This is a genomic window from Feifania hominis, from assembly GCF_014384765.1.
Taxonomy (GTDB): domain Bacteria; phylum Bacillota; class Clostridia; order Oscillospirales; family Feifaniaceae; genus Feifania; species Feifania hominis.
The window spans coordinates 115344-576716 of the sequence record NZ_JACRSP010000002.1 but is presented as its reverse complement, the minus strand read 5'-3'; the positions used below and the strand labels follow the sequence as shown (position 1 = coordinate 576716).

Here is a 461373-nt window from a genome sequence, read left to right as displayed (position 1 = left end):
ACCGAATTGAATCTCTCGCCGAGTCCATGCCGGAAAATTTCCACAAAATGCTCCACTCCAAGGGATACCAGGCGTGGACGCAGGGCGGCGATCCCTATGAGGACGACGTCTTCTACAGAAATTGGGTAATTTTCTGGCAGGACTATGAGGAACAGATCGTTTATGCGGTGGACAAGCTGCTCATGGACTGTGAGAATGTCCTGGTCAGGGGAATTTACAACGTGGAGAATGGAGTGACTGGAAATGCAAACGAGCTTTGAGCCGATCTGCCCGCTGTGCGGCGGACCGTTTGACAAGACGAGACTGATTGTTCTCTGCCCGAGTTGTCATGTGATGTATCACCACGACTGCTGGGAGAAAAACGACGGCTGTGCCATCTCGGGCTGCCCGCTGGGGCCCGGCGATCGCGCGGACAGGGAACAGCCGTCACAAACCGGCGACGACGTGATTGTGCCCCATGCTCTGCCGCCGAAAGGAGAGCAGGTCATCGAGCCGCCTGCCGCCCCCGCAGACGAAGCTGCCGGTGAGCTGTCGCCGGGTGTGGTTGCCCACTGCACAAGCTGCGGCGCAGAGCTTTTGCCGGACGCACGCTTTTGCCGGCGCTGCGGCTGCGCGCTTGAACAGAGGCCGCCGGAACCCGCGGCCGCACCGCCGCACGCCACGCCAGTGCCGGACGGCAAGCTGCCGGAACCCGTGGCCGTGCCGCTTGCCGCGAGCGAGCCAATGCAGAGACCGGCGGAACCCGCCCCCATTTCATCATCTGAACCGGCAGTGCCGGTGCACGAGCCGCCTGCGCCCACCGACATGCCGCCGGGCGCGATGCTCTCCAGGGCGGTAGAGACCTGTCCCAAGTGCGGCAAAAAGCTCAAAGAGGGGTATGCGTTTTGCCCGCGCTGCGGCACACCGCTTGAATCGTAGCCGCCCGTGCGCAGGCGATGCGCTCCCATACCAGTGATCTTGGAATATGAAAATCCCCGGTGCAATTTCGCACCGGGGATTTTTGCGTTTTGTTTCAGTTCCGCTCGAGCTCACGCAGCGCGGAGAGCTCTTTTTTGTCGACCTTGACCACACCGTCTTTGACCAGAGAGATGTCTTTTACCGAGTAGTACTGGGCCGGTGCGTCGCTGCCCTGCAGCTTGATCTTGAGCTTGCCGCGAAGCAGATTCGTGTCGAGCACCACCCCGCGCCCATTCGGCGTCTTGACGATGGCACCGGGCTTCGGCGTGATGCGCAGAAGATCGTCATAGGCCTCCTGCTCATACTTCAGACAGCACATCAGCCGCCCGCAGGTGCCCGAGATCTTGGCCGGATTCAGAGAGAGTCCCTGCTCCTTGGCCATCTTGATGGACACCGGCTGGAATTCACCCAGGTGGGTCGAGCAGCAGAAGGGCCGCCCACAGATGCCGAGTCCGCCGACCATCTTCGCCTCGTCGCGCACGCCGATCTGGCGCAGCTCGATGCGGGTGCGGAAGACCGAGGCGAGATCCTTGACCAGATCCCGAAAGTCCACCCGGCCCTCGGCGGTGAAATAGAAGAGAATTTTATTGGAGTCAAAGGCGTACTCCACGTCGATGAGCTTCATGTCGAGCTTGTGCTGCGCGATCTTTTTCTGGCACATAGAGAAAGCGGACTCCTCGCGCTGCTTGTTGTCGCGCAGGCGCTTGTAGTCGGCCTCGTTTGCGCGGCGTACAATGGGCTTCAAGGGCTGGACGACCTCGTCGTCGCCCACTTCGCGAACGCCCATGACGACCTCGCCGAACTCCACCCCGCGGGATGTCTCGACAATGGCAAAATCGCCCGCGGCGAGGTCGATGTCGCCGGGATCGAAGTAGTAGACCTTGCCCACCTTTTTAAAGCGGATACCGCAGACCTTGATCAATGGATTTCCTCCCAACATTGTAAAAACAGGTTGAGCGCCGTGAGGGGAACCGACGCGTTTTGCATGACGGCGGCGCGGGCGCTCGCCATCTTGTCCATTATATTGGAGGCGCTTTGATTTGTCAATTTCATGGCAAGCGACGAGATGTCGCGCGCGCGGGCGCTCAGCGTCAGCGACGCAGCTTTTGCGCCGGCGCGCAGCAGCATGACATCGCGCAGCACCAGCCCCATCGCGTCGAGCAGAGCGAGCAGGCACTTACGGTTCGCCGCCTTTGCGGCCAGCAGCTTGCAGGCGTCGTAGAGGCTTGTCCCTGAGAGGGCGTCGAGCGCCTCAAAGGCGAGATCAAGGTCGCCGAGCGCGCCGTCGTCCGACAGCAGGGCGAGCGCTCCGCCGAGATAGCCGCCCGACAGGCGCAGCGCCGCGTCGATGTCGACCGGGCTCTTGTCGGGGCAGCGCTCGGTGAGAAAGGCGACGGCGTCGCCGTGGGCCGGCGCCGTGGTGCGCAGGGAGATCACGCGCGAGCGCACCGTGGGCAGCAGCTTTGTCGGATTCTCACAGAGCAGCAGAAACTTGGCGCTCGCAGGCGGCTCCTCGAGAATTTTGAGCAGCGCGTTCTGCGCGGCCTCGGTCATCTGCTCGGCGCCGTCGACGACGCAGAGCTTCCAGTCGGCCTCGTTCGGCAGAGTGTAGGCCGCAAGGCGCGCCTCGCGGATGGCGTCTACCTTGATGGTGCCGGTCTCACCCGTGCCGCGCACCCAGCTCAGATCCGGGTGCTGGCCCGCGAAGACCTTGCGGCACTGGGGACATTCCCCGCAGGGCAGCGCGCCGCCGCCGCGGCAAAAAAGGGCAGCGGCAAACGCGACCGCCAGGGTCTTTCTGCCGCTGCCCGCGCTGCCCGCGATCAGATAGGAGTGGGCGGACCGGCCGCCGGAGACGGCGCTGCGAAGCGCCGACACCGCGGCCTCGTTGCCGACCACAGTCGCGAAATCACGAGGCATCTTACAGCTTCTCAAAGCGCTCGACGTCGAGCACAAAGACCGTAGCGCCGCCCACGGTGACCTCCACCGGGAACGAGGTGTAGAGCCCCATGCCGTAAGAGGCCGAGGAGGGGACAACCTGTTTGCGCTTTTTGCCCATCTTGCCGATGATCTCAATGACCTGCTCGACTTTATCGTCGTCCACACCGATTAAGAACGTGGTGTTGCCGGCCATGAGAAAGCCGCCGGTGGTGGCGAGCTTGGTCACCTGAATGCCCTCTTTGGTCAGGGCACTCGAGACGGCCGAGCTGTCGTCGTTGTTGACAATTGCCATGACAAGTTTCATATGTAGTTACCTCCTTTATGGTTGGGAAATCACTTCTATGGTCCCCACCGTGTCCCCGTATGCCCGGATGAGGTCGCCGGTGATGCGCTCGCCGGGACAGATGACCGGTACGCCGGGTGGGTAGGGGGTGAGCATCTGGGCGGCGATAAGCCCCTCGCTCTGGCTCAATTGTACCACTTTCTTCGCGCAAAAAACAGCCTTTCGCGGCGAGTAAATTGTCTCAAATTGCAGCATGGAGGAAGAGACGGAGTCCGCCGTGGCGGGGAGCTTTGCCGCAACCTCCATGACCGCACGCCCCGCTGTGAGAAGCGCGTCCTCTTCGAGCAGCGCCGACGGGATGCCGACGAGGTGGTCGCGGTCGGCCATCTCAAAGCGGATGCCGCGCCGCGAAAGCTCCGAGAAGAGTTCTTTTGCCCGGCCCGGCAGACGGAGAACCATGCGCAGTGGGTCGAGAAGCCGCGCGCCCTCGCTCTCATAGCCGCCGCAGTCAAAGCACAGCCCCGCCGCGCACTCGAGCAGCTCGCGCAGATCGAGAATCAGGCCGCGCAGCCGCTCAAAGGCCTGCGGTCGGTCGGCGAGAAAGGCGCGGGCCAGATCGAGAGACGCCAGAATGGGAAAGGAGGGGCTCGTCGAGCCAAACAGCGCCATTGCCGCCTTGCAGCTCTGCGGCGTGCAGGGGGCGTTCGCGTGCAGATAGGCGGCCCCTGTCAGTGCGGGCAGCGTCTTGTGGGCTGAGTCGATGACATAGTCGGCACCCTGCCGGATGGGGTGGAGTTCGCCCCCGCCAAGGGCGATCAGATGCGAGCCGTGGGCGTTGTCCACAACGAGAGCCATGCCGTGGCGGTGGGCGACGTCGGCGAGAGCGGCGATGTCGCTGCGCACGCCGTAGTAGGTCGGCGAGGTGACAACGACCGCGCTCGCCTCGGGATGGGCCGCGGCGAGCGACTCGAGCGCCTGCGCGCTCAGCACCTGGGCGCAGGGATCGTCCCCCTCGGGATAGAGCCAGTGCGGGTGCTGATCGAGAAGTGCCATGGCGTGAAAGACCGACTGGTGGCAGCGCCGGTCGACGAGAAGCGCCGCGCCCTCGCCGCCGGCGAGCAGCAGCGCCGTCTGCAGGGCCAGCGTGGCCCCGCCCGCACAGAAGACGCTCACGCGCGAGCCGAAGAGCTCTCGCGCGAGCTCTTCGGCCTCGGCGATCGGGCCGCCGGGGGCGTAGAGATTGTCGGTTGCGGGCAGTTCGGTCACATCGAAAGGCGTGATGGTGGAGAGCACTTTCATCGCCTCGTGGAGCTGGCCGCCATGGCCCGGCATGTGCAGACGCACCGAGGTCTTTTTTGTGTAGTCGACAAGCAGATCGTACAGCGGCGTCTTACTCATAGACCCGCTCCACGCGCTGCGAGATGAGAAGAGGGTTGCACTCGAAGCGGGCGACGTCGCCCGGCTTGCACTCAACGCCGGTCACATCGACCACCGTGTTGGTAAGCCCCAGCCGCCCGGCCGTGTAGCAGCGCTTGCCGCCGACAGTGCACCAGAGCTCGTTGTGCCGCCGGAGGAAGCGCTTGACGCTCTTCCAGGTATAGCGGACCTTGTCGATAAAGCGAAAGGCGTCTTTCGACTTCTCAACGCCGAGCCCGTCTCCGTAGCCGAGCGTGACGACGGCAGTTTTGGTCACCGCTTTTGTCTTGTAGATGTTGGTGTAGCCGATGTTGTGGCCCGCGGGCAGGTGGCGTACCTCGTCGAGCTCACACTCGAGCCAGGCGATGCGCCGCAACTTCCATCTGTTTTTCACCGGCAGGCGGCCGAGAAAAGCCGATCCGACCCGCACGGCCGACAGGCGCGTCTCGGGAAAGCGCAGCGCCGCGCAGGAGTTCGCAATGTGCTGCACACCGGGGTCGATACCGGCGTCCTTGAGTTTTTTGACCATGTCGAGAAAGAGGGTGAGCTGGGCGCTGACCGTCTTCTTTTTGCGCTCAAACGACGAGGAGAAGTGCGAGAAGACGCCCGTGACATCCACATGGGTAAACGACTGCACAAGGTCGATGAGCTTGTCCGTTTCCTCGGGCAGAAAGCCGTAGCGTCCAAAGCCCGTGTCGAGCTTGAGATGCGCCTTGACGCGGACATTTTTTGCCGCGGCGAGGTTGTTGAGGAGAATTCCGCCTGCGAGCGACCCGACCGCCGCGGTCAGGCGATAGTCAATGATCTTCTGCGCCTCGCCCTCGAGCGAGGTCGGCGACATGACGAGAATCTCCGACTCGATATCGTTTTCGCGCAGCTCGACGGCCTCCTCCACGCGGCTGACCGCAAGCGTTGTCACACCGTTTTGCAGTAGCTCCCTAGCGAAAGGGACAGCCGACAGGCCGTAGCCGTCGCCCTTGACCACGCCGATGATGGGCGTCTGCCCCACGGCCTCACGCACAATGCCGATGTTGGCGGCGAGATCCTCCCGCTTGACCACCAGGCGATTCATCCAATCACTCCCCATGTCTGTCTATTTTCGGACCGCCTTGTCCCGGTTTTTGATTTTGTAGACGGTCTTGATCATCTTCTTGTACACTTTCTGCCCTTTCTCAACGGCAAAGTAGGCGAAGTTGTTGAGAATCAGATCAAACTCCCCGACGAACTCCACAAAGTCGCCGTTGAAGCCCTTTTTGAAGCGGTAGAGGCCATAGAGGGGGTTGCTCTCGTCGAGGTCCCCCGACACGCCGCGAAAATCGTAGATGCGGCAGCCCTTTTCGATGGCCCAGCGGATCATGGCCCACTGGAGCAGGTAGTTCGGCATGACGTTGCGGTGGGCGTTGCTCGAGGCGCCGTAGAGATACCAGACCTTGTCGCCGTACCAGATGGCGAGCGTGCCCGCGATGATCTCCCCCTCGTAGCGCGCCACATAGAGCCGGCAGTTCTCGCCGAGCGCGTCGTACATGGTCTCGAAATAGGTCAGCGACCGGGTGACAAAGTTGTCGCGCATGCCGGTCTCGAGCATGATCTCGTAGAATTTTTTGAGATCCTCGCGGCCGCCGATCTCCACGGTGACGTTGTTTTTGATCGCCACGCGGATGTTGTAGCGGGTCTTGGAGTGAAACAGGGCCATGACCTCATCCTCGGTCTTGCCCTCGACATTCAGCCGAAAGACAAATTTTGGCTGAATGCCCTCAAAGTTCTTGCCGGTCTGCTTCTGCGTAAAGCCGAGCGAGCGCAGCGCCTCGACAAAAGCGGCGTCGGTCACGGCGACGTCGGGGTCTATTTTGAGCTCATAGCTGTGGTGTACTTTCGCGAGCTCCCGCGCGTCGGCGACGAGCCCCGCGAGCATCTCGCGGTCGTGAATGTCGCAGACCGGGCCGCGCGGGCAGTACATCATGGTCCAGGGCATGCCCGGAACCTTTCGGATGAGCAGCGCAAGCGACCCCGCGATGCGCCCCTCGGCGTCGCGGCGCACAAGGATCTCCTGCCGCCAGGCGGTTTTGACCTTGCCCCACTTGACGCTCTGCATGAAGTGGCCCTTGGGATGGGCGGCGAGAAAAGCCTCGTATTCTTCAATATGGTCGGCGGTGATACGTTCCACTTGTCCAATCTCCTTAAAAGTTGTTGTACAGTCTGTCACCATTATAGCATTTCTCAGTATAGGGTGTCCACAAGACAAGGTAGAATTCACCAGAACGATTCTCGGGATCGGAAGAGACCGCATACCGACCAGCAACGGTATTTTCCTGTTGAAAGGCAAACCTCCGTACGCCGACAGGGGAGCTCTCACAGAACCTGTGCGGACGCGTCAAAATGCCGAGCGATACGCCTGCGCCCGCTGAAAGTAAATGGGTGCAAAGACGGTACCGCTCGGGAAGAGAGGCAGAGTGAGAGGAGATGCGGCGAACAGAAACCATGAACTTGCTATAACCGAGATGGCCAGAAAGTGCCATATTTGCCCGCTCATCGGCCGGTCAATTCCCGAATGGCCGCCAGTTCCTGGCCATTGCTCGAAATCAGCACCAGCATATCACCCGATAAGACCACCGTGTCACCGCGAGGTATCATGGCCCTGTCTCCCCTTAGAATACAGCCGATGACGACATCACGCGGCAGATTGATTTCCCAGAGTTTTTTTCCGACAGCTGGTGCCCCGCCGGATATGGGAACCTCGGCAATTTGGATTTGTTCCGCGCCAATGGGGAGAGTATTCGCAATTTTTCCGACAAATGCCTGCTGTTCCATGATTGCCGTGACGGCTGAAACGGCACAGACAACATGGTCGACGCCCATTTGATAAAAAAAGTCAGTCTTTTTGGGATCGCAGAGCAGAGAGATGGTCTTACTGACACCGAACAGTCTCTTGCACAGCTCGCAGATGAGCAGGTTGGCCTCATCCTGTGATGTAAGTGCAACGGCAAGATCGGCCTGTGCTGCACCGGCGTCCTCAAGGACATGAGGTTTTGTGCCATCCCCGTGGATGACGTTGAGCCGCTCTACCTGGGCGAGCATGTGGCAGTCATCGACAGACTCATTGATGACGGTCACCCGGCAACCACGCCGCAGGAGGGACTGGGCAAGAGCTTTTGCTTTGCCTCGGCCGCCGATCAGCAGAATGTGCCGCTTCACGCAATTCCCTCCCCATGCGGCTCTAAAGCAGATTCAGACAGCTCGAAGAGGATATCGACAATCTGCCCGGTAGAGAGCGCGGCGGGACAGACTGCCGCGATGCCGAATTCCCGGCAGATGCGCGCGCAGTCGGGGTCATACAGCCGCGCGATGACTTTTTTTACACCGAACCGCTCCCGCGCGAGCTGAGAGATCATGATGTTGACATTGTCGCTGCCGGTCACGGCCAGCACAGCGACCGCATCGCTTATACGGGCCTCGTGCAGGATGTCGAGATCGGTCGCATCACCGGTGAGAACCAACCCGCCAAAGGAGGAGGAGAGCCGGCGAAAGGCGTTCTGGTTCGAGTCGATGACCAGGACGTTTTCCCCTCGTCCACTGAGCGTATCGGCGAGATGCGCGCCCAGTCTGCCACAACCCGCGATGACCGTGTAGTTGCGGTGAGTTCCCCTGTGAAACAGCATCATCTTAGGCCCTTTCTCACGACATGTCCAATTCCGCGTGCATCGCGTACGACAACGTAGTCGCAAGACAGGTCCTGCGGGCAGTCGCTCTCGTCAAAGGCGAGCCGCCCATGCGAAAAGAAGGTGCCAAAACTCTCAAGGTTCTGCCGCGCCGGGCGGTAGGAGGGATCGAGTGCATCCGCTGCACGAAAGTGTTTCATAGCGGAACAATGGTCGCCCTTTTTCTCCAGGAGAACGCCGTAGAGATTGTGTGGCTGCGGCGCATCGGGATGTTTTCCCATGGCCTCGGTAGCGAGTTGCTCCCCTTTTTCAAGGTCTCCTCTTTGGGCATATTCTCTGATTGCCGCGCAGAGCGCGTCAAGTTCCTGAATCTCTGTGGTATGAACAATTTGCATGGTGATAAGCCTCCCTGAAGCTTTTTTCTTATGGACTTATCATAGAGCATCTCCCGTGAAGACGGTGTGAGAGACAGGGACAATGGTGTGAGAAAGCTGTGAGAATGTGTGAGTGAGACATAAGCTGCTCGAGACCTGTCAAGAAGACAGCAGCCGCTTCGCTTTTGCGAAGCGGCTGCTGTCCGATATCATTCGTCCACAAGCCGATACCCGACGCCGATTTCGGTGAGGATGTAGCGGGGACTGGCCGGATTCTTTTCAATTTTTCTTCGCAGCCCGGCCATCAGGGCGCGCAGAGCCTGTGTATCGGTCCCATAGCCAACCCCGTAGATCTCCCGGAGGATGTACTGAGTAGTCAGCACCTTTCCCATATTTTTGAAAAAAAGAGCCAGAAGACTGTACTCCAGCGGCGTGACGTGGAGCGGCGCTGCGTCGAGCGTGACAAGGTGACGACTGAAGTCCATACACAGCCCTCCCACACAGAGCATGGCCTGCGAAGTGCCGGCAGATGCACGGTGGAGGTGGCGCAGTGCGACACGAATTCGCGCGAGCAGTTCCGTTGCAGAGAAAGGCTTTGTCAAATAGTCGTCGGCGCCGGCGTCGAGTGCGGCAGCTTTCTCGCGGTCCTGGTCGCGCGCGGATACCACAAGAATGGGAACCTCTGACCACTCGCGAACCTTTCGGATCACTTCCATGCCGTCAAAATCGGGCAGTCCCAGATCGAGCAGTACCAGATCGACCGGCTGTGAGACAAGCTGGGAAAGGGCGCTCTGTGCAGTGCCGGCTGTCATACAGGAGAATCCCTCCTGCTTCAGTGCATAGCAGATGAAGCTGCGAATCTGCGTGTCGTCCTCTACGACGAGGATGGTTTCTTTACTGCTTTGCATTGTCTTTGTCCTCCAGTGGCAGAGTAAAGGTAAATTCCGCACCGGAGCCGTCGGTACGGTTCCCGGCGGTGATCGTCCCGCCGTGAGCTGTCACGATCGACTCACAGATGGCAAGACCCAATCCGACTCCTCTCTGCGCATCGGGTCCGCGGGATTTGGATGTGTAAAACATTTGAAAAATATGTGGCAGATCAGCAGCGCTGATTCCACTGCCGCGATCGGCAACCGTGAAGACAGCAAGATGATTGACACAGTCCTCGCGCACTGTGATTTTGATTTCACCCTGCGGCGTGTGTTTAAGAGCGTTGTCAAGCAGATTGACGAGCACTTGGGAAATCAGGTGGATGTCCATGGGCACATAGAGGACGTCGCTGGGGATTTCCGCTGTGATCTCCCGATCGGGTGCCCGTTTCCCAATGGTGGAAAGCGCGGCTCCAATGACCTCCTCAACGGCCTCGGGCTGCTTGTTCAGAACCAGTCGCCCGTCCTGCAAACGCGTCAGATTGAGTATGTTTTCAACCAGTGCATGCAGCCATTCAACCTCCCGGTAGATCCCCTGGGCCATGTCATAGCGGGGGTCATCCCGATCGGTCATATGCATGAGCATTTCACTCGTGCCCATAATGCCGGAGAGGGGAGTGCGCAGATCGTGGGAGATGGCGCGAAGAAGATTGCCGCGATAGCGCTCCTGGGCCATTTCCTCGCGGGAGCGGATGCGCTCTCGGGCAATGCGAAGACGATCCATGGCAAGAGAGATGCTCTCGATCATAGAGCGCAGCAGACGTTCCTGTTCGCCGGTGATATGCTCAGCCGTCTCACGGGGAATGCGGATGACTCCGAGGAGAGTCTCTCTCGCTCGAATGGGCCAGTCAAAAAATTCCTCGCCCTCGCAGGGACCGCTTGTTGTCGCAAGCCGTTCAAGCAGGGCCTGCGCGTCTGTGCCGCGGCGCACGGTATCGCCTGGCGCGCGCTGCTGAAGAAAACTCGCCTCGGGTCTGCCGTCTTCCCCACAGCACAGACATCCCGCCCGGCACCCCATGGCCTCGCTGACAGCAGCTACTGCAATTTGCGCAATAGCGCCGACATCCTCCGCATCGGTCAGATTGCTGGTCAGGCGGTAGAGAACGGCTGTGTCAAACTCCCTGCGCTGCGCCTCCAGAGCGGCCTGTTTGACCTTGGTGGTGAGAGCGCTTGTGATGAGGGAGGTGAGCGTCATGACAGCGAATGTGATCAGGTAGCTCAGGTCATAGACAGAGAGGGTGAAAAAGGGCGCTGTGAAAAAATAGTTAAAAGAGAGGGTTGCAAAGACAGCGGCGGCAACACCGAATGTGTAACCGGAAGTAAACCGGGCGGTGAGAATGACGGAGAGGATGTAGAGGACCACGACATTCACCTCGGGAAAGGAGAGAAGCCGGAAGAGCCAGCCGATTCCAGTGGCCATTCCCGCGATGACAAGTGTCAGCGCAATGTCATGCAGCAGAAATTTTTTCTGTGGCCGTCTCAACCGTATCCCCTCCTCAGCGTCAGAGTGTGCCGTTGCCACTATTATATACATCCCGGGTGCCTTTCTCAATAGAAACAGGCGCCAGATCTTTTGATCTGGCGCCTGTGGATATTAAGATATCAGTAGGCGACGCCCTGGGCGATCATGGTGTCGGCCACTTTCAAGAAGCCCGCGATGTTCGCGCCGGCGACGAGATTGCCCTCGCAGCCGTAGTCCTTGGCGGCTTTTGAGGCGTTCTCATAGATGTTGACCATGATACCGTGCAGCTTCTCGTCGACCTCCTCAAAAGTCCACGACAGGCGCAGACTGTTCTGGCTCATCTCAAGGCCGCTGGTCGCAACGCCGCCGGCGTTTGCCGCCTTGGCCGGGCCGAAGTATACGCCGCTGGAGAGGAATGTCTCCACCGCCTCGGGCGTGGAGGGCATGTTGGCGCCCTCGGCGACAAACTTGCAGCCGTTTTTGACAAGGGTCTTTGCGGCGTCGCCGTCGAGCTCATTCTGCGTGGCGCAGGGCAGGGCGATGTCACAGGGCACACTCCAGATGCCCGCGCAGCCCTCGACATACTTTGCGCCCTTGACGCGCTCGGCATACTCTTTGATGCGGCCGCGCTCGACTTCTTTGATCTGTTTGACGACAGCGAGGTCAATGCCGTTTTCGTCCACGATGTAGCCGTTGGAATCGCTCATTGCCACGACTTTTGCGCCGAACTGGCTGGCTTTTTCGTTGGCATAGATCGCCACGTTGCCCGAACCTGACACGACGACGCGCTTGCCCTCGAACGAGGTGCCCTTGGATTTGAGCATCTCATTGACGAAGTAGCACAGGCCGTAGCCAGTCGCCTCCTTGCGGGCGAGAGAACCGCCGTAGGTGAGGCCCTTGCCGGTCAAGACGCCGACAAAGTCGTTGCGCAGCCGCTTGTACTGGCCGAAGAGGTAGCCGATTTCCCGCGCGCCGACGCCGATGTCGCCGGCCGGTACGTCGGTGTTCTCGCCGATGTGGCGGTAGAGCTCAGTCATAAAGCTCTGGCAGAAGCGCATGACCTCCATGTCGCTCTTGCCCTTGGGGTCGAAATCGCTGCCACCCTTGGCGCCGCCCATGGGAAGACCGGTCAGGGAGTTTTTAAACGTCTGCTCGAAGCCGAGGAATTTGATGATCGAGGCGTTGACCGAGGGGTGCAGCCGCAGGCCGCCCTTATACGGGCCGACGGCGGAGTTGTACTGCACACGCCAGCCGCGGTTGACCTGAACCTTGCCCGCGTCGTCCACCCAGGACACACGGAACGTGATCATGCGCTCGGGCTCGACCATGCGCTCGACAATGCCGTAGCGCTCAAGATCGGGGCGCTTCGCGACGACCGGCTCGAGCGACTCGAGCACTTCGCGCACCGCCTGCAAAAATTCCGGCTCGTTGCCGTCGCGGCGAACAACCTCCGCATAGACTCGTTTGAGATACTCGCTTTTCAATGCCATCCTACATCTCTCCCTACAAAAAAATAAAATAAACATCTTTATGATGAGAAATATTATAGTAGCATTTGTGCGACTGTGCAACAGTGAAATTAAAAATTTCATTTTATCACGAAAAATACCCGTAAAAAGAGAAAGTTACTGTGAAAATTGAAAGAAAACTTTATTGAAAATGCAGGATGAAATGCAAAAAGAGCGAAGAATGAAGCCATTTGCCCCCGTTGTGTGACGAAACTGTGAATAATGGCGCGTCTCGGTTGACGGAATTTGACGGAGTGGGTAAAATAAAAGAACACGGAATAACGCCGCGTGGCTTTGCCGCGTGCGAATATGAGGATAAGTGATGTTCAAACGCAAAAATTCCAAGGTTCCGAAAAACGTAGAATATGTGCCAAAGCCGGCCCTCACAGAGAAGCAGAAGCGGGAAAAGCGCGTCAAGATTGCGCTGATCGTCACGGCTGTCTGTGTGGTACTGGCGGTCGGCATCTTCTTTTTCAGCGGGCGCATCTTCGAGCTGCTCTCACTTGATAAGGACTCGGTGCTCACCGGAGGCAAGGCCTTTGCCGGCAGCGGTCTCGACAGCGATGTGGAGGTCCTGCCGAATCAGGACAAGGTGACAGTCCCGAGTGAGCTCACAGGAGAGATTGTCTTCAAGGGTGTCTACACCACCGGCCTCGACGGCCAGCGCACGGCGCTTGTCGAGATCTCCGAGGGGATTCTCGAGGTGCGTGCCGGCCGGTCAATCGGGCAGTATACCGTCAAGTCGATCGGTGAACGCTCCATTGTGCTCACCGGCCCCGGGGCGGACGGCACCGAGCAGGATACCGAGCTGACGCTCGACAACACAACGCTCAAGATTGAGCCGATACAGGCGGCAGCCGCCGGAGAGGAGGGCACGCCGTGAGACGCTTTGCAAAAGCCGCAGCGGCTCTTCTGCTCGCGCTTCTGGTGGCGGGCAGCGCCGCTCTGCCGGGCATGATTCCGGCTGTACAGGCTGCAGGGAGCCTGTCGGTCGACGTGGTGTCGCTCGAATTTGTCGACACGGACATCCGCGAGATCCTCTCGCTTCTCGCCGAGAGCATGGACAAAAAGATTCTCTATCTCGGCAAGACCTATCGGGTGACGGTTGCGCTCAACGTGGTCTCGCCGGTCAACGCCCTCGAGCAGGTGCTGGAGACCGCGGGCAATCTGAGTTATATGATAGACGGCGACATTGTCATTGTCGGCCCGAAGAGCAAACTGAAAACGACATTTCTCTACAGCAGCCTCACCCGGGAGATGAAGTTGAATTTCCTCGATTACAACAGCCTGCTTGAGGTGCTTGAGACGCTGCAGATTCCCTTTGACAGCCTGTCGCCCGACGAGTCGAACCCCAATGCCGTGACCATCCAGGCGACACCCCGCAACCTTGCATATCTCGTCGAGGCAATATCGGCGGTGGACCGCAGGGAGTGCTTTACCGTCAACCCCGAGAACGGGAACTTTGAACTCTCGGGCGAATATGTGCGCCTGGAATTTGCGCGGCGCAGTGCCGTCAAGGGCGTTTTGAACAACTACCAGCTCGACTTGCGCATTGTCGACAACCATGACAATGAAGATGGCTTCTACCTGTTCGGCGAACCGGAAGCTGTCGAGGACGCGAAGAAGCTGATCGGCCCGATTGACGTCATCGACAACGTCGCGCGCGACACGCTGGATCTTGCTGTGGGCTTTCAGGCCTTTTCGCCCGGTGAAATCGGCGCCGAGGCCATGGCTCAGATTCTGAGTGAGAGCGGTCTGCCGCTCGATGCGGTGGTGCTGTCACGAAACCCCTCCGAGGTGGTTGTGCTCGCCAACGAGGCGGCCCGCGCGGCTGCGGCCGATATCGTCAAGCTCTGCAACACAAAGGAGAAGACACTCACCGCAAGTGTTGTGCGCTCGGGTGCCGATCAGGACGCGCTCAAGACTCTTGCCGAACAGCTCACAACGGGTCTTGGGCTTGAGAGTTCCTGCCTCGCGGTGAGCGGCAACGTTGCCTCTGTCGGAGAAGAGCCGCTGTATGCGCTCTACGCAGTGGGAACTGCCGAGACTGTTCAAAAAGTGAGAGCTGCTGCGAGCTGATGTGATTTGAGAGCCCGGCCGAAAGGCCGGGTTCTTTTTGGGGAATTGACACTTTCCGGCCGTGGCAATATAATGTATCTACCGGGGAGAGGAGGGGTGCGCAATGAAAAAGGGCTTGGCAGCACTGTGCTGCGCGCTGTTTTTGAGTGTGGTTTCGGCCTGTGCACCCGCGCCCGATGGGGTCAGCTCGACGAATGCGGGCTATCTGCCCCCGCAGGACGTTGTCACGGGTTATTTTGATGCCGTCATCGGCGGCGAGTGGGAGGACACACTCGCCTATGTGGGCACGGACGATACGCCGTTTTACGAGAATTTACCCGAGCCGACGCTGGAAAACGACGAACTCATGGCGGCGCTCAAGGAGGTGTTCTCCGGCATTACCTACACCCTCTCAGAGCCTGTGCAGGAGAATGACACCGTGACCATTGAGGCAAAGGTGAAAACGGTTGATCTGACAAAGATCATGGACACAGTGCTCGACCAGACCATCGACTACACACTTGCCACCTTTGGCGACGGCGAGGTTGACGACGCGGCGCTTGAGGAGTATATGGTCTCGCTTTTGCTCGAACAGCTTCGAAACACATCGGACAGCCGAGTGGAAATCACTGTGAGCGTCACGCTTAAGACACAGAACAGCCGCTGGGTGATCGATCACAACAAGGCGGTTGCAAACCAGCTCACCGGAAATTTCCTGACCTACTTTGACCACATCGAAGAGGATATCTGAAAGAGGACAGCGCGGTGAAAAAGCCGCGCTGATTTTTTGCCCCGAACGCCTTGACAGCGCGGGGAAAAAGAGGCATAATGTTAGCATGCTAACAGAAAGAGGATGTGTCGGTATGCACAGACAACACACAGTCGGCTTCGCCATCCGCTCCATGTCGAACCTCATGCGGCGCAAGATGTTTGAACTTGCGCCGCCGCCCGACGGCGCCACCGAAATGGGCGGTCAGATCATGGGGTTTCTGTGTGACCACCCCGAGCGGGAGCTCTATCAGCGCGACGTCGAGGAGATTTTCTGCATCCGTCGCTCGACGGCCTCCCGCTTTTTGCGGGACCTTGAGGGCGGGGGCCTGCTCCGGCGTGAGAGCGTGGAGAGTGACGCCCGGCTCAAAAGGCTGGTGCCGACCCAAAAAGCCAGGGATGTCCACGAGAATTACAAGTGCAAGACGCAGGAGATGGAGGCCATACTCACCGATGGGCTGACACGCGAGGAGATCGACCAGTTCCTTGCAGTCTCTGGCAAAATACGAAAAAATCTCAGCCGCTGAGAGCGGCGCGCAATCAAATCAAGGAGTGTTGGTATGATCAAACGACTGGCCCGCTGTGTGCGGGAGTACAAGAAAGATTCCATTCTCACACCGGTCTTTGTGGCCGTGGAGGTGCTGCTCGAGGTGCTCATTCCCTTTACAATGGCAAGTCTCATCGACAAGGGCATTGACCGGGGAGATATGAACTACATTTTAAAGCTGGGTGTGCTGCTCGCCGTCATGGCGATGCTCTCTCTGCTGTTCGGGGCGCTTTCAGGCCGCGCGGCGGCACGCGCTTCGGCAGGCTTTGCGAAAAATCTGCGCCACGATATGTACCACCATGTGCAGGACTTCTCTTTTTCCAACATCGACAAGTATTCCACGGCCGGCATTGTGACCCGTCTGACCACCGATGTGAGCAACCTGCAGCAGGCCTATCAGATGATCATTCGCATCGCGGTGCGCTGCCCGCTGATGCTGGCCTTTTCGCTGCTGATGACGGTGCGCATCAGCCCGCGTCTCTCGCTGATTTTCCTGTGTGTCATCCCGGTGCTGGGCGTCGGGCTCTATGTCATCATCCGCCACGCGCACCCCATTTTTGAGCGGGTTTTCAAGACTTACGACAAGCTCAACGCCGTTGTGCAGGAAAATCTGCTCGGCATTCGGGTCGTCAAGAGCTTTGTGCGCGAGGAACACGAGAAAGAGAAATTCGGCGCGGTCTCACAGAGCATCTACAGCGACTTCAGCCGGGCGGAGAAGACGCTTGCGTTCAACATGCCGCTCATGCAGTTCTGCGTCTACGCGTGTATGCTTCTCATCTCGTGGTTTGGCGCGCGCATGGTCGTCGGCGCGGAAATCACGACCGGCGAGCTGACGAGCCTGTTCAACTACACCATGCAGATACTCATGAGCCTGATGATGCTCTCGATGGTGCTGGTCATGATCACCATGGCGCGCGCCTCCGCAGAGCGAATCGGCGAACTGCTCGATGAGCGCAGTGACCTGCAAAACTGTGACAGCCCTGTCATGAGCGTGCCGGACGGCTCGGTCCGCTTCGACCATGTCAGCTTCAGCTACAAGGGGGACGGCGGCAAGCTCTGCCTGCGCGACGTCGACCTTGACATCAAATCGGGGGAGACCGTCGGCATCCTCGGCGGCACGGGCACATCCAAGACCACGCTCGTACAGCTCATTCCCCGGCTCTACGACGCCACGCAGGGCAGCGTGATGGTGGGCGGCGTGAATGTGCGCGACTACGATCTCGAGACGCTGCGAAACGAGGTCGCGATGGTGCTCCAGAAAAACACTCTCTTCTCCGGCACAATCAAGGAGAATCTGCGCTGGGGCAACGAGAGTGCAAGCGACGAGGAACTAGTGCGCGTATGCCGTCTCGCGCAGGCTGACGGCTTTGTGCGCGAGCTGCCCAACGGCTACGACACCTATATTGAACAGGGCGGAACCAACGTCTCCGGCGGCCAGAAGCAGCGCCTGTGCATTGCCCGCGCACTGTTGAAAAAGCCGAAGATTCTGATTTTGGACGACTCGACTTCGGCCGTCGACACCCGCACTGACGCCCTCATCCGAAAGGCCTTTCGCGAGGAGATCCCCGACACCACGAAGTTCATCATTGCCCAGCGTGTCAGCTCCGTGCAGGACGCCGACCACATCATTGTCATGGAGGGCGGTCGGGTCGCCGCATTTGGCAGCCACGAGGAACTTCTGAAAAACAATGCGATCTACCGTGAGGTCTACGAATCCCAGACGAGAGGAGGCGACGAAGATGGCAAGACGGCCTGATCCACCCAGAGGCAAGCTCCATCTGCCGCGCGACGGTACCATCGGGCGGCTGCTCGGCTACATCTTTCGGGGCTATCCGCTGCGCTTTGCGGTGGTTCTTTTGTGCATCCTTGCAAGCTCCATTGCCACAGTGGCAAGTTCGCTGTTTTTGAAGACTCTTGTCGACGACTACATCGCCCCGCTGCTGCTCACGGCGTCGCCGGTCTTCACGGGACTCGCACGCGCCCTCGCTGTAATGGCCTGCGTCTATCTGGTGGGCATTTTGAGCGCCTACTGCTACAACCGGCTGATGGTCGGCATTTCACAGGGCGTGCTCAAGACCATCCGAGACGATCTGTTTGGCCATATGCAGAGCCTGCCCATCCGCTACTTTGACACCCACAACCACGGCGACGTGATGAGCGTCTACACAAACGACGTCGACACGCTGCGCCAGATGCTCTCCCAGAGTCTGCCGCAGATGTTCTCCTCGGTGGTGTCGGTGATCGCGGTGTTCTTTGCCATGCTCTTCACCGACGCGCTGATGACCATCTTCGTCGTGGTCTGCGTGATCTGCATGGTCTTTGTCAGCCGCAAAATCGCCTCGCGCAGCGGCCGGTACTTCGTACAGCAGCAGAAGGACCTCGGCTCGCTCAACGGCTACATTGAGGAGATGATCGGCGGCCAGAAAGTCATCAAGGTCTTCTGCCATGAGCAGCAGGCGAAAGACGGTTTCGATGAGCTCAACAACAAACTCTTTGACAGTGCCGACAAGGCAAATAAATACGCGAATATTCTCATGCCGATCATGGCGAACCTCGGCAATTTGCAGTATGTGCTCGTGGCGGTATTCGGCGGCTTTCTGGCTGTCAGCGGCCAGGGTGTAACTCTCGGCACCATCGCGGCGTTTTTGCAGCTCTCGAAGAGCTTTTCGCGCCCGATCAGCCAGATTTCCCAGCAGCTCAACGCCGTCATCATGGCGCTCGCGGGCGCGCGGCGCATCTTTGCGCTGCTCGACGAGCGGCCCGAGCAGGATGAGGGGTATGTGACGCTCGTCAACGCGGCCTATGGAAGAGACGGCACGCTCGCCGAGTGCGCCGAGCGCACCGGCACCTGGGCCTGGCGCCACCCGCATGGGGACGGGAGCGTCACCTACACGCCGCTGACGGGCGATGTGCGGCTCTCGGAGGTGGACTTCGCCTATGAGCAGGGCAAGACCGTGCTCCACGATGTGTCGCTCTATGCCGAGCCGGGCCAGAAAGTGGCTTTTGTCGGCGCGACGGGCGCGGGCAAGACGACCATCACAAACCTGCTCAACCGCTTCTATGACATCGCCGATGGAAAAATCCGCTACGACGGCATCAACATCAACAAGATCAAAAAGAGCGATTTGCGCCGCTCACTCGGCATTGTGCTGCAGGATACGAATCTCTTCACCGGTACGGTGCGTGAGAACATTCGCTACGGCCGGCTCGACGCCACCGACGAGGAGGTCGAGGCCGCGGCGGCGCTCGCCAACGCCGACGACTTCATCCGCCGGCTGCCCGACGGGTATGACACCATGCTCACTGGCAACGGTGCGAATCTCTCGCAGGGACAGCGCCAGCTGATCGCGATCGCCCGCGCGGCGGTGGCTGACCCGCCGGTCATGATTCTCGACGAGGCGACAAGCTCCATTGACACGCGCACCGAGGCGCTTGTGCAGCAGGGGATGGACGGCCTGATGACCGGGCGCACTGTCTTTGTCATCGCCCACCGCCTCTCGACCGTGCGAAACTCCGACGCCATCATGGTGCTCGACCACGGGCGCATCATCGAGCGCGGCAGCCACGACCAGCTCATTGCCCAGCGCGGCACCTATTACCAGCTCTACACCGGCGCGTTTGAGCTGGAGTAGACGATAAAAAGAACAGAAAAGAGGAGCGGCCCTCAGGGCCGCTCCTCTATTTTCTCAATGAAGTGGTTTTCGTACTGTTCCCAATATTTTCGCCAGACCCGGTCGACGCCGTCAAAATTCCGTTGATACAGCCGGAAGACGACGGGGATGTTTTTTGGCTGCCACTGCTCTTCGTAGGAGTAGCAGTAGTGCATGCCGAGCTTACGCATCACAGCGCCGCTGCGGGGATTGTTCACGTCGTGGGTCGCCGTGATGTAGGCAAGGCCGTCCTTTCGCAACTGGTCAACCACCGCGAGGCTCGCCTCGGTGACGATGCCCCGGTGCCAGAACTCGTGGCGCAGGCCGTAGCCGAAGTCATGGTTGTCGCTGCCGCTGACGTGAACGTAGCCGATGGGAACAAGATCGTCTTTCAGACAGATGGCGTACCGCAACCCACCGTCTCCGGGTGCGCGTTCGTGCATCATGGTGCGCGCCTCGTCGAGTGATTTTGTCGGATACCAGGGGAGAAAGCGGTTCGTCTCGAGATCCGACATGATGCGGTGATAGGCCTCCACATCCCCCTCATCAAAAGGGCGAAGAACCAGGCGCTCGGTTTCAAGATTCACGATCAAATAACCTCCGTGATGAAAGGGACATCCGGCCGCTCGATGGTGTGAGCTCTAATCTGCGACCGTCTTGAGCACGCCGATGGCGTCTGCGATGGTCTTCTCACGGGCCTCGGCGCCGTATTTGTCGACGTCGGCTTTGCTCTTCGGCCCGTGGGTAAGGCAGGCGGGGCCGCCGATGCAGCCGCCAACGCAGGCCATGCCCTCGATGAAGTTTGCGTCGAGCTTGCCGGCCTTGGCCTTGAGCAGCGCGAGCTTGCACTCCTCGATGCCGTCGCAGCTGACGCCCGAGAGCTTGAACTGCTCCTCGCCGATGCCGTGCTCCTTGAGCGCCTGGGCGACCGCGTCTGCAAGACCGCCGCAGCGCGCGAAGATGCGCCCGTAGTACGAGGCGTTGTCCAGCACACCCTCCGGCAGGTCCTCGGCGTGGATGCCGCGACTGTCGAGAAGAGCCTGAAGCTCCTCAAAGGTGATGACACAGTCGATGATATCGCGCACGGTCTCGCGCTTGATTTCCATCTTTTTGGAGGTACAGGGCCCGATGAAGACGATTTTCGCCGTGGGGTCGATCTTCTTGATGTACTGACCAACCATGGCCATCGGCGAGAGATTGTGGGAGATATGGCCCTGAAGCGCGGGGAACGCCTTTTCGATGTAGCTGACAAACGACGGGCAGCACGAGCTCATCAAAAAGCCCTTTTCGGCGAGCTCGAGAGATTCGCGGTCGGCCGTCATATCCGCGCCGAGAGCCGCCTCGACCACCGTGTGGAAGCCGAGCGCCTTGATGCCCGAGACCACCTGGCCGATTTTCGCGTAGGAGAACTGGCTCGAAATCGACGGGGCGATGACGGCGTAGGTCTTGTATTTCTTGTTGTTCTCCGACTTTCTCAGCAGATCAATGCACTCGAGGATATACGCCTTGTCGACGATCGCGCCGAAGGGGCACTGGTAGACGCACGCCCCGCAGGAGATGCACTTGTCATTGTCGATTGACGCTTTGCCCTCGTCGTTCATGGCGATGGCGTTGATTTTGCACGCGCGCTCGCAGGGGCGCACGGGCTTGTAGATCGCGCTGTAGGGGCAGGCGCTGATGCACTTGCCGCAGCCGATGCACTTGTCCTTGTCGATGCGGGCGTGGCGGTCGACGATGGTGATGGCCCCTTTCGGGCAGGCGTTCTGGCAGCGGTGCGCGATGCAGCCGCGGCAGGCGGGCCCTACGACAATGCGGTCGACCGGGCACTCGTCGCAGGCGATGGGCAGCACTTCGATGACATTTTCGTTCGACTTGTCGCCGCCCATGGCGAGCTTGACACGCTCCTCCACAATGGCGCGCTCCTTGTAGATGCAGCAGCGCATGGAGGACTCGGGGCCCGGAATGATGGTCTTGGGGATCTCGTAGTAGCACTCCTCAAGGCGGTCCTCCCACGCGAGACGGGCGACCTCTTTGAGCACTTTGTATTTGAGTTCCTGTACGTCGGTATCGAATAATCTCATAGATACCCTCTCTCTAGTAGTATTTTGCCGTGACCTGCTTGCCCATGCGGCGCAGCACGTCGACAAGGTCGTCGACCAGCCGCATTTTGATGCCGAGGTTGATGGGCAGGTCGGGGTTCTGGTGCGCCGGGTTCATGCTGCGCCCGACGTAGAAGTTGATGTGGGTCGCGTCCTCAAAGAGGAGTTTCGCGATCAGCGAGGCGCCGTCGCGCTTGTCGCGCCACTGGGTGTAAAAATCGTTTTGGCCGTAGTACTTGTTGGCGGTCTCGAGCACATGGCCGAGGGTGAGAACACCCTCGGTGACAAGGTCGATGCCCTTGATGTAGCCAATCGGCGGGATCTTGGGGTCGACGTAGTCGATGCTGGTTGTGACCTGTTCGCCGAGGTGGCGCGCGACAAGAGTCGAGGTGGTGCCGCCGCAGACGATGTGCTTGCCGCCGAGGGCGAGAAACTCGCCGATGATGCGCTCGTCGTCGGCCTTGTCGACCGGCGGGCCAATCATCAGATTGACCGTCTGGCGCTCGCGCACCCGCAGCACCGCGACGGTGGTGTCGTCGCCGGGCTGCTGCACATAGAGATCGTTGCAGGCGCCGCACAGGGCGGCCGCCATGGTCTGGGCCGACATGTCGGCAGAGTAGTTCTCCTCTACGAACTGCACGACGTTTTCGTGCTGCCAGCCGAAGTTCAAAAGCATGCCGACACCGGCGTGGATGACGCCGTCGCTCATGAGAATGAACATGTCGCCGAGCTCGGCCTTGATGCGGCTCTCGTAAATTTTCTTGCCGCAAATGAGCTTTTCCTGCTTGGGGTAGTCGACGTGTTTGCCGCCGCGCAGCAAAATGGCGTCGGGGTTGTCAAACTGCACAAGGTAGGTGTCGCCGTTGCGGCGCACCTGCAGAATGGTGAACGTGGAGTAGGCGACCTGCCTCACGCTGCACACCGGCAGCGTCTCGACGATGGTCGCGACACAGTCCTCGATGGGCTGGCCGTCGGCCATCATGGTGCCGATGATCTTCGAGGTCAGCGTCGAGAGCACATTCGCCTTGACGCCGCTGCCGAGCCCGTCGGCCAGAACCAGGGTGTAGGCGTCGTCGTGGTAGATCTTTTCGACCATGTCGCCGCAGAGCTCCTCGCCCTTTTTAAAGAGGCTGACATTGCCGCTCTCCATGTAGAAGTCATGCGTCCCCATGGCGCTCCTCCTCGGCGGCGACCACGTTCTTGAGCTTGTTGAGCGCGATTTTGGTCTCGGCCGTCGTCTCGCCGAGAAGCGAGGCGATCTCCTGCACGATGCGCATCTGCTTGCCGATGACCTTGTCGGTGATGTCCACCGTCTGGCGGCGCAGCTCGCGCAGATGTTCGTTTTCCTCCTCCTGCGCGGTGACGTCGCGCATGATGGCCACGAGCAGACCGTGGGCCTCGTCGTGCACGATGGAGAGCTCGACGTACTTCGACACTCCGCTAAGCCAGGTCTTCTTCTCATGCACGCTTCCGGCCTCCATGGCGACGTTGAAGTCCCAGGGGTCCATCAGCTCGCTGACCGGGCGGCCTATGTACCGCTTGACGCTGTCGAGCTGGAAGAGGCCCTCGGCGGCGCGGTTGATCTGCTGGATGTTGAGCTCCGTGTCGAGCGCCAGAATGGCGTTCGGGGTGGAGTTGATGATCTGGTTCGAGAAAGACTCGGCGCGCTCTTTCATGTAGGGCAGGCACATCTCAATGTCGGCCTTGCCCTGGTAGACGGCGATGGCCTTTTCCCGGCAGGTGGGGTAGCCGCAGCAGCCGCAGTTGAGTTCATGCTCGGGCAGCGTCTTGCCGGTTCTCGCGAGGATCTCGCGAATCTGTGCCTCGCCCGGGTAGTCGCGCCGGAGTTCGTCGGGCGCGTAATCGCGGCCGATGGGGAATGTGACCGCCGCATCAAAATCGCGTCCGGGCGCCGCGGCGCAGGCGGCGTAATTGTCCACGCGGCCCTCGGCGCGCAGGCGGCCCATGCGGTTTTTCTGAATCGAGGGGCCGTTGATGCAGCTGCCGACGCAGGCGCTCATCTCGATGAAGCAGCGGTGCACCTTGCCGGTGGTGATCTCCTGCAGCGCCTCGATGCACTGCTCCACGCCGTCGACGGCGATATACTTGTAGTCGGGGGCCTGGTCCATGCTCGCGAGGATGCCGCCCGCACGCGGGAAAAAGCGCGAGCGGAACGTGGAGCCGTCGAGCTTGTCGTCTTTCGGTAGCTCGATGTGCTCCTCGCGCAGCCAGTCGGCCACTTCGTCAAAGGTCAGCACACAGTCGATCATGCCCGGGTACCGCTCCGCCTCGTCGATTTTGGAGATGCACGGCCCGATAAAGACGGTGTAGCAATCGGGGTCCTGCTGCTTGAGGTAGCGCCCGTGTGCGAGCATGGGCGAGAGGGTGTGAGCGAGATATTTGAGCGCGTCGGGGTAGTATTTTTCAATCAGGCGGGTCACCGAGTGGCAGCAGGACGAGATGATGACGTCGTGCTCGCCGCTTGCGACCATGCGCTCGTATTCGGTCTTGGCGATGTAGGCGCCGAGTGCGGTCTCGTGGGCCTCAGCGAAGCCGAGCTTCTGAAGAAGCTCCTCAAACTGCGCAATGCCCGAGCACTCAAAACCGGCGATGAACGAGGGCGCGACCGAAGCCACGACCCGCCGGCCGGCGGCGATGGCGTCGCGCACCTTTTGTACATCGTTTCGCGGTTCCTTGGCGTTCTGCGGGCAGACTACCACACAGCGCCCGCAGAGCAGGCACTCGTCCGCGATGATCTGGGCCTGGTGGTCCTTGATGCGGATGGATTTGACCGGACATTCGCGGATGCATTTGTAACAGTCTTTGCAATTTGCCTTTTGAAAACGCAGCACTTCCATGTCACTTCACCCGGCTGAGAATATGCTGGTTGAATTTCTCCTCGCAGTTCTCCTTGTTGAGTCCGGTGACAAACTCCTCGCCGACCTTGACGGTGACGCCGTCGGTGCAGTGGCCAAGGCAGAAAGAGGCGCTCAGGTTCACCTTGTCCTGCAGACCGTGCTGCTCGATGAGCGATTTGAACCCGCCGATGATGTCATAGGAACCTCTCAGGTGGCAGGAGCTGCCGATGCAAACGAATACGTCCAACATAATAAGTCCTCTCCCTTAACAAGCGTATTTTGTCGATTGTTAATTATTTAACACTACAATTATTATACATGGGCAAAAGGGGTACTGTCAAGCGGCGAAACACGCAAAAAACAGGGAGAAATCTTGTGCTTTTCGCCAGGGGAGGCAACCGTTTCCAGCCGGTGAGAAAAAGACAGAAAACAGTGGAAAAATCACCCGGTTTTCGGTATGATAGAATAGAGAGGGAAAAAGATTGTTAAATTTTTATCAATTATTTTTCTTCAACCTCTTGACGCGGCCCTTGGGATAGAGTATATTATTGTTATAAAATTAACAATCAGCCAAAATGGGAATCAATTGAGGAGGAACAGAAATGGCAAAAGAGAAAGTTGTCAAAGACCCGAAGACGGTGGATGTCAAAGCGATGGTCGACGAGCTGGTCGAAAAGGCCGACGTTGCGCTTCGCGAGTACATGTCCCTGACGCAGGAGCAGGTGGACGAGATCGTTCATGCGATGAGCCTTGCGGGACTCGACGCCCACTTTGACCTTGCGAAGATGGCGTATGAGGAGACCGGCCGCGGCGTCGTCGAGGACAAGGTCATCAAGAACATGTTCGCCACCGAGTACATCTACCACTCGATCAAGTATCAGAAGACCGTCGGCATTGTCGACGAAAACGAGATGGAGGGCTACGTCGAGGTCGCGGAGCCGGTCGGCATCGTCGCCGGCGCCACCCCGGTTACAAACCCCACCTCGACCACCATGTTCAAGTCGCTCATCTGCGCCAAGACGAGAAACCCGATCATCTTCGGCTTCCACCCGTCGGCTCAGAAGTGCTCGGCCGAGGCTGCTCGCATCGTGCGCGACGCGGCGGTAAAAGCGGGCGCGCCCGCCAACTGCATCCAGTGGATCGAGCACCCCTCCATCGAGGCGACCACCTATCTGATGAATCACCCGAAAGTCTCGCTGATTCTCGCGACCGGCGGCGCCGGCATGGTCCGCTCGGCCTACAGCTGCGGCAAGCCCGCGCTCGGTGTCGGCCCGGGCAACGTCCCCTGCTACATTGAGAAATCCGCCAACGTCAAGCGCGCCTGCACAGACCTGATGCTCTCGAAGACCTTTGACAACGGCATGATCTGTGCCTCCGAGCAGGCAGTCATTGTCGACAAGGAAATTGCAGCCCCGTTTGAGCAGTTCATGAAAGAGAACAACTGCTATTTCACCGATGAGAAAGAGACTGAGCTTCTCTCGAAATACGTCATCAAGGAGGACGGTCACTCGGTCAACGCCGCCGTCGTCGGCAAGCCTGCCACATGGATTGCCGAGCAGGCGGGCATCAAAGTCCCGAAAGACACCAAGATTCTCATCGCCAAGCTCCCCGAGCCGAAAGACGAGTACCCGCTGGCGCATGAGAAGCTCTCGCCGGTGCTCGCGTACTTTGTCTGTGAGGACGCAAAGCAGGGCTTCGACTATGCAAATAGGATGCTTGAGCTCGGCGGTCTCGGCCACTCGGCCGTCATCCACTCCTCCAACGAGGAACTGTGCCAGAAGTACAGCGAGGCCATGCGTGTCGGCCGCGTGATCGCAAACTCCCCGTCGTCGCAGGGCGCCATCGGCGACATCTACAACACCAACACTCCCTCCCTCACACTGGGCTGCGGTTCCTACGGGCACAACTCGACCACGTCGAACGTCTCGTCGGTCAACCTCATCAACAAAAAACGCCTGGCCAAGAGGAGAAAAAATATGCAGTGGTTCAAAGTTCCGCCGAAGATCTTCTTTGAGTATGACTCCATTCAGTACCTCGAGAAGATGCCGAACATCTCGCGTGCGTTCATCGTCACAGACCCGGTCATGGTCTCGAGCGGCTATGTTGACAAGATTCTCTACTATCTGAGAAAGCGCAGCGAGTACTGCCACAGCGAGATCTACGCCGACGTTGAGAGCGATCCGTCGGTTGAGACCATCATGCGCGGTGTCGAGGCCATGAAGCGCTTCCAGCCCGATGTCATCATCGCGCTCGGCGGCGGCTCCGCCATGGATGCGGCCAAGGGCATGTGGCTCTTCTATGAGCACCCTGACACCAGCTTCGACGGCCTGCGCCTGCGTTTTCTGGACATCCGCAAGAGAACATTCTCTTTCCCGAAACTCGGCACAAAGACACAGATGGTCTGCATTCCGACCACTTCCGGCACCGGGTCGGAGGTCACGTCGTTCTCGGTCATCACCGACAAGAAAAACGGCAACATCAAGTACCCGCTTGCCGACTATGAGCTGACGCCGGACGTCGCCATCATCGACCCGCAGTTCTGCATGACCATGCCCAAGTCCATCACGGCCGACACCGGTCTCGACGTTCTGACCCACGCGATGGAGGCCTATGTCTCGGTCATGGCGTCCGACTACACCGACGGCCTCGCGCTGCAGGCGATTGAGCTCGTCTTTGAGAATCTCAAAAAGGCCTACGACAACGGCTCCGACGCTGTCGCACGCGAGAAGATGCACAATGCCTCGGCCATCGCCGGCATGGCGTTCACCTCGGCGTTCCTCGGGCTCAACCACTCGATGGCCCACAAGCTCGGCGGCGAGTTCCACATTCCGCACGGGCGCGCAAACGCCATCCTGCTGCCCTACGTCACGGCCTACAACGCGTCGAAGCCCACCAAATTTGCGGCGTTCCCGAAATATGAGAAGTTCATCGCCGACAGAAAGTACGCCAAGATCGCGAAGTTTTTGGGGCTTCCTGCCTCGACCACCGAAGAGGGCGTGCAGAGCCTGATCAAGGCCATCCGCGAGCTGATGAAGTCGCTCAATGTGCCGATGTCCATCAAGGAGGCGGGCGTTGACGAGAAAGAGTTCTTCAAGACCATCGACGGACTCTCGGAGCGCGCCTTTGAGGATCAGTGCACCACTGCGAATCCGCGTTACCCGCTCATCAGCGAAATCAAGCAGATCTACACCGACGCCTACTACGGCAAATAAGACCAGATGAAAAAGACGGGGCTTTGCCCCGTCTTTTTTGTGTGCTATAATAGCCGGTAGCGGCTGTTATCATTTGTTTCAGACCATGCTCTCGTCCCTGCGGGACGGCTGAAAACATGACCGCATCATACCATGACCGCTGCGCTCCCATGGTATAGCCGGTAGCGGCCGCGCTGGAAATCTCTTATATCACAGTGTGCCTGAGGAAAACATCAGCCCGACTCTGGAGGAACAACAATGGAATTTGATTTTTACACCATGCTCTTTGCGGTCACATTCGGGGCCTTTCTCATCTGCCTTGCCATCACCCTGATTCAGCGCGCGCAGGACAACAATGTCCTCAAGCAGTGCCGCGCAGACGGCAGTGAGAAGACCGACACTTTCACGCACAAGGGCGTGCGCTATGACAGAGAGAAGTACATCTCCCTGCGGGTGGACAAGCTGCTCGCACGTGCGACCATGCACAAAAAGGAGCTCCAGCGCCGGCTTGACCGGGCCCGCGAGAAGCTCTACGGAGAAAATGCCTGCGAGCTCGACAAAATCGAAGTTGAAGTCTACAAGCGGGCACTCGCCTGCAAGGAGAAGTGAGAAAAATGGCAAAACGCGTTCTGCTTTTGACAACCGGCGGCACAATCGCCTCCCGCCCCGGCGCGCAGGGTCTCGCTCCTGAGCTGGGGCCGGCGGCGCTGCTCAGCTATGTGCCGGAACTCGGCGAGCGCTTTGAGATTGACTGCCGCGCCGTGCTGAATCTCGACTCCTCAAACATCCAGCCCGAGGAGTGGCGAATCATCGCAAACGCGGTCTACGAGGGCCTGCCGGGGTACGATGGAATTGTTGTCACCCACGGTACCGACACCATGGCCTACACCTCATCCATGCTGAGTTTCATGCTTTTGAATCTGACAAAGCCCGTGGTCCTCACGGGCTCTCAGCTGCCGATCGATGAGCCTCTGACCGACGCGCGCATCAACCTGCACACTGCTTTCTCCGCGGTCGAAGCCGGAATTCCGGGAGTGAGCGTGGCCTTTGACCGCAAGATCATCCGCGGCTGTCGGGCGGTCAAGGTGAGCACCATGGGCTTCGATGCCTTTGCAAGCGTCAACGCGCCGTGCCTTGCCGAGGTGTTCGCCGACGGCCTGCGGCTGATGTCTCCCTCTGCGGCAGGCAGCGGCGAGACGGTTCTGCGCGATGAGCTCTGCACGGACGTCTTTTTGCTCAAGCTGATTCCCAGCACCCGACCGGAGCTCTTTGACCAGTTTCTCTCCATGAACTACCGGGGTGTTGTCATTGAGGCCTTCGGCGCGGGCGGACTGCACTTCATCCGGCGGGATCTGCTGTCCAAGCTCCAGCAGCTCGAGGATGCGGGCATCGCGGTCGTGACCTGCAGCCAGTGTCTCTTTGAGCGAAGCGACTTCTCCCTGTATGAAGTCGGCAAGCTCGCGCTCGAACGCGGCGTCATCGAAGCGCGCGACATGACGACTGAAGCCGCCGTCACCAAGCTCATGTGGGCGCTCGGCCAGTGCGACACCGTGGAGGGTGTGCGCAGGATCTTTGCCACAAACTATGCGGGTGAGATCACACTTTAATTTACAAATAGTATTATTTAGATAAAAATAAACAAGAACGGGCCAAAATGGCCCGTTCTTTTGTGTTTTATGGCGTCAGCGCCGCTCTCTGTCGGCGGGTTTTGCGCGGCGCTTTTTGACTGAGTAGCCCATCCGGCCGATCTTTCGGCCGAGGGCAAAGTACTCCCCGTGGGCAAAAGCACAGAGCCCCGCCTTGTCAAGGCGCAGCTTTCCGCGCTCATCGAGGAGCTTTTCCTCGACATCGACCGAGAGAATCTCGGCGAGAAACATGGTGTGCGAGCCGAGATTGAACGTTTCCTTCACACGGCACTCGAGCGCGAGCGGACTCTCCTGAAGACGGGGGGCAGCCACATGCTGCGACGGCTCGGCGGTCAGGTGGGCGAGCTTGAACTTGTCAGTATCCCGGCCGGAGCGCACGCCGCACAGGTCGATGGCCCGCACGAGAGCGGCCGTCGGAAGATTGATGACAAATTCACCGCTGCGTTCGATGAGCCCATACGAGAAGCGCTCCGGCCGGATGGAGACATAGGTCATGGGCGGGCTTGAGTTGACGATGCCGGTCCAGGCGACGGTCAGAACATTGGGGCTGTCCACCGTGCCGCAGGTGACGAGCGCCGGCGGGAGCGGACCGAGCTGGGTCGAGGGCTTCCAGACTTGCTTTGCCATAGAGAACTCCTTTCGTCAGGCGATGTCCGCCGGGTTGCCGGTGCGGGTCACATCCCGAATCCACTTGCCGCTTCGTATGCGCACAGAGGAGACGATCATCTTGACCGGCTCATCAATTTTGAGACACAAGAAGACCAGCGGCGCGGGAAAGTGCAGCACCAGTCCGGCAATGGCGCCGAAAGGCACGGAGATCGCCCACATGAATATCAAATCCACCATCAGAACGAAACGGGTGTCGCCGCCGCCGCGCAGAATGCCGACAAGCGAGGGCGATGTGTAGCTGATGGAGAACATGATGACGCTCATCACAATCATGAACTGCGAGGCGAGCGCCTTGGTCGAATCGGGTACGTTGTAGAGATTGATGATGGGGTTTTTCAGCAGCAGCATCAGACCGCAGGCGCATGCGCCGATGATGAGAAAGAAGACCTGAAACGTGCGCACATACTCCTTGAGCTTGTCGTGCCGGCCCTCGCCGATGGTCTTGCCGACGATGACGGCTGAGGCATTCGAGATGCCGAAGATGAAGACGTTGACAAACTGCTGCACGACCGAGACGATGGAGTTTGCCGCCACCGCGTCGTCGCCGAGCCGCCCGAGAATCATCGACTGCACCGCCACGGCGAGACTCCAGAGCGTCTCGTTGACGACAACCGGCAGCCCGTGGCGGCGAAAGTCAGCCGAGAGCTCGCGGTCGCGCACAAAGAGGTCGCGAAACCGCAGATGGAGCTTCTTGTCAAAGAAAGCGATGTAGCCGACGATGATGACAAATTCACTGATGCGCGCGCAGAGCGTCGCAATGGCGGCGCCCGTGATGCCGAGGGCCGGAAAACCAAATTTGCCGAAGATCAGGCAGTAGTTTAAAATCACGTTGAGCACAAAGGAGGTGCTGGTGACCGCCACCGAAATTCTGACGACCTCGATGCTGCGCAGCGTCATCATCAGGGTGTTTGCCACGCCGAAGAAGAGATAGGTAAAGCCGATTACCCGCAGATAGCGAACCCCCTCGGCGATGACCGCCTCGCTCGGAGTGAAAATGCGCATGATCTGGCCGGGAAAACCGAGCACAAGTGCTGAGAGTATCACCGAGCAGCAGAATGCGATGCGCAGCGCAATGGCAAAGATGTGACGGATGCGCTCCATGTCCTTTTTGCCCCAGTACTGCGCGATGAGCACCGCCGCGCCCGAACCGATGCCAAAGGTCATGACATTGAAGACAAAGCCGGGCTGGTTGGCAAGCGCCGACGCGGACAACTGGGTCTGGCCGAGCTGTCCGACCATGACGGTATCCATCATGCTGACGCCGAACGATATCAGATTCTGCAGCGCAATGGGTACCGCGATGGCAATCATATTGCGGTAAAAAGAGCGGTCGCGTGAGAGGGAAAGCATAGAAAACTCCTCCTAACAGTGTCAAAGTCCGCCGCAGGCAGACAAGTTCCACTATTATAACATGAGCGAGCGCCCTTGTAAATGACCGCCGGTCTGGCCCGGCGGAAATATGCGGCCGCAGTTGGGATTACAGGTGCAGCACCCCATCGAAGATGCAGTGTGCCGAGCGCAGAATGTCGGCACAGGCAATTTGACCGTCTTCGAGGGTGAGTGTCACGGGAAAGAGGCCGGCGGGATGGCCGAGCACCACCCGGTGCTCCCCGGGCTTCGCACCGTTTGAGCAGCAGACAGTACCCGGCAGCAGGGTGGCCGCGGCTGCCGCAATGGCAGCGGCAGCCGGGAAAGTCGGGTGCTGATGGCGGATGAAAGCGCGGGAGAGAAAGTCGAAGCGGCTGCGTGAAATCGGCTGTCCGTCCGCCGTGGTATAGTCGGCCGCAGGGGCGAGCAGTGCCACATGGGGCACATAGGTCGACTGGGTCGCAGCCTGTTGCGGCCGCTCGACAAGCCCGAAGAGGACGGCCGCCTGGGCGCGCAGCGCGCCGATGTCGCGCAGCAGCGCGGCGCGCGCGTCCAAATCCGGCTCGTCGCCGCGCACGCCGAGGTCGGCTGCGCGCACCACCACCGTGGGATTGGCGCAGTCGATGAGCGTCGCCTCGACCCTGCCGCCGGGCAGCGAGAAGACATCCGTGTGCCGGCCGGTCGGGAAGAGACGGCCGGTCAGCGAGCCGCCGGGAGCGAGAAAGCGCAGTTGGACGGGCGCACCGTCGGGTGCGCCCGCAACAGCCGTGTCGCCAGTGTCGGTGACGCGGCCGCCTGAGACCGGTATGCGGGCGAGGACGATGCGGCCCGTGTTGGTGTTGTGGATGCGCACAGTGGTCTCCGGTGCGCACGGGGCAACAAGTCCCGCCGCGACGGCATAGGGGCCGATGGCTGAGGTGAGATTGCCGCAGCTGCCACGGTGCTCGACATGACCGGTGCGCCAGTCGACCTGGTAGTGGGTAAAGTCGACGTCCGCGTCGGGGCGGGTGGGCGCCGCGACAACCTCAATCTTGCCAGAGGGGAAATCGGGCCCGAGCGAGCCGCCCCGCCCACGGACAATGCGCAGACAGAGCTCTTTCAGCGCGGCCGAATCGCCGGGCAGATGTTCGCCGCGCAAAATGACCGCACGGCTCGTGCCGCCACGCCAGTAGGAGAATGGAATGTCCATGAGAACCGACCTTTCGTGTTCTATTGTCTGTGTTTTGGCGATAAACTGATAGTCAGGGGGTGTCAAAATGAAGAGACTGATTGCTGCGCTGCTCGCAGTAACGTTGCTGCTGAGCGGGTGCGCGATGCGGCCCAACGTCCTCGACGGACAGATGCGGGGCGTGTGGATCTCCTATCTCGAGTACGGCAGGATTCTCACCGGCAAAACCGAGCAGGAATTTACCGAGAGCATCTCGCAGATGTTCGCCCGCCTGAGCGAGGAGGGCTACAACACCGCAGTGGTACAGGTGCGCTCACACGGCGATGCCTACTATCCCTCTGAGCTCTACCCCTGGTCAAAGTATGTCACGGGGACCGTCGGGGTCGATCCCGGCTTCGATCCGTTGGCCATCATGGTTCAGCAGGCACATTTGGCCGGCCTCTCCCTGCAGGCGTGGATCAATCCCTACCGTCTGATGCGCGATGAGGAACTCGCACTGGTGTCGCAGGACTATGCCGTCGCCCGCTGGTTCGGCGAGAGCGAGTACATGGTAAAAGAGGGGGAGTACTGGTACCTCAACCCCGGAAGCCCCGCCGTACAGGAGCTGATCTTCACCGGTGTGCAGGAGCTTGTGACAAACTATGCCGTTGACGGCGTTCAGATCGACGACTACTTCTATGTGCCGACGGCAGCCGCCTTTGGCCACACCGAGACCCAGGCCCGTTCCTACACGAGCCAGATGGTGAGGGGGATCTATGACACCATCAAAAACGTGGATGAGAGTCTGCTCTTCGGCGTGAGCCCGGCGGGCAACTACACCGATGTGCCGGTGTCGGATCTGACACAGCTGACAGACCTTGTCACCTGGTGCACCACGCCCGGCTATATGGACTATGTGGCCCCGCAGATCTACTGGGGCTTTGAGGACGAAAACGCCCCCTTTGAGCAGGTTCTACGGCGGTGGGAAGAGCTCTGCGCCGGCGGGCCTGTGGCGCTGGTCGTGGGGCTTGCCGCCTACAAATTCCCGACGGGCGGCGAGATCGAGCGCCAGATTGAACGGGTGGAGAGCTCCCCCGTCGCCAGGGGTTATCTCATCTTTCGCTACGACGACTGGTTTCCTCCCTCAGAGTAGCACGACCGGGCTCTGTCTGCAAGAGAAAGAGCGCGCAGCTTGTTGCTGCGCGCTCTTTTGTGTGCTTTTCAGGCGCTGCGCCGCCCGATCAGAGCGTCGAGATCGAGCCGGAACTCGTTTCGCCCCTCGGCGTAGAAGTCGCGCCCGTATACCGCCGAGGCCCAGCGGATGACGGCCTCGGTCACCGGCATCTCAATGCCGAACCGCCGCCCCATGGCAAGCATGGGAACGCAGCCGGTGGGCACGTCCTCAAAGACATAGCGGGTGCAGAGGTCGGTCGGCGTGTAGACCTCGCGGTAGGCGTCGGTGTTCTGCAGACACTCGTAGACGGTCGCCCCGCGGCTGCCGTACTTGTCAAAGAGCCAGTCGAGCACGGGAAGCGTCTGAACTCCCATGGCCCTTGCCACGGCGACACGCTCAGCGTCCATGCGTTCGATCATACTGCCGACAAGCGGAGAAATGGCGTTCTGATAGTAGAGAAACCGCTCCTTTGCCTCGACCCTTGTGAGGTTCATCAGAATGGGCAGAGGGTGAAAAATCATCCCCATATTGCCAAATCCGGTCTCCAGTACATCCTTTGCCCCCTCGACGGTGGGGAAGACCCGCCGCAGCGTCTCGACGACAAGCGGCGTGCGCGCGGCGTCGTGGGCCGCGACTTTCATGTGGTCTTTGATCTTGTATACCACGGGCTGTCCCACCGCGGCGCAGCGGCAGGTGAAGATGAAAGTCTCCGCCTCCGCCACGACGACGCGGCTCTCGCAGCCGCTCTCGCGCAGGGCCTGCTCAAAGGTGAATGTGCCGAATGTGCGCCCGGGATTGAGCACGATGATCTGCCCGTCCTCGAGATGAGGCGCCATCTCCCGTGCGACGACATGGTGGTATTGCGAGGGAGTGGTGACCATGATCAGATGAGCGCCGCGTACCACCGCCCCCATATCACAGGAGATCAGAGAGATGGGAACCTCGGCCTCGGTGACGCCCGAGAGGGTGAAGACATTCGAGGGAAACATATCGACGCGCTGCTGCTCGCGCGCGTAGAGGGCGGCCTCATAGCCGCGGTAGGTGTAGTAGGCGGCGAGTGCCTGACCGCCGTTGCCCGAACTGATGATGGCGACTCTGTTTTGATTGAGCATGCATAGACTCCTTTCCATTCGGCGCTCAGACGGCGTCAAGGCGGCGGGTGAGCCCTGCGAGATTGCCGTGGGCCTCGAGCGCCGCAAACCGCTCGGTCTCGCTGAGCGGTCTGCCGGCGGCCTCGTCATAGGCCACGCAGGCCCCGTTTTGCATCCGGGTGCGCAGGATTCCCCTGTATTTGTCGTTTTTGAGAATGTGAGGCGCGTCGAGAATGCCCCGCCGGATACAGTCGGCGAGCACGGCCGGATCGGTCAGCGGATCCTCGCTGGCAGGGTAGCTGCGCTCGATAAACTGCAGCAGCGTGCGCGCCTCACGTACAAGCTCGACCCGCCGGCGCTGCACATCGGTGTCGCTTGCAGCGCGGGCGTTTCCGTAGAGAGTCGAGCGGATCACCCCGCGCACAATGCGGCAGCTCTCGATGACCACGTCGGGGGTGGCGGCGTGCTCCGCCTCGCTGTAGCCAACCACATGGATGATGTGGGGGTGGATCGCCATCTGCAGCATGGTGGAGGCGGCGAGCTGGCCCTTGGCCACGTCGAGGTCCGCACTCAGGAAGGGAAGCCCCGCACGGGTCTCGCGCCAGATGACGAAGTCGGGTGACGCGAGGCTCTCGGTGAGTTCCACCTGGGCGAGCACTTTTGCAAGATCCATGGAAAAGCTCATGGAGCCGGGAATGTTGAACATGTACTGCGCCACATAGTGACGCACGCCGAAGCGCTTGGCGTTGCGGGCGCTGATGTAGGCCATCGCGACCGAGATCACATCGTGCGCGTCGCGCAGCCCCCAGTGGTGGGGTTCGTTGACCTCAACAGGAATGCCGCGTTCCCCGTGCCAGGCCATCAGGCGCTGGGCCTCGGCGATGGAAGTCTCAAGGGGCCTTGTCCCGCGGCCGTCAAGCTCGTTGTACCAGCACAGCGGCACGGCACACCAGGCATTATCAATCGTATCATGCAGAACCTGCGCAAAGCGCATCACGTCGGCCGTGCCGCTGTAGCAGCGCATCAGCGGACGGTTTCCAGTCTGCGAGGCCGCCTTGAGCCGGCGAAACTCATCCGCCGTGCGGACCGGCACGCCCCCCGCGCCCTCGAGAGCGGGATCGCGGCGCCCGGGCTCAAAGAAGTACTGCTGAGTGTTCTGGTCCGGGCCGAGAGAGATCACATCGAGCACCGAGGCGGACGAGATCGCGCGGATGCCCGCCTCGGTCTCGGCAAAGGAGGGAAGACCAAAGTGGTGGCGCAGCAGCGGGTAGGGCCGCTTCTGATTGATGCGCGCCGCGAGAGTCTGAGCTCCCTCGTTGAGCTCTGCCGGGCGGTCTATGCCGCGCAAAAAGGCGATGCAGTCGTCAAGGTCCTCCGTGCCGTCAAAGATCTTGTCAAAAAAGTGTTCGCCCCGCGCGAGCTCCGCCACGGGCCGCGTGCCGGCGAAGACCCAGCGCGGCTTGCAGGTGAGCCGCTCGGCGCCCTGCCGGAGCTGCCGAACGAGCGGCACGACATTCTCCGGCGTCAGGCGATAGCCCACCGACACCAGATAGGGCCGATGCTGCTCCACCTGCCGTAAAAGCTGTGGAATTTCAACCGCGGGGCCGAGAAAGAGGGTGTCGTACCCCTCGTCCGCCGCCAGGTTTAAAAAGTGCATCGCGCCCGCCACGTGAACGCAGTTGCCGATGGCCGCGGCCAGTATCAGCTTTTTACTCATTCGGTCGCCTCCTCACAGGTTGTTGTCAAGTGACAACTTGTTTATTTAATAAAGTTGTTACTAACAGTTTACCGCATAATTGTGAACAAGTCAAAAACAATTTGTGAAAATGTTTCTATTTTACATTTTGACTGTTTCACTGCTTATATGGTAGGATTTGCTTAGAGGAGGAGGGTTTGTCATGCTGAAAAAAATCCACTACAATTCGCCGGTTGTGCTCACGTATTTTTTTGTGTCCCTTGCGGTGCTTATGCTCGGCTGGCTCACGGGGGAGTGGACGACGATGAAGCTCTTTTCGGTCTATCGGTCGTCTCTTGCCGATCCGCTGGGCTATGTGCGGCTGTTCGGCCATGTTCTCGGTCATAGCGGCTACGCCCACTTCGCGGGCAATATGGTGCTGCTGCTTGTGGTGGGAGCGCCGCTGGAAGAGAAGTATGGCAGCCGTACGCTGCTCGCCGGAATGGCGCTTACAGCCCTCGCAACGGGAGTGCTGCAGTGCCTCTTTTTCCCGGGTTCGGCTCTGCTCGGCGCGAGCGGTGTGGTCTTCATGCTCATCATGCTCTCGTCGTTGTCGGGCATGCGTGAGGGATCCATTCCGCTGACGTTGATCCTCGTTGCGGTGCTCTACCTCGGCCAGGAGGTCTACGCCGCCGTTGCCGTGAGGGACAATGTCGCACATTTCATGCATCTGGTGGGCGGCGCCTGCGGCACAGCTTTTGGCTACCTTGTCGCCCGCCGGCGCGCTTGGAAGCAGTGAACAGAGCCCTGGCCGACGGGGGCTGCTAAGGTCCAAAAAAAGGGGCTGTATTCTCTGGGAATACAGCCCCTTTTTATAGGTCGGCCCTGAGGGCCGGAGTGACGGCGGACGGTCCAATGTGGAGGGGTTCCGACTGCCCGCCGATTTCTCCTCAATCGATGGGCAGTTCGTAGAGATCGCGGTCAAACTTCGTGAGCGACTCGCAACCGTCGTCGGTGATGAGAACCATGTCCTCCACACGCATGAAGACCTCGCCGGGCATCCAGAGCTTCGGCTCGATGCACATGATCATACCGGGAATGAATACCTCGGTGCTCTCGTCGTGGAGCCAGGGCCCCTCGTGCACATCAATACCGATCTGATGCCCCATGAGTCCCTTGCCATAGTTGCGCAGATAGTCCTGATAGCCATAGCGGGAAAGCGTATCATAGATGGATTTGAAGGTGAACGAAATGGTCATACCGGGCTTGATTTTCGAGAGAACCTCGAGCTGTGCTTCCTGAAGTGCCTTATAGGCGCCGGAGATTTTCTCGGGCGCTTTTCCGCAATAGAACGAGCGGCCAAAATCGGAGCAGTAGCCATTCATGACAAAACCGTTGTCAAATGCAATTGCGGTTCCCGGGGTCAGAGGTTCGTCGCGCGGGATTCCGTAGAACTCCATGCAGCGAGGATCGCCGGTCTTGGTAAACGCACAGGTCGGCGGGAAAGGAACGTCCTCACAGCCATTTTCAACGGCAAGCTCATTGAGACGGCACTCGACCTGCCACTGACTCACGCCGGGACGGAGCATTTTCTCAATCTCCGTCATGCAGTCATCCGTAAACTTGGCGACTTTGCGCATAGCGGCAATTTCGCGGTCATCCTTGACCATGCGCATGTCCTCGACAAGGCACTCGGCGGGAACCGTCTCAATTTTGCTGTCAATTTCCGAGAGCATATTCTTCAGCGCGCTCTCGCAGCCGAGGCCGATGCCGACCCTTTTTGCACCATTGACATAGCCTTTGAGATAGTCGGTCAGCATGACAAAGTGACACTGCTCGTCGATGGGGGTGTTCTTGATGGTTTTTGCGCGCTCGTAGGTCGCAATGACAACGGCCTTTCCGCTCTTGGGCACCCAGAGCAGAATATCCGGTTTGCAGTGGAAATAGCTCATCTGGGTGGAGTACATGGGCGTATCTTTGAATGCGTAAAAGCCGGTTTCCATGGTGCGCTGCCAGTAGAACGTGGTATCGTCGAGCAGATATTGCAGACTGGCGCTTGTCGCATAGACGGCGGCGTCGAGCTTCTGCTCCTCAAGCTTCGCCTGAAGCGCCTGAATTCTCTGATTGGTAATCATCGATTTCCCTCTTTTCACTTGTTGTCGTTTCGGACTTCTTTGAGATAGTTATAAATGGTGAACACCGAAGTGCCGAGAATGCCGGCAACCATCTCCGGTGTGCCCTTTACATCAAAGACCCCCTTTTTGTCAAGCGAGCGGATGATTTCAACCTTATCCGCTTTTGACATGGAAGAGGGCGGCAAATTGGCTCTGGCGATCTCATAGCGTATGATGTCGCCGACCACTTCGCTGACGCACTGCGCGAAGATTTCGGTGTGCTCGTCGGAGCCCTGCTCGGCCGGCTGCCGCAGCCGGGTCGTTGCCGTAAGTTCCTCCAGAATGGCGGAGAGGGCGTTGAACTCCGTTAAGTCGACGTTGCAGCAGAAACAGCCGATGATCTTACCGCTGTCGTTGCGGATAAAAACGGTGGAGGACTTCAACACCTTGCCATCCTTGGTCATGGAGGGATAGCCAATGATATCCTTGGCGTCATCCCCCTCGCTGCTGAGCGCATTCATGAGCACGTTGGTCGCGGGCGCGCCGATCTGGCGCTTGGTCAGATCTCCCACCACCAGCACAACCGAGGCCTCGGGAGTGCTCAGATCGTGGAGAATAAATTCAACTCTCCCGCTGAAAGTCCTGTGAAGACCCTCGCAAATGGGTCTGTACAGATCTATGTACTTGGTAAATTCCGTCTTGGGCATTCGTTCATCTCCCCGTGTAAAAAATCTCAGTCGACCGGCAGAAATTTCCCATTTTGAAAGATGGGAAGCTCACGGCCATCCTGTGTTGTGACGACGGCGTTCATATCGGGTGAGCCGAACATGAAGTCGACATGCTGGCACGAGGAGTTGAGCTGCCACTGCTCCCACTCGTTTTTATCCGTCCATGAGATGCCGGGCAGACAGAGCGCGTAGCCGTTGCCCAGCGCGAGGTGGCAGGCGGCGTTTTCGTCGAGCAGGGTGTTGTAGAAGACCATGCCGGTCTTTGCAATCGGCAGATCGCACTCGACAAAGGCGACTTCGCCGATGCGGCGGCTGCCCTCGTCGGTGTTGAGAAGCTCTGTGAGAAGCTCTTCGCCGACTTCGGCCTCGTGGTGAACCACCTTGCCCTTTTCAAAGGTCAGGCGGAACCGGTCGATGACCTTTCCGCCGTACACGAGCGGACGCGTCGAATGCACCGTGCCGTCGACGCGATACTTGTCGGGGCTCGAGGCGACCTCGTTGCTCGGCAGATTGCCCATGTGATCGGTTGGTTTGCGCTCGGCTTTCGGCTGTCCGCCAACCCAGTAGGCTTTCGGGTGGAAGCCGATGGTCAGATCGGTGCCCTTGCCGTCAAAAAAGTGAATGCTGTCAGGCTTGACGCGGTTGAACCAGGCCGAGTACTTGCAGTAGCGATCCTGAAAGTCAATCCAGTCCTCGACGGGGTCGTTGTCCTCGCGCACCATGCACAGCTCCATGAGCGTCGCCCACAGCTTGTCGAGCGCCTCATCCGGCGGGCAGTCCGGGTAGAGCTTCACCGCCCAATCCTGATTCGGCGCGCAGGCGATGCACCAGCGGGTGCCGTTGGTGCCCCAGCTGCTGCGTATGACGTTGCGCAGGTCGTTTGTGAACTTCTGAACCGTCACCGCCACCGAGGCGTCGACGTCGTCGAACAGCTCCGGTCGGGGAGAGGCGAGTTTGAGCGAACAGGCGCCCTTGTCGAGATAGACCGACAGAGACTCTTTCATCCAGGGCAGAACGGTCTCAACCGTCTCGCGGTCGCCGTACTGCGCGCGGAATTTGTCCACATAGGGGTCGCGGTAGAAGACCACGACATCCTTGGCGCCGCGCAGCAGCGCGGCGCGGGTGATGGCGCGCGAGAGCTCGTAGTGCTCTGCGTCGAGCTCCAGAATCAGCGTCTCGTCCTTTTGTATGGCGACACCGAGGCGGACCAGAAGATCGGCGTACTTCTCAACCATCTGCTGTCTTGTCATGTGTTCCTCCTATTCGCTCAGGCGCTCGAGCAGCGCGCAGATGAAGTCGTAACACTTTTTGAAAGAGGCCATATCCATCCGCTCGAGGGGGCTGTGCACATCCTCGATAAAGGGACCGACGGCAATCATTTCGATGCCGGGCAACTTCTGGGCGAAGTAGCCGCCCTCACCGCCGGCGTGTACGGCGAGCAGTTTGGGCTCCACGCCCCAGACCTCTTTCATGACCGCGGCGTATTTGTCGCGGAAAGGGGAGTCGCTCTGGTATTCCATACCCGGATAGCGGCTGTCAAACTGGCACTGTGCGCCGCACAGGGAGCTGATAAGACCGATGCGCTGCGCGAGCTCGTCGAGCTCGGAGTCACCGGCGCTTCTCATGGAGACCTCGACGACTGCGGTGTCGCCGTCCATGGACAGAACGCCCACGTTGTCGCTGGTCTGAACGAGGCCCTCGACAGCGTGGCTCATGACGGCAACGCCGTCCGGCAGAAGCCGAAGAAGTGTGACAAGCTCGCGGCTTGATGCCTCGTCGAACGGCGTGGACGGGGCCTCAGCAGATCCCGTCGACACGCTGAACTGCGCGTCGGTGTAGCGCAGCTCATGGGCGATCAGCTCACCCATTCGGGCGAGCGCCTGCTCGGCTGCCGCGGCGTCGGAGCAGACGATGACGGCGTCGGCATCGCGGGGAATGGCGTTGTCTTTTGAGCCGCCGGAGATGCTCACAAGGCGCATGTCGGTGCCGCTGAGCTCCACCTCGTGGAGCAGCCGCGCGAGCAGCTTGATGGCATTGCCGCGGCCCGCCGAAATGTATACGCCCGAATGGCCGCCGAGCAGGCCGCGCACCGCGACCGAGAGAGCGGTGCCCTCAAACGGGGCGCGGGTGAGGGCCTTTGTTATCTTGGCGCGCAGGCCGCCTGCCGAGGTGGTCACGGTCACATTCTCACCACAGGCGTCAAGGCCAATCATCCGCCGCGCCTCGAGATCCGAAGCGTCGAGCGCTTTCGCGCCGAACATGCCGGTCTCCTCCGCGACGGTGAACACACACTCGAGCTTCGGGTGGCACAGGCTGTTGTCGTCGAGGATGGCGAGCATGGTCGCCACCCCGCAGCCGTCGTCGGCGCCGAGCGTCGTGCCGCGCGCCTTGAGCCAGCCGTCCTCCAGGTAGAGATCGAGCGGATCTTTCGTGAAATCGTGAACGGTCTCGGGTGTCTTTTCGCAGACCATGTCCATATGGCCCTGGAGCATGACGGGTGCGGCGGACTCATAGCCCGGCGACGCGTCCTTTTTGATGATGACGTTTCCGCACTCCTCCTGCCTGACCCAGAGGCCGCGCTCCCGGGCAAAAGCCACGAGCCAGTCGCTGAGCGCTTTCTCATTGTGAGAGCCGTGGGGAATGGCGCAGAGCTCTTCAAAATAGCGGAAACAGGGGATGCTTTGATCCAATACCGGCATGGAAAAATCCTCCTTATGCGAGCTTGTCGGCGATGGCTTTGAGGCCTCTCTCAATGCGGTCCATCGCCTCGTTGATGATGGCGTGGCTCGTCGCATAGCAGAAGCGCACATGCCCCGCTCCACGCGGCCCGAACCACTCCACGGTCCCCGGTACGATGGCGACGCGGCAGACGTTGAGAGAGTAGTCCGCGAACTCCTTGCTCGTCATTCCGGTGGCGCTGATGTCCGGGAAAGTCACAAAGGTTGCCTGCTGCTTGGTTGCCTTGATCAGCGGCATCTTGGAGAAGCGCTCGTACACCGTGTCGCGGATTCCCTGCAGATGCTCCCTGAAAGCATCAACCCAGTAGAAAGCGTTGTCATAGGCAGCTTTCATGGCGACCTGCGTGATGACGTCGACGCCATAGCTGCTGCCGTTGGCAACACGGGTGACCGTGTCATAGGCCTCTTTGCCCATGGTGTAGATATAGCCTGCGCGCAGACCAGGCAGAGCAAAGCCCTTGCTGAAGCCGTAGCAGGTGATGGTGCGCTGGTTGAGCTCGGCGCCGAGTGTGTTGATGCTGGTGAACTTGCTCTCGGAGTAGATGATATCCGACCAGATTTCATCGTTCATGATCCAGAGGTTGTGGCGGTTGGCGACCTCGGCGATGTGGCGCAGCTCCTGCTCGGTGTAGACATAGCCCATGGGATTGTGCGGATTGCACAGGCAGATCATGCGGGTTTTTGGCGTGATATAGTCCTCGAGATCGTCGAGCTTCCATCCGCCGTTCTCGCGGATGGAGGGATAGCAGATCTCCTTGGCGCCGGCGTAGCGCACCGAGATGCCAAAGAGCAGATCGACCGGATCAAAGATGATGGCCTCGTCGCCTGGCTTGAGAATGGAGGTGGCAATGGCGTGCAGCGCCGCGGCGGCGCTGTCAACCGGCAGCACGAAGTCGGGGTTGACACGAACGCCGTTTCGCTCCCACTGCCCGCGCGCGATGCTCTCGCGCAGACCGGGCATTCCGGTCTGCGTTGGATAGGGGAAATAGCCGCCCTTGATGTACTCGATCATGGCGTCGCGAATTTCCTGCGCAGGGCGAAAATCGGGGTCGGCAGCCGTCAGGGGAATGACATCCTCCGGCAGGGCGCCCCAGCGCATTCCGGTCGCGCGCTCGCGCAGAACTTTAAAATCAACCTTGTCGTCGGTAAACAGATTCTGATGCATGGGTCGCTGCGCTCCTTTCCTGTTTCGGACAGGGCCTGGGCCCGGTCAATGTTTGATGGCAATGGCCTCAATTTCGATGAGCACGTCTTTCGGCAGTCTCGCAACCTCCACGCAGGAGCGCGCAGGCAGAGCGGGACCGTTGAAATAAGTGGCGTAGATCTCGTTGACCTCTGCGAAGCTCGCCATGTCCTTGATGAACACGGTGGTCTTCACAACGTCGTTCAGCGTCGCTCCCGCTGCTTCAACCACGGCCTTGACGTTCTCGAGCGACTGTCTGGCCTGCTCGGCAATGGTGGCGCCGACGGATCCGTCGGCAGGGTTGACCGGGATCTGGCCCGAGGTGTAGATCAGGTTGCCGCAGATCATTCCCTGCGAGTAGGGGCCGATGGCTGCGGGGGCTGAATTTGTCTTAATCGGTGTATTCATTCTCATTGACCTGCCTTTTCATGATTGATTTCATCGACTCTCACACAGGCGACATAGTGGCCGGGCGAGACCTCGCGCAGAGGGGGATTTTCTCCCGTGCACTCCGGTTTGCAGTAGGGGCAGCGCAGCGCAAACCGGCAGCCCGGCTTGGGATTGACGGGATTTGTGACCTCGCCTTTGATGATGTCAATTTTCTTGTTGCGCATGGAGATGTCCGGAATCGGAATCGCCGAGAGCAGCGCTTTGGTATAGGGGTGCATCGGGTTGCGGAACAGCTCATCGGATGATGCGCGTTCCACGCACATGCCAAGGTACATGACCATGATGTCGTTCGAGATGTGCTTGACGACCGACAGGTCATGGGTAATGAACATGTAAGTCAGTCCGAACTCGTCCTGCAGATCCATCAGCAGATTGAGAATCTGGGCCTGAATGGACACATCGAGCGCCGAGACCGGTTCGTCGCAGACGATAAACTTGGGGTTCAGGCTCAGCGCGCGGGCCACGCCGATGCGCTGGCGGCGCCCGCCGTCGAGCTCATGCGGGTAGGCGGCGGTGAGACGCTCGGAGAGGCCGACGATCTCCATCAGTTCCGCCACACGTTTGTAAACTTCATTTCTGGAACGGTAGACCTTGTTGATGATCAGCGGCTCGGCGATCAGATCCTGTACCGTCATACGGGGGTTCAGGCTGGAATAGGGATCCTGGAAGATGATCTGCATGTTGTGGCGCAGCTTATCCAGCTTGGACTTGCTGTATTTGAGGATGTCCTCATCCTCAAAGTAGACTTCGCCGCCTGTGGGCTCCTGAAGACGGAGAATGGCGCGGCCGAGCGTGCTCTTGCCGCAGCCGGATTCACCGACAACCCCCAGGGTCTTTCCACGCTCAATTTCCAGGTTGACGCCGTCCACTGCGTGCAGCAGACCGTTTGAAACTTTAAAGTATTTTTTGAGATCCTTGGTGCGAATCAGAACGTCACTCATTCTTTGTCGCCCCCTTCCTGTGTGTAGAGATGGCAGGCAATCCGGTGTGTGCCATCTACATGGCAGGGCGGATGCTGTGTCTTGCAGATGTCCATGCAGTGCGGGCAGCGCGGAGCGAAGTGGCAGCCCTCAGGCAGATTGGTCGGGTCGGGCATCAGACCGTTGATCGGATTGAGGCGCCTGGATTCCACCTTGAGGTTCGGAATGGAGCCAAAGAGCCCGTCTGTATAGGGGTGGTGCTTTTTCGCTGTAAAAATATCCTCCGCCGTGCCGTACTCAATGACCTCGCCCGCATACATGACGCAGACGTCGTCACAGGTCTGTGCAACGATACCGAGATCGTGAGTGATGAGGATCATAGAAGTGCCCAGGCGCTGCTGGAGCTCGTTCATCATGGCGAGCACCTGTGCCTGAATGGTCACGTCGAGCGCGGTTGTCGGCTCGTCGGCAATGAGCAGTTCCGGTTCGCAGGCAAGCGCAATGGCGATGACGACGCGCTGCTTCATACCGCCGGAAAACTGGTGGGGATAGTCGTTTTTGCGCTCGGGACGAATGCCGACCATCTCGAGCTTCTCCTCCACCTTTTTGCTGATTTCGGCTTTTGTGAGCTTGTCGTGATTGTGCAGCTCCATTGCCTCGGCAATCTGGTCGCCGATCGTCATGGTCGGGTTCAGCGCGGTCATCGGATCCTGAAAGATCATGGAGATCTTATCGCCGCAGATGGAGCGCATGTCGGTCTTGTTGAGCTTGAGCAGATCCTGCCCGTCAAAGAGGATCTCACCCGCTGTCACCTTGCCGGTGCGCTCGGGCAAAAGTCCCATAATGGCAAGCGAAGTAGTGGTCTTTCCGGCGCCGGTTTCACCGACAATGCCGAGAGTTTTACCGCGCTCAACGGAGAAATTGACGCCGTTGACAGCGCGCACGACCTCAAGATCGGTTTTGTAAACGACCGTGAGATCCTTAATGTCCAGAAGCTTTTGCTGTTTTTCCATTGTCACTGTGAACACCCCCTTAGTCCTTGAGCTTCGGGTCGAGCGCATCGCGCAGACCGTCACCGATCAGGTTGAGTGAGAGAGCCGTGAGGATGATCGCAATACCCGGGAAGTAGAGCAGATGCGGGTCCGTGCCCATGTATGTACGCGCTTCCGAGAGCATGGCGCCCCACTCGGGCCGCGGCGGCTGAATGCCCAGGCCGATAAAGGACAGGCCGGCGGCGGACAGAATCATACCGGCGACGCTCATGGTGGTGTTGACAATGATAGGACCGATGGCATTCGGCAGGATGTATTTGATGATCATGCGCATATTGCTGGCGCCGTAGGAACGGCCTGCCTCGATAAAATCCTGCTCCACAACGGTGAGAATGGTCGAGCGGACAAGCCGCACCGTGCCGGGAATGGAAGAAATGGTAATGGCAATGAGCAGATTTGTCAGGCTCGGCCCCAGAGCGGCGATGATTGCCAGCGCGAGGAGCATGCCGGGAATGCACATGACGATGTCGCAGATTCGCATGATGATGTTGTCGATCTTTCCGCCGTAGTAACCGGCTGCGGCGCCGAAAAAGCCGCCGAAGACCAGTGAGATGACACTGGTGGCAAGACCGATCATCAGTGAGACGCGCGAGCCGTGTACCACACGGGCAAAGACGTCGCGGCCGTAGCCGTCTGTACCGAAGAGATGCTTGAGACTCGGCCCCTGAAGACGGTCTGCGGCGACGTTGGTGATACCGTAGTCATAGGGGACAATCAAGTCGGCGAAGATGGCTGTCAGCGCGACAATGACGAAGATGACAAGGCCGATCATGGCGGCTTTGTTTTTTCTCATACGGCGCCAGATTTCTTTCCACTGGCTCTTTTTCTTGTATTTTTTTACGGCTGCAGTTGCAGTTGCTTCTTTTGTTGCCACCATCACGCTCACCCCTTCTTCGTTGAAATGCGCGCTTTGATTCGCGGATCAACAAACGCATAGATGATATCGATTGCCAGCATAATCAGACAGAAGAGAGTGGCCAGCAGCAGGGTGCTTGTAAGCACGACAGGGTCATTTTTCTGGCGAATTCCCTCAACCACATACTGTCCGACACCGGGCATGGCAAAGACCGTCTCCGCAATGACTGCGCCGCCGAGCATACCGCTGAAGTTCATGCCCAGAACGGTGATGACGGGCAACAGAGCGTTTTTCAGAGCATGGCGCAAGATGACAATCTTCTCGCTGGCGCCCTTGGCGCGCGCCGTGCGGATGTAGTCCTGCCGGATGGTCTCGAGCATAGCCGAGCGGGTGATGCGAAGAAGGCTCGCAATGCCACCGGCCGAGAGAGTGATCAGCGGCAGAATCATGCTGCGCCAGCTGTCCATACCACTGGTCGGCAGGATACCCAGCGTGACGGCAAAGAACATGATGAGCATCAGCCCCAACCAGAAGCCGGGCACCGCCGCAAAGAAGAGGGCGAGGACGGTCAGCGTGGTGTCCAGCGGCGAGTACTGTTTCACCGCAGAGACCACCCCGAGCGTTATGCCGATTGCAGCGCTGATAAGCATGGAGAACAGCGCCAGTTTGAGCGTGGTCGGAAACCGGGTGGCAATCTCATCGACAACCGGCTGCTTGGACCGGTACGAGGTGCCAAAATCGCCCTTGAGAATGTTGCCGACATAATTGAAAAAACGGGTAAAAAACGGCTGGTCGTAGCCAAGCTCATGGTTGAGCTGATCCTTTTGCTCCTGTGTCGCAGTCGCCCCCAGGATGGAGCTGGCCGGATCGCCCGGCGTGAACTGCATGATGGTAAAGACGATGAAGACGACGCACAGCAGGATCGGGATCGTTATGAGCAATCGTTTGAGGATGTATTTGAACACTGCTCCGACTCCTTTCAAAATAGAGAGCCGCCTCGCCTCAAGCGAGACGAGGCGGCTGACAATTACACGACGTGATTGCGCTGTGCCAATTATTTTTCCCAGTGCAGATTGGTACCCCAGATTTCTGTGGAGACCTTTTCGTCGTCAATAAGACCAACTTTGGAGATCTGAGCGACTTCCGAAGCCATGACCGGGCAGATGGGCAGATCCTCATAGGCAATGGTGAAGATCTGCGTATAGAGCGCTTTTCTCTCGGCGAGATCGGTCGTCTCCTTGGCCTGCTGAGACAGAGCTTTAACCTCATCGCTCTTATAGCCGGTCATATCGGGCATCTGGCTCAGACCGTCATAGTACTGTGCGACATAGGCCATGTCGTGGATTTCGGTGGACAGGCTGAAAGGCATCATGTTGAAATTGAGCACAAACAGGTAGTTGTTGAACAGGGTGTTGGCCTCGACGACCTCGACCTCAAAGTTGATGCCAATCTGGCTGAGCTGCTGCTGCAGAGTGACGGCCATTTTTTCTTCGGTCTGAATGACACGCACCGGCTCTTCCAGGGTGAAACCATCGGGATAGCCGGCCTGCGCCATGAGTTCTTTGGCCTTTTCCAGATCATAGGTGTAATGGGGGAGAGCGTCGTAATCCGGCGCGCCGGCCATTTTCTCAGAGTAGAAAGCATCCCACGCCTTGCCTTTGCCCTCACCGACGATCAGGGTGATCGCTTCGCGGTCGATGGCATAGCTGATAGCCTGGCGGACTTCTTTCTTATCAAAGGGAGCCTGGGTGGTGTTGAAGAGAATGAGCTTCACACCGTCGGCAGCTTTCCAGGTGACGTTATACTTCGAGTTGCCCTCGAAACGGATGGCATTGGCCGGCTGTACAAACGAGAGCATATCGACCTCGTCGGCCTCCAGCGCCATGGTCATGGTCTGCTCGTCGCCGAAGATGCGGTAGTTGAGGTGCTTGATTTCCGGCACGCCGCCAAAATAATCCTCGTTGGCTTCAAGCATGACATTGTTAAAGCCGTCATAGCTGACAAACTTGTAGGGGCCTGTGCCGACAGGGCTGAATCTGTGATCGGCACCGAGCTCGGTGATGGCCTTTTCGTTGACAATGTCAACGGTGGCAAGCGTCATCATAAACAGCGGGTTCGGAGCCGTCGCATAGATCTTGCAGTTGTACTCGTCAATGATCTCGGTGTGATCGTAGTAGGTGGCGTCATTGGCGTAGAAAGAGTAATCTTTCATGTGGTCGTAGGTATAGGCGATATCCTTTGTGGTGAGCTTCTCACCATTGTGGAACGTGACGTCCTCGCGGAGCTTCACGGTGACCACGGTGCCGTCTTCGTTGGGCTCAAAGGTTTCGGCCAACTCGCCGACATACTCGCCGTCCTTGAGCTCAAGCAGCGTGTCAAACACGTTGGCGAGAATGTACTGCTCTTCGCGCTGAATAGCCGTCATGGGCTCGAATGAGTCAACCGAGAGAACAATTCCAATTCGCACGGTATCCTCGGCAGAATTGCCCGAGACACCGCCCTGCGGTTCTCCACTTTGCTTGGGGCCGCAGCCTGCGAACAGGCCGATGACCAGAACGAGAGCCAGCAGAATACTGAGTGTTTTTTTCATGTGTCTACCCCTCCTAGAATCTTTACGCTTTAGTGGGACGAAGCGTAATTTTCATCATTATATCAATCCAGGTAGGAAAGGTCAATATTTTTTAAAGCTTATTAAAAAATTTTAGACAAATTTCTTAAAGCCAAAATTCCAATTGTGCAATAAAAAATGAATTTGATTCACCTAAATGAGATAAATTATTCAATTTTAATGATCAAGCTTGAGGAGTCTGACCTGAATTTCTGCCTGATTTTGGCTCTATATATAAAATGAAGAAAGAAGCTGTCAGATATCATCTGACAGCTTCTTTCTGTCTCAGTGCAGTAAAGAGGCTTTTTCAAAAAACCGTTCCCTGCCAGATCGAAACCCAGCGAATGCGGATTCGATTTGGAAAGGAGGAGCAAGGGAACAGGCGGATGGCGTCTCTTTTGCCGCAGGCATAAAAAAAGACGTCGGAGCAAAGCGGACTTTGCTCCGACGTGGCGGAGAGGGTGGGATTCGAACCCACGTGTGCTTTCGCACAAACTGATTTCGAGTCAGCCCCGTTATGACCACTTCGATACCTCTCCCTATTGACACGGCAAAGCGAGCTCCACCGTGCAGCTTTACAATTATACCAGACTTTTTTTCGCAGGTCAACGACATTCCCGCGCTTTTTGTGTAGAATATCACCGGGAAAAGTGTGCGAACGTGAAGCAAAGAGGTCCGCGCCGGTGTATAGAGAAGTGAGAGGAGGGGGAGCGATTGGATGATGACAGACTGCTTGAGCGCATGCAGTGCCGAGACGAGGCGGCGCTTGCCCAGTTGATTGACCGGTACGCCGGCTATGTCGCAGCCATTGTCCGGCGGGTTCTCGGCCCCGGTGCGGGCAGAGAGGAGATTGAAGAGGCGGTCAGCGACATCTTCTTTGCTCTCTGGGAGGCAGCCGGCCGCATTGACCGGGACGGCACGCTTCGGTATTATCTCGCTGCAATTGCGCGAAACACGGCGAAAAACCGTCTTCGCAAGCTGGGCAGAACACCGGAAATCCCCCTTGATGAGGACACGCTCGAGGGACTTTCCGGCGCGCAGGATCCCCTTGCCGACCGCCTGCAGGCGCAGGCGCTGCGCGAGGCCATCGGCGAGATGGGGCCGCCCGACAGCGAGATCTTCATTCGCCGGTACTTCTACTTTGAAAAAGTTGCCGAAATCGCGCAGCGTCTCGGCATGAACCCCAAGACCGTTCAAACCCGTCTCTGCCGCGGGAGAGAGAAGCTGCGAATCATTTTAAACCGGAGAGGAGAGCCGCTATGAAACTGACGGATATGATGGATCATCTCGATGCCCGGCTGCTCGCCGACATCGAGATTGATGTGCGCGAGTCCATCGACACGGCCGCCGTGCAGCGGCTGGTCACCCGGAGGATCACAGCCCGGCCGGCCCGCCGCAGAGGCTTTCGGGCTCTGCTCATCGCAGCCGCAATCGTCCTTGTCATGGGAGTGACGGTCGCGGCCACCGACGGGGCCATACTGCGGCACTTTTTCGGCGGCCGTCTCGGCGGGCTCAGCGGCGAGGTACAGCCGGTCGGGGAGAGTGTGAGTGCCGCCGGTGTCACCATGACGCTCGAGGCGGCAGTCAACGACGGTTCGGGCACGCTGCTTCTGTTCACGCTGCGAAACGACGATGGAACCCCCTTTGATGAGAACACCACAGTCGGCAGAGCCCGCATCACAGGCGCCGCAGACAGCTATGTCTCGACGACTCACACCGAGCTGTCGCAGGACCGGCGAACACTCTACTGCTACCTGTCCTGCTCTGCGGCGGGGGATCAAACTCTGCCCGACCGGGAAATTCTGTTCACCGTGGATGGGCTTGTAAAGGAGACCAGGGGGACGCAGCGCGCCGAAGTTGACCTCGGTGAACTCTACCGCAGAACGCAGGGCCGCGGGCTTGTCGGCAGTGTCTTCAGTCTGCCTTATGGGGAGGAGCCCTACCGCGTATTCGGCGCCCCACCCGCCGATCTTGCCGTGGTCGATCCGGTGCCGGAGTACCGCCTTGATGCGGTTGGCTTCATCGGCAATGAGCTTGTGATTGTCTCATCTCTGCGCACCCGGGAATACGGGGGGAGCACGGTCGACTCCGTCCGTCTGACCGATCGCGTGAGCGGCGGGGAAATTGCTTCCACCGGCGCCACCAGAACGAGCCGAACCGATATGGAGCTGCTGCTCTCGGTGGAGAACTTTGCGCTGTCCCGCGGGGAACTTGACCGGCTCAGTGAACTGGAGATGGAGCTCTCCTACACGCAGCGGGAGGTTGTAAAGAGCCAGAGTTGGTCGGTCTCGTTTCGTCCGGTGGCCGGTGAGAACAATGTGGAGCTGAAGCCGGATCGTGCTTTCGCTGACAGTCAGACCTCGGGAGTGATTGAACGGGTGACGCTCTCGCCGCTCGGCGTCTACGTCGACGGGACCTTTGAGGGGGAGCTCGACTGCTGGATGCAGGACGAAGCGTTCGGCTACTTCGACGATATGGGCGACTTTGTGCCGTTTACACAGTTTGCCTACTCCGGCCCGCAGGAGGGGACGTTCTCCCTGCGCTGCACGCTTGCGGGCGAGTACGGCATGGAGCCGATTGACGTTTCGTCCGTGCGGGCGCTGCGCCTGTTTGGACAGGTGCTGGAAATGCCGTCGTGACAGGAAAGGGCAGGCCGCGTGGCCTGCCTTTTCCTGTGGACTTGCCGGGAGAAATCCGTTAAGATGGAGAAAACGGGACAGGGAGGTGCAGCCGGTGAAACTGCCACAGCAGATTATGGGAAAATGCGACATCAGTCTGCTGCCGCATCCGCTGCTGCGCGGGGACATCTCCCACTACCGCGTTGCACTTCCCGCGGCTTCCCGCCGGTTTTCAGAGCAGATTACCATTGTGCCGGACGCGAGCGGCTGCCTTGTTTTATCGGCTTTTCCGAACCGGCTTGTGTGTGCCTTTTGGGGGCCGATGACGCGCGCGGTACCGGTGTGCAACGACTTTGCAAACACACCGCGCCTGTTTGTCGAATTTCTGCCGGGTGGGCTGCACCGTCTGACCGGTGTTGACGCCTCGGCGCTCACCGACGTGCGCGCCCCGCTCGGGCTTCTCGATGCGGCAATGGAGAGGGAGATCGGCGAGCTCTTTGAGACCTGCGGTGAGCCGCTTCTCTTTTTCGGAGGTCTCGACAGGTTGTTTCTCAGGCGCCTTTCCGCTGTCCGAGCGGATGAGCCGGGTCTTGCCCTCGCGCGTTTGCTGCGCGACGGGCCCATTCGCTCGCGGCGTGAGCTTGCTGAGCAGACCCACTACAGCGAGCGCCATCTCGACCGGCTTTTGAGGCCGTCTCTCGGCCTCACGGCCAAGGGCTTTTCACGTATTCGCCGCATCAACCGCGCAGTACTCGCCATTCAGAGAGGAGCGCTGCCGCTCACGGAGCTGGCACAGCAGATGGGCTACTACGATCAGGCGCACTTCGGGCACGACTTCAAGGCGGTCTGCGGCGTCAGCCCCGGCGAGTACCGGCGAATCATGTCCGGTTTTTACAATGAACGGCTCAAGTTTTCCTCTATACTGGATACCATCGGTGAGTGAGGGAAAGGCAGCGCGGCCCGGTCAGGGCCTGGCTGGATTTCTCCGTCACCGGGCTGACGCGGGCCGGCAACGCAACCATCGAGAGCGCCGGCCCCAGCCCCCGGTGATGCGCTGAACCCCACTCACGAAAAGGAGGAATGAAAATGAGACAACAGCTCGAACAGAAAGCCGCGGCACTGCTCGAAAGCTGCGGTGAAATCATCGTGGCATCCAGAAGCGAAGAGGGATATCCCCGTCCCTGTGTTCTCTCCAAGCTCGAGGCGCAGGGGCTGAAAGCCATCTACTTTTCGACTGGCAATGACTCAAAAAAGACCGCCCACTTCAGAGAGAATCCGCGAGCCGGTCTCTGCTTTTACCGCGACCACGACAGTGTAACCATGGTCGGTGAGATTGAAATCGTCACCGATCCCGCGAAAAAGAGAGACCTCTGGCAGGACTGGATGATCGAGCACTTCGCCGGCGGCCCACAGGATGAGAACTACTGTGTGCTGTGCTTCCGACCGAGGGAGGCCACCATCTGGATTGAGGGCAAATTCGCAACCTATCGCTATGACCAATAACGGGCGCCCGCAGCTTCTGCTGCGGGCGCTTCTGCGCTGCCGTTTCAGACAATTGCATTTTGGCCCTGTGTCCGGTATACTAAAAAAAAGCCCAGAGGGCAAAGGCAGGGGGAGTACTTGTGAAATATGTTGATCTTCGCAGCGACACCGTGACCCAGCCAACACCGGATATGCGCCGTGCCATGGCCGAGGCCGAGGTCGGCGACGACGTCTACCTCGACGACCCCACGATATTGGAGCTGGAACGGCTCGCCGCCGCCACCCTCGGCAAGGAAGCGGCGCTCTTTGTCCCCACGGGGACGATGGGAAACCAGCTCGCCATTATGACCCACACCCGCCGGGGCGACGAGATCATCGCCGGGGCGAACAGCCACATTGTGGTGCATGAGGTCGGCGCCGCCGCCATTCTCTCCGGGGTGAGCACGCGCACGGTCTCAAACCCGAACGACTACATCTATCCCCACGACGTGCGCGGCGCCCTGCGCAGCGATGACATCCACGAGCCGCCGACGAGGCTTTTGTGTCTTGAGAATGCCCTGTCGAACGGCCGGGTCATGCCGATTGATCTGATGATGCGCCTGTATGCCACGGCAAAGGACGCGGGCCTCATGGTGCACCTCGACGGCGCGCGCATCTTCAATGCTGCGGCTTCACTCGGCGTGGCGGCGCGCGATCTTGCGGCCTGCGCCGACTCGGTGATGTTCTGCGTGTCTAAGGGGCTCTGCGCGCCGGTCGGCTCACTGCTTTGCGGATCGCGCGAATTTGTCGCCCGCGCGCGCAAAAACCGCAAGATTCTCGGCGGCGGCATGCGGCAGGCAGGCGTGCTTGCCGCGGCGGGCATCATCGCCGTGGAGCGCATGACAAAACGCCTGCACGAGGACCACGAGAACGCCCGGTATCTCGCAAAGCTCATGGCCGAACTGCCCTACATGGAGCTCGACCCGGAGTCGGTCGAAATCAACATGGTCTTTTTCACCGTCACAAAGCCGGGCTTCGACAGCGATCTCTTTGTGGATTTCATGTTCCAAAACGGGGTCAAAATCACGGGTGCCCAGTCTGAGAGCGAGGCGGGGCCGGTCTTTCGCTTTGTGACAAACAACGACGTCACGCCCTACGACATCGACTATGTGGCGAGGTTGCTGCACGAGTATCTGGAATAGAAAAAGCGGCGTCGAACGCGACGCCGCTTCTCTTATTTGAAGTATTCCTCAGGGTTGAGATATTTGCCGTCTTTGAGCATCTCAAAGTGGATGTGCGGGGCCTCTGCCGACTCGGCAAGGGCGCTCTTGCCGATGCCGCCGATGACGGTGCCGGCCTTGATCTTCTCACCTTTGACCACGTCTGCCGTCAACTCTTCGCCGAGGTTGCGGTAGACGCTCAGGATGCCGCCCTCGTGCTTGATGACGACGGTGTTGCCCATCAGCTCGTCAAAGTAGATGTCGTCCACCGTGCCGTCTGCCGAGGCGCGGACCTTGTCGCCGACCGAGCCGCCGAGATCCACGCCGGTGTGTACGCGGTACTCCTTGAGTGTGTCGGAGTAGACGAGCTCCCCATTGGAATAGGCCTTGGTTACACTGCCGTCAACCGGCTTTAAAAAGTGGCTCGGCTCTTTCTCGACCGGCTTTTCGGTCTCAGCGGGCTTGTCGGTCTGGGTTACGGCGGGCTTTGCCGGTTCGGGTTCGGGCTCCGGCTCCGGTTCAGGCTCCGGGTCGGGGGTCTGCTGTTCGCCGCGGGTATCGGGCACGTCCGGCACGGTGACGACCACCTCGTTTGACGGCTCGTCGTCCGGCGGAGCCGGATCAGGGTCAAAGTCGATCTCCGGCGCCGTGTTGAAATTGTGGCGGACAATGGCGAATGTGCCTGCCGCCACGGCGATCACGCAGAGAATGAGCACCACATAGAATCCCTTGCCCAGGAAGAAATTGACCAGATTTGACTTGCGATCTGTGCTTTTTCTGTTCATCGATTGCACCTCCGCCATTATTTTTGACAGATTAGGCAAAGTTATACAATTGATGAAAAAAAGAGTAAGCCCCGCACAAAGGCGGGGCTTTTTTGTGGAGGACACAGCGAAAATTCCCTGACAGACCTTTCGCGATGGACTCTGCGCGGCGAATCGCGCTAACGGCTGTGCGCCTCGAGATAGCGGGCGGCGCAGTTGGCATAGAGGGCGGCGCCCTCTGCAAGGGCGCTCTCGTTGACCAGCATGCCGGGGTTGTGCATGGAGCAGGTGTGTCCCTCATCGATGCTGCCCACCCCGAGCATGAATACGGCCGACGGGACCCGCTCGGCGACGGCGGTGAAGTCCTCGCTGCCGTTTGAGGTGGGCATCTCATGGACCATGTCCCCGCCCGCAACCTCAGCGCAGTAGGAGGCGAGTTCTTCGCTGAGGGCGACGTCGGTGACAAGCGGCGGCATGCCGTAGACAAACTCGACCTCGGCCCGGCCGCGGTAGGTTGCGGCTACTGTCTGGCTGATCTCCTGTATGCGGCGCTTGATAAAGTCGCGGCTCTCGCGAGTGATGGCGCGCACGGAGGCCTCAAGCACCGCCGTGCCCGCGAGGGTGTTGCAGGTTGTGCCCCCCTCGATTTTGCCCACGATGAGCACGGCGTGGTCGGTGCAGGGAATTTCGCGCGCGAGAATCTCCTGCAGGGCGATGACGATGTGCGCGGCGATGTTGATGGCGTCCACACCGGCCTCGGGCGTGCTGCCATGGGCGTCCTTGCCGGAGACGGTGATGCGTACCGCGTCGCCCGAATAGAGGGCGGGTCCCTTGCAATAGGTGACGGCGCCGGTGTGCGAGTGGGGCATGCCGCTCATGATGTGGAGTGCCATGGCGGCGTCGACTTGTGGATTTTCGAGAATACCGGCCTCGATCATATCGAGCGCGCCGGCGAGCTGCTCCTCGGCGGGCTGAAACATCAGCTTGACCGTACCCCTGAGATTCGCCTCGTTCCGTTTGAGGAGTTTTGCCGCCGCAAGCAGCATGGCCGTGTGGCAGTCGTGGCCGCAGGAGTGGCAGTTGCCGTTTTGCGCTGCGAAGTCGAGCCCGGTCTGCTCGGCCATCGGCAGCGCATCCATATCGGCGCGCAGCAGAATGGTCTGTCCGCCTGAGCCGATGGTGCAGCTGACGCCGGCGCGGCCGACGCGCACAGGGATAAGGCCGCAGCTTTTCAGTTCGCGCTCGACAAACGCGAGGGTCTTCGGCAGCTCAAAGCCGGTCTCGGCATAGGCGTGCAGGGTGCGGCGGTTTTCGATCAGCTCGTGCTCAAGGGCGCGGGCCTGTTCCAGATAGCGATTCATGAAAAACCCTCCTTTAGAAGATCATGGGGGCGATGATGCCCGCAAGGATGACGGATACGACGCTGACGGAAGTGACGCCCGCAATGAGCATCTTCGGCAGCAGATAGTCGGTCAGGCGGCTCTCCTCCTCGGGGGTGAAGTCCTTGCCGAATGTGGTGCCGGTGACAACCTCCGTGGCGACTGCATAGGTCACGGGATAGCCAAACATGCAGCTGATGCCGGTCGCAATGGAGAGAAAGGGATCCCATTTGAAGAGAAGGCCGACAAGCGAGGAGAAGATCACCACACCCACTGCGCCGACAATCAAAAGCCCGAGTACGGGCGCCAGAATCTCGGCAAACTGGGAGAAAGTCATGGTGACAAAGCTCATCGAGCAGTAGGCGTAGGTCGCCAGCAGCATGATGCCGTCGCCCCCGGCTGCCTTGAGACTGTTTTTCTCGATGATCCCCACGGCGCCGCACAGAGCGCCGAAGAGCAGGTAGCAGATGGTGGCGTTGACGCCGGTCAGCGACGCCACAACCTGGGCGACTGCGCCGACAATGGCCAGGCGCGCGAAGTGGGCGGTCGGCACGTCGAGCGACTTCGGCGTCCGGGGCAGCAGCCGCAGGTCGATGCGTCTGCCCGTGCCGGTGCCGGCGGTTTTGTGAAGTCCCTTTTTGACAAAGTTGTTCGCCGCCTTTTTCAGGCAGAAAGAGGCAATCGGCAGACCGATCATAATCTGAATGGCCATGATCGCCGACACAAAGGCGGCAATGTCAGTGCGTCCGGCGGCGTTGGCCGCATCCGATGAGATCATGGTCGCGACGATGCCGCCCGAGATCGGAGCGATGGAGGCGAGCGCCTGCTCGCGGCCGAAGAGAAGCTGGCCGACTGTGAAGCAGAGCACCACGATGCCGATCACTCCGCCGAGCGAGACGAGGATTGTCCTCCACTCGCGTCTGAGTTCGTTGAGGTCGAGCGTGGAACCGAGATTGGTCAGAATCAACACCATGCCGAAAGTCGGAATGAGGGCTGTGAGCCCCGAGAGCTCCATGATATTGGACGGAATGAGCTTGAATACGCTGCCGAAGAGAATGAATACCACGATGGCTGTGATAAAGGTCGAGACGACGCCTCTGGTTTTGAGCGCAATGTAGTCGCCCACCATAAAGGTCAGCGCGATAAAGGCAAACGCCATGATTGGTGTGAAAGTCATAATATTACCCCCTGTACAAATTGTGTTATTTTATACCATTAAGGGAGCTTCGCCATCGCAGCGCGGCGCTGTATTGGTACGTGTTCATCCTCTGCCTCCAGACATAATAAAAAGAGCCTTTGTCACAGTTTTCACTGGGACAAAAGCTCTGTCAATCGCTTCTGCGGTACCACCCAATTTGACGCTTGCGCGCCCTCTCATCGCATACAATCATATGCGTTCCACTGGTAACGGGCGGATTCCCCGTCGGGCACTACTCGGCCATGGCCTTTCGTCCCGCACCTTGCGAGTCCATTCGTGCCGGGCGCCCGCTGCCGCAATTTCACCGCCTGCGGCTCTCTGAAAACAGCTCTCCCGACCTACTCTTCTCGGTCATCGGTTTTTTGATTGTGGTAATAATAGCACGCTTTTTTTTGTTTGTCAATGTCGAATTTTACCTTTTTCCGAATTCCACGCCCGTATAGTAATGGGTCAGGATATCCCGGTAGCTCATGCCGTTTTTGGCGTAGTAGTTTGCGCCGGTCTGGCTCATGCCGACGTCGTGGCCATAGCCCTTGACCGTGAAAGTAAAGAGCTTGTCATCCGAGTTGTAGCTCAGGGAGAAGCTCGTCGAACGCAGCGAGAAGAGCGAGCGGAACTTTTTGCCCGGCACGAGGACGCCGCCGATCTTGACCGTGTCGACATTTCCCGCGTCGGTGAGATTGACCATGGTGACCCACTCGCTCGGGTGCCCCGAGAAGTCGATGCCGAGATCGGCCTCCATGAGCTTTGCTTTGAGCTCCTTGTCGGGTACGGTCACGGTGGTGATAAAATTGTCCGCCTCGAGATCGCCGGGGCTCTCCACGCTGCGCAGGTAGGGAAGCTCCCCTCCCCAGACATTCTCCGAGTCCTCGGTCATGCCGGACGACATGGCGTGAAACACCGCGCAGATGGGCTGGCTGTCATAGAGCATGACTTCGCCGCTTGTCGCCGCCACGGCCGAGGCAATCTTTGTGTAGTACTTGACAAAGGAGTCGCCCCACTTTTCGCGGCACTCCTCATCGGAGCACCACGCCTTGCAGTGGGCGTAATTGGTGCAGACAACTGCCCCCATGTGGCCGTTGTCACGGTCGGGGTTTTTCTCAAGCTCAGTCTGCTTGTTTAAGATATAGCTGCGCGCGGCTACAGCCTGAGCTTTGAGCGCCTCCTCGTGGTAGGCGGCGGGCATCTCGGCTGCGACGACGCCGACCAGATACTCCTCGAGCGCTACCTCGCGGATCTCGTCCTCCTCGTGGAAGTAGACGGCAATGGTCACACCGTCCGTCGTGCCGGCGACCGGCTGCGCCGTCTGGCTGATGACCGGGGCTGTGTCGCCGCTTGAGTCGTCAGCCGGCTTCTCGGCCGCCTGGGCGCGTGTGGGGCCCATCTGGAACAGAACAAAGAGCGGAAAGATCAGCCCAGCGGCGAGCGTGATCAGCGGCATGAACAAAATAGCCCTGCGGCTTCGTCCTCTCAAAACATCACATCCTCTCCCTGCAGTATATGCAGGGATTGTCCCGCCCATGACGGGACTGTGAATATTCACTATAAAATGGTCCTAAACCAAATAAAAATTATGCAAAATTTTATTTATCTCTTGCAAATATGTTCTTATAACTGGGAAATAGGCGCCAGATTTGAAACAAATATGAAATATTTAATTTTTCTATTGCAAAACGCAATTTACCACACTATAATGATACTATTCTGAATCAAACGCGGAAAGGCGTGAGGAACATGGCTTTGAAAGACAGCAAGGTACCGCCGGAATATCTTGACATGCTCTGCCAGGAGTACCGGGAGAACAACATCATTCTGCCCGAGCACTACCAAAATGTAAACGTCAAGCGCGGGCTGCGCAACAAGGACGGCACCGGTGTGGTCGCCGGAGTGACGCTCATCACAAACGTGCACGGCTATCTGCTCAATGAGGGCGACGTCATGCCCGTGCCGGGCGAGCTGACCTACCGCGGCATCAACATCCAGGACATTGTCGACCACTGCCTGGCGGACAACCGTTTCGGCTATGAGGAGGTGGCGTATCTGCTGCTCGTCGGCAAGCTGCCGACGGCAAAGCAGCTCGATGAGTTCATCGACATCCTCGCCGAGTGCCGCGAACTGCCCAAACACTTCACAGAGGATGTGCTCATCAACTCCCCGAGCCCAAACATCATGAACAAGCTCCAGAGCTCCATCCTCTCACTCTACGCCTTTGACAAGCGCGCCGAGGAGCTGACGCTCGCCAATGTCCTGCGCCAGTCCATCGAGCTTGTGGCGCGGCTGCCGATCATCGTCACGCGGGCCTACCAGGTCAAAAAGTACTACTATGACAAGGTGAGCATGAGTATCAACTACGCCCAGCGCGAGCTGTCGACAGCGGAGAACTTTCTCTATGCGCTGCGCCGCGACAACCAGTTCACCGAGCTTGAGTCGCGTACGCTGGATCTTGCGCTCATGCTGCACGCGGACCACGGCGGCGGCAACAACTCGACCTTTGCCGCGCGGGTTCTCACTTCGACCGGCACCGATACCTACTCCGCCATGGCGGCGGCGGTCGGCTCGCTCAAGGGCCCGCTGCACGGCGGGGCCAACCTCAAAGTCATGGAGATGTTCCACGACATGAAAGAGCATGTAAAGGACGTGCATGACGACGAGGAGATCGCCCGCTACCTGACGAAAATCCTCAACCGGGAGGCAGGCGACGGAAGCGGCCTGATCTACGGCATGGGCCACGCGGTCTACACGCTCAGCGACCCCCGCGCCGAAATACTGCGCGGCGGCGCGCACGATCTCGCCGTGCAGAAGGGGTTTGAGGACGACTTCACGCTTCTCAATGCCGTCGAGCGGCTGACCCCCGAGGTCTTCCGAACCGTCAAGGGTTCCACAAAGCCGGTCTGCGCCAATGTGGACCTCTACTCGGGTCTCGTCTATCAGATGCTCGACATTCCCATGGAGCTGTTCACGCCGATCTTCGCCATTGCGCGCATCACCGGCTGGGCGGCAAACCGCCTTGAGGAGCTTCAGACCGGCGGTCGTATCATCCGCCCGGCCTATAAGACCGTGATGAGCAACCAGCCCTATACCAGCCTCGGCGACCGCGTCTGAGAGGAATCAAATAGTCATGACACTGTTGAGAGCGCCCCGGGCATTTGCCCGGGGCGCTCTGTTTCGCTCTATCCCATTTTGCGGATGCGTTCCATGGCCTCAACGGTGGCGCCGCGCTCTCCGAAAGCGGTCAGGCGGAAGTAGCCCTCGCCGTTGCGGCCGAAGCCCGCACCTGGAGTGCCGACTACGTTTGCCTGCTCGAGGAGCTGATCGAAGTACTCCCAGGAGGAGAGTCCGCGCGGGCAGCGCAGCCACAGATAGGGAGAATATGCCCCGCCGGTAAACCAGACACCCATCTCACGCAGAACGTCTGCCATGATGCGGGCATTGTCCCGGTAGTAGCGCAGATTCTCTTCAATCTCGCGGCGGCCCTCGGGCGAGAAGACCGCGGCGGCGCCGCGCTGCACGATGTAGGGCACGCCGTTGAATTTGGTGGTCTGGCGGCGCAGCCAGAGACTGCCCAGAGAAACGCCGGCGCAGCGCAGCTCATGCGGCACAACCGTGTAGCCGCAGCGCGTGCCGGTGAAGCCGGCGGTCTTGGACAGTGAACAGAACTCAATCGCGCAGCCGCGCGCTCCCTCGATTTCAAAGATGCTGTGGGGCAGTCCATCCCCGACAAAGCACTCATAAGCCGCGTCAAAGAGGATGACGGCGCCGGTTTGAAGCGCATAGTCAACCCAGGCCTTGAGCTGGGCGTGGTTGTAGACAGCGCCGGTGGGATTGTTCGGCGAACACAGGTAGATCAGATCAGCCTGCACGGCATCGTCCGGCATGGGGAGAAAGCCGTTTGAGGCGTTTGCGTCAAGAAAGACGATCTCCCGCCCCGCCATGATGTTGGTGTCGACATAGACCGGGTAGACCGGATCGGGTATGAGCACGCGATTGTCGGCGTCAAAGAGGTCGAGGATGTTGCCAAGATCGCTCTTTGCCCCGTCTGAGATGTAGATCTCATCCGCTGAGAGCGTCACGCCGTGGGAGCTGTAGTAGAGCGCGACGGCCTCCCGCAGGAAGTCGTAGCCCTGTTCGGGGCCGTAGCCGTGAAAGCCTTCGGGCGTGCCCATCTCCCGGGAGGCCTCCTCGAGCGCCCGTACAACGGCAGGGCAGAGCGGACGGGTCACGTCGCCGATGCCGAGGCGGATGACGGTGCGCTCCGGGTGGGCGGCGGTGTAAGAGGCCACTTTCCGGGCGATGGTTGAAAAGAGATAGCTGTCCTGCAGTTTCAAATAGTTTTCGTTGATTTTCATAGAAGCCTCCTATCGGTTTGCGAGACTGGCCGCAACAAATTCTCGGAACAGGGGGTGGGCCCTGTTTGGGCGGCTCTTGAATTCCGGGTGGTACTGTACGCCGACATAGAAGTCGTGTCCCGGCAGTTCAACGGCCTCCACCAGCCGTCCGTCGGGGGAGGTGCCAGTGAGGGCAAGGCCCGCCTGCTGCATACGCTCGCGGTAGGCGTTGTTGAACTCATAGCGGTGGCGGTGGCGCTCGCCGATCTCACGCATGCCATAGGCGCGTTCCATGACGCTGCCCGGCACAATGACGCAGGGGTACCGCCCGAGACGCATGGTGCCGCCCTTGGGCAGGTTTCCCTGCTGATCGGGCATGAGATCGATGACACTGTCCGGCCCGCTCGGGGAAAACTCGCTGGAGTTCGCGGCAGTGAGGCCCATCACATACCGCGCAAACGAGATGACGGCGATCTGCATGCCGAGACAGATGCCGAAGTAGGGAATGTGGTTCACTCTTGCATAGTTGGCGGCGATCACCATGCCGTCGATGCCGCGCTCACCAAAGCCGCCCGGCACCAGAATGCCGTCACAATCCCGAAGCTGCTGCGCTGCGGTTTCCTCTGTGATGCTCTCCGAGTCGATCCAGCGGATGTCGACGATGGCGCCGTTTTCGTACCCGGCGTGGCGCAGCGCCTCGGCGACCGACAGATAGGCGTCGTGGAGTTTGACATACTTTCCGACCAGGCCGATGGTCACACGGCTGTCGCGCGCGTGGATGCGCCGGAGCATCTCATTCCATTCGCTCAGGTCGCAGGGAGGACAGTCGAGCCCAAGCTCACGGCAGACAATGTCGGAGAAGTGGTGTTCCTCAAGCATAATCGGGGCCTCATAGAGCGTGGGAAGTGTGAGATTTTCAATTACGCAGTCGGGCCGCACGTTGCAGAACAGCGCGATTTTCTGGCGGATGGTCGCGTCGATGGGCTCGTCGCACCGCGCGACAATGATGTTTGGCATGATGCCGATGGAACGAAGCTCCTTGACCGAGTGCTGGGTGGGCTTCGACTTGTGCTCTCCGGAGGACTTGAGATAGGGAACGAGGGTCACGTGGATAAACAGGCAGTCGTTTCGCCCCACTTCGAGGGAGATCTGACGGATTGCCTCGAGAAAGGGCTGGCTTTCGATGTCGCCCGTGGTGCCGCCGATCTCGGTGATGACAACGTCGGCGTCGGTCTTTCGCCCGACGGCGTAGATGAACGATTTGATCTCGTTTGTGATGTGGGGGATGACCTGGACGGTCTCGCCGAGGTACTCGCCGCTTCGCTCCTTGTTGAGCACATTCCAGTAGACCTTGCCGGTGGTGAGGTTGCTGTATTTGTTGAGGTCCTCGTCGATGAAGCGCTCATAGTGGCCGAGGTCGAGGTCCGTTTCGGCCCCGTCCTCGGTGACAAAGACCTCCCCGTGCTGAAACGGGCTCATGGTGCCCGGGTCGACGTTGATATAGGGGTCGAGCTTCTGCGCGGCTACCTTGAGCCCACGCGATTTGAGCAGCCGCCCGAGGGAGGCCGCCGTAATCCCCTTGCCAAGACCGGACACGACGCCGCCGGTCACAAAGATGTACTTTGTCATAGTTCAACTTCCCCCTTAAAAACGGTTGTGGCGCCGCCGGTCATGTAGACGGCCTCGTCGGTGCAGTGAATGGTGAGCTCACCGCCGCGCAGACGGATTTTGATGTCATGTCCCCACTCGGCGCGGCCGGTCAGACAGGCGGCGACCGCCGATGCGCACGCACCCGTACCGCAGGCGAGAGTCTCGCCGCTGCCGCGCTCCCAGACGCGCATTTTAAATTCGCCCCCCGGGAGAGGGTTGCAGAATTCCGTATTGATCCGGTCGGGAAAGAGCGGATGAAACTCAAAGAGCGGGCCGAGGCGCGCAAGGTCGAGCGCGTCGACATCCTCTTCGAGGAATACCACACAGTGGGGATTGCCCATGCTCACACAGGTGACGGCAAACTCCCGGCCGCCCACCTGCAGCGGCCGGCCGATCACCGGCTCACAGGGCTCCACGCCAAAGCCCGCCGCGTCAACCGGAATGTGTGCGGCCGCAAGTTCGGCACGCCCCATGTCGACGCGCACCGAGCTCACCTCGCCGCCCGCCGTGGCGAGGTGCAGGCGCCGGATGCCCGACAGGGTCTCAATGGACATCTCCTCGCGGGGGACGGCTCCGCTCTCATAAAGGTATTTGCCCACACAGCGGATGGCGTTGCCGCACATTTTGCCCTCACTGCCGTCTAGGTTGAACATGCGCATACGCGCGTCAGCAGTATGGGACGGACAGATGAGGACTATGCCGTCGCCGCCGATGCCGAAGTGCCGTTCAGAGAGCCGAACGCTCAGCGCCTCGGGGTTTGGCAGCGGCTCGCGCAGACAGTCAAAGTAGATGTAGTCGTTGCCGCAGCCGTGCATTTTTACAAAGGGCCTGACCATGGTTTCACATCCTTTTGCCTTATTCATGAAGAAGCGGCGTCAGAGCCGCCCCTGGTGCTGGGGGTGCCGACGCCGCTTGCGAGAGGAGATACGACGGCGCCGACCGCGCCGAAACTGTCGCTGGAACGAAACATACCGTCGTCTCCTTTCCGTCAGGATTCATAGGTGCGAAGCACCGCCTCGGCGATTTCCCTGCGGGTACAGCGCATATCCATCGCCTGTTTTTCCAGATACCGGTGGGCCTGGGGTTCGGTCATATCGAGATACTGAATCAGCGCGCACTTGGCGCGATCGACAAGGCGGATCTCCTCGATCTTCTCCTGAAGCTGAAGATTTCGATTCTGTAGACCGAGGATACGGCTGCGGGATGCGGCGGCGAGCCTTACCGCCTGAAAGAAGAGCTGGCGGGATACAGGCTTTGGCACAACAAAGACCCCGCAGGACTCCACTTTTTCAGACAGAGGGTCGGCGAGCTCACTTTTGACGAGCAGCAAAACGCCCGACGCCGTACTTTCGGCGGCCGTCATGGCGAGTTCCTGGCCGAACTCATCCGGGAGAGGGGTGTTGATCACAATCAGCTCAAAGTCAGAGCAGGGAAGCAGCCGCCTTGCCTCGCCCCCGGAGCAGACAGATGTGAGACGGCCGTAGGAGCACGAGCGCAGAAATTCGCCGAGCGCCGAGCCTGTCTTTCCGGCACTCGATACCAAAAGGACGCTGTGCATGTGGCCACCTCCCCGCTGTGAATGTGTCGAAGAACTCAGATGATTTCAAAATAGGTGTTGCGCTCAAACAGTTCCCGGTCCTCGGCGATGCTGTACTCGCGCCACTGTGCGAGCTTGCTGTCGAGGTATTTGTCAATGGTTGTCTCGGGCAGAACACTGCGCAAAAAGGCGCTCTGACGGGCGAGCTCGACCGCCGCCCCCAGAGTCTCAGGCAACTTTTCAAGCTCTTTTCGCCGGCCGCTGAGATCGACCTGAAGCAGATCAAAGTTGGAGGGCTCGCCGAGCGGCAGACCGTCCCGTATGCCCTCAAGACCGGCGAAAATCAGCAGGGCAAACGCGAAGTAGGGGTTGCAGGCCGGGTCGGCCGAGCGCAGCTCCATGCGCGAATACTCGCCCTTTGCCGCAGGAATGCGTATCAGCGGCGAGCGGTTCTGGTGCGACCAGGTGACATACTTTGGGGCTTCAAAGCTGCCGAAGCGGTGGTAGGAGTTGGTCAGGGGATTCAAGAAGACCGTGATCTCGCAAACCCGGCGCAGAATTCCCGCGATAAAGCTCTCGGCATCCCGGCAGTGGGTGACGCCGTCGGTGCGAAAGATATTCGCCCCGTCGCGGAAGAGGGACATGTTGATGTGGAGCCCGCTACCGCTGACGTTTTTCAGCGGCTTTGGCAGAAACGACGCAAAGAGGCCGTTTTGCAGCGCCACGGCCTTGACAACCGATTTGAAAGAGGCGAGGTTGTCCGCTGCCGCGAGCGCGTCACCGTAGTGAAAGTCAATTTCGTTCTGGCCGGGGCCCTGCTCGTGGTGGGAACTCTCGGGCGCAATTCCCATCTCCTCGAGGGACAGGCAGATTTCCCGCCGGACGTTCTCGCCGCGGTCCATGGGAGAGACGTCGAGATACCCCGCGTGGTCCTGCGGGCACAGAGTCGGGTTCCCGTCAGCGTCGAGCTCGAAGAGGTAGAATTCACACTCCGAGCCGATTTTGCAGGTGTAGCCGAGCTGTGCCGCACGCTCGATGGCGTGACCGAGCACGGTGCGCCCATCCCCCTCGAAAGGGCGCCCGTCCGGGTGGCGGATATCACAGAAAAAGCGCGCCACACGGCCCTGCTGCGGCCGCCAGGGCAAAACCGTGATGGTGGAGGGGTCGGGGAAGAGCAGAAGGTCCGACTCCTCAATGTTCATAAAGCCCTGCACGGCTGACGCATCAAACGAGATACCGTGTTCAAACGCGCGCGGAAGCTCGCTTGACATAATGGCGATGTTTTTCAGCGTGCCGAAGATGTCACAGAAAGCCAGGCGAATGAACTTGACGTCATTTTCCTGCACAAACTGAAGCACTTCGCTCCTTGTGGTATTCATGGCGTTCCCTCCCAATGGTCAGTTGTGGGTGTAGAGCTGCTTGTAGGGATTTTTTGTGTCCGGTTCCAACACGAAAAAGGGGTGGTCGAGAATCGAAGCCTTGTCCCGGCCAAACTCGGCGCAGAACTCCTCGAGACAGGGTTCCATCTCCCGCAGGTCAGCATCCGTCATTTCGCGCGCCGTCACCTGGGGCGGCAGCCCCTCGGGCGCCGTCTCGCGGCGCAGAATGATTTTTCCGCCGTGCATGCCCGTCGCACAGAAATTCGGCGAGAAACTGCCCGGCTCCCGGTCAAGATCGAGCACGACGATCAGACCGCCCGCCTGGTACTCACCGAGAAAACTGCCGGCCCGCCCGCCGATCATGAGCACCGGAACCCGGTCTTGATAGGCTTTCATGTGAATGCCTGCGCGGTAGCCGACGCTGTGTTCCACATAGATACGTCCGCCGCGCATGGCGTAACCGGTCGCGTCGCCCGACGAGCCGTGGATGAAGATGCGCCCGTCGTTCATGGTGTCGCCGGTCGCATCCTGAGCGTTGCCCAGCACGCGAATCGTTCCGCCGTCGAGATAGGCGCCGAGCGCGTTTCCCGGCGTGCCGGAAACGGTGATTGTCCGGCCGCACAGGCCGCTTGCAATGTAGCGTTGGCCGAGGCAGTTTGCAATTTGAATCTCCGGGTCTTCGCTGCTGCGGACCAGGGAGTTGAGAGCTTGAAAATGCATGCGATTTGCGTCGATAATCAAAGGGTATCCCTCCTGCGCGTGGAATCAGAACATTTTGAGATAGGCCTCGCGCTGCGGGCCGACCGACACATACTGAATCGGGCAGCCGACGAGCTTTTCGAGCAGTTTGATATAGTCGTAGGCGGCGCGGGGCAGATCGCTTACCCGCCGGCAGCCGGAGATATCGCAGTTCCAGCCCTCGACGGTTTCAAAGACGGGACGGGCCGTATTCAGAATATCACCGAACGGGAACTCACGCGTGAGCACACCGTCCACCTCATAGCCGGTGCAGATCGGAATTTCTTTCAGATAGCTCAGCACATCGAGCTTGGTCAGGGCCAGACAGTCGGCGCCCTGAACCCGCACACCGTAGCGGGAAGCCACCGCATCAAAGGGCCCGACGCGGCGGGGCCGACCGGTTGCCGCGCCGTATTCGCCGCCCGCCTCGCGCAGCCGCTCGGCCGGCTCGCCGAAGAGCTCCGCCGTAAAAGGCCCCTCTCCGACGCAGGTGGAATAGGCTTTCATGATGCCGATGGAGCGGTCGAGCTTGCGCCCCGGAATTCCCGCTCCGATGGGTGCGTAGGCGGACAGCACATAGGACGACGAGGTGTAGGGGTAGATGCCGAAGTCGATATCGCGCAGCGCGCCGAGCTGGGCCTCAAAGAGAATGTTCTTTCCCTCGCGTGCGGCGCCGTCGAGATAGAGGCCGGTATCGCAGATGAAAGGCTTGAGCCGGCCGCCGAAGCTGCAAAGCCAGCTCATCAGATCGTTGACCTTGACCGTGTCTGCGCCATAGGCGCCGCGGATGGTGAGGTTTTTCCACTCGACAATGCCGGCAAGGCGCTTCTCGAGTGTTTCGGGATAGAGCAGATCGCCCATTCGCAGACATTTTTTCAGATATTTGTCCCCGTAGACCGGGCCGATGCCCCGGCGGGTTGAGCCGTATTTGGCATCGCCCAGACGATCCTCCTCAAGCACATCCTGCTGCACATGATAGGGCATGCAGATGATGGCGCGCTCGCTGATTTTGAGGTTTTCCGGCGTGATGCGCACACCTGCCTCAATCAGCCGGTCCATTTCGCCGCAGAGGTGTTTGAGGTCAATGACCATGCCGTTGCCCATGACGTTGACAACCTCCGGGCGGAGAATGCCGGAGGGCAGAAGATTTAAAATAAATTTCCCCTGGTCGTTGACCACGGTGTGGCCGGCGTTGTTGCCGCCCTGGTAGCGGGCGACCACGTCGTATTCACGCGAGAGCAGATCGACCATACGGCCCTTTCCCTCGTCGCCCCAGTTGATGCCGACAATAGCTGTTAACATAGATTCTCTCTCCCATCTGCAGAATTGACGTTAAAATGTAAAAGACAGAGTGTTTGGCTCACTCTCCGGCGTGCTTGACGCCAAGTATTTCGAGTTCTTTTTCGCTGAGGCCAATCCCGCGCAGCATGAGACGGTTGCCTCTGAGAGCTTCGATGGAATTGATTCCCATGCCGCCCATCATCTCTTTGATTTCATTATTCCACGCGGTGACCAAATTGACAAGTCTTTTGTAGCCCTCGTCGGGGTTGAGCCGGGCGGTGAGCTCGGGACGCTGCGTGGCGATGCCCCAGTTGCACAGACCTGCGTGGCAGCTGCGGCACAGATGGCAGCCGAGAGCGAGCAGGGCAGCGGTGGCGATGTAGCAGGCGTCTGCGCCCAGAGCAATGGCCTTGACAACGTCGGCGCTGCTTCGGATGCTGCCGCCTGCGATGATACAGACCTCATCGCGGATTCCCTCCTCCCGCAGCCGGGTGTCCACGCTCGCAAGGGCGAGTTCAATGGGAATGCCCACATGGTCGCGGATGCGGGAGGGTGCGGCGCCGGTGCCGCCGCGGAACCCGTCGATGGCAATGATGTCGGCTCCCGAGCGGGCGACGCCGCTTGCAATGGCAGCGACGTTGTGTACGGCCGCAATCTTGACGATGATGGGCTTGCAGTAGGCCGTCGCCTCCTTGAGGGAGTAGACGAGCTGGCGCAGATCTTCAATGGAGTAGATGTCGTGGTGCGGGGCGGGAGAGATGGCGTCTGAGCCCTCGGGAATCATGCGGGTGCGTGAGATGTCCCCGACGATCTTTGAACCGGGCAGATGGCCGCCGATACCGGGTTTTGCACCCTGGCCGATTTTGATCTCAATGGCCGCGCCCGCCTCGAGGTAACCGCGGTGGACACCGAAGCGCCCTGACGCCACCTGTACGATGGTGTGCGGCCCATAGCGGTAGAAATCCTCGTGCAGGCCGCCCTCGCCGGTGTTGTAGTAGATGCCGAGCTCCTCAGCGGCGCGCGCGAGACTCTCGTGGGCGTTGTAGCTGATGGAACCGTAGGACATGGCCGAAAAGAGGATGGGGGAATTGAGGGTCAGATGGGGCGGCAGATTGTCACGCAGACTGCCGTCGGGATTGCGTTCGATTCTGCCCGGCCGTTTGCCGAGAGTGATCTTGGTCTCCATCGGTTCGCGCAGCGGGTCGATGGAGGGGTTGGTCACCTGGGAGGCGTTGATCAGAAGCCGGTCCCAGTACACCGGAAGCTCCCGGGGATTCCCCATGGAGGAGAGCAGCACGCCGCCGGTTCCGGCCTGGCGGTAGACGTCCGAAATGGCATCTGCCGTCCAGTTGGCATTCTGCTTATAAGTATTGTCGGTTCTGACAATTTTAAGCGCCCTTGTGGGACAGAGGCTCACACAGCGCTGGCAGTTGACACACCGGGTCTCATCGCTCTGCATCCTGCCGAGTGATTCGCTGAAAGAGTGAACCCCGTTTGCGCACTGGCGTTCACACAGGCGGCAGACGGTGCAGCGGCTCTCGCTGCGCACTACCTCATAGTCGGGATAGATGAAATCAACAGGCATTATTGCACCCCCTCATGCAGCCGGACGATGACGGGCTCGCCGCCGCGCGGCGACCACAGCCGGTCGAGTTCGGGCGCGAGCACCCGGATGGCGCACTCTTCGCTTGCGACATAGAACAGATTGCCCCGCTCAGCCGCCACCATGGAGCGCAGTTTGAGGCGGTCATTGAGTGCCATGAGTCCGCCGGTGAAACCGAGCAGTATGGAAAAGGGCCCTGTGATGAGCAGACTGGGAAAGGCATTTCTCAGATAGGTCAGCTGCTTACGCTGCGGCTCGGCAAGGCGCTCGATGGTGCTCCAGAAAGGGGCGGCAATGACGCCGGCCGTCTCCTCGAGAGTGAGTCCGCAGCGGCGCACGAGATAGTCGATGATATAGGTGATGACCTCGGTGTCGGTCTGCAGGGTGCATCGGTAGCCGAACATTTCGATGTAGCGGCGGTTGGCGTCGTAGGAGGAGATCTCGCCATTGTGCACAACCGAGTAGTCGAGCATGGCAAAGGGATGGGCGCCGCCCCACCAGCCGGGCGTGTTGGTCGGGTAGCGGCCGTGCGCCGTCCAGCAGTAGCCCTCGTACTCGTCAAGACGGTAGAATTCGCCCACATCCTCGGGGTAGCCGACGGCCTTGAAGACCCCCATGTTCTTGCCGCTGGAAAAGACATAGGCGCCGCTGATTTCGGCATTGATGCGGATGACGCTGCGCGCGACAAATTCGGCCTCGTCGAGCTGACTGCTCTCGAGCTTTGTGTGCAGCGGCATGACGAAATACCGCCAGATCAGCGGTTCGCCGGTGATGGCGGGTGTCTTGCGCGTGGGAATCTTGGAGAGATTCACAATGTCAAAGTGGCGCTCGAGGAAAGCCTCGCAGCTGTCCTTTGCGGCATGGGAGTCGTAGAAGATGTGCAGTGCGTAGAACTCGCGGTACTGCGGATAGATTCCGTAGCCCGCAAAGCCGCCGCCCAGACCGTTTGAGCGATCGTGCATGGTCGCAATGGAGCGGATGATCTGGTCGCCGCAGATGGCGCTTGCATCCTTTGCGAATATGCCGGAGATGGCGCAGCCCGATGGGATGCGCACCTGTCCCTCTTTTTGCATGGTATCACCCTGTTTCCGCCGGTTTTCTGTGACAGCGCGGAAGACTTTTTCGCGCGGCACAGGACGAAAAAGGCGTTCATCCGGCAGCGGGGATACGCCCGCCAACGGATGAACGCCTTTGTTCACGCCTGATATTATATAGGAGGATTCGGTCGCTGTCAACAAAATATGAAAGAAAAAAGCGGGTTGTTGCAGTTCGACGAAGCTGGGAAGTGATTTTTACCCGATTTCTGTACAAATTGCAGGAAATGTTGATAAACATTGCAAATAGCGAGAAAAATTTCACAAAAAGCTCTTGACAGGCCGACCGCAGCGCGGTATACTGTCGCCGTAATCAGCAAGGGCGCTGTGGAGAAAATCCACAGCGCTCTTTCTTATTTGCAGGCCGATCCATTCGAAAGGAGTTTTGAAGATGAGCAGTGTTTCTGAAGTCTTTGGCAGTATGGTATTCAACGACGCAGTCATGCGTGAAAAGCTGCCAAAGGACACCTACCGTGCGCTCAAAAAGACCATGAAAGAGGGCAGAAGCCTCGACCCGAATGTTGCCAATGTCGTGGCGAATGCCATGAAAGACTGGGCGCTTTCCAAGGGTGCAACCCACTTCACCCACTGGTTCCAGCCCATGACTGGTATCACGGCGGAAAAGCACGACAGCTTCATCTCTCCGACCGGGGATGGCGGCGTGATCATGGAATTTTCGGGCAAGGAGCTGGTGCGCGGAGAGCCGGACGCTTCGAGTTTTCCGTCGGGCGGCCTGCGCGCCACGTTTGAGGCGAGAGGCTACACCGCCTGGGACCCGACCTCGTACGCCTTTGTCAAAGAGGGAACGCTCTGCATTCCGACGGCATTCTGCTCCTACGGCGGCGAGGCGCTTGATAAGAAGACGCCGCTTCTGCGCTCCATGGAGGCGCTCTCGCGGCAGGCGGTGCGTGTGCTGCGGCTCTTCGGCCACGACGAAGTGAAAAAGGTGTTCACGACCGTCGGCCCCGAACAGGAGTATTTTCTGGTCGACAAGCAGATGTTCGACCGCAGAAAGGACCTTATTTTTACCGGACGCACTCTGTTCGGAGCCAGGGCCCCCAAGGGACAGGAGCTGGAGGACCACTACTTCGGCAGCATCAAACCGCGCGTCAAGGCCTATATGGAGGAGCTCAACCAGGAGCTCTGGAAGCTCGGCATTCTCGCCAAGACCGAACACAACGAGGTGGCGCCGGCCCAGCATGAACTTGCGCCAATCTTCACCACCACCAACATTGCCACCGATCACAACCAGCTGACGATGGAGCTCATGAAAAAGGTGGCGCTGCGCCACGGCCTTGTGTGTCTGCTGCATGAGAAACCCTTTGCGGGCGTCAACGGCTCGGGCAAACACAACAACTGGTCCATGTCAACCGATACGGGGATCAACCTGCTTGAGCCGGGCAGCTCGCCCTATGAGAACGCGCAGTTTCTGCTCTTTTTGAGCGCCGTCATCAAGGCCGTCGACGAATATCAGGATCTGCTGCGCGTGTCGGTGGCCTCGGCGGGAAACGACCATCGCCTCGGGGCGAACGAGGCCCCGCCGGCCATTGTCTCCATGTTTGTCGGCGATGAGCTCGAGGGCGTGCTTGAGGCGCTCGAGAGCGGCGCCGCCTATGACCACCACGAAAACCAGGTCATGTCCATCGGCGTACATACGCTGCCGAAGATTCCCAAGGACAGCACCGACCGCAACAGGACATCGCCCTTTGCCTTTACCGGCAACAAATTTGAGTTCCGCATGCTCGGCTCGACGTTCTCCATCTCGGGACCGAACGTGGTTCTCAATACCATTGTCGCCGAGGAACTGCGCCAGTTTGCCGACGAGCTCGAGGGCGCACAGGACTTTACAGCCGCCCTGCAGGAGCTCATTGTGCGCACCGTGCGTGAGCACCGCCGTATCATTTTCAACGGCAACAACTACTCGCAGGAGTGGGTTGACGAGGCGCAGAGGCGCGGTCTTGCAAACCTGAAATCCACTGTTGACGCGCTGCCCTGCTTCGTGGCAAAAAAGAACATCGACCTGTTTACCACCCATAAGATATTCACACAGGCCGAGATGTACTCCCGCTACGAGATTTTGCTTGAAAGCTATAACAAGGTCATCAACATCGAGGCTCTGACCATGCTCGACATGGCGAAAAAGGAGATTGGCCCGGCAGTTACAACTTATGTCAGAGAGCTGTGCGACACCGTGATTGCCAAAAAGACAATTGGCATCGACGAATTGGCCGAGCAGACCATTGCCGAAAAGATTGCAAAGCTGGAGAGCTGCTTCTATAAGAAGATTGCGTCGCTTGAAGATGCACTGTGCCGGGCGTGCGGCAAATCCGATGCGCTTGCGCTTGCTCAGTACAGCCGCGATACCATCATTCCGGCCATGCAGGAGCTGCGCGCCGTGGCGGACGAACTGGAGACCAATGTGGCTGAAGACTACTGGCCCATGCCGACCTACGGCGATCTTCTCTTCGGCGTGTAACAGGATAACCGCTATCCAATTGATGGATTCTCTTCATACCCAAAGCAGAGGACGCGCACCGCGATTTGGCCGTGGTGCGCGTCCTCTGCTTCAGAGAAAAAACCCCGCCGACGGCGGGGCTTTTTAAACGATGTGATAAAAATTTATTTCGCGGCCGCAGTGAGAACCTCGGTGAGACCTTCGGCAAAATCGGAAACCGTATCGGTCAGAGAAGTCATCTCTTCGGTCAGTTCAAGGGCCTTTGCCTGCTTGTCGGCGTCAGAGACATCGGGATCGAGAGCGATCTCGTAGAGCTCAACAGACAGGTCGAGAACCTTGAGGTTGGCGTCGCAGCCAGCTTTGATCTTGGACTGGGCATCGGCAAATTTGTCGGGAGCCTGCAGACCGCCGAGCTCCTCATAGAGCGGGCGCATTTTGTCGAGCATGTCTTTCGAGGCATCGAGCATAGCCTGAGGATCGCTCTGGTCCACATCGCCCATACCGCTGTTGGTGATGTCGGAAATGCTGGTGGAAATTTCGGTCACTTTCGCAAGATAGTCTTTTTCGCTGAGTTTTCCGTCGCCGGAACCGCCGCAAGCGCACAGAGCCACAAGCAGAACGGCTGCCATCAGCACACAGCTGAGGCGTTTGATGGTTGTTTTCATGTTTGCACCCCACATTTTATTTTTTGAACCTCGTGTATTCTATCAGAATGATATCAAAAATAATAGGGAAAAAACTCATGAAATTCTGGGCTTTGCATTGGTAAGTTTGTACGATTAAACCAAATCAGCATGTCCGTTGCGAGGCAAGGGTCTTCAGGATCTCCATAAAGTCACGCATGGCATCGCTGACGTATTTGCTCCGGTGGTGTGCGACAAAGTAGGTGCGTACAAAGCGCACACTCTGCGCGCTAAGCTCCACAAGAGTGCCTGCGGCGAGCTCGTCGCAAACCAGTTGACGCGCGAGGATGGTGATGCCGAGAGAGCGCCGCGCGGCGGCAACCAGCGCCTGGGTGCTCACACTCTCGAGAACCGGTGAGAGTGTGAGCCCGGCCGCTGCAAAGGCGCGGTCAATGGAATCGCGCGTGGCGCTGCCGCGCTCGCGCAGCAGCAGCTGTTCCCCGGCGAGTTCTTCCAGCGACAGCTCGCGCAGCGCGCCGCGCCGGTAGTCCGGCGAGCAGACGACCGCCATCTCCTCCGTCTGAAAGGGATGACAGGTCAGATAGGCGGAGCTCGTCATGTTGTCGAGCAGCGCGAGGTCCAGCTCGTTTTTCAGCAGACGCTGCTCAATCTGGCTGGTGTTGTCGACGGCGGCACTCACACGGATGCGCGGCCGGGCGAGTGAAAACCGGTGTATGGCCTCGGGCAGAAGCGCGGCACCTATGGTGACGTTTGCCCCGATTCGCAGCGCACCGAGAGCGTCGGCATCGCGGATGGTCGCCTCGGCCTCGTCAAACTGGGCGAGGATGACAGCGGCGTAGTCCAGCAGCCGCCGCCCGGATTGCGTGATGTAGAGCCGGCGATTCATGCGCTCGAACAGCCGCGTGCCGTAGTGGTGTTCTAGTTCGCGGATGACAACGCTCACGGCTGGCTGAGCCATGCCGAGCGTTTCAGCGGCACGGGTGATGCTGCCCTCGCGGCAGACTTCGGCAAAGACGGCAAGGTGGCGGCGGGTCATGGGATGCCTCCTGATAACATAATAAATTAATTATATATTCTATAATAACATAATAATTGCTCTATGTGTAGAGGGTGCGTATACTGACACTGATAAGAAAAGTGTGAGGTGAACATCCCATGAAAGATCGTGAAAAACCGGCGCGCTGCCGTAGACTCTTTACCACTTTTTTCAAAATCGGTGCGTTCACATTCGGCGGCGGCTACGCCATGATTCCGCTGATTCAGAAAGAGGCAGTCGAGCGCAACCACTGGGTGAGCGACCATGACATTCTGGATATTGTTGCGGTTGCGGAATCCACGCCCGGCCCCATTTCCATCAATTCGGCGACCTTCATCGGCTACCGCACAGCGGGTGTGGCAGGCGCACTCTGCGCAACGTTTGGGGTTGTGCTGCCCTCGTTTGCCGTCATTCTCGGGCTGTCGTTCGTGCTGCAGCAGTTTGAGAGTTTGCAGGCGGTGAAATTTGCTTTTGCGGGGATCCGTGCCGGCGTTCTTGCGCTTATCTGCAAGGCTCTGTGGAGCATGGCCGTGCAGTGCCCGAAGAGCGTGCTGTCTTATGCGATAGCGGCCGGCGCGTTTGTCGCGGTCTCCTTTTTCGGGGCAAATGTTCTCGCTGTGATTGCTGCGAGCGCGCTGCTCGGTCTTGCAAGCGTTCTCTGGGTTCGGGATGCGAAGAAAGAGGAGGCGGCGAAATGATTTTTCTCAGACTGTTTGCCACATTCTTTAAAATCGGTGCCTTTACCATTGGCGGCGGCTATGCCATGATTCCCCTCATTCAGGCAGAGGTACTCAAAAACGGCTGGATGGATATGCAGAGTCTCGTCAACTTCATTGCCGTCAGCGAGAGCACCCCAGGTCCCTTTGCGGTCAACATCTCGACCTATGTCGGCGCGCAGACCGGCGGCCTGTTCGGCGCAGTCTGTGCGACACTCGGTGTGGTGCTGCCATCCTTTCTGATCATTCTGCTCGTTGCGAGATGCTATGAGAGATTTCAGGCCAGCCGCATCGTCAAAGGCTGCATGGCAGGGCTGCGGCCGACGGTGGTTGGCCTGATCGGCGCGACTGTGCTGTCGGTTGCGAAGACTGTCTTCTTTACAAACGGGGTGAGTCTGCCGTCGCTTCTGAGCTATGGAGCAATCTGCGGCGCTGCCATTTTTGCTCTGATGATGCTGCTGCAGCGCAGGCGGGTGCACCCGATTGCAATCATTGCGCTCTCGGCGGGGCTCGGCATCGCATCGGGCTACGCGGGACTTGCGTTCGGCCTCTAGCGGCGTACACCCCCTTGCGTGTGTGACTCTGCGGTGGTAAAATCGAGGGACAAGGGGGAATTTGTCATGGGTGCTGTTATCGTCTATCTGCTCTTTCACTTCGCCGTGGGTTCGGTTGTCTGCTTCTTCGGCCGCCGGCTCTACTTTCCGGTGATCATGACCGAGCTCTTTCTCATCAGTCTTCTGGTTGCACTCGATCAGCTCGGCGCCGGCGCAAGAGGATTTCTGACCGGTGCGGCGGTGGGAATTCTGCTTGCGCTGCTCGCGCGGTTTCTCTACAAGGCAGGGGTCTTTCTGTGCGGTGCGCTGGCGGGACTTCTGCTCGGAGGACTGCTTTCGGCGCTGCTGCCGCAGGGTGCGCGGCAGTTCACCTGGCTGGTGATTCTCGTCTGTGCCGTGGGCATCGGTGTGTGCGCCGTGCTCTGGTGCGAGACGTTCATCGCTCTGTCCACCGCCTCGCAGGGGGCGGCGATGATCGCGCCGAGCCTGTGCTTTCTGTTCGTAAATTTCACGGGTCTCTCCCGCTACGCGGGCGGTGACACCGCCGGGACATTCGGGCGGCTAAACGACTATTTGAGCGGTGAGTTCAGCGCGCAGAACGGCGTTGCCATTGCGGCGGTCTTCTTCATTTTTCTGATTGTGGGCTTTGTCACTCAGCAGCGTGCCGCCCGACACGCAAAGGCATAACAGGAAAAGCTCCCACGGATTGTGGGAGCTTTTTTTACAGCCGAAGCTCAAAAGAGGACGCCGATCGGCGTCCTCTTTCAGCTATTTCGGTCCACTTGATGAAACTCTTTGAGATTGCCCTGCTTTCGCCGGCGCTGCTCGAGAATCTCTTCGACCGCGTCAAGCGGAATATCCTGCTCGACCATGAGTACAAGCAGATGGTAGATCAGATCGCAGAGCTCCTGCGCCGTCTGCGCGCCGTCGCCGTTTTTTGCCGCGATGATGCACTCGGAGGCCTCTTCGCCGACTTTCTTGAGAATCTTGTCGAGGCCCTGCTCGAAGAGGTAACAGGTGTAGGAGCCCTGTGTGCGCTCGCCGCGGCGGGCGCGGATGATCTCGTAGAGTCCCTGTACCGCGCCGTTCATCTGACCGCCTCCAGAGGAGTGAAAAAGCAGGAGATGCTGCCGGTGTGGCAGGCGGCGCCAACCTGGTTGACGCGCACGAGCAGCGTATCGTTGTCGCAGTCGGACGTCACGCTGACCACATGCTGGATGTGGCCTGAGGTCGCCCCCTTGTGCCAGAGCTCTCCGCGGCTGCGGCTGTAAAACCAGGTCTGCCCGGTTTCGAGTGTGCGCCGCAGCGCATCCTCGTTCATGTAGGCGAGCATGAGAACCTGCTTGGTGTAGTCATCCTGCACAATGGCGGGGATGAGCGACGACTTTTTAAAGAATTGCTTGAATTCCATCAAAATCCCTCCCGCCGGACGGCAACGCCCCGGCTGAATAAGTATTGTTTGAGCTGTGGAATGGTCAGTTCCCGGTCGTGAAACAGTGTGGCGGCAAGCGCCGCGTCCGCACCCGTCTGGGAGAAGACATCGTAGAAGTCGCCGGGCGACCCCGCACCGCCTGAGGCGATCACGGGGATACAAACGGCGTCGCAGACCTGCGAGGTAATGGAAAGATCGTATCCGGTTTTTACCCCATCGGTTCGCATGGAGGTGAGGAGAATCTCCCCCGCGCCAAGAGACTCGGCCCGGCGCGCCCACTCAACCACGTCAAGGCCGGTATCAATGCGCCCGCCGCCTATGTAGACGGCCGGTCTGCCGCCCTTGCCCGGCCCCGCGTCAATGGCGCAGACCACACACTGGCTGCCGAAGATCTGCGCCGCCTCGCGGATAAGCGCGGGATTTCGCACCGCGGCGGAGTTGATTGACACCTTGTCGGCCCCTGCGCGCAGAAGTTCGCGAACATCCCCGACCGTGCGGACGCCGCCGCCCACGGTCATGGGCATGAACACCCGCTCGGCTGAGCGGCGCACGACATCGAGCATGGCCCCGCGCCCCTCGTGAGTGGCTGTGATGTCGAGAAAGACAATCTCATCTGCGCCCTGGCTCTCGTAGGCGGCGGCAATGTCGACCGGATCGCCCACGTCGCGGATGTTGACGAAGTTGACGCCCTTGACCACCCGCCCGTCGCGCACATCGAGGCAGGGAATGATTCGTTTGGCGAGCATACTCAGTCCCCCTTTGCGAGTGCCAGCGCGCGGCGAAGATCGAGCGCGCCGCAGTAGACGGCGCGGCCTGCGATGGCGGCGTGCAGCCCGAGATCGCGCAGCGCCGCGACATCCTCCTCGCTGCGCACGCCGCCGCTCGCGGTGATGCGGCAGTCCACCGTCTCACTGAGGGCGCGCAGCTCTTCGAGATTCGGCCCCGAGAGCGTACCGTCACGGCCGATGTCGGTGTAGATGATGTTCTGTATGCCGCAGCGCTCCATCTCCCGCGCGAGAGTGAGGTATCCGGTATCGCTGCCGGTGAGCCACCCATCGGCGGCACAGAGGCCGCCCCGCGCGTCGATGCCGACGGCGATGCGATTGCCATAGAGCCGCACCGTCTCGCGCACAAAGCGGCTGTCGCGCAGCGCCGCGCTGCCGAGGATGACGCGCTGCACTCCGAGGGAGAGAAGCTGCTCCACCGTCGAAAGTGTCCGCACGCCGCCGCCGAATTCAACGCGCGCGCCTGTGCGCAGGATTTCCCGCAGCACAGCGATATTTTCCGGTCTGCCGCAAAGCGCCCCGTCGAGATCCACGACATGGAGTTCTTCAGCGCCGCAGTCGAGAAAGTGGCGGGCGGTCTCAGCGGCGTCGTCGGCGACGCGCTCGGCGGTGTCAAAGTCGCCGCGCACGAGGCGCACACACTCGCCGCCGCGCAGGTCGATGGCGGGCAGTAGAATCATGGGATCTCCTCCTCAGGTAAACTTGGAAAATGTGCGGAGAATCGCAAGCCCGGCCGCGCTGCTCTTCTCCGGGTGGAACTGGACGCCGTAGACGTTTCCGCGGGCGACGGCGGCTGTGACAGGCCCGCCGTAGTCGGTCACGGCGACAAGGTCGCGCGGATCCTCCACGCAGGCCTCAAAGCTGTGTACAAAATAGCAGTATGTACCGTCGGGCAGATTGTCAAGAAGAGCGCAGGGCGCACGGCGCGTCAGGCTATTCCAGCCGACATGGGGGATTTTGAGATCGGTTTTGATCCGGCGCACCACGCCGGGAATCAGATTGAGCCCCTGCGTGTCGCCGAGTTCCTCGCTGCGGGTGAAGAGCATCTGCATCCCGAGACAGATGCCGAGCAGAGGCTTGCCGAGAGCTGCCTGCTCCACGAGGAAGCGGTCGAGCCCTCTCTCCCGCAGACTGCGCATGGCGCTCGGGAACGCGCCCACACCGGGCAGCACCAGAGAGTTTGCGGCGCGCAGAACCTCGGGCCGGTCGCTTATGACGCTGTCGCTGCCGACGGCAGTCAGCGCCTTTTGCACGCTCATGAGATTCCCCGCGCCGTAGTCGACGATGCCGATCACAGCAGTGTCCCCTTGGACGACGGGATGCCGCCCTGTGAGCGAGCCGCCGCCATGCGAAGCGCGCGGCCAAACGACTTGTAGATTCCTTCGGTCATGTGGTGGGCGTTTTTGCCGTACGGCACGCGGATGTGGAGTGTAAGCCCCGCGCGGACGGCGAGCGCGCGGAAGAACTCCTCGGTCATCTGGGTGTCGTAGGAGCCGATCATGGGGACTGTGAACGGGCAGTCAAAGACCAGATAGGGCCGGCCGCTGATGTCGAGAACCGTCTCGGCGAGAGCCTCGTCCATGGGTACACGGCTGTCGCCGTAGCGGGCGATGCCGCTGCCGTCGCCGAGCGCTTCGCGCAGGGCGTCACCCAGCACGAGGCCGACATCTTCAATCGTGTGGTGGCAGTCGACCGCGAGATCGCCGCTTACGAGCAGCGTAAGATCGAAGCCGCCGTGAAAGGCCATGGCGGTGAGCATGTGGTCGAAAAAGCCGACGCCGGTATCCACCTCGGCGCGGCCGCTGCCGTAGAGCTCCAGAGTGAGAGTGACATCGGTCTCGCGGGTGGCGCGTTTTTTTGTAATCATGACATCTGCTCCAATCCGGTTTTGATGATCTGTACGACGGCGCGCATCTCATCGGGCCGTCCGATGGTGATACGAAGCCCGCGGGCGCCGAAGCGGCGTACAATGATTCCCGCGCGCTGCAGCTGTGCGTCGAGCGCCGGCGCGCCGTCGGTCTCGAGATAGATGAAGTTTGCCGCCGACGGGTAGACGGTGAGTCCATCGGCTTCGAGAGCGCAGAGCTCGCGGTAGAACCAGTCGCGCGTCCTGGAAATCTCCTGGAGATTCTCCCGGCGCTTCTGCTCGGCGCGGATACAGGGCACCGCGGCGAGCTGGGTGAGCACATTGAGATTGTAGGGAGATTTGACTTTCATCAGCACCGCCGCCAGTTCAGGCGCCGCCACGGCAAAGCCGAGGCGCAGCCCCGCGAGGGAGAACGCTTTCGAGCAGGTGCGCAGGACGATGAGATTGTCGTACTGCCCGACAAGGGGCAATGCCGATTCCCCGGCAAAGTCCATGTAGGCCTCGTCGGCCACAACAAGGCAGTCGAGTTCGCCGAGCGCGCGCGCAAGCTCGCGCTGCGGCAACAGTCCGCCCGTTGGATTGCAGGGGTTTGAAAAGATGACCATCTTTGCGCCGCAGTCCCGGGCGCTGCGGATGAGAAGATCGGCGTCGAGCCGGTAGCCGGGTTTTGCCTTTTCGACCACCCGGCAGCCGCGCACACCGGCGTAAAAGGCGTACATGGAGAAGTCGGGAGAAAAGGTGAGCAGACACTCCTGCGGCTCGAGAAAGGCGCTCATCAGCAGAGAGATCAGCTCGTCCAGGCCGTTGCCTGGGACGACGCACGCCATATCGAGGCCCATCACATCGGCATATGCGCGGCGCACTTCATGGGCAAGGGGATCGGGGTAGCGGTTGAGCGGCGCGTCGGCAAGGGCAGCCGCAATGAGCGCGCGCAGATCGCTGTCCGGCGGATAGGGGTTCTCGTTGGCGTCGAGCTTACAGTCAAATATGGCGGGATTGGGTTCGTAGGCGGGCAGAGCATTGATCCTCCCGCAGGCAAAGCGGCTCATCTCGCCCCCTCCAGACGAACCGAGACGGCGTTTGCGTGAGCGGTCAGCCCCTCGCTGCGCGCAAGGGTCAACACATCGTCCGCCGCGGCGCGCAGGGCCGACTCGGGGTAGTAGAGGTAGCTGCTGCGCCGCAGAAAGCTCTCGACGCCGAGCGGCGAGAAAAACCGCGCGGTGGAGTTGGTGGGCAGCACGTGATTTGGACCCGCGTAGTAGTCGCCGAGCGGCTCGGGACAGTGGTAGCCGAGAAAGACCGACCCTGCGTTTCGCACACGGCCGAGCCACTCGAACGGGCTTGCGAGCATGAGCTCAAGGTGCTCGGGAGCAAAGTCGTTTGCCAGTTCCACCGCGCTCTCAATCGAGTCGCAGAGCACCATGGCGCCAAAGCGGGAGAGAGACTGCCCGATGATTTCACGCCGCGACAGTGTGGGAAGCTGGCGCTCGAGCTGCGCGCGCACCTGGTCGATGAGCTGCGCGTCGTCCGTCAGAAGAACGGCCGATGCAAACGGGTCGTGCTCGGCCTGTCCCATCAGATCGGCGGCGACAAAGGCGGGGTTTGCCCCGGCGTCCGCCACAATCAGAATTTCGCTTGGCCCCGCAATGGCGTCGATGTCAACCGCGCCGTAGACCAGACGCTTGGCAGTTGTGACATAGAGGTTCCCGGGGCCCACGATCTTGTCGACGCGGGGAATGCTCTGTGTGCCGTAGGCGAGCGCGGCGATTGCCTGCGCGCCGCCCGAGCAGAAGATGCGATCCACGCCCGCGATCTGCGCGGCGGCAAGTATGTTGTCGGCAATTTTTCCGTCCGCTCCGGGCGGAGAGACCATGATGAGCTCACGCACCCCTGCGACCCGCGCGGGGATGCTGTTCATCAGAACCGTTGAGGGGTAGGGCGCCGTGCCGCCCGGCACATAGACGCCGACTCGCTCAAGGGGAAGGACACGCTGCCCCATGACAGCGCCATTGTCCGGCGTCACCACATAGGCCCGCGGCAGCTGCTCAGCGTGGTAGGCGCGTATGTTTGCGGCAGCCCGCTGAAGAGCTCTGATGAGAGCGGGGTCGGCCCGGTGGTAGGCGGCCTCGATCTCGCTTTGGGGGACTTCGATGGCGGTGAGCTCGGCGTGATCGAAGCGGCGCGCACAGTCGATCAGCGCCTCGTCGCCGCGGCGGCGCACATCGGCGATGATCTCCTCAACGCGGGCGGTGACATCGGCCTGCGCATCGACCGCCCGCGAGAGCAGAAGCTCGCGAAGACGCCCGGTTTCACTCTGACGGTAGACGGGAATCATATGTCCTCCTCCACGGCGCGCGCGACCGAGTCGATCAGCGCGCCGATTTCGTGTTTTTTGAGTTTCATTGCGGTGGTATTGACAATCATGCGCGCCGAGACGGGCATGAGCTCCTCCAGAACGGCAAGGCCGTTTTCACGCAGCGTGCGGCCGCTCTCGACAATGTCCACAATGGCGTGTGCGAGGTGGAGCAGCGGCGCGAGTTCCACCGAGCCCTCGATTTTGATGATTTCGGCGTCGATGCCGCGCTGCCGGAAATGGGCGGCCGCGACGTTTGGGTATTTTGAGGCGATCACCTTTTTTTCGTGGCCCGCCGAGAGATCGGTGCCCGGCAGCCCCGCCACGGCAAAACGGCAGGTACCGAGTCGGAGGTCGAGCACCTCGTAAAAGGAGCCTCCGTGCTCGAGAATGGTGTCTCGCCCCACCACGCCAACGTCACAGACGCCGCGTTCGACATAGGTCAGAACATCGGCGGCCTTGGCGAGAACAAGTTCAAAGCATCCGCCCGGCAGGGGAATGATCAGCCGCCGGCCCTTTTCGCGCAGAGCAGCAAGATCCATCCCCGCCCGTTCGAGCAGCCGGGCCGTCTGCTCTTCGAGGCGTCCCTTGGTCAGTGCAATACGAATGAGCTGCATGCAATCACTCCTCTCCCGCGACGAAGCGCGAGCCGTCCGCCGTGACATGGTAGAATCCTGGTAGCCCGAGCTGGTGGGCCTCCCTGAGAGCGCCGCGCCGGTCGGCGGCGAGACTCATGCGGCAGGGTCCCTCGGTGCCAAGAGCCTCGACGAGCGCGTATGCGGCTGCGGCGCAGCCCTGCTCGTAGAAGACGAGAGTCGCAGTGGGCGAGGGCTCATCCCCGCCGCCGAGAGCGTCGAGAACGCTGTCGGGTGACACGGCAAAACCGCAGGCGGGAAGCGGCGCGCCGAAGTCGCCGCAGAGGCTGTCATAGCGCCCGCCTGTCAGACAGCTCTCACCACAGTCGGGCAGGTATCCCCGAAAAGTCAGCCCGGTGTAGTAGCCGATATGCTGCACCATGCCGAGATCGAGCCGGATGTGACGGGCGTAGCCGAGCGCGGCGAGCTCGCCTGTGAGCCGTTCGAGCTCGTCGAGTACGGCGGCGGCTCTGTCGTCCGGCGCGATTTCCCGCGCACGGGCGATGGTCTTGACCGAGCCGAAGAGGCGCGGCAGGGCGCGAAGCGCGCACACGGCCGGCAGAGTGGGATCAAAGGGGGCGAGCAGCCGGTCGAGCTGGGTGTAATTTTTCATTTCGATGCACCGGCGAAGCGATTCGGTGGCCGCATAATCCGCTCCGAGAGCGCCGGCGACGGCCTGAAAGAACCCGACGTGGCCGAGCTCCAGCGAAAAGGAGGGCGCGCCGAGCGACTGCAGGGCCTCAATCGCGGTGACCAGCACTTCGAGATCGGCCCGCGGCCCTTCGGCACCGAGCAGCTCGATGCCGCACTGCGCGATTTCGTCGCGCCGGGCGGTGTGGTCGCCGGAACGCCGGTAGACAGGACCGTTGTAGCAGAGCCGGATGGGGAGTTCGCCCCCGGCGAGTTTCTGAGCGGCGACCCGTGCAATGGGGGTCGTCATATCGTGGCGCAGGGTGAGAATGCGGCCGCGGCTGTCGAAGAGACGGTAGAGCTCTTCGTCGGGCACAGCGCTGTGCTCGCCGGAAAAGATGTCATAGAACTCGACTGCGGGCGTGATGATCTCACGGTAGCCGCGCCGGGCAAAGACCCGGCCGAGGCCCTGTTCCAATGTGCGCCGGCGGGAGGCTTCGGCGTAGAGATAGTCGCGCATGCCGTCGGGAAGATGGAGGTTTCTGCGTCTCATGAGCAATCCCCTTTACTTTAATACTTTACTATAGTAGCATGCGAAAGCAAAAAGAACAAGCGGCAGGTGTGACAAAAAAGGCCGGTCATTCGGCCCTGTTTTGCCGCTCTTTGACGAAAAAAAGGCCGCCTGCGAGGCAGGCGGCCTTTTGTGATGGGGGTCTATGCGCCGAGGTAGGCTTTTTTGACCTTTTCATCGCTCAGCAGATCTGCAGCGTTGCCCTCCATGACAATGCGCCCGGTTTCGAGCACATAGGCGCGGTCGGCGATGGAGAGAGCCATTTTGGCATTCTGTTCGACGAGCAGAATGGTGATGCCGGACTGGTTGAGCTCCTGTATGATTTTGAAGATGTCTTTGACCAGAAGCGGCGAGAGCCCCATGGAGGGCTCATCCATGAGCAGAATGCGGGGCTTTGACATCAGCGCCCGGCCGATGGCGAGCATCTGCTGCTCGCCGCCCGAGAGTGTGCCGGCGTTTTGCCTCTGGCGCTCGCGCAGCCGCGGGAACCGGGTGTAAACCGCCTCGAGATCCTTTGCGACCTGCTCCTTGTCCCGGCGGGCATATGCGCCCATGTCGAGATTCTCAGCCACGGTCATCTGGGCGAAGATCTGGCGCCCCTCGGGAACATGGGCCATGCCGAGGCGCACAATTTTAAAGGCGTCCATGGTCTGAAGACTCTGACCGTCGAACAGAATGTGGCCGCCGCGCGGGCGCTTGAGCCCGGTGATGGTGTGCAGAATGGTGGTCTTTCCCGCGCCGTTTGCGCCGATGAGCGAGACGATCTCGCCGTCGCGCACCTCGAGGCTGACGTCGTGTACGGCGTGTATCGCGCCGTAGGTGACATTCAGATTTTTTACTTGAAGCATGTAAGGCCCCCCTATTCGCCGAGATAGGCGCCGATGACCTTGGGGTCGTTGGCGATCTCCTGCGGTGTTCCGGCGGCGATGATCTCGCCGTAGTCGAGCACCACGATGCGCTCACAGATGTTCATGACAAGATTCATATCGTGCTCAATGAGCAGAATGGTCACGCCGAACTTCTCTCGAATCAGTGAGATGGTCTCCATGAGTTCAGCCGTCTCGGTCGGATTCATACCCGCGGCGGGCTCGTCGAGAAGCAGCAGCGTCGCGCCGGTTGCAAGAGCGCGGGCGATCTCGAGCTTGCGCTGCTGGCCGTAGGGCAGATTGGCCGCCACAAAGTCGGCCTTGTCCTCCATGTGGAAGACGGCGAGAAGCTCGCGGGCCTGCTTGTCAATCTGCGCCTCCTCGCGCCAGTAGGACGGCAGACGGAGGATGCCCGAGAAGACCGAGTAGTTCATATGCAGATTGCAGGCCGCCTTGACGTTGTCGAGCACCGACAGGTTCTTGAACAGACGGATGTTCTGAAAGGTGCGCGCAATGCCCGCGCACGCCATCTGGTGCGGCTTTTTGTGGAGCATGACCTGACCGTCAAAGAGAATGGCGCCCTCAGTCGGCTGGTAGACGCCGGTGAGCAGATTGAAGACCGTCGTTTTGCCGGCGCCGTTCGGGCCGATCAGGCCGACGAGCTCGTGTTCGTGGATTTCCACATTGAAGTCGGTGACGGCGTGCAGCCCGCCGAACGCAATGCCGAGATGCTCGGTTTTGAGTACGGTTTTCCCACTCATGACTCGGCCTCCTTTTTGGGGGATTTTCTCTGGCGGCCCGGCCGAGGCTCGTGGCCAGTGAGACGGTGCAGCGCCCGCGTCAGCGAGAACTCATAGCGGCCGAACAGTCCCGAGGGTTTGAAAATCATCAGCACAATGAGAACAATCGCGTAGATGAGAAGCCGGTAGTCCGAAAATTCGCGCAGAAACTCGGTGAGAACCGTCAGCCCGATGGCTGCGAAGACGGAGCCGGTGAGAGATCCCATGCCGCCGAGCACGACGATGACGAGAATTTCGATCGAGTAGTTAAAGGAGAACGTCTTGGCGCTGAGCACCGTGAGATTGTGGGCGTAGATGCCGCCCGCGATGCCCGCGAAGAACGCCCCTACAACAAAGGCCATCACCTTGTAGTAGGTGTTGTTGATGCCCGCCGCAGAGGAGGCGATGTCGTCCTCGCGGATGGCAGTGATGGCACGGCCGTGCCGCGAGTGAATGAAAGTGAAGATCACCGCGACCGTTATGACCGTGACCCAGAATACCAGGTCGAACGATGCGAGATTCGGAATGCCGCGAAGCCCCTGTGCGCCGCCGGTGACCGACATGTTTTCGATGATGACGCGGATGATCTCGCCGAAGCCAAGCGTGATGATGGCCAGATAGTCCCCCTTGAGGCGCAGCGCCGGTATGCCGACGAGAAGCCCGAAGACGGCCGCCATGACGCCGCCGACGAGGAGCGCCGCGAGAAAGCGCGGCACAGCCGGCAGATTGGGCAGCCCGAGAGAGAAGAGTGCCGCGCTGTAGGCACCGATGGACATGAAGCCCGCGTGGCCGAGGGCGATCTGACCGAGAAAGCCGGTGACGACATTCAGCGATACGGCGAGCACGATGTTGGTGCAGATGATCAGCAGCACGCCGCTGTAGTAGCGGTCGATGACGCCGAACACAATGAGCAGTTTGAGCGCGGCATAGAGCACGGCAATTGCCGCGAAATTGATGAGATAGGAGGTTGTTGTCTTTTTGTTTTTCATCCGGCTCACCTACACTTTCTCGCCGACATTTTTGCCGAAAATGCCGGTGGGCTTGACCAGCAGCACGAGGATGAGAACGCCGAAGACCACGGCGTCGGCGAGCTGCGAGGAGATATAGGCCTTGGTCAGGCTCTCAATGACGCCGATGATGATGCCGCCGAACATGGCGCCGGGAATGATGCCGATTCCGCCGAGGACCGCCGCGATGAACGCCTTGAGTCCGAGCATGGAGCCAAGATAGGGGTCAACCAGCGGATAGGCGGAGCAGTACATGACTGCGGCGATGGCGGCAAGGCCTGAGCCGATGGCAAAGGTCAGAGAGATGGTCGTATTGACGTTGATGCCCATCAGCTGCGCGGCGTTGTTGTTCTCCGACACGGCGCGCATGGCTTTGCCCATGCGCGTGTTTTTGACAAAGAGCTGCAGGGCGATCATGATGACGACTGAAATTGCAATGGTGACGACTGTGAGACCGCCGAGCTTGACGCCGCCGATCGTGATGTCGGGTACGGTGATGATCTCGGGGAACGGCCGCCCGGACGAGGAGAAGAGCAGCAGGAAGAGGTTTTGCAGCAGAAGGCTCACCGCGATGGCCGTGATGAGCGCCGAGATGCGCGGCGAGTTGCGAAGCGGTTTGTAGGCGACGCGCTCAGTCGTCACGCCGAGCAGCGCGCAGCCGATGACGGCCGCGATCACACACAGCCACCCCGGCGCCCCGGTGGCGGCGATCAGGGGAATGGTTGCGATCGAGATGTAGCCGCCGACCATGATGAAGTCGCCGTGGGCGAAGTTGATCAGCTTGACGATGCCGTAGACCATGGTATAACCGAGCGCGACCAGCGCGTAGATGCTGCCCGCCTGAATCCCGTTTACGAGCTGTTTGAAGAAGAGGAGCAATTGATCCATAGAGGCACACTGCCTTTCCCGATACGAATTTGGAAATGGGGCAGAGCGGTGTGCTCTGCCCCATGAAAAAACGTCCGTTTAATCTCAGTCGAGGCTGACTCTGCTGTGGAACGAAGCCTCGCCGTTCTTCATTTGAATGATGCAGGCGGGCTTGATCGGATCGCCGTTCTCATCAAAGGTGACGGAACCGGTGACGCCGGTGTACTCAAGGGAAGCGAGTGCGTCGATGATGGCCTGTTTGTCAGTGGAGCCGGCCTTTTCGATGGCGGCTTTCATCATGTAGGCCGCGTCGTAGCCGAGCGCCGCAAAGGAGTTCGGAACTTCATTGTACTCGGCCTTGAAAGCGGCGAGGAAGTTGACCACGGCGGGGTCGGTGTCATCGGGAGCATAGTGGCTCGAGAAGTAGCAGCCGTCGACCAGACCGTATTTGCTCGTATCAAGCGCGCTGTAGACACCGTCCCAGCCGTCCGCGCCGAGCATGGTATTGGTAAAACCGACCTCGCGGGCCTGCGCGGCGATCAGCGCGACGGTCTCATAGTAGTCGGGCACGAACAGAACATCGGGGTTGAGAGCTTGAATCTTGGTCAGCTGGGTTTTGAAGTCCTTGTCATCCGCGCCGTAGGCCTCCTGCGCGACGATTTCAAAGCCCTTTTCCTTGGCGGTGGCGACAAAGTTCTCAGTCAGACCCTTGGAGTAGTCGTCGGAGTTGTTGTAGATGACGGCGGCCGTCTTGACCTTGAGCGTGTCCGCGGCGAAAGTCGCCATGATCTTGCCCTGGAAAGGATCGGTAAAGCAGGTGCGGAAGACGTTGTCGCCATAGCCCGTGATGGGGGCGGAGGTGCCGGTCGGGGTGATCATGGGCATATTGTCCTTGGCGGCCTTTTCTGCAACCGCCATGCAGGGCTTGGAGGTGACGTCGCCGATGAGGGCGACAATCTTGGCGCTGACAAGCTTGTCATAGGCGGTCGACGCCTCGGCGATGTCGCCTTTCTCGTCGAGAATTTCAAGCACAATATCCTGGTCAAGTACGCCGCCGGCAGCATTGATCTCTTTGACGGCGAGCTTGACGCCCTTTTCAACAGCCGTGCCGTACACCGACACTTCGCCGGTGAGCGGCGCGAGAACGCCGATCTTGACACCCTTGCCGCTCGAGGAGCAGCCGGCGAGAAGAGCGACGACCAGCAGCATAGCGAGCACACTCACCATTGCTTTTTTCAGTTTCATGATGGTTTCCTCCCTTTTATCTAACGCCCTCAATTCGGATGCAAGTGTGCATCGTACAGAGACGTCTGTATCACAATTTCTTTTATAATAAGGAAATTATAGTGTTATACCTTATAAAATACAATTGCTGATTTGTCCAACGATGGTGCAAAAACAGCCAATTATTTTGGGTATAATTTATCTAAAATAGACAAAAAACAGGCAAAACCTTAAAAATTTAAGGTACTTTCTTGCAAAAAAGAGGTCAAAAATCCGAACAAATACGACCACCTTAATTTTTAAGGTAAAATTAGATTGTGAAAAGAATTAGGTATTGGCCTGTCAATTCCTAAAAAGATGAAAATATTTCTGTCAGAGTGTTCGAATATGGACTTCGCGCAGCTGTTTTGGTGAAACTTCGCAGGGGGCACCCATCATGGCATCCTGCGCGTTTGCATTCAGGGGAAAGGCGATGACCTCGCGAATGTTCTGCTCGCCGGTGAGCAGCATCACCATGCGATCGACACCCGGCGCCATACCTGCGTGGGGCGGTGCGCCATATTGAAAGGCGGTATAGAGCGAGCGGAATTTTTCCTCGACGGTACGCGCGTCGTATCCTGCGATCTCAAAGGCGCGCACCATGGTGTCAAGATCATGGTTTCTGACTGCGCCCGAGGAGAGTTCGATGCCGTTGCAGACAATGTCGTACTGGTGGGCGAGGATGGTAAACGGATCCTGCGACTCAAGCGCCTGCAGCCCGCCCTTGGGCATGGAGAAAGGGTTGTGAGTAAATGCCGGGCGGCCGGTGAGCTCATCGGGCTCGTACATGGGAAAATCGGTGACAAAACAGAAGACAAAGCGGTCCTCGTCGATAAGCCCCAGCCGGGCGCCCAGCTCACGGCGGATCTGTCCTGCGAGCCGGGGCGCCGCCTGTTCGCTGTCGGCGATGAAGAAGAGCACATCGCCGGGCTTCAATGCGGCGCGTTTTGTGATCTCGACGCGGTCGTCCTCCGAGAGAAATTTGTCTATGGGGCCGTCGAAGCCGCCGTCTTTTCGCACTTTGAGGTAGCCGAGACCTTTCATGCCGATGGAGACGGCAAACTCGAGCATCCCCTCAAAGAAGCTGCGGGCCTGCGCGGCAGCGCCGGGCGCCACGATGGCTCTGACACACTGGCCGCGAAACGGCGCAAAGCCGCTTTCGACAAACCGGTCGGACAGATCAAGTATGGTAAGCGGGCAGCGCAGATCCGGCTTGTCGGTGCCATAGCGCAGCATGCAGTCTCTGTAGCTGATTCGCTCAAAGGGAGGCCTCGACACCGGCCGGTCTGTGAAAGCGCGAAAAGTCTCATAGAGCACCTGCTCGGCGACGGCGAAGACATCCTCTTCGGTGGCAAAGGCCATCTCGAAGTCGAGCTGGTAGAATTCGCCCGGCGAGCGGTCCGCACGCGCATCCTCGTCACGAAAGCAGGGCGCGATCTGATAGTAGCGCTCAATGCCGGACACCATGAGAAGCTGTTTGAAAATCTGCGGGGCCTGCGGCAGAGCGTAGAACTTGCCCGGGTGCTTACGGCTCGGAATCAGATAGTCCCGCGCGCCTTCCGGAGAGGAGGCGGTGAGAATGGGCGTTTGTACTTCGAGAAAGCCGAGCTTCTCCATCTGGGCACGCAGGTGGGAGATGATTTTGGAGCGCAGCACCAGATTCTCGTGGTTGCGGCGGTTTCTCAGATCGAGATAGCGGTAGCGCAGCCGGGTCTCCTCCCGGGTCTCACGCGCTGCGCTGATCTCAAAGGGCAGCGCGGCGCGGCACCGGCCGAGCACCTCGAGCTGGCTGGCGCGAATCTCCAGTCGGCCGGTGGACAGGCGGTCGTTGACCGTGTCGGGGTCGCGTGCGACAACCGTGCCGCGGACGGTGACGGTGCACTCGCGGTTGACGTTTTGCAGCATTTCCTCATCTTTCGCAACGATCTGCACGATGCCCGACTGGTCACGCAGATCGAGAAACTGAATTCCGCCGTGGTCTCGGATATTCTCGACCCACCCCGCTACCCGGACTTCACTGCCGATGAGCTGTTTGCCGATTTCGCCGCAGGCGTGCGTGCGGTACTGGTTTGTCGCAATCATAACCCTCTTCCTTTCTCTCAGTTTTTATTCAATAGTGGCATAAAAAAGGGCAAGGGCACCTCTCTTCAGGCGCCCTTGCCTCAATCTATCTGTTATCTTACGCCAGGGAAAAGCCTCCTGTCAATCCAAATGGCCAAATTCTCCGTTTTTACAAGATTGCGCTGATTTTGAGAGCTTACTCTTGGCAATTTTTTACCGCGGAGTGTAAAAATTCTCCGTATAGGTCAGAGAGTAACCCGAGCCGCCGGCAATGCCGACGCCGAGCAGAGTATACTCGGGTGCGAGAATGTTGGTGCGGTGGCCGAGCGAATTCATCCAGCCGCTGTGAACGTCAAAGACAGTCTGGTAGCCCTGGGCAATGTTCTCCGCAGCATAGCTGTAAGTGATGCCGCCCGCTTTCATGCGGTCAAAGGGAGACTGGCCGTCGGGATTTGTGTGCGAGAAGTAACCGCGGGCAATCATGTCGGCGCTGTGGGCGCGTGCGACACTTGCCGCGCGCTCGTCGTAGGTGACCGGCGACAGGCCGGCGCGCACGCGCTCGGCGCTGACTAGATCGACGTTTTCAAGCTCCATGGCGCGCAGGATGCTCTCGGAGGTCGAGCGGCTCGCACCCGACGGGAGAACGAGAATGCCGTTGACCACGCCACCGGCGTGCTGGTCATAGAAGAGCTCCATGGAGTAGCCGGCGGGCGCCGAAGTTGTGACGGCCTGCGAGCCGATGCGGTTGCCGAGATACGAGGCGTTTCTCGCGTTGGAGTAGAAAGCAACAACCCGGTCGTTTTGCAGACCGACCATGATAAAATTCTCGTAGTCGCGATTGTATATCAGCCAGGAGAAGCCATACTGCGAGGGGTCGGTCCGACTGGGGCTGCCGAGCAGCGAGGTGAGCTGGGACCGGGTGGCGCCAAGGGGCACCGATACGCCGCCGATCTGAAAGCCGTCGCCGGAGGGCAGGGGCTCCTCTGTGGGAGATTCGGGCTCGGGTTCGGAGTCGCCTGCGGGCGGGGTGGGAGTCTGATCGACGGCAGGAGGGGTCGGTGTTGTGACCGGCGAATCCTCGTTCTCGCCCGGTTCGCTCTGGGCGGGGGGAAGCGCTTCGTCCCCACCGTTGTGGCCGCCATCTTCACTGGGAGGCGTCACATTGGGGGGCGCGGGTGTCGCGGTATCGTCGTCCGAGCTCCCGCCAGAGTTCCCGCCTGAGCTCCCACCAGAGTTCCCGCCTGAGCTCCCGGAGGACTCGCCGCTTCCGGAGCTGCCGGCGGAGGGAACGGAGAAGCCGCAGCCGCGCGCCGTGTCGGCGTCGACGACCCCCTGCGCGACAAGAGACTGTATCAGGGTTCTCTGCGTGCCTTTCTGCGGGCAGCTGAGAGCGCGGTAGCTTACCGCAACCATTTCGGCCCGGGTGAAGCCGGCCGTTTCACCGTCGATAAGTCCCACCTCTGCAGCTTTGTCGATGGCGTCGTCATAGAGAAAGTCGAGGGTGGAGTCATAGCCGAGCACCCGCAGCACCATGGTGACAAACTGCTGATTCGTCGCGGGAAGTGAGGGGCCGAATTCGCTCTCGGAGATGCCGAAAGCGATTCCCGCCTCGTAGGCATAGCCAAGATAGGGCTCGGCCCACTCGACCGAGTCGGTGTAGGGTGTCTCATAGTCTCCGCTCAGCGCCTGCTCCTCCTTGCCGAGCAGACGGATCAGCATACAAAGCGCCTCGGCGCGCGTCGGGGTGCGGCTGAGCTCATCGCCCAGCTCCGTCCCGGTGAAGAGCTCGAGCGTGCGCAGGGCATCGGCCTGCTGCTGCGGCTCATCGACGGCCGCGCCTGCGCCCAGGGCGGTCGTGACAATCAGCGAGAGCGCCAAAAGCCACGCGGTCAGAATTCGTTTCATGGGGATTCCTCCTTTCATGCCGCCCTTGCGGCACGTGTGATTCTTCAGGCGGTAGCAAATGCCTTACCAACAGGGTAGCAAAGGGCCGGGGGCGGTTTCAAAGGAAATCCCCGGTGGGGGCGGTAATTTCAGGGAGCCATTCCACCATCACCCTTTGCCGGGGCAGCTCATAGGATACAAGAGCCACGAAAAGAGGATGTGATTGGATTTGAATCTCCTACTGGTCGCAGTGATGAGCTTCGACTTTTTCTTTGCCTGCGCCGCCTACCGAGTGGAGCGTATCGCCATACCGCTCGGTTCGAGGGCTGTTATCGCCCTGTCGGGCAGCCTGTTTCTCGCCGTCTCGCTGTGCTTTTCGGGGGCGCTTTCACGGCTGCTTCCGGCTGCCGCAGTGCGGCTGCTCGGGGCTTTTGCACTGCTCGCAATGGGGGTGATGAATCTCGCGGAAAATGCCCTCAAGTCGGCCGCGGCGCGAGTGGAAAAACGAGACCGGCCCCTCACGGTGCGCCTTTGTAACTTTGCGTTTGTACTGACGGTCTACGCGGACAACACGCGGGCCGACGCCGACCGCTCCAAGCGCCTCTCGGCGAGAGAGGCGCTGTATCTGGCGATTCCGCTCTCGATTGATTCGCTGGTGACCGGCCTTGGCATCCAGACGACGCCCGCGGGCGCCGCGGCGCTTTTGGGCTTCTCCTTTGCCTGCGGTATGGCAGCTGCCACGCTCGGTACAATGCTGGGAGCCGGCATTGCGGCGCGCGGCGCAAAGAATAAGGCCTGGCTCGGCGGCATCATCCTGGTAGCACTTGCCATTTTCAAAATGTTCCCATAGCCCGGCGCCAATTTCGGGAAGAGCAGGGAATGTCCGGCGGATGTGGATACGACCGCCAGATTTTTTGGCGGATTCTGGACATGCCAAGGCGGATAATTTTCGAGAAAATGCAGTAAATTGGTCAATTTTTTTCGCCAAAACTCTTTACAGAAGTTTTGGAATATGGTATGATCGAATCAACAAGAATAAGAATCATTATTGTTTTGGTGGTGCCTATGGAACGCGTTGAAAAGTACAGCCGAAAACGAGAGGCGATTTTAAATGCCATTCGCTCCACCGCCACTCATCCGACCGCCGACTGGGTCTACCAGAAGCTCAAAAAAGAGTATCCCGATTTGAGCCTCGGCACGGTCTACCGCAACATCTCCCGCTTCAAGGAGGACGGCAGGGTCGTCAGCGTCGGCGTAGTCGGCGGCCAGGAGCGGCTCGACGGGGTGACTGAGCCCCACGCCCACTTTATCTGCCGCGGCTGCGGCGCGGTACTCGATGTGCCGACGCTGCCCCACGATCTGGCGATCGACTGCGAAGTCGAACGGGGCTGTGCGGTCAAGGTCGACTACCATCATCTGACCTTTTACGGGGTCTGTGAACACTGCTTGAAAAAACAACATATATAAAATCACAATGGGAGGTACATCACTATGAAAAAATTTGTCTGCACAGTCTGTGGCTATGTCCATGAGGGAACAGAGCCCCCGGAGTTCTGCCCCGTCTGCAAGGCGCCCGCTTCCAAGTTTCAGGAGCAGGCCGGCGAGAAGACCTGGGCTGCCGAGCATGTGGTCGGCGTGGCCAAGGGTGTCCCGGAGGACATCATCAAGGATCTTCGCATGAATTTTGAGGGCGAGTGCTCTGAGGTTGGCATGTATCTGGCTATGGCCCGCGTCGCTCACCGCGAGGGCTATCCCGAGATCGGTCTCTACTGGGAGAAAGCGGCCTACGAAGAGGCGGAGCACGCCGCCAAGTTTGCCGAGCTCCTGGGCGAGGTTGTCACCGACTCCACCAAGAAAAACCTTGAGATGCGCGTTGACGCTGAGAACGGCGCCACCGCCGGCAAGTTTGATCTTGCCAAGCGCGCGAAAGAGCTTAATCTCGATGCCATCCATGATACCGTTCATGAGATGGCCCGCGACGAAGCGAGACACGGTAAGGCTTTCGAGGGCCTGCTGGCGCGCTACTTCGGCTGATTGTTCTTTTAAAAAAGGGACCCGCCTGGCGGGTCCCTTTTTGTTGCGACTGTGGCCGGGCAGTGCTATAATAAACCCGGAAAATGCGAGGTGAATGTTTTGAATATCGTTGTGACGCTTGATGCGGGCTACATTCCCCAGCTCAAAGTGATGCTCCACTCTCTGATGCGGCACCACCCCCAGGAGCAGGTGGATGTCTACATACTGCACTCGCGCCTGACGCCACAGGATTTTGACGAGATTGCCCGGCCTCTGCCGGCCGAATGTGTGCTGCACAGCGTCGCGGTGCGTGACGAGATGCTCCGGTCTGCACCTGTGAGCGGCCGCTATCCGCGCGAGATGTACTACCGCCTCTTTGCGGCGCAGCTTCTGCCGCCGACAGTGAACAGAGCGCTCTATCTCGATCCCGACACGGTGATCAACGGTTCGCTGCACGAACTCTATGATATGGATCTTGGCGGCTGCTGTTATGCCGCCGCAACCCATGTGCGTGAGGCGCTGCGCCGCATCAACGCTCTGCGCCTCTGCGCGCGGGGACTTGAGAGCTATGTCAATTCGGGCGTTCTGCTGATGGATCTTGCAGCCCTGCGTGCGGATGATCGAACCGGGGACATCGCCCGTTTTATTGAGGAGAATCAAAACAGGCTGCTTTTACCCGATCAAGATATCATCAGTGTACTATACGGCGGGCGTATTGCGCAGCTCGACGCATTTCGTTACAACATGACGGAGAGACTGTTTGTGCTGCGTCCCGACAGTGAGGCCTTTCTGAATTTGGATTGGGTGCGGAAAAATGCAGCCGTCATCCATTACTGTGGGCGAAATAAGCCCTGGAAGACGCGCTATCGGGGAAAGCTCGGCGTCTTTTACCATGAGGCGGCGGCTCTCTGTGAGAGAGCGCAAAGGGGGAAGTAGAATCATGGCGGAACCGAAGACAAACGCAATGAGGATTCTCGACCGGTTTCACATAGCTTATGCGGTACACACCTATGAGCCGGGTGACGGCATTGACGGCGTGTCAGTGGCAGGCAAGCTCGGCCGTGACCCGGCCGATGTCTACAAGACACTCGTCACTCTGGCAAAGAGCGGCGAGCACTATGTCTTTGTGATTCCGGTTGAGCGGGAACTCGATCTCAAGGCGGCTGCCGCCGCGGTGGGAGAGAAAGCGGTGTCCATGCTGCCGCTGAAAGATCTGACCAAAGTCACCGGTTACATCCGGGGCGGCTGCAGCCCGATCGGTATGAAGAAGCTCTTTCGCACCGTGATTGACGCCTCAGCGCGCGACCGGGAGAACATTGTTGTCAGCGCCGGTAAGATCGGTCTGCAGATCGAGACCGCACCTGCAAACCTACAGAGGGCGGTCGATGCGATTTTTGCCCCCGTTGCGCAGCATTGACGGGAGAGAGAGAAAAAGAGGAGGCGTCCGACCGGGCGCCTCCTCTTTTCAGTTTATCAGCTGTGTGCCGTCGTCTGACGGATAGAATTGCAGCGCGTCCTGCGCGGTGTGAAAGGCGCCATCGTCCCAGGTGCTTGCCATGCGCTGCTGCTTGGCAGTCAGGGCGGGATACTGCAGCAGGGTCTGCTGGTGCGTGTAATTGATCCAGGCGTCGACGATGTAGCCGTCATTGAGTTCGGCGATGGAGTAGCTGACATAGCCGCGGTGCCGCTCGCCTGAATTCGGCATGGAGAAAGTCGCGAACACGTCAGTGGACGTCTGGTTGCCGAAGAGAGCGCCAAATGGGCCGACTGCGGCGTAGGTCTCGGTCCCCAGTGAGTGGTAGGGCGCCGCGTAGGTCTGCCCGTCCTGCGTGTAGAGAACCCGGCCGGTGACGGCGCCGGCCTCGCACCATCCCTCGGCAAGACGGTAGGCCGGCCAGAGCTGAATGGCCTCGGTGCCGCAAAAGCCGGGGTTGACATTCCAGATAAAGTGGTGGAAAATCTTCCACTGCTCCCGCTCGCCCGGCAGCTTGACAGCAACCCCCGTGAGGCGCAGTTCCAGCACATCGTAGACCCTTGTGTGGTAGACGCCGTCCCCGCGGCGCTCGGTAACGCTGCGCCCGTCGTTGAAAGCGTGGTCGCGCGAGTATGTGACAACCTCGAGCGCCCCCTCGCAGTCGGAAATGTCCTGTACTGTCAAATCCTGCAAAATCGCCTCGGGGAAACCGAGCGACACAAGGTGAGACTGAATCCGCTCCACCTGGGCGTGCTCGGTGGACGAAACGGGCGCCCACTGCATCGGGTAGCGGCTGCCGAACAGATAGCCGCAGCCGATTCCAACGGCGAGACACACCAGAATCGCCGCCGTCAGAACCCGGTCCGGCACACGGACCGCGGCAGGCTCGACCGCATAGCCCGCCTCGTCGAGCTCGCGGGAGAGGCGAAAGAGATTGCGAATGATAAAACAGTAAGCCACGATCAGAAGAATGCCGATCAGAAATCCCGAGTATTGCAGCAGGGCAAGCACACAGATGAACAGATACCAGATCATGAGCGCAGCGGCAGCGCCCGCATGAGCGGGGAGGCCCGCTTTCCGCCGGACGGCTCTGAGTCCCTGCCACAGGCAGTAAAACTGCGCGAAGAGAAGCGCTATGTTTGTCGTTGTCAGAATGCCCGACAGAGGCCCGTTGGCGAAAATGCCGTGAAAGATGGTCGCATTCAGGGCCAGCATGGGCCCATTGAGCGCCATGCGCAGAATGGTGAGAACAAAGCAGCTTTTAAACCAGACATTTTCCCGGCGCAGACGGCGAAAGCCGAGCAGCATCAAAATCAGCCCCGCGGTGGGGAGAATGTAGTTGAGCCACCAAAAGTTCAGCGTGACGGCATTGAGAGCCAGACCGATGAGAACATCGTCCATGGCCTGGCGCCAGGGTGTCACGCCCCTGACAATGTCGTCGGGGGGCGGCTCTGACAGGCCATTGTGCACAGCGAGATCAAAGTCGCGATCGTCCATCTCGTACCCGTTTTCACGCATGGCCGTCACCTCCCATCGCATGCCGCAGCCGCTTTTTCAGCCGATAGAGCCGGCCCTCAACGGCCCGCGGCGTCATGCCGAGCTCGCGGGCAATCTGCTCGGTCGACTGCATGTAGTAGTATTTTCGGTAGAACAGAACTCGCTCGGCGGCGCTGAGCTGGCCGAGCGCACGATGCAGCGCGTCGCGCTGTTCCCGCCTCAGAATTTCCTGCTCGGGAGTCGGCTCCGGCGAGGGGAGTTGCACGCTGAGTTCCTGCGTAGCGTCCGTGCGCCGCAGCTGCCGGGCACGATCGAGCGCCGCATTGCGCGCGAGAGCCGTCAGCCAGGCATTCCAGCTTCCGAGCTCCTCCTGGTAGGAGGCAATTTTGTCCCAGACCCGCAGAAGCGCCTCGGACAGACACTCCTCGCGGTCCTGCGGGTCGCGGAGAATGGGGGCAATGACATATCGCATCAGCGGGCCGTAGTGGATCAGCAGAGCCTGCGCCCCACGCTCGTCACGCCTGCGAATCAGTGAGATGATCTCCTCCTGTGACATGCTGCCCCTCCTCTCCTGTACGGATTCACAATAATAGTACGCAAAAAAGAGAAAAAACCCACGCAAAAAGAGAAACGGCATGACTGAAATCATGCCGTATTTTTCATGGTCCTATGTGTCAGAGCTCACGGATGCGCCGGATGATTTTGTCGTAGACCGGCAGCATCTCGGGCTCTGAGCAGTACTGCGGGAGCTGCGCAAGAGGGAGCCAGCGCACGCCGAGCGTCTCCTCCACATTCTGTCTGAGGGGGGCTGCCTCGTCTGCCAGCAGCGCGTAGGCCGCGTTGTAGTGCAGGTGGGCGGCAACCGGCTGACCGCGCTTCTCATGGGCGGGCACCGGGAGAATGTCGAGGGACACGGGCTCCTCTGAAAGCGCCGTGACAAGGGCAAGGCCGGTCTCCTCGCGCGCCTCGCGCAGCGCCGTTTGCAGCAGGTCGGTCTCCCCGTCGGCGTGTCCGCCGGTCCAGGACCAGGAGCGGTAGATGCGGTGGTAGATCATCAGGGTGTGAGTGCGCGTGGCGTTTACCAGAAATCCGGCCGAAGTGAAGTGGGCAGCCGTGTTTTCGCGGGTGAAAGCGCGCTCGCCATCCTCCTGCCAGAGGCGCAGCATCCTGTGAAGCGTGTCGTCTTCCTCCCGGTCGTGGGGCCGGTAGCGAAGCAGGCTGTCGGAAAAGTGCATGATGGTCTCTCCTCTCAGAGCGGGGCTTCCACGGCGGCGCCGGACGTAAGAGAGCGCGGCACGTCAAGAATCCGCTGATTTTTAGAACCCCGGAAAGGCAGCGAGAGCGTCCGTTCGGCAAGCACGAAGCGTCCGTCGACGAGCAAGTCGAGCTGGCCGAGAAGCGCGAGAGTCTCCTCGCCGCGCGCGAGAAGCTCCTCAAAGGTATAGCCGCTGTAGGCCATCACATGCAATCCGTGCCCACGGGCCAGCCGGGCGAGCGCCGTGAGGGGAGCAGGCTGCGAAAAAGGTTCGCCGCCCGAGAGCGTGATTCCGTCGAGAAGCGGGTTTTTGACAATCCGCTGCCAGATTTCACCGACGCTCATCAGACTGCCCGCATCCGGGTCGTGGGTCTGGGGATTGTGGCAGCCGGGGCAGTGGTGCGGGCAGCCCTGGGTGAAGAGGGTAAAACGCATGCCGGGGCCGTCGACGATGGAGTCGTTGACGGTCCCGGCAACCCGGATGAGCTGCTCGAGATCAGACATTGTGCTTGACCCGGTCGCGCTCCTCGGCACGCTTGGCGTTGTTGAAGCGGCTGAGCGTACCGACCAGATAGCCCGTGATGCGGCGGATGCGCTCAAAGGGGATGTCGCCCTCGCTGCGCCCGCACTGCGGGCAGGTGTCGCCGATGATGCCGTTGTAGCCGCAGACCGGGTCGCGGTCGACCGGATGATTGATCGAGCCGTAGCCGATGCCGCAGTCGTGCATGTAGCGAACCACCTTTTCAAAGGCCGCGAGATTCTGCGACGGGTCGCCGTCGAGTTCGATGTAGGAGATGTGGCCGCCGTTTGTCAGCGCATGGTAGGGCGCCTCCAGGCGAATCTTGTCAAAGGCGGAGATCGGGTAGTAGACCGGGATGTGGAAGCTGTTGGTGTAGTACTCGCGGTCAGTCACACCCTCGATGACGCCGTATTTGGCGCGGTCGAGGCGCACGAAGCGCCCCGAGAGACCCTCGGCGGGCGTCGCGATGAGCGAGTAGTTCATCCCCGTGCGGGCCGAGAGATCGTCGAGCCATTCGCGCATGTGGCCGATGATCTCAAGACCGAGGTTCTGCGAGGTCTCGCTCTCGCCGTGGTGTGCGCCGACCAGGGCCTTGAGACACTCGGCGAGGCCGATGAAGCCGACGGTCAGTGTGCCGTGCTTGAGAATCTCGCGAATCTCATCCTCCCAGTCGAGCTTGTCGCTGTCGATCCAGACGCCCTGCCCCATGAGAAACGGGAAGTTTTTGACTTTTTTCTTCGCCTGAATCTCAAAGCGCTCATTGAGCTGGTCGACGACAAGGGCCATCTTGCGGTCGAGTTCCTCAAAGAAAAACGAGATGTCACCGCGCGAGCGGATGGCGATACGCGGCAGATTGATCGAGGTGAACGACAGGTTGCCGCGCCCGTTTGAAATCTCGCGGTCCGGGTCGTAGACATTGCCCATGACGCGTGTGCGGCAGCCCATGTAGGCGATCTCGGTCTCGGGGTGGCCGGGCTTGTAATACTGAAGATTGAACGGCGCGTCGACAAAGGAGAAGTTCGGGAACAGCCGCTTCGCGCTCACCCGGCAGGCGAGCTGGAACAGGTCGTAGTTCGGGTCGCCGGGGTTGTAGTTGACTCCCTCTTTGACGCGGAAGATCTGTATGGGGAAGATCGGCGTCTCGCCGTGGCCGAGGCCGGCCTCGGTTGCGAGAAGAAGATTTCTCATCACCATGCGCGCCTCGGGCGAGGTGTCCATGCCGTAGTTGATCGAGGAAAACGGCGTCTGCGCGCCGGCACGCGAGTGCATGGTATTGAGATTGTGAACAAAGGCCTCCATGGCCTGGTAGGTCGTCTTGTCGGTCTCGGCGCGGGCCTTTTCCCGAACGAACCGGCACAGCCGCTCGGCCTCCTTCTTCTCGAGGCCGAAGTGCTCGCAGAGGGAGGGAGCCAGCTTTTTCTCGAATTTCTCATAGCCCTCGAGTGTCGGACCGAGCCCGTCCTTCTCGCGGATGGCATCGAGAATTTCAACCACTTTCTCCCGCAGACCACTCTCGTCAAGGTCAAATTCCAGAGCGTCCGCCAGATGATTGCGGTAGAGCTTGCGGTAGGTCTTGGCAACGCCCGGCGCCATGCCGTAGTCGAAATTGACGATGGACTGGCCACCGTGCTGATCATTCTGGTTCGACTGGATGGCGATGCAGCACAGCGCCGAATAGCTGGTGATGTCGTTTGGCTCGCGCAGCACGCCGTGGCCGGTCGAAAAGCCGTCTTTGAACAGACTCAGCAGATCAATCTGGCAGCAGGTGGTGGTCAGCGTGTAGAAGTCCATATCGTGGATGTGGATGTCGCCGTCGCGGTGGGCCTGCGCATGCTCGGGCTTGAGTACAAACATCTCGTAGAAGAGCTTGGAGCCCTCGGAGCCGTATTTGAGCATGGTTCCCATTGCGGTGTCGCCGTCGATGTTGGCGTTTTCACGCTTGATATCGGACTCGGCCGCGTCGCGAAACGTGATGTCCTGGTAGGTCTTCATCAGGCGGTTGTCCATCTCGCGCACACGGCTGCGCTCCGCGCGGTAGAGGATGTAGGCCTTGGCGGTGCGCACAAAGCCGTTTTGGATGAGAACCTTTTCCACCGTGTCCTGAATCTGCTCGATGGAGGGGGTGATAAGGCCGTCCTCGAGCAGACTCGCGACAACTTCGCCCGCAAGCGCGGCACACTCGGCCTCGCTCTTGGGGGACTTTGTAGCGGCAAAGGCCTTGGATATGGCCCCCGCAATTTTGGAGGGGTCAAACGGGACGACTCGGCCATCCCGCTTGGTGATGGTGTTGATGGTAACTGTGGTAGAGGTTGCCGTAGTGCTCATGGTTTTCTTCCTTCCTTTCTGCGCTGCGTCAAAAAAAGCGCGCCAAACGGCACGCGTCACAGGGTAATTGACTGTTGTCCGTTCTCGCCATACACCGTGGCGACGGGAGTCTGTCAGCAGGTCTTCTGACTTTGGTCCGTCATCATTCCCCGGCGCCTTCCCGCGAAAGCAGTGGCGTCTACCGGGAAACTCGGGGTCCACACAGCGGCGGGACCGTGCAGGATTCTCACCTGACTTCCCTTTTGAGCCGCCCGGAGGCGGCACTGACATACACAATATGTAGTTTTGTCTTGACAGATAAGACACATATATTGTATATAGTGAGAGAGTGAATGTCAATGCACCGGAGTGAAAAAGTTGACAGAAAAAAGAGGACTTTTTTTGAGCATATTTCCGATTTCGTGATATAATAGCCGCAGAGCGGCTATTATATGGAATTTAGGCCGTTTTTCTTGCCCCTTACGGGGCAAGTCCCTGCGGGACGGCTGAACAATGGCCGTATCATACCATAACTGCTTCGCGGTCATGCTATGATAGCCGCAGAGCAGCTATTATATGGAATTCAGGCCGTGCTCTTACCCCTTACGGGGCAAGTCCCTGCGGGATGGCTGAACGCATGGCCAGATCGCTCTGTTTGACTACCTATTAAATTATGTGAACTGCCGGGGGAGGAACTGACATGCTTAAAATTTCCGCTTTTCCCAAGTGCTGGAGCCACGACATTACCGACGGCCGAATGGAACTGTTCGACTGGTTTGAGAAAGCCCGCGTCCTCGACTGCGAGGGGCTTGAAATGTACAGCGGCTTTATCAAATCCTTTGACGAGGGGACTCTCGCGCAGATTCGCTCCAGGGCTCAGAGCTATGGCATGGAGCTGCCGATGATGTGCTTTTCCCCGGATTTTACCAATCCCGATCCGGCCGCGCGCCGTGAGCAGATTGACCGCCAGAAGCGCATGATTTACGCCACGGCCGCCCTCGGCGGACGCTACTGCCGCACGCTCTCGGGCCAGAGACGCCCGAATGTGAGTGTATATGACGGCACACAGATGGTGGTCGAGTGCATCAGTGAGTGCTTCGATACGGCACGCGCCTGCGGGGTTACTCTGGTCATGGAAAATCACTACAAGGACGGCTACTGGGAGTACTCGGAGTTTGCCCAGCGTATGGAGGTCTATCTGCCGATCGTCAGGCAGCTTGCCTGCGACTGTTTCGGGGTTCAGTACGACCCGTCAAACACCGTGGTTGCAGGGGAGGACCCCCTTGCGCTGCTCGACGAGGTGCTGCCCTATGTGCGCACCATGCATGCGAGCGACCGCTATCTTGCGCCCGGCTTCACGGCGGAGGATCTCAAGGGGGCAGACGGGGTGAAAGGTTACGCCAAAATTCTCATGCACGGTGTCACAGGGCGGGGAATGAACGACTACAATGAAATTTTCAAACGGCTCAAATCGGTTGATTTTAACGGCTGGATCTCCATAGAGGACGGGATGAACGGCCTTGAGGAGATGCGCCAGTCGGTGGACTTTTTAAAGGCCATGCGTCGGGAGTACTTCGGAGCATAGAAAAAAGAGGGCGGCACAGATGCCGCCCTCTTTTTTTTTCGAACACTATTTCTGTGAGAGATACTTTTCTTTTGTCGCCTGCCCGCCGCGGATGTGGCGCTCGGCTTTATTTTGTTCCAAAACGGCTTTGACCTCGGTGTAAAGCTCGTGGTTGAGCTGCGAGAGCCGCTCGGTGACGTCCTTATGTACGGTGCTCTTGGAGACCCCGAAGTGTTTTGCAGACTGCCGAACCGTCGCATTGTTCTCGATAATATAGTGAGCAAGCGTGACGGCCCGCTCTTCCGGTAACCCTTTCAAACTATAACACCCTCTTACATATATGGTCTTGTGTCATATATATGCGGCTCATGAGGCCAATATGTGAAGAGAAATATTTAAAGTACAAGACAACAGAGCACTGAAAAACAAATGTAAAAATTTAATTAATATTCACAAAATGCGAATAAATTTTAACAAAATATTGACTTGACAAAAACAAAGAGTTATACTTGCAAACAATGATGAATTAAAAGTTTATGTTTAAGAAGCATAAGGGGTAGAAACATTGTCGAAGTCAAAGATTCACTACGCCTGGGTCATTCTGATTGCCGGAATTTTGATTGCCGGCGCCGGCCAGGGCGTCATTCTCAATACATTCAACGCATTTGTAAAACCCGTCACCCTTGATCTGGGCTTCTCGCGGGCAGAATTTACGCTCTGCTCAAGCATCAGTCTGATCGTGGGGGTGCTGACTCTGCCCTATCTCGGCAAACTCTTTCAGACCAGCCGGCTGAAACTCGTGGTGTGTGCCTGCGCGATTGTCGCGTCGCTTGTACCGCTCGGCTATGCCCTGTGCGGCAGTCTGTGGCAGTTCTATGCGCTCTCGGCGGTGCTGGGTCTCGCAGTCAATGGTGTGGGCCTGACTATGATTGGAAGCGTCATCACCAACTGGTTCAACCGCAAGCGCGGGCTTGTCACCGGCATTGCCTTTGCGGGGTCGGGTCTCTTTGGCGCCGTGATGCTGCCCATTGTAACCTCTCTCATTGAAGCAAGCGGCTGGCGCTTTGGCTTTACGGTCATTGCCGCGACTGCCGCTGTACTCTTTGTACCCTCGGCCTTTTTCATGCTGCGCGCGACGCCGCAGGAAATGGGCCTTGCCCCCTACGGAGACAGCGCCGGGCAGACCGGCGAGCCCGCCGCCCAGAATGGGATGACAAGGGCGCAGGCGCTTCGCACCCCCGCTCTGTGGACCTGTATGGTGGGGCTGTTTCTGCACACCGGCGTCTGCATCGCCATCAACGCCAACTGTGTGGCCTACCTCTCGGACCTCGGCCACAGCGCGCAGGTCACAGGGCTTGTCGCCTCGGTGGTGCTCATTTTTTTGACCATTGGGAAAATCGGGTTCGGCGAGGTGTTCGACCGACTGGGAGATCTCAAGGGAGCTCTGCTGATGACTGTGATGGTCACGGCGGCCCCGCTGCTGTTCCTGCTGGCCAGAAATACGTTTTTTGCCTTTTTCAGTGTGGCACTGCTCGGGCTCGCCGGCGGGGGAGGGAGCGTTGTCGCAAGCCATATAATCGCAAGCTATTTTGGCAGGAAGAACTTTGCGAGCATTTTTGCCATTGCAATGATTCCCGGTCAGCTCGGCTCGGCCATCGGTCCGGTGTTTGCGGCGTGGATTTTCGACCTGTTTGACTCCTACACCGTGGCATGGGTACTCTGCGGCGTGTTCGGTGCAGTGTCGATCGCTCTTTTTATCCTGTCGGCACTCTCGGCGCGAAAGATGCCAAAGTACGATTGAATCGCCGCATGCGGGTCAGGAAGGCCGCATGCGTGTGATTTGATAGATATCCACATATTAAAGGGGGAACCAATAGCATGATTTGGGACAATCTCGTATTCTCATTCTTCTTCCTGGCATTGCTGTATGCGATCGGCACCTTTATCTCCAAAAAGACAAAGGGCGTCATCATTGCGCTGATTTTTGTCAGCTTCGTGTACATCGCAGGCTATCTCACCGGATGGATTCCGACCACAACGCCGGCAAACCTCGGCATCGCGCCGATCTCCTCCGGCTTTATGACGCTCATTGTGGTTGTTCATCTCGGAACAACCATCAGCGTCCGCCAGCTGCTCTCTGAGTGGCGTACCGTTGTGGTATGCCTTGTGTCGCTCGTTGTCATGGTCGGCGTCATGTTTACGCTCGGCTCCGGCATCTTTGGCTTCCAGACTGCGGCGGCTGCGGCGGGACCGATCTCGGGTGGCCTGATTTCGACCATGCTCACCTCAAACGCCGTCAATGAGGCTGGTCTTGCGCATCTCGGCGCGCTTGTGTGGATGGTCGGCATTCTGCAGCAGCTCGTCGGTGTGCCGGTCACCTCGATTCTCATGCGCATCCATGTCAAGAGCATGATCAACAAGGGCGAGCACCTGACCAAGTCCAAGATCGCCCAGATTGAGGAAGATCCGAACTACAAGAGCAAATTCAAAATTATCCCGGATGTTCCTGAGCAGTACAATTCGCCCTACCTGATTCTTGCCAAAATTGCGTTTATCGCATTTCTCGCGAAATTCCTTGATCAGATCACCAATGGTGCGCTGCCCTCTGCGGCGGTGGCGCTGGTGCTCGGCGTGCTCTTCTATGAGCTCGGCTTCCTCGACAAAAATGCGCTCAGCAAGGCCAATATGCTGACCTTTGTCATGTTCATTCTGCTTGCCGCCATTCCGGGCAACTTCGCTTCGCTGACGGTTGAGACCATTCTGCCGGTGCTCGGCGCGACGCTTGGCCTGCTTGCCATCGGCATCGTCGGCATCGTTCTCGGCGCGCTGGTCATGGGCAAAATCCTCAAGATGCCCACCATTCTCGCAGCCTGCTGCGGTCTGTCGGCGCTCTACGGCTTCCCGTCCACCATGTTCATCACACAGGAGGTCATCAAGGCCACCGGTCTTCCCGAGGACCAGGCGCAGAACCTCACCGATAAAACCATGCCCCATATGCTGATCGCCGGCTTCACCACGGTCACCGTGGCGTCGGTTCTCATCACGGGTCTGATCGTCGGTTACGCATTCTAATTGTAAGAAAGGAAGAGGCTCTCATGAAAAAGGCCATCAAGTGCGGAAAACTACTTGATACACTCAACAAAAAGGTGCTCACCGATCAGGTGATCCTCATCGAGGATGACCGCATCACCGCTGTCGAATCTCTGCGCGGCTTTGAGGCGCCTGAGGGCTGTGAGATCATCGACCTGTCGGACAAGTTTGTCATGCCGGGCCTGATTGACTCCCACGTCCACCTCGCCTACGACAAGAGCACAGCGTTTTTCATGCGCGACGCAGCCGGCACCGTCATGGTGGATACGCTGATGCGCGCAAAGAAGAACATGCTCGCAGGCTTTACAATGGTGCGTGACTGCGGCTGTGTGCACTATGTCGGCGTCTCCGCACGCGATGCGATCAAAAAGGGCCTTGCCTGGGGTCCGAGAATCGCAGCCTGCGGCTGGCCTATGATGGCCACAGCGGACATCGGCTTTGCTCCGCACATCACCGGACAACTCTCGCCGAACCATATTGTCGACGGTGTGGAGAATATTCGCCAGTTTACCCGCGAAGTGGTGCGCAACCACGTCGACTTTGTCAAGATGATGGTGACGGCCGGCGTCATGAGTCCGGGCGACGAGCCCGGCGGCCAGCGGTACACCGAGCAGGAAGTGCGCGCGGCGGCTGAAATTGCCGATCTGCATGGGCTACCGTTCTCGTGCCATGCCCACGGCGCGCGCGGCATCAAGACAGCGGTGCGCGCGGGCGCGACCTCGATTGAGCACTGCACAATGGCCGACGAAGAGGGCATCCACATGATGGCCGAGCGCGGCACCTATCTGGTGCCGACCATTGTCGCCACTGTCGGTATCGCGGAGCAGCCAAAGGGTTCGCTGCCTGCCAACATCTTTAAAAAGCTCGACATCTGTATGGCCCACCACAAAGGGGCAGTGCAGCTGGCGGTCAAGGAAGGCGTCAAATTCGCCTTTGGCACCGACGCTGCGACGCCGGGCAACACGCATGGCACGCAGACCCGTGAGTTCGGACTCATGGTCGATTATGGCCTGAGCACGATGGATGCGCTTCTCAGCGCGACGGTCAACGGCGCGGACCTCAATCGTGTCTCAAAGGATCTCGGCTCGATCACTCCCGGCAAGTACGCGGATGTTGTGGCCTACAGCGAGGATCCGTTTGACGACATCTCGACCATGAACCGCGTCAACTTCGTCATGAAGGGCGGCGAAGTCTACAAGAGGGATGGGGAGGCGCTCTACCCCATTACGCTGTAACAGGACAAACAAAAAAGGAGCTGTTCTATGGGAACAGCTCCTTTTGTATTGTGGGAGGCGAGAGGAACACAGGGACGTCAGGAAACTTTCAACCGCGGCAGGCCCGTTCCAGCCGGTCGAGCGCCTGCGCAAGTGTGGCGCGTGGACAGGCGATGTTGACGCGCTCAAAACCGCTGCCCTCGGGTCCGAACAGGGTACCCTCGTCGAGCCAGAGCTTTGCACGGTTTACGATGAAATCAGTGAGCCCACGTTCATCAAAGCCGAGCGCTCGGCAGTCGAGCCACAGTAGATAGGTGCCCTCAGGCTCCACCAGGCGAATCTCGGGAATCCGCCGCGCAAGCTCTGAGCGGACATAGTCCCGGTTGCCCTCGAGATAGCCAAGAAGTGCGTCAAACCACTCACCGCCGCCCGCATAGGCGGCGGCACTTGCAATGAGCCCCATACGGCTCGGTTCGTCGTAACCGGTCTTGGCGATCTCGCGGCAAAAGTGCTGGCGGAGCTGCTCGTTTGGAATGAAGATGTTGGAAATCTGAAGTCCCGCCAGATTGAAAGTCTTGCTCGGGGCAGTGCATGTGATGGTGAAGTCTTCAAATTCCGGTCGGAGCCCGGCGAAGATATGGTGGCGGTTTGGCGCAAAGACAAAGTCGGCGTGTATTTCGTCCGCCAGCACCAGAACGCCGTGACGCCTGCAGATTTCGCCCACTGCCAGAAGTTCCTCCTCCCGCCAGACGCGGCCGACGGGATTGTGGGGGCTGCACAGGATGAAGAGTTTGACCTGCTCGTCCACAATTTTGCGTTCAAAATCCTCAAGGTCCATCTCGTACCTGCCGCCGGTATAGGTGAGAGGACTGTTGATGAGACAGCGGTCATTGTCCTCAATCGACGACGAAAACGGATAGTAGACCGGCCGCTGAATGAGAACCGCGTCGCCCGGTTCTGTGAACGCACGGATCGCCATACAGACTGCAAAGACCACGCCGGGTGTATTGACAAGCCACTCCGGGCGCGGCTCCCAGCCAAAGCGGGAGCGATACCACGCAAGCAGAGGCGTGAAGTACCCCTGCCCGCCCTGGGAATAGCCGAAAATACCGTGGGTTACGGCCTGTTCAAGAGCCTGAATCACCGAGGGAGCGCTCGGGAAATCCATATCGGCCACCCACAGGGGAAGCACATCGTCGGGTATGCCTCGCTGTGCGGAAAAATCATATTTTAGAGAATTTGTATTGCGGCGGTCTGTAACTTTATCAAAATCAAACATGGCGAGCCTCCCGTATACTGATGAGAATCATCATATCAAAAGAGAGCGGATAAGTAAATAAGCCAGAGCAGAGCGCGAGGGGAGTTTTGCATGCTCAAGATATCCGCAGCGTTTACACAAGTGAAAAAGAGCCGCTTCAAGCGGCTCTTTTTTTATCGGTTTTTGCAGATTTCAATGACTTCTCCGCTCGGCCCCTGCACAAAGGCGAGGCGCACATTCATAGGCTCGGGCCTTGCCGGCACATCCAGATCTTTCGGCGGATTTGCCGGAGTGCCGCCGTGTGCACAGGCGCGCTCGAACGCAAGGTCGACATCGTCGAAGTTGATGGCGAGGTGCACCCACTCGCCAACCTGGCTCAGCGGCGGTTTTTCGCCGGTCGTACCGCCCTCGAACAGCTCGATGCGCCCGTCGGTGCCGAGCTCAAGCATGGCCGCGCGCTCCGGCGCTTCGCCCCACTCGTTTTGCTGTCTCATGCCGAGGCCGTTGACGTAGAAATCGAGTGATTTTTCCCAGTCGAGCGTGCGGATTGCAATGTGATCCAGTCTGCAGATTTGAAAGATGCTGTTTGCCATGGCGCTGCCTCCGTTTCAATGATTCTGCCACCAGTATAGCACCGCGCGAACCAAAAGAAAAGCCTCAGCCCACAATCAAAATAAAGGCGCCCATTGCGGCCATAAAGCCGTAGACAAGCTGGCGCAGTGACTTCTGTGAGAGATGCTTGAATATGACAAGACCGACCCCGACCCCCACGAGCATGCCGGCCGTGCCAAATCCCGTGAAGACCAGAACCTGCCGTGTGACGGCGCCGGTGATGATGCGAAGAAACATGGTGTAGACCGCCGTGACGGTGAAATAGACCTGCATATTGGCCTGGTATTCGAGATTGTCCTTTGAGGCCGAGAGAAAATAGATGACCATGGGAGGACCGGCAATGTTGAACAGAGCCCCGCCGACGCCGCCGACCGCGCTCGCCACGGCGCCCGACACGGGCGTCGCGCGAATGTGAATCCGGTCGCTGAAGAAGATAAAGTAGACCGAGAGAACCACGAGCAAGCCGCCGAGCAGACGCTTCAAAAAGGTGTCGGACACAGCCGACATCATCTGCACTGCGATGGTGTTGAACACAAAGTAGGAAACGAGGGGAATTGCCAGCATGCGAAAGCTCGCAAATTTTCGGTATTTGACCGCAAGCGTAACCGTGCCGAGAAAGGAGATGATGCAGGTGACCGTGACGGCCGTAAGATAGTTCGGCAGAAAGAGCGGCAGCAGCGCCATGGCAAAAATGGAAAAGCCAAACCCGGTTGTGGTTTGAATCACACCGCCCGCCAGACATACAAGTATGAGAAGAAAGATCTCCATGGGAGCCCCCCTTTTTAAATTGTATTATTTTTGTATTAAATCAATCATAACACTCTCCCGACCGATTGTAAAGAGGATAATTGTCGAGTTTGTCTCAGAGGAATAACAAGGCGCGCTTTACAAATACTACCCTCGATCAATATATGGGAGGGAACCAGCAAGCAATGAATATGACGCCCAAGGAATACGACAAATTTGTCAAATCCAAGGCCGAGAAATCCCCGCTGTTGAAAAACTGCGTCAACGCCTTTCTCTTCGGCGGCGCAATCTGCTGCATCGGCCAGCTCTTTTTAAATCTGTACAACCGTCTGGAGATCTCACAGATCGCGGCCGCCACTCTCACCTCCATGACGCTGGTGTTTCTCGGCGCTCTGCTGACGGGACTAGGCCTCTACGACAACATCGCCAAATACGCGGGAGCCGGGACCATCGTACCCATCACCGGCTTTGCAAACTCAATTGTATCGCCCGCGATGGAGTTCAAATGTGAGGGCTTTGTGATGGGAATAGGCGCAAAGATGTTTGTGGTGGCGGGACCGGTTCTGGTCTACGGCATCACGGCGTCGGTGCTCTACGGCATCGTCTACTATTTTGTGACACTCTGGGGGGGCAAGTGATGGCAAAGCGTGTGGGTAGATATACCATGGCCTACGAGAGCCTGCCCTCGGTAGTCGGCACCTACTCGGTCGCCGGCAGCAAGGAGGGGCAGGGGCCGCTCGGAAAGAAGTTTGACCTCATCGTCGAGGACAGCTACTACGGCGAGAAGACCTGGGAGAAAGCCGAGAGCAAGTTTCAGCGCACCGCGGTCAAAAAGGGACTTGAGAAGATCGGCAGCGACAAGTCGCAGTATGATCTGGTCTTCGCGGGCGATCTGCTGAATCAGTGCACCGGCAGCTGTTACGGTCTGCTGGAGCATGATATTCCCTACTGCGGGCTCTTCACGGCCTGCGCCACAGTCGCGCAGGGATTGGTGCTGTCGGGAATGGCAATTGACGGCGGCTTTGTCAACCGGGCAATCACCATTGCGTCCTCCCACTTCTGCACGGCGGAACGGCAGTTTCGCATGCCGCTGGAATACGGCGGCCAGCGCGCGCCGACTGCCCAGTGGACCGTGACCGGCAGCGGCGCCTACTTTGTCTCGGGGCAGGAGAAGAGCACCGTGCGCCTTGCGCACGGCACCTTTGGCAAAATGGTGGACTATGAAGTCACCGACACCACCAACATGGGAGCCGTGATGGCGCCGGCATTCTGTGACACGCTGGAAAACTATTTTCACGACACCAACACCGGCGTCGAGGATGTGGATCTGATTGTGTCGGGCGACCTCGGCAAGTGCGGCTATGACCTCGTCTGTGAGCTGTGTGCCGGCGACGGCTTTGACATCCGGCCAAAGTATCAGGACTGCGGGCTGCTCGTCTTTGACCGCGAGCGTCAGGATGTGCACGCGGGCGGCTCAGGCTGCGGCTGCTCGGGCATCGTCGTCGCGTCGGAGATCTATCCGCGCATCGCGTCGGGGGAACTCAAAAACGTTCTCTTTGTCGGCACGGGCGCGCTCTTCTCCCCGATGAGCGGCATGCAGGGAGAGAACATCATCGGCATTGCGCATCTTGTGCATCTGCAGCATGTCGCAAACTGAAAAAAGACAGAAAAACACCCCGGAAGTTCCGGGGTGTTTTTGTTCAATAGGGGAGATAGCGGGCGGCGCCGTAGTAATACTTGTCGTAATAGCCCGACGCCATGCTGTCAATTTTGACCACGTCGTCCGGTGAGGACGCATGGATGAACTTGTTGTCTCCGATGTAGATACCGGTGTGCTGAATCTTCTTGGAGCTTCGCGAGCGCCAGTAGACCAGATCGCCCGGCATCAGCTCGCTGCGCTTGATGTGGGTCAAAACCGAGGTCGTGTTGTACTGGGAGGTCGCTCCCATCGGCAGTTTGTAACCGAACTCGGCGAGCACATACTTGACAAAGCCGCCGCAGTCAAAGCCCTTGGGGCTCGAGCCGCCGTATTTGTATTTGACGCCGAGAAACTCCTTGCCGTAGGCGATGATTTGCTCCGCCTGCGCCGCCGCGTCAGAGTTCGGGCGTGAGCCCGAAAGCGAACGGGATGTGGCCGCGTCATCCATCACCTTGATGTAGTCGGAGGAGACATAGCCGATGCGGCCCTGGTAGATCACCTTCATCCACGAGGAGGAGGGATCCATGATGAGAACCTGTGTGTTCTCGGGAACCTCGAATAAGATTTCACTCTCGGTGGAAGCGCCGGCGCGGATGCGCACGAGGCTGCCCGTGATCAGACCGCTCACGGTCTTGGGCTTGGAGGAGGCGGCCGCGACCGAGGTCACGCTGATGTAGTCGTTGCTGACATAGCCGTCCCGTGTGCCGATTGAAATCTTGGTCCAGGTGGCGCCCTGTTCGATGACGTCGACGACGTCGCCCTTGACGAGCTTGCCGATGACGGAGTAGGATGTGCCGGCGCCCTTGCGCACATTGACTGTGGAGCCTGTGATGGTGCCCGTCATGGTCGCCGCAGCCTGTGTGGCCTCGGTGGTGACGGCGCCGTCAATGAGAATGTAATCGCTGTGAACGTAGCCGGTTTTCCCGTCTGCCTCCACTTTGACCCATTCGTTTTCAGAGCCGACGACCTTTACTTTTGCACCCTCTTTGAGTGTTGTGATTACAGCGGTGGATGTACTGGTACCCTCGCGGAGATTGACCGTGGAACCGGTGATGGTGCCCGCGGCCGTCTGTATGTCAGCGGCAAAAGCCATCAGTGTTGTCAGGGTGAGTAAAAAAAGAAAAGTGAACAGAAACCTCGCTTTTTTCATAATACCTCCTTCGTTTTTCAAGTCCTTGAAAAGCCCGCTGCGCGAATCGGCCGGTTTGCCGGCACGACGGCGTCTGACAGCCGCCTGAAATAAAAAAACGGCACTTGCGCGGCCTTTTCTCTGATTGCGGCGCCGGTTTGGCGGAGAGCTTGTCCCCAGGGGGAAAACCGGCGCAATGGGCCGAAAAATAGGGCCCATCTTAAGAAATCTGTAAGAAAAGTATAGCACAAATGCCGAATCGGGTCAACAAAGGGGCTGGCACTCTGTGGAATTTCAGCAATTTACACAAATCAACGCTTTTCGAGCGCACGTTCCAGCCAGATTGAGGCAATGTCCATCGCCGCATAGAGCCCGGGCTTTTCACTGGTTTTGACAATGCGGTCGCGCGAACGCAGATCGGTATCGGTGTACTGCAGCTGAACGAGAACCTTGGTGGCGACGTCGAGATCGTTTACCTTTTTGGTCTCGAGAATCTGCATCATGATCACATATTTATCAGCCATGCTGCCATAGTACAGAATGTTGCCGTTGCGTACGAGCGGTCGGCCTTTGTACATCAGGTAGCCGTTTTTCTTCTTTGGCATGACGCGTTCCTCCTTCGTCGAATGTTTTGGAATAGAGTTAGTATATCATAGCTTCCAAATGATGTAAAGGAGCGCTCCTGTCGAAAAAGGGCAGCCTATGAAGATAGGCTGCCCAAAAAGAGATCATTTAATTGTCGAGATAGGATTTGACCAGTTCCTGCAGCAGTTCGTCGCGATCAATTTTGCGAACAAGGCTTCGTGCATTGTTGTGGTTGGTGATGTATGTCGGATCCTCCGAGAGGATATAACCCACAATCTGGTTGATCGGGTCGTATCCCTTTTCCTTGAGGGAGTCGTAGACCGCCGTCAAGATGCGCTTGATCTCGGTTTCGCGATCCTCTTTGATGGAAAACGTAATGGTTCGATTATCAGACATTTATATCACCCCTATACCTGTTCAGTGTAGTACAGCCGCCGGAAAAAATCAAGAAAAGTGACCAGCTTGTAACAGAACTGAAATATTGATCGCATCCCTGTAGCATAGTATACGAACTACAGTTCACTTTTATCCGCGCAGACGGCAGTCGAGCTGATCGCCGAGCGCCCTGAGGATGCGCTCGACAGCGGCGTCGGCCTCGGCGTCGGTGAGGGTGCGGTCCTCGTGGCGCAGGGTGATCGACCAGGCGACGCTCTTGAGTCCCTGCGGCACCTGTTTGCCGCGGTAGACGTCGAAGAGCTTGACCTCCTCACAGATGTCGCCGGCCGCCTGTTCGATGACGCGCTGCATCTCGGCCACCGGCAGATCGTCGCGGCAGATAAGCGCCAGATCGCGTGTCGCCGCCGGGAACTTCGGCAGCGGCCGGTAGGCTCTGTGGCCGCCGCTTTGCGCGTGCAGGAGAGCGAGATCGACCGCCGCCGCATAGCAGGGCAGATCCATGCCGAAATTTTTGCAGACCGTCGGGTGAACTTCCCCGACAAGGCCGATCTGACGGCCGCCGAGGAGAATGGCTGCGGTGCGTCCGGGGTGCATGGACGGATTGTCCGCAAGGGCCCGGTATTCGCACCGTCCGGCATCCACGGCGGCAAACAGTCCCTCGAGCGCGCCCTTGATGCGCAAAAAGTCACCCGCACCGTACATGCCGAGCGTGATGATGCGCCGTTCCTCGGGCAGCTCGTCGGGGTTGTCGCCGGGCAGGAAGATCTTGGCGATCTCATAGAGACTTGCCGACTGGTTTCGCCGGCTGTAGTTGAGCGAGAGCGTCTGCATCATCGAGGGCAGGGAGCTTGTGCGCATGATGCTAGTGTCCTCGCCGAGCGGGTTTTTGATTACAACCGAGCGCCGCTCGGCCTCGGGGAGCAGAAACTTCTCATAGAGTTTGGGGCTGATGAACGTATAGGTGCAGATTTCGCTGAATCCCTGCGCGAGCAGTGCCGCGTCGACGGCGCGCTCAAACTTCTGCGCGGGCGTGCGTCCGCCCTGCTGCACTTCGCCTTTCATCAGGGTATTGGGAATGTTGTTGTAGCCGTAGATGCGCGCGACCTCCTCGGCGACATCGGCGGCGCGCTCGACGTCGGCGCGGAAGCTCGGAACCACCACGCAGCCGTTCTCAAAGCCGAACTGCAGACTCTCGAGAATGTCGAGCATCTGAGACTCTTCAATCTGTGTGCCGAGAAAACGGTTGATCCACCCGGCATCAAACGGAATCCGGCGCAGCTCCTTGTCGGAGTGATCCACATCGATCACGCCCGCGACGACTTCGCCCGCGCCGAGCAGCTCCGTCAGCTCGCAGCAGCGGTTGGCAGCGTCGAGTGTCATCTGGGGGTCGAGGCCCTTTTCAAAGCGGCCAGAGGCCTCGGTGCGAAGCCCCACGGCGCGCGCCGCGCGTCTCACGCCCGGGCCGAAGAAGTTGGCCGACTCGTAGATGACATCGACAGTGTCCGGTACGATCTCACTGTTCTCACCGCCCATGACGCCGGCGAGTGCGACGGCCTTTTTCTGATCGGCAATCACGAGCATGCCGGTGTCGAGCTTGCGGGTGACACCGTCGAGCGTGACGATGCTCTCGCCCTCGTGGGCGCGGCGCACAATGATTTCGCCGCCCTCGAGGTGACGGCGGTCAAAGGCGTGAAGCGGCTGGCCGTACTCGAGCATGACATAGTTTGTGATGTCGACGATGTTGTTGATCGGGCGCACGCCTGCGGCGCGAAGCCGCTCGCGCATCCAGCGCGGCGAGGGGCCGATCTTGACGTTTTTGACCATGCGCGCGGTGTAGCGCGGGCAGAGGTCGGGCGCCTCAACCGTGACTTTGAGGTAGTTTTCAATGTTGTCGCTCTCCTGCCGCACGACGGGTCTGTGCTCCTCAAAGGGCACATGGAACGTCGCCGCGGTCTCACGGGCGAGACCGATCACCGACAGGCAGTCGGGACGGTTGGAGGTGATTTCAAATTCGGTGACCGTGTCGTCGAGGCCGATGGCCGACTGAATATCCTGCCCGAGCGAGCAGTCCTCCTCGAGAACGAAGATGCCGTCCTCGATCGCATAGGGGAAGTCGTTCACCGTCAGGCCGAGCTCGGACAGCGAGCAGAGCATGCCGTCGCTCTCGACGCCGCGCAGTTTGCCGCGATTGATGACCTTTCCGCCGGGGAGCTTTGCCCCGTGCAGACAGACCGGCACGATGTCGCCCGCTTTTAAGTTGGTCGCGCCGGTGACGATCTGGTGAGTGCCCTTATCGCCGGTGTCAACCTGACAGACCACGAGTTTGTCGGCGTCGGGATGCCTGTCGATCGAGAGGATTTTCCCCACGACGACGTTTTCGATGTCGCTGCCCACGATCTCATAGGTCTCGACCTTGGAGCCGGACATGGTCATGGCGCTGGCATATTCTCTGGGGTCGACGTCAAGTTTGACATAGTCGGCGAGCCATTTTTTCGATAGATTCATCGTGATTCCCCCTTAAAACTGACTGAGAAAGCGCACATCATTCTCGTAGAACAGGCGCAGATCATCGATGTTGTAGCGGCGCATGGCGATTCGCTCAAGGCCCATGCCGAACGCAAAGCCGCTGTACTCGTTCGGGTCGATGTCGCACCCCTCGAGAACTTTCGGGTGTACCATGCCGCAGCCTAAAATCTCAATCCAGCCCTCGCCCTTGCACAGGCGGCACCCCTCGCCGTGGCAGTTGAAGCACATGACGTCGACCTCGGCCGACGGCTCGGTGAAGGGGAAGTGGTGGGGGCGAAAGCGCGTGCGCGCATCCGGCCCGTAGAGGCGCTTGGCGAACACGTCGAGGATGCCCTTGAGGTCGCTCATGGTGATGCCGCGATCGACGACGAGGCCCTCGATCTGATGGAAGACCGGGGAGTGGGTCGCGTCGATGTCATCGGAGCGGTAGACCCTGCCGGGCGCGATGACGCGGATCGGCGGGCGCTGCTGCTCCATGACGCGCACCTGGACCGGGGAGGTCTGCGTGCGCAGCAGTACCTTGTCGGTGATGTAAAACGTATCCTGCGTGTCGCGCGCGGGGTGATGGGGCGGCAGATTGAGAGCCTCGAAGTTGTAGTAGTCGAATTCGACCTCGGGTCCCTCGGCGATCTGAAAGCCCATGCCGAGGAAGATCTCCTCCACTTCGCGCAGCACGATGGACAGCGGGTGCGCCCGACCGACCGCATTGCCGGTGCCGGGCAGAGTCACGTCGATTTTCTCGCCCTCGAGCTTGCGCGCGAGAGCGGCAGTCTCGAGCCGGGCCTTGACATCGTCGATCTCCTGCTCGAGCGCGGCGCGAATCTCGTTTGCGAGCTGGCCGATGAGCGGACGCTCCTCGGCGGACAGCGAGCCCATCTGGCGGAGAATCGCGGTGAGCTCTCCCTTTTTGCCGAGATATTTGATGCGGATGTTCTCAAGCTCCGCAATCTCCGTCACCCCGGCGAGCACAGATTCGACTTCGGCCTTGATTTTGGCTAGTGCCTGTCTCATATTGTTCACCTCATGATGTATTTTTGACAAAAAAAGCCCCGTCCCAAAAGGGACGAGGACTTGAGTCTCGCGGTACCACCCTTGTTCCCGCGCGGCGCGCGGGCACTCTGGAGCCCTTAACGCAGGCAGTCGGCCGCCCCTACCGCGTAAATCGTTTCAGAGCGGCAGCTCAAAAGTGAACTTCGGCAGGTTGGCTCATAAGGGCGCTCTCAGCGCAGTCACGCCCTCTCTCTGGCTTTCGCGGTCGCTGCCTACTCTCTTTTTCATTGCTGTTAGTGCACAGTATACCACCGCAAATACGCTTTTACAAGTCCCTCTGGCATTTTTTGAAGATGGGGCAAAAGAATTGTGCGGTTTTTTGATCTATGGTAATATAATAGGGTCAATAAGAAAAAAGAGGCGCGAGTATGGAACATTTCACAAGGAGAACCTGGCTTGAGATTGACCTTGACGCCGTGCGGCACAACGTGGCGCAAATCCGTTCGCGCATCGGCGGGAGAAAGCTCATGGCCATTGTCAAGGCCGATGCCTACGGCCACGGTGCGGCCGTGCTCGGCCCCTTTCTGCGCAGGTGCGGGGCCGACTGCTTCGGCGTGTCGAACATCGACGAGGCGCAGGAGCTCCGTGCAGGCGGGGTCGAGGAGCCCATCCTCATTCTCGGCTACACGCCCGAGGAGGATTACGGGCGGCTGGTGGAGTGCGGCGCCGCTCAGACGCTCTACGATGAGCGTGCAGCGCGCTCACTGAGCGCTGCCGCAACGGCGGCGGGGGCAAAAATTCCCGTTCACATCAAGCTCGACACCGGTATGAACCGCCTCGGCTTTGCCACGCAGACGGAGGATGGACGCCGGGCCGCAGTGGATGTCATCGAGCGGATTGTGGGGCTGCCCGGCCTTGTACCCGAGGGAATCTTCACACACTTCTCGGTGTCGGATGAGAGGGGAAACCCGTTTACGGGCCGTCAGTATGACAATTTTACTGCGACGCTTGCGGCCCTTGAGCAGAGAGGAATCACGTTTCCCCTGCGGCACTGCGACAACTCCGCGGCGATCTACAATCTCGGCGAGAATATCACCAATCTCGTGCGCCCGGGTATCATTCTCTACGGTCTGGCGCCCGAGCCTGGAGACGACGTCTTTGCCGCTGAGGCACAGCTGATGCCTGCGGCCCGGTTCAAAAGCGTTGTATCCCATGTCAAAACCGTGCCGGCGGGCGACTTTGTCAGCTATGGAAACTCTGTGACGCTGACGCGGCCGACGCGGGTCGCCACCATTCCGGTCGGCTATGCCGACGGGTACGACCGGCTTCTGTCAAACCGCGGCGAGGTACTTGTCAACGGGTGCCGCTGCCGTATTCTCGGCCGGGTCTGCATGGATCAGATGATGGTGGATGCAACCGATGCCGGAGAGGTCGCAGTGGGACAGAGCGTCACGCTCTTCGGTACAGAGCAGGGGACCTCTCTGTCGGTCGATGAGCTGGCGCAGATGGTCGGCACCATCAGCTACGAGCTTCTGTGTACGGTGGGGCGGCGTGTGCCGCGAGTATATTTTCAGGGGGGGAAAGCCGTCAAAGTCGTAAAATACATCTGATGTTTTTGCCCGCGCGCCGCCTTTTAAAAAGAGTGGCTGTGCGCGGTGCAACCCACTGACGAACGCATCGCGAAAATTCACAATAAAATACCAATGGGACGCTCTGCGGCGTCATGCTGCTCACATAACAGCATCCTGTCAACCGTTTTTTTCGTTGGCAGGACTAAAGAGAACCCGTCATGGCAAAAATAGGGGCGAGGAAGAAAATCTGGCCCCTCGGCCGGGCAACGGAGTGTGAATTTTTGTGAATATTAAACGAGGCGACATCTACTATGCCGATCTGAGCCCTGTGGTTGGTTCCGAGCAGGGCGGTGTGAGGCCGGTGTTGATTGTTCAGAATGATGTGGGCAACAAGTTCAGTCCAACCGTGATCGCTGCGGCGATCACCAGTCAAGTGAACAAGGCAAAACTGCCGACTCACATTGAGATCGGCGGGCAGAGCTACGGGTTGCAGCGCGACTCGGTCGTTCTGCTTGAACAGGTCAGAACCATAGACAAAAAGAGACTCAAAGAAAAAATGGGACATCTGGATGAGGATTCGATGCAGCGCATTGACGGCGCAATTTCGATCAGCTTCGGCCTCAACTGAAAAAGAGGAGGAACAGCAAGTGAAAAAGACAGTGACGGTGATTTTGGTTTCGGCAATCATTCTGACGCTCTCCTACATAGCGGTCTCGGCCGAGTACGGGAGCGCTGACGATCCGCTGATTTCCAAGAGCTACCTCGATTCGGTGCTGGTACCCCAGCTCACCGAGGTCATCTCCGCCAAGGTCGCCGAGGGCAAGGAGACCATGAAAGCCGAGATTCTCAAGGAGCTCGGCGGCGCGACCACAGGCGGCGGTTCGGCCGAATATGTGGCGGTCCAGCTCTTCGAGGGCCAGACAATCCGCGCGGCGACGGGGAGCATCGAGGTGCTTCTGCGGCGCGGTGATTTCACCTGTGTCGACCCGACGGGCGAGAAGATCACCAACGTGACCAAGGGCGGTGAAGCAGGCGACGGCGGTGTGCTGACGCTGCAGAACCTCTACCTGATTCCCCGGGCGGACGGCCGCGGCGTGCGCGTTGCCTCGTCGGAGGGCTGGGTCATGGTCCGCGGCGGCTATATCGTGGAATAAACGAAGACAATAAACAACAAAAAAGGGCCCGTACCAGTCGGTACGGGCCCTTTTTGACGCTTACAGACGCTTGGAGTAGTTGCCCTCGACGGAGATGTTCTCCTTACTGACGACGAAAGCGTGCTCGTCGATGGTCTGAACTTTCTTTTTCAGAGAGATCAGCTCGTATTTTGAGACCACGGCGTAGATGACAGTTGTCTGCTCGCCGGTGTAGCCGCCGTAGCCCGTCCAGCAGGTGCTGCCGCGGCCAAGGCCGGTCAAGATGGCGTTTCGGATCTCCTCCGCCTTATCTTTGCTGAAGATCATCACCTCGGTGTTGATGTTCTGCAAATGAGTTTTATCGGTTGCAAAGGAGACGATCGCCGCATAGATGATCGAGTAGATGACAACGCGAATGTCAAACAGGAAAGCGCAGCCAACATAGACAACCATATTCACCATCAGTGTGATTTTTCCCACGCTGAAATTTTTGTTCTTACGGGTGAAGTAGACGCCGAGAATGTCGTTGCCGCCGCCGGAAGCGCCCGCGCGCAGAGTGATGCCGGTACCGACACCGACGATGATGCCACCGATGAAACAGGCGGCGAGCGGCTCGTCGAGGACAGGGGTAGCAGGTGCCTTGATGATGGTCAGAAACAGTGTCTGAAGTCCCACGCAGATGACGGTGCGCACGAAAAAGCGACGGCCGATGGAATAGGCGAGGAAGAACAGCGGGATGTTGAAGATGAAGTGAATGATACCCGCCACGTCGGTGTTTCCGAAATGAAAGCCCAGAAAATCGGTCAGAATGGTGCGGATGAGCTGGCTGATTCCCACAAAACCGCCATTGTAGAACCCGGCCGGAACAATGAACACATTGACGCCAAAGGCAAATAGAAAGATGCCGAAGATGGCAATGGCCATTTGAATGACATTGTCGCGAACGGTTGGTTTGGCTCCAAGTTGCGTTGGCATTTGAATCCCCCTGTCAAATGAAATAAATGGTTGCGCTGCGCACCGTGCCGCAACAGTGCGTTTCCCGCGGCGAGTAGGGATTGTGCTACCGCAAGAGATGAGAGAGCGGACAGTATAAAATGTAATTGCCGAACATTCGGCGGGGATACCACAGGCGCAAAGCGCAAGTGGTATCATGCCCATGTTTTTCGGTTGCCCCGCAAGGGGCGAGAAAAACGGGCTGAAATAAAATATAATTGCCGAACATTCGGCGAGGATACCACAGGCGCAAAGCGCAAGTGGTATCATGCCCATGTTTTTCGGTTGCCCCGTAAGGGGCGAGAAAAACGGGCTGAAATAAAATATAATTGCCGTACATTCGGCAATTATACCATAGGGTCAGTGGGCGTCAAGGGGCTGGCGGTTTTTTCTGCGGACTTTGCCAAAACCGACTGCAAAAGCGAGTGGATTTTTGACCATTATTTTGTCGACAGGCCTGTCGAATGCCTCCTGGAGCTGGTATGGCAGCACATATGTCCGGCGGCGCGCCGAGCAGTTCCTGCCGGACACAGACGGGAAAAACGTCGTGTGGAGCGCAGCGCCCGTCGCTTTTTGCGAAGCATTGCTTGTATTTCCCCGGTTCAATCGACAGAAAAGGGGCTCGGGCCTGCCCTATAATGATTTCAAAACCGGTCTTACCGGAGATGTGGGAAAGCGGCGGTACAGTGGAGCGGACAATCTATGTGGACGTACTCTTTTTGGTCAACCTCATCATCAACTATCTCAATCTCTGGCTGACCGCATCGGTTGCCAAGCTCGAATACCGCCGGCCGCGCCTCTTTCTCGGAGCGCTTCTCGGCTCGCTCTACGCGGTGCTGATTTTTCTGCCGTCGATGAAGCTGTTCTACACCCTTGTCTTCAAGGTGCTCTTCTCGGCCAAGATGGTCAAGGTGAGCTTTCAAACCGGCGGGCGGCGTCAGTTTTTCAAGGTGCTGCTCTGCTTTTACGCAATCAATGTCGGTATGGGCGGAGGAATCTACTGGCTCTACTACTTTGTCGGCACCGGCGACAGCTTTCTCATGAAAAATGGCGTCGCCTATCTCGAGCTTTCGCCGTCGGTGTTTGCAGCGGCGTTCTGTGTGACATTTTTTCTGCTCAAGCTCAGCTACCGGATTTTCACCAGGGGCAGGGGAGCGGAGAAACAGGTGAGAAAGGCGACCATCACCGTGGGAGAGAGGAGCGTCACTCTCACAGCGCTCATTGACACGGGCAACAGCCTGCGCGACCCGGTCACCCGCCGCCCCATTGTGCTCGCACCGCTCGACAGGGTGCGCACACTCATTCCCATTGAGTGCCGCAGCTGCTTCGAGGGGGGCTTTGTGCGCGGAACGGTGACAACGCTGCCCAACGAGGAGTGGACGCTTCGCTTCAAGCTCATCCCCTACTCGACAATTGAGAGCGAGGGCGGGCTTTTGCCGGCGTTTCGCTGCGACAGACTGGAGATCCTCGAGAAGAGCAGCACGCGCATCTATGAGAACATTGTGGTCGCCGTGACCGACCGGCCGATCGGGGACGGGGACTTTGACAGTCTGCTCAGCGCAGAGTTCGCGTTGACCATTTGAAACTTGACCGCGGCGGTGGCCCGGCCTCTGGAGGAATACGATGAGACAACAGACGAAGACGGTTACACTCAAACTGAAAATGCTGCTGCTGCTCAAAAAGCTCGAGTGCTTCTTCTATGGGAGCATCTTTGACCTCGCGAACATCGGCAATCCCAACTATTACATAAACGGCTCGGACACGCTCCCGCTGCCCCTCTCGCCCGAGGAGGAGCGTGAGCTGATTGCGCAGCTTGACACCGAACAGGCCGACAAGGTCAAAAAGACTCTCATTGAGCGAAATCTGCGGCTGGTGGTGTACATCGCGCGCAAGTTTGAGGGCACGGGCATCTACATCGAAGACCTGATCTCCATCGGAAGCATCGGTCTGATCAAGGCCATCAACACTTTTAAGCCCGACAAGAACATCAAGCTCGCAACCTACGCCTCGCGCTGCATTGAGAATGAAATTTTGATGTTTCTGCGCAAGAACACCTATGGCAAGCATGAGATTTCCATTGACGAGCCGCTCAACGTCGACTGGGACGGCAACGAGCTGCTGCTGTCGGACATTCTCGGCTGTGATGAGGACACCGTTCACAAGAGCCTCGAGGAGGACGTCGACCGGCAGCTTCTGCGAACGGCGATCGGGAAACTCTCCGAGCGCGAGCGCAAAATCATGGAATATCGCTTCGGCATGCGCGGCGGCGAGGAGATGACCCAAAAGGATGTGGCAAATCTGCTCGGCATCTCCCAGAGCTATATCTCAAGGCTCGAGAAAAAGATCATTGAGCGGTTAAAAAAGGAAATCAACAAAATCTCCTAGCCCGGCATAAAGATTTTTTGGCGCGGCAATACTCCTAGTGGAATGGAAATTAATTTCCAATACCACAAGGGAGGACTGTTCATTGCCAAACCACAAGGTAGAAATCTGCGGCGTCAACACATCGAAGCTGAGAGTCCTGACCAATGACGAAAAGACGGAATTGCTCAAAAAGATCAAGGCGGGCGACAAGGCCGCCAAGGATGAGTTTATCAAGTGTAATCTGCGGCTGGTGCTCAGCGTCATCCAGCGCTTTCACAACCGCGGCGAGAATCTCGACGATCTGTTTCAGGTCGGCTGCATCGGGCTGATCAAGTCGATCAACAACTTTGACCTCTCGCAGAACGTGCGCTTTTCCACCTACGCGGTGCCTATGATCATCGGCGAAATCCGCCGTTACATGCGCGACAACAACTCCATCCGCGTCAGCCGCTCCCTGCGGGACACGGCCTACAAGGCGCTGACTGAGCGGGAGAAGCTGCAGAGCAAAAACTCGCGCGAACCCACCGTCGAGGAGATCGCAAAGGCCATGGGAGTGGAGCGGGAACATGTCGTGACGGCGCTCGACGCCATCATGGATCCGGTCTCTCTCTATGAGCCGGTCTACACCGAAAACGGAGACTCAGTCTACGTGATGGACCAGGTGCGCGACCAGCAGAACTCAGATGAGAACTGGGTGGATGAGATCGTTCTGCGCGAGGCCATACAGGGACTCGGCGAGCGGGAGAAGAACATTTTGACCCTGCGGTTTCTCAAGGGCAAGACCCAGATGGAGGTCGCCGAGGAGATCGGCATCTCTCAGGCTCAGGTGTCCCGACTTGAAAAGGGCGCGCTCACAAGAATCAAAAGGCAGATGTAAGGGGCTCATACGAGCCCTTTTTCATTTATACGCGCAGACCGCCGCACTCATGCGCCGGTTAAATATCCCATTTGGCGAACGGATATGAATTTGATAAAATGTATCATGAAAGAAATCATGGGGGAGGAAGACCCTTGAAATTAACCGGAGAGTTTTACCAGCAGCAGCGTGACTGGAACGACGCATCTTTCCCCATCTGCTGCCTGGTCATCGGTGCGATTGAGTGGGGGATGCTGCTGCTCTATATCCTGTCATGTCTTCCGCAGTATCCCACATTTAAAGTGGAGTACTTCTGGTTTTTTCTCAGTGCCGGCCTGATCGCTGCGGCAGCCTATCTGCTCGATCGGCGTCTGAGGCGCAACCGCGATCTTATCAGCTGGATTCGGATTGTGACATTGAGCGCGCTGCTGCTCTGGGCCTGTCTGCTCACAGCAAGAGAGCTGCATGCGGGAAACTCCCCCTATGTCTTTGCCCAAATGCTGGTGATACTGTCGGCAGGGGTCCGCCTGCAAACGAGCTTTCACTGTGCCTTGAATACTGTGGCATACATTTTTTTTGTGCTGGCTGTGGTGCATCTGGCACCAAATCAGGAAGTATTATTTAGCGAGATCATCAACAACGCCATTTTACTGTTTATCAGCTGGACCATCATCATCATCTGCAACCGGATGCTGTACCACGGATTCTACGCCACACAGGAGCGGGTGAGAACACAGAGAAGTCAGCTTGTACTCATGGCGAGTCAGCTCGAACAGGCCCAACAGGCGCAGGAGCACATCATGATGATTCGCCATGATCTGCGCCACTTTGCCTGGCAGGTTCGCCAGGGTGTGGAACGCAGAGATCTCGAGGAGATCGATGCGGTGGTAAAAAAGCTGTTCGATCAGCTCGAACAGACATCCTCGTATACGAATCTTCAGAGCTATACCGGCGTAACCAGTCTGGATTCCATTCTCACCCGCTACGTCAGACGTGCGCAGAACAACAATATTCCCGTGGAGGTACACATGAACGCGCCCGAGGGAATGGACCCGCAGGACCTGTCGCTGATTCTGCTCAATGCGCTTGAGAACGCGGCGGCTGCAGTGGAGGCACAGGGGCCGGATGAACGCCGGTTTCTGCGTATCTGGAGCGGCGATATCCACGGGCAGTATTTTCTTGAGATACTCAACACCTACCCGGAGGGAAGCGTCGAATTTGACAGCAGCGGCGACCTGCCCGTTTCCAGGAGCCCGGGTCACGGCTATGGAATCCGCAGCATTGTCTCCGTTCTGGAGCAATACGACGCGATCTACCGCTTTCAGGCCGATGTGGGGGTATTTCAATTTCACTTTTTCCTCCCGGAGAAATGACAATGGCTGCAGACGAAACGGGCCGGCTACAGAGAGTGTCTTCTCCGTAGAAAGCAGTATTTTATCAAACTCACGGCCCACATTATAAAAAAAGGGGCCTCATTCCATGGAATGAGGCCCCTTTTGTGTTTTAGAGCACGCGTACGCGTATGACGCCGTCGACATCGCCGATGGCCTTGACGACGGAATCGGCGACCGGCCCGTCGATTTCGACAATGGTGTAGGCGTAGTCGCCGCGCGACTTGTTGTAGAGATTCTCAATGTTGAGATTCACGCCTGCAACCGCGGCGGTGATGCTCTGGAGCATATTCGGAATGTTGCGGTTGATGATGCAGATGCGGGTGTGGGCGCTGCGGGGCACCTCGAGATTCGGCAGATTGACGGAGTTTACAATGTTTCCGTTTTCGAGGTATTCGCGCAGCTCGCGCGCGGCAAAGACCGCGCAGTTGTCCTCCGACTCCGGGGTGGAGGCGCCGAGATGGGGAATCGCGACCACGTTTTTCATGCCGAGGACCTCCTCCGACGGGAAGTCGGTGACATAACAGGCCACCTCGCCGCTTTCAAGAGCCTCGGCGAGATCGGCGTTGTTGACCAGTTCTCCGCGGGCGAGATTGATGATGCGGACGTTTTTCTTCATCTTGGCAAACGCCTCGCGGTCGAGCATGCCGCGCGTCTCCTTGGTCAGGGGCACATGGATGGAGATGTAGTCGCACTCGGTGAAAATGGTGTTGAGGTCGGCGGCCTTGTCGACGAAGCGCGAGAGCTTCCAGGCCGAATCGACCGAGATGTAGGGATCGTAGCCGAGGACTTCCATGTCGAGGTGGTGCGCGGTGTTGCACACCATGACGCCGATGGCCCCGAGGCCGATGACGCCAAGCTTCTTGCCGGCAATCTCAGGCCCGACAAACTGGCCTTTCCCCTTTTCCACGAGCTTTTCAACCTCGGCCTGCCCGGCGAGGGACTTTGCCCAGACGATGCCGTCGGATATTTTCCGCGAGGCGAGAAACAGAGCGCAGAGCGCCAGCTCCTTGACGGCGTTGGCGTTTGCGCCGGGGGTGTTGAAGACCGCGATGCCCGCCTCGCTGCACCGCTCGAGGGGAATGTTGTTGACGCCGATGCCGGCGCGCGCAATGGCGAGCAGAGAGGAGTCGAATTCTATCTCGTGCAGCGACGTCGAGCGCACGAGCAGGGCGTCGGGGTGCTCGACCTCCTCGGCGCAGACATATTTGGTTCGGTCGAGCTTGTCAAGACCGCAGGGTGCGATCTTGTTGATCAGTTTGACTTGATACATGCTATCGCCTCACAGACTCAGGATTTGTGGTATTCTTTCTCGAACTTGTACATAAATTGAATCAGGGCCTCGACGCCCTCCACCGGCATGGCGTTGTAGATCGACGCGCGCATGCCGCCGACCGTCCGGTGGCCGGCGAGATTGACAAGCCCCGCGGCTTTCGCGCCGCTGACAAAGGTGCGGTCGAGCTCTTCGTCCCCGGTCACAAAGGGGATGTTCATGATCGAGCGGTCCTGCTCGGCCACTGTGCCGCGGAAGAGCTTAGACGAGTCGAGATAGTCATAGAGAAGAGCGGCCTTTTTGCGGTTTGTCTGTTCGATGGCCTCGATGCCGCCGATGGACTTGAGCCACTCAAGTACGAGCCGGCAGATGTAGATCGAATAGGTCGGGGGCGTGTTGTAGAGTGAGCGGTTGTCGGCCTGAAGTTTGTAGTCGAGCATGGTCGGGCAGATGTCCATCTTGTGCCCGAGCAGATCGTCGCGCACGATGACGACGGTGAGTCCCGCCGGCCCCATGTTCTTCTGGGCGCCGGCAAAGAGAAGACCAAACCGGCTGACATCCATGCGCTCGGACAGGATGGAGGACGACACGTCGGCGAACAGCGGCACATCGCCCGTCTCGGGCAGCGTGTGCCAGGTGGTGCCGTAGATGGTGTTGTTGTGGCAGATGTAGAAGTAATCGCTGTCGGGTTTCACCATGTCGGGGCCGACTGCCGGGATGTAGGAAAAGGTCTTGTCAGCCGACGAGGCGACGACCTCGCAGTCGCCGTACTTCGCGCTCTCGGCGTGAGCCTTTTTCGCCCACAGGCCGGTCAGCACAAACTGCGCCTTTTTGGAGCCTGTGAGAAAGTTCAGCGGAATGGCGGCAAACTGGGTGGAAGCGCCGCCCTGCAAAAAGAGGACGCGGTAGTTGTCGGGAATCCCCATCAACTCGCGCAGCAGCTGCTCGGCGGCACAGATAATCTCATCGAAACCGGGAGATCGATGACTCATCTCCATCACGGACATGCCCGAATTCCCATAGTCGAGAAATTCCGCCTGTGCTCTCTCAAGAACTTTGAGCGGCAGAACGGAGGGGCCGGAAGAAAAGTTGTAGACTCTGTTCATACGATGACCTCCCAGTGTTATTTGACCCCCGTACACGGACATCCGCTCACGAACGACGGACAATACGGGGATTTGCTTTACAGTTTAGCACACGAAAGCGTCGAATACAAAGGAAAAATGGCTCTGCCGGGGAAGTTCCACCACTTTACATAAGGAACGCTTAAATATATAATGAAAAATAGGTAATTTGACGAAAAACAGTCCGGCAACGCCCCGCACCATAAGAATGGAGGAAACATATGACAGTTCGTGAGATTGCAAAAATTTTAAATGCCGAGGTGCTCTGCTGTGAAGACCGTCTCGACATGGACGTCCACTCGGCCTGCGGCAGCGACATGATGAGCGATGTGCTCGCCTATGTCAAGGATCAGGCGGTGCTGCTGACGGGGCTGATGAACCCGCAGGTGGTACGCACCGCTGAGATGATGGACATGACCTGCATCGTTTTCGTCAGAGGCAAGAAGCCGGACGAGGCGATTGTGGAGCTTGCGCGCGAATACGGCATTATCGTCCTGACGACGGAATACCGGATGTACGGCGCATGCGGCCTGCTCTACTCCAAGGGACTTGGAGAGGTGGGATACTGTTGAGCGAAAGTGTAATCCGATTGCACTATGTCGTCGACGGGGACAACTTCACCTCTGCTGGCGAGGCGACAAGCGACGTCAAGAAAAACCTCAAGATGGCCGGCTTCCCCAGCGATGTGGTGCGCCGACTCTCCATCGCGATGTACGAGGGGGAGATCAACATGGTCATCCACGCCCAGGGAGGCACTGCTGACGTGGAGGTCACCGACAGCCGTGTCACGGTGGTGCTCGCAGATCGTGGCCCGGGGATTCCCGATGTGGATCTCGCCATGCAGGAGGGCTACTCCACCGCGCCGGACAACATCCGCGCGCTCGGTTTCGGCGCCGGTATGGGGCTGCCGAACATGAAGAAATACACCGACGGCATCAAAATCGACACCGTTCTCGGCGAGGGCACGACCGTCACGTTTTGGGTTGATTTGGATCCTGCCGTTTAAGGTGAAACGCGTAATGGGAAAGAGAGGCACAGCGATGGCCGACAATGGGAGAAGAAAGATTATTTTGGACTGTGATCCGGGTCACGATGACGCGGTCGCCCTGATGATGGCGGCGCGCCACCCGAAGTTGGAGCTGCTCGGCGTCACGACAGTGCGCGGCAACCAGACGCTGGAGAAGACCACCCGAAACGCTCTGAATCTCTGTCAGTATCTCGGCGTCGATGTGCCGGTCTGCGAGGGCATGGGTACGCCGCTTGTGCGCCCGCCCGCGGTCGTCGCCGGTGACATCCATGGCGCGACCGGTCTCGACGGCCCCGTCTTTGAACCTTTGACACGGAGCAAAGACAGCCGCCACGCGGTGGATTTCATCATCGAGACGCTGCTCGCCCACGGGGACGATGAGATCACGCTGGTTCCGACGGGGCCGCTGACCAACATCGCCATGGCCATGCGCCGTGAGCCGCGCATTCTGCCGAAGATCCGTGAGATCGTGCTCATGGGCGGCGCTGTGGGTCTTGGGAACATCACCCCTGCGGCGGAGTTCAACATCCACTGCGACGCGGAGGCGGCCTATGTGGTGTTCACCTGCGGGCGGCCGGTTGTGATGATCGGGCTCGATCTGACTCACCAGGCGCAGTGCACGCCAGAGATCATCGAGCGCATGGCGCGCATCGACAACAGGGCCTCGCGGCTGTTCTGCGACCTGATGCGCTTTTTTTCGCAGACGAACCGGGAGCAGTTCGGCCTTGCGGGCGGCCCGCTGCACGACCCGAACTGCATCGCCTATCTGATCGACCCGGGCTGTATGGAGCTCAAGAGCATGTACGCCGAGATTGAAATTCGCAGCGAGAGCTGCTACGGCCGAACCAGCTGCGATTTCTACAACCGCTCGGACCGTGCGCACAACGCGCGCGTCGGCGTCACACTCGACGCCGCGCGCTTCTGGGATATCGTGGAGGAGTGCATTCGACTCTACGGCTGAGGACGGAAAAATGCCCGGCAGACCGGCAGCCGGTCCGCCGGCCGGGATGGGGATGAATATGAACGAGAATTTGATCTACCACTCGGTCACCCTTGACAAGGATAAGTGCAAGGGCTGTACCAACTGTCTCAAACGCTGCCCGACCGAGGCGATTCGCGTGCGCGCGGGCAAGGCGCGCATTCTGCGTGAGCTGTGCATCGACTGCGGCGAGTGCATCCGGGTCTGTCCGCACCACGCGAAGAAAGCGGTCTACGACGACTTCGACGAGATGATGGGCCGCTTTCGCTACCGTGTGGCGCTGCCGGCACCCTCGCTCTACGGACAGTTCAACAATCTGGATGACATCGACTATGTCTTAAACGGACTGATCCGCATTGGCTTTGACAATGTGCTCGAGGTCTCCCATGCGGCCGAGATCGTGTCGGACTACACGCGCAAGCTCATGGCCGATCGCTCTCTCAAGCGGCCGGTGGTCAGCTCCGCCTGTCCGACCATTGTCAAGCTCATCAGCGTGCGCTTTCCGGAGCTGTGCAGCCATGTGCTGCCCATTCTGACGCCGGCGGAGCTCGCCGCGCGCATTGCCCGGCGAAACGCCGTGGAGGAGACGGGCCTTGACCCGGGCGAGATCGGGGTGTTCTTCCTGTCGCCCTGCCCGTCAAAGGTAGCGGCGGCCCATGCGCCGCTTGTACTGCCCGAGAGCGGCATCGACGGGGTGTTCGCCATCAGCGACATCTACATGAGGCTGCTGCCCGAGATGAAGAAGATCACGCGTCCGCAGCCCCTCTCCCACTCGGGAATCATGGGCATCGGCTGGGCGAGCTCAGGCGGCGAGGCCTCGGCGCTGCTCGGTGAGCGATACCTCGCCGCCGACGGCATTGAGAACTGCATCAAGGTCCTCGAGGAGCTCGAGGACGGCAAGCTCGCCGACATCGAGTTCATTGAGCTCAACGCCTGCACCGGCGGCTGCGTCGGCGGCGTATTGGCAATTGAAAACCCCTTTGTGGCAAAGACGCGCATCTCCTTTCTGCGTAAATATCTGCCGGTGGCGCGCAACAAATACGACCCCGAGAAGATGGGGGACAGCGCCATCGACTGGGCCGACGAGCTGCACTACAAGCCCGTGATGAAGCTTAGCGACGACCGCGCGCAGGCGCTGTCCATGCTCGCGCAGATCGACCGGATTGAGAAGCTGCTGCCGGGGCTCGACTGCGGCTCCTGCGGGTCTCCTACCTGCCGCGCGCAGGCGGAGGACATCGTGCGCGGCTACGGCACAATGGACGACTGTGTTTTCAAATTCCGCGAGAGGGTGGCGGGACTGTTTCTGGACGGGCCGCTCCAACAGCCGGAGAAAGAGGAGGAGTCAGAGAGATGACGGTATGGCAAGCGGCGCAGGAGCTTAAGCTCAGGCGCCTGACCGGCGAACAGCCCGACCGTGAGCTCACAGGAGGTTACGCGGGGGACCTGCTCTCCTGGGTTATGGGCCGTGCAAAGGGCGGAGATATGTGGATCACCATCATGACCAATGAGAACATCGTGGCGGTGGCGTCGCTGGCCGATGTGGCCTGCGTGGTGCTCGCCGAGGGAGTCGAGCCCGATGAGAAGACCGTGAAGAAGGCAGACGAACAGGGCGTCGCTCTCTACTCGACGCAGCTTGGCACCTATGAGACGGCGGCGGCTCTGTCGAGGCTGCTATGAGCCGGCTTGCCTACGATCTGCATCTGCACAGCTGCCTGTCGCCCTGCGGCGAACAGGAGATGACCCCGCATGATCTGGTGTTCATGGCGAAGCTGCTGGGGCTCGACGTCATCGCCCTGACCGATCACAACACGTCAAAAAACTGCCCAGCGGCCATGGCCGCTGGGCGTGAGGCCGGTGTGCTGGTGCTGCCGGGCATGGAGCTCAACTGTGCCGAGGAGGTGCACATCGTATGCCTCTTTGCCGAGCTCGAGGCGGCGCAGGAATTTGAGCGCTTCGTGGACACGAGACGCCTGCCCGTTGCAAACCGGCCGGAGATCTTCGGCCGCCAGCTCATCTGCGACGAGCGCGACGAGATCATCGGGGAGATGGAACCGCTGCTGACCGCCGCGACGCAGATCGGAGTCTACGAGATTGCAGCGCTGCTTGAGAGCTACGGCGGCGTCGCCGTAGCGGCCCACATTGACCGGCCGTCTTACAGCGTGCTGGCGGCACTCGGTTTTCTCACGCCGGATATGGGTTTTCGCAATGTGGAGCTGTCGCCCTATGCCGACGAGGCGGCTTTCTTTTCTCTTCACCCCGAGCTGCCGGGAGACTACCGGGTGCTTCACAGCTCCGACGCGCATGCGCTCGGCGATATGCGTGAGGCCGGCCATTTTCTGGAGCTTTCGGAAGTTTCTGCAAGAGCTGTCATAAACCTGCTCAAAAGCTGACAGATCCCGCCGAAAATGCTCGAAAAACAGCTTTTCAATGCTGTTTTTTTATGCTATAATGTTAACGCTTGTCACAAATATAACGAGAGAGTCATTGTGAACCATTTTTAAGGGAGGATATGCTTCATGAGTATGAAAAAATCCGCAGTACAATTCGTTGACTCGCCCGAGCAGAGGGAAGCTCTGGACGCCGTCATCGAAAAGTACAGGGAAACAGAGGGCGCCCTGATGCCTGTGATGCAGCAGGCGCAGGGGATCTACGGATATCTGCCGTACGAAGTGATGAAAGTTATTTCGGAGAAGATGGATGTCTCGCTCTCTGAGATCTACGGCGTTGCGACTTTCTATTCCCAGTTCAATCTCAATCCGAAAGGCAAGTATAAAATCAGCGTCTGCCTCGGCACGGCCTGTTACGTCAAGAATGCCGGCGGCGTGTTTGACCGGCTTGAGCGCGTGCTCGGCGTCAGCAACGGCGAGTGCACCTCCGACGGCGTCTTCTCGCTCGATGCGACGCGCTGCCTCGGCTGCTGCGGTCTCGCCCCGGTCATGATGATCAACGACGATGTCTACGGCCGCCTCACCCCCGAAGAGGTCGACGGCATCATCGAGAAGTACCGCAAGCTGGCGTAAGAGCTCATGAAAGAGCTCTCACTGAACATCCTGGACATTGCCCAGAACTCGGTCAAAGCCGGCGCGACGCTTGTCACCATCACGGTGGATGCGCAGCCGGCGGAAAACTGCCTCACCATCACCGTTGCCGACAATGGCTGCGGCATGAGCGAGGAGTTTGTCCGGCGTGTCACAGATCCCTTTACCACGACCCGCACGACCCGCAAGGTCGGCCTCGGCATCCCGCTGTTCAAGCTGTCTGCCGAGCAGGCGGGAGGCGACTTTTCCATTCGCTCCAAAGTGGGGGAGGGGACCGTGGTCACCGCGCGGTATGAGCTGGACCACATCGACCGCATGCCGCTCGGCGACATTGCGGGCACGATCTCAGCTCTTGTGGGGGCCGACCCCGCGATCGACTTTGTGTATGAGCAGAGAGTCGGCGCCGAGAGCTTTGTGCTCGACACGCGCGAGGTGCGCGGGATTCTGGGAGATGTGCCGCTTGACAGCCCTGAGGTGCTGCTCTGGATTCGGGAGTATTTGAGTGAACAGATAACGAATATGAAAGGTGCTGAACAGATATGAAGACATTGCAAGAACTCGCAGCCATCCGCGAGAGCATGAAAAATAAAATGGATCTTCGCTCCGAGAGCGACGCGGAATTCCGCGTTGTGGTCGGCATGGCCACCTGCGGCATCGCCGCGGGCGCCCGCCCCGTACTCGCGGCCCTTGTGGAAGAGGTCGCAAAGCGCAATCTACATAATGTCATGGTCACCCAGACTGGATGCATCGGCGTCTGCCGGCTCGAGCCCATTGTCGAGGTGTTCCAGAAAGGCCACGAGAAAGTGACCTATGTGAAGATGACTCCGGAGAAAGCGCTGAAGATTCTCCATGAACATGTGGTCAACGGCAAAGTCGTGGAAGAGTACACGATCGGCGCAGCCGAATAAGAGAGGGAGGGTAATAAGGTATGGTTAGATCCCAGGTTCTGGTCTGCGGCGGTACGGGATGCACATCGTCCGGCTCCCGCGACATCATCAAGGAATTTGAAAACGAGATTCAGGCCGTCGGCCTGCAGGACGAGGTCAAGGTCGTCATGACCGGCTGCTTCGGCCTGTGCGCGCTCGGCCCGATTGTCATTGTCTACCCCGAGGGCTCGTTCTACAGCCGTGTCAAGGCGGAGGACGTCAAGGAGATCGTCGATGAGCATCTGCTCAAGGGCAGAATTGTCAAGCGGCTTCTCTACCAGGAGACCGTCGTCGACGACAACACGATCAAGTCGCTCAATGACACCAATTTCTACAGCAAACAGGTTCGCATCGCGCTTCGCAACTGCGGCGTCATCAACCCTGAGAACATCGACGAGTACCTCGCGACCGACGGTTACAAGGCGCTCGAAAAAGTGCTCACTGAGATGACCCCGGAGCAGGTCATCGACATCGTCAAGAAATCCGGCCTGCGCGGCCGCGGCGGCGCGGGCTTCCCCACCGGCATGAAGTGGGAGTTCACCGCCAAGGCGGTCGGCGACAAGAAATATGTCTGCTGCAACGCCGACGAGGGTGATCCCGGCGCGTTCATGGACCGCTCGGTTCTCGAGGGCGACCCGCACGCGCTCATTGAGGCCATGACCATCGCCGCCTACGCGGTCGGCTCGGATCAGGGCTATGTCTATGTGCGCGCGGAGTATCCGATTGCGGTTCACCGCCTTGAGATCGCCCTCGGCCAGGCCCGCGAGTACGGGCTGCTCGGCAAGAACATCCTCGGCACCGGCTTCTCGTTTGACATCGGCATCCGCCTCGGCGCGGGCGCGTTTGTCTGCGGCGAGGAGACGGCGCTGATGACCTCCATCGAGGGCAAGCGCGGCGAGCCGCGTCCGCGTCCGCCGTTCCCGGCGAACAAGGGTCTGTTCGGCAAACCCACGCTGCTCAACAACGTCGAGACCTACGCGAACATCACCCAGATCATTCTCAACGGCCCCGAGTGGTTCGCCTCCATGGGCACCGAGAAGTCCAAGGGCACCAAGGTCTTCGCGCTCGGCGGCAAGATCACCAACACCGGTCTCGTCGAGATCCCGATGGGCACAACCCTTCGCACCATCGTCGAAGAGATCGGCGGCGGCTGCCCGAACGGCAAGAAGTTCAAGGCGGCCCAGACCGGCGGCCCCTCCGGCGGCTGCATTCCCGCCTCACTCATCGACACCAAGATCGACTATGATTCCCTCATGGCGATCGGCTCGATGATGGGCTCCGGCGGACTCATTGTTATGGATGAGGACACCTGTATGGTCGACATCGCGAAATTCTTCCTGGAGTTCACCGTTGACGAGAGCTGCGGCAAGTGCGCTCCCTGCCGGATCGGCACCAAGAGGATTTATGAGCTTCTGTGCAAGATCACCGATGGAAAGGCGACCATGGAGGACCTCGACACCCTCGAGGAGCTCTGCCACCATGTCAAGGAAAACTCGCTCTGCGGCCTTGGCCAGACCGCGCCGAACCCCGTGCTCTCGACGCTGCACTACTTCCGCGACGAGTACGAGGCGCATGTCAAAGAGAAGCGCTGCCCGGCCGGCGTCTGCAAGCATCTGCTCTCCTTCTCCATCGATCCGACCAAGTGCATTGGGTGCACCCTTTGCGCCAAGAACTGCCCGGTCGGCGCCATCACCGGCGAGCTGAAGAAGCCGCACAGCATCGACCAGACCAAGTGCGTCAAGTGCGGCGTCTGCGAGTCGAAGTGCAAGTTCAAAGCCATCAGCAAGAAATAAGGGAGGAGAGAAGAAATGGAAACCGTCAAAATTAAAATCAACGGCCGTGAGTATGATGTCCCCCAAGGCTCCACCATTCTGGAAGCCGCTCACTCGGTCGGCATCGATATTCCGACTCTCTGCTATATGAAGAAGATCAACGCAATCGGCTCCTGCCGCATCTGCGTGGTCGAGGTCAAGGGCGCAAAAAGCCTTGTCACGGCCTGCGTCTACCCGGTCAATGAGGGTATGGAAGTTTACACCAACAGTCTGAAAGTACAGAAGGCCCGCCGGATGACCCTCGAGCTGATTCTGTCGAACCACAAGCGCGAGTGCCTGACCTGCGTGCGCAACCAGAACTGCGAGCTGCAGACTCTCTCCAGAGAGTACGGGCTTGAGGAAGTGCGCTTCTCGGGCGACAACGACCGCTACGAGATTGAGGATTCCACCGGCGTCATCGTGCGCGACAACAACAAGTGTATCCTCTGCCGCCGCTGTGTCGCGGCCTGCAAATTCAATCAGGCCGTCGCGGTCATCGGCCCGAATCAGAGAGGCTTCAACACCCACATCGCCTGCGCGTTTGAGGGCGACCTCGCCGAGGTGCCCTGCGTGTCCTGCGGCCAGTGCATCGCCTCCTGCCCGACCGGCGCGCTGACCGAAAAGGATGACACCGACAAGGTCTGGGCGGCTCTGGCCGACCCGACCAAGCATGTGGTCGTCGGCGTCGCGCCGTCTATCCGCGTGCACATGGGCGAGTTCTACGGCATGCCGATCGGCACCAATGTCGAGGGCAAGATTGCGGCCGCCCTCAAGAGAATGGGCTTTGACGGCGTGTTTGATGTCGACACCGCCGCTGACCTGACCATCATGGAGGAGGGCACGGAGTTCCTCGAGCGCCTGAACAATGGCGGTAAGCTGCCGCTGATCACCTCGTGCTCGCCCGGCTGGATCAAATTTGCCGAGTACTACTATCCGGAGTTCCTTGAGAACATCTCCTCCTGCAAATCGCCTCAGGGCATGTTCGGCGCTGTCATGAAGAGCTACTACGCCGAGAAGATGGGCCTCGACCCGAAAGACATCTATGTCGTCTCCATCATGCCCTGCACAGCCAAGAAGTTTGAGATCAACCGCGACGACCAGGACGCCTACGGTGAGCAGGGCATCGACGTTTCGATCACCAGCCGCGAATTCGCGCGCATGATCGACCGCGCGGGTCTGCGCTTTGCCGATCTGCCCGACGAGGAATTCGACCCCTGCTTCGGCGTGGCGTCGGGCGCCGGTCACATCTTCGGCGCCACCGGCGGCGTCATGGAGGCTGCGCTTCGCACCCTCGCTGAGGTTGTCGACGGCAAGCCCCTTGAGAAGCTCGACTTCCACGATGTCCGCGGCACCGAGGGCATCAAAGAGGCAACCTATGTGCTAGGCGGCAAAGAGGTCAATGTCTGCGTGGCGTCTGGCCTTGCAAACTGCCGCGAGGTGCTCGAGTCGGTCAAGAAGGGCGAGAAGAACTACCACTTCATCGAGTTTATGGCCTGCCCGGGCGGCTGCGTCAACGGCGGCGGCCAGCCGATTCAGCCGTCCCGCGTGACCAACTTCCTCGATCTGCGCGCCGAGCGCGCCAAGGGCCTCTACGGTGAGGACGCCGGCATGAAGCTGCGCAAGAGCCATGAGAACCCGGTCATCAAAGAGCTCTATGACACCTACTTTGAGAAGCCCGGCAGCCACAAGGCCCACGAGCTTCTGCACACGAGTTACGTCGCACGCCAGAAGTACAGCGACTGATTTTCAGCAGAGAGCGCGGAGAGATTTTCTCTCCGCGCTTTTTTGCTACAAAAGTGGTTTGGTTTGTGTTAGAATGAGTAAAACGGGGGTATACCAGGGAGCCCAAAGGGCGGCTTTTGCGCAGATCACCAGCCGGCCATACGCGGAGTTTCGACTGCCCCCGGGGTGCTCGCAGACGGCGGGAAGCGCCCGAGAATTCTCTACCGGGGATTTCAGGTTGCCCCGTCCGTTCTGCAAAAGGTCAAACACAGTGAAAAGGGAGAGGGTGCAGGTATGCCAAACAAGGATCTCAACACATTTGCCGCGCAGAATTCCATGCTGTTCGACGCGAAGAGAAATCTCGTGTACGGGCGTTTGCGCGGCTATGACATGACCGTGACAAGCTCATCGAAAAACGAGGCGCTCGCGACCATGAACGTCGAGTCGGCGAATGCCGACAGCGCGGAAATGCTCTCGCAGTTTCTCTATCTGCTGCCGAAGAGCCACCCCTGTGTGGCGTTTGCCCACTATCAGAACCGCACCGTGACAGTGGGGATGAGAGGCTCGGGCGCGGCCGGTGTCAGCGCGTTTTCCGCGGCGCTCGGCGATGTGACAAATTTTCTGCTCCAGCACGGCTTTGCAAGCTGCTGCCGCTACTGCGGCGCGAAGACCGGGCTTGCCGCCTACAGCATCAACGGCAAGTGCGACACCATGTGTGAGAGTTGCTTTCAGAGTGTCTCGGGCGGCTCGGCCGCTGTCGCGCAGGAACCGAAAAAGAGCAATTTCGGCCTTGGCGTCGTCGGCGCGCTCATCGGAGCGGCCCTGGGCTGCGTCGTGTGGGTGCTGATCTATCAGTTCGGCTATATCGCGGGCATCGCGGGGGCGGCCATGCTCATCTTTGCCGCAAAGGGCTACGAATTGCTCGGCGGCAGGATTGATGTGCGCGGCGTCATCCTCTGTTCGATTCTCTCCATTGTCATGCTCTTTGTCGCAGTCAATGTGACCATGTTCGTCGAGGTCTACAAGGCTCTCAAGGAGTATTACTACGTCACACTCTCAGACATCGACTTTGTGGCGCTGTTCAGGACTGCCTGGGCCGACGGGGAGCTGAGAAGAGCCATGCTCGCAGATCTCGGCGTCGGGTATCTGCTCGCGGCGCTGGTTGGCGTGCCCTATGCCATGCAGCTGTTCAAAAAGGCGAAGTACCAAGCCGAGGCAGTGCGGCTGCCCGCCTATCAGATCCATGAGTGACGGCCGCCGCCGCGAGAGCTTGCGCGCCGGCATGCTTGTGGACATTGTACTCAAAAGAGATCAGCCGACGGGCAAGCTCACCCGCGGCCGAATCGAACGGATTTTGACCAGGAGCGGCACACACCCGCACGGCATAAAAGTGATGCTCGAGGACGGGCAGGTCGGCCGCATACAGAATATCATCGAGGAGGACTGAATATGCTCTTTTTGGAATACCCGCCCTGCAGTACCTGCCGGCGGGCAAGGGAGTGGCTCGTGCAGCACGGCGTCGCCTTTGAGAGCCGCCACATCAAGGAGAACAACCCCACCGCGCAGGAGCTGGATGTCTGGCAGCAGAAGAGCGGCCTGCCGTTGGAGCGGTTCTTCAACACATCCGGCATGATCTATCGGGAGCGCGCTCTCAAGGATAAACTCCCCCGGATGGACCGGGCCGAGAAGCTCGCGCAGCTCGCCACCGACGGCATGCTCGTCAAGCGGCCGCTTCTCATTGGCGACGACTTTGTTCTGGTGGGCTTCAAGCCCGCCGAGTGGGAACAGAAGCTGCTCAAATAGGCAATAAGAGACGAAGAGGGGGATTGTAATGGGAGAAATACTCTATCTGCTGCTGCCGGCAGCGGCTGTGGTTCTTTTGATTGTGATCATAAGCACCGGCTATGTCAAGGCGCCGCCGGACACGGCGTATATCATCTCGGGTTTTCGCAAGCCGCGCATTCTCATTGGTAAAGCGGGCGTGCGCATTCCATTTCTGGAGCGGATGGACAAACTGTCGCTCAAGATGTTCAGCGTGGATGTCAAGACGACCGACTTTGTGCCAAACTCCGAGTACATCAATGTCAAAGTTGATGCGACCGTCAAAATTCGAGTCGGCCAGGCCGAAGATATGATGTCGCTTGCCGCCCGCTTTTTCCTCAACGAGGATGAAAAAATGATCATTGGCCGTGTGCAGGACACGCTCGAGGGCAACATGCGTGAGATCATCGGCCAGATGAAGCTGAGTGAAATGGTCACAGACCGCAAGGCGTTTGGCGAGCGTGTGCAGGAAAATGCCATCCCGGATTTGCAGAAGATGGGTCTCGAGCTCGTTTCATTCAATGTCCAGTCCTTTTCCGACCAGAACGGCGTCATTGACGATTTGGGTATTGACAACATCTCCCAGATCAAAAAGTCCGCCGCCATCGCCAAGGCGCAGGCCGACCGCGACGTGGCCATCGAGCAGGCCAAGGCGAACAAGGAGGCAAACGACGCCAAAGTTGAATCGGAAATGCAGATTGCCCAGAAGCAGACCGAGCTTGCGATTCGCGAGTCGGAGCTGAAAAAGCAGGCCGACATCAAGCAGGCTGAGGCCGACGCCGCCTACCGCATTCAGGAGCAGGAGCAGCAGAAGACCATCGAGACGTCGACGGTCAACGCGCAGATTGCAAAGACCGAGCGCGAGGCCGAGCTGAAAAACAAAGAGGTCGAGGTGGCGAAGCAGACTCTCGACGCCGAGATCCGCGCAAAGGCGGACGCCGAGCGATACCGCCTGGAGCAGCAGGCGCAGGCCGAGTTGTTCAAACGCCAGAAAGAGGCCGAGGCCAGACGCTACGAGCAGGAGCAGGAGGCCGAGGCGACAAAGAAAGCGGCCGAGGCGGAGAAGTTTGCGCGCGAGCAGGAGGCGGCGGGTATTGCCGCCGTCGGCAAAGCGCAGGCACAGGCCATTCAGGCAAAGGCTCTTGCCGAGGCCGAGGGCATCGACAAAAAGGCCGAGGCCATGAAGAAATACGGCGAGGCCGCAATTGTCGAGATGATTATGACCGCGCTGCCCGAGATTGCGAAAAACGTGGCGCAGCCGCTGTCCAAGGTCGATAAGATCACGATGTACGGCGAGGGAAACAGCGCAAAGCTGATCTCGGACATCGTCAACGGCACCACACAGGTGACAGAGGGGATCGCGCAGGGAATGGGGCTTGACATCAAGGCGCTGATCGCGGGACTCATTGGCGGAAAGCTCGCCTCACACGACACCGTCATTGTGGACACGGGAAAATGCGACGCCGCCGAGTGTGAGCATCCCGGAGCAGACGAGAGAGACGAATCGTTTTTTGATCCCACGCCGGTGGGCTGACAGAAATCAATACGAAAAAAGAGCCGCCCGAAAGGGCGGCTCTTTTGCCTGGTATTCAAGCGGAACTCAGCTCTGGTGGTAGGTTGCAAGAAAGTCGCCGAGATCACGAATGGCCTTTGCCATGGTCTCCGGCTCGGGCAGCATGACCACGCGGAAGTGATCGGGATTCGGCCAGTCAAAGCCGCGGCCCGGAATCATGAGAATTTTTTTCGCGTGCAGCAGATCGAGGTTGAAGCGCTCATCGTCGGTGATGTGAAAGCGCTTGACGTCAATTTTCGGGAAGATGTAAAAAGCCGCCTTGTTTTTGACAAAACTGATCCCCTCGATTTTGGAAAGCTCGCGCACCGTGGCCTCGCGCTGCTCATAGAGCCGCCCGCCCGGCACGATCATGGCGCGGGTGCTCTCACGGTCGGCGAGGGCGGCGGGAATGACAAGCTGAGCTAGCGCATTGCCGCACAGCCGCATGGAGGCGAGCTGCGTCATACCCGTGACAACGTCGGCGAGCGCCTTTTTGTCGCCGCTGACCACCATCCATCCGCAGCGAAAACCGCAGACAATGTGGGATTTGGAAAGGCCGTTCATCGTGATGACCGGCACGTCGGGCGCGAGCGCCGCGACAGAGGTGTAGGGCAGATCGTCGAGTACGAGGCGGTTGTAGATCTCATCGGAGAAGATGACAAGGTTGTGCTCCCGGGCGATCTGGACGATTTGCTCGAGCAGCTCGCGCGGGTAGACAGCCCCCGTCGGGTTGTTGGGGTTGATCAGCAGAATGGCGCGGGTCTTCGGCGTAATCTTGCGGCGGATGTCGTCGAGATCGGGCATCCAGTCGGCGCTCTCGTCGCAGACATAGAACACGGGCTTCGCGCCGGCAAGATAGGTCGAATTGGTCCACAGCGAATAGCTCGGCATGGGGGTGAGCAGCTCATCGCCGCGGCTCAAAAGGGACAGGAGAACCATCGTGACAAGCTCCGAGACGCCGTTGCCGACGAAGATGTCGTCGACCGTCACGTTGGGAAATCCCTCGCTCTGGTGGTAGGCGCAGATGGCCTCGCGGGCCTCGGGCATCCCGCGCAGATCGCAGTAGGCGACTGCCCGATCTGCATTCTCAAGCAGGGCGTTTTTGACGCTTGCCGGCATCTGAAAGCCAAAGGTGGCAGGGTTCCCGGTATTCAGCCGCAGAACGGTCTCACCGGCCGCACCCATACGAAGAGCTTCCTCGTAGAGCGGGCCGCGGATGTCGGAGCGGACGTGTTCGAGATTGTCGGGTCGCGGAATCGGGTTCATGGAAATGGCCTCCTGTATCGATATTAGGACGATTTGGCCGCCCTATTTTTTACGGCTAGACCATCTTACCACAAAAAAATCATAAATACAAGAAGTAAAAAAACTAAAATTTTTCGAAAATGATGCCTGTAAATGGACGAGGATATAGAAATGTCTTTCTAATGGAGACAATCGTACGCCGAAAGATACAGGCCGCAGACGGATGCGGCCTGTATAATCATACGCCATGATTGGCTGCTGGGCTCTGCGGCAAGCCTCGCGTGAAGAGAGACGAGTAGTTGTCGAAGACAAGTTTCTCCACCTCGGCGGGGGTGAGACCTCGCAGCGCCGCAATGGCCTCGATGGAGCTGCGAAGAACGGCGCCGAGATGTCGTGTCGTGAGATCGCGGCCGAGTGCCCAGCGGATGCCGCTGAGGCCGTCGGTCTCCACAAGAAGTCGCCTGAGAGGCGCCCTCTCTGCCACGGCCAGAACATTTGGATCCTGCCGGACACTGGGACCTATGGTGAAGTAGCAGTCCTGCTCAAGAAAGTGTTCCAGATGATGCTCGCAGGAGTACCAGTGAATCACTTTCGGCATGGTGTATCGCGAGAGAAGCGCGGCGCACTCCTGTTCACAGCCCTTGGTGTGTAGGATGACAGGCAGTCTGCGCTGCTGTGCGAAGTCGAGCTGGCGGAGAAAGATCTCCCTCTGACGGCCAGGATCAACCTGACACCAGACACTGTCCAAGCCGATCTCTCCGATGATGGAGGCTTTGCAGAGGTAGGGTTCCATCTGTTCGAGGGAGTAGCGGTCGGCATACCAGGGGTGCAGCCCGAAGCTCACAGACATGCCGCCATACGCCCCGCGCAGAGCGAGCAGGTCCGCGCACTCGTCCGGCGTTCCGCCCGAGGCGACGCAGAAGATATTCTGCCGGGCGTAGCTGCTGACCTGTGCCTGAGTTTCGATGTGTGTATGTGCGTCACAGAGCAACGCTTTCACCTGCCTTTTGGAGTTTGACTCTATTTTACAGCATCGAATCCGACGGGGCAATGCGCGTGGGGCGATAAAATGTGGCCAATGCTTCCATGAACGCATGGCATTTATGATATAATAGCTGCAGAGCGGCTATTACATGGAATTCAGGCCGTGCTCTTGTCCCTTTCAGGGCAAGGCCTCTGCGGACGGCAGGGAACATGGCCATCGCTTATCAACGACTGCTTTGCGCCCATGATACGAGCTGCAGGGCGGCTATTCTATGGACGCAGATCGCATTACCTGCGGGACGGCTGAAAACATGGCCGCATTCTACCATGATTGCTTTGCGCCCATGGTAGAATGAGAGAAGAACATCCGATCAGGAGGTGCTGTTTTTGACATATATTGCCGATTTGCACATTCACTCGAAATATTCACGCGCGACAAGTCGAGACTGCGACTGTGAGCATCTCGATCTGTGGGCGCGGCGTAAGGGAATCGCTCTTCTCGGCACAGGGGATTTCACCCACCCTGCCTGGCGGCAGGAGCTTGCCGAAAAGCTCGCCCCTGCGGAGGACGGCCTGTATGTCCTGCGGGAGGAGTATGTGCTGCCCGATGCCGCTGCAAGGGGCGACAGACCGCGCTTTGTGGTCTCGGGTGAGATCAGCTCCATCTACAAGAGAGATGGGAAGACGCGAAAGGTACACAATGTCATTCTGCTGCCCGGGCTGGAGGCTGCCGAAAAACTCGCGCTGCGCCTTGAGGCCATCGGCAATATCCACTCGGACGGCCGGCCGATACTGGGGCTCGACAGTCGCGATTTGCTCGAGATCACCCTTGAGGCCTGCCCGCAGGCCGTCTTTATTCCCGCCCACATCTGGACGCCTCACTTCTCCATGTTTGGCGCCTTTTCGGGATTTGATACGGTGGAGGCCTGCTTTGGCGATCTTGCCGGGCACATCCATGCGGTGGAGACCGGTCTCTCCTCCGATCCGCCGATGAACTGGCGGCTCTCGGCGCTCGACCGCTTTACGCTGGTCTCAAATTCCGACGCGCACTCGCCGGCAAAGCTCGGCCGCGAGGCGAACCGAATTGAGGGCGAAATGAGCTATGACGGCCTTGCCCGGGCGCTCTGCGAGGGCGCGGCGGGCGGCTTTCGCGGAACCATTGAGTTTTTCCCGGAGGAGGGAAAGTACCACCTGGATGGACACCGCAACTGCGGTGTCTGCCTGACGCCGGCCGAGACCGCCGCGCAGGACGGCCGCTGCCCGGTCTGTGGGCGGAAGCTGACCATTGGAGTGCTGCACCGTGTGGAGGAGCTGGCCGACCGCCCCGAGGGCTACCGGCCGGCAAACGCCCTGCCCTTTGAGAGCCTTGCGCCGCTGCAGGAGACGCTTGCGGCATCGCTCGGCATTGCACCGGCGGGTAAGAGGGCCGCGCAGCTCTATGAGGAGTTGCTTCAGACGCTCGGTCCGGAATTTGTCATTCTGCGCGAGACGCCGCTTGCAGATATCGAACACGCGGCGGGCGCCTGCGTTGCCGAGGGGATTCGGCGGCTGCGCGCGGGTGAGGTGATGCGCCGCGCGGGGTTCGACGGGGAGTACGGCGGGATCGAACTCTTCACCCCCGCACAGCGCGAGCGGTTCGCGGGACAGGTCACTCTGTTTGGGCCGGACGACGGCACCGTGGCGCAGAAACCGCAGAAAAAGAGTGTGAAAAAGGCCGCTGAGATTTCAGAGGAGCTGACTCCGCCTGTCTCCTTTGGACTCAATGTGGAGCAGCGGGCGGCCGTGGAGGCATCTCAGCGAACAGTCGCCGTGATTGCCGGCCCCGGGACCGGGAAGACCCGGACGCTGGTTTCACGCGTGGTGCACCTCATTCGGGAGTGCGGCGTCAAGCCTGCGCACATCACGGCAGTGACGTTTACCAACAAGGCGGCCGCCGAGCTGCGCGAGCGCCTGGAGCAGGAGCTGGGCCGCGCGGGAACAAGGGGCATGACCATTGGAACCTTTCACTCCATCTGCCTTGCGCTGCTCAGCGAGAGCGGGCCGGTGACACTGCTCGATGAGCCCACTGCCCGTCAGCTTGCACAGACGGCGGCGCAGGAGTGCGGTTGCAGCGACAAGCCGGAGCGCGTGCTGCGCGCGGTCTCACGCAGAAAGAGCGGTCTCGATGCAGGCGACGAGCTGTCTGATGAGGTGTTTGAGCGCTATTGCGAGCTCGTGAGACAGCGGGGCGCGCGGGACTTTGACGATCTTCTGGTCGACGGGCTGAGATACAGCGAGACAGCGGCGCCAAAAGTGCGCCGGCGCTTTGACCACCTTCTGGTGGACGAATTTCAGGATATTGACGAGCTGCAGTACCGGCTCACCCGCACGTGGAGCGCGCAGGGGGAGAGCCTCTTTGTCATCGGCGATCCGGATCAGTCGATCTACGGCTTTCGCGGCTCGGATTCGCGCTGCTTTGCCCATCTGCAGGCGGACGAGCCGGACACGCGTGTCATCCGCCTGGTGCAAAATTATCGTTCGACGCCGGAGATACTGCGCTGTGCGCTGCCGGTGATCTCCCGCAATGAGGGCGGCGAGCGGGTGCTCGAGCCGGTGCGTGCGTGCGGCGCGGCAGTGCGGTTTCTCACGGCGCCGGGAGAACTCAGCGCCGCCATCGCGCTCTCAAAGGAGATCGCCCGGATGACGGGCGGCATCGACATGGTCACGTCGGCAAATCGAAGCGGGGCGGTTTACAGCTTCGCCGACATTGCGGTGCTCTACCGCACGCACCGCCAGTCGGAGATTCTGGAGCAGTGCCTGCAGAAAGAGGGGATCCCCTTTGTCGTCACCGGGCGGGAAGACTATCTGGAAGATGACCGTGTGCGCGGAATCATCGGGATGCTGCGCTTTCTGAGCAATCCCGGCGACCTGCCGTCGCTCGGCGTCGCGCTCCAGACGCTGGCCGAATGCCCGCGAGATCTCGCGGAGGGCGTGCTCGCGGCGCTTAGGCGGGCAGATGGGCCGATTGAACGGAAAATAGAGATCGGGATGCGGGATTACGAGAGCATTCCCCGGCTTTTACAGTGGGCCGAGCGGCTGCGCCGTTACGCGGGGCGTCTCACGGAAAAACCGCACCGGCTGCTCGGCGATCTCACAGCGGAGATTGGGGCAGACGAGAGCGAGTCCGTTCGCAAGTTCCTTGCGGCGAGCGCCTTTTTTGACGGGGTTGACGCACTGCTGTCGGCGATGGCGCTCGGCGGCGAGCAGGACATCAGCCGCGCAGGCAGCCGGGGACGCTATGCCTCGGGAGCGGTGCAGCTGATGACGCTGCACGGCTCAAAGGGGCTCGAGTTCCCGGTGGTATTCCTGTACGGCGTGGAACGCGGCACTCTGCCCCTCGAGATGCCCGGCCGGGAGGAGACCGACGTGGAGGAGGAGCGCCGGCTCTTCTACGTCGGCATGACGCGCGCCAGAGACGAGCTTGTCATGCTCGCCTCGCGTGAGCAGTCGCCCTTCCTCAATGAGATTCCGCCGGGTCTGCTACACCGCGAGCGTGTGGCCGCACCTGCCCCCACCATGAAGCAGATGAGTTTGTTTTAAAAGATGCGCCTCATTGTGAGGCGCATCTTTGCAGCTGAATATATGATTTGTGAGTTACCGCACCCCTTAATGGAGAATATTCTCAAGAGAGGGCTCTGACCAATAGTGCGCAAAAAGCATTTGGCGGCATCGGCCGATGTCAAAGGAAACTGCTCTGCATTATCGCGCTTGACTTTTTGCGTCGACAAGGATGACTACAGATGCTATACTGGATGAAATTGACACACAAAGGAGTGTAGTGGATGGAGCAGATGGTTACTGCCAATATCATGCTGGATTTCTTTGCCATTGTGCTCTCCTGCATTCCGGTGGCCTATATTCTGAATGGCCAGCGGTACCGTCAGCGTCTCAACCGGTATTTTCTCGGCGTCGGCATCTCCAATATTTTCATGATCCTGGGCGATCTGGCGGACTGGCTGCTCCAGGAGATCACTACCGCCGCCCAAGCGGTCGCCCTGACAGTATTCTCGGCTACTTTCTATACCGCCTCTGCTTTTGTGCTGTACTTCTTCGCCAGGTATATGGAGGAATATCTCCATCTATCTGGCAGAGGGAGGAGATGGTATCTGAGCTCGGTTGCTCTCGCGTGCAGTGTGCAGGTGTTTTTCTCTCTCATCAGTCCGTTCACCGGGGCAATTTTCACTGTGACAGCGGCGGGATACCAGAGAGGCAGCCTGTTTCTCATTTCTCAACTGGTGCCTCTGTACTGCTACCTGTTATTCACTGCAACTGTCATCCTCTGCCGAAAACGGCTGTCACGGCGGGAGGTTATCTTCTTTCTCCTCTATATCTTTGTCCCGCTGGGAGGCGGCGCGGCCCAGATGTTCCTGAGGGGAATTGCCGTGGTCAATGTCGGCGTGTCACTGGCTCTGCTGTTCATTCTGGTCAACATCCAGTTCGAGTATGAGATTAAACTGCGGGAACAGGAGAAAGAACTGGCCGAGATGAGCGTTGACATCATGCTCAGCCAGATCCAGCCCCACTTTCTGTACAATGCCCTGGCAACCATCTCACATCTGTGCAAACGAAACCCGGTAGAGGCGCAGAAAGCCATACAGGAGTTTTCCGCTTTTCTGCGGGCCAATATGAACAGCCTGAAAAACCACTCACCCATCCCGTTTGAGCAAGAGCTCAACCATGTGATGAACTACCTTTACCTGGAGCAGCGCCGATTTCAGGACCGGCTGAAAGTGGTGTACGAGATTCGGACCTCTGACTTTTTCCTGCCGCCCCTGTCTCTTCAGCCACTTGTGGAGAACGCCGTGCGCCACGGTATTTTAAAAAAAGAGGAGGGAGGCATTCTCATCCTCCGTACCCAGGAGACACCGGACTCCTTTCTGGTGCTGGTCATGGATGACGGTGTGGGCATTGCCCGGGCCAGACAATTTCCAGACTTGGGGGAGCACAACCATCTGGGCATTGAAAATGTGCGCAGCCGTCTGGCCTCCATGGTGGGCGGTACATTGGACATAGAGAGCAGTGACAAGGGCACCGTCGTGACCCTGAGCATTCCAAAGGAAAGGTGAGCGCTTTGCGATTTTTGGCGGTAGATGATGAGCATTTTTTGCTGGAAGAACTGAAAGAAGCGCTGGAGCAAGTCCGGCCCGGGGCGGAGGTGTGGGGTTTTACCAAACCTGGAGAAGCTCTGAACGCCATGAAGAGCCGGCGGGCAGATGTGGCTTTTCTTGACATCGAGATGGGGAGTATGACCGGGCTGGAGCTGGCGGAGCAGATGAAGCGTCTTCAACCCGACCTCCACATCGTCTTCGTCACCGGTCACCAGCAGTACGCAGTGCAGGCGTTTCAACTTCATGCCACCGGCTATCTGCTCAAGCCCATTAACACGGCGGCCTTGGAGCGGGAGCTGACTTTCCTCTATGGGGAGCGTTCACCGGGGAGAGTCCGTGTGCAGACATTCAGCGGCTTCGAGGTGTTTGTGGACGGCGTGCCGGTGAAGTTTGGCCGGGCCAAGGCCAAGGAGCTTTTGGCCTACCTTGTCGACCGCAAGGGAGCAAGCGCAACCACCGCGGAAGCTCGTGCCGCGCTGCTCGAGGGGCCGGATACCGTGTCAAGTCGGGGCTACTTCCGCAACATCGTCAAAAATCTGCGGGAGTCCCTGCGAGCAGCCGGAGTGGAGGACATTCTTCTGCGGGAACACAACCGCCTGGCCATCCTGCCGGAGAAGCTGGACTGTGACTATTACCGCTTCCTCAGGGGCGAGGCGATTGCGGTAAATTCATACCGGGGAGACTACCTGCCCCAGTACAGCTGGGCGGAATTTCGCAACGGAGAGCTGGACAAATAGATTGAAGCAAGAGAGACGGGTTTAAAATCCCGTCTCTTTTTATTTTCAGAAAATTTTATTTGCGCATGATTTTGGAGCCGGTTTGATACGCTTTTGATACACGCCGTTTGATATCATAGAGAAAAAACAGACATGGGGCCGGCCCCATGTCCGCCGGGAGCTCTCCCGGCGGACAATGATACCTAAATGATATCAAATGAAAAGGGAGGGGACACCGTGACCGTTTTGGTAGTGGATCGGGACTGGAAAGCACTGCGTAAGACTGCGGAAGCCATTACAGGTAAGAACGCCGCTGTAACCGTGATGCTGAAATCCAGTGGAGAAGCGGCGGCACAGTTCGCAATGGATCACCCGGTAGATGTGGTATTCATGTGTGCAGAGCTGTTCAGCGAAACGCTGGTGGGAAAAATCAAACGATTTCAACCCATGGCCGAGTGCCACATTCTCGGGGCGGGGCAGGACATCACGCCCTTTCTGGTTCCCTATGCACTGTGAGGAGTAAACGCGGCAATTGCATTGGCGCCGGGCATACGTCTCTTTAAGAGGGGGCGCCGCCCTGGTCACTGAAGGAGGAAGAGCAATGAGAAAACATTTGGCACACAGTCACTTCTGGAGGCGGGCGCTGGCGTCCGTTATAACGGTCTGCATGCTGCTCGGTATGCTGCCCGTTTTCCCGGGACTGGTCACCACGGCCCGGGCGGCGGAGGAGACCGAAAGCGGCGGAACCGACGCCTACGGCTTCAGCACGGAAATACCCAGTGACTATGACGAAGGCGATGGAAAAAATCCTTTCGGACGGGTAGCGGTGGAAAACCAGGTCAACATCAATCCGGTCAAGGAGCTGGGCATTTATGAGTCGGCCGCCGGCTACCAGCTCAGCCGGTCGCTGAAGCTGGATGGAACCTGGAAGTGGCCGTTCTACGAGACGGAATACAATACCTTTGAAACAATGTTTAACCTGGATAAGAATCACTACACCGATCGCAGCACGCAACTGGTTCAGTACCTCTCTGGAGACAACGTAGTAACCCAGTTTCAGGACAGCGATTACGGTGAGCTGAACTATGTCCGGGGCGTGGCTTTCGACCCCACCGGCTCCGGCCGGGACGACCATATCGCCTACTACGGCTACGTCAACCCCAACAGGAATAAGGACAAGGCCAACCAGCCCGGTGTGATCATAGTCGATGCCAAGGAGGCCAACAGCTCCAACAAGGTCACCTATCTGAAGAGATACAGCAATGTGCCTGCGAGTTCGGACGACTACACCTGGGTAAATGGCCTGGAATATAATCCTTTTAAGGCCGACGGATACAACGCTATGGTGGCCGGCGACTTCAACGGCGACGGCGAAGATACCCTGATCTTCTATAACCCCACCGTCGGAAGCCTCCGGCTGATGGAGATGCGGGACATTAACCTTGATTTCTGTGGCAAAGAGATCAACTTTGGCCAGGAGAATTTATCCTTTTACAATGGAACCAATCATACGCTCAACGAAATATCCTCACATACAAGAGATAAGAACGATGAGCACAAGTGCCGCAACATCCCCATGGTACACCTGGCGGCAGGCGACCTCGACGGGGATGATATTGAGGAGCTGGTGGTCACCGTGTCTTTCAGCGACCTGGCTGACGGCATTGAGGAGAAGCTGGGAAAGAACAACTATGAGGACAAAAACACCGGAAGCACCGCCTCTCTAGTACTGGTATATAAAACAGACAAAAATGGCGATTGGCAGAAAGTCTTTCGCACCCAGCTGGCTGACGTCTATGACGATACTGCGAAAAACTGGCGGGACAAAAATACAGAGACCGGCTACGAGGGTTGGTTCTTACGCTCTGCCGCCTCTGCCATCGGCGACTTTGACGGGGACAGCAAGGCGGAGATTGTCACCGTAGGCATCCCCGCCGACGACAAGTGCTGGTACAGCGACGATGTGGTACGTACCGCCCTGATGATCACAACCATCGACTGCGGCGAGGGGGCGGACGGCACTGGCTATGAGCTGAGAACCTGCCCGCGCGGCGGTGTCGGAACCAACGGCCCGCCCATGGTCCCTGTGGGCACCTATGTGCGTAACGAGAGCAGCACAGGGTGGGGAGACTGGGCCGATGCGGAGTCCAGTTACGCCGACAATCCCCCCATCTCCGTCGGCTGCGTTCTGCTCGAGGGCTTCGGCACCCGGCCCTACCTGTTCGCTCAGGGCCATATCTTCCAGTTGGGGGACAACGGGAGATTTGAAGCGGCCAAAATGGGCGCAAACGAGACTGACAAGTACGTGAGCTATCGGAAATATGTTGGTCAGCCCGTTATCGGCAATTTTGATGGAAACACCGCCGGGCGCGAATCCGTCTTCTTTGTGGTGGGCAACAAGCTGCGGTGTGAGTTCGATAGACCGTTCTACGACCAATGGACTTACAGGGGAGACAAGCACTGGATCGCGGGCCTGACCTTTGACCCCGGGACCAACGAGCAAGGGGTTCCCACCAAAAAGGTCATGGACGGCACCGGCCTGTACGCCACTCACTACGGTACCAACGTATATGAGCGTTGGCCCTGGTATTCCGCCTGCGTGGCCCTCACCGCCCCGGATATTGACACCGACGACGGTATGCTGGCCCACTATGAGAGAAAGCAGTACACTTTCGCCGACCCCGAGATCATGGCCATTCTGGAGGCCAGCCCCTACTTCGAGGATCTGGTGGATGAGTATCCCGAGACTTCCGGCTCTACCGCTTTCGGAACCTCAACCGGCGGCGGAACCGGCAGCAGCGAGACCAGTTCCACCAGCGCCGGCGCCTACGTCAGCTTTGAGCAGGAGTTTCAGTTTTTGTTCTTTGAGGCGGCCAAGTTTGAAATGGAAGCCTCTTTCTCCTCCGAGTGGAGCAACGAGACGGAAAAGACCACGGAATACAGTTATGATATGTCTTACGAGATCGGCCGGGACTACAATCAGGTGCTTCTGATGCGCACACCGGTCATTGTCTACACCTATACGGTCACCGATACAGACGGCAACAAGAGCGAGATGAACATCTCCGAGGCTCAGGAGCCGGCCTACTACCTGATGCCCATTGAACGATACAACGAGTTGGCCGGCCAGCTGGGTGATCCGGTCATCGGCCCGGATATCGTGTCCGCTGTTCCCGGCCAGCCACAGACCTACCGCACATCGGAGGCGGGAACCCGCAGACCGACCATGGGCAGCAGCAACTGGATGGACGCCAGCAGCGAAAACACGGTGAACTCCCAGTCCATCAGCGTCAGCAGCAGCACGACGGTTACAAAAGAGCTGACCCATAGTTTTGATACCAAGATTGGCGCGGGGGCCGGCGGCTTCTGTGTCGGTGCTACCGCCGGGGCCTCCTCCGGCTCAGCGCAGAGCGTCACCAGCACCTCGGGGCTGACTTATTCGGGCACTGTGGCCGGCGTGCCGAAGGACTTCAGGGACGACTACGGCTTCCAGTGGAAATTTTTCACCTGGGAGGCCCAGATCGAGGACTATATCGTCCCTGTGCTCAGCTACATCATCAAGCCGAACAGCGTCAAACAGCCCCCCAGCCGGCCCACCAACCTGGCTGTCGTCCCGGATGAGGATACCGCTATCCTGACCTGGGAGGCGGGCTATAACACCGCTCTGTGGTACGAAGTGGCCCTCTATTTGGAGGAGGACGATGAGTACTACACTCTGGGCAGGGTGAGCGAAGCCGAAGAGGATGAGGACGGTGACTACTACACCTTTACAGCCACCGGGCTGAAGCCGGATGTCCAATACCAGTATACCGTCCGGGCTGTGGGCTACGATGGAACCCAGGAGGTCTACTCGGGGTATACCACTCCTGTGTCTGTGGTCATCGGGGCTTCGGGCCAGGCGCTGCCCATCATCTCAAAGCACCCTGAGGACGCAAGAGTGCGCCCGGGCAGCGATGCCTCCTTTCTGGTATCCGCCCAGTTCAACGGGGGCCCTGCCGCCCAACTGAACTTTCAGTGGCAGTCCCGCAAGTCCGGCTCCGGGGTCTGGAAGCCGGTGGACGGGGCCAGAGAATACCAGCTGACATTGCCCGCAGTGACACAGCAGATGGACGGCACAGAGTACCGCTGTATGGTATCCGGCCTGACCAGTTCCATGACCAAGGTGTCTGTCTACAGCGACGTGGCCACCCTCTGGGTGGGCAAGGATCGCAGCGACACCACGCTGGAGGTGGGGAATGTCGCCGGCCAGTCGAATTACACAGCGACACAGACGGACACCAAACGGGTCACCAAGACCTATGTGGTTGACAAGGGAAGCGGCACGTATGAGAGTTACCAGGCTTATGTCAATAACTTTGAGGGCGGCAGTGCAGACCAGGTCTACCTCTGCCAGGAGGATGGCCTCTATTATCTGCTCAATGGGCTGACCGCGCAGCAGCCGGACGAAGCCGGTATTGCCACGGCTGTCTATGACTCCAAAATCGAGCTCACCGCTCTGGCGGACTGCCTGGTAGACGGGAGCGGCAAGCTGGTTGTCAACCTGGAGGACCTGCGCTCCGACGCGCAGCGGACAGAGGAGATTAACGGGGAGACCTACAACCTGTTCGCTGCTCAGGGCGTGGCTGTGAAGCAGTCCGGGGAGCAGGAGGCAGAGTTGACTCAGGACCAGTTGGTACAGACCACCCTGACTCTGTATCAAAAGAAGGACACCAGCGCAGACCCCAAATTCTATGTCTACCTGGAGGGTGGGGATGGTGTATCCACCCTGCAGGAAGTGAAAAAGTTTGACGGTGATGCCTATCCCGAGGACGGGCTGGAAAATCTGACCTATCTGGGCGACCCGCAGGAAGTGTGGTCCGATGTGCCGGGTACTGTCACGGAAAACGAGACGCCCTACGAGGTTTATGCCTACGGCGGCGGCACAGATGAGGAGAAAGTGTATAAAAACGGCGAATTCTACTACATTCGCACGGAGGACACGCAGAGCTCCGAAGAGCCGGGGGGAGAGGATAAAACAGTAGTCACCTATACCAAACTGGAGCTCAAAGAATATGGTGGGATACTGGGTACCGCAGAGGGCGGCATGGTTACTCCTCTGGCCGTACCCGGAAACCAGGCTGAAACGGCCGAAATCAAGGTGTACCGTGAAGAGAAGCATGACGGCGAACCGGTCACCCTGACTGCCACCGTTGCCGGACCGGGGTCCACCACCGGCAGCATCGTCTTTCAGATTATCAACACCACCACCGGCGCGGCCCAGAGCATTTCGGCTGAACGGACTGGGGACGGACCTGGAACAGCATCCTGGATTCCCAAGACCCCCGGCGTATATCAGATTATCGCTCAGTATCAGGGGAGCGGGGCCACCATGCCCTCCTCCTCAGCGCCCATCACCTACTATGCCTATCGCGATCAGGAGGCAACAGGCTATGATCTGAAGCTGGCGGACAGTGTGACCTATGGGGAACTCATCAACCCGCAATTTATCACCTGGAAGATGGAGGGCGGCGAACTGACTACGGACAGTACCGCCGGCGGTGCGGTCTTCACTGCCTATCCTTTCCTGGGAACGGGTGCTGCGGGCGCCGACGAAAACGGGTTTGACACCACGGCTCTTACTTGGAAGAGAGGTCAGACCCTTGTCCCTGGGCGATATCGAATCGCCGCATCCAAAGATGGTGAAATCGTGGCCAGCAAGGTGCTCACCGTAGAGCCCAGGCCCATCACCGTGACCGCGCCCAAACTGGCCGATATCTCTGCGGAAAAGCTGGAGGACTTTAACCTGAACGACTACCTGGGTGAGATCACACTGACACCCGGTCTGGTATCCGCAGACGAAACCATCTATGGGGAGACTCTTTCCGATCTGTTCTGCCTCACCGGCGGCCCTGAACCTGTAGCCGGGCCGCACGATCTCATGGTGGCCTACGCCGCTGACATGGAGGACGCCGGCGAGGTGCAGCGCAAAGCAAAGGAGGACTTCCTGTCCAAATACGTTGTCGAGCTGAAAAAGAGTGTGGTCACTGTGCTGGCAAATGCCTTTCCGGTACGCTTTGAGGCTGATATCAACGGCACCTTGACGGGCTCCTACGCCAGCGGCACCACGATTACCTCTGGGAACAGTCTGCCCGCCGGCAGCAATCTTCTGTTCCTGGCGGAACCCATCGATCCCTCTTTCCAGGTACAGAGCTGGACCGTGAACAACCAGCGCGTCGTGGAAAACACCGACAAAATTGTCCTGGGGAACGGGGGACTGAGTCTGAACTACTTTGGACTGGATCAGGCCTTGGAGGTGCAGGTCACATTTACCAGCTCTTCCACTGTGCTGAACTTCCGGGCAGAGGGCAGCGGTGGTACTCTGACTGCAATCAACAATGGCAAGGAGATCACTGGCCCTACCGCCAATGTGGTGGCTGGCAGTACGGTAATCTTCAATGCCAAACCCGGCAGCGGCTATGTGGTGCGGGAGTGGAAAGTTGACGGCGTGGTCCAAACCTATGACGGCACCGACACTGTCTTTGCCCAGAACGCCCTGACCCTGGAAAATGTGGCTGAGGGACCGCTCAATGTCACCGTGTCCTTCGAGCAGAAGAGAGGCCTCACCGTCACCTACGGCGCGGTGGATGAGCGGGGAGCCGACGCATCTGGCGTGACTTTCAAGACAGACGATCTGACCGCAACAGGTACCGCGTCGGGCACCGCTGTCAATGGCTCTCAGGTGACCATTACCGCTGAGCTGCTCCCCGGTGTCTCCCCCATCCGTTGGGAAGTGGAGCAGGCTGACGGAAGCTGGGCTCAGGTATCAGGTGCCAGTGAAACCTTTACCATACAAAACCTTCAGAACGATATGAATGTTCGCTTGGTGGTCAGTGACGAGGCCACCACATTCCGGCTGACTTTTGATGTGGTAGACCAGAGTGGGGCTCCAATCGCTGACGCGGGTACCCTGAGAGCCTTCCTTGGCGACCGGGAGATATTCTCCGGGAAGCAGCAGATCGCCAACAGCCAGATCGACTTCGTCTTTGATGAGGCGGAGGACTACGAGCTGGTCCGCTGGGAGAAAGACGGATGGGGCGTGAGCCATGACCGGGAGCAGATGCGCTGGTCACTTGCGCAGCTATCCGAAGATACCACCGTGAACGTAGTGGTGGCCAGGAAGCCTAAGGTTACGATCGATGTCTCCACCAGCGATCCCGATGCCTCTGATGGCTTCGGCGATGTAACCGCCACAGCCGATGGAGCTGCGGTGAACAGCGGCGACTATGTCTACAACGGCACCGAACTGATATTCACTGCCGCGCCGGGGGAGAACTACCGTGTTGGCAGCATAGAGGTCAACGGGGAGCCGCAGGAGGTGGAAAAGCACGCCCTGACCGACAACCAGACCTTTACGGTGAGGACGGCTGAAAGCGAAGAGGTTGTGGTTGCGGTTGAGTTTGAGAAGATACCCACCTACACCATCACCCATTCCGTCCACGAGGTGGACGGAAGCGCCCACGGCACTCTGCGCGCTGACGCCAGCCGCAAGAAAATGCCTGCTTATTTACAGGAGGACTTTGCCAGCGGCACACCCATCCACGAGGACTCCACCCTCACCTTTACCGCGGTGCCTGATGAGGGTTACCGGGTACAGAAATGGACGTGGACGAATGAAAACGGTGAGACAGAGGATATCATGGCCCAGGGAAGCGAAGCCTCTTTCTACATTGGCCTTGAGTTGCCCGTGGCGAAGGAGAATCTGCGCAGGGAAAACACCGTCACGGTGGAGTTTACCGCAGTGGGCGACAGAGTTAATTTCGGCGCTGTCGACGGCGTCATTACATCTGCCAAACTCAGCGGAGGAACAGAGGCGCAGCAGAATATTGTGCTGAATCCGGGGGCATCCATCACATTCACCGCCGAGGGAAACACCGGCTATGAGATTCAGCACTGGACAGTAAACGGCTTGGCGCAGGAGGGCTCGGACAAGACGGAGTTTACCTATAGCGTTCCGGTCGATGCCGATAAAAACAAGACCGGCGCCGAGATTCGGGCGGTCTTCCAGCCCATCGAATACCCGGTGGCCTGGAGCGGAGACCGCTACGGCCAGGTTCTTTTTGACAAGCGGGCGGACGGCGATGACGCTGTCCGCGGTGGTACCGAGATGCTCTTTACCGCCAAACCGAAGGCCGGCTATGAGTTGGACCGCTGGATGGTGGACGGCGAAGAGGCGGGGGGCGGCAATGAACTGAAGTGGACTGTGCCTGTCGGCGTAGAGGCAAAGACAGAGCCGTATCAGATTCAGGCTGTATTCCGGGGCGGCAGCTATACGCTGACCTATGAGCAGCCGGAGCACGGCACCTTGACGGCTGATGTGGAGGGCAGCGAGGTTACCGGCGGCCAGACCGTCCTATTTACCGCCGTCCCGGAGGAGAATTACGAGGTGGCGTACTGGACGGTAAACAAGAGGCAGGTGAACAGCACCGATGAAACCTACTCGCTCACCATTCAGGGCGACACCACCGTATCTGTCACCATGGCACGCAACACCCATACCGTTACCTTCTCTGCAACTGAGGGCGGTACCGTTGCCGCTGTGAATGGCAGCGAGAGCCCGGCCACGGTGAGCCGTCACGGCAGCTTCACTCTCATTGCCGAGCCGGACCCCTACTATGACCTGCTCCACTGGCGGGTAGGCGGTGAGGTCACACCCGGCGAGGCAGGAGAACCGTTCACGCTGACCGACATCATCGAGGACATGGAGGTGCAGGCCGTATTCGCCAGCCAGGGCGGCTATAACGTCAAGTTCTCCGCAGGGGAAAACGGCAAGCTGACGGCTACCCAGAATGGGGAGGTATTTAGTCCCGGAGATTCGGGCAACACCGTTGCGGCCACCAGTACGCTGGTATTTACCGCAGAACCGAACACCGGCGCAGATGGTAATCATATGGTGGCCCGGTGGACGGTGAACGGCAAGCCGGTCACTTGGAAGACGATGGATGAGCTGGACCTGGACATCGAGATGGAACACCCTCTGAGCAATAAGCTGACCGTACCCAGCCTTGACTGTGAGCTGGAGGTTCGAGTGGAATTTGAACCCTACCAGGGCTTTGATATTCCAACGAGCGGTGCTGGATACACCATTGTTGCTGTGGAACGCATCCCAGCTGAAGCCTACCCGGGCGCGCCGGACACGCAGATTCGCAAGGGCGGTAATTTGACTTTCACGGTCAAACCGGATGAGGATCATTATCTGACCGAGCTGACCATCAACGGTACGGACTGCCTGAGCGGCAGCGTGGGAGAAAACCTGACCGTCGTCAGAAACGAAGACGGCAGCGTCACCATCGCAATTTCTGATGTGGCGAAAGAGATTACCCTGGGCGCAACGTCTCTGCAGTTCCAGACGGTCCAGAGTGAGCTGACTGCAGTGCCGGATGAGCTTGCCGGAAAATTCAGCACCATCCAGCAGCTTCAGGCGGCTCTGCGCACAGAAGTCACCAGGCTGGACAGTCGGGTTGGAAGCAATATCTCCCTGCTCGACATCAGACTGCAGTACACCACGGATGGTGGTCTGAACTGGCAGAATGCCACGAAAGAACAGTTCCCCGAGGGCGGTATCAAGGTCAGCATTTCCTACGATGACCTGGGCGCCGGGCTGGATGACAGCTACAACTACACGGTCATTCACATGTTCACCACCGATATGAACGGACATATTGTGGGCGATTCGGAATCCATTAAACCGGCCAAGAGCCCGGACGGTATCTCTTTCACCGTCACAAGCCTGTCTCCCTTTGCCATCGGCTGGAGCAAGCCTGCCGCCATATTCCCCGGCGGCGGAGTTGTCAGCGCGGGCCACAAGATCACCCTTGAGGAGGCTGAACACGGCATGGTGACAGCTGACCGGGAGACCGCTGAAAAAGGCGATAAGGTTCTGCTGACCATCCGGCCGGAGGCAGGCTACGAGCTGGATACGCTCACCATCACAGGAAAGTCGGGCACTCCGGTCACACTTCTCGAGGAGGGGCAGGGCTATGCTTTCCTGATGCCCGATGAGGAAGTCACCATACGAGCGGCATTCCGCATAGAAATCCCCTGGGATAATCCTTTCACAGATGTATCTGGTGATGCCTGGTACTATGAAGCTGTGAAATACGTCTGCCTAAACGGGCTGATGGGAGGTACCGGCGACACCACGTTCAGCCCTGACATCTCCACCAGCCGGAGCATGATTGCCACCATCCTGTGGAGACTGGACGGCAGCCCGGATATGGAAAACGAGCCTTGGGGCGCCCCGTATCAGGACGTAGACGCCGACAGCTGGTATGGCACGGCGGTGTACTGGGCCCGGCTGCGCAACGTCGCCGGCGGCTACGGCAACGGCACTTTTGGTCCCGACGATATCATTACAAGAGAGCAGCTGGCGGCTATGCTCTACCGCTACGCCGGCCAACCCCCGGTGCCAAACCTGGCTCTGGTCTTTGACGACGCCGACCAGGTGAGCGATTTTGCAGACAACGCCATGCGCTGGGCTGTGGACGCCGGGATCATCAACGGCAAGGGTAGTGGTATTCTGGACCCCCAAGGCCGGGCTTCCAGAGCAGAGGCAGCGGCCATGCTCATGCGCTTTTGCCAACAACCCACCGAGACAAAATGACTTAACGCCTAGTCAGGGACTTACCCTTACACCCAGAAAGAAGTTTTTTCAGTTGAGAGGCACAGATGCCCGCCGGGCATCTGTGCCTCTTTCTTGACAGCCCCGCATCGAAAATACCCTCTGGTATGCCTGAAACCCGCATTACAACAAGAAAACCGCCAGAAATGGCGGTTTTCTGAGTACAAAGGACGGTTAAAAACGATATTTTTTCGGCAACGTAAAAAGCCGCCCGAAAGGCGGCCACAAAATCGAAGCCCAACGAAGTGGGTTCGATTTTGAAAGGAGGAGCGACAAAATGAGTGAGAGATGACGTTTGATTTGAAAAAGAAAACGTCGTCGCGAACGATATGACGTCCGCGACGACGTGGTGGAGGCGAGGGGAGTTGAACCCCTGTCCGAAAGTCCATTCACGGGGACCTCTACGAGCGTAGCTCTATGTTTGGGATTCCCCCGCGCACACGCCAAAGAGCGGGCTTGTGCGGTCGGTAGATTCATGGTTCATGGCCGGGGCAAATCTTACCCGGCGCACGTTCACTGCTCATCGACGCCCCAGCCCGGGCCGCAGTACTCCCGGGTGGGACGGCAGCCTAAATTAGGCCGCGGCTAATGTTCTGTTATTAGCGTTTGTGTTTAAATTACGGTGTTTTACGAGATCCCGTAAATCTCGGCTCGCTATCCCGGCTGCAAGACCCCCGTCGAAGCCATTACGCCCCCATGTGGGCCGGTGTCACCGGTTTCGTTCTTTCATGGCGCGGTCCATCTCGCGCTGCGCGTCCTTTCGGGCGATGGCGTCGCGCTTGTCGTGCAGCTTTTTGCCGCGGCACAGCCCGACCTGCACCTTGACGTGAGACCCCTTAAAATACAGAGACAGCGGGATGATGGCCATGCCGTCCTGCTTGACGCAGCCGTACAGACGCATGATCTCCTTTTTGTGCATCAGGAGCTTTCGCTCGCGCAGGGGATCCTTGTTGAAGATGTTGCCCTTTTCATAGGGCGAGACATGCATGCCGACCACGCGCAGCTCACCGCCCGACACGGTGCAATAGGCGTCTTTTAAATTGACCTTGCCCGCGCGGATGGACTTGACCTCGGTGCCGGCGAGCGAGATGCCCGCCTCGAAGCTCTCCTCAACAAAGTAGTCGTGGAAGGCTTTTTTATTCTGTGCTATGGTGCGATTCTGCGTTGCTTTCTGCGGCATAAAAGCCCTCCTCCCGGCAAAAAGTACCGTTACAAGTATATCATATTTTACCGGAAAGTAAACCGTGCGGCCATTACGGTTTCGTTACAGTTTTCGCATAAACCGCCGCCGCCCGCCCAAACTAAGGGGAGAATTGGTTGGGAGGGATGCTATGTACCGGCGCAGTGTTGCCATCTTCGGCACCTTTGTGGTGATTCTGGGCATTCTGGCGCTCAAGGTCGCGTCTCTCGCCATCATCGGCGGGCCCGAGATCAGCGCGACCGCCCAGCGGCAGCAGGAGGCGGTGCTCACCGTCGCGAAAAAGCGCGGCACCATCTACGACTGCAACGGCGTGGCGCTCGTCAACAACGGCAAGTCACTCACCGCCATTGTCGAGCCGACCTTTTTTGCCGACCGCCAGGCGCTCTATGAGCTGCTGCGCCCCGTCGCGCTCGACATCAGCGACGAGGAGCTGCTCAAAAAGGTCGAGCGCAAGTCGCCGTTCACACTCACCGTCAACCGCCGCCTTGACGAACAGAAAGGGCTCAAGATCATCGACACCGTGCGCCGCTACGAGGGCGCGATCCTCGCGCCTCACATTCTCGGCAATGTCACGGCAGACGGGCTGGCCGGTCTCTCGGGCATTGAAAAGGCGTTCGACGAGCTGCTCGCCGACGGGGGTGAGATGACGGCGTCCGTCACCCTCGATGCGACAGGAAAACCACTCGAGGGGCTGCCGGTGTCTATCTTCTCCGAGCACTATGACAGCAAGAGCGGCGTCGTGCTCACCATCGACAGTAAAATTCAGGCCATTGCCGAACAGGCTGCGCGCGACCACTTTGAAAAGGGGGCCATTGTGGTGGCCGAGGCCAAGACCGGCAAGCTGCGCGCCGTTGTCAGCCAGCCGGGCTTTGTGCTGCAGAAGATGAGCTACTATCTCAGCTCCGACAACGGGGAGCTTCTCAACCGGGCGTTTGAAAACTACAACGTCGGCTCCATTTTCAAGCTTGTCGTCACAGCGGCCTACAGCGAAAAAGAGGGCAAGCCATACGACAAGTCGGTCTTCTGCGACGGCGGCATCACCGTGGGCGGGCGCCGCTTTGCCTGCCACTATGCAAACGGCCACGGGTGGAGCGATCTGACCCGCGGCTTTACCAAGTCGTGCAATCCCTTTTTCATCAAAATGGCGCAGGACACCGGCTACAACGAGATCATTGACATGGCCCGGCGCCTGGGCCTCGATCAGAAGATCGTCTTTGCCGACGGCCTGTCGGCCCGCGCGGGCAACCTGCCCGAGAAGAGCAGCGGCGCACCGCCGGCACTTGTTGCCAACACCGCCATCGGCCAGGGCGAAATCATGGCGTCGCCCGCAGGGCTTGCGCAGCTGACCCAGGTCTTTGCAAACGATGGCTACAAGCTTCCGCTCACCCTCATTGAGGGCACGGTGGACGAAGCGGGCACGTTCACGCCCGCCGAGGGCGTGCGCGGCGAGCAGGTCGTACGCCCGGGGACGGCGGAGCTTGTGCGCTCGCTGATGGAGCAGACCTGCCAGAGCGGCACAGGTACCACGGCGGTGCCCGAGGGGAGCACAGCCGGCGGCAAGACAGCGAGCGCCGAGACCGGCTGGCGGGAGGACGGCGAGGCCGTTATCCACGGCCTTTTCACCGGCTTTTTTCCGGCTGAAGACCCACAGTATGTCATCACCGTGCTCGTCGAAAATGGCAAGAGCGGCTCGGTTGCCGCGTCGCCCGTGTTCCGCGAGATCGCCGAGGGAATTCTCGCGCTTGAGGGCGGCTCCTGAAGGCCGCCCTTTTCCTCTGTCGGGCAGCGGGTGGAGCGGGGTGGAAAAATTTCGCCGGCCCGGCGGGGAACCGGGCGGCAAACGCTTGACAAATCCGCCGGGAATCAGTAAGATGATGTTGTGTTTTCAATAGTTTGAACGATGAGAGACAAGAGTAGGGCAGGATGAGCCGATCAGAGAGGGTGGCCTTGGCTGTGAGCCGCCCCGGCGGACGTGTCCGAAAGCCGGTCTTGAGTTTGCGGCAAACCCGCGACGTCTTGTCCGCGTTAAGGATCAAAGTGGCGCCTCTGGCGCAATGAGGGTGGTACCGCGGTGTGTATGCTTCGTCCCTGTTTTGGGGAGCGGAGCATTTTTTCTGTTTGAAAAAGTAAAAAAGTTTACCATAAAGGAGATTTGTAAGACAATGGAATGGATGGGACTCAACGAGATCCGCGAGAAGTTTCTCAGCTTCTACGAGAGCAAGGGGCATCTGCGCCTGCCGAGCTTTCCGCTCGTGCCGCAGAATGACAAGAGCCTGCTGCTGATCAACTCGGGCATGGCGCCGCTCAAGCCCTATTTTACGGGCGAGGTCACCCCGCCGCGCAAGCGTGTGACCACCTGCCAGAAGTGCATCCGCACGCCCGACATCGAGCGCGTCGGCAAGACGGCCCGCCACGGGACGTTCTTTGAGATGCTCGGCAACTTCTCGTTTGGCGACTATTTCAAAAATGAGGCGACCGCCTGGGCGTGGGAGTTTTCCACCCAGGTGATGGGTCTGCCGCCCGAGCGCATCTATGTTTCGATCTATGAGGATGACGACGAGGCGTTCGAGATCTGGACCAAGAAAGTCGGCATCCCCGAGGATCACATGGTGCGTCTGGGCAAGGAGGACAACTTCTGGGAGATCGGCACCGGCCCCTGCGGCCCCTGCTCGGAGCTCTACTTCGACCGCGGCCCGGAGCACGGCTGCGGCAAGCCCGACTGCGCCGTGGGCTGCGACTGTGACCGCTTCATCGAGTTCTGGAATCTGGTGTTCACCCAGTTTGACAGCGACGGCAAGGGCAACTACGACCGGCTCGCCCACCCGAACATCGACACCGGAATGGGCCTTGAGCGCCTGGCGTGCATCATGCAGAACGTCGACAACCTCTTTGAGGTCGACACCATTCAAAACGTGCTCAAACACGCGGCGAAAATGGCGGGCGTGACCTACAAACAGAATGAGAAGACCGATGTCTCGCTGCGCGTCATCACCGATCACATCCGCTCGACCACCCACATGATCTGCGATGGTGTGCTGCCCTCGAACGAGGGGCGCGGCTATGTGCTGCGGCGGCTGCTGCGCCGCGCGGCGCGCCACGGCCGCCTGCTCGGCATCAAGCCGGGCTTCCTCAGCGAGCTCTGCGACACGGTCATCAATGAGAGCAAGGACGCCTATCCGGCACTTGAGGAGAAGCGCGGTTACATCAAAAAGGTCATCCAGATGGAGGAGGAGCGCTTCGACCAGACCATCGATCAGGGCATGAGCATCCTCGGCGAGCTGATCGAGGGGCTGAAGAGAGACGGAAAAAAGGAGCTGCCGGGCGACGAGGCGTTCAAGCTCTATGACACGTTCGGCTTTCCGATTGACCTGACCCGCGAGATTCTCGAGGAGCAGGGGCTCGCCGCCGATGAGCAGGGCTTCGCACAGCTCATGGAGCAGCAGCGTGAACGCGCGCGCTCGGCGCGCGCCGGCGCCGGCGAGGTCGCCTGGACCGAGACGGTGCTCGGCAAGCTCGACCGCGGGCTCAAGACGGAATTTGTCGGCTATGAGACGCTCGAAAACGAGGCGAAGATCATGGCGCTGATCAAGGACGGTGAGCTTGTCACAGGCGTTCAGACCGACGACGAGGTGACCGTCATCACCGACCGCACGGCGTTTTATGCCGAGAGCGGCGGCCAGGTGGGCGACACCGGAACGCTCACCGGCGCCGGCGGCGAGATTCGTGTGACCGACTGCCACAAGACGCCCGACGGCAAGTATCTGATGAGCGGCGTCGTGACCCGGGGCAGCTTTATGGACGGCGACACGGTCACCTGCACGGTTGACCGCGAGCGCCGTGAGGCCATCATGAGAAACCACAGCGCGGCCCATCTGCTCCAGGCGGCTCTGCGCCGCGTGCTCGGCGAGCATGTCGAGCAGGCGGGCTCCTATGTCGACGAGCACCGTGTGCGCTTTGACTTCACCCACTTCGCGGCCGTCACGCCGCAGGAGCTTTGCGAGGTTGAGCGTCTTGTCAATATCGCGGTCATGCAGGCGATTGAGGTCACGGTCTGTGAGACCAGCATGGCCGAAGCCAAAAAGATGGGCGCGATGGCCCTGTTCGGCGAGAAGTACGGCGACGTGGTGCGCGTGGTCAAGATGGGCGACGTGTCGACCGAGCTCTGCGGCGGCACGCACCTGGCGAACACCGGCAAGATGGGCCTTTTCAAAATACTCTCCGAGTCGTCCGTGGCGGCGGGTGTGCGCCGCATCGAGGGCACGACCGGCTTCGGCGTTCTGCAGATGCTCGAGCAGAGAGAGCGGGAGCTCGACGAGGTTGCCGCCGTGATCAAGTCGTCGGCGACCGATCTTGTCAAGCGCGCGCAGGCGCTTGTGGCTGAGAATAAGAACATGCACCGCGAGCTCGAGGCGCAGGCGGCAAAGCGTGCGAGCGACGCGGCGGCCAATCTGACGGCAAACGCCAAAGACATCGCGGGGCTCATGGTGATCGCGGCCCGCCTCGAGGGAGCGGGAACCGACACGCTGCGCACGGCGGGCGACGATCTCAAGGCAAAGCACGAGAACGTCGTGGCGGTGCTCTGCGGCGGCAGCGGCGACAAGCTCAACTTCTGCGCCGTCTGCGGCAAGCAGGCGGTAGAGCGGGGCATGAACGCGGGCGCGATTGTGCGCGAGGTCGCCAAGGTCACCGGCGCCAACGGCGGCGGCCGGCCGGACAGCGCCATGGCGGGCTGTAAGGATGCATCCAAGGTGGACGAGGCGCTCGGCATCGTCGAGGGGCTTGTCGCCTCCACCGTCAAATAGAGAGGAGCACGCGGATGAACGACTGTATTTTCTGCAAGATCATCGCCGGGGAGATCCCCAGCAAAAAGGTCTATGAGGACGATTTGATTTTCGCATTCCATGACATCAACCCCCAGACGGATGTGCACATTCTGCTGGTGCCGAAGACCCACATCGCGTCGGCTGACGGCGTCAACGAGGACAACAGCGCCGCGGTGGCGCGCATCTTTGAGGTGATTCCCCGGCTTGCGGACGCGCTGCGCGTGAGCGACAATTACCGCATCATCTCCAACTGCGGCGAGAGCGTTGGACAGACGGTGAGACATCTTCACTTCCATCTGCTTTCGGGGGCTGCCGTATCCAAAGACCGACTCGTTTGAGAGGAGAGAGAATCATGAGCGAACAGAGAACCTATCATCTTGAGGTGGCAGGCCTCTCGCGGGAGCTGCCCATCTGCCGGGTGAACGACGAGCTGGAAATTGCGGCTTTCGTCATCTTCGGCGACGTTGAGCTGACCGTGGCCTGCGCGCGTGAGCTGATCAAAAAGATGCCTGAGCACGACATCATGCTCACGGCCGAGGCGAAGAGCATCCCGCTGATTCACGAAATGGCGCGCCAGATGGGCGAGAACCAGTATATTATCGCCCGCAAGATGGAAAAACTGTATATGCGCGAAACCTTTGTGGTGGACGTCAAATCCATCACGACCGAGAAAGTACAGCATCTGGTCATCGACCAGCATGAGGCGGAATTGATGAAAGGCAGGCGTGTGGTGCTCGTCGACGACGTCATCAGCACCGGTGAGTCGGTCAAGGCGCTCGAGGAGCTCGTGCGCCGCGCGGGCGGCACGGTGGTCGGGCGGCTCGCGATTCTCGCCGAGGGCGAGGCGGCCGAGCGCCATGACATCCAGTATCTCGAGCCGCTGCCGCTGTTTTTCAAAAACGATAAAGGAGAATAGCATGTCGGAATTAAAAGCCAACGAGGGCAAAAAAGAGTGCATGGAGGTCGACGGCGTCAGCTATCTGCGCCTGCCGATCAAGACCTGTGTTGTGACCGCTGAGCACAACATTGTAGATGTCGCGGCCGAGTATGTCACGCCCCACATCGAAGAGGGGGATATCCTCTTTATCAGCGAAAAATCGGTCGCCTGCTCCCAGAGACGCGCCGTGCCGCTTACAGACATCCACCCGCGGCCGCTTGCGAAGTTTCTGACCAAGTTTGTCTACAAGTCGCCCTACGGCATCGGCCTCGGCATCCCTGAGACGATGGAGATGGCGCTGCGCGAGTGCGGCACGATGCGCATTCTCTTTGCCGCGTTCTGCTCGGCGATCGGCAAGCTCATCGGCCGACGCGGATGGTTTTACAAGGTCGCCGGTTACCGCGCGGAATCGATCGACGGGCCGACCCCCTACACGCTGCCGCCCTACAACAAGTATGTGGTGCTCGGGCCGGATAAGCCGGACGAGGTGGCAAAGTCCATCTCCCAGAGGCTTGGAATTCCAGTGGCGATTGTCGACATCAACGATCTCAAGGGCAAGGTGCTCGGAGCATCGGGGCCGGAGGTCGACCGGGAACTTGTGCCGAAGATCCTGCGCGACAACCCCCTCGGCCAGTCCGGTCAGCAGACGCCGATGGGCCTGATTCGAAAAGCAAACTGATACGGTACACAGAGCGAAGCGCAGACGCGCTTCGCTCTTTTCTGTTGAAAGCGCCGGGTCCTGCCTGTATAATAGCAGCAGGGGGTGAGGCTGTGAAACGGATCCTGGCGGGAATGCTCTTCTGTTACATTGCGTCGCTCTTTGCCCTCTCGCAGCTGCCGCTGCGCGCCGCACTCATCCTGCTGCTCGCGGGCGTGCTGGCGGCGGCCGCCTACGCCTATGCCCGCCGCCAGTGGAAGACGGCGTTTTGGGTGCTCGGCATAGTGGCTGCAGCGGCGCAGTTTTTCGTCTACACCGCGCTTGTCTACACACCGGCGGCCGATCTCGCAGACGAGCGGCACACCTATGTCGCCGAGATTTCCGATCTTCCCTACGAGGGCGACGGCTTTCGCATCGAGCAGGTCCGCCTGATCGAGGCGGACGGGGAAAAGATCTTCGGCGGGCCGAAAGCGGGGCTCTTCTATGAGGGGGACAAACCGCTGCAAATAGGTGACCGAGTGATCTTTACCGCAACCCTCAAGCTCTATGAGACGCCGATCGTCGGCTTTGACAGCTACGCCTACAACCGCGCGAAAGGTCTCTATCTGAGAGGCTCAATAAAAGACGGCGCGCTCACGGTGGAGCAGCCGCAGCGCCGGCCGCTCTACTACCATCTGCGCGCGGCCAACCGCTCTGCGAGAGCGGGGCTTGCGCGCTATCTCGACGGTGAGACGCTCGGGCTTGCGTCGGGTGTGCTGCTCGGGGACAAGCAGGGACTTCGCGACGCGACCATTCTCAGTTTTCGCCGCGCAGGCCTCTCCCATATCATGGCGGTCTCCGGTATGCACATGGCCTTTCTGGTTTCGCTTCTCACGGCGCTGCTGGGCGCGCTGCGGCTCGGGCCGAGAAAAAAGGCCGTTCTGGTATCGGTCGGTGTGATCGCCTTTATGCTTCTGACCGGCTGTACGCCGTCGGCAACCCGCTCCGCGCTCATGGTTCTCATTGCGCAGGGGGCGGTGCTCTGCTACCGCGAGGCTGACACGCTGACCTCCCTTGCCGCAGCGGTTGCGGCCATTCTGGTGGTCAATCCCTATGCTGCGGGCGACGTGGGGCTGCAGCTGAGCTTCACGGCGACGCTCGGAATCGTACTCTGGGCGACACGGCTTTCAGGTGTGTTTCGGCGGCCGATCGAGCGCAGCCGTCTGCCGAAACCGGCTGTCCGTCTGCTCGGCGGCGCGGCTGCTGTGGTTGCGACATCACTTTCAGCGACGGCGGCCACCGTGCCGGTACTCGCCGTTCAGTTCGGTACCATTTCACTGGCGGCGCCGCTGTCCAATCTGCTTGTCGTGTTTGCGGTGTCGGTGTTGTTTTTCCTGAGCATCATTCTCGCGGCGGTCTCACCCGTCGCCTTTCTGGGGAGGCTGGTGGCCTTGCCGGTTACGGAAGTTGCCAATTACATACTGACAGTGACAAAGGCTGTGGCGAAGCTGCCTTTCGCGAGCATCGACGTCCACTGGGCGTGGTTCTGGCTGGCGCTCGCGGGCATTGCGGTACTGACCGGCGGCTACTTCTGGTTTCGCAGCCGGGAGAGCAAAACACGCCGAAAGTCCGCAGGGCGTGTGCGCTTCTACCCGGTTCTCATCGCGGGTGCTCTGCTGGTGGTGATCGGCTATGGCACGGCGCCCGCCGGCGTTGCGTCGCCGGAGCTTCCGGCCGCAAAGAGTGACATTCTCACCTATGCAATGGTCAACGTCGGCCAGGGCGACGCGACGCTTCTCGCACGGGACGGCCGGGCCGTGTTGCTCGACTGCGGCAGCGACGACTGGAGCATGCCGTCTGAGCAGGTTGACGCCTATCTGCGCGCCGCCGGCATTCACTCGGTGGATGCGGCGGTGCTCACCCACTTTCACAAGGACCACGCGAACGGCCTCGATGAGATGATCGAGCTCTACCGGATTCCGGTGGTCTATCTGCCCTATCTGGCGCCGGGAAACAGCTACTATGAGGACATCGCCGCCTCGGCGCAGGCGGTCGGCTGCGAGCTGCGTGTCGTCGAGCAGGACATGAGCGTCACACTCTGGGACGATCTCGTGCTCACGATCTACGCCGACCAGATTGACAGGGACGACGAGAACTCCGGCCTTGTCATTCTCGCCGACTACCACGACTCGGAAATACTGATCACGGGCGATGCCGAGCAGGGAGACGAGCGGGCGCTGGTCGACTTGGGCGCCGCGCTTGACGCGGATGTGATCAAGGTGGGCCACCACGGCTCGAACACCTCGTCGACCGCGGAGTTTCTCATGGAGGTCACGCCGTCAATCGCCCTGATTTCGGTGGGGCCCGACAACAGCTACGGCCACCCGCACGAGGAGGTGCTCGCGCGCTACGGGCGATTTGCAGACGCACTCTACCGCACCGACGAGCAGGGCGATATCACACTCATGACAGCGGGGGACGGCGTCTTTGCCGTCGCCCTGGGAGGAAACTGATGTACAAGAGCCAAAGGGAACTCAAAAAGGACGCTGTGCGCGCCTTTCTCAAGGACTGTAAGGAGGGCCGCTTCGACGGAGCCTATGTCTTCTCCGGCGAGGAGGACTATCTCAAGGAGCACTATTTCGGGCTCTTCAAAAAGTACTTTCTCGGCCCGGGGGACGACCAGTTTGCCCTGACGGTCTTTGACGACATGAGCTTTGTGCTCGAGGATTTTCTCGATGAACTCGACAACGTCTCCTTTGCGATGAGCAACCGCATTCTTCTGCTGAAAGATGTTGACACCCGCAAGCTCAAGGGGGAGCCGAGAAAGCAGCTGCTCGATGCGCTCGCCGCAGTGCCGCAGGGCACGGCCGTCGTGTTCTACTACGACAGTGCCTACCTTGCAGGCGACGACGCGGCCCGCCGCGCCCGCCAGAGTGAGATCACAGCGCTCGGCAAGAGCGCAAGGCTGCTCGAGTTCTCGCGGCAGGATGCCCGTGAGCTCGTCGGATGGATTCGCCGCCACTTTGAGGCCGAGGGCAAGCGCATCGACGATCAGACGGCGAACTATCTGATTCTCGTGACCGACGCCGACATGGTCGCGCTCAACAACGAGATTGAGAAGCTCGCGCTCTATGTCGAGGGACCTGACGTCAGCCGGGAGGACATCGACGAGGTGGCCTCGCGCTCGACAGGGGTCAACATCTTTGAGATCACCGACTGCATCCTGAGCCGTAACTATGACAGGACACTGCGGCTGCTGACGGCCTGCCGGCTCAACCGCGAGGAACCGACCGTGATTCTCTATCACATCGGCGTGATGTTCTCCGAGCTTTTGTATGTGGCGCTCGCCGCGGCGCGGGGTATCACGAGTGTCGACACGGTCGCAGCCGACTTCGGCGTGAAAGCAAACCGCAAGTTCATTCTGCGCCGGTACTTCAACGCGGTGTCGACGCTCAATGTGGACTTTTTGAAACAGTGCATCGGCCTCATCAGCGAGGCCGACCGGAATCTGAAGAAAAGCAGGCTCAACAAATGGACGGAACTCGAAATGCTGATCGCGCGCATGATCAGCGCGCAAATCAGAAAATAGCGGTTCGCGAGGCGATCATCGTCGAGGGCAAGTACGACAAGATCAAGCTCTCAGCCGTCGTCGACGGACTCATCATTGAGACCGGCGGCTTTCGCATCTTCAAGGACCGCGAAAAGATGCAGATGCTGCGCGAGCTCGCGCGGCGGCGCGGGCTTTTGATTCTCACGGACAGCGACCGCGCGGGCTTTGTCATACGCGGCTATCTGCGCGGGGCCATCCCTGAGGGAAGCATCCGAAACGCCTACATTCCCGATATTCTCGGCAAGGAGCGCCGCAAGGCCGCCCCGTCGAAAGAGGGGAAGCTCGGCGTGGAGGGGATGGAGCTGCAGACGCTGCGCGATGCGCTCGAGCGCGCGGGCGTGACCCCGAGGGCGCCGCAGGAACGCCCGCCGCGCCGTGTCACAAAGACGGATTTCTATGAGGCGGGACTCTCGGGCGGGCAGGGCAGCGCACAGCGCCGCGCCAGGCTGTGCCGGGAGCTCTCACTGCCGGAAAATCTGTCGGCCAAGGGACTTCTCGAGATGGTCAATGTGCTGATGGACTTTGAGGAGTACCGGCAGACGGTGTCTCGCCTGTTCAAACCGTAAAAGAGCGGGCCCAGCGGGGCCCGCTCTCACTCTATGCAAAGGTGTGTTCGATGAATATTTTGAGCCCGATGCCGATGAGGATGAGACCGCCGAGAATTTCGGCTTTCTGCCCCCACCGGCCGCCGAAGATCCGCCCGAGAAAGAATCCCGCAAAGCTGCACAGAAAGGTTGTTACCCCGATAAAGCCGGCGGCGTAGAAGATGTTCACATCCATCACCGCAAAGCTGACCCCGACGGCGAGCGCGTCGATGCTGGTCGCCACGCCCTGCATCAGCAGAAGCTGAAAGGAGAATTTGCGCGCCGGGCAGCTCTCGGGTTCGCGCAGCTCGCGAATGGCCTCGATGAGCATCTTTCCGCCGATGAAACCGAGAAGCACGAGGGCGATCCAGTGGTCGAGCGACGAGATGGCCCCGGCGAAAGTACGCCCGGCAAAATAGCCGATCATCGGCATGCCGGCCTGAAACACCCCGAAGACAAGAGCGGTCAAAAACGCCTGCTTCCGGCCGGCCTGCGGATAACACAGACCATCGGAAATGGAGACCGCAAAGGCGTCCATCGACAGCCCGAGCGCAATGAGAAAGAGTGTAAAAACGCCCATGACAACCATCCTTTACAAAAGAAAAAGGCCCATGTACGGTTCGCCGTACATGAGTCTCGTTTTTTAAGGCAAGCCAGGCCCAAAGGCCAGAGTGTTGACTTGTCACACCGAGGTGCAAACTACTCCCCCATGAAAAGTTGCTTCAGTTTACCATATTCGACACGCCGCGTCAAGCCCTGCCAAGGAGAAGACTCCAAAAAGATACGTGACAAAATGTATGGAAATATATATAATAAAGCTATATCAATGGGACAGGGAGGGCAATTGTATGAAACGGTTTGCAAGACCCATGTGTGCTGCCATTGTGATGGCTTTGCTGCTGCTGACTGTGATACTTCCTGCCGGCGCGGCGTCGGCCTATGAGTCATATGCGCAGTGCCTCTCGGAGCTCGGCGTCTTCAAGGGCACGGGAAACGGCTTTGAGCTCGAACGTGCGCCGACGCGTGCCGAGGGGCTTGTGATGCTTATTCGGCTGCTCGGCGCGGAACAGCAGGCAACCGCTCTTGCAGACGCGGAGATCCCCTTTACCGATGTGCCGGCATGGGTGCACGGTTATGTCGCCTATGCCTACCAGAACGGGCTTGCAAACGGCATTGCAGCCGACAAATTCGGAACCGACAATCTGATCGACGCGCGTATGTATACGACGTTTCTGCTGCGCAGTCTTGGCTACCGGGATACCGAGGGGGATTTTACCTACGCAAAAGCCGTGGAATTTGCCACCGGAATCGGGCTGATCCCCTCGGATTTGAATGCCAGACTTGCGAGCGAAACGTTTGTGCGCGGTCATGTTGCCAGGATGTCCTACGACGCGCTGCGTTTCCCCTGCAAGGGCGAGCAGACATTGCTCGTCGAGAAGCTGGAGCGGGACGGCAAGCTGTCTGTCGGCATGGCAAACAAATTCATCGCAACTGTCATTGACCCCAATCAGGCGCAGACTGCGGTGGACGTCGCCGACAACAAGAGGAGCATTGTACTCATACGCGCCGCCAACGGCGATTCTTCCTGGCAGGGGAGCGGCATCATCCTCGACGCAGACGGGACGATTGCGACAAATTTCCATGTGATGGATCAGGCCGAGGCTATGATGGTGCAGTTTGACGACGGCACGATCTACACGGGCGAAGTCGTTGTGCAGGACTACAGCATTGAGCATGACCTCGCCGTCATCAAAATCAATAAGACGGGGCTGACGCCGGTGAAGCTCGGCGACTCCAATCAGCTGAAAGTCGGCGAGAGCGTCGTTGCCATCGGCAGCCCGGTCGGCCTGTTCAATACGGTGTCACAGGGCGTTGTCTCCTCGATTCGGGACGGCAGAATTCAGACCTCAGCGCCGATCAGCGGCGGCAGCAGCGGTGGCGCGCTGTTCAATATGAAAGGCGAGGTGATTGGCGTCACCGCCTCGACAATTGTGGACGGGCAGAACCTGAACTTCGCCATTCCCGTCAATATTCTCAAAGGTCTGTCCGGGAAGAGAGCGCTCTCGCTGACTGCCTTTTGCAGGGAGACATTTCTCAACCCGCCTCAAAATCTGCGGTTGGTGCGCGAGGTGGACGGCGTCTACTATGTGCAGTTCGACCCAGTGCCCTTCGCGGACTACTACAATGTCTATTACGCACCGCCTGAGGACATGTACTGGTACGAGCCGTATGCGATGGTTTGGAGTGAGGATTACTCCTTTTCAGTCGACTGGATTAAGCCGGGCGAAACGTATGAATTTGCGGTCAAGGCGGTGCGCCTTGGCGCACAGTCGGATGAAAGCAACGTCCTCACCATAAAGAGGGATCTTTCTCTGAACAGCCGGATTCCCTGTTACAGCGACGCCTGGTGGGTTCCGGACTTCAGCAAAATCTGCGGCTATAAGGAGAACTTTCACTACACAGCTTATAACTGCGTGTCATACTACTACAGTGTCGATCGTTTTGAATACATTGAAGCCTATTATGATCTGCTGTTCGACAGCGGTTATTATTATGACGATGTAATGAGTAACGAGCTTACGGGTGACGGCGATAGCTTTAACGTGCCGATGTACTTTTATAATCCGAGCATTGGTAAGGGGATCGTCTGTGATATCACCTCTGCCTATGGGGAATTTCAGATCTTTACCATGACGCAATAGGAGGCAAGCAGATGGCAAAACTGTACTATCAGGGTCACGGGAGCTACCGTCTGTGTTCCGACGAGGGGACGGTCGTTTATGTCGACCCTTACGCAGGGGACGGGTATGAGCTGCCGGCCGATGTCATTTTGGTGACCCACGACCACTACGACCACAATGTGATCGATCTGCCCGGCCGCAAGCCGGGCTGTGCCGTCATCACCTGGCGCGAGGCGCTCGAGGGCGGCGTACACCGGAGTTTTGCCGTCGGCGGCGTGCAGATGCAGGCTGTTCCGGCGAGCAACCGCAACCATGACCCAAATGTCTGTGTCGGCTTTCTCATCACCGTTGACGGGGTGAAGCTCTACGCCGCGGGCGACACTTCAAAGACTGAGGCCATGGCCGGCATGGCGGCGCTCGAGCTCGACTATGCGCTGCTGCCCATCGACGGCGTCTATAACATGGACCCGGCCGAGGCGGCCGAGTGTTCAAGGCTGATCGGGGCGAAGCACACCATCCCGATTCACATGAAACCAGGCGAGCTCTTTGATGAGGAGATGGCGCGCGCTTTCCGGGGAAAGGACCCGCTGATTGTCAGACCCGGTCAGGAGATTGCACTGTGACGAAAATGCCTCAGACGGCCAGCCTGTCGTGCCTGTTTGAAAAACAGAGAAATACAAAGACCGGTGGAGTGTGACGGACACAACGATAACAGATACATCATTCCACTGTCGGTGGAACGAAAAGCGCGGCATCGAATGCCGCGCTTTTCTGTCGTTAAGAAATAAAAATATATGTTCGGGTTCTCGATTTTTGACAGGTTATGTGCTATACTGTAGCAAGACCTTATCCGACGGGATACAACCGGCTACATTGAGTGGAGGAATTGCGATGTTACAGTATTTGACGAAGCTGCGCTCCAACGAAGTCGCAGCACTCGACAGGAAAAAGACCATTGTGGTGCTCCCGATCGCAGCCCATGAGCAGCATGGCAAACACCTGCCCATCGGCACCGATACGCTGATTCTCGAGGGGGTCATTCAGAGCTTTGAGAAGAACGTCCCCGCTCAGATGGACGTTCTCGTGCTGCCCACCATTGCCGTCGGCAAGAGCAACGAGCACATGAGCTTTTGCGGAACGCTGACCTACAGCCTTGACACCCTGATTGCCATGCTGCGCGACATGGCCAAGAGCGTCGCGCGCCACGGCTTTGAGAAATTTGTGATGCTCAACGCCCACGGCGGCAACACCGATGTGCTCAACGCGGTCGCCCGCGACATGCGCGACGACTACGGCCTGCGTCCGTTTGTGATCGACTGGTGGTTCACCGATTTCTGGGCTGACCTGATGAAGGACATTCAGCAGAGCCCGCGCGACGGCGTGTTTCATGCCTGCGAGCTTGAGACAAGCCTGATTATGGCGCTGCACCCCGAGCTTGTCGACCGCGAGGCCTGCATCGACTCGTACCCGCCGGAGCAGATGAGAAAAAATCGCTTTGTCACGGTGTTCGGCCCGGTCAACATGGGCTGGGTCACCGCCGACATCAGTAAGACCGGTGTCATCGGCGCCGCCACCAAGGCGACCCCGGAAAAGGGCCGTATGATGCTCGACTACGCGGGCAAAAAGCTCGTCGGCATCTTTGAGGAGATTCAGGCGATCCCCTCGCTGTGAAGCCCACTCTACAGGCAGAGCCTGTGTTGATGGATAAGTTTGGAGGAGGAAAAAAGAAAATGAAAAGAGTACTTGCACTGCTTCTTGCAGCGGTCATGCTGCTGGCGCTGGGCGCCTGCGCCAAGACCCCTGCTGAAGATCCCGACACAAACCCCGGCAGCACCACCGACCCCGGCACGACAGAGCCGGAGAAGACCGAGCTTGACATTGTCACCATCCCGAAGCTCAAGGGAATCGCCTGGTTTGACCAGATGATCCCCGGCGGCGAGGAGTGGGTCGCGAAAAACGGCGGCACTTTCTACCAGGGCGGTTCCGCCACCCCGGACTCGGCGCTTCAGCTTCAGGCTCTTGAGGACGCCATCACCCAGAAAGTTGATGTCATCCACATCGTTCCCCTTGCCACCGAGCCCCTTGAGATTACAATGAAAAAAGCCATGGACCAGGGTATCGTTGTCATCAGCCACGAGGCTCCGAGTGCCGAAAATGTCCACTACGATGTGGAGGCGTTCCAGAATGCCGCCTACGGCGAACATCTGATGCAGGCCCTTGCCAAAGAGATGGGCGAAGAGGGCGAGTATGCCATCATCCTCGGTTCCATCCAGGCGCAGACTCACAAGGAGTGGTCTGACGCCGCCGTCGCCTATCAGAAGGAGCACTACCCGAACATGAAGCTCGTTGCGGACTATGTCGAATCGAACGAGAATCAGGATACCGCCAAGACCAAGACCCAGGAGCTGATGAAGACCTACCCGAACCTCAAGGGCATTATCGGCTGCTCGGTCATCGATCCGGCCGGCGCCGCTCTGGCAGTGGAAGAGGCTGGCAAGTCCGGTGAGATCAAGATCGTCGGCACCAGCGTTACCGAGACCTCGGGCAAATTCCTTGAGTCCGGTACGATTCAGATGATCTCCCTGTGGGATACCAAGCAGACCAGCTACGCCATGTGCGAAGTGGCCAAGATCGTCAAAGAGGGCGGCACGGTTAAGACCGGTGACAACCTCGGCGCCGAGGGCTATGAGTCCGTTGTGGTGGACGGCAAGGTGATCTACGGAACCGCCTGGCTCGATTTCACCGCAGAAAACATGAACGATGACCCCTATATCACGAAATAACTGTCCTTACAAATTCATATGATCACAATGTGGTGCGCACCGGTCTCCGGCTGCGCACCACATTCAAAATCGGAACAGGAAGGGAAGTGGACAAATGGGTGAACCATTTCTGACGCTTCGCCATATCAGCAAGTCGTTTGGCGGCGTTCATGCGCTGACTGACGTGAGCTTTTCCATCGAGGCAGGCGAGACCTACTGCCTGATGGGGGAAAATGGCTCGGGGAAATCGACCCTGATCAAAATCATATCCGGCGTGTACGAGGCTGACGAGGGCGAAATCATCATCGGCGGCAAGAGCCGCCGCAAGCTCACCCCGGTCGAATCGATCAAAGAGGGAATCCAGATCATCTATCAGGATTTCTCGGTCTTTCCCAACCTCTCGGTTGCGGAGAACATCGCGCTGTCGAGTATGGTCATTGGAAAGAAGAAGCTGGTCAACCGCAGGGAGATGCGGCGCATTGCGTCCGAAGCGCTCGCGCGCATCGGCGTTGAGCTGCCGCTCGATGAGCTGGTTGAAGAGCTGCCCGTCGCAGGCAAGCAGATTGTCGCGATTGCGCGCGGCATTGCGCAGGACGTCAAGCTTCTCGTGATGGACGAGCCGACGACAGCTCTGACCCACAAGGAGATCCTGGCGCTGTACAAGATCATCGAAGCGCTCAAAAAGAAAGGCGTCTCGATTGTTTTTGTCAGCCACAAACTCGAGGAGGTCTTCTCCATCTCCGAGAAGATCGCCATTTTGCGAAACGGCAAAAAGGTGCTCGACGACCGCATTGAGAACTTTGATCCGGCGAGTCTGACCTACCATATGACCGGCCGCGAGATTCCGAGCGTCCCCTACGAGTATGTTCCGCAGGAGGATGGAAAGCCGATTCTGGAGGTGGAGGCCCTCTCGATGAAAGGGGCCTTTGAGGATGTCAGCTTCTCCCTTTTGCCAAGGGAGATTCTCGGCGTCACCGGCCAGCTCGGCTGCGGGCGAACAGAGCTTGCAAAGGCCCTGTTCGGCATCGGGGAGAAGAGCGGCAAAATCAGGCTCGGCGGCGAGGAGGTCAAAATCGACAGCGTGCTCGACGCGCACCGGCTCGGCATCGGCTATGTGCCGGAGGACCGCTTGAGCGAGGGCCTGTTTTTGACCCGCTCGCTCACGGATAACATCACCGTGGCGGGCGTTGACCGCCTGGCGCACGGCATCATGCTCGACCGGCGCGAGTTCACCGCTGAGGCCGAGAAATGGCTTGCGGAACTCGACATCAACTCGGCGGGGGCCGACGCGCCGGCGTCCTCTCTCTCGGGCGGCAATCAGCAGCGCGTGGTGCTCGCCAAATGGCTTGCGACAAGCCCGAAGCTCCTGATTCTCAACTGTCCGACCGTCGGCGTCGACGTGGGCTCCAAAAACCAGATTCATGAAATCATCAAAGATCTCGCCCGCAGAGGGATTGGCATCATCGTCATATCGGACGACATCGGCGAGATTCTGACGCTCTGCAACCGGGTGCTGCTCATGCGCGACGGCAAGGTCGTACGGCAGTATCAAAGCGCAGAGACCACAGCGGATCAGCTCGAAAAAGATCTGATTCAGGCACAGTAGGGGGTGATGAGATGCGAATTAAGAAAATGGTAAAGTCCAACGAGTTCTTCCTGTTTTGCATCATCGCCGCAATCTGTGTCATCTTCGGAATTGTCAACCCGGCTTTCTTCTCCATTGTAAATGTGTTTGACATTCTGAGAAGTATGATTGAAATCGGAATTTTTGCCATGGGAAGTCTGGTCGTCATGGTATCGGGCGGACTTGACCTCTCATTTATGGCCATTGCGGTGTTCGCCATGCACTCCGTTGTGGGGCTGTTTGGTGTGAACTGGCCGGAGGCGCCCATGCTGCTTCTGTTCGCGTGCGGCGTTGCCATCGGCATTCTGCTGGGGCTCTTCAACTCCGTCTTTGTGGCGAAATTCCGGCTGCCCGCTTTCATTGTCACACTCGGTACGAGCTACGCGATCAAGGGCTTCTGCCTTGCCATCATCGGAAGCAAGCAGAACAACAACATTCCCGACGCCATGACCGCGTTTTCCAAGAGCAATCTTCTCTCGATTGAAACGCCGCTCGGCAAGGCGAATCTGCACGTTGGGGTGCTGCTGCTGGCGGGCATTGTGCTCGTGACCTGGTTTTTGCTCTCGAAGACGACGCTCGGGCGCAGCATCTACTGCATTGGCGGCAGCCCCGCATCGACCGAGCGCATCGGTTTTCGCAGCGCGGCGGTACTCATGTTTGTGTACGCCTACGCCGGCGCTCTGGCCGGAATCGGCGGCATCACCCACGCTTCGTTCCAGCGCATGTCGAACCCCTTTGATCTGGTCGGCGGCGAGCTCAACGTCATTGCGGCGGTCGTACTCGGCGGCCCGCGGGCGGGCGGCGGCTACGGCAACGTCACGGGGACTGTGCTCGGCGTGTTGCTCATCACGCTGATCAACAACAGCCTCGTCATGCTCAGAGTACCGACTTTCTGGCAGAAAGCGGTGGTGGGGCTGATCATCATCCTCGGTACGACAGTTCAGATCTACCGATACAAAAAGAGCAGGAAAGCGTAGGGGGATGAGAGTATGCAGAAAATAAAACAGCTTGCCTCAAAGGACCGCCATCTGACGCGGCTCTTCGCCATTTTTCTCGTTGTGACGGCCGTTATGTGTATTCTCGAGCCGGAGCTCTTTTTGTCGGTGGCGAATTTCAAATCCATGTCGCTTCAGTTCCCGGAGCTCGGCTTTCTCTCCATTGCGGCGGCGCTCGTGATGATGAGCGGCGGCATTGATCTGTCGGTCACCGGCACTGCAATGCTCTCGGGTATTGCGGCTGCTCTGATCATGAAGCAAAATGGCGGAAGCGAGGCCTCGGTCGGCGTTGTGCTGCTTGCCATTCTCGCCGCGCTGGCGATGGGCGTCGTCTGCGGCCTGATCAACGCGACGCTTGTTGCGCGGGTGGGCATCGTTCCCATGCTCGCGACGCTCGGAACCATGAACCTCTTCACCGGTGCGGGCATCATTCTCACAAAGGGCACGGCGGTGACCGGCTTTTCCGGCGCTTTTCTGGCCATCGGAAACGGCGAGGTGCTCGGTGTTCCGGTTCCGCTGATTCTCTTTGTCATCGCAATCGGCGTGCTCGCCTTTTTCCTCAATCGCACAAAGCTCGGCTATAAGCTCTGTGTCTACGGCACCAACCCGACCGCCTCGTTCTACTCGGCGATCAATAACACCAAGGTGGTCTTTTCGACCTATCTGGTCAGCGGGATCGTCTCCTCCGTGGCTGGTATCATTATGGTCAGCCGTGTCAACACCGCGCGCGCGGACTTCGGTTCCTCCTACGGGCTTCAGGCGCTGCTGGTCGCAGTGCTCGGCGGAATCAACCCCTCGGGCGGCGGCGGGCGCGCAAGCGGCATTCTGCTGTCGATCATCACGCTTCAGTTCGTGTCGAGCGGCTTTAACATTCTGCGCATCGACTCGGTCTGGAAAGATCTGACCTGGGGCGCGCTGCTGGTCGGCATCATGGTGCTCAACACCGTCGGCGCGCGGCGCCGGCCCAAGAAGAAACCTGTGAAAGAGGGATAATGGAATGGATCGAAACGAACGAAAAGAGCTGCTTCGCGAGTATATGGCCATCCCGCGCCTGTCGGGCTATGAGGGAGAGATGGGTTACCGCTTCTGTGAGGATCTCGGCAAGCTCGCCGACCGGGCGGAAATTGACGAGATCGGCAATGTCATCGGCACCTTTGACGGCAGTGAGCCCGATGCGCCGGCGCTGATGATCTTCGCGCACATGGACACCATCGGCTTCATCATCACCTCGATTGACGAGGGAGGCTTTATCAAGGTCGACCGCATGGGCGGCGTGCCCGAAAAAGCCGTCTCTGCCACCGCGGTGCGCGTGGGCACAGAGGACGGCGGCTATGTCGACGGCATCATCGCGGCCAAGGCCTACCATGTGCAGAGCGCGCAGGAGAAAGAGCGCGCCGACTCGCTGTCAAACATGTTCATTGACATCGGCACCGAGAGCCGGGAGCAGACCCACGCGCTCGGCGTGCACGTCGGCTGCCCGGTGGTCTACGCCCCCCGCTTTATGGAGATCGGCACGGACCGCGTCGCCGGAAGCTATCTCGACGACGCCTCGGGGCTTGTGACGCTTCTTGAAGTGGCGCGTCACCTCCGGGAGAACCGGCCGAAAGCGACGGTACATCTCGTCGGCACGGTCTGGGAGGAGTTCAACGCCCGCGGCGCCATGATCGCGGCGCGCTCGGTCAAAACCAATATGGCCATCTGTCTGCTCGGCCCGGGCGCAGGCGATACCCCCGACCAGCGGGGAATCAACAACGTCCGCCTCGGCGGCGGGCCGGGCATCACCCTGTTCAACTTCCATGGTAAGGGCACGCTCAACGGCTGTGTGGCCCACCGGGGCATGTTCAACCGCATGAAGGAGTGCGCGGCCGCCGAGGGAATTTCCCTGCAGCGAAGCGCGGGGCGCGGCGCTCTGTCCGACACGGCTTACATCCAGCTTGAGGAAAAGGGAATTCCCTGTCTCGACATGGGTACGCCCGACCGGTACAGCCACTCGATGCTCGAGTGCCTGTCGCTGAGCGACCACGAGCAGACCGGGCGGCTGCTGTGCGCCTTTGTCGACTCGCTCGACAGCAGCTTTCAGACAAAGCGCTACTGAGAGGTGAGCAGAATGCGGGATTTGGTCATTGGAATCGACGGCGGCACCGGCGGTGTGCGCGCCTATGTCTTTGACGCGCACGGGCAGGTGCTCGGCCACGGCGACGCGCCCTATGAGACGCAGTACCCGGCCAGCGGCTGGGCGCAGCAGCGCCCGGACGACTGGTGGCAGGCAGTCTGCAGTGGTGTGCGCGCGGCAATGGAGCAGGCGGCTGTCGCACCGCAGCGCATCGCGGCGCTCTGCGCCGCGACGACGAGCTGCACCGTGCTCGCCTGTGCCAAGTCCGGCGAGGCGCTCGACGACGCCATCCTCTGGATGGATGTGCGCGCCTCGAAAGAGGCGGCCGACATCGAGGCACTCACGGGCCAGACGCTCTCGGCCGAGCTCTTCGTATGCAAGGCGCTGTGGCTGCTGCGAAACCGGCCGGAGCTCTGTGAGAGGGCCGACGTCCTGTGCGAGTACCAGGACTATCTCAACCACCGCCTGACGGGCGAGTGGTGTTTCTCGGTGAACACAGCCTGCAACTGGGGCTACAACAAGAGAAAAGGCGATTTTGAGCGGGACTTCTACCGGACAGTGGGACTGGGAGCAGTTCTGCCGAAACTGCCCTCCCGGGCGGTGAGCGCAGGTGAGAGAGTCGGTATGCTCTCGCCCGAGGCCGCGCAGGAGCTCGGTCTCGACACAGATGTGATGGTGGTGCAGGGGGGGATCGACTCCTCCATCGGCATGCTCGGTATGGGTGTTGCGGCGCCGGGACCGGTCGCGCTGATGACGGGCTCCTCCAACCTCGCGATGGCTGTCACGCAGGAGCCCATGTTCGGCCGGGGAGACGAGATCAACCTCGGGCCCGACTTTCTCGTTGATGGGTACTACACCAGCTTTCGCGGCCAGGTCTCGACCGGCTCGATTCTGCGCTGGTTCAAGCGTGAATTCTGCCGCGACCTCGGCGACGACGCTTTCCGCGAGTTGGACCGGCTTGCGGCGCAGGTGCCGCCGGGCAGCGGAGGACTGACCGTTCTCGACTACTGGCAGGGCAACCGTGTGCCGCACAACGATCCCGATGTGCGCGGGCTGATTTACGGCCTGTCCATGAACACGCCGCGCGAGGCGGTCTTCCGCGCCGTGATGGAGGGCGTGGCCTACGGCACGGACGATCTGCTGCGGGCGTTCACCGAAAAGGGCTTTCCGCTCAACGCCGTGTGCATCTCGGGCGGAACGACGCGATCGGACATCTTTTTGCAGATTCACGCGGATGTCTCGGGCGTGCCGTTTCTCGTCACCTGCGACTACTCAGTCGCGCTCGGGTGCGGCATCTGTGCCGCGCGGGCCGCGGGGATGTACGACACGCTGCCGCAGGCGGCGGCAGCGATGGTGCGCACGCAGAAAACCGTGCAGCCAAATGCGCAGAACCACACGCGCTACCTTGCGCTCGCCGAGCGGTACCGCTCGCTCTACCGGGCAATTCGCGGCTGGGTTCACGGAGAATAGAAAAAAAGCGCGCCGCTTTTGCGGCGCGCTTTTCTCTTTGGATTAAAACTCACAGTCACAGACTGCGCGGCCCTCGGTGACGCTTCGTACATAGCCGGCGGCCTCGAGGTGGGCGGGATGATTCTGATAGCCGTCGAGTGCCTCTCTGTCCGTAAGCTCCGACAGCAGACACAGGTCGTGGCCGGCAGGGTTGTAGTTGATGCCGACCTCGAGCTTCAAGAGACCGGGCACGACGCCGACAAGAGCCTCGAGCTTTTGCTTGATGAGCTTGCAGCAGTGCTCACGGCCTCCCTCGGCATCCGCTTTGATGTTCCAGAAGACAATGTGACGAACCATGGGTAACGCTCCTTTATTCTGTTGATGTAGCTATGGTATCGCAGGGGCGCGTGGCTGTCAAGCGACGAAGTAATAGACGGCAAAAAAGTGGCACAGAGTCGCCAGAATAATCAACACATGAAAGAGCTCGTGAAACCCAAATTTGGCGAAAAAATTAGGCTTTTTGAGGGCGTACATGACCCCTCCGACCGTGTAGATAACCCCGCCGAGCAAAACCAGGAAAAATGCGGTGGGATTGATCCTGGAAAAGGCGGGCAGATCGAGCAGCGCCGTCCACCCCATGATGATATAAATCGACGTGTAGAGCCATCGCGGCGCGTTGAACCAGCAGCATTTGACGATGATGCCGATCAGGGCAAAGGCCCAGACATAGATGGTGAAGTAGATTCCCTTGGGGTGGGGCAGAAGACTCAGACAGAAAGGCGTGTAGGTGCCGGCAATGAGAACATAGATCATCGAGTGGTCGAGCTTGCGAAAGATGAGCTTTGTCCGGTCGCTGCCGTTGCAGTAGTGGTGCGCGGCACTCGCCGAGTAGAGCGCGATCATGGAGATGCCGAAAATAGTCACCGACACAGTGTTGAGCAGCGAGTAGGGCACGGCGCGCAGGGACTTTGCAATCAGCAGTATGGTGCCCAGCAGACAGACAAAGGCGCCGACAAAGTGGGTTTGAAAACTCAGCGGCTCCCGCGCGCCATTCCAGAATTGTTTCATGATAAAGTGACCTCACAACTAAATGTAGTTTTTATTACTATATTATATGATTATTTTATCACAACTTGCAATAAAAGAAAAGACATTTTCTTGATTTTTAGAAGAGAATCGGTTAGACTGATGGGGACAAGCTTTATTGTAGCGGATTTGGAGGGCGAAACATGGCAATTTCAAACGAGGCGCTGGACCAAATTGTGAGCAGCGTTCTGTCAGATGAAGACATGAGAGTGGAGGATATTCCCAATCTCGACCTCTATATGGATCAGATCATCACCCTTTTTGACGAAAAAATAAGGCGAGCCCCCGCCGCGGACGGCAGAGTGCTCACCAAGACCATGATCAACAACTACAGCAAAGACGGTCTGATCAAGCCGATTCGGGGCAAGAAGTACACCCGCGAACAGATTTTGCAGATGCTCGTGATTTACAATCTCAAGCAGACGCTCTCGATCGGCGAGATCAAGCAGTTCATGCAGGAGCTGTATGGCGAGGGCGGCTATGAGAAAAACGACCGCAGGGAAGAGCTTTCCAGCATGTACAACACCTACCTTGAGCACAAGGCAGCCTCGCGCGACGAGACGCAGCAGCTCGTCGAGCAGATGGCGCACCGGGTGAGCGGGCTGCCGGAGCAGCAGGCGCGCGGCGCGCTCATACTGGAGCTTTGCAGCCTGTCGGCCGCGCTCAGGCGGATTGCGTCGGGTCTTTGCACGGGTGAGGAACAGTGATCAAAAGAGGCGCGCCGGACGGCGCGCCTCTTTTGATCTATTTGCTCTTTGCTTTCATGCGAAGGGCGTTGTTTAAAATCCGCTTGCGGATTCTAAGGCTCTTTGGCGTGACCTCGAGCAGCTCGTCGTCCGTGATGAATTCAAGGCACTGCTCAAGGCTCATGATCTTCGGCGGAATGAGACGAAGCGCATCGTCCGAGCCGCTGGCGCGGGTGTTGGTCAGCTGCTTTTTCTTGCAGACGTTCAGCGCAATATCCTCCGATTTCGGGGACATGCCGACGACCATGCCCTCGTAGACCGGAACGCCGGCGCCGATGAAGAGGGTGCCGCGCTCCTGGGCGTTGTAGAGGCCGTAGGTGATCGACTCGCCCGACTCAAAGGCGATCAGCGACCCGTAGGCGCGCTGCACAATATCGCCCTTGTAGGGCTGGTAGCTGTCGAAGATGGTGTTCATGATGCCCTCGCCCTTGGTGTCGGTCATAAACTCGCTGCGATAGCCGAAGAGCCCGCGCGAGGGGATGAGAAATTCAAGTTTCATGCGGCTTCCCTGCGGGTGCATCTCAATGAGCTCGCCCTTGCGGTTGCCCATCTTCTCCATGACGGAGCCGACACAGTCCTCCGGTACGTCGATGACAAGGCGTTCGATTGGCTCACATTTGACGCCGTCGATCTCCTTGAAGAGGACTTTCGGTGTGCTGACCTGAAATTCATAGCCCTCGCGGCGCATGGTCTCAATGAGAATGGACAGGTGCATCTCGCCGCGCCCGCACACGCGGAAACTGTCGGTGGAATCGGTCTCGCTGACGCGCAGCGATACGTCCTTGAGCAGCTCGCGGAAGAGCCGGTCGCGCAGATGGCGGCTGGTGACAAATTTGCCCTCGCGTCCCGCAAAGGGGCTGTCGTTGACCGAGAAAGTCATCTCGACGGTGGGCTCGGAGATCTTGACAAAGGGCAGGGGCGTCGCATCCTCCGGCGAGCAGATGGTGTCGCCGATGGTGATTTCCTCAAGGCCGGAGATGCAGACGATATCGCCGATGGAAGCTGTGGAGACCGGCCGGCGGTCGAGCCCCTCAATCTGATAGAGATTGGTCACCTTGCCCTTATAGGTCTTGTTGTGATCGTGGTACTGAACGATGGTGACCTCCTGATTCTGGCGCACCGTACCGCGCTCGATGCGCCCGATGGCTATGCGCCCGACATACTCGTTGTAGTCGATGGAGGAGACCAGCATCTGAAACGGCGCGTCGGGGTCGCCCTCGGGCGCCGGAATGTAATCGAGGATGGATTTGAACAGGGGATCGAGGTCGGTGCCCTTGATGTCGGGGGAGAGGGAGGCGGTGCCGTCGCGCCCTGAGCAGAAGACAACCGGACTGTCGAGCTGTTCCTCGCTCGCATCGAGATCGAGCAGAAGCTCGAGGACTTCCTCGCCCACCTCGTAGGGGCGCGCGCCGTCCTTGTCGATTTTGTTGACGACGATGATGATGCGATGCCCGAGTTCGAGCGCCTTTGAGAGAACAAAGCGCGTCTGGGGCATGGGACCCTCAAAGGCATCGACAAGTAGCAGCACGCCGTTGACCATTTTGAGCACGCGCTCCACCTCGCCGCCGAAATCGGCGTGGCCGGGAGTGTCGACAATGTTGATCTTGACGCCGTTGTAGGAGGCGGCGGTATTTTTGGCGAGTATGGTGATGCCGCGCTCGCGCTCAAGATCGTTGCTGTCCATGACGCGCTCCTCCACGACCTGGTGTTCGCGGAAAGCGCCCCCCTGCTTGAGCATCTCGTCAACCAGCGTAGTCTTGCCGTGGTCGACGTGTGCGATGATTGCGATGTTGCGCAAATCTTCTCTGATCAAAATGGTCAATCTCCTTTGTTTTCGAGTTCCTGCCAAATAGGCCACACACCATTATAAAGGATTTTCGCTGTCTTGTATACGCTTTTTAAAAAACAACTGTCGCTTTGTGCGATATGAGACGCATTTTATCTATTCAAAGCCGTAGGGCCACCGGGTGATGGCGCCCATGTCGTAAACTTTACAGAAGCCGAGCCGCAGAAGCCTCAGGCAGGCGGTGTAGCTTCGCGCGCCGCTCTGACAGTAGACGACGACCGGGGAGGTCTTTTTGAGCGGAATGTTGCCGGCGATGAGCTCGTAGTCGGGCAGCGAGACGCTGCCCGCGATGTGATACTGCTCATATTCGTCGGGCGTTCGCACATCGAGCAGTGTACAGTCACAACCCGTTGCCATGAGCTCATGGACCTCGCGCGGTGTGATGGAGGTGTACTGCCGCGTGGGAGAAAAGCCTTTTGTGATATCCATAAAATTGTCCTTTCAAAAATGTGAGCAGAGGGCCGCAGTCCTGCACCGGCCCCCTCTATTCTATGCGCAGCGTCCGGCAGTTGCCCATCGGCGGTAAAGTTTTGACAGGCGGCGCTCGGTGGGAAAACGGCTGCTGCCCATACAAAGGGAAAAGCGCACCCCATATGGGGTGCGCTTGGAAAACAGTGGATCTGCACGCGACAACGAAATTTTACATCCGGCTAGCCGCATTACTTGTAGGCGCTGAAATAGGACTTGCCGTCAACCGGGTCAATGCCGCGCGCCTCGTAGAGCTCGCTGACGGTGACAAGCTGGTATCCCTTTGCGTTCAAGTCGCGTATGAGCTTGACGGCGGCGGGAATGGTCGTCTTGTGGATGTCGTGCATGAGGACAATGCTGCCGTCTTTGACGCTGTTCATGGTGGTGGAATAGGTCTTGTCGGCATCTTTGGTCTTCCAGTCGAGCGTGTCAATCGACCACATGGCAAAGGGCATACCTGCGACCTGGCTGAGCTGCGAGTTCTTTGCCCCATAGGGCGGGCGCAGCCACGTCGGTGTGACACCTGTGATCTCGGTCACTCTGTCATTGACGTATTGAATCTGATCGCGAATCGTATCCACAGATGACTTGGCGAGGTTCTTGTGGCTCTGGGTATGATTGCCGATTTCACTGCCCTCGTCCACGATGCGCCTGAGCACTGCCTGATTCTTTTCGCCGCCGAGCCGGGTCCCCACGACGAAGAAAGTTGCGTGGCCGCCATACTCCTTGAGGGCGTCGAGGATCGCGGCGGTGTATGTAGCGTTCGGTCCGTCGTCAAAGGTGAGGGCAACCATCGGCTTTGACGGGTCGGGCCAGGTCTTCTCCGGCTGCGGCTCAGGTTCCGGCTCGGGTTCGGGTTCGGGATGGACGAGAGACGGCGGAAAGACAAGGGTGAAATGCCCCTCCTCAATGTCTGTGCTGCCGGTGCGGGTGAGCTGAGTGGTGAAGTCAAAGTAGACGACATAGTCATCCTCGTGCATGGAGTGCGACAGAGTGAGAACCGGGCGGGTCTGATCTCCTTTCGGAGGATTTTCCGCCGCGTAGGAGACAAAAGAATTTATCGTGTCAAAGACCCGACGGCTGATTACGCTGTCAACCTCCTCCACACCGAGCACGGGATAGGAAAGATTGATCAGATAGCCGCTCTGTTCATCGATGTATCGGTAGAGCGTGCCATCGAGCTGCTCCACCATGCGGCCGTCCTGCTGAGGCTGCTCGGGTTCGAGGGCGAGAGCGTTGCTGTGCAGAAAGCGCAGCCCCACAACCGACCCGACAGCAAGAGCAAACACGAGCAGAGTTACAACCAATATTTTCGTTACACTGATATAGCGCAGGGACATTTGCAATACCTCACATTGACGTTTGTACTTCCCAAGTACAGTCTAGCATAAAAACAGTGTTTTTTCACTATTCTTTTAGACAAAATTCGCAGGAGAAAGGTTTAAAAAAAGCCGAAGTCATTCGGCTTTTTCTTTATGCTTACCTATGGTTCCAAAAGAGGGGCAACACTGACACTGTCCACGATGAACTCGGGTGTTCCCATGGAACCGGGAGCGATTGCAAACTGGTCGAATACGATGACAAGCTGCTCATCCGTATTGATGTAGTAGCTCTGATCTGCCTCGATGGTCTCAAAGAGCAGCGCGCCGTTCTCATCGTAGAAGAAATCCGACTCGGGGGAGGTGAGAATTTCCTCGCGGATTTCTGCGCTGATGGTATCAATATAGTCGGGCTGCTGCTCGGCGAGAAGATCGCTGAGCGTGAGCACTTCGTTTTTCTCAAGGTCAATGTTGTAGCAGTAGACCTGATTTTCCGTCGAGGCGCTCGAGGAGTCGACATAGACCAGAAAAGAGAGCATTCGGTCACTTGAAAACTTGGTCTCATAGGTGCTGTTTACAAACAGCGGTGCCTCGTCCGCGAGCAGTGTTTGCACCTGTTCGATGGCGCCGTCTGAAATACCGGCGAGTTCGCTGTTGAGCTGATCGGAGAGCGCCTCGTCCGCAAGGCCGGTCACACTGCCCTGCACGACGGTTGCCCCCTTGCTTTCCTCTTCAATATTGGTTTTGGAGATTGTCAGAATCTGAACCAGCGGCGTAAACGCTCCATTTTGGTCGAGGGCCGCCGCAAAGGAGGGAAAGAGGTTGAGCGCCACCGTAAAGCAGAGAAACAGACAGCACACGGCCGCGGCCGCCCAGCGCACGAAGTGCCATCCCCGCGACGGGGATGACGCCGCACACTCCCGTGCGGCGTCAAAGACCTCTGTCAGACGCTCGGGGGCGCGGATGGAGCGGTATTCTTCTTTCAGGCGTTGCATTCGGTTCATTTTGATCCGTTCTCCTGCATAGTGTCCTCCGTCAGATCGAGTTTCAGCTTGCGAAGTGCCGCGTAGAGACGGGATTTGACAGTGTTGATGCTGCACTGCTGAATCTGCGCAATTTCCTCGAGTTTGAGGTCCTCGAAAAAGCGCAGAATGATTACCGTTTTGAACTTCGGCGCCAGCCGGTCGATGCCGTTTCGCAGATCGACCAGCTCCACGGAATCAGGGTCGTGGTAGGGCAGTGAGGCAATGTCCTCGTCGACGACATTTGAGCGCTTGCGGCGCCGGAGAAAATCGATCGACGTATTGACGACAATGCGGTAAAACCAGGTCTTGGCATAGCTCTTGTTCTGCAGTGTATGAAAGTAGCTTGACGCCTTGTACAGCGAGTCGGAGACCACATCGAGCGCGTCCTGTTCGTTTTTTACATAGCCGTAGGCAAGACGATAAAAATCATCTTTATATTGATAGAGGTAGCACAGCAGCTCCTCTTGCGTTTCAAAGGCGGGATTTGCCATGTTGAAATCCTTTCTGTCCCACCGCAATCACCTATTTGACGATACGATGATACGATTTGTTTGAAATGGGAGCGTTTTTTGGGCGGCAGCCCCACTTTGCCGCCAATTTTCTCAGAGTTTTGACAGATTTCCGCCCAGCCTGTCCGCAATTTGCCGGCCGGTTGGCGTGGCGGCAAGTCCACCCTTGGAGGTTTCGCGAAGACTCTCCGGCAGAGCCCTGCCCACCTTGCCCATGGCAACGATGACTTCGTCGGCGGGAATGACGCTCTCAATTCCCGCAAGCGCCATATCCGCCGAGACGAGCGCCAACGCCGCGCCGGCCGCGTTTCTCTTGGCGCAGGGAACCTCGACGAGCCCTGCGACCGGGTCGCAGACAAGGCCCATCTGGTTTTTCAGAGTCATGGCGACCGCGTGGCAGGCCTGCCGCGGGGTGCCGCCGGCGAGCTCCACGGCCGCGGCCGCGGCCATTGCGGCGCCGGAACCGCACTCGGCCTGACAGCCGCCCGCCGCGCCCGACAGGCTCGCGTTTGCCGAGATGACAAGTCCCACGGCCGCCGCGGTGAAGAGTGCGAGCGCGATCTCACGCTCGGACTTGCCATCGCGCTCGGCGATCATGGTGAGAACTCCCGGCAGGATGCCGGACGCGCCGGCGGTGGGAGCGGCGACAATCTTGCCCATAGCGGCGTTCTGGCAGGAGACGGCGAGCGCAGCACTCACCGCGCCCAGCACAGATTCCCCGCAGTAGCTGTGCGACTGGCCAAGGTAGGTCTTCAGAAGAATGCCCTCGCCGCCGATCATGCCGCCGCGTGAACGGCGCGGCTTTTCAAGGCCGGCGCGAACCGATTCGCGCATGACGCCCCAGGTCTCTGTCATCTGTTCGAGAACCTGTTCGGCGTCGGTGCCCGAGCGCTGCGCCTCGTCGCGCAGCGCGAGTTCTCCCAGAGAGATGCCAAGCGCCTCGGCGCGGGCAGCCATATCGCAAAGAGAAATCTCTTTCATTTCACACCTACACTTTCTCAATGACACGCGCCGCACGGATGGGGGGGAGCGCCGCGATCTCCTGTACGGCCTGAGGCGGCAGGGCGCTGTCGCTCTCGAGAATCATACAGGCGAGAGTTCCCTCATCCTGTCGGGAGACGCGCATAAATGCAATGTTGATCCGATGGCGGGCGACCACCTGTGCGACCGAGGCGATGACGCCGGGGCGGTCTTCGTGGATGGTGAACAGGGCGTTGCTCCGGCCGGTCAGCTTGGTCTCAAAGCCCATGACCTCGGTGACGAGAATGTTGCCGCCGCCCACCGACGCGCCGGTCAGCTCAATGGAATCCGCATCGGAGCGCAGATGAAAGCGCACGCTATTTGGGTGCACGTCGCCGAGGTCGGCGGGCTCGAAAGAGAAGTGCAGCCCCTGTTCGGCGGCAATGGAAAAGGAGCGCTTGATGCGCTCGTCGTCGGTGTCAAAACCGAGCAGTCCTGCGACAATGGCAAGGTCAGTTCCATGGCCCTCGTGGGTGTGCCAGAAAGAGCCGTGAAGCTCCATGCGGGCGCTGCGCGGCGTTGAGCCGAGAAAGGCGCGCGCGATTTTTCCAAGTCTCGCCGCGCCGGCGGTGTGGGAACTGGATGGACCGATCATCACCGGCCCGATGATGTTGAAGACACTCTGTGCATTGCTCATAGTGGTAACCGGCCTCCTGGCGGTAGGCTCTCTCCATAATCAGAATCGTCTCCCACAGTGGGAGCGGACGGGGTGCCGACAAAGCGGGCCTGCAGGTTGTGCGGCATTCAGCCGGACTCCCTCTTCCTGCCTGTTTCGACAGATAAATTAATTTTAACATGACGGACATGCAACATCAAGGACAAGGCGGCTGTCGAGGCTGCCGAAAGATGGAACCTTTTTTTGTGCGCTGCGTCCAAAGGCAACGTGCCTGTGTAAGAAAACAAAACACTGTGATATACTGACTCTATATCGCCACAGAGCCACAATACCTGAGGAGAGGGATACATGGTCTTTTCAAGTCTTCTGTTTCTGTTCTGCTTTTTGCCGCTGGTGCTGGCGGCCTATTACCTGTGCCCGCGAGGAGGGCGCAATTTCATTCTGTTTGTGTTCAGCCTGGTGTTTTACGCATGGGGTGAGCCGGTCTACGTCGTACTCATGCTCTTTTCCACGCTGGTGGACTATGTGCACGGTCTGCTCGTCAGACGGGCGCTCGACCGGGGAAAGCGCACCCTGGCAAAGCTGGTTGTGGCTTCTTCGGCCATCATCAATCTGGGGCTGCTCGGCTTTTTCAAATACGCCGACTTTCTCATTGGAACGCTCAACGCCGCATTTGGCCTCTCGCTTGCGCAGATGAATCTGCCGCTGCCCATCGGCATCTCGTTTTACACGTTTCAGACCATGTCCTACACCATTGACGTCTACCGCGGCGACGCGCCGGTTCAGCGCAACATCATCTCGTTCGGAGCCTATGTGGCCATGTTTCCGCAGCTCATTGCGGGACCCATTGTCCGCTACCAGGATGTGGCCGAGAAGCTCACGTTCCGGCGGGAGAATTTGCCGCAGTTTCTGCTCGGCGTGGAGCGCTTTCTGAGGGGTCTGTTCAAGAAAGTGCTCATTGCAAACAACGTCGGCATGCTCTGGGATACTGTCTATGCCGCCTCGAGCTGGTCGGTGCTGTCGGCCTGGCTCGGTGTGTTCGCGTTCGCGTTTCAGATTTACTTTGACTTCTCCGGCTACTCGGATATGGCAATCGGCCTTGGACACATGTTCGGCTTTGACTTTCCGGAGAATTTTGACCACCCCTATGTCTCAAAATCCATTTCGGAATTCTGGCGCCGCTGGCACATCACACTCGGAACCTGGTTTCGGGAGTATGTCTACATTCCCCTTGGAGGAAACCGAAAGGGAATGGCAAAGACGCTTCGCAACATGGCCATTGTCTGGCTCTGCACGGGTCTGTGGCACGGCGCGAGCTGGAACTTTGTGCTCTGGGGCGCCTACTTCGGCGTCATCATCATAGTGGAGAGGCTCTTTTTGGGAAAACTGCTCGAACGCCTGCCCGGTTTTTTGCGCCATCTCTACACACTGTTTCTCATCGGGGTCAGCTGGGTGATCTTCAGCTTTGAGAACCTCGGCAAAATCGGCGGCTATCTCGGGGCCATGTTCGGCGGCGCACCGCTGGTCGACCGGTCGGGTCTGTACAGCCTTGTCAACTATCTGCCGCTTCTGGTGCTCTTCGGCATCTGCGCGACGCCGCTTGCGTCAAAACTCATGGAGCGGCTGCGTGCGGCCGGCACCGCCGGGCGCTGCGCGCTCGGGCTGCTCTACGCCGCGGCGCTCTTCTGCAGCCTATCGTATCTTGTGGATGCGACGTATAACCCGTTTTTGTATTTCCGCTTCTAAGGAGGATCAACCATGAATCACAAAATTCCGCTCGAACGGATCATCATGGCCGTGGCACTCGGGGCAATGCTCCTGTTTGGCATTGTGTTTCACGTTCTGACACCGGACGCCACATTCTCGCCTGAGGAGAACCGAAATCTCCAGCAGTTGCCGAAATTCACTCTGCGCCGGCTCTATGACGGCGACTTCGCCGAGGACTTTGAGAGCTATCTCGCCGACCAGTTTCCAAGCCGCGATTTCTTTATCGGTGTGAAAGCGGATCTGCAGCGCCTGTCGATGAAGACCGACAACAACGGCGTGTACTTCGGCAGAGAGGGCTTTCTCTTCGAGTCGCTCAAAGAGCCGGACCAGGGGATCATTGAAAAAAACATCGAGGGCCTCAATCTCCTCGCTGCGACTACCGGCAAAAAGGTCGCCTTTATCCCTGTGCCGTCGGCGGCCCAGATGCTGCCGCAGCTTCAGCCGCCCTTTGCGCCGCAGTACGACCAGAGCATTACGCTCGAGACTATCCGGCAGAAGCTGTCGGACGACGTGAAGCTCGGCGATCTCTTCGGTGAGCTCAGTGACGGCGCGCGGCAGTACTACTATCGCACCGACCACCACTGGAACGAACAGGGGGCCTATGTCGGCTATGTGAAGCTCTGTGAGCTGCTTGGCATCGAGCCCTTTGGCCGGGAGGATTTCACCTTTGAACTCGTCAGTGAGGAATTTCGCGGCACGCTCTACTCCACCTCGGGCTATAAGCATGTCGAACCGGACAGCATTGTGCTCAATGTCAAAACCGACAACCCGGAAATTCCCATGACTGTGGTGGACGACGGCACCGAGAGAGACTCTCTCTTCTGGCGTGAGCGTCTGGAGGAAAAGGACCAGTACACGGTCTACGAGGGAGGCAACCATGCGCTTGTCGTCACGCACAATGAGCAGGGCAACGGCCGAAAGCTGCTTCTCATCAAGGACAGCTATGCCCATGTTCTGCTGCCCTATCTCGCGGCGAACTATTCCGAGGTTCACATGATGGACCTGCGCTACTACGCGACCGGCGTCTATGACTATATTGAGGACAATGGCATTGACGACATCGCGGCGCTCTACAGCATGAAGACGTTTGGTGAGCTTGTGCTCAATCCGCTGCACATGGTGCCAAAGGACTGAAAGAAAGCAGATGGGAAAATTTCCCATCTGCTTTTTTCTATGGTAATATCTAGAAAGAATGGTATAATAAGAAAAGATGTCTACCCAGAAATGGTGGACAGCGAAACAAATTGACCATTCTTGAGGGGTTGCCATGGAGAGCTCCAGTATTGATTTGACAAAACTTGATGAGAAAATTTCTCTGGCTGAGGGGGTTGCCGTCACTCTTTGCAGCCTCACGCTCAGAGGGACGCGGATAGAGCTGCTGGCCGCTGTGCGCATCAGCCGAAAGGATATCAGGCTCGGCCCGGCGGGCGCTGAAATTGAGCTCAGCGCCGACGGCAGACAGGCTCTGCTCACGCAGACCGATATTCGCGGCAGAGGGGGCAGCTACACAGTCGAATTCCACTACCGCAGCGAACAGGCGCCGCTGCGGGAGCTGCGCATCGGGCGGGTCAGCTGCATGCTGTGCGGCGCGGACGGCGAGCCGGTGAGCGGGAGCACCGACGCCGGACTGGTCTACCGGCTCATCTAGGCAAATAAAAAGCACCCTCGAGTGCGGGTGCTTTTTTCATGTGAACTAAAAGGCGATGACGATTCCGCCGTCGTTGGCATAGACCGTGGAGAGACCTCTGGTTTCGACCACCTGAATCTGCCTGAAATCATACTTTGCCTCCACCTGGCGGCGAAAGTCCTGCGCACGGGCCGGGTTGTTGCAGTGGGCAATCACCAGAATGCGCTCGCTGATGTTCGAACACTGCTCGCCGATCATATCGACGAGCCGCGACAGGGCTTTCTGCGTGCCGCGAACCCGCTCAAACAGGGCGATTTCGCCGTGGCCGTCCGCCCCCATGATGGGGCGCAGAGACATGATGCTCGCAAGCGTTCCGGTCACCTTGCTGATGCGGCCGTTTTTGACGAGATTGTCAAGGCTCTCCAGCACGAAAAAGGTCTTCATATTGTCGATGAACTGCTCGACCTTTTCGATGATCTTCTGGGGGTCGAAGTTCTGATTGATGTACTCTCTGAGCTTCATCGCAACGAGGACTTCGCCCGCGCAGGCGCTCTTGGAATCAAAGACATGGGCGATCTTATCCGGGTATTCGGCCCGTATCATCTCAACGGCGTTTCGCGCGCTGTTGTATGTGCCGCTGAGCTTCGAGGAGAGCGTGACAATAAAGTCGGCGCTCGACTTCTTAAAGCGGGCGAGAAAGTCACTCGGCGACGGGCACGAGGTCCGTGCGGGGCGGTGGCTCTGCTTCATGGCGGCGATCAGCTCTCTGGTGTTGAGATTCTCGTCGTCGACAAAGGAGCGGTCCTCCACGGTGATTTTGAGCGGAACGAGTTGGGCGCCGAGCTCCTGCTGCATCTGCTCGGAGAGATCGCAGCAGCTGTCGCCGATAATCTGATAATCCATAGCGCATACCTCTTTTACTGATGGTGTTTCTTAACGATACCATATTCTGGGGAACCAGTCAACGCGAATTCTCTGAACATTTCGTGAAGAGTATAAGAGCGCCGCCTGTGGCGGCGCTCTGACGGCATCAGTAGCGAATTTCGATGTTCTCCCCGTCGAGACTCAGCGGGATACCGGCCTCGGCGGCGCCCGGCGTCTGACGGTGGGCAATCAGCCAGGTGTTGACCAGAATCAGAATCTTTGACTCGGCGGTGTAGGTGCCCTTGAAAGAGGGCGCGTGGTAGGCGGTATCAAGGTTGATTACGGCGTTGCGGCACCCCTCGGCACTCACCTTGCAGGGCATGCTGTGCAGCACGCGGGGATAGAGCTCATAGAGCGTATCGGCCGGCACGTAGAAGATTTCAAGGTCGCCCGTGTCGAAGCGGTTGTTGAAGAGCCTTGCGGGGTCGCCGAGAAAGAGAATGTGGTCGTTGAGCCCCACGGAGACTTCGCTGGTCTTATGGTACTCCAGCTGGTTGACACGCGAGTTGAGCGACGCGCTGTAGCCCACCTGGATGTTGAGGCCGCCGAAGACGTAGCGCGCGATATCCACTGAGGCGGGGCACTTGGTCATCTTCTTCGCGTTGGGGAAAAAGGAGGTCGGGGTATTCTTCGGCAGCGTCACCTTTTTCGCCAGAAAATCAAGATAGACCGAGGTGTCAAACTCCTCTTCGTAGACCCGGCCGTATTTGGCAAAGGCGGTGCTTTTGATGTGGTTGATGGTCAGGTCGGGGTTGAGCTGCTGAATTCTCTGAAACTGATCCAATTTGCGTTGCCTCCCAGCTGTTTGATTTCTATAGTATAGCACAGTCGGGTAAAAAAGAAAAGTGCAGTAAAACAGGCGGTTTTGATTGCATGTTTTTGTGCTATTGTGATAAAATGAATCAGACCTTTTAAGACAGTAAACAGGGAAAGGATGCGAGAACATGATTATGAAAAAAATGATGAACGCTCCGGAGAATTTTGTCGACGAGATGCTTGAGGGAATCCTCGCTGCCCATCCTGATATGCTCACCACGGCGGGCGGTGATCTGCGCTGTATCATAACAGAAAAGGGAAAGCGGCCGGGCCGGGTGGCCATTACCACCGGCGGCGGGTCGGGCCATCTGCCCGTCTTTTTGGGGTATGTCGGCGACGGCATGATCGACGGCTGCTCGGTGGGCAATGTGTTCGCCTCGCCGAGCGCAAATCAGATGCTCTCGATCACAAAGGCCATCGACAACGGCGCGGGCGTGCTGTACATCTACGGCAACTACGGCGGCGACATCATGAACTTTGACATGGCCGCCGAGATGGCCGATATGGACGACATCGAGGTGCAGCAGGTCATCGTGGCCGACGACGTCCTCTCGGCGCCCAAGGGCTCCGAGGACAAGCGCCGCGGTATTGCGGGCATGTTCTTTGCCTACAAGATTGCAGGGGCGGCTGCCAACGAGATCAGAAGTCTCGATGAGGTCAAAGCCGTCACCGAGCGTGCCCTCGCAGGTGTGCGGACGGTCGGCGTGGGCCTGTCGCCCTGCATCATCCCGGAGAAGGGAAAACCCGGCTTCACCATCGGCGACGACGAGATGGAGATCGGAATGGGCATCCACGGCGAGCCCGGCATCCGGCGCGAGAAGATGAAAAGCGCCGACGAGATCGTCGAGGAGATCATGGACAAACTGCTGCCGGATGTGCCCTATGAGAGCGGCGACGAGGTGGCGGTGCTCGTCAACGGCCTCGGGGGGACGCCCCTCGAGGAGCTCTACATCATCTACCGCAAGGTCAACATGGTATTGAAAGAGAAGGGCATCCGCGTCCATCGGCCCTACATCGGCGAATTTGCGACCTCCATGGAGATGGCGGGCATGTCCATCACGCTGATGAAGCTCGATGACGAGCTCAAGGCGCTTCTCGATGCGCCGGCTGAGACGCCGTTCTTCGTGCAGAAATAGGAGGGGCATACAATGCAGACAATCAGCAGAGACGATGTGATCGCGCTGTTCGGCGCGATTCGGGACAAGATGGCGGCGAGCCGGGATCTGCTCTGTGAGCTCGACTCGGTGGCGGGCGACGGCGATCTGGGGCTGACCATGGCGCACGGCTTTACCGCCGTCAGCGACAGCATGGCGGCGAGCGCGGAGCAGGATCTGGGAAAACTGCTCATGGCTGCCGGCATGGCCATGGCGGAGAAAGTCCCGTCGACGATGGGCACACTGATGGCCTCCGCCGTCATGGCGGCCGGAAAGTCCGTTAAAGGAAAGACCGCGCTTGTTCCCGCCGATCTACCGGGCATGGTACAGGCGGCGGTTGAGGGCATCAAAAAGCGCGGCAAGGCCGAGCAGGGCGACAAGACCATTCTCGACGCCATGATTCCCGCGGCCGAGGCAATGGGAGCGCTCGGTGAGCAGGCCACAGCAGGCGAATTTGCTTCGGCGGGCCGCCGGGCGGCCGCCGAGGGCGTGGAGCAGACAAAGCAGATGAAGCCGAAATTCGGCCGCGCCGCCTGGTACGGCGAGCAGAACATCGGCAAGCAGGACCCCGGTGCCACAGCGGCACTGTGTGTGGCCGAGGCCGTGGAGGCCTTTTTCGCCTGACGGAAATGCAGTTTTGAGAGGGCGGCCCTGACGGGCCGCCTTTTTGTGTGGAAGTATGGGCGAAAGCTGCCGGAGCGCATAGAATAGAAGAGGGCACCCAAATGTGAGAAACGTGGTGATGACAATGACAAACAGCGAGCCGCAGGGCCTGCGCTGTCCCTTTGAGGATCCGGACGGCCCGCCGCCCGACCTCACCCGTGACCAGCTGGAAAGCGCCTATGCCCGCATGAAGAGCGGCCTTGAGCAGACACAGGACCCCCGCCGGCGCTTTGCGCTGTGTATGAGCCTGTGCTGCTGCTGCGACAAGCTAGGCGATTTTGAAAAGGCCTACTACTACAACCAGTGCGCCAAACAGCTCCGCCCGGAGGATGTCGACGTGCGCTTCAATGAGAGCTATCTGCTCGGCAGAATCCGCGGCGAGATCATCCGGCGCCAGCGCTCTCTGGAGAGGTAGAAAAAAAGAGAGGGGAAATCCGCCGAGGCGGGTTTCCCCTCTCTCAAATACGCCGCCGCGTCAGCCCGCAAAAAAGCGTGCAGACAGTCTGTCTGCACGCTTTTGTAAGTTGAGTGACCTCGTCAATTCATTCCGAAGAGCATTTTGGCGACCTCCGAACGCTTGACGGGGTTGCCGGGCTTGACGGTTCCGTCCTCATAGCCGCCGACCACGCCGAGGTTGCAGAGAATCTTGGTCGCCTCGAGCGCATAGCCTGGAATCTCAGCTGCATCGGCAAACGAGAGTTCGGGCGCTGCATAGCCGGCGGGCAGAGTTCTGCTGAGAATCGTCATGATCTCGGCGCGGGTGATGCTGGCGTAGGGATCAAAGATGATATCGTCGTTGTACTGCTTGCCGCCGATGAGCCCTTTGGCATACATGGCTTTCGCGGCGCCGAGCGCCCAGGCGGGGATGTCGCCTGTGTCGAGGAAAGGAAGCTCGGTCGCGGAGTAGGCGGACTTGTCCACTTTCAAAAAGTTCGACAGAGCCACGGCGAACTCGGCGCGGGTCATGTTGTTGTCGGGGTTGTAGTAGGTCAGCTCGTCAATGACCTGGCCGTTTAGAATCTTGTTGGCGGCGGCGTAGTTGACATAGGGCGCGGCCCAGTGACCGGCCATGTCGACGAAGATGTTGCCTGGGTCGTCACCGGCCGTTGTGTACTCGTAGCTCGCGCGGGAGATGTTGCCCGAGAAGTCGGTGGCCGTGATGGTCACCCGGTGCAGACCGCCGCCGGTCTCGGCCGGAAGCTGAAAAGACAGATCGCCGGTCGCAGCATTGTAGGTAAAGGTCTGCTTTGTGCCGTCGTGAGTGAGGGTGATGTTGCTCGTCGAGATGCCGGTGCCGCCGTCGGTGATTCTGGCCGTCAACACGGCGGTTTCTCCCACGGCGGGATCGGCGAAGACGATCGACGGTGCAGAGGTGTCCTGAAACTCCCCGAAAGAGCCGACGAGCTGGTCAAGATAGAGCTGTCCGCTCTTGGCGGCACCCTCGGTCTGCATCAGCGTAAAGCCCGCAATCTTCGCAGTCTTGGAGGGCAGATCGACGGAAAACGCCTGATAGCCGGTGAAAGAGAGAGCCGTGACCGGAATATCGGTGACATTGCCGCTGCTGTCTTCCACGCTCACGCCGAACTGATTGCCGGAGCCGTCACCGTAGAGCCAGAAGTTGAGTTTGGTCGGATTGGAGGAGAGCATGTAGTTTGCACTCATACGAAGCGCCGCCTGAGTTCCGAACTGATAGGAGAGACCGGCTGCGGACGAACCGTATTTGACCTGGTCCTTGGCGGTGGCCGCCGTGGCGGCAAACCGGGCCGAGCCGTCGTCCGCCTGGTAGGAGACAAGGCTGCCGACGCCACTCTCAAAGGAGTCGATGAGAATGGGGGACTTTCCGATGGTGACCGGAAGAGTTTTCTCAAAGCCGTTGTAGCTGACCTTGATGGAACCTGTGAGACCGACGCCGCTCGCAGCGGTGAAAACGCCGTCCTCATCGACGGAGCCGATGTTTCCGTCGACGATCTCCCAGGTGAAAGAGCGGTTGCTCGAGTAGACCGGACGCATATTGAGATAGCCGGTGGCAACGAGGCTGACTTTCTCACCGGGGTCGAGATTGAGCGATGTGACGGAGGAACTCTTGCCGGCAATGGTGAAGACGAGATCGTCGATTTTGTCCGTCACGACCAGCTCTGCCGTTCCGGTCACAGCCCCCATGGCAGCCGAGATGACGCCCTCGTAGGGCTTATCTCCCGCAGTGAAAGTCTGACCCGACACAGTGCCGGCAGAGGATTCGGCAGTCAGTGTGACCGGCACATTGACCGGCATGGCATAGTAGTTGGTGTCGGTCGCGTTCACGGTGAAATCCACACTCGCTCCGGTCATGACGACCGCCTTATAGGGCAGCAGGTGCAGACGTGCGTAGTTGCCGGTGGTGGGCGCATTGTTGACCAGCATGATGAAGTTTGCGACCTTGCGGTTGGAGCCGTCTGAGGGCTTGTTGACAACGACGGAGCCGTCGGTGCCGGGATTGCGCACGGCAAACGACGTCGAGCCGCCGCCGTCAAGGTTGAGTGCGGTCACGCAGCCTTTTTCCTTGAGAAAAGCCGCCACGTCGTACAGCGAGAGCCCCTTGCTGTGGCTTGCCTGGCGGCCGTCCACCGCGAAGAGCACCACGGTACCGTCCGCTTTGATGCCGACGGCGGAACGCGGGGTAATGGCGTTGGAGATGGAGGTGTCGAGATCGGTCATGATCTCGCCGTTTTGCAGCAACAGATCGCCGCCGCCGACTGCGTGCTCGACGCCGATCCAATTTGCATTCGCAGGGGTGACAGTGATGCTGATCTCACCGCCGACGGCGAGCCCTGAGAGGCGGTCGGCCGGGCCGTCTGCCGCGCAGGTGAGCAGCATGGTGCCATCCGGAATGGCAACAGCGTCAGCACTCTGAGTCACGGAGGCGATCTTACCGGTGACAGTGCCGCTGATGCGAAGCGACCCACTGGTCACATAGATGAGCACATTTACCCCGTCTGTCGAGGTGCGGCTGGTTGTGGAGAAGTCAGGAGTCAGCAGATAGACGCCGCCCGCGGCAGTGCGCAGCTTGTTGACGTGGTCGACCGCAAAGGTCTTTGCCGTTGTCGCCTCGGGCTGCAGTTCCGCGGGGATACTCGTGTCAATGGCGGGCGGCGTGTAAGAGGCCTGCAGCGTCAGGCCGGGTTTGCCGATGACAGCACTGCCGTTCGGATAGAAGCCGATGGCATTGTTGCCCGCGTCGGAGGAACGCAGCACACCGTCGATGACCACCATGCCGAGCGGCAGGCCGGTCTGCAGAGAGAAGAAGTCGGCGTTGATGCCGCCGAGAACGTAGTAACCCTTGTCGGTGAGAAATTTTGTGGCGGTGACGATGTTGGATGTGCCATAGAGTTTGTTGCCATAGACCGCGACAGGCTTTACCGATGTAGAGGGCTTGTACTCTATGTAGTAGCTGGTCTCTTTCCCGTTGCCATTGTGCCAGGCGGACTCGTTGGTGTAGACTGTGCCGGGTCCGATGGTGACACTCTCAGTGTAGAGGGTGTTTCCCGTGCCCTCATAGGCGAGAGCCGATGGCATGAGTCCCAGCACAAGCGCGAGCGCCAGCACCAGGGAGAAGAGTCGTTTGATTCTGTTGGAAATTGCCATTGTGTTCCTCCGTTTTTTCTCAGCGGGTTTGTCCTTGGTCTTTCCATCATACACTACATTCTTCCAAATGTAAAAAGTACTTTTTGGAAAAATGTGCGCAGACAATACGTGTTATTAGACGGTCGGGGTACAAAATTTGTTTCGTCCGGCTGTCTGAGACCTTTTTTGCAATTTGGTTGACACGGGGGGAGAGGGGCCGTATAATTTGGATTGTCGGACTGGCGAAAAAGGGCGAAAACAAGTGTTTTGTGGAGGGGCCATGCAGTATCCAATCGTTGCGTATTCCAAAAATCCAAAGAGAGATTACTACGCCTATATGGGATTTCATGTGCTTCTGCGCAAGGGACTGCTCTTGCTGGTCATTGTGGCAGCGCTCGCTCTGTGGGGCGTGATTGATCTGGTGCGAAACGAGTTTTTCGGGCTGTTCTATCTCGTGCTGGCAGCGGTTATCATGCTGCTTTTGCTGCTGCGATACTTCATCATCTCGCGCAAGAGCTACCGCGACTACATTGCCGCGGCGGGTGAGATGAAAATGGTCGTCCTCACCTTTGAGCAGAGCGGTTTCACCTGTGAGATCCGCTATGCCAACAAAAAGAGCGTGGCCACCATCCACTACGAGCAGATCGCCCGCGTGTACGACACCAGAAGCCACTTCTATCTGCACATCTCCGCGACGCAAGTGTTCTCTGTGAGCAAGCGCCAGATTGAGGGCGGCCGCGCAAAGGAACTCTCGCGTCTGCTGCGCCGCAAGGTGACAAGCCAGAGAGAGGTTTAAAGAGCCGCAAGGCTCTTTTTTTGTGGAAACCAGGGCCCATTTGTGGTAATATTTTTCCTATGTAGATTCTTATGAAAGGAAGAGATCTCTTTGAATCAGTCCTCTGCCGACCTCGGGTCGGGAAGCATCGGCAAGCTCCTGTTTCGGCTGGCGATGCCCGCCATTTTCGCGCAGCTGATCAACGCCCTCTACAACGTTGTCGACCGCATGTACATCAGCCGCCTGCCGGATATCGGTCAGACGGCGCTTACCGGCGTCGGCGTCACGTTCCCCATCATCATGCTCATCTCCGCGTTCTCGGCGCTGGTCGGCATGGGCGGCGCGCCGCGGGCGGCCATCGCCATGGGCGAGGGCAACAACGACAAGGCCGAGAAGATTCTGGGCAACTGTGTGACGGTGCTGCTGTCGCTGTCAGTGCTGCTCACCGTGTTCTTCCTCGTGTTTGAGAGACCGCTTTTGATGATGTTCGGCGCGAGTGAAGACACGGTCGTCTACGCGACGCAGTACATCACCATCTATCTTGTGGGAACGGTCTTTGTGCAGATTGCGCTGGGGCTCAATTCTTTCATCAACACGCAGGGCTACGCCAAGACGGGAATGCTCACCATTCTCATCGGGGCGTGTTTGAACATTGTGCTCGACCCGATTTTCATGTTCGCGCTGGATATGGGAGTACAGGGCGCGGCACTCGCGACCATACTCTCCCAGGCGGTCTCGGCGGCATGGGTGCTGCAATTTCTCTTTGGAAAACGCTCGAAGCTGCGCATTCGCGCGGCAAATCTCCGGTTGAAAAAGGAGTACATCCTGCCGGTGCTGGCGCTCGGCATGGCGCCCTTTGTCATGCAGGCGACTGAGAGTCTGCTCAACATCGTGCTCAATGCGAATCTTCAGGCGCAGGGTGGCGACGAGGCCGTGGGCGCAATGACCATCATTGCGAGCATCATGCAGTTCGCACTCATGCCGGTGATGGGGCTGACCCAGGGCGCCCAGCCCATCATCAGCTACAATTATGGCGCGAAGCAGTACCACCGCTGCAAGCGGGCATTCTGGCTGCTGCTGGCGTCTTCGTTCTCCATGGCGGTTGTCATCTGGGGCTCGGTCATGCTCTTCCCGCAGGTGTTCATCGGGATCTTCTCCGACAAGGCGCCGGTCATCGCCTACACGACGTGGGCCATTCGGATCTTCATGAGCGCCTATTTTCTCATGGGGGCTCAGATTGCCTGCCAGCAGACTTTTATGGCGGTCGGCCGGGCGAAAATCTCACTCTTCCTGGCGCTGTTGCGCAAGGTGGTACTGCTCATTCCGCTGGTGATGATTCTAGCGCGGCCCTTTGGTGTTACCGGCATCTTCACCGCCGAGCCGATTGCCGACACACTGGCCACACTGACGACCTGTACGGTCTTCGCCTTTTCCTATAAGAAGATGTTCCCCGCCGCTGAACCGGCACAATGATCTTATGAAAGAGGCCCGAGCAAGCTGCTCGGGCCTCTGTTTTTTTATGTGTGGCGGTGATGGTAGAGCCCTCCCGCTGCCATGACAAGACAGCAGAACGCCGCATACCAGGGAAAAAACGGGTTTTGCATGCCGCCGGTCAGGATGAACAGCGACCCCATCGCCGCGAGAAGCGGACAGAGCACACCGCGCACGGCGCCGCGGATCTCGCCGCGGCGGTAGAGCGAGAAGACTCTGACGTACAGCAGCAGGTAGAGCAGATAGCTCATGACAATGGAGATCTCTGAGATGTCGGAGTTCGGCAGCAGATGAAACCTCTGGGTGAGGTAGTGCGCGGCCATCCAGACAGCGGCGGTCAGCCAGGCGGCGCCCGCCGACCAGGGTGAGAGACCCAGGCGTGGGTTCAGCCGCGCGATTCGCCGGGAGCCGGGGTAGTACCCGTGAAGCGCCAGCGAATAGGGCAGGCGGATGCTGCCGAGCACAAGACCATTGACTGTGCCGACGACCGAGATCACGACAAAGATGAGCACAAGTTTTGCCCCGGCGCTGCCGAGGAACTGTTCTGCGGCGACATAGATGTGCGCGTCGCCGAGCGCCAGGATGGTATCTGGCCCCACGAGAGCGCACATGCCGACGAAGTAGAGCGCATAGACGAGAAGTACAAACCCGGCGCCCACGGTCAGCGCAATGGGAAGATTGCGCCGTGCGTCTTTGATCTCGTGGGCGATGGAGGTCGAGACAATCCACCCGTCAAAGGAGAACGCAATCGGGCCGACAGCGGCCAGTATGGCAAAGGTGCCGACTGATTTCACTGCGGGGGCACTCAGCACAGCCTGAGGCTTTCAAAAGAGCAGCCCTGCGGCGATGAAGAAGAAAAGGGGAATGAGCTTGACGATGGTCGCGGTGTTTTGCAGCCAGCCGCCCAGGCGCGCTGAGAGTGTGTTGAAGACAAACAGTGCGCTCATCACGCAAAAGCCGACTAAAACAGTGGGTCCCAGCGTGAGGTGCCACGCGAAGAGCATATCAAGATAGACCCCCACCACATAGGAGACTACGGCTGTGAGCGTCGGGAAGTAGACAAAGGCCTGAAACCAGCCGAAGATACAGGCGGTGCGCGGTGAGAGAAAGGCGCGCGCGTAGCCGACAATGCCGCCGGGTTCGTCGGTGCGCGAGGCGAGCTGCGCAATGGTGAGACTGCCGAAGACGATGCTCACCGCCCCCAGAACAAACAGCAGCACTCCAAATGTGACGCTGCCGCCGGTGCTCATGAGGATGTTGTCGGTCTTAAAGAAGATGCCGGAGCCGATGACGATGCCGACGATCATGGTGCAGGCGGTCAGCAGGCCATACCGGCGGGGAATATGATTCATGGACGAGGCTCCTCACTGGTTGTTTTGACGGGCTCGATCTCACCGGGGACCATATAGCTTGCAGTGGAGACGGGCATGTTTTTCTTTTTCAGACGGCTCTCAATGATCGAGCGCACAATGGTGAAGAGCACGGCAAAGGCAGGCACGCCGATGAACATGCCGACAAGGCCGAACTGACCGCCGAAGACCAGAACCGCAAAGATGACCCAGAAAGCCGAGATACCGGTCGAGTTGCTCATCAGCCGGGGCCCGAGCACATTGCCGTCAAACTGCTGCAGCACAAGGATGAAGACGGCGAAGATCACCGCTTTGATCGGGCTCTCGAAGAAGACGATGATGATGCTCGGAATTGCGCCGATGAAAGGGCCAAAATAGGGAATGACGTTGGTGATGCCGACGATGAGGCTGATGACCGGCGCGTAGGGGATGCGCAGAATGCTCATGCCGATAAAGCAGAGCACACCGATGATGGCCGAGTCGACGAGCTTGGCCGTGATGAAGCCGGAGAATGTTTTGTGAACAAAGCGGAAGAGACCCATTGCGCCATCTGCCCGTTTTTTCGGCAGAATGGCATAGGTGATCTTCTTTGACTGGGCGATGAACCGCTCGCGGCTGTAGAGCATGTACATGGAGATGATGAAGCCGAGAGCGAAGTTCTTCAGCCCCGATGTCACGGCGAGAGTGAAGTTGAGAATTTGGGGGATGTTGTCGAGCAGATAGGTTCCGACTTTTGCGAAGATCTCCTCTGCGGGGGTGATGATGCGCTCGATGGTCGCCGCGTCGATGGACAGGTTTTCGAGAAGCTCGCGCACGGTGGTGTTGAGAAAGATTTCAAACTGGCGCAGATAGGCTGGCGTCGAAGAGACAAGCCCCGCGAGACTTGTGCCGATCTGGGGCGCCACGATATAGAGAAACACCGCGATGAGCAGCAGGACGAACAAATACGTCAGGATCAGCCCGAGCACGCGCTTGAGCCGCGGCTTGTCCACCCGGCAAAGCAGCTTTCGCTCGACGAAATTCAGGCAGGGGTTGAGCAGATAGGAGAAGACAAAGCCATACACAAAGGGCGTGAGCAGCGCGAAAAAGGCCGCAAAGCGGCTGCTGAAGTAGGAGTAGTTCATCAAAAACAGTGCCAGCAGCGTGGACGCCGCAATCACGCCAAAGGCGTAAAGCGCAATTTGAAAATAGCGGTTGTTTCTCTCAAATTTCATCGTGTGCTCTCCCTGTGCAGGCCGCTGGAATCGGCCGCTGATAAGACCATTATACCCACTCAGCCGGCGAAATGAAAGAATTTCCATAAAATCAGTAGAAAAGACAAACCGACCGGGCCAATATTCATAAATTATTCATACCTTTTCAGTAAAAATCGAGGATAATAGAGCTACAAAATGAAGACAAATGGTGATTGGTATGAGCAGTTTTGTCACGTTACAGGATGTCTATAAGCGCTACCGGATGGGCGAGGTGACCATCACGGCGTCCGACGGCGTGAGCTTTTCCATTGAAAAGGGCGAATTCGCGGTCGTGGTGGGTCAGAGTGGCGCGGGAAAGACGACGATTCTCAATATCCTCGGCGGCATGGATACCTGCGACGAGGGCGTGGTTCTTGTGGACGGTGAGGACATCAGCAAGTACACCCCCCGCAGGATGACGACTTACCGCCGCTATGACATCGGCTTTGTGTTTCAGTTTTACAACCTGGTGCAGAATCTCACGGCACGCGAGAATGTCGAACTCGCAAGCCAGATCTGCCGCAACCCGATCCCGGCAGACGAGGTGCTGCGCAGCGTGGGCCTCGGCGAGCGGCTCTCAAACTTTCCGGCGCAGCTCTCGGGCGGTGAACAGCAGCGCGTCGCCATTGCCCGCGCTCTCGCAAAGCGGCCGAAGCTGCTGCTGTGCGACGAGCCGACAGGCGCGCTCGACGATGAGACCGGTAAGACCATTTTAAAGCTGCTGCAGGACACCTGCCGCGAGAGTGGTATGACCGTGATTGTCATCACTCACAACCAGGCGATCACCCCCATGGCCGACCGCGTAATCAAAATGAAAAACAGCAAGGTTCGCAGCGTCACATTGAATCCCGAGCCCCTGCCGGTGGAAAGGATTGAATGGTAACGTGAGCAGGTCATTTCTCAAGGACATCTTCCGCGAAATCTGGAAGACGCGCACGCGCTTTCTGTCCATCTTTGCCATTGTGGCGCTGGGGGTCGGCTTCTTTGCGGGCATCAAGGCCACAGGGCCCGATATGAAGCTCACGGCGGACACCTTTTTCAAAGAGAACAACCTGATGGATATGCGTCTCGTATCGACCTACGGCTTCACCGAGGACGATGTGCAGGCGCTTCGTTCGCTTTCGGTGGTCGAGGGGCTGATGCCCTCCTACTCGGTGGATGCGGTGGTCACGGGCGACGGCGCGGGGCGCGTCGTACGGCTTCACGCCTACCCGGAGACCCGCGGCGAGGGGGATCCCGACTACATCAACCGACCGGTTCTCAAGGCCGGACGCTACCCGGAGAAGCCGGGCGAGTGTCTCATTGAGGCAAACGGCGATGTGGTCAGCGGCTTTACAGGGGGCTCGAAGAGCGGCCTTTCCATCGGCGATGTGCTCGAGCTGGAGTCGGGCGACTCCGAGAATCCCATCACCGACTCGCTGCGCCACAGCAGCTACACCATCGTCGGCATGGTTGAGTCGCCCTATTACATCTCGTTTGAGCGCGGCAACACCACAATCGGCAGCGGCAGTGTCACCTACTACGCCATGCTGCCCGAGTCGGAGTTCAAGACTGAGGTCTACACCGAAGTCTACCTGACTGTCCGGGGCACGGCGGACGTCAAAAGCTACGAGCAGGAGTATGCCGCGCTGCTGAAAAAAGCCCGCGTCAACATTGAGGCCGTGGGTGAGCGCCGCGAGATTGAGCGCTATGAGGAAATCGTCGCTGAGGCACGCGAGAAGATCGACGATGCAAAACTCGAGCTCGCCGACGGCGAGAAGACCCAGCAGGAGGAGCTTTCCAAGGCGCGCCGCGAACTTGACGATGCGAGAGAAGAGCTGCGCGACGGGGAGAGGGAGCTCGCCGACGCACAGCGGGAGTTTGACGAGAAGATTGCCGATGCCGAGCAGCAGCTCGCCGACGCCCGGCAGGAGCTCGCCGACGGCGAGACGGAATATGCCGACGGCGTCGCCGAATACGAGAAGGGCCTCGCGGAGTACAACGAGGGCGTCGCCGACTTTGAAGAGGGGCGGCTTGAGTACCTGGATGCCAAGGCCAAGGCGGATATAGAGATTCCAAAGGCCGAGGCGGAGATCGCAGACGCGGAGCGCCAGATCTACGAGGCTGTGATGAGCATCGACGCCGGCTGGCGCAAGGTCAGCGCAGGCTGGGATGAAATAGCGGCCAACGAAGAGAAGCTGCGGCAGGGCCAGACAGCTCTGGAACAGGGCCAGCAGCTTCTCGCCTCGCTGCGCGTCGTCGCGGCGGCGCCCACCGCCGTTTCCGATGAGCAGGCGGCTGCGATTGTGGCCGGTGCGTCGGCCTACGAGCCGACGCTCGGCGCCTTTGTTCAGAGCTACATCGAGCAGGCGAAAGCGGGCACACTGGATCCCGGCGCCGCCGTGGTGTTCGGCGGGATGCTCGACGGGATGGAGACGCAGCTCGACACGCAGCAGCAGACCATTGACAGAGGCTGGACTGAGATCAACAGCGCGCGCTCACAGCTTGAGAGCGCCGCGCGCAGCCTGGAGTCGGGCGAGCGGGAGCTCAAAAAGGCCCGCGAGGAGCTTGCCGAGGGCAAGGCGGAACTGGAGGAGAACAAGAAGAAGCTCGACGACGCCCGCATTGAGATCGAAGACGCCGAGCGGGAGCTCAGCGAGGCCAAAACCGAGCTTGACGACGCGAAGAAGAAGCTTGCCGATGCCCGACAGGAACTCGACGACGGCTATGTGACGCTTGCGGAGAAGACGGCGGAGTTTGAAGACGAAAAGGCCAGGGGTGAGAGTGAACTCAAAAAGGCCCGAAACGATCTCGCCGAGGGCCGCCGAGAGCTCGCCGACGGCGAGCGGGAGTATGAGGACGGCAAGCGCGAGTCGGACCAGGAGATCGCCGATGCAAAGGCGGAGATTGCCGACGCCGAGCAGGAGCTTGCCGAGCTCAAGACGCCGGTGTGGTACTACTACGACCGCAGCGACAACGCGGGTGCAAAGGGTTACTACGACAACGCCGACCGCATCAACGCCATCGCACAGATTTTTCCGCTGTTCTTTCTAGTGGTGGCGGCGCTCGTGTGCCTGACCACCATGACCCGCATGGTGGAGGAGCAGCGCACCCAGATTGGTACAGTCAAGGCTCTCGGCTATGGGAAATTTGCCATCGCGTCAAAGTATGTGCTCTATGCGGTGGTCGCGAGTCTGCTTGGCAGTGCGGTGGGACTCGCAGTGGGATTCTGGCTCTTCCCGACGGTCATCTTCAACGCCTACGGCATCATGTACCAGCTGCCTGACGTGCTCACGCCTTTCCACGGCGGCCTTGCGCTCATCTCCACCGCTGCGGCTGTGGCCTGTACGGTTGTCTCGGCGCTCGCTGCCTGCTACAGAGAGCTTGCGACCGAGCCTGCGCAGCTGATGCGCCCGAAAGCGCCCAAGGCGGGCAAACGGATCTTTCTTGAGCGAATCGGCTTTCTCTGGAATCATCTGGGCTTCATTCAGAAAGTGACGGCGCGCAACCTCTTCCGCTACAAAAAGCGCATGCTGATGACGGTTGTCGGTATTGCCGGGTGCGCCGCGCTGATGCTCACAGGCTTCGGCGTCAAGGACTCGATCAACGACATCATCGCCGTACAGTTCGACGAGATCTTTCACTACGATCTCATGGTGATTTTAAACGATGAGCAGGACGGCGCGAACGAAGTGCGTGCGAGCGTCGAACGAGACGACAGAGTCGGCTCGAGCATGCTCATGCTGCAGGACACCTATGACGCGGTCGCGGATACCGGCACGATGGAGGTCAACCTCTTTGTGCCGCAGAGCGGCGAGCTGCTGGGGCAGTTTGTCACCATGCGCGAGCGGCGCTCCGAGACGCCGGTCGCCTTTGACGACACCGGTGCGGTCATCACAGAGAAGCTCGCGACACAGCTTGATCTCAGCCCGGGCGACCGGATTTCGCTTCGTGACAGCACGGGAAAAAGCGTGGAGGTGCCCATTTCGGGTGTGATGGAAAACTACACCTACCACTATGTGTTTCTCTCACCGGCGCTCTATGAGAGCTGTTTCGGTGAGCCGCCCGCGTTCAACGGTCTGACCATCACAATGGCCGACGGCCATGCGGGCGAGCAGGAGGCTCTCTCGAAAGACCTGCTGCTCGACGATGCCGTGCTCACCGCGACGAGCACGGCCGACATCCGCGATCAGTTCGGCGACGTTATCAGGAGCCTTGACATGGTGGTCATCGTGCTGATTGTGGCGGCGGGTGCGCTCGCATTCGTGGTACTCTACAATCTGACCAACATCAATGTGACCGAGCGAATCCGCGAGATAGCGACCATCAAGGTGCTCGGGTTTTACGACCGGGAGGTTTCGGCCTATGTCTACCGGGAGAACATGGCGCTGACCCTGATCGGCACCGTTGCAGGGCTCTTTGGGGGCGTGCTGCTGCACCACTTTGTCATTGTCACAGCCGAGATCGACATTGTGATGTTCGGCCGTCAGATTCAGCCCATGAGCTATCTGTATGCGGCGGTGATGACTTTTGTATTTGCCATTGTGGTCAACCTGGTGATGCACCAGAGACTCAAAAAGGTCAGCATGGTCGAATCACTCAAATCAGTGGAATAACAAGAGGCGGCGTGGAATTTTCCACGCCGCTTTTTTTGGAACTTACGCCACATTTTTCCGTCTAAACGGATATCAGAAAAATCGGGAGGGATTTCGGATGAAAAAGTATCTGGCAATTCTACTTTCGGTGGTGCTTCTCTGCGGCGCAGCGCTTCCGGCCGGCGCTGCGCAGGAGGATGTGAAGACCCGCCTTGCCGCCGTGACGAGCGCTGTGAAGAACACGCTCGGCATCGGCGACGAGTACGACGAGTTTTACGGCGAGCTCGAGGAGGGTACTCTGAGCCCGTGCTGGCGGCTTCAGTGGAGCGCGCAGGGGCGCTCGCTCACCGTGCAGGCGCTCGAGTCGGGCAAGGTGCTCACCTACCGCTACTCCGATGATTTCGCAGAGAGCGGCGGGCGGGGCTTTGCGCCCTCGTTTCCCAAGATGAGCAGGGAGGAGGCCCACGCGGCGGCCATGACCTTTTTGGGTACGGTGCTTGAAAAGCCGATCGAGAGCGTCTCGCTTGAGGAAAACGACACGGTCGGCTCCCTCGGCACCACCCGGTACTACTTCAGCGGAACCGTTTTACTCAATGGTCTGCCCTCGCCGCTGTCCGTCTCCATCTCGGTGCGCGCGGCGGACGGAAAGATTGTACACTTCCGCCGTGACGACGTAAGCGAGCAGCACATCGGCGGCATCCCGTCGGCTGTGCCGGCAGCGAGCGCACAACACGCGGGGGAACTGCTTAAACAGAAGCTCTCGCTGCGCCTTGAGTATGTTCTGTCGGATGAGGGGAACCGGGCCGTGCTGCGCTATCTGCCTGAGAGAGGCGACGAGTATCTGGTCGACGCCGCGACCGGCGAGCTTGTCAATGTCAGCGAGCGCTATGAGGACGCGATAAAATCGTCTCCCGGCGCCGGCGGCGCGACCAATGAGTCGACAGCCGACCTGGGTCTCAGCGAGTCGGAACTCGACGGAATCGAGAAACTTGACGGCGTGCTGACAAAGCAGCAGCTCGACGCCAAAGCGAGGGGCATCGACGCGCTGGGACTGTCCGGCTACACGCTGGCGAATGTCTCCTACTCGGTGGACCGGGAGACGGCAGACGTGTCGGCCCGCCTGCAGTATGCCAAAAAGACGGACAACGGCATCTGGCGCAGGAACGTCACCCAAAACGCCAGAACCGGCGCGCTTTTGGCGGTTTCCAGCAGCGCTCCCTATGAGGAGAATGCCGCCCGCCCGGTGAGCTTTTCTGCCGCTCAGACCACAGCCGAGGCCTTTCTGCGTGAGCAGTGCGGCGAGGCTTTTGCAAAATCTGCGCTCTATGCAAGCAGCGATGCGAGAGACGACAAATACACGATGTTTCACTCGCTGACCTATGCGCATCGGCACGAGGGCTACTTCCTGCCCGCCAACAGCATCACGGTCGGCGTGGATGCGAGCGACGGCTCCATCTCAACCTACTATAGTGATTTTGATCTTGAAGTGACCTTTGACAGCGCCGAGGGCATTGTCTCGCAGGACGAGGCACTCGCGGCCTATTTCGCCACGTTTGCGGTGGAGCTCGGCTACCGCAGTCTGCCGGAGAAGATCGACCTCTCGGCGCCGGACTACAGACCGCTCGCCGAGACGGGCTACGGCTACCTCTATCGTCTGAAGCTCGCCTACACGCTCGAGAGCGACAGGACGGTGCGCGGTATAGACGCCAAGACTGGCGAGGCCATCTTTTATGAGAGTGTGAGCCGGGCGATCACCTACGACGACCTCGGCGCCGCCTATCCCCAGATTGAGACGCTCGCAAAATATGGCGTCGGATATCTCGGCGGCAGCTTCCGTCCCAACGAAGCGCTCACCCAGCGCGATCTTCTCGCGCTGCTGACGAGTACACAGGGCCATCTCTTTGACCCGGCGGGCGGGGAGCAGGAGCTCGAGAGCCTCTACGAAGTCGCTTACAACATGGGGCTTCTCACCCGGGCCGAGCGCGATCCGAACCGGCTGATGACCCGGGCCGAGACGGTGCGCCTGCTGCTTGACAGCGCGGGGTATGGGGAGGTCGCGAAGCTCCCGGGTATCTTCCGCTGCTCTTTCCGGGATGCCGCGAACATCCCGGAGGACGTGCTCGGCTATGCGGCCATTGCCCAGGGGCTCGGCGTGGTGCACGGCGACGGTGCGGGCAATTTTGCCCCCGCGCGCACCGCCACCCGGGCGGAGGCGGCTTTCATGCTCTACAACTATTTGAGCCGATAGGGACAACAAGAGGCGGCGCACTGTGTGCGCCGCCTCTTTTATCTGGAACAATACCGGCCATATAACCGTCTAAAGAGCAGACGGTCTTTTGAACTTAACCGGGGAGGTGTCCGCCTTGAAAAAAGTGATCTGCCTGCTGGCCGCCGCACTGCTTTTGAGCTGTGTGGGCTGCACCGGGCAGCCTGCAAACGACAGCCCGGATGAGACGCCGACGACGGCGTTTCATCTGACACGCCTGCCGGATCTCGAGCCCTATGAGGGCGTGCGGGAGATCAGCAGCCGCTACTATGAGGAGTATACCGATCACCTCATCCCGCGCGACGACTACGGTGAGCTCTACCCCTACGCGGGCAAGATTATCGGCGAGGGAACCTGGGAGGTGCAGGCCATCTATGGCCTGTGCGACGCGCAGGGTCGCATTGTGGTGGATCCGGTCTATCGCAGTGTCCATGTAAGGGAGGACAGCGAGGGCAATCGGATCATCAGCGCAAGTCTTCTGATGGATGAGGAAAACGCGACCGAGTCCGATTACACGGAGCTCACCGTCGTGATAGACGGGCAGGGCCGCTGGTCCCTTGGGCCGCAGGCAGGCTATCTCGGTTACTTTGGTAACGGGAAATTCGCTTTTTGCCGCTCGGCTTGGGAGGATGATCTCTATCTCACCTACAGCACACTCTACTCCCTTGAGGATGCACAGCCCCTCTTTCCTGAAATACAGGGCTATCTCGACTACGCGATGGATGAGTTTTACGTGGTCAGCGGCCCGGTTGACGAGGAGAATTACGGCTACCGCTTCTACCGGGAGGACGGCACACCGGTGGAATCTCCCGCGTTTCGCTCCATCGGCTCTCTGGAACAGGGACGCGCGACTGTCATGCTGCGGGAGGGCCAGTGGGGAATCCTCGATGAAAACTTCAACTGGGTTGTCGAGCCGCAATATCAATACATCCAGTCGAACGGCGCAGGACTCTATACCGTTCAGACGCAGACAGGATACGGTGTGATAGACGCCGACGGAAGAGAGATTCTGCCGGCCGAGTATGACTACGTCAGCTTCTGGAACGGCGACACAACGGTCAGCGTGTGCAAAAATGGCGTCTACTCGCTCTTTGACACGGTGAGCAATACCTTTCTTGAGCTGCCGAACCACAGCCAGGCAGCGAGCTCCACAGGGGGCAATGTCTTCTACCAGAGGATCAACGACGGCATTGACGTCTTCACGTCCGAGGGACAATTTCACATCGACGGCGGCGAGTATGTGAGTTACTGCGGCGAGCAGCTGCCTCTGATTGTGACAATGATTTCGTCCGCCACCGACGAGGGCTATACACAGGATGTCATGCTCGTCGACCGGCAGGGCAATCAGGTCGGTCCGCTGTTTCACGACTGCTATGCCTACGTCTTGAATGATGCCATTCTTGTGAGCGATACGGGCAGCGGCCGCACAGGGTTGATCGACGCCGAGGGGAATTTTCTGATCTCGCAGAACTACCGCTCCATCCGCGACCTCGGAAACGGGTACTTTGATGTGCAGGGTGCGCTCTACTCGGGGATTGTTGACCTTGAGGAGAACTGGATTATCCGAATTCCCACAACAACATTGGACTAGGAGGAGAACACGATGAAAAACGCGAAGAAACTCACGGCGCTTCTGCTTGCGGCAGCGCTCGCGGCGGGATTTTCGGGCTGCGCGCCAAAACAGGAGCCCTCACAGCCCGACGGAACCTTTGTATTCACACAGGACAATTACCCCAGGATGGGCGGATCGCTGGCGGCGCTGCCGCTCGGCGAGGCGGTGACGGCCTCTGTTCTCGGCATCGACCGGGAGTCGGCGGGCCAACTCATCGTGTTTGAGGGGTCGACCACCGACAATTACAAGGCTCTGGTCGACGGCACCTTTGACATTCTGCTGGCCTATGAGCCGTCGCAGGAGGCGAAAGAGTACGCCGAGGAGCAGGGCTTCGAGTGGGAGATGACGCCGGTTGGCCGCGACGCGCTGGTGTTTATCACAGGCGAGGACAACCCGATCGACTCTCTGAGCACCGAGCAGATCAAAGACATCTACCGCGGCAAACTCAAGAGCTGGAGCGAGGTGGGCGGCTCGCAGAGTGAGATCATCCCCTACCAGAGAAACAAGGACAGCGGCAGCCAGACGCTCTTTGACAAGCTGATCGACCTCGGTGACGAACTGATGGACGCCCCCACCGACAAGGTCATCGGCTCGATGATCGGTCTGCTCGAGGTGGTCGCCGACTATGAAAACTCCAAAGATGCGCTCGGCTACACGGTCTATTACTATCTGACCAACATGGAGACTGACAAGCTCTCGCGCTCAAAGATTCTCAGTGTTGACGGTGTTGCGCCGAGCAACGAGACCATCGCCTCAAAGGAGTATCCCTACACCAACGACTTCTACGTTGTCATTCCGAAAGGGAAAGCGCAGGACGACCCTGTCTACATCCTCTACGACTGGATTCGCTCGGCGCAGGGTCTCGAGCTCGTGGAGCGAGAGGGCTATGTGCCGGTGAAATAAACAGAGTGGAAAAGCGGCGGCTTCGGCCGCCGCTTTTTTCTTGCGAAGAGAGCTTTTTTTCAGTATACTGGCAGTGGAATGCAGGAGGGGGAGGCGGTATGTTTTGATTGTCAGCGCGAGCCGCCGCACCGATCTGCCCCACTGGCATATGGACTGGTTTTTGAACCGCCTGCGCGAGGGATATGCGCTGGTGAGAAACCCTGTCAACCCGCGCCAGATATCCCATGTGCCGCTCAGGGCTCCGGAGCTTGACGGCATCGTCTTCTGGAGCAAATATCCCGCGCCGCTGCTCGGCGCGCTCGATGTGCTCGCGGACATTCCGTTTTACATACAGGCCACGGTCAATCCCTATGGCCGCGAGGTGGAGCCGGGACTGCCTGCTCTCGATGAGCGCATCGAGGTGTTCAGGACCCTCGCGCGTCGGCTCGGCCCCTGCCGGCTCATCTGGCGCTACGATCCGATTCTGCTGAGCGGGCGCTATGACGAGGCGTTTCATCGGGCGGCTTTCGAGACGATTGCGGCGGCGCTTGAGGGCTCTGCCGAGAGGGCGGTTGTCAGCTTTGTGGACAGCTACCGGAAAATTGAGAAGAATCTGCATGCGCTCGGCGCCAGTCTGCCCGGAGAAGAGCAGATGCGCACCCTCGCCGGGCGGCTCTGCGAGATCGCGCACCGGCATGGTTTTTTGCTTGAGGCCTGTGCCGAGGCGACGGATCTCACCGGCGTCGGTGTGACGCGGGGCAAGTGTATTGACGCGGCGCTCCTGTCGCGCATTGCGGGACGCGAGATTCCGCGGGGGCGGCCAAACGGCGGCCGTGCGGCCTGTGGATGCGATGCGAGCGTGGACATCGGCGCCTATGACACCTGCAAAAACGGCTGCCGTTACTGCTACGCGAGCTTCGGCCGGCCGGAGCCCCTGCCGTGTCCCGCCGATTTGCCGCTGCTCGGCAGCACGTTGGGGCCGCTCGACCGTGTGACGCGCCGCCGCGAGAAAAATCTGCAGATGAGATGGGAGTTGTAGAAGTGAATGCAATAAACTCGACCAGATACCAACCGACGGGCGAAAAAGCCGATGTCTCGGCCTTTTCGCCGGACGTCGCCCGCCGCGTGAGGGAATATCACGAGAGCTTTCCCATGTATGAGCCGACGCCTCTAGCAAATTTGCCGGCCCTTGCGAAGCGCCTCGGCGTCGGGTCAATTATGGTCAAGGACGAATCAAAGCGCTTTGGCCTCAATGCCTTTAAAGTGCTCGGCGGCAGCTATGCGATCGGCTCGCTGATCGCACAGCGGCTCGGCTTGAGCGAACTGAGTTGGGATGCCCTGCAGGCGGCCCGGCGGCGCGGCGCGCTCGACGGCATGACTTTTATCACCGCCACCGACGGCAACCACGGCCGCGGCGTCGCCTGGACGGCAGGGCAGCTCGGCTGCCGCGCCATTGTGTACATGCCGCGCGGCAGTGCCGCCGAGCGCCTGGAAAACATCCGCGCCACGGGGGCCGAGGCGTGCATACTCGATCTGCCCTATGACGATGTGGTACGCCGCGCCGCCGCCGAGGCGTGCGAGAATGGCTGGACACTCGTGCAGGACACCGCGTTTGACGGCTATGAGGAGATTCCGAAGCGCATCATGCAGGGCTATCTGACGATGGGGGAGGAGCTCGCGCAGCAGCTGCGCGATGAGCCGCCGACTCACGTCTTTGTCCAGTCGGGTGTCGGCTCTTTCCCCGCGGCGCTCACGGCGTGGTTTGCGGCGCGCTATGGTGAGCGCAGACCGACCGTTGTCACAGTGGAGCCCCACACGGCCGACTGTGTGTTTCGCACGGCGCAGGCAAACGATGGCAGCCGCCACTTTGTGACGGGGGAGATGAAGACCATCTCGGCGGGACTCGCCTGCGGCGAACCAAACCCGCTCGCATGGGAGATTTTAAAGAGCTTTGGCGAATACTATCTCTCCATTCCCGATGAGATCACCATGCGCGCCATGCGCATACTGGGCAATCCCATGCCGGGAGATTGCCGTGTGGTCTCGGGGGAGAGCGGTGCAGCTGGCTTTGCGGCGGCGGTGGAAATTCTCGAGAACAGCGCCTATGCGCCGCTTCGCCGCGCGATGGGGCTTGACAGCCGCGCAAAGATACTCTGCATCAGCACCGAGGGGGACACCGACCGGGAGAATTACCGCAGAATTGTCTGGGGTTGAGAGAGGAGAAAGAGATGAAACGAGTAAAAATTACGGTTCTCAAGACCACATTCGATGAAGAACTGGCGAGAGAATATGGGGCACAGGGCCTCGGTGCCTGCCCCATGCTGCGCGCGGGCGAGGTGTTTTACGCTGACTACGCCAAGCCCGAGGGCTTTTGTGATGAGGCCTGGAAAGCAATTTACCAGTATGTGTTCGCCCTGTCGCACGGCGTGAAAGAGGGCCTGTTCTACTACGGCGACTGGATTCGCAAACCGGGCGTTGCAATCTGCAGCTGCAACGATGGCCTGCGTCCGGTCATCTTCAAGCTTGAGGCGACCGATGAGCCGTCGCAGATCAACTACACACCGGTTCGATAAAAGAGAATAGAACAAAAAAAGAGCTTCCCCGGTGGGGAAGCTCTTTTTGGTGAGTTTCTTATTTGCCCTCTTTGACTTTCGCCTGAGCAGCCGCGAGGCGCGCGATCGGCACGCGGAACGGCGAGCAGGAGACGTAGGTCAGACCGATGTTGTGGCAGAACTCGACGGTGCTCGGATCACCGCCGTGCTCGCCGCAGATTCCGAGCTTGATGTCGGGGCGGGTCTTGCGGCCGAGTTCGACCGCCATCTTGACGAGCTTGCCGATGCCGTCCTGGTCGAGCTTCGCAAACGGATCGGACTCGAAGATCTTCTTGTCGTAGTAGTCGCCGAGGAACTTGCCGGCGTCGTCACGGCTGAAGCCGTAGCCCATCTGGGTGAGGTCGTTGGTACCAAAGGAGAAGAACTCAGCCTCCTTGGCGATCTCATCGGCGGTGACAGCGGCTCTCGGAACCTCGATCATGGTGCCGACCATGTACTTCAGCTCAACGCCGGCTTCCTTGATGATAGAGTCGGCGGTGGTGGTGACGATGTTCTTGACGAAAGCGAGCTCCTTGACGTCGCCGACCAGCGGAATCATGATCTCGGGCACAACATTCATGCCCTCTTTGTTGACATTGATGGCAGCCTCGATGACGGCTCTGGTCTGCATCTCGGCAATCTCCGGGAACGTGACGGCCAGGCGGCAGCCTCTGTGGCCGAGCATCGGGTTGAACTCATGCAGAGAATCGATCTTCTCTTTGAGTTTGTCATAGGTCATGCCCATCTCTTTGGCAAGAGCCTCGATGTCCTCTTTGGTGTGGGGCAGGAACTCGTGCAGCGGCGGGTCGAGGAAGCGGATGGTCACGCCGTAGCCGTGCATGGCCTTGAAGATGCCCTCGAAGTCGGAGCGCTGCATCGGCAGCAGCTTCGCAAGAGCTTTCTGACGCTGCTCAAGCGTATCGGATACGATCATCTCGCGCATGGCCGGGATGCGGTCCGCGTCGAAGAACATGTGCTCGGTACGGGTCAGGCCGATGCCCTCGGCGCCGAATTTGTAGGCGATCTCGGCATCGTGCGGGGTGTCGGCGTTGGTGCGGACTTTCAGGGTGCGGATCTCGTCGGCCCAGTTCATAAAGGTCTCGAAATCGCCCGAGATACCGGCCTCGACCGTGTCGATGGCCTCGCCGTAGATGTTGCCGGTGGAACCGTCGATGGAGATGTAGTCGCCCTCACGGATGGTCTTACCTGCGACCTCGAAGTACTTCTCCTCCTCGTGCATGACAATCTCGCCGCAGCCCGCGACGCAGCAGGTGCCCATGCCGCGCGCGACAACCGCCGCGTGGGAGGTCATGCCGCCGCGAACGGTGAGAATGCCCTGAGAGGCGTACATGCCCTCGATGTCCTCCGGGGAGGTCTCGAGACGCACAAGCACGACTTTGTTGCCGGCCTCGGCGGCCGCGACGGCCTCCTCAGCGGTGAAGTAGACCTTGCCGCAGGCGGCGCCGGGCGAGGCCGGAAGTCCTTTTGCAATCGGGGTGGCTTTCTTCAGAGCCGCCGCGTCGAACTGCGGGTGCAGCAGGCTGTCGAGCTGTTTGGGCTCAACCTTGAGGATGGCCTCCTCCTTGGTGAGCATCTTCTCTTCGACGAGGTCGACCGCGATCTTCAGAGCGGCGGCGGCAGTGCGCTTGCCGTTTCTGGTCTGCAGCATGTAGAGTTTGCCCTTCTCGATGGTGAACTCCATGTCCTGCATGTCGCGGTAGTGGTCCTCGAGCGTCTGGGCGATTTTCGCGAACTGGTCGTACACAGCGGGCATGACCTCTCTGAGCTGGTCGATGCTCTGCGGGGTGCGGATGCCGGCGACAACGTCCTCGCCCTGGGCGTTCATCAGGAATTCGCCGTAGAGCTTTTTCTCGCCGGTGGAGGGGTTGCGGGTGAACGCGACGCCGGTACCGGAGTCGTCACCCATGTTGCCGAAGACCATCGACTGCACGTTGACGGCGGTGCCCCAGCTGGAGGGGATGTCGTTCATGCGGCGGTAGACGATGGCGCGCGGGTTGTCCCACGAGCGGAACACGGCCTTGACGGCCTCGAGCAGCTGCTCTTTGGGCTCGGTCGGGAAGTCGACGCCTTTCTGCTCCTTGTAGTAGGCCTTGAACAGCTTGACAAGCTCTTTCATGTCATTGACATCGAGCTCGGTGTCGAGCTTGACGCCCTTTTTCTCTTTGAGCTCGTCGATGATGACCTCGAAGTTCTTCTTCGGCACTTCCATGACGACGTCGGAGAACATCTGGATGAAGCGGCGGTAGGAGTCATACGCGAAGCGGGGGTTGCCGGTGAGTTCCGCAAGCCCCTCGACCACGGTGTCGTTGAGACCGAGGTTCAGGATGGTGTCCATCATGCCGGGCATGGAGGCGCGGGCACCCGAACGCACGGAGACGAGAAGCGGGTTTTTGACATCGCCGAACTTCTTGCCGCAGATCTGCTCCATCTTGGCGAGGTACTCGTAGATCTCAGCCTCGATTTCGGCGTTGATCTGGCGGCCGTCCTCATAGTACTTGGTGCAGGCCTCGGTGGTGACGGTGAAGCCCTGCGGGACAGGCATGCCGAGGTTGGTCATCTCAGCGAGGTTTGCACCCTTGCCGCCGAGAAGCTCGCGCATGCTTCCGTTTCCCTCGGAGAACAGATAGACATATTTGTAGCTCATTGGTTTTTTCCTCCTAAAGTATTAATATAATAATAGTTTTACTTCGATTGTGAATTGCTAAACTATTATAGCAAAAGTACGGCCGTATTACCAGATTTTTTTTATATTACCGTGTAATTTTACAAAATACAGGACATTTGACAGAAAAAGGAACAGAGAATCGGCAGATCTTCCTCTCAGTCGGCGGAGATGGATTGGGCGCGGAACGCAAAAATTATGAAATAATTGTTGAAAAGATATGAAATTTACGTTAAAATTACTCTTAGTATTGAAACTTACCTGGCGGGGAGTGGGCCTGCGCCCAACTCAGGTGTTCTTTCTTGACAGGCAAGGTCAATAAAATTATAATGATTCAATGTGGATACATTGGCAAGAATGGACAAAAACAAGCTGTAATTTTTTCATTTGAGCCGTTCGCAAAAAGACCCTTTACAGTGGAAAGTGAATAAACACAAGGAGGAACCATATGACGTCGCAGCAGATTCTGACGCTCGTCATTGTGGGACTCGTCGCCGCCCTCGTTGGTGGAGTGATCGCTTTCTTTTTAGGCGTGGCATATAGAAAACGCGTTGCTGAGGCTGAGATTGGCTCTGCGGAGCAGGAGTCGAAGCGTATCATCAACGATGCGATCAAAAATGCTGAGAGCAAGAAAAAAGAGGCGGTCTTGGAGGCCAAGGAAGAGGTCCTCAAGATCCGCACGGATGCTGACCGCGACTTAAAAGAGAGAAGAAACGAAATTCAGCGGCAGGAGAGACGAATCCTACAAAAGGAAGAGCAACTGGACAAAAAGACCGAAAACCTGGAAAGCAAGGAAGAGACCTTAAACAAAAAAATCAGAGAGGCCGACAAGATCAAGGAGGACCTCGAGGGAGTCAAAGGCGAGCAGTGGGCGCTGCTTGAGAAGATCTCCGGCTTCACCGTGGAGCAGGCGAAAGACTACCTGCTTCAGAACCTTGAAAACGAAATCAAGCACGAATCGGCTCTGAAGATCAAGGAGCTTGAGCAGAATCTCAAGGAGGAGGGCGAGAAGAAGTCCCGCGAGATCGTCACCCTCGCCATTCAGAAGTACGCCGCTGACTATGTGGCCGAGGCCACCGTGTCGGTCGTGGCGCTGCCGAGCGATGAGATGAAAGGCCGCATCATCGGCCGCGAGGGCCGCAACATCCGCACGCTTGAGACGCTCACCGGCGTCGATCTGATCATCGACGACACGCCGGAGGCGATCACCGTTTCGAGCTTCGACCCGGTGCGCCGCGAAATCGCGCGCCGCGCGCTCGAGAGCCTCATTCACGACGGGCGTATCCACCCCGCCAAGATCGAGGAGACGGTCGAGAAAGCCAGAAAAGAAGTGGACGCCGCCATCAAGCAGGAGGGCGAGCGCGCCACATTTGAAACGGGCGTCTACGGGCTGCATCCGGAGCTCGTCAAGCTGCTCGGCAAGATGAAATACCGCACAAGTTACGGCCAGAACGTGCTGCAGCACTCCATCGAGGTGTCGCATATTGCGGGCCTGATGGCGGCGGAACTTGGCGTCGACGTCACGCTCGCCAAGCGTGCCGGTCTGCTGCACGACATCGGCAAGGCTCTTGACCACGAGATTGAGGGCAGCCATGTTCAGATCGGCGTGGAGGTCGCGCGCAAGTACAAGGAGAATGAGGCCGTCATCCACGCGATCCATGCCCACCACAACGACGTGGAGCCCAAGACCATCATCGCAGTGCTGGTGCAGGCGGCAGACGCGATCTCGGCCGCGCGGCCGGGCGCCCGCCGTGAGAACCTGGAGGCCTACATCCGCCGTCTTGAGAAACTCGAGGAGATTGCGGAGTCTTTCAAGGGAGTGGAGCGGTCGTTCGCCATTCAGGCGGGCCGCGAGATCCGCGTGATGGTCAAGCCCGAGCAGGTCTCCGACGACGACATCGTGCTGATGGCGCGGGACATCGTCAAGAAGATCGAGAGCGAAATGGAGTATCCGGGCCAGATCAAAGTACACATCGTGCGCGAGAGCCGCGCAATCGAATTTGCAAAATAGGAAAGAGACAGGAGAGGCGCTCGCCTCTCCTGTTTTTTGCCGGAAGTACCGCCGGGAAACCGGCGACGAATCGGAGGAGTCAGATGGTTATCATGATGATTGGCGACGTGGTGGGCCGCCGCTCGGTGGAATTTCTCGCGTCGCACTTGTGGAATATTCGAAAGCTGCACGGCATAGACCTTGTCGTAGCCAACGGCGAAAACGCCTCCATCGGGAACGGTCTGCTGCCGGCCGATGCGCAGGACCTGTTTGCCGCAGGGGTCGATGTGATCACATCGGGCAACCACATCTGGAACCGGCGGCAGCTCTATGAGATGCTCGACGACAGCGAGTGTCTGCTGCGGCCTCACAACTACCCGCCGCAGAACCCGGGCAGGGGCTACTGCCATGTGCGCACGCCGAAAGGCACGGTCATGGTGATCAATCTCCAGGGCACGGTCTACATGGAGAGCCTGGAGAATCCCTTTGAGACGGCGCAGCGGCTGCTCGAGGAGAAGCGCGGCGACGCGAATGTCGTGCTCGTCGACTTTCACGCCGAGGCGACCAGCGAGAAGAGAGCGCTCGCGGAATATCTCGACGGCAGAATCACCGCGCTTGTCGGAACACACACCCACGTCGCCACCGCCGACGAACGGGTGCTCAGCGGCGGCACGGCCTTTTTGACCGATCTCGGCATGACGGGCCCGCGCGACTCGGTGCTCGGCGTCGACAAAAAAGCGGTGATCAAAAAGTTCCTCGACCGTACGCCGGTTCGCTTTGAGCAGGCCGACGGGCCGATTCAGATGGACGCTGCCATCATCACAGCCGACGAAAAAACGGGGCTCGCGAGCGCCATCGAGCGGTTTCATATTCTAAAATAGACAAAATTTGTATGGCAAAACTGTGAAAATGGTTAAAATAACGAAAAGACGCTTGTAAGCGGGGATAAAATCATGTATATTGGATGAAACGAATGAGACTTTGACGCGGATTGACTTCTAAGGAATGGATTTTGCAATCGCAGACCAATAAGATGGGAAACGATCGAGTCATTGTAAGGAGGAATCACTGTGGAAATTCTGAAAGTTTCATCAAAATCGAGTCCCAATTCCGTAGCGGGCGCACTTGCGGGCGTCATTCGTGAGCGCGGCGTCGCCGAGGTTCAGGCCATCGGGGCGGGCGCAATCAACCAGGCGGTCAAGGCGATCGCCATTGCGCGGGGCTTTCTCGCTCCGTCGGGCATCAACCTGATCTGCATTCCCGCATTCACCGAGATCAACATCGATGGAGAGGAGCGTACGGCCATCAAGCTGATCGTGGAACCGAGATAACGGCAGTCAAACCGCCCCGGGCATCTGCCCGGGGCTTTTTTCGCCCCAATGTTTACAGAAAATTCAATCTTTTTCTTTTGCGGATACAGGGCCCGTGTGTTATCATGAAAACAGAATTGACAGGCGCTTTGCGCCTTTGGGAGTTGGAATACCAATGCACAGACCGAATGTCGCCGCGCTGGTGCGAAGAGACCGCGACGGCGTACTCTATACCACATCGGCTCAGCTGGAGCGGGAGGATCTCGCGGCCGGCTTTGCAACCCGGGTCGGCGGCGTGAGCGGCGGCTGTTGGCAGGGGCTGAATTTCTCGTTTTCAAGCGGGGACGACGAGCAGTGCGTGCGCGAGAACTACGCGCGCTTCTGCCGTGCGCTCGGCGCGCCGCAGCAGGGGCTCATCCGCGCCTGGCAGGTTCACTCGGATAACATCGTCGTGGTGACGGACAGGGCGCAGTGCCTCGGGCCGAGTCCACAGACGCCGCCCGACCGCGCTGACATTCTCATGACCAATTTGCCCGGTGTGGCGCTGACGACTTTCTACGCCGACTGCGTGCCGGTGCTCCTGTTCGATCCGGTTCACCGGGCGGTCGCAAACGTCCATGCCGGCTGGCGCGGCGCGTCCATTCGCAACGCGCGTACCGCCGTTGCAAAAATGAGCGAGCTCTACAGAACCGATCCGGCCGATCTGCTCGCGGCGGTGGGCCCTGCGGTCTGCGCCGGCTGCTACGAGGTCGGCGAAGAGGTCTGTGAGGCATTTGAGGAGACCTTTGAACCCGGCGAGAGGGAGCTGATCTTCAGCCATGTTGACGGGCGCCCCCATGTGGATTTGAAGCTTGCCAATGTGCTGACGCTCCTCGCGGCCGGCCTGTGTGAGCAGAACATCGCCGCATCCACCGACTGCACCGCCCACATGTCCCAGCTCTACTTCTCTCACCGGCGCATGGGCGAGCGCCGCGGAAACCAGATCGCCCTGATCTGCCTGCGGGAAGAGGGGGAGGCAAAATGAGAAGATTTTCGGCGGTGCTCATTTGCGCAGCGCTTCTGGCGGCTCTCTTCTGCGGTTGTGCGCAGGAGAGCGAGCCGACCATCGCACCGGTCGATCCGGGCACGGTCACGGAACCGACCGAACCCGATGCGCAGCCCTTTGCCGGCAGCGTGACGCTCTGCCGTGTGGCGGACGGAGATCTGAACCCGCTCACGACCAAAAGCCGCATCAATTTTGCACTCGCAGGCCTGATCTACGAAGGTCTCTACGCGCTGGACGAGAACTTCGAGCCGGTGCCTGTGCTGGCGCAGAGCGCGTCAGCCGAGGGCAATGTCTGGCGCATTACGCTGCGCGGCGACGTGCTCTTCCACGATGGCACGCCGCTCACCGCGCAGCATGTGGCGCAGACGCTGAACGCGGCGAGAGCCGATGCGACGGGGAATTACTACAGCCGTCTTCGCGAGGTGCAGTCGGTCACGGCGCAGGACGCCGAAACCGTTTTGATCACTCTCAGCCGGCCGAACAGTCTCTTTTTGTCCCTTTTGAACATTCCCATTGTCAAGGACCCGGTCAGCGAGCCGCTGATCGGCACGGGGGCGTTTGCCTACGACGGAGGCGATACATCACGTCTGCTCCCGGCGGCCGGAACGCAGACCGCTGTGCGCGAGGTGATTCTGCGCGATGTCTCGAGCGACGAACAGGTAGTCGAGCTCTTTGAGAGCGGCGAAGTCGACTTTGTCAGCATGGACCAGGACGACGGGGGAAAACTCGTCATCCACGGCACGCAGAACGCCGTCAGTTACGACAGCACGAGGCTCTTCTACCTCGGGGTCAATGTGGGGAAGAACAGAGCGCTCGCGCAGCCGCTTTTGCGTCTGGCGGTGTCGGCGGCGGCCGATCGCAGCGCCATGATCGACGCCATCATCGACAAGGCGGGGAGTGCCACTGTGTCGGCGCTGCACCCGAGCTGGTATCTGCTCGACGGCGCCGTGGAGGGCTATGAGCTGCGCAGCGCGGCGGAGCTTCTCGATGAGGCCGGCTTTGAGCAGAGCGACGAGGCCGGCCTGCGCCTGCGCGACGGCAAGCCGCTGCAGCTGACCATTTGTGTCAACCAGAAGTCGAGTGAGAAGACGTCGGCGGCAAAACTGCTCGCGCGCGATCTCAAACGCGTCGGCATTGACGCCGTAGTGAATGCTCTGAGTGAGAGCGACTATCTCACGGCCGTGCGCCGGGGCGACTTTGATCTCTACGTCGGGGAGATCAAGCTGCTGCCCGATATGGATCTCTCGGCGCTCATCGGCTCGGGAGGAGCGCTCAACTACGGCGGCTTCTCCGACGTGGCAGTGGACGAGGCGCTCGCGGCACTCAAGGCGCAGGCGTCCCCCGAGAGCGCACAGGCGCTCGCGGCGCTGCTCAGTGAGAAAATGCCGGTCATCCCGCTCTACTTTGGCAACGATATGCTCCTCTCCTCAGGCAACTTCGCCTCGTCGCCAACGCCGCGGCCGGGCGATCCCTACTATGGGCTCTGGGCCTACTGCAAATGAGTAAGTCCCCGGTGCGGCCGGGGACTTTTCTTACGCCAATCTGATACCATAAAAAATACTAAAACTGACTATTTAACAGGGTACAGATTTTTGCTAAGATAGAGCCAACAGAAAAGGGGGAATTGCAGTGAACCAGAAAGTGCTCTATCGAATGGTGGTCACGGGGCTGATGGCGGCCATGATCTTTGTTGTGACCATGTTTTTGAAAATTGAGATTCCGACGCCGACCGGTCCCACCATGCTCAAAATCGGCAACATCATCTGCCTGACGACGGGACTTCTCTTCGGCGGCGTCACCGGCGGACTCGCCGCGGGCATTGGCTCAGCGCTCTTTGACCTGTGCCACCCGGCCTATGCGGCAGAGTTCTACATCACGTTTATCAACTTTTTTATGATGGGTTTTGTCTGCGGCCTCGTCTCGCATCTGCGCGGGCAGCGCGGCAAGAATTTTGCGCTCAACTGCGGTGCGGCTGCAGCGGGTGCGCTGACTTACTTCGTACTCCACATCGGCAAGAATGTGCTGGTTTTGGTGCTGTCAGGCAGCAATTTCCAGGCGGCGCTGCTTGCGAACACGACCAAGATGATCACCTCCGGCGTCAACGCCGCGATTGCGGTGATCGCCGCCGTGCTGATCACGCCGGCGCTGCGGCCGCTGCTCGAGAGAGCCGGTGTCTACCGGAAGCTCGAGGGATAAAAAGGGCTATAACATGATACACATGATGAAGTGTGTTCCCGGCAGATGTTGTAATTTATGAAACTTGTCTCTCGTTATAATAAAGAGAAAAAATGCGCCGCCCTCTGGGCGGCGCATTTTTTGCACACATCGTTGCTGACGTCAATGCCGACCGGTGAATCACGACCATTTGAAGGCTGAATGGAACGCACGATGCATCGTCCGGCGAAAATTTGCCGGAAGAATGTACTACCGGCAATCAACTTCCCAGCTTGACAAAGGGGGAAAAACAGATAAAATATCTTATATAAAATTTTTTAAGTGGAGGGACCGGCGTGCTGGAACAGGATTTCGAGCTGTTGTATCTGAAATTCCGCGCCAATTACTACAAGCGAATGGTGGAGAAAATCGGCCCGCGTGAGGGGAGTCTGAGCGCGACCGAGTGCTTCTGTGTCGAGATCATCCACCTGCTCGGCGGGCCAACGGTGAGTCAGTTTGCGCGGTACTTGAAGATCTCAGTGCCAAACGCCCTCTACAAAATCAACTGTCTGGTGGAAAAGGGCTACGTCGAGCGCATCGACGGCAACGACCGCAGGGAGAACCGTCTGCTGGTCACGGCGAAATTTCTCGACTACTACGGTCTCAGAGACCGCGACAATGCCCGGCTGATGAGCCGGATTCACGAAAGCTTTTCCGAGGAGGAAATAGAGCGGCTTGACGAAATGATCCGGCGCATCATCGCTCTGATGGACGAGCCGGAACAAAGCGGAGGAGAGAACACATGAACACGATCTTATTTGATCTGGACGGCACGCTGCTGCCCATGGACCAGGACGTATTTACAAAGGGCTACTTCAAAGAGCTCGCCGCGAAGTGCGCCCCCTTTGGCCTTGAGGCGGGGCCTCTGGTCGACGCGGTCTGGGCGGGCACGGCGGCCATGGTCAAAAACGACGGCGCTGAGACCAATGAGACCCGCTTCTGGCAGACGTTCGCGGGCATTCTGGGGGAGCGGGTTCTGCCGCTCAAGGAGGAGTTTGAGCACTTTTATGGGCAGGAGTTTCACCGGGCGCGCGCTTTCACAGGCGAGAATCCCCTCGCGGCGCGCACCGTGCGCGCTGTGCGGGAAAAGGGATACCGGGTGGCGCTTGCGACAAATCCTCTCTTTCCGCTTGTGGGCGTGCGTACGCGGCTGTCCTGGCTGGGGCTCACACCGGAGGATTTCTCGCTCGTCACAAGCTATGAGAGCTCGCACTTCTGCAAGCCGAATCCGGGCTATTACCGCGAGGTGCTCGCCGCTCTCGGTGCTGCGCCGCAGGACTGCCTGATGGTGGGCAACGACACCGGGGAGGACGGCTGCGTCGTAGAGCTCGGTATGGATTTCTATCTGGTCACCGACTGCCTCGGCGGCAGCGGGAAGCCGGAGGACTACCGGCACGGCAGCTTTGCGGACTGCGCCGCCTATCTCGAGAGCCTGCCCGCGCTGTGAGCGGCATCTATTTTTCTCTCTGCGCCGCGATGGCCCGATCGAGCTCGTAGAAGTCGTTGTAGGCAAAGGGAATCACCACTTCGCCGGCGGTGTTCAGCGCGCCGCATTTGCCGTCTCTCTGGGCGGAGAACAGACCATTTTCATCCGGTCCGAAAAGTCCGGTGTAGAGGGGTTCGATCACTTCGCGGCAGCTGGTGTCGAGGGCGCCGTAACGCCCGTCCCGCAGAACAATGGCATAGCCGTTGTCAAAGCCGAAGGTGTACTCCTCCATCTCATAGACATAGTCACACAGAAGTTCGCCGCTCCTGTCGCAGAAAGCGTAGCGGGTACGCGACTCGTTTTGTATGAGGGCAAGGCCGTCTTCAAAGGCGGTGAGCACGCCGCTGTAGGGAAATTTCGGTTCGATCACAAAGGCGCCGGTTCGATCGATAAAGCCGATTTTTCCGTCTTTGGCCACCGCGGCCAGTCCCTCGCTGAAGTAGGCGGCGTTCTCATATTCAAAGGGGATGACAGTGCGTCCGGCATAGTCGAGATAGCCCCAGAGCCCATCCTTTGACGCGGCGGTGAGACCGTCGTGAAAGCCGTTGATGCCATCGTACTCGGCCGGCGCAATGACATCTCCGTTTTGGTTGACAAGCCCGTCCTTGCCATCGCGGCGCACGACAAAGAGATCCCCCTCGCCCGCGTAGAACACGACCTCGCAGTTGGGCAGGGACGTTGAGAGCTGCATCTCAATTTTCAGGCGCACATCGGGATCGAGCGGCTCGCGCGTCTCAAGAGGCTGCACCGGTTCTTCCGTGGAGCCGGCGGGATCGGCGGGCGGCTGCGGCTCGTCGGACTGTGCGGGCGACGAACAGCCCGCGAGCAGTGCGAGCAGGAGAGCCAGTGTGAGCAGGAGAGCGGCGTGGCGTTGTTTCATAGCAATATCCTCGTTTTCTGATGGGTTGTCCCGCCGGGGCGGGAGGAGCAAGGCAAAATAGACGCAAAGCGATCATGGTAGAATGCGGCCATGCTTTCAGCCGTCCCGCAGGGACTTGCCTCGCAAGAGGCGGGAGCGCGGCCTTAAGTTTCATAGAATAGCCGCCCTGCGGCTATTCTACCATAAGATTGACGGATCGGTCGATGCGTTTGTTCGACTTTTGTTTTGACACGGCGCATGGTATGATGAAAGAAAGCCACAAGTTTGGAGGACATATGCTCAGAATCATTCAGGCAGCTGATTTTCATCTGGATTCGGCTCTGGTGGGACTCCCGCCGGAGCTTGCCCGCGCGCGGCGCAGCGAGATGCGCGCGCGTGCGGCGCAGCTGATTGACTACGCCGCCGAGAGCGGGGCGCAGATCGCGCTGCTGCCGGGAGATCTGTTTGACGACGGGACGCAGGTCTCAGGTGCCACGGTGCGTCTGCTCGGCGATGCGTTTGAAAGGGCTTCGCGCGTGCGCTTTTTCATCGCCCCGGGAAACCACGACCCTCTCACGCGCGACAGCGTCTACCGCGCGGCGGACTTTCCAAAGAACGTACACATCTTCTCGTCGCGGGAGATGACGGGGGTTCCCATTGAAGAGCTCGGCGTCACGGTGTGGGGAATCGGCAGCTTTGACGCCGCGGCGTCCCACAGGCCGCTCGCGGGCTTTCAGGCCCGGGGGGAGACGCCGCTTCACATCGGCGTTGTACACGGCAACGTCACCGGCTCCAAGGCCGACGATTACGCCCCGATGACGCCGGACGAGATCGCGCACAGCGGCCTTGCCTATCTCGCGCTCGGACATGTGCACAGCTTTGGCGGCGTACAGACGGCGGGAGAGGTCCGCTATGCCTACAGCGGCGCGCTCGAGGGCCGCGGCTTTGACGAGACCGGAGAAAAGGGCTTTTTGGAGGGCACGGTGGAGCGCGGCCGCTGTGAGCTGCGCTTTGTCCCCTTTGCCAGGCGGCGCTATGAGATTGTACCGGTGCGCCTTTGCGACGTTCGCACCACCGAGCAGGCGGCGCTCGCCGTGCGCGAGGCGCTTGACAGCTGCTCGCGCGAGGACATTCTGCGCGTGGTGCTCGAGGGCGAAATCCCGGGGGAGCTGCTGCTGTCGCGGGAGCTAATCGAGAATTCGCTGCGCGATTTCTACCATGTGGAGCTGCGCGACCACACACGCCCACGCGCCGATTTTGGCGCTCTTGCGCAGGAGAACAGCCTGCGCGGGCTGTTTGTCAGACAGATGATGGAAAAACTTTCGATGGCGGCCGATGAGAGCGAGCGTGCGCTCACACAGCGCGCGCTTCGCATCGGCCTGCGGGTGCTTGAGGGAGAGAGGGTGACGCCGGATGAGATTGACTGAGATTCACATCGGCCACTTCGGCGGGCTGCACGACTTCACTCTGCGCCCCGAGCCGGGAATCAATCTGCTCTGCTGCGGCAACGAGTGGGGCAAGAGCACTGTCGCGGCGTTTTTGAAATTCATGTTCTACGGCTTTCCAAAGCGGACCCGCCGCCGCGATGAGGACCCTCTGGAATCGGATCGCGAGCGCTACCAGCCCTGGAGCGGCGAGCGCATTGAGGGCTCGCTGACGCTTGAGAGCGGCGGACGGCTCTACCGCATCGACCGCACGGCGGGCGACCGCCGAGATCGGGTGGCCGTCATGGACGCGCTCACCGGCGAGCCCGTGCGGGAGGTACAGGATCTCGCCCAGCCGGGTGTGTGGCTCTTCGGTGTGGATGAGGGCACTTTCGAGCGTACGGTCTTTGTGCGCCAGTCAGGCGTTGAGGTCACGGCCCACGGGGAGCTGGAGACCCGCATTCGCAACCTTGTGACCACCGGCGACGAGACCACCTCCTACGGGGAGACGGCTGAGAAACTTGCAAAGCTCAAAAGCGGGCTGATGACCCCGACCGGCCGCGGGGGAAGCATTGTGGCTGTAGAAAACGAGATGATACAGCAGCGCCTGGCGCTCGAACGCGCACAGGCGGCCTTTGAACAGCACCGCAGCGAATCGCGCCGTCTGCGCGAGGTGGAGCGGCGTCTCGCGGCCGTGGGCGAGGAACTCGCGACACTCGAGCGGGAGCGTGGGCAGGCCGGGCTGCGCGAGCGTGTCGCGCGCGCGCGCCGGGCGGCTGAGCTCGACAGGCAGCTGCGTATCGAGCGGGAGAGGGCGGAGCGTAAGCCTGCTGTGACCGGTGAGGAACTCGACCGGCTCGCACTCGAGCTCGAGGAGCTCACGCAGCTCGCGGCGCGACGGGATCTCGCCGAGCGGGAGCAGGCTGCCGCAGAGACCCGATACGAGCAGGCCGAGGAGCGGGCCCGGCAGACTCCGGCGCCGCAGCCGGCAAAGCGGGGAACCGCAGCGCCGGCCGTGATTCTCTGGCTGACTGCGCTCGGCGCGGCGGCCGCTGCCATTGTCCTCTCCCCGCTTCTCTGGGTGGCGGCGGGCGTGCTCGCCGTCTTTGGAACGCTGTTTTTTACGGTGCTTCGAAAGCCCGCCGAACCCGATGGCTCCGAGGAGACAGCGGCGCGTGCGCAGTGGGAGCTTGAAGAGGCTGCCGCGCGGCTCAAAGACTGTGAGAGGGAGGCTTCCGCCGCCGCGCAGGCGCTTCGCGACGCCCTTGCACAGGCGGCGCACACCGCGCAGCAGTGCGGCCTGCCGGCGGAGAATGAGGCGCAGCTTCGCGCCGCCATTTTGCAGGCGAGGCAGTCGCTCGCGGACAGCGCGGCCGCCCGGGAGCGCGCGGCGCTGCTTGAGAATAACCTCAGAGCTCTCTGCGGCGACGAGCCGCCCGAGGAGCTTTTGCGCCTTGCGCAGCAGAGCGTGGAGCTGCCGGCGGCGCCTGAGCCGGACAGCGGCCGGGAGCGCAGCCTGCGCGCGGAGCAGCTGAGTCTGACGAGAGAGCGCGGCGAGCTCCGCGCCCGCGTCGAGGCGTTTCTCGAAAAGGGAGAGCTGCCGGCGGACTGCGAGGAGCGCATCGCGGCTCTCTCACAGAAAAAGCGCCGCCAGCAGGACACCTACCGTGCGCTCGAGCTCGCGTCGCAGGCGCTCGACGAGGCGTTTGCGCAGCTGCGAAACAACTTTACCCCCCAGGTGAACGCCGAGGCGGGCCGGCTGTTTTCTCAGATGCTGCAGGGCCGTTATGAGCGGCTTCTCATCGACCACGAGTGCCGCATTCGCGTGGACACGGGCAGCGCCGTACACGAGCTGGGTTATTTCAGCCGCGGGACGCGCGATGCTGCCTATCTCGCCTTTCGCCTGGCGGTGAGCCGGCTGATCTATCAGGGCGAGCGTCCGCCGATGGTCTTTGACGACGCATTTTCCAATCTCGACGACGCGCGGCTTGGGCAGTGCATGGAGCTTCTGCGCTCTCTGTCACAGGACACGCAGATTCTGCTGCTGAGCTGCCAGACGCGCGAGCGCAGGCTGCTCGGCGGCGGCGCTCATCTGCTCGCCCAGAGTGCAAATGAGAAAAAAGTTGTGATTTAGGTCAAAATGGTATAAAATATATGTGCCTTTTGGTAAAAAACTACCTTGGCCATAATATGATAAATATGACGACATCCCAAAACTGGAGGTGTAATGATGATTAAAATGGAAAACAACAACGGCGAGATTCTGATCTCAAACGAGGTGCTTGCCAATATTGTAGGCCACGCGGCAAACGAGTGCTTCGGCGTCGCGGGGATGGCACACAAGAGCACGGCTGACGGCATTGTCGCGCTGCTGAAAAAAGACGGCTACGACAAGGGCGTCAAAGTGGGCGCGACGGACGATAAGCTGAACATCGAACTGCACATTGTTGTAACCTACGGCACTCCGCTTCAGGCGCTGTGCGACAGCATCATCGAAAAGGTCAAATACCAGGTGGAGGAAATGACCGGCTTCGAGGTGGGCGAAATTACAATTTATGTCGACAGAATGGATGTCTGAGACATCCGAGTCTGATGTATCGGGGGTAACTGAATTTGAGTAAGAACATTACCGGCAATATGCTCCGGGATATGGTGATCTCGGGGGCCAACAACATCGAGCAGTACAAGGAGCCGGTCAACGAGCTCAACGTCTTTCCGGTTCCCGACGGGGATACCGGAACCAACATGTCGCTGACCATGTCGTCGGCCGGAGCCGAGCTGCAGCGCGTGGCAGACAAAAATGCGGGCGAGGTCGCGAAGATCACAGCCTCGGCGACGCTCAAGGGCGCGCGCGGAAACTCCGGCGTCATTTTGTCGCTGCTGTTTCGCGGGTTTGCCAAGGGCCTGGCCGACTGTGAGGAGATCGACGGCGTGACACTCGCCGAGGCGCTCGGCCACGGTGTGGCGGCGGCCTACAAGGCCGTCATGAAGCCCACAGAGGGCACCATCCTGACGGTTGCGCGTGTATCCGCCGAAAAGGCGCAGGAGGTCGCGGCGCAGGACAATGACCCGCTCAAGGTCTTTGAGCGGCTTGTGGAGGTCGCAAAGGAAGTGCTCGCCGAGACACCCGAGATGCTGCCGGTCCTAAAGCAGGCGGGCGTTGTGGACTCGGGCGGCCGGGGACTGATCTACATCTACGAGGGTATGCTCTCGGTGCTGCGCGACGGCGTTATCATCAAGGCAAAGGCCCCGCAGGAGAACGCCCAAAAGGCGAATTTCGCCTCGTTTGACAGTGCCGACATCCGCTTTGCCTACTGCACAGAGTTCATCATCCACAAGGAGCACTCGAACAAGGTGAGAAACCCCGAGGCGCTGCGCCAGTTCCTCGAGAGCAACGGCGACAGCGTGGTCTTTGCCGAGGATGACGACATCATCAAGGTGCATGTCCACTCGAACAAGCCCGGGCGCATGCTGCAGGAGGCTCTCAAATACGGCTATCTGACCAACATGAAAATCGAGAACATGATCGAGCAGCTCGCCGAAAAGGCCAGCGAGATGCAAAGCGACGAGCGCGTCGTCGCCGCCCCCGAGAAGCCGATCGGCTTTGTCGCAGTGTCGGCGGGCGAGGGCATCACGAGCGTCTTGCGCGATTTGATGGTCGATGAGGTCGTCTTCGGCGGCCAGACCATGAACCCCTCGACGGAGGACATTCTCAAGGCGGTCGATAAGACTCCGGCCGAGTGTGTGTTTGTGCTGCCCAACAACAAGAATATCATCATGGCCGCCGAGATGGCACAGAAGATTGAAAAGGACAAGCGCATCGTCGTTCTGCCGACCAAGACCATGCCTGAGGGCATTTCGGCCATGCTCGCGTTTGACGAGTCCCTGTCGGTGGAAGAGAACGAGCAGAACATGCGCGAGGCGATCAAGGGCGTCAAAACCGGCCTTGTCACCTATGCGGTGCGCGACTCGGTCACCGACGGCAAAAAAATCAAGCAGGGTGAGATCATCGGCCTGCACGGCGGGCACATTGGCGCCGTGACGAAATCCATTGAGAAGACCGCGCTTGAGCTTGTCAAGCAGATGGTCGATGAGTCGGCCTCGTTTATGACCATTTTCTACGGCGCCGACGTCAAGGCGGAGGATGCCGAACGGCTGCATGAGCTTTTGACCAAGCGCTGCGGCGACCGGCTCGAGGTTACATTGGTTCCGGGCGGCCAGCCGGTCTACTACTACATCATATCTGTGGAATAAACGAAGCGGCGGCGCTGGCCGCCGCTTTTTTATCGGGAGGCGCGTCGCGTGGACAGGCTCCACTCGGACATTCAATATCTCAAGGGAATCGGACCTGAGAGGGCCCGTGCTTTTGCGCGCCTCGGCATCCAGAGCGTCTCGCAGCTTCTGTACACGTTCCCGCGGGACTATGAGGATCGCACGCGGGTGGTGCCGCTCGGCGAGACGGTGCTCGGCGACACCTGCTCGGTGAGGCTCACCGTGGTCAGCGAGCCGCGCGCCTACCGCGTGAGAAAGGGCATGGAGCTTCTGAAATTCCGCGCGGCGGACGGGGCGATGAACTGTGAGATCACCTACTTCAACCAGAAGTTTTTAAAGGACAAATTTGTCCCGGGGCAGGAGTATCTCTTCTATGGCAAGATCGAGGGCAATTTCATCACCCGCTCCATGGCAAACCCGGCTTTCGAGCCGGCGGCTGAGGGCGATGCTGGGGGCAGCATTGTACCCATCTACCGGCTGACGGCGGGGCTGAGCCAGACGGTTATGCGAAAGTCGCTGCGCGAGGCGCTCAAGGTCGCAGAGAGCGAGTTTCACGACCCGCTGCCGGAGGATCTGCGCCGGGACTACGACTTGTGCGGCAGTGTCTTCGCGCTCGAAAACATCCACTTTCCGACCGATGAGAAGAGTCTGACGCCTGCGCGGCGGCGTATGGTATTCGAGGAGTTTTTTCTGCTTCAGCTCGGCATGTTCACTCTGAAAAACCGCCGCCGGGGCCAGACGCCGGTTCGTATGAGCCGCAATGTGACGCTCGACGGCTTTCTCTCACGGCTGCCGTTCTCCCTGACCGGCGCGCAGCGGCGCACGCTCACCGAGTGCGTTGACGATCTCGCGGGGGACGAGCCGATGAACCGACTCGTGCAGGGCGACGTCGGCAGCGGCAAGACTGTCGTGGCCGCGGGCGTTGCATACTACGTGGTCAAAAACGGTTACCAGGCCGCGATGATGGTGCCGACGGAGATTCTCGCCACCCAGCACTTCCTCAATCTGGCGCCGCTGCTCGACCGGTGCGGCATCCGCACAGCGGTGCTCACCGGCAGTCAGCCGGCGGCAACAAGGCGCAGCATCCTCGAGCAGCTCGCGTCGGGGGAGATCGACTTTGTCATCGGCACCCATGCGCTGCTCGGCGAGCAGGTGCACTTTTCACGGCTCGGGCTGATCGTGACCGATGAGCAGCACCGCTTTGGTGTGGCGCAGCGCGCCCAGCTCGCGGCAAAGGGGGAGAACCCCCATGTGCTTGTCATGTCGGCGACTCCCATTCCGCGAACGCTCGCGCTGATCATCTACGGGGATCTCGACGTGTCTGTCATCGACGAGCTGCCCCCCGGACGGCAGGAGATTCAGACCGTCGGCATCGACAGCTCAAAGCGGACGCGGGCCTACGGCTACATCCGCCGCGAGCTCGCGGCGGGGCGGCAGGCCTACATCGTCTGCCCGCTCGTTGAGGAGAGTGAGACCGGCGACAGCGACCTGCACGATGTGATGCAGTACAGCCAGACGCTGCAGCGCGAGGTCTTTCCCGACTTCCGCGTCGGGTTTCTGCACGGGCGCATGAAGCAGGCCGACAAGGACGCCATCATGGCGGACTTTGTGTCAAACCGCATTCAGGTGCTGGTGTCGACCACCGTCATCGAGGTCGGCGTGGATGTGAAAAATGCGACGGTCATGATGATTGAAAACGCCGAGCGCTTTGGCCTCTCGGCGCTTCACCAGCTGCGCGGGCGTGTGGGCAGAGGCGAGCACAAGTCGCTGTGTGTTCTCGTGTCGGACAGCCGAAACGAGAAGACGGTCGAGCGGCTGCGCACTCTCTGCCGCACAAACGACGGCTTTCAGATTGCCGAGGCGGATTTGAAGCTGCGCGGGCCGGGCGATTTCTTCGGCGTGCGCCAGCACGGTCTGCCCGCTCTTCGCATTGCCGACATGGCGGGAGATATGCGCATTTTGAAAGAGGCGCAGGAGGCTGCGGCCGATCTGCTGCGGCGCGACCCTGCGCTCGAGGCGCCGGAGCTTTTGCCGCTGCGCGAAAAGCTCGAGGAGCTGTTCGCCCTCGAGGAGGGCAATTTTCTCAACTGACGAACGAGAGGTGCAACATGAAAACCGCACGCTTTGAAATGACGGCCGCCGTTACCCCAAAGGCAGAGCGCTCCGTCACGGGGGGACACCCCTGGATCTACGACACGGAGATCACGTCGCTTTCGGGTTCGCGCGAGCCCGGCGGCCTAGTCGACGTGATCGGGCCGAAAGGCGCCTATCTCGGCACCGGATTTTACAGCCCCCACAGCAAGATTCGCATCCGGCTGGTCTCGCGAAACGCAAACGACCGCTTTGACCGGACGTTTTGGTCGCGGCGGCTGCGCTATGCGCTCGACTACCGGCGCGCCGTCATGGGGGAGGATTTTCGCTGCTGCCGGCTCGTCTTCGGCGAGGCCGACTTTTTGCCGGGGCTCACGGTGGACCGCTTTGGGCCGCTGCTGTCGGCGCAGGTCCTCTCGGTGGGAATGGAGCGCATTAAGGGCATGATTTTTGAAGAGCTCATGGCGCAGCTCGAGCAGAGCGGCGAGCGGATCGACGGAATCTTTGAGCGAAACGACGTCGCCATTCGCGAGCTTGAGGGTCTCCCGCAGGAGAAGGGCTGGCACCTTCTGCCGGGACGTGAACCGCCGGCGAGCGCCGTCACCGAAATAGAGGAAAACGGCGTGCGGTATCTGGTCGACGTGGAGAACGGTCAGAAGACCGGCTTTTTTCTCGATCAGAAGTACAACCGCCTCGCCGTCAAGCAGCTCGCCCGCGGGCGGCGGGTGCTCGACTGCTTCACCCACACGGGCTCCTTTGGGCTCAACGCGGCGCTCGGCGGCGCGCAGCATGTCACAGCGGTGGACGTATCCGAGAGCGCCATTGCGATGGCGCGGGAGAATGCGCGCCGAAACGGCCTCGACGAAAAAATGGATTTCGTTGCGGCCGACGTCTTCGAGCTTCTGCCGAAGCTCGCGCAGGAGCACGCAAAGTACGACTTTGTGATTCTCGACCCACCCGCCTTTACAAAGAGCCGCCGCACGGTTGACGCGGCGCTTCGCGGCTACCGGGAGATCAATCTGCGCGCAATGAAGCTGCTGCCGCGCGGGGGATACCTTGCGACCTGCTCCTGTTCGCACTTCATGGAGGACGGGCTGTTTCGCAGGATGCTCCGGGAGGCGGCGGCCGACGCGGGCGTACAGCTCAGGCAGGTCGAGGCGCGCCAACAGGGGCCGGATCACCCCATCCTGTGGAATGTGCCCGAGACCGACTATCTGAAATTTTACATTTTTCAGGTCGTTTGAACCGATGTGAAAAATCGCCGGACCTGACAAAAATTCCTTTGCATTTTGCCTCTTTACCAGCTGATACTAACAACAGTTCCAGCAAAGGAGGTGAAAGGAATGCAGTACAACAGCAAGATGAAAGATACCCTCAACAAGATGAAGTATGAGGTGGCCAGCGAAGTTGGCGTCACGCTCAAAGAGGGCTACAACGGCGATCTGACCTCGAAGCAGGCCGGCACCATCGGTGGCAACATCACCAAGAAGCTCATCGAGAAAGCGCTCAACCAGGGTTAAGAGATGATACTCGCCGCGCCGGGTTCTCCGGCAGGTGAAAGAATATTTGGCCGGTGGCCGAAAAAGCTCTGAAACGGGAGGATTCAATCCTTTTCGTTTCAGAGCTTTTGTTTTGGCGAAATTTCGTGTAAAATGAGATAAAATCTTTGACGCGGGAGGAAGAGCGATGAAACGGTTACTGGCCCTGGTACTTGTGCTCTGTCTGGCGCTTGTCGCAGCGGCGACGGGGCTTGCAGCGCCCGCGAGCGACGCGGACATAAGGCTCTTTGCAAACGGCAGCGAGCTCCAGCTGACAACGAAGCCGGTGCTGCGCGACGGCGTGAGCTACGTGCCGGTACGAGGGGTGTTTGAGTCACTCGGCGGCGTGGTCGGCTGGGATGCGGCGTGCGGGCGCGTGACCATCGCCACGGCGGACGGCATTCTGTTGAGCATCACAGCGGGCGGCAGCCGCGTCAGCGCCGACTACACCCACAGCAAGACGCTCAGCGCCGCGCAGGCTGCCGAGCGCGCACCGGGGGAGGACACCGTGCTCAGCGCCGATAAAAAAAGTCTGCGCGTGAGCCTTGCTGCCGGCTCCTTTATCGAGGAGGGCAGCACCTATCTGCCCCTGCGGGCGCTGTCGGAGCTCGCCGGCATCGAGGTGGGCTGGAACGGTGAGCAGAAGATTGTCACGCTGGAGCGCCGCTATGACGAACACGAGAAAAGCGAGCTCGTCTCAGAGCTGCGCGCGGCGCAGAACGCCGACTTTGACGAGGCGCTGCTCGCGGCTTACATCGATCGAAAGGCGAGCAGACCCGGCGAGACCTACGCCGATGTCTTCGAGGCGGTAAACGGGCAGCCGCCCGCGGGGGAGCCCGTGGCGGGGGAAATCACGCTCGACGGGAAAACGACGCTCACCCTGCCGGCGACCCGCCTTGTGCGCGGCGAACGCATCTCGTGGTACAGCGCCGGGGTGCAGCGGTGGGGCTACGCCGCTGCGGTCGAGGAAAACGGCTTTCTGCTCGAGGGCAGAGGAATTGATTCGGTTGTCATTGAGAGCGCGCGCGGCACGCTGCGTCTGACCGACGAGGCGCTCTATGAGAGCATGCAGCAGGAGGGAAAGCTTCTCGTCTGCACGTTTGACGCGCCGGGCGACACCTTTTCGGCGGCCCCCTCCGACATGGAGGAGGAGTTCTGGCGCATCTGGGAGAGCGGCGGCTTTTCCAACATCAAGGCGGCCCATTTTGAGGGCCGCAGCCAGAGCCGGGAGGATTACACGGTGCGCTTTGTGCACAGCGGAGAAAACGAGACGCCGAGTGTGTGGACCGTCTCGATGTACCTGCGCTACGATGCGGCGCCCTTTGTGCAGACCGGTCCCCTTGTGATCGGGCGGGCAGACACGGTGCGTGCCGCCTGGACACCGAGCCACCTGATGGCGACTCTCTGCGCCGATGGACCGGTGGACTTCGCAGCGCTGCCCTGTGACACGCTCACGGTATCCGTCCGCTATGAGGACGGCGGCGTGTCGCAGATATGCCTCGAGCTCTCCTTTGATGAGCAGGGCTCGCTTGTGGTGAGAAAACTCTGATTGAACAGGAGAACAACTATGAAACTGATGATCGCGTCCGACCTGCACGGCTCGTACTACTATGCGCAGCGCATGCGCGAGTGCTACTCCCGCGAGGGGGCGCAGCGCCTGCTGCTGCTCGGGGATCTGCTCTACCACGGGCCGCGAAACGATCTGCCGCGCGACTATGCGCCAAAGCAGGTCATTGCCCTTTTAAATGAGATGAAGCACGAACTCTTCTGCGTGCGGGGCAACTGCGACGCCGAGGTCGACCAGATGGTGCTCGAATTTCCGATTCTGGCCGACTATATGCTGCTCTTTCTCGGCGGGCGCACGGTCTTTGTCACCCATGGACATGTTCACAATGAGGATGCTCTGCCGCCGCTGCAGCCAGGCGATGTGCTGCTGCACGGCCACACCCATCTGCCCGAGATGCGGCGCGTCGACGGCGGCGTCTGGTATCTGAATCCCGGCTCGCTTGCCATTCCAAAGGGAGGCAATCCGCCGAGCTACATGACCTGGGAGGATGGCCTCTGGCAGATCAAGGCCCTCGACGGGCAGGTGCTGCGCGAGGGGAATCTTGCCTGAGCGTCAAAAAAGAGGGCTTTCGCCCTCTGAAGCCCCGTCTCAGGGGAGAATGGATGAATGGAGCATTCCGACGTCCCACGAAAAACCAAAGCCCCATCCGCAGCACATACGGATGGGGCTTTAGTTTTTGATTGGACTGTCCGACATTTGCGTCGCTCCTTCTTGGGTACCTTTCTGCGTTTTTCCTCTGCCCAGTTTTTTGTGATTCCGTCTGCCATACAGTAACTTGGAAGCCCTCGGTCGTTCTCGGGATTTTTCCTGAGATATGCCTTGCTTCGGAATGGATGACCATTCAGGGGTATGCGGGAATAACACGCTGGGATTTGGAACTTGCCTTGGGTACTCTATTTAAATTGCCTTAGGCAATCACGAAAGGGGAGATGTTCGATCAACTTGCGTTGTACAATGGAATCACCTCTTTCTTTCTGTCTATATAATACGATAGATCGAAGAAAAATGCAATAGTTTTTGGAGAAAAAAACGAATAAAATAGTGCAAAATTTAGTGTTGTATTAAAATTCATGCAAACTGTCCAAAAAGCATAGACTTGTTTTTGTGAAATTGTTATGATAGACATAGGATAAAGGAGGCGACAGGATGTACGATGTCATCATCATCGGCAGAGGTCCCGCGGGGATCTCGGCCGCGATCTATACTGCGAGGGCCAATCTTAAGACACTCGTTGTCGCCAAGGATTACGGCGCCCTTGCAAAGACGGACAAAATCGAAAACTACTACGGCTTTACCGAGCCGGTCGGCGGCATGGAGCTGCTGCAAAACGGCGAGCGCCAGGCGCAGCGCCTCGGCGCGGAGGTGGTCGAGTGTGAGGTGCTCTCCGTAAAGCGGGAGGAGTACTTCACCGTTTCGACCACGGCCGGGGAGTACGAGAGCCGTGCGCTCATACTTGCCACGGGCACGGCGCGCAAAAAGGCGCAGCACCTCAATCTCACCGAGTTTGAGGGGCGGGGCGTGAGCTTCTGCGCGGTGTGCGACGGTTTTTTCTACCGGGGGAAAAAAGTGGGCGTGCTCGGTGCGGGCGACTACGCGCTCGCCGAAGCGGGCGAGCTGTCAGCCTTTACGCAGGACATTGTTCTGCTCACGGACGGCGCGCCGCTCACCGCCGACTTTTCCAGCTTTCGCGTGGAGCCGCGGCGCATCACGGCCGTGGAGGGAGGCGATCGCCTCGAGGCGGTGCGCTTTGAGGACGGCGGGCGCGAGGAGCTCGCGGGGCTCTTTGTGGCACTCGGCACGGCATCGGCGCTCGACCTTGCGCGCAAGACCGGCATTGCCACCCTTGAAAACCGCATCGCTGTCGATGCACGGATGAAAACCAACATTGACGGTCTCTTCGCCGCGGGCGACGTGACCGGCGGCTTTCTGCAGGTGGCAAAGGCCGTCGGCGACGGCGCAGTCGCAGCCAAGGGCGTCATCGACTATGTCAGGAGGCTCGGATGAAGCGCGGCGAGATCAAACGGATCATTCCAAACAGATGCGCGAGGTGGTCGCTGTGGTGGCTACCGGCGCTGTGTGTGCTGTCAGTGGTCAACACGGTCTACTTCGTGCTCTCGGTGTTCTACGAATTTGCGCCGGGTTACACCATCTGCTTTTCTTTCGGTCTGACACGGCTTCTGGACTTTGTCAATCTGGAGCTCATGTACACCTTTGGCGCAATTGTCTATGAGCTGATTTTCATGGGGGCGCTTGCGTACCTTGCCATCTATCTGGTGGCGTTGATTCTGTGGTATTTTGCCCGCCGCGGAAGTCTTGCGGCACTGATTGTGGCCGTTGTGATTTTGATTGCGGATGGGATTTTTTCGGCCGTCTTTCTCTTTGAGCCGATCTTCTTTTTCTATGTCGACGCGGCGGTGCGTGTTTTGGCCGTGGGCCATCTGACTGCGGGCATCGTCATCCGCCTGCGCCGCCGCCCTGCGCCGCCGGATGAGACACAGCAGGCGGGGGAGAAAGCCGTTTCGTGAGCGAAACGGCTTTTTTCTTGAGATGGCGCTGAGAATCGCTGCGCACATCGCGGCAGTTTCGGGAATGATAAGCAAAGTGAGTGCAAAAGAGGGGAATTGTCCTATTGTGAAAAATTGCACAGACATCGGGGCTGAGGGAAATTGGTATTTATGATATCTTTACAAAAATCGCTTGAGTTTCGCGGCCGGTTACGATATAATTTTTACTGTATTTTTTGGATTGACGCCCTGTTTTTCTGATATTTTGGCTTTGGACGGATGGTGAGAAAATGGCAATGGAACTGATCGAACAGGTAAAGCAGGCCGAGGCGCGTGCCGAGGAGAAGAAGCTTGCGGCCCAGGCCCGCGCAAAGCAGATCACATCCGACGCGGCCGCGGAGGGCCGCGCCCTGCGGGAGAGCATGTCCGCCGAGACCAGGCGCCAGGTGGAGCAGGTGCTCGCTGAGGCTCGGGCCGAGGGAGAGCGCGAGGCGCAAAAGATCGCGCAGAAGACGGATGAGACCTGTGAGCTGATCCGCCGCTCGGCGGAGCCCAAACTTGAGACCGCGGTCGATTTGATCGTGTCGGAGGTTGTGGAGGGATCATGTCAGTAGTAAAGATGAAAACGCTCTCCCTGATCGGTATGCAGGCGGATCGTGCGGAGATTCTGCAGCAGCTCGCGGCGCTCGGCTATGTCGAGATCAGCGACGCCGCAGCGGACGGTGAGGCAGCGGCGCTGCTCACGCGCGACAGCGCAGATGGGGACAGCGCGCAGGCGCAGGATGTCGCCGAGCGGCTCACAAGGGCGCTCGCCGCGGTATTCCCCTATCTGCCGAAGCGCGCGATGTTCGCCCAGAAGCCCATCGTCACCAAGGACGAGCTGCTCAGCGCCTACCGCGACAGGGAACAGGTGCTTCGCATAGCGGACGAGATCAGCGCCCATGTGTCGTCGATTGACGCGCTGCGAAGCGAGGCCACGAGACTTGCGGCACAAAACGAACTTCTCGAGCCGTGGCTGACACTCGATGTGGATCTGCGAATGAGACCGACGCGGCATGTGGAGCTGCTCTGCGGCACCATTCCGGCAAGCTATACAGTGGAGGCGGTGCGCGAGGCGCTCGCGCAGCAGGTGGAAGAGAGCTATCTCAAGGAGGTTTCGACCGACCGCGACCAACACTATCTCTTTTTGGCGGTCTGGGCCTCGCAGGAGGCTGACGCCATGCGCGCGCTGCGCGACTTCGGCTTCGGCCGGGTGTCGTTTAAGGACGTCGAGGGCACCGCGCAGCAGATAAGCGCGTCGAACAGCGGACGAATCGCCGAAATCGACAGCGAGATCGCCGAGCTGCAAAAACAGATCGAGACCTATGCCGACGAGGGCCAGAAGCTCGAGCTGCTGCAGGATGCCACGGGTTACATTCTCCAGACCATCCGCGTGCGGGAAAAGCTGGCGACAACCGACCAGACGTTCTATCTGAAAGGCTATCTTCCGGCGGCCGCGGCCGACCACCTCGAGCAGACGCTCAGCGGCTACGATGTCTGCATCGTCACGCAGGACGCGCAAAACGGCGACGAGGATGTGCCGATTCTGCTCAAGAACTCCGCCGCGGTGGAGCCCTACGAGATGATCACCGAGCTCTACAGTCTGCCCAAGTACCGCGAGCTCGACCCCAATACGGTCATGGCGCCGTTTTTCTGGCTCTTTTTCGGCATGATGCTCTCGGATGCGGGCTACGGCCTGCTGATGGTCATCATCGGCGGGCTTGCGCTCAAAAAGCTCAAGCCGCGCGGCACCATGAAAAAGATCCTGGGGCTTGTGTTCCAGTGCGGCTTTTCAACTATGTTTGTCGGGCTTGTGTACGGCAGCTTCTTCGGCGACGCGATCCCGGTTGTCACCGAGATGTTCACCGGCGTCCGCTACGGGCTCAAGGTCTTCTTTGACCCGCTGACTGACCCGCTGACCATGCTGATTGTCTGCGTGGTGCTCGGCGCGGTTCACATCATGGCCGGTATGGCCGTGCAGGCCTATCAGCTCATCCGCGAGGGCAAGGTGCTCGACGCGATCTTCGACATCGGCTTCTGGTATGTGGTTTTCATCGGCATCGCCGTGATGGTGCTCGTGCCGGGCAATGCGGGGCTCTATGTGATCCTCGCCGGAGTTGTGGGCATTGTGCTCACCGGCGGCCGTGAGAAGAAAAACATCTTTCAAAAGCTCTTCTCGGGCATTTTGAGCCTCTACGATGTCACGGGCTTTTTATCGGATATCCTGTCCTACTCGCGCATTCTCGCGCTGGGGTTGGCGACTTCGGTCATCTCCTCGGTGTTCAACATCATGGGCTCGCTCGGCGGGCCGACCATACCGGGCGCCATTCTGTTTGCAATTGTGTTTGTGGTGGGACATACGTTCAACATCGCCATCAACATCCTCGGCTCCTATGTGCACGCGAGCAGATTGCAGTACGTTGAGTTCTTCAGCAAGTTCTACCGCAGCGGCGGACGCCCCTTTGAACCGTTTCAAGTTAAAACAAAATACAACGATTTCACATTCAAGGAGGAGACAAACCAATGAAACTTTCCGAAATCTTCTTAAACGGCAACTTCCTCGCAATTCTCGGCGCGGCCATCACCATCATTCTCTGCGGCTGGGGTTCGGCCAAGGGCGTCGGCCGCGCAGGCGAGGCGGCTGCCGGTGTGGTCAGCGAAGACCCGTCCAAGTTCAGCCAGTGCCTGCTGCTTCAGGCGCTCCCGGCGACCCAGGGCATCTACGGCACTCTGATCGCCTTTATCATCATGATCAAAATCGGTCTGATCGGCGGCGGCATGGTCACGGTCTCGACTTCGTCGGGCCTTGCGATTCTCGCAGCCTCCATGCCGATGGCGATCGTCGGTTACATCTCGGCCATCTACCAGGCCCGCGTCTCGGCGGCCGGCATCGGCATCGTAGCCAAAAAGCCCAACGAGGTTGCCAAGGGCATGATCTTCGCCGCGATGGTTGAGACCTACGCCGTTCTGGCGCTGCTGATTTCCTTCCTCTGCATCCAGAACATTCCTGTTTAAAGGAAGTGTGACAGTGGCTGGAATCGAGAAGATTCTCGAGAGAATCGAGAGCGAGGCTGTGACTCTGGAGCGTGAGATTCTGGAGCAGGCCGAGCAAAACAGAAAACAGATTTTGGAAGATCTCAAGAGCGAGGCCGAATTTGAGCGGGCCGCGGCGCTCGAGCGGGCGCGTGACGACGCAGATAAGAGCCGCGAGCGCATTGTCGCCGGCGAGAAGATGAATTCGCGCAAGCGCGAGCTCGCCGCAAAGCAGCAGATGATTGATCTCGCCTTTGAAAAGGCGGGTGAGCGGCTTACGGCGCTTGTCGGCGAGCCGTTTGCAAAGACCGTCGCCGCAATGGCGGCGCGCGCGCTCACGACCGGCCGGGAGGAGATCTGTTTTTCCCGCGCCGACTTTGAGAAGCTGCCCGCGGATTTTGCCGGGACGCTCAAGGCCGCCTGTGCCGCTCAGGGCGTTTCGTTTGAGGGGAAGATCCTCTGTGACGAGCAGATCAGAGCCAGCGGCTTTGTGGTGCGCGACGGCGCGATCGAGACCAACTGCACATTCGACGCGCTGCTGCGCCAGCACCGCGAGGCGCTGACCCCTGTGGTCGCGAAGACGCTGTTCTGATACCGGACGGGAGGGGATACTCAGTTGCGTAAGCTAAACGACTCGGCCTACTTATATGCCTCGGGCAAAATCAAGGTGCTTGAGAATGCGCTTCTCACGTCGGAGGATGTGGAGAAGCTCATCGACGCGCGCTCGAATGATGAGATTTTGAAAATTCTCGCCGACCACGGCTACGACAGCCGTGACATTGACCCCGCCGAGGCGCACTTCTATGACGAGCTCATTGAGAACGCGCGAAGTGACGTCTATGAGTTTATTCAGTCCATTGCGCCGTCGGTTGAGAATTTTCACATTTTTCTCTATCCGACCGATTACCACAACCTCAAGGTGGCGGTCAAAAGCGAGATCGGCGGCGCCGAGAAGAGTTTCTACATGAAAGGCGGCAGCGTTCCGGTCAAGGCGCTCGTGCACGCAGTGCGCGAGCGTGATTTCGGCGCGCTCACGCGGCCCATGGCCGAGGGTGTGGAGCAGGCCTTTGAGCAGTTTGAGCGCAGCGGCGACCCGCAGGAGATTGACATCATTCTGGACAATCACTGCTTTCTTGATATGAAGCGCCTTGCCCTGCGCTCGGGCAGCGACTATCTCAAAAGCTATGTCGACACGGTTGTCGATGTGAGCAACATCAAATCCTTTTTCCGCCTCAGGAGAATGAATGCGACGCGGGTTTTCGCCGCGCGCGTCATGCAGGTGGGCGGGCTGATTGCGCCTGAGCGCCTCGCGTCGCTCTACGACGCGGGTGTTGAGGCGTTTGTCCGGGCGCTTGAGGGCGGCGCCTACGGTGAGCTTGTCTCACAGGGGGCAAAGCTGCTCGGTGAGCCGGGCGGTATGGCCGCTCTCGAGCAGTACTGCGACGACTTCCAGATGCGCACCGTGCGCCGCGCGAGGCGCATCCCGTTTGGGGAAGAGGTGCTCGCGGGCTATCTGCTCGCCAAGGAGACGGAGTTTAAGATGATTCGCATCATCATGGCGGGCCGGCGCGCCGGGCTCGGCTACGAGGAGATCAAGGGGAGGCTGAGACTGCTGTATGTATAAGATCTGCGTCATCGGCGACCGTGAGAGCGTTCTCGGCTTCTCGGCGCTGGGGCTCGATATCTGCGAGGTTTCGAGCACACTCGAGACCTCCAGGCGCCTGACCGACCGCAAATGGATGGAACAGTATGCCGTGGTCTACATCACAGAGGACGCGGCGCGCGACAACTTTGATCTGATTGACTACTACAAGGACCGTGAGACGCCGGCAATCATTCTGATTCCGGGGAAGAACGGACCGCTCGGCTACGGCGTGAACAATGTGAAAAAATCGGTGGAACGGGCCGTAGGCGCCGATATCCTATTTAGAGATTAGAAAGACGGTGAATCAATGAGCGAGGGAAAGATCGTAAAAGTTTCGGGACCGCTGGTCGTCGCCGAGGGCATGAGAGACGCCAACATGTTTGACGTTGTGCGTGTCGGCCGCCAGAAGCTGATTGGCGAGGTCATTGAGATGAGAGGCGACAGAGCTTCGGTTCAGGTCTATGAGGAGACCGCGGGCCTCGGCCCGGGCGACGAGGTTGTCTCAACCGGCGCGCCGCTGTCGGTCGAGCTCGGCCCCGGCCTGATCGAGGGCATTTTTGACGGAATTGAGCGCCCGCTTGAGGTCATTCGCAGCATGGTCGGCTCCAACATCACAAGGGGCATCGACGTGACGGCGCTCGACCACGAGAAGAAGTGGGACTTCACACCGACGGTCAAGGTCGGCGATCGGGTGGTGCCGGGCGATGTGATCGGCACCGTGCAGGAGACCATCGTCATTCTGCACAAGATCATGGTCCCCGTCGGCATTGAGGGGGAGATTACCGAGATCAAGTCGGGCAGCTTCACCATCGTTGACACGGTGGCCGTTGTCCGGGATGCGGCGGGGGAGCAGCATGAGGTCTGCATGATGCAGCGCTGCCCCGTGCGCCGCGCGCGGCCGATTAAGCAGAAGCTGTCGGTCGCGGCTCCGATGATCACCGGCCAGCGCATTATCGACACCTTTTTCCCGGTGGCAAAGGGCGGCACAGCCGCCATTCCCGGGCCTTTCGGCAGCGGTAAGACCGTTGTGCAGCACCAGCTGGCGAAGTGGTCGGATGTGGACGTCGTGGTCTACATCGGCTGCGGTGAGCGCGGCAATGAGATGACCGACGTTCTGCGCGAGTTCCCGGAGCTCAAGGACCCGAAGACCGGCGAGAGCCTCATGAAGCGCACGGTGCTCATCGCGAACACCTCCGATATGCCTGTCGCGGCGCGCGAGGCCTCCATCTACACGGGAATCACCATTGCGGAGTACTTCCGCGACATGGGCTACTCGGTCGCCATCATGGCCGACTCGACCTCCCGCTGGGCTGAGGCGCTGCGCGAGATGTCGGGCCGCCTTGAGGAGATGCCCGGCGAAGAGGGCTATCCCGCCTATCTGACCTCGCGCCTTGCGCAGTTCTACGAGCGTGCCGGCCGGGTGCAGTGCCTCGGCTCCGACGAGCGCATTGGCTCGCTGACCGCCATCGGCGCAGTCTCGCCGCCCGGCGGCGACATCTCGGAGCCGGTCTCTCAGGCGACGCTTCGCATCGTCAAGGTCTACTGGGGTCTCGACTCATCGCTCGCCTACCGGCGCCACTTCCCGGCGATCAACTGGCTGACGAGCTACTCGCTGTATGCCGACACACTCGGCTGGTGGATGAACAAGCATGTCGACGAGGATTGGATGAAGCTGCGCGCCGAGGCGATGGCGCTGCTGCAGCAGGAGTCGGAACTCGACGAGATTGTGCGCCTGGTCGGCGTGGACGCGCTCTCCCCCTCGGACCGCCTGGTGCTCGAGGTGGCGCGCAGCATCCGCGAGGACTATCTGCAGCAGAACGCCTTTGATGACAACGACGCGCACGCCTCGCACCAGAAGCAGGTGAAGCTGCTGAAGATGGTGCTCAGCTATTACGCCGAGGGCAAGCGCGCTCTCGCGGCGGGCGCCGACATGGGCAAGCTCTTTGAGCTGCCGGTGCGTGAGATGATCTCCCGCGCCAAGTCGGTCACCGAGGCCGATATGGACGACTACTACAACAAGGTGCAGCAGGAGCTCGAGCAGAGCGTTGCGGACCTTGTCGCAAAGGAGGGGTGAGCATGCCGAGAGAATACCGTACCATTCAGGAAGTCGCGGGCCCGCTGATGCTGGTCCAGAATGTCGAGGGCGTCACCTACAACGAGCTTGGCGAGATTGAGCTTTCAAACGGCGAAGTCCGCCGCTGTAAGGTGCTCGAGGTCAACGGCTCCAACGCCCTTGTACAGCTGTTCGACAGCTCGGCGGGCATCAACCTGTCCTCCTCCAAGGTGCGTTTTCTGGGTCACAGCCTGGAGCTCGCAGTCTCGGGCGACATGCTCGGGCGCGTCTTCGACGGCATGGGAAACCCCATTGACGGAGGCCCCGCCATCATCGCAGAGGATCGCATCGACATCAACGGTCTGCCGATCAACCCGGCGGCGAGAAACTACCCGTCGGAGTTTATTCAGACCGGCGTCTCGGCCATCGACGGGCTCAACACCCTCGTGCGCGGCCAGAAGCTGCCGATTTTCTCGGGTTCCGGCCTGCCCCACGCCGATCTCGCGGCGCAGATTGCGCGCCAAGCGAAAGTGCGCGGCAATGACCAGAATTTCGCGGTCGTCTTCGCGGCCATCGGCATCACCTTTGAAGAGGCCGATTTCTTCATCACCGACTTTATCAAGACCGGTGCGATCGACCGCACGGTGCTCTTTGTCAACCTCGCCTCCGACCCTGCCATTGAGCGCATCAGCACCCCGCGTATGGCGCTGACCGCAGCGGAGTATCTGGCGTTTGAAAAGAACATGCATGTGCTGGTCATTCTCACCGATATCACAAACTACGCTGAGGCGCTGCGCGAGGTATCGGCCGCGCGCAAGGAGGTTCCGGGCCGCCGCGGTTACCCCGGCTATCTCTACACGGACCTTGCGGGTATGTACGAGCGCGCGGGGCGCGTGCTCGGCCGGGAGGGATCGATTACGATGATCCCGATTCTGACCATGCCCGAGGACGACAAGACCCATCCGATCCCCGACCTGACCGGCTACATCACCGAGGGGCAGATCATCCTCTCGCGTGAGCTCTACCGCAAAAACGTCATTCCGCCGATCGACGTGCTGCCGTCTCTGTCGCGTCTCAAGGACAAGGGAATCGGTGAGGGCAAGACCCGCGAGGATCACGCCAACACCATGAACCAGCTCTTTGCCTCATACGCACGCGGCAAGGAGTCGAAAGAGCTCATGACCATTCTCGGCGAGGCGGCGCTGACCGAGATCGACAAAAAGTATGCGGCCTTTGCCGACGCCTTTGAGCGCGAGTATGTCTCACAGGGCTATGAGACCGACCGCAGCATCGAGCAGACGCTCGACCTCGGCTGGAAGCTTCTGGGCATGCTGCCGAAGAGCGAGCTCAAGCGCATCAAGCCCGAGATGATCGAGCAGTACTACCCGGCCGAAGATTGAGGTGGCGTGAATGGCTAGAATGAACGTCAACCCGACCAGAATGGAGCTCACCCGGCTCAAAAAGCGCCTGCAGACCGCCAAACGCGGCCACAAGCTTCTCAAGGACAAGCGCGATGAGCTGATGAAGCAGTTTCTTGAGCTGGTCAGGAGAAACAAAGCGCTGCGCCTTGAGGTCGAACAGCGCATGATGGCGGTGCACGGCAGTTTCACGGTCGCCGCCGCGGTCATGACGCCCGAGGGCATGGAGGAGAGCCTCATGTGCCCCAAGCAGAGCGTCTCCATCGAGGTGGGGCGACGCAACATTATGAGCGTCAATGTGCCCCAGTTCGACTTCAAGATGCAAAGCGACGAATCCGACATCTACCCCTATGGCCTCGCCTTTACCTCGGGGGAACTGGACGCGGCGGTGGAGGGGCTTCAGCAGCTTCTGCCGACGCTTTTGGAGCTTGCGCAGATGGAGAAGGCCTGCCAGCTGCTCGCCGATGAGATTGAGAAGACCCGCCGGCGGGTAAACGCCCTTGAGTATGTCATGATTCCGAATCTGCAGGAGACCATCAAATACATCACCATGAAGCTCGATGAGAACGAGCGCGGCAATCTGACCAGACTGATGAAGGTCAAGGATATGATGCTCGAACAGGCGATTGAACAGCGCCAAAACGGCGAGATGTTCTAAAGTGTGTTGCGATAGGAATGAACAGGGCCGGAGGTTTTCAGCCATATGCTGAAAACTTCCGACCCTGTTTTGTTTTGCTGTGAGCGCTGTTACAGAACGAGCATGAGATTGTTGTAATTTCGTTCCTTTGCTTTTTTCTGAACGGAAAACCAGTCAATGATGGTCAGAATGCCGCACAGGCCCGCCGTCAGCAGCTTCAAGATTCCCATGCCGGTCTCACCGAGCATAAACCGGTCGATGCCGAGCCCGCCGAGAAAGATGGAGACGAGAAGCAGCGTGGTGGGATCTTTGAACTCCACCGCGGAGACCAGAGAGAACTTTGCCTCGTCCGCTTCGAGGAGCTTCTGTTTGAGGAAGACGATTTTTTCTGCCGGAAGATACTTCTGATTTGACATGATGTACATGTCCACTTTGTCCTGCGTCATTTGGTTACCCCCTGTTTTTATCTTTTCACTCAGCCGCGCAGCAGGTGATAGGCGGCGAGTAAAACGGCAAAGAAGATGAAAATACAATCCATTGTTTTTTGGCAGCGGCGAAAGAGAGTGTCGCGATGCGCAAAGAGAAATACAACGACCGGCGCAGGCAAAAAAAGAAGATGGCTTTTGAAAGCGAGCCGCCAATCGCCGCGAAGAAAACTAATCCACGCGCGGGAGAGCCCGCACCCCGGACAGGTGAACCCAAACAGGCGATTGAACGGGCAGCCCCACCAGAACAGAAAGGCAAACAAAAGAAGAAAAACCAAGTGTGTTGCAAGTGTTTTGCGCGTGAAAAGCATGGTCGCCTCTATTCCACCGGAGCTGAAATTTGATAAAAAGTACAATATCAAGATACCATAGTATTTTTATATAGTCAAGTAAAAGAATACAATAGTATTGCTAAATTTCTATATCCGAGGTTACCATGCTGAATCAACGAATCAGGGAACTTCGCCAGCTCCGCAAAATGAGCCAGGTCGAGCTTGCCCGGCGACTCGGTGTGACAAAACAGAGCGTCTCGAACTGGGAAAACGACAACATACAGCCGTCGGTCGAAATGCTGACAAAGATTGCGGCTGTTTTTGCTGTGTCGACGGATTACCTGCTCGGAATGGAGCAGGGCGAGTACATCGACGTGAGCGGCCTGCCGCGGGAGGCGGTCTCACATCTGCGGCTGCTCATCGAGGATCTGCGTACTGCCGGGGAGAGCAGAGATTGACAACACCGGTGGTGTTGTTTATAATGACAGAAAGCTGACACAGGGTTTTGTGAAAGTTACACATAGCCCTTTCAAAGGAGAACCCCTATGGATCTGTCTTTTTTAAGGCGGCAGAGCCTGCTGCCCAGAAATCCCAAAAAGCTGCTGCTGCTCTGCGCCATTGCGGCGGTGCTGCTCATTGTTGCGCTGATTGTCACACTCATTGCAAGACCGGTTGTGGTCTATGAGAATGAGACCGGCGGGCCGGTGCTCGTGTGCATCATGGACGATGGTCAGGCGTCGGAGTACACCATCCCCATTTTAAACAGCATCCAGTCGGAGTTTGAGGGCCGGCTCACCGTGCGGCAGCTCTTCGCGCAGAACAACGAGCACGCATCCGAGATTGCAAAATACAGCATCTACCATTCGGTGGATGTGCTGCCGCTCTTTGTCCTCTACGGGGCAGACGGCGGGGAGCTCTGGTACCAGACCGGCATCGTGGAGGAGTATGTGCTGCGAAACATCCTTGAGATGCGGCTGAAATGACAAAAGAGAAAAGCCCTCGGCTTGACGGCCGTGGGCTTTTTCGGTAAGATGAGAGGAAATGAGAGGTGAGGACATTGAATATCTGGCACGACATTGAACCGGAGCGCGTGAGCCCGGAGTGCTTTGAATGCGTCATTGAGATTCCAAAGGGCAGCAAGGTCAAATATGAGCTCGACAAACAGACGGGGCTCTTGAAGATGGATCGTATTCTGTATACGTCCACGCACTACCCGTCAAACTACGGCTTTATTCCGCGCACCTACGCCGACGACTATGACCCGCTTGATGTGCTGGTGCTCTGTTCGGAATCGGTGGTGCCGCTGACGCTGATCAAGTGCTACCCCATTGGGGTGATGACCATGATTGACAACGGCCGAAACGACGAAAAGATCATTGCCATTCCGTTTGGCGACCCCATGTACAACGGCTACACAGACATCAGCGAGCTGCCAAAGCACATCTTCGAGGAGATGCGCCACTTCTTCAAGGTCTATAAGGCGCTCGAAAACAAAGAGACGGCCGTTGATGAAGTCAGAGGCCTTGAGTCGGCAGTGGCGGTCATTGAGCAGGCGCTCGAGAACTACCGGCTTCAGTTTGCCGAATAAAAAAAGAAAAGAGCGTGTGGATGTTCCACTCGCTCTTTTTTATTCCTCAACAACTTCGATAATCTCGATTTGAGCTCTCTCCAAATGAGAAAACAGATGCTTTCCGGCGGCTTCCCGGTCACCGGCGAGAATGGCTTTGAGGATGTCGATGTGTTCCCTTTTGGCGGCCATGGTATTGACGTGCTTCCCGCCGTAGATGCCGATGCTGAACAGCGCGTCCATATGCTCGTACTCGTCGATGAGAAACTTATTCTCAGAGGCGTAGACCAACAGTTTGTGAATCTTGCTGTCGAGCAGTTCGAGCGTTGCACGGTTGTCAGTGCTCTCGAGCAGATCCAGAAGAGAAGCCGCAGCCCCAAGATCAATGCGGTCAAAAAAATTGGTGATGCAGTAAAGCTCAAACATTTTGCGAACATCAATGATCTGCTTGACCTCTTGAACACTGTATTTTCTGACAAAAAAGCCGACTCGCTCGCGGTTGACCACGAGCCCGTTGGTCGTAAGCTGTTGCAGCGCGTTTCGCACCGGCATGACGCTCACGCCGTTTGCCTCGGCGATGCCGCGCGTGTCAATCTTATCGCCGGGCTTGAGTTTCCGGCTTAAAATATCCTGACGGATCAGGCTGTAAATCTGTTTGCTGACGCTGTCGGTATTGATTTGCATGATACACCCACCTCACCCTTGTCACTGAGTATTATAAAGGAAATTATGGGAGAATTCAACAGTTGGTGGGTCGGGGGTCAGAATGCCTCGCGATTGATCCACAGGCCGAGCGCCGGATTTGGAATGTAGAAGATCTCCTCCCCGTCGGGCAGGGTGTTGAAACCATAGGTGAGAGCGGCGGGGTCGTAACGTTGCACTGTCTCGTTGTAGTCCGCCGATCCGTAGCCGACGCTCTCCACCTCCCGCCGGGTGATGTTCTGCACGGCATAGGTGATGTGAAAGCGTCCGTCCGAAGAGCCGTGGATCAGATGGGCGGCGGCACTGAGATTTTCGCTGAGATCGGAGTTTTCCATCTGTTTCAGTATGCGCTCGCGCCCGCAGTAGCCGTATTTGCGGATGAGCCGGTCGTTTTCGGCGTCCTCCCCGAACTGGCGCACACCGGGGGCCAGAACCAGCAGCTCTCCGCCGTCGGCGATGGCCATGCGCGTACGGTAGACTGATTTGTTGCCGAGCCAGGTGCTGTGAAATTCACCGGGATCGAGGTAGACCACGCACTTTTTGATGCCGTGTTCGACAAAGATGATGTTTTTTTGCTCGGCGAGAGCAACGGCGCTCTCAAATACGCCGCGCCCCTCGCCGATGAACAGGCCGTGGGTGTGGATGTCGTCGCCGTCGGCGGTGCAGACGGTGAGAATGTAGCAAACGGGGAGACTGTCAAGGCAATGCTCGAGCGCATAGTCAAAAAGTCTGCGTACGGGTGTACGGTCACGGCCCATGATGCGCTCCATTCCATAGACGGCGCCGAGAATGTGGCTTTTGTTGATCATCTCGCTGCCGCCGACGCCGACGAACAGATTCTTTGAGTGATTTGCCATGCCGACAATTTCGTGGGGAACCACCTGGCCCACGGAGAGAATCAGCTCGTACTTCGCGTCGAGAAGCCGACGGTTGATCTCCACGGCAATGTCTCCGCTGCACAGACCCTCGGAGATCTCCGAGACGAACGAGGAGGGGACACTGCCGACTTTGCACACATCGGTACGCCAGTTGTGCACAAGAAAGCGCTCGTGTGGGATGTCACCGTACATCTCATCCATCTCGGCGGCGGTCATCGGGGTGTGGGTGCCGAGCGCGGGCATAATGTCGACCTCACAGCCGCTCTGCGTAAGATGATGATAGAGCAGATTGGTAATCAGCCCCGCGTTGGAGTGGCGCCGTGTGATATCGGGCGGAATAATCAGAACGTGGGAGAGCGAACGCCCGCGCAGCGACTGCAGCAGGGCGTCTTCAATGGCAGCGGCCGAGAGGCCGCTGCCTGTTTTGGCAATGAGACAGATGTCCATATTTGTATCCTCTCAAACCGTGTAGGACTGCGCGGAGGTTGAGCCGCCCTCGCCGGTCCAGTTGGTATGGAAGAATTCGCCGCGTGGGCGGTCGATCCGCTCATAGGTGTGCGCGCCAAAGTAGTCGCGCTGGGCCTGAAGCAGATTTGCCGGCAGCCGCTCGCAGGTATAGCCGTCAAAATAGCTCAGTGCCGAGGTCATGGCGGGGGCGGGAACTCCACTCGAGACAGCCGCCGCCGCGACTCTGCGCCAGGCGGGTAGATACTGCTCGAGCGCCTGCTTGAAATAGGGGTCGAGAATCAGATTCGCAAGGTCACCGCGGCGGTCGTAGGCCTGTTTGATCCTGTCGAGAAAAGCTGAGCGGATGATGCAGCCGCCGCGCCACATGAGCGCAATGCTGCCGTAGTTGAGATTCCACCCATAGGTGCCCGCCGCTGCACGCATCAATGCGAAGCCCTGGGCGTAGGAGATGATTTTGGCGGCGTAGAGCGCACCGCGAACATCCTCAATGAAAGCGGTGCGATCGCCCTGGTAGGGAAGCACATTGCGGCCAAAGACCTCTGCAGCCTCAGTTCGCTCCTGCTTCATCGCCGACAGGCAGCGTGCAAAAACGGCCTCGCCGATGAGCGTCAGCGGTACGCCCTCGTCAAGCGCAGCGATGCCGGTCCACTTACCGGTGCCCTTTTGACCGGCAGCGTCGAGTATGCTGTCGACCAGATGGGAGCCGTTGGCCTCGCGGTACTGAAAGATACTGCCGGTGATCTCAATGAGGTAGCTGTCGAGCTCAGTCTTGTTCCACTCGGTGAACACGGCGCTCAGCTCGTCGTTCGAGAGACCTGCGAGGTCGCGCAGAAGCTGATAGGCCTCGCAGATGAGCTGCATGTCGCCGTACTCGATGCCGTTGTGCACCATTTTGACAAAGTGACCCGCGCCGTTTTCCCCGACCCAGTCGCAGCAGGGACTGTCGCCGGCTCGGGCGCAGATGGCCTGGAGAATGGGCTTGACATGTTCCCATGCGGCGGGGCTGCCGCCCGGCATGATGGAGGGCCCCTTGAGCGCCCCCTCCTCGCCGCCGGAAACGCCCATGCCGACATAGAGAAGTCCCTTTGCCTCAAGCTGGGCGCAGCGACGCATGGTATCGGGGAAGTGGGAGTTTCCGCCGTCGATGACAATGTCGCCCGCCTCGAGGTAGGGCAGCAGCTTTTCGATGGTCTCGTCTACAGGCGAGCCGGCCTTGACCATGAGAAAAATTTTGCGCGGGCGTGAAACGCTTGCGGCGAGCTCCTCAAGGCTGTGAGTTGCGATGATGTTTTTGCCCGCGGCGCGACCGCCGACAAACTGATCCACCCGTGAGACGGAGCGATTGTATACCGCTACGCAAAAGCCCCTCGACTCCATGTTCATCACGAGATTCTCTCCCATTACGGCAAGCCCGATCAGGCCGATATCCGCTTTTTTCATCACAAATCCTCCCTTATGTAAAATTTCAGATTTCAGTATTTGGCTTGATTATCCTATAATCAAAGGGAAATGTCAACCATATTTTTTCTGAGGGTGGAATAGGAATTGTTTGATAAATTTGTAACATAAACTAATTTTGTTGGATATTAAAATCCGATTATTCGTCATTATTGCCATAATAAATGGAATTTTTTGAGCGAATATGCCCGTTGACAAAAAGGTTGCAAATCAATAACATGAATACATAATGTGAAATCTGAAATTTTACAATTGGACGTGAGGGACGTCCAAAAAAGAAACGAAAAAGGAGCAAAACTATGAAAAAACTATTGGCGATTCTTCTGGCACTCGCGATGGTGTTCTCCCTTGCGGCGTGCAGCAACAACAGCGACAACCCGCCCACCTCGGGAGACAATCAGGGCACAGACGACCCACAGGGCGGCGGAGAGGTCACACCGCTGAAAATTGTCTACTGCGGTTACTCGCTCAGCGGCGAGAGCGGTGACAGAGCGAAAGGTGTTCTCGAGATTGCAAGAGATCAGATCAACGCCGCGGGCGGCGTGAACGGCGTGCCGGTTGAGGTGGAATTCATCGACGGCGGCGCAGACCAGCAGGCTTACATTGACGCCTACCTCAAGGCGGTTGAAGTCGACGGTGTGAGCGCGATCATCGGCACATTCTTCAGCCAGTATGCTCTGGCCTGCGCAGACTACGCCAACGAGGCGAAGATTCCCACGTTTAACGTGGCCACGAACTTTGAAATGGCTGAGGCCTGCGATTACTACTACACCAACCGCTGCGTTGACACCGCGTTTTCCAACGTCATGGCGCAGATTGCCATTGACAACGGCGTCACAAACCCGGTAACGCTCTTCTACAACACCTCAAACGGCTACAACGACAGCGCCTTTATGAAAGCCTATATGGAAAAAGAGGGCTACACGGTCGCTGAGGAAATTGCGTTTGACAACACCAACACCACCGACTACACTTCCATCGTCCTGCAGGCGATGAACGTCAAGGACTCCGACGGCATTCTGCTGCACGCGACGGCGAACACCGACGGCCAGTCGATCATCACGCTTCTGCACGAGTACGATTACAAATTCCCGATTGTCTCAAACTCGAATCTGTTTGCCGACAGTTTTGTCGCCAACACCGGTGCGGAGCCCGTTGAGGGTCTGCTCGGCTTTGCGGAGTATGCGACCACGCTCGACCGCCCGGAGATTGCGGCATTTGAAAAGATGCTCCAAGACGGCGGCTTTAAGTATGATACCACCGGTTGGGCTGATGCCTCGTTTTACGATGACTTCTGCCTGATTGTTGAGGCGGCGAAGATCGCCGGCGCCAACGACAAGGATTCCGTCAACGAGGGCCTCAAGCAGATCAAGGGTCTCAAGGGCGTCATGACAGACTACAGCTACCACGACGATCACTCGTTTGCAGACAACATCTATCTTGCGACCTACACAGACGGCAAGGTTGACATTTCTGAGACTCTCGACGTTGTTCACTGATTCAAAGGCGGTTTACGCAGAGAGACCAAACAGTCTCTCTGCGTAAATTCCGCAACTCAAAGGGGGCTTACCAGTGGCACTGTTTTTACAGCAGACTATGACGGGGCTCTCCGTCGGACTTGTCTACGCGACGGTCGCGATGGGGCTGATGCTCCTGCTGCGCGCAGCGGGCGTCATGAACTTTGCGCAGGGCAATCTCCTGGCGATGGGCGGCTACATCGGCTTTGCGTTTATGGAGAAGCTCAAGCTCTCCAACGGCGTGCTGATGGTTCTGCTCGGTATCGCTGTTTTTATTCTGGTGGGATGTATCTTCTGCGGGCTCTGCTTTTTCCCGTTTAAGCGCTCGAAGTGGCCGCAGGCCATGATGATCTGCACACTCGGCGCCGGCACCGTGATCAACGAGCTCTGCCTGCGCCTTGTCACAACGGAGACCAAGGCGCTCGCGCCTATCATACCCGGTTCTTTTTCCATCGGCGGCTTTGTCATCCGCTATCAGTATCTGTTCATCTTCGGCGCAATGATTCTGATGATGACGGGTCTGTTCTTTCTCTTTGACAAAATGTACTGCGGGCGCGTCATGTCGGCGGCCGCGCAGAACAAATATGCGGCGGATCTGCTTGGCATCCCAACAAATTTGACGACAATTGTCACCTTTTGCCTCGTGGTGTGCATGGTCGGCTTCTCGGGCTGGCTGCTCGCGCCGATCTACTATGTCAGCGCATCGATGGCAACATTCCAGGCGAGAGCGTTTGCGAGCATTGTCATCGGCGGCTTCGGAAACTTGAAAGGTGCGATTGTCGGCGGTGTGGTCGTCGGGCTGATTGAGGCCTACAGCACATACTTCACCACGACCTACAAGGACGTGGTAGTCTTCGGCGCCCTGCTTTTGATGCTCTTCTTCCGCCCGACCGGAATTTTGAAATCAGCGACAGCCGCTGAGAAAGCGTAGGTGAAACCATGAGGAAAAAAACTGCGCTGAGTCTGTCAAAAGTTGCTCTCGGCCTGGCACTGGTCGCGGCGCTGACTGCCTTTTGCAACGCCGCGCTCAAAAACTCACAGGTCAACATCATCAACACCGCACTGATTTTCTTTTTCTGTGTCAGCGGCCAGTATCTGTTGCTGGGGCTGGGCGGCATGCTCAGCATGTGCTCAGTGACCTTTCTGGGGACGGGTGCGTTTTTCTGTGCCTTTCTCAACACGAAAGTCGGTGTGCCGATCATTCCCGCTATGCTCGCGGGGGCGGTGGCGACTATGCTCATCGCGCTGATTCTCGGTCTGCTTCTGCTCAAACTCAGCGGTCCGTACTTCATGTTTGGCACAATGGGCGTCATCTACATCGGAACCTCTGTGTTTCAGAATTTTACCGCTTTCACCGGCGGACCAAACGGCACGAGCGGCATTGAGAAGCTCACTCTCTTCGGCTACCGCTTCGGTACATTCAAAGCCTGGGTTCCTCTGCTGGGTGTGTTGGCAGTGGTTTTGATCGCAATTCTCTACCGCATCAAAAACACCTCTTTCGGCCGCAGCCTGATGGCGGTGCGCGACGATACGACGGCGGCGGTCGCGATGGGCGTCAACGTCTACCGCACAAAGGTCATCGCTTTTACCTTTGCGGGGCTGCTCGCCGGTCTTGGCGGCGCGCTCTACGCGGTGCACAATGGGACCATCAGCGCCTCGCTGTTCACCTTTGGAACCCAGACAAAATTCATCATCATGCTGATGCTCGGCGGCGTCATGAGCCCCGTCGGCGCACTCTGCGGCACGGTGATGGTCAACTTCCTGCCTGAAATTGCGCGGTCTTTCGACCAGTACCTGAATCTGATCTACGGCATCATGATCATTATCCTGATGATCTTCATGCCAATGGGGCTTGCGGGTCTGATCAAGGCAATTTCAGCACGAATCCGGCACCGGCTGAAAAAACGCCACGCCCAGCCGGAACAAACAGAGCGAAAGGAGGCCGACGAACATGCCATGCTGTCTTAAAGTAGAGGATCTCTCCATCGCATTCGGCGGCCTGAAAGCGGCGCAGGACATCTCCTTTGAGGTGAACGCCGGTGAGATTTTAGGCCTCATCGGCCCGAACGGCGCGGGTAAGACCACGACGCTCAACCTCATCAGCGGTCTGTACAGAGCCGATAAGGGAAGCGTCTTTCTCGCGGGTGAAGACGTCACGGCGCTGCGCGGCTTTGAGCGCTCGCGCAAGGGACTCGGGCGAACTTTCCAGACCCCGCGCTTTCTCAAGCGCTCCACCGTTGCCGACAACATGAAGCTCGGAAAGGACCTTGCGGACCAGAAGGGCTTTGTGCGCTCATTCTTCGGCAGACAGAGCTCCGACTTCGACAGGGAGATCGGCGAGCTGCTCGAAATCGCGGGCTTTTCCGTCGATTGGGACAGCGACATGGACTCGCTGCCCTACGGCCAGCAGAAGCGCCTTGAAATCGTGCGGGCTCTGCTGTCCCACCCGAAAGTGCTGCTCGTCGACGAGCCGGCGGCCGGTCTCAATGCAAAGGAACTTGAAAAGTCAGTAGAGCTGCTCAAGTACGCGGCGCGAAAGGGCGTCGGCATCGTGCTCATCGAGCACCAGATGGATATGATCATGAACGTGTGTCACCGGATCGTCGTGCTCAATTTCGGGAGCATCATCGCCACGGGAACACCGGAGGAGATCTCCTCAAACGACGCGGTCATCGAGGCCTATCTGGGGAGGAATTGATATGCTTAAAATCAGGAATCTGCACGCCTATTACGGCGCAATAGAGGCGCTCAAGGGCGTCGACCTCGAGGTGCCGGACGGCAAGATGTGCTGCATCATCGGCGCAAACGGCGCGGGCAAGACCACGCTGCTCAAGTCCATCAGCGGGATGGTGCGCCACAGCGGCGAAATCCTCTGGAACGACCAGGACATCACAAAAGCCGGCCCCGGCAAGGTCAACAAGGCAGGCATCATCCATGTGCCGGAGGGGCGCCTCACATTCCCGGGGCTGACAGTCTACCAGAATCTTGAGGTGGGAACCATCAGCTGGCACGGCTTTATCAGCAACAAGAAGTACGACAAAGAAATTGAGGAGGTCTTCACCCTCTTTCCGAAGCTGCGCGAGCGCCGCGACCAGATGGCGTGGAGTCTCTCAGGCGGCGAGCAGCAGATGCTCGCCATCGGCCGGGGCCTGATGGGCCGGCCGAAGCTGCTGATGCTCGACGAGCCCTCAATGGGCTTGGCGCCGCTGATTGTGGAGGAGCTCTTCAAGAAGATCGTGGAGATCAACAAGCTCGGCATCTCGGTTCTGCTCATTGAGCAGAACGCGCGCCTCGCGCTCAAGGTGTCCGACTACGCCTACATCTTAGAGCAGGGGCAGATCAAATTCCACGGGGAGTCGCAGGCGCTGAGCAACGATCCCCGCCTGATCAGCGCCTATCTCGGCAGCTTTAAAAAGGAGGAGCGGCATGGCGTTTCTGCAGATCAAGACGTTCTCCAAAGCGCTACGTAAAAAGACCGACATTCAAATCATCCTGCCCACACCCCTCGCAGGCGAAGCCAAGGGCGGGGTTCTTGCGACCAACTTTGAGCGAAACAAATACAGCGGAAACGGTCTCGACTACTACGCCGACGGGCTCAAGTGCCCGGTGCTCTATCTGCTGCACGGAACCTACGGCGACGATGGGGACTGGATGCGCTTCTCGCGCATCGAGAGTTACGCGCAGAATTACAACCTCTGCGTGGTCATGGCGGACGCCGAAAACAGCAGCTACCGCAACATGCCGCGCGGCGGCCCGCGGTACTACGACTACTTCACCGACGAGCTGCCGACGATGATCAAGTGGATGTTTCCCGTCTCCGACCGGCGGGAGGACACCTTTATCGCCGGTCTCTCGATGGGCGGTATGGGGGCCTTTAAGCTCGGCATGAGCAAGCCTGAGATGTACGGCTGTGTCGCAAGTCTCTCGGGCGGCTTTCTGCAGGCGCAGGAGAACGTCGACAACGGCGACTGTGTCTGGGCGCCGGCCTTTGCGCCGGATGAGCAGACCGAGGGCACCATCGACGACAACTGCTGGCTCGCGTCGCAGCTCGTCGAAAAGAAGATCGACTACCCGAAATTTTACATGTCCTGCGGCACGGAGGATTACATCTACCCGAAGAATACAGAGCTCAAGGAGCACCTCGACCGCATCGGATTCCGCTATGACTACCACGAGCAGCCGGGCGTTCACAACTGGGATTTCTGGGACGGGGAGATTCTGCGTGTGCTCGAGTGGTTGCCCTTGCAGCACCGCTAAAGGAGGATAATATGGCATTCATACAGCTCAAGACATTTTCTAAGACACTTCGCACAAAGACCGACATACAGGTCATTCTGCCGACGCCTCTCGCGGGCGAGATCATGGACGGGGCGATGTCGTCACAGTTTGAGCGCTCGAAGATGAGCGGCCACGGGCTCGATTACTATTCGCCCGAACTCAAGTGTCCGGTGCTCTATCTGCTGCACGGAACCTACGGTGACGACGGAGACTGGATGCGCTTCTCGCGCATCGAGAGCTACGCGCAGAATTACAATCTCTGCGTAGTCATGCCGGATGCTGAGAACAGCTGCTACCGCAACATGCCGCGCGGCGGCCCGCAGTACTACGACTATTTCACAGAGGAACTGCCCGAGATGATCAAGTGGATGTTCCCGGTTTCGACCCGGCGGGAGGACACTTTCATCGCAGGCCTTTCGATGGGCGGCGCGGGGGCGTTTAAGCTCGGCATGAGCAAGCCTGAGATGTACGGCTACGTCGCAAGCCTCTCGGGCGGCTTCGGCAAGTCGATGGAGAAGGCGACAAGTGATGACAGCGTCTGGTCCATGGCGTTTGAGCCGGGCGAAAAAACCGAGGGCACCATCGACGACAGCTGCTGGCTTGCGTCGCAGCTCGTCGAGAAGAAGATCGACTACCCGAAGTTTTACATGTGCTGCGGCACGGAGGACTTCGTCTATCCTTCGAATACGCAGTTTAAAGAGCATCTCGACCGCATCGGTTTCCGCTACGACTACCACGAGCAGCCGGGCGTTCACAACTGGGACTTCTGGGACGACGAGATTCAGCGCATTCTCGAGTGGCTGCCCCTGCAGCACCGCTGAGGAGGAAAATCATGGCGTTTTTGCAGCTCAAGACTTTCTCAAAGACCCTGCGAAAGAAGACTGACATCCAGGTCATTCTGCCGACGCCTCTCGCGGGCGAGATCATGGATGGGGCGATGTCGTCCCAGTTTGAGCGCTCGAAGATGAGCGGTCACGGGCTCGACTACTATTCGGAGGAACTGCGCTGCCCGGTGCTCTACCTGCTACACGGCGGCTACGGCGACGACGGCGACTGGATGCGCTTTTCGCGCATCGAGAGCTATGCGCAGAATTACAACCTCTGTGTGGTCATGGCGGACGCCGAGAACAGCTGCTATCGCAATATGCCGCGCGGCGGCCCGCAGTACTACGACTACTTCACCAAAGAGCTCCCCGAGATGATCCGGTGGATGTTCCCGGTCTCAACCCGGCGGGAGGACACCTTTGTCGTCGGTCTTTCAATGGGCGGCGCGGGAGCATTCAAGCTCGGCATGAGCAAGCCTGAGATGTACGGCTATGTCGCAAGTCTTTCGGGCGGCTTTGGCCACGGGCTGACCATGGCCCGCGAAGGTGGCCCGAGTGCGCTTGCCTTTGCGCCCGACGAGAGAACCGAGGGCACTCTTGACGACCCGCTCTGGCTCTCTGCGCAGTTGGTCGAAAAGGGAGTCGACTATCCAAAGTACTACATGTGCTGCGGCACGGAGGACTTCGTCTACCCGGGCAACGTCGAGCTCAAAGAGCATCTTGACCGCATCGGATTTCACTACATCTACCACGAGCAGCCCGGCGTCCACAACTGGGACTTCTGGGACGACGAGATTCAGCGTATCCTCGAGTGGCTGCCGCTTCAACACCGCTGACCCGGGCGCTGTGCGCGGCGGGATAACAGCCCCGCCCGCCGCGCACAGCGCTACTTTTTTCTCCACACGCCGCCGGGCGCCGCCCTCAAGAGGACGCCCGGCGCGGGAGTGGGAGACTGGAGCAATGATATGAAAATTTTAGTGACGCCCCGCTCCTTTGCCAGGGGCGACGACAGGCCGCTTGCGCTTCTGCACGAGGCGGGCTGCGAGGTGGTGCGAAATCCGTTCGGCGCCATCATGACAAAGGAACAGATGTGTCAAGCCATTCGCGACTGCGACGGTGTGATCATCGGGGTGGACCCGCTGGACCGTGAGGTCATCGAGGCGGCCCCAAAGCTCAAGGCCATTGCAAAATACGGCGTCGGGGTGGACAATATCGACCTTGACTACGCCGAGGCGCGCGCGATTCGTGTCTCGGTCACGCGCGGTGCGAACAGCAACTCGGTCGCCGACTATACCTTTTCACTGCTGCTCGCAGCGGCGCGGGGCGTTCCGATGGCTGACGCGCGCTGCCGGCGGCATCGGTGGGAGCGGGTGCAGGGTGTCGACGTCTTTCAAAAGACCATCGGCATTTTGGGCCTTGGCGCCATCGGCAGAGGCGTGGCGGCCCGCGCCAGGGGGTTTGACATGCGGGTGCTCGCCTACGACCTCTATTGGGACGAAGAGTACGCCCAAAAACAGGGCATTACATACGCGCCGCCCGAGCGCATCTACGCCGAGGCGGATTTTATCACGCTGCATCTGCCGCTCACGCCCGAGACCGAGCACATGGTTGACGCAGCGGCGTTTGAGAGCATGAAGCCCACGGCAGTGTTGGTCAACACGGCCCGCGGCGGCCTTGTGGATGAGGCGGCTCTTGTCGCGGCGCTGCAAAGCGGCCGAATTTTTGCCGCCGGTGTTGACGTCTTTTGCGAAGAGCCGCCGGCGAACCCGGCGCTCTATGAACTGGAAAATCTTGTGATGAGCGCGCACTGCGCGGCAGCCTCTCCGAGTGCCGCCGCACAGATGAGCCTCTTCGCCGCGCAGAACCTGCTCAGAGACCTGAATGTTCGCAATCTAGTACACAGTTGAGGTGATAGTATGCTGGTTTTGGCGCTTGAATCGAGCACAAGCTCAGCAAAGGGAATGCTGTACGACTCCGAGAGGGGAATTGTTGGGGTCGAACAGATGAAGTATGACGCGGCGGACTGCGCCATCGGTTCTATGGACACCGAGGGCGCCTTTCGCGCAACGATGAAGATCGGCCGCAAGCTGGCGGCAGGCCGGGAGATCGCAGCAATTGCCCTCGGCGGCATCTGGCACAGTATCGCGGTGTGCGACGCCGCGCTCAATCCCGTGACTCCGACTTACACCTGGGAGTTTGCGGGAGCAGCGCAGATCTGCGCCGACATCCGCTGCGACGAAGCATTTTCCCAAGAGCTCTACCGCCGCACAGGGTGCATGCCCCACTACTGCTACCCGCGGCACACACTTCAATATCTCAAGGAGCAGGGCCTTGATTTGAGCGACAAGCTCTTTGTCACACAGGGGGCCTATCACTTCTACCGAATGACTGGACAGTTCTGCGAGACGGTGAGCACGCAGTGTGGAACCGGCGTCGTCAACATCCACACGCTGGACTACGACGAGGATACCCTTGGCTATCTGGGACTGCGCCGTGAGCAGTTCGGCCGGCTTGTGAACTATCGGGACGTGAGTGCCCTGAGCGAACAGGCGGCCGGCATGCTCGGTCTGAAGCCCGGTATCCCTGTGGTTCCCGCCCATCCGGACGGCGCACTCAACCAGATCGGAAACTATGCGAACTTTGCCGGGCAGATGACCCTCTCGGTCGGCACCAGCGCCGCGCTTCGCACCGTGGCAGACCGGCCGACTTTCGGAAGCCGGAATCAGCTCTGGTGCTACTACGGCGTCAACAGCTGGGTCTCTGGTGCAGCCATCTCAGGCGCCTGCAACTGTCTCAACTGGTTTTCCAACACCTGCCTGGGAGGCACACACACTCTCGCGGAGCTCGACGCCATGGCGGATGGGGTGCGTGAGACGCCGGTGTTTTTGCCCTTTCTCTTTGGCGAGCGCTGTCCCGGCTGGCAAAACGGCGCGCGCGCCGGCTTCTATGACTTGCGTCCTGAGCACACGCTCGGCAGTCTCTACCGGGCCATTGAGATGGGTGTGCTATTCAACCTGCGCCAGTGCTATGACGCGGTACTCGGCGAGAACGGAGAGCCCGAAAACATCATTGTCTCAGGGGGTATCACCAATTCCGCCCAGTGGACACAGATGCTCGCCGACATTCTCGGGCGGGAACTTCGGGTGGTATCGAACCCCGATGCCTCCTGCGCGGGCGCAGTGGCACTCGCGCTGCATACGGTGGGGTGCCTTGAGGACATCAACGGTTTCAAAGCCGATTTTGAACTTTCAAGAACCGTGGAGCCGAACGAGAAAATGTTCGACTACTACCGCCAGCAGTACGACAGATACCTTGCGGAATATGCAAAGATGGGAGAGGAGTTCACAGTATGTGCAGTGAAATAGAGAAAATTCGCGACTGCGGCATCGTTCCGGTAATCGCCCTCGATGACGCGGCTGCGGCCGTGCCGGTGGCGCGGGCGCTTCTCGCCGGGGGAATCACCGTGGCTGAGATTACCTTTCGCACTGCCGCCGCCGAGCAGGCAATTGCCAACATCGCGAAAGAGGTACCCGAAATGGCGCTCGGCGCGGGGACGGTGCTCAACTGCGAGCAGGCGCAGCGCGCGCTCGACGCGGGCGCCCGGTTCCTCGTGAGCCCCGGATTCAACCCGCGGGTGGTGGAGTTCGCGCTCGAACAGGGGGCACTTATTGTCCCGGGCACATCGGGCCCGAGCGAGATGGAACAGGCAATGAGCTACGGACTGACGACGGTGAAGTTTTTCCCCGCCGAGCAGAGCGGTGGTGTCGGAAAGCTCCGGGCGATCTCGGCGGTCTATCCGGAACTCATGGTCATGCCGACCGGAGGCATCGGCGAGAACAACCTCACGGAGTATCTGGCGCTGAAAAACGTCATCGCCTGCGGGGGGAGCTGGATGGTAAAAAAAGAGCTCATCGCCGCCGGAAATTTTGCGGAAATCACACGGCTGTCGGCGCAGGCCGTACGCCGGGCGCTGGACTTCAGGCTGAGCCGCGTGCTTCTGTACGCCGGTGCGGCGGACGGCGCATCACAGGTGTTCCGTGAAACGCTCGGGCTGCCGCTGGAGTTCGACAGCCGGCAGGCGGATGTTCCCGGTCGCCTTGAGGTTGCAACTCTCTCTCTTGGTCGGGCGGGCGCCTTTTTGAAGAGAAAGGGCGTCGCGTTTCGCACGGGGGACAGAGAGCTGCTTCTTGACAACCCGATTCAGGGTTTTGAGGTGGCAATTTTTCAGGCGTAAAAATAGCTATGGACAAAGCGGGGCGGCTGTGATAAATTCTCTGGGCTGGAGCTGTGTTTATGAAGCTTCGCTTCGCTCACTGTAAAAAGCAAATAGGGCGGGATGCTTCCCGCCCTATTTTTTTAATTCTATTTTTCCATTTTCCCGCTCGAATTCAAGGATTCTCTTTTTGATCAACTGCTCAATTTCCCTGTTCTTGGAACGGCCTTCCGACTCAGCAATGTAGGCAATTTTATCGAGCAGGACTGGATTGATCCGTAGCGTATATCGTGGTAAATTGTCTTTCACTGCGCGCCACCTCTGCTGCATATTGACTTAATTTTAGCGCGTATTATAGATGTAAAAATGACGCATAAATGACGCAATATTTGCGCTGGAAGGTGCGCTAGTGGAAAGGTTTCTGGAAGAGCTGTTCTATGGCAGGGTATACCCTTTTGAAAGAGAATTTCATCAAAATCCGGAGCGCTTGAACAGAGAGGATAAGCTCCTGTCAATGTTACATGGGTAAGAGCGACAACTGCTTTTGGAACTTCTGGAGAGGATGGAGGAAGAAGCCGGTGTAATGGAGCTGGAATGCTTTATCAGGGGAGTAAAAATTGGTTTTGCAATGAACTGGATGAGGAGTAAGAGAGCCCGCACAGCCGTGCGGGCTCTCTTTATTCTGCTCAGGGCCGCCGCCAGTCGAAAGGGCGCAGCAGCTCAGGCAGGCTTTCGATGATGTCAGTTGCGGTCATGCCGTACTGGGACAGGCGCGCCGCCGCGAGGTCTCCGGCAGCGCCGTGGCAGAAGACCGCAGCGCGCGCCGCCTCGGCGGCGTCGAGACCGGCCGCGAGAAAGGCGCCGGTGACGCCCGAGAGCACGTCGCCGCTGCCGGCTGTGGCGAGTCCGGGGTTGCCCGAGTCGTTGACGCTGACCGAACCGTCGGGAGCCGCCACGATGGTGCCAGGCCCCTTGAGAACCAGAACTGCGCTGTTGTCCGCCGCATAGCGGACAGCGGCGGACACCGGGTCGGCCTCGATCTCACCGACGGTGAGACCGGTGAGCCGTGAGAATTCGACGATGTGAGGCGTCAGTACGGTCGGCGCTGTGCGCCGCAGGGGCGCGCCGCCGAGAGCATTGAGCCCGTCTGCATCGAGCATAAGAGGCTTCTGCAGGGCGAGGACGGCCTCCAGCGCGGCGCGCACGCCCGGCGTACGGCCAAGGCCTGGGCCGAAGAGCACCGCGCTGTTTCGACCGGCGGCCTCGCGCAGAAGCGGGACGGCTCTCTCATCGAGAAAGCCCTGAGCGTCACAGGGCAGCGGCAGCGCAACCGCTTCGGGCAGTCGGACCCGCGCCGCCGCGAGTACCGGTTCGGGTGCGGCCAGCGTCACATAGCCGCAGCCGCTGCGAAGAGCGGAACCCGCCGCCATGAGCGCGGCGCCCGCCATGCGCTCACTTCCCGCGACAATGAGCAGCTTGCCGCGCGAGCCCTTGTGCTCGAGTGGACCGAGACGGGGCAGGGCCCGCAGAAAGGCTGCGCGGTCATAGGGGAGGAGCATGGAATGCTCCCCCTCGAGAAGCGCGGCGGGAATGCCGATGTCACGCACCACGACCCGGCCGCAGGCCGACCGGGCCGGATAGAGCCGGTGCAGGGGCTTCTCACAGGCAAAGGTCACGGTGAGCTCGGCGCGAAACGTCGGCTCGCTGACCGCGCCCGTGTCGCACACGGCGCCGCTCGGCAGATCGACCGCAATGCGGCAGGCGGGCGAGGCGTTCGCCCAGCGGATGGCATCCGCTGCGGCGCCGCGCGGCGCGCCCGCGCTGCCGGTGCCGAGCATGGCGTCGACAATCACATCCTGCGCGCCGGGAGTGGGCAGCTCAGCGCCAAATTCCCGCCAGCTGAGGGTGGAGCAGCCGCTCTCGGCGAGGCGCTGCGCCATGAGCGCGGCGTCACCGGAGGGCTGTCTGCCGCCCGTTGTCACAGCGAGAGCGGCTGCGCCCGCCTCGTGCAGAAGCCTTGCGACGACATAGCCGTCGCCGCCGTTGTTGCCGCCGCCACAGAGAATGTAATAGCGCCGCGCCCCGCTGATGGGGCGGTGGCGAAGCGTCTCTTCAAAGACCGCACGGCCCGCATGTTCCATCAGCAGCTCTCCAGGAATGCCGCTGTCAATGGCGCGGGCGTCAACGGCGCGCATCTGCGCGCCGGTCAGAATTCGGGTCATGGGATCACCTCCACAGTCAGTTTACCAAAATTGGGGCCGGTTGAACAGGGAAAAATACTTTGAGAATCAAAATAGTATTGACAGAAAAAAACAAAAATGTTAAAATATTTTTACTTTGAACTTCAAACTATCTGATGAAAGGGGGCGACGGCATGCTCGGAGACAGCCACGCAAAGCTCAATTCCTTTCTGGTTCGGGTCTTCCATGACATTCTGCGTATCGAGGAGCAGAGCCTGTCAAAGGGCGAGTTTGGCGATCTGTCCATGCGGGAGATGCACATCATCGAATCCATCTGCGAGGCGGGCGAGCAGGGGGCGGACAACCGCACCACCGCCATAGCGCGCGAGCAGGGCATCACCAACGGCACATTGACCGTAGCAGTCAACAGCCTGGTCAAAAAGGGTTATGTGCGCCGCGCGCCCGACGAGCGCGACCGGCGCGTGGTGCGCCTGTACCCGACCGAGCGCGCGAGAGAGGCAAATGCGGCCCATGCGGTGTTCCACCACGACATGGTTTCGGCGGTGATTCACCGGCTCAGCGGCGACGAGGTGGAGACGCTGGTTCGCGCCCTCTCGGCCATCGAGAACTATTTTGAAGCCCAGAGAAAACACTGATTATCGGAGGACGACCACATATGGCAATCCAGATTATCACTGACAGCACCTGTGACCTCTCACCCGAGCAGGCGGCGGCTCTCGGCGTTACCGTCGTGCCGCTTCGGGTGCGTTTCGGCGAGCGAGAGTACATCGACGGAGTAGAACTGACAAAGGCGCAGTTTTATCAGCTTCTCTCCGAGAGCAGAGAGCTCCCCACTACTTCCCAGATTAACCCCGATGCCTTTGAGGCGCTCTTTCGCCAGGTGGTCGAGCGCGGCGACGAAGTGCTCGGCGTCTTCCTCTCGGGCGAGCTCTCGGGAACCTTTCAGTCGGCCGTCATAGCGCGCGAGCTTGTCGGGGCACAGCACATCCATCTGGTGGACTCGGGCAGTGTGACGCTGGGACTTGCGCTTCTACTCGAGCAGGCTGCTCATCTTCGCGACGAGGGGCAGAGCGCAAAACAGATTGCCGTCCGGCTCGAAGAGCTGCGCGGCCGGCTGTCGCTCTACGCGATGGTGGACACTCTCAAATACCTCAAAATGGGCGGCCGCCTTTCGGGAGGCGCTGCCGCCATCGGAGGGCTGCTCGGCATCAAACCGATTGTCACGGCTCTCGACGGTAAAATCGAGGCTGTGGCAAAGGCGCGCGGCAAGGCTGCTGCTCTCGCGTGGATTGCCGAGAAAGTCGCCGGGGAAAAGATGGATCCGGCGCTTGGCATCAGCTTTGCCCATTCGTGCAACCCCGAGCTGATGCACGAGCTGCGCGACCGCATCGAGCAGGTCTGCGAGCTGCCGTCTTCTTTTGCAGTGGAGATCGGCAGTGTTGTCGGCACACACGCGGGGCCTGGCTGCGTGGGCATCGCCTACTTCCGCGGGGAGTGAGTTCCCGGTAGGAGCCGACAGTCTTCATTCCCCACTTTTCGCCTGTTTTCGCGAAAAATAGCCGCTATTCTCGCCCTTTTTTGGTGAAATACTTGCGCTTTGGCCCAAAAAATAGGATAATAGAACCAATCTGAGCGATTTCTGGCAAAATCGCCGGCCCGTGGGCCGACACCGGAAGGGGATAGTCACATGAGCGAACAGACAAACTTCTTATCTTCGGTTAAGAGCGCGTTTCGCCGAAACGGCGAGCCGGAGAAAGAAATCCAATTTGAAACCACCGGTCATGAGCCGCAGGAGCAGGGCGCCGCGGCTGCCGAGGCCGACGCGCAGGTGCCTTACAGCACCGAGCCCGAATCGGCGGGCGATGTGATTCCGCTGCAGCCGCCCGAGATCACAAAAATTGCGCGGGGAACGACCGTCGTCGGCGAGATCCGTTCGGATGGCGACGTCGAAGTGGCGGGAAGTCTGCACGGCAATCTGGAGGCGCAGGGGAATGTGCGCGTGAGCGGCGAGGTCATCGGCGATACCCGCGGGCGCAACATTGATCTGACGGGCGCGAGCCACGAGGGAAATCTCAGCGCGTCTGGCGCCGTGAAGCTCGACAGCGCATCGACCCTCTATGGCGATGTTGCGGCGGAAAACCTTTTTTTGGAGGGGCGCGTCAAAGGGAACCTGGCGGTGCAAAACCGTGCAGCCATCGGGCCGGAGGCAGTGCTTCTGGGCAATCTCTCGGCAAAGCTCATCTCGGTCAGCGAGGGGGCAAAGCTGCGCGGAGATGTGCGCATTGAAAACGGCGAGACCGATTTTGAGGATCTGGCAAAGAAATAAGAGAAGAGAGAAAGAGACCGCTCCATTTCGGAGCGGTCTCTCTATTTCAGATATTTTTCAAAGAGATGCTTTCGGCCGGTCAGATCACAGAGCTGAAAGGCCATGTGTCCCGGGTGGTAGTTTCCTTCGACGAGCAGCGGCCCGTCGTGGTTGTAGGCGACATCCCACCCCACATAGCGCACTTCGGGACAGATTTTGGCCGCCTCGCGAACGAGTTCGAGCACTCTGTCCCACATTGGCATCTGAAACCCGCGAAACACTGCGCCCGTGACCGGGTGGGTCTCGCAGCGCTCCTCCCCGCGGGACATGGCGGAACTTATGATCACGCCGCTTACGGGGTCGATGTTGGCCGAGAAGCCGCCGGAGCTGACGTTGTCCACATCACCGTCTCGACCGCAGCGGAAAATGGCATAGGGAACGGCGATTTCATCCCCGTCGAGGATGGTCGCAATGCGCACGGTATTAACCGAAGTCGGGCAGAATGCCGAAAGCGCCGGGTGCTGGTCGATGAGCTCCTCGATGAGGTCGTATTTTTCCTCGCGCAGATACCGAACCAGAGCCTCTTCCCCGGAAAAGTCGCCGACGCTCAGGCGCTTTACTCCCTTGCCTCCAAAGGCAAAGTCCCGCTTGGCAAAGACGACGCCATGGCGCTGTAAAAACGCGAGAACTTCATTGTCGCCGCTGCCGGCGAGCAGCAGGCAGTCGCGGTGCAAATAGGGCGCAAATTCTCTGGCAAAGCGCGTCTTCGCCTCAAAGACAGGGCGATAGGCCACGTTGTTGAGCGCCTGAATGAGACGGTTGTTCTCGGTCAGCGTCAAAAAGGCCGCCCGCTGTGAGGCGTTCTTTTCGTAGAAGTGAAACAGATGGTAGTCGGAGAACGCACAGCCGTATTTGAGCATGCTCAAAAAGGTGTCGCAGGCCACGACCGGCGTGAGCCGGTGAGAGGCCCTGGCGTCGGCCCGGATGTTGGAAAAGGCGGCTTTGAAGTTGGTGTCGCCCACGCGGGAGAGCAGCACCTTGATTTTGTTTGACAAGACTCACACATCCAATCTCTGTTATCGGCCGAGCAGCTCCCGGCAGAGGAAATCCACGGTCTGTTTATAGAGCGTCTCGCGCAGGTCGGCATCCTCAAAGCCGTGGCCCACGCCCGGCAGTACGCAGAGCTCCGCCCGGCCGCCGAGCAGTTCGCAGTAGCGCTGTGATACACTCAGCGGCACGGATTGATCGCTGTCGCCGTGGACAATCTGGATGGGACCGCCGTAGCGTACCGCCTCAGAAAGAATGTCGCGTTCGCGCATATCGCGGCAGAAACCGGCGCCGACGCGCAGCCCTGCAGCGTTGACGCTGCCAAGTTGATCAATGTCGGTGACGTCGACACCGCCGACTTGCCCGCCGCGGGTTTTCTCGTCGATGGTCAGCGCCGGGGCCCAGAGGCTCAGCGCGCGAATCCCCTCTTCGCGCGAGGCGGTAACGGCCGCAACTGCACCGCCCATGCTCATACCGTGCAGCGCCACGCGGCTCTGGTCGACAAAGGGCATGGAGCGCACATAGTTTAAGATGACCGCGGCGTCGGCAAGCTCGCCGCCGAATGTCATATCCTCAAAGCGGCCGTCGCTCTCGCCGCTGCCCGCAAAGTCGAAGCGCACACTGCCGATACCCGCGCGGCTCAGGCGGCGGGAGAGCTCGGTGTGCATGAAGTACTTCTCATTGCGTTCGCCGCGAAAGCCGTGAAACAGAACGACAAAAGGGGTCTTTGCTCCGTCGTCCTCATCCGGCAAATGGAGCATGCCGCGAAGCACGAGGCCGTCGCGCGCGAGTTCCGCATAGTGTTCCATGGTGTCCCTCCTGGTGTCATTTTTCTTTATGATACCACATTTGCCACAAAGTGTATTCATTTTTTGTAAAATGCAGCCTGAAACGCAGGGAGCTCTCCCTCTGATGGATCCCGCCGTGATTGTTTTTTGATCGTGTGATTGAAAAAACGGGTGAAAGCAAGTAGAATGGTAAAAAGGAGGGAGTTCTATGGGAGAGGGAATCAAGTTTTGCACCGAGTGCGGAACACAGGTTGACAGAGATGCAAAGTTCTGTCCAAACTGCGGCGCCGCACAGGGGGGAAATGACAGCCGTATCGTACAGAGCGATGTGCGGGAGTATGCTCCAAATTATGGGGGCGAGACGCCGGTGCGCGCACGCAGCAGGGAAGCAGAGGCTGCGGTGACCTATGCGCCCGCCTACACGGATCCGACAGTCTCTGCGACGGCACCAGAGCAGCAGCCGTCCACAGAGGGAAAGAAGCTCAGCTACAGAGTTGTCGGTATTCTGGCCGCGGCCGTGCTTCTGATTTTGATGCTCTTTATCTGGAAACCCTTTGGGAAAGGCCACCCCATTGTTGGAAAATGGGAGCCGGTCTACGGAAACGGGTATATGGAATTTAAAAAAGATGGTGCGCTGGTCGTTTCCAGCGGCATGCGGTCTATCAAAGGGGGCTACAAAATCCTCTCGGAGGATCGCATACGGATCATTCCGCCGGCTGCCTACGATGAGGAGCCCGAGGATATGACGTTTTTTCTCGAGGGCGACACCCTCTACTTAGACGGCTCGATGTTTCAGAGAATATCCTGACTTTGCGGAAAGGGGATTGGTTTATGGCGGAACACACGACACCTCGCCTCGAGATGCGGGGGTTGCTCTTTGTCTTCTGGGGATATCTGTTCATTTTGTTCGACGTGCGTGTAGGCGGTTTCGATCTTCTGCCCGACATCATTGGCTTTCTGCTCATCACGAACGGCCTGACTACGCTCAAGAAGTACACGCTGGCCTTTGCCGTGGCGCAGAAGTACGCCATTGTGATGGCGCTGCTGTCGGTGGCGGACATTCTCAGTATGAGCATGGACGCGGTGCTTGCGATTTTGCTGGCGCTGTTTCAGACCGGTTTTTGTATTGTGATTGCGCGCAACATCTGCCTTGGGATCTCACAGCTTGCGCAGAACGTGGGTATGGCGGAGCTCAAAACAAAGGCCGAGACACGCAGCGCAGTCTACACCGTCGTGACGGCGGCCTCGGGAGTGCTTCTCATAATGGGCGTTTTGCTGCCGACACTCGCGAGCGTTCTCACCATTCCAACGGCTCTATGTGGTGTCGCGGCATCGGCGCTGCTGATGGCGCTGTTCTGGCAGACTCAAAAACAGCTTGACGGGCTGGAATATTTTCCAATTGAAAAAACGGAGGGATCGTTATGAACAAGTATCTTGTGATCACGGCAAGCCCCAATCGGGAGGGCCTGACGGCCTCCTGCGGCGCCGCGGCGGCCGAGGGACTGCGCGAGGCGGGCTGCGAGGTTGAGATTGTCAATCTCTACGACTACAGGTTCTCGACCTGCTACGGCTGCGGCAGCGGCTGGGGTAAGTGTCGAAAGGAGAGCCGCTGCGTCGCGGACGACCCTTTCAACGAGCTGCAGGACAAGGTGCTCGCAGCGGACGGCACAGTTTTTGTCACGGCGGTTTACTGGTGGCAGCCAACTGAAATTGCGGCGGATTTTCTCAATAAGCTGCGCCGCTGTCAGGCGCTGCGTCCGGGCGGCAGCGGCCTGTCAGACAAAAAGTTCCTCTTTGTTGCGGCGGCGGGCGGCAGCGGCCACGGGACACTCTCGTGCCTGCACCTGTTTGAGGAGTTTGCAAAGCAGAACAAAATGGAGCCTTTCGACTATCTGCCGGTGATGAAGCGCAGCCGCGAATATATGCTGCCGGCCATCCGTGAGGCAGCCCGGCGCATGCCGGAGTGGTCCTATTCAAAATAATAGAAGAGAGAAAAGAGAGCGGATTTTCCGCTCTCTTTTTTTCACAAAAACTACACCTCGTTTCCCCGAAACATACGCAACAGCCGGGTATGATGGAGAAGAAGCAAAAGAAAAGAGGTGTTTGCCATGACACAGCCCGTGTATGTCTTTCGACGCATGGAGAAGAAATATCTTCTGAGTGCCGAGCAGTGTGCGCGCTTTCTGGAGGCGTGCAGTCCGCACATTCAACCGAATGCATACGGCCGGTACACGGTTTTAAACTGTTACTGTGACACACCCGATGACCTGCTGGTGCGTCGATCAATGGAACGGCCGGTTTTCAAGGAAAAGCTGCGTCTTCGCAGCTACGGTGCACCGGATGAATCGGACCGGGTCTTTCTGGAAATGAAGCGCAAGATCAGCGGCGTTGTCTACAAGCGCCGAACGGAACTGGAGCTCGGGCGGGCGCGCGAGATACTCGCGGGCCGACAGGATATCGCTGACGGGCAGATTGAGCGGGAAATCGGCTACTTTCTCTCGCTGTACCACCCTGTTGCAAAGTGTATTCTCAGCTATGAGCGCAGCGCCTTTGACGGGACGGACCAGCCGGGCCTTCGACTGACGGTGGACCAGGGTCTTCGTGCACGGTGGGAGAGGCTCGACCTCGCATTGGGATCTGAGGGAGAGCCGCTGTTTGGACCACACTGGCGGCTGCTTGAAATTAAGACACCGGATGCGCTGCCGCTCTGGCTGACGCGCCTTCTGTGTGAAATGCAGGTAAGGCCCGTCTCATTTTCCAAGTACGGCAACGCCTTTGCGGCGAGAGAAACAATGAAACGGGGGAAACAAACATGTTTGCAAGTGTCCTGACTACGGGCGGGCTGACTGTGGTCAGCGCTCTGCTCTGCACAGGCGCATCCATTCTGCTCGGACTGGTGGTGGCACTGATCTATCTCTACGGCAGGGCAGGGGGCTCGAGGGGGCTGGCAGTTACACTGGTGGTATTGCCTGCTCTGGTGCAGTGCGTCATCATGATGGCAAGCGGCAATCTCGGCACATCGGTCGCTGTCCTCGGTACGTTCAGCCTGGTGCGCTTTCGTTCCGCGCCCGGCGGCGCCCGGGAAATCGCCTGCGTCTTTTTTGCCATGGCCGTGGGTCTCGCGACCGGTATGGGGTACCTGGGCTTTGCCGCCGTGATGACCGCCGCAGTGGGAGCTGTGCTCGTGCTGCTGAACGCTGTGAGCTTTGCGCAGCCGCACAGCGACGAGAGAGAGCTGCGCGTGACCATTCCCGAGCAGCTCGACTATGAGGGCGTCTTTGACGATATTTTTGAGCAGTATATGACCCGGGCAGAGCTGGAACGGGTGAAGACCACCAATCTCGGCAGCATGTTTGAGCTGACCTACCACATTCGCCTGCGCCATGGTGCAAGCGTAAAACAGATGATGGATGAGATCCGCTGCAGAAACGGAAATTTGACCGTCTGCTGCGCGAAAATCCGCCCCTCGGGAGAGGAGCTATGATGGGAGAGAATATGAAACAGACAAAGAGACTGCTGGCTCTTGCTATCGCGCTCTGCCTGATGCTGACGGCCTGCTCGGGCGCGCCGGCAGACGGGGAGACGACGAACGCAGAGACGCAGGATACACCGGTACAGACGGGTGTTGTGCCGGAGGCGAGCTATGACAGCGACGATTTGAATGACAAATGGACCGAAGAGACATGTACGGTCATCACACTTGCAGACGGTGATAGCACCGTCAGCGGCCCCGGCGCAGCGGCGCAGGAGGGCGGTGTGCTCATCTCGGCAGGGGGCACCTATGTGCTGCGCGGCACGCTGAGTGACGGTTCGGTGGTGATTGACGCGCCCGACACGGCGCTTGTGCGCCTGGTACTCGACGGCGTGGCCATCCACTGTGAGACGAGCGCCGCTCTCTACAGCAAAAAGGCGGCCAAAACCGTCATCATCCTCGCCGAGGGGAGTGAAAACCGCCTCTCGGACGGCACTCAGTACGTCTATGAGACCGAGGGAGACGACGAGCCGAATGCAGCGCTCTTCGCAAAGGACGATTTGACCATCAACGGATTGGGAAGCCTCCATGTGGAGGGCAATTACAACAACGGCATTGTGAGTCGGGACGATCTGAGAGTTGTGTCAGGGAACGTAACGGTGACGGCGGCGGATGACGCGGTCATGGGCCGCGATCTTGTGGCCGTACGGGGTGGCGAACTCCATCTCGAGGCGGTGGACGACGCAATCAAATCAACCAACGATACCGATGCGTCAAAGGGTTCCATTGTAATCGACGACGGCAGTTTCACACTCACATGCGGTGGCGATGGAATTCAGGCAGAGCGATCCATTCTGATCACTGGCGGAGACTTTACCATCACAGCGGGCGGCGGCAGCGGCAATTCGGCCGGAGATGACGAGGCGAGCGCCAAGGGCATCAAGGCGACCGACACGCTCACCATCCGCGGCGGGAGCTTCGTCATTGACTCCTATGATGATGCGCTGCACAGCAACTCCTCCATCGCAGTGGAGGGGGGAACACTCTCTCTGAGTACCGGCGACGACGGCATACACGCAGACAGCGTTCTTACGGTCTCCGGCGGAGACATTGCCGTCACGCAGAGTTATGAGGGAATGGAGAGTGCGCAGATTTCCATCTCCGGCGGCAGCATTGCCATTGTGGCGTCAGACGACGGAATCAATGTCGCCGGAGGCAACGATGCAACGCCTGCCAGCGGAAGAAGAAGCGATCGCTTCCAGTCGGGTTCTTCTGCGGACCGGCTCACTGTCTCCGGTGGGACTGTGACTGTCAACGCCCAGGGCGACGGCCTCGATGCCAATGGGTCCATCTACATTACAGGGGGAACAGTTCTGGTAGATGGTCCGACAGAGGGTGGCGACGGGGCGATTGACTACGACGGTGTGTTTGAAATATCCGGTGGAACGCTGGTCGCGGTGGGCAGCGCGCAGATGGCTCAGAGTGTTTCAAGTGGCTCCACGCAGCCCGCAGTGCTCATAATTGCCGAGGAACAGCAGAGCGCCGGCACACCTGTACAGCTGACCGACGACGAGGGAAACGTACTGCTGTGCTATGTGCCGGTCAAGAGTTGGCAGTCGGCAGTGGTAAGCCTGCCGGCTCTGTCCTCCGGTGAAACCTGCCGCGCCTACGCCGGGGGAAGCGCGGGAGCTGTTGTGACAGGCGGTCTGTGCGATGGCGGCGATGTGGCGCAGGCAAAACTTGTCGGTGAAGCGGAGCTCACCGCTGCATCTGTGACCATCGGCAGCGCAGCCGGGGGCTTCGGCAGAGGGCCGGGGGCTGGCGGTGACCGGCAGCCGCCCGATGGGCAGACAACGCCCGGCGGAGAAAATCCGCCTGACGGTTCGACACAGCCGGGCGGCGAGCGTCCCGCCAGAGGGGATGCAGCAGGTGGACAGAGGCCGGGCCGTATGCCCGGAGACACAGAGGATCCGCCGCAGGCGCAGCCGTGACAGTTCACTACAGTCAATAGAAAAGCGGCCCGGTAAATCCGGGCCGCTTTCAATAGGCGAATGGATTGTTTTACTTCAGAAGAACGCCCTCGACGTTGCCGGAGATGCCGGCGGCGTTGGCTTCGTCCGTGTCAATGTGCATGGCGAGCGCATAGCTGTCGCTCACGCGCACGACCGTCTCATGGAAGCAGACGCCGCGCGGTCCCTTGAAGTCGACGCAGACAATGTCCTTATCTTTCACACCGAACGCCTCGGCATCAGCCGTGGTCATATGGATGTGGCGCTTGGCAATGATGACCCCCTCTTTGAGATCAATCTCACCTTTGGGACCGACGAGCTTGCAGGGGGCGGAGCCGGCGATGTCGCCGGACTCACGGACAGGCGGCGTCACACCGAGCGTACGTGCGTCGGTTGCGGACACCTCGATCTGGGTCGCCTTGCGGGTCGGCCCGAGAATGGACATGTTGAGAGCCCCCTTGGGGCCGACGACCTGAACTTTTTCGGCGCAGGCGAACTGGCCGGGCTGGGAGAGCTCTTTTTTCACGGTCAGGGTATAGCCCTCGCCGAAGAGAGTGGCAAGGTCTGCATCGGAGAGATGAAGATGGCGGGCGGACGTCTCGATCAAAACGGTTTTATCACTCATGGCTGTCAATCTCCTATGTTTAAATTGGTGTGTTTTCAACTGATCTTATTGTAACTTTTGTAGAAAGAGATTGCAAGTCGTTTTTTGGCCGTTTACATTTTACAAACTGTAATATATAATAGAAAACAGTCGATTCGAATACGGCTGTGGCCGAGAGTGAGTGGGAGGCGAAACATTTGAATAACGATTTTCCGCGGTTGATTTCGCTGCTGAGAAAAGAGCGGGGAATCAGTCAGAAGGACGCGGCAAAGAGCCTTGGCATTTCGCAGGCGCTGCTCTCGCACTATGAAAAGGGTATCCGGGAGTGTGGACTTGATTTTCTCGTCAAGATATCCTCTTTTTACAATGTCTCAACCGACTACCTGCTCGGCCGTACCGCAGAGCGCCGTCCTGGGGAGGAACCGCAGAGCGGACAGCCCGATGAGACGCCCAAAGAGAATGTGTTTCGCGGCAGCATCTTTCCGTCCCTTGGCAAGGCGCTGACTGTCAGCGCCGCAAGCGTGCTGTTTGATCTGACCCGTGACGCGCGCTACAAGGAGCTGTCGGCCGAGTTTCAAAAGTATCTTGCCCTTGTCATCTACCGTCTCTTCCGCTATTACTACCAGTCGAACAGCCAAAATCAGCCGGCCTTTTTCGGGGTGGATGATCTGGCCTTTGAGCAGGCGGCGTCGGCCGCGCAGACTCTGTGCGAGCTGCAGCTCAAAAAGACGGCGGCCGCCATTGCAGCGCAGCGCGACGACACACGGGAGCCCTTTACCTATGACCAGCTCAAACAGAGCTTTCCAAAGGATGCGCCGGCGCTGCTCAACATGATCAAAAATGCCGAAAATGACATCAAAAGCAAATTGCCAAAGTAAACAGAGCCGCTCTGCCGCGCGCAGAGCGGCTTTTTGCTGGGGTACAGAGACCATGAGGCACAACATGCCCGCTGGAAAATCTTAAATTTTCATGAATTTTGTTCTATTCGATACTGTTCGCCTGCTCCATCTGATATAATAGCCGCGGCTATTCTATGAAACTCGGGCCGTTTTCTCGGCCCTTGCGGGGCCAAGTCCCGGCGGGACGGCTGAAAACATAGCCGCATGGTATCATAGACGCAATTTGCTCATGATATATTTTAAAGCAGGGACGTCACGGCCTATTTCGGCGTTTGCAGGGCGACGAAACGTGTCCGAGACGAAAAAAGACCTATGAAACAATTGTGATATGAAATGCGTCTAAATCCAAGAGCATACTAAACTGTAGGGAAAACAGGAAACTTTAAGGAGGCTGTATCCATGCCTGATGAGAAAAATCTGACAGAGCAGAAGAACACACAATCTAATGTTGCAACGGCTGAGGCGCCGCCTGCGGCGCCTGCCGAGCCGGTCTTTGAGAAGAAAAAAGACAAAAAGCGCGCCAAGAGAATCAAAAAAATCATCGGGTGGACCATTCTCGCCGCCATTCTCGTGGCGGTGGGGCTTCTGGTGTACAACCTCTTCTTCAAGCCGAAACCCGTGACAATCAACACGGGCATTGCCATGACGGGTTCCATTGACAACAGCGTCTACGGCTATTCACCGGTCAACGCAAAAGAGCGCGCTGAAGTCGTGTCAGCCGCCAAGGGCGAGGTGCTCGAGCTCTACGTGGAAAACGGCCAGAAAGTTGAAAAGGGAGACCCGCTGTTTCTGGTGGATTCCTCCGAGTATGAGCAGACTCTTGCAAACGCCGAGAACGCGCTCAAAAATGCGCAGGAGGCCTATAACAACGCAGTCAAGAAGATTGAGAATCTCACAGTGACGGCCCCCATTTCAGGCAAGATCCGTGACGTCAAGGTAAAAAAGGGTGACAACGCCTCTGAGGGCACCACTGTCGCCACCATCTTTGACGACAGCAAAATGAAGCTCAAGCTCTACTTCTCCTATGCCTACATTGATAGCATCAAAGTGGGGCAGAGCGCCGTTGTCTCCATTCCGCAGACCATGTCCAAAATCAACGGCGAGGTCACGGGCATTGAGAAGATCAAGAAGATCACCGCAGAGGGCACCGTGCTCTTTGAGGTTGAAATTACCGTGAAAAACGCAGGCGCCCTCTCGGCCGGGATGAAAGCGACGGCGACGGTCGCCTCTTCGACCGGCGATGTGATGCCCGCCGAGACCGGCGAACTCGCTTACAACGATGAGATGAACGTCAACCTCAAATCCTATGGCGAGGTTGTCGACGTTGTCATGAAAGACTACTACAGCTTCAACCAGGGCGATGTGCTCATGGTGATGGAGAACACCTCGCTCAACACCGCCGTCGACTCTGCGCGCAAGGATCTCGAAAACGCGCAGAAAGAGTATGACCGTGTTCTCGAGGAGTATGAGAGCTACTCGCCGACAGCACCTATTTCCGGAACCATCACATCGCTGAATCTGGCTGTGGGCGACAAGCTCGAGGGCGCGACTTCCACATCCCTGATCTCCATTGCCAATCTTGACACCATGGTCATCAACGCCCAAATCGATGAGAAAGATGTGGGCAAACTCTCGGTCGGTATGATGGTTCAGATCACCTCCAACGACGGAGAGAACCAGATGAGCTACACAGGTCAGCTGACTCAGCTCGCCCTCGAGGGCAAGGCTGAAAACGGGATGAGCTACTTCCCGGCGACCATTGAGATTTACGATGCGCAGAATCTCATGCCGAATATGTACGTCGACTACAACATCGTCGCGACCTCGGCGGAGAATGTGCTCACTGTGCCGTCGAGCGCCATCCAGTATATGGATGTGGGCGGAACGCCCATGAATGTCGCTTTCGTCAAGAAAGGCGGCCGGGATATTACACCGCTCGAGGGTGTTGATCCTGCCGTTGTGCCGGAGGACTTCGTGGCCGTAGCAGTTGAAGTCGGCATCTCCAACGACCAGAGTGTCGAGATCAAGAGCGGCCTGCAGGAGGGCGACGAGGTTGCGCTCATGGGTGCGGCTGACCCGAGCTGGATGCAGGGCGGCGGCGGAATGATGGGCGGCGGCGTCGTCATGGTCGGTTAGACCGGGGGGCGATGACGTGGCTGAATTGATACGTGTCAACAATGTCTACAAGGTCTATCACCCGGGTGAGGAGAACGAGGTGCGCGCGCTCGACGGCGTGAGCATCCGGATCGACTACGGTGAGTTCGTGGCGATACTCGGCAGCTCCGGCTCGGGAAAATCCACGCTGATGAACATGCTTGGCTGTCTCGACACGCCGACGCTCGGCGAGTACTATCTCGCGGGTGAAAATGTCAGTGAGCTCAGCGACAACAAGCTCTCCGAAATTCGCAACAAGCAGATTGGCTTTATCTTTCAGGGCTACAACCTGATCAAAGATCTGACGGCCCTTGAGAACGTGGAGCTGCCGCTGACCTACCGCGGCATGCACAAGGAGGAGCGCCGCAGACTCTCCACCGAGGCGCTCGAGCGTGTGGAGCTCAGCCGGCGTATGAAGCATCTGCCGAGCCAGATGTCGGGCGGCCAGCAGCAGCGTGTGGCCATTGCCCGCGCGGTTGCGGCCCGGCCGCCGATCATCATGGCCGACGAGCCGACGGGCAACCTCGACTCAAAGTCGGGCGCCCAGGTCATGAAAATTCTCAAGGAGCTCAACGCCGAGGGTACCACCGTCATTCTGATCACGCATGACAACGAGATCGCAAAACAGGCCAAGCGCGTGATCCGCATCCACGACGGCAAGGTCGTAGACGACTACATGGTAGAGGAGGCGGTATCATGAATTTGGGCAAGACACTCGCCATGGCGATCAAGTCGATCAACAACAACAAGGTCCGATCCTTTCTGACCATGCTTGGTATCGTCATTGGCGTCAGCTCGGTCATCATCATGGTATCGCTGGCGCAGGGTCTGCAAAACCAGGTCAAAAAGCAGTTTGAGTCCATGGGAACCAACCGCATTATGGTCAACTACTGGTCCAACCGCGATCTGACAGACGGCCTGTACGATTTCTGTCTGTCGATGGACGATCTCGTCGAGGGCGTCACGCCGAACAGCTCAAACTGGTTTGACGTCAAGTACCAGAAGAAGACCTGGCAGACCAATGTCTATTTTGGCAGCGACAAATACGATGTCTGCAACAACTACGAGCTCGAGGCGGGCTCCATGATTACCAACAAACAGGTTCAGAACCGCTCCCGCGTGGCCGTCATCGGCTCGGCCGTCAAAAAGGAGCTGTTCAACTACATAGACCCCATCGGCAAGACCATCCGCATCAAGGGGCAGAAATACACAGTCATCGGTGTGTTCAAGGAAAAAGCGGGCGGTGCAAAGTACGAGGCCGACGATATGGTGCTCGTCCCCTACACCAACAACCGTGCGCTGCTGGGCTCCACCCAGATCAACAACTTCACCGTTCGCGCCAAGAGCTCGAAGAGCACCAACGAGGCCATTGAAAAGCTCAGAGGCTACCTGTCGACCAAGTTCTCGAATGAGTGGGACTACAACGTCTACAGCTTCAACGAAGCGATCGAGCAGAGCAACCAGGTCACCCAGATCATCAGCCTTGTGCTCGGCGGCATCGCGGGCATCTCGCTGATTGTCGGCGGCATCGGCATCATGAACATCATGCTCGTCTCGGTCACCGAGCGCACGCGCGAGATCGGTATCCGCAAGGCCATTGGCGCCAAGCGGCGCGACATCATCATGCAGTTTCTCATCGAGTCCGGCACAGTGAGCGTGCTCGGCGGCGCAATCGGCATTGCATTCGGCGGCCTTGTCACGCTGATACTGGGCAAACTCTTCTTTGACATGGTGATTTTGCCCAATGTCTTTATCACCATCGGAGCCGTTCTCTTCTCCATGCTCATCGGCGTGTTCTTCGGCTTCTATCCGGCGAACCGGGCGTCGAAGCTCAACCCGATAGATGCGCTGCGGCAGGAGTAAAACGCCACAGGGTAAAAAATACAGCCGCGTCAGGCGGCGGAATGGGTGCTGTACAATGAAAAAAATCTGTTCTCTGCTACTCACACTGGTGCTTGTGTTCTCGTTTGCGAGCAGCGCGATGGCGTTTTCCGACATTCAGGACGCCAATGTGTCGCTTGCGGCGGAGACGCTTGTCGGCCTCGGCGTTCTCGACGGCTTCGGCGACGGGACGTTCCGCCCGGGCGATCAGCTCACAAGGGCCCAGTTTACCAAGATGATCGTCTCGGCGCTTGACGTCAAGGCGATGCTGAGCCTCTACAAGGATTTCACCATCTTCCCGGATGTGCCCCACACCCACTGGGCAGCGAGCTACATCAACTACGCCGTCAAGATGGAAAAGCCGCTCATCGGCGGCTATGCCGACGGCACGTTCAAGCCGGACCAGTCCATCACCAATGAGGAGGCTGTCACCATCGCGCTTCGCGTGCTCGGCTACACGGTGGAGGACATCGGCGCAAACTGGCCGGCAAGTTACATTGAGAAAGCCGCGGCCATTGGCCTGACCGACGGTGTCAACGTCCGGCTTGATACGCCCATGCTGCGCGGCGACGCCGCAGTGCTCATCGCCAATATGCTGGTAACGCCCGTGCGCGCGGAGGGCGGCCGCGAGGGCTCGCTCTTTGTCACGACGCTCGGCAAGACCACGCAGGACAATGTGATGGTACTTGCGACCGGCGCTACCGATTCGTCCCTGTCGGAGTATGAGATCAAGACCGACTCCGAGGCCGGCACCTACACCTCGAAGTTCATTCTGCCGGCGGCGCTCGTCGGCACAAAGGGCATCCTCATTGTAGATGGCAGCGGCCAGGTCAACGGCTTTGTCCCCTACAAGTACAACACAACGGTCGTCAACGTCTCGGAGACAACCGGCGATTACATCAAGGGCAGCGACGGCAAGACCTACCGTGTTTCGGCAAATACGCCGGTTGTCATCAAGGGCCAGAAGAAGGCGTTTAATCTCTGCTGGTTTGACATCACCCCCGGTATGGTGGTGAGCATCTTCACAAACGACTCGGGCGCGATTGAGTATTTGAGCACGGTCAGCGCTGTCGCGGGAGTGGGCCCCTATGTGGTTACGAGCGACGGCAGCTCCTCCTACAACCCGCTCGCGGGTCTGTTCCCGTCGACTTCGGGGGCGAAAATCATCAAAAATGGCGTGGAAGTCGGCTATGATAAGATCAAAAAGTACGATGTTGCAACCTACTCCGCCGCGACCAATACCATCAACGTCAGCGACAACAAACTCTCGGGCCGCTATGAAGACGCCTACCCGTCGTTCACGCTGCCCTCTGAGGTGACGGTGCTCGGCACAAAATTTGTGGTCTCTGCCAACGGCGCGGCCGATTTCAAAAATTTCAAGCTGATGGATGCGATCACTCTGCTCTTCGCGCCGGACGGCACGGTTGCGGGTGCGGTGCGCCAGAGCGAGCTGCAGGCTGAGCAATACGGCATCGTCAAGAGTCTGTCCGACGCGGGTATGGCGGTTGTGACACTGCAAAACGGCATTGAGATCAGCGGCAAGTCGAATCTGTTCACCGACGAGTATGTCGGCCAGCTGGTGCGTGTGTACACGGGCTCTGGCAACAGCATTTCTCTCAGACCTGTCACCAGCGGTTCGGTCACGGGCTCGCTGGATGTCAAGAACCGCACGGTGGGCAAGACAGCGCTGTCGCCCTCGTGTAAGATCTACGAGAAGATGTCCTCCTACGCGCCGCTGATGCAGATCAGCCTGTCCGACATCAAGATTGACACGGTGCCGTCGAGTATGGTCGAGCTCGCGCTGACCGACTCGACAGGGACCATTACAACACTGGTACTGCGCGATGTGACTGGCAGCGGCTATATCTACGGCCTGACCAAAGCCAGTGAGGACAGTGTCTCCATCCGCTATGTCAACGATGAGGGGCAGGAGGTCACGGAGAATTACTCCTACAATCTGCCCACTACCTCCGGCCTGTCAAGCTACGGAGGCATCACCGTCAAGTCGGGCCGTGTGCTCGCGGTGAGCCCGGTGCGCTATGAGGGCACGGTTGCCCTCAAGGATTTTGACACCGACCAGTTTGTCAAGATTGACGGCAAGTTTATTCCGATTGCACAGGATGTCATCGTCTATGCACCGTCGGCGGATAAGATCATTGCGCTTGACAAGGCAAAATCCATGTACACCAGTTTTAAGATTTTCATCAACAACACGGTGGAGACGGGCGGAATGGTCCGCATCATCGAAGTCAGCTGATAAGAGATTTTACTTGGACAGGGGGCTTCCCGAAGCCCCCTGCCTTTGCGCTTTCATCACGGCGGGCCGAAGCCGGAATTCGGCGCCGCGAAAATGCGGCGGGGGAGAGAGATGGACTGGCTGGAATTGAACATTCTGACCACACACGCAGCGGTCGACTATGTCTGCGCGCGGCTGATCGCGCTGGGACTCACAGGGTTTCAGATTGAGGACGGCGCGGATTTTGAGGAGTTTTTAGAGCAGAATAAGCAGTACTGGGACTATGTCGATGAGGAGCTTCAAAACCGGCAGAAAAATCTCTGCCAGGTCACGTTTTATGTGCCGAACAACGCCGGCGGCGTCGAGACCATGTTCGCCGTCAAGCACGGTCTTTCGGATCTGCGCGACAGCATGCCGGAGATCGACTTTGGCTCGCTTGAACTCAAGACTGCCAACATCAACGAGGAGGACTGGTCCAACAGCTGGAAGCAGTACTTCAACCCCATTCCGGTGGGGGAGAAGCTGCTCATCCGTCCCGAGTGGGAGGAGATCGGCGATGCGGGCGGCCGCACGGTGCTTGTGATCAACCCCGGTATGATTTTCGGTACGGGTTCCCATCACAGCACGCAGCTGTGCATGACAGCGCTCGAGCGCCACATCAGAGGCGGCGAGCATGTGCTCGATCTCGGCTGCGGCAGCGGGATTCTCTCCATTGCCGCGCTGCTGCTCGGCGCGGGCCAGACCCGCGGCATCGACATCGACGAGAATGCAGTACCGGTCGCCTACCGAAACGCGCAGTGCAACGGCATCGGCGAAGAGCGCTGCTACTTCACTTCCGGCAATGTGACCGATCTTGAGACACTGTCAAAGCTCTCGGGTGGTGAAAAATTTGACGTCATCGTGGCGAATATTGTGGCGGACGTCATCATTGCGGCGGCCCCGCTCGCGCTGAATTTTCTCAAAGAGGGGGGCGTTTTTATCACATCGGGCATCATTGACGAGAGAAAAGACGATGTCCTGGACGCTCTCGGCGCACTCGGCTACTGCATCACAGAGACGACCGAGCAGGGCGGCTGGTGCGAGATTACGGCGACGCGGCCGCACACAGAGCCCTAGGAGCATTCTTTTCTATGGACAAGTTTTCCACATTGGGATATAATTACGCATGGCGACTATTCTATTTCATTCCGGGCCGTTTTTCTTGCCCCCTGCGGGGCGGCCGAAAAACAGCCGTATATTGCCGCTGCGCGTCATGAGAGGATCATTTCACTGTGGCGACGGATGGGTGTGGTGACATGAGGCGCTTTTTCTGCGCTGCACAGGATGTGTCCACAAACCGAATAATCCTGCGCGGGCAGGACGCCGAGCACATCACAAGAGTGCTGCGTCTGGCGCCCGGTGACGAGGTCGTCGTGTGCGATGGAGAGCAGACCGACTACATCTGCCGCATTGCGGCCACCGCGCGCACCCAGGTTGAGTTGGATATCCTGCGCCGGGAACAGAACGGCAGCGAGCCTACCATTGAGGTGGCGCTCTACCAGTGTCTGCCCAAGGGCGACAAGATGGACGGCATCGTCAAGCGCTGCGTGGAGCTCGGGGTACACACCATTGTCCCCGTCATCTCAAAGCGGTGCGTTTCGCGCCCGCAGGCAGCGGCACTTGAAAAAAAGATCGTCCGCTACGGTCAGATCGCCTATGAGGCGGCCAAGCAGTCGGGCAGGGGCATCGTACCGAGAGTGTGCGCTGCGCTGGAGCTCGAAGCGGCGCTGGCTCAGATAGCCTCGGGCGGGGGCTGCCCCGTATTTCTCTATGAGGCCGAGCGGGAGCGCACCCTTCGCAGCGCCCCCGCGGCGCAGGCCTATCAGATTGTCGTCGGGCCAGAAGGGGGCTTTGACACAGCCGAGGCTACTCTGGCACGCAGTCTCGGCATGGAGCCCTACACGCTCGGGCCGCGGATTCTGCGCACCGAGACGGCGGGCGCCTGTGCGCTTGCAGCGCTGATGACATTGACAAATAACTTATAGTGGGAGGAGAAATCCTTGTCTTCTAAGCAGAATAAACAGACCAAAAAAGAGCTTCGGGTGAGCAATAAGATTGTCGCCTACTCCGCCATCACTTTTGCCGTACTGATTGCGCTGATGTTTCTGTGGCGCGGGCATATGACACTCTATGGGTACCGTGCGGTCAAGGTGATGATTCCTGTACTCGCTGTCCTGGCGGTGCTCGTGGGCGTATGGGCCGTTGTGTACTACGTCCGTTCAAAGAAAAAGGGAAAAGACCTTTCCGCTTTTCCGCTTACGCTGCCCGAGATCATCGGCGTTGTGGCGGCGTTTCTCATTGCTCTCTGGGCCATCTCTGAGTATCATCTCGATGCGGTCAAGGCCTGCTACATCATCATCCCCGTGGCCTATGTGCTCTTTTTGATCTATTTTATCTATGAGTTTGACTTCTTTGTGCTGGCGGGCTCGATGATCATGAGCTTTCTCGCCATTTACGGCATGTATCGTCTTCTGACCTATCCGCCGTTTCAGGGGTCGCTGACCGGTCTGGTGATTGCCATTGAGGCTGTGTTTGCCGTGGCGCTCGCGCTCGCGGTGTACCTCAAGGTCAAAGGGGGCAAGCTTACCATCGGCACAAAGAGCATTGCCGTTTTCTCAGAGAAAACGCGCTATGCCCCGCTGTTTTTGTTCTTTGTACTGGCGATGGTTCTCTTCCCGCTGATTCTGGTCTACGGCGCAAGCTTCGCCTACTACGCTCTGTTTGCGGTGGGCGGCTGTGCGCTTGTCGCGGCGATTTACTACACTGTCCGTCTGATGTACCGATAAAAAAGAAGAGCGCAAGCTCTTCTTTTTTTTCGCTTGACAAAAAAGCCGAATAGGGATTAAAATATAACAGTGTTATAAATGTTGGGAGGTATCCTGTGGCGGGGCGAGAGCAGACGACACGGCAGAGCATACTGGATGCCGGGCGCAGAGAATTTCTCAAGCGGGGGTTTCGCGAGGCGTCGCTTCGTACCATTGTAAAACAGGCCGGTGTCACCACCGGAGCTTTCTATGGCTACTACAGCAGCAAGGAGGCCCTGTTTGATGCCCTGGTAGGCGAGCAGGCAGAGACTTTTCTCGCGCGGTTCAACAGTGCGCAAAATGAGTTTGCCGAGTTACCGCCCGAGCAGCAGCCCGGTAACATGGGGGAAATCTCGGGCGAATGTATGATGTGGATGGTGGACTATCTGTATGAGCACTACGACGCGTTTAAACTGCTGCTGTGCTGCGCGCAGGGTACAGAGTATGAGAACTTTGTTCACACGCTTGTAGAAATTGAAACCGAGGCGACCAATCGCTTTTTGCGAGTGCTCGGGCAGCTGGGGCACAAGACACAGCCGATTGACGGCCAGCTTGAACATATTTTAGTCAGTGGATTCTTCTCCGGCTTTTTCGAGATAGTCGTGCATGATATGCCGCGGGAAAAGGCAATTGGATACACCCGTGCGCTGCGTGAGTTTTACACCGCCGGCTGGCGGAGCATCATGGGGCTGTGAGCCCCCTTTCTTTAACCTTATAGTTAGTTAAAACTAACTAAAATACAAAACCAAGAGGAGGAACTGCTGTGAAAAAGCAATCGAACCTGTCGAGGCTGATGGGATATGCCGGTGGCTACCGGTATTTCACCTATGCGTCGTGGGTGCTCGCGGCGCTCAGCGCCCTGGTGGCGTTGGTGCCATTCTGGTATATTTGGAAGATTGTCCGTGAAGTGCTCGCCACGGCACCGGATTTCAGCGCGGCACGACACCTGGCGCACAACGGCTGGATGGCTGTTGCATCGGCCGTATTGAGCGTGTTGATCTATATAGCCGGACTCATGTGTTCGCACATTTCGGCGTTTCGAGTAGCTGCCAACATTCGCAGAGCGGCCATGCACCATATTGTCAAGCTGCCTCTCGGGTTTGCCGAGAGCTTTGGCAGCGGAAAGCTGCGCAAGATTGTCAACGAGTCGAGCGCGGCGACAGAGACCTATCTGGCACACCAGCTTCCCGACAAATCGGCGGCCATTGCGACTCCGGTCGGCCTGCTGGCACTGCTTTTGATCTTTGATTGGCGGTTGGGACTTTTGAGCCTTGTGCCGGTAGTGCTCGGGTTCGCCATTATGATGAGTATGACCGGTGCCAAGATGCGCCAGAAGATGCAGGAGTACCAAAACGCACTGGACGACATGTCAAATGAAGCGGTGGAGTATGTGCGCGGCATCCCTGTGGTCAAGACGTTCGGCCAGACGGTGTTTTCCTTTAGAAAGTTCAAGGACTCCATTGACCGGTACGGAACATGGGTAATTGCCTACACCAGACAGCTGCGCGGCCCCATGCTCTGCTATACGGCAGCAATCAACAGTGTCTTTGCCTTTCTGATTGCGGCCGGCCTGCTGTTCACGCGCGGCGGAGTGAGCGGTAACTTTCTGCTCAATCTGATTTTTTATATCATCATAACGCCGGTCATATCGGTAACGCTGACGAAAATCATGTTTCAGAGCGAAAATGCCATGATTGTGGACGACGCGCTTCAGCGAATTGACAGTGTATTGGAGCTCAGCCCCCTCTCTCGGCCGGCCGCGCCGGAGCATCCGATGGATGCCTCGGTGGAACTCGAGTGTGTCAGCTACAGCTATGGCGGCGGAAAAAATGCGATTGAACAGGTTTCGCTGCGTATTGAGGCCGGTCAGACGGTTGCGTTTGTCGGCCCGTCGGGCGGAGGAAAGACAACGCTCGCAAATCTGGTATCACGCTTTTTCGACCCGCAGAGCGGCCGGGTGCTGATTGGTGGCGTGGATGTGAGAAACATTGAGAAAAGAGAGCTGATGGACACGGTCTCCTTTGTGTTTCAAAACAGCCGGCTGATAAAGGCATCGGTTCTGGATAACGTGCGCCTGGGGCGGCCGGATGCCACGCGTGAGCAGGTGATCAACGCACTGCGGGCGGCGCAGTGTATGGATATTGTGGAAAAGTTGCCGCACGGCATTGATACGGTGATCGGCTCCAGAGGGATCTATCTTTCAGGTGGGGAACAGCAGCGCATCGCAATCGCGAGAGTGTTGCTAAAAGATGCGCCCATTGTCATTCTCGATGAGGCGACGGCTTTTGCCGACCCCGACAACGAGGCCCGTGTGCAGGCAGCGTTCAATGAACTCACAAGGGGCAAAACCGTGATAATGATTGCACATCGCCTGTCAACTGTCGTGAGCGCGGATCGAATTTTTGTTCTGCAGGACGGGCGGATTTTGCAAAGCGGCACCTGTGATGAACTCATACGCAGCGGCGGTCTGTTCAGTCAAATGTGGAGCGATTACCAAACTTCTGTCCGCTGGAAAGTTGCAAAGGAGGTTTCAGAATGATTGCAAAGCTGCAAAAGAAATTCGCTCTTTCCAGGCAGGGAGCAGTCGATCTTGTCAGAGGCTGCATTGCCTGCGTGTTTCAAAATCTGTCCTTTCTGTTTCCTGCGGGGCTTCTATATCGACTTGTCATCGAGCTGATGAACGGCGGAGTCGGAAGCGGCGCCACGGCGTTCTATCTCGTCGGATGCGCCGCCTGCATCGGCATGATACTGCTCACCACCTGGTTTCAATACAATGCGACCTATTTTGCCACCTACACCGAAAGCGGTGTGCGTCGGATTTCTCTTGCGGAAAAACTGCGCAAGATCCCCCTGTCTTTCTTCGGAAAAAAGGATCTTGCAGATTTGACGAGCACCATCATGGCGGACTGCACATTTTTGGAACAGGCTTTCTCTCACTTCATTCCGGAGCTGATTGGCGCCATGATTTCGACGACGCTGGTCGCAGTGGGACTGTTCGGTTACGACTGGCGTATGGCGCTTGCCGCACTTTGGGTGATGCCGGTCGCCTTTGCCATTGTCGGTCTGTCATCCCGAGTGCAGCAGAGGCTCAGTGCCCGCCAGATGGACGCAAAAATGGCCTGTGCCGATGGAATTCAGGAGTGTATTGAAACCGTACGCGACCTCAAAGCCAACAATGCCGAAGATGGCTATCTCGAGGGCCTCGATGGGAAGATCAAGGCAGTGGAGCATCGCGCTATTCTCTCGGAACTTGGCACTGCGGTCTTCGTGGTTTCGGCGACTCTGATACTCAAGCTGGGCATTGCAACTGTGGCACTGGTTGGATCCATTCTGCTGGTGGACGGCTCACTCGATGTGCCGACGTTCTTTCTCTTTCTGCTGGTGGTCTCACGGCTCTATGATCCGCTGCAGGGAGCGCTGCAGAATCTTGCTGCCGTGATTGCGACGCGAACAAACATCGCCCGCATGAACGAGATTCTCGACCACCCGGTTCAGACCGGAGACACTCACCTCACAAACAGGGGCTGTGATGTGGTGTTTGACCACGTAAAATTTGCCTACAACACAGGAGAGACGGTGCTCAGGGACGTCTCTTTTACGGCAAGGCAGGGGGAAGTGACGGCTTTGGTCGGTCCCTCCGGTGGCGGAAAGACCACGGTATCCCGTCTCGCAGCACGCTTTTGGGATGTGGACCAGGGGAACATTACGGTTGGCGGAATGGACATCTCAAAAATTGATCCCGAGACGCTTCTGTCGCTCTACGCCATTGTATTTCAGGATGTGACCCTGTTTGACAACACCATTTTGGAAAACATTCGCATCGGCAGGAGGGATGCCACAGATGAGCAGGTGCTCGCCGCGGCGCGTCTTGCCAACTGCGATGAGTTTGCAGACAGGCTGCCAGATGGCTATCAGAGTCAAATCGGCGAAAATGGCTGTGCGCTCTCAGGCGGTGAGCGCCAGCGAATTTCCATTGCGAGAGCCTTTCTGAAAGATGCCCCCATCATATTGCTCGACGAGGCGACCGCCTCGCTTGATGTGGAGAATGAGACGCTGATACAGACGGCACTTTCAAGGTTGATTCGCAACAAGACCGTACTGGTGATTGCTCATCGTATGCGCACCGTTGCGGGGGCGGATAAAATTGTCGTGCTGGCGAATGGCATGGTCGCCGAGCAGGGCGCGCCGGAGCAGTTGCTGCAGGACGATGGGCTCTATCGGCGCATGGTGGAGCTGCAGAACAGAAGTCAGCGTTGGACCATTCCGGGCGGACTCTGCGGCAGAGAAGCGCATTAAAGGGATAAGAATAGAACAGGCACAGCGCCTCTGCGCTGTGCCTGTTTTGACTTTATTTACTCTTCTCGAGAGCCCAGATGTGGCGATCCCGCCGGAAGATCAGACAGGTGAGCTCGCCCGTGACGGCGAGCACCGCGAAGAGCATGGCGGCGCCCGATCCCTTGGAGTCGCCGAAGAGCAGCTGCAGGACACTGCCGGGCGTCTGCGCTGCCAGAAGCGGCTCAAAGACCCGGTCGACCAGAATTCCGCCGAGCAGATACCCGAGCGGTATGGTGAAAAACTGCAGCGTGTTGCGCGCGGCGAAGACGCGCCCCTGGAGATCGAGCGGGATATAGGAGCGCAGCAGGGCGTTCATGTTGGCGTTCATCACCGGGATCAGAAGCCAGCCGAGCACACCGGCCAGACACCAGATCCAAAGCTCCCGCCCGAACGCAAGCAGAATGTTCTCGATACCCATGGAGAACAGCAGCGTGTTGCAGATGACCCGCACGCGGCTCTTCGGCGGGGGCATGAGCGACACCGCCACGCTGCCCGCGACGGTCGCAAGCCCCGTGCAGGTGTTGACGAGCCCCAGGGCCATCTCGCCGCCGCCCTTTCTCGAGAGGAGCATGGCCGGAAGCGCCGCGTTGAAAACCGAAGCGGTCAGGTTGATAGCCGCCAGAAAGAGGATCAAATCGAGCACGCCGCGGTGTCGCCTGAGATAGATGAGTCCCTCAAGCCCCTCGCGGAGCACACTCTTCGGCGCGCCGGCGGGCGGTGCCGCCGGGATGCGGATCAGAAGAACAAGCGCCAAAAATGCGACGCAGAAGCTCGAGAGATCCAGAATGATGATGGTTTCCATCCCGCCGAAAGCGAGCACTGCCGAGGCAAAAATGGGGGTCAGAATGGTCACCAGGGAATTTGAGAACGACTGCATGCCCCCGACGCGCTGGTACTGCTCGCGCGGGGCGAGCAGACTCACCGCCACATCGCCGGCGGGCTGCTGAAAGGCGTTCATAAAGCCGTTTGCAGCGTTGAGCACGTAGAGGTGCCACACGGCAAGAGACCCCGCGCGGTACAGGACGAACACGGAGAGTGTGCTCAGCGCAGCGAGCGTGTCGCAGACGAGGAGCGTGCGGCATTTGTCCCAGCGGTCGCTCAGCGCCCCGGCAAAAAAGCCGATGAGCACATAGGGCGCGTAGGTGCACACCGAGAGCAGGGCGGTCGTGAGCGCGGAACCCTGCTGCCGGTAGGACCAGATGACCAGCGCAAAACCGGTCATGGAGCTGCCGAGGGTGGAGAGGGCCTGTGTGGCCCAGAGGATGACAAATGCGGGAAATCCGCTGCGCGGTTTGAGCGCGCGGATGGTTTTACTGTGGTTCATAGTGGCTCTGCCTCTCTTTTTATCAGATTGACCGAGATGCAGAGTGTTCGGACGCAGCCCCGTCAGGGCGTGCGCTCCATACAGCCGGCGTCCGTCAGACTCTGCATGGAGCAAAAGCTATGCAAAGACGCATGGTGCCACCGCCTTTCTGTGGAATGGCATCATTGTACCAAGTTCCGCCGGAAGATGCAAGAAAGCCTTGACAGGGGGAAGAGGTTTCTGCTATATTAGTTAAGCTATTATAATTATAATTTTATAACGATAGGAGGGGTATGAATGGATCTCAGACAGCGTATGGACCGCTACTATCTCGATATGGTGATCAGTGAGCTGCGCCTTGCCAACCGCTTTCACAACATACAGCACATCACCTACAACAGTCTGCTCTATCTCGACATCATCGCCTACCGGGAGAACTGTACGGTGAGCTATCTGGCAGAGGCTCTGCACGTGGCGAAGTCGGCTGTCACCCTGAAAGTAAAGGAGCTTGAAAAGCTCGGCCTTGTCACAAAGACACAGAGCTGCGAAGACAGACGGGTCTTTTATCTGCATGTCAACCGTGAGCTTCTCGCCGAGTACAAGCTCTACGACCGCGTGCTCTACCGGGCGCTTGACGAAATTGAGCAGAAGTACACAAAAGACGAGATCGCGGTGCTCTGTGACATGCTCGATACCATCAACCACCACTTTATGAAAGAAAGCAATGAGGAAACGGACTTATGCACTCCTTTGAGAGAACCATCACCCCCGGCTTCATCTTAAAATTTACGCTGCCCACCATCGTTATGATGGTCTTCAACTCGTTTTACACCATGGTGGACGGCGCATTCGTCTCAAACTTTGTCGGCACAGGCGCCCTATCGGCCATCAACATCGTCTACCCGGCGGTAAATCTGATTTTTGCCATCGGCATCATGCTCGCAACGGGGGGCAGCGCCATTGTGGCAAAGCAGATGGGCGAGGGTGACACACAGCGCGCTAAGCGCAGCTTCACTCTGATTGTGAGCTTCGCGGCGGGGCTCGGCGCAGTGCTGGCGGTGCTCGGGTTGCTCTTTGCCGAGCCGATGGTCATTGCGCTCGGCGCAAACGGCGCCATTCTCGACTACTGCCGGGACTATGCGTTCTACCTGTGCCTCTTTGTACCCTTTGCCATGCTGCAGCTGCTGTTTCAGTTTTTCTTCGCCACGGCGGGACGGCCGAATCTGGGGCTGATTGCGACAGTGGCGGGCGGTGTTGCAAACCTGGTGCTCGACTATGTCTTCATCGTACCGCTGGGCATGGGAATCAAGGGCGCGGCAATTGCGACGGGGATCGGGTTTATCATCCCGGCGGCAATCGGGCTTGTCTATTTCTCGGGCCGGCGCGGGCGGCTGCTGCACTTCGCAAAGCCTGTCTGGGAGCCACGCACTCTCGCGGGCGCCTGCGCGAACGGCTCGTCGGAGATGGTGTCAAATCTCTCGGTCGCGGTGACGACCTTTCTGTTCAACCTCATCATGATGAAACTGCTCGGGGAGGACGGCGTCGCCGCCATGACCATTGTATTTTACGCGCAGTTTCTCTTCACGGCCATCTTTTTGGGGTACACGTCGGGCGTTGCGCCGCTGATCAGCTTCAACTACGGCGCGGACAACAAAAAGCGCCTGGCGAAGCTGGTGCGCACAAGCGGCTGCTTCATCGGCGTCGGCTCGGTGCTGGCGTATGGGCTCTCGGTCTGGCTCGCCAGGTACGTCGTGGGCGTTTTCGCGGCGGCTGACAGCGCAGTCTTTGAGCTCGCGCTTCATGGGATGGACCTTTTTGCAGTCGGCTTTCTGTTCATGGGCAGCAACATCTTCGCCTCAGGACTGTTTACGGCCCTGTCAAACGGCAGGGTCTCGGCGATCCTCTCCTTTTTGAGAACCTTTGTGTTCATTGTCGCGGCCATCTGGCTTCTGCCGGAGCTCTGGGGCGTGGAGGGCGTTTGGCTGTCCATTCCGATGGCCGAGTTTGCGGCGCTCGTGGTCTCGGCAATTTATGTGCTGCGGCTGCGGGGACGCTACGGCTACTGAAACAACAAAAGCACAGGACAGCTGTCCTGTGCTTTTTGATTTGCTGTATTGCGGTCACATCTCCCGGCGGCCCTCAATGGCCCGCAGCAGCGTGACCTCGTCGGCATACTCCAGGTCCCCGCCCACCGGGATGCCGTAGGCGAGGCGCGACACCTTGACGCCGAGCGGCTTGCACAGCCGCGAGATATACATAGCCGTGGCCTCCCCCTCGATGGTGGGGTTTGTGGCCATGATGAGCTCCTGTACGCTGCCGTCGCCGAGACGGCTTATCAGCTCGCGGATTTTCAGCTCGTCCGGGCCGATTCCGTCCATGGGGGAGATCACGCCGTGGAGCACATGGTAGAGCCCGTGGTACTCCTTGGTCTTCTCGATGGAGACCACATCGCGCGGCTCCTCGACAACACAGATGACGCTGCGGTCGCGCGCGTCGTTTGCGCAGATGGAGCAGAGCTCGGTGTCGGTGATGTTCTGGCACACAGCGCAGTAGTGGATGCCGTCTTTGACCTCCACGATGGCCGCGGCGAAGTCGAGCGCCGACTGGCGCGGCAGCCCGATGACATGAAAGGCGAGCCGCTGCGCGGTCTTGTGGCCCACGCCGGGGAGCTTCTCAAATTGTTCGATCAGTTTTGCAACCGGGGGCACATAATACTGCATGGTCTATCGGCTCCTTTGTCCGTCAGAAGAGTCCGGGGATGTTCATGCCGCCGGTGATTTTGCCCATTTCTTCCGATACGGTGGCGTCGATCTGCGTGGTCGCCTCGTTGACCGCCGCCACGATGAGATCCTGCAGTGTCTCGATGTCGTCGGGGTCGACAATATCGGGGGAGAGCTCAATGGATTTGAGCGCTTTCTTGCCGTTCATGACGACGGTGATCATCCCGCCGCCGGCCGTGATGGTAAAGTCGCGGTTGTCGAGCTCCTCCTGCAGGGCGGCCATGTCCTCCTGCATCTTCTGAACCTGTTTCATCAAGTTGGCCTGGCCGCCGCCATAGCCCTGTGGCAGTCTCGCTTTCATTTGTTTTCCTCCGTCACTTTGTAAATTGTATGGTTCCGTTCTCGCGGCCGCGCCGGATGAGCGCGGCGAGATTTTCGTTTTCACTCTCGGCGGGAGGGGCGTTCTGCTCCTCAAAGAGTATCTTCAGCGCCAGCGGCGCGCCGGCGTACTGCGCGACGCTGCGGGTGATTTCGCCCTTTGCGCTGTCTTTCGAGAGAAGCGTGTAGACAAATTTGTCGCGCACGGTGAGCGTGAGCGTCCGCCCGTCCGAGGCAACGGCTGCGTTTTGCAGCATGCCCGAGATGGACTTGCTCAGCGATTTCATCACATCGGTCCAGAAGAAGAGCTCGCCGCCCGCCGCCGCGGCCGGTGTCGGCGTGGGCTCGGCTGCAGCAGGGGCGTCCGCCGGCGCCGCGGGCCTGTCCGCAAGGGGAAAGGGCGGCTCGTCGTCGGCGGGAGCGGTCTGCGCCGGAACGGCCGGGGACGGTGCAGGAACAGCCTGTGCCATCTGGGGAAGCTGTACCGCCGGGGGTACGGCGCCCGATGCGAGAGCTTTCTCCAGGGCGCAGACACGCGCGAGCAGCGTCTCGTTGTCGCTTGTGACGCGGCTGTCGCACAGGCGCAGCAGACACAGCTCAAGCTCGAGCTTCTTGTTGGCGCTGCGCGTGAGCGAGTCATAGGTGCGCTGAAGCTCACGCAGATTGCGAATCAGCATGGGGAGTGTGAATTCACCCGTAAGTCCGCGCAGAGCCTCGAGCTCATCGGGCGGGCAGGCGAGCAGCGCGTCGGGCTTTTCCACGGTCTTCAGGAGCATCATATCGCGAAAATAGCTGATGATTTCCTCACAGACGACGCCCATGTCCTTGCCGTCGGCGTGTACCGCCGAGAGACCACTCACCGCCGCGGGGTAGTCCTGCCGCGCAACGGCAGCGACGAGCTCGCCGAGATAGCGCCGCCCGCCGACGCCCGACAGTGCGGCGACGTGGGCGTAGGTCACGGTGTCGGCCGTGACGGCGCACTGGTCGAGAATGGAGAGAGCGTCGCGCATGGAGCCGTCGGCGAGCCGCGCCACGAGCGCGAGCGCGTCCGCGTCGGCTGTGATTCCCTCGCGGGCGCAGACGTCGGCGAGGCGGGCGGCAATGACGTCGTTTGTGATGCGCTTGAAGTCAAAGCGCTGACAGCGCGAGAGAATCGTCGCCGGAATCTTGTGAAACTCCGTGGTGGCGAGGATGAAAATCACGTGTGCCGGCGGCTCTTCCAAAGTTTTGAGCAGCGCGTTGAACGCGCCGGTCGAGAGCATGTGAACCTCGTCGATGATGTAGACGCGGTAGCGTGTCGCCGAGGGGGAGTAGACGACCTCGTCGCGGATGTCGCGCACGTTGTCGACGCCGTTGTTGGAGGCGGCGTCGATCTCGGTCACATCGAGGATGGCGCCGCTGTCGATGCCGCGGCAGATGTCGCACTCGTTGCAGGGGTTGCCGTCGTGGGCGTGTGGGCAGTTGACGGCCTTGGCGAGAATTTTCGCGCAGGTGGTCTTGCCCGTACCCCGCGTGCCGCAGAAGAGATAGGCGTGGGAGAGCCGGTTTGAGATCAGCTCGTTTTTGAGCACCGTGACGATCGGCGTCTGGCCCACGACGTCGTCAAACGTCGCCGGGCGGTATTTTCGGTAGAGCGCCTGGTACATGACAACACCCTTTCCATCGTGTGACAAAAGAAAACGGGAACACATAGGACCACACACCGCCTGTCGAACAGCGGCCATACACGTTACTTGAGTGCGAAGCTCAAGACAGGCGCTCTCGCGGCACACCGGAGGATTTGCTTAATGCTGCTCGGTTCCCCGCCTGACATGGTTCACAAGTTCCGATTGCGCAAGACCTGTCTCTCAACGCCGCGCGGCTCAAGGCTGACTGTACGGCAGATGCCCTCGAGGCGGAATTCATCCCTGCTATAGCGGATTGCAGGTTCAGGACACCGCTAACTTCCCGACTAGTGTGGTCGTATCTGTCACCGTTTTCTCCGATACCCCATGGGATATCTCATAATATTTTATCCGTTTTTTTTCGTTTCGTCAACAGCCGGTACGATTTTCTGTATTGCTTGCGCATTTGCCCATACGAGTGTAAAATGAAACAGACAAAGGGGGGAGCCAGATGAAAATTCAGACGAGAGCCGAGGTGCTCGAACTGCTGTCGCTGCCGGATGAGGAGTTTCACAGTGCCGTGACGCCAGAGGCAAAGCGTACACACATCGAACACGGCGGCGCGGTCACAGCGAGCGCCATGCTCGGCTATTCCAACATCTGCAAAAATCAGTGCCTCTACTGCGGGATGCGCGCGGGAAACAGCGCCCTGCCGCGCTACCGCCTCGACCCGCAGGAGGTCTGCTCGATGATGGATACGGCGCGGGAAATGGGGCTTTCACGGCTCTTTCTCGTATCGGGGGAGGATCCGAAGTACGGCTTTGAAAATATTCTGCGCCTGGTGGAGGGCGCAAAGGAGCGTGGCTTTCGGGTCAGTCTTGCGGTAGGCGAGCTGCCCGATGACCACTATCGGGCGCTGCGCGATGCGGGGGCGGATGAGTTCGTGCTGAAATTTGAAATGTCTCAGCGCGAGGTCTTCAACCGTCTGAATCCCTCCACCGACTTCGACCGGCGCATGGCCTGCATCCGGGCGATTCAGTCGTCCGGTATGGCGCTGGCGTCGGGCAATATTGTCGGCTATCCCGGCCAGACGCTCGAGATGCTCGCGGACGACATTCTGCTCATGCGTGAGCTCGGCATCAGCTGGGCGCCGATCATCCCCTACATGCCGGCCGCGGGCACGCCGCTTGCCGCCGAGGGAGGACCGGGGAGCATCGAGTGGAATCTCAGGGAGATCTCACTTTTGCGGCTGATGATGCCGCACATCGACATCACGGCCCAACAGCCGGGGGAGAACCGGGGGGAGGGCCTTGCAGGCGTCAGCGGCAATCTCGCGGCGCTCGAGGCCGGCGCCAATTTGCTCTTTGTCGATCTGCTGCCGTCGGCTCTGGCGAAGAACTTCCGCGTGGTTGACGAGAGAATGATCAAGGGGCTTGCGCACATTCGCCATGTGGCGCAGCTCGCCGGCCTTGCGTTTTGTGTCCCCGGCGGGAGCGGCCGGGAGGAAGACAGGGGGAATTGCAATGAAACGAAAGATTGAGCTTCTCAAAACCTGCCGGGTCATCGGCGTGATCGACGCTGCGGATGAACAGCAGGCGCTGCGCCTTGCGCAGCTCTATGAGAGCGGCGGTGTGATGGCGCTGCTCGTGCGCCTGAGCAAACACGCGCCGGTCTCGCTTCTCTCGGCACTCGGCGAGCGGTACTCGTCGAGCATGGTCATCGGCGCAGGCAATGTGACCGACGCTGACACGGCCTTTGAGGCGGTGGAGGCGGGGGCGCGTTTCATTGAGACCCCGAGCTTTGATACGGCTATTTTCAAGACTTGCGGCAATCTGTCGGTGCCGGCCATTCCGGAGGCATTTTCGCCGGGCGAGGTGCGCCGTGCGCTGGCACTCGGCGCGGAGATCGTCGAACTCTACCCTGCGGTATCCCTGGGGGCGGATTACTTTGAACTGATGAAAAACGATCATCCTGCCGCCGCATTTATGGCGGCGGGCGGTGTGACGGAGGAGAACGCCGCGCGCTTTGCGGGCGCGGGGGCGGATCTGATCCGGGCGGACTTCTCGCGCTGGGCGGCGGATGAGGCGCTTTTTGTCAGAAAGGTCAAGGCCATTCTCTCGGCGGCTCAGTCGGTCTGAGCGCTGTCGGGAACCAAATCGGTTTTGTTGCAGTCTAAGCAATAGGAACACCCGCACTTTCACATCTGCTGAAACGGAGGGATTGATTTGAAAAACAGAAATTCGGTTCGACTGCTTGCACTCGCGGCGGTATTCGTCCTTGTCACGGCGCTGTTTGCAGGCTGTTCGGCAAAGGCCAGCGACTACTATACCGGTGAGACCACCAGTCCCGGCGCCCCGATGGAAAATGGCTTCGACATGGACGTCGGCGCACAGCCGGACCCGGAGTTTTCCGGCGACGGAGCGCTTGTGACGCCAACGGAGTTCGACCCGTCGCAGAAGCTGATTTACCGCGGCTACCTGCAAGTTGAGAGCCTGCGCTTTGACGAGGCGGTCGCTGCGGCAAAGGCTCTGCTCGCTGAGCTCGGCGGCTTTGTCGAGAGCTCGAGCACGTCGTCGGACGTCTACTATCCGTCTGACTCGGATACGGCGGTGCCCCAGAACCGCTATGCGAGCTTTGTCTACCGCGTACCGCAGGCCCGCTTTGAGGAATTCATGAATTCTGCGGGCCGCATTGGAAACGTGGTAACAAGCAGCTCGTCCGCCGAGAATATCACGACTCAGTATCTCGATACCGAAGCGCGGCTCAAATCTCTCGAGCTCCAGCGGGACAATCTGCTCGCCATGATGCAGAAAGCCGACCGCGTCGAGGATATGATCACCATCGAGACACGCCTGTCTGAGGTCATCTACGAAATCGAGAGCTACACCTCACAGCTGACAAATTGGCAAAACCAGGTTGACTACAGCTATGTTGAGCTCAACATCCGCGAGGTGGTGCGCTACTCCGACCGCCAGAGTGTGACGCTGTCTTTCGGGCAGCGGATCTCCAATGCTCTGCGCCGCTCGTGGAACAACTTTGTGGACTTTTTGCAGGACGGCGTGATCAGCCTGATCGGCATCTTCCCGTTCTTGGTGCTGCTTGCCGTGGCGGCTGTTGTGGTCGTTGTGATTGTCAAGCTCTCACTGCGGCGCAGAAAGACCCCGAAGCCTCCGGTGGAGCCTCCGCAGGAGCAAAAGGACACCTCGGAGCAGTAGAAAAAAGAGCCCACGTTCGAGGCTCTTTTCCGTAGTTACAATATAAAGAGGCAAAAAGGGAGAGGACAGCACGTCCCCTCCCTTTTGCTTTTACCAGGCCGCGACGGCGCCGTCAGCGCGCGGCTCGGTCGCGCCCATGAGCACGCCGTCCTCGCCGCGCCAGATGATCTGGCCGCGGCCGAAGGCATAGCTGTCGGTTGGCACGCGCATGTGGTGGCCCTTTCGCACCAGCTCCTCGGTTTGAGCGGCGGGAAAGTCGCGCTCAACTTCGATGTCCATGCCGCCGACCCACTGCCAGCGCGGAGCGTCGAGAGCCTCCTGCGGGTTCATCCCAAAGTCCACGGTGTTCATGACCATCTGCACGTGGCCCTGCGGCTGCATGAAACCGCCCATGACGCCGAACGGGCCGACCGGTTTCCCATCCCGGCTGAGAAAACCGGGGATGATGGTGTGGTAGGGCTTTTTGCCCGGCGCGACACAGTTGTCGCTCGTCTCGTCAAGTGAGAAGTTGTAGCCGCGGTTGTGCAGGGCAATGCCGGTGCCGGGCACGACGAGTCCCGAGCCGAAGCCGACATAGTTTGACTGGATGTAACTGACCATGTTGCCCTCGGCGTCGGCGGTGCACAGATAGATCGTGCCTCCGCTTGCGGGGTCGCCCGCCTCAGGTGCGCGGGCGCTGTCGCCGATGAGCTGGCGGCGCTTTGCCGCGTATTCCTTGGAGAGAAGCTGCCCTGCGGTCACCCGCATGTCACGCGGGTCTGTGACATAGCGCTGCCCGTCGGCGAAAGCGAGCTTCATGGCCTCAAGCTGGCGGTGGAATGTCTCAGTGTCATCGCGTCCCCTGAACGTAAAGCCCTCGAGGATGTTGAGCGCCATGAGCGCCACGATGCCGTGGCCGTTCGGCGGAATCTCCCAGACATCGTAGCCCCGGTAGTTTGTCGAAATGGGGTCAACCCACTCGTTGTGGTACGCCGCGAGGTCTTCGGCGCGCAGGTAGCCGCCGGTGCTGCGGGAGAAAGCGTCGATGCGCTCGGCAAGCGCCCCACGGTAGAAGCTCTCACAGCGGGTGGCGGCAAGCTCGCGCAGCGTTGCCGCATGGTCGGGTGAGCGCCAGATCTCACCCGGCTGAGGCGCATGCCCGCCGGGAGCGAAGACGCGAAACCACTCGCGGTAGGCGTCGTCTGTAAGCTTTTCGGAAAAGTCACGGAAAGTTCTGCCCCACAGATGCGCGGTGATCGGGGAGACCGGATATCCCTCCTCGGCATAGGAGATGGCGGGCGCGAGCAGGGACTCGAAAGGCAACCGGCCGAAGCGCTCGCTGAGCGACGCCCAGGCGGAGACGGCGCCCGGGACGGTGACCGCACCCCAGCCGAAGCGGGGCATGGATGTGTGGCCGGCCTCGCGGAGAGCCTGCGCCGAGAGCAGCGCCGGCGCGTTGCCGCTTGCGTTGAGGCCGTAGAGCCGCCCGCCCGTCCAGACGAGGGCGAAGCTGTCGCTGCCGAGACCGTTTGAGGTGGGCTCGAGAACCGGCATACAGGCGGCCGTGGCAATGGCGGCATCAATGGCGTTGCCGCCCTGCTTGAGGATGTCGAGCCCCGCGGCCGCAGCCAGCGGCTGCGAGGTGCAGACCATGCCGCGTCGGGCATAGGTCACCTGCCGGCGGGAGGAATAGCGGAATTTGAGAGGGTCGTGAGAGGGAAACATGGCAGTGATTCATTCCTTTCTTTTTGTTGTCACATCAGTGGAGCAAACAGCCGCAGAACCGCACGCAGCAGCCTGGTATAAAAGGGCACGCCGCGGCACTGGGCCAGTGTGATGGGCTCGCACAGCTCGAGCGTCGACAGATAGTCGCGCTTGATGTCGGCGATACAGGGTGTCTCATAGAGCAGCGCCGCACACTCAAAGTGCAGATTGAGGCTGCGGTAGTCGAGATTGATGGTGCCGACGACTGCGTGGCGGTCGTCGCTGACAAAGCTCTTGGCATGCAGAAAGCCCGGGGTGTACTCGTAAATTTTGACCCCCGCCTCCAAAAGCTCTTCGTAGTGCGCCCGCGTCAGAGTGAAGACCAGCTTCTTATCGGGGATATGTGGGGTTGTGATGCGCACATCGACTCCCGATTTTGCCGCCGCACACAGCGCCGTCATCATCTGGCTGCTGACGATGAGATAGGGCGTGTTGATGTACACATACCGCTCGGCGCGGTTGATGAGATTTAAGTAGGCGGTCTCACTCACCGGCTCATAGTCGAGAGGGGTGTCGCAGTACGGCTGCACCACACCCGCCGCGACCGCAGAGGGCGGCAGCGTGGGCCGAAAGCGCTCGTAGTCCTCGTCCTCTCCGGTGAGATAGTCCCACATGGAGAGAAACATCACCGTAAAGCTCCATGCAGCGTCCCCGCGCACCGAGAGAGCCGTGTCTTTCCAGTGGCCGTGCTTGACGCGGGCGTTGATGTACTCATCGGCGAGATTGATGCCGCCGGTGAATGCAGTGTTGCCGTCGACGACCAGAATCTTGCGGTGGTCGCGGTTGTTGAAGCTCGAGGAGAGAATGGGCCGAAAGGGGTTGAACACCCGGCAGTGAATGCCCCTTTTTTCAAGCATCTGCCGGTAGTCTGCGGGCAGCGTCATGATGCAGCCGAAATCGTCGTAGATCAGGCGCACATCAACCCCCTCGCCGGCCTTTTTGACGAGCAGCTCGAGGATGCTGTTCCACATGCGTCCCTCTTCGATGATGAAGTACTCCAGAAAGATGAACCGCTCGGCGCTCTCGATGGCCTCGAGCATCTTCGGATAGGCGTCGTCGCCGAGGGGGAAGTATTCGCACTCGGTGTTCCGATAGGGGGGACAGTGCGCAGCGTTTAGAAGATAGCGTGCCTGCGCCGCGGCTGAGGGGTCGGATACGGCGAGTTCGCTGAGCACACAGCCGGGCGAGACGGCGGCCTCGAATCGCCGGGCAACCGGGCGCATGCGCCGCTGCCCGCGGCGCGAGAGCTTGCGTCCGCCGAAGATGAGGTAGAGCAGACCGCCAAATACGGGCAGCGCCAAAATGGGGATGATCCAGGCGATTTTGTAGGCGGGATCCGAGCGGCTTCCAATGATGTAGAGCACCACAAGCAGGCTCAGAGCGACCATAATGAAGTAAAACGGGACAAAGTAGGCCTGAAAGACCAGCGTCATGATGAGAAGAACCGCCGCCTGCAGCGCGATGAGAAGACTGACGATCACCACGCGGTGGGTCAGATAGGACCAGATTCTCTTCACGGTTTCACCCCCAGACGAATAACAACAGTTTACCATGAGAGTGGGCAAAAGAAAAGGCCGCGGTGAAAACCGCGGCCTTTTCCGGGAATGGGGTGGGAAAACAAGGAAACAATATGGAGTGGGCGTCACGGTTTGCAGCCCGTGACCTTAGCTCTGCTTCCAAGGACAAGTATAGGCGGCCGGCGTGACGGCTGTTTGATGAAATTGTGTATCTTTTGTGAAAATTAACTTTTTTGTAAGAGTCGAGCAGTTGAATCGCCCATTCTGGTGTGATAGAATTATTTTGTTTGATTATGTCGATTGGGAAGTGAAAGTGTTGGATTTTATCAAAAATCTGTTTGTGACAAGGCGCGGCCGGGTCTACCCGTGGGTGGGCTTTGCCGTCTCCTTTATCTATATGGAATTGCTGTTTCGCTTTCTCGCGGTGGGCCAGTGGGGTTTTGGCGTGGTGCGCTCGCTCTTCTTTGCGCTCTTTGCGGGGGTGCTGATGGGGCTTCTGTGCAGCCTGTTCGGCCGGATTGCGAACTTTGTGCTCTCGGCGATCACCCTGTTTGTCGCGGGCTTTTTCTTCTCGGCGCAGCTCGTCTACCACGACATTTTCAAGACCTACTTCACCTTTTACTCCGTGCGTACCGGCACCGGTCAGGTCATGGGCTTTTTCAACGAGATGATGGCCGGTATCTGGCACAATCTGCTCGGCATCGTCCTCTTTATGGTACCGTTTATCTGGCTTCTGATTTTCGGCCGTCACGTCATGACGTTCCGGCGCATTGATCTGCGCCGCGGAATTGTGACGGGTGCTGCGGCGGTTCTCATAGAGTGCGCTGCCATTTTGCTTCTTCTGCCGGGCGGCAAGGAGATGTACTCCGCCTTTGATCTTTATTTTCACACCGACTCGATCGACCAGTCGATGGCGGAACTGGGCCTCGGTGCGACCATGCGCGTCAATCTGCACCGCACGATCTTTCCACCGGAAGCGACCATCCCCATCTACGAACCGGAGGATGATCCCGGCGGCAGTGACGAGCCCGATCCCTCGCTCCCGACGGAGCCGGTTGTCTATGAGCCGAATGTCATGGAAATCGACTTTGACAGCCTGATTGCAAACGGCACGGACGAGACGCTCAAGAAGATGGATGAGTACTTCTCTCAGGTGGAGCCCACGCTTCAAAATGAGTACACGGGCATGTTCAAGGGCTACAATCTGATCATGCTCACGGCAGAGGGCTTCTCCTCCTATGCGGTGGATGAGGAACTCACGCCGACTCTCTACAAACTCACCCACGAGGGCTTTCAGTTCAACAATTTCTACAACCCCATCTGGGGTGTCAGCACGTCGGACGGCGAGTATGTCGCCTGTACCGGGCTCCTGCCGAAGGGCGGAGTGTGGAGCTTTTACCGCTCGGGCAGCAATGCCATGCCGTTCGGGCTTGGCAACCAGTTTCACAAGCTCGACTACTCGACGCGCGCCTATCACAACCACACCTGGAAGTACTACAAGCGTCACATCTCCCACCCCAATATGGGCTATGACTACAAGGCGGTTGGAAACGGTCTGAATGTCAAACGCACATGGCCGGAATCCGACCTGGAGATGATGCAGGTCACCATTCCCGAGTACATTGACGATCAGCCGTTCCACACCTATTACATGACGGTCAGCGGCCATCTGCAGTACACTTTTGTCGGAAACGCCATGTCGGCGAAGAACAGGGCGCTCGTGGAGCACCTTGACATGTCCGACCCCTGTAAGGCCTATCTGGCGGCAAACATTGAGCTCGACCGGGCGCTCGAGTATCTCATCGAACAGCTTGAGGCAAAGGGCATCGCAGACAAGACTGTCATTGTGCTCTCTGCCGACCACTATCCCTATGGCCTGGAAAAGGAGTTTATCGACGAATTTGCCGGCCACGAAGTCGACGAGACGTTTGAACTCTACAAGAGCAGCCTCATCATCTGGACAAAGGGGCTGCCCCATGTCGAAGTCGACCGGGTCTGCTCGAGCCTTGATATTCTGCCGACGGTATCCAATCTCTTCGGTCTCGACTACGACTCGAGGCTTCTGATGGGGCGGGACATCTTCTCGACCTCCTCGCCGCTGGTCATCTTCAACTCCAACAGCTTCATCACCGACCGCGTCAAGTACAACGCGAAGACCAAGACCGCCGAGAGCCTCGACGGAACCGAGGTCGACGAGGAGTATCTCAGCCAGATGAAGAAGATTGTCAAAAACAAGTTCAGCATGTCCGCCAACATCCTCGATCAGAACTACTACGCGCATGTGCTTCCCGTCCCCGAGCCGGTGGAACAGACCGGTGTGCCGGAATCCTGACAGAGAGGCGCCGCCCGCCGGGCGGCGCCTTTTTGTACGGTGAGAATCAACTCTGCGTTCGACAGACTTGACACAGCACGAGGACGAGACTGTTTTGTGAAAATCCGCTGCGCTCGATAAAAAGAACCCGCCGGGTAACCGGTGGGTTCTTTTTATCGACGCATGAGCCCTTCGATGATAGCCTGTCTTGCCTCGCGGATGGATGAATACGGCGCACTTGCGCCGAGTATATAGCGCGCGGCCTCATTGTATTCGTCGAGTGTATGGCCGCTGTCGGGCAACATCTCAATGCGGCGCGCCTGCTGCGGAGAAATTTTCAGATAGCGCAGATCGGATAGATACTGACACCCGAGATAGTCTGCGTATTCCTCCAACAGGTCCATACTGTCGGCACCTCCAACTCCATTATTTCCCCTAATTTTACCATAGTGTTCGATCGGAATCAACAATTACAGCTATAATTTGAGTGATGGCTGTCTGCATCTTACCGGACTTAACTGGTAAACTAAGCACAGGTGATGCAGATGGGAATTGATTATGGCGCGATTGGGCAGCGCGTACAGAGGCGGCGCAAGGCGCTGGGCAAAACGCAGGATTATCTGGCAGAGGCGCTTATGGTTTCGGTGGGCTACATCAGCCAGATTGAGCGGGGTGTCACGCGGGTCAATCTTGAGACACTCGCAAAGATCGCGCAGGTTCTCGGCTGTGAGATTACCGATCTGCTCAGCGGGGTCAGCACACCGCGCGAGAGCTACATGCTCGGCGAGCTGGAGAATCTTGTGCGTAGAATGTCGCCCGGCCAGAGGCGAATGCTCGCGCAGATTGCGGACATTCTGCTCACGGAGGAAGAGAAGATGAAAAAATAGCGAAGCTGCCGTCTGTGGCAGCTTCGCTTTTTCACAGTCCGTTTTATGGGACAGATCATCTGGTAGAATCAAAGCATCGAAACAGTCGGGAGGGATTGCGGTGCTGGATGATCTGTTTGGCTATGAGGGAGAGGAGCCGGGCGCAGGGCTCACGTTTTTGCGCCTTGTCAACGCGGCGCTGTGCGTTGCCTGCTTTGCGGTGGCGCTGTTCGGCGGCTGAAAAGCGCGCGGAAAACATCCCGCGCGCTTTCACTCAGAGGCCGGCTGCGGCGCGAAAGGCCCCGCTTAAAAAGGCGGCAAAGCCCGGTGCGCGCCGGTCGAGATTCTTTTGAAAGCGCTCGTCGGCGAGATACATCTCGCCGAGCCCCGCCAGGATCTCGTCGGTACAGGGGTAATAGTGTTCGGTGACGTGGGCCTGAAAGCGGCGCACCAGCGCCTGAACACGCGGCGAGTCGGGGGGATTGCCCATCTCGTCGGCGAGCGCGTCCCAGATCTCGTCGGCCTCGGCCTGAATGCGCTGCCAGTCCTCAGCGGTGTAGCCTCCCGTGCGGCGTTCGCTCTCGCGGTAGGCGTCGGTGGCGCCCCATTTTCTGCGCGCCTCGTCGGCGTATTCGGCCCGGGCGCGCTCAATCTCTGTCAGGTCAAATTCCTGAAAGCTCATCTTGTTCACTCCTTTGCTTCGCTGGTCGAGAAGACGTATGAGCCCGTCCAGGCGCCGCCGCTGGGCGAGCAGCAGCTTTCGCTGGCGGCGCAGGGCCTCGTCTTCATCGAAGGAGGGATCGTTTAAAATCGCCTTGATTTCCCGCAGGGGAAAGCGGAGCTCGCGGAAGAACAGAATCTGCTGCAGGCGGGAGAGCGCTCTCTTGCCGTAGAGCCGGTAGCCGGCCGGGGTCACCTCGTCAGGCGGCAGCAGACCGATCTCGTCGTAGTAGTGCAGTGTGCGTACGCTCACACCGGCGAGCTGCGATACTTCACGCACGCTCTTCATTCGATCACCTCCTCTTTTAAGATACACCATCACGAAGCGTCATAGTCAAGGGTTTTTTCAAAAGTTTTCGGGAGCCAAAGCGCTTCTTGACGGGTGGCGGGCGGCGCGGTATGATACAGATATCTTACAGATTATGGGAGGAGTCGACATGGACGCAACGCTGACAAGGGAGCAGGCTTACGAGCTGCTCAAAAAATACAACCAGGAGGACTTTCATCTGCAGCATGCGCGCACGGTGGCCGCTGTGATGCGCTATTTTGCCGTTGAGCTCGGCTATGGCGCCGACGCCGATTTCTGGGAGATTGTGGGGCTTCTCCACGACATCGACTTTGAGCAGTACCCGGATGAGCACTGCAAAAAGGCGCCGGAGCTTCTGGCCGGTCTGCCCGATGAGCTCATCCATGCTGTGGTGAGCCATGGCTACGGACTGTGCAGCGACGTGGAGCCCACCCACGAGATGGAGAAGATTCTCTTCGCGGTGGACGAGCTGACCGGTCTCATCGGCGCGGCGGCGCTCATGCGCCCGTCAAAGAGCGTGCAGGATATGGAGCTCAAGTCGCTCAAAAAGAAATTCAAAGACAAAAAGTTCGCCGCCGGCTGCTCGCGCGAGGTGATCGCCCAGGGGGCCGAGCGCCTCGGCTGGGAGCTCGACCGTCTGCTCGATGAGACGCTCGGCGCCATGCGGGCCGTCGAGGCGGACATCGCGGCGTCATGATTCAGTATATCTGCGGCAACCCGCGCGCGTGTACTGTCCACGCGGACGGCCTTGTCGTCAGCCCGCTTGACGCGCCGCGCTCGCCCGGCGAGTTTGAAATCAACGTCGTCGATTTGGACGACATGGGTCTCTGGTGCCACAGAGCCGCAGACACCACTTCGATTGACGGTTATCAGGACCTTGTCAATCTGCACAGGATGATCGAAAACAACCCCGCGAGCCGGATTTTGATTCTTCTGCCGCAGGACGGTGAGTTCAGATACAACATTGTCAGCGGCACGTTTCGATTTCGCCAGTACCTGAAAAACATGCTCGACGACGTCCGTGACATCGTGGGGGATCTCTGGCCCTGCGTCGGTTTTACCCTGAGCTATGAAAATACGACAACGAGGGTCGGGAAATGCCAGCTGCCGGCATCCTTTCACTTCATTCTGCCGCCGGCGATCAGCTCGGCAATACCGGGGGACAATCCCTTTGCCGGCGCCCGCAGGCCGGCGGACAGACCGGATGTTTTGCTGCGCTCGGTCAAGAGCGAAAAGATCACTGCGCTGAAAAACGACCGCGTGGCCTTTTGTACGCTGCGGGTGGAGAGCTACCCGCAGCTGGAGGAGCTCCTGCTCGAGATCGGCTATCTGCCGAAGCCGTGTGGGCAGCAGCTTCCCGACTGGCTTGCAGAGCTGACCGCCTTTGACGACGCGGCGCGCCGCGAGCAGATCGCGCGCAGCCGGGAGACGATCGCGCGGCTCGAGGCGGGAATCGACGAGGCACGCCAGGCGCTCGAGCGCAACAACCGCTACAAGAGCGTCCTTGTGGAGAGCGGGGATGCGCTCGTGTCGGTGGTATTTGAGATGCTCGAGCGGATTCTGGACGTCGATTTATCCCACTTCAAAGATGACTTCCGCGAGGATTTCCGCGTCGACGCCGGCGATGTGACGCTGATCGGTGAAATCAAGGGCGTGAGCACAAACGTCCGCTCGGAGCACGTGTCACAGCTTGAGGTTCATGTACAGAGCTACCTCGACGAGCTGCGCGACGAGGGGCGCGAGGAGACGGTTCGGGCGCTTTTGATCATCGCGCACGAGCGCTCAAAGCCCTTGGCCGACCGCCAGCCGGTCAGCGAGGCACAGGTGGCGCTCGCGAGGCGAAACGGCAGCCTGATCGTCGAGACGCGCACACTGCTTCGGCTCTTTGAGCGGGTGACGGACGGCACGCTGTCCCACGAGCAGGCGCGCCGGATTCTCACGGAGAACACCGGCCTTTTGGGCCTGGAGAGTTAGGCGGCCGCGCAGGGGCGCTTCCATATGGCAGGACAGACAGCTGGGCTCTCTGCGCCCGGCTGCGGGGTGGGAGCCTTTTGATACGATATTTCAAAATCGGGGCGTTGCCCCGATTTTTTCTTGACTTCTTCTTACTACTATGATAGTATAAAAACAGGTTTACTACTACAATAGTAAGGAGGGGCAACATGGGAGCACCGAAGATACAGGAGAGCGAGCTGCGGGTGATGAATCTGCTGTGGGAGCACGCGCCGCGCACCGCCGCGGAGCTTGCAAACCAGCTTGCCGAGAGCGTGGGATGGAGCCGCAACACCACCTACACGGTCATCACCAAGCTTGTCAGAAAGGGGATTGTCGAGCGCACAGACCCCGGCTTTGTCTGCCGGCCGCTCATCGGGCGCGACGCGGTTCGCATCGCCGAGACACAGAGCCTGGTGGAAAAGTTCTTTTCCGGTTCGAGAAAGCTGCTCTTCACGCAGATGATCGAGCAGGAGGAGTTTACCGACCGCGAGCTCGAGGAGCTTCGCGAGCTGATTGATCGGAGGCGGGAACATGACTGAGCTCTTTGTCCGGGTTCTCCAGTACTCGCTGTGGGGCGGCGTGACGGCGGGCGTCATCCTGCTGGTCAAGGCCGCCGTGGCAGGGCGGCTCTCACCGCGGTTCCACTATCTCATCTGGCTGGTTCTGCTGGCAAAGCTGCTTCTGCCGGGCGGCATCGAGAGCCCGATTTCCCCCTTTCGGCTGACCGCACCGCTGGAACAGCGCGTTCTCTATGACGCGGGTCAGGCGGCCCCCTCGCCGACAGGCGGGCAGCAGGCGGTCTCACCGGGCGAGCCGGTCGCGGTGCCGCCGACGACACAGACCGCCTCGCCGAACCCCGCTGCCACCGCTGCGCCGGCGCAGCGGTGGACCTGGCGGGACACGGGCGCCGTGCTGTGGCTGATGGGTATGGCGGTCTACGCGGCGGCTCTGGCCGCGGGCTACGGCAAAACCCGGCGCACACTCCATGCCGTACCGGACGACGCGCACATCCACACGCTCTTTGAGCAGGCGAAGCAGGGGAAGCTGCGCCGGGTCAGACTCATGGCGACCGACTGTGCAGGCCCCTTTGTATTTGGCTTTTTCCGGCCGGTGGTGGCCGTGCCGCAGGTGCTTTTGGATGAGGCGGATGACGGGGCGCTGTGCGCCGTGCTGGCCCATGAGCTGACGCACATCCGCCGGCTTGACCCGCCGGTGCGCCTGCTCACGCTGATTTTACAGGGCATCCACTGGTTCAATCCCGTGCTCTGGTGGGCCTTTTGGGCAATGCGGCGCGACTGCGAGCTGGCGTGCGACGACGATGTGCTGCGCGGGCAGGATGAGCAGACCCGCGCGGCGTACGGGCGGGCGCTTCTGGCGGTCGCAGGCAGCGGCCGCGGTCCGCGTGCGGGGAGCATGATTGCCTTTTCCAGAGGCGATCTCAAAGCCCGCATCCGGGCGATTGGCAGCGGCAGGCGCTTTGGCGTGGCCGCTGCGGGCGTGGGCCTTGCCGTGGTGGCGATCCTTTTGATTCTGCTGCTTCCGCAGGCGGCGAAGAACTCGGAGGACGGTGTTGAAATCGGCGGCGGCTACCGCCTCATTCTGCCGCAGGGGTATGCCGACGAGTGCGAGCTTACCACCGGCGACGGCGCGCTCGTGACAGTCTATCACCGCGAGAGCGCCGCATATGGCGAGAGTGTGGGTGCGGCGGACAAACTCGGCCGGCTCTTTACGCTCGAGAGAATTGCCCGCGCCGACTGGCCGCAGGAAAAACGGCGAGGACGGACCGGCGGCTTTGCGGCCATCGGCTCGGACGACGAGGCGATCTATGTGATGACGACGCCGGGCGACGTTGTGTACAGCGAGCAGACAAGAGCGGACTATGAGCGTCTGTCGCTTCAAAACGAGTGGATTGCAGATGCCTTTTTGCAGGCCAACGGTCTGACGGGCTACGCCGATTGGGCTGCACAGGGAGAGCTGTCCATTCTTCTCGTGCCGGACGGGGGAACCACCGACGAGGGAGACACAGAGGTCTTTCAGGTGGGGCTTCTGCCGGACGGCACACGCACGCTCATCGACGAGGGCGGCCACATGCTCTATGCACAGGGCTTCGAGGCGTTTGAGCTCTTTGAGACGGGAATCGGCGTGATGAGAGACGGCCTCTGGGGGCTGACGGACCGAACCGGACGCATGCTTTCGGACTGCGCGTACACCGAGCTCACCGAGGAGCGCCTTGGGAGGATGCCGGTGGTTTTCGGCACAGACGGCGAGGGCGGCCGGCATGCGCTCAACCGCCCGGGCGGTGCGGACGCATCGCCGAGGGAGAAGTACTACTTCTATTTTGCCGAGCACCCCTCCCAGCTCGGGCCGCTGGTGGGCGACGGGGGCCGGTCTGACGCCAAGGGGCTCACCGACGACAACCTGATGGCCTTTGCCATCATGAATCTCTATGATGAGGGGTATGAATACAACTATGAAGCGGGCGTCGAGGCCGATGTGATCGATGCGCTGCTCATCAAATATTTCGGGCATACGGCGTCGAGCTATGTGACAGACTACACCGAGTTTGTCCCGGGAACCGACCGCATTCGCGCGACCGGCTGGGATTTTCACGGCAGCTACCACATGGTTCTTCAGAGATTGACCGAGCAGCCCGACGGGAGCCTCAGCGGCATGTTCGATGTGTACTACGTGGGTGAAATGCCGGAGCCGGAGGAGCTTGCGCTACTCGGGGAGAACTGGGCCGAGGCCTTTCTCGCGGATGACCTTTCAGGGCTCGCGTCCTTTTTCCACTGCCGCTGTGAAATCAATTTTGACGAGCTCGGCGAGGGAGACGACTTCTATCTGAGATACAACAGCATTGATTTTGTAAGCTGATGTTGCCGGCACAGCAATAGAAAAAGGGAGAGAAGCAGATGCTTCTTTCCCTTTTTTGCATACCAACAATTGCCGGTATGTCGGTCCTGTGACTCCGATATACTGATTTAAAACATATTTTATATACGTCTTAACCAACTATAAAACGATACACTCGCAAAGTATAATATTGGTAAAAACGAAATACGTCGAGTGAGTAAGGGTATGAAAGATGTTCTCAAAGAAATCACAAGATTAAGATTGGAGCGCGGTTGGACAGAATACGAGTTGGCCAAACGTTCGGGGCTGTCCCAGTCAACCATATCCACGTGGTATCGAAAGGACCAGATTCCAACCATTCAATCTCTTGAGAAAATCTGCAATGGCTTTGGTCTCACGCTATCCCAGTTTTTTGCAGAAAATCAGGATGCCGTGTCACTTACCAGTGAACAAAAAGACATGTTGGACAACTGGTCGGCGTTGAGCGCGGCGCAAAAGCGGATCATCAAGGATCTGCTGAAGAATCTCGATACCACGGCAGCCCCCATTCATTCAAAATAAAAAGTTGTGATTATATTTTATCAAGACTAACTAGACAAAATGGATGAAAATTATGGTAATACTTGTAATTTCGAGTAAAATGTGCTAAAATAGACACAATTCGACAAGATGTATCCTGGAAAGCGTCTCGAGGAGGAAAAACGCCATGTTGATTCCCAAGAGCGACGGCCCGATATGCGACAGCTGCATGTATTTCAGGCTGCACTATGTAAAACTGGGCAATTCGTTTGGAGAGACCGGGGACGGGCACTGTGTCTATCCGAGGCTGAAGCTGCGCCGACGCTTCACAAAGGCCTGCGAGCACTATGTCCCAAGAGAAAAAGACGAGAAGAAAGCGACGCCGTAAGGCGCCGCTTTTTTAAGCAGTCTCTACTGCTCCGTTTTCGTGAAGAGCTCGTAGAGCCCCACGAGAAAAATCAGGCCCGCGAAGCACTTTTTCACAATGCCGCTGTCCATGTCTTTGACAAAGAAGCTCACGGCCGCCGCGACCGCCGCGCCGCAGATGCCGCACCAGAGCACAGTCTTGATGTCAATGGTTTTGTTTTTGAGATGGACGATGAGAGCCACGACGGCCGTGGGCAAAAAATAGAGCAGGTTGATTCCCTGCGCCTTGAGCTGGTCATAGCCGAAAAAAGAGGACAGCAGAATGATCAGCAGACTGCCGCCGCCGATGCCCATACCGCTGACAACACCGGTCGCCGCGCCGAGCAGAGCCTGAAAAATCGGGTTATCCAAAAAACATCATCCTCACTGCCGAATACAGCAAAAATAAGGCAAAGCCCTTTTTGAGCAGCTTCTTGGGAATTTTCTTGAGAAATTTTGCGCCGAAAAAGCCGCCGACTGCGCCGCCGACCATGAACCAGATCGCATCGCCGAGCGTCACGACACCGCCGGTGAGGTAGACGCCGAGCGTCATCAGGCTCATCATGATGGTGATGCCGATGGCCGAGGCGTGGGCGACCTTGATGGGCAGCTTGAGAACCTTTTTGAGCAGCGGCACGAGAACGAGCCCCCCGCCTCCGCCGAACATGCCGTTGACAACGCCGGTGACCGCGCCGACGGCCAGACTCTTTGCCGGCGCGTGCGCCACATCGGGCTGATTTTGGCCGGTCTTCTCTGGCATGGGAGCGCCTCCTTTCCTACAGACAAAAAACACTACACATCTGATGTGTAGTGTTTTCCAATTATCGGCGTTTATTCAGTGGACGCCCCTACTTCAGGAGCGCTCGTTTTTGCTGGTCTCCTCCAGCCCGCAGGCGAGAACCTCATCCACGACAAGTACGTTGATCAGGCCGCTTCGCAGGATACTCAGCGTGGGCTCCAGCATATCGAGCCCCGCAGCGGTGCCCACTGTGATCGGCACATTCTCGAGCAGATCCAGATCCATGGCAATGACACGGTCGTTGATACCGGCATTGCAGGGCATGCCCTGAAGATCGAAATAGCGCCCGCAGACACTTGACACGGCGGCGAGATCACCCAGCTGAAGAGAGTCGGCATAGGAGAGCCACGGCTCCCGAAGTTCGCTGGAGAGCCGCGCGCGCAGGGGGCTGATCTCCAGCAGGGCGATGGACAGATCGCTGTACTTTTGAAAAACCTCCATGCAAAGCGGCTCCTGTAAAAAGAGCTGCTTGAGCTGCTTGGTCTTGACCATCAGCGGCGCGGGCAGAATGTAGGCGTTGCCGTTGAAGCGATTGGAAAAGGAGACGGCGATGCTCTGGCTGTCCTCCACGGTGAAGTGATTGGAGGTGCCGCCCATGAGCTGAACACAGTCGACGTGCAGCCCTCTGGTGTTGTGAATGCCGCGCATGGCGTAATAGCTGATCCGGCCGCTTGTAACGCCGACGAGCATCCCGTTTTTCAGCACGCTGACAAGGTAGGCGGCAAGCCTCTCGCCGACGTTTCTTGTGGTGCGCTCCATATCGGAATGGGAGGAGGCGATGACGACGTCCTTGAGGTGGTAGGCCTGACAGAGGCGGCCTGCTATTTCCGGGTGCTTGGTCACAGAGTCGTTGATGGAAATCTCGACGATACCGTCTTCAAGGCTCTTTGAGAGAATGCGGGAGATGTTGGAGCGGCTCATATTCAGTCTTTTTGCAATTTCATCCTGCGGCAGCTTGTCACGGTAGTACATTTTGGCGACGGTAATCATCTGCTGCCTGCGCTGATCGCGGATTTCCGCTTCACCCATTGTCGTCACCCCGATTGCTTAGTTTGCCGGAAAAATTTAACTTAATAAAACTAGAATACCCTATTTTATGGTATAAATCAACCATTTCAAAATCAGACAGAATGCCGTGACATCGGCGGCCCATACAGATTTCGGGCCGCCGATGTCACATGTGGAGGAGACTTCAGCGCGACGCGAGCATCTGATAGGCGCGGGCAATTTCCTGCGCCGTTGCCTGCGCACCGATTTCCTGAAAATGTTCCATAGACGGGTGCAGAGGCTCGCAGGCCGCGGGGCCCTCATAGCCGTGCGAGCCGAAGAGCTGATAGATTTTTCCAGCGTCAATGAGACCGGTCGTCATGGGCATGGCGCGCTCCATGTCGAGCTGTTCCTCGGGTTTGCGGCCGGCCGCGGCGTCGTTGACGTGCAGCCCGACCATACGGTCGGTGTGCGCGAGGGCGAAATAGAGATCGTCCAGCCGCGCGCCCTCACAGTACCAGTGATAGGTGTCAAAGAGAAACGCGGCCTTGAGCTCCGCCGCGTCGGCGAGCGCGCAGACTCCCGCAATCGAGTGCACAAATGGGTGCTCATAGCGGTGAAGTACGTCGCGCGGGCCGAGAAACTCGAGCCCATAGCGAATGCCGTTGTCCTCAAAGATGCGGCCGACCCGGCGAATGCGGCGGACATGCCAGTCAAAATTCCGCTCAAAGGAGCGTTCGGGATTCGATGACCAGATGTGGTTGTACGCGTAGCGGACGCCCATTTTCGCCGCGGTCTGTGCCTGGCGCTTGAGGGTTTCGATTCCACGCTCGAAGAGCGTGTCGTCCACATCGGCCGCATAGAAGTCGACGGGTGTGAACATGATTCCCCATCGAAGCCCGAGTTCCCATACGAGCCGGGCGAGCTCAAGCGCCCGGTTTTCCTGGTCAAGAAGAGCGCTTGGCACGCCGATTGCCTCGATGCCGGCGTCGGCGGCGAGCTTTGCGTAGGTGAAATAGTCTCCGTTGAAACTGTAGAATTTGGGCTCGTATACCGTGTACATAGAGCGCCTCCTCAATTATTTTTTGGTTGCAATGTGGTTGATGTTGCGCAGCTCTTTCATGACGCCGCTTGCGCCCGTGCCAAAGTAGTCGTGCAGTTTTTCATACTCGCGGTAGAGGCGGTCGTAGATGCCCGCATACCGCGGGTTCGGCTGATAGCAGACGGCAGAGGGCTTTGCCATGGCCGCGCTCGCCTGCGAAACGGTATCATAGCCGCCGCGGCCGCTGCCCGCCGCAACTGCGCCGTAGATGGCCGCGCCAAAGGCGGAGGTCTGCTGTACGCCCGAGATGTGGATGCGCCGGCCGAGCACATCTGCGAAGATCTGCATCACAACCCGGCTCTTGCGCGAGAGGCCGCCGCAGGCGTAAATCTCGCGCACGGGGGAGACGTCCCGCTCGAATTCGCTGAGAATGCGCCGCGAGCCAAAGGCGGTACCCTCGATCAGCGCGCGGTAGATTTCCTCGGGCCTAGTGGAGAGGGTCAGGCCGACGATCATGCCGGACAGGTCGGAGTTACAGAGCATCGAGCGGTTGCCGTTCCACCAGTCCAGAGCGAGAAGTCCGCTCTCGCCCGGGCGGATGGCACCGGCTTTCTCGTCCATGAGTTGAAAAATGTTGACGTTGCGGCTCGTGACCTCCTGCAGGGTGCTCTGCGCAACCAGGTTGCGAACAAACCAGTCGTAGATGTCGCCGACGGCGGCCTGACCGGCCTCATAGCCATAGCAGTCCGGCAGGATGCCGTCGCGCACCACGCCGCTGATTCCCGGCACAAGAGCTTCGCGCGGACAGGTGAATATGTGGCACAGCGAGGTGCCCATGTTGAACAACATGGTCGAATCCCCCGTGGCGCCGATGGCGGGAAAGGAGCTGTGGGCGTCGATGTTGGCGACGGCCACGCTCGTTCCCTCACACAGCCCGGTGAGCTCCGCCATTTCGCGCGTCAGACCGCCCGCCCGCGTTCCGAGAGGGTAGACCTGCTCGCCGAGCTTCTTTGCGACGACATGCTCCAGACGGGGGTCGAGCGCTTTGAAAAAGTCCGCCGAGGGATACCCGTGGTCAGGGCTCCAAAAGGCCTTGAAGCCGGCGGGGCCGCTGCTCTTTTTGAGTTCTCCGGTGAGAAGATACACGATCCAGTCGCCGGCCTCGACAAACCGAAAGGCACCCTCATAGACCTCGGGGGCGTTTTCCAGCGTCTCGAGAATTTTGGCGAACATCCATTCGCTTGAGCAGTTCCCGCCATAGCGGCTGAGGAACTCCTCCCCGCGCTCCCGGGCGAGAGACGTGATCCGGTCGGCCTGTTTTTGTGCGGTGTGGTCTTTCCAGAGCTTGGGCCAGCTGTGGTAGTTCTCACGGTAGTCCGGCTGCTGGCAGAGCGGCTGCAGATCGGAGTCGAGAGGCAGCATGGTGCAGGAGGTAAAGTCTATGCCGATGCCGACGATCTGCTCGGGGGAGACCGAGGACTTGTGGAGAATATCCCGCAGCAGTCCCTCGAGCGCGTCGCGGTAGTCCATGGGATTTTGAAGGGCGCAGCCCGCAGGGATGGTCACATCGGTTCCCGGCAGATACTGGTCGATCACCGCGTCCTGGTAGCCGAAGACGGAGACCGCCGCCTGTTCGCCGGTTTTGATATCCACGAGAACGCCGCGCGCCGTCAGAGTGCCAAAGTCAATGCCAATGGAGTAGAGCGGCTGTTTCATAGTGCATTCGTCCTTTGTCTTATGTATTGGCGCGTGAGAGTACCTGTTTCAAATAGGCGACGGTTCCGGGAAACTCCCACTCTTCGTGGATGCCGTGCGCGATGATGCCGCCGCGGTAGCCCGCGCTTTTGAGCAGGCCGACAAAGTAGTCAAAGTCGACGATGCCGCGCCCGGCCGAGGTAAACGAGATACCCGGTCCCTCGCGGATGTCCTTGCCGTGGGCGGCGATGATGTCGTCCGCGAGCAGATCAAAGGCGCTCGCGAGGATATCGTAGCTGTTTTCCAGGCGCGCCTGCCCGTCGTGAAAGAGATTGGCGGGATCCATGATGATGCGAAGCCGGGGACTTGCCATCTCGTCGAGAAAGCGCCGCGCCCGCTGCGGAGAAGAGACGACGTTGGAGGCCTCGGTTTCCACACCGAGAAACACGCCATAGCGCTCGGCGATTTCGACGAGCTCTGCGGTGGTGTGCAGCAGATCGCTCCACGCATCGGGCAGATCGTTTCCGGGATGGCGGCGCCACATATTTTGCGTATCGCGGCTTCCGGTGCACAGGGTGATAAGCGGACAGCCGAGGACAGAGCAGGCCTTTGCTATTTGCTCAAACCGCGACACGCCAGCCTCTCTTATACGGGCGTCCGGGTGAATCATGTTGAATGTGCCGTTGACTGCGGTGATGGCGATGTTGGATGTTCGAGCCGCCGCCGCGATTCGCGCGGTGAGCTCGGGGGAGATTTCATCGGGCAGCTGCTGCGTGCCGACAGAGCCGAAATCGAACTGCATTTCCTCAAACCCGAGCCGGGCGGCCTCGGAGAAGACCTCCTCCACGCTCGGCCTTGTGATTTCTACGGAGTACATGCCAAGTCTCATTTCTCTTCCTCCCTCTGGCGCCGCGCTTCACGGTCGCCGCCGTTTCCGGTGGGAATTTCGCGCTCGACGGGAAGCCAGTCGAGTACGCGTGTGACAGCCCGGTCCCACACTGCCCACTCATGAACGCCCGGCTCCTCATGATAGCGGTAGGGCACATGCAGCTCGTCGAGCTTATGGCGAAAGGTCACATTTGTCGGGTAGAGATAGTCCTGTATACCAATGGAAATATCCAGCTTCGGAAGCTCGCAGCCGGACTTTACGCGGCGCTCAAGAAGCGAGAGCAGATCGTTGTCAGAGCCGCGGAATCGGTCGAGAGAACCGAAGTTCAGCTTGAAATCAACAAGATTTCGATAGGCCTCGGGGTTTTCCAGGCGCAGCTTTTCCTCGGCGGCCTGATCGCCGATAAGCTGTAAATAGGGGCGGTCTTTGCTGTGTTCCCACATGTCGAGAACCCCCGACATGCTGGCCACGGCGGCGTAGCGTTCGGGATAGGTGAGACCGAGTTTCATCGCGCCGTAACCGCCCATTGACAGCCCGGCGGCAAACGTGTCCTCCCGCCGGCGGGAGATGCGGAAAAAGCGGCTTGCCACCTCGGGGACCTCCTGCGCGAGAAAGGTGAGATAGTCATAACCGAGCGCCTGGTCGGAGTAGCAGCTGCGGTGAACCGCAGGCATCACCACAGCCAGCCTGCGGCCGGCAACGTAGCGGTCCAGAGAGGTGCGGCGCAGCCAGATGGTGTGGTCGTCCGACATGCCGTGCAGCAGGTAGAGCACGGGCAGGTCACTCTTCCCGTCCCAGACGGAAGCCCCCACGCCGATTCCCTGGTCGGGTTCGGGGAGTATGACCTCCATGGTGCAGGTGAGCCCCAGAACCTGTGAGTAAAAGTGTGTCGTGATGAGTGCCAATGATATCCCTCCTGTTCCTTTTTTTGCGGGCGGCGAGTGGAATATGTGAATGTTGATACCGCTGACCGCAATTTTTTCAAGTTGAGACTATCATTCGCAGTTTCCAAAGTCAATCGAAAATGGTAAAAATTTATTTTTTGAACTAAAATTTGGATAATTACACAAAAATAGCGTGATATATTTTCACAAATGTTAGAAAATTGGTTTTATTATTGACAATTGGCAAAATTGCAAGTAGGATTCTGGTAAAGGTGGTCACCGGGGCGTGGCTGCCAGGCAATTTTGTCCGGATGGACCAAATGAAAAAGGAGGAACTCACTATGAAACGATGGATCTCTCTTCTCTTGGCAGTGTGTATGCTCTTCTCTCTGGCGGCCTGCAGCAATGGGCAGGAACCGACCCCGCCCGACGGCGATCAGACCCAGCCGGGCACAACCAACCCGGACGATGAGCCCGGAACGACGGGCGAGCCCGAGCTTGTGACCGACTTTACCGTCGGAATCTCTCTGAACAATCTGGACCAGTATCAGACGATGATGTATGAGACACTGGTAGAGGAAGTGGAGGCGCTGGGCGGTAAGGTCACCATGTTCAACGCCGACGGCTCCGTGGAAAAGCAGCTGGCGGATGTCGAGTCGCTCATCACGCTGGCGCCCGACGTCATCGTGGTACAGTCGGTCGACCCCGACGGCTCTGTGCCTGCGGTGGTGTCGGTCAAACAGGCGGGAATCCCCGTTGTGGTCTATCAGCTTCAAATGAATGTCAAGCCAGACCAGTATGATGCGATGGTCAATGTGTCGGATTCCGGCATCCGCGGAAAGATGCAGGCGCGCTGGCTCAAAAACTGGCTTGACGAGCACCCGGGCGAGACGCTCAAAATCGGCTACCTGCTCGGCGCGCCCAACGGCGGAAACGTCGGCTACAAGGGATTTGCCCAGGAGCTGTATGAGGACGAGAAATACAAGGACCGCGTGGAAGAGGTCATCAACAAAAATGCAAACTGGCTCATGCAGGAGGCAGTCAGCATCGTGGAGGACTGGCTGGTGGCTCACCCCGAGATCAACGTCATTGCGGCGGAAAACGACGAGATGGCGATGGCGGCCGTCAATGTCATCAGCTCGGCGGGACTCGACCCGTCCAAATATCTCACGCTCGGTATGAACGGCGACCCGCAGGCGCAGGAGCTGATTCTGGAGGGAAAAATGTCCATGTCGGCGTTCAACTCCAAGCGCATCATCTGCCGCATCTGCGCGCAGACCTGCCAGAAACTCGCCTCGGGCATTCGCTTTGACGGCGACAAATTTATCGACACCATCGAGGCCTACATGTACCCGATGGACATCACCAACGTACAGGAAATCCGCGACAGCGGCATCGCCGATTGAGACAGCTTCCCGGGGAGGGGCAGGTCTCGCCCCGTACCGCCCCTCCCCATTCACTCACAGGAGGAAGAAACATGCAGCAGACCATTTTGGAACTTCGGGAGATCAGCAAACGGTTTCCCGGCGTTCAGGCTCTGAATCATGCAGGGCTCGAGATCAGAAAGGGTGAAATTCACGCCGTTCTCGGCGAGAACGGCGCGGGAAAATCCACCTTGATGAAAGTGATCCTGGGAATGTATCAGCCCGACGAGGGGGAGATCCGGTGGCGGGGAGAGCGGACCTCCTTTAAAAACCCGCATGCGGCGCTGTCGCGGGGCATCTGTATGATCCACCAGGAGATCAGCCTTGTCCCGTCGACGACCGTGGCGGAAAACATCTGGATCGGCCGGGAAAAGGACTTCACCGACTTCGGTGTGCTCAACCGCCGGCGCATGGTCAAAAAGGCGAGGGAACTCCTTGACCGGTTGGAAATACACATCGACCCCCGTATGAGAGTACAAAATCTAAGCGTTGCCAATATGCAGCTTGTGGAGATTGCGCGCGCGATCTCCTATGAGGCCGATCTCATCATCATGGATGAGCCGACCTCGGCTCTGACGGAGTCTGAGATTCAGCTTCTCTTTAAAATAATGAGAACTCTCACCGGGCAGGGAGTGGCAATCATTTTCATCTCCCACAAGCTCGATGAGGTGCTCGCCGTGGCCGACCGCATCACCGTCATGCGCGACGGGCAGTACATTACTACCGTTGAGGCCTCGTCGACAACGGAAAATGACCTCATCCGCTGGATTGCGGGACGTGAGCTCAAAGACCTCTATCCGAAAGAGGAGGCCGAGATCGGACCGACGGTTCTCGAAGTTCGGCATCTGAGCCGCCGCGGCGTCTTCGACGACGTGAGCTTTGAAGTACATCAGGGTGAGATTCTCGGTTTCAGCGGGCTGATGGGCGCGGGGCGAACGGAGATCATGCGCGCCCTGTTCGGCATAGACCGCTGTGACTCGGGTGAGGTGCTGCTGCACGGGAAAGAGCTTCGAATCCGCTCTCCCAAACAGGCCATTGAAAGTGGAATCGGCATGCTCACCGAGGACCGGCTGCGCATGGGGATTCTGCGCACGCTTCCCGTGCGCGCCAACATCTCCATGGCATATCTTGACAAACTCACCAATGCGGTTGGTTTTGTCAATCACCGCCGCGAGGCGCGCGACTGCGAACAGATGGTGCAACGGCTCAACATCAAGCTCGCGAGTCTCAAACAGATCATCACGAGTCTCTCGGGAGGCAACCAACAAAAGGCCATCATCGGCCGCTGGCTGCTGGTCGACCCGAAAGTTCTCATTCTCGATGAGCCGACGCGGGGAATCGACGTCGGCTCCAAGTCGGAGATCCACCGCCAGATCAGTCTTTTGGCCCAGCAGGGAATGGCCATTATCATGATTTCGTCGGAGCTGCCGGAGGTCATGGGGATGAGCGACCGCATTCTTGTGGTGCGCGGCGGAAAAATTGTGGGCGAGCATCTACGCGGCCAGTTTGATCAGGAGACCATCATGAAAGAGGCCTTTGGGCAGACCGCCCGCGAGGCCGTTTCCTAGATGTGAAACAGGACGGATGGTTGTATGTGCAGACCTGCCGGGGACCAAAACGACCCTGAAGGCAGACGTGCAAGCGAATAAGCAATTTAGAATAAAGGGGCGAAAATGATGGAGACATCCACGCTTTCACGCAGGAAAACGGGCGTTGGCCTGCTTGAATTTGCCATGAACAACAAGGCGCTTTTGATCGCCGTTGTCCTGGTTGTCATTGCAAGCATTCTCTCACCGAATTTTTTCACCACCCGCAACATCTTCAACATTCTGCGCCAGATTTCCGCGTCGGTGGTGCTGGGAGCGGGATTCACGCTGGTGTTGGCGTCGGGAAACCTCGATTTGTCGGTCGGTCTGATGCTGGGCATGATCGGCATCATCATGGCGAAGCTCGACACACAGCTGCATGTTCCCTTTCCGGCGATGATTGTAATCTGTGTAGTGGTCGGGGTGATCTGCGGCGCAATCAACGGCTCGATCATCTCATGGTTCAAGCTGCCCGCCTTTGTCGTCACGCTGGCGACTGGCCAGATTTTCAAGGGTATCAACTATGTGGTGAGCAACACCTCGGCGATCTCAGGGCTCACCGGCGGCTTTGAAAAGGTCGGCCAGGGATACATCGGCCCGGTGCCGATCCCGGTCTACATCATGCTGGCGGTGTCGCTGGCAGTCGGAATTGTCTTCTACAAGACGGCCTTTGGCCGCCGCATTCTCGCAGTGGGCGGAAATCCGGACGCCGCAAGAGTCTCGGGACTCAATCTGTCGGCGCTGCGCATCGGGGTGTACGCGATCATGGGCGCCTGTGTGGCCATTGCATCGCTGATTGTGACATCCCGCGCGCTCTCGGCACAGCCGGCGGCGGGCCAGGGCATGGAAATGGACGCCATCGCGGCAGTCGTCATCGGGGGCACGCCGATCGGCGGCGGCTTCGGTAAGCCTGAGGGAACCATTTTCGGCTGCATCATCATCGGTCTTATCAACAACATTCTCAATCTGATGAGCGTCGACACCAACTGGCAGCTGCTCTTCAAGGGCGTTATCATTCTTCTCGCCGTTCTCATGGACTACTCCAGTGAGAAAGTGCTGGCAAAGCTGAGAAACAGAGTGTAACGCAAAAAGGAGTCCCGGAACAATGTTCCGGGACTCCTTTCCTGTCTGTTACGCTTTATTGATAAGCTCCATGACGACTGCGCCTGCGATCATCAGGCCCGCGCAGGAGGGCACCCAGGAGACCGAACCGGGAGTTGCCTTGCGCGTGCCGTCCTGCTGCACAGTGCGCCCGGTCGGCTGCTCCGTGGAGAAGAGGACTTTCGTCTTGCCGAGCCCCCGCCGCACAAGCTCGCGGCGCATGACCCGCGCAAGCGGGCAGACGGATGTCTTATCAATGGTTGTGATGCGAAATTTTGTCGGGTCGAGCTTGTTGCCGGTGCCCATGCTCGAGAGAATCGGGATGCCGCGCGCCGCGGCGGTCTCGATGAGCAGCAGCTTTGAACTGACGGTGTCGATGGCATCCACCGCGTAGTCGAGCGCGGCGGGGAGCAGGGACGCGACATTTTCAGGCCCCACGAACTGCAAAACCGTATGAACCTTTGCACCGGGGTTGATGTCGAGAATGCGCTCGCCGAGCACCTCGGCCTTGTAACGGCCGACAGTGCTGCCAAGAGCGGCGAGCTGACGGTTTCGGTTGCTCTCGGCGACGGTATCGTAATCCACGAGCGTCAGCTCACCGACGCCCGCGCGCGCGAGCCCCTCGGCGACATAGCCGCCGACGCCGCCCACGCCGAACACCGCGACATGGCTTTGGCTGAGCCGCTCGAGCGCTTCGCGGCCGAGAACCAGTTCCGTACGGGAGAACATCCGATCACCTCACAGTTGCCGCCGTGTGCGGCTCTGATCTGCTTTGTCGCCGGTAAAGCGGGAAAGCAGGTTTTCTTACAGTGGTATACCATGAGCGCGAAGCGAACATGGTATATAATATGACCATGTTTTTCAGTTGCCCCGCAAGGGGCGAGAAAAATGGCCTGAATTCCATATAATAGCCACTTTGTGGCTATTATACCATGGAGCGCGAAGCGATCATGGTATTATAATACGGCCATGTTTTTCGGTTGCCCCGCAAGGGGCGAGAAAAACGGCCTGAATTCCATATAATAGCCACTTTGTGGCTATTATACCACAATTGGTTTGCCTTGCAACGGCTCTGTGTGGTAAAGTGTGAGCTGGGAGGAGATCTCATGACGGAAAAACTGTATTATACCACCCCCTACGAGACGCGCTTTGAGGCGAGAGTGATCTCGTGCGTCCGGCAGGGAGATGCCTGGCTGGCGGTGCTCGAGCGCACGCTCTTCTACCCGGAGGGAGGCGGCCAGCCGGCCGACCACGGAACGCTCGGCGGCAGGCGTGTGCTCGACGTGCACGAGCGCGGCGACGATGTGGTGCACACGCTCGACGGGCCGCTGCGCGAGGGGGAACTTGTCGAGGGCCTTGTCGACTGGCCGCGCCGCTTTTCTCTGATGCAGCACCACTCGGCTGAACACATGGTCTCGGGAACTGTACACAGGCTGTTCGGCTTTGACAACGTCGGCTTTCACATGGGAGGCGACTGCGTCACCATGGATTTTTCGGGTCCGCTGGAGCAATCCCAACTCGACGAGGTGGAGGACACCGTCAACCGCGGCATCTGGGAGAACCGGGCTCTTCGCTGCTTTTATCCCGGAAGAGAGGCGCTCGGTGCGCTTTCCTACCGTAGCAAGAAGGAGCTCGACGGGGAGGTGCGCCTTGTGGAGGTGCCGGAGTACGACCTGTGCGCCTGCTGCGGGCTTCACGTCGCGAGAACGGGGGAGATCGGCCTTGTCAAGCTGACGGGTTCCCAGCGCTACAAGGGCGGCACGCGGGTGTCAATGCTCTGTGGGGAGCGGGCTCTTGCGGACTACCGGGAGCGAAATGCCCAGGCGCGGGAGCTCTCGGCTCTCTATTCGGCAAGGGTCCATGAAATTGTCCCGGCAGCTGCGCGCGTGCTCGCCGAGCGCGACGAGTGGAAAGCGCGCTGCGCAGCGCTGGAACGCGAACTCTTTGCCCGGCGCGCCGAGGCCTACGCGGGGCGCGACACGGTCTGCGTCATCGAGGAGGGGCTCAGTCCTGCCGGCTGCCGCCTCTTCGGCGAGGCGCTCATGGCCCGCTGCGGGCTCGCCGTTGTTCTCGGCGGCAGCGAGGGGGCGCGCTGCTACGCCGTGGCGAGCGCATCGTGTGATGTGCGCCCCATTGTCAAGGAGGCAAACGCCGCTCTGATGGGGCGCGGCGGCGGAAATGCGCAGCTCGCCCAGGGCTCTTTTGCCGCGCCGGACGAAGCAATCAAAGAGCATTTCAAGCGGAAGGAAAAGAGCTGCGAATCGGCCGGCTGACCGGGGCGAACCACATGCCGACAGAAGCGGTGTTTTATAGAATTTGGAATTACTTATAAAAAAGCGGGGCAGCTCATTGCTGCCCCGCTTTTCTGTGTCAATTGTGCGGCCATGGATGCGTGGGAGGATGCCTTTTACCCGTGTTTCCTGTACCGAAATGTATCTGTTCAGCCGTTGAGATAATCCGCCGCAACCTGAGCATAGAGTGCGACGCCGGTGCGGAAGCTGTTCTCGTCAAATACGACGCGGTCGCTGTGCTGCGGATACTCCCCTCCGGCACCGACCATGGCAAAAGAGGCCTTGCACAGAGGTGTGTACTCGGCAAAATCCTCCCCGCCCATCGTGGCGGGAACCTCGATGAGCATTGCAGGGTTGTCGATGATCTTCGCCGCCGCGCCGCGCGCAAGTTCCACGGACTCGGCATCGTTGACCAGTACCTCTGTCATCATCTCATATTCGACCTCGGCCTTGCAGCGGAACGTCTCAGCTGTATTTTCCGCAATCCGTTTGACGATGTCAGGCAGACTGTGATGGAGGTCGTAGTCGTAGCTGCGAATGGTTCCCTCCATATTGGCTTCGCCCGAGACAATGTTGAAGCGGCTGCCGGACTCCAGCTTGCCGACGGTGACAACCAGCGGCTTTTCGGGGTCGACCTCACGGCTGACGATGGTCTGCAAATTCATCACGATGGCGGCCGCTGCGACAGTGGCGTCGCAGCCCATCTGCGGCATTGCCCCGTGGGAGGCTTTTCCGACAACTTTGATGCGGAAGACATCAGCGGAGGCAGCAGAGGCGCCGTGGCGCATACCGACCACACCGACGGGCATCTTTGCCGCAATGTGAATGCCGAAAATGTAGTCGACACCGTCGAGCGCGCCCTGCTCAATTACCTTTTTGGCTCCGCCGGCAACCTCTTCGGCCGGCTGGAACAGCAGTTTGACCGTGCCGCACAACTCGTCTTTCACGCGGTTGAGCACCATTGCTGCACCCATCAGCATGGCGGCGTGTGTATCATGGCCGCATGCATGCATGAGTCCCTCGTTTTGAGAGGCAAAGTCAAGCCCCGTCTTTTCCGTGATGCTCAGCGCGTCAATGTCGGCGCGCAGCGCAACAGTTTTGCCGGGCTTTCCGCCCTTGATTTCGCCGATCAGGCCGGTGGGTTCAAAGCGCCGGTACGGAATTCCCATTTCATCAAGGGCCTTTGCGATCTGGTCTGTTGTGCGAAACTCCTGAAAGCTTGCCTCGGGGTGCATGTGGAGATCACGGCGAAACGCAATGACCTTGTCCTCCACTTCGCGCGCTAAACTTTTGATATCCATAGAGGTTCTCCTTTGCTTTTACATTAGAATTTAAAGGAATTTGATCAGAATGCCCGCAATGAAAACGGACACAATGGTAACACTCGTAAAGCCGGCGATCAGCATCTTCGGCATAATCTGAGAACTCACTACAGCACGCTCCGTGGGATCACTGATGTTGTTGTCCAGCGCTTCGTTGGTGAGCATGACGTTAATCGGGAACCCGAAGAACGCGTTGAGCACAATGACATAGGACATGTAGAAGCTCTGCTTGAACACTTTGCTGGCGATCAGAGCCATCACGGCCATGGCGGCGGCGCTCATCAGGACCAGGCTGATGGCGATGCCAAACACCGGGAAGATGGTCTCGGGAGTCGAAGCAGAGAGGCCGCCGAACAGATACAGCATCAGCAGCGTCATGGCAAGCCCATAGGAGTTTGCCTTTGTCAGAGCATCCGTCTCGATCACTTTGGTCTCATGTGCGGCAAAGCCGAGAATGAGGCACCAGACATACATGGAGATATAGCCTTTGGTGAGAACCTGGAGATAGTAGGAAATCAGGACAATGACCGCAAGCTTGAGCAGAGTGAGATTTGTGCTGGTCATCTTTTTCTTGCCCTGAGCGGCGCCGTCGGCACCTGCGCTTGCAGGAGCTTTCAGCTCACCTCTTTTATACAGCGCTGAGAGACGTCTGGTCTCTTTGTTCAGGCAGAATGCGCCGAGGGGATATCCCACCAGGCACTGGACCGCCATACAGACAACAGCGATCAGCGCTGCCTGCGTATTGCCGGCGGCCTCCGCCGCCGCGCGGACCATTGCGGTGGCAATTGCGGCGCCGCAGATCGGCGGGGCAGCTGCAACAGCGTTGCTCCAGCCAAATAGCGCAGCACCCGCCGTGAGACAGATGACGATGATGGATGCAAGGCCCATCAGTGCAATCAAAACAGTTCTCCACTGTGCGGCCATCTCCCGGCGACCAATCAATGTGCCAAGATTGGCGACAAGCAGACCGGAAATAATTTGGAAAAGTGTCGCCGAGACACCGGCACGGGCAACCAGATCAGCGGGCAAAATGGTCCAAAAGCCTGCGCAAAGCAACAGGGTAATAACGAGAGCGCTCGGAAACCAGCCCTTGGTGGCCTTGGTGATCACTTCACCGATCACCATGACCAGAAGCATAACGGCAAGAGCGCCGAATGGTGTAAATTCAATTGTCAAAACAAGTTCCCCCTTTTTATTTACTGCTGTTATTTTTGCCCAATCGTTTTATTAACTCTACTACTCCACAATGTAAAAGTCAATGTTTCATTTTGTCTTTTGGTGAATATAGATAGATCTTTTAGGCGATTTTGGGAGAAATAGTATTTTTATTTGACAAAATGGAAAAACGTCATAAAATTAATGGTGAGCAGCGGCCCTGTGAAACTGCCGCGTCAGTTTGTGATGAAAAGCCCGATAAAATACCCGAATACCTTGATTGATTGGATTATGGAGGGAGATTGCGATGTACACCTGCGCATCCTGCACCGTTCACGCCTGCCGTACGGGGGAGCGTGACAAGCTGCCGAAGAACTGCCCCATCCGAAACGGCGAGCTGATGGAGACCGCGTTTGAACAGTATGGGACCGAGGAAAACCACCGTTTCTACGTCGAGTCGTCAAAGATTGAATCGGCCGGCTATGGGCAGTGGCCCCGCATACGCGAGATCATCGAATTTGCCCGCAACATGGGCTATGAGAAGCTGGGCGTTGCGTTTTGCAGCGGACTTGCCGAAGAGGGGCGCATCGCCTGCGACATTCTGCGCCGCCACGGCTTTACCGTGGTTTCGGTCATCTGCAAATCAGGCTCCATCCCCAAGGAGCGCGCGGGGCTTCAGGACAGTGAGAAAGTCCGCCCCGGACGGTTTGAGCCCATGTGCAATCCCATTGCCCAGGCCATGCTGCTCAACGAGCAGAAGACACAGTTCAACATCGTCATCGGCCTGTGCGTCGGCCACGATTCTCTGTTTTACCGCTATGCCGATGCACCGGTCACAACGCTTGTCACCAAGGACCGTGTCCTCGCGCACAACCCGGCGGGCGCTCTGTACTGCGCAAACTCCTATTTTAAGTCGAAACTGTGAACTGTAACCAGTTTTTGTGGAGTTTTTGTCACATAACTTGACAACATTCACAAAAAAAGTCATACTGTTGATAGGGCAGAATCCTGTCCCATTTGGAATAAGAGAGGTGACACCATGAACAGCAATACCGTCATCACCATCAGCCGTGAGTTCGGAAGCGGCGGGCACCTGGTCGGCGAAAAACTCGCGAAGGAGCTCGGGATTCCGTTTTACGACAACGAGCTGATCCTGCTTGCCGTCAATGAGAGCGGCCTTGGGCAGGAACTCTTTGAAAACATGGAAGAAAAACCGACGACCAGCTTTCTCTATTCCCTCTCCATGATGTCGAGTACGGCCGGCACCTATAGCATGCCGCTCAACGACAAGGTCTTTCTCGTGCAGTCTGACACCATTCGCAAAGTGGCTGAGAAAGGCCCCTGCGTCATTGTGGGGCGCTGTGCGGACTATGTGCTCGAAAACCGCAGCAATGTGGTCAATGTGTTCATTCACAGTCCCTTTGAAAAGCGGGTCGAGCGCATCATGCAGGAGCGCAATCTCCCGCGGGAAAAAGCGGAGAGCACGGTCAGCAAGTCCTCGAAAAAACGCGCTACCTACTACAACTATTACACCGGTAAAAAGTGGGGAGATGTGAACAACTACCACCTTGCCATCGATGACAGCGAGGTCGGGATTGACGGCGCGGTAAAACTGATTTTGGAGTATTTGAACCACCTGTAAACGATTTTTTCAGACGGGACGGGCCATTTGGTCCGCCCCGTCTGCGTTTGACAGGATTCGGCGGCGGGTCTATAATAAATATCTGCAAATGACAAAGTGTACTATGGGGCGGCCAGCTTGCCGGAGTTTCTGCTGAAACACGGTGTGTTTGCCGCTGCAGAGAAGTGCACTTTTGAAGAGGGGAACGGGTCATGATACGACTGATTGCCTGCGATGTCGACGGTACGCTTGTGCCGGACGGCACAGCGCAGATCAACACCGAAATTTATGATGTCATCCGCAGACTCAAGTCCATGGGCGTGGTATTTGCCGTTGCGAGCGGGCGGCAGTTTGCGAGTGTCGAGCGGCTCTTTGAGCCGGTGCGTGATGAAATTCTCTATATCACCGACAATGGCGGGTTTGTGCGCAGCGCAAGCGAGGTCTATTCTTCCACCCCTCTCACACAGAAGGAAATTACGGGCCTCGTGCGCGACGGGCGCCGGCTGCCGGGCTGTGACATTATGCTCTGTGGGCAGGATTGGGCCTACGCCGCGCGTGAGGACACACCCATGTTTCGCTGGCTGCGCGACTGCTACCGATACAATGTCAGGGCGGTTGGTGATCTGACAAAGCCCATTGACGATGCGATCGTAAAGCTCTCTGTCTACCACCCGGACGGCGCGGGAAAAGTCTGTGCCGACTCCTTTACGCCGAAGTGGTCAAAGGTCGTCAAGGTGACCGAGGGGGGACACGAGTGGGTCGACTGTATGTCTCTTGAGACAAACAAGGGCGCGGCGCTGCGAAGTCTGCAAAAACGTCTGGGTGTCACACGGGAGGAGACCATGGCTTTCGGGGACAATCTCAATGACCTGGAGCTTCTTGCCGAGGCAAAATACAGCTGTGCAGTCGGCAATGCTCACAGCGCGGTCAAGCAGGCGGCAAGCCGTGTCGTCGACACCAATGTCAACGACGGAGTGCTCAAGACACTTCGGGAACTTCTCGGTTCAATGGGGTAAACAGATCGCCTGCCACAAGGCAGGCGATTTTTGATGGGGGGAAGATCAGTGCAGAGTGTAACACAACAGGAGAACAGAGAGCAGCCGCCGGCGAAGAAGAGCCTGTGGACACTCTTCTGGGTCATGTTTAAAATCGGAGCGTTTACCTTTGGTGGCGGGTGGAGCATTGTCGCCCAGGTCGACCGCGAATTTGTGCAAAAGCGCGGTTGGATCACGTCGCAGGAGCTCGTCGACTTCACCACCGTCGGGCGGTCTCTGCCGGGGGTCATGGTCATCAACACAGCAGTGCTCTTCGGGCGAAGCACGGCGGGGATCATCGGCGCGCTGGTGGCGGCGGTCGGTGTCGCCATGCCCTCGGTCATCACCATTGCGGTCATCACGGTCTGCTACGACGCGGTGGCCCACAATCCCCTTGTGGCCCGTGCCATGCGCGGGGTGCGCGCCGCCGTGATTCCGATCATACTGGGAGCGCTCTTCTCTCTGCGAAAGGCGTCGCTGGTCAACCGCTTTTCCTATCTTGTGGCGGCTGCGGCGTTTGTCGTCAGCCTGTTTACCGGTGTGAGCGCAATTCTCGTTGTCGCCTCAGGCGCCGCCTTGGGACTGCTGTTGAGAGGAGGTCGCGGGCGTGATTTACCTTGAACTCTTCACTGTGTTTGTCAAAATCGGTTTTTGCTGCTTTGGCGGGCTTGCCATGATTCCAGTCATCAGCGCCGAGATGGTCAGCCACGCATGGCTCACCCTCGATGAGGTGGCGGATATCGTGGCCATTGCCGAGATGACGCCGGGCGCCATCGGCATCAACTCGGCGACTTTTGCGGGTATGAAGATGGCGGGTGTATCCGGGGCGGTCGTCGCCTCGCTCGGCGTGATGGTGCCGTCGCTGACACTCTGCCTGCTCGCGGGTTTCTTTTTGCAAAAGCTCAAGGGGAACCCGCTGCTCGACAACGCCCTGCGCGGAATCCGTCCGGTCTGCATGGGAATGATCGCATCGGTGGTCGTCACCATGAGCATCGAAAACTTTTTTCCGCAGGGGGCGTTTTGCTGGCAGGCGCTTCTCATCGCCGCGGCGGTCTTTCTTCTGCAGCGGCGTTTCCATGCAGGAGTGCCCGTGCAAATCGGGTTCGCTGCTGTGCTGGGCCTGATTTTATTTTCCATATAAATAGAGCGCAGAGGCGTATTGCCTCTGCGCTTTTGTCTTTTGTCAACGTATGATTTTCACCGCCGAGGGAAGCACACGGATCTCGCTGCGCCGCCCGCCGGGCGCGTACTCGCCGTCGAGTGTCCAGGCGATGTCCTCATCAAATTGAAAGGTGATGTGATCCGTGTGGAAAAAGCGAACGTGGGTCTCATCATATTTTCTGTGGGTGACGCCGTAGAGAATCCGGCGCAGATCATCCGGATTTTTCGGGTTTCGCACAAGCAGCACCTCAAACTTGCCGTCGTGCAGGCTGACTTCATTCTCGCGCAGCTTGATGACCCCGGCGATGGAGGTGGAGTTGGTCACACTGCCAAACAGATACTCGCCCTCAAAGCTGCCCTCGCCCTCCGCCTCAACTTTGGCACGGTAGGGGCGCAGATCACCCACGCTGCGGATGCCGTCGAGAATGTAGGCAAAGTGGCCAAAGCGATTTTTCAGCCACTGGGGCGTGGCGTAGGACACTTTGGTAAAAGCGCCGAAAGAGGCAACATAGGAAAAGTAGCGCCCGCCGTCGAACAGACCGACATCGTGCCCTGCGGCACTGCCGGTGAGAACGGTCTGCGCCGCTTCTCGAATGCGCCGGGGAAGCTTCAGGTTGTTGGCCATGTCGTTGGTGCTGCCCGCCGGGACATAGCCGATGGGGATGTCCGCTCCCGACTGGATGAGACCTGTGACAACCTCGCTGAGCGTGCCGTCGCCGCCGCAGCAGATGACCATGTCATACTCCGGCGCGAGACGCCTGACCGTCGCGGTGGCATCACCGCGGCCGCCGGTAGTCTGCACCGTCGCCGTGCAGCCGTAGTGGCACAGCTGTTCGACGATATCGAAGAGGCCCGAGCGGGAGCGGCGCTTGCCCGCCACGGGGTTGACGATGAGCAGCACCTTGCTGATGCCGACCGACTCCACGAAATCGCCTCCCCTTTTTGTATCTGTTTTCAGTATACCGCCGCAGCGGTGGCTTGACAAGTAAAAATGTCAGGCAAAAAGATGTATAAACTCCCTTTCGGACAAATATACATAGTCCATGAGAAACCATGTACCTGCGTATATTGCGTCGCCAAACGACGATCGAAAAGGAGAGAATAGTATGGAACAAAACCAGAGAGAAGAGCTGAAATACTGCCAGACCGTCTTTCGCGGCACCGCCGAGGCCTCGAGCGAGGCCGACATCATCGTTCCGGACTACTGCCCGGACGTCGAGCGAATCGTCCGCGTGGACGCATCGCCCATGATCCGCCAGAAATTTGCCGCAAAGGACAAGATCACCGTGATCGGCGCGGCCGAGGTGCATGTGCTCTATCTGCCGGAGAACGGCGGGTCGCTGCGCTGCCTGAATCACACACTCGAGTTTTCTGCCGAGTTTGACGCCAAGGGTGTCACGCCCGAGAGCACAGTCATGGCCGACGCGCGGCTGAGCTATGTCAACTGCCATGTGCTGAATTCCCGCAAGCTGACGCTCAAGGCGGGCGTCGCGATCACCGTGCGCGCCGACCGCGTCGGCGCCGTGCCGCTGCTGTATCCCGAGGCGGACGACTCCGGCGAAGTGTGCGTGCTGCCCGAGGAGCACGAGTGCGACATCTTCCTCGGGGAGACCTCGCACGAGTTCACCGTGGCCGAGGACATTGAAATCCCCGCCGACAAACCGGCCATTGCGACCTACTGCCGCAGCGATGCGACAGCGATGGTGGATGAGTACAAGGTCATCGACGACAAAATTGTGCTCAAGGGCCATGTGCTGGTCGATACCATCTATGTCGGGGACCTCGAGAGTGGCGAGATCGTCTGTTTGCAAAGCGAGATTCCGTTCAACCAAATTGTCGAGCTTGCGGGCATCACCGAGAGCGCGATCGCCTTTGTTAATTTGACTGTGACCGGCCAGAAATTTGACATCTATGAAAACGACAGCAGTGAGAGCCGTGTCATCACGGCGAACATCGAGCTCGAGGCGACGGTGGAGGCATACTGCCGCGAGCGGGTGGCGCTGGTCGCCGACGCCTATGCGACCCGCCATGAGTGCACGCTCAAAAACGAGAATCTGGTCATGCCGGATGTGTTGGTGTTTGAGCGGGTGGCCGCGGCCGTCAAGGAGAGCGTCCAGTCGAATGAGGAGCTGTCAAGCTGCATTCCCTCGAGCTGCTTTGCCGTGGTCGACGGCATCACCAAGGAGGGCAATACCCTGAAAATTGCAGGGACGCTTCACGCCTCGGCTCTCGGCAAAACCGCCGACGGGGTGGTGAATTTCGACCACACGGCTCCCTTTACGGCAGCAGTGCCCTTTGAGCGCGACTGCACAAGTCTCGATTACAGCTGCACCTGCAGCGTGGTGAAGTTCTCCGCCGTCATGGCGACCCCGTACAGCGTTGAAATCCGCGCTGACATCCAGTGCAACCTGATGCTCAAGTGCGGCCAGAAGCTCTCGTTTGTCTCCGAAATCGAGGTCGATGAGAGCCGCCCGATTGCCGACGCGAGCAAGTATCTGGTGCTCTACTACCCGACCCAGGGCGAGAGCCTTTGGGACATTGCCAAGCGGTACCGCTCGAGCGTTGAGGCCATGCGTGAGCTCAACCACTGCGAGGGCGATACGGCCGAGCAGAATATGCTGATGATTCCGCGTCGCCGCTGACGCGCAGGGAGGACAGTATGCTGCACGTTGTCTGGTCATCTTTTGTGCTGGTCTGTCTGGCCGAGATGGCCGACAAGACGCAGTTTCTCGTGATTGGTCTCGCCTCCAAATACAAGCTGCGCCAGCTGGTTGTGGGAATCACCTGCTCGGTGATACTGCTCAATCTGTTCGCGGTGGTGCTCGGTCGGGCGCTGAGCACACTGATTCCGCTGACCTTTGTGGAGTTGCTCGCAGGGCTCTCCTTTCTGGTATTCGCCGTGATGACGCTGCGCGAGTGTGACGACGAGGACTGCCAGGTTCGGCAGGGCCGCTTTGTGAGCATCGCCATTGCAATCGCTTTTTTCGCGGCGGAACTCGGCGACAAGACCCAGCTCGGCGCAATCTCGCTTGCGGCCACCAACCCCGGTGAGGAGCTCGGCGTCTTTCTCGGTGCGACGGCCGGTCTGCTTGTCGCCGACGGCATCGGCGTTGCAATTGGGCTATGCCTCGGCAGGAAGCTGCCCGAGCGGCTGATGAAAGCAATCTCCTTTTGCGTGTTCTCCGTGTTCGGCATCGTCACGCTCTACGACCCGCTGCGCGAGCTGCTCGGTCCGCAGGCCGCAGCCTGCGGTGCGGCGGGCCTGATGGCGGCGCTCGCCGCCTGTTACCTGCACATGAGAAAAAGAGCTTAGAACGATGGGGCCGTGGGTTTTCCCACGGCCCTGTCTGTGCTATACTGGTCTCATTCTTTCTCGTGGAGGGGACGACCATGCTGGAACTGGGGGAATACGAGCGCGAGGATTTTTCCGGCGAGCGCTTCGATGGAGACTACACCGGCGTCAAGTGCACTGGCTGCCGTTTTGATGCGGCTGATCTGAGCGATGGACACTTTCACGCCTGTCGTTTTTCCGACTGCACGTTTGGCGCGGCGAAGCTTGGGGGCACGCGGTTTTCCGACTGCGCGTTTCTCAACTGCAAGTTTCGCTTTGCGGAGCTCTTTGCGACCGATTTTATCACCTGTAAAATGACTGGTTCGAGCTTTCTCGACGCGCAGATCACCTGCCTTACCATTGACGGGGGCGACTGGTCTTACACCGAGCTGCGGGGTATCGACTTTGCGCGCATGCGTCTTGAAAACATCGATTTTGAGGGCGCGGACTTTGGCCCTGCAAGCTTCCGAAAGGCAGTTGTGCGCGACTGCAATCTGACAAATGCCAATCTGTCCTGCGCCGACTTTTCCGGTGCGGATCTCAGGGGAACTGCGCTCTCGGGAACCGATATTCTCTCCATGAATCTCAAAGGGGCCAAGGTCGACCTTGAGGGGTGCGTTGTGATTGCGTCGGCGCTCGGCGCTCAATATACGCCCTGAGCTTTCCAAATTCGACAAAATGGTGTAGAATACTGCAAAAGGGGGAGGGATCGTTTTGAAAGACAGACAGAAAAAACGCAAGTGGAACTGGGAGAAAATCATCAGCCTGTTCGTGCTGATCTCCATGGTGCTTGCCATTGTCGCGATTGTTGTCATCATGTTTTTGGCGCCGAGCCAGCACAGTGAGAGCTATCCGGAGGGGCGCATCAAAAGCGACTATGTGCTGATGCTCATGCAGTGTATTCTGGGCGTGGTGGCAATGTTTCTGCCCAGCATTCTCTCGAAGAGATGGAACATTGTCTTCCCGTCGCGTATGATGGTGATTTACACGCTCTTTCTGTATGCGGCGATCTTTCTCGGCGAGGTTCGTGCGTTTTACTACACGGTACCCCACTGGGACACCATTCTGCACACTTTCTCGGGGGCGATGCTCGCGATACTCGGCTATTCGGTGATTACGCTGCTCAACAACACCGAAAAAATCCCCATGAATTTGAGTCCGCTCTTCGTGGCGCTGTTCACACTCTGCTTTGCGGTGACCATCGGGGTTCTGTGGGAGATTTATGAGTTCACAGCCGACGGCATCATGCACACCAACATGCAGAAATTCGGCCTTGAGGACGGCACGCCGTTTCTCGGGCGCGAGGCGCTTTCGGACACGATGAAAGATCTCATTGTGGATACCATCGGGGCGTTTGTGGTGGCGGTGCTCGGCTACCTGTCGCTCAAATTCAAGACGGGCTGGATCGACCGGCTGCTGCTGAAAACCCGCAAAAAGCACCGCACCGGATGCCCCGCAGCGCAGAACGAGACCGTGGATGACGCGGTGTGCGACTGCGGCGCCGGGCAGGACGGCGGTACACAGGAGTAAATGGGAGTGAGTAGGATGAGCGGGTGCGCATGAGAGTCATGCGCGCCCGCTTTTTTCTGTGGGAACGGGAATCCTCTTTTTTTGTTCGGGTGGAACATATTGCGCGGACATGGTTCATATACATGAGTATGACCGTGTGATGAGGAATTGTTACACCCTGATATATGAAGGAGGAAACGGCATGGAGAGGTATAATATCTACAAGGATATTACCGAGAGAACGAATGGGGATATATACATCGGTGTGGTCGGCCCCGTGCGCACCGGCAAATCGACGCTCATCAAGCGCTTTATGGAAAATCTCGTGCTGCCCCACATGGCGGATAAGAACCAGCGCGAGCGCGCCGTCGACGAGCTGCCGCAGGGGGCCGTCGGCAAGACCATCATGACAACCGAACCGAAGTTCATCCCCAACGAGGCGGCGACCGTGACGCTTGACGACAATGCGAGCTTTCGCGTGCGGCTGATCGACTGCGTGGGTTATATTGTGCCGGGCTCGCTCGGCCACATGGAAAACGAGGCGCCGCGCATGGTCTCCACCCCGTGGTTCGACCATGACATCCCCTTTGACCAGGCGGCCGAGATCGGCACAAAAAAGGTCATCAACGAACATTCGACCATCGGCCTTGTGGTCACCACTGACGGGAGCATCGGCGAGATTCCGCGCGAGGATTATGTCGAAGCGGAAAAGCGCGTCATCAGCGAGCTCAAAGAGCTCGGCAAGCCCTTTGTCATCATTTTAAACTCCGCCGAGCCCCAGAGCGAAGAGGCGATGGCGCTTCGCGAGCATCTCGAGCACGAGTACGATGTGCCGGTCATTCTGGTCAGCTGCCTGGAGATCACCGAACAGGACATCCGCGCCATCATGGAGAAGATTCTCTTCCAGTTCCCGCTTCGCGAGATCAACCTCTCGCTGCCGAGCTGGATTGACACCCTGCCCGAGGACCACTGGCTCAAGAGCGCCATCTACGACGCGATTCTGCAGTCGGCGGGCGGCATTGAAAAGACGGGGGAGATCTCCTCGGCGGTCTCTCACATGGCCCAGTGCGAATATCTCGACGACGTCTCCATTGCCGGCATCGACCTCGGCGCGGGCAACGGCTATCTCGATCTGACCGTGCAGGACGGCCTGTTTTACCGCGTGCTTGGCGAGCAGACCGGGCTGCCCATTGAGGGAGAGGAGAGCCTTGTGGTGCTCATGGGCGAGCTTGCCGAGACCAAGCGCCAGTACGACAAAGTCAAAGGAGCGCTTGCCGACGTGGCCGAAAAGGGCTATGGCATCGTGACTCCCACCATCGATGAGCTCACGCTTGAAGAGCCCGAGATCGTCAAGCAGGGCGGCCGCTTCGGCGTGCGGCTCAAGGCTTCGGCCCCGTCGATTCACATGATCCGCGCCGACATTGAGACCGAGGTCTCACCGGTCGTGGGCAGTGAGAAGCAGTCGGAGGATCTGGTCAAGTACCTGCTGTGCGAGTTTGAGGAGAACCCCAAGAAGATCTGGGAGTCGAATATCTTCGGGAAATCCCTGCACGAGCTGGTAAACGAGGGACTCCACAACAAGCTCTCCAAGATGCCGGATGACGCGCGCTCAAAGCTTCAGGACACCCTGCAGCGCATCATCAACGAGGGCTCCGGCGGCCTGATCTGCATCATACTCTAATTGATACGAAAGCGCGCCCCATATGGGGCGCGCTTTTTTTTCTGACAGTGGGCTGCGGCACTACAGGCCGAGCCCTCTTTGAATGTTGACGACAAAGTCCTGCACATTGGTCACGATGGTCTTGACACCGAGACTGCCGCGGTCGCGCAGCTTATTGACGGCAAATTCCGATATATCGACGCTGTAGAAGTAGACCGGACGCACGGTGCCGTCAGCAAGAACGCGGTAGGACGGCGTCATGTTGCCGGTGGCGATGGCGTGCAGTGTTGTCGCAAGACAGATGACGGTGGTCGACCGGCTCACTATGGCGCGCATAGCGTCCTGTCCCTCGTAGACGTCCGCGTAGACTTCGGGCAGCGGGCCGTCGTCGCGAACAGAGCCGACAAGGACAAAGGGAACCCTTTGGCGAACACAGTGACACATGATGCCGTCGCGGATGCCCTCGGCCTCGACAAAGGCGGGAATGGATCCATGCAGTCGCACGCGGTTCAAAGTGTCAATGTGGTTGTAGTGGCCGTTTGGCTCGCTTCTTTGGGTGTAGATGTCCTGCCCGAGAGCGGTGCGCAGATAGCCGGCCTCGAGATCGTGGGTGGCAAGGGCGTTGCCGGCGAGAAGTCCGCTGACATAGCCCGCGTCAATGAGCTTTGACATGGCCTCGCGCGTGTCGTGGTCAAAGGTGCAGGCGGGCCCGAGCACCCAGGTGACAAAGCCGTGCTCGCGCTCGTGGCGCAGAAGATCGTAGATCTGGTTGTAATCTCGGGAGTAGGCGGTCTCCCTCGAGCGGCCCTGCCGAAAGGAGAAGAGCTCGCCAGAACCGCCGTCCTCCTGTGCGAAGCCGTCAGCATGCACATAGATGCCGTCGCGGCCGTCCTCCGTGCGTCCGACGGCGACGAGATCGCCCGCGCGCAGCCGGCGAAATTCGCGCGTGTGAATTTCCCCATCCTCGAGAACGGCCACACAGTCCATCCGGCTCTCGCAGGCGAGAAGCCAGCGGCCACCCACCTTGAAATACTCGGGGAAAATGGTGGTTGCGTGGTAGTGCTCCGGAGCGACACCGTCGCAGGGCGCCGCCGCAAAGACGGCGTCGGGCGCGCCGCACAGCGCCGGCGCGCTAAAATCGGGCTCGCGGTAGACGGGAAGCGAAAAGCTCATGTCGATTCTCCTCTCGGTGATGGCTTGTCGGCGCTGAGGTGGGCGCTGCGAAAGGCGCGAAGATGCTCGTCGAGCGCTGCGATTGCGCGCTGTTCCCCGCCGGGGTCGATGTCGCTTCGGCTGAGCAGAAAGAAGATGGGCGCGTAAAAGGTCAGCGCCAGAGCCTGCGCGTCGCAGCCGGGCAGCAGATGGGCGAACAGCGCGGCCTGAAAGCGCAGCGGGTCGTCGAAGTAGAGACTGCGGTAGAGCCAGGCGGCTTCGGTGTTCTTATACTGTTCGAGCGCCAAAAGCCGCCGGAATTTGGCGGCGTCGCCGTCGTGGAGCAGATAGCAGAAGAGCCCGCGCATGGCCGAGAGAAATTCCTGCTCGTCCATTTTCTCGCAGCGCTCGGCGAGAGCCGCGGCGTCATCCGCACGGATGCCGAGCGCCGCTTCGGCGGCGCGATAACTTGTGGCCATCTCGCTGAGAATGGAGTCGAAGATGTCCTGTTTGCTGCGGTAGTGCTTGTAGAGGGAGCTCTCCTTGATGCCCACGGCGCGCGCAATGTCGCGCACGGACGTGGCGTCATAGCCCTGTACGGAGAACAGATCGAGCGAGATGTGCAAAATGCGCTGTTTGGTGGTCATGGATTCTCCTCTTATAAAGCGAACGATTGTTAGCTTCATTATAGCAGTGAAGCGCGCCAGCGTCAAGAAAAGCGTTGACCGCATGTGTCGTTTTCCGGTATGATAGAAGCAGACAGATAGGAGGGAATCGTCTATGAGAAAAAAGGGGATTGCACTGCTGCTCACACTTGCTGTTGTTCTGGGTCTTGCGGCCTGTACACCGGTACAGCAGCCCGGACCGGATGAACCCGGCGAACCTGAGGAGAGCGGTCTGCTCGCGCGCGTCGACGACGAGTTTGTCTCGGAATATATCACGGCTCTCGACATTGCACTGATTCGCAACCACGAGCTGCTTTTTGACGACCCGGCCAAAATTCCGGTTGAGACGCTCGAGATGCTCTTTCTCTTCGCGCTGACCGACGGGGAAGTTGAGGCCGGCGAGAAGTGGAAAAGCGCCGAGGATGGCCTGTACCATGTGCCGCGCGCAGATTTTGAGCAGGTGCTCTCACGGGTGCTCGAGGAGTACACACTGGAGGAAAATCAGCAGGAGTATACCTTTTCTCTGCTCTCGGGTTTCGGGGGTGACCGCAGCGTGAGTGTGCGGGACAAAGAGGCCCTCTCGGAGGATACGATCAGGCTCACAGTGGACTTTTACCCAGCGGATACACCGGGTGAGAATCTCATGTATACCAAAACATACACCTTGCGGCTGACAGAGCAGGGAGTGAAGTACCTCTCCATTCTCAAGAGCTACGAGGGTACAGCCGAGCCAACGGTGCACTTTGGACTCAAATACGGCTTCGCCGGCTATGCGAAAGGTGGAGAATTCTACAGCTACTATGATGAAGCGGGAGAGACCGTGAACCCCGGTGAGCTGCTCACGACCCGCTATGATCTATACTCAATGACGCAGAAGCTTGCAACAGGTGTAGAGGCTCCCGTGCAGCTCGACGATGCGATGTACTGGCAGAACGTCTGGACGCTTCGCTTCTGGAGCGAAGACAAGCCGGAGCAGGGCGTGCTCTGGACGAGCGGGGATCACAACGCGCTTCCGCGAGAGGTAACCGTGCTGTCGCAGCAGGAGTATGGACCCTATGAAAATGAGGTGCGCCGGCGGCTCGACGAGCTGGGAGCGACACAGTCCAGAGCAAATGTCACGCAGGTTTTGCGCTGCGACGTCGACGGTGACGGCACACAGGAGACCTTTGTCGCGGCAAACTCCTACCGGACCGACTGGGAACTCGAGCCCGATGAAGTCAGCGAACAACATACGGAGACCACGGCGGCCTCTTTCGTCAACAGGGATCACGCCGTCTACAGCTATCTCTGGATGGAGCGTGACGGCGAATATCATGAGATTTACCGTGAGGAGCTGACCGAGGGTGAGCAGGACTACATTGCGCTCTATTTCGGCACAGAGATCCTCGGCCTGTATGATCTCGACGGTGACGGCAAAATGGAGCTGTGCTATGAGACCATGCACTGGGATGTCCCGGAGGTGTTCGTCTGTACTTTGACGGGTCAGCCTGAAACCGTACTGGAAACAGGCTTTGCCTGGTAGTTAAAGCGGACAGATTATTGAATTGGACACCGATAGGAAAAGCACTGAAAGAAAATTGACCTGACAGTTGAAAAAGAGCAGAGAGCCGATCGCTTATAAAAGTGATCGGCTCTCTGCTTTTCTGCCTTGTGTTCTGTTGCACAATAGAACGTCGACTTGAGATGCGAAGCTCTTTATGGGGTAAATTTTGCAGCTTATATAAAGTTTGGACTTCTCATTTTTGAGTCTTGTCTCTGAGAGAGATAAAAGGAGGCCGCGACGCGGGCCTCGTCTTATGGTGGATCATCATCTGATTTTGAAGTGATGTCGACAATGTCAGATTGCTCGAGATACATCTGCTCTGCCTGTAGCTGCGCCCGGCGAATGAGTCGGTCGATATCAGTCAGTGTGTTGAATAGAAGGCGGTAAGCGGCCTCATAGTCCATAGAATTTCCCTCCCAAAAACTATTATAAAACGATATATCTGCAGATTTCAATCTTTTTACACCAATGAAACGTATTATACTAAACAACAAAAACGCAAATATATTGTTTTAAAATAGATATATTTTGCAAAGTTGACGTGTTTGATTGCGTTTGCGGGGTAAGGGGAAACAAAATTAATTAATTGGAATATACCAATATAAATTAAATTTTTAAGAATGCCTTGAACATAGGAATGATAAATAGTATAATGATGGCAAATTGATGATAAATTGGAATATACCATTGATGGGAGGGAATCAACATACAACTGTCAATTGATAAGAACAGCAAATTGCCCGTCTACCGGCAGATCTCGGCGCAGATCGAAAATCTCATTGAAAACGGCGTTTTGCGTCCGGGCGACAAGCTGCCGCCGGACCGGGAGCTTGCCGAGAGCAGCGGCGTTGCGCGCGGTACGGTAAAAAAGGCCTATGAGGATCTGCGCTCCCGCCGGCTGATCGAGACGACCCAGGGGCGGGGCACTTTTGTTCTTGAACGCCGCCGCGCCGGTCAGAACCGCAAGGAGAAGGCGATGATTGTCATCGACGGCATGATTGCAAGCCTCAGTAAGCTCGGCTTTACCGCGCGTGAGATCGAAATGTTTGTCACCATCAAACTGCGTGAGCAGGAGCAGGACAATCAGAATGTCACCGTCGCCGTGGTGGACTGCAACCCCGAGAGCCTCTCAGTCATCACCAATCAGCTCGCGCGCATCCCGAACATCGAGGTGACGGAATTTGCGCTGGAGGACGTCATGCGCGACCCGGCAAAGCTGCAGTACTACGATCTGTCACTGACCACGTCGACCCACTACCGTGGGCTCTCACAGCTCTCGCCCGAGTCGACGGCAAATCTCATGCAGATGGTGCTCTCGCCGCGACTGCACACCATTCTGGAGATTACGCGCATTCCGCCCGAGGTCAAAGTCGGCATCTGGTGCAAGAGCCCGCGCTTTGCGCGCATCATCATGTACAATCTCTATGAGCGCAAATCGACAACGCCGATGCAGACGCTGCTCGCCGAGGACGGAAAGCAGCTCGAGGAGTTCCTGAAAGACAAGGGCGGCCTGATCGTCGCGCCGAACTATCTTCAGTTTTCCACCGATGAGCAGCTCGACTGGCTGCGCGAGTTTGAACGCCGCGGCGGCAAGCTCATCAGCTTTGACTACCAGATCGAGCGCGGCTCGATGATCTACATCGAGGGCCAGATCAAAAAGATCGCCGAACAGAAGAAAAAAGACTACGCCACACAGTAACGAAAGGACAGTGCGATATGAAGACATTGGTTATGGGAGTGATCGGGGCCGACGTCCACGCGGTCGGCAACCGGATTCTGGAGCATGTGTTTGAAGACGCGGGCTACAACGTCGTCAACCTCGGCGTCATGGTCTCGCAGCAGGAGTACATAGACGCCGCCATCGAGTCGGCGGCCGACCTGATTGTGGTCTCCTCCCTCTACGGCCACGGTGAGCTCGACTGCCAGGGCTTTCGCGAGCGGTGCATCGAGGCCGGTATCGGCGACATTCTGCTCTATGTCGGCGGCAACATCGTCGTTGGCAAACAGCCCTTTGAAGAGGTGCGCGAGCGCTTCTACAAGATGGGCTTCAACCGGGTATACGGGCCGGGAACCGAGCCCTCGGTCGTGGTCGAGGACATGAGACGGGATCTCGGCGAGTGACGGGGGAGCAGCCATGAAGCCAATCCTGCTCATTGATTTTGGAAGCACCTTTACCAAGGTGACCGCCGTCGATGTGGACGCGCCGGCGATTCTCGCAACGGCCGCGAGCTACACCACGGTGGAGACCGACATCACCACGGGTCTTGACCGGGCCGTCGAAGAACTGCTCGCCAAAACGGGCCCTCTGGACTTTGCCCACTCCTACGCCTGTTCCAGCGCGGCGGGCGGTCTTAAGATGGTGACAAGCGGCCTTGTGGAATCGCTCACAAGCGAGGCGGCCAAGTGCGCGTCTCTCGGCGCGGGCGCCAAGGTCGCAGCGGTCTACTCGTTTGAGCTGACCGAGTACGACGTGCGCGAGATAATCGGCATGAAGCCCGACATCCTGCTGCTCTGCGGCGGAACGGACGGGGGGAACAAGGCCTGCGCGCTGCACAACGCCGGGATGCTCGCCAGTGCGGGCGTCAGCTTTCCCGTGATCGTCGCCTGCAACCGCGCGGCCTCGGCCCAGTGCGAAGACATCCTCACCCGCGCGGGGGTGCGCACCTACCGCTGTGAGAACGTCATGCCGAGCTTCAACAAGCTCAATATCGAACCTGCCCAGTCAGTCATCCGCGAGGTGTTTTTGAGCCGCATCGTCGAGGCAAAAGGGCTCGACCGGGCGAACTCTCGCATCGAGGGGGTCACCATGCCGACGCCGGCCGCGGTGATGCAGGCTGTGACCCTGCTCTCGCAAGGCATCGACGGCGCAGGAGGACTCGGCGAGCTGATGGCGGTCGATGTCGGCGGGGCGACCACGGACGTCTACTCCATCGCCCACGGCTATCCGACCTACCCGAACGCCGTGGTGCACGGTCTGCCGGAGCCCTTTGCCAAGCGTACCGTCGAGGGCGACATCGGCATGCGCTACAGCGCTGAGGGGATTCTTGAGGCGGCGGGGATGGAGCGCGTCATGGCGCTCTCAGGCCTCGGCGAAGAGCAGATTTCGCGCTGCCTTGCGCGCATCCACGAGTACTACGGCGAGGTGCCCGGCGACGACGGGGACTTTCGCGCGTTTGACGGCGCGCTTGCGACCCTTGCGGTTGAGACCGCCGTGCGCCGCCACTGCGGCACGATCGAGGAGGTCTACACTCCCGCCGGTAAGGTCTTTTTACAGACCGGTAAGGATCTCACCGAGGTCACGACACTGGTTGCCACGGGCGGACCGATCATCCACAACCCGGCGGCCGAAGAACTTGTGCTCCGCGGGCTTACCGATGGGGATTGGGAGGGCCGCCTGCGGCCCAGATCGGCCCGGGTACTGATTGATAAAAACTATATTTTGGCTGCGATGGGGCTGCTCTCTGTGCACTACCCCGAAGCGGCATTACAACTGATGAGAGAGGAGCTAACACGCGATGGAACTGCGCAATAAAAAGCTGACTGTCGACGAGTATCGCGCCATCCGCGCCGAGATCATCGACACCTGGCCCACCGGCAAAGACGTTGACTTTGAGGAGGCCGTGCGCTACCACGAATCCATTCCGGAGGAGAAAGTCTTCTCCAAAAAGCTGATCCGGGCCAAGCAGGAGGGCAAGACCCTCATTCAGCCGCGCGCCGGCGTGGCGCTTGTCGACAAGCACATCGAGCTGCTCAAGTTCCTCGAGGATCAGGGCGGCGCCGATCTGCTGCCCACCACCATCGACAGCTACACCCGCCAGAACCGCTATGAGGAGGCCGAGCGCGGCATCCGCGAGAGCGTGGCCCAGGACAAGAGCATGCTCAACGGCTTTCCCGCCGTCAACCACGGCGTCGCCGCCTGCCGCCGGCTGATTGAGAACATTCGAAATCCTCTTCAGGTGCGCCATGGCACGCCGGACGCGCGGCTTCTCACGGAGATTGCGCTCGCGGGAGGCTTCACCTCCTACGAGGGCGGCGGCATCAGCTACAACATCCCCTACGCGAAGAGTGTGTCTCTTGAGAAGACCATCACCGACTGGCAGTACGCCGACCGCCTTGTGGGTCTCTATGAGGAGGCCGGCATCTCCATCAACCGCGAGCCCTACGGGCCGCTCACCGGCACGCTTGTGCCGCCCTGTGTCTCCCACGCTGTGGCGATCATCGAGATGCTGCTCGCAGCCGAGCAGGGGGTCAAAAACATCACCGTCGGCTATGGCCAGTGCGGCAATCTCGTGCAGGACGTCGCGGCCATCCGCAGTCTTGACGAGCTCGCCGAGCAGTACATTCACGCCTACGGCTACGACGATGTGGCGATCACAACCGTTTTGCACCAGTGGATGGGCGGCTTCCCGCAGGACGAGGCGCAGGCCTTTGCCGTCATCAGCTGGGGTTCGGCGGTCGCGGCGCTCTCAAAGGCGACGAAAGTCATTGTCAAAACGCCCCACGAGGCCATCGGTGTGCCCACCAAGGAGGCGAACGCCGAGGGGCTGCGCGCCACGAAGCAGGTCATCTCCATGCTCGCTGATCAGAGTCTCGCCATCACCCCGAACGTACAGGCGGAGATCGATCTGATCAAAGCCGAGACCAAGTGCATTCTTGACCGGTGCTTTGAACTCGGTGCGGGCGACATCGCCGTCGGCGCCGTGCGCGCGGTGGAGGCAGGCGTCATCGACATCCCGTTTGCCCCGAGCCGCTTCAACAAGAACAAGATGCTCCCGGCGCGCGACCACGAGGGTGCCATCCGCATCCTCGACGCGGGCGGCGTGCCGTTCAGCAAGGATATTCTCGACTTCCACCGACAGAAGATGGAACAGCGCGCGAAGTTTGAGGGGCGCCAGGTGAGTTTCCAGATGGTCATCGACGACATCTATGCCATCAGCAAGGGCCGGCTCGTCGGCCGCCCGAGGTAGAAAGGGCGGAGAGGGGACTGCGACGCCCGCAGGTCGGCTCCCCGCGAAAATCGCTAGTTTTCGTGGGGAAGAGGAGCAGTTGCGAAGCGGAAAATCGGTGAACAGCCGATAAGGTAGCGAAGCATGCTGCGACGACGAGGCGGTGTAGAGCGGCCGCTGGCCGCGACCCGCCGAGTGGGGCGATCCCCCTTTGGATTCCCCCAAGGGTCAGCGGTATCAAAAGGGGTAAATAAATTACCCCAAAGAAAAGGCAAAGAGGGGACTGCGACGCCCGCAGGTCGGCTCCCCGCGAAAATCGCTAGTTTTCGTGGGGAAGAGGAGCAGTTGCGAAGCGGAAAATCGGTGAACAGCCGATAAGGTAGTGAAGCATGCTGCAACGACGAGGCGGTGTAGAGCGGCCGCTGGCCGCGACCCGCCGAGTGGGGCGATCCCCCCCTTTGGATTCCCCCGAAGTCAACGGTATCCAAAGGGATAAATAAATTATCCCTTTGGATGAGATTAGATAAAGGAGTCTTTTACATGAAAATTGTCAATGTCGTCTGCTCAAAGGGCAGAACCGGTTTTTTCTTCGATGACCAGAAAGCCATTAAGGCGGGCGCGGGCCACGACGGCGCCGCCTATGTGGGCGCGCCGATGACGCCGGGCTTTCACGCCATCCGCCAGGCGGGCGAGGCCATCAGCGTCATGCTCGTTCTCGAGGATGGCCAGGTCGCCTGCGGCGACTGCGCCGCCGTGCAGTACTCGGGCGCGGGCGGGCGCGACCCGCTCTTCCTCGCGGAGGATTTCATCCCCGTCATCCTGGAGCACTTGAAACCGCTGCTCGTCGGGCGTGAGCTCGACCAGTTTCTGCCGCTTGCGCGTGAGATCGACGGCTTTCACACCCCCGACGGAAAGAGGCTTCACACCGCGGTGCGCTACGGCGTGTCGCAGGCGCTGCTCGACGCGGTGGCAAAGGCCCGCCACGAGCAGATGTGCGATGTGATCGCGCGTGAGTATCACACCGAGGTTCAGCGCGAGCCGGTGGCGATTTTCACCCAGTCGGGCGACAGCCGCTATGAGAATGTCGACAAGATGATTCTCAAGGGCGCGGATGTGCTGCCCCACGGCCTGATCAACAACATGGAGAAGATCGGCGAGCACGGCGAGGTGCTGCTCGAGTATGTCGGCTGGCTGCGCGAGCGCGTCGCCAAGCTCGGCGTGGGCGATTACCACCCGGTGCTCCACATTGACGTGTACGGCATGATTGGCGTCGTCTTCGGCGCGCAGAACACCGGTGCCATCGTCGATTATTTACAGACTCTCGAGGCGGCTGCGGCGCCGCTGACGCTGCGCATCGAAGGGCCGGTCGACGTGGGTGAGCGCACCGCGCAGATGCAGGCGCTCGCCGCCATCACTGCCGAGCTCGACCGCCGCGGCAGCAGCGTGCAGATCGTGGCCGACGAGTGGTGCAACACCTTTGAGGATGTCAAATACTTCGCCGACAACCGCGCGGGCCACATGATTCAGATCAAGACGCCGGATCTCGGCAGCATCCACAACGTCGCCGACGCGGTTCTCTACTGCAACGAGCGGGGCGTCGGCGCCTACCAGGGCGGCACCTGCAACGAGACCGACCGCTCGGCGCAGGTCTGCGTGCACGTCGCCATGGCCGTGCATCCGGTACAGATTCTCGCCAAGCCCGGCATGGGTGTCGACGAGGGCTTTATGATCGTCTACAATGAAATGCAGCGCATTCTCGCGCTGAAAAACGCGAATTGAGGTGTCGTCATGAAACCGGAGTATAAGATTTTGTCACCGACCGCCATTCTGGGCTACGGCTTCCCGATGGAGTCGTTTGAGCGCGGCATGGCTCAAAAGCCCGATCTGATCGCCGTGGACGCCGGCTCGACTGACCCGGGGCCCTACTACCTTGGCGCGGGCGTCTCTTTCACCGACCGCAGCGCCGTCAAGCGCGATCTCGAGGTGATGATCACAGCCGGCATTGAGCACAACATCCCCGTTGTCGTCGGCACGGCCGGCGGCAGCGGCGGTGAGAGCCACCTGCAGTGGTGCAAACAGATCATTGAGGAGATCGCGGCCGAGCACAGCCTGCACTTCAAGCTCGCGGTCATCCATGCGCAGTTCAAAAAGGAGGATGTCAAGGCGGCGCTCGCCGAGGGGCGGGTAAAGCCCCTTGAGCCCGCACCGGAGCTTCTCTTCTCCGATGTGGACGAGGCGAGCTGTATCGTCGGTCAGATGGGCATCGAGCCCATCATCAAGGCCCTCGACGGCGGCGCTCAGGTCGTGCTAGCCGGGCGCGCCTACGACCCGTCGAACTTTGCAGCCCCTGCGGTGCGCGCGGGCTACGACAAGGCGCTCGCCATTCACCTGGGCAAGATCCTCGAGTGCGCCGCCATCGCGGCGACGCCGGGCAGCGGCAGCGACTGCATGCTCGGAACTCTCGGCGAGGACTACTTCTGCGTCGAGCCGCTGAACCCCGCGCGCAAGTGCACAACGGTCTCGGTTGCGGCCCACACGCTCTATGAGAAGACCAACCCCTACATCCTGCCCGGCCCGGGCGGCAGTCTCGATCTGCGCGAGTGCAAGTTCGAGCAGGCGAGCGAGGGCAAGGTCAAGGTCAGCGGCACAAAATTCGTGCCGACCGAGCGCTACACCATCAAGCTCGAGGGGGCGAAGCTCGTCGGCTACCGCACAGTCTCCATTGCCGGCATGCGCGACCCGATCGGCATCAGCCAGATCGACAACATCACGGCCGCTGTGCGCGAGCGCGTGGAGGACAATTTCCGCGAGTCAAACTTCAAATACTATCTCAATTTCACCATCTACGGCCGTGACGGCGTCATGGGTGCACTCGAACCCGACCGCGCGGTCGGCAAGGAGATCGGCATCGTCATCGAAGCAGTCGCCGACACCCAGGCGCTCGCCGACACCATCTGCGCCTTTGCCCGCTCGACCATGCTGCACTTCGGCTACGAAGGCCGCATCGCAACCGCCGGCAATCTGGCGTTTCCCTACTCGCCGTCCGACTTCCACGCGGGCGAGGTATACGGCTTTTGTCTCTACCACATCATCGAGGTCGACGACCCGTGCGCCATGTTCCCGGTCGACTTTGAACAGATTTAGGAGGGCTCGATATGAAACACTACCGACTGATCGATGAGGCCCTTGTCATTCGCAGCAAGAACTCGGGCCCCTATGAGCTGACGCTCGACATCATTTTCAAAGAGTGGGAGATGTTCCGAAGTGTCTGTGCGGCGGGCGTCATCAACGAGGCGCTTGTCTGCAAGCTCTACGGCATCACGCCGGACAAGGTCATCAACATCATCCAGTTTGAGCCGGCCAAGGCGATTAAGATCACCATTGAGCGGCCCATTGCCTCGGGCGCGCTCGGGGAGACTGACGTCTACGGTGCGCAGCAGCATGCGCCGCTGCTGAAAATTGAGTATGACCTCGACGACTGATTGTCGAACGGCTAAAAATGGGGTTTTCTGTAACCACACAGCAAACCCCATTTTCTCAGAGAGAGGGAGAGCGCTATGAGACTTGATCAAATTCAGGAATCCATGCTGTACAGCGTCTATTTTGCGCCGCGCGGCAAGCTGCGCATGCTCGGCATCGGCAACAGCATCGCTCAGCGCCATCTGTTGGCGACCGATCGGCTGATCGGCTTTGTGGGCGACTCGGGCGCAGGCAAGTCCATGCTCATCAAGGGTATGTTCCCGGGGCTTGAGCTGACCAACGACGACGAGGGGGTCAACATCCGCCCGCTGCCGCTGCTCAGCCGCGACGACGCCGGCTTCTTCAACAGCCACACCTACCATATGGACTGCCGCTTCGAGATGGCTTTTACCCAGGCACACGTGCTTGCCGACGCGGTGCGCGCCGCGCTCGAGGATGAAAAGCGCGTGATCGTGGAGCACTTTGATCTGCTCTATCCCGCGCTTGGGATGAACGCCGAGCTGCTCATCGGCGTGGGGGAGGAGATCATCGTCACCCGACCGGGCGTCTTCGGCCCGGAGCCACAGGGCCTGGCTGAGATCGTGATGAAATCGCTGCCCTACCGTAAGATGGTCCACTCGGCGGAGGATCTGACCGAGCATGTGATGAAGAATCTCTTCGGCGTCAAACAGCGCTATGAACATGGCGACGTGCGCCACGGCTTTCTGCTCGAATACGACGAGCGGCCCGATGTCGATCTGCGCGAGGTCGAGCGCGAGGTCAAGGCACTCATTGCGCGCGATGTGGCAATCAGCTTTCTCGACGAGAACCACATCCTCATCGACAACGAGATCCGCCACCGCTGCACAGGGCCGCGGCTGCATGTCACATCGGCAAGAGAGATACTCAATTTCAGTCTGTTGCCGGAATTTCGCTACGATGCGATCAAGCGCAAATACTACATGGTCGGTCTCGTCGGATACGAGCACCCGGAGATGATCCACGACTTCAACCAGATCGGGGTGTGAGCATGAGACGGGAGAGGGGCCTTGCCTACTGCGGACTCGCCTGCTGTCTGTGCGAACAGAAGGAGAGCTGTCCCGGCTGCCGCAACGAGGGCTGTGGGGAGCGTGAGTGGTGTAAAAATTACAACTGCTGCCGTGAGCGCGGCTATGACGGCTGCTGGCAGTGTCCGGAGTTTCCCTGCGAGACTCTCATGCTCGCCAAGATGAGAATCCGTGCCTTTGCGCGCTTCATCGGGCGGCATGGGGAGCAGTACATGCTCGACTGCCTCGAGGCAAACGAGCGCCGGGGCGTCGCCTACCACGCAAACGGGAAGCTCCTCGGCGACTACGACCGCTGCCGTGACGAGCAGGAGGTCTTCGACATGCTCGAGGGCGGCGCGGCCCCGCCGGCCGCACCGGCTGCCCCTGCGTGTACGGTCCGGCATCGGCGCGCCGGCGGCAGGACGGTCATGGAGACCGAGCGGCTCATTCTGCGCGAGATGACGCAGGATGATCTGCCTGACCTGCGCGAGCTGCTCACGGACAGACGGGTCATGTGGGCCTATGAGCACGACTTCACCGAGACTGAGGTGCGCGAGTGGCTCGACCGCCAGCGTACGCGCTACCGAAGCGACGGCATTGGCCTTTGGGCTGTTATTTTACAGCGCACAGGCGAGTTCGTGGGGCAGGCCGGACTCACATGGCAGACGATCGACAGCGGCGAGCGTGTGCTTGAAATCGGCTATCTGCTCAAGGCCGCCCACTGGCACAACGGCTATGCCTCGGAGGCGGCGAGCGCCTGCAAACGCTATGCCTACCGCCATTTCTTTGGCGCGCCGCGCGTCTGCAGCATCATCAGGACGGACAACGCGGCAAGCCAGATTGTCGCCGAGCGCATTGGCATGAGGCGTGAGCGGGAATTCACCAAACGCTTTTTCGCGGGAGAGCGCCCACACTATCTCTACAGTGTGGAAAACACCGCGCGGGACTACCTGCGCCTGCGCAGTCTGCGCAAACAGGAAAACCTCACCCAGCAGCAGCTCGCCGATCGGCTCGGCATGAACAAGATTACCTATGCCCGCTATGAGAAAGGCGAGCGGGAGCTTCCGCTCGACGCGGCCATCCGCGCCGCTCAGTTCTACGGTGTGAGCCTCGACTATCTTGTGGGCCTGAGCGACAAGAGAGAATAAAAAGAGCCCCCGTCCAAGTGAAGCGCCCCAATTTGTGCGGACAGCACAAATTGGGGCGCTTCGCGGTAACAGGGTGGCTCTCTGTGTTTCTCTATTTGAAGCGGTGTTCTATGATCTGCTGTGCGGTGTCGGCGTCGTGGGCCACACAGAGGACCACATAGCGGCCCGAACGCCGAATCACGGCGCGGTCGAGTTTTTCGCACTCGTCGGGCAGATACCCCTCAAAGGCGGTTTTCTGCTGTGTGAGACGCCGATTTGCGGCCGACTCGATGAGTTTTGCATCGGCGTCGCTTGCCGCCCGAAACAGAGCGAGTTCCTCCGCAGTCGCGCCGGAACTTATGTAGAGCGTGGTTTCAGTCTGGTCGGGAAGATCGTAGAGCGCCCCGGCGACAGAGCCGCCGGGCGCATCGAGCTCATCGGAGAAGACACCGGAAGTGAAAAGTTCCTCACCGAGAGCTGCAAGATCCACTTCGCGCGCCGAGCCGGCGCAGCCGGTGAGAAGCACAGTGAGCACGAGCAGACAGAGAAAAAGACGTTTCATAGCAGAGACCTCAGATGTTTGTTTTTAAGATACCGTGTGGGTTTTCAGATAGTCGAGCCACAGGGCGCAGTAGCTCTTCTTGAGGTGGACCCCGTCGGTCGCGGCCTCGTCGGGCAGAGCACCGTCGGCGCCGGTGAGTGCCTCGGCCACATCGACGAAGTAGACCTGCTTTTCCTCGGCCAGAACGGAGAGACGGTCGTTGTATTCCCGGATGCGCTCATTGGTGCACTCGCCTTTGGCCGATTCTTTTTTTGAGACCGGGGGGATGGACTGCACATAGATTGCCGCCCCGGGATAGAGCTCACGCACATGGTCAATCAGCTCGCCGTAACGCGCGGCAAAGACGCTGCCGTAGGTCCAGCCGATCTCGTTGATGCCAAACATCAGATAGACCTTTTCAACCGAGTCAAGACCTGCGAGCTTTTCGGCAGCCGTGATTTTTTCACCGCCCGGCTGTTCAAAACAGGCCCTGGTGAAAAAGGTATCGACCATCAGCCCCTTTTGAGCAATGCCCGTCGCGGGGATGCCGGTGTAGAGCAGAAAGCCGTCGGTGCGCGAGTCGCCGAGAAAGACGGCGTCGGCAAACCAGTCGTCGCTGACCACCTCGCTCACGGGCACATGGGAGGAGAAGTCATAGTCCGCCGGCGGCGTGTGGGGGACGGCAGGCTCCAGTACGGCGCTCTGCGTCGGCAGATCCTGCGGGGTGTCCTGTGCCGATTGATTGCCGGACATGGGAGCGTGGGGAGTCGGCGCCTCTTCGATGGGCGGCTCGGTGTCCTGCTGCCGGCCGGCGTGGCCAACAAAGGGAATGTGGAACATCACCAGCGTCGTCAGCAGAAAGAGGGCAAAGACGCCGATCAGAGGCAGTTTTCGGCGGCGTTTCCTGGTGGTTTTTCTCGTGATGGTGTAATACTCTATTTGCATGCCGCATCCCTCGCCCTCTGTGGTGATCGTATTCGTTTATCTATATGTTAGATGGGGCGAAATCAGAAAAAGTTTGACGCCCTTTCGACAAATTTTCACGCTCTTTTTTTGTTGCATCTGACAGCAAAAACACCCCTCTCTATTCCGGTACGAAAAGAGAGGGGTGAAAAAGCAGCATGCAGGTAAAATCAGAGATTTTTGACGTTCAGCGCTCTCATGGCGTTGAGAATGGCAATCACTGAGACGCCGACGTCGGCAAAGACGGCCTCCCACATGGTGGCGACGCCGAAAGCGCCGAGCAGCAGCACGAGGGCCTTGACGCCGAGAGCAAAGACGATATTCTGCCGCACGATGCGCAGTGTACGCCGCGAGATGCGAAGCGCGGTTGCGATTTTAGAGGGCTGGTCGTCCATGAGTACGATGTCGGCGGCCTCGATGGCGGCATCGGAGCCGAGGCCGCCCATCGCAATGCCGATATCCGCCCGCGAGAGAACCGGGGCATCGTTGATGCCATCGCCGACAAAGGCGAGACGACCCCTCGGCGATTTTGCCGCGAGCAGCGCCTCAACACGCTCAACCTTGTCGCCCGGCAGCAGCTCGGTGTGCACCTCGTCGATGCCGAGCTGCGCTGCGACGTACTCGCCGACTTTCTGTGCGTCGCCGGTGAGCATCACCGTGCGGATCCCCTGCTCTTTGAGAGCCTTGACGGCGGCCGCTGCGTCCTGCTTGATCTCATCGGAGATCACGATGTGACCGGCGTATTCGCCGTCGACCGCGACGTGGACTATGGTGCCGACATGGTGGCACTCGCGCCACTGGGCACCGATCTGCTCCATGAGTTTTCCGTTTCCGGCGCAGATTGTCTTGCCGTCGATGAGAGCCCGCACACCGTGGCCGGGAATCTCCTCAAATTGTCCGATCCGGCTGCGCTCGGGCGCCCGGCCGTAGGCAGCGAGAAGAGAGCGCGAGATGGGGTGGTCGGAATAGCACTCCGCAAGCGCCGCGAGCTCCAGCAGGGCGCTCTCGGAGAGCTGATCCGGGTGAACCGCCGTCACGGCAAAAGAGCCCCTGGTGAGCGTGCCGGTCTTGTCGAAGACCACCGTCTCCGTCTCGGCGAGAGCCTCAAGATAGTTGCCGCCCTTGACGAGAATGCCGCACTTGCCCGCGCCGCCAATGCCGCCGAAGAAGCTCAGGGGAACGGAGATGACCAGCGCGCAGGGGCAGGAGATGACCAAAAAGATCAGCGCGCGGTGAATCCATTCGCCCCATGCGCCGCCTGCAACAAGCGGCGGCAGTACGGCGAGCAGCGCAGCGCCGATGACGACGGCGGGGGTATAGTAGCGGGCAAAGCGGGTGATGAAATTCTCGGCCCGGGCTTTTTTCGAGCTGGCGTTTTCCACAAGGTCCAGGATTTTAGAGACTGTGGATTCGCCGTACTCTTTCGTCACGCTCACGCGAAGAAGTCCCGAGATGTTGACGCAGCCGCTGATGACCGGGTCGCCTGCGCGCACCTCGCGCGGCAGGGACTCTCCGGTGAGCGCCGCGGTATTGACTGTGGAGTTCCCCTCGGCGACGGTGCCGTCGAGGGGAATCTTTTCGCCGGGCTTGACGACGATGACGTCGCCGATGGCAATGTCGTCCGGATCAACCTGTATCAGTTTGCCGTCGCGCTCGACGTTGGCATAGTCGGGGCGAATGTCCATCAGACTCGCAATGGAGCGCCGCGAGCGGCCGACCGCATAGCTCTGGAAGAGCTCGCCGACCTGATAGAAGAGCATGACGAACACGCCCTCCGGATAGTCGCCGATGGCGAAAGCACCGACTGTTGCAATGGCCATGAGAAAGTTCTCGTCGAAAACCTGGCCGCGGGCGATGTTGCGCAGAGCGCGCCACAGCACATCCCATCCGATGACAGCGTAGGAGACAAGGTAGACCGGCAGCCGGAGAGACTCACTGACGAAATAGCCCGCCGCAAAGACCGCGGCGGCGATCAAAATGCGCGCGAGCGTGAGCTTTTGTCGCTTGTTCATGAAATGTCACGCCCCCTGTCAGAGCTCAATGGTGCAGTCGGGCTCCACTTTTTTACAGACCCGCACAGCCTCTTTGAGAATGTCGTCGAAACGGGCCTCGTCGGCCTCAAGGGTCAGGCGCTGGGTCATAAAACTGACGGTGGCGTCGGTGACGCCGTCGATTTTTTTGATGGCAGTCTCCATCTTGGCGGCGCAGTTGGCGCAGTCGAGATCATGCAGCTTGAATTTCTTTTTCACGGTGATCGCTCCTTCTGTATTTCATTCCCCGATGTGCTCGAGGCCCTGGTTGATAATGGTTCTCACATGCCCGTCGGCCAGTGAGTAGAAGACGGTCTTGCCCTCGCGGCGGTACTTGACGAGCTTGCTCTGTTTGAGCTGACGAAGCTGATGAGACACCGCCGATTGGGAGATGCCGAGCAGCTGCGCAATGTCGCACACGCACATCTCGGCCTCAAAGAGAACATAGAGGATTTTGATGCGGGTGGAGTCGCCGAAGATCTTGAAGAGCTCGGCGAGGTCGTAGAGAAGTTCGTCCTCGGGCAGCTGTTCGGTGACTTTCTTGATGATATCCTCATGCGCATGCATATACTCACAGCGCGGGGCATCATTCTGTTCCTGCACCACATTCACACCCTTTCATATGAATAATTGTTCATATATAGTATATACAAAATATTTCTATTGTCAACCGATTTATAAAAATCAGCGGGAGACTTTTTTTCGGGGCTTTGGAAGCTCTTGCTGAAAAACAAGTTTTGTCGCCAACTGTTCGACTGTGGTAATTTGGGGATAATTGCCTGTTTTAATAGGGGAAAGAACGTTATAATTGGTTCAAAAACAGAGAGCGGGATTGAAATGGATGCCCACGCATTGTTAACGGCGCAACTTGGTTGCCTGTTCGGGTCGGTCTGTGTCATGATGCTGATTGACCCTCGGTTTGCTGCGCGTAAATCCATGGGCATTGCGTTGGTTTCCGTCCTGCTTGCGGTGGGCACAACGACAGCTCTGGGGCTTTTGCTCGGCGGCCCCTACTGCGAACTGGCAGGTGTTGCGGTGGTGGCGGTAGCTGCATTTTACCTTGCGCGCCGCCGCGATTTTAGAACACTCTTCGCCGTGTGTTCCTCCCTGCTGTTTGAAGTGTGCTGCCACCTGCTCAGCGAAGTGCTGCTCAGCCTTTTAAAACCACCCGGCGCAATCTGGATTCGTGCGGCCGTTTTCGCGGCTGGCATTATGGTGGTGTGGTTTCTTCTGCGCCCGAGACTGCTCGAGATGGCGCGCGGCGTTGAGTGGGGTTGGGGGAGACTGTGTCTGGTGCCGCTGCTGATGGCACTGAGTATGCTGATGCTTCTCTCCGACAGGGATACCGCAATGGGCGAGCCGATGCACCTGGCGGGGGCGACGGCGGTGCTCGTGACGGCAATTGTCCTTTACGGCGTATTAACTTTCCTGTTTTTACAGCTGGAACGCCAGAGTGAGATGCAGCGAGAGAATATGCTTTTGCAGACGCAGGTCAGCGCGATGGAAAACCAGCTCGGCGTCTTGCAGGATCAACAGCGGGAGAGGATCATCTATCACGATCTGCGCCACTACGCCCAGGTGATATCCGCCTGCATGCAGCGCGGCGAGAGGGAGGAGGCGCTTGAAAATCTTGAGACGCTGTGCAGCGTTGTGAACACCCTGGAAGAGAGGGAACAGGCGCGTATCTATTGTAAGAGTCTCACACTCAATGCCGCACTGTCGCACTATATTCAGCTCGCCGAGCAGATGGGGATCTCCGTGACAACCAGTCTGGACTTCCCGGATGAGTTCGCGGTGGATAAACTGGAGCTCTCCGTGGTCTTTGCCAATGCCATTGAAAATGCGATTAATGCCTGTCTGCGTATGCCTGCAGGAGCCGAGCGAAAGATCAGTCTGGTCAGTTATCCCTATCGCCGGCGGCAGTATATCGAAATCTCCAATACCTGCGCCGAGCAGGTCAGTTTTGACCGGAAGTCCGGTCGCCCTCTCACCGACCGGGACGGTCACGGCACGGGAAGCCTCAGCATTGCAGCCTTTGCCCAAAAATACGGGGCGCTACTGCGCTATGAGAATTCGGATGGGTGGTTTTCACTCAGGCTGCTGTTATAAGATTTTCGACTGTATCGCCGAAAAAAACTTCACTTGAAAGTAAGAGCGTGTCCCTGGTGGGACACGCTCTTTTCAGCTTTTTTCAAATTTTTCGAGAGCCTTTTCAATATCGCCCTCGATGAGAATGTTGAGGCGCCGCACAATGGCCGCGGGGTCCTCTTTCATCCCCGAACGCACCCAGTCGAGCATGAGGCCGACAAAGGCGTGCTTGTAAAAGTCGGCGATGAAGCGTTTGTCCGCATCACTGACAGGCAGGTTCTCTGCCTGCTCATTGATCACGGACATCAAAAGCGCAAAGGTGACGCGGCGCAGATACTCCTCTAAAGTATCCCGGCTGAGTGAACGGTAGACGTTGAGAGCAAGCTCCCGATTTTCCAAAACATAATCAAAGAGCTGTAAGAAGCCCTCCTGCCAGGTATCAAGCGTCCGGTTGCCGCCAATGACCTGCTCGGCCTCTGTTTGAAAGATCCACTCCACCAGGTCGTAGATATCCTGAAAGTGGTAGTAGAACGTCTGGCGGTTGAGTTCACAGTCATCGGTGATGTCTTTGACCGTAATCTTGTCGAGAGGCTTTTTTGAGAGCATCTTTTTCAGCGATGCCGCGAGCGCGCGCTTGGTCGTCTGAGCCATTTGGTCACCTCCGTTTTTCTGGTAACAGTATAGCGGAAAACCAACGTAAAAAAAAGAGGGGGAGAAGTCCCCCTCTTTTTCAGTTTTTGCGCAGCTTTCTGACCAACACGAAAATCTCATGGAATACCAGCGGCAGCATGGCGAAGAGAACGAGAGACAGCCACTCGACAAAGCGCAGCTGCACCGTTCCAAAGACGCCGTGCAGAAACGGGATTTCGGTCGCCAGAATCTGAAGAGCAAAGCCGACCAGAAAAGCCACGTTCATCATCTTGTTGCGCAGCAGATCGCGCCGGAAGATCGTGGTGTTGACATCGCGCATACCGACCGCGTGGAAGAGCTGTGAGAGCGCAAGCACAGTGAACGCATAAGTCTGCGCTCTGACAAGCGTGGTTCCGGTGAGAGCGGCGGAGATGGCGCCCAGCGACACTGTGCCGCCCGCCGACAGCACAGAGGAGATCGGAACGACAAGGAAAGCGGCCAGCGTCATTACAGCGACCAGAATGCCGTAGAAGATGGTGTAAAAATAGCCGCCGCCGGCAAAGAGACTCGCCTTGGGATCGCGCGGGCGGTCGTTCATGATGCCTTTCGGGGTGGGGTCGCTGCCGAGGGCGAGAGCGGGCAGGCTGTCGGTGATGAGGTTGATCCACAGGATGTGAACGGCCTTGAGCGGTGCGGCAAGGCCGGCCGCAATGGCGGTGAACATGGAGATGACCTCGCCGAGATTCGATGAGAGCAGGAATGTGACGGTCTTTTTGATGTTGTGGTAGATGCCGCGGCCCTCTTCAACCGCGCTTTCTATGGTGGCGAAATTGTCGTCGGTGAGAACCATATCGGCCGCGCTCTTGGCGACGTCTGTGCCGGTGATTCCCATCGCGACGCCGATGTCGGCCGCCTTGAGACTCGGCGCGTCGTTGACGCCGTCGCCGGTCATGGAGACGATCTTGCCGTTTGCCTTAAAGGCATTGACGATCATGACCTTGTGGTTGGGGCTGACACGCGCGAACACACGAAGATCGAGAACCCGGCGGTTGAGATCATCCTGTGACATGAAGTCGAGCTCGTCGCCGCTGACACACTGGCGCTCACTCTCGGCAATGCCGAGCTCTTTTGCGATGGCAAAGGCGGTATCGCGGTGGTCGCCGGTGATCATGATGGTGGTGATACCCGCGCGGCGGAAGCTCTCAACCGCGGCCTTGGCCTCGGGACGGGGCGGGTCGATCATACCGACGAGCCCGACAAAGGTGAGATCCTGTTCGGTTGCGCTGTCGTCAGCCGTCTTATAGGCGAGACCCAGCACACGAAGCGCCTCGCGGGACATGGCCGACGCAGCGCCTGCAATCTCCGTGCGGTCCTCGTCGGTGATGGGACGCACGGAGCCGTTTTGCTCGATGCTGACACAGCGCGAGAGCAGCTGGTCGGCCGCGCCCTTGGTGAACGCGATGACACCGTAATCCGACCGGTGTACCGTGGTCATGAGCTTGCGGTCCGAGTCAAAGGCCTGCTCGTTGATGCGGGGCATCGCCGTCTCGAGCGCGGGGCGGGTGAGGCCGAGCGGCACGCCCATATCGAGCAGAGCGAGCTCGGTCGGGTCGCCGATCCGCTCGCCGCCCTCGATGGATGCGTCCACGCAGAGAAGAAAGCCCTCGAGAAACCGCCGGTCACGCGCAGGGTCGAGTTCCTCCACCGGGGCGAGCGCGCCGTCGCGGTAAATCTTTTTGACCGTCATGCGGTTCTGGGTGAGAGTACCGGTCTTGTCGCTGCACACGACGCTGACCGCGCCGAGCGTTTCCACCGCCGGCAGCCGCCGTACGATGGAATTGACCTTGACCATGCGCTGTACCCCGAGCGCCAGAACAATGGTGACTACTGCGGGCAGCCCCTCGGGCACGGCGGCAACTGCGAGGCTGATGGCGGTGATGAGCATTTCGACGATGTCACGGCCCTGAATGAGAGCCAGAGCAAACATGGCGGCGCAGATGACGATGGCGAGTATCCCGAGAACTTTGCTCAGATCGGCAAGGCGTTTTTGAAGAGGTGTCTGCTCATCCTTGGTGTCTTGCAGCATGGAGGCAATCTTGCCGATTTCGGTCTTTTCGGCGGTCGCGACGACGACGCCCTCGCCGCGGCCGTAACTGACCGAGGTTGACATATAGGCCATGTTGATCCGGTCGCCGAGCGCGGTTTTTCCCTCGGCGACAAAGCCGGCGTCTTTTTCCACAGGGACGCTCTCGCCGGTCAGGGCGCTCTCCTCCACATTGAGACTCTGGGTCTCGATCAGACGCAGATCGGCGGGAATGATCCGGCCGGCCTCGAGCAGGACGATGTCACCGCACACGAGCTGCGACGCTGGTATTTCCAGCACATGGCCGCCGCGGCGGACGACGGCGCTTGGACTCGACATTTTCTTGAGCGCGTCGAGCGCCTGCTGCGCCTTGCCCTCCTGCACCATGCCCACAATGGCGTTGATGAGAATGACGCACAGGATGATGGCCGCATCGGCATACTCCCGCAGAAAGACCGAGACGGCGGCCGCGACAATCAGAATATAGATCATGGGCTCGTTGAGCTGAGAGAGGAAGAGCTGCAGCTTTGTCGGCGGCGCCTTTTCACGCAGAACATTTTCCCCGTCGCGCTCGAGTCTCTGGCGCGCCTCGTCCGGCGTAAGACCGCTGCTGTCGGTGCGCAGCTGTTGCAAGGTCTCGGTGGATGATTTGTTTTCAAACATGGCTGACCCTCCAAAGTATGATGGTGATAGTATGCGTCGCCTGTCGGGATAACATGAAAAAAGACCCTTGAGACGGCCCGAAAAGCGGCGCTCAAAAGTCTTGTTACCTGAAACGGATTCCACACCAGAGGGATGCAGGCATCCGACGGCTGTTGATGTGGAATTTAAAACTACTCCCTTTCGTAGTAATTTAACACAGCGGGAAAACTTTTGCAAGGGGTTTTGTGGAAAAAGATCACACGCGACGTTCACTTGGCTGGTGGAGGTCAATGAGTGCAATTCCCGACGGCAGTCCCCGTGGGGCGGAGTGCTTCGCTTGTCGCTATTTCGACAAATGGCCGCCAAAAGACAGAGCAGCCGCGTGGGATTCAACGCGGCTGCCCCTGAAAACGGCGGCATGGGGCGTGTGCCAACGCGCACGCCGGGAAGGGACCGCCATAATCAAGTTCTATGATGATACAAATTTGTTTCTTTGTCAATGGGCTTTCGCCGCATCATGCTAGAATAAATGGTAGGAATCGTCGCACATTGAGGAGAGAGGTGGTCGGTATGGAGGAAGTGTCAAAACGACTGCGCGATCTTCGCGAAGACGGGGATTATACGCAGAGTCAGATTGCGGAAGTTCTGAAGATACAGCGCCAGATGTACCGGCGATATGAGTCGGGAGAGACTGATCTGCCGATTCGGCATCTCAAGACGCTGTGTCTGTTTTACCATGTATCCAGTGACTACTTGATTGGGTTGAGCGACGACCACTCCGAGGTGTATAAGTAGTCAGTAAAGCAGCATGTCATCCCGCGAATAACAAACGCAGCCGCATAGACGAAAGAGAGCTTTGGATTTGTTCATCCGGGGCTCTTTTTTTGCCATCTCGTACGATGAATGTCGCTCTGCCACTATTCCACTTCGCCAATGAGACCGCCGTATCCCTCGCGTTCCATCTGTGCGAGAGGGACGAAGCGAAGGCATACCCCGTTGATGCAGTAGCGCCGACCGCCGCGCTGTGCGGGCCCGTCTTCAAAGACATGGCCCAGATGAATGCCCGAGACCCGCGCGCGTACCTCCACGCGCTCCATGCCAAAACTCGTGTCGCGGTGCTCGCTGATGACCGCCGGATCGATGGGCTTTGAAAAGGCCGGCCAGCCGCAGGGGGAGCGAAACTTATCTGCCGAGGAAAACAGCGGCTCGCCCGATGCAACATCGACATAGAGGCCGGGCTCGAACCGGTCCCAGTACACATTGGAGTAGGCCGGCTCTGTTTCGCTCTCAAAGGCGACGCGAAAGGCCAGCGGGTCCATGGTCTCGCGCAGAAGCTCCAGCGGCGGCATGGGGTAGAGAGCAGGGTCGACCAGCATCCTCCACGCCTGCTGGAAGCGCCCGGGTGGAATGTGGCAGTAGCCGCCGGGATTCTTTTGCAGATAGCTTTGGTGGTACTCTTCAGCGGGCCAGAAATGTGTCAGAGGTGCAAGCTCCGTACACAGAGGCCGTTCATACTGCGCCCGTACGCGCGCGAACACGGCCTCAATGACCGGCAGATCACCCGGATCGGCATAGTAGACGCCGCTGCGGTACTGAGAGCCGCAGTCATTGCCCTGACGGTCGCGAAGAGTCGGATCAATGATGGTGAAAAAGAGTTCGACGAGAGTTTTGAGAGTGAGGGTCTGTGCGTCAAAGCGAACCAGAACCGCCTCTGCATGGCCCGTCTCCCCTGAGCAGACCTGCTCGTAAGTGGGCCATTCGGTCCGGCCGTTTGCATAGCCTGCCTGGGTGTACAGGATGCCGGGCAGAGCCTGAACAAAGCGCTCCACACCCCAAAAGCAGCCCCCGGCAAGACAGAGTGTCTTATGCGTCATGGCGTTATCTCCTGAAAAAGAATGGGGCCGCAGAATTCTGCGACCCGATTAGCTTGTGTTGTTTTCGCCGCATTATGAGTTAGCCGAGCGCGACGTCGAGAATCATCATAATGACAAAGCCGGCCATGACACCGACGGTACCGCTGTGGGAGTGCTCGCCAAGGTGGGCCTCGGGAATGAGCTCCTCAACCACCACATAGATCATGGCGCCCGCGGCAAAGGACAGAATGAACGGCAGAATGCCGTCAATGAAAGTGGCCGCAAAGAGAGTCAGTACTCCGGCAATGGGCTCGACAATCCCGGACGCGGCCCCATAGAGAAAGGCCCTGTTTTTTGACAGTCCCTCCCGGCGCAGCGGCAGCGAGATGGCGGCGCCCTCCGGAAAGTTCTGAAGTCCCATGCCGAGCGCGAGGGCGAGAGCGCCCGGCAGAGCGGCGGGACCGTCCTGTGCGGCGACGGCAAAGGCGAGCCCCACGGCCATACCCTCGGGAATGTTGTGCAGTGTCACCGCGAGCACCAGCATCGTGGAGCGCCCGAGCCGGCAGGGCAGTCCCTCACACTCGTCGCTGTCAAGGTGCATGTGGGGCAGAATGCGGTCGAGCACCATCAGAAAGAGCCCGCCTGCGACAAAGCCGCCCGCAGCCGGAATCCAGCCGACGATGCCCCGGCCCTCCGCATGCTCAATTGCGGGAATGAGCAGGCTCCACACCGAGGCCGCAATCATCACACCGGCGGCAAAACCGAGAAAAACACGCTGTGTCGACGCTTTCATGTCGCGGCGGAAAAAGTAGACCATGGCAGCACCCGCCGCCGTACAGAGAAAAGTGAAGCCTGTTCCGCCCAACGCATACCAGAAGCCCTGAGGCATGGCCGTTTCTCCTTCCATTTCAATAATAAGAATAATTCCTGTTTTTACAATACCATCCTCTGCTAAATCTGTCAATCATTTGTGTTCTTTTTTCATTATCATGCCCGAAAAAGACGCATTTTTCACGGTTTCTTCATAGATTTTACAGTCCATTTGTGATAACATGGTTGAGACTTTACAGAATCGGAGCGATCCCTTTGGCGAAACACCGCAAACCGAGGCGCGCACGCGCCCCAAAAAAGAAAACGGCGGCCCTGGGCAAAACACAGGGCCGCAGACCGGCAGGCAGGTCAGAGACAACTGCGCGCGGCGGCTTCTGGCAGAGCTGCCGCACAGCTGTGTGCGCCGGCGGCAGAGCCATCCGTGCCGCCGGGAGACGCCTGTTGCGCGGCTTACGCACTGCCGTGGGGCAGATGCGGCGTGCCTTTCATGCGGCAGGGAGCTTTTTTCGCAGAATTTCAGGCGGCTTACGCCGTCTGAAAACCGGCTTTCACGGCGTGGTGCTGCGAGGGAGGGCACGCATGCGCGTCCGCCTTTCAAGGGGGCGGCTCCGGCTGCGGCAGCTGTTCGCGCCGGTGCGCCGGCTCCTGGCGCCTGAGGCTCCTTTCGGCCGCTTTCGCAGGGGCGCAGGCGCGGCGCTGTACCGGCTCGGCGCGCCCTTTCGCGCAGTGGTGCGCGGCTTCGAGCGCGCGCTTCCGCGCCGCAGCGCGCGGGCGCGCGTGGCGACGGTGCTTTTGGCCCTCGGCTTTCCAATCTTTGTCGCGGTGACGGTCGAGGCCATTCACTACGCGAGCTTTGCGCGGGCGCAGGAACTCTTTGCAGGGAACCCGGCGGCGCTGGCGGTAGAGGCATTTGTCATTGGGTCTCTCTTTGCGCTGCTCGTCTTTCTGTTCAAGCGGCTCGCACCGGCGGCGCTTGTCACGGGCGGTGCGTTCTTTCTCATGGCGGCGGTGAGCTACTTTAAAATGGAGCGCACGGGTGTGCCCCTGCTGCCGTGGGATTTTCTGATGATATCCCGGCTCGACTCCATCGCAGGGATGGGGGGGAGCTATGTCCTGACGCCCGCCATCTGGACGGGTTTTGGCATTCTGCTGCTGTTTGTGCTTCTCTTTGCGTTGCTTCGCGCGCGGCTGCCGCTTCGTGCGCTGGTGCGCCTGCCTGCGGCGCTCGCCATTGCAGCCGTGCCGATTCTCTGCTACAGTGCGACGGCGATTCACACCACGCTCTTCTATGACTGGATGGGCCTCTCGCTGCAGGATACGCTCTTTCAGGAGCGCAACTACGCGGCCAACGGTTTCTTCGGGGGCTTTTCGGTGAACATCGACAACCTGCGCCTGAGCGCGCCGCAGGAGTACGACGAAGTCACCATGAACAAGCTGTTGACCTACTACCCGGCGACGCCTGCCGAGGAGGACTTTGCAAACCCCGATGTGATTGTGATTCTCGGAGAGGCTTTCTGGGACCCGACGCTGCTGCCGAATGTGGAGTTTTCCGCCGACCCGCTCGAGCACTTTCGCGCCCGCGGACAGCAGGGGCAGATCGGCTCCATCGCTGTGCCCTCCTTTGGCGGCGGTACGGTGCGCACCGAGAGCGAGGTGCTGCTCAGTGTCTCCATGCGTGAACTGCCCGAGGGCGTTCTTCCATACCAGCAGTATGTCAAGGGACCGACCGAGTCGCTCGCCTCGCTCTTTCACGAGCAGGGATATGAGACGCTCGCGCTGCACACCTTTCAAAAGAGCTTTTACGACCGCGACAAGGCCTATCCGCTTCTCGGCTTTGACGCCTTTTACGATCTTGAGGACTTTGACGAGCCCGTCACCCGAAAGGGTCCCTACTGCTCGGATGACTATTTTGCCGACCGGCTGATCGACTTGCTCGAGCTGCCCAGAGAGGATGACCAGCCGCGCTTTGTCTTCGGCATCACCATGCAGGACCACGGTCCCTATGAGAAGCTCTACACCGAGCACGCCATCGACGTGACGAGCGAGCGCCTGTCGCCGGAGAATCTCGATCTGGTGCAAAACTACACCGAAAACATCCATGATATGGACTTGATGCTCGAGAAAATCTGTGCAGCCATAGAGAAGAGCGGCAGACCGACGGTGCTTGTCTTTTTCGGCGATCATCTGCCCACTCTCGGCGGGTACTACGCGGCCTTTGCCGACAGCGGCTTTGTGAGCTCGGGCGATGCGAGTCTCTGGTCGAACGAAGAGCTCAAGAGGGCCTATACGACGCCGGTGCTGGTCTGGTCGAACACCGGTAAGATCACGCTCGACATCACGGATGTGTCGGCATTTCTTCTGATGCCCCAGGTTCTTGAGAGCATCGGCGCGCCGCGCAGCTCGCTGCACAACTTCCTGCTCGACTACCGCGAGCAGCTGCGCTCGGCCACGGCCCGTTTTGTCGAGTCGGCTGACGGCGAGCTCTACTCCGCAGCGCAGGGTGCGTCGCTCTATGAGGATCTGCTCAAGACCCATCAGCTCTATATATACGATCTGCTGCTCTCACAGGAGGAGCAGGCCGACCCCTAAATTTTAACGTACTGTGAACAACCGGCTTGTCCGGTTGTTTTTTGTGGAGCAGACGACTATAATGAATCTATCTTTCATCTGGGAGGAAAACGCTGTGAGACGCATGAGAAAACGCGCGGCCGCCGCCATGCTTGCCATGGCGCTGCTCCTGGGCGCCTTTTCGGCCGCGGCAGGGCCCGCTTTTGCCTCGCGCATTACGGCGGCCGATGTCCCGGGCGCCGTGGAACAGCTCGCATCCTCCCTCGGGGTCAGAATCACCGATGAGAGCGGCGGTGCGCTCACGGTGGCCCATCTGCGAAACTTTGAGTCGGCGGTGGACGGCTACTCTGCCGCGCTCTTTCGCGAGATGACGGACTTTTACAAAAAGACCTATTCGCTCACCTTTACCGTGCGCTATGTTGCCGATACGGGGCAGGAGTACGACGGGCTCTCAGAGCTCTACCCCGACAAGGGGGTGTGCCGGCTGAGCCTCGTCGTAGGGCGCGGCACTGACGAGCTCACCGCCGCCCATGAGATCGCCCACTTTCTGACCTATCCGCTGCTGGCGAACAGCACGGCGCTCTACGGCTATCCCGATCCGTCTGACAAGGCGCTGACGGCGAAGCTGTCCCCCTACAACAACGGGCTGCTCTATGAGCACAACTACTATCTCTCCGAGCTCGGTCTGTCCGGCTCCTATGAGCTTGGGGCGGGCGATCTGATCCCGAAGAGTGTCCGTGACAGCTGGCTCTCCTACCAGGACGAGGTGTGGCGCCGCTTTGGAGCGGATCAGATCTTCTGGGACCGCTATGCACAGACCAACGTCATTGAGGACATTGCGACCATTCTCGGCGAGGTGGTGGCAAACCCCGTTTCCTCGCGCACACGGCTTCTGTCGAGCACCGCGCTGCGCGGCAAGTTTGACACCATTCGCGAGCTGATCGGCGGCCTCTTTGCGTCGGCGTCAAAGGCGGATGTGTTCACGCTTCTCGAGCGGGAGGAAACCCCCGACGCCTGGGCGCAGCCGGAGGTGAAAAAGGCGATTGAGCGGGGTCTTTTCCCTGAGCAGATGCGCCATGACTATACAGAGCCCATCAGCCGCGCGGACTTTTGCGCGCTGCTTGTGCCGCTGTTTGAAAAGTCCCTCGGGAAAGACCTTGAGACCCACTGCAAGACGCTCGGTCTGCGGCTCGACAAATCGCCCTTTGCCGACACCGACGATCTCGCGGTCCGCATGATGGCGGCGCTCGGCGTTGTCGACGGCAGGGGAAACGGCGTGTTTGACCCCTCGGGAGCAATCACCCGCCAGGAGGCGGCAAAAATGCTGCGCCAGGCCGCGTCTTTTCTAGGCGCCAAAAGCCCGACCGGTACCTCGCGAACCTATCACGACACGGGGCGCTTTGCGTCATGGGCGCGTGTGCCGATCGACTATGTGACGCGTGCGGGCATCATGAACGGCATCAGCGAGGACAGTTTCGGGCCAACCGAGACCTACTCCCGCCAGCAGGCTGTCGTGACCGTCAACCGGCTCTTTGACTATCTGCTGAGGTGAGGACGGCGGGTCAATGGATTCGCTTTCTGCAAAAGGAAAAGCAGTCGCTCAGCGCGGCTGCTTTTTGTATGCCTAGACTGTGTTTTTTGCTCTGCGTCGTACACGCGGCGCACGGCGGGACCTTGCGGTGCGCCCCTCGCGTGTGAGCCACTCGACGGTGTCACGGATAGTCTGTTCAAGTGGGCGGGGGGTGTAACTGAGCTCGTGCGCGGCCTTTTCGTGGCTGTAGAGGGCGTTTGAACCCAGTGTGTGAAGCGAGTAGGAATTGAACAGAGGCGGCTGCTTTTTGAGCTTATAGTAGAGTGCGCACAGCGGCACACCTATGTGTGCGAGCCACAGCGGCGCGCAGCAGCGGACCCGCCGCCCACCGCCGACCGCATGGAGTGTTTCGAGCAGCTCGCTCACCGAAACATAGCGCCCGGTGAGCAGATATCCCTCACCCCGCCGTCCGCGGTCACAGCAGGACACGATGCCCCGCGCGACGTCGCGCACATCGACAAAGTCATACCCGCCGCGCACGCCCGCCGGAAGTCTGCCCTGGCAGAAGTCAATGACCAGCTGCGTCAGATGGCCGCGGCCAAAATCGAGCGGGCCGAGTATGCCGCTCGGAAAGACGACACAGGCATCAAGATCTCGCCGAGCCGCCCGGAACACCTGTGCGGTCGCCTGCGCCTTGCTTGCGGCATAGGGGCCCACCACGAGGGAGGCGTCGAAGATGGCCTGCTCGGTCATGATCTCACCGCGCGGCAGCTCGGGAATGGCGTGAACCGAGCTGACATACACCAGCCGGCGCACGCCGCTGCGCTCGCATTGGCGCAGGACATTTTCCGTCCCGGTGACGTTGACGTCGTAGACGCGCTGTTCAAACCTGGACGAGGTGGATACAACACCGGCGCAGTGGATGACGATGCGTTCGCAGCCCTGCGGCAGGGTAAAAAAGCGCTGTAGAGAACGCCGGTCGAGCACATCGCCCTCGATGAGCTCGACATCCGCCGGCAGCCGCCGTGCCGCAGGATCACCAGGCAGCACAAGAGCGCGCACCCACCGGCCGCGACGCAGCAGTTCGCGCACAACAGCCTGGCCGAGATGCCCGGCGCCGCCCGTTACGAGATAGCAGACGGGTTGGTTTTGAAACTGTGTCATAGGGCTCCTCCGTGGGAAAGAACGATAAACAGAGTGAATGTTATCGAACAATCTGTTGAGTTTCTTTTTCATCTTTAGTATACTGAGCTTACCGGGCAGCGGCAACGGGCAGTTGTTCGCGGGCCTGTGCAAAAATGGGCAGATGAATGGAAAGCTGTGCGATAACGCTGTGTGCAATTGAAAACTTTCTGTGAACGGAGTGGTTTTGTGAATCCGAACAAGATGGATCGTCGTGTGCGCTACACAAAGTCCGCGCTGCGTGAGAGCCTGCTCGAGCTGCTGCGCGAGAAACCCATTGGCAGAGTGACGGTGGCCGATCTGTGCCGGCGGGCCGATATCAACCGAAACACATTCTATGCCCACTATCAGAGCCCCGGGCAGCTGCTGCTTGAAATTGAGGATGAGCTCTTTGAGGAGATCAGCCGTTCGCTTCGGGAGAGCAACCTCTCCGTGGGGAGCATCGATGGTCTTCTCGAGGAGATTTTACAGCTGATTGCGCAGAACAGCGACCTGTGCGCCATTCTCTTTGGAGAGTTTGGCGACAAGGACTACATTCGCAAGATCATGTACATTGCCCACGACGAGAGCATGCGCCAGTGGGGAACCGTGACAAGTCTGTCACAGACTCAGCTCGAGCGCATCTATACGTTTGTTGTCAACGGCAGCGTTGCCGTCATCAGCGAGTGGCTCGCGGGCGGCGCAAAGGAGAGCACGCGCGAGATCGCCGATTTTATCAATGCCATGAGCGCGAAAGGCCTTGGAGCCTATTTCAAAGCATAGAAAAAGCCGCCCGAATTCGGGCGGCTTTTTCCTGTCATCTGGTCTAAGCGGGAGAGCTTTTCCATACAATTGTAATAAGATTTCACCGCTTGAGGAGGATGACCGATGCAGAGGAACCCGCACAGGAGGGGCGCGGTGCGCCACCGCCCGCCCGCGCCGCGCCGGCGCAGTGCGACAAGGACAAAGAGAGGGACGCCCGGAACCATTCCCAAATCACTCAAATTCCAGCTGATTGCCTCCGCGCTCATCCTGGTGTTCGCCATTGGCATTGCCAACATGAAAAACGCGGTGACGGCGCCGGTGATGAAGTCCTTTCAGAAAGGTCTGACCCAGAGTATGGATTTGGAGGACCTCAACCGGATGCTGCGCGACTTTGCAAAGAGTGTACCGGTCTTCTCGGGCTTTTTTGAGGAGGAAGAGGGCGTGCCGGTGTTTGAACCGACAGACGGGACGGGTGGCACCGGGACGGACAGCGAGCCCGGGAACACCGACAATCCGGACCCGGCAGAGGAGGGGGCAGACCCGCCGCCCGGCGAGCCGGAGACCTCGTATGACGACGATGGCGAGATTCTGGACGTCTACGAAGATGAGCAGGGAGAGCTGGCGCCGACATCGGCAATCGGGGGTGGCGATCTCCAGACACTCTCCCTGATAGAGGACTTTGGAACAGAGGATTTGGCGGAGATAGCCGGTAGCTACTATACCGGCTATCTCACTTATTACACCGGACTTTTGGAGCAGGCACACGATGAGATCGAGCACAATCGTCTGCTCGCGCAGATGGCTGAAATGGAGCTGCCTGACAATGCAATTGACGAGAAGATCGACCTCGGCGTCAAGCTCAAAATGCCGCTGTCCGGCACGATGACCTGTGACTTTGGCTACCGCATTCATCCCATCACGGGGAAGATCGGCTTTCACTCCGGCGTTGATCTCGGCGCCGCCACGGGCACAACAATCAAGTCGGCCGCCGCGGGTACGGTCATTGAGGTGGGCACCTCGGCCGTCTACGGAAAATATGTCATTGTGGAGCACTCAAACAAGCTCAAGACATTCTACGCCCACATGAGTAAGACGTCGGTCAAGCAGGGAAAAAAGGTGAAAGCGGGAACCAAACTCGGCGAAGTCGGTTCGACCGGCGTCTCAACCGGGCCGCATCTGCACTTTGAAATCCGCTACGACGGCAAGGTGGTCAATCCGCGAAAGATACTGGGGTTCTGATATGATCCGAATTGGAAAGCTGCGCGCCAGTCCCATTTTTTTTGCGGTAATCGGCTTTTTTGCCATTGTGGACGGCAGCCGCTTCATGCTCTATACTCTGCTGTCGGCCATGTTGCACGAGTTGGGCCATCTCGCGGCGCTGCGCCTGTGCGGCGCACCGGTCGAAGAGGTGGTGCTGCGCCCCTTTGGTATCAACATCGTCATGGGCGGCGGGAGGATGATCGGCTACCGACAGGAGATTGCCGTCGCCCTCGCAGGACCGCTCTGCTCGGCGGTGCTTGCCGCCGCGCCCTATCTCTGGTGCGTGTTGGTCAGACCGTTTGAAGACGCGCTGTTTCTCTCGGCGATCAATGCGGCGCTCACTTTGCTGAATTTGCTGCCCATCGGCGATCTTGACGGCGGGCGGGCGCTGCGCTATGCGCTGCTGCTTACGCTTTCTCCCGATACGGCCGAGGGGGCCTTTGACCTGGTGACGCTGCTGCTGCTCGTGCCGCTGTCGGTCGGGGCGGTCTGGCTGCTGATCACGACCCGCTACAACTTCTCTCTGGTGTTGGTGTGCGCGTATCTTCTGGCGAGGCTGGTGAGGCGCAGAAGCGGGTCGCCTGCGGCGCTGTGAGTCCATAGAAATGAAAAAGAGCCGCCGAAGGGATTAGTCGGCGGCTCTTTTTCGTACGCAGGGATAAGAGAAAATCCATTGCTGCGATTACGACTGCATCTGTTGCAGTTTTGGAAAGTGTGTGTGGCAGGTTGAAACCATGTTGAGGTTCATGATCTCAACCAAGCGCAAGTATCCCCAGAACCGTTATGGAGGGACGATTCTGCGGATAGCAACTGACGACCATACCCGCGGAGGGGCGGGCTTAGGCTCTGAAGCTTTGCGTCGCTGTCTTTCAACAGCTTTGCCTTTTTTTCATCATAGCACAATATCCATTTTCTGGGAAGCCCCTTTTTTAAAAATATCGTAAAATATTGTTGTTTTTCGTGAGAATCTCTGAAAAAGAGGGAGGATTTGAAAAAAATTGTCAGATGCGGTATCATAAGACCAGCCGCGGCTGTCGAATCCATTCGGTTTTGGCCAAAAATAGCCGCGCGTTGGAGGAAAATTTTTGCTGGAATTGAAGTACGCGCTGTCAAAAGTGCAGAAGCCGGCGCGCTATGTCGGCGGCGAGGTAAACAGTGTCGTCAAAAATCGAGCCGATGTGCGGCTTCGCTTTGCGTTCTGCTTCCCCGATCTGTATGAGATCGGCATGAGTCATCTGGGAATGAAAATTCTCTACGGTGTACTCAACAACGAGAGTGACATCTGGTGCGAGCGGGTCTTTGCGCCCGCAGCGGATATGGAGGGAGAAATGCGCGCCAGGGGCATTCCGCTCTTCGGCATCGAGAGCCGCGACCCGGTGAGTGAGTTTGATCTGGTGGGCTTCACCCTGCAAACGGAGCTCTGCTACACCAATGTAGTCAACATGCTGGATCTCGCGCAGATCACCCTGTATGCCTGCGAGCGCCGTGAGGACGAGCCCTTTGTCTGCGCGGGAGGGCCCGTCGCCTACAACGCGGAGCCGGTGGCAGATTTTTTTGACTTTTTCATGCTTGGTGAGGGAGAGGAGGTCATTCTGGAGGTCTCGCACCTTGTGCGCGACGAGCGGGCAAAGGGAACTGCGCGCAGCGAGATACTGTGGAAACTGGCGCAGATCGAGGGAATCTATGTGCCGGGCTTCTACGATGTGAGCTATCGGGGTGATGGCACCGTCGAGGCGGTCTCGCCGAACCGGCCGGGCGTTCCCGAGCGGGTGCGAAAGCGCATTGTGCAGGATCTTGACAGGATGTACTATCCGGAGTACTTCGTCGTGCCGTTTTGCGACATTGTCCACGACCGGGCCATGGTGGAGGTCTTCCGCGGGTGTATCCGCGGCTGCCGCTTCTGCCAGGCCGGAAACATCTACCGGCCCATCCGTGAGAAGTCCGTTGAGACGCTCAACGAGAATGCAAAGCGCCTGATCGCCTCGACCGGCTACGAGGAGATCTCCCTGTCCTCGCTGTCGACGAGCGACTATCCGCAGCTCGAGCGGCTCGCAGACACGCTGCTCGACTGGTGCGAGGCCGACAAGGTCAGTCTGTCGCTGCCGAGTCTGCGGGTGGACAACTTCTCCACGGAGCTGATGCAGCGGGTGCAGCGGGTGAGAAAGGGCGCTCTGACCTTTGCGCCCGAGGCCGGAAGCCAGCGCATGCGCGATGTCATCAACAAGAACGTCACCGAGCAGCAGCTTCTCAAGACCGTATCCATCGCGTTTGCGGGCGGCTGGTCGGGTGTCAAGCTCTACTTTATGATCGGTCTGCCGGGCGAGACGATGGAGGATGTGCTCGGCATCACGGAGCTTGCAAAGAAAGTGCTCGATGTCTACTATGCCACCGAGAACCGTGCGCGCGGGCGGGGCGCTGTCGTGACGGCGAGCGTCGCGGGCTTTGTGCCCAAGCCCTTTACGCCCTTTCAGTGGGCGGCACAGGATACCGTCGAGCAATTTGTGGGCAAGCAGCAGGCTCTGCGCGAATCGGTGCGCACCAAAAAGATCTCGCTGCACTGGCATGAGAGCAAAGTGAGCTTTCTCGAGGCGGTCTTTGCGCGCGGCGACCGGCGGCTATCCAAAGTCATTCTGGAGGCGTGGCGCAGGGGTGCGAAGTTCGACGAGTGGGACGACAGCTTCCGCTTTGAGACCTGGCTTTCGGTCTTTGAGGACTGTGGGCTGGACCCCGCGTTTTACGCAAACCGTGAGCGCCCCTTTGACGAGGTGCTCCCGTGGGACCACATCGACATCGGTGTGAGCAAGGCCCATCTGATCCGGGAGGCGAAGCGCGCTGCGGCGGCCGAGCCGTCGCCGAACTGCCGCGAGCAGTGTCTGGGCTGCGGAGCCGCGGCTCTGAATGGGGGGTGCTGTGTTGGAATCGGTTAGAATTCAGCTTGTCAAAGAGGGAACGGCAGTCTACATCTCCCACCTGGATTTCATGCGCTGCCTGACCCGGGCAATCAAGCGGGCGGGACTGCCTGTCTGGTACACGGAGGGCTTCAATCCCCATCCGCACCTGGTCTTTGCTCTGCCGCTGTCGCTCGGCTTTGCAAGCGACACCGAGCTTCTCGATGTGCGCCTGACAGAGCCGTTGGACCACGAGGAGACAGCCCGCCGTCTGAACGAGCAGTTACCCGCGGGAGTTCGTGTTACGGCAGTCTACACCCCCGAGCGGGACTTTCGTGAGATTGCGGCGGCGCGCTACGATGTAAAAGTGGAGTGCGACTGGACGCCGGAGGCGGTACAGGCCGTACTTGCCGAGGAGCAGCTGCCGATGGAGAAGAAGTCAAAGAGCGGTATGCGTACGGTTAACATCCGGGAGTATATGCTCCATGTGACCGTAGAGCCCACGTCGGACGGCGTGGCGCTGAACGCACTGCTCAAGGCGGGCAGCGAGCAGAATCTCAACCCGGAGCTACTGGTCATGGCGCTCTCGGCGCGCCTCGGGGAACCAAAGTATGCGGCTTACCGCAGGCGAATGCTCTATGACGCGAATTTGAGAGAATTGAAATAGGGGGATTTGAGTATGACAAGAGACAAATTGGCAAACAGCTACCACGAACGGGGGTTCAACTGCGCGCAGGCCGTACTTGCGAGCTTCTGCGCTGAGACCGGGCTTGACGAGCGCACGGCGCTTGCTGTTGCGGGCGGCTTTGGCGGCGGGCTGCGCCACGGCGACGTCTGCGGCGCGGTCAGCGGTGCGATCATGGCCATCGGCCTGACGCATCCCTATAACACCGAGGGTGACGCGGCGGCCAAGGGAAAGATTGCCGAGCTCACCCGCGAGTTTCACCGCCGGTTTTTAAAGAGCCATCCGGCGCTGACCTGCCGTGAGCTGCTGGGCGTCGACATCTCCACGCCCGAGGTGCTCGCCGAGGCGCAGAGCAGCGGCCTGATGAAAGGGCGCTGCCCGGGCTTCATCGGTGACGCGGCGCTGCTGTGCGAGCAGCTTTTGAACGAGCAGAAACAATGACGCAAGAGCGGCGCCCCGCGGGGCGCCGCTCTTTTTGATGGATGGAATTTACAGCGCGGTACCCTTTTTGGGCACGCTCAGCCGGGAGAGATCGACGCCCTCAAGCTCGAGCAGTCTGATCTTATTATCAATGCCGCCGGCATACCCCGTCAGGCTGCCGTTAGAGCCGACAACCCGATGACAGGGGATGATGATGGAAATGGGGTTGTGGGCCACAGCGCCGCCCACGGCCTGGCCCGACATGCTCGGACGGCCCTGTTTGGCGGCGAGTTTTTTTGCGATTTCGCCGTAAGTGGTCAACTCGCCGTAGGGAATCTCGCAGAGAAGCTTCCAGACCTCCCGACGAAATTCGCTTCCGGCGGGGTTCAACGGCAGCTCCGATACTGCAGGCTTTTTGCCGGAAAAGTAACGCTCAAGCCACTCTTTGACCTGCCGAAACAGGGGCAGATCATCGCGCCGCTGCGGCGCAGTACGCAGGGTGGCCTGAAAGTATTTTTGCCCCTCGATCCAGAGCCCCGCGAGGCTGTCGCCGTCCCCCACGAGAGTAAGCGGCCCAACGGGCGACGGCAATTGCGCGCTGTAGTACATGGCAGTCCCCCCACTTTCGGTTTGGTGAATTTAATATATGGTATCACAATTTGGCAGTGTCGACAACATTTCTCTACCGGTCGAGGGTCTCCATAAAACAGACGAAAATCCGGATTGCTGCCGGCTTGGCAGCCGCATGAATACGAATGCGATCTCGTGCGGTAGCCGTACTTTTTGTCGAGAAGCAACCGGGGGGTTGCAAAGCGAAGCTAGGTGTGTTATACTAATTTTCGCAAATCGGGGTGTAGCGCAGTTTGGTAGCGTGCTTGAATGGGGTTCAAGAGGCCGGGAGTTCGACTCTCCCCACTCCGACCAAAAGTATAGGGTAAAAAAGCTATTTGCTCAAAAAGCGAGTGTTTTCAAGCCCCACAAGGCCCTTTTGCTTAAATGCAAAAGGGTCTTGAAATTTGGATATTTTGCGGGACGGGCCACAAACTGGCCCGACTCAAACCCGCGTAGAACCAGATAAATCAGTCCAATGAGAGGCCGAGATTTCGAAAAGAAATCTCGGCCTCTTCTTTTTTCAGGGGGCGATCAGCCTCCGTGTGCCTGCACAGAGGCACGGTCATTTAAAAACTGAATGCAGTGATTAAGGGCCAGGCTTTCGCTTCAGAAATCCTGGCCTTTTTTATTTCAAGCAAAGAAAGGTTGAGCAGGATATGAACGAAAGATTTTTCAACGAACTTTCCTACAGACTGACACAAGAAGGCATTGATGCAGGTCCGCTCCAAAATGATACGCTCCCCCTCAGACTTGACGGGCAGGAAGTCGGTGCCCTAACCGACGGAGGGGTGGCCCGAATCTACAAGGAGCATCTGGACACCTCCGGCGTATTGGACCTGTGCTTTCGGGCCGGCCACATTGCTATGGAGGTCTGGACCTACATGAATCAGATGGAGCAGGTGCCTCCACTGAAAGCAATGAGCCTGAATGATCCGTATAAGCTGCTGGTGGAATTCAACGGCTATCTGTCGTACCACTTTTGAAATTTCCCTCTTCCGAATGGGTTGGGGGCATTTCGTCGTATTTCAGGCCGTTTTACAACTGAAACCGGCTTGCTGTAATTGCTACTCCTAAAAATCACCCATTCAAGGGAGTGACAAACAGGATTCATTCTTTTATAATGAAACTGGGAAGAAATGGGGTGATTGGATGGAGCAACTCTATTTTTCGGAAGAAATTACCGAAAAGCTCTCCCGGCTGCATCAGTGCGGCCTCTCTATGCTGGAAGCGCCAGCGGGATATGGCAAGACCACCGCGGTCCGCTGGGCCATGCGGGATATTCCCTCTGAACAGGTCCATTGGTTTACGGCGGTGAGCTTCCAGCAAGACAGTAGTCTGGACTGGTTTGTCCAACAGATTAGCCGGCTGAATAAGGCGGCCGGCGAGTCCCTACGTCAGTTAGGATTTTTGAACCGCAGCAATGTGGGCGAAGCTGCGGATATTCTCTCCGAAATCTCTGTTCCGGAGCCCTGCTACTTGATTCTCGACAACTTCCAGATGATCGGAGATAACTGGCCGTTGCCACTCCTGCGAGCCATGGCAGATCGGGAGCGGGACGGACTACATATGATACTGATTTCCCAAAACTTTGGGAGTCTGCGGGCGGTGTTTGAAAACACGGCTGGCATCTACCGTCTTGCCTCCCGCGAATTGCTTCTCAGTCGCAGAGATATTTCGGAGTACGGCCGGCAGCTTGGGCTGGAACTTTCCAGGCAGCAGGCGGAGGTTATTTATCGGAATACCGAGGGTTGGGCCGCTGCGGTATCTCTGTATTTTGAAAACTTGCGTGAGAATGGCAGTGCTTTACCGGAATTTCGGGATATAGATGGACTCCTCCAAGAGTTTTTCTGGCGAAAGATTTCCCGAGAGGAACAGGAACTGATTCTGAGAGTATCTGTATTTGACTGTATTCGGGAGGAACAGCTGTCTCAGATTGCCCCCAATCAGGAGGCAGAGCTATACAATCTCCTTGTGCGCATTCCACTTCTGCTCCACGACCGTCGTACCCGTGCCGGGTATCCCCATGAACTGCTGCGTAATTTTCTCCTGCGAATGTTAGCGGAGATGCCGCAGGATTTTCGTGGGCAGGTTTATAGCGCTGCTGGAGAGATCTATCATGAGGCAAACAACACCTCAAAAGCCGTGGAATGTTTTTTCCGAGCAGACAATGATGAGAAGTTACTTTCTTGTCAACTGGTTGGACTGCTGAATGAAACCTTTGGTGCCCTCAGCTATACCGAGCTTGCGCAGACGGTTCTCTCCCGATGTTCCCGTGCCGTTCTTTCCCGCCATCCCATATCTATGCTGCGGCTGTGTCTGGCGCTGTTTGCGGGTGTGGATTTTGACGGCTTCGAGGCCGCCCTGGAGCAGAGTCGGGACATCCTTGAGGAGAGCGGCGACCCCCAACTGATGGGCGAATGGTACATGGTGTCCGCATTCCGGGAATTTCCTAACATTCCCGCAATGAAAGCCCGGTATCTGGCGGCGGAGCAGTTGATGAGTGCCCCTTCCGCCCTGTTCACGCCGAAGGAGCCCTATCTGTTTGGCACCACTTCCATGTGGTATCTGTTTTACCGTACACCGGGAAAAATGATGGAGACGGCGGAGGAACTGCGGGAGATGCTGGAGGTCTATGATCGACTGACTAATCACCATGGGGCCGGGGCCTATGAGCTGTATCTTGGCGAGGCCCTCAGCGTGCAGGGACGCTTCGACGAATCGGACATCTATGCCCACCGCGCGGCCCTGCTGTCCGAGCGGTGGCAGAGCGCCACGGTCACCTACGGCGCGGCGTTGCTGCTGGGGATCAACGCCATCTATCAGTCGGATATGATCTCCCTGCAAAAAGCCATCGAGTATTTGGAAACCAAGGCGCTGGCCTATCCGTTTCTCCAGCATACCGCCATCAACACCCAGATGGCAGAAACAGTGCGTACATATCTTTTGGGTCTGATGATGGAGCCGGACCGCTCCGCGGTGTGGGCCAGGGGGGCGTCGGATATGCTGGACGACCTGACCTTTACCAATTTTATGGCAAAGACCAACCGCATCACCGACCTGATCCTGCGAAAGGAGTACAAGCGGGCCATTGCCAGTGTGGAGGCGTCCCTCCAACTGGACAGCCGCCTCATCTCCCTGTCCACCCGCAACTTTATGTACGTGGGACTGGCCCTGTGCTACCTGGCCATCGGGTCGATCCCAAAGGCGGCGGACTATCTGGAGCAGTCTCTGACGCTGGCGGAGGAGGATCGGAACTTTACCTTCCTGGCCTGCTTCCGAAAATATCTTTCCGTCCTGTTCCTGCTCCCCTCCATTCGGAAGAAGCATGAGCGGGCCATTGTGGAGATCAAGGCGTTGGAGATCCACTATACCAAAGCGGAGGAGAGCCGGATCTTCGCCATGCTGGAAAAGCATCCAGATCAGATGGGAGAGCTCAGCGACCGGGAGCGGGAGGTGGCCCAGTTGGCGGCGGAGGGTCTGCGGAACAAGGAGATCGCCGCAAGGCTCTTCATCTCCGAGGAGACGGTCAAGAGTCACATCCGAAGCATTTTCAACAAGACCAGCATCGACCGCCGAAGCAAACTGGTGGATCTGCTGAAATAGTCCCTCAAAAATCCCCCTTTCGGGGGAGGCGGACAGCATGGAATTTCTGTATGATAAAAGCAGAAATCCCATGCTGTTATTTTATGCCGTTATTTATGCACAAGGGAGGCGATTAGATGAATTCCATAGGAGTAACATTGCAGGTGCTACCTGAGTATCGGTTGAAGCTGTGTTTTCTCAATGGCAGCGAGGCCATCGTGGACATGCGGCAACGGATTCATGCCATTCGATTTGGACGCTTGGCTTCACCGGAATTGTTCGGCACAGCAAGGCTGGAAGACAGCGAGGTGGTCTGGGATGATGGTAACTATCGCGTCCGGGCATCCATCAACGAGCTGCTGGACTCCATGCAAATGGACGGATGAGGAGGAAATGCTATGAAAAAGTGATGATTGAGTCCGCAACTGAAGTTCTTTGTGATCCTGCCTCCACTGCCCACCATAGCGCTGGCATGCATCAGCCCGTTTGCACAACAGAGGCTGAGGCGGTAAAAGGGGCCTGTGTCCTTTCCCGGAACGAATGTGGCGGTTTGACTCTGTCCAATAACCATGTTATCTCTGCAGTATCAGACGGTCACGATGCGGTTGGAAATGTGACTGAGCATCTATCTGAATCCATTGCATGGCTGTGGCTTCTAACTACCGTAGTGCCAACCGATTCGTATGCCGAGTAGGATATCAGTTCCATGCTTTTCAGATTATAGTAAAAAAGAGGACAAGAAAATTTGTAAGTAGGGGAGACTTCTGTATGAGCGTAAAAAAACTGACAGCAAAGCTGCTGATCGCCTGCATGCTGCTGGGTCTTTTGCCGATGAACATTCTTGCGGCGCCCGGCGGCGGGGCTGCGGATGTGTCGGAAATGAATGCCCTTGAGGCAATCGGCATTGACACAAGCGTGGCGCCGGAAGGGTATGACGCCAACGACACGTCCAACCCGTACGGCAAAGACGTTACCACCGTCAACCCGGTCGCCGAGCTTTTGCTCATGACCGAGCAAAAGCTGACGGGCGAAGAGGGGGCCGAAAGCACCTATTTCGACCTGAAGGCGACTCTCAACGGCCATGCCGACAAGGCGCTGGGCACCTACGTCGAGTTCATGGCCGACGGCCACTCCAAGGTCAATGCCGCCGCAAGGAGCCAGGCCGTTGCCAACACCGCGATTGCCGCCGGTGACGGCGTGCTGGTTGAAGGTGCCGTGCTGAAGAACACGGCCGGCGGCTTTGTGGCCACCGCCGTGGCGGCGGGCAACTTTGACGGCAACACCGAGGGCCTGGAAAAGCAGTATGCCCTTCTTTCGCTCAAGCGCAGCGAAGACGGCATGCCCGGCAGCCTTCAGCTGCAGGTTCTGGACGCCTACGACGGCAAGAGCGGCACCGCCCGCGCCAAGACGCTGGTTGCGGACTTCAGCTCCTTCGGAAACCCGGAGGACAGGGCCGGCTACACCTATCAGGCGCAGAACTACCTGCAAATGGCCGTCGGCGACTTTGACGGCAACGGAATCGACGAAATCGCCGTCTACATTCCCGACAGCGCCGCGCCCCGCATCGAGGTCTACCAGTACCAGCAAAAGACCGGTGCGAGCGACACCGCGTATCAGGATGTCGAGGGCAACTGGACGATCGCCTGGAACTACGACATCACCAAGATGGGCGCCTCGAAAAAATATGTGCCCAACATGGTATCGCTGCTGGCAGGGGACATCAACGAGGACGGCATCAAGGACCTTGCCCTGACGTACAGCTACTACTACGGAACCGACAACTACGATTCCGGCCGCGCCGCCGTCCTGTTCGGCGGGACGAATAACATGCTGAGCTCCTACCGCAACTTCCCGCTGGTCAGCTCAGAGGGCGACAGCATCGTCCGCGCAGCCTTTGCGTTCGGCGAGCTTACCGGGGTCGGAACCAACAGCCTGGTGCTGGGCGGCCAGTCGGCGAACGACTTGGCGGCGGGCAACATCTACTCCCGCTATGCCGCCATCTACAAGTTTAACGGCAGCGGCTTTACCATTGTAACCGACAAGAACTTTGACCTCTTTGCCAGGAATAAGCAGGGCGGTTACGAATATGCCTGCATGAATCGCAGCGGCAGTGACAAGGATATCTTCTATTCTTCTCCTCTGGCCGTTGCCAACTTAGCTGTCATCTCCAATGGGCTTTCCGAGCCTGCCACCCTCTATTTCGATAGCCTATACTTCGAATACGGCGATGCCGGCCTCGAGCTGAAGGCGGCATTGGATAAGACGGATGATTTTCAACATGCAGTAAGTTTGGGGTCTGATTCGCTAAGCCGCCGCTTTTACACGGAGTACGGCGCCGCCTCTGCCGATATCTTTGGCTTAGGCTATGATGCTTTGGGCACCATGCAGCATTTTATCCCCGTGAGTCTCACTTTGAAAGACTTGCTACCTGACTATCTGGAACAAGTCTACAGTCAGTCCTTTGACCTGAGCACACAAACCGGCTATGGCATCAGCGGAGAGACGTATTTCGTCATGGCGGGCACGGAGGCGAAGGTAAAAGCCGAAGCCGGCCAGGAGGGCGACGCCGTAAGTGAAGACGCGTCTTCCCCCGGCGTACAGTATGACAAAACATCTTTTATCAAGCACAAGAAGGTCAACACCAGCTCTTCCTTCGACTTTCCCAATACGGACAAGGATACTGCTTATCTGAAATATACAGGCAACCACTATTTTACTTACTCAAACCCTGAAGTGCTGGCGGTGCTGGCATCGGCACCTTACTTTGAGGATTTGTTGAATCGGGACGACCTCTCCGGCAATTACGCCGAGTCAACTACTTCCTATGCCAAAACAAAGAGCAGCGGCGACGGCGTAACCGCAGCGACGTCCATATCCGCAGGCACCTATGTCTCTTTCGAACAGGATATTAAGGTCTTCGGTATTACCGTGGCGTCCGTAGAAGCCAGCTTGGAGCTGAAAGCCGCCTTTACCTATGAGTTTGAGAAGACCTCCACCTTGGAGCAGTCCATTGAATATTCCACCGCCGTAGGCTCCGACGCCGTGGTGCTCTATTCCATCCCCGTGGTAGTATATGTTTATGACGCCTATACTCCGAATGGCAATGGCGGCTACGATCGCCAAGTCATGACCATTACTTCGCCGCATACTGCAGCCCAGCAGGTCATGGAGCTGGACAAGTACGAGGATATCGCCAGGGATTATGCGGAGTTGCCTCAAATCGCGGGCAATATTCTCACCCACACGCTGGGAGATCCCACCACCTATCCAACGAGCGCCGAGGGCTATAAGAACGCTCTGGTCTGGGATGACGACTATGCCGCAGTAGGGTACAGCGGAACCGGCGGCGGCATAGCGGTGACCCAATCCATTGACATGAGCACCGAGGAAAGCCACAGCTTCAGCGGCTCGGTGGAGCTTGAGACCAGCGCCGGTGCAGGCGCCGGTGGCGTGGTGGTAGGTGTCAAGGCCGGTGTCGAAGGCGGCGCGGGCTATGTCATGACCACCACCGAGGGCAGCACCTACACCGCATCCATGCAGAATATGCCTGCCGAGGCCGAGGAATTCGGCTATGGGCTGAGCTGGAAGCTCTTTGCCTACGAACAGGATTACTATGACGGCAAGGGCTGGAAGAGCATCCCCGTGGTCAACTATCTGGTCACGGATGTGGAAATGCCGCCCTGCCTGCCCACGGATTTTGCGCAGGATGTGGAACACACCACCGACGACACCGTGGTCCTCACCTGGAGCTACGACAAGAGCATCGCCGGGTTCCAGATTTACCGCTATTACGAGTTCCCCGACGGCACCGGCAGCTATGACCTGGCCTTTGTGCCGTTTGACAAGGGCGTGCCGCAGGGCGACGGCACCTGGCAGTTCAGCTACGCGGACACGAACCTGAGCCCGTACACGGACTACTATTACCAGATTCAAGCCGTTCGCGGCTACGCCCCCAACAACAGCATCAAGGGAGAAGTGCTGATTGCCCGCACCAAGACAGATGTAGGTTATCCCGAACTGAGCCTCTCCGGGTTGGATGAAAATGGACAGGTCTCCCTTTATCCCGATTCTCAGGAGACTGTCACCGTTCAGGTGGCTAACCCTGGCGACTATCCGCAGGGTATCAACTATCAATGGAAGATGCTGGTAAACGGGAAATGGACAGATGTCCCGGGTAAGACGTCCCCCGCCTATACCTTCCGCTCCTCCGGCTACAGCACGGCGGGTGCTTACCGCTGCCGCGTCAATGTGATCTACTGGGATGAGGCGCGCGGTGAGGAATACCTGATATCCGCCTATACGGATACCTTCGACGCTGTTTACAGTATGCGCAGCGCCAAGGTAGTCACTGCGCTGAGCGCCGATGTGGATCATAATGGCAAGCCGCATGCCAGCGTTTCCATTGAGAGCACCGCAAGCTCTCACAATGTGGCACCTACGGGCACCGTCACCTTTGAAATCACGGGCCTCAATTATTTCCGCTCCTACAATGTGGCGCTGACGGCACAGGGAAAAACAGCGACTGCAAACCTGACAGCGGAAATGACCTCCCAGTTGGATTCCGGTGTTTACCGGATTGCTGCTACCTACAACGGAAGCCGGGTATTCCTGCCCCTTGATTTGGGCAGCAGGGAAATTCTGTGCGGAGATACCGGCTATCGCCTGGCAATCTATGACAATAAAGGGAATGAAACCGACGCCGTCGTCTACGGCGACGGCTGGTCCTACAAGCTGATTCAATACACCAAGTCCGGTGACGGTGTCACACAGACGGTGATAGACACCGATGGCACCGAGACGCACGTCAAGGACAGCGGCAGCTTCGGTGCAAGCTGCACCGCCAGACTATACCGTCTGGGGGGCAACGGAGTCAGCTGGTACGGAAGCGGCTCCGGCCATTATAACGGCGGCAACTACGATTATGGCTGGGCATGGTATGCCGAGACCCCGGCGAGAGACTATCGTCTGGATGTCAGTTACGGCGGTGTTACCTATCAGACCAGGTTCTCCGTAACACCCCGCCACATCACCGTGGGCGTAAGAGGCGGGCGGACCGTCCCGCAGTATGAAGTCGAAGACAACATGCCGGAGCTTTATGTAAAAGAGGCGAACGGCCTTGTCTACGGCGACGCGCTGAGCGCCGCGGTTGCCGGGCACACCGATTTCGTGTCCATGCACGTCTACAACACCGGCGGCCGTGACGTCGGCCTGGACCAGTCGACGCTGCCGGGCAGCTACACGGTAACCGGAGAAGTCAACCCGAACAATGTGGTGCAAATCGAAGGCGAAAACAAATACGGGGACACCCCCACATCCAAAAACGGCCAGAAGTACGTCGTCGGCGGCATCACCTACGGCGGCAACTATCTGGTGACCTTCGAGCCGGCCACCTATATCGTCACCGGCAAGCAGTTTCCTGTGACTGCGGAAGTCGGCACGGTCAACGGCAACCCGGCAGGTACCATCGAATTGATTTCCCCAGAGGCAGTCGCACAGGAACAATTGACTGCTCCCGGCGTTACATTCAGCAACGGCACGTCGCTGCTCTTCCTGGCAAAGCCATATGAAGGGTATCAGATCAAGAGCTGGACGGTAAAACGCGGCGATAACGAACCTGCCGCGGAGAACGGTAGCAACCCGACTCTGTCCTGCACCATGCTCTCGGAACCGCTGCATGTAGCGCTGGAATTTGAGGTGGAGCAGCACAAGCTTACTGTAACCAACCGCACACCAGACGCCGGCTCGGTGGTCATGCCGAATAGCTTTGCCAACGGCGCTACAACCACCCCGGGTGCAGAATTGACATTCAAGGCGATAGCCGCTGAGGGCTACCATTTCAGCCACTGGGAATTTGTGGTAGGCGGCAGTAACACGCGTTACGATGGTGATGAAGTTACCATCACCATGCCAAAGAGAAATGCGGACCTTTACCCTGTTTTTGTCCGGGACAGCTATGTGCTCACCCTTGCTGACAACCTCCGCGCGAGCTACACATGGGATCATGACGATAATGCGGCAACCGAGCCTATCACCCGTTATGTAGCTTCCGGCGCAAGAATACCAGGCGACACAGAGGTGACGGTTGAGGCGGCGCCGGGCTACGAGATCGCAGCCGACGCGCGCTGGAAGGTCGACGGCGCCGTTCTCTGCACCGAAACCCCCAACCCGGACTACGACCCGGAGGCCGAGGCCGGGGAGGACAACCTCGAATACCTGCCCTACACAGGGAGTCGCTATACCTTTACCCTGCTGAAGAACACCGAGGTGAGCACGCTGGCGGAGCTGGGTCATTACGACCTGAGCCTTTCCACCGGAAAGGGCACCGTCACCGTCGTCTACGGCGATACGACGGACACCGTGACCTCGGAAGAAGGGTCAAAGACGATTTCCGGGGTGCCGGGCGCCACGGCGATCACGCTGACGGCCCAGCCCGATTACGGCTACGTCTTTGATTACTGGAAGGTGGACGGCATGGCCGCGGACGACAGCGGCGCGGTATACAACATTCTGAAGCTCAGCGCCGACACCGCGGTTGAGGCGGTATTCAAACGGGCCAACGCCCGCACCGTCAGCGGCACCTTCAACGCGCTGGAGGGCGAAGTCCGCTATCAGGTGCTCGACAAGAACGGAACCGAGCAGGCCGCGGGCGAATACACCGGAGGAAGCATCGACGCCTATGACGGCGACACCGTGGTGATTTTTGCCGAGCCCAAGGCAAGCTACATGGTCGGCAAGTGGACGGTGAACGGAACGGTCTACGACAGCGACCACAGCAAGACGAAGCGATTTGAAAGCATCATGGATGATGTTGTTTTTGACATTGACTTTGTTCCCCAGAGCTATTACACCGTCCATTACAGCGTCGTGGGCAATTACGGCGCGGGAGAGGGCGGCACCATTCGGTCCGCGACGACCGACACCGTTCCCTTTGCATCCGGAAAGACCGATGTAGGCGGCGGCTCCACCGTGGTGATTACAAGCGAGCCTGCTGCTGGATGGATGGTCAAGGAATGGAAAATTGACGATGTGGCGGTTGCCAACGCAAAGGATCCTACGGCAGTCTACCAGGGCGATGTGCTCACCATCGACGCCCTCAGTGGAAATGAAGAGGTCGTAGACATCACGGTGGAGTTCCAGAAAGTGGTTTCCTACGATGTCACGGCTGTGGACGGCGAGTCCTGGACGGTCACGTGGGACAACGAGAACGACGTGCGCAAGAGCGGCGACAAGGTGCTTCAGGGCGAGACGCTTGTGTTCACCGTCAGGGCGATGGCCGGCTACCGGCTGGCGGAGGTCACCGCCGAAGGGGACAGCTTCGACCGCATTGTGGACAACCAAGACGGCAGCAAGACCTGCACGGTTTACGCCCTCGGAGACAATCTCACCGTAGGGGCGCGGACGAAAAAGCTGCATGCGGTGACCGCGCTTGAGGCGGTAAACGGCACGGTCTCCGCCGCGCCGAAAATCGCGGCGGCCGGCGATGCCGTGGTCATCACCGTGACGCCGGACAACAACTACCGGCTGAACAAGCTTACCGCCACCTACATGGACGGCGAGAACGTAGAGAAACTGAGCATTTCCACCGAACGCAGCTTCATCATGCCCGACGCCGATGTTGAGGTTTCGGCCACCTTTGAGCGCGCCGGAAGCAGCGGCACGGGCGGCGGCGGAGCCGTGGCCCCCACCTATACCGTCATAGTTGATGATTCCCAAAACGGCGAAGTGACCGCAAACCATAGCAGCGCTTCCGAGGGTGAAACCGTGACCCTGATCGTTGTGGCTGACAAGGGCTATGAGCTGGATGTGCTGACCGTGACCGACGAGAAGGGCGTCAAAGTGAAGCTGACCGAACAAAACGGCGCGTTTATCTTTACCATGCCCGCGTCGAAGGTTACGGTAAAGGCCGCCTTTGCCCAGGTCGAGGTCAAGCCGCAGAATCCGTTTGTGGACGTTCCCGACGACGCCTACTTCACCGAAGCGGTGCTCTGGGCCGTGCGCGAGGGGGTCACCACCGGCACCAGCGCCACCACCTTCAGCCCCGACGACAGTTGCACCCGCGCGCAGACGGTGACCTTCCTGTGGCGTGCCGCCGGGTCCCCCGCGCCCATGGGCAGCGAGATGCCGTTTGACGACGTCCCCAAGACCGCTTACTACTACCACGCGGTTCTGTGGGCCGTGGAGCAGGGCATCACCTCCGGAACCACTGCAACCACTTTCAGTCCCAACGCCACCGTGACCCGGGCCCAGACTGTCACCTTCCTGTGGCGTGCTTCTGGTTCTGAAGTGATTCAAGCTGCTACCCCGTTTATGGATGTGAAGCATGGTATGTACTACTATAACGCCGTGGCGTGGGCTGTTGAAAATGACATCACCAGCGGTACCAGCCAAACCACCTTCAGCCCGACTCAGAATTGCACCCGCGCCCAGATTGTGACATTCCTTTGGAGATTTATGGGCAAGTAAACGGGGGTAGCATTCTTCCAGATCTACGAGGGGGGCGGGCCGCCCCTGTCCCCCCCTGACTATTTATTGTTTATTTTTTGATATTGACTGAGATTCGAACTGGATAAGCATTGGATAAAAACATGAATATTTGATCTTATGCACCACAGCAGATGGCTCCTATTTTAAACGAAGTCGTTCTGTGCAGTAAAAAAGACAGGCGGCATCCCCCATTGCCGCTGAATCTGTCAAGCAAAAGTAGACAATAAAAAGAGATACTATCAGAAGCCCAGTTCGGTTTTATACTGAACTGGGCTTTTGTAGCCTAAGGCGGCGGCTGGACGATGGTTATTGAAGAAATCGACATATCCTTCTGTTGGAAAACAAGATTGGCAAAAAGCTATTCAATGCGCTGAAAGCCGCTTTCGACGAGGCCGGGCTCATTTACCGCGGCGGCACTATTGTCGATGTCAGTCTCATTGCAGCACCCAGCTCCACAAAGAACGAGAAGAAGGAACGCAATCCCAAAATGCACCAGGTCAAAAAAGGCAACCAGTGGTATTTCGGTATGTCCATATTGACGACCTGACTGAAAGTGGACGCTACTATCTGCGGGAACTCGAGAATGAGGGCTACATTCCCGACACGCAGCTCAAGACCGTGTATGTGAAGGCCGGTGAAACCACGGAAATCACCTGGAAGAATACCCCCATCACCGGCCAGATTCAGCTCACCAAGACTTCCGCGGACTATAACTCCATGAATGGCTGGGCTGCCGGCACCCCCATTCCCAACACGGTTTTTGAGGTCTACAACGCCCGGAGCGGCAGACTGGTGGATACGATCAAAACGGATAGGAATGGCATTGCGGTTTCCAAGCCCCTTCCCTTGGCGCGGTATAAAATTGTAGAGTCCAAAGCCGCAGACTTTTACGCCCTGGATAAGACGCCTATCGAGGTGGAAATCGAGTTTGCCGGCCAGATCGTGAAAGCGGCCATGACCAACAAGAGCCTCTATACCAATGTGAGCATCAAGAAAACCGGCTATGTGGAGGTTATGCCTGGACAAAGTATCCGCTACGATCTCAGCGGCATCGCCAACAACTCCACCACGGCCCTGACCTCCTTCTTCTGGCGGGATACCCTGCCCACCCAGGCGGTCCGGCTGGACAAGCTGGTCACCGGCACCTGGAACACCCCCGGAAACTACAAGGTGGTCTACCGGACCAACCTCAGCGGTGAGAACTGGCGCACCCTGGCGGATAATCTGAGTACCCAGCAGAACTATGTGCTTGACGCCTCTCCCGCAGCGCTGGGCCTTGCCGCCAACGAGTATGTCACCGAGTTTATGACCTCCTTCGGCGTGGTGCCCAGCGGCTTCCGGCAGGTGGAGGCCCCCAAAGTCTACTGCAATGTGGTGTCCTGGCTTGCAGGCGGTACCAAATTCACCAATACGGCGGATGCGGGCGGCGTCTATAACGGCCAGTGGATCATGGCGGTTTCCCGATGGGTGACCACCATCTACAAGCCCTCTCAGCCGCTGCCCCGCACCGGCTATTAAGCAGCAATACAGTAATATCACACCGCAGGGCCGCTCCATTTGGAGCGGCCCTGCCTGCTTTGTTAGGAGATCATCTATGACCAGAGAAGAAAAAGAGTGCTTTCAGTATGGGCAGACCGCGGCGGCGAACCACCTGCAGTTTGCTCCGTGCTATGATTCCCGGATGAAGTGCATGGTCGGCGAGAGCCGCACACCGCATGGTCAGGAGCGCAGCAGCCGAAATATGACGGCATGGAGCGCCGGATACCTAAAGCAGTACCTGTCTGATGGGAGCCTGCTGGATGAGGCCCACTTCCGCTCCGCAGCTATCACATTTTTCCCGCAGATAGAGGGCAAAGCGATAGATATGTGGGTGGAGTTTGCGCGGGAGCGTGTAGAGGCGGAGCAGTATGTGGACTTCATCGAGGAACCCGCCGCCACAGCCGTCTCCCGTTGGTATGACACCTTAATGGCAGGGCTTGTCCGGGCAAAGGAAAACCACGGGAAGGAAATTGCCGGAAAGCTGTACAGGCTGGCCGAGGAAGGGCTCTGCCTCTACCCCTACGAAATGGAGGAGGCTGCGGAGCAGATCAAACAGGGCGCTGATGTCGGGACACTCGGCCAGCTGATGCGCGACGGATATCTGGACAGCCCTCCGCCATTTTTTCCCAAGCTGGAAGAAACACTGGAACACGGGTTTCAGGAACATGGAATGACCTTAAAAATGCTGTAAAAATGGAGGAACTATAACTGTGAAACGCAAAAAGTATATTCGCATTCTGCTGGTGATCTGTCTCGCTGCAATGCTTCTGTGCGTACCCGCTCTGGCCGCAGGCGGCGATGTGGCGGGCGCGGTGGAGCAGACATGGACCGACGCCGCGGGACAGATCAAGACGGTGGTGGACAGCGTGGTATTTCCCGCACTGAGCATGATCCTCGCCATCGCTTTCTTCGTCAAACTGGCGATGTGCTATTTCGATTACCGGAAGCACGGACAGTTTGAATGGACCGGCCCCGCAATCCTGTTTGTCTGCCTCATCTTTGTCCTGCTGGCCCCCAACTACATCTGGAACATCGTAGGGATCTAAGGTGGCTGGCATGACATTTTATGAGCAGGAACTGCGGAAAATCGTGGAACCGGTCTACCCTGATGCCGCCTATGCGGGTCGAGCCTGCTATGTACGGCTGGACGAGATGAATCGGGCGAAGCTCCAATTCATTACTGGCCAGATGTCCAACCAGTATGACCGCATTTTGGTGACGATCCTTAACCGAAATGAGGGGACTGTGGATAAGCTCAGTCTTCTCTTCTCGGATCTTCTGGGCATAAAGCAGACTGATAATCCCAACTTCCGGTCGGGTGTCAGCCCCCACATCTGGGATGATTATAATCACTTTTCTTATATGCAGAAAGCCCTGCGAGCTGCCGCTCCGGCCATCCGCCATTTGGAGCACACCCCGATCATAAGCAAGGAAACCTGGGAAGCCGCTCAGGAAAAGAAGGAACATGCTCCAGAGCAGCATGGCCACGGAATGAAGTTTAAATAAGCGTGTGGTGGGAGTGCATTTGAATTCAGCATAACGTGCGGACATGTTTGGATGCCAGACAGATGAGCCGGTCAAGGTTTAGAAGGGTGAGGAAATGGCTGCAGGTAAAACATTTAAGGAAAGCATTCATGCCAAAGGCACTGAAATCGCTGTTATCTCGAGCGGCTCTATGGGGGCAATTGAGCAGTACGGAATCTAAACCCGTCAAATTCGACGGGTTTAGAAAACAGGCGGATGCAGCGCATTTGCGCTGCGCAACCGGAACACTGTGGAGTTGTGGGCATCTGGGGACCAATCCACAACTCCTATCTCCGTGATATAAGCAAAAATAAGATGTCGGTGGAGGTGCCGCCATGAATCAAAATGATAAAGTTCAGCTTTTTGAAAATAAACGTATTCGCACCGCATGGGATGTGGAAAAGGAAGAATGGTACTTTTCCGTTGTCGATGTGGTAGCGGTATTGACCGACCAGCCAGATTATCAGGCCGCTCGAAATTATTGGAAGGTCACAAAAAAACGTTTGGCCGATGAAGGGTTTGAACCGGTTACATCGTGTAACCAGTTGAAAATGACTGCCGCTGACGGAAAAAAACGATTGACCGATGTCGCAGATACCGAGCAGCTTCTGCGCATCATCCAATCCATTCCTTCTCCCAAAGCCGAGCCCTTCAAGCGTTGGCTGGCTCAGGTGGGCCGGGAGCGGATTGAGGAGACTATTGATCCGGAATTGACCATTGATCGCGCCTTGGAAACCTACTTGCGCAAGGGCTATACTCGTGAGTGGATCAACCAGCGTTTGCAAGCTATTCAGGTTCGCAAAGAACTCACCGATGAATGGGACAACCGTGGTGTGAAAAAAGGCGCTGAATACGCTATTCTGACCGACGAAATCTCCCGTGCGTGGTCCGGAATGAGTACCCGTCAATATAAGCCGACTGAAAGGCTTGAAAAAAGAAAACCTCCGTGATAATATGACCACGCTGGAGCTGGTGCTGAATATGCTGGCCGAAGCTACCACGACAGAAATTTCGAGACAGAAGGCACCTGAATCTTTCCAAGATAATATCGAAGTAGCCCGCGCCGGAGGTAAGGTCGCGGGTGATGCACGCAAAGCAGTAGAAGCGCAAACCGGCGTGCCCGTTATAACTGAGAAAAATGCCGCACAGCTCAATCAGGTTGTCATTCAAATGATCGAGGGAATTGGGGATTCAACGGATGAAAAATCCTAAACCCATTGTGGCACAAGGCTTTTGATAAAAAAGCCTATTTGTCGCATGCGGGCACGTCGTCGCGGACGTCATATCGTTCGCGACGACGTTTTCTTTTTCAAGTCAAACGTCATCTCTCACTCGTTTTGTCGCTCCTCCTTTCCAAATCACGACCTATGCGGGAGTCGTGATTTGGTGAGAGAACGGTCTTTCAAAATAGCCTATTTACCGCATTGAGACAGCAAAAAAGCCTGTAAACACAAGTGTTTACAGGCTTTTTTGCTGTGTAGTTTCTTGAAATAATAATTTCAATGTGAGCGCTTTTAATGATTTTGTATGGTTTGTCTAACCAGGGAAACCAGGGCTTTGTTTGTCATGCTGTTCATGGCGCTGTGGAGTACTTGGGGACAAAGTATTCCTCCTTGAAAGCTCCCTCCAGTTTTAGCAGTGCGATCTTTTTGCTGATCCCACCGGCATACCCCGTCAAACTGCCGTTAGAACCAATTACCCGATGGCAGGGGACGATGATAGAAATCTCATTTTTGCCAACAGCGCCGCCTACTGCCTGAGCGGACATTCTGGGTAATCCTCGCTTCTGTGCCAGCTCTTGGGCGATGTCACCATAGGTACGGGTCCTGCCGTAGGGTATGGCAGCTAAAATAGCCCAAACCTCGTTTTGAAAGGCTGAGCCAGTGAAGTGCAAGGGTGGAGTGAAATCTGGAGACCTGCCAGAAAAATAGACATTCAGCCATTCCCTGGCCTGTTGGAACACAGGCAGATCTTTTTCTTCATGCTCCTTGTCCAGATAGAGTGCATAGTATTTCTGACCCTCAAACCACAGTCCGGTGAGAGCCTCGCCATCAGCGGCCAAAGTGATGGCTCCAAGCGGAGATTGATACGTAGCTGTGTACTGCATACTCACACCCCCAAAAAACGGTTGGAGTCCGCCGGAGCGTCCTGCCGCTGGGTCATGGTATAACACCGCACAGGGGTGACAACAGTAATAGTATAGTCGGCAAAATTCTCCATGCGTCCGTGCTTCTGACACGTCCGATGAGCCATTAGATTGCGCCACTGCGCCACGCTGTCCTCGTCTTCCCACACGGATATACTCAGCAGCTTATCCTCCGCTGCCAAAGAGGAAAACCGCTCGGAGCGAATGAAGCCCTTCGCATGGGACAGCGCATCTTTCAGCCCTGCCGCCATCTCCAGGTAGTCTTCCATTTTACCGTCCTTGACGGTCACTTCAAACAGAACGATCACAATTTCCATTTTTCGTTACCTCCACATTTCTTTCATACAGCGTTTACAAGGGCGATATCCATCTGCCAGTGCTGCCTCTAACGTGTCATAAAAGACCATGTTCTTTTCCAAAGGGACTTTGGAAGAACAACCCGGATGGCAGACAATTTTTGTGCTTTTTACGGCGAGATAAAATTTACCAACACAGCGTTTATCCCGCCTTTGGCAGGCCATTACCATTTCCTCTCTTGTCATAGGTACCTCTTATTTCTTCGCAGCCGGATCGCTCAGCTCTGGGATAGCTCCTCCGGCCACAGCCCAAAAGTAAAGGCTGGCTGTGCTGCAATAGGGACTGAACCTCCTGCGGTAACGTTCAAACCGCTCCCTGGGCAGATCCTTGTGGCGGTACACCATCCGTACGCCCCGCTGAATGGCCAAATCGCCGTAACTGAAGATGTTCGGCCGTTGAAGACAGAAAAGCAAAATCATCTCTGCCGTCCAAACACCGATGCCTTTCAGAGAGGCCAGGGAAGCGATGGCTTTATTGTCCGGTATTGCATTCAGCGCCTCAATATCAAACTCGCCAGAGCGCACTTTTTGGGCAAAGTCCAGAATATAGTCCACCTTTTTCCATGTGGTGCCAAATGACTGTAATCGTTCCCGACCACACGTCAAGAGGATATCTGGCGTGACAGTGTTCAGTTCGTTTTCTAGCTTTGCCCAAATAGTCTGTTGGGCTTTGGTTGAGATCTGCTGGCCCAGAATGTGGTGGACAACAGAGGAAAACAAATCGTCATCCACTCTACGCTGAATAGAGCCGATCCGCTCGATGACAGCGGCCAGTCGCTTATCTCGGCTTTTCAGATATTTTATCTCGGCCTCGCCATATTGAAAAAATGCTATATTCCTAACCTCCCTTGATCTTATACACTCTAATATTTATAATAATATCATGATTTTTCTCTTTATTTCTATCGTTATATCTGCAAAAATTATCATTATATCGCAAAGGTGTGGTAAAATGACGAGCGATTACCTCAATTCGGTCAATTTGAACGGCGACAGTGACTTTCCCTATTTGTGCATGACGATCGAAAAGGGAAAAAGTATTCCAAAATCACCGGGCTTTCAAACCATGCACTGGCATGAGGACTTTCAATTTATTTATGTGCTGACCGGAGAGGTATATCTGCACACCTTGGACCAGACCAAAATAGTTCCATCCGAATATGGTGTATTTCTCAACAAAAGTGTTGTTCACCTTATCTCGGCTTCACCGGATTGTCGCTATAAGAGCTTTTTGTTTCCGGAACGACTGGTATCTTTTTATCCCGGTTGTCCGGCGTCAAAGTATGTGAAACAAATAGCAGACTGCACACAGATCACTTGTATCCGATTTGAACCGGTAATTCCCTGGCAAAAAAATATTTTGGAGATTTTGAAACAATTGTCCAATATCACCCCAATTTCCTGTACTTGTTATGAGTATGAAGTTTTGACCCTGCTGGCCGCACTGTGGCTGGAACTGGCAAAGAATATTTCGGTTTCTGTCGTACCAACTCATGACCTCACTGTAAACCGAATGCAGATCTTTTTACGCTATATTCAGGAGAACTATGCCCAGGACTTCACACTGGACGATCTTGCTGGAAGTGCCGGAGTGAGCAAGTCAGAGTGCCTGCGATGTTTCAAACTGTCCATTCAAGACACACCCTGGCACTACTTGCTGGAATATCGCTTGCAAAAAGCCGCTGACCTCCTGAGGGGCACGTCTCTTTCAATTGGTGAAATATCACAGGCCGTGGGCTTTCAGTCTCAAAGTCATTTCGGAAAGCTTTTCAAGGAGAAGACGGGGTGTTCGCCAAGAGATTTTCGAGTCAAGAACAAATAAAACAGGCCTCAATTTGAAATATATTTTTTGGCAAAACGAATCTCGAGTTATGTGAGCAAACAACATGGTAAAAGACAGGGTACTGTGTTAAACTATCTTCGAGCAACTTTACGGTATGGGAGGAAACGATATGTCCGATTATGAGAGAGCGCTCGCGCTGCTGCCGGAGCTGAGCGAGCTGCGCCGCGAGCTTCACCGAAACCCGGAAGTCGGCCTCAAGCTGCCCCGTACGACCGCCCTTGTCATGCAGCGGCTGCGCTCGCTCGGGTATGAGCCCCAAGAGATCTGTGAGAGCGGGATTGTCGCGACAGTGGGCAGCGGTGCGCCGGTCATTTTGCTGCGCGCAGATATGGACGCGCTGCCGATCTGCGAGCAGACCGGTCTGCCGTTTGCGTCTGAAAACGGTGCGATGCACGCCTGCGGTCACGATTTGCACACCACCATGCTGCTCGGCGCGGCAAAGCTTCTCAAAGAGCGCGAGACTCAGCTCTGCGGTACGGTCAAGTTGATGTTTCAGCCGGGTGAGGAGATCTTCAAGGGAGCCGGGGCCATGCTGCGCGCCGGCGTGCTGGAAGACCCGCATGTCGACGCGGCGTTCGGGCTCCACGTCGGGGCGGACGGACCTGTCGGCATGGTCTGCTACAACGATGAGACGGCGCTGATGGCGTCGTGCGACGGTTTTCGCATCACCATTTCCGGCCGCGCCTCCCACGGGTCGACGCCGCAGATGGGAATCGACCCGATCAACGTCGGCGCGCATTTGCATCTGGCTCTGCAGTCGCTCATCGCGCGTGAGGTCGGCCCGGACGGCCGCTGTGTGCTCACGGTGGGGCAGTTCCATGCGGGCTCTGCTGCGAACATTCTGCCCGACAGTGCGGTTCTCGAGGGAACCATCCGCACGGTGGATGAGGCCGCGCGCGGGCATCTCGTGCGGCGTATGCGCGAAGTGGCGCAGGGCTGCGCTGCGCTCTTCGGCGCCGAGGCGGAAGTGGAGATGCTCTCCGAGGTGCCTCCCCTGATCTGCGAAAAAGGCCTGACGGCGGATATACTTCGCTTCATTGGCGAATTGCCTGTCCCCGGCGTCACTCTGGCAGGCGGGGAGAGAACGTCGGGCTCCGAGGATTTCGCGCTCGTGACAGATGAGGTTCCAGGCTGCTATCTCTTTTTGCCGGCGGGGCAGGCGGATGAGAGTGGAAAGCGGTATCCGAGCCACAACTCCCATGTGCGCTTTGATGAGAATGTGCTGCCTTTCGGCGCGGCAATTCTGGCCCACTGCGCCCGGCGGTGGCTTGAGGATCACGGAAAAACGACCGCTGCAAACCGCTGAATTTCAAGAAAAATGCGCCTAAAAACAACGTTAAGCTAATGTGACGTAAAATCGTGGAAATACTATGCTAAAGTCAAGAAAAAACGTTACTTTAGTGTGGGCGTATGAAGAAGATCGAATTCAATGAAAACAAAAATATCATTTCCAAGAGGCTGCGATACTTTCGAAAAGAGCTTGGTCTGACCCAGACAGAGCTTGCGGCGCGTATGCAGACCTATGACATCAACATCGACCAGCAGATGATCAGCCGTATCGAAAACAACCGCAGAATTGTCACGGATTATGAGCTGGCCTGCCTGTGTCAGGTGCTCAGAATCAATGAGAATGACATGCTCAGAGATTTTCATCTGCAGTTTCCAAATGAGCCGTAAAAAAAGAGGCCCCGATTGGGCCTCTTTTTTCGCGCTCTTTGAAAGGCGCGCCGTGTAAGCTCTATGCTTTTTTGATGAACTCTCTGTGGCAGCTGGGACAGGTGATGGCGATTTTGCCGACTCCCTTTGGCACGCGTACGCGGCAGCGGCAGCTGGGGCAGCGGTAGAAGCGATGCGTCCGGCGCTGGCGAAAGCGCTCGGCGAAGCCCTTAAACCATCCGGTGATCCGGTTTCGCAGCCGGTAGTAAGCCATATTCTCCTGGTAGCGGCGCGCGAGGTTCCGGCTGAACATCCGGTAGAGAGAGTAGACGAGTAGGGCCAGGGCGATGACGTAGAGCGTAACGCTGCCGGTAAACAGATTGATGACAAGACATATCAGCGCCGCGATGCTGAGAAATTGGTTGAACCCATCAGGCCCGCAGCGACCTGCCATAAACTGGAGCAGACGGTTTCTCATGAAAATCTGATTCCCCTTTGATTTGAATTACTCTCATTATACGCCTGTGAGCGAGGGGATTTGTCACCAAACTGTAAACAATTGTCATTCAACTTTTTCAGGGACGAGACAGTCGTGCGGCGCCTTGTCGTCGCGAAGCCCGGCGAAATTTGGGTGGCGCAGCCCCCCTGAGCCGGTCTCATGGAGGTAGCGGACCTTGCACACAAGTGTGGGCTCGAGCCAGATAGCCCGCTCATTGCCCGAGCCGCGCGGCACCGGGACACAGGGCGCTTTATCCGTGCGCGGCGCGGACTCAATGCGCCGGAAGTCAGGGCCGGATACGCCGAGCGTCACATGGCCGCGGTACCGAAGCGTGCCGCCATTGTCGTATTGACCGAGGACGAGGCTTGTGACATTTTGCTCCTTGCGGATGAAGCCGCAGACGACAAAGTCGTCGTCTTGCAGATTTTTGATTTTCACCCAGTCGCGCGTTCGTTTGCCCGGCGTGTAGAGACTGCCGCGCCGCTTTGCGATGATCCCCTCGAGCCCCCGCTCACAGGCGAGAGCGAAGAGCGAGCGGCCACCCTGGGAAAAGCGCCGCGAGAGGGCGAGCCGCTGCGACTCGTACACCGTCTGAGCCAGAGTGTCACAGCGCTCCTCCAGAGGTTTGGCGGTGAATTCCCGCCCGTCGAGCCAGAGCAGATCAAAGGCGACCAGACTCGCCGGCTGGCGCTGCGCCGCAAGCTCGATTTTAAAGCGGTTCGATAGCAGGGACCGTCGCTGTACCTGTGCGAAGTCGGGACTTCCATCGGCAGCCGGTACGATGAGCTCTCCGTCGAGAACACAGCGTTTGTCCACCTGCCGGTGAAGCGATGCAAGTTCAGGGAAACGGTCGAGAAGAGAGAGCGAACGTTTGTTGATCAGAGCTGTACCCGCCCCTGGATCCAGATAGGCCAGACACCGCTCGCCATCCAGCTTGAGCTCATAGGTGTACTGCGGGTCATCGAAAGGGCCTGAGTCAGCGCCAATGAGCATCGGCTGATAGGCGCGCGAGAGAAAGGGATCGCCGCCTGGCATCAGCTCGCGCCCTTTTTGCGGGGCGCCCGCTGTGGCTTTTTACCCTGCTGTTCGATGGAGGCCTTGAGAGCCTGCATCAGATCGACAACATTGCCGGGGGCCTCGGCAGCGGGTGTCACCACCTCGCGACCGGCGATCTTGTCCTCAATCAACTTGCGAAGCCGCGCCTGATACTCGTCGTGATAAGCGGCGGGTTCAAAAGGGCGGTCCATGGAGGAGATCAGCGTCTTTGCCATGGCGAGTTCCTGCTCAGCGGGCTCCGGAAGATTGACCTCGCGGGGCAGACTCCTGATCTCGTCGGCAAAAAACAGCGTCTCAATGAGAAGCCCCGAGTCGGTGGGCAAAATGCACAGAAGCGTCTCCTTGGTGCCCAGTACGGTCTTGCCGATGGCGACTTTCTGCTCGTCGAGCATGGCGCGCCAGAGCAGAGAAAAGGCGCGTTCGCCGCCGGCCTCAGGCAGTACATGGTAAGTCTTGTCGTAGTAGATGGGACGAATGGAGGCAAGATCGGTGAAGTGGAGAATCTGAATGGAGCGGTCGCGCTCGGTTTTGATCTTTTCAAAGTCCTCATCGGTGATGACGACATACTGGTCTTTGTCATACTCAAAGCCCTTGACGATGTCGGCGTTGGAGGTCACCTCAGCGCCGCATCCGGCGCAGACTTTCTTGTACCGTACGCGCGACAGATCGGATTTGCAAAGCTGATTGAAACGAATGTCGTTGTCCTGCGTGGCGGTGTGAAGCGCCACGGGGATGTGGACCAAACCAAAGCTGATGGCACCCTTGTGGGAAATTGGCATGTGATCACCCCGTAAAAATTGATGGTACTAGTATGGCAGATTCCTCAAAAATCATGTGGCAGCGCATAAAAGCCGCTGCCACAGAAGAGAGTTTTCAATGGGGTAATCGCAAAGGGGGCAGGCGTTTTGGCCTGCCCCCTTTCCAGAGAGATTCAATCAAGGTTTTTTTGACTTGAGCTTTTCAAAGGTATAGTCGGCATAGCGCTGACGGACCTCGGCGCGCTGGCGGCGCAGAATGGGAATGCGGATTCCATCGGTCATGAGAAAGTCGGTCTCATCCATCAGGGCGACCTCATCAAGATTGACAATGCAGTTGCGGTAACAACAGAGAAACTGCGGTTCCCCGAGCAGCAGGGGAGCAAATTCCGAAAAGGGCATATACGTTCGCACCATGCGCTGCCTGGTGTGGATCTGGACGTAGTGGTTGTAGTAGTCGACATAGAGAATGTCGTGAAGCAGAATACGGGTCTGAGTGCGCCCCTCTTTGACTTCAATGTAGCGGTATTTCTGATGAGTGGCCGCGCTTACAAGATCCATCGTCTCCTCAAGACATGGGTAGTCGTACGGCTTGACCAGATAGTCAAAGGCCCTGACACGATAACTTCGGACAGCGTGGTGGTCGCTTGTGGTGACAAAAATGATCAGACAGCTCTCATCGACCTCACGGATTCTCTCGGCGACATGGATGCCATCCACACCGTTCATATAGATGTCAAGAAAGATCACATCAAACAAAGCGCTTTCGAATTGCTCCAAAAACGCCTCTCCCGACTCATATGGACTGCAGTGCACCTGCATGTGATGCGCCGAACAGTAGTGACGGATGTAGTCCTCCAGTAACTGGCGATCTGCAGAGGAATCATCGATGATTGCGATGTTCAAACCCTTTTCCAACTCTCAAGCATTATTTATTAAAGCGATAACTATTTTAATAATATCATGCCGGAAAAGGCTTTCATTTATTAATAACGGTAAAAAAAGGATGATTTTCGTAGAAACGAGGAGAGAAAAAGGCCCGCCGGGCGGCGTCCCGGCGGGTCGGTGAGTGAATGGGAATTTGCAATACTATGTCATACTGCGGCAGTAACCACAGTAGAGCGGGCAAAATTTTTGTGAATGGAGGCATACATGGGCAGTGTGACCGCAAGAGCTGCAAGCTCGGCAAAGGTCACCACAAGCCAGACTCCTGTCACACCGAAAAGCGCGGGAAGCACCCACAGCCCAAACAGGACAAAAACCACGCCGCGAAGCAGTGAGACACAGGTGGACAGCGCCGCGCGCTCCACCGATTGAAAGTAGTACATGAGCATGGTGTTTGCCCCCGTGAACAGGAAAGAGACCGCATAGATGCGCAGTGCGTGGGCGCTCAGTGAGATGAGTGCGGCGTCACCGTGGGAAAAGGGAAGCACAACAATATGTGAAAACAGAAGAAACAGTGCGTAGACTGCCGTTGAGAAGATGAGTGCTGTGCGCACCGACAGCCCGGCGGCCCGTTCGGCCCGCTCAAAACGCCTCGCGCCATAGTTGACGGAGATGACGGGCTGCGCCGCCTGGGCGATGCCGTTGAAGATGCCCTTGGCGACATAGGCAATGTTGGTGACCACCGCATAGGCAGCGACATAGAGCTGGCCGCCGAGAGCGAGCAGCGCCTTGTTGAACAGCACAATCACAATGCCGGCGGAGAGCTCCAGCAGCGCGGCGGAAAAGCCGTTTTTCACGATGCGCGCAAGCAGCCGCAGCTGCGCGAAGCAGCGGGTGAAAACCACGTGATTGCGGCGGGTGAGAAAGTGAAGTGACAGAATTGCCAGACTCACAAACGGGCACAGTGCCGTAGCGAGTGCCGCACCGAAGACACCCATGCCCATCGGCACGACGAAGAGATAGTCGAGCACCACATTGAGAACATTTCCCGAGACAGTGGCTATCATGACAAGGCGCGGATTTCCATCGCCCCGCACGAGCACCTGGAGCGTCGCCGAGAGAATGTAGCCAAAGCACGACGCCTGAATGGGCAGCAGATAGGCCCGCACATAGGGCAAAAGCACCGCGTCCGCCCCGAGCAGGCGGGCGAGGGGCGTCAGAAAGACCGACCCGATCACTGCCGCGCCGACACCAAAGACCAGGTTGACGACAACGGTGAGTGTAAAAGCGCGGTTCGCTCCACTGGAATCGTCACGGCCGACACAGACTGCAATGGTGGTCGCGCCGCCCACGCCAAGCATCAGACCGATGGCGGAATAGATGGTGAAGACCGGCATGGCAATGTTGAGTGCCGCAAGTCCCGTTCCCCCCTCAGCAAAGGAGATAAACAGCACGTCGGCCAGACAGTACAGCGAGTGCGTCACCATGCCGAGCACGGTCGGCAGGAGGAAGCGAAGATAGAGCTTTGAAATTTTGCCTGTGAGAAGAAGTTCCTTGTCCACCGCGATACTCTCCGTCTGTTTTTCAAATGTGGGTAGCCGGATTCAAACCACTACTATCATAGCCGCAGACGGTACTTTTGACAATGGCTCTTATTGATGAATTTGTCAAATTCTGATGGTGTAATTTGTAAAAGTTACACAGACAACTTTGATAAAAATTCCTGATTGTCAACTAAATTTTAAAAATGAGTTGACAACTGGATTCTTTGACGATACACTGGCAGCTGAGAGACAGGAGGATTCAGATGCTCAAAGATGAAGTGTATCATCTGCTGCGCCAGCGGCGCGGCGAAACAATTTCGGGGAGCGATCTTGCGAGGGCGCTCGGCGTGTCACGCACCGCGGTGTGGAAAGCAGCGCATCAGCTGATCGACGAGGGCGCGCCCGTCGAACCGCTGCAATCGGGAGGCTACCGCATACCGCCGCAGCTCGATCTGCTCGATGAGATGGAGCTGCGCGAGGAACTTTGCGGCTCACGGCTCGGAGAGAAGATTCTGCTCTTTGATCGGCTTGACTCGACCAACAACTACGCAAAGTCTGTCGCGGCGGACGCCGCCGATGGAACGCTCGTTGTCGCGCGGCAGCAGACCGCGGGCCGCGGCCGCATGGAGCGGCGCTTTCACTCGCCCGAGGGCGGCGGGGTCTATTTCACCATTGTGCTGAGGCCACATTTTGCTCTCGATGCACTCAACTTTGTCACGCTGCTGTCGGCCATGGCAGTGCGGGACGCAGTGGAGAAGCTCTGCGGCTTTCGGCCGTCGATCAAGTGGCCCAATGACGTTCTGGTTGACGGAGAGAAACTCTGTGGCATTTTGACCGAAAGTGCGCTGGAGGCGGAGAGCGGGCGCATTCAGTATGTCCTTGCGGGAATCGGCATCAACATCCGCCTCGGCGACGAGCTCCCCGAGGAGCTGCGCGGCGTCGCGACAGCGCTCGACCGGCACTGCGCGGCACCGCCCTCGCGTGCGGCGCTCATTGCGGGCGTGGTACGGGAATTTGACAGACTCTATGACGAGGGGCGCTTCATACACCGACGCGGCTCGCTGCTCGAGGACTACCGGCGCGACCTGTGCTGGGTGAACGAGCGCATTACGATTCTGCGCGGTGGGGAGGCGTACGCCGCTGTGCTGCGCGGGTTGGACGACGAGGGCCACCTGGTTGTTGAACTGCCGGGCGGGGGGCTTGAGACTCTCTACGCGGGGGAAATTAAAATAAGACGGGAGACACAGATATGACAAACACAAAAAACAACGTGCGTTCCATCGTGCTGTGTGCGCTGTTTGCGGCGCTCTCGGCTGTAGGGGCCTTTATCAAAATTCCGCTGCCGGTCATTCCCATGACGCTGCAGTTCTTCTTCGTGGCGCTGTCGGGCATCCTGCTCGGTCCCAGACGCGGGCTGTTGTCACAGCTCTGTTATCTGCTCGTCGGACTTGCGGGCTTCCCGGTTTTTACAAAGGGCGGCGGCGTCTCCTATGTATTTGAGATGAGTTTTGGGTATCTCATCGGCTTTGTGTTCGCGGCGTTTGTGATCGGCACCGTCTACCGTAAGCTCGAGAGCAGAGGCTTTGTGGGCATGCTGGTCGCCTGCCTGTGCGGCATGCTGACCAATCACTTTTTCGGCTGTCTTCACATGTATCTGCTCTCGAATTTCTATCTTCACAGTGCCATGAGCTTCTGGCGGGTCATTCAAATCGGCTCCATCACCTTTCTTCCAAGTGATTCTGTAGCCTGCCTGCTGACGGCGCTGATTGCGTCCAAAGTGGTGCCGCTGCTCAAGAGGGCGGGGCTCGTCTAAACGTACGGCACAGCAGCTCGCACATCTGCATCTTGTAACTGGCGCTCAAATGGGGTACAATAGACCATCACCAAGGCGACAGGGGGTGCCGATGTGGAGCGCAAGCATGAGCGCAGACTGCTGAAAAAAGAGAATATTCTGCCGCTGACACTCATTGTCTCGCTTCTCGGCCTTGTTGCCGTCATGTGTGTGGACCTTGTGCCGGTGCTGATCAACGTGGTGCAGCACGTCAACGACGAGGCGGAGCTCACCTCCTATATGCAGGCCTACGGCGGCAAGGGGATTCCAATCATCGTGGCGCTTCAGGCGCTGCAGGTCATCACGACGGTTTTCCCGGCCGTGGCAGTTCAGGTGCTCGCGGGCCTGTCATACGGCATTGTGCTCGGCACCATTCTCTGCTGCATCGGATACTTGGTGGGAAATGCCATTGTCTTCATCATCATCCGCCAGTTTCACAAGGCGTTTGCCCCTTTCTTAAAGAGGGAGCGGGCCGTTGAGGAGCGAACGGAAAAAAAGAGAAAGTGGAATCTGGCCTTTCTCAGCGAGACGAAGAACATCGAGCGGGTCACGTTCCTGCTCTTTCTGATTCCGGGGCTGCCAAATGGCTTTCTGCCCTATATCTTCGCGCGGACAAAGGTGCCGCTGTTCAACTATCTGCGCTCGATTGCGCTCGCGTCAATACCGGCGATTGCAGTGTGTACGCTCGCCGGGCAGCGCTTTTCGAGGGGTGATTCCAAGACGGGTCTGATCGTGCTGGGGGTGATTCTGGCTCTGGCGGTGGTTGTGTTTTTTTCCCGCGACCGGGTGATGAAATTTGTCGAGCGTGAGAGCAAAACCGAACCGAAACGCCGCGAGAGCGGCAAGTAGCGCTGCGAGCGAAGAACGCAGCGCTCTTTTCTGTATATTTCCCACCCGTGTGGGAACAATTTCACACAGAGTGCGTCCAATACCCTGTGTCAAAAACCCACACGGAAAAGGAGTACAGAATGAACAAAGTCAGAAAAATTACCGGGCTTGCCCTCGCGTTTGTCCTGATTGTGGCGGCCTTTGCCGGCTGTTCGTCGAAACCCAAGGAGTCCGAGTACAAAAGCGACGTATCCATGAGCGCTCTCGCCGAGGAGATCATGGGTCAGATTACGTTTGCCATGACCATGCCCATTGACATGACCGACGCCGATGCGTCGGCCTATATCACCGAATCGACCGGCCTGACGGGCGACATGGTGAGCGATTCCGCCATCCATGTCAACATGATGATTACGGCCGACAACCTGTGGCTCGCCGAGGCGAAAGATATGGACGGTGTCGAGGCGGTCAAGGCGGCCTTTGAAAAGCAGCTGGAGACAGTCACAAAGTCGTTTGAGCAGTATCTGCCGGAGCCGCTGGAGATGGCGAAGAACGGCAAGGTGGTCACAAGGGGCCGCTATGTCATGCTCATCATCTCAGAGGACAACGACAAGGCGATCGAGCTCTTTGAGAGCCACATCAAATAAGAGGCAAAGCAGACCCCCTCCGCCGCGGCGGAGGGGGTTTTCAACATTTCGGCGAAATTGTCTGGTGATAAATGAATTGGCATATGATATGATAAAAGAGAAAGGGGGATATGTGTGAGAGAATTTCGTGACAAAATCAGGCGCGTTGTGGCGCTCTACTTTGAGCGCAAGGCCTCGCGCTCAGCCGCCGAGTGCTCCTATTTCATCACGCTTTCCTTTTTTCCCTTTCTGATCTGTTTGAACTGGCTGCTCGGTCTGCATGACCTCGGTACGGGCGTGATCGAGAAGCTGGTCACCGACGTGGTGCCGGACACGGCCATCGAGATCATCAACAACTATTTGAACTATCTGTCAGAGCTCGACTCAACGCTCATACTCATCATCGGCGTCACCTTTCTTGTCACGAGTGGCTCGCGCGCATTCCGTGCGGTTACCCACAGCATGGAGGACATCTACGGCGTGCGCCGCTCGGGTTTCTGGCAATTTGTCATGAGCCTGCTCGCGGCGGTCCTCGTGCCGGTCGGGGTCTATCTCTCCATGTTGATTCTCATTACGGGCGGCGGCTTCCTCGCGTTTGCGAGCAGCTTTGTACGCTTTGATTTGACCGGCATAATGAATTGGACCTGGCTTCGCTATGTGGTTCTTCTGGTGCTCATCATGGCAGCGCTCGGGGCCCTCTACCGCTATGCGGTACCGGGTATTCGGAAGTTTCGCTCCATTGTATGGGGGCTCGGCTTCGGCACGGTGGCGCTGGTTGCGGTGAGTTTTGTCTTCTCGCGGCTGATCGAGGCGAGCACACGCTACTCGCTTGTCTATGGGTCGCTGGCGTCTGTCATCATACTGATGACCTGGCTTTACACCTGTTCAAATATCATCATCATCGGGGGGATTGTCAACTTTGTCTTTGCAAAGCCGGCCATTCCGCCGATTGCGGCACAGTGAGAAAAGGGCACACGCCATGTGGCGTGTGCCCTCTGTTTTACGGAAGCTTGTCGCTGTTTTTCCTGGCATGCTCGAGCAGTTTTGAGAACGTCTCGTCGCTGAGGTCGTGCTCAATTTTGCAGGCGTCGGCCACAGCAACATCCTCGCTGACGCCCAGACGGACAAAGAATTCTGTCAACAGACGGTGGCGGTTGTAGATGTGTGAGGCGATCTGATTGCCTGCGTCGGTCAGCGAGATCAGTCCATCACTGTCCACCGTGATATAGCCGTTTTCACGCAGCTTTTTCATGGCGATGCTGACACTGGGTTTGGAGTACTGCAGCTCGTTGGCAATGTCGATGGAGCGCACCGCTCCCAGACGCGCCTTGAGCATGAGAATGGCCTCGAGATAGTCCTCAGCGGATTCCCGAATCTGCACACACAGTCCCCCTTTCGGCAAATTGTTACTATTGAGAATAGCACAATTTGAGTGTTTGCGCAAGTTTGCCAAAAAAGAGACAATCCCACTTGACAAGCGCAGTTAGTGGTGTTAAACTTCATTTGTCAAGAGGTTAGCAAATACTAACCAATGTCCAACCAATGAGGAGGAGGGTTATGATGCCTTTGACAATGGCAAAACCGGGCGAGACCGTGACCATACGAAAAATCACGGGCAGAGACGAAGTGCGCCAGCACCTGGCGGAGCTGGGCTTTGTGGTCGACGGGGTGGTGACGGTGGTCACCGAGATGGCGGGCAATCTGATCTTACAGGTGAAAGACAGCCGCATCGCCCTCGACAAAACCCTTGCAAACCGGGTGATGATCTCTTAGACGGCGGACTTTTGGCAGCTCTTTGCCGGGCTTTTGTCCGGCGGCAACAGCATGTGTATCACGCATTCATGAAAGTAGGAGGATGGCAGATGAAGACACTCAGAGATGTGAAAGTGGGCGAGACCGCCGTGGTGCGTCGGCTGCACGGTGAGGGCCCGGTGAAGCGCCGTATTATGGATATGGGCATCACCAAGGGCGTTTCGCTCCATGTGCGTAAGGTGGCCCCGCTTGGCGACCCGATGGAGCTCAATGTACGAGGCTATGAGCTCAGCGTGCGCAAGTCGGACGCCGAGATGATCGAAGTCGAATAGGCACTTTTTGCAGATTGGTTAGCTATGATTAACTAATAGAAGGACGAGGAGTGAAAACCGAATGAGCATTACCATAGCCCTTGCCGGCAATCCCAACAGCGGCAAGACCACAATGTTCAATGACCTGACGGGATCGAATCAGTATGTTGGCAACTGGCCCGGCGTCACGGTCGAGAAAAAAGAGGGCCGTCTCAAAGGACACAGAGACGTTGTCATTCAGGATCTGCCGGGCATCTACTCGCTGAGCCCCTACACCCTTGAAGAGGTTGTGGCGCGCGGCTTTCTGGTCAAGGAGCAGCCCGACGCCATCATCAACATTGTTGACGGCACCAACATCGAGCGAAACCTCTACCTGACCACGCAGCTGATTGAACTCGGCATCCCGGTCGTCATTGCGGTCAACATGATCGACATCGTACGCAAAAACGGAGACAAAATCGATCTTGCAAAGCTCGGTGAGGAGCTTGGATGCACCGTGATGGAGACGAGCGCCCTCAAGGGTGAGGGGAGCATGGCGGTCGCCGAGTGCGCCATAGAACTCGCGGCCAGAAAGCGCCTGGGCGAGCACCCGCATGTCTTCACCGGGAGCGTGGAGCACGCCATCGCCCACATCGAGGAGTCGATCGCGGGCCGTGTCGAGGCGCGCAGCCTGCGCTGGTATGCGATCAAACTCTTTGAGCGCGATGAGAAAGTCACCGCGGAGCTTGCACTCGACGGGGCTCTCAGCGAACATCTCGAAAGTCACATTCAGGACTGTGAACGTGAATTGGACGACGATGCCGAGAGCATCATCACCAACCAGCGCTACGCTTACATCAGCAAAGTGGTCGACCGCTGTGTGAAGAAAAAGGCAGCCAGACACAGTCTGACAATCTCCGATAAAATTGACCGTGTTGTCACCAACCGAATTCTGGCGCTGCCCATCTTCGCAGCGGTGATGTTCCTGGTCTACTACATCTCCATCGGCACAGTGGGTGATTTTCTCACTGGCTGGACCAATGACGTTCTCTTCGGCGAGATCATCCCCCCCGCTGTCACCGGCTTTCTCGAGGGGATCGGCTGCCAGGCGTGGCTGATCGGACTGATTGTCGACGGCATCATCGGCGGCGTCGGCGCCGTACTTGGCTTTGTGCCGCAGATGCTGGTTCTGTTTTTGCTGCTGTCCATTCTCGAGGACGTCGGCTACATGGCCCGTATCGCGTTCATCATGGACCGGATTTTCCGCAAGTTCGGCCTGTCGGGCAAGAGCTTCATTCCCATGCTCATCGGCTCGGGCTGCGGCGTGCCCGGCGTTATGGCGTCGCGCACCATTGAAAATGACCGCGACCGCAAGATGACCATCATGACCACCTGCTTCATTCCCTGCGGGGCAAAAATGCCCATCATCGGCCTGTTTGCCGGCGCCATTTTTGGCGGCAGCGGCCTTGTGGCAACCAGTGCCTATTTCATTGGCGTCGCCGCCATCATCATCAGCGGCATCATGCTCAAAAAGACAAAGGCCTTTGCCGGTGAACCGGCTCCCTTTGTCATGGAGCTGCCGGCCTACCATGTGCCGAGTGTGAGCAATGTTCTGCGCGCCACCTGGGAGCGCGGCTGGAGCTTCATCAAACGTGCGGGCACCATCATTCTGCTCTCGTCTGTCATACTGTGGTTCCTGCAGGGCTTCGGCTTTGAGGGCGGCCGCCTTGTGATAGTCGAAGACAACAACACCAGTATCCTTGCGGCAATCGGCAGCGCCGTCGCGTTCCTGTTCGCCCCGCTCGGCTTCGGCAACTGGAAAGCAGCCGTTGCCACGTTCACCGGTCTGATTGCCAAGGAGAACGTCGTGTCCACTTTCGGTGTACTCTATCACTTTGCCGGCGAGCTCTCGGAAAACGGCGAGGAGATCTGGAGTCTGATTGCTGCCGACTGGACGGCGCTGACCGCGTACAGCTTTATGATCTTCAATCTGCTGTGCGCGCCCTGCTTCGCGGCCATGGGTGCGATCAAGCGCGAAATGAACAACACCAAGTGGACGTTGGCTGCCATCGGTTACATGTGTGCTTTTGCCTATGGAGCATCGCTCGTGATCTATCAGCTCGGCGGCCTGATTGCCGGCACGGTACCCTTTGGAGTCGGCACAGTCGCAGCGCTTGCCGTGGTGATCGGTGTGCTCTACCTGCTGCTGCGGCCCAACAAATACAATGCAGATTACAAAAAGGGCGCGGCCCTCAGCGTCAAGCTTGACAACAAAGTCCGCGCCTGATCAGGAGGTGCTGCAATGAATCCCCCAACCATCATCGTCGGGTTGCTGGTACTTGCGGTGGTCGCTGCAATTGTCATCGGCCAGATAAGAAAAAAACGCCGGGGCGGCGGCTGTGGCTGCGGCTGCTCCGGATGCCCAAGCGCCGGAATCTGCCACCCCAAAAAGTAGTTTCGGCAAAAAAAGAAGCGCCATCTGGCGCTTCTTTTTCTTTTGTATGCTATAATACAATCGTGTGAATAGGATAATAGAGAGGAGGCGAGGCTGTGAACGAAGTGGCCCAAACAGTGGAAAACAGGGAATTGGTTCAACAGATTGCAGCCATGGGTGAATCCCACGGCCGCGCGCTCGAAGATCTGTTTGTAGAAAATCTCAAAACGGCGAGACTTCTGTGCCCCATAGAACTTGCGAATGGGCGGCGGGGGACCGACGGCGTCATGCAGTGGGACGAGCGCGCGTCCATACAGTTGGCGGGACTTCAAAACGCCGAGGGCGACGTCTATCTGCCCGCGTTCACCGACTGGGAAAGCCTGTCGGCGCGAGGTGAGAAAATGGGACGCAGAGCCCTGATTCTCGGCTTTGACGACCTCCGGTATCTCTGCGGGAGAAACGGCTGCGAGGGAGTGGTTTTAAACCCCTACGGCGACAGCCTTTCCCTGCGGCGAAGCCTGATGGAAGAACTCGCGCAGCGGGAGCTTCTCTACCGCGCCCCCGATGCCCGCGCCGCAAAGCTGATGGAGCAGATGCGCGCCCTCTTCGAGAGCGCCGCGCTGACAAAACGGGCCTACCTGCTTCTGGTACGCCGGCCGGACGGTGCAGACGACTATCTGATTGTGCTGGAGCGCCCGTCGAGCCCCTCGGCCATCGGCGCTCTGCTGCGCACGGTCAGACCCCACCTGAACGGCAGGCGTGTGCGCCTTGCCGCTCTGGAGTCGGATTTTGGCTGGCGGATCACCCGCGGCATTGAGCCCGTCTACCGGCGTGACTGAGACTACAGAGAACACGGGTCACTGGCCCGAGAGAGAAAAAAGGAGAGTAACCATGCTAGACTACCGCTTTGACACCCAGCTTTTGATTGAGGGAGAAAACTTAAATGAGGATGCCATTCACGATTACATCACACAGAACATGAAAGGCGACTGTCTGCTGGCCGTTGGCGATGAGGATCTGATCAAAATCCACTTTCACACCAACGAGCCGTGGAAGCTGCTGGAATACGGCGCCTCGCTCGGCGACATTTTCGATGTGGTCGTGGAGAATATGGAGCGCCAGGAAAACGGGCTTCAGGGGTAGCCGAACAGAGAGGCCCCGGCCATATGGCCGGGGCCTCTCTGCGTGAAAGGGGGTCTCTCGCCGGGGATCTGCGGTTTTCTATATCAGAAAATGAAACGGCCGTGAGAAGAGCGAGACAATCCACATGAGCAGACGCTTGGTCCAGGGAACCTGAATCTCAGCCGAGCCGGGGAGATAGCGGTTGTCCGCCCCCACTTCGGCGCACTGATGGAAGAGCGCGTCAAATTCAGCGCTGAGCAGCCGGTTGAAAGCAGGGCTGTCAATGACAAGCGCCGACTCGGTGTCGATGAACATGCTGCGGTCATCGAGGTTGAACGATCCGACAATGCTGAGCCTGTCGTCGACGAGAGCCGACTTGCCGTGGATGGAATTTTCGCTCTGATACTCAAAGAGCCTTGTACCGGTTGCCACAAACTTTTCGCGCTGGGTGACATAGTTTGAATAGGCAGGCGGATTGGGGGATGAGGCGGTGGAGTTGGTCAGAATGCGCACCTCGCCGCGCTGTGAGAGAGTCTCAAGAGCGCTGAGCGTACGGGAATTCGCCGTGCAGTAGGGCGACTGGATGCGGACGTCGGTTCCCGTGAGCAGTGCACTGTAGGCGGCACGGGCGAGCGACGGCTCCTTTTTGTCGGTGGTGACGGGATTTGAGATCAGAGAGATCTTTGCCGTTGCAACACTCGCAGTCAGCGCATCGGTCGCGGGGATGAAGTATTCGGGGTATTCTCCACGCCAGTGGGCAAGAGTATCAAGAAGCTGCTGTGCACGCCGCTGAGCCGCGTCCCTGCGGCGCTCGGGCACCGTGACGGCTCTCGTATCCGGGTGGTTGAAGAGAGTGTTCATGTAGGCGGTGAGTTCATCGATGACGCTGTCGCCCGGCCCTGTGCGCAAGACCATCACATCGCGGTCATTTGTGACCGGGGAGCTGTAGCCGGGCGGATCAAAGTACTCATCGCCGATGTTGCGCCCGCCAAGCATCGCCACATCGCCGTCGGCGATGAGAAATTTGTCGTGCAGCACCACATTCCATTTCCACGGTGTGAGCGGATTCAGCGGGTTGAATTCCCGGTACTCGATGTTGGGGTGAGCCGCCATCGCCAGCGGGATGTCCGCACGCGGCCCGCTCATGCCGCCGACCTTTGCGTCAAAGAGAATGCGCACCTTGACTCCGCGCTCAGCGGCGAGGTAGATCTCGCCGAACAGGCAGTCGACCGTCTCGCCGGCCTTGGCGGTGTGGCAGCAGAAGTCGAGCGTGTCATCGGCCGAGCGGATGAGTTCTATGCGCCGGGAGAAGGCGTCGTGCGGCGTCTCGACCAGCACAGCTCGATCGGGCCCCTCTCCCTGGGCCAGAAAAGCGGCCTGTGCGAGGCTCTCATCCGGCGAGCCGCCGCCGCCGGGAACAAAGGCATAGGAAAACACTCCCGCGGTGAGCACATACACAAGATACAGCACGAGCACGGACAGCGAAGCGCGCTTGATCACGCGTCTCATGACGGCCACTTCCTTTCTATGCAGGAGATTATACCACGCGGCAGGCGGGTATTTGTAAACAGTTTGTCACATTTTGCCGGCGGAAATCCAAAAGCCACCAACTCGACAAGGCTATACGGTTATGGTAAAATAACCGCATAGCAGCTGTTTTACTGGGAGCCAGGCTGTATCTCGCCCTCTGCGGGGCAACGAAAAGACGACCATCTGCGTGAAATCGGCGGCGGTCCCTTTTGCGGGGGCGCGTGGCCGATGGAAATCAATACGGCTGACGGACGGTCGGATGTTGGGAGGCGTCGAAGTGGCCAGAAAGAAGACCGAGCAGGTATTCGGAATCTCGAATGAGGTGCTGCAGGACTCCTATGTGGACAGGGGCATGCTCGACAGAAAGCTCGAGCGCTACCTCCTGCGGCCGACCCACCTGGCGCTCTGCGGCGAGTCAAAGTGCGGCAAGAGCTGGCTTCGAAAGCACAACATTGCCGATGCCATCACCGTGCAGTGCCGCTACGGAAAGACGGTCGGGGACATCTATACCGACGCCCTCTCCCAACTCGGGGTCGCGCTCACCATTCAGCAGACCCGGCAGGACAGCACCACCGCCCACGCCGATGCGCAGGCCGGTCTCGGCCGGGGCCTTTTGAGTCTGTCAGGCGCAGTCAGGGCAGATGCGGGTCACAGCGAGGCGGAGGTCACGGCGGTTGTGGGCCGCAACATTGACGATCCGCGCTTTGTCGCCGACACCATCACCGCCTCGGGCAGAAGACTGGTGATTGAGGATTTCCACTATCTCTCAAAGTCGCAGAGGCAGCTGTTTGCCTTTGACCTGAAGACGCTGTGGGACTACGGTTGCTTCGTCGTGGTTGTCGGCGTGTGGACGGAGAGCAACCTGCTCATCTCTATGAATCCCGATCTCGCGGGGCGCATGATCGAGCAGACCATCTACTGGTCGAGAAAGGATCTCATGGCGGTGATCGACAAGGGAACAAAGGCACTGCGTGTGCGCATCGCGCCGGAGATTGCCCACAGGTTGATCGACGACTGCTTCGGCAATGTCGGCATTCTGCAGCAGCTGATGCTGTTGCTGCTCGACGAGGCGGGAATCTTTGAGCGCTGCGAGCGCGTCACGGTGCTCGACGAGCCGGAGTGTTACACACGCGCCGCCGAGGAATACGCGCGGCAGGTCAACGCCATCTACCAGCAGTTTGCCAAGGTGCTCTCGGCGGGTATTCGTGCGCGCCGCGACTCGACCGGCATCTATGCCCACGCCATGAAGGCCATTCTGGAGACGCCGGACGATCAGCTCATCCGCGGCATCGGCCTCGATGAGCTCACCCGCATCACCCGCCGGCGGGAACCGCGCATTTCAAAGCAGAATCTTCGCGTGGTGCTCAAAAAGCTCGAGGAGCTGCAGGTCAAAGGGCGCGAGGGAAGAGGGCTTGTCATTGCCTTTGACGAGGGCAGTGAGGAAATCTCGGTTGTCGACCGCCAGCTTCTCTTCTATCGAAAGTATCTGCCGGTCGAGTGGCCCTGGGATCATCTCATCGCCGAGGCCTCGGCTGACGGTATGGAACAGCTCTCCTGGGCGGATGCTCTGCCCCGGGAGGAGAGCGTTCGCGCATAGAATATGGATTTTTTGCAAGCGGCGACCGCTCCAGGCGGCCGCCGCTTTTTTGCCGGTGAGAAAAGATCGGCTGTCCCCGGCGCAGCGTTTTTGAGACCGCTCTCTTGGAACCCACGACGGCTATTGGCATATACTGAAAAGAAGAACGGGGAGGGGGAAGATCGATGACAACCCATGACGTAGTGGAATCGCTCGAGCTATCGGCGCTTGCATACCACCATATCCAGACGAGATTTCCCGGCGATCATCTCACGGTAATCGACGACTCAGCGACCGGCGTGCAGTGTTATCTGCGCCGCAGAGGAGAGGAGCTTCTCATCTCCTTTCGAGGGACGAATTCTCTGCGCGACTGGCGAACCGATCTGACATTCTGGAAGCGGTGCATTCCCTACGGAAATGAGTCGTCAAAAATTCGTGTGCATACGGGCTTTCTCAACGCCTACAAGTGCCCTACGGTGCGTGGACGCATCCAAAGTCTCGTCACGCCCTCGGTGCGCAAGGTGCGCATCTGCGGCCACTCCTACGGCGCAGCGCTGTCGGTTCTCTGCGCGGTCGATCTGCAGTACAACTTCCCCGAGAAAGACTTTGAGGTTATGCTCTTCGGCTGCCCGCGGGTGGGCAACCGCGCTTTTGCAAAATCCTATGACAAGCGGGTGTTCAAGACGCTTCGCGTGGAAAATGGCAACGACATGGTCACCAAGGTACCGCCCGCGCTGTGGGGTTACCGCCATGTCGGCATACCGATTCATGTCGGTGACTGCCGTCTGCCAGTCGTGTTTTCTCTGCATGCGCATGAGGCGCAGAGTTACTACTCGTCGATATTTGAGAAATTCAAACCGCAGTGAACCAAAATTTGGCGGCACACACCCCTTGACAGGCGGTCACCGCAGTGGTATACTACACCCATATTCAAAAGGTACGATAGATTTCACATATTTTTGTAAGTCATTTGGCCCGAGAATGATTTACAAAAATATGTGACTTTTTTTTGACCTTGAATAAATATTTTATCTGGAGGACTACAACATGAACGGAACTGTAAAATGGTTTAACGCTGAGAAAGGCTATGGCTTTATCTCCAACGACGAGGGCGGCGAGGATGTCTTTGTGCACTTCTCGGCCATCGTTGCCGACGGCTTCAAAACCCTCACCGAGGGCCAGAAAGTCACCTTTGATACCGAGGTTGACTCGAGAAGCAACGGCAAAGTCCGCGCGGTCAACGTGCAGGTTGTCGGCTAAACCAAAAGAGAAAAAGAGCGCCGCCCACAGGGGCGGCGCTCTTTTTTGTCAATAGACGTCAGGCAGAAGTTCCTGAGCGCTGTCGGTACAGGCGCTCAGCTCATTGACAACGACGGGTTCGCTGTCGTAGAAGTGGTTGCGCCGAATGTGGCAGAGCTCGTGGCGCAGAGTGGCGCGCTGCTTGGCCTGACAGACGTCACAGTTGATATACACGTCAAACGTGCCGTCCTCATTGGGGACAGTCACCCCATAGACACAGGCGGGCATGGAGAGATAGCGAATAAAAATATCGCAGTCCACACGGCATCACTACTTTCGTAAGGCCTCGATGATCCGGACTGCCTTTTCCACATCCTCCTTGGTTGCATCCTTGGAAATATTGAAGAGCATGCGCATCTCTGGCCTGTTTTTCAGTTGTTCAAGATACTCGATGAGCTCGTCGTCCTCACCGGGGCGGCTCTTTTTTGATGCGCCGAGCAGATAGTCGACCGAGACGTCAAAGTACTCGGCGATCTGGTTGATGTACTTGAGATAGGATTTGGTCTTGCCGGATTTCCATTCGCTGACCGTCTGCTTGCGCACGCCGATGGCTTTGGCAAAGTCCTGCTGGTCCACTTTGCGCTCTCGAAGCATCATGAGGATTCTGTCAATGGGTTCCATAGTAGCCTCCTGACCTGCCGTAGGATCATCGCTGAACGCTCCTACGGCGATAATCTGTGTTATGATGTGTTGCACAGTCTCTTTTCATCATAACACCTGGTCAGGGGAACTGTAAAGAGATTTTTAAGAAAGATTCTTAATAATAAGACTATTTAGAATTTTGAATGATCGCTCTCTCTATGGTTCTATTCTAACAGAGTAGTTGTCCCATAAAACGGACTATGGTTATTGTTTCCAGAGTGCGTGACCCGCGGACATGACAAACGGACGATTCTCCGCAGAAATGTAAAAATATGTATAATAGACTTGAAAAACACTCGAATCATGGTATAATTTTGCAGTACAAATACCCAACCAAAAGCTGGAAAATTATACTACAAAATGTGAAATGAATTCTTTGAACGGGAGAGAGAGTTTGTACAAGAAAAAATATAAAATATAATGAATGGAATTGTATACTGAAAAAATGGCCACAGAAAAGGTGTATCTTCCCTGAATTGTTCTGCTGCAGAAAAGGTGACAAAAATTCCGAAATCCAGACAAAACGATGATATATAGTCTTGTCTGTGTGGAAAATTATCCCTAATATCTTGAGAGAAAGGGGTAATGGTTGCATGTTAACGGAGTGTATTGGCCGCAATATCAGACGATGTCGGGAGAGGAAACACTACACCCAGGAACAATTTGCGAATATGGCCGAAATCAGTCCCGCACATTTGAGAGTTTTGGAGCGCGGCCGCGGAAATCCGACTGCCAAGACGCTTGAGAAGATCGCCCGCTGTCTCGGTGTGACATTGCATGAGCTCATTCGCGAGGATGAGCCGGTGGACCTAGACCGATGTTGCGGTCAGTGGGTGTATCGAAGCTTTCATGAGATCTGCTACCGCAGCGACCTGGGAGTTTACCAGACCTACAGCCTGTGTGCGCGGCGATCCACGCCGGGAGAGGAGACCATACACGTTGTGCATGATGTCTCACTGCGCCGGGAAGTGGTGGCGAGGATGAGCAGCATCTTCACAGCTCATCACCTCTCGCCGGTCCACTTCCACGAAATCGTGGAGTATTTTTTGTCCTGATCAGCCGTACTTGCGCGCCCCCATGATGTGAAGAGGTCGCGAGCGGGCAAATTGATAGCTCGAAAGGGGCCGCATCCAGGCGTCAAAGGTGTGAGCGGCCACATAGATCTCCCCGTAGGCGACCGATACGACGACGGGACTGTGATAGAAATGCCCGCCGGCGTCGCCGAGCTGAACAAGGTCGCCGGGTTCCAGCTGATCCAGAGTGGTCTGCGTGGCATAGGGGCCGACATCGCGGTTCCCCACGAGAAATTTGTAGAGGAATTCCACGCCTGTCCAGGAGGCGGTCCGCCGGCTCGCGCTGTCATAGAACCAGCCGTAGACCGGCGTGTAATTCATTACGCCGCAGCCGGCGTAGATGCACTGAGAGGCGTAGTTCGTGCAGTCGCCTCCGAGGTCTTCAAAGTCGAGATAGCGCGGGTTTCGCCCAAAGGCCCACTTCTGGGCATAGGCGACCGCTGCGTCTCGGTTATAGCCTGTTTCAATCAGCATAAAGGCTCCTTCGCGGCAAATCGGGAGGGGATACCCGCGTGGGGCTTTTAGTGGCAATTGCCGCGTCGCCGCAAAACGGCGCGGCGTGCCGGTTTGTTTTAAGAGTCGGGTGTGTCAAACAGGAGGGGTTTGCACACCCGGCTTCTTAATTCTCTATAGCCTATGCTGCCGACACATGATATGCTAATAGAAGAATCAACGAGAGGAGCGTCTGCTATGGATAAAAAGCTCGCGGCTCTGATTGAAAACAGCCAGAACATTGTCTTCTTCGGCGGGGCGGGCGTCTCCACCGAGAGTGGTATCCCGGATTTTCGGGGCGCAGGAGGCCTCTATCGGATGCGCAGCGAAATACCGCCCGAGACCATTGTCAGCCACAGTTTTTTTCTGAGCCATCCGGAGCAGTTTTTTCGTTTCTACCGGGAGCATATGGTCTTTCCGGATGCCCGGCCGAACGCGGCTCACCGCGCACTCGCGGCGCTCGAGCGCGCCGGGCGGCTTCGGGCAGTCATCACACAGAATATCGACGGGCTGCACCAGCTCGCCGGCAGCAGAGCGGTCTATGAGCTGCACGGCTCCATCCACCGCAACCACTGCATGCGCTGCGGGCGCTCTTTCGGGCTCGACACCATTTTGCGCGAAGCACCGGTGCCGCTCTGCCCCTGCGGGGGCACCATCAAGCCGGATGTGGTGCTCTATGAGGAGCCGCTTGACAGCGCTGTGTTAAACGCGGCCGTAAAGGCCATTGAGAGAGCGGATCTGCTCATTGTCGGCGGCACGTCGCTTTCGGTCTATCCGGCGGCGGGACTGCTGCGCTATTACAGGGGCGGCCCGCTCGTATTGATCAACCGCACCCCCACACCCTACGACCGCGAGGCCGACCTGCTGCTCACAGAGAACATTGGCGAGGTCTTCGCCGGATTTACCGCCGAGTAAATAAGAGGGCGGCCAGTGATGGCCGCCCTCTTTATCTGTATTCAGTGTTCGTTGAGCCAGCCGGCCGCGGCCCAACCGGCCACAGCGCCATCCGATGCTGCGGTGAGTATTTGCCGCAGCGGTTTGCGCCGGCAGTCACCCGCGACAAAGACGCCGGCAGTGGATGTCGCGCAGTCCTCGCCGGCGTCAAAATAGCCGCGGCTGTCGAGCGGCAGCTGCCCCTCGGCAATGCCGTTTTGGGGAATGAGACCCACCGCGATGAAGACGCCCGAAACGTCGAGCTGCCGGGTCTCGCCGGTGATGCGGTTTTGAATCCGGGCGGCGCTGACGGCGGTCTCCCCGAGTATTTCAGTCACCTCGCTGTCGAGCAGCAGAGCGATGTTCGAGCGTGCCGTCACCGCCTGTGTGAGAATGCGGTCGGCGGTGAAGCGATCCCGCCGGTGTACAAGAAACACGTCTGACGCCACATTGGACAAAAAGAGCGCGTCCTCGAGCGCCGTATTGCCACCGCCGACAACCAGAACTTTTTTGCCCTTGAAAAAAGCGCCGTCGCAAGTGGCGCAATAGCTGACGCCGGCGCCCGTCAGACGATCTTCGCCGGGACAGCTCAGCTTGCGGCGGACTGCGCCGAGCGCGAGAATGAGCGTGCGGCCATGTTCGATACCGGAGGGTGTAATGACACTGTTTTCACCCTCACGGACTTCGAGCGCCGTCACGGGCTCATAGCGGATCTCGACGCCAAGCTCTCGTGCCTGATCGGCAATTTTGCCCGCGAGCTCGGGTCCGGAGATCTTGACGAACCCCGGGTAGTTTTCCACCTCGGCGCTCACGGCGATCTGCCCGCCGGTCACGGCGGCTTCGTAGACGACAGGCCGCCAGCCTGCGCGGATGAGATAGATGGCAGCAGTGAGCCCTGCACAGCCGCCGCCGACAATGATACTGTCGAACATAAAAAAATCAGCTCCTCGCCGTTAGTATGGCGCAGGAGCCAAAAGTCATTCAGAATTTGATTTTGAGATCGGCGCGCCGGTCGTGAAGAAAGGCGAGAAAAGACGCGCAGCTCTCACCGCCAAAACCGTCACGCGCCAGGGGAATGGCCATGTGTTTTTCAAGCAGGAGAATGACCATGCTGCGGGTCTGCACCACCCGGCGGATCTGACGGTATGCCAAGGTGACCATGCCGCCGGACTGGAGGTTCTTATGGGTGAAACCGTCGGGGGAAAACGCAGTCACAGCCGTTACGGGCTCATGGTAGAGGTCGAGATCGCTGTGATACCGGCGGGCTGCCAGACGCTTTGGAGCGCTGAAGAGCTGCCACCAGAAATAGACGCTGGCGGCGAGCAGAAACAGGCATAGAGCACGGTGGCGGTGCTCATACCAAATCAGCAGTAAAATTCCGCCGAGCAGCGTGAGAGTTCCCAAGAGAACGCAGCCCGTGCGAAACAGCGGGCGCAGAGTCCACCGGCTGAACTCGCGCAGAAATGGCTCCGTATAAAGACTGGTGTTGACAAGGGGGAATCGCATGGCATGGCTCCTTTCTACCGGTAGAGAGCGGCGATCTGCTCGAGCTGGTTGGCCAGGGCCTGGCGAACTGTCGGCGGGGAGAGAATTTCAGCCTCGCTGCCAAAGCCCATGATCCACGCGAAAAACTGGGGACTTGTCGCAAGTGTAAGCGTGACCGTGAAGCGGTCGTCCCCGTCCGGAACAATGGGAATATCCCGCCCGAAGCGGTCGATGACAACGCCCACAAGTCTGTTTGCAAAGCGCAGGCGGACAACCTGATCCTCTGCGTGCCACATGCCGAACATTCTGCGCGCATACAGGGCCATATCGAGATCGGCAAAGTGATGCGCGCCGTCGCGGGCCGTCTGTGTCACGCTGATGGCTTTCATCTTGTCGACACGGTAGTGGCGCACGGACGCGCTCTCGGTCTCAAATGCCACGAGATAGTAAAATTCGTCGTCCCACACCAGGGCGTAGGGACTCACCTCATAAAACCTGCCGCCTCGCCGGGGGCGGCTGTTCTTCTCGACTGTCCACTCCACGTACTGAAAGCGGATTTTGCACCCTGCGGAAATCGCCGAATGGATGGTGTCGATGTTGTAGTAGACGCTCTCGTTCATGGTCTTGACACGATTCTGCACATAGACCTGACGCTGGAGCAGACGGGCCTCATGGACGCTCGTGAGGCTCTCAATTTTTTTGATGAGTTCGGCTGACTTCTTCGCCGTAATGAATTTACAGCTCTGTACCGCATCGACAAGCAGCTTGAGCTCGGGCGGCTCAAAGGAGCGGCTGGCGATGTAGTAGCCGACGCTGCGGCTCTTAACGGTCTCAATGTCAAGCCCGAAAGCGCGCAGAGCCTCCAGATCGTCGTAGAGGCTCTTGCGTTCGGCGGTGATACCGCAGCGGGCGAGTTTATCGATGATGTCTGAGATGGAAAGCGCGTGGTTCTCGTCAGTCTGCTCAAGCAGAATCTGCATCAGGTGCAGAAGCTTGAGCTTCTGATTCGGTGCTTTTGGCATGGCGCACACCTCACTTCCTGTTGTCACCCACAGTATAGCACAAAGGCGCAGACAAGGTCAAAATGGGTCCGGTGAATGTGGGGCGGCCAAGAGAACAATTCTCTGTTGCGTATCAGGCGCTGTCATTCATTCAGCTTAAAAATCACCATGGTGAGAGTGCCCGCAGTGGCGCGAACGGGGCTGTTAAAAGTGAGGCTGAAAAGCGTGCGGGTCGGCACGTCGACTAAAAATGAGACCGATCCGAAAGCGCTGGAATGATCGGAACCGGTCATGAAGTAGATTCCGTACTCTATATGAGTGGCACCGTTATAAAAGGGGGTAATCTGCATATAAGAAGAATTGGCCAGAAGTGCAGAGACCTGATACTCAATGGAATAGATTCCAGGCTCCAGTGCGACATGCTGGGCGTCGTCAAGCGTGATATTGCCCGTGGGATCCCCGATGCCAATTCCCATGGGGATGAGAGTTCCATTGGGATACAGCGCGCCAAAGTTGACAAAGGAGGCGTATATATCCCGGCCCACGACCCCATCACGTCCGGCGGGGCCGGTGGGTCCCGTGGGACCAGTGGGGCCGGTAGGGCCAGTGGGACCGGTCGGACCGTAAGGCCCCTGCGGCCCGGTTGTGCCGGTTGCGCCGCTTGGCCCGGTGGGTCCAGTTGAGCCGGTGGGACCCGGGTTGCCCTGCGGGCCCATCGGGCCGGCAGCACCTGCCTCCCCCTGTGGGCCAGTGGGGCCGATGGGTCCGGCAGACCCCGGAGTGCCGGGCTCACCGCGGTCGCCCATTGGCCCTGCGGGTCCCTGCGGTCCCTGTGGCCCTTGTGGCCCCTGCGGCCCGGGATCCCCCTGAATTCCCTGTGGTCCTTGCGGCCCCGTGGCACCGGTCGCTCCCGTCGGACCCGTGGCGCCGGTAGGCCCCGTGGGGCCAATGGGGCCTGTTTCCCACGCGGCCCTGTGGGACCGGTCACTCCCGTGCCGCCGGTGGGAGGATGCTCAGGACAGGGCGGCAGACAGCATGGATGGAACAAAGTCATCACTTCCCGTCAAAAATCGTAGTCGCAATCAGTTTATGACAAAAGGGGAGATCTCGTTCAAAGAGAAGAGGCCGGGGCTCATACCCCGGCCTTCCATTATTGCGTTTTATAGCACCTGAGCAGAAAGAAGAGGGGATTTCGCCCTCTCTTATCACAGCGTCAGGCCGCCCTCGCCGAGCTGCCGCACCAGATCCCGCATCTGCGTTTTTGACTCGACTGAGTGGGTGCGCTCGATGAGTGCGCTTTTCTGTGCAGCGCTCAGCGAGGAAAACCGATCGAGCGCTGACAGGTTCTGCGCCAGGGCCATTGAGAGGCCGGCTGGCAGCTCCGGCTTATTGTCAAGCGGATCACCTTTGATGACCATCGCCTCCTTATTTTTATGCTGCGCGCTTAGTTTCTGCGCACGGCCGCCTCATAATCGGCCCAATTTCTGCAAAAGCTAAGGCGAGTAACAACGGAGGGAAAGCCATGAAAAAACAACTTGTCACCAAAAAGGAGAGCGCAGGCGTCTTTGGCCTGGGCGCGGTCGTCTACAGTCTCATGGAGATCGGCTGGCGCGGATTCACTCACTGGACCATGACACTGACGGGCGGATTGTGCACGCTTCTGATGTACCGCTTCAATGTCGCTTTTCGAAAAATCAAGATGTGGAAGAAGTGCCTGGCGGGCTGCGCCATTGTCACCTCCATTGAATTCACCGTCGGCGTGCTGGTCAACAGACTGGCCCACTGGCATGTGTGGGACTACTCCCGCGAACGCGGAAATCTGATGGGCCAGGTGTGCGTCAAGTACTCCTTTTTCTGGTTTCTGCTCGCGGGTCCCATGGTTGTCATCACCAACATTCTTCGCAAAAAAGTCTTTCACAGCCGCCCGCGCCTGAAAGCATAAACGACCCAAAAGGAAGATCGGTTCTCTTTGGCCGCACCGCTGAACAAAACAAAAAGCCCCGCCGGCCGGCGGGGCTTTAACGCCTGTATTGCACTCTGAATCACTTCAGAAATCCTGCGACGATCTTCTCCTCAGCCTGCTGCTCGGTGAGCCCGAGTGTGCGCAGCTTTAAAATCTGCTCGCCGGCGATTTTGCCGATGGCCGCCTCGTGGATGAGGGCGGCGTCGGGGTGGTTCGCGGTCAGCTCGGGGGCGGCGGAAACCTGCCCGTCGTCGGCGATGATCGCATCGCATTCGGAGTGGCCGGTGCAGCGGGCATTGCCGTAGATCACCGAGCGATAGTGCTGCTTTGACCGGCCCCGCGCCACAGAGCGCGAGATGAGATCGACGCCGGAGTCCTCCCCATCGAGGGTGACGACAAAGTCGGTCTCGGCGGTCTGATCCGCTTCGGTGAGGAGCCGTTCGTGGATGATCAGCCTAGCCCGCGGGCCGAGCGAGGCGCTCATCTTGCGGGTGGTGCGGTCGACGCCGCCGATTTGAGAGGTGTCCATCTCGAGCACGGCCCCCTCGGCGAGCGTAACCTCCGTCACGGGGTCGATCGAGCGCAGGCCGCTGCCCGAACCGGTTCCCAGGTGTTTTTCCAGATACACCACATGGGAGTTCTTCCCGAGGAAAAAGCGGTGAATGCCGTTGTGGCGCGCGGGCTCTCCGTCTTCGGTGTGGACGCCGCAGCCGGCCACAATGGTCACGTCGGCGCCCTCGCCGACAAAGAAGTCGTTGTAGACCAGATCGTCCACATTTCCGTGGGTGACACAGGCGGGGATGGAGACGCTCTCTCCCCTGGTGCCCGGCAGAATGCGAATGTCGAGGCCTGGCTCGCCGGTCTTGGGTTCAATTTTGATGTGTTCGGTCGAACGTCTGCCGGCGCAGCCGCCGTCTTCGCGGATGTTGAAAGCGCCTTTGAAAGAGCCTGTCCAATCGCTCACGGCGGCGAGCAGTTTTTCCGTAATGTTATTCATAGCTACCTCCCTTACTCCCCTTGGGGCAGGCCGGGCACGCTCCGCCCTCAGCGAGCAGAGAGGGGAGGACCTCCTCGCGCGCTCCGGCGTTTTGAATCCGGCCGTCGGCAATCACGACGATCTCATCGGCGATTGAGAGAATGCGCTCCTGGTGCGAGATGACCACGAGAGAGCCGTCGAGCTTTTGGCGCATCTCGCGAAACACATCAATCAGATTGGTAAAGCTCCACAGATCGATGCCGGCCTCGGGTTCGTCAAAGACGCTCAGGCGGGTGTGGCGGGCGAGAACGGTCGCAATTTCTATTCGTTTGATCTCGCCGCCCGAGAGACTGGCGTTTACCTCGCGGTCAATGTATTCGCGCGCGCAGAGTCCGACCTTACTGAGCATGTCGCAGAGAGATTGCTCAGGGAGCTTGTCCCCTGCGGCGAGCTCGACAAGGTCGCGCACGGTCAGCCCCTTAAAGCGCACCGGCTGCTGAAAGGCGTAGCTGACACCGCGCTGCGCACGCTCGGTCACGTCGAGCGCGGTGATGTCCTCTCCATCCAGAAGAATTTTTCCCGAGTCGGGCGTAAGAAGCCCGGCGATGAGTTTGGCAAGCGTCGTCTTGCCGCCCCCGTTTGGACCGGTGATGGCGGTGAGCTTGCCGTCGGGTATGGTCAGGTTCACACCCCTGACAATCTGGCCGCCCTCCGGGGCGGTCCAGGTGAGCTGTTGCAGTTCGAGCATGGTGATTCCCCCTTGTATCCGAGATGCCGCCGTGCGTCAGACAGGCTGCTGCAGCGCCCGGCAGGCACTTGTTTTTATTGGGCCTATGCCCATTATAACACAGGTTCGCATCTGTTTGTGAAAATTTTATTCATCTGCGAAAATTTTTTCGTTCCGTCAATCTTCATCAAAATTACCCTGAAAATTTTCCACCATGCGCGGGTGTAAGAGCCGGTATAAGATTGCGTTTTTTCCTCCCTGCCGCTATACTGAAACTACACAAAACGCAGAAGGAGGCTGTGAGAATGGAGAAACGCATTTTCGCCGCAGGCGCAGAGGAGTTGTCGCTGCTCGGTTTCGGCAGCATGCGCCTGCCCCAGAGGAGCGAGGATCCCACCGACATCGACGAGGCTCTTGCCACGAGGATGTTTGACTATGCCATTGAAAACGGAGTCAACTATTTTGACACCGCCTACCCCTACCACAGAGGCGAGTCCGAGCGGTTCGTCGGGCGGACGCTCTCGCGCCACCCGCGTGACAGCTACCACCTTGCCAGCAAGATGCCCACCTGGCTTGTCAAAAGCGAGGCCGATCTCGAGCGGATCTTCAACGAGCAGCTCGAGAAGTGCAGGGTCGATTACTTCGATTTTTATCTGGCCCACAATTTGAATGTCGACTACTATGATATTCTGCGCCGCACGGGAATTTATGAGTTTATGAGCCGCAAGAAAAAAGAGGGAAAAATCCGCCATCTTGGCTTTTCCTTTCACGACCGGCCCGAGCTTCTCACCCGCATTGTGGAGGAACACGAGTGGGATTTTGCCCAGATTCAGCTGAATTACCTCGACTGGGAGCTTCAAAATGCCGCGCGCCAGTATGAGATTTTGACCGATCATGGTCTGCCTGTTGTGGTGATGGAGCCGGTTCGCGGCGGTACGCTTGCGACTCTCAGCGAGAGCGCCTGTCAGATTCTGCGGGCCGCAGACCCATCGGCGAGCCCCGCCTCCTGGGCAATTCGATTCGCGGCGTCTCTGCCGAATGTGATGACGGTGCTCAGCGGCATGTCGAACATGGAGCAGGTGCAGGACAACGTCGCCACCATGAACGCCTTTTTCCCGCTCACCGAACGCGAGCGTGAGGTGATAGCCGAGGCGCTTCACGCTTTCAAACTCGCCTCCACCATCCCCTGCACGGGCTGCCGATACTGTATGGACTGCCCGGCCGGCGTCGACATTCCGGGGGTCTTTGCGACCTACAACCAGTATTGCATCAACAAAAACGCCATTGCCTTTGAGACGGGCTACGACGTACTCGGCGCCGAGCACCAGGCAAGTCACTGTGTCAACTGCAAGGCCTGCCTGCCGAAGTGCCCGCAGCACATCGCCATTCCCGATCGGTTGCGCGAGATTGACCAAACGGCGAAGAAGCTCTTTTCACAAACCTGAAAAAAGCCCCGGCTCGCAGCCGGGGCTTTTCATTGAAAAATTCATAGCGGCGGCTCTTTTCGGGAAGACTAGCTTCATCGACTACAAAGAGAGGAAGTTATCCTATGAACCCGAAAAAACCGTTTTACAAAAAACCGGTCTTCTATGTGATTGCGGCAATTGTGATTCTCGCGGTCATTGTGGTGGTTCTTGCGCTCAACCACGACCGCAAGATGGATCCCGATCCGACGCCGGACACACCGCCCCAGACCGAAGGCGGCGCGGCGCTGCCCATGGGTGAAGTGGAGCTGATCGACTACAAATTCGACGACTTCACCATGAAGCCCCGCAACAACGCCTCTGTGACACTGCCCGTCGAGGGGCAGCTCGCCCTGCCGGCGGGTACCGAGCGGGTGCCGGTGGTCTTTGTTCTGCATCCCGCTCCCCGCGGCGGCGAGGGGGAGACGGCGAACGGCTACTACGGCGGCTACGAGAATCTGCTCAACTCGCTTGCCGAGCGGGGCATCGCCGCTGTGTCAATCAACATCGCGCCGCAATATGCCACGGCCTTTGGCGAATATGACCGGCAAAACGCCATTCTCATGGAGCACATCAACCGTCTCATGCGGGCCGTGACCGGGGAGGAGACGAATTTTCCAAAGGATATCACGGGCCGATTGGATTTTGAAAACCTCGGTCTGATCGGCCACGGAGAGGCGGCGACCGGCCTGTTCTCCGCAGCCGAAATGACGCTGTCTAATGTGGGTGTGAAGCTTCGCGGGCTGCTTCTGGTCTCACCGAACACCACCTTTACCGCCGAGACGCGCAAGCTGGATGTTCCCACCGCGATTCTGGAGGCGGCCACGCCCATGTCCGGCGCAAACTATGACGGCATGGACATCTTTGAGGAGCTCGCCGGCGACAATCTGCGCGACGGCTTTGCGGTGCTCACAACGCTGGAAGAGGGCAGTGCCTACGACTTCAACAGCCGCCTCGGCAGCGACGGCTCCGACCGGTACCAGAGCTTTCTCGGCGACTATGCAGCGGACTTTTTCAACACCATTTTCACCCGTGTCAACACCTTTGTGCCCATCGGCATGTCGGTCAGAGAGCCGGATGAACTCTATGGCATGCCGGCGAGGAGTCTTGTAGTCTCGCCGAAACGCAAGCTGATTTTACACCCGACCGGCCTTGATGACGAGAAGATGAGCAAGGTGCACGGGGACATCATGAAAAATCTCGCAACGCTTCAGGTGGTCACCGACAGCGAGGATGCCTCGCGAGACACGGCTGGCAGCTTTGTCGGTCCCGGCAGCGGGGAGCGCATGTACTACCGCATCCGCTGGGAGCAGAAAGGCGCGACGGTGGTCGTGATCCTGCCCCCCGGGGAGCAGGACCTCACCGGTTACGAAAGCCTGAGTCTGATGCTTGCGGTCGACCCCACTGACTCGCTCAACAAGGCGCAGGAGCAGAGCTTCAGTGTCGCGTTGACCGATGTGGAGAAGACCCGTTCGAGCGTGACGCTCTCGGGCCGTGCGGCGCTTCGCATGACCGCCGCCGACGGGCAGCCGTCTGCTCTTGGGGAGATTCGCATTCCGCTCGATGAGTTCGATGAAGCGCATCTCAAACAGATCGGAGCCATTGAGCTCAGCTTCGACCAGACCGACAGCGGCTCTATTTTACTGTGGGATCTGAGTTTGCAAAAGGAAATTGAATAGAGAGTGATTGCCGAAGCCCCCGGTGCCGCAAGACACCGGGGGCTTTTTGAGGTATCGCCCGGCTACAGCCGGAGGCTTTGCATTCGCCGCAAAAACCGGTATAATGAGCGTATTGATTCAGTAGGGAAAACCGGCGGCGGGAGGTCTATATGGAGAGCTTTGACAACACAGTCATCGAACAGCGCGACCCAATGTATTTTTGCTATACGGCGGCGCAGCTTGATTATCTGCGCTCGCGAGACAGGATTCTCGGCGTAGCCATCGACCGCATCGGCCCGGTGCGCCGGGAAGTCAACCCCGACCTCTTCTCGGCGCTTGTCAATTCCATTGTAGGCCAGCAGATTTCGACCAAGGCGCAGACGACCATCTGGAGGCGCATCTGTGATGAGATGGGCTGTGTCACCCCGGCACAAGTGCTTGCGCGGGGTCCCGAGGGCATGCAGCGCTTTGGCATCTCCATGCGAAAGGCGCAGTATATCTGCGCCGCGGCCGAGCGTGTGCGCAGCGGTGAATTTGATATCGGCACGCTTGCCGGATTGCCGGACGACGAGGTCTGCCGCGTGCTCTCGGCGATGCCGGGCATCGGTGTGTGGACGGCTGAGATGCTCATGACGTTCTCCATGCAGCGCCCCGACATCGTCAGCTTTGGCGATCTTGCCATTCAGAGGGGAATCCGTATGCTCTACCGCCACAGAAAGGTCACACCGGAGCTCTTTCGGCGCTATCGTCGACGCTGGTCGCCCTGCGGCACGGTCGCGAGCCTCTATCTCTGGGCCGTTGCAGGCGGCGCCATTGAGGGCCTGCGTGACCCCGCGGCACGCAGGAAAAACTTTTGACAACCAAAAGACGACAGGGTATAATAGCCGCAGGGCGGCTATTATATGAAACTTAGGGCCGTTTTTCTCGCCCCTTACGGGGCAACCGAAAAACATGGCCATCTTATTCTGTCATGACCGCTTCGCGTCCATGACAGAAAAGCCGCAGGGCGGCTATTCTATGAAACTTAAGGCCGTGCTCTCGCCCCTTACGGGGCAAGTCCCTGCGGGACGGCTGAAAACATGGCCGCATGATATGCCCGATTTTCATAAGGAGTGGAAGCGGATGCGCTGCATCGTCTGGTATATTGTCTTTTTCCTGTTCTTGATTCTCATCTTGCCGCTCTATTTCGTCATCTGGCTGATGGAAGTATGCGGCGCGCGCCGCACACACGACAGAATGGTGCGCTGGCTTGTCCACCTCTGGTCCGGCATGCTACTGGGCCTTGCCGGTGTCCGGCTCGAGGTGGAGGGACAAGAGAACCTCACCGATGAGCCCGCGGTCATCGTCGGCAACCACCAGGGGGACTTTGACATCCCCGTGCTGCTGCGCATTTTGAACTGGCCCCCTTCGATGATCTCGAAAAAAGAGGTGCGTCACATTCCGCTGCTCGGTATGTGGATGAGGCGGCTGCACTGCGTGTTCATCGACCGCTCAAATCCGCAGTCGGCCATTGAGAAGATCAACACCGAGTGTGACAAGCTGATCAAAGCGCGCTACTCGGTACAGATGTTCCCCGAGGGGACGCGCAGCCGCGGCGGCGAGATCAAACGTTTTAAAAAGGGCGCGTTCAAAGTTGCCGAGCACACGGGCGCGCCGATTTTGCCCATCGTGATGGAGGGCAGTTACAAGGCGCTTGAGGCAAACAACTTCTGGATCAAGCCGTGTACGGTTTACGTCAGAGTGCTGCCTCGTATCCCGGTGCAGGGACTCTCACGTGAGGAACTCGACGCCCTGCCCGAGACGGTCCGTGAGCTGGTTGTCGCCACGCATGCACAGCTTTTGCAGCGGGCCGCACGCGATCAGAGCCAGAAGGACGCGACACTGGGAACCGCCGAGGCATAATGAAAGAAAAAAGAACGGCCCACGGGCCGTTCTTTTTTATGCGTTAGACTTACTTTCGCCGAAAGAGCCGTGACAGGCGTGCACGCAGACCGGGAGAGGGCGAGCCGGGCTGTGACAGAGCGGCCTGCTCTACGGCCTCCTCCATAAAGTAGAGCTGGCTGTCGAAAGGGTCGCCCTGAACCTGGGGTTTGCGGTAGGTGCCGTCACTCTGCAGAATACGCGCCTTGACGTTGTCGCGTAGCATACAGTCGACCATGTTGAGAATGCGCGCGCGCAGGTGCCGATCATGGACCGGGCAGGCGATTTCCACCCGGCGTTCCGTGTTGCGGGTCATCATGTCAGCCGACGAGATGTACAGTCGCACCCGCTCGCCCGAGCCGAAACAGTAGATGCGCGAATGCTCGAGGAACCGGCCGACAATGGAGTAGACCGCAATGTTCTCCGTGCGCCCTGCGATACCGGGCAGAAGACAGCAGATGCCCCGGATGAGAAGCGTGATTTTGACCCCCGCCTGCGAGGCCTGAGAGAGCTTGTCGATCACTTCGCGGTCGGTAAGCGAGTTGAGCTTGAGAAAGATGCGGCCGTCGCCCGTGCTGCGCTGACGGTCTATTTCTTCGTCGACAAGGCGCAGCAGACTGCTCTTGAGCCCCGCCGGAGCAACAATGAGCTGGTGATACTCCCCCTCGAGGTCGGAGATGAGCATGTTCTTGAAGAACTCGGCGGCGTCCCGGCCGATCTCCTCATCGGCGGTCAGCAGCGAGTAGTCGGTGTAGAGCTTGGCTGTCTTTTCGTTGTAGTTCCCGGTGCCGACCTGGGTGATGTAGCTGACGCGGTTTTTCTCGCGCCGGGTGATCAGGCAGATCTTGGAGTGCACCTTAAAGCCCTCGAAGCCATAGATTACCTTGCAGCCCGCTTCCTCCAGGCGCTCGGCCCACATGATGTTGTTCTGCTCGTCGAAGCGAGCCCGAAGCTCCATGAGTACAGTGACCTCTTTGCCGTTTTCGGCGGCGGCCACGAGATAGTCGATGATTTTCGCCTTTCGCGCCAGACGGTAGATGGTGATTTTGACGGAGATGACCGCAGGGTCGTAGGCGGCCTCGCGCAGAAGCCGCAAAAAGGGATCCATCTGCTCATAGGGGTAGCTAAACAGGCGGTCGCGCTTTGCGATCTGACGGGCCATGGGTTCGCCGGGGACCAGTCCCGCAGGGGGCTGCGGGGCAAAGGCTGGGTAGACGATGGCCCGCGCCGTCGAAGCGGAAAAATTCTCCTCGAGCAGATAGACGTAGCCCATTGCGAGCGGGGAGCGGCTCTTGAAAACCTGATCTTTCTTCAGGCCGAGCCGTCCGAGCAGATAGCTCGCAAGCGCCGAGTCAATCTCGCCTTGAACCTCGAGGCGCACGGGGGCAAGCCGCGCGCGCTTTTTGAGGATTTTCTTCATATGGCGGCGGTAGTCCTCGTCGTCAAAGCCCTCGTCATCCGGGCTGATGTCGGCGTTTCGTGTGACGCAGACGATGGACTTTGCCACCGTCTCGTAGTTTTTGAACAGGCTGTCGGCGTGCTCGGCCACAACGCGCTCCAGCGTGATGTAGCGAACGCCCGCGCCCGGCAGAAAGACGATCGGCGGCAGACTCTGCGGAATGGGAATGATACCGTAGTTGGTACCGGCCGTGCTCTTGAGCAGCATGGCGACGGTCAGAGCCTTGTTCGGCAGATGGGGAAACGGGTGGTGCGAGTCGACAATCTGCGGTGAGAGAACGGGCAGTACCACGTCCTTGAAGTAGTCGGCGAGAAAGTGGCGCTCTTTTTTTGAGAGCTCCTTGTAGGTAAGCCGGTAGATGTCGTGCTCGCGCAGCTGCGGCTCGAGCTCCTCCATGATCTGGTCGCGCAGCTTGTAGAGAGGCGCGACGGCCTTGAGAATTTCCCGAATCTGCTGCGCCGGTGAGAGCCCGCTCTTGTTGTCGATGCCGGCCTCGGGCAACAGAGACAGATCGTGCAGACTGCCCACGCGGATCATGAAAAACTCATCGAGGTTGCTGGTGAAAATGGAGATGAATTTGAGCTTTTCATACAGCGGTACGGTGGGATCCTGCGCCTGCTCGAGAACGCGCGCATTGAAGCGCAACCATGAGAGCTCCCGGTTTTGTGTGTAGCTGTAATCAAAGTTCGATGCCATCGTCGGGGCACCTCCTCAAAAACCGGTCATGATGCCGGCGATTTCTCATCCTCGACGGGCTCGCCGTTTTCGAGGATGGTTTTATACAGGTATCCCTCCCGCACGCCAAATTTGCTCACGAAGAGGGACTGGCTGTCAAACTGCCTGCAGATCGTGGAGAGAATGGTCATTCCCGGGATGATGGTGTGAACCCGCTCGGGCGTGACCTGTAAAATGCGCCGCAGCGTCGGCTTGTCGTTTGACATGGACTTGAGAAGCGAGCGCACCTGTGAGACCGAAAACTGGCGCGTGTTGTCGGGCAGGACCTCGCGGTCGATCATCAGCCGCCCCGCGGCCCGGATGGTGCCGCCCACGCCGATGATCAGATCGTAGCGCTCGTCGCGAAAATCGCCGAGATCGCGCAGGGCTTTCTCCACCGTGCGGCGCATGGCGCGGCGCTCTTTCTCGGTGGGAAGAAGCCCCTCAACATGGGAGGTGTAGAGATTCAAAGAGCCGATGGGCATGCTCAGCGCCTTGATCTGGCGGGCGTTTTCGTAGATGACAATCTCGGTGGAGCCGCCGCCGATGTCAACCATGACACCGTCGGTGATATCGAGAGTATGCGCCGCGCCGACAAAGTCGAGCGCCGCCTCCTCCGTGCCCGAGATCAGATCAACGGAAAAACCCGTCTCGCGCTCAATTTCCTCGAGCGTCTCGGCGGAGTTTGCGACGTTGCGAAGAGAGGCGGTCGCGAAGACCCGCACGGTGCGGATGTCAAAATTGTCCAGCAGCTCGCGATAGCTCTGAAGCACCGCGACCGCCTTGCGGATGCCGCGCCGGGTCAGCACGCCCTCCTGCACATAGCCGGCAAGGCCCGCCATGACCTTTTTGCCGAGCAGCAGTTTAAATGTGCCGTTTTCACAGCGGTAGATGGAGAGCCGAATGGTATTGGACCCCACGTCGATGATCCCACAGATCATATGGTCAGACTCCTTTAACCCAATCAATCATGATAATAGTATCTGTCATTAACACCATGATACCATAAAACAGTAAAAATCGGGTAAAATTTTGCAAATCGGGCGGACAACGGCACTGGCGCGCTGTGAAAAAAGAGGGTATAATAGCCGCAGAACAGCCTTGATATTGACTTTAAGCCATGCTCTGACCCGCTGTGCAGACGAGTGCATGTAAGGAGATATCCCCAAAATTCGGCAAACGATGCCGAGGGTCAGTGCGGTATGGCAGTTGATGAACAGAAAAAGAGGTGTCATACATGCCCGTACAGAACGCACAGCGGGAAATGGAGCGCATCATCGCCGAGCTGGGCGGCCGTCGGGCTCGGCTGCTCTTGCACGGGTGCTGCGCGCCCTGTTCAAGCTATGTTCTCGAAACGCTCAGCCGGGCCTTTGATATCGTGCTCTACTACTACAACCCCAACATATCGCCGCAGGAGGAATACAGCCGACGCCTTGACGAGGTGCGCCGCCTGGTCGGGCAGATGCCGCTTGAGGGCTCTGTCACGGTAGAGAGCGGAGCCTACGAGCCCGCCCGCTTTGCAGAGCTCGCCCGGGGACGGGAGGATGAGCCGGAGGGGGGAAGCCGCTGCCGCGCCTGCTACGAGCTGCGGCTGCGCGAGGCGGCGGCTGCCGCGGCGCGCCTTGGGTGTGAGTTCTTCACGACCACGCTCTCCATCAGCCCTCACAAAAACGCGGCCTGGCTCAATGAACTCGGCGAGCAGATTGAGCGGGAGACGGGGGTTCGCTATCTGCCGGCTGACTTTAAAAAGCGCGGGGGCACGAAAAGATCCATCGAGCTGTCAAGGCAATACGATCTCTACCGGCAGGACTACTGCGGCTGCATCTACTCAAAGAGGGAGGCGGCCCGTCGGCGCGAGCGCACCGGGCGTGGACAGGAGACGGACGCTGTGATACAATAGCCGCAGAGCGGCTATTATATGGAATTCAGGCCGTGCTCTCGCCCCTTTCGGGGCAACCGAAAAACATAGCCGCATAATACCATGATCGCTTTGCGCTCATGGTATCATAACCGCAGAGCGGCTATTATATGGAATTCAGGCTGTGCTCTCGCCCCTTTCGGGGCAACCGAAAAACACGGGCACATTATATCATGATCGCTTTGCTCTCATGATATAATAACCGTAGGGTAGCTTATTATATGGAATTCAGGCCGTGCTCTCGCCCCTTGCGGGGCAAGTCCCTGCGGGACGGCTGAAAACACGGCCCATTGTACTGTGATCGCTGCGCATTCACAGCAGGGCGTCGTAGAATCGGAATTTGTTTTGGAGGAATCGCAATATGATATCGGAGCTCTTTGAAGTCGCAATGGTCGTACTCTTCGGCATATCCTGGCCCACCTCCATTGTCAAGTCGTGGAAATCGCGCACCACAAGGGGAAAGAGCCTTGTGTTTCTGTGCTGTATTTTCACTGGCTACATCTGCGGAATCGTCAGTAAGATCACCGCGTCCAACATCACCTATGTCTTTGTTTTCTATGTAATCAATCTGGTGATGGTGGGCATCGACATCTGCCTGTATTTCAGAAACCGCGCGCTCGACCGGGCGCGTGCCGCGGCTGAGAGCCGCTGACGGCATGGTCGGCTGGCGGGAGCTCTATCACCGCGCGAGAGCAGTTCAGTGCGAGCGGACCATATCGCCCTTTGTGGAGGCTGGCGGAGTCGCCGCCGCAATTCTGACAAAAGCGGGCAATGTCTACACGGGTGTCTGCATTGACACCGCCTGTTCGCTCGGCATGTGCGCCGAGCGAAACGCCATTGCCAACATGCTCACCCACGGGGAATCTCAAATTGAGAGAGTCGTCGCCGTGATGCCGGATGGCAGCGTGGGGCTGCCCTGCGGCGCCTGCCGGGAACTGATGATGCAGCTCGACCGGGCAAGCGGCCAAATCGAGATTCTGACCGACCTTGAAAGCGGACAGAGCGTGAGCCTTGATCAGCTCATGCCGGACTGGTGGGGACGTGGCCGGTGGACAGGGGAATAAAACACAGAAAAAGCAGCCGAAGCGGCTGCTTTTTGCTTTTGAAAAAATTTGCTTGACAACAGAGGTTTATTGGAATAAACTTAAAGCACAACAATAGGTTTATTCCAATAAACTTAAAGGGGAGGGATTCGCTTGGAGGACTACAAGCTTTTCGATGCGGAGTTTCGGCTGATGAACATTATCTGGGAGCTGGAGCCGGTCAATTCCACCGCGCTGTGGATGGAGTGCGAGCGCCGGCTCGGCTGGAAGAAGCCGACGACCTACACCATGCTGCGCAAGCTCTGCGAGAGGGGGATGCTCCAAAATGAGAGTGCTACGGTCACGGCGCTGGTCGGCCGTGAACAGGTACAGCGCTACGAGAGCGAGGCGCTGCTCGAAAAGGCGTTTGACAACTCGCTGCCCTCATTCATCGCCACGTTTCTCAAAGATCGCAAACTGACCAAAGAGGAGGCCGCGGAGCTTGAGCGGCTGATCAGGGAGGCGGCAAAATGAATCGGTTTTTTTTACAGGTTCTCCAGATGAGCCTCACGGCCGGCTTTGTCATTGTTGTCGTTCTCGCAGCGAGGCTGGTTCTGCGCCGGGCGCCGAAACTGTGCAGCTATCTGCTGTGGGCGGTTGTGCTGCTGCGGCTGCTGTGTCCGTTTTCCTTTGAGAGCGTGTTGAGTCTGATTCCCGCCGGGACACAGAGCACAATCGGCGCGGTGACCGCGCTGATGAGCGTGGGAGCGCCCGCGGGGACGGGAGCGGGAACGGCACTGCCGCCCGTACAGGGGCCGGCGGGCGCCGTGACGCCGCCGGCAGCCGGAACGGCGGTGCTGAACGTCATCTCGGCGCTGTGGTTTGCGGTCGCCGCTGTGTTTTTGCTCTATGGCATTTTGAGCAGCCTGCGGCTCGGGCGGGGACTTCGTACGGCGGTGCGCGCCGCAGAGAGCCGGGTCTATGAGACCGACCGCATCCGCACGCCGCTCGTCTATGGGCTGCTCCGGCCGAACATCTATCTGCCGCTGGGCCTCGAGGGGCAGGAACGCGCCTATATCATCGAGCATGAGCGGACCCACATTCGCCGGGGGGACCATGTGGCGCGCGCTGCCTTTTTTGCGGCGCTTGCGCTGCACTGGTTCAACCCGCTGGTCTGGCTTGCCTATCGGCTGATGAATCGGGATATGGAGATGTCCTGTGACGAGAGCGTCATGCGGCGCACAGCAGGGGATATCCGGGTGAGCTATTCCACATCGCTGTTGTCCCTGTCGGTGTCGGGCGGGCTGCTGAGCCCCCTTGCCTTTGGCGAGAGCAGCGTGTCGGGACGGGTGAAAAATGTGCTCTCCTGGCGAAGACCGACCGCCTGGATTCTCCTTGTCATTTTGGTCTTGGTGCTCGCGTTGAGTGTGATGCTGTTTGCCGACCCCAGAGTTCCGGCGGATACCCCGAATGTGGATCAGACGCTCGCTGCTCTCGCGACCGAGCATCTGCTTGAGCCTGACATGGCGGCTCTGGCAGAGAGCGGTGTCACGGTTACAGACTCGAGCATTGTGGGAGTGGAGCTTGCGGCGACACTCAGCGAGGGCTACGACGAGCCGCTGGAGCTGTACCGCATCGACTATCGCCTGACCGTGGAGGACCCGGCTGCCGCCGAGGCGCTCGGACGGACGGTGGAAGACGGTCTTGTCACCCAGACGACGGCGGACGGCGTGCCCTATCTCGCCGTGACACAGCAGGGCCATGCCTACGCCGAGAGCTTTCGAAGTGTCTCGCCCGACACGGCGGCACTCACACAGGCGCTCACCCGCGCCACACGGCTGCGCCTTGGGGAATTCTACTTTCAGCTGACGACCCAAAACCGCTTTGACTTTGTACCCGAATTTGAAGCGGACAATCCGCCCGCTTCAAGCAGTGAGTATTTGATGTACGCCTTCATTCTCGACAGCGCCCGCTACAAGGAGGAGCCAATGCCGAGAGACTATGTGGAGAACGTCATCAAGACCCACTTTGAAGTGCAGACGGTTGTGCACGAGCCGATGACGCGCCTGTGGAACTATGACGGCAACGTCTACACGCCGACCGGCTGGTCCTACGGCTACGAGCCTTTCTACGGGCTGGTGTCCTCTGCGACGACGACCGACGCTGAGGGGCGAACGATCTACGACGTGACGCTCGACTATTATGGCTTTGACGAATTTGCGTTCAGCGACCCGCAGGACTTCACGCTGCCGCTGGATTTCGACGGCTCCATGCTCTCGGACTACAGCGAGGGGATGCAGTATGTGATCGACCGGATGGGCAAGCGCATCGAGAGCGAGGAGCTGAGCGTCGTCGAGGCAATTTTACAGATGGTAGCCGACGGCGACACCGCGCATTTTAATGTGATTCGTACCGAGCGCTTCACGTTTTACCTCGAGGGGGAGAACGCGGTGTTTCTCTCACACGAATACCTTGGATATGCCCCTTGATTTTGACCGCGCGCGATGTTATAATGCGGGCAGTCGAATACACACTGCATGTGCCCCTCTTTCGGGGAGAATAGGAAACCGGGTGAAAATCCCGGACGGTACCGCCGCTGTGAGTGTTTTCGGCTCGCTTCGTGATGAGAATCAGCCACTGGGACAACCGGGAAGGCGGAGCGGGCCATGTGGGGCAACCCGCCGGAACACGAGTCAGAAGACCTGCATGCAGAAGGCGAGCCCTCTGCGGATCTACGGAGGCGCTGGCAGATTATCCACGGAAAAAACGGCCGTGACGGCATTTGCTGTCACGGCTTTTTTCTGTCTGAAAAAGAGAGGGGATTGGTATGAAAAAGAGATTGCTGACGCTCATTCTGGCACTGGTGTTCGCGCTCGGGCTGGTGCCGGCACAGGCACTCGCGGCGCAGGGGGACATCACGGTCTATGTGAGCGTGAGCCTTGAGGGGGAGTTTCAGCTCTCCAAAAACGGCGTGGACGGCATGGTGCGCGTGCCGGTGGAGGTGCCGGAGGGCTCCACCGCCTTTGACGCGCTTTGTATGGCCCATGAGCTACACTGCGACGCAGAGGACGGCTACGCGGGCAGCGGAGGCTTTTTCTCAAAGTTCTGGGGCGTGACGACATCCAATGTCGGATACTTTGTAAACGGTGTCATGGTGATGGATCCCACCGCGACGCTCAGCGCCGGCGACGACATTGAGGGAACGGTCTACCGGGACTATTCGAGCGACCTCTACACTCGCTTTGACCGGCAGACCGTATCGGTGCCGGCCGGTGCGGCGCTCGGTGTGACGCTGTTCTCCAATGTCATCGTGACCCCCGACTGGATGGGCGGCATGATGAATGGAGAGCGCGCCGAGACGCCGCTTGGCGGCGCCGCCATCCTGGTGGGAGACGAGCTCTCCTGCAACATTCCCTATGATGAAATCGGCGAGACCGATGCCTCGGGCCTTGCGGTACTGTCGTTTGAAGAGCCCGGAACCTACGCGCTCTCTGCGGCCAAGACGGGGACAAGTCTGGTTCCGGCGGTCTGCGTTGTCACTGTGACCGAAGCGGAGAGCGACGAGCAAAAAGAGGCTGCTGTCGCGAGCGACACAGCGGCGCTCAATTTCGATGCCATTCGGGGAAGCAACACCGATTCCACTGCCGTGACGCAGGCTCTGGCACTTTTGAAACTCGGCGCCAGCGGCAAGACGACCGTCACCTGGGAGTCGTCAAATCCCGCGGTGGTGAAAGCGGACGGAACGGTGATTCGGCCGCTCTATGAAACGGGCGATCAAACGGTCACGCTCACGGCGACCGTCACCTACGGCACGGCAAGCGACACCGCGGAAATCCCGCTGACCGTCAAGGCGATGCCATCGTCCGAGACCGTACTCGAGGAGCTTGTCGCCGCGCTGCCCACCTCGGTGACGCCAAGTGAGTGGAAGCAGGACAACTCGGCAAAACAGGATACCAATCTCATTGAACTGGTGCGCTCGAAGGTTCAGGCGATCAACCCGTCCGTCACGGTAGCCGACACCTGTGTTCCGGGTGAGCAGACACAGGTCGCGCCGGATGGGACCATCACCTACGGCGAGAGCAGAGTGAGAAACAAAGAGGTGTCGTTCACCCTCAGCCTCGGCGGGGTGGAGAAGACCTATTCGCCCAAGGTGACAATCAATGCGAGAAAAGCAACAAAGGAGGAGGCATTTGAGGCCGCATGGCTGAGCTTTGACGTCATCAAAGGGGACAATGCCGACGCCGACAACGTCAAGACAGACCTCTCCCTGCCCGCAACCGACCCGGAGGGCTACTACACGGAGCTTGTTTGGACGTCGAGCAATCCCTCGGTGATTGCGGTCGGAGACTATGCGGTAAGCAACGCCTTTGCAGCCAAGGTCACGCGCCCTGGCGTCGGGGAGCCGGCTGCCGAAGTCACGCTGACGGCGCGCATCAATCCGGGCGCATACTGGCAGTATGGGATGGCGCCTGCCGGCCCGACTCCCGAGCCGGGTTATGGAGAAAAGAAGTTTACGGTGAGCGTGCCCGCTGTGACGCAGCAGGAGCAGCAGTCGGCACAGGCGCTTGTCGATGAGGCAGTCGCGCTCTACTCGCTTGACGCCGTCACCGTGCGTGGAACGAAAGACCCGGCCGATCTCATGGCGCTGACCTACAGCATCAACGACATCCCCTACAACTGGAACTATGTCGATGATCTGCCTGGCTTCCGGGAGGAAATGAGGGCAATCACCGTCCGGTGGTCGTCGGAGAACCCGGGCATCGGTACGGTCACTTCGGGCGCGGACATCACAAGGACCTCCGCTGATCAGACCGGCGATATTGTGCTCACGCTGGAATACAACGGGGCCACTGCCGAGCGGCGCTTCCCGACAAAGGTGCTTGCGTTCGGCGCCGCCGAAGCGGCCGCTGAAAACGGGATTTTGCGCAGAGTCGCTGACAGCCTGACCTTTGAGACCATTCGAAAGGACAACACCCAGCGCGGTGAGGTAACCGCCGATCTGCAGGCAATGAAGTCGGCGGTGGCAGGTGAAACGGTGGAGTTTGCCGCTGCCGCCAATTACCACCATGTCGGTGCAAACATCGCCTGGTCGAGCAGCGCCCCCGCGGTCATCTCGGATACTCTCAAGGTGACACGGCCCGCCGAGGACACGGAAGTCACGCTGACAGCGACGCTCACAAGCCCGCGCTTCGCCGCGTGTCCCGGTGTGCAGAGTGTGACAAAGCAGATCGTCGTGACCGTACTCGGCGCCGGGACCGAGCAGGATGAGGCGTCGATTCTGTGGGCGAACATCGCGGCGGCATACGCGCAGAAAGACAGTGCGTTCTGGGAGGCGAGCGGCGAGTGGTGGCACGCCATGGGAATGCGCGCCTGGACGGAGTTGTCGGGCAGGAGCGGGCTTTCAGCCGACGCGCAGCAGACGCTGATCAACAAGACCGTCAAAGCGGTGGCCGAGGGTGAGTCCTCACAGGCAAAGCTCGCCAATCTCCTGGCAAACGCGGTCAATGCCATGAGTGCGCTCGGGCGCGACGCAAGCTCGCTGTGGACTGTCAACCGAACCGAGCTTGATGCGCTCGCGCAGCTTGAGAAAATTGATCTCGATGAGGCCAAACAGGGCTATTACTCCACCATCGCGCCCTATGTGCTCACCGCGCTGCGGCAGGGCGGAGTAACATCCAGCGCAATGGTTGACGCGCACATCGATTACCTGCTCGCAGAGCTTGAGAACGTCAACTGGGGCTGGGGAGCGGACACCCCCGCGATGATTTTACAGGGTCTGACGCCCTTTTATGACCGCCCGCAGGTGAAGACGGCCGTGGATGCGCTCGTGGAGACTCTGTCGGAAAAACAGGGCGACGACGGCAGCTTTGGCAATGCCAACGCCGACGCAATGGTCATCATCGCGCTTGCACAGCTCGGCATCGACCCCGACAGTGACCCGCGCTTTGTCAAGCAGGACACAAGTCTGCTCGACGGGCTTGTATCCCATAAGAACAGCGCGGGCGACGGCTTTTCCAACGACTATGCCACCAAGCAGGCGTTTCTCGCGCTGAGCGCTGCCATGGGAGTCAAAAGATCAGAGGGCCCCTATGACGTCTACGACTGCACAGCGCTCGAAAAGACGCCGGCCTACGCCAACGGCACCGGCAGCACTACGCCGCCGGACCCCTCGGGGGACAGTGATATCACGGTCTATTTCACGCTGAAGAGCGACAGCTCCACCTGGATTTCCCGCACAGCTGTGACGCTCAAAAGCGATGCAAAAGTCTATCACGCCTTTGTCAAGGTTCTCGAGGAGAAAGGCTTTTCCCAGACGGGGGCGCAGAGCGGCTATGTCTCCTCGATCACTACCGCCGCCGGCGAGACGCTCGCGCAGTTTGACCGCGGTGAGAATTCCGGCTGGCTCTACAAAGTCAACGGCACGCTGCCGAGCGTCGGACTGCAGGAGCAGGGGCTCAAAAGCGGCGATGAGATTCTCTTCTACTACACCACCGACTGGACCAAGGATCCGGATGCGGGCAAGTTTGCCGGCGGCACCGTGGTCACACCGGACGAGCCGCAGGTGTTTTCGGATGTGAACGAGGCGCACTGGTACTATGAGGCCGCCGTGTATGTCGCCGAGAACAAGCTCTTTGGCGGCATGGAAGACGGCAGCTTTGGCGCAGACATCGGCATGAGCAGAGCCATGCTGGTCACGGTGCTCTACCGGCTCGCGGGCGAACCGACACCGGGCGGGGCGAGTGAATTTCGCGATGTGCCGCCGCAGAGCTGGTATGCAGAGGCTGCCGCCTGGGCGGGTGAAGCGGGCGTCGTCGAGGGGCTCTCGGGACTCTTTGCCGGCGACGAGGCAATCACGCGCGAGCAATTTGCCGTGATGCTCTACCGCTATGCGCAAAAGCTGGGTCAGGCGCCGGTACAGGGTCAGCCGAGCTATCCCGATGCGGCACAGATTTCAAGCTGGGCTCTTGAGGCGGCCGCGTACTGCGAGAGCAGAGGCCTCATGGTCGGCCGCGACGGCGGCGCGTTTGCCCCGTCGGCTCAGATGACCCGCGCCGAGGCTGCGACCGTTCTGATGCGCTGGCACAAACTGCAGAAGTAACACAAGGGGAGCGCACGATCTCAGTGCGCTCCCTTTTTCTCTTGACAAATTATACTAAAGTGATATACTTTTGGTTAGAAGAAACTAATCCAATCAGAGAATAAGGAGAAAAAACGATGGACAAGAAAGTATCCGCGCTGCTCAATGAGCAGATCAACAAGGAGCTCTACTCGGCCTATCTGTATCTGGATATGGCAAACTACTATTCGGCCAAGGGCCTTGACGGCTTTGCCAACTGGTATGAGATTCAGGCGAAAGAGGAACAGGATCACGCCATGCTGATTTACCGGTATCTGCACAACAACAGCGAGAGCGTCACACTCGAGGCTGTTGCAAAGCCCGACAAGGTATTTCAGGCCCCGATGGACCCGCTGCGCGCTTCGCTGGAGCACGAGAAGTATGTGACCTCGCTGATTGATACGATCTATGCGGCGGCGCAGGCGGCAAAGGATTACAGAACGGTGCAGTTCCTCGACTGGTTTGTCAAGGAGCAGGGAGAAGAGGAGAAAAACGCGGCCGATCTCATCACCAAGATGGAACTCTTCGGCAGCGATCCCAAGGGTCTTTACATGCTCAACGGTGAGCTGATGGGACGCGTCTATTCCGCGCCGTCTCTGACCCTCTGAAAAACGGACCCAAAAGCGCCGCGAACAGATTTCGCGGCGCTTTTTTTGCGCAGGGGCTTGACTTTGAAGATACTGTTTTGTATAATCGGATTCGTTCACGCGGAGGGTGAGCCATTCGCTGGAAATGGTGAGCTGGATAAGGTGACAGGTTGAAAAGCCTGTTGGTTTATCCGGCTTTTTTGTTGTTATGGGAGGTTGTACAGTGGATTTGCTGCAGGGAAAAATCAAGACCATCTATTTTCGCTATTTGGGCGCGGCGTTTGGCAGTGCGCTGATCGGTTCGATCTACAGCATCGTGGATATGGCGATGGTCGGCCAGTATCAGGGACCGTCCGGCACGGCGGCTCTCGCGGTGGTCGCGCCGGTCTGGAACATCATCTACAGTCTCGGCCTGCTCACCGGCATTGGCGGGGGTGTGCTTTTCAGCGCCGCGCGCGGACGGGGTGAGACGAGGCGGGAGCGGGAGTACTTTACCGCATCGCTGCTTTTGACGACGCTGCTCGCCGCGGTCAGCTGGGTCGCCGTTGCCCTGTTTGACACACAGATGCTCACGCTCTTCGGCGCGGAGCGCACACTGCTGCCGCTTGCCAGAGAGTATCTTCTGCCCATCAAGTTTGCCGTGCCGCTGTTTTTGTTCAACCAGATGCTCGCGGCCTTTCTGCGAAACGACAACAACCCGGGACTCGCGACTGCGGCGGTGCTCTCCGGCGGCATCTTCAACATCTTCGGCGACTATGTGTTCGTCTTTGTGTTCGACATGGGAATCATGGGCGCAGGCCTTGCCACAGCCATCGGTGCGCTGATTACCTGCATCGTACTCATCACGCATTTTTTCACCCGGAAAAACACGCTTCGGCTTGTCCGGCCGGCGAAGACTGTCGGCAAGTTCGGCCAGATTGCTGTGACGGGCCTGTCGACCTTTTTTGTCGATGTCGCAATGGGGATTCTGACCATGCTCTTCAACCGCCAGATCATCCGCTATCTCGGCACCGACGCGCTCTCGGTCTACGGTGTGCTGGTCAACATCAGTACGATTGTCCAGTGCTGCGCCTACAGCGTGGGGCAGGCGGCACAGCCCATTTTATCGGTCAATTACGGCGCGGGACAGAGCCGGCGAGTGAGTGAGACCCTGCGCTACTCGCTGTACTCTGTGGCGTTTTTTGGCCTTGCGTGGACGGCGCTGGTATCCGCCGTTCCGAACGGATTGATTCGCATCTTCATGGAGCCCACACCGCAGATCCGGCAGATCGCACCGGCGATTTTGAGAGCCTATGGACTGTCCTTTCTTCTGCTGCCGCTGAACATTTTCTCCACCTACTACTTTCAGTCTCTGATGAGGCCGAGTATCTCTTTCTGCCTGTCGATCGCCCGCGGCCTCGCCTTGAGCGGAGCGCTGATCCTTCTTCTGCCGGCGCTTGCCGGACCCGATGCTCTGTGGCTCGCCATGCCGGTCACAGAGGCAGTGGTAGCAGCTGCCGTGGTCCTTCTCATCTGCAGACAGCAGAAGAGATTGGAAAAACTGTAAAAAAGCAGGGAACCGACCATCGGTTCCCTGCTTTTACATTTGTTTTTTTGCCGCGACGATGAGCATCATGGGACGGCGCAGCTCGTCGACCATGCCCGGCAGATCGAGCATCTCCTGCAGCGGCTGGGGCTCTTTCAGATCGGTGACAGCAAAGCCGTTTTGAAGCAACGCCTGTACATAGCTTGTCAGTGTACGGTGGTATTTGACGACCCTCTCGCCGAGAAACACCGCTTCGCGCCTGCCCTCGATGAAATAGCGGTCAACAGGGAAGTGGAGAATGCTGCCGTCTGGGGCGTAGTACCAGTCCTGCGTGCCATAGGCGGTGAAAACCGGGTGCTCACAGGAGAAGACAAAGTCACCGCCCGGGGTGAGAAAACGGTGGATTTTCTCTGCCACCGCATCAAAGTCGGCCACATAGTGAAAAGCAAGGGAGCTGAGCACCACGTCAAAGCTGCCGGGGGCGAAATCCACATCCTCGATGGACATGCACTCATAGCGGATGACGGGAGCGCTGTGCTCGCTGCGGGCGCGCGCGAGCATCCGCTCGGAGAGATCGACCCCGACGACGCTTGCGGCGCCGTGGCGGGCGGCATATTCGCAGTGCCAGCCAAAGCCGCACCCGAGGTCAAGCACACGTCTGCCTGTAAAATCGGGCAGCATGGGCTCGAGGGTCTTCCACTCGCCGGCGCCCTCAAGCCCCTTTTGGGAGCGGGTCATCTGGCTGTATTTTTCAAAAAAGACGCTGTCGTCGTACTTGTTTTCTTTCATGGCGGTTCCTCTTTCGCTGCATCAGTTGGTGCCGGAGACCGCAACACTCTCTCCCACCTCATAGAGAAAGCTCTGCCAGGCGTCCTCGTTTTGGACAAAGTAGCGCGGGCACTCCTTGCCGGTGACATCGTAGTGGCGGATGACGCCGGTCTCACTGTCGAGCGAGAACGTGTCGCAGAGCCAGGCGGTGAGCTTGACAAGCGCCTCATACGTCTGCTCGTTGAATGCGCCGCTCTCGTCCTCGTGACAGACTTCAATGGAGATGGTGTCATCGTTTCGGTCGTTGGAGCAGAATGCGACTTCATCGAGCGGCACGCACTGAATGATCTCCCCCTCGAGACCGATGACGAAGTGACTGCTGGCATAGGTCTCATGAGTGGTGGCGAGATTGCCGAAGTAGCTGCGGTTCTGCTTTGCAGTCGTGCCGGGGTTCCCGGTGTAATGAACGACCACTGCGTTGATCGCCTCGAGCTTTCTGCCCGGGCGGGAATAGGGGTTTTGCGGCAGAATATCCTGTGTGACATAGTCGGGCGGCGTGACGGCTGCAAGAGGCGGCTCGTCATATTCCGTCGGTGCGGGCGTTGGCGCGGGCGTCGATGCGGGCCGAAAGAAGACGGCGCGTATGGCGAAGACAAGTCCCGCGAGAAGCGCGAGCGCCACGGCGCACACCAGTAGAAGTCTTGCGATCTGCCGCCGCCGTCGCCGGCGAAGACGCTGCCTGCGCCGGGCGGGGGAGAGCGGCGGCCGTTTTTGTAGGGCGGGGGGCATGGCGGTCTCTCCTGACATTGGATTGATGGACAGTAGTACCATGAACGCGAAGCGGTTATGGTATGATTGCGGCCATGTTTTCAGCTGTCCCGCAGGGACTTGCCCCGCAGGGGATGAGAGCACGGCCTGAATTCAATATAATAACCCATTATACCACCATTGCTCCACTTTGACAGCCCCCCAATATTGTTTAGAGGCTCTTATCCTCAAATGCGGCGCGTGCCCGAAGCCCGCGCGGCCCGTTCATCAGCTCATCAAACTGGTCGCAGTCGAGCGACTGTGCGCCGTCGCAGAGCGCCGTCTTGGGAGAGGGATGCACTTCGATGATGAGTCCATCGGCGCCCGCTGCGACAGCGGCGCGCGCAAGCGGTTCCACCAGCCATGCGACACCGCCCGAGTGGCTCGGATCGACGATGACCGGCAGATGGGTCTGACGCTTGAGCACCGCAACGGCCGAGACGTCGAGGGTGTTGCGCGTCGCCGTCTCAAAGGTGCGAATACCGCGCTCGCAGAGGATCACGTTGGGGTTTCCGCCTGCAAGGATGTACTCCGCACTCATGAGAAGCTCCTCGATGGTGCTCGAGAGCCCGCGCTTGAGCAAAATGGGTTTGCGGCTGTGGCCGAGCTCCTTGAGCAGCTGAAAGTTCTGCATGTTGCGCGCGCCGACCTGAATGACGTCGACGTCGGCAAAGAGATCGAGATGGGTCTCGCTCATGATCTCGGTGACGATGGGCAGACCCGAGGCCCGCTTTGCCTCAAGCAGCAGGCGGATGCCCTCCTCGTGCAGCCCCTGAAAGGCGTAGGGGGAGGTGCGGGGCTTGAATGCGCCGCCGCGCAGGTAGCGCGCGCCGCTCTTTTTGACGGCGTTCGCGACGGTGACCATCTGCTGCTCACTCTCGACTGAGCAGGGCCCCGCAATGACGGTGAAATGGCCCTGGCCGATTTCCGCGCCGGGTCCGCCGACAATGGTGTCAGCCGGGTGAAAGCGGCGGTTTGCGGCCTTGTAGGGCTCTGACACACGGCGCACGTCGGCAACAAGCGGGTTTGCCCGAATTGCGTCAATGTCCACCACGGAGGTGTCGCCAATGAGCCCCAGAATGGTTGTGTGGGAACCCTCACTCAGATTGACTGAGAGCCCCTGAGCGCGAAAGACCTCAATGAGCGCGCTGACCATGCTGCGATCCGGATTCTGCTTTAAAATGACGATCATATGATTCATCCTCTCCTGCGGGCAAACAAAAAGGCCGATCTCTTTTGTTGTCAAAAGAGATCGGCCACAGGCCCGAAATGCGGTCTACCGACGTCTCAATTTTTGACAACACAAAACACCTGCGCCATAAAAGCCCAGGGTAAAGCTAAAGTAATACGCTTTGGTTGTCAGAATCTTGTTCATCGGTTTCTCCGTCTGATTTGGTTTGTTTGAGAATACCACCGCCCGGGCAATTTGTCAAGCGGCTGCCTGAAAAATCATCCGGCGACAATGTGAAAGCCCGCCGTCTTGAGCGCGTCGCGAATCTCATCGACGTGGGCGTGGTCGCGCGTCTCCAGCGACAGGTGCAGCACACAGCTCGTCACGGCGGTGTTCTCTTCGCCGCGATCGTGGTGCACCGACACGACATTGCCGCCGAGGCGCGAAATAATCCCGCTGACTTGGGTGAGCTGGCCCGGCTTGTCGGCGAGCGCAATGGTCATATTTGCGACCCGGCCGGCCTTGAGCAGGCCGCGCGTGATCACGCGCGAGAGGATGGTCACATCGATGTTTCCGCCTGAGAGTACACAGGCGACTTTTTTGCCGCGGATGTCGACCTTGTGGAACATCGCCGCCGCGACCGAGACGGCGCCCGCCCCCTCGGTGACCATCTTCTGGGTCTCCATCAGCGCGAGAATGGCCGAGCTGATCTCATCGTCGGTGACAGTTACCACCTCATCCACATATTGGTTTACCAGCTCGTAGGTCAGATCGCCCGGGTGTTTGACGGCGATGCCGTCGGCGATGGTGGCGACGTCCGAAAGCTCGATCGGCTTGTGCTCCCGGAGACTTTCAACCATGGAGGGTGCGCCTGCCGCCTGTACGCCGTAGACCTTGCAGTTGGGGTTGAGGGCCTTGACGGTGAAAGCGATGCCCGAGATCAGCCCGCCGCCGCCGATTGGCACGATCACCGCATCAAGATCAGGCAGCTGGTCGAGAAGCTCCAGGCCGATGGTCCCCTGACCGGCGATGACGTCCTCGTCGTTGAAGGGGTGGATGAACACGCTGCCCTGCTCCTGCTGGAGCTCGAGCGCGCGGTTGTAGGCGTCATCGTAGACGCCGGGAACCAGAACCACATCCGCGCCGTAGCTCTTGGTGGCCTCAACCTTTGAGATGGGCGCGCCGTCGGGCAGACAGATGGTCGCGCGGATTCCCTCGCGCTGCGCGGCAAGGGCGACGCCCTGCGCGTGATTGCCCGCGGAGCAGGCGATGACGCCGCGGCTCTTCTCCTCCGAGGTGAGCTGGGAGATTTTGTAGGCCGAGCCGCGCAGCTTAAAGGAGCCTGTCAGCTGCAAATTCTCGGTCTTCAGATACAGCTCGTACCCGTCGGAGAGGACGGGCGAGTAGATCAGGTCGGTTCTGCGCACCGTGTTTTTGAGAACAAAGGCGGCGTGGTAAACTTTGTCAAGTGTCAGCATGGGTCATTCCTCCTCAAGATGTACGGCACGGGTGATGGCCCGGCGCCAGAAGACAAAAAAGCCCCCGTCTCACAAAGAGACGAAGGCTTTGAAAGCTTCGCGGTACCACTCTTTTTGCCGAAGTAATCGGCCGCTCATCCACGTCCATCAACGTGTTCTTCTCTAACGGGAAGTCCCGGCGCCGCTTACTGTGATTCGGCGGGCTGCTCAAGGGTGATGCGGGCGACATGCCGTACCGCCTCGCACCAGCCGGCGGCTCTCTGAAAACGGGGGATGCACCCTGTGTCCCTGTCAACGCATTTCGTACATCTAAGATAGGCGTTTTTTTTGCATTTGTCAAGAGCGGCGGCAAATTTTATTCGAAAAAGGATGTCTTGAAACACCGGCGACCAGCCGGCAAGAGCCTAGCACAAAACAAAATCACAGCTCTCTCGGATGCCGTAGTGCTCAAAATAGCGGTTTTCCATCGGAATCCAGCGCCCGGTGAATGCTTTCAGCAATTCGGGACCACTTCGCGCGAGAATGCGCTTTTTCTGCTTCTCAGGCGCAATGTGGCAGAAGACTCGCAGAGCGCAGTAGTCGCCAAAGCGCGGGTGGAGACTGTAGGCTCCCTCGACGATGTGAAGAGCGGCGGGGAGAATCTCCCGGCTTGATGAGCAGCAGCCGCGCGAACAGTCGAACACGCGGTATGAGAGGGCCTGTCCCATACGCAGGCCGGGCAGAACCTCGCTGGCAAAGCGCTCGTAGTGGATGTTGCCGCCCGGCTCGCCGAGGCGCTGCGGCGTCCGCAGTGCAGCAGGGAGAAAGAAGTCGTCCATGTGGATGACCGGACAGCAGAAGAGCTCGCCGAGAAGCTGCGCCGCCGTGGTTTTTCCGGAGGCCGCACAGCCGTCGATGGCAAGAACACTTCCGGCGGGTAGACGCGCGGCTGCTGCAATCACGGGCAGCAGCCGCACAAAGCGCTCGTCAATCACCCGGTAGGCAGGCGAGCAGGCCGCGCGGTACGCGTCGCTGTGATGCACCGGGGGAAACCCCGCGGCTTCATAGGAGCGCAGATAGACGTCGAGCTCATGCGAAGTGAAAGCAAAGACTCCCTCCTCTGCACAGCGGCGCAGAGTGCGCAGCTTTTTCACAAAGCGCTCGTGCCGTCCCGCACTGCCGGCGGACGACAGAACGAAGATGCGGTTGAGAAGACCGGGCGAAATCTCGCGGCAGCCGGCCGCTGCGAGATTCAGGCGAACCCGGCCGCCTCCGACCGGTTCGGTGAGCGCCGCGCCGGAGCGCAGCGGCGTGGCGGCCATTTCGGCTTGCAGCCGCTCAAGGCTCGCGCGCTCGTCCGTGATGAGGTGGCCGCCGCCAAACTCATTCTGATAGACCAGCTTGACCGCATCCTGCACACGCATCTCGGGGTGGCTTTTCGCATGGGCTCTGAGTACGGGGAGCAGAGGACCGGTCATGGGAGCAGTTTTGCCTTTTCCAGGGCGTAGTAGACCACCGGAACGGCGATGAGCTGAATGACGATGCCGGGCAGCGCCGTGACAAAAGCTGCCGTCAGCCAGACCTGCATGGAATAGGCCCCCGCACGGAAGATCAGCGTGTTGAGCAGCCCGAGCACGACCCGGCCGACGAGCATGGCGCCGATGAGCGAGACATAGAGATTGGCCGCTTTGCTGCGGGTCTTGACCAGCCGCAGAAGAAGCCCCGCCATCAGACCGTAGACGGCAAGCTCACAGAGCATGGAGGGCAGAATGGCAGCGGGGGGCATGCCGGTGGTGAAGTGTGAGAGAAGCGGCGCGAGAATTCCGCAGGCAAGCCCGTAGAGCGGGCCGCAGGCGAGCCCGCACAGCAGCACGGGAATGTGCATCGGAAGAAAGACCGTTCCGGCATTTGGAATCGTGTGAAAGGCGATGGGGAGCACCACCCCGAGTGCGATGCAGAGCCCCGTGAGAATCATGGCGTTTCGCTGTTTCATTGCTGTTACCTCCAGTGATGCAAAAAAATAGAAGATACCGGTCCCACTGGGTGGGACAGATATCTTCCTGATACCACATACTCAAATGCGCGGTAAAACGGCCTGGGGCCGCACGGCCCGCTGCAGCGGGCTGCACTTATTATACCGAAAAGGACAGCATCCGTCAACCGATGTTTTGCCGCACGGTGTCGACGGCGCTGCGGATGAGCTCGCTGACCGACAGCTCAGCCGTGCCGACGACAATGTTGTCGCAGCGGTTGACGGGAATGAGTATTTTTACGGCCCGGCTGCCGCCGACCGCTGCGGCTATTGCCGGCGTGATCTCCCCGAGAAGGGAATCGGCGATGACAATGCCGATCGGCCCGACGATGATGTCGGCGCTGCGGCTGGCGACGAGAACAGCGTTCTCTCCGGTCGCGGCGTTTGCAGCGCCCGATTTGAGCATGTTCCCGGTTGCGAGGGAATTGGTGCCCACTACGGTGAGCTCCGTTTCGGGTATCCCGAGAAGTCCCTCGGCGAGCTGACGGCCGATTCTGCCGCCCTGGCCGTCGATGATGAGAATGCGGGTCATGTTGTTCCCCCTTAAAAAATGGCGCGTGCCCGCGCCATTTTTTCTATTTTCCAATGATGATGTCGGAGATGGCGGCGCCCGGTGCGACCATGGGCCAGACGCTATCGTCCATGCCGATCTGACAGTCGAGAACAAACGGACGCTTTGAGGCGATTGCCCGGCGCAGGGCGGGGCCCACCTCCTCGCGTTTTGTGACGGCAAGCGCCTCGCAGCCGAAGCCTCTGGCGATTTTGACAAAGTCGACGCCGTCGGACAGAGTGGTGCTCGAGTAGTGGCCCTCGTAGAAGAGGGTCTGCCACTGCCGCACCATGCCGAGCACGTGGTTGTTGAGAATGATTTCCACCACCGGAATCTGGTGGCGCACGGCCGTCGCAAGCTCGTTTAAGTTCATGCGGAAGCACCCGTCGCCGGCGATGTTGAAGACATGCTTGTCCGGGCAGCCGACCTGTGCGCCGATGGCGGCGCCGAGTCCGTACCCCATGGTGCCGAGTCCGCCGGAGGTGAGCAGCGTGCGCGGCGAGCGGAATTTGTAGTACTGCGCTGTCCACATCTGGTGTTGGCCGACGTCGGTGGCGATGACGAAGCTGCCGTCGTCGAGCTTGGAGAGCTCTTCGATGACATAGGGCCCCGTCAGGGTGCTCTCGTCGTAGGCAAGCGAATAGCTCTGCTTGTTCATGGCAATTTCGGCCATCCACTTCTGATGGCTGAGCCGGGGCAGCTTGCGGTTGAGTTCGGCGAGAATATCCTTGAGATTGCCGACGATGGCATAGTCCGCGCCGATGTTCTTGTTGATCTCGGCGGGGTCGATGTCAATTTGCAGAATCTTCGCGTTGGCGGCAAATTTCTCAGCGTTTCCAATGACGCGGTCTGAGAAGCGCGAGCCCAGCACGATGAGCAGATCGCAGTTTGTCACGCCGAGATTGGAGGTCTTGGTGCCGTGCATGCCGAGCATGCCGGTGTAGTGGGGGTGGTCGCCCGGAAAAGCGCCCTTGCCCATGAGCGAATCGCAGACCGGTGCATCAATGGTCTCGACAAATTCGAGAAGCTCCTCGGAGCAGTCGGCGAGAATGGCGCCGCCGCCGACAAAGACATAGGGCTGGCGGCTCTCGTGAATCATCTGAATTGCCTCGTCAAGCCGGAGCATTTCGGCAGAGACGGTCGCCGTCGGGCGGATTTTGGGCAGCTTTTTCTCATAGTCGCAGACGGCGGCGGTCACGTCCTTGGTGATGTCGATGAGAACCGGGCCCGGCCGGCCCTCCCGCGCGATGCGAAAAGCCTCGCGCACGGTGCGTGCCAGCTCGCCGACGTCCTTGACGATGTAGTTGTGCTTGGTGATGGGCATGGTGATGCCGGCGATGTCGACCTCCTGAAAGCTGTCGCGTCCGAGCAGAGGGAGCGTGACATTCGCGGTGATGGCGACCATCGGCACGGAGTCCATCATGGCGGTGGCGATACCGGTGACAAGATTGGTCGCGCCGGGGCCGGAGGTGGCGATGCACACGCCCACCTTGCCGGTCGCGCGGGCATAGCCGTCGGCCGCGTGGGCCGCGCCCTGCTCGTGCGAGGTCAGAATATGGGTGATCTCATCGCGGTGCTTGTAGAGTGCGTCGTAGATGTTGAGTACAGCGCCGCCCGGAAAACCGAAGATGGTGTCGACACCCTGCTCCTTGAGACACTCGATGAGAATTTCAGAACCGTTGAGCTTCATGTGCTACCTCCAAAAAGGGATTACAAATCATTCTATAAAAAACAGGGAAAAAAGTCAATTCACCGGTCAATAGCCCTCGATCTCATAAGCCGGGTATTCGCAGTCGAAGTGGTAACCCAGCTTTTCGGCGAGGGCAACCGACCAGAGATTCTGCGCGTCCCAGCTGGGGTAGAGCCCGCGCTCGAGACAGGCGAGAATGAGCGCTGCGCCGCAGGCGTAGGCGAGCCCCCGCCTGCGGTGGGCGGGACTTGTGTCGATTTCGACTTCGATGCCGCCGCGGTAGCGGGAGTAGGCCGAGGCACCCGACACGGGAACGCCGTGTTCCAGCGCGACGATGCCGAGCCCGAGCTTCTGATAGACCGCATAGTCCTCGTACTGGCTGACGAGATCGCGGCTCCAGTCATTTGCGCGGCACAGGGCGAAGAGCTCCCCGTCGATCGGGCGCAGACAGAAGCCGGGCGGCAGAGAGCGCACGGCGGCTCCCAGCGCGTCCCGGTCAAAGATGTCCGGCTCCTTTTTTATCGCGTAGCGCACAACCCGCCGGGCCCTCGCGCCGTAAGCCAGCTCAATGGCGTTTTCCCAGCTTCTGTCGCGGGGGACCATGATGATGAAGTCGCGCTCCCAGTCCGGAGGCCTGTAGCGAGCGAGCGCATCGCTTGGCCGCCCGGCGAGAAAGCAGAAGTCGCCGAGAATCGCCATGGCCGAGCGGGGTTCGGCGGGGTCGTCGGCATAGACGCGGCCCATCACCCCCTGCAGACAGGACCAGATGATGCTCTCCTGCCAGCCGTCGAAGAGAGGACCGGCAGCGCCGGGATCTGCGAGGCGGGAAATCATCTCAGCGGTCTTCCGGCGCGACCAGCACGGCGCCGGTGTTGGCGCTTGTGACAAGCGCGGCATAGCGGCGCAGAGCGCCGGTTGTGACCTTGGGCTCGCGGGGCTTCCAGGCGGCGCGGCGCCGTTCGAGCTCGCTGTCTGAGACCTTGAGATTCAGCGCGTTGTGGGGAATGTCAATGGAGATGATGTCCCCCTCCTGTACAAGGGCAATGGGGCCGCCGACCGCAGCCTCAGGCGAGATGTGGCCGATGGAGGCTCCGCGCGAGGCGCCGGAGAAGCGCCCGTCGGTGATCAGCGCGCAATACTGCTCGAGCCCCATGCCGGTGATGGCCGAGGTGGGGTTGAGCATCTCGCGCATACCAGGACCGCCGCGCGGCCCCTCGTAGCGGATGACGACGACATCGCCCTTTTTGATCTGGCCGCCGAGGATGGCCGCGATCGCGTCCTCCTCACAGTCGAACACGCGGGCGGGGCCCTCGTGGACCATCATCTCGGGCACCACGGCGGCGCGCTTGACCACCGAACCGAGCGGCGCGAGATTTCCCTTGAGCACGGCGATGCCGCCGGTCTCGCTGTAGGGCTCCTCCACGGGCCGGATGATTTCGGGATTGCGGTTTTTGCAGTCGCGAATGTTCTCCCACACGGTTTTGCCGGTGCAGGTGATCATGTCGGTGGAGAGAAGATTTTTCTTTGCGAGTTCGTTCATCACGGCATACACGCCGCCCGCCTCGTTGAGATCCTCGATGTAGGTATCTCCGGCCGGGGCCAGATGACAGAGATTCGGCGTCTTCGCCGAAATCTCGTTTGCCACCTCCAGATCAAGCTTGACGCCCGCCTCATGGGCAATGGCGGGCAGATGGAGCATGGAGTTCGTGGAACAGCCGAGCGCCATATCGACGGCCATGGCGTTGCGAAGCGCCTTCTCGTTCATGATGTCGCGCGGGCGGATGTTCTGGCGGACGAGCTCCATGATCTGCATGCCGGTGTGCTTTGCCAGGCGGATGCGGTCGCTCATCACAGCCGGGATGGTGCCGTTGCCGGGCAGAGCCATGCCGAGCGCCTCGGTCAGACAGTTCATGGAATTTGCGGTGTACATGCCCGAGCAGGACCCGCAGGTCGGGCAGGCGCGGCTTTCATACTCCTCGAGCTTCTCGTCGTCGATTTTTCCGGCGGCGCGGGCGCCGACGGCCTCAAACATATGCGA

Annotated in this window: 422 protein-coding genes, 2 tRNA genes, 2 other RNA genes, 4 pseudogenes, 3 riboswitches and 4 other annotated features (2 of these 437 running past the window's edge); of the genes and pseudogenes, 247 read left to right on the top strand and 183 right to left on the bottom strand. The window is 58.7% G+C overall.

Going from position 1 to position 461373, the window contains the following annotated elements; genetic code table 11:
* Both H8695_RS06175 and H8695_RS06170 read left to right on the top strand, forming a co-directional pair.
* A protein-coding gene (locus tag H8695_RS06175; RefSeq protein WP_249300038.1) for a hypothetical protein crosses the window boundary here: on the top strand, positions 1 to 260 show its 3' portion. It extends 901 nt beyond the left edge of the window; the window shows 260 of its 1161 coding nt (coding positions 902–1161); the start codon falls outside the window, past its left edge; the stop codon is at positions 258 to 260.
* Positions 244 to 918 carry a zinc-ribbon domain-containing protein gene (locus H8695_RS06170; protein ID WP_249300037.1) on the top strand — a complete coding sequence of 225 codons (675 nt, stop codon included), beginning with the start codon at positions 244 to 246 and terminating at the stop codon, positions 916 to 918. Before H8695_RS06175 ends, H8695_RS06170 begins: the two co-directional genes overlap by 17 nt.
* 94 nt (positions 919 to 1012) lie before the next feature.
* Here the strand turns inward: H8695_RS06170 and H8695_RS06165 are convergent, their stop codons facing one another.
* The 12 genes from H8695_RS06165 to gdhA all read right to left on the bottom strand — a co-directional run bounded on the left by H8695_RS06165 (position 1013) and on the right by gdhA (position 12508).
* Positions 1013 to 1879 (bottom strand): PSP1 domain-containing protein, encoded by an 867-nt coding sequence (locus tag H8695_RS06165; protein ID WP_249300036.1) that lies wholly within the window; start codon positions 1877 to 1879, stop codon positions 1013 to 1015.
* Positions 1876 to 2877 carry a DNA polymerase III subunit gene (locus tag H8695_RS06160; RefSeq protein ID WP_249300035.1) on the bottom strand — a complete coding sequence of 334 codons (1002 nt, stop codon included), beginning with the start codon at positions 2875 to 2877 and terminating at the stop codon, positions 1876 to 1878. The genes H8695_RS06165 and H8695_RS06160 overlap by 4 nt, the downstream gene beginning before the upstream one ends.
* A 1-nt stretch (position 2878) precedes the next feature.
* Positions 2879 to 3202 carry a cyclic-di-AMP receptor gene (locus H8695_RS06155; RefSeq protein ID WP_249300034.1) on the bottom strand — a complete coding sequence of 108 codons (324 nt, stop codon included), beginning with the start codon at positions 3200 to 3202 and terminating at the stop codon, positions 2879 to 2881.
* A 15-nt stretch (positions 3203 to 3217) separates the two neighbouring features.
* Positions 3218 to 4579 (bottom strand): Orn/Lys/Arg family decarboxylase, encoded by a 1362-nt coding sequence (locus tag H8695_RS06150; RefSeq protein ID WP_249300033.1) that lies wholly within the window; start codon positions 4577 to 4579, stop codon positions 3218 to 3220.
* On the bottom strand, positions 4572 to 5669 hold the full coding sequence (alr, locus tag H8695_RS06145) for an alanine racemase (protein ID WP_249300032.1): 1098 nt from the start codon (positions 5667 to 5669) through the stop codon (positions 4572 to 4574). The genes H8695_RS06150 and alr (H8695_RS06145) overlap by 8 nt, the downstream gene beginning before the upstream one ends.
* A gap of 21 nt (positions 5670 to 5690) precedes the next feature.
* Positions 5691 to 6761, bottom strand: coding sequence for a lipid II:glycine glycyltransferase FemX (locus H8695_RS06140; RefSeq protein WP_249300031.1), 1071 nt, complete (start codon positions 6759 to 6761; stop codon positions 5691 to 5693).
* A gap of 362 nt (positions 6762 to 7123) precedes the next feature.
* Positions 7124 to 7789, bottom strand: coding sequence for an NAD-binding protein (locus tag H8695_RS06135; RefSeq protein WP_249300030.1), 666 nt, complete (start codon positions 7787 to 7789; stop codon positions 7124 to 7126).
* The gene (locus H8695_RS06130) at positions 7786 to 8256 is read right to left on the bottom strand and encodes a potassium channel family protein (protein WP_249300029.1); all 471 of its coding nucleotides are present in this window, start codon (positions 8254 to 8256) and stop codon (positions 7786 to 7788) included. The genes H8695_RS06135 and H8695_RS06130 overlap by 4 nt, the downstream gene beginning before the upstream one ends.
* Positions 8253 to 8648, bottom strand: coding sequence for a tetratricopeptide repeat protein (locus H8695_RS06125; protein WP_249300028.1), 396 nt, complete (start codon positions 8646 to 8648; stop codon positions 8253 to 8255). Before H8695_RS06125 ends, H8695_RS06130 begins: the two co-directional genes overlap by 4 nt.
* 188 nt (positions 8649 to 8836) lie before the next feature.
* Positions 8837 to 9535, bottom strand: coding sequence for a response regulator (locus H8695_RS06120; RefSeq protein ID WP_249300027.1), 699 nt, complete (start codon positions 9533 to 9535; stop codon positions 8837 to 8839).
* Complete coding sequence (locus tag H8695_RS06115; protein ID WP_249300026.1) at positions 9522 to 11039, bottom strand: sensor histidine kinase; 1518 nt, start codon at positions 11037 to 11039, stop codon at positions 9522 to 9524. Before H8695_RS06115 ends, H8695_RS06120 begins: the two co-directional genes overlap by 14 nt.
* 119 nt (positions 11040 to 11158) lie before the next feature.
* Entirely contained in the window at positions 11159 to 12508 is a 1350-nt protein-coding gene (gene gdhA / locus H8695_RS06110; protein WP_249300025.1) for an NADP-specific glutamate dehydrogenase, read from the bottom strand.
* A 340-nt stretch (positions 12509 to 12848) separates the two neighbouring features.
* Between gdhA and H8695_RS06105 the strand changes: the two genes are divergently transcribed.
* From H8695_RS06105 to H8695_RS06080, 6 genes are all read left to right on the top strand, one after another.
* Positions 12849 to 13409, top strand: a complete 561-nt coding sequence (locus H8695_RS06105; protein ID WP_249300024.1) for a hypothetical protein — start codon at positions 12849 to 12851, stop codon at positions 13407 to 13409.
* Positions 13406 to 14605, top strand: coding sequence for a hypothetical protein (locus tag H8695_RS06100; protein ID WP_249300023.1), 1200 nt, complete (start codon positions 13406 to 13408; stop codon positions 14603 to 14605). Before H8695_RS06105 ends, H8695_RS06100 begins: the two co-directional genes overlap by 4 nt.
* A 103-nt stretch (positions 14606 to 14708) precedes the next feature.
* Positions 14709 to 15335: a DUF5105 domain-containing protein gene (locus H8695_RS06095; protein WP_249300022.1), complete on the top strand. Its 627-nt coding sequence runs from the start codon at positions 14709 to 14711 to the stop codon at positions 15333 to 15335.
* Between the two features lie 112 nt (positions 15336 to 15447).
* Positions 15448 to 15879, top strand: a complete 432-nt coding sequence (locus H8695_RS06090) for a MarR family winged helix-turn-helix transcriptional regulator (protein WP_249300021.1) — start codon at positions 15448 to 15450, stop codon at positions 15877 to 15879.
* Positions 15880 to 15912: 33 nt separating this feature from the next.
* Positions 15913 to 17655, top strand: a complete 1743-nt coding sequence (locus tag H8695_RS06085) for an ABC transporter ATP-binding protein (protein ID WP_249300020.1) — start codon at positions 15913 to 15915, stop codon at positions 17653 to 17655.
* The gene (locus tag H8695_RS06080; RefSeq protein WP_249300019.1) at positions 17639 to 19531 is read left to right on the top strand and encodes an ABC transporter ATP-binding protein; all 1893 of its coding nucleotides are present in this window, start codon (positions 17639 to 17641) and stop codon (positions 19529 to 19531) included. The genes H8695_RS06085 and H8695_RS06080 overlap by 17 nt, the downstream gene beginning before the upstream one ends.
* A 32-nt stretch (positions 19532 to 19563) precedes the next feature.
* On the opposite strand, the gene H8695_RS06075 is transcribed toward H8695_RS06080, so the two are convergent.
* The 5 genes from H8695_RS06075 to H8695_RS06055 are packed head-to-tail and all read right to left on the bottom strand — an operon-like array spanning position 19564 to position 24756.
* Positions 19564 to 20136, bottom strand: coding sequence for a GNAT family N-acetyltransferase (locus H8695_RS06075; RefSeq protein WP_249300018.1), 573 nt, complete (start codon positions 20134 to 20136; stop codon positions 19564 to 19566).
* Positions 20137 to 20190: 54 nt separating this feature from the next.
* Positions 20191 to 21630 carry a 4Fe-4S dicluster domain-containing protein gene (locus H8695_RS06070; protein WP_249300017.1) on the bottom strand — a complete coding sequence of 480 codons (1440 nt, stop codon included), beginning with the start codon at positions 21628 to 21630 and terminating at the stop codon, positions 20191 to 20193.
* 13 nt (positions 21631 to 21643) lie between these two features.
* Positions 21644 to 22819 (bottom strand): SpoIIE family protein phosphatase, encoded by a 1176-nt coding sequence (locus tag H8695_RS06065; RefSeq protein WP_249300016.1) that lies wholly within the window; start codon positions 22817 to 22819, stop codon positions 21644 to 21646.
* The gene (locus H8695_RS06060; protein WP_249300015.1) at positions 22806 to 24506 is read right to left on the bottom strand and encodes a [Fe-Fe] hydrogenase large subunit C-terminal domain-containing protein; all 1701 of its coding nucleotides are present in this window, start codon (positions 24504 to 24506) and stop codon (positions 22806 to 22808) included. The genes H8695_RS06065 and H8695_RS06060 overlap by 14 nt, the downstream gene beginning before the upstream one ends.
* 1 nt (position 24507) lies before the next feature.
* The gene (locus H8695_RS06055) at positions 24508 to 24756 is read right to left on the bottom strand and encodes a (2Fe-2S) ferredoxin domain-containing protein (RefSeq protein WP_249300014.1); all 249 of its coding nucleotides are present in this window, start codon (positions 24754 to 24756) and stop codon (positions 24508 to 24510) included.
* Between the two features lie 352 nt (positions 24757 to 25108).
* Here H8695_RS06055 and adhE point away from each other — a divergent pair, with 352 nt between their 5' ends.
* From adhE to H8695_RS06040, 3 genes are all read left to right on the top strand, one after another.
* Positions 25109 to 27718: a bifunctional acetaldehyde-CoA/alcohol dehydrogenase gene (gene adhE / locus H8695_RS06050; RefSeq protein WP_249300013.1), complete on the top strand. Its 2610-nt coding sequence runs from the start codon at positions 25109 to 25111 to the stop codon at positions 27716 to 27718.
* Between the two features lie 237 nt (positions 27719 to 27955).
* Entirely contained in the window at positions 27956 to 28306 is a 351-nt protein-coding gene (locus H8695_RS06045) for a hypothetical protein (RefSeq protein WP_249300012.1), read from the top strand.
* A 5-nt stretch (positions 28307 to 28311) separates the two neighbouring features.
* A complete protein-coding gene (locus tag H8695_RS06040) occupies positions 28312 to 29304 on the top strand; it encodes an asparaginase (protein ID WP_249300011.1) in 993 nt (330 codons plus the stop codon).
* A 75-nt stretch (positions 29305 to 29379) separates the two neighbouring features.
* On the opposite strand, the gene H8695_RS06035 is transcribed toward H8695_RS06040, so the two are convergent.
* The 3 genes from H8695_RS06035 to H8695_RS06025 all read right to left on the bottom strand — a co-directional run bounded on the left by H8695_RS06035 (position 29380) and on the right by H8695_RS06025 (position 32569).
* Positions 29380 to 29970 (bottom strand): flavin reductase family protein, encoded by a 591-nt coding sequence (locus tag H8695_RS06035; protein ID WP_249300010.1) that lies wholly within the window; start codon positions 29968 to 29970, stop codon positions 29380 to 29382.
* A 15-nt stretch (positions 29971 to 29985) separates the two neighbouring features.
* Positions 29986 to 31362 (bottom strand): MATE family efflux transporter, encoded by a 1377-nt coding sequence (locus tag H8695_RS06030; protein ID WP_249300009.1) that lies wholly within the window; start codon positions 31360 to 31362, stop codon positions 29986 to 29988.
* Positions 31363 to 31489: 127 nt separating this feature from the next.
* On the bottom strand, positions 31490 to 32569 hold the full coding sequence (locus H8695_RS06025; RefSeq protein WP_249300008.1) for a PrpF domain-containing protein: 1080 nt from the start codon (positions 32567 to 32569) through the stop codon (positions 31490 to 31492).
* Between the two features lie 67 nt (positions 32570 to 32636).
* Here H8695_RS06025 and H8695_RS06020 point away from each other — a divergent pair, with 67 nt between their 5' ends.
* Positions 32637 to 33680 carry a glycoside hydrolase family 10-like protein gene (locus tag H8695_RS06020; protein ID WP_249300007.1) on the top strand — a complete coding sequence of 348 codons (1044 nt, stop codon included), beginning with the start codon at positions 32637 to 32639 and terminating at the stop codon, positions 33678 to 33680.
* Positions 33681 to 33748: 68 nt separating this feature from the next.
* On the opposite strand, the gene H8695_RS06015 is transcribed toward H8695_RS06020, so the two are convergent.
* Both H8695_RS06015 and H8695_RS06010 read right to left on the bottom strand, forming a co-directional pair.
* Positions 33749 to 34813, bottom strand: a complete 1065-nt coding sequence (locus tag H8695_RS06015) for an NAD/NADP-dependent octopine/nopaline dehydrogenase family protein (protein WP_249300006.1) — start codon at positions 34811 to 34813, stop codon at positions 33749 to 33751.
* Positions 34814 to 34838: 25 nt separating this feature from the next.
* Positions 34839 to 36509 carry a cobalamin B12-binding domain-containing protein gene (locus tag H8695_RS06010; RefSeq protein ID WP_249300005.1) on the bottom strand — a complete coding sequence of 557 codons (1671 nt, stop codon included), beginning with the start codon at positions 36507 to 36509 and terminating at the stop codon, positions 34839 to 34841.
* A gap of 181 nt (positions 36510 to 36690) precedes the next feature.
* Here H8695_RS06010 and H8695_RS06005 point away from each other — a divergent pair, with 181 nt between their 5' ends.
* Positions 36691 to 37266 carry a rhomboid family intramembrane serine protease gene (locus H8695_RS06005; RefSeq protein WP_249300004.1) on the top strand — a complete coding sequence of 192 codons (576 nt, stop codon included), beginning with the start codon at positions 36691 to 36693 and terminating at the stop codon, positions 37264 to 37266.
* A gap of 151 nt (positions 37267 to 37417) precedes the next feature.
* On the opposite strand, the gene H8695_RS06000 is transcribed toward H8695_RS06005, so the two are convergent.
* The 12 genes from H8695_RS06000 to H8695_RS05945 all read right to left on the bottom strand — a co-directional run bounded on the left by H8695_RS06000 (position 37418) and on the right by H8695_RS05945 (position 49655).
* The gene (locus H8695_RS06000) at positions 37418 to 38602 is read right to left on the bottom strand and encodes a M24 family metallopeptidase (protein WP_249300003.1); all 1185 of its coding nucleotides are present in this window, start codon (positions 38600 to 38602) and stop codon (positions 37418 to 37420) included.
* Between the two features lie 14 nt (positions 38603 to 38616).
* The gene (locus H8695_RS05995; protein WP_249300002.1) at positions 38617 to 39288 is read right to left on the bottom strand and encodes a helix-turn-helix transcriptional regulator; all 672 of its coding nucleotides are present in this window, start codon (positions 39286 to 39288) and stop codon (positions 38617 to 38619) included.
* A 26-nt stretch (positions 39289 to 39314) separates the two neighbouring features.
* Positions 39315 to 40559, bottom strand: a complete 1245-nt coding sequence (locus H8695_RS05990) for an aminopeptidase (RefSeq protein WP_249300001.1) — start codon at positions 40557 to 40559, stop codon at positions 39315 to 39317.
* Positions 40560 to 40568: 9 nt separating this feature from the next.
* Positions 40569 to 42008: a beta-Ala-His dipeptidase gene (pepD, locus tag H8695_RS05985; RefSeq protein WP_249300000.1), complete on the bottom strand. Its 1440-nt coding sequence runs from the start codon at positions 42006 to 42008 to the stop codon at positions 40569 to 40571.
* Between the two features lie 13 nt (positions 42009 to 42021).
* Complete coding sequence (locus H8695_RS05980; RefSeq protein ID WP_249299999.1) at positions 42022 to 43212, bottom strand: pyridoxal phosphate-dependent aminotransferase; 1191 nt, start codon at positions 43210 to 43212, stop codon at positions 42022 to 42024.
* 45 nt (positions 43213 to 43257) lie between these two features.
* A complete protein-coding gene (locus H8695_RS05975) occupies positions 43258 to 43638 on the bottom strand; it encodes a RidA family protein (protein ID WP_249299998.1) in 381 nt (126 codons plus the stop codon).
* 2 nt (positions 43639 to 43640) lie between these two features.
* The gene (locus H8695_RS05970; protein ID WP_249299997.1) at positions 43641 to 44621 is read right to left on the bottom strand and encodes an ABC transporter ATP-binding protein; all 981 of its coding nucleotides are present in this window, start codon (positions 44619 to 44621) and stop codon (positions 43641 to 43643) included.
* A complete protein-coding gene (locus H8695_RS05965) occupies positions 44618 to 45613 on the bottom strand; it encodes an ABC transporter ATP-binding protein (RefSeq protein ID WP_249299996.1) in 996 nt (331 codons plus the stop codon). The genes H8695_RS05970 and H8695_RS05965 overlap by 4 nt, the downstream gene beginning before the upstream one ends.
* A 19-nt stretch (positions 45614 to 45632) precedes the next feature.
* Positions 45633 to 46529: an ABC transporter permease gene (locus H8695_RS05960; protein ID WP_283243601.1), complete on the bottom strand. Its 897-nt coding sequence runs from the start codon at positions 46527 to 46529 to the stop codon at positions 45633 to 45635.
* A 5-nt stretch (positions 46530 to 46534) separates the two neighbouring features.
* Positions 46535 to 47473, bottom strand: coding sequence for an ABC transporter permease subunit (locus tag H8695_RS05955; RefSeq protein WP_249299994.1), 939 nt, complete (start codon positions 47471 to 47473; stop codon positions 46535 to 46537).
* A gap of 89 nt (positions 47474 to 47562) precedes the next feature.
* Positions 47563 to 49098, bottom strand: coding sequence for an ABC transporter substrate-binding protein (locus H8695_RS05950; RefSeq protein ID WP_249299993.1), 1536 nt, complete (start codon positions 49096 to 49098; stop codon positions 47563 to 47565).
* A 468-nt stretch (positions 49099 to 49566) separates the two neighbouring features.
* A tRNA-Ser gene (locus H8695_RS05945) sits at positions 49567 to 49655 on the bottom strand.
* Between the two features lie 175 nt (positions 49656 to 49830).
* Between H8695_RS05945 and H8695_RS05940 the strand changes: the two genes are divergently transcribed.
* From H8695_RS05940 to H8695_RS05920, 5 genes are all read left to right on the top strand, one after another.
* Positions 49831 to 50379 (top strand): sigma-70 family RNA polymerase sigma factor, encoded by a 549-nt coding sequence (locus H8695_RS05940; RefSeq protein WP_249299992.1) that lies wholly within the window; start codon positions 49831 to 49833, stop codon positions 50377 to 50379.
* Positions 50376 to 51755: a DUF4179 domain-containing protein gene (locus tag H8695_RS05935; protein WP_249299991.1), complete on the top strand. Its 1380-nt coding sequence runs from the start codon at positions 50376 to 50378 to the stop codon at positions 51753 to 51755. Before H8695_RS05940 ends, H8695_RS05935 begins: the two co-directional genes overlap by 4 nt.
* A 94-nt stretch (positions 51756 to 51849) precedes the next feature.
* A complete protein-coding gene (locus tag H8695_RS05930; RefSeq protein WP_249299990.1) occupies positions 51850 to 52677 on the top strand; it encodes a helix-turn-helix domain-containing protein in 828 nt (275 codons plus the stop codon).
* Positions 52678 to 52820: 143 nt separating this feature from the next.
* A complete protein-coding gene (locus H8695_RS05925) occupies positions 52821 to 53237 on the top strand; it encodes a pyridoxamine 5'-phosphate oxidase family protein (protein ID WP_249299989.1) in 417 nt (138 codons plus the stop codon).
* Between the two features lie 119 nt (positions 53238 to 53356).
* Positions 53357 to 54397 (top strand): GntG family PLP-dependent aldolase, encoded by a 1041-nt coding sequence (locus tag H8695_RS05920; RefSeq protein ID WP_249299988.1) that lies wholly within the window; start codon positions 53357 to 53359, stop codon positions 54395 to 54397.
* Positions 54398 to 54429: 32 nt separating this feature from the next.
* Here the strand turns inward: H8695_RS05920 and H8695_RS05915 are convergent, their stop codons facing one another.
* The 4 genes from H8695_RS05915 to spoIID all read right to left on the bottom strand — a co-directional run bounded on the left by H8695_RS05915 (position 54430) and on the right by spoIID (position 59230).
* A complete protein-coding gene (locus H8695_RS05915; protein WP_249299987.1) occupies positions 54430 to 55200 on the bottom strand; it encodes a M23 family metallopeptidase in 771 nt (256 codons plus the stop codon).
* A gap of 158 nt (positions 55201 to 55358) precedes the next feature.
* Entirely contained in the window at positions 55359 to 56540 is a 1182-nt protein-coding gene (locus H8695_RS05910; RefSeq protein WP_249299986.1) for a M20 metallopeptidase family protein, read from the bottom strand.
* A gap of 13 nt (positions 56541 to 56553) precedes the next feature.
* Positions 56554 to 57735, bottom strand: a complete 1182-nt coding sequence (locus H8695_RS05905) for a hypothetical protein (RefSeq protein ID WP_249299985.1) — start codon at positions 57733 to 57735, stop codon at positions 56554 to 56556.
* A gap of 132 nt (positions 57736 to 57867) precedes the next feature.
* Positions 57868 to 58120: a binding site (T-box leader), on the bottom strand.
* Between the two features lie 48 nt (positions 58121 to 58168).
* A complete protein-coding gene (gene spoIID, locus H8695_RS05900; RefSeq protein ID WP_249299984.1) occupies positions 58169 to 59230 on the bottom strand; it encodes a stage II sporulation protein D in 1062 nt (353 codons plus the stop codon).
* 260 nt (positions 59231 to 59490) lie between these two features.
* Between spoIID and H8695_RS05895 the strand changes: the two genes are divergently transcribed.
* On the top strand, positions 59491 to 60858 hold the full coding sequence (locus tag H8695_RS05895; RefSeq protein ID WP_249299983.1) for a citrate/2-methylcitrate synthase: 1368 nt from the start codon (positions 59491 to 59493) through the stop codon (positions 60856 to 60858).
* 68 nt (positions 60859 to 60926) lie between these two features.
* Here the strand turns inward: H8695_RS05895 and H8695_RS05890 are convergent, their stop codons facing one another.
* The 9 genes from H8695_RS05890 to H8695_RS05850 form a co-directional block, all read right to left on the bottom strand.
* Positions 60927 to 62102 carry an LL-diaminopimelate aminotransferase gene (locus H8695_RS05890; RefSeq protein ID WP_249299981.1) on the bottom strand — a complete coding sequence of 392 codons (1176 nt, stop codon included), beginning with the start codon at positions 62100 to 62102 and terminating at the stop codon, positions 60927 to 60929.
* A gap of 9 nt (positions 62103 to 62111) precedes the next feature.
* On the bottom strand, positions 62112 to 63710 hold the full coding sequence (pyrG, locus tag H8695_RS05885) for a CTP synthase (protein WP_249299980.1): 1599 nt from the start codon (positions 63708 to 63710) through the stop codon (positions 62112 to 62114).
* Positions 63707 to 64594, bottom strand: coding sequence for a diaminopimelate epimerase (gene dapF, locus H8695_RS05880; RefSeq protein ID WP_249299978.1), 888 nt, complete (start codon positions 64592 to 64594; stop codon positions 63707 to 63709). The genes pyrG and dapF overlap by 4 nt, the downstream gene beginning before the upstream one ends.
* Before the next feature lie 125 nt (positions 64595 to 64719).
* On the bottom strand, positions 64720 to 65289 hold the full coding sequence (locus H8695_RS05875; protein WP_249299977.1) for an ANTAR domain-containing response regulator: 570 nt from the start codon (positions 65287 to 65289) through the stop codon (positions 64720 to 64722).
* Positions 65290 to 65324: 35 nt separating this feature from the next.
* A complete protein-coding gene (locus H8695_RS05870; RefSeq protein ID WP_249299976.1) occupies positions 65325 to 66647 on the bottom strand; it encodes a glutamine synthetase family protein in 1323 nt (440 codons plus the stop codon).
* Positions 66648 to 66665: 18 nt separating this feature from the next.
* Entirely contained in the window at positions 66666 to 67388 is a 723-nt protein-coding gene (locus H8695_RS05865; protein WP_249299974.1) for a GltB/FmdC/FwdC-like GXGXG domain-containing protein, read from the bottom strand.
* A 24-nt stretch (positions 67389 to 67412) separates the two neighbouring features.
* Entirely contained in the window at positions 67413 to 68687 is a 1275-nt protein-coding gene (locus H8695_RS05860) for an adenylosuccinate synthase (protein ID WP_249299973.1), read from the bottom strand.
* A gap of 58 nt (positions 68688 to 68745) precedes the next feature.
* Positions 68746 to 70251, bottom strand: a complete 1506-nt coding sequence (locus tag H8695_RS05855) for a glutamate synthase-related protein (protein WP_249299971.1) — start codon at positions 70249 to 70251, stop codon at positions 68746 to 68748.
* Positions 70251 to 71342 (bottom strand): class II glutamine amidotransferase, encoded by a 1092-nt coding sequence (locus H8695_RS05850; protein WP_249299970.1) that lies wholly within the window; start codon positions 71340 to 71342, stop codon positions 70251 to 70253. The genes H8695_RS05855 and H8695_RS05850 overlap by 1 nt, the downstream gene beginning before the upstream one ends.
* Positions 71343 to 71754: 412 nt before the next feature.
* Here H8695_RS05850 and H8695_RS05845 point away from each other — a divergent pair, with 412 nt between their 5' ends.
* Positions 71755 to 73839, top strand: a complete 2085-nt coding sequence (locus tag H8695_RS05845) for a glutamine synthetase III family protein (RefSeq protein ID WP_249299969.1) — start codon at positions 71755 to 71757, stop codon at positions 73837 to 73839.
* Between the two features lie 143 nt (positions 73840 to 73982).
* Here the strand turns inward: H8695_RS05845 and H8695_RS05840 are convergent, their stop codons facing one another.
* Together H8695_RS05840 and H8695_RS05835 are read right to left on the bottom strand one after the other, a co-directional pair.
* Complete coding sequence (locus H8695_RS05840) at positions 73983 to 74483, bottom strand: hypothetical protein (RefSeq protein WP_249299968.1); 501 nt, start codon at positions 74481 to 74483, stop codon at positions 73983 to 73985.
* A gap of 124 nt (positions 74484 to 74607) precedes the next feature.
* Entirely contained in the window at positions 74608 to 75498 is an 891-nt protein-coding gene (locus H8695_RS05835) for a LysR family transcriptional regulator (RefSeq protein ID WP_249299966.1), read from the bottom strand.
* A 119-nt stretch (positions 75499 to 75617) separates the two neighbouring features.
* Here H8695_RS05835 and H8695_RS05830 point away from each other — a divergent pair, with 119 nt between their 5' ends.
* The 3 genes from H8695_RS05830 to H8695_RS05820 all read left to right on the top strand — a co-directional run bounded on the left by H8695_RS05830 (position 75618) and on the right by H8695_RS05820 (position 77455).
* Entirely contained in the window at positions 75618 to 76196 is a 579-nt protein-coding gene (locus H8695_RS05830) for a chromate transporter (RefSeq protein WP_249299964.1), read from the top strand.
* Positions 76193 to 76768, top strand: coding sequence for a chromate transporter (locus H8695_RS05825; RefSeq protein WP_249299963.1), 576 nt, complete (start codon positions 76193 to 76195; stop codon positions 76766 to 76768). The genes H8695_RS05830 and H8695_RS05825 overlap by 4 nt, the downstream gene beginning before the upstream one ends.
* A gap of 66 nt (positions 76769 to 76834) precedes the next feature.
* Positions 76835 to 77455 (top strand): hypothetical protein, encoded by a 621-nt coding sequence (locus H8695_RS05820; protein ID WP_249299962.1) that lies wholly within the window; start codon positions 76835 to 76837, stop codon positions 77453 to 77455.
* 77 nt (positions 77456 to 77532) lie between these two features.
* Here H8695_RS05820 and hisE read toward each other — a convergent pair whose 3' ends face one another.
* The 17 genes from hisE to H8695_RS11595 form a co-directional block, all read right to left on the bottom strand.
* Positions 77533 to 77859 carry a phosphoribosyl-ATP diphosphatase gene (gene hisE / locus H8695_RS05815; RefSeq protein ID WP_249299961.1) on the bottom strand — a complete coding sequence of 109 codons (327 nt, stop codon included), beginning with the start codon at positions 77857 to 77859 and terminating at the stop codon, positions 77533 to 77535.
* Positions 77856 to 78179, bottom strand: a complete 324-nt coding sequence (gene hisI / locus H8695_RS05810; RefSeq protein WP_249299960.1) for a phosphoribosyl-AMP cyclohydrolase — start codon at positions 78177 to 78179, stop codon at positions 77856 to 77858. The genes hisE and hisI overlap by 4 nt, the downstream gene beginning before the upstream one ends.
* Positions 78179 to 78946 (bottom strand): imidazole glycerol phosphate synthase subunit HisF, encoded by a 768-nt coding sequence (gene hisF / locus H8695_RS05805; RefSeq protein WP_249299959.1) that lies wholly within the window; start codon positions 78944 to 78946, stop codon positions 78179 to 78181. The genes hisI and hisF overlap by 1 nt, the downstream gene beginning before the upstream one ends.
* A 2-nt stretch (positions 78947 to 78948) precedes the next feature.
* On the bottom strand, positions 78949 to 79665 hold the full coding sequence (gene hisA, locus H8695_RS05800; protein WP_249299957.1) for a 1-(5-phosphoribosyl)-5-[(5-phosphoribosylamino)methylideneamino]imidazole-4-carboxamide isomerase: 717 nt from the start codon (positions 79663 to 79665) through the stop codon (positions 78949 to 78951).
* A 12-nt stretch (positions 79666 to 79677) separates the two neighbouring features.
* Positions 79678 to 80280 (bottom strand): imidazole glycerol phosphate synthase subunit HisH, encoded by a 603-nt coding sequence (gene hisH / locus H8695_RS05795; RefSeq protein ID WP_249299956.1) that lies wholly within the window; start codon positions 80278 to 80280, stop codon positions 79678 to 79680.
* Positions 80277 to 80852: an imidazoleglycerol-phosphate dehydratase HisB gene (gene hisB, locus H8695_RS05790; RefSeq protein WP_249299955.1), complete on the bottom strand. Its 576-nt coding sequence runs from the start codon at positions 80850 to 80852 to the stop codon at positions 80277 to 80279. Before hisB ends, hisH begins: the two co-directional genes overlap by 4 nt.
* Positions 80849 to 81901, bottom strand: a complete 1053-nt coding sequence (gene hisC / locus H8695_RS05785; protein WP_249299954.1) for a histidinol-phosphate transaminase — start codon at positions 81899 to 81901, stop codon at positions 80849 to 80851. Before hisC ends, hisB begins: the two co-directional genes overlap by 4 nt.
* Positions 81898 to 83187: a histidinol dehydrogenase gene (hisD, locus tag H8695_RS05780; protein WP_249299953.1), complete on the bottom strand. Its 1290-nt coding sequence runs from the start codon at positions 83185 to 83187 to the stop codon at positions 81898 to 81900. The genes hisC and hisD overlap by 4 nt, the downstream gene beginning before the upstream one ends.
* Positions 83184 to 83822: an ATP phosphoribosyltransferase gene (gene hisG, locus H8695_RS05775; protein ID WP_249299952.1), complete on the bottom strand. Its 639-nt coding sequence runs from the start codon at positions 83820 to 83822 to the stop codon at positions 83184 to 83186. The genes hisD and hisG overlap by 4 nt, the downstream gene beginning before the upstream one ends.
* A gap of 4 nt (positions 83823 to 83826) precedes the next feature.
* Positions 83827 to 85023 carry an ATP phosphoribosyltransferase regulatory subunit gene (hisZ, locus tag H8695_RS05770; RefSeq protein WP_249299951.1) on the bottom strand — a complete coding sequence of 399 codons (1197 nt, stop codon included), beginning with the start codon at positions 85021 to 85023 and terminating at the stop codon, positions 83827 to 83829.
* A 161-nt stretch (positions 85024 to 85184) separates the two neighbouring features.
* Positions 85185 to 85889, bottom strand: coding sequence for an ABC transporter ATP-binding protein (locus H8695_RS05765; RefSeq protein ID WP_249299950.1), 705 nt, complete (start codon positions 85887 to 85889; stop codon positions 85185 to 85187).
* 11 nt (positions 85890 to 85900) lie between these two features.
* The gene (locus H8695_RS05760) at positions 85901 to 86668 is read right to left on the bottom strand and encodes an ABC transporter ATP-binding protein (RefSeq protein WP_249299949.1); all 768 of its coding nucleotides are present in this window, start codon (positions 86666 to 86668) and stop codon (positions 85901 to 85903) included.
* Positions 86665 to 87675, bottom strand: a complete 1011-nt coding sequence (locus H8695_RS05755) for a branched-chain amino acid ABC transporter permease (RefSeq protein ID WP_249299948.1) — start codon at positions 87673 to 87675, stop codon at positions 86665 to 86667. The genes H8695_RS05760 and H8695_RS05755 overlap by 4 nt, the downstream gene beginning before the upstream one ends.
* Positions 87676 to 87684: 9 nt before the next feature.
* Positions 87685 to 88581 carry a branched-chain amino acid ABC transporter permease gene (locus H8695_RS05750; RefSeq protein ID WP_249299947.1) on the bottom strand — a complete coding sequence of 299 codons (897 nt, stop codon included), beginning with the start codon at positions 88579 to 88581 and terminating at the stop codon, positions 87685 to 87687.
* An 84-nt stretch (positions 88582 to 88665) separates the two neighbouring features.
* Positions 88666 to 89805 (bottom strand): ABC transporter substrate-binding protein, encoded by a 1140-nt coding sequence (locus H8695_RS05745; RefSeq protein WP_249299946.1) that lies wholly within the window; start codon positions 89803 to 89805, stop codon positions 88666 to 88668.
* A gap of 351 nt (positions 89806 to 90156) precedes the next feature.
* Entirely contained in the window at positions 90157 to 91905 is a 1749-nt protein-coding gene (gene aspS / locus H8695_RS05740) for an aspartate--tRNA ligase (RefSeq protein WP_249299945.1), read from the bottom strand.
* 192 nt (positions 91906 to 92097) lie between these two features.
* Complete coding sequence (locus H8695_RS11595; RefSeq protein WP_283243600.1) at positions 92098 to 93789, bottom strand: CAP domain-containing protein; 1692 nt, start codon at positions 93787 to 93789, stop codon at positions 92098 to 92100.
* Between the two features lie 202 nt (positions 93790 to 93991).
* Between H8695_RS11595 and H8695_RS05730 the strand changes: the two genes are divergently transcribed.
* From H8695_RS05730 to ybaK, 5 genes are all read left to right on the top strand, one after another.
* A complete protein-coding gene (locus H8695_RS05730; protein WP_249299944.1) occupies positions 93992 to 94618 on the top strand; it encodes a manganese efflux pump in 627 nt (208 codons plus the stop codon).
* 215 nt (positions 94619 to 94833) lie between these two features.
* Positions 94834 to 95235, top strand: a complete 402-nt coding sequence (locus tag H8695_RS05725) for a Fur family transcriptional regulator (RefSeq protein WP_249299943.1) — start codon at positions 94834 to 94836, stop codon at positions 95233 to 95235.
* Between the two features lie 24 nt (positions 95236 to 95259).
* On the top strand, positions 95260 to 95802 hold the full coding sequence (locus tag H8695_RS05720) for an NADH peroxidase (RefSeq protein WP_249299942.1): 543 nt from the start codon (positions 95260 to 95262) through the stop codon (positions 95800 to 95802).
* Positions 95803 to 95901: 99 nt separating this feature from the next.
* Entirely contained in the window at positions 95902 to 96717 is an 816-nt protein-coding gene (locus H8695_RS05715) for a glycosyltransferase family 8 protein (protein ID WP_249299941.1), read from the top strand.
* 4 nt (positions 96718 to 96721) lie between these two features.
* Positions 96722 to 97198 (top strand): Cys-tRNA(Pro) deacylase, encoded by a 477-nt coding sequence (gene ybaK / locus H8695_RS05710; protein WP_249299940.1) that lies wholly within the window; start codon positions 96722 to 96724, stop codon positions 97196 to 97198.
* Between the two features lie 48 nt (positions 97199 to 97246).
* Here ybaK and H8695_RS05705 read toward each other — a convergent pair whose 3' ends face one another.
* The 5 genes from H8695_RS05705 to H8695_RS05685 form a co-directional block, all read right to left on the bottom strand.
* The gene (locus H8695_RS05705) at positions 97247 to 98773 is read right to left on the bottom strand and encodes a hypothetical protein (protein ID WP_249299939.1); all 1527 of its coding nucleotides are present in this window, start codon (positions 98771 to 98773) and stop codon (positions 97247 to 97249) included.
* Positions 98766 to 99308: an RNA polymerase sigma factor gene (locus H8695_RS05700; RefSeq protein WP_249299938.1), complete on the bottom strand. Its 543-nt coding sequence runs from the start codon at positions 99306 to 99308 to the stop codon at positions 98766 to 98768. The genes H8695_RS05705 and H8695_RS05700 overlap by 8 nt, the downstream gene beginning before the upstream one ends.
* A gap of 118 nt (positions 99309 to 99426) precedes the next feature.
* Positions 99427 to 99987 carry an NUDIX hydrolase gene (locus tag H8695_RS05695; protein WP_249299937.1) on the bottom strand — a complete coding sequence of 187 codons (561 nt, stop codon included), beginning with the start codon at positions 99985 to 99987 and terminating at the stop codon, positions 99427 to 99429.
* Between the two features lie 14 nt (positions 99988 to 100001).
* Complete coding sequence (gene nrdG, locus H8695_RS05690) at positions 100002 to 100511, bottom strand: anaerobic ribonucleoside-triphosphate reductase activating protein (protein ID WP_249299936.1); 510 nt, start codon at positions 100509 to 100511, stop codon at positions 100002 to 100004.
* Positions 100504 to 102852: an anaerobic ribonucleoside triphosphate reductase gene (locus H8695_RS05685; protein WP_249299935.1), complete on the bottom strand. Its 2349-nt coding sequence runs from the start codon at positions 102850 to 102852 to the stop codon at positions 100504 to 100506. Before H8695_RS05685 ends, nrdG begins: the two co-directional genes overlap by 8 nt.
* 98 nt (positions 102853 to 102950) lie before the next feature.
* Positions 102951 to 103135, bottom strand: a riboswitch (cobalamin riboswitch).
* 396 nt (positions 103136 to 103531) lie between these two features.
* Between H8695_RS05685 and H8695_RS05680 the strand changes: the two genes are divergently transcribed.
* Complete coding sequence (locus tag H8695_RS05680) at positions 103532 to 104416, top strand: sugar phosphate isomerase/epimerase family protein (protein ID WP_249299934.1); 885 nt, start codon at positions 103532 to 103534, stop codon at positions 104414 to 104416.
* Positions 104417 to 104461: 45 nt separating this feature from the next.
* Here H8695_RS05680 and spoIIID read toward each other — a convergent pair whose 3' ends face one another.
* On the bottom strand, positions 104462 to 104713 hold the full coding sequence (gene spoIIID, locus H8695_RS05675; protein WP_249299933.1) for a sporulation transcriptional regulator SpoIIID: 252 nt from the start codon (positions 104711 to 104713) through the stop codon (positions 104462 to 104464).
* A 247-nt stretch (positions 104714 to 104960) separates the two neighbouring features.
* Here spoIIID and H8695_RS05670 point away from each other — a divergent pair, with 247 nt between their 5' ends.
* From H8695_RS05670 to H8695_RS05660, 3 genes are all read left to right on the top strand, one after another.
* The gene (locus tag H8695_RS05670; protein WP_249299932.1) at positions 104961 to 106196 is read left to right on the top strand and encodes an MFS transporter; all 1236 of its coding nucleotides are present in this window, start codon (positions 104961 to 104963) and stop codon (positions 106194 to 106196) included.
* A gap of 77 nt (positions 106197 to 106273) precedes the next feature.
* Positions 106274 to 107467, top strand: coding sequence for a hypothetical protein (locus H8695_RS05665; protein ID WP_249299931.1), 1194 nt, complete (start codon positions 106274 to 106276; stop codon positions 107465 to 107467).
* A 23-nt stretch (positions 107468 to 107490) separates the two neighbouring features.
* Positions 107491 to 108720 (top strand): metal-dependent hydrolase family protein, encoded by a 1230-nt coding sequence (locus H8695_RS05660; RefSeq protein WP_249299930.1) that lies wholly within the window; start codon positions 107491 to 107493, stop codon positions 108718 to 108720.
* 88 nt (positions 108721 to 108808) lie between these two features.
* Here H8695_RS05660 and H8695_RS05655 read toward each other — a convergent pair whose 3' ends face one another.
* From H8695_RS05655 to H8695_RS05645, 3 genes are all read right to left on the bottom strand, one after another.
* Complete coding sequence (locus H8695_RS05655; protein WP_249299929.1) at positions 108809 to 109978, bottom strand: MalY/PatB family protein; 1170 nt, start codon at positions 109976 to 109978, stop codon at positions 108809 to 108811.
* A 152-nt stretch (positions 109979 to 110130) separates the two neighbouring features.
* On the bottom strand, positions 110131 to 110550 hold the full coding sequence (locus tag H8695_RS05650) for a VOC family protein (protein ID WP_249299928.1): 420 nt from the start codon (positions 110548 to 110550) through the stop codon (positions 110131 to 110133).
* A gap of 64 nt (positions 110551 to 110614) precedes the next feature.
* Positions 110615 to 111337 carry a sulfite exporter TauE/SafE family protein gene (locus tag H8695_RS05645; RefSeq protein WP_249299927.1) on the bottom strand — a complete coding sequence of 241 codons (723 nt, stop codon included), beginning with the start codon at positions 111335 to 111337 and terminating at the stop codon, positions 110615 to 110617.
* A gap of 164 nt (positions 111338 to 111501) precedes the next feature.
* On the opposite strand from H8695_RS05645, the gene spoVAC reads away from it, so the two are divergent.
* Both spoVAC and H8695_RS05635 read left to right on the top strand, forming a co-directional pair.
* Positions 111502 to 111954, top strand: a complete 453-nt coding sequence (spoVAC, locus tag H8695_RS05640) for a stage V sporulation protein AC (protein ID WP_249299926.1) — start codon at positions 111502 to 111504, stop codon at positions 111952 to 111954.
* A complete protein-coding gene (locus H8695_RS05635; protein ID WP_249299925.1) occupies positions 111954 to 112973 on the top strand; it encodes a stage V sporulation protein AD in 1020 nt (339 codons plus the stop codon). The genes spoVAC and H8695_RS05635 overlap by 1 nt, the downstream gene beginning before the upstream one ends.
* Before the next feature lie 43 nt (positions 112974 to 113016).
* On the opposite strand, the gene H8695_RS05630 is transcribed toward H8695_RS05635, so the two are convergent.
* The 5 genes from H8695_RS05630 to pheS all read right to left on the bottom strand — a co-directional run bounded on the left by H8695_RS05630 (position 113017) and on the right by pheS (position 118662).
* The gene (locus H8695_RS05630) at positions 113017 to 114165 is read right to left on the bottom strand and encodes a C40 family peptidase (RefSeq protein WP_249299924.1); all 1149 of its coding nucleotides are present in this window, start codon (positions 114163 to 114165) and stop codon (positions 113017 to 113019) included.
* Positions 114166 to 114455: 290 nt separating this feature from the next.
* Positions 114456 to 114749 (bottom strand): hypothetical protein, encoded by a 294-nt coding sequence (locus H8695_RS05625; RefSeq protein ID WP_249299923.1) that lies wholly within the window; start codon positions 114747 to 114749, stop codon positions 114456 to 114458.
* A gap of 127 nt (positions 114750 to 114876) precedes the next feature.
* A complete protein-coding gene (locus H8695_RS05620; protein WP_249299922.1) occupies positions 114877 to 115125 on the bottom strand; it encodes an IreB family regulatory phosphoprotein in 249 nt (82 codons plus the stop codon).
* Between the two features lie 129 nt (positions 115126 to 115254).
* Positions 115255 to 117630 carry a phenylalanine--tRNA ligase subunit beta gene (gene pheT, locus H8695_RS05615; protein ID WP_249299921.1) on the bottom strand — a complete coding sequence of 792 codons (2376 nt, stop codon included), beginning with the start codon at positions 117628 to 117630 and terminating at the stop codon, positions 115255 to 115257.
* A gap of 12 nt (positions 117631 to 117642) precedes the next feature.
* On the bottom strand, positions 117643 to 118662 hold the full coding sequence (pheS, locus tag H8695_RS05610; protein WP_249299920.1) for a phenylalanine--tRNA ligase subunit alpha: 1020 nt from the start codon (positions 118660 to 118662) through the stop codon (positions 117643 to 117645).
* 45 nt (positions 118663 to 118707) lie between these two features.
* Positions 118708 to 118938, bottom strand: a binding site (T-box leader).
* 131 nt (positions 118939 to 119069) lie between these two features.
* Here pheS and alr (H8695_RS05605) point away from each other — a divergent pair.
* The 3 genes from alr (H8695_RS05605) to H8695_RS05595 all read left to right on the top strand — a co-directional run bounded on the left by alr (H8695_RS05605) (position 119070) and on the right by H8695_RS05595 (position 121366).
* Positions 119070 to 120251, top strand: coding sequence for an alanine racemase (gene alr / locus H8695_RS05605; protein ID WP_249299919.1), 1182 nt, complete (start codon positions 119070 to 119072; stop codon positions 120249 to 120251).
* Positions 120252 to 120495: 244 nt separating this feature from the next.
* On the top strand, positions 120496 to 120840 hold the full coding sequence (locus tag H8695_RS05600; RefSeq protein WP_249299918.1) for a type II toxin-antitoxin system PemK/MazF family toxin: 345 nt from the start codon (positions 120496 to 120498) through the stop codon (positions 120838 to 120840).
* A 19-nt stretch (positions 120841 to 120859) separates the two neighbouring features.
* Complete coding sequence (locus tag H8695_RS05595; protein WP_249299917.1) at positions 120860 to 121366, top strand: hypothetical protein; 507 nt, start codon at positions 120860 to 120862, stop codon at positions 121364 to 121366.
* 60 nt (positions 121367 to 121426) lie between these two features.
* Here the strand turns inward: H8695_RS05595 and H8695_RS05590 are convergent, their stop codons facing one another.
* Positions 121427 to 122320 carry a YitT family protein gene (locus H8695_RS05590; protein ID WP_249299916.1) on the bottom strand — a complete coding sequence of 298 codons (894 nt, stop codon included), beginning with the start codon at positions 122318 to 122320 and terminating at the stop codon, positions 121427 to 121429.
* A 704-nt stretch (positions 122321 to 123024) separates the two neighbouring features.
* On the opposite strand from H8695_RS05590, the gene H8695_RS05585 reads away from it, so the two are divergent.
* The 4 genes from H8695_RS05585 (at position 123025) to H8695_RS05570 (ending at position 126931) form a co-directional block, all read left to right on the top strand.
* Positions 123025 to 123921, top strand: a complete 897-nt coding sequence (locus H8695_RS05585; RefSeq protein ID WP_249299915.1) for a sigma-E processing peptidase SpoIIGA — start codon at positions 123025 to 123027, stop codon at positions 123919 to 123921.
* A 40-nt stretch (positions 123922 to 123961) separates the two neighbouring features.
* Complete coding sequence (gene sigE, locus H8695_RS05580; protein ID WP_249299914.1) at positions 123962 to 124723, top strand: RNA polymerase sporulation sigma factor SigE; 762 nt, start codon at positions 123962 to 123964, stop codon at positions 124721 to 124723.
* Between the two features lie 82 nt (positions 124724 to 124805).
* Complete coding sequence (gene sigG / locus H8695_RS05575; protein ID WP_249299913.1) at positions 124806 to 125579, top strand: RNA polymerase sporulation sigma factor SigG; 774 nt, start codon at positions 124806 to 124808, stop codon at positions 125577 to 125579.
* 134 nt (positions 125580 to 125713) lie between these two features.
* Positions 125714 to 126931, top strand: coding sequence for a GHKL domain-containing protein (locus H8695_RS05570; protein WP_249299912.1), 1218 nt, complete (start codon positions 125714 to 125716; stop codon positions 126929 to 126931).
* A 130-nt stretch (positions 126932 to 127061) separates the two neighbouring features.
* Here H8695_RS05570 and H8695_RS05565 read toward each other — a convergent pair whose 3' ends face one another.
* Together H8695_RS05565 and serC are read right to left on the bottom strand one after the other, a co-directional pair.
* On the bottom strand, positions 127062 to 128222 hold the full coding sequence (locus H8695_RS05565) for a phosphoglycerate dehydrogenase (RefSeq protein ID WP_249299911.1): 1161 nt from the start codon (positions 128220 to 128222) through the stop codon (positions 127062 to 127064).
* A gap of 17 nt (positions 128223 to 128239) precedes the next feature.
* A complete protein-coding gene (serC, locus tag H8695_RS05560) occupies positions 128240 to 129328 on the bottom strand; it encodes a 3-phosphoserine/phosphohydroxythreonine transaminase (RefSeq protein ID WP_249299910.1) in 1089 nt (362 codons plus the stop codon).
* 239 nt (positions 129329 to 129567) lie between these two features.
* Between serC and H8695_RS05555 the strand changes: the two genes are divergently transcribed.
* The 15 genes from H8695_RS05555 (at position 129568) to H8695_RS05485 (ending at position 142204) form a co-directional block, all read left to right on the top strand.
* Positions 129568 to 129918, top strand: coding sequence for a DRTGG domain-containing protein (locus H8695_RS05555; protein ID WP_249299909.1), 351 nt, complete (start codon positions 129568 to 129570; stop codon positions 129916 to 129918).
* Complete coding sequence (locus H8695_RS05550; protein ID WP_249299908.1) at positions 129915 to 130352, top strand: ATP-binding protein; 438 nt, start codon at positions 129915 to 129917, stop codon at positions 130350 to 130352. The genes H8695_RS05555 and H8695_RS05550 overlap by 4 nt, the downstream gene beginning before the upstream one ends.
* 13 nt (positions 130353 to 130365) lie before the next feature.
* Positions 130366 to 131334 (top strand): nucleoside hydrolase, encoded by a 969-nt coding sequence (locus tag H8695_RS05545; protein WP_249299907.1) that lies wholly within the window; start codon positions 130366 to 130368, stop codon positions 131332 to 131334.
* Positions 131335 to 131392: 58 nt separating this feature from the next.
* Positions 131393 to 132706, top strand: a complete 1314-nt coding sequence (locus H8695_RS05540) for a [Fe-Fe] hydrogenase large subunit C-terminal domain-containing protein (protein WP_249299906.1) — start codon at positions 131393 to 131395, stop codon at positions 132704 to 132706.
* Positions 132703 to 133029 (top strand): DRTGG domain-containing protein, encoded by a 327-nt coding sequence (locus tag H8695_RS05535; protein ID WP_249299905.1) that lies wholly within the window; start codon positions 132703 to 132705, stop codon positions 133027 to 133029. Before H8695_RS05540 ends, H8695_RS05535 begins: the two co-directional genes overlap by 4 nt.
* Complete coding sequence (locus tag H8695_RS05530; RefSeq protein ID WP_249299904.1) at positions 133026 to 133742, top strand: PHP domain-containing protein; 717 nt, start codon at positions 133026 to 133028, stop codon at positions 133740 to 133742. The genes H8695_RS05535 and H8695_RS05530 overlap by 4 nt, the downstream gene beginning before the upstream one ends.
* A gap of 126 nt (positions 133743 to 133868) precedes the next feature.
* On the top strand, positions 133869 to 134372 hold the full coding sequence (gene nuoE / locus H8695_RS05525) for an NADH-quinone oxidoreductase subunit NuoE (protein ID WP_249299903.1): 504 nt from the start codon (positions 133869 to 133871) through the stop codon (positions 134370 to 134372).
* A 6-nt stretch (positions 134373 to 134378) separates the two neighbouring features.
* Positions 134379 to 134933 (top strand): ATP-binding protein, encoded by a 555-nt coding sequence (locus H8695_RS05520; protein ID WP_249299902.1) that lies wholly within the window; start codon positions 134379 to 134381, stop codon positions 134931 to 134933.
* Positions 134930 to 135298, top strand: a complete 369-nt coding sequence (locus tag H8695_RS05515; protein WP_249299901.1) for a (2Fe-2S) ferredoxin domain-containing protein — start codon at positions 134930 to 134932, stop codon at positions 135296 to 135298. The genes H8695_RS05520 and H8695_RS05515 overlap by 4 nt, the downstream gene beginning before the upstream one ends.
* Positions 135299 to 135318: 20 nt before the next feature.
* Positions 135319 to 137109: an NADH-quinone oxidoreductase subunit NuoF gene (gene nuoF / locus H8695_RS05510; RefSeq protein WP_249299900.1), complete on the top strand. Its 1791-nt coding sequence runs from the start codon at positions 135319 to 135321 to the stop codon at positions 137107 to 137109.
* 15 nt (positions 137110 to 137124) lie between these two features.
* Positions 137125 to 138870 carry an NADH-dependent [FeFe] hydrogenase, group A6 gene (locus H8695_RS05505; protein ID WP_249299899.1) on the top strand — a complete coding sequence of 582 codons (1746 nt, stop codon included), beginning with the start codon at positions 137125 to 137127 and terminating at the stop codon, positions 138868 to 138870.
* Positions 138871 to 139143: 273 nt separating this feature from the next.
* Entirely contained in the window at positions 139144 to 140100 is a 957-nt protein-coding gene (locus H8695_RS05500) for a hypothetical protein (protein ID WP_249299898.1), read from the top strand.
* Complete coding sequence (locus tag H8695_RS05495; protein WP_249299897.1) at positions 140093 to 140296, top strand: YwbE family protein; 204 nt, start codon at positions 140093 to 140095, stop codon at positions 140294 to 140296. The genes H8695_RS05500 and H8695_RS05495 overlap by 8 nt, the downstream gene beginning before the upstream one ends.
* Before the next feature lie 2 nt (positions 140297 to 140298).
* A complete protein-coding gene (locus tag H8695_RS05490) occupies positions 140299 to 140652 on the top strand; it encodes an arsenate reductase family protein (RefSeq protein WP_249299896.1) in 354 nt (117 codons plus the stop codon).
* A 28-nt stretch (positions 140653 to 140680) separates the two neighbouring features.
* Positions 140681 to 142204 carry a flotillin family protein gene (locus H8695_RS05485; RefSeq protein WP_249299895.1) on the top strand — a complete coding sequence of 508 codons (1524 nt, stop codon included), beginning with the start codon at positions 140681 to 140683 and terminating at the stop codon, positions 142202 to 142204.
* A 66-nt stretch (positions 142205 to 142270) separates the two neighbouring features.
* On the opposite strand, the gene H8695_RS05480 is transcribed toward H8695_RS05485, so the two are convergent.
* Both H8695_RS05480 and H8695_RS05475 read right to left on the bottom strand, forming a co-directional pair.
* Positions 142271 to 143488: a pyridoxal phosphate-dependent aminotransferase gene (locus tag H8695_RS05480; protein ID WP_249299894.1), complete on the bottom strand. Its 1218-nt coding sequence runs from the start codon at positions 143486 to 143488 to the stop codon at positions 142271 to 142273.
* 217 nt (positions 143489 to 143705) lie between these two features.
* Complete coding sequence (locus tag H8695_RS05475) at positions 143706 to 144458, bottom strand: TatD family hydrolase (RefSeq protein ID WP_249299893.1); 753 nt, start codon at positions 144456 to 144458, stop codon at positions 143706 to 143708.
* A gap of 380 nt (positions 144459 to 144838) precedes the next feature.
* Here H8695_RS05475 and H8695_RS05470 point away from each other — a divergent pair, with 380 nt between their 5' ends.
* From H8695_RS05470 to H8695_RS05450, 5 genes are all read left to right on the top strand, one after another.
* The gene (locus H8695_RS05470; RefSeq protein WP_249299892.1) at positions 144839 to 148030 is read left to right on the top strand and encodes a UvrD-helicase domain-containing protein; all 3192 of its coding nucleotides are present in this window, start codon (positions 144839 to 144841) and stop codon (positions 148028 to 148030) included.
* A 242-nt stretch (positions 148031 to 148272) separates the two neighbouring features.
* Positions 148273 to 149556, top strand: a complete 1284-nt coding sequence (locus H8695_RS05465; protein WP_249299891.1) for a sensor histidine kinase — start codon at positions 148273 to 148275, stop codon at positions 149554 to 149556.
* A gap of 14 nt (positions 149557 to 149570) precedes the next feature.
* Complete coding sequence (locus H8695_RS05460; protein ID WP_249299890.1) at positions 149571 to 150335, top strand: response regulator; 765 nt, start codon at positions 149571 to 149573, stop codon at positions 150333 to 150335.
* 186 nt (positions 150336 to 150521) lie between these two features.
* Positions 150522 to 150830 carry a hypothetical protein gene (locus H8695_RS05455; protein WP_249299889.1) on the top strand — a complete coding sequence of 103 codons (309 nt, stop codon included), beginning with the start codon at positions 150522 to 150524 and terminating at the stop codon, positions 150828 to 150830.
* Between the two features lie 85 nt (positions 150831 to 150915).
* Positions 150916 to 160953 (top strand): InlB B-repeat-containing protein, encoded by a 10038-nt coding sequence (locus H8695_RS05450; protein ID WP_249299888.1) that lies wholly within the window; start codon positions 150916 to 150918, stop codon positions 160951 to 160953.
* Between the two features lie 365 nt (positions 160954 to 161318).
* On the opposite strand, the gene ssrA is transcribed toward H8695_RS05450, so the two are convergent.
* Both ssrA and smpB read right to left on the bottom strand, forming a co-directional pair.
* Positions 161319 to 161667, bottom strand: a transfer-messenger RNA (tmRNA) gene (gene ssrA, locus H8695_RS05445).
* Between the two features lie 13 nt (positions 161668 to 161680).
* A complete protein-coding gene (smpB, locus tag H8695_RS05440) occupies positions 161681 to 162151 on the bottom strand; it encodes an SsrA-binding protein SmpB (RefSeq protein WP_249299887.1) in 471 nt (156 codons plus the stop codon).
* Positions 162152 to 162302: 151 nt separating this feature from the next.
* Here smpB and H8695_RS05435 point away from each other — a divergent pair, with 151 nt between their 5' ends.
* The 8 genes from H8695_RS05435 to H8695_RS05400 all read left to right on the top strand — a co-directional run bounded on the left by H8695_RS05435 (position 162303) and on the right by H8695_RS05400 (position 172745).
* A complete protein-coding gene (locus tag H8695_RS05435; RefSeq protein WP_249299886.1) occupies positions 162303 to 163931 on the top strand; it encodes a peptidoglycan D,D-transpeptidase FtsI family protein in 1629 nt (542 codons plus the stop codon).
* A gap of 132 nt (positions 163932 to 164063) precedes the next feature.
* Positions 164064 to 164265, top strand: a binding site (T-box leader).
* A 69-nt stretch (positions 164266 to 164334) separates the two neighbouring features.
* Positions 164335 to 166974 carry an alanine--tRNA ligase gene (gene alaS / locus H8695_RS05430; RefSeq protein ID WP_249299885.1) on the top strand — a complete coding sequence of 880 codons (2640 nt, stop codon included), beginning with the start codon at positions 164335 to 164337 and terminating at the stop codon, positions 166972 to 166974.
* 14 nt (positions 166975 to 166988) lie between these two features.
* Complete coding sequence (locus H8695_RS05425) at positions 166989 to 167333, top strand: histidine triad nucleotide-binding protein (RefSeq protein ID WP_249299884.1); 345 nt, start codon at positions 166989 to 166991, stop codon at positions 167331 to 167333.
* 14 nt (positions 167334 to 167347) lie between these two features.
* A complete protein-coding gene (locus H8695_RS05420; protein ID WP_249299883.1) occupies positions 167348 to 167911 on the top strand; it encodes a phosphoribosyltransferase family protein in 564 nt (187 codons plus the stop codon).
* Between the two features lies 1 nt (position 167912).
* On the top strand, positions 167913 to 168611 hold the full coding sequence (locus H8695_RS05415) for a coenzyme F420-0:L-glutamate ligase (protein ID WP_249299882.1): 699 nt from the start codon (positions 167913 to 167915) through the stop codon (positions 168609 to 168611).
* A gap of 92 nt (positions 168612 to 168703) precedes the next feature.
* Complete coding sequence (locus H8695_RS05410) at positions 168704 to 171082, top strand: DNA internalization-related competence protein ComEC/Rec2 (RefSeq protein WP_249299881.1); 2379 nt, start codon at positions 168704 to 168706, stop codon at positions 171080 to 171082.
* Entirely contained in the window at positions 171082 to 172158 is a 1077-nt protein-coding gene (gene holA, locus H8695_RS05405; protein WP_249299880.1) for a DNA polymerase III subunit delta, read from the top strand. Before H8695_RS05410 ends, holA begins: the two co-directional genes overlap by 1 nt.
* Positions 172101 to 172745, top strand: a complete 645-nt coding sequence (locus H8695_RS05400) for a ribonuclease M5 (RefSeq protein WP_249299879.1) — start codon at positions 172101 to 172103, stop codon at positions 172743 to 172745. Before holA ends, H8695_RS05400 begins: the two co-directional genes overlap by 58 nt.
* Before the next feature lie 31 nt (positions 172746 to 172776).
* Here H8695_RS05400 and H8695_RS05395 read toward each other — a convergent pair whose 3' ends face one another.
* On the bottom strand, positions 172777 to 173343 hold the full coding sequence (locus tag H8695_RS05395; RefSeq protein ID WP_249299878.1) for a manganese efflux pump MntP: 567 nt from the start codon (positions 173341 to 173343) through the stop codon (positions 172777 to 172779).
* Between the two features lie 268 nt (positions 173344 to 173611).
* Here H8695_RS05395 and H8695_RS05390 point away from each other — a divergent pair, with 268 nt between their 5' ends.
* The 9 genes from H8695_RS05390 to H8695_RS05350 all read left to right on the top strand — a co-directional run bounded on the left by H8695_RS05390 (position 173612) and on the right by H8695_RS05350 (position 184408).
* Positions 173612 to 175465, top strand: coding sequence for a trypsin-like peptidase domain-containing protein (locus H8695_RS05390; protein ID WP_249299877.1), 1854 nt, complete (start codon positions 173612 to 173614; stop codon positions 175463 to 175465).
* A gap of 11 nt (positions 175466 to 175476) precedes the next feature.
* The gene (locus H8695_RS05385) at positions 175477 to 176067 is read left to right on the top strand and encodes an MBL fold metallo-hydrolase (protein WP_249299876.1); all 591 of its coding nucleotides are present in this window, start codon (positions 175477 to 175479) and stop codon (positions 176065 to 176067) included.
* A gap of 268 nt (positions 176068 to 176335) precedes the next feature.
* Positions 176336 to 177115 (top strand): creatininase family protein, encoded by a 780-nt coding sequence (locus tag H8695_RS05380; RefSeq protein ID WP_249299875.1) that lies wholly within the window; start codon positions 176336 to 176338, stop codon positions 177113 to 177115.
* Between the two features lie 59 nt (positions 177116 to 177174).
* Positions 177175 to 178227 carry a substrate-binding domain-containing protein gene (locus H8695_RS05375; protein ID WP_249299874.1) on the top strand — a complete coding sequence of 351 codons (1053 nt, stop codon included), beginning with the start codon at positions 177175 to 177177 and terminating at the stop codon, positions 178225 to 178227.
* A gap of 94 nt (positions 178228 to 178321) precedes the next feature.
* A complete protein-coding gene (locus H8695_RS05370) occupies positions 178322 to 179812 on the top strand; it encodes a sugar ABC transporter ATP-binding protein (RefSeq protein WP_249299873.1) in 1491 nt (496 codons plus the stop codon).
* An 11-nt stretch (positions 179813 to 179823) separates the two neighbouring features.
* Positions 179824 to 180807 (top strand): ABC transporter permease, encoded by a 984-nt coding sequence (locus H8695_RS05365; protein WP_249299872.1) that lies wholly within the window; start codon positions 179824 to 179826, stop codon positions 180805 to 180807.
* A 12-nt stretch (positions 180808 to 180819) separates the two neighbouring features.
* Positions 180820 to 181818 carry an ABC transporter permease gene (locus tag H8695_RS05360; RefSeq protein ID WP_249299871.1) on the top strand — a complete coding sequence of 333 codons (999 nt, stop codon included), beginning with the start codon at positions 180820 to 180822 and terminating at the stop codon, positions 181816 to 181818.
* 4 nt (positions 181819 to 181822) lie between these two features.
* Positions 181823 to 182920 carry a M42 family metallopeptidase gene (locus tag H8695_RS05355; protein ID WP_249299870.1) on the top strand — a complete coding sequence of 366 codons (1098 nt, stop codon included), beginning with the start codon at positions 181823 to 181825 and terminating at the stop codon, positions 182918 to 182920.
* 12 nt (positions 182921 to 182932) lie between these two features.
* Entirely contained in the window at positions 182933 to 184408 is a 1476-nt protein-coding gene (locus H8695_RS05350) for an FGGY-family carbohydrate kinase (protein WP_249299869.1), read from the top strand.
* Between the two features lie 42 nt (positions 184409 to 184450).
* On the opposite strand, the gene H8695_RS05345 is transcribed toward H8695_RS05350, so the two are convergent.
* Positions 184451 to 184744 carry a Dabb family protein gene (locus H8695_RS05345; RefSeq protein ID WP_249299868.1) on the bottom strand — a complete coding sequence of 98 codons (294 nt, stop codon included), beginning with the start codon at positions 184742 to 184744 and terminating at the stop codon, positions 184451 to 184453.
* Positions 184745 to 184801: 57 nt separating this feature from the next.
* Positions 184802 to 185455 (bottom strand): PAQR family membrane homeostasis protein TrhA, encoded by a 654-nt coding sequence (trhA, locus tag H8695_RS05340; protein ID WP_249299867.1) that lies wholly within the window; start codon positions 185453 to 185455, stop codon positions 184802 to 184804.
* A gap of 161 nt (positions 185456 to 185616) precedes the next feature.
* On the opposite strand from trhA, the gene H8695_RS05335 reads away from it, so the two are divergent.
* Positions 185617 to 186180 (top strand): DUF1836 domain-containing protein, encoded by a 564-nt coding sequence (locus H8695_RS05335; protein ID WP_249299866.1) that lies wholly within the window; start codon positions 185617 to 185619, stop codon positions 186178 to 186180.
* Positions 186181 to 186217: 37 nt separating this feature from the next.
* On the opposite strand, the gene typA is transcribed toward H8695_RS05335, so the two are convergent.
* The 7 genes from typA to sdaAB all read right to left on the bottom strand — a co-directional run bounded on the left by typA (position 186218) and on the right by sdaAB (position 193043).
* Positions 186218 to 188032: a translational GTPase TypA gene (gene typA, locus H8695_RS05330; protein WP_249299865.1), complete on the bottom strand. Its 1815-nt coding sequence runs from the start codon at positions 188030 to 188032 to the stop codon at positions 186218 to 186220.
* Between the two features lie 129 nt (positions 188033 to 188161).
* Entirely contained in the window at positions 188162 to 188494 is a 333-nt protein-coding gene (locus tag H8695_RS05325; protein WP_249299864.1) for a rhodanese-like domain-containing protein, read from the bottom strand.
* Positions 188495 to 188724: 230 nt separating this feature from the next.
* The gene (locus tag H8695_RS05320; protein WP_249299863.1) at positions 188725 to 189840 is read right to left on the bottom strand and encodes a polysaccharide deacetylase family protein; all 1116 of its coding nucleotides are present in this window, start codon (positions 189838 to 189840) and stop codon (positions 188725 to 188727) included.
* Positions 189841 to 190016: 176 nt separating this feature from the next.
* Positions 190017 to 190856 carry a DUF3298 and DUF4163 domain-containing protein gene (locus H8695_RS05315; protein ID WP_249299862.1) on the bottom strand — a complete coding sequence of 280 codons (840 nt, stop codon included), beginning with the start codon at positions 190854 to 190856 and terminating at the stop codon, positions 190017 to 190019.
* On the bottom strand, positions 190853 to 191368 hold the full coding sequence (sigV, locus tag H8695_RS05310; protein ID WP_249299861.1) for an RNA polymerase sigma factor SigV: 516 nt from the start codon (positions 191366 to 191368) through the stop codon (positions 190853 to 190855). The genes H8695_RS05315 and sigV overlap by 4 nt, the downstream gene beginning before the upstream one ends.
* A gap of 111 nt (positions 191369 to 191479) precedes the next feature.
* Positions 191480 to 192367: an L-serine ammonia-lyase, iron-sulfur-dependent, subunit alpha gene (sdaAA, locus tag H8695_RS05305; RefSeq protein WP_249299860.1), complete on the bottom strand. Its 888-nt coding sequence runs from the start codon at positions 192365 to 192367 to the stop codon at positions 191480 to 191482.
* A gap of 7 nt (positions 192368 to 192374) precedes the next feature.
* Positions 192375 to 193043 (bottom strand): L-serine ammonia-lyase, iron-sulfur-dependent subunit beta, encoded by a 669-nt coding sequence (gene sdaAB, locus H8695_RS05300; RefSeq protein WP_249299859.1) that lies wholly within the window; start codon positions 193041 to 193043, stop codon positions 192375 to 192377.
* A gap of 327 nt (positions 193044 to 193370) precedes the next feature.
* On the opposite strand from sdaAB, the gene H8695_RS05295 reads away from it, so the two are divergent.
* From H8695_RS05295 to H8695_RS05285, 3 genes are all read left to right on the top strand, one after another.
* Positions 193371 to 194768: an MBOAT family O-acyltransferase gene (locus H8695_RS05295; protein ID WP_249299858.1), complete on the top strand. Its 1398-nt coding sequence runs from the start codon at positions 193371 to 193373 to the stop codon at positions 194766 to 194768.
* Positions 194769 to 194780: 12 nt separating this feature from the next.
* Positions 194781 to 195923: a DHHW family protein gene (locus H8695_RS05290; RefSeq protein ID WP_249299857.1), complete on the top strand. Its 1143-nt coding sequence runs from the start codon at positions 194781 to 194783 to the stop codon at positions 195921 to 195923.
* Between the two features lie 133 nt (positions 195924 to 196056).
* Positions 196057 to 196437, top strand: a complete 381-nt coding sequence (locus H8695_RS05285; RefSeq protein WP_249299856.1) for a hypothetical protein — start codon at positions 196057 to 196059, stop codon at positions 196435 to 196437.
* Between the two features lie 45 nt (positions 196438 to 196482).
* Here the strand turns inward: H8695_RS05285 and H8695_RS05280 are convergent, their stop codons facing one another.
* Both H8695_RS05280 and H8695_RS05275 read right to left on the bottom strand, forming a co-directional pair.
* Complete coding sequence (locus H8695_RS05280) at positions 196483 to 197319, bottom strand: DegV family protein (protein ID WP_249299855.1); 837 nt, start codon at positions 197317 to 197319, stop codon at positions 196483 to 196485.
* 127 nt (positions 197320 to 197446) lie between these two features.
* Positions 197447 to 198124 (bottom strand): DUF4867 family protein, encoded by a 678-nt coding sequence (locus tag H8695_RS05275; protein WP_249299854.1) that lies wholly within the window; start codon positions 198122 to 198124, stop codon positions 197447 to 197449.
* A 166-nt stretch (positions 198125 to 198290) separates the two neighbouring features.
* Here H8695_RS05275 and H8695_RS05270 point away from each other — a divergent pair, with 166 nt between their 5' ends.
* The 3 genes from H8695_RS05270 (at position 198291) to H8695_RS05260 (ending at position 200388) form a co-directional block, all read left to right on the top strand.
* A complete protein-coding gene (locus tag H8695_RS05270) occupies positions 198291 to 199292 on the top strand; it encodes a dihydroxyacetone kinase subunit DhaK (protein ID WP_249300270.1) in 1002 nt (333 codons plus the stop codon).
* Positions 199293 to 199304: 12 nt separating this feature from the next.
* A complete protein-coding gene (gene dhaL, locus H8695_RS05265) occupies positions 199305 to 199934 on the top strand; it encodes a dihydroxyacetone kinase subunit DhaL (RefSeq protein WP_249299853.1) in 630 nt (209 codons plus the stop codon).
* A gap of 118 nt (positions 199935 to 200052) precedes the next feature.
* Complete coding sequence (locus H8695_RS05260; RefSeq protein WP_249299852.1) at positions 200053 to 200388, top strand: hypothetical protein; 336 nt, start codon at positions 200053 to 200055, stop codon at positions 200386 to 200388.
* A gap of 122 nt (positions 200389 to 200510) precedes the next feature.
* On the opposite strand, the gene H8695_RS05255 is transcribed toward H8695_RS05260, so the two are convergent.
* Positions 200511 to 203594: a phosphodiester glycosidase family protein gene (locus tag H8695_RS05255; RefSeq protein WP_249299851.1), complete on the bottom strand. Its 3084-nt coding sequence runs from the start codon at positions 203592 to 203594 to the stop codon at positions 200511 to 200513.
* Positions 203595 to 203853: 259 nt separating this feature from the next.
* Between H8695_RS05255 and H8695_RS05250 the strand changes: the two genes are divergently transcribed.
* Both H8695_RS05250 and H8695_RS05245 read left to right on the top strand, forming a co-directional pair.
* A complete protein-coding gene (locus H8695_RS05250) occupies positions 203854 to 204369 on the top strand; it encodes a YcxB family protein (RefSeq protein WP_249299850.1) in 516 nt (171 codons plus the stop codon).
* Between the two features lie 90 nt (positions 204370 to 204459).
* On the top strand, positions 204460 to 205821 hold the full coding sequence (locus tag H8695_RS05245) for an MATE family efflux transporter (protein ID WP_249299849.1): 1362 nt from the start codon (positions 204460 to 204462) through the stop codon (positions 205819 to 205821).
* A gap of 44 nt (positions 205822 to 205865) precedes the next feature.
* On the opposite strand, the pseudogene H8695_RS05240 reads toward H8695_RS05245, so the two are convergent.
* Both H8695_RS05240 and H8695_RS05235 read right to left on the bottom strand, forming a co-directional pair.
* Positions 205866 to 207191, bottom strand: a pseudogene (locus H8695_RS05240) (APC family permease).
* Positions 207188 to 208402: an AI-2E family transporter gene (locus H8695_RS05235; protein WP_249299848.1), complete on the bottom strand. Its 1215-nt coding sequence runs from the start codon at positions 208400 to 208402 to the stop codon at positions 207188 to 207190. Before H8695_RS05235 ends, H8695_RS05240 begins: the two are co-directional and overlap by 4 nt.
* A gap of 199 nt (positions 208403 to 208601) precedes the next feature.
* On the opposite strand from H8695_RS05235, the gene H8695_RS05230 reads away from it, so the two are divergent.
* The 8 genes from H8695_RS05230 to H8695_RS05195 all read left to right on the top strand — a co-directional run bounded on the left by H8695_RS05230 (position 208602) and on the right by H8695_RS05195 (position 220330).
* Positions 208602 to 209306: an ABC transporter ATP-binding protein gene (locus tag H8695_RS05230; protein WP_249299847.1), complete on the top strand. Its 705-nt coding sequence runs from the start codon at positions 208602 to 208604 to the stop codon at positions 209304 to 209306.
* A 1-nt stretch (position 209307) separates the two neighbouring features.
* Positions 209308 to 213018, top strand: coding sequence for an FtsX-like permease family protein (locus H8695_RS11660; protein ID WP_249299846.1), 3711 nt, complete (start codon positions 209308 to 209310; stop codon positions 213016 to 213018).
* 97 nt (positions 213019 to 213115) lie between these two features.
* Entirely contained in the window at positions 213116 to 215245 is a 2130-nt protein-coding gene (locus H8695_RS05220; RefSeq protein ID WP_249299845.1) for a YcdB/YcdC domain-containing protein, read from the top strand.
* A 124-nt stretch (positions 215246 to 215369) separates the two neighbouring features.
* The gene (locus tag H8695_RS05215; protein WP_249300269.1) at positions 215370 to 216854 is read left to right on the top strand and encodes a WG repeat-containing protein; all 1485 of its coding nucleotides are present in this window, start codon (positions 215370 to 215372) and stop codon (positions 216852 to 216854) included.
* Between the two features lie 12 nt (positions 216855 to 216866).
* Positions 216867 to 217778: a substrate-binding domain-containing protein gene (locus tag H8695_RS05210; RefSeq protein ID WP_249299844.1), complete on the top strand. Its 912-nt coding sequence runs from the start codon at positions 216867 to 216869 to the stop codon at positions 217776 to 217778.
* 103 nt (positions 217779 to 217881) lie between these two features.
* The gene (locus tag H8695_RS05205; RefSeq protein ID WP_249299843.1) at positions 217882 to 218796 is read left to right on the top strand and encodes a DUF1848 domain-containing protein; all 915 of its coding nucleotides are present in this window, start codon (positions 217882 to 217884) and stop codon (positions 218794 to 218796) included.
* A 2-nt stretch (positions 218797 to 218798) separates the two neighbouring features.
* On the top strand, positions 218799 to 219971 hold the full coding sequence (locus H8695_RS05200) for a diaminopropionate ammonia-lyase (protein WP_249299842.1): 1173 nt from the start codon (positions 218799 to 218801) through the stop codon (positions 219969 to 219971).
* A 14-nt stretch (positions 219972 to 219985) separates the two neighbouring features.
* Positions 219986 to 220330 carry a TIGR04076 family protein gene (locus H8695_RS05195; RefSeq protein WP_249299841.1) on the top strand — a complete coding sequence of 115 codons (345 nt, stop codon included), beginning with the start codon at positions 219986 to 219988 and terminating at the stop codon, positions 220328 to 220330.
* 58 nt (positions 220331 to 220388) lie between these two features.
* On the opposite strand, the gene ppdK is transcribed toward H8695_RS05195, so the two are convergent.
* Positions 220389 to 223013 carry a pyruvate, phosphate dikinase gene (ppdK, locus tag H8695_RS05190; RefSeq protein ID WP_249299840.1) on the bottom strand — a complete coding sequence of 875 codons (2625 nt, stop codon included), beginning with the start codon at positions 223011 to 223013 and terminating at the stop codon, positions 220389 to 220391.
* A gap of 466 nt (positions 223014 to 223479) precedes the next feature.
* Between ppdK and rny the strand changes: the two genes are divergently transcribed.
* From rny to H8695_RS05150, 8 genes are all read left to right on the top strand, one after another.
* Complete coding sequence (gene rny, locus H8695_RS05185) at positions 223480 to 225042, top strand: ribonuclease Y (protein ID WP_249299839.1); 1563 nt, start codon at positions 223480 to 223482, stop codon at positions 225040 to 225042.
* Positions 225043 to 225125: 83 nt separating this feature from the next.
* Positions 225126 to 225902 (top strand): TIGR00282 family metallophosphoesterase, encoded by a 777-nt coding sequence (locus H8695_RS05180; RefSeq protein WP_249299838.1) that lies wholly within the window; start codon positions 225126 to 225128, stop codon positions 225900 to 225902.
* A gap of 189 nt (positions 225903 to 226091) precedes the next feature.
* Entirely contained in the window at positions 226092 to 226352 is a 261-nt protein-coding gene (locus tag H8695_RS05175; RefSeq protein WP_249299837.1) for a stage V sporulation protein S, read from the top strand.
* Between the two features lie 154 nt (positions 226353 to 226506).
* Positions 226507 to 227355 carry a peptidoglycan editing factor PgeF gene (gene pgeF / locus H8695_RS05170; protein WP_249299836.1) on the top strand — a complete coding sequence of 283 codons (849 nt, stop codon included), beginning with the start codon at positions 226507 to 226509 and terminating at the stop codon, positions 227353 to 227355.
* A complete protein-coding gene (locus tag H8695_RS05165) occupies positions 227352 to 228878 on the top strand; it encodes an ABC transporter substrate-binding protein (RefSeq protein ID WP_249299835.1) in 1527 nt (508 codons plus the stop codon). Before pgeF ends, H8695_RS05165 begins: the two co-directional genes overlap by 4 nt.
* Before the next feature lie 127 nt (positions 228879 to 229005).
* The gene (locus tag H8695_RS05160; RefSeq protein ID WP_249299834.1) at positions 229006 to 229572 is read left to right on the top strand and encodes an ECF transporter S component; all 567 of its coding nucleotides are present in this window, start codon (positions 229006 to 229008) and stop codon (positions 229570 to 229572) included.
* Between the two features lie 314 nt (positions 229573 to 229886).
* Positions 229887 to 230336: a MarR family transcriptional regulator gene (locus H8695_RS05155; protein ID WP_249299833.1), complete on the top strand. Its 450-nt coding sequence runs from the start codon at positions 229887 to 229889 to the stop codon at positions 230334 to 230336.
* The gene (locus H8695_RS05150) at positions 230333 to 231037 is read left to right on the top strand and encodes an HAD family hydrolase (protein WP_249299832.1); all 705 of its coding nucleotides are present in this window, start codon (positions 230333 to 230335) and stop codon (positions 231035 to 231037) included. The genes H8695_RS05155 and H8695_RS05150 overlap by 4 nt, the downstream gene beginning before the upstream one ends.
* 7 nt (positions 231038 to 231044) lie before the next feature.
* On the opposite strand, the gene H8695_RS05145 is transcribed toward H8695_RS05150, so the two are convergent.
* Positions 231045 to 231956: a WG repeat-containing protein gene (locus H8695_RS05145; RefSeq protein ID WP_249299831.1), complete on the bottom strand. Its 912-nt coding sequence runs from the start codon at positions 231954 to 231956 to the stop codon at positions 231045 to 231047.
* Positions 231957 to 232231: 275 nt separating this feature from the next.
* Between H8695_RS05145 and H8695_RS05140 the strand changes: the two genes are divergently transcribed.
* The 20 genes from H8695_RS05140 (at position 232232) to H8695_RS05045 (ending at position 254177) form a co-directional block, all read left to right on the top strand.
* Entirely contained in the window at positions 232232 to 233362 is a 1131-nt protein-coding gene (locus H8695_RS05140; RefSeq protein ID WP_249299830.1) for a metallophosphoesterase family protein, read from the top strand.
* Positions 233349 to 235493, top strand: a complete 2145-nt coding sequence (locus tag H8695_RS05135) for an ATP-binding protein (protein ID WP_249299829.1) — start codon at positions 233349 to 233351, stop codon at positions 235491 to 235493. The genes H8695_RS05140 and H8695_RS05135 overlap by 14 nt, the downstream gene beginning before the upstream one ends.
* A gap of 96 nt (positions 235494 to 235589) precedes the next feature.
* Positions 235590 to 235937 carry an Asp23/Gls24 family envelope stress response protein gene (locus H8695_RS05130; protein WP_249299828.1) on the top strand — a complete coding sequence of 116 codons (348 nt, stop codon included), beginning with the start codon at positions 235590 to 235592 and terminating at the stop codon, positions 235935 to 235937.
* 59 nt (positions 235938 to 235996) lie between these two features.
* The gene (locus tag H8695_RS05125) at positions 235997 to 237613 is read left to right on the top strand and encodes a DAK2 domain-containing protein (RefSeq protein ID WP_249300268.1); all 1617 of its coding nucleotides are present in this window, start codon (positions 235997 to 235999) and stop codon (positions 237611 to 237613) included.
* A 48-nt stretch (positions 237614 to 237661) separates the two neighbouring features.
* Positions 237662 to 239722: an ATP-dependent DNA helicase RecG gene (gene recG, locus H8695_RS05120; protein WP_249299827.1), complete on the top strand. Its 2061-nt coding sequence runs from the start codon at positions 237662 to 237664 to the stop codon at positions 239720 to 239722.
* Between the two features lie 17 nt (positions 239723 to 239739).
* Positions 239740 to 240966 carry a class I SAM-dependent rRNA methyltransferase gene (locus H8695_RS05115; RefSeq protein WP_249299826.1) on the top strand — a complete coding sequence of 409 codons (1227 nt, stop codon included), beginning with the start codon at positions 239740 to 239742 and terminating at the stop codon, positions 240964 to 240966.
* Positions 240967 to 241065: 99 nt separating this feature from the next.
* Complete coding sequence (locus H8695_RS05110) at positions 241066 to 241242, top strand: alpha/beta-type small acid-soluble spore protein (protein WP_249299825.1); 177 nt, start codon at positions 241066 to 241068, stop codon at positions 241240 to 241242.
* Between the two features lie 166 nt (positions 241243 to 241408).
* The gene (locus tag H8695_RS05105) at positions 241409 to 242809 is read left to right on the top strand and encodes a copper amine oxidase N-terminal domain-containing protein (RefSeq protein WP_249299824.1); all 1401 of its coding nucleotides are present in this window, start codon (positions 241409 to 241411) and stop codon (positions 242807 to 242809) included.
* 18 nt (positions 242810 to 242827) lie between these two features.
* Positions 242828 to 243376 carry a phosphodiesterase gene (gene yfcE, locus H8695_RS05100; RefSeq protein ID WP_249299823.1) on the top strand — a complete coding sequence of 183 codons (549 nt, stop codon included), beginning with the start codon at positions 242828 to 242830 and terminating at the stop codon, positions 243374 to 243376.
* A gap of 597 nt (positions 243377 to 243973) precedes the next feature.
* The gene (locus H8695_RS05095) at positions 243974 to 244831 is read left to right on the top strand and encodes an NAD(P)/FAD-dependent oxidoreductase (protein WP_249299822.1); all 858 of its coding nucleotides are present in this window, start codon (positions 243974 to 243976) and stop codon (positions 244829 to 244831) included.
* The gene (locus H8695_RS05090) at positions 244828 to 245352 is read left to right on the top strand and encodes a hypothetical protein (RefSeq protein ID WP_249299821.1); all 525 of its coding nucleotides are present in this window, start codon (positions 244828 to 244830) and stop codon (positions 245350 to 245352) included. The genes H8695_RS05095 and H8695_RS05090 overlap by 4 nt, the downstream gene beginning before the upstream one ends.
* 275 nt (positions 245353 to 245627) lie before the next feature.
* Positions 245628 to 245945: a hypothetical protein gene (locus H8695_RS05085; protein WP_249299820.1), complete on the top strand. Its 318-nt coding sequence runs from the start codon at positions 245628 to 245630 to the stop codon at positions 245943 to 245945.
* Positions 245936 to 247897 carry a V-type ATP synthase subunit I gene (locus H8695_RS05080; RefSeq protein WP_249299819.1) on the top strand — a complete coding sequence of 654 codons (1962 nt, stop codon included), beginning with the start codon at positions 245936 to 245938 and terminating at the stop codon, positions 247895 to 247897. Before H8695_RS05085 ends, H8695_RS05080 begins: the two co-directional genes overlap by 10 nt.
* Positions 247894 to 248385: a V-type ATP synthase subunit K gene (locus H8695_RS05075; protein WP_249299818.1), complete on the top strand. Its 492-nt coding sequence runs from the start codon at positions 247894 to 247896 to the stop codon at positions 248383 to 248385. The genes H8695_RS05080 and H8695_RS05075 overlap by 4 nt, the downstream gene beginning before the upstream one ends.
* A 13-nt stretch (positions 248386 to 248398) precedes the next feature.
* Positions 248399 to 248995 carry a V-type ATP synthase subunit E family protein gene (locus tag H8695_RS05070; RefSeq protein WP_249299817.1) on the top strand — a complete coding sequence of 199 codons (597 nt, stop codon included), beginning with the start codon at positions 248399 to 248401 and terminating at the stop codon, positions 248993 to 248995.
* Positions 248996 to 249019: 24 nt separating this feature from the next.
* A complete protein-coding gene (locus tag H8695_RS05065; RefSeq protein ID WP_249299816.1) occupies positions 249020 to 250027 on the top strand; it encodes a V-type ATPase subunit in 1008 nt (335 codons plus the stop codon).
* Complete coding sequence (locus H8695_RS05060) at positions 250020 to 250340, top strand: V-type ATP synthase subunit F (protein WP_249299815.1); 321 nt, start codon at positions 250020 to 250022, stop codon at positions 250338 to 250340. Before H8695_RS05065 ends, H8695_RS05060 begins: the two co-directional genes overlap by 8 nt.
* Positions 250341 to 250355: 15 nt before the next feature.
* Positions 250356 to 252122: a V-type ATP synthase subunit A gene (locus H8695_RS05055; RefSeq protein WP_249299814.1), complete on the top strand. Its 1767-nt coding sequence runs from the start codon at positions 250356 to 250358 to the stop codon at positions 252120 to 252122.
* Between the two features lie 2 nt (positions 252123 to 252124).
* Complete coding sequence (locus H8695_RS05050; protein WP_249299813.1) at positions 252125 to 253501, top strand: V-type ATP synthase subunit B; 1377 nt, start codon at positions 252125 to 252127, stop codon at positions 253499 to 253501.
* Positions 253502 to 253511: 10 nt separating this feature from the next.
* Positions 253512 to 254177, top strand: a complete 666-nt coding sequence (locus tag H8695_RS05045; protein ID WP_249299812.1) for a V-type ATP synthase subunit D — start codon at positions 253512 to 253514, stop codon at positions 254175 to 254177.
* Between the two features lie 89 nt (positions 254178 to 254266).
* Here the strand turns inward: H8695_RS05045 and H8695_RS05040 are convergent, their stop codons facing one another.
* Positions 254267 to 254602 (bottom strand): TM2 domain-containing protein, encoded by a 336-nt coding sequence (locus tag H8695_RS05040; RefSeq protein ID WP_249299811.1) that lies wholly within the window; start codon positions 254600 to 254602, stop codon positions 254267 to 254269.
* A gap of 29 nt (positions 254603 to 254631) precedes the next feature.
* Positions 254632 to 254952, bottom strand: coding sequence for a DUF2752 domain-containing protein (locus H8695_RS05035; protein ID WP_249299810.1), 321 nt, complete (start codon positions 254950 to 254952; stop codon positions 254632 to 254634).
* 125 nt (positions 254953 to 255077) lie between these two features.
* Here H8695_RS05035 and H8695_RS05030 point away from each other — a divergent pair, with 125 nt between their 5' ends.
* The 3 genes from H8695_RS05030 to H8695_RS05020 all read left to right on the top strand — a co-directional run bounded on the left by H8695_RS05030 (position 255078) and on the right by H8695_RS05020 (position 256501).
* Positions 255078 to 255371, top strand: a complete 294-nt coding sequence (locus H8695_RS05030; protein WP_249299809.1) for a helix-turn-helix transcriptional regulator — start codon at positions 255078 to 255080, stop codon at positions 255369 to 255371.
* An 87-nt stretch (positions 255372 to 255458) separates the two neighbouring features.
* Positions 255459 to 255896, top strand: a complete 438-nt coding sequence (locus H8695_RS05025) for a hypothetical protein (RefSeq protein WP_249299808.1) — start codon at positions 255459 to 255461, stop codon at positions 255894 to 255896.
* Positions 255897 to 255970: 74 nt separating this feature from the next.
* Positions 255971 to 256501, top strand: coding sequence for an inorganic diphosphatase (locus H8695_RS05020; RefSeq protein WP_249300267.1), 531 nt, complete (start codon positions 255971 to 255973; stop codon positions 256499 to 256501).
* A gap of 39 nt (positions 256502 to 256540) precedes the next feature.
* On the opposite strand, the gene H8695_RS05015 is transcribed toward H8695_RS05020, so the two are convergent.
* From H8695_RS05015 to gnd, 3 genes are all read right to left on the bottom strand, one after another.
* Positions 256541 to 257164, bottom strand: a complete 624-nt coding sequence (locus H8695_RS05015) for a GntR family transcriptional regulator (protein WP_249299807.1) — start codon at positions 257162 to 257164, stop codon at positions 256541 to 256543.
* Between the two features lie 77 nt (positions 257165 to 257241).
* Entirely contained in the window at positions 257242 to 258507 is a 1266-nt protein-coding gene (locus H8695_RS05010) for a nickel-dependent putative hexonate epimerase (RefSeq protein ID WP_249299806.1), read from the bottom strand.
* A gap of 12 nt (positions 258508 to 258519) precedes the next feature.
* Complete coding sequence (gene gnd, locus H8695_RS05005; RefSeq protein WP_249299805.1) at positions 258520 to 259968, bottom strand: decarboxylating NADP(+)-dependent phosphogluconate dehydrogenase; 1449 nt, start codon at positions 259966 to 259968, stop codon at positions 258520 to 258522.
* Between the two features lie 317 nt (positions 259969 to 260285).
* Between gnd and H8695_RS05000 the strand changes: the two genes are divergently transcribed.
* The 11 genes from H8695_RS05000 to eda all read left to right on the top strand — a co-directional run bounded on the left by H8695_RS05000 (position 260286) and on the right by eda (position 270839).
* A complete protein-coding gene (locus tag H8695_RS05000) occupies positions 260286 to 261485 on the top strand; it encodes an ABC transporter substrate-binding protein (protein WP_249299804.1) in 1200 nt (399 codons plus the stop codon).
* Between the two features lie 73 nt (positions 261486 to 261558).
* A complete protein-coding gene (locus H8695_RS04995) occupies positions 261559 to 262434 on the top strand; it encodes an ABC transporter permease subunit (RefSeq protein ID WP_249299803.1) in 876 nt (291 codons plus the stop codon).
* Between the two features lie 8 nt (positions 262435 to 262442).
* Complete coding sequence (locus H8695_RS04990) at positions 262443 to 263471, top strand: branched-chain amino acid ABC transporter permease (protein WP_249299802.1); 1029 nt, start codon at positions 262443 to 262445, stop codon at positions 263469 to 263471.
* On the top strand, positions 263455 to 264201 hold the full coding sequence (locus H8695_RS04985) for an ABC transporter ATP-binding protein (protein WP_249299801.1): 747 nt from the start codon (positions 263455 to 263457) through the stop codon (positions 264199 to 264201). The genes H8695_RS04990 and H8695_RS04985 overlap by 17 nt, the downstream gene beginning before the upstream one ends.
* Position 264202: 1 nt before the next feature.
* Entirely contained in the window at positions 264203 to 264973 is a 771-nt protein-coding gene (locus H8695_RS04980; protein WP_249299800.1) for an ABC transporter ATP-binding protein, read from the top strand.
* Positions 264930 to 265760, top strand: a complete 831-nt coding sequence (locus tag H8695_RS04975) for an alpha/beta hydrolase (protein ID WP_249299799.1) — start codon at positions 264930 to 264932, stop codon at positions 265758 to 265760. The genes H8695_RS04980 and H8695_RS04975 overlap by 44 nt, the downstream gene beginning before the upstream one ends.
* 11 nt (positions 265761 to 265771) lie before the next feature.
* A complete protein-coding gene (locus H8695_RS04970) occupies positions 265772 to 266602 on the top strand; it encodes an alpha/beta hydrolase (RefSeq protein WP_249299798.1) in 831 nt (276 codons plus the stop codon).
* Between the two features lie 11 nt (positions 266603 to 266613).
* Complete coding sequence (locus tag H8695_RS04965; protein WP_249299797.1) at positions 266614 to 267441, top strand: alpha/beta hydrolase; 828 nt, start codon at positions 266614 to 266616, stop codon at positions 267439 to 267441.
* A 129-nt stretch (positions 267442 to 267570) separates the two neighbouring features.
* A complete protein-coding gene (locus tag H8695_RS04960; RefSeq protein ID WP_249299796.1) occupies positions 267571 to 268512 on the top strand; it encodes a phosphoglycerate dehydrogenase in 942 nt (313 codons plus the stop codon).
* A gap of 9 nt (positions 268513 to 268521) precedes the next feature.
* Positions 268522 to 269970, top strand: a complete 1449-nt coding sequence (locus H8695_RS04955; RefSeq protein WP_249299795.1) for a gluconokinase — start codon at positions 268522 to 268524, stop codon at positions 269968 to 269970.
* The gene (gene eda, locus H8695_RS04950; protein WP_249299794.1) at positions 269955 to 270839 is read left to right on the top strand and encodes a bifunctional 4-hydroxy-2-oxoglutarate aldolase/2-dehydro-3-deoxy-phosphogluconate aldolase; all 885 of its coding nucleotides are present in this window, start codon (positions 269955 to 269957) and stop codon (positions 270837 to 270839) included. Before H8695_RS04955 ends, eda begins: the two co-directional genes overlap by 16 nt.
* A gap of 114 nt (positions 270840 to 270953) precedes the next feature.
* Here the strand turns inward: eda and H8695_RS04945 are convergent, their stop codons facing one another.
* Together H8695_RS04945 and H8695_RS04940 are read right to left on the bottom strand one after the other, a co-directional pair.
* Positions 270954 to 271127, bottom strand: a complete 174-nt coding sequence (locus tag H8695_RS04945; RefSeq protein ID WP_249299793.1) for an Arc family DNA-binding protein — start codon at positions 271125 to 271127, stop codon at positions 270954 to 270956.
* 377 nt (positions 271128 to 271504) lie between these two features.
* Positions 271505 to 273040, bottom strand: a complete 1536-nt coding sequence (locus tag H8695_RS04940; RefSeq protein ID WP_249299792.1) for an NAD(P)H-hydrate dehydratase — start codon at positions 273038 to 273040, stop codon at positions 271505 to 271507.
* A 152-nt stretch (positions 273041 to 273192) separates the two neighbouring features.
* Here H8695_RS04940 and H8695_RS04935 point away from each other — a divergent pair, with 152 nt between their 5' ends.
* The 3 genes from H8695_RS04935 (at position 273193) to H8695_RS04925 (ending at position 275345) form a co-directional block, all read left to right on the top strand.
* Positions 273193 to 273654 (top strand): MarR family winged helix-turn-helix transcriptional regulator, encoded by a 462-nt coding sequence (locus H8695_RS04935; RefSeq protein ID WP_249299791.1) that lies wholly within the window; start codon positions 273193 to 273195, stop codon positions 273652 to 273654.
* 20 nt (positions 273655 to 273674) lie between these two features.
* Positions 273675 to 274517: a DegV family protein gene (locus tag H8695_RS04930; protein ID WP_249299790.1), complete on the top strand. Its 843-nt coding sequence runs from the start codon at positions 273675 to 273677 to the stop codon at positions 274515 to 274517.
* A gap of 189 nt (positions 274518 to 274706) precedes the next feature.
* Positions 274707 to 275345 carry a bactofilin family protein gene (locus H8695_RS04925; RefSeq protein ID WP_249299789.1) on the top strand — a complete coding sequence of 213 codons (639 nt, stop codon included), beginning with the start codon at positions 274707 to 274709 and terminating at the stop codon, positions 275343 to 275345.
* Between the two features lie 41 nt (positions 275346 to 275386).
* Here the strand turns inward: H8695_RS04925 and H8695_RS04920 are convergent, their stop codons facing one another.
* A complete protein-coding gene (locus H8695_RS04920) occupies positions 275387 to 276379 on the bottom strand; it encodes a sugar-transfer associated ATP-grasp domain-containing protein (protein ID WP_249299788.1) in 993 nt (330 codons plus the stop codon).
* 21 nt (positions 276380 to 276400) lie between these two features.
* Positions 276401 to 277180, bottom strand: a complete 780-nt coding sequence (locus H8695_RS04915; RefSeq protein ID WP_249299787.1) for an alpha/beta hydrolase family protein — start codon at positions 277178 to 277180, stop codon at positions 276401 to 276403.
* 187 nt (positions 277181 to 277367) lie between these two features.
* Between H8695_RS04915 and H8695_RS04910 the strand changes: the two genes are divergently transcribed.
* The 6 genes from H8695_RS04910 to H8695_RS04885 all read left to right on the top strand — a co-directional run bounded on the left by H8695_RS04910 (position 277368) and on the right by H8695_RS04885 (position 282622).
* Positions 277368 to 277967: a zinc ribbon domain-containing protein gene (locus H8695_RS04910; RefSeq protein ID WP_249299786.1), complete on the top strand. Its 600-nt coding sequence runs from the start codon at positions 277368 to 277370 to the stop codon at positions 277965 to 277967.
* Between the two features lie 23 nt (positions 277968 to 277990).
* The gene (locus H8695_RS04905) at positions 277991 to 278584 is read left to right on the top strand and encodes a hypothetical protein (protein ID WP_249299785.1); all 594 of its coding nucleotides are present in this window, start codon (positions 277991 to 277993) and stop codon (positions 278582 to 278584) included.
* The gene (locus H8695_RS04900; RefSeq protein WP_249299784.1) at positions 278581 to 279141 is read left to right on the top strand and encodes a flavodoxin family protein; all 561 of its coding nucleotides are present in this window, start codon (positions 278581 to 278583) and stop codon (positions 279139 to 279141) included. Before H8695_RS04905 ends, H8695_RS04900 begins: the two co-directional genes overlap by 4 nt.
* 126 nt (positions 279142 to 279267) lie before the next feature.
* The gene (locus tag H8695_RS04895) at positions 279268 to 279990 is read left to right on the top strand and encodes a polyphosphate polymerase domain-containing protein (RefSeq protein WP_249299783.1); all 723 of its coding nucleotides are present in this window, start codon (positions 279268 to 279270) and stop codon (positions 279988 to 279990) included.
* Entirely contained in the window at positions 279972 to 280643 is a 672-nt protein-coding gene (locus tag H8695_RS04890; protein WP_249299782.1) for a DUF4956 domain-containing protein, read from the top strand. Before H8695_RS04895 ends, H8695_RS04890 begins: the two co-directional genes overlap by 19 nt.
* 11 nt (positions 280644 to 280654) lie before the next feature.
* A complete protein-coding gene (locus tag H8695_RS04885; RefSeq protein WP_249299781.1) occupies positions 280655 to 282622 on the top strand; it encodes a carbohydrate-binding domain-containing protein in 1968 nt (655 codons plus the stop codon).
* 70 nt (positions 282623 to 282692) lie between these two features.
* Here the strand turns inward: H8695_RS04885 and pduL are convergent, their stop codons facing one another.
* Complete coding sequence (pduL, locus tag H8695_RS04880; RefSeq protein WP_249299780.1) at positions 282693 to 283265, bottom strand: phosphate propanoyltransferase; 573 nt, start codon at positions 283263 to 283265, stop codon at positions 282693 to 282695.
* A gap of 176 nt (positions 283266 to 283441) precedes the next feature.
* Here pduL and H8695_RS04875 point away from each other — a divergent pair, with 176 nt between their 5' ends.
* The 11 genes from H8695_RS04875 to H8695_RS04825 all read left to right on the top strand — a co-directional run bounded on the left by H8695_RS04875 (position 283442) and on the right by H8695_RS04825 (position 297553).
* Positions 283442 to 284122: a helix-turn-helix domain-containing protein gene (locus H8695_RS04875; protein WP_249299779.1), complete on the top strand. Its 681-nt coding sequence runs from the start codon at positions 283442 to 283444 to the stop codon at positions 284120 to 284122.
* Positions 284123 to 284542: 420 nt separating this feature from the next.
* Positions 284543 to 286279, top strand: a complete 1737-nt coding sequence (locus tag H8695_RS04870; RefSeq protein ID WP_249299778.1) for an efflux RND transporter periplasmic adaptor subunit — start codon at positions 284543 to 284545, stop codon at positions 286277 to 286279.
* A 16-nt stretch (positions 286280 to 286295) separates the two neighbouring features.
* Positions 286296 to 286997 carry an ATP-binding cassette domain-containing protein gene (locus H8695_RS04865; protein ID WP_249299777.1) on the top strand — a complete coding sequence of 234 codons (702 nt, stop codon included), beginning with the start codon at positions 286296 to 286298 and terminating at the stop codon, positions 286995 to 286997.
* A complete protein-coding gene (locus tag H8695_RS04860) occupies positions 286994 to 288160 on the top strand; it encodes an ABC transporter permease (protein WP_249299776.1) in 1167 nt (388 codons plus the stop codon). Before H8695_RS04865 ends, H8695_RS04860 begins: the two co-directional genes overlap by 4 nt.
* A 55-nt stretch (positions 288161 to 288215) precedes the next feature.
* Positions 288216 to 290435, top strand: coding sequence for an S-layer homology domain-containing protein (locus H8695_RS04855; RefSeq protein ID WP_249299775.1), 2220 nt, complete (start codon positions 288216 to 288218; stop codon positions 290433 to 290435).
* Between the two features lie 111 nt (positions 290436 to 290546).
* The gene (gene prmA, locus H8695_RS04850; protein ID WP_249299774.1) at positions 290547 to 291530 is read left to right on the top strand and encodes a 50S ribosomal protein L11 methyltransferase; all 984 of its coding nucleotides are present in this window, start codon (positions 290547 to 290549) and stop codon (positions 291528 to 291530) included.
* Positions 291531 to 291709: 179 nt separating this feature from the next.
* Complete coding sequence (locus H8695_RS04845) at positions 291710 to 292438, top strand: 16S rRNA (uracil(1498)-N(3))-methyltransferase (protein WP_249299773.1); 729 nt, start codon at positions 291710 to 291712, stop codon at positions 292436 to 292438.
* Between the two features lie 15 nt (positions 292439 to 292453).
* Entirely contained in the window at positions 292454 to 293239 is a 786-nt protein-coding gene (locus tag H8695_RS04840; RefSeq protein ID WP_249299772.1) for a hypothetical protein, read from the top strand.
* 95 nt (positions 293240 to 293334) lie between these two features.
* The gene (locus H8695_RS04835) at positions 293335 to 293952 is read left to right on the top strand and encodes a TetR family transcriptional regulator (RefSeq protein WP_249299771.1); all 618 of its coding nucleotides are present in this window, start codon (positions 293335 to 293337) and stop codon (positions 293950 to 293952) included.
* A 68-nt stretch (positions 293953 to 294020) separates the two neighbouring features.
* Positions 294021 to 295796 carry an ATP-binding cassette domain-containing protein gene (locus H8695_RS04830; RefSeq protein ID WP_249299770.1) on the top strand — a complete coding sequence of 592 codons (1776 nt, stop codon included), beginning with the start codon at positions 294021 to 294023 and terminating at the stop codon, positions 295794 to 295796.
* Positions 295793 to 297553, top strand: coding sequence for an ABC transporter ATP-binding protein (locus H8695_RS04825; protein ID WP_249299769.1), 1761 nt, complete (start codon positions 295793 to 295795; stop codon positions 297551 to 297553). The genes H8695_RS04830 and H8695_RS04825 overlap by 4 nt, the downstream gene beginning before the upstream one ends.
* A gap of 52 nt (positions 297554 to 297605) precedes the next feature.
* Here the strand turns inward: H8695_RS04825 and H8695_RS04820 are convergent, their stop codons facing one another.
* Positions 297606 to 298916 carry an MFS transporter gene (locus tag H8695_RS04820; protein ID WP_249299768.1) on the bottom strand — a complete coding sequence of 437 codons (1311 nt, stop codon included), beginning with the start codon at positions 298914 to 298916 and terminating at the stop codon, positions 297606 to 297608.
* A gap of 276 nt (positions 298917 to 299192) precedes the next feature.
* Here H8695_RS04820 and H8695_RS04815 point away from each other — a divergent pair, with 276 nt between their 5' ends.
* Together H8695_RS04815 and H8695_RS04810 are read left to right on the top strand one after the other, a co-directional pair.
* Positions 299193 to 299678, top strand: coding sequence for a MarR family winged helix-turn-helix transcriptional regulator (locus H8695_RS04815; RefSeq protein ID WP_249299767.1), 486 nt, complete (start codon positions 299193 to 299195; stop codon positions 299676 to 299678).
* Positions 299636 to 300961: an MATE family efflux transporter gene (locus H8695_RS04810; protein WP_249299766.1), complete on the top strand. Its 1326-nt coding sequence runs from the start codon at positions 299636 to 299638 to the stop codon at positions 300959 to 300961. Before H8695_RS04815 ends, H8695_RS04810 begins: the two co-directional genes overlap by 43 nt.
* Before the next feature lie 54 nt (positions 300962 to 301015).
* On the opposite strand, the gene recR is transcribed toward H8695_RS04810, so the two are convergent.
* The 4 genes from recR to ffs form a co-directional block, all read right to left on the bottom strand.
* A complete protein-coding gene (gene recR / locus H8695_RS04805) occupies positions 301016 to 301615 on the bottom strand; it encodes a recombination mediator RecR (protein WP_249299765.1) in 600 nt (199 codons plus the stop codon).
* Positions 301616 to 301637: 22 nt separating this feature from the next.
* Positions 301638 to 301976 carry a YbaB/EbfC family nucleoid-associated protein gene (locus H8695_RS04800; protein WP_249299764.1) on the bottom strand — a complete coding sequence of 113 codons (339 nt, stop codon included), beginning with the start codon at positions 301974 to 301976 and terminating at the stop codon, positions 301638 to 301640.
* Between the two features lie 13 nt (positions 301977 to 301989).
* Complete coding sequence (gene dnaX, locus H8695_RS04795; RefSeq protein ID WP_249299763.1) at positions 301990 to 303666, bottom strand: DNA polymerase III subunit gamma/tau; 1677 nt, start codon at positions 303664 to 303666, stop codon at positions 301990 to 301992.
* A gap of 22 nt (positions 303667 to 303688) precedes the next feature.
* Positions 303689 to 303953, bottom strand: an RNA gene (gene ffs, locus H8695_RS04790) — signal recognition particle sRNA large type.
* A 155-nt stretch (positions 303954 to 304108) separates the two neighbouring features.
* Here ffs and H8695_RS04785 point away from each other — a divergent pair.
* The 3 genes from H8695_RS04785 (at position 304109) to H8695_RS04775 (ending at position 306812) form a co-directional block, all read left to right on the top strand.
* Entirely contained in the window at positions 304109 to 305137 is a 1029-nt protein-coding gene (locus H8695_RS04785) for a biotin synthase BioB (protein WP_249299762.1), read from the top strand.
* Positions 305121 to 305735, top strand: coding sequence for a bifunctional 4-hydroxy-2-oxoglutarate aldolase/2-dehydro-3-deoxy-phosphogluconate aldolase (locus tag H8695_RS04780; RefSeq protein WP_249299761.1), 615 nt, complete (start codon positions 305121 to 305123; stop codon positions 305733 to 305735). The genes H8695_RS04785 and H8695_RS04780 overlap by 17 nt, the downstream gene beginning before the upstream one ends.
* Positions 305736 to 305822: 87 nt before the next feature.
* Positions 305823 to 306812, top strand: a complete 990-nt coding sequence (locus H8695_RS04775; protein WP_249299760.1) for a DUF4349 domain-containing protein — start codon at positions 305823 to 305825, stop codon at positions 306810 to 306812.
* A gap of 90 nt (positions 306813 to 306902) precedes the next feature.
* Here H8695_RS04775 and H8695_RS04770 read toward each other — a convergent pair whose 3' ends face one another.
* Both H8695_RS04770 and cls read right to left on the bottom strand, forming a co-directional pair.
* Positions 306903 to 308516 carry a gamma-glutamyltransferase family protein gene (locus H8695_RS04770; protein WP_249299759.1) on the bottom strand — a complete coding sequence of 538 codons (1614 nt, stop codon included), beginning with the start codon at positions 308514 to 308516 and terminating at the stop codon, positions 306903 to 306905.
* Between the two features lie 29 nt (positions 308517 to 308545).
* On the bottom strand, positions 308546 to 310108 hold the full coding sequence (gene cls, locus H8695_RS04765) for a cardiolipin synthase (protein WP_249299758.1): 1563 nt from the start codon (positions 310106 to 310108) through the stop codon (positions 308546 to 308548).
* Between the two features lie 280 nt (positions 310109 to 310388).
* Here cls and H8695_RS04760 point away from each other — a divergent pair, with 280 nt between their 5' ends.
* Complete coding sequence (locus tag H8695_RS04760) at positions 310389 to 312404, top strand: LTA synthase family protein (RefSeq protein WP_249299757.1); 2016 nt, start codon at positions 310389 to 310391, stop codon at positions 312402 to 312404.
* A 152-nt stretch (positions 312405 to 312556) separates the two neighbouring features.
* Here the strand turns inward: H8695_RS04760 and H8695_RS04755 are convergent, their stop codons facing one another.
* Entirely contained in the window at positions 312557 to 312787 is a 231-nt protein-coding gene (locus H8695_RS04755; RefSeq protein WP_249299756.1) for a hypothetical protein, read from the bottom strand.
* Positions 312788 to 312928: 141 nt separating this feature from the next.
* Here H8695_RS04755 and H8695_RS04750 point away from each other — a divergent pair, with 141 nt between their 5' ends.
* Positions 312929 to 313270, top strand: a complete 342-nt coding sequence (locus H8695_RS04750) for a helix-turn-helix domain-containing protein (RefSeq protein WP_249299755.1) — start codon at positions 312929 to 312931, stop codon at positions 313268 to 313270.
* A 253-nt stretch (positions 313271 to 313523) separates the two neighbouring features.
* On the opposite strand, the gene H8695_RS04745 is transcribed toward H8695_RS04750, so the two are convergent.
* Positions 313524 to 314258, bottom strand: coding sequence for a MerR family transcriptional regulator (locus H8695_RS04745; RefSeq protein ID WP_249299754.1), 735 nt, complete (start codon positions 314256 to 314258; stop codon positions 313524 to 313526).
* 133 nt (positions 314259 to 314391) lie between these two features.
* Between H8695_RS04745 and H8695_RS04740 the strand changes: the two genes are divergently transcribed.
* The 6 genes from H8695_RS04740 to H8695_RS04715 all read left to right on the top strand — a co-directional run bounded on the left by H8695_RS04740 (position 314392) and on the right by H8695_RS04715 (position 320031).
* Positions 314392 to 314973 carry a hydrolase gene (locus H8695_RS04740; RefSeq protein ID WP_430413287.1) on the top strand — a complete coding sequence of 194 codons (582 nt, stop codon included), beginning with the start codon at positions 314392 to 314394 and terminating at the stop codon, positions 314971 to 314973.
* Positions 314970 to 316250, top strand: coding sequence for a hypothetical protein (locus H8695_RS04735; RefSeq protein ID WP_249299753.1), 1281 nt, complete (start codon positions 314970 to 314972; stop codon positions 316248 to 316250). The genes H8695_RS04740 and H8695_RS04735 overlap by 4 nt, the downstream gene beginning before the upstream one ends.
* A gap of 188 nt (positions 316251 to 316438) precedes the next feature.
* Entirely contained in the window at positions 316439 to 316810 is a 372-nt protein-coding gene (locus tag H8695_RS04730) for a BlaI/MecI/CopY family transcriptional regulator (protein WP_249299752.1), read from the top strand.
* Entirely contained in the window at positions 316803 to 319145 is a 2343-nt protein-coding gene (locus H8695_RS04725; RefSeq protein ID WP_249299751.1) for a M56 family metallopeptidase, read from the top strand. The genes H8695_RS04730 and H8695_RS04725 overlap by 8 nt, the downstream gene beginning before the upstream one ends.
* 204 nt (positions 319146 to 319349) lie before the next feature.
* The gene (locus tag H8695_RS04720; RefSeq protein WP_249299750.1) at positions 319350 to 319685 is read left to right on the top strand and encodes a helix-turn-helix domain-containing protein; all 336 of its coding nucleotides are present in this window, start codon (positions 319350 to 319352) and stop codon (positions 319683 to 319685) included.
* 145 nt (positions 319686 to 319830) lie between these two features.
* On the top strand, positions 319831 to 320031 hold the full coding sequence (locus H8695_RS04715; RefSeq protein WP_249299749.1) for a hypothetical protein: 201 nt from the start codon (positions 319831 to 319833) through the stop codon (positions 320029 to 320031).
* Between the two features lie 23 nt (positions 320032 to 320054).
* Here H8695_RS04715 and H8695_RS04710 read toward each other — a convergent pair whose 3' ends face one another.
* From H8695_RS04710 to H8695_RS04680, 7 genes are all read right to left on the bottom strand, one after another.
* A complete protein-coding gene (locus H8695_RS04710) occupies positions 320055 to 320420 on the bottom strand; it encodes a sulfite exporter TauE/SafE family protein (RefSeq protein WP_249299748.1) in 366 nt (121 codons plus the stop codon).
* On the bottom strand, positions 320413 to 320808 hold the full coding sequence (locus tag H8695_RS04705) for a TSUP family transporter (protein ID WP_249299747.1): 396 nt from the start codon (positions 320806 to 320808) through the stop codon (positions 320413 to 320415). Before H8695_RS04705 ends, H8695_RS04710 begins: the two co-directional genes overlap by 8 nt.
* A 93-nt stretch (positions 320809 to 320901) precedes the next feature.
* Positions 320902 to 321876, bottom strand: a complete 975-nt coding sequence (locus H8695_RS04700) for a sugar-binding transcriptional regulator (protein ID WP_249299746.1) — start codon at positions 321874 to 321876, stop codon at positions 320902 to 320904.
* Between the two features lie 163 nt (positions 321877 to 322039).
* A complete protein-coding gene (locus H8695_RS04695; RefSeq protein ID WP_249299745.1) occupies positions 322040 to 322897 on the bottom strand; it encodes a sugar phosphate isomerase/epimerase family protein in 858 nt (285 codons plus the stop codon).
* Positions 322898 to 322912: 15 nt separating this feature from the next.
* Positions 322913 to 324592 (bottom strand): ribulokinase, encoded by a 1680-nt coding sequence (locus tag H8695_RS04690; RefSeq protein ID WP_249299744.1) that lies wholly within the window; start codon positions 324590 to 324592, stop codon positions 322913 to 322915.
* A 19-nt stretch (positions 324593 to 324611) separates the two neighbouring features.
* Positions 324612 to 325460 (bottom strand): sugar phosphate isomerase/epimerase family protein, encoded by an 849-nt coding sequence (locus H8695_RS04685; RefSeq protein WP_249299743.1) that lies wholly within the window; start codon positions 325458 to 325460, stop codon positions 324612 to 324614.
* On the bottom strand, positions 325457 to 326365 hold the full coding sequence (locus tag H8695_RS04680) for an alpha/beta hydrolase (RefSeq protein ID WP_249299742.1): 909 nt from the start codon (positions 326363 to 326365) through the stop codon (positions 325457 to 325459). Before H8695_RS04680 ends, H8695_RS04685 begins: the two co-directional genes overlap by 4 nt.
* Before the next feature lie 320 nt (positions 326366 to 326685).
* Here H8695_RS04680 and H8695_RS04675 point away from each other — a divergent pair, with 320 nt between their 5' ends.
* The 3 genes from H8695_RS04675 to H8695_RS04665 all read left to right on the top strand — a co-directional run bounded on the left by H8695_RS04675 (position 326686) and on the right by H8695_RS04665 (position 330437).
* Positions 326686 to 327750, top strand: coding sequence for a sugar ABC transporter substrate-binding protein (locus H8695_RS04675; RefSeq protein ID WP_249299741.1), 1065 nt, complete (start codon positions 326686 to 326688; stop codon positions 327748 to 327750).
* Between the two features lie 71 nt (positions 327751 to 327821).
* Positions 327822 to 329336 (top strand): sugar ABC transporter ATP-binding protein, encoded by a 1515-nt coding sequence (locus H8695_RS04670; protein WP_249299740.1) that lies wholly within the window; start codon positions 327822 to 327824, stop codon positions 329334 to 329336.
* Between the two features lie 108 nt (positions 329337 to 329444).
* Entirely contained in the window at positions 329445 to 330437 is a 993-nt protein-coding gene (locus H8695_RS04665; RefSeq protein WP_249299739.1) for an ABC transporter permease, read from the top strand.
* A gap of 48 nt (positions 330438 to 330485) precedes the next feature.
* Here the strand turns inward: H8695_RS04665 and H8695_RS04660 are convergent, their stop codons facing one another.
* On the bottom strand, positions 330486 to 331184 hold the full coding sequence (locus H8695_RS04660; RefSeq protein ID WP_249299738.1) for a tRNA threonylcarbamoyladenosine dehydratase: 699 nt from the start codon (positions 331182 to 331184) through the stop codon (positions 330486 to 330488).
* Positions 331185 to 331561: 377 nt separating this feature from the next.
* Between H8695_RS04660 and H8695_RS04655 the strand changes: the two genes are divergently transcribed.
* Positions 331562 to 332728, top strand: coding sequence for an alanyl-tRNA editing protein (locus H8695_RS04655; protein WP_249299737.1), 1167 nt, complete (start codon positions 331562 to 331564; stop codon positions 332726 to 332728).
* A 167-nt stretch (positions 332729 to 332895) separates the two neighbouring features.
* On the opposite strand, the gene H8695_RS04650 is transcribed toward H8695_RS04655, so the two are convergent.
* A complete protein-coding gene (locus tag H8695_RS04650; RefSeq protein ID WP_249299736.1) occupies positions 332896 to 334047 on the bottom strand; it encodes a M20 metallopeptidase family protein in 1152 nt (383 codons plus the stop codon).
* A 30-nt stretch (positions 334048 to 334077) separates the two neighbouring features.
* On the bottom strand, positions 334078 to 335244 hold the full coding sequence (locus tag H8695_RS04645) for a hypothetical protein (RefSeq protein WP_249299735.1): 1167 nt from the start codon (positions 335242 to 335244) through the stop codon (positions 334078 to 334080).
* Between the two features lie 286 nt (positions 335245 to 335530).
* Here H8695_RS04645 and H8695_RS04640 point away from each other — a divergent pair, with 286 nt between their 5' ends.
* The 5 genes from H8695_RS04640 to H8695_RS04620 all read left to right on the top strand — a co-directional run bounded on the left by H8695_RS04640 (position 335531) and on the right by H8695_RS04620 (position 339019).
* Entirely contained in the window at positions 335531 to 336148 is a 618-nt protein-coding gene (locus H8695_RS04640; RefSeq protein WP_249299733.1) for a DUF1847 domain-containing protein, read from the top strand.
* 114 nt (positions 336149 to 336262) lie between these two features.
* Positions 336263 to 336865, top strand: a complete 603-nt coding sequence (locus H8695_RS04635; RefSeq protein WP_249299731.1) for a cytidylate kinase-like family protein — start codon at positions 336263 to 336265, stop codon at positions 336863 to 336865.
* A 191-nt stretch (positions 336866 to 337056) separates the two neighbouring features.
* On the top strand, positions 337057 to 337860 hold the full coding sequence (locus H8695_RS04630; RefSeq protein WP_249299727.1) for an HAD family hydrolase: 804 nt from the start codon (positions 337057 to 337059) through the stop codon (positions 337858 to 337860).
* A gap of 48 nt (positions 337861 to 337908) precedes the next feature.
* Positions 337909 to 338499: a chromate transporter gene (locus H8695_RS04625; RefSeq protein WP_249299725.1), complete on the top strand. Its 591-nt coding sequence runs from the start codon at positions 337909 to 337911 to the stop codon at positions 338497 to 338499.
* Positions 338486 to 339019, top strand: a complete 534-nt coding sequence (locus tag H8695_RS04620; protein WP_249299724.1) for a chromate transporter — start codon at positions 338486 to 338488, stop codon at positions 339017 to 339019. The genes H8695_RS04625 and H8695_RS04620 overlap by 14 nt, the downstream gene beginning before the upstream one ends.
* Before the next feature lie 42 nt (positions 339020 to 339061).
* Here the strand turns inward: H8695_RS04620 and H8695_RS04615 are convergent, their stop codons facing one another.
* Entirely contained in the window at positions 339062 to 339964 is a 903-nt protein-coding gene (locus H8695_RS04615) for a YegS/Rv2252/BmrU family lipid kinase (protein WP_249299723.1), read from the bottom strand.
* 181 nt (positions 339965 to 340145) lie between these two features.
* On the opposite strand from H8695_RS04615, the gene H8695_RS04610 reads away from it, so the two are divergent.
* The 5 genes from H8695_RS04610 (at position 340146) to spoIVA (ending at position 345560) form a co-directional block, all read left to right on the top strand.
* Complete coding sequence (locus H8695_RS04610) at positions 340146 to 341681, top strand: DUF3794 domain-containing protein (protein ID WP_249299722.1); 1536 nt, start codon at positions 340146 to 340148, stop codon at positions 341679 to 341681.
* A 17-nt stretch (positions 341682 to 341698) separates the two neighbouring features.
* Positions 341699 to 342352 (top strand): TMEM165/GDT1 family protein, encoded by a 654-nt coding sequence (locus H8695_RS04605; RefSeq protein WP_249299721.1) that lies wholly within the window; start codon positions 341699 to 341701, stop codon positions 342350 to 342352.
* Positions 342353 to 342429: 77 nt separating this feature from the next.
* Positions 342430 to 343029 (top strand): pentapeptide repeat-containing protein, encoded by a 600-nt coding sequence (locus tag H8695_RS04600; protein ID WP_249299720.1) that lies wholly within the window; start codon positions 342430 to 342432, stop codon positions 343027 to 343029.
* A 55-nt stretch (positions 343030 to 343084) separates the two neighbouring features.
* Positions 343085 to 343900: a DUF2238 domain-containing protein gene (locus tag H8695_RS04595; protein ID WP_249299718.1), complete on the top strand. Its 816-nt coding sequence runs from the start codon at positions 343085 to 343087 to the stop codon at positions 343898 to 343900.
* A 181-nt stretch (positions 343901 to 344081) separates the two neighbouring features.
* Positions 344082 to 345560, top strand: coding sequence for a stage IV sporulation protein A (gene spoIVA / locus H8695_RS04590; RefSeq protein WP_249299714.1), 1479 nt, complete (start codon positions 344082 to 344084; stop codon positions 345558 to 345560).
* A gap of 60 nt (positions 345561 to 345620) precedes the next feature.
* On the opposite strand, the gene H8695_RS04585 is transcribed toward spoIVA, so the two are convergent.
* Both H8695_RS04585 and H8695_RS04580 read right to left on the bottom strand, forming a co-directional pair.
* Positions 345621 to 346712 (bottom strand): putative NPN-dependent ornithine cyclodeaminase, encoded by a 1092-nt coding sequence (locus tag H8695_RS04585; RefSeq protein WP_249299712.1) that lies wholly within the window; start codon positions 346710 to 346712, stop codon positions 345621 to 345623.
* On the bottom strand, positions 346709 to 347338 hold the full coding sequence (locus H8695_RS04580; RefSeq protein ID WP_249299710.1) for a TetR/AcrR family transcriptional regulator: 630 nt from the start codon (positions 347336 to 347338) through the stop codon (positions 346709 to 346711). The genes H8695_RS04585 and H8695_RS04580 overlap by 4 nt, the downstream gene beginning before the upstream one ends.
* A gap of 133 nt (positions 347339 to 347471) precedes the next feature.
* Here H8695_RS04580 and H8695_RS04575 point away from each other — a divergent pair, with 133 nt between their 5' ends.
* Complete coding sequence (locus H8695_RS04575; protein ID WP_249299709.1) at positions 347472 to 348878, top strand: hypothetical protein; 1407 nt, start codon at positions 347472 to 347474, stop codon at positions 348876 to 348878.
* Between the two features lie 272 nt (positions 348879 to 349150).
* Here H8695_RS04575 and H8695_RS04570 read toward each other — a convergent pair whose 3' ends face one another.
* A complete protein-coding gene (locus H8695_RS04570; protein ID WP_249299708.1) occupies positions 349151 to 349303 on the bottom strand; it encodes a hypothetical protein in 153 nt (50 codons plus the stop codon).
* Between the two features lie 332 nt (positions 349304 to 349635).
* Between H8695_RS04570 and H8695_RS04565 the strand changes: the two genes are divergently transcribed.
* From H8695_RS04565 to H8695_RS04525, 9 genes are all read left to right on the top strand, one after another.
* The gene (locus H8695_RS04565; protein ID WP_249299706.1) at positions 349636 to 350598 is read left to right on the top strand and encodes a GntR family transcriptional regulator; all 963 of its coding nucleotides are present in this window, start codon (positions 349636 to 349638) and stop codon (positions 350596 to 350598) included.
* A gap of 17 nt (positions 350599 to 350615) precedes the next feature.
* Entirely contained in the window at positions 350616 to 351020 is a 405-nt protein-coding gene (glmS, locus tag H8695_RS04560) for a methylaspartate mutase subunit S (protein ID WP_249299704.1), read from the top strand.
* Positions 351021 to 351033: 13 nt separating this feature from the next.
* On the top strand, positions 351034 to 352431 hold the full coding sequence (gene glmL / locus H8695_RS04555) for a methylaspartate mutase accessory protein GlmL (protein ID WP_249299703.1): 1398 nt from the start codon (positions 351034 to 351036) through the stop codon (positions 352429 to 352431).
* On the top strand, positions 352415 to 353866 hold the full coding sequence (locus H8695_RS04550; protein ID WP_249299702.1) for a methylaspartate mutase subunit E: 1452 nt from the start codon (positions 352415 to 352417) through the stop codon (positions 353864 to 353866). The genes glmL and H8695_RS04550 overlap by 17 nt, the downstream gene beginning before the upstream one ends.
* A 519-nt stretch (positions 353867 to 354385) precedes the next feature.
* Positions 354386 to 355624, top strand: coding sequence for a methylaspartate ammonia-lyase (locus H8695_RS04545; protein WP_249299701.1), 1239 nt, complete (start codon positions 354386 to 354388; stop codon positions 355622 to 355624).
* A gap of 9 nt (positions 355625 to 355633) precedes the next feature.
* Entirely contained in the window at positions 355634 to 356989 is a 1356-nt protein-coding gene (locus tag H8695_RS04540; RefSeq protein ID WP_249299700.1) for an acyclic terpene utilization AtuA family protein, read from the top strand.
* An 11-nt stretch (positions 356990 to 357000) separates the two neighbouring features.
* A complete protein-coding gene (locus H8695_RS04535) occupies positions 357001 to 357327 on the top strand; it encodes a DUF4387 domain-containing protein (RefSeq protein ID WP_249299699.1) in 327 nt (108 codons plus the stop codon).
* A 75-nt stretch (positions 357328 to 357402) separates the two neighbouring features.
* Positions 357403 to 358332, top strand: coding sequence for an alanine-tRNA synthetase second additional domain-containing protein (locus tag H8695_RS04530; protein ID WP_249299697.1), 930 nt, complete (start codon positions 357403 to 357405; stop codon positions 358330 to 358332).
* Between the two features lie 2 nt (positions 358333 to 358334).
* On the top strand, positions 358335 to 359498 hold the full coding sequence (locus H8695_RS04525) for a GNAT family N-acetyltransferase (RefSeq protein ID WP_249299696.1): 1164 nt from the start codon (positions 358335 to 358337) through the stop codon (positions 359496 to 359498).
* Between the two features lie 91 nt (positions 359499 to 359589).
* On the opposite strand, the gene H8695_RS04520 is transcribed toward H8695_RS04525, so the two are convergent.
* The 5 genes from H8695_RS04520 to H8695_RS04500 form a co-directional block, all read right to left on the bottom strand.
* Positions 359590 to 360039 carry a DUF4358 domain-containing protein gene (locus H8695_RS04520; protein WP_249299695.1) on the bottom strand — a complete coding sequence of 150 codons (450 nt, stop codon included), beginning with the start codon at positions 360037 to 360039 and terminating at the stop codon, positions 359590 to 359592.
* A 24-nt stretch (positions 360040 to 360063) separates the two neighbouring features.
* Entirely contained in the window at positions 360064 to 360963 is a 900-nt protein-coding gene (locus H8695_RS04515; RefSeq protein ID WP_249299694.1) for a GDSL-type esterase/lipase family protein, read from the bottom strand.
* Between the two features lie 188 nt (positions 360964 to 361151).
* On the bottom strand, positions 361152 to 362993 hold the full coding sequence (locus tag H8695_RS04510; protein WP_249299693.1) for a heavy metal translocating P-type ATPase: 1842 nt from the start codon (positions 362991 to 362993) through the stop codon (positions 361152 to 361154).
* Positions 362994 to 363011: 18 nt separating this feature from the next.
* Positions 363012 to 363230 carry a cation transporter gene (locus H8695_RS04505; protein ID WP_249299692.1) on the bottom strand — a complete coding sequence of 73 codons (219 nt, stop codon included), beginning with the start codon at positions 363228 to 363230 and terminating at the stop codon, positions 363012 to 363014.
* 21 nt (positions 363231 to 363251) lie between these two features.
* Entirely contained in the window at positions 363252 to 363578 is a 327-nt protein-coding gene (locus tag H8695_RS04500) for an ArsR/SmtB family transcription factor (protein WP_249300265.1), read from the bottom strand.
* A gap of 330 nt (positions 363579 to 363908) precedes the next feature.
* On the opposite strand from H8695_RS04500, the gene H8695_RS04495 reads away from it, so the two are divergent.
* On the top strand, positions 363909 to 365120 hold the full coding sequence (locus tag H8695_RS04495) for an ATP-binding protein (protein WP_249299691.1): 1212 nt from the start codon (positions 363909 to 363911) through the stop codon (positions 365118 to 365120).
* Between the two features lie 72 nt (positions 365121 to 365192).
* Here H8695_RS04495 and H8695_RS04490 read toward each other — a convergent pair whose 3' ends face one another.
* Together H8695_RS04490 and H8695_RS04485 are read right to left on the bottom strand one after the other, a co-directional pair.
* Complete coding sequence (locus H8695_RS04490; RefSeq protein WP_249299690.1) at positions 365193 to 365750, bottom strand: TetR-like C-terminal domain-containing protein; 558 nt, start codon at positions 365748 to 365750, stop codon at positions 365193 to 365195.
* Positions 365751 to 365829: 79 nt separating this feature from the next.
* Positions 365830 to 368475, bottom strand: coding sequence for a cation-translocating P-type ATPase (locus tag H8695_RS04485; RefSeq protein WP_249299688.1), 2646 nt, complete (start codon positions 368473 to 368475; stop codon positions 365830 to 365832).
* A 549-nt stretch (positions 368476 to 369024) separates the two neighbouring features.
* On the opposite strand from H8695_RS04485, the gene H8695_RS04480 reads away from it, so the two are divergent.
* Positions 369025 to 369249, top strand: a complete 225-nt coding sequence (locus tag H8695_RS04480) for a helix-turn-helix domain-containing protein (RefSeq protein ID WP_249299686.1) — start codon at positions 369025 to 369027, stop codon at positions 369247 to 369249.
* 122 nt (positions 369250 to 369371) lie between these two features.
* Here the strand turns inward: H8695_RS04480 and msrA are convergent, their stop codons facing one another.
* On the bottom strand, positions 369372 to 370328 hold the full coding sequence (gene msrA / locus H8695_RS04475) for a peptide-methionine (S)-S-oxide reductase MsrA (RefSeq protein WP_249299684.1): 957 nt from the start codon (positions 370326 to 370328) through the stop codon (positions 369372 to 369374).
* Positions 370329 to 370407: 79 nt separating this feature from the next.
* A complete protein-coding gene (locus H8695_RS04470) occupies positions 370408 to 371196 on the bottom strand; it encodes a ZIP family metal transporter (protein ID WP_249299683.1) in 789 nt (262 codons plus the stop codon).
* A gap of 521 nt (positions 371197 to 371717) precedes the next feature.
* Between H8695_RS04470 and H8695_RS04465 the strand changes: the two genes are divergently transcribed.
* Together H8695_RS04465 and H8695_RS04460 are read left to right on the top strand one after the other, a co-directional pair.
* Positions 371718 to 373727 (top strand): LTA synthase family protein, encoded by a 2010-nt coding sequence (locus tag H8695_RS04465; protein ID WP_249299682.1) that lies wholly within the window; start codon positions 371718 to 371720, stop codon positions 373725 to 373727.
* A 103-nt stretch (positions 373728 to 373830) separates the two neighbouring features.
* A complete protein-coding gene (locus H8695_RS04460; protein ID WP_249300264.1) occupies positions 373831 to 375258 on the top strand; it encodes an S-layer homology domain-containing protein in 1428 nt (475 codons plus the stop codon).
* A gap of 72 nt (positions 375259 to 375330) precedes the next feature.
* Here H8695_RS04460 and H8695_RS04455 read toward each other — a convergent pair whose 3' ends face one another.
* Positions 375331 to 376401, bottom strand: a complete 1071-nt coding sequence (locus H8695_RS04455) for an NAD-dependent epimerase/dehydratase family protein (RefSeq protein ID WP_249299681.1) — start codon at positions 376399 to 376401, stop codon at positions 375331 to 375333.
* A gap of 207 nt (positions 376402 to 376608) precedes the next feature.
* Here H8695_RS04455 and H8695_RS04450 point away from each other — a divergent pair, with 207 nt between their 5' ends.
* From H8695_RS04450 to H8695_RS04425, 6 genes are all read left to right on the top strand, one after another.
* Positions 376609 to 377181, top strand: coding sequence for a TetR/AcrR family transcriptional regulator C-terminal domain-containing protein (locus H8695_RS04450; RefSeq protein WP_249299680.1), 573 nt, complete (start codon positions 376609 to 376611; stop codon positions 377179 to 377181).
* Between the two features lie 105 nt (positions 377182 to 377286).
* Positions 377287 to 378402, top strand: a complete 1116-nt coding sequence (locus H8695_RS04445) for a M23 family metallopeptidase (protein ID WP_249299679.1) — start codon at positions 377287 to 377289, stop codon at positions 378400 to 378402.
* A gap of 1 nt (position 378403) precedes the next feature.
* Complete coding sequence (locus H8695_RS04440) at positions 378404 to 379018, top strand: zinc metalloprotease (RefSeq protein WP_249299678.1); 615 nt, start codon at positions 378404 to 378406, stop codon at positions 379016 to 379018.
* Positions 379019 to 379225: 207 nt separating this feature from the next.
* Positions 379226 to 379316: riboswitch (cyclic di-GMP riboswitch) on the bottom strand.
* A 192-nt stretch (positions 379317 to 379508) separates the two neighbouring features.
* Complete coding sequence (locus H8695_RS04435; protein ID WP_249299677.1) at positions 379509 to 381350, top strand: TIGR03960 family B12-binding radical SAM protein; 1842 nt, start codon at positions 379509 to 379511, stop codon at positions 381348 to 381350.
* Complete coding sequence (locus H8695_RS04430) at positions 381337 to 381978, top strand: TIGR03936 family radical SAM-associated protein (protein WP_249299676.1); 642 nt, start codon at positions 381337 to 381339, stop codon at positions 381976 to 381978. The genes H8695_RS04435 and H8695_RS04430 overlap by 14 nt, the downstream gene beginning before the upstream one ends.
* Positions 381979 to 381990: 12 nt before the next feature.
* Complete coding sequence (locus tag H8695_RS04425; RefSeq protein ID WP_249299675.1) at positions 381991 to 382437, top strand: C-GCAxxG-C-C family protein; 447 nt, start codon at positions 381991 to 381993, stop codon at positions 382435 to 382437.
* A 48-nt stretch (positions 382438 to 382485) separates the two neighbouring features.
* On the opposite strand, the gene H8695_RS04420 is transcribed toward H8695_RS04425, so the two are convergent.
* Complete coding sequence (locus H8695_RS04420) at positions 382486 to 383025, bottom strand: methylated-DNA--[protein]-cysteine S-methyltransferase (protein WP_249299674.1); 540 nt, start codon at positions 383023 to 383025, stop codon at positions 382486 to 382488.
* Between the two features lie 238 nt (positions 383026 to 383263).
* Between H8695_RS04420 and H8695_RS04415 the strand changes: the two genes are divergently transcribed.
* The 5 genes from H8695_RS04415 to H8695_RS04395 all read left to right on the top strand — a co-directional run bounded on the left by H8695_RS04415 (position 383264) and on the right by H8695_RS04395 (position 395073).
* Positions 383264 to 383340: transfer RNA gene (locus H8695_RS04415), tRNA-Pro, on the top strand.
* A gap of 476 nt (positions 383341 to 383816) precedes the next feature.
* Complete coding sequence (locus H8695_RS04410) at positions 383817 to 384011, top strand: hypothetical protein (RefSeq protein WP_249299673.1); 195 nt, start codon at positions 383817 to 383819, stop codon at positions 384009 to 384011.
* A gap of 166 nt (positions 384012 to 384177) precedes the next feature.
* On the top strand, positions 384178 to 386631 hold the full coding sequence (locus tag H8695_RS04405) for a helix-turn-helix transcriptional regulator (protein WP_249299672.1): 2454 nt from the start codon (positions 384178 to 384180) through the stop codon (positions 386629 to 386631).
* 116 nt (positions 386632 to 386747) lie between these two features.
* Positions 386748 to 386996 (top strand): DUF2442 domain-containing protein, encoded by a 249-nt coding sequence (locus tag H8695_RS04400; protein ID WP_249299671.1) that lies wholly within the window; start codon positions 386748 to 386750, stop codon positions 386994 to 386996.
* 382 nt (positions 386997 to 387378) lie between these two features.
* Positions 387379 to 395073: an InlB B-repeat-containing protein gene (locus H8695_RS04395; protein ID WP_249299670.1), complete on the top strand. Its 7695-nt coding sequence runs from the start codon at positions 387379 to 387381 to the stop codon at positions 395071 to 395073.
* A 260-nt stretch (positions 395074 to 395333) separates the two neighbouring features.
* On the opposite strand, the gene H8695_RS11700 is transcribed toward H8695_RS04395, so the two are convergent.
* The gene (locus H8695_RS11700) at positions 395334 to 395456 is read right to left on the bottom strand and encodes an IS3 family transposase (RefSeq protein ID WP_430413288.1); all 123 of its coding nucleotides are present in this window, start codon (positions 395454 to 395456) and stop codon (positions 395334 to 395336) included.
* Between H8695_RS11700 and H8695_RS04390 the strand changes: the two genes are divergently transcribed.
* The 6 genes and pseudogenes from H8695_RS04390 (at position 395429) to H8695_RS04365 (ending at position 399369) form a co-directional block, all read left to right on the top strand.
* Positions 395429 to 395641 (top strand): hypothetical protein, encoded by a 213-nt coding sequence (locus H8695_RS04390; RefSeq protein ID WP_249299669.1) that lies wholly within the window; start codon positions 395429 to 395431, stop codon positions 395639 to 395641. The two genes, H8695_RS11700 and H8695_RS04390, sit on opposite strands and share 28 nt — an antisense overlap.
* Positions 395620 to 396612: pseudogene (locus H8695_RS04385) on the top strand (MSCRAMM family protein); the annotation flags it as partial. The gene H8695_RS04390 and the pseudogene H8695_RS04385, both read left to right, overlap by 22 nt.
* Before the next feature lie 76 nt (positions 396613 to 396688).
* Complete coding sequence (locus tag H8695_RS04380) at positions 396689 to 397324, top strand: hypothetical protein (RefSeq protein WP_249299668.1); 636 nt, start codon at positions 396689 to 396691, stop codon at positions 397322 to 397324.
* 19 nt (positions 397325 to 397343) lie between these two features.
* Entirely contained in the window at positions 397344 to 397679 is a 336-nt protein-coding gene (locus H8695_RS04375; protein ID WP_249299667.1) for a DUF3852 family protein, read from the top strand.
* 10 nt (positions 397680 to 397689) lie between these two features.
* Positions 397690 to 398139, top strand: a complete 450-nt coding sequence (locus H8695_RS04370; RefSeq protein WP_249299666.1) for a recombinase family protein — start codon at positions 397690 to 397692, stop codon at positions 398137 to 398139.
* A 353-nt stretch (positions 398140 to 398492) separates the two neighbouring features.
* A pseudogene (locus H8695_RS04365) lies at positions 398493 to 399369 on the top strand (BRO-N domain-containing protein).
* A gap of 361 nt (positions 399370 to 399730) precedes the next feature.
* Here the strand turns inward: H8695_RS04365 and H8695_RS04360 are convergent.
* The 4 genes from H8695_RS04360 to H8695_RS04345 are packed head-to-tail and all read right to left on the bottom strand — an operon-like array spanning position 399731 to position 401391.
* The gene (locus tag H8695_RS04360) at positions 399731 to 400264 is read right to left on the bottom strand and encodes a methylated-DNA--[protein]-cysteine S-methyltransferase (RefSeq protein WP_249299665.1); all 534 of its coding nucleotides are present in this window, start codon (positions 400262 to 400264) and stop codon (positions 399731 to 399733) included.
* A 2-nt stretch (positions 400265 to 400266) separates the two neighbouring features.
* Complete coding sequence (locus H8695_RS04355) at positions 400267 to 400620, bottom strand: antibiotic biosynthesis monooxygenase family protein (protein ID WP_249299664.1); 354 nt, start codon at positions 400618 to 400620, stop codon at positions 400267 to 400269.
* A gap of 6 nt (positions 400621 to 400626) precedes the next feature.
* On the bottom strand, positions 400627 to 400845 hold the full coding sequence (locus H8695_RS04350) for an Ada metal-binding domain-containing protein (protein ID WP_249299663.1): 219 nt from the start codon (positions 400843 to 400845) through the stop codon (positions 400627 to 400629).
* A gap of 9 nt (positions 400846 to 400854) precedes the next feature.
* The gene (locus H8695_RS04345; protein ID WP_346726796.1) at positions 400855 to 401391 is read right to left on the bottom strand and encodes a DNA-3-methyladenine glycosylase family protein; all 537 of its coding nucleotides are present in this window, start codon (positions 401389 to 401391) and stop codon (positions 400855 to 400857) included.
* Between the two features lie 220 nt (positions 401392 to 401611).
* Here H8695_RS04345 and H8695_RS04340 point away from each other — a divergent pair, with 220 nt between their 5' ends.
* The 3 genes from H8695_RS04340 to H8695_RS04330 all read left to right on the top strand — a co-directional run bounded on the left by H8695_RS04340 (position 401612) and on the right by H8695_RS04330 (position 404179).
* Positions 401612 to 402481 (top strand): helix-turn-helix domain-containing protein, encoded by an 870-nt coding sequence (locus H8695_RS04340; RefSeq protein WP_249299662.1) that lies wholly within the window; start codon positions 401612 to 401614, stop codon positions 402479 to 402481.
* 130 nt (positions 402482 to 402611) lie between these two features.
* Positions 402612 to 403808, top strand: a complete 1197-nt coding sequence (locus tag H8695_RS04335; protein ID WP_249299661.1) for a M20 metallopeptidase family protein — start codon at positions 402612 to 402614, stop codon at positions 403806 to 403808.
* A gap of 104 nt (positions 403809 to 403912) precedes the next feature.
* The gene (locus tag H8695_RS04330) at positions 403913 to 404179 is read left to right on the top strand and encodes a helix-turn-helix domain-containing protein (RefSeq protein ID WP_249299660.1); all 267 of its coding nucleotides are present in this window, start codon (positions 403913 to 403915) and stop codon (positions 404177 to 404179) included.
* 61 nt (positions 404180 to 404240) lie between these two features.
* On the opposite strand, the gene H8695_RS04325 is transcribed toward H8695_RS04330, so the two are convergent.
* The 5 genes from H8695_RS04325 to H8695_RS04305 form a co-directional block, all read right to left on the bottom strand.
* Positions 404241 to 404636: a hypothetical protein gene (locus H8695_RS04325; protein WP_249299659.1), complete on the bottom strand. Its 396-nt coding sequence runs from the start codon at positions 404634 to 404636 to the stop codon at positions 404241 to 404243.
* Between the two features lie 84 nt (positions 404637 to 404720).
* The gene (locus tag H8695_RS04320) at positions 404721 to 405692 is read right to left on the bottom strand and encodes an ATP-dependent DNA ligase (protein WP_249299658.1); all 972 of its coding nucleotides are present in this window, start codon (positions 405690 to 405692) and stop codon (positions 404721 to 404723) included.
* The gene (ku, locus tag H8695_RS04315) at positions 405692 to 406492 is read right to left on the bottom strand and encodes a non-homologous end joining protein Ku (RefSeq protein ID WP_249299657.1); all 801 of its coding nucleotides are present in this window, start codon (positions 406490 to 406492) and stop codon (positions 405692 to 405694) included. The genes H8695_RS04320 and ku overlap by 1 nt, the downstream gene beginning before the upstream one ends.
* Before the next feature lie 156 nt (positions 406493 to 406648).
* Complete coding sequence (locus H8695_RS04310; RefSeq protein ID WP_249299656.1) at positions 406649 to 407374, bottom strand: LytR/AlgR family response regulator transcription factor; 726 nt, start codon at positions 407372 to 407374, stop codon at positions 406649 to 406651.
* A gap of 188 nt (positions 407375 to 407562) precedes the next feature.
* Positions 407563 to 408915, bottom strand: a complete 1353-nt coding sequence (locus tag H8695_RS04305; protein ID WP_249299655.1) for an MATE family efflux transporter — start codon at positions 408913 to 408915, stop codon at positions 407563 to 407565.
* 245 nt (positions 408916 to 409160) lie between these two features.
* Here H8695_RS04305 and H8695_RS04300 point away from each other — a divergent pair, with 245 nt between their 5' ends.
* The 5 genes from H8695_RS04300 to H8695_RS04280 all read left to right on the top strand — a co-directional run bounded on the left by H8695_RS04300 (position 409161) and on the right by H8695_RS04280 (position 413145).
* Positions 409161 to 410150 carry a biotin--[acetyl-CoA-carboxylase] ligase gene (locus tag H8695_RS04300; protein WP_249299654.1) on the top strand — a complete coding sequence of 330 codons (990 nt, stop codon included), beginning with the start codon at positions 409161 to 409163 and terminating at the stop codon, positions 410148 to 410150.
* Entirely contained in the window at positions 410147 to 410710 is a 564-nt protein-coding gene (locus H8695_RS04295) for a biotin transporter BioY (RefSeq protein WP_249299653.1), read from the top strand. The genes H8695_RS04300 and H8695_RS04295 overlap by 4 nt, the downstream gene beginning before the upstream one ends.
* Before the next feature lie 93 nt (positions 410711 to 410803).
* A complete protein-coding gene (locus H8695_RS04290; protein ID WP_249299652.1) occupies positions 410804 to 411577 on the top strand; it encodes a VTT domain-containing protein in 774 nt (257 codons plus the stop codon).
* Positions 411578 to 411696: 119 nt separating this feature from the next.
* Entirely contained in the window at positions 411697 to 412203 is a 507-nt protein-coding gene (locus H8695_RS04285; protein WP_249299651.1) for a DUF4358 domain-containing protein, read from the top strand.
* 114 nt (positions 412204 to 412317) lie between these two features.
* Positions 412318 to 413145, top strand: coding sequence for a YhjD/YihY/BrkB family envelope integrity protein (locus H8695_RS04280; protein ID WP_249299650.1), 828 nt, complete (start codon positions 412318 to 412320; stop codon positions 413143 to 413145).
* 37 nt (positions 413146 to 413182) lie between these two features.
* Here H8695_RS04280 and H8695_RS04275 read toward each other — a convergent pair whose 3' ends face one another.
* Entirely contained in the window at positions 413183 to 413563 is a 381-nt protein-coding gene (locus H8695_RS04275) for an iron dependent repressor, metal binding and dimerization domain protein (protein ID WP_249299649.1), read from the bottom strand.
* 176 nt (positions 413564 to 413739) lie between these two features.
* Here H8695_RS04275 and H8695_RS04270 point away from each other — a divergent pair, with 176 nt between their 5' ends.
* The 6 genes from H8695_RS04270 (at position 413740) to H8695_RS04245 (ending at position 417801) form a co-directional block, all read left to right on the top strand.
* The gene (locus H8695_RS04270) at positions 413740 to 413955 is read left to right on the top strand and encodes a FeoA family protein (protein ID WP_249299648.1); all 216 of its coding nucleotides are present in this window, start codon (positions 413740 to 413742) and stop codon (positions 413953 to 413955) included.
* An 89-nt stretch (positions 413956 to 414044) separates the two neighbouring features.
* Positions 414045 to 414266 (top strand): FeoA family protein, encoded by a 222-nt coding sequence (locus H8695_RS04265; protein WP_249299647.1) that lies wholly within the window; start codon positions 414045 to 414047, stop codon positions 414264 to 414266.
* A gap of 61 nt (positions 414267 to 414327) precedes the next feature.
* Entirely contained in the window at positions 414328 to 416511 is a 2184-nt protein-coding gene (gene feoB, locus H8695_RS04260) for a ferrous iron transport protein B (RefSeq protein ID WP_249299646.1), read from the top strand.
* 15 nt (positions 416512 to 416526) lie between these two features.
* Positions 416527 to 416679, top strand: a complete 153-nt coding sequence (locus H8695_RS04255) for a FeoB-associated Cys-rich membrane protein (RefSeq protein WP_249299645.1) — start codon at positions 416527 to 416529, stop codon at positions 416677 to 416679.
* A 95-nt stretch (positions 416680 to 416774) separates the two neighbouring features.
* Positions 416775 to 417497, top strand: coding sequence for an enhanced serine sensitivity protein SseB C-terminal domain-containing protein (locus H8695_RS04250; protein ID WP_249299644.1), 723 nt, complete (start codon positions 416775 to 416777; stop codon positions 417495 to 417497).
* Between the two features lie 52 nt (positions 417498 to 417549).
* Positions 417550 to 417801, top strand: coding sequence for a kinase to dihydroxyacetone kinase (locus H8695_RS04245; RefSeq protein WP_249299643.1), 252 nt, complete (start codon positions 417550 to 417552; stop codon positions 417799 to 417801).
* A 78-nt stretch (positions 417802 to 417879) separates the two neighbouring features.
* Here the strand turns inward: H8695_RS04245 and H8695_RS04240 are convergent, their stop codons facing one another.
* Complete coding sequence (locus tag H8695_RS04240) at positions 417880 to 419289, bottom strand: phospholipase D-like domain-containing protein (protein ID WP_249299642.1); 1410 nt, start codon at positions 419287 to 419289, stop codon at positions 417880 to 417882.
* Between the two features lie 298 nt (positions 419290 to 419587).
* Between H8695_RS04240 and H8695_RS04235 the strand changes: the two genes are divergently transcribed.
* From H8695_RS04235 to H8695_RS04225, 3 genes are all read left to right on the top strand, one after another.
* Entirely contained in the window at positions 419588 to 420907 is a 1320-nt protein-coding gene (locus H8695_RS04235) for a hypothetical protein (protein ID WP_249299641.1), read from the top strand.
* A 164-nt stretch (positions 420908 to 421071) separates the two neighbouring features.
* Positions 421072 to 421752: a lipase family protein gene (locus tag H8695_RS04230; protein ID WP_249299640.1), complete on the top strand. Its 681-nt coding sequence runs from the start codon at positions 421072 to 421074 to the stop codon at positions 421750 to 421752.
* 181 nt (positions 421753 to 421933) lie between these two features.
* Positions 421934 to 422146, top strand: a complete 213-nt coding sequence (locus H8695_RS04225; RefSeq protein WP_249299639.1) for a cold-shock protein — start codon at positions 421934 to 421936, stop codon at positions 422144 to 422146.
* A gap of 48 nt (positions 422147 to 422194) precedes the next feature.
* Here H8695_RS04225 and H8695_RS04220 read toward each other — a convergent pair whose 3' ends face one another.
* On the bottom strand, positions 422195 to 422446 hold the full coding sequence (locus H8695_RS04220) for a putative metallopeptidase (protein ID WP_249299638.1): 252 nt from the start codon (positions 422444 to 422446) through the stop codon (positions 422195 to 422197).
* 9 nt (positions 422447 to 422455) lie between these two features.
* Entirely contained in the window at positions 422456 to 422806 is a 351-nt protein-coding gene (locus tag H8695_RS04215; RefSeq protein WP_249299637.1) for a helix-turn-helix domain-containing protein, read from the bottom strand.
* Between the two features lie 614 nt (positions 422807 to 423420).
* Between H8695_RS04215 and H8695_RS04210 the strand changes: the two genes are divergently transcribed.
* Positions 423421 to 423882: a helix-turn-helix domain-containing protein gene (locus H8695_RS04210; RefSeq protein ID WP_283243596.1), complete on the top strand. Its 462-nt coding sequence runs from the start codon at positions 423421 to 423423 to the stop codon at positions 423880 to 423882.
* Here H8695_RS04210 and H8695_RS04205 read toward each other — a convergent pair whose 3' ends face one another.
* Positions 423883 to 424374 (bottom strand): amidase domain-containing protein, encoded by a 492-nt coding sequence (locus H8695_RS04205; RefSeq protein WP_249299635.1) that lies wholly within the window; start codon positions 424372 to 424374, stop codon positions 423883 to 423885.
* Positions 424375 to 424590: 216 nt separating this feature from the next.
* Between H8695_RS04205 and H8695_RS04200 the strand changes: the two genes are divergently transcribed.
* Positions 424591 to 425307: an NAD-dependent protein deacylase gene (locus tag H8695_RS04200; protein ID WP_249299634.1), complete on the top strand. Its 717-nt coding sequence runs from the start codon at positions 424591 to 424593 to the stop codon at positions 425305 to 425307.
* A 41-nt stretch (positions 425308 to 425348) separates the two neighbouring features.
* Here the strand turns inward: H8695_RS04200 and H8695_RS04195 are convergent, their stop codons facing one another.
* The 6 genes and pseudogenes from H8695_RS04195 to H8695_RS04170 form a co-directional block, all read right to left on the bottom strand.
* Positions 425349 to 426257 carry an NAD(P)/FAD-dependent oxidoreductase gene (locus H8695_RS04195; protein ID WP_249299633.1) on the bottom strand — a complete coding sequence of 303 codons (909 nt, stop codon included), beginning with the start codon at positions 426255 to 426257 and terminating at the stop codon, positions 425349 to 425351.
* 49 nt (positions 426258 to 426306) lie between these two features.
* Entirely contained in the window at positions 426307 to 426831 is a 525-nt protein-coding gene (locus H8695_RS04190) for a YcxB family protein (protein ID WP_249299632.1), read from the bottom strand.
* A gap of 14 nt (positions 426832 to 426845) precedes the next feature.
* On the bottom strand, positions 426846 to 427832 hold the full coding sequence (locus H8695_RS04185; protein WP_249299631.1) for a helix-turn-helix transcriptional regulator: 987 nt from the start codon (positions 427830 to 427832) through the stop codon (positions 426846 to 426848).
* Positions 427833 to 427954: 122 nt separating this feature from the next.
* Positions 427955 to 428287 (bottom strand): hypothetical protein, encoded by a 333-nt coding sequence (locus tag H8695_RS04180; RefSeq protein WP_249300276.1) that lies wholly within the window; start codon positions 428285 to 428287, stop codon positions 427955 to 427957.
* Between the two features lie 63 nt (positions 428288 to 428350).
* Positions 428351 to 428796, bottom strand: a pseudogene (locus H8695_RS11695) (hypothetical protein); the annotation flags it as partial.
* A 220-nt stretch (positions 428797 to 429016) separates the two neighbouring features.
* The gene (locus tag H8695_RS04170; protein WP_249299630.1) at positions 429017 to 429229 is read right to left on the bottom strand and encodes a hypothetical protein; all 213 of its coding nucleotides are present in this window, start codon (positions 429227 to 429229) and stop codon (positions 429017 to 429019) included.
* Positions 429230 to 429333: 104 nt separating this feature from the next.
* Between H8695_RS04170 and H8695_RS04165 the strand changes: the two genes are divergently transcribed.
* Complete coding sequence (locus H8695_RS04165) at positions 429334 to 429753, top strand: putative ABC transporter permease (RefSeq protein ID WP_249299629.1); 420 nt, start codon at positions 429334 to 429336, stop codon at positions 429751 to 429753.
* Positions 429754 to 429853: 100 nt separating this feature from the next.
* Here H8695_RS04165 and H8695_RS04160 read toward each other — a convergent pair whose 3' ends face one another.
* Positions 429854 to 430771 (bottom strand): SufB/SufD family protein, encoded by a 918-nt coding sequence (locus H8695_RS04160; RefSeq protein WP_249299628.1) that lies wholly within the window; start codon positions 430769 to 430771, stop codon positions 429854 to 429856.
* The gene (locus H8695_RS04155; protein ID WP_249299627.1) at positions 430764 to 431498 is read right to left on the bottom strand and encodes an ABC transporter ATP-binding protein; all 735 of its coding nucleotides are present in this window, start codon (positions 431496 to 431498) and stop codon (positions 430764 to 430766) included. The genes H8695_RS04160 and H8695_RS04155 overlap by 8 nt, the downstream gene beginning before the upstream one ends.
* Before the next feature lie 284 nt (positions 431499 to 431782).
* Between H8695_RS04155 and H8695_RS04150 the strand changes: the two genes are divergently transcribed.
* The 4 genes from H8695_RS04150 to H8695_RS04135 all read left to right on the top strand — a co-directional run bounded on the left by H8695_RS04150 (position 431783) and on the right by H8695_RS04135 (position 436500).
* The gene (locus tag H8695_RS04150) at positions 431783 to 432922 is read left to right on the top strand and encodes an aldo/keto reductase (RefSeq protein ID WP_249299626.1); all 1140 of its coding nucleotides are present in this window, start codon (positions 431783 to 431785) and stop codon (positions 432920 to 432922) included.
* Positions 432923 to 433026: 104 nt separating this feature from the next.
* A complete protein-coding gene (locus tag H8695_RS04145; RefSeq protein WP_249299625.1) occupies positions 433027 to 434619 on the top strand; it encodes an alpha/beta hydrolase in 1593 nt (530 codons plus the stop codon).
* A gap of 149 nt (positions 434620 to 434768) precedes the next feature.
* Positions 434769 to 435455, top strand: a complete 687-nt coding sequence (locus H8695_RS04140) for a DNA-3-methyladenine glycosylase family protein (protein WP_249299624.1) — start codon at positions 434769 to 434771, stop codon at positions 435453 to 435455.
* A 235-nt stretch (positions 435456 to 435690) separates the two neighbouring features.
* Complete coding sequence (locus H8695_RS04135) at positions 435691 to 436500, top strand: lysophospholipid acyltransferase family protein (protein WP_249299623.1); 810 nt, start codon at positions 435691 to 435693, stop codon at positions 436498 to 436500.
* A gap of 49 nt (positions 436501 to 436549) precedes the next feature.
* Here H8695_RS04135 and ppk1 read toward each other — a convergent pair whose 3' ends face one another.
* Both ppk1 and H8695_RS04125 read right to left on the bottom strand, forming a co-directional pair.
* Entirely contained in the window at positions 436550 to 438673 is a 2124-nt protein-coding gene (gene ppk1 / locus H8695_RS04130; protein ID WP_249299622.1) for a polyphosphate kinase 1, read from the bottom strand.
* Between the two features lie 26 nt (positions 438674 to 438699).
* Positions 438700 to 439632, bottom strand: coding sequence for a Ppx/GppA phosphatase family protein (locus H8695_RS04125; protein ID WP_249299621.1), 933 nt, complete (start codon positions 439630 to 439632; stop codon positions 438700 to 438702).
* A 296-nt stretch (positions 439633 to 439928) separates the two neighbouring features.
* On the opposite strand from H8695_RS04125, the gene H8695_RS04120 reads away from it, so the two are divergent.
* The 8 genes from H8695_RS04120 to H8695_RS04085 all read left to right on the top strand — a co-directional run bounded on the left by H8695_RS04120 (position 439929) and on the right by H8695_RS04085 (position 450881).
* Complete coding sequence (locus tag H8695_RS04120) at positions 439929 to 440591, top strand: epoxyqueuosine reductase QueH (RefSeq protein ID WP_249299620.1); 663 nt, start codon at positions 439929 to 439931, stop codon at positions 440589 to 440591.
* A gap of 379 nt (positions 440592 to 440970) precedes the next feature.
* Positions 440971 to 441261 carry a hypothetical protein gene (locus H8695_RS04115; RefSeq protein ID WP_249299619.1) on the top strand — a complete coding sequence of 97 codons (291 nt, stop codon included), beginning with the start codon at positions 440971 to 440973 and terminating at the stop codon, positions 441259 to 441261.
* A 4-nt stretch (positions 441262 to 441265) separates the two neighbouring features.
* The gene (locus H8695_RS04110) at positions 441266 to 441673 is read left to right on the top strand and encodes a cytidine deaminase family protein (protein WP_249300262.1); all 408 of its coding nucleotides are present in this window, start codon (positions 441266 to 441268) and stop codon (positions 441671 to 441673) included.
* A gap of 132 nt (positions 441674 to 441805) precedes the next feature.
* Positions 441806 to 442165: a BlaI/MecI/CopY family transcriptional regulator gene (locus H8695_RS04105; RefSeq protein WP_249299618.1), complete on the top strand. Its 360-nt coding sequence runs from the start codon at positions 441806 to 441808 to the stop codon at positions 442163 to 442165.
* Entirely contained in the window at positions 442162 to 444120 is a 1959-nt protein-coding gene (locus H8695_RS04100; protein ID WP_249299617.1) for a M56 family metallopeptidase, read from the top strand. Before H8695_RS04105 ends, H8695_RS04100 begins: the two co-directional genes overlap by 4 nt.
* A gap of 31 nt (positions 444121 to 444151) precedes the next feature.
* A riboswitch (cobalamin riboswitch) is annotated at positions 444152 to 444355 on the top strand.
* A 103-nt stretch (positions 444356 to 444458) separates the two neighbouring features.
* Positions 444459 to 448730, top strand: a complete 4272-nt coding sequence (locus tag H8695_RS04095; protein WP_249299616.1) for an immunoglobulin-like domain-containing protein — start codon at positions 444459 to 444461, stop codon at positions 448728 to 448730.
* 116 nt (positions 448731 to 448846) lie between these two features.
* Complete coding sequence (locus H8695_RS04090) at positions 448847 to 449356, top strand: ferritin (protein WP_249299615.1); 510 nt, start codon at positions 448847 to 448849, stop codon at positions 449354 to 449356.
* Between the two features lie 202 nt (positions 449357 to 449558).
* Complete coding sequence (locus tag H8695_RS04085) at positions 449559 to 450881, top strand: MATE family efflux transporter (protein ID WP_249299614.1); 1323 nt, start codon at positions 449559 to 449561, stop codon at positions 450879 to 450881.
* Positions 450882 to 450914: 33 nt separating this feature from the next.
* Here H8695_RS04085 and H8695_RS04080 read toward each other — a convergent pair whose 3' ends face one another.
* The 10 genes from H8695_RS04080 to ilvD all read right to left on the bottom strand — a co-directional run.
* Complete coding sequence (locus tag H8695_RS04080; protein ID WP_249299613.1) at positions 450915 to 451649, bottom strand: class I SAM-dependent methyltransferase; 735 nt, start codon at positions 451647 to 451649, stop codon at positions 450915 to 450917.
* Between the two features lie 21 nt (positions 451650 to 451670).
* A complete protein-coding gene (locus tag H8695_RS04075) occupies positions 451671 to 452417 on the bottom strand; it encodes a peptidoglycan recognition protein family protein (RefSeq protein WP_249299612.1) in 747 nt (248 codons plus the stop codon).
* A 190-nt stretch (positions 452418 to 452607) separates the two neighbouring features.
* Positions 452608 to 453627: a 3-deoxy-7-phosphoheptulonate synthase gene (gene aroF, locus H8695_RS04070; protein WP_249300261.1), complete on the bottom strand. Its 1020-nt coding sequence runs from the start codon at positions 453625 to 453627 to the stop codon at positions 452608 to 452610.
* Between the two features lie 257 nt (positions 453628 to 453884).
* Positions 453885 to 455084 (bottom strand): threonine ammonia-lyase, encoded by a 1200-nt coding sequence (gene ilvA, locus H8695_RS04065; RefSeq protein WP_249299611.1) that lies wholly within the window; start codon positions 455082 to 455084, stop codon positions 453885 to 453887.
* 72 nt (positions 455085 to 455156) lie between these two features.
* Positions 455157 to 455388, bottom strand: a binding site (T-box leader).
* A gap of 100 nt (positions 455389 to 455488) precedes the next feature.
* Positions 455489 to 456541, bottom strand: a complete 1053-nt coding sequence (locus tag H8695_RS04060) for a uridine kinase family protein (RefSeq protein WP_249299610.1) — start codon at positions 456539 to 456541, stop codon at positions 455489 to 455491.
* Positions 456538 to 457056, bottom strand: a complete 519-nt coding sequence (locus H8695_RS04055) for an ECF transporter S component (protein WP_249299609.1) — start codon at positions 457054 to 457056, stop codon at positions 456538 to 456540. The genes H8695_RS04060 and H8695_RS04055 overlap by 4 nt, the downstream gene beginning before the upstream one ends.
* A gap of 163 nt (positions 457057 to 457219) precedes the next feature.
* A complete protein-coding gene (locus tag H8695_RS04050) occupies positions 457220 to 457627 on the bottom strand; it encodes a DUF3842 family protein (protein ID WP_249299608.1) in 408 nt (135 codons plus the stop codon).
* 43 nt (positions 457628 to 457670) lie between these two features.
* On the bottom strand, positions 457671 to 459335 hold the full coding sequence (gene ilvB / locus H8695_RS04045) for a biosynthetic-type acetolactate synthase large subunit (protein WP_249299607.1): 1665 nt from the start codon (positions 459333 to 459335) through the stop codon (positions 457671 to 457673).
* A gap of 66 nt (positions 459336 to 459401) precedes the next feature.
* Entirely contained in the window at positions 459402 to 460169 is a 768-nt protein-coding gene (locus H8695_RS04040; RefSeq protein ID WP_249299606.1) for a GNAT family N-acetyltransferase, read from the bottom strand.
* Position 460170: 1 nt separating this feature from the next.
* Positions 460171 to 461373, bottom strand: partial view of a dihydroxy-acid dehydratase gene (gene ilvD, locus H8695_RS04035; RefSeq protein WP_249299605.1) — the 3' portion only. 474 nt of this gene lie beyond the right edge of the window; the window shows 1203 of its 1677 coding nt (coding positions 475–1677); its start codon lies beyond the right edge, outside the window; the stop codon is at positions 460171 to 460173.

What these genes read in the sequence shown, in the direction of transcription:
- H8695_RS06170 (WP_249300037.1), top strand. Translation starts at nt 244, where the DNA reads ATGCAAACGAGCTTTGAGCCGATCTGCCCGCTGTGCGGCGGACCGTTT.
- H8695_RS06160 (WP_249300035.1), bottom strand. Translation starts at nt 2,877, where the DNA reads ATGCCTCGTGATTTCGCGACTGTGGTCGGCAACGAGGCCGCGGTGTCG.
- H8695_RS06155 (WP_249300034.1), bottom strand. Translation starts at nt 3,202, where the DNA reads ATGAAACTTGTCATGGCAATTGTCAACAACGACGACAGCTCGGCCGTC.
- H8695_RS06150 (WP_249300033.1), bottom strand. Translation starts at nt 4,579, where the DNA reads ATGAGTAAGACGCCGCTGTACGATCTGCTTGTCGACTACACAAAAAAG.
- alr (WP_249300032.1), bottom strand. Translation starts at nt 5,669, where the DNA reads ATGAATCGCCTGGTGGTCAAGCGGGAGGATCTCGCCGCCAACATCGGC.
- H8695_RS06130 (WP_249300029.1), bottom strand. Translation starts at nt 8,256, where the DNA reads ATGATGCTGTTTCACAGGGGAACTCACCGCAACTACACGGTCATCGCG.
- H8695_RS06125 (WP_249300028.1), bottom strand. Translation starts at nt 8,648, where the DNA reads ATGCAAATTGTTCATACCACAGAGATTCAGGAACTTGACGCGCTCTGC.
- H8695_RS06120 (WP_249300027.1), bottom strand. Translation starts at nt 9,535, where the DNA reads ATGCAAAGCAGTAAAGAAACCATCCTCGTCGTAGAGGACGACACGCAG.
- gdhA (WP_249300025.1), bottom strand. Translation starts at nt 12,508, where the DNA reads ATGGCATTGAAAAGCGAGTATCTCAAACGAGTCTATGCGGAGGTTGTT.
- H8695_RS06105 (WP_249300024.1), top strand. Translation starts at nt 12,849, where the DNA reads ATGTTCAAACGCAAAAATTCCAAGGTTCCGAAAAACGTAGAATATGTG.
- H8695_RS06095 (WP_249300022.1), top strand. Translation starts at nt 14,709, where the DNA reads ATGAAAAAGGGCTTGGCAGCACTGTGCTGCGCGCTGTTTTTGAGTGTG.
- H8695_RS06090 (WP_249300021.1), top strand. Translation starts at nt 15,448, where the DNA reads ATGCACAGACAACACACAGTCGGCTTCGCCATCCGCTCCATGTCGAAC.
- H8695_RS06085 (WP_249300020.1), top strand. Translation starts at nt 15,913, where the DNA reads ATGATCAAACGACTGGCCCGCTGTGTGCGGGAGTACAAGAAAGATTCC.
- H8695_RS06080 (WP_249300019.1), top strand. Translation starts at nt 17,639, where the DNA reads ATGGCAAGACGGCCTGATCCACCCAGAGGCAAGCTCCATCTGCCGCGC.
- H8695_RS06070 (WP_249300017.1), bottom strand. Translation starts at nt 21,630, where the DNA reads ATGAGATTATTCGATACCGACGTACAGGAACTCAAATACAAAGTGCTC.
- H8695_RS06065 (WP_249300016.1), bottom strand. Translation starts at nt 22,819, where the DNA reads ATGGGGACGCATGACTTCTACATGGAGAGCGGCAATGTCAGCCTCTTT.
- H8695_RS06060 (WP_249300015.1), bottom strand. Translation starts at nt 24,506, where the DNA reads ATGGAAGTGCTGCGTTTTCAAAAGGCAAATTGCAAAGACTGTTACAAA.
- H8695_RS06055 (WP_249300014.1), bottom strand. Translation starts at nt 24,756, where the DNA reads ATGTTGGACGTATTCGTTTGCATCGGCAGCTCCTGCCACCTGAGAGGT.
- adhE (WP_249300013.1), top strand. Translation starts at nt 25,109, where the DNA reads ATGGCAAAAGAGAAAGTTGTCAAAGACCCGAAGACGGTGGATGTCAAA.
- H8695_RS06045 (WP_249300012.1), top strand. Translation starts at nt 27,956, where the DNA reads ATGGAATTTGATTTTTACACCATGCTCTTTGCGGTCACATTCGGGGCC.
- H8695_RS06040 (WP_249300011.1), top strand. Translation starts at nt 28,312, where the DNA reads ATGGCAAAACGCGTTCTGCTTTTGACAACCGGCGGCACAATCGCCTCC.
- H8695_RS06035 (WP_249300010.1), bottom strand. Translation starts at nt 29,970, where the DNA reads ATGGCAAAGCAAGTCTGGAAGCCCTCGACCCAGCTCGGTCCGCTCCCG.
- H8695_RS06030 (WP_249300009.1), bottom strand. Translation starts at nt 31,362, where the DNA reads ATGCTTTCCCTCTCACGCGACCGCTCTTTTTACCGCAATATGATTGCC.
- H8695_RS06025 (WP_249300008.1), bottom strand. Translation starts at nt 32,569, where the DNA reads ATGGACATTCCATTCTCCTACTGGCGTGGCGGCACGAGCCGTGCGGTC.
- H8695_RS06020 (WP_249300007.1), top strand. Translation starts at nt 32,637, where the DNA reads ATGAAGAGACTGATTGCTGCGCTGCTCGCAGTAACGTTGCTGCTGAGC.
- H8695_RS06015 (WP_249300006.1), bottom strand. Translation starts at nt 34,813, where the DNA reads ATGCTCAATCAAAACAGAGTCGCCATCATCAGTTCGGGCAACGGCGGT.
- H8695_RS06010 (WP_249300005.1), bottom strand. Translation starts at nt 36,509, where the DNA reads ATGAGTAAAAAGCTGATACTGGCCGCGGCCATCGGCAACTGCGTTCAC.
- H8695_RS06005 (WP_249300004.1), top strand. Translation starts at nt 36,691, where the DNA reads ATGCTGAAAAAAATCCACTACAATTCGCCGGTTGTGCTCACGTATTTT.
- H8695_RS06000 (WP_249300003.1), bottom strand. Translation starts at nt 38,602, where the DNA reads ATGATTACCAATCAGAGAATTCAGGCGCTTCAGGCGAAGCTTGAGGAG.
- H8695_RS05995 (WP_249300002.1), bottom strand. Translation starts at nt 39,288, where the DNA reads ATGCCCAAGACGGAATTTACCAAGTACATAGATCTGTACAGACCCATT.
- H8695_RS05990 (WP_249300001.1), bottom strand. Translation starts at nt 40,559, where the DNA reads ATGACAAGACAGCAGATGGTTGAGAAGTACGCCGATCTTCTGGTCCGC.
- pepD (WP_249300000.1), bottom strand. Translation starts at nt 42,008, where the DNA reads ATGCCGGTATTGGATCAAAGCATCCCCTGTTTCCGCTATTTTGAAGAG.
- H8695_RS05980 (WP_249299999.1), bottom strand. Translation starts at nt 43,212, where the DNA reads ATGCATCAGAATCTGTTTACCGACGACAAGGTTGATTTTAAAGTTCTG.
- H8695_RS05975 (WP_249299998.1), bottom strand. Translation starts at nt 43,638, where the DNA reads ATGAATACACCGATTAAGACAAATTCAGCCCCCGCAGCCATCGGCCCC.
- H8695_RS05970 (WP_249299997.1), bottom strand. Translation starts at nt 44,621, where the DNA reads ATGAGTGACGTTCTGATTCGCACCAAGGATCTCAAAAAATACTTTAAA.
- H8695_RS05965 (WP_249299996.1), bottom strand. Translation starts at nt 45,613, where the DNA reads ATGGAAAAACAGCAAAAGCTTCTGGACATTAAGGATCTCACGGTCGTT.
- H8695_RS05960 (WP_283243601.1), bottom strand. Translation starts at nt 46,529, where the DNA reads ATGGTGGCAACAAAAGAAGCAACTGCAACTGCAGCCGTAAAAAAATAC.
- H8695_RS05950 (WP_249299993.1), bottom strand. Translation starts at nt 49,098, where the DNA reads ATGAAAAAAACACTCAGTATTCTGCTGGCTCTCGTTCTGGTCATCGGC.
- H8695_RS05935 (WP_249299991.1), top strand. Translation starts at nt 50,376, where the DNA reads ATGAAACTGACGGATATGATGGATCATCTCGATGCCCGGCTGCTCGCC.
- H8695_RS05925 (WP_249299989.1), top strand. Translation starts at nt 52,821, where the DNA reads ATGAGACAACAGCTCGAACAGAAAGCCGCGGCACTGCTCGAAAGCTGC.
- H8695_RS05915 (WP_249299987.1), bottom strand. Translation starts at nt 55,200, where the DNA reads ATGAACAGAAAAAGCACAGATCGCAAGTCAAATCTGGTCAATTTCTTC.
- H8695_RS05910 (WP_249299986.1), bottom strand. Translation starts at nt 56,540, where the DNA reads ATGAATCGCTATCTGGAACAGGCCCGCGCCCTTGAGCACGAGCTGATC.
- H8695_RS05905 (WP_249299985.1), bottom strand. Translation starts at nt 57,735, where the DNA reads ATGACTTTCACACCAATCATGGCGTTTGCCTTTATCGCGCTGACCTTT.
- H8695_RS05895 (WP_249299983.1), top strand. Translation starts at nt 59,491, where the DNA reads ATGGCTTTGAAAGACAGCAAGGTACCGCCGGAATATCTTGACATGCTC.
- H8695_RS05890 (WP_249299981.1), bottom strand. Translation starts at nt 62,102, where the DNA reads ATGAAAATCAACGAAAACTATTTGAAACTGCAGGACAGCTATCTCTTT.
- pyrG (WP_249299980.1), bottom strand. Translation starts at nt 63,710, where the DNA reads ATGACAAAGTACATCTTTGTGACCGGCGGCGTCGTGTCCGGTCTTGGC.
- dapF (WP_249299978.1), bottom strand. Translation starts at nt 64,594, where the DNA reads ATGAATAAGGCAAAAGGATGTGAAACCATGGTCAGGCCCTTTGTAAAA.
- H8695_RS05875 (WP_249299977.1), bottom strand. Translation starts at nt 65,289, where the DNA reads ATGCACAGCGTCCTTTTGGTATCGAGTGCCGGAAAGACAGGCTCGGCG.
- H8695_RS05870 (WP_249299976.1), bottom strand. Translation starts at nt 66,647, where the DNA reads ATGAATACCACAAGGAGCGAAGTGCTTCAGTTTGTGCAGGAAAATGAC.
- H8695_RS05860 (WP_249299973.1), bottom strand. Translation starts at nt 68,687, where the DNA reads ATGTTAACAGCTATTGTCGGCATCAACTGGGGCGACGAGGGAAAGGGC.
- H8695_RS05855 (WP_249299971.1), bottom strand. Translation starts at nt 70,251, where the DNA reads ATGCCTGTTGATTTCATCTATCCCGACTATGAGGTAGTGCGCAGCGAG.
- H8695_RS05850 (WP_249299970.1), bottom strand. Translation starts at nt 71,342, where the DNA reads ATGCAAAAAGAGGGACAGGTGCGCATCCCATCGGGCTGCGCCATCTCC.
- H8695_RS05845 (WP_249299969.1), top strand. Translation starts at nt 71,755, where the DNA reads ATGAGCAGTGTTTCTGAAGTCTTTGGCAGTATGGTATTCAACGACGCA.
- H8695_RS05840 (WP_249299968.1), bottom strand. Translation starts at nt 74,483, where the DNA reads ATGAAAACAACCATCAAACGCCTCAGCTGTGTGCTGATGGCAGCCGTT.
- H8695_RS05835 (WP_249299966.1), bottom strand. Translation starts at nt 75,498, where the DNA reads ATGACCCGCCGCCACCTTGCCGTCTTTGCCGAAGTCTGCCGCGAGGGC.
- H8695_RS05830 (WP_249299964.1), top strand. Translation starts at nt 75,618, where the DNA reads ATGAAAGATCGTGAAAAACCGGCGCGCTGCCGTAGACTCTTTACCACT.
- H8695_RS05825 (WP_249299963.1), top strand. Translation starts at nt 76,193, where the DNA reads ATGATTTTTCTCAGACTGTTTGCCACATTCTTTAAAATCGGTGCCTTT.
- H8695_RS05820 (WP_249299962.1), top strand. Translation starts at nt 76,835, where the DNA reads ATGGGTGCTGTTATCGTCTATCTGCTCTTTCACTTCGCCGTGGGTTCG.
- hisE (WP_249299961.1), bottom strand. Translation starts at nt 77,859, where the DNA reads ATGAACGGCGCGGTACAGGGACTCTACGAGATCATCCGCGCCCGCCGC.
- hisI (WP_249299960.1), bottom strand. Translation starts at nt 78,179, where the DNA reads ATGGAATTCAAGCAATTCTTTAAAAAGTCGTCGCTCATCCCCGCCATT.
- hisF (WP_249299959.1), bottom strand. Translation starts at nt 78,946, where the DNA reads ATGCTCGCCAAACGAATCATTCCCTGCCTCGATGTGCGCGACGGGCGG.
- hisA (WP_249299957.1), bottom strand. Translation starts at nt 79,665, where the DNA reads ATGATTCTACTGCCCGCCATCGACCTGCGCGGCGGCGAGTGTGTGCGC.
- hisB (WP_249299955.1), bottom strand. Translation starts at nt 80,852, where the DNA reads ATGATTACAAAAAAACGCGCCACCCGCGAGACCGATGTCACTCTCACT.
- hisC (WP_249299954.1), bottom strand. Translation starts at nt 81,901, where the DNA reads ATGAGCCGCTTTGCCTGCGGGAGGATCAATGCTCTGCCCGCCTACGAA.
- hisD (WP_249299953.1), bottom strand. Translation starts at nt 83,187, where the DNA reads ATGATTCCCGTCTACCGTCAGAGTGAAACCGGGCGTCTTCGCGAGCTT.
- hisG (WP_249299952.1), bottom strand. Translation starts at nt 83,822, where the DNA reads ATGCAGCTCATTCGTATTGCACTGACCAAGGGACGCCTCGAAGAGCAG.
- hisZ (WP_249299951.1), bottom strand. Translation starts at nt 85,023, where the DNA reads ATGAGACGCAGAAACCTCCATCTTCCCGACGGCATGCGCGACTATCTC.
- H8695_RS05765 (WP_249299950.1), bottom strand. Translation starts at nt 85,889, where the DNA reads ATGCTTCAAGTAAAAAATCTGAATGTCACCTACGGCGCGATACACGCC.
- H8695_RS05760 (WP_249299949.1), bottom strand. Translation starts at nt 86,668, where the DNA reads ATGAGTGGGAAAACCGTACTCAAAACCGAGCATCTCGGCATTGCGTTC.
- H8695_RS05755 (WP_249299948.1), bottom strand. Translation starts at nt 87,675, where the DNA reads ATGAAAAACAAAAAGACAACAACCTCCTATCTCATCAATTTCGCGGCA.
- H8695_RS05750 (WP_249299947.1), bottom strand. Translation starts at nt 88,581, where the DNA reads ATGGATCAATTGCTCCTCTTCTTCAAACAGCTCGTAAACGGGATTCAG.
- H8695_RS05745 (WP_249299946.1), bottom strand. Translation starts at nt 89,805, where the DNA reads ATGAAACTGAAAAAAGCAATGGTGAGTGTGCTCGCTATGCTGCTGGTC.
- aspS (WP_249299945.1), bottom strand. Translation starts at nt 91,905, where the DNA reads ATGATTGCGACAAACCAGTACCGCACGCACGCCTGCGGCGAAATCGGC.
- H8695_RS11595 (WP_283243600.1), bottom strand. Translation starts at nt 93,789, where the DNA reads ATGAAACGAATTCTGACCGCGTGGCTTTTGGCGCTCTCGCTGATTGTC.
- H8695_RS05725 (WP_249299943.1), top strand. Translation starts at nt 94,834, where the DNA reads ATGGAACGCGTTGAAAAGTACAGCCGAAAACGAGAGGCGATTTTAAAT.
- H8695_RS05720 (WP_249299942.1), top strand. Translation starts at nt 95,260, where the DNA reads ATGAAAAAATTTGTCTGCACAGTCTGTGGCTATGTCCATGAGGGAACA.
- ybaK (WP_249299940.1), top strand. Translation starts at nt 96,722, where the DNA reads ATGGCGGAACCGAAGACAAACGCAATGAGGATTCTCGACCGGTTTCAC.
- H8695_RS05705 (WP_249299939.1), bottom strand. Translation starts at nt 98,773, where the DNA reads ATGCGTGAAAACGGGTACGAGATGGACGATCGCGACTTTGATCTCGCT.
- H8695_RS05700 (WP_249299938.1), bottom strand. Translation starts at nt 99,308, where the DNA reads ATGTCACAGGAGGAGATCATCTCACTGATTCGCAGGCGTGACGAGCGT.
- H8695_RS05695 (WP_249299937.1), bottom strand. Translation starts at nt 99,987, where the DNA reads ATGCACTTTTCCGACAGCCTGCTTCGCTACCGGCCCCACGACCGGGAG.
- nrdG (WP_249299936.1), bottom strand. Translation starts at nt 100,511, where the DNA reads ATGTCTGATCTCGAGCAGCTCATCCGGGTTGCCGGGACCGTCAACGAC.
- H8695_RS05685 (WP_249299935.1), bottom strand. Translation starts at nt 102,852, where the DNA reads ATGAGCACTACGGCAACCTCTACCACAGTTACCATCAACACCATCACC.
- H8695_RS05680 (WP_249299934.1), top strand. Translation starts at nt 103,532, where the DNA reads ATGCTTAAAATTTCCGCTTTTCCCAAGTGCTGGAGCCACGACATTACC.
- H8695_RS05665 (WP_249299931.1), top strand. Translation starts at nt 106,274, where the DNA reads ATGATTTGGGACAATCTCGTATTCTCATTCTTCTTCCTGGCATTGCTG.
- H8695_RS05660 (WP_249299930.1), top strand. Translation starts at nt 107,491, where the DNA reads ATGAAAAAGGCCATCAAGTGCGGAAAACTACTTGATACACTCAACAAA.
- H8695_RS05655 (WP_249299929.1), bottom strand. Translation starts at nt 109,978, where the DNA reads ATGTTTGATTTTGATAAAGTTACAGACCGCCGCAATACAAATTCTCTA.
- H8695_RS05650 (WP_249299928.1), bottom strand. Translation starts at nt 110,550, where the DNA reads ATGGCAAACAGCATCTTTCAAATCTGCAGACTGGATCACATTGCAATC.
- H8695_RS05645 (WP_249299927.1), bottom strand. Translation starts at nt 111,337, where the DNA reads ATGGAGATCTTTCTTCTCATACTTGTATGTCTGGCGGGCGGTGTGATT.
- spoVAC (WP_249299926.1), top strand. Translation starts at nt 111,502, where the DNA reads ATGAATATGACGCCCAAGGAATACGACAAATTTGTCAAATCCAAGGCC.
- H8695_RS05635 (WP_249299925.1), top strand. Translation starts at nt 111,954, where the DNA reads ATGGCAAAGCGTGTGGGTAGATATACCATGGCCTACGAGAGCCTGCCC.
- H8695_RS05630 (WP_249299924.1), bottom strand. Translation starts at nt 114,165, where the DNA reads ATGAAAAAAGCGAGGTTTCTGTTCACTTTTCTTTTTTTACTCACCCTG.
- H8695_RS05625 (WP_249299923.1), bottom strand. Translation starts at nt 114,749, where the DNA reads ATGCCAAAGAAGAAAAACGGCTACCTGATGTACAAAGGCCGACCGCTC.
- H8695_RS05620 (WP_249299922.1), bottom strand. Translation starts at nt 115,125, where the DNA reads ATGTCTGATAATCGAACCATTACGTTTTCCATCAAAGAGGATCGCGAA.
- pheT (WP_249299921.1), bottom strand. Translation starts at nt 117,630, where the DNA reads ATGAATCTATCGAAAAAATGGCTCGCCGACTATGTCAAACTTGACGTC.
- pheS (WP_249299920.1), bottom strand. Translation starts at nt 118,662, where the DNA reads ATGAGACAGGCACTAGCCAAAATCAAGGCCGAAGTCGAATCTGTGCTC.
- alr (WP_249299919.1), top strand. Translation starts at nt 119,070, where the DNA reads ATGGAACATTTCACAAGGAGAACCTGGCTTGAGATTGACCTTGACGCC.
- H8695_RS05590 (WP_249299916.1), bottom strand. Translation starts at nt 122,320, where the DNA reads ATGCCAACGCAACTTGGAGCCAAACCAACCGTTCGCGACAATGTCATT.
- sigE (WP_249299914.1), top strand. Translation starts at nt 123,962, where the DNA reads ATGAGACAACAGACGAAGACGGTTACACTCAAACTGAAAATGCTGCTG.
- H8695_RS05565 (WP_249299911.1), bottom strand. Translation starts at nt 128,222, where the DNA reads ATGTATCAAGTCAAACTGATCAACAAGATCGCACCCTGCGGTCTTGAC.
- serC (WP_249299910.1), bottom strand. Translation starts at nt 129,328, where the DNA reads ATGAACAGAGTCTACAACTTTTCTTCCGGCCCCTCCGTTCTGCCGCTC.
- H8695_RS05555 (WP_249299909.1), top strand. Translation starts at nt 129,568, where the DNA reads ATGACAGTTCGTGAGATTGCAAAAATTTTAAATGCCGAGGTGCTCTGC.
- H8695_RS05545 (WP_249299907.1), top strand. Translation starts at nt 130,366, where the DNA reads ATGGGAAAGAGAGGCACAGCGATGGCCGACAATGGGAGAAGAAAGATT.
- H8695_RS05540 (WP_249299906.1), top strand. Translation starts at nt 131,393, where the DNA reads ATGAACGAGAATTTGATCTACCACTCGGTCACCCTTGACAAGGATAAG.
- H8695_RS05535 (WP_249299905.1), top strand. Translation starts at nt 132,703, where the DNA reads ATGACGGTATGGCAAGCGGCGCAGGAGCTTAAGCTCAGGCGCCTGACC.
- H8695_RS05530 (WP_249299904.1), top strand. Translation starts at nt 133,026, where the DNA reads ATGAGCCGGCTTGCCTACGATCTGCATCTGCACAGCTGCCTGTCGCCC.
- nuoE (WP_249299903.1), top strand. Translation starts at nt 133,869, where the DNA reads ATGAGTATGAAAAAATCCGCAGTACAATTCGTTGACTCGCCCGAGCAG.
- H8695_RS05520 (WP_249299902.1), top strand. Translation starts at nt 134,379, where the DNA reads ATGAAAGAGCTCTCACTGAACATCCTGGACATTGCCCAGAACTCGGTC.
- H8695_RS05515 (WP_249299901.1), top strand. Translation starts at nt 134,930, where the DNA reads ATGAAGACATTGCAAGAACTCGCAGCCATCCGCGAGAGCATGAAAAAT.
- nuoF (WP_249299900.1), top strand. Translation starts at nt 135,319, where the DNA reads ATGGTTAGATCCCAGGTTCTGGTCTGCGGCGGTACGGGATGCACATCG.
- H8695_RS05505 (WP_249299899.1), top strand. Translation starts at nt 137,125, where the DNA reads ATGGAAACCGTCAAAATTAAAATCAACGGCCGTGAGTATGATGTCCCC.
- H8695_RS05500 (WP_249299898.1), top strand. Translation starts at nt 139,144, where the DNA reads ATGCCAAACAAGGATCTCAACACATTTGCCGCGCAGAATTCCATGCTG.
- H8695_RS05495 (WP_249299897.1), top strand. Translation starts at nt 140,093, where the DNA reads ATGAGTGACGGCCGCCGCCGCGAGAGCTTGCGCGCCGGCATGCTTGTG.
- H8695_RS05490 (WP_249299896.1), top strand. Translation starts at nt 140,299, where the DNA reads ATGCTCTTTTTGGAATACCCGCCCTGCAGTACCTGCCGGCGGGCAAGG.
- H8695_RS05485 (WP_249299895.1), top strand. Translation starts at nt 140,681, where the DNA reads ATGGGAGAAATACTCTATCTGCTGCTGCCGGCAGCGGCTGTGGTTCTT.
- H8695_RS05480 (WP_249299894.1), bottom strand. Translation starts at nt 143,488, where the DNA reads ATGAACCCGATTCCGCGACCCGACAATCTCGAACACGTCCGCTCCGAC.
- H8695_RS05465 (WP_249299891.1), top strand. Translation starts at nt 148,273, where the DNA reads ATGGAGCAGATGGTTACTGCCAATATCATGCTGGATTTCTTTGCCATT.
- H8695_RS05455 (WP_249299889.1), top strand. Translation starts at nt 150,522, where the DNA reads ATGATATCAAATGAAAAGGGAGGGGACACCGTGACCGTTTTGGTAGTG.
- H8695_RS05450 (WP_249299888.1), top strand. Translation starts at nt 150,916, where the DNA reads ATGAGAAAACATTTGGCACACAGTCACTTCTGGAGGCGGGCGCTGGCG.
- smpB (WP_249299887.1), bottom strand. Translation starts at nt 162,151, where the DNA reads ATGCCGCAGAAAGCAACGCAGAATCGCACCATAGCACAGAATAAAAAA.
- H8695_RS05435 (WP_249299886.1), top strand. Translation starts at nt 162,303, where the DNA reads ATGTACCGGCGCAGTGTTGCCATCTTCGGCACCTTTGTGGTGATTCTG.
- alaS (WP_249299885.1), top strand. Translation starts at nt 164,335, where the DNA reads ATGGAATGGATGGGACTCAACGAGATCCGCGAGAAGTTTCTCAGCTTC.
- H8695_RS05425 (WP_249299884.1), top strand. Translation starts at nt 166,989, where the DNA reads ATGAACGACTGTATTTTCTGCAAGATCATCGCCGGGGAGATCCCCAGC.
- H8695_RS05420 (WP_249299883.1), top strand. Translation starts at nt 167,348, where the DNA reads ATGAGCGAACAGAGAACCTATCATCTTGAGGTGGCAGGCCTCTCGCGG.
- H8695_RS05415 (WP_249299882.1), top strand. Translation starts at nt 167,913, where the DNA reads ATGTCGGAATTAAAAGCCAACGAGGGCAAAAAAGAGTGCATGGAGGTC.
- holA (WP_249299880.1), top strand. Translation starts at nt 171,082, where the DNA reads ATGTACAAGAGCCAAAGGGAACTCAAAAAGGACGCTGTGCGCGCCTTT.
- H8695_RS05400 (WP_249299879.1), top strand. Translation starts at nt 172,101, where the DNA reads ATGGACGGAACTCGAAATGCTGATCGCGCGCATGATCAGCGCGCAAAT.
- H8695_RS05395 (WP_249299878.1), bottom strand. Translation starts at nt 173,343, where the DNA reads ATGGGCGTTTTTACACTCTTTCTCATTGCGCTCGGGCTGTCGATGGAC.
- H8695_RS05390 (WP_249299877.1), top strand. Translation starts at nt 173,612, where the DNA reads ATGAAACGGTTTGCAAGACCCATGTGTGCTGCCATTGTGATGGCTTTG.
- H8695_RS05385 (WP_249299876.1), top strand. Translation starts at nt 175,477, where the DNA reads ATGGCAAAACTGTACTATCAGGGTCACGGGAGCTACCGTCTGTGTTCC.
- H8695_RS05380 (WP_249299875.1), top strand. Translation starts at nt 176,336, where the DNA reads ATGTTACAGTATTTGACGAAGCTGCGCTCCAACGAAGTCGCAGCACTC.
- H8695_RS05375 (WP_249299874.1), top strand. Translation starts at nt 177,175, where the DNA reads ATGAAAAGAGTACTTGCACTGCTTCTTGCAGCGGTCATGCTGCTGGCG.
- H8695_RS05370 (WP_249299873.1), top strand. Translation starts at nt 178,322, where the DNA reads ATGGGTGAACCATTTCTGACGCTTCGCCATATCAGCAAGTCGTTTGGC.
- H8695_RS05365 (WP_249299872.1), top strand. Translation starts at nt 179,824, where the DNA reads ATGCGAATTAAGAAAATGGTAAAGTCCAACGAGTTCTTCCTGTTTTGC.
- H8695_RS05360 (WP_249299871.1), top strand. Translation starts at nt 180,820, where the DNA reads ATGCAGAAAATAAAACAGCTTGCCTCAAAGGACCGCCATCTGACGCGG.
- H8695_RS05355 (WP_249299870.1), top strand. Translation starts at nt 181,823, where the DNA reads ATGGATCGAAACGAACGAAAAGAGCTGCTTCGCGAGTATATGGCCATC.
- H8695_RS05350 (WP_249299869.1), top strand. Translation starts at nt 182,933, where the DNA reads ATGCGGGATTTGGTCATTGGAATCGACGGCGGCACCGGCGGTGTGCGC.
- H8695_RS05345 (WP_249299868.1), bottom strand. Translation starts at nt 184,744, where the DNA reads ATGGTTCGTCACATTGTCTTCTGGAACATCAAAGCGGATGCCGAGGGA.
- trhA (WP_249299867.1), bottom strand. Translation starts at nt 185,455, where the DNA reads ATGAAACAATTCTGGAATGGCGCGCGGGAGCCGCTGAGTTTTCAAACC.
- H8695_RS05335 (WP_249299866.1), top strand. Translation starts at nt 185,617, where the DNA reads ATGGCAATTTCAAACGAGGCGCTGGACCAAATTGTGAGCAGCGTTCTG.
- H8695_RS05325 (WP_249299864.1), bottom strand. Translation starts at nt 188,494, where the DNA reads ATGGATATCACAAAAGGCTTTTCTCCCACGCGGCAGTACACCTCCATC.
- H8695_RS05315 (WP_249299862.1), bottom strand. Translation starts at nt 190,856, where the DNA reads ATGAACCGAATGCAACGCCTGAAAGAAGAATACCGCTCCATCCGCGCC.
- sigV (WP_249299861.1), bottom strand. Translation starts at nt 191,368, where the DNA reads ATGGCAAATCCCGCCTTTGAAACGCAAGAGGAGCTGCTGTGCTACCTC.
- sdaAA (WP_249299860.1), bottom strand. Translation starts at nt 192,367, where the DNA reads ATGAAAGAGATTTCTCTTTGCGATATGGCTGCCCGCGCCGAGGCGCTT.
- sdaAB (WP_249299859.1), bottom strand. Translation starts at nt 193,043, where the DNA reads ATGAGCAATGCACAGAGTGTCTTCAACATCATCGGGCCGGTGATGATC.
- H8695_RS05295 (WP_249299858.1), top strand. Translation starts at nt 193,371, where the DNA reads ATGGTCTTTTCAAGTCTTCTGTTTCTGTTCTGCTTTTTGCCGCTGGTG.
- H8695_RS05290 (WP_249299857.1), top strand. Translation starts at nt 194,781, where the DNA reads ATGAATCACAAAATTCCGCTCGAACGGATCATCATGGCCGTGGCACTC.
- H8695_RS05285 (WP_249299856.1), top strand. Translation starts at nt 196,057, where the DNA reads ATGGAGAGCTCCAGTATTGATTTGACAAAACTTGATGAGAAAATTTCT.
- H8695_RS05280 (WP_249299855.1), bottom strand. Translation starts at nt 197,319, where the DNA reads ATGGATTATCAGATTATCGGCGACAGCTGCTGCGATCTCTCCGAGCAG.
- H8695_RS05270 (WP_249300270.1), top strand. Translation starts at nt 198,291, where the DNA reads ATGAAAAAAATGATGAACGCTCCGGAGAATTTTGTCGACGAGATGCTT.
- dhaL (WP_249299853.1), top strand. Translation starts at nt 199,305, where the DNA reads ATGCAGACAATCAGCAGAGACGATGTGATCGCGCTGTTCGGCGCGATT.
- H8695_RS05260 (WP_249299852.1), top strand. Translation starts at nt 200,053, where the DNA reads ATGACAATGACAAACAGCGAGCCGCAGGGCCTGCGCTGTCCCTTTGAG.
- H8695_RS05255 (WP_249299851.1), bottom strand. Translation starts at nt 203,594, where the DNA reads ATGGCAATTTCCAACAGAATCAAACGACTCTTCTCCCTGGTGCTGGCG.
- H8695_RS05250 (WP_249299850.1), top strand. Translation starts at nt 203,854, where the DNA reads ATGCAGTATCCAATCGTTGCGTATTCCAAAAATCCAAAGAGAGATTAC.
- H8695_RS05235 (WP_249299848.1), bottom strand. Translation starts at nt 208,402, where the DNA reads ATGAAATTTGAGAGAAACAACCGCTATTTTCAAATTGCGCTTTACGCC.
- H8695_RS05230 (WP_249299847.1), top strand. Translation starts at nt 208,602, where the DNA reads ATGAGCAGTTTTGTCACGTTACAGGATGTCTATAAGCGCTACCGGATG.
- H8695_RS05220 (WP_249299845.1), top strand. Translation starts at nt 213,116, where the DNA reads ATGAAAAAGTATCTGGCAATTCTACTTTCGGTGGTGCTTCTCTGCGGC.
- H8695_RS05210 (WP_249299844.1), top strand. Translation starts at nt 216,867, where the DNA reads ATGAAAAACGCGAAGAAACTCACGGCGCTTCTGCTTGCGGCAGCGCTC.
- H8695_RS05195 (WP_249299841.1), top strand. Translation starts at nt 219,986, where the DNA reads ATGAAACGAGTAAAAATTACGGTTCTCAAGACCACATTCGATGAAGAA.
- ppdK (WP_249299840.1), bottom strand. Translation starts at nt 223,013, where the DNA reads ATGAGCTACAAATATGTCTATCTGTTCTCCGAGGGAAACGGAAGCATG.
- rny (WP_249299839.1), top strand. Translation starts at nt 223,480, where the DNA reads ATGACGTCGCAGCAGATTCTGACGCTCGTCATTGTGGGACTCGTCGCC.
- H8695_RS05180 (WP_249299838.1), top strand. Translation starts at nt 225,126, where the DNA reads ATGGTTATCATGATGATTGGCGACGTGGTGGGCCGCCGCTCGGTGGAA.
- pgeF (WP_249299836.1), top strand. Translation starts at nt 226,507, where the DNA reads ATGCACAGACCGAATGTCGCCGCGCTGGTGCGAAGAGACCGCGACGGC.
- H8695_RS05165 (WP_249299835.1), top strand. Translation starts at nt 227,352, where the DNA reads ATGAGAAGATTTTCGGCGGTGCTCATTTGCGCAGCGCTTCTGGCGGCT.
- H8695_RS05150 (WP_249299832.1), top strand. Translation starts at nt 230,333, where the DNA reads ATGAACACGATCTTATTTGATCTGGACGGCACGCTGCTGCCCATGGAC.
- H8695_RS05145 (WP_249299831.1), bottom strand. Translation starts at nt 231,956, where the DNA reads ATGAAACAACGCCACGCCGCTCTCCTGCTCACACTGGCTCTCCTGCTC.
- H8695_RS05140 (WP_249299830.1), top strand. Translation starts at nt 232,232, where the DNA reads ATGCTCAGAATCATTCAGGCAGCTGATTTTCATCTGGATTCGGCTCTG.
- H8695_RS05135 (WP_249299829.1), top strand. Translation starts at nt 233,349, where the DNA reads ATGAGATTGACTGAGATTCACATCGGCCACTTCGGCGGGCTGCACGAC.
- H8695_RS05130 (WP_249299828.1), top strand. Translation starts at nt 235,590, where the DNA reads ATGATTAAAATGGAAAACAACAACGGCGAGATTCTGATCTCAAACGAG.
- H8695_RS05125 (WP_249300268.1), top strand. Translation starts at nt 235,997, where the DNA reads ATGCTCCGGGATATGGTGATCTCGGGGGCCAACAACATCGAGCAGTAC.
- H8695_RS05115 (WP_249299826.1), top strand. Translation starts at nt 239,740, where the DNA reads ATGAAAACCGCACGCTTTGAAATGACGGCCGCCGTTACCCCAAAGGCA.
- H8695_RS05110 (WP_249299825.1), top strand. Translation starts at nt 241,066, where the DNA reads ATGCAGTACAACAGCAAGATGAAAGATACCCTCAACAAGATGAAGTAT.
- H8695_RS05105 (WP_249299824.1), top strand. Translation starts at nt 241,409, where the DNA reads ATGAAACGGTTACTGGCCCTGGTACTTGTGCTCTGTCTGGCGCTTGTC.
- yfcE (WP_249299823.1), top strand. Translation starts at nt 242,828, where the DNA reads ATGAAACTGATGATCGCGTCCGACCTGCACGGCTCGTACTACTATGCG.
- H8695_RS05095 (WP_249299822.1), top strand. Translation starts at nt 243,974, where the DNA reads ATGTACGATGTCATCATCATCGGCAGAGGTCCCGCGGGGATCTCGGCC.
- H8695_RS05090 (WP_249299821.1), top strand. Translation starts at nt 244,828, where the DNA reads ATGAAGCGCGGCGAGATCAAACGGATCATTCCAAACAGATGCGCGAGG.
- H8695_RS05085 (WP_249299820.1), top strand. Translation starts at nt 245,628, where the DNA reads ATGGAACTGATCGAACAGGTAAAGCAGGCCGAGGCGCGTGCCGAGGAG.
- H8695_RS05080 (WP_249299819.1), top strand. Translation starts at nt 245,936, where the DNA reads ATGTCAGTAGTAAAGATGAAAACGCTCTCCCTGATCGGTATGCAGGCG.
- H8695_RS05075 (WP_249299818.1), top strand. Translation starts at nt 247,894, where the DNA reads ATGAAACTTTCCGAAATCTTCTTAAACGGCAACTTCCTCGCAATTCTC.
- H8695_RS05060 (WP_249299815.1), top strand. Translation starts at nt 250,020, where the DNA reads ATGTATAAGATCTGCGTCATCGGCGACCGTGAGAGCGTTCTCGGCTTC.
- H8695_RS05055 (WP_249299814.1), top strand. Translation starts at nt 250,356, where the DNA reads ATGAGCGAGGGAAAGATCGTAAAAGTTTCGGGACCGCTGGTCGTCGCC.
- H8695_RS05050 (WP_249299813.1), top strand. Translation starts at nt 252,125, where the DNA reads ATGCCGAGAGAATACCGTACCATTCAGGAAGTCGCGGGCCCGCTGATG.
- H8695_RS05045 (WP_249299812.1), top strand. Translation starts at nt 253,512, where the DNA reads ATGGCTAGAATGAACGTCAACCCGACCAGAATGGAGCTCACCCGGCTC.
- H8695_RS05040 (WP_249299811.1), bottom strand. Translation starts at nt 254,602, where the DNA reads ATGACGCAGGACAAAGTGGACATGTACATCATGTCAAATCAGAAGTAT.
- H8695_RS05035 (WP_249299810.1), bottom strand. Translation starts at nt 254,952, where the DNA reads ATGCTTTTCACGCGCAAAACACTTGCAACACACTTGGTTTTTCTTCTT.
- H8695_RS05030 (WP_249299809.1), top strand. Translation starts at nt 255,078, where the DNA reads ATGCTGAATCAACGAATCAGGGAACTTCGCCAGCTCCGCAAAATGAGC.
- H8695_RS05025 (WP_249299808.1), top strand. Translation starts at nt 255,459, where the DNA reads ATGGATCTGTCTTTTTTAAGGCGGCAGAGCCTGCTGCCCAGAAATCCC.
- H8695_RS05015 (WP_249299807.1), bottom strand. Translation starts at nt 257,164, where the DNA reads ATGCAAATCAATACCGACAGCGTCAGCAAACAGATTTACAGCCTGATC.
- H8695_RS05010 (WP_249299806.1), bottom strand. Translation starts at nt 258,507, where the DNA reads ATGGACATCTGTCTCATTGCCAAAACAGGCAGCGGCCTCTCGGCCGCT.
- gnd (WP_249299805.1), bottom strand. Translation starts at nt 259,968, where the DNA reads ATGAAAAAAGCGGATATCGGCCTGATCGGGCTTGCCGTAATGGGAGAG.
- H8695_RS05000 (WP_249299804.1), top strand. Translation starts at nt 260,286, where the DNA reads ATGAAAAAACTATTGGCGATTCTTCTGGCACTCGCGATGGTGTTCTCC.
- H8695_RS04990 (WP_249299802.1), top strand. Translation starts at nt 262,443, where the DNA reads ATGAGGAAAAAAACTGCGCTGAGTCTGTCAAAAGTTGCTCTCGGCCTG.
- H8695_RS04985 (WP_249299801.1), top strand. Translation starts at nt 263,455, where the DNA reads ATGCCATGCTGTCTTAAAGTAGAGGATCTCTCCATCGCATTCGGCGGC.
- H8695_RS04980 (WP_249299800.1), top strand. Translation starts at nt 264,203, where the DNA reads ATGCTTAAAATCAGGAATCTGCACGCCTATTACGGCGCAATAGAGGCG.
- H8695_RS04975 (WP_249299799.1), top strand. Translation starts at nt 264,930, where the DNA reads ATGGCGTTTCTGCAGATCAAGACGTTCTCCAAAGCGCTACGTAAAAAG.
- H8695_RS04970 (WP_249299798.1), top strand. Translation starts at nt 265,772, where the DNA reads ATGGCATTCATACAGCTCAAGACATTTTCTAAGACACTTCGCACAAAG.
- H8695_RS04965 (WP_249299797.1), top strand. Translation starts at nt 266,614, where the DNA reads ATGGCGTTTTTGCAGCTCAAGACTTTCTCAAAGACCCTGCGAAAGAAG.
- H8695_RS04960 (WP_249299796.1), top strand. Translation starts at nt 267,571, where the DNA reads ATGAAAATTTTAGTGACGCCCCGCTCCTTTGCCAGGGGCGACGACAGG.
- H8695_RS04955 (WP_249299795.1), top strand. Translation starts at nt 268,522, where the DNA reads ATGCTGGTTTTGGCGCTTGAATCGAGCACAAGCTCAGCAAAGGGAATG.
- eda (WP_249299794.1), top strand. Translation starts at nt 269,955, where the DNA reads ATGTGCAGTGAAATAGAGAAAATTCGCGACTGCGGCATCGTTCCGGTA.
- H8695_RS04940 (WP_249299792.1), bottom strand. Translation starts at nt 273,040, where the DNA reads ATGACCCGAATTCTGACCGGCGCGCAGATGCGCGCCGTTGACGCCCGC.
- H8695_RS04935 (WP_249299791.1), top strand. Translation starts at nt 273,193, where the DNA reads ATGCTCGGAGACAGCCACGCAAAGCTCAATTCCTTTCTGGTTCGGGTC.
- H8695_RS04930 (WP_249299790.1), top strand. Translation starts at nt 273,675, where the DNA reads ATGGCAATCCAGATTATCACTGACAGCACCTGTGACCTCTCACCCGAG.
- H8695_RS04925 (WP_249299789.1), top strand. Translation starts at nt 274,707, where the DNA reads ATGAGCGAACAGACAAACTTCTTATCTTCGGTTAAGAGCGCGTTTCGC.
- H8695_RS04915 (WP_249299787.1), bottom strand. Translation starts at nt 277,180, where the DNA reads ATGGAACACTATGCGGAACTCGCGCGCGACGGCCTCGTGCTTCGCGGC.
- H8695_RS04910 (WP_249299786.1), top strand. Translation starts at nt 277,368, where the DNA reads ATGGGAGAGGGAATCAAGTTTTGCACCGAGTGCGGAACACAGGTTGAC.
- H8695_RS04905 (WP_249299785.1), top strand. Translation starts at nt 277,991, where the DNA reads ATGGCGGAACACACGACACCTCGCCTCGAGATGCGGGGGTTGCTCTTT.
- H8695_RS04900 (WP_249299784.1), top strand. Translation starts at nt 278,581, where the DNA reads ATGAACAAGTATCTTGTGATCACGGCAAGCCCCAATCGGGAGGGCCTG.
- H8695_RS04895 (WP_249299783.1), top strand. Translation starts at nt 279,268, where the DNA reads ATGACACAGCCCGTGTATGTCTTTCGACGCATGGAGAAGAAATATCTT.
- H8695_RS04890 (WP_249299782.1), top strand. Translation starts at nt 279,972, where the DNA reads ATGTTTGCAAGTGTCCTGACTACGGGCGGGCTGACTGTGGTCAGCGCT.
- H8695_RS04885 (WP_249299781.1), top strand. Translation starts at nt 280,655, where the DNA reads ATGAAACAGACAAAGAGACTGCTGGCTCTTGCTATCGCGCTCTGCCTG.
- pduL (WP_249299780.1), bottom strand. Translation starts at nt 283,265, where the DNA reads ATGAGTGATAAAACCGTTTTGATCGAGACGTCCGCCCGCCATCTTCAT.
- H8695_RS04870 (WP_249299778.1), top strand. Translation starts at nt 284,543, where the DNA reads ATGCCTGATGAGAAAAATCTGACAGAGCAGAAGAACACACAATCTAAT.
- H8695_RS04860 (WP_249299776.1), top strand. Translation starts at nt 286,994, where the DNA reads ATGAATTTGGGCAAGACACTCGCCATGGCGATCAAGTCGATCAACAAC.
- H8695_RS04855 (WP_249299775.1), top strand. Translation starts at nt 288,216, where the DNA reads ATGAAAAAAATCTGTTCTCTGCTACTCACACTGGTGCTTGTGTTCTCG.
- prmA (WP_249299774.1), top strand. Translation starts at nt 290,547, where the DNA reads ATGGACTGGCTGGAATTGAACATTCTGACCACACACGCAGCGGTCGAC.
- H8695_RS04845 (WP_249299773.1), top strand. Translation starts at nt 291,710, where the DNA reads ATGAGGCGCTTTTTCTGCGCTGCACAGGATGTGTCCACAAACCGAATA.
- H8695_RS04825 (WP_249299769.1), top strand. Translation starts at nt 295,793, where the DNA reads ATGATTGCAAAGCTGCAAAAGAAATTCGCTCTTTCCAGGCAGGGAGCA.
- H8695_RS04820 (WP_249299768.1), bottom strand. Translation starts at nt 298,916, where the DNA reads ATGAACCACAGTAAAACCATCCGCGCGCTCAAACCGCGCAGCGGATTT.
- H8695_RS04815 (WP_249299767.1), top strand. Translation starts at nt 299,193, where the DNA reads ATGGATCTCAGACAGCGTATGGACCGCTACTATCTCGATATGGTGATC.
- H8695_RS04810 (WP_249299766.1), top strand. Translation starts at nt 299,636, where the DNA reads ATGCACTCCTTTGAGAGAACCATCACCCCCGGCTTCATCTTAAAATTT.
- recR (WP_249299765.1), bottom strand. Translation starts at nt 301,615, where the DNA reads ATGCAGTATTATGTGCCCCCGGTTGCAAAACTGATCGAACAATTTGAG.
- H8695_RS04800 (WP_249299764.1), bottom strand. Translation starts at nt 301,976, where the DNA reads ATGAAAGCGAGACTGCCACAGGGCTATGGCGGCGGCCAGGCCAACTTG.
- H8695_RS04785 (WP_249299762.1), top strand. Translation starts at nt 304,109, where the DNA reads ATGAAAATTCAGACGAGAGCCGAGGTGCTCGAACTGCTGTCGCTGCCG.
- H8695_RS04780 (WP_249299761.1), top strand. Translation starts at nt 305,121, where the DNA reads ATGAAACGAAAGATTGAGCTTCTCAAAACCTGCCGGGTCATCGGCGTG.
- H8695_RS04770 (WP_249299759.1), bottom strand. Translation starts at nt 308,516, where the DNA reads ATGTTTCCCTCTCACGACCCTCTCAAATTCCGCTATTCCTCCCGCCGG.
- cls (WP_249299758.1), bottom strand. Translation starts at nt 310,108, where the DNA reads ATGGTAAACTGTTGTTATTCGTCTGGGGGTGAAACCGTGAAGAGAATC.
- H8695_RS04755 (WP_249299756.1), bottom strand. Translation starts at nt 312,787, where the DNA reads ATGGACCTGTTGGAGGAATACGCAGACTATCTCGGGTGTCAGTATCTA.
- H8695_RS04750 (WP_249299755.1), top strand. Translation starts at nt 312,929, where the DNA reads ATGGGAATTGATTATGGCGCGATTGGGCAGCGCGTACAGAGGCGGCGC.
- H8695_RS04745 (WP_249299754.1), bottom strand. Translation starts at nt 314,258, where the DNA reads ATGAAGAGCGTGCGTGAAGTATCGCAGCTCGCCGGTGTGAGCGTACGC.
- H8695_RS04740 (WP_430413287.1), top strand. Translation starts at nt 314,392, where the DNA reads ATGGGAGGAGTCGACATGGACGCAACGCTGACAAGGGAGCAGGCTTAC.
- H8695_RS04735 (WP_249299753.1), top strand. Translation starts at nt 314,970, where the DNA reads ATGATTCAGTATATCTGCGGCAACCCGCGCGCGTGTACTGTCCACGCG.
- H8695_RS04730 (WP_249299752.1), top strand. Translation starts at nt 316,439, where the DNA reads ATGGGAGCACCGAAGATACAGGAGAGCGAGCTGCGGGTGATGAATCTG.
- H8695_RS04725 (WP_249299751.1), top strand. Translation starts at nt 316,803, where the DNA reads ATGACTGAGCTCTTTGTCCGGGTTCTCCAGTACTCGCTGTGGGGCGGC.
- H8695_RS04720 (WP_249299750.1), top strand. Translation starts at nt 319,350, where the DNA reads ATGAAAGATGTTCTCAAAGAAATCACAAGATTAAGATTGGAGCGCGGT.
- H8695_RS04715 (WP_249299749.1), top strand. Translation starts at nt 319,831, where the DNA reads ATGTTGATTCCCAAGAGCGACGGCCCGATATGCGACAGCTGCATGTAT.
- H8695_RS04705 (WP_249299747.1), bottom strand. Translation starts at nt 320,808, where the DNA reads ATGCCAGAGAAGACCGGCCAAAATCAGCCCGATGTGGCGCACGCGCCG.
- H8695_RS04700 (WP_249299746.1), bottom strand. Translation starts at nt 321,876, where the DNA reads ATGGGTGAAGCGGAAATCCGCGATCAGCGCAGGCAGCAGATGATTACC.
- H8695_RS04695 (WP_249299745.1), bottom strand. Translation starts at nt 322,897, where the DNA reads ATGTACACGGTATACGAGCCCAAATTCTACAGTTTCAACGGAGACTAT.
- H8695_RS04690 (WP_249299744.1), bottom strand. Translation starts at nt 324,592, where the DNA reads ATGAAACAGCCGCTCTACTCCATTGGCATTGACTTTGGCACTCTGACG.
- H8695_RS04685 (WP_249299743.1), bottom strand. Translation starts at nt 325,460, where the DNA reads ATGAGACTTGGCATGTACTCCGTAGAAATCACAAGGCCGAGCGTGGAG.
- H8695_RS04675 (WP_249299741.1), top strand. Translation starts at nt 326,686, where the DNA reads ATGAAACGATGGATCTCTCTTCTCTTGGCAGTGTGTATGCTCTTCTCT.
- H8695_RS04670 (WP_249299740.1), top strand. Translation starts at nt 327,822, where the DNA reads ATGCAGCAGACCATTTTGGAACTTCGGGAGATCAGCAAACGGTTTCCC.
- H8695_RS04665 (WP_249299739.1), top strand. Translation starts at nt 329,445, where the DNA reads ATGGAGACATCCACGCTTTCACGCAGGAAAACGGGCGTTGGCCTGCTT.
- H8695_RS04660 (WP_249299738.1), bottom strand. Translation starts at nt 331,184, where the DNA reads ATGTTCTCCCGTACGGAACTGGTTCTCGGCCGCGAAGCGCTCGAGCGG.
- H8695_RS04655 (WP_249299737.1), top strand. Translation starts at nt 331,562, where the DNA reads ATGACGGAAAAACTGTATTATACCACCCCCTACGAGACGCGCTTTGAG.
- H8695_RS04650 (WP_249299736.1), bottom strand. Translation starts at nt 334,047, where the DNA reads ATGGATATCAAAAGTTTAGCGCGCGAAGTGGAGGACAAGGTCATTGCG.
- H8695_RS04640 (WP_249299733.1), top strand. Translation starts at nt 335,531, where the DNA reads ATGTACACCTGCGCATCCTGCACCGTTCACGCCTGCCGTACGGGGGAG.
- H8695_RS04635 (WP_249299731.1), top strand. Translation starts at nt 336,263, where the DNA reads ATGAACAGCAATACCGTCATCACCATCAGCCGTGAGTTCGGAAGCGGC.
- H8695_RS04630 (WP_249299727.1), top strand. Translation starts at nt 337,057, where the DNA reads ATGATACGACTGATTGCCTGCGATGTCGACGGTACGCTTGTGCCGGAC.
- H8695_RS04610 (WP_249299722.1), top strand. Translation starts at nt 340,146, where the DNA reads ATGGAACAAAACCAGAGAGAAGAGCTGAAATACTGCCAGACCGTCTTT.
- H8695_RS04605 (WP_249299721.1), top strand. Translation starts at nt 341,699, where the DNA reads ATGCTGCACGTTGTCTGGTCATCTTTTGTGCTGGTCTGTCTGGCCGAG.
- H8695_RS04600 (WP_249299720.1), top strand. Translation starts at nt 342,430, where the DNA reads ATGCTGGAACTGGGGGAATACGAGCGCGAGGATTTTTCCGGCGAGCGC.
- spoIVA (WP_249299714.1), top strand. Translation starts at nt 344,082, where the DNA reads ATGGAGAGGTATAATATCTACAAGGATATTACCGAGAGAACGAATGGG.
- H8695_RS04585 (WP_249299712.1), bottom strand. Translation starts at nt 346,712, where the DNA reads ATGAGCTTTTCGCTTCCCGTCTACCGCGAGCCCGATTTTAGCGCGCCG.
- H8695_RS04580 (WP_249299710.1), bottom strand. Translation starts at nt 347,338, where the DNA reads ATGACCACCAAACAGCGCATTTTGCACATCTCGCTCGATCTGTTCTCC.
- H8695_RS04575 (WP_249299709.1), top strand. Translation starts at nt 347,472, where the DNA reads ATGAGAAAAAAGGGGATTGCACTGCTGCTCACACTTGCTGTTGTTCTG.
- H8695_RS04570 (WP_249299708.1), bottom strand. Translation starts at nt 349,303, where the DNA reads ATGGACTATGAGGCCGCTTACCGCCTTCTATTCAACACACTGACTGAT.
- glmS (WP_249299704.1), top strand. Translation starts at nt 350,616, where the DNA reads ATGAAGACATTGGTTATGGGAGTGATCGGGGCCGACGTCCACGCGGTC.
- glmL (WP_249299703.1), top strand. Translation starts at nt 351,034, where the DNA reads ATGAAGCCAATCCTGCTCATTGATTTTGGAAGCACCTTTACCAAGGTG.
- H8695_RS04550 (WP_249299702.1), top strand. Translation starts at nt 352,415, where the DNA reads ATGGAACTGCGCAATAAAAAGCTGACTGTCGACGAGTATCGCGCCATC.
- H8695_RS04545 (WP_249299701.1), top strand. Translation starts at nt 354,386, where the DNA reads ATGAAAATTGTCAATGTCGTCTGCTCAAAGGGCAGAACCGGTTTTTTC.
- H8695_RS04540 (WP_249299700.1), top strand. Translation starts at nt 355,634, where the DNA reads ATGAAACCGGAGTATAAGATTTTGTCACCGACCGCCATTCTGGGCTAC.
- H8695_RS04535 (WP_249299699.1), top strand. Translation starts at nt 357,001, where the DNA reads ATGAAACACTACCGACTGATCGATGAGGCCCTTGTCATTCGCAGCAAG.
- H8695_RS04530 (WP_249299697.1), top strand. Translation starts at nt 357,403, where the DNA reads ATGAGACTTGATCAAATTCAGGAATCCATGCTGTACAGCGTCTATTTT.
- H8695_RS04525 (WP_249299696.1), top strand. Translation starts at nt 358,335, where the DNA reads ATGAGACGGGAGAGGGGCCTTGCCTACTGCGGACTCGCCTGCTGTCTG.
- H8695_RS04520 (WP_249299695.1), bottom strand. Translation starts at nt 360,039, where the DNA reads ATGAAACGTCTTTTTCTCTGTCTGCTCGTGCTCACTGTGCTTCTCACC.
- H8695_RS04515 (WP_249299694.1), bottom strand. Translation starts at nt 360,963, where the DNA reads ATGCAAATAGAGTATTACACCATCACGAGAAAAACCACCAGGAAACGC.
- H8695_RS04510 (WP_249299693.1), bottom strand. Translation starts at nt 362,993, where the DNA reads ATGAACAAGCGACAAAAGCTCACGCTCGCGCGCATTTTGATCGCCGCC.
- H8695_RS04500 (WP_249300265.1), bottom strand. Translation starts at nt 363,578, where the DNA reads ATGCATGCGCATGAGGATATCATCAAGAAAGTCACCGAACAGCTGCCC.
- H8695_RS04495 (WP_249299691.1), top strand. Translation starts at nt 363,909, where the DNA reads ATGATGCTGATTGACCCTCGGTTTGCTGCGCGTAAATCCATGGGCATT.
- H8695_RS04490 (WP_249299690.1), bottom strand. Translation starts at nt 365,750, where the DNA reads ATGGCTCAGACGACCAAGCGCGCGCTCGCGGCATCGCTGAAAAAGATG.
- H8695_RS04485 (WP_249299688.1), bottom strand. Translation starts at nt 368,475, where the DNA reads ATGTTTGAAAACAAATCATCCACCGAGACCTTGCAACAGCTGCGCACC.
- H8695_RS04480 (WP_249299686.1), top strand. Translation starts at nt 369,025, where the DNA reads ATGGAGGAAGTGTCAAAACGACTGCGCGATCTTCGCGAAGACGGGGAT.
- msrA (WP_249299684.1), bottom strand. Translation starts at nt 370,328, where the DNA reads ATGACGCATAAGACACTCTGTCTTGCCGGGGGCTGCTTTTGGGGTGTG.
- H8695_RS04470 (WP_249299683.1), bottom strand. Translation starts at nt 371,196, where the DNA reads ATGCCTCAGGGCTTCTGGTATGCGTTGGGCGGAACAGGCTTCACTTTT.
- H8695_RS04465 (WP_249299682.1), top strand. Translation starts at nt 371,718, where the DNA reads ATGCGCGTCCGCCTTTCAAGGGGGCGGCTCCGGCTGCGGCAGCTGTTC.
- H8695_RS04460 (WP_249300264.1), top strand. Translation starts at nt 373,831, where the DNA reads ATGAGAAAACGCGCGGCCGCCGCCATGCTTGCCATGGCGCTGCTCCTG.
- H8695_RS04455 (WP_249299681.1), bottom strand. Translation starts at nt 376,401, where the DNA reads ATGACACAGTTTCAAAACCAACCCGTCTGCTATCTCGTAACGGGCGGC.
- H8695_RS04445 (WP_249299679.1), top strand. Translation starts at nt 377,287, where the DNA reads ATGCAGAGGAACCCGCACAGGAGGGGCGCGGTGCGCCACCGCCCGCCC.
- H8695_RS04440 (WP_249299678.1), top strand. Translation starts at nt 378,404, where the DNA reads ATGATCCGAATTGGAAAGCTGCGCGCCAGTCCCATTTTTTTTGCGGTA.
- H8695_RS04425 (WP_249299675.1), top strand. Translation starts at nt 381,991, where the DNA reads ATGACAAGAGACAAATTGGCAAACAGCTACCACGAACGGGGGTTCAAC.
- H8695_RS04420 (WP_249299674.1), bottom strand. Translation starts at nt 383,025, where the DNA reads ATGTACTACAGCGCGCAATTGCCGTCGCCCGTTGGGCCGCTTACTCTC.
- H8695_RS04405 (WP_249299672.1), top strand. Translation starts at nt 384,178, where the DNA reads ATGGAGCAACTCTATTTTTCGGAAGAAATTACCGAAAAGCTCTCCCGG.
- H8695_RS04400 (WP_249299671.1), top strand. Translation starts at nt 386,748, where the DNA reads ATGAATTCCATAGGAGTAACATTGCAGGTGCTACCTGAGTATCGGTTG.
- H8695_RS04395 (WP_249299670.1), top strand. Translation starts at nt 387,379, where the DNA reads ATGAGCGTAAAAAAACTGACAGCAAAGCTGCTGATCGCCTGCATGCTG.
- H8695_RS04380 (WP_249299668.1), top strand. Translation starts at nt 396,689, where the DNA reads ATGACCAGAGAAGAAAAAGAGTGCTTTCAGTATGGGCAGACCGCGGCG.
- H8695_RS04370 (WP_249299666.1), top strand. Translation starts at nt 397,690, where the DNA reads ATGACATTTTATGAGCAGGAACTGCGGAAAATCGTGGAACCGGTCTAC.
- H8695_RS04360 (WP_249299665.1), bottom strand. Translation starts at nt 400,264, where the DNA reads ATGCAGTACACAGCTACGTATCAATCTCCGCTTGGAGCCATCACTTTG.
- H8695_RS04355 (WP_249299664.1), bottom strand. Translation starts at nt 400,620, where the DNA reads ATGGAAATTGTGATCGTTCTGTTTGAAGTGACCGTCAAGGACGGTAAA.
- H8695_RS04350 (WP_249299663.1), bottom strand. Translation starts at nt 400,845, where the DNA reads ATGACAAGAGAGGAAATGGTAATGGCCTGCCAAAGGCGGGATAAACGC.
- H8695_RS04340 (WP_249299662.1), top strand. Translation starts at nt 401,612, where the DNA reads ATGACGAGCGATTACCTCAATTCGGTCAATTTGAACGGCGACAGTGAC.
- H8695_RS04335 (WP_249299661.1), top strand. Translation starts at nt 402,612, where the DNA reads ATGTCCGATTATGAGAGAGCGCTCGCGCTGCTGCCGGAGCTGAGCGAG.
- H8695_RS04330 (WP_249299660.1), top strand. Translation starts at nt 403,913, where the DNA reads ATGAAGAAGATCGAATTCAATGAAAACAAAAATATCATTTCCAAGAGG.
- H8695_RS04325 (WP_249299659.1), bottom strand. Translation starts at nt 404,636, where the DNA reads ATGAGAAACCGTCTGCTCCAGTTTATGGCAGGTCGCTGCGGGCCTGAT.
- H8695_RS04320 (WP_249299658.1), bottom strand. Translation starts at nt 405,692, where the DNA reads ATGCCAGGCGGCGATCCCTTTCTCTCGCGCGCCTATCAGCCGATGCTC.
- ku (WP_249299657.1), bottom strand. Translation starts at nt 406,492, where the DNA reads ATGCCAATTTCCCACAAGGGTGCCATCAGCTTTGGTTTGGTCCACATC.
- H8695_RS04300 (WP_249299654.1), top strand. Translation starts at nt 409,161, where the DNA reads ATGCTCAAAGATGAAGTGTATCATCTGCTGCGCCAGCGGCGCGGCGAA.
- H8695_RS04295 (WP_249299653.1), top strand. Translation starts at nt 410,147, where the DNA reads ATGACAAACACAAAAAACAACGTGCGTTCCATCGTGCTGTGTGCGCTG.
- H8695_RS04285 (WP_249299651.1), top strand. Translation starts at nt 411,697, where the DNA reads ATGAACAAAGTCAGAAAAATTACCGGGCTTGCCCTCGCGTTTGTCCTG.
- H8695_RS04270 (WP_249299648.1), top strand. Translation starts at nt 413,740, where the DNA reads ATGATGCCTTTGACAATGGCAAAACCGGGCGAGACCGTGACCATACGA.
- H8695_RS04265 (WP_249299647.1), top strand. Translation starts at nt 414,045, where the DNA reads ATGAAGACACTCAGAGATGTGAAAGTGGGCGAGACCGCCGTGGTGCGT.
- feoB (WP_249299646.1), top strand. Translation starts at nt 414,328, where the DNA reads ATGAGCATTACCATAGCCCTTGCCGGCAATCCCAACAGCGGCAAGACC.
- H8695_RS04255 (WP_249299645.1), top strand. Translation starts at nt 416,527, where the DNA reads ATGAATCCCCCAACCATCATCGTCGGGTTGCTGGTACTTGCGGTGGTC.
- H8695_RS04245 (WP_249299643.1), top strand. Translation starts at nt 417,550, where the DNA reads ATGCTAGACTACCGCTTTGACACCCAGCTTTTGATTGAGGGAGAAAAC.
- H8695_RS04240 (WP_249299642.1), bottom strand. Translation starts at nt 419,289, where the DNA reads ATGAGACGCGTGATCAAGCGCGCTTCGCTGTCCGTGCTCGTGCTGTAT.
- H8695_RS04230 (WP_249299640.1), top strand. Translation starts at nt 421,072, where the DNA reads ATGACAACCCATGACGTAGTGGAATCGCTCGAGCTATCGGCGCTTGCA.
- H8695_RS04225 (WP_249299639.1), top strand. Translation starts at nt 421,934, where the DNA reads ATGAACGGAACTGTAAAATGGTTTAACGCTGAGAAAGGCTATGGCTTT.
- H8695_RS04215 (WP_249299637.1), bottom strand. Translation starts at nt 422,806, where the DNA reads ATGGAACCCATTGACAGAATCCTCATGATGCTTCGAGAGCGCAAAGTG.
- H8695_RS04210 (WP_283243596.1), top strand. Translation starts at nt 423,421, where the DNA reads ATGTTAACGGAGTGTATTGGCCGCAATATCAGACGATGTCGGGAGAGG.
- H8695_RS04205 (WP_249299635.1), bottom strand. Translation starts at nt 424,374, where the DNA reads ATGCTGATTGAAACAGGCTATAACCGAGACGCAGCGGTCGCCTATGCC.
- H8695_RS04200 (WP_249299634.1), top strand. Translation starts at nt 424,591, where the DNA reads ATGGATAAAAAGCTCGCGGCTCTGATTGAAAACAGCCAGAACATTGTC.
- H8695_RS04195 (WP_249299633.1), bottom strand. Translation starts at nt 426,257, where the DNA reads ATGTTCGACAGTATCATTGTCGGCGGCGGCTGTGCAGGGCTCACTGCT.
- H8695_RS04190 (WP_249299632.1), bottom strand. Translation starts at nt 426,831, where the DNA reads ATGCGATTCCCCCTTGTCAACACCAGTCTTTATACGGAGCCATTTCTG.
- H8695_RS04185 (WP_249299631.1), bottom strand. Translation starts at nt 427,832, where the DNA reads ATGCCAAAAGCACCGAATCAGAAGCTCAAGCTTCTGCACCTGATGCAG.
- H8695_RS04180 (WP_249300276.1), bottom strand. Translation starts at nt 428,287, where the DNA reads ATGGGAATTGGCATCGGGGATCCCACGGGCAATATCACGCTTGACGAC.
- H8695_RS04170 (WP_249299630.1), bottom strand. Translation starts at nt 429,229, where the DNA reads ATGGTCATCAAAGGTGATCCGCTTGACAATAAGCCGGAGCTGCCAGCC.
- H8695_RS04165 (WP_249299629.1), top strand. Translation starts at nt 429,334, where the DNA reads ATGAAAAAACAACTTGTCACCAAAAAGGAGAGCGCAGGCGTCTTTGGC.
- H8695_RS04160 (WP_249299628.1), bottom strand. Translation starts at nt 430,771, where the DNA reads ATGAATAACATTACGGAAAAACTGCTCGCCGCCGTGAGCGATTGGACA.
- H8695_RS04155 (WP_249299627.1), bottom strand. Translation starts at nt 431,498, where the DNA reads ATGCTCGAACTGCAACAGCTCACCTGGACCGCCCCGGAGGGCGGCCAG.
- H8695_RS04150 (WP_249299626.1), top strand. Translation starts at nt 431,783, where the DNA reads ATGGAGAAACGCATTTTCGCCGCAGGCGCAGAGGAGTTGTCGCTGCTC.
- H8695_RS04145 (WP_249299625.1), top strand. Translation starts at nt 433,027, where the DNA reads ATGAACCCGAAAAAACCGTTTTACAAAAAACCGGTCTTCTATGTGATT.
- H8695_RS04140 (WP_249299624.1), top strand. Translation starts at nt 434,769, where the DNA reads ATGGAGAGCTTTGACAACACAGTCATCGAACAGCGCGACCCAATGTAT.
- H8695_RS04135 (WP_249299623.1), top strand. Translation starts at nt 435,691, where the DNA reads ATGCCCGATTTTCATAAGGAGTGGAAGCGGATGCGCTGCATCGTCTGG.
- ppk1 (WP_249299622.1), bottom strand. Translation starts at nt 438,673, where the DNA reads ATGGCATCGAACTTTGATTACAGCTACACACAAAACCGGGAGCTCTCA.
- H8695_RS04125 (WP_249299621.1), bottom strand. Translation starts at nt 439,632, where the DNA reads ATGATCTGTGGGATCATCGACGTGGGGTCCAATACCATTCGGCTCTCC.
- H8695_RS04120 (WP_249299620.1), top strand. Translation starts at nt 439,929, where the DNA reads ATGCCCGTACAGAACGCACAGCGGGAAATGGAGCGCATCATCGCCGAG.
- H8695_RS04115 (WP_249299619.1), top strand. Translation starts at nt 440,971, where the DNA reads ATGATATCGGAGCTCTTTGAAGTCGCAATGGTCGTACTCTTCGGCATA.
- H8695_RS04110 (WP_249300262.1), top strand. Translation starts at nt 441,266, where the DNA reads ATGGTCGGCTGGCGGGAGCTCTATCACCGCGCGAGAGCAGTTCAGTGC.
- H8695_RS04100 (WP_249299617.1), top strand. Translation starts at nt 442,162, where the DNA reads ATGAATCGGTTTTTTTTACAGGTTCTCCAGATGAGCCTCACGGCCGGC.
- H8695_RS04095 (WP_249299616.1), top strand. Translation starts at nt 444,459, where the DNA reads ATGAAAAAGAGATTGCTGACGCTCATTCTGGCACTGGTGTTCGCGCTC.
- H8695_RS04090 (WP_249299615.1), top strand. Translation starts at nt 448,847, where the DNA reads ATGGACAAGAAAGTATCCGCGCTGCTCAATGAGCAGATCAACAAGGAG.
- H8695_RS04080 (WP_249299613.1), bottom strand. Translation starts at nt 451,649, where the DNA reads ATGAAAGAAAACAAGTACGACGACAGCGTCTTTTTTGAAAAATACAGC.
- H8695_RS04075 (WP_249299612.1), bottom strand. Translation starts at nt 452,417, where the DNA reads ATGCCCCCCGCCCTACAAAAACGGCCGCCGCTCTCCCCCGCCCGGCGC.
- aroF (WP_249300261.1), bottom strand. Translation starts at nt 453,627, where the DNA reads ATGATCGTCATTTTAAAGCAGAATCCGGATCGCAGCATGGTCAGCGCG.
- ilvA (WP_249299611.1), bottom strand. Translation starts at nt 455,084, where the DNA reads ATGCTGACACTTGACAAAGTTTACCACGCCGCCTTTGTTCTCAAAAAC.
- H8695_RS04060 (WP_249299610.1), bottom strand. Translation starts at nt 456,541, where the DNA reads ATGACCGGTCCTCTGCTCCCCGTACTCAGAGCCCATGCGAAAAGCCAC.
- H8695_RS04055 (WP_249299609.1), bottom strand. Translation starts at nt 457,056, where the DNA reads ATGAAACAGCGAAACGCCATGATTCTCACGGGGCTCTGCATCGCACTC.
- H8695_RS04050 (WP_249299608.1), bottom strand. Translation starts at nt 457,627, where the DNA reads ATGACCCGCATTCTCATCATCGACGGCCAGGGCGGCAGAATCGGCCGT.
- ilvB (WP_249299607.1), bottom strand. Translation starts at nt 459,335, where the DNA reads ATGAAGCTCAACGGTTCTGAAATTCTCATCGAGTGTCTCAAGGAGCAG.
- H8695_RS04040 (WP_249299606.1), bottom strand. Translation starts at nt 460,169, where the DNA reads ATGATTTCCCGCCTCGCAGATCCCGGCGCTGCCGGTCCTCTCTTCGAC.